Origin of the sequence: Aeromicrobium sp. Root344 (assembly GCF_001425755.1) — a bacterium.
Classification (GTDB): Bacteria; Actinomycetota; Actinomycetes; order Propionibacteriales; family Nocardioidaceae; genus Aeromicrobium.
On record NZ_LMDH01000001.1, the window covers coordinates 3,248,709 to 3,693,613 of the forward strand.

The window sequence follows — 444,905 nt, forward strand, 5'->3', positions numbered from 1 at the left end:
TCTCGTCGAACCGCTGCATCGTCGGCAGTCGATCCTTTGGGTAGAGCTCGCAGAGAACCATCCAGGGCCACGCCAATTCTGATCGCGTATTGCCCCGGTCTATCAGCCAATCGCTGAAGTCGCGCAGGAACTTGTGATCGTTGCCCTGCTCGTATCCCTGGATATAGCAACAAACTCCATGGAAGGTGGCTCGCGGGACGAACATCGCGGGCCGACGCCGGAGTTGCGGCAGGAACTCAAAGAATGGTTCGGCCATCCCAACACTGTGTCACCCAGCGACCTCGTGACGTCGACGAATCAGCCAGAATGTGCCTAGCACTGCGGCCACGAAGTAGAGGTCTGAGAAGACCACCAGTCCGACCTTGAACAGGCTGCCGATGGAGTCGTCTCCGAAACGGTTGTGTGAAGCCGAGAACGGAATCATCAGAGTCAACAAGACGACGACAGAGAGAGTGTCCAAACTCCCTTGTTCAAGGTCCTGCCGATCTAGCGACGGTCGCAACACGAGGGCGAAGATCGGCAGAATGACGATTCCCAGTGCGGCCGAGACGGCGATCGTCTCAACCCACCGCGTTGTCTGCCAATCCATTCGTACGGCACGAAGCCGGAAGAAATCCAGCGCAAGGCCGGACACTCCCATCGCCAGAACCACGGCAACAGCGACGTGTGGGTGCTTGCGAAAGTAGGACGTGAGCCTCCGGCGTTTCACTGGCGGATTCTCTCACGGTCGATCACCTCATGGACTGGGCCGGACGATGTGCCGGTGCGTGGGCTGCGGAACGCTGGGTGTGGCGGTGTCGGTCTACGATGACGGCGTGTCCCGAATCCGGATCTCGAGCCGAGCGCCGGTCGCCAGACGGCTGTCAGCTCGACGGGTTGTGGCCATGGGCGTCGCACTTCTCGTTCTTGTTGGTGTCGGTGGTTGCGGAGGGGACGACGAACCGAAAGCTGTGGCGCCAGCGAGGTCTTTGGATTCGTTGATCGCGCGCTACTACGCCGCGCTTGCAGCAGGAGACGGACGAACGGCTTGCGCTCTCACTGCCACGGAATCGGTCACGTTGTACGAACGCCAACAAGGTCAATCGTGCGAGACCTACATGAGCGAATTGATTCGTTCCTGGGGGCCTGCCACTCGCCGCATGGTGGGCGAGATTGAGCTCAGCGGGGATCGCGAGCACATCAGGAACATCGAGGGCGGTTGGTCCGGGTTCGACCCCCTGGCCCCGCTCCTCATCGATCGATCCGAAGCCGAAATCCGCACCCTGCTCGGCAGTGAGCTCGAGGACTTCGATAGATCGGCGAAGCTCAATGCGATAAGAGCCCGGGCAGCGAAGGATCCTGCCCGCGGTACAGGTGAATCCCTCACCGTGTTCGACACCTACGGGTTTGACCATCCGGTCGCCTTCTTCTTGATCAGCCATGTCGGAGGGTTGGTCCAGGACGCGTACGACCTGAACTTCGACAAGCCAGGGCAGAAGCCGCATTGGGTCATGGGCAAGGTCCAAGGACGGGACATCCTGGGCGAGCGCATGCTCCCTTAGGGCGTGCTTGTGCTGAGGCAGGCTAGTCCGATTGCCCGCCGGAGGTGATCCCGGCCGCCGCCACCTGACGATCCAGCCAGCCCCGCATCAGCAGTCCGGTCTGTTCGGGGTCGTCGAACATCGGTAGGTGGCCGACCCCCGACAGGACGTGGGACTCGGCGTGCGGGACAGCCTCGAGCCACAGAGGCTGCTCGTGGACCATCGGCGTGAAGCGGTCCTTCTCGCCCCAGGCCAGCATGAATGGCACAGGCGCCTCAGGCGTTGACTCGAGCCGAAAGGCGGAGAATCCCGGAAGCAGGTTGGCCCAGTCGCCCTTCGCGCTGTTCCTGCGAATCTGGATGGCTTGTCGAGCTGAGATCCGGCCGCCGTCCTCGAGCACTGCTCGTAGCGCGACTCGCCTCATGCGCGCGGACGAGAGCACGACCGGCACGAGCAGGCGCTGTGGCAACGACAGATTGTTGAGCATGTCGAAATGCTTCACGAGTCGCTGGGTCTGCTCCTGGTTCGAGCCGCCAGCAGGGCATATGGCGAGTGCACTGCGCGCCCTGCCCTCCCTCGCGACGCCAAGGGCAGCGAGGCCACCGAGAGAGCAACCGATGATGTGCGCGGACTGGAACCCCGCACGGTCCATCTCCTCGGCGACCCCGCGGGTCAGGTCGTCCAAGGTGATCGGACCGGCCAGCGGGTTCCCGCCTTCCCAGCCCGCGAGGGTCGGCGCAATGATCTCGAACTTGTCCGCGAGATGCCGGAGCACGGGCTGCCACTTGCTCCACGGGTTTGCACCCATGTGCAGTAGCACCAGAGGTTCCCCGGACCCCATGTGAAGTGTCCGTCGTCCGCTGTTCGTCACCTCGACAGAACGCTTGAGGCGGGTGATCCCCGACGTCATGGGACGCGGGCTCCCCGATCGGTCGCATTCGCGAACCTGGCCATCGCTCGCATCAGGCGGGGTGCGCGGCGAGCGGCCTGCACGGCGACCTTGTCCATCGAGGTCTGGGGAGACCCAGTGAGTGGAATGCTTCGAGGGCCACGTGCCTCGTGGAACCGGTAGAGCTCCCACATGCCGGGGACCCCCTTCAGTTCTCTCTCACCCACCCGCTCGAACTCCAGCCCTGAGCCGATCACCAGATCGCGTACCGTCCGCGAGACGTACACCTCGCCGGCTCCCGCGGCAGCCATGACTCGTGCCCCGACGTGGACGTTCAGCCCAGTGACGCGGCCCAGCTCCCGTTGCAGCTCCCCGGCGTGCACACCGCACCGGACTCCGATGCCGGCAGCACTCGCCTCTCGTGCGATGCGTTCGGCACAGTGGACGGCGACGCCCGGCATGTCGAGCAGGCTCAGAGATCCGTCTCCGCTGAAGTCGAGCACCTGGCCGTCGGCGTCGGACACCGCGGCCTTCACCGCGTGTTCGTGGACGGACCTCAACCGCTGGTACTCCTGATCGCCGACCTTGGCCAGCAACTCGGTCGATGAGACCAGGTCGGTGAAGAGGACCGTGCCGAAGAAGCGGTTGTCCTCGGCCGCCCTCTTGGGCCCCAACGCGAGCTCGAGGAGGTGCATGACCACGGGGTAGTACGCCTCACCGATCGAGGAGCCTGGCGCCGGTGCCGGCATCACATGCAGGGTGGCGTTCGGCATCTGCGCGACCATCGGCTCGGTCCAGGACAACGGGCAGATGCCGCCGTCCTGGATCAGCACCCGGGTCGGTGCCTGTATCGCCGGCAGGAGGTGGGTGAAGTCGAGTCCGGCGGACCAGCCCCAGTGCGCGCGGGCCTCGGTCGGCGACATCGAGCTGCGCTCCAGCATGGCCATCAACCGACGGTTGTTGGTGGACCGCATCTCCGCGTTCCACATGTCCATGGTCCGCCCGCTGCCCCAGTTGTGCGCGATGTTGTGGACCACCTCCGCCATCGCGGCGACCTCGTCGTCGTCGGCCCACGGGTCGTCGCAGGTCCCGTCGATGGCCTGAGGGAACGGCATCCAGAGGCACAGGCCGGCGACGCGCTCGGGGTATCGGGCCGCCACCATCGCTGCCGGACCACAAGCGCTTCCAGGTGCGCCGATGACGGCCCGCTGCATTCCGGCGGCATCCATGACCGCGATGATGTCGTCGGCCTGCTGCTCGAGCGTCGGCACGTAGTCGATCCGGTCGGACAAGCCGAATCCGCGCCGTTGGAAGAGGGCGATGCGACCATTGCGCGCCACGGCACCCAGATTCGCCTCGGTGTGGGGGTCGGCCCACAACAAGTCGAGGTGCATGATCTCGCTGCCGTAGTAGACGAACTCTCCGGGCCCCGTCCCGAAGACTTGGAATGCGAGTCCTGCACCCTCACGATCGATGTATTTCGTATCGGGGGGTGTCACAAGTCCATCAAACCGCAAATCCCTCCAACTCAGGCCAAAACAGGGAGAACTCGGACTCTCGGATTGCCGCCCTGATCGCGGAGGACACGGAGGAGCTCGGCGCGCCGCGGCGACATTCGTTCGAGGCACAGGATCGTGCGATCTGACAATTGGGCTGCTGCGCAGTTCAGATGAGCGTGCCCGCAGAGGTTTCGGCGGCAGTGACAAAGCTCGACAAGCCAATGTCGAGGCGTCGGGCAGCATCCATCGCAAGCAAGACGCGTGTGGGTGAGAGATCCTCCACTGGTACGACCGTGACGTCAGGACGTCGGTAGAACGTGCACGCAGACCGCGGCAGGATCACCACGCCTTTCCCTGCGGCGACGCCTTCCAGCTTGTCCTCGACCGTGAGGGCGTACGCACCGGCTTGGATCGCTCGCCGTCTGACACCGGGGTCATGCGCTGCCCACTCAGGCACCGCCGCGGGGTCTTGAAGGAGTCGCTCGGCGGACAGCTCACCCATCGTGACCGTCTCCTTCTGAGCCAGGGGATGGTCGCTTGGGACGACTGCGTCGCGGGGCTCCTCGAGCATCGGCACGATCCACAAGCCTTGGTGGTCGAGCGGTTCCCTGGCGAACGCCGCATCGACCTGCCCAGAGCGAACGACTTCCGTCTGGTTGCTCCAGTCCAGGCGCAGTGTCTCGACCCGAGCGGAAGGCAGGAGTTCCTCGAACGCCTTGACGACGCCGGTCACCATCAGTCCTGGCATGAAACCGACTGTGAAAACGGCCGACGGCTCGAGGGACTGCTGCAGTCGGCGCCGGACAGCGCCGGCTTGGGCGAGCAGGGGCCGGCCGTCCTCGAGCAGGAGAGCACCGGCCGGAGTCAGGTCGGTTCCTCGGCGACCTCGTGCGAACAGCTCGGCGCCGAGCTCGGACTCCAGCGCCTTGATCTGGCGCGACAGGACAGGCTGCGCAATGTGAAGCCGTTGAGCGGCTCGTCCGAAGTTGAGTTCCTCGGCAACGGCGACGAAGTATCGCAGCTTGCGTAGGTCGATGTCTTGGGGCATTAGTCATCCTCTCCGATACCCAAAGAGTATCAATCATACGAGGAATCCGGCCGTCAGACGTCGGCCTCACTTCGCCGTCCTTGTTGCTGATCGCGCTTGCGCTCACCAGCGGTGAGGTGGCGTGCCACGAAGGCGGCGAAGTCCGTCACCTCCTTGCCAGCGACATCGTGGCCAAGTTGTTCGTAGACACGGGTCGTTGCATGACTGTGCTTCGTCATCCACGCTTGTGTGCGCTCGATCGCCCTCTGCGGGATGACGAAGTCCTGCTGACCGCGTCCCCAGAAGATGGGCAGCTGGAGGCGTGCGAGTGTGGAGTCGCCGGACTGGACGTCGTTGACGACGAACCCCGCCAAGTTCACGCCGTAGTCGAACGATTCAGGCCGGGTCCTCATCAGCTGCAGCACCATCGCTCCGCCTTGGGAGAACCCGAGCAGCCCGATGGAACTCGGCTTGAAGGTCAACGCGTCGAGCCAGTCGAGGACAGCGCTGACGGCCCGTGCTGCCACCTGGGGTTGGGGGTCGCCGATGGGGTTTCCGCGGCTGGGAAACCATGCATAGCCCCCGGCCTCGGCGTGCGGGGCTCGTAGGGACGCGATGACCAGCTCTGCGCTGAGATCGTCACGGAACTGGAACAGATGCTGCTCGTCGTAGCTCCAGCCGTGCATCTGAATCAGCAGAGGGCGGCCATCTCGTTCGCCCTCGGGCGCTGACCACGCGACAACATCCGGGTCGAGCCAGTCATGACCGGCTCGTGCGCTCCCACCAACGATCAGGTGCCCGCTGCCGCGTGTCACACCAAGACCGTTCCGCCGTCGACCCGCAGGATCGCGCCAGTGCCGTGCTGCTGCTCCATCGCGTACACATAGGCGAGCGCGACGTCCTCGGCCTCACCCACGCGGTTCAACGGCAGCGCGGTCGCTGCTGAGTCGAAGAACTCCTGCCTGGCGTCGTCATCGAGCGCGGCCCACAGGGGGCTACGGATGACTCCGGGGGAGACCGCGTTGACTCGCACAGGCGCGAGCTCCACGGCCAGCGTGCGGGTCAGTGCGTCGGTCGCGCCGCACACGGTTGCTCCGAGGAGCCAGCCGGGGCCTGGTCGATCACTGGCGGTCCCGGTGGTGAGGGTGATCGATCCGCCAGGCCGCAGTGCCGGCGCGATGGCGCGAACCACGTCGATGGCGCCATAGAAGCGGGTGCTGAAGAAGTCCTGGACCACGTCTCTCGTCAGGTCAGCGAGCGGCACCAACGACAACGGCTCGCCGGCCGTGAAGACCAAGTGATCGATGGGTCCGTACGCGGTCGCCAACGCGGAGACTTGGGCGTAGTCAGTCAGGTCACAGACACCACCTTCGGATCCGGGGAGGTGGTCGAGTGCCGATTGCACACTGGCCTCTTTTCGCGACACCACGATGGGCGTCGCGTCGCGCTCAAGAACCGCGCGAGCGACGGCCAGGCCGATTCCTGATGTGCCGCCGACGATGAGAACTCTATTTCCGGAAAGCATGTTGGACTCCTTGAGGATGCGGGTAGATCGCCGCATCCAGCGTGTGCTTCCCGAGAACGCTTGTCCAAGACCTCTTTCGTCAACTGTGATGTCGTACAGGTATCAGGAAAGCGGCCCAAGCGCACCCAGCATGGGGTGAAGGGTGGGGCCATCTCAGGGCTCATCTGGAGGAGCCACGTTGAGCCCGAGGCGGCCCAAAGGCGGCGCACCCGCGGCGGAATGGCGCACTCGCGAGGTGGCGACAGCCGGTTCGTCGTCGCCCTCTACCGTCCGACGCCCGGCACCGAAGGTGTTTGCAGGACCTTCCGCGTGCGGAGGACGACCGCAACGACGGCCAGTCCCACAAGTATGAACAGTTCGACTGTTCCCGCCGCATGGCCGAGGGCGACGAGAGCCAGCCAGAAGATCATGAAGATCGCCAAGTAGGACGTGATCAGTCGCGCGGCAGTTTTCACATACTGATCTTGACAGAATCGGGGTGTCTGCCGAGGCAATTTGGTCGTGCGTGCCCACGCGGCGGAATGACGTACACCTTGCGGCGGCAGCGCTCTCTCTCATCGAATCCGGATTGCGCTGTCCTACTACAGGAGCGAGACCAATGTGATCAACGACGCGATCACGATTGTTGAGAATGCTGTGCCTCGGTGCTTTCCACCGGCTGCAATGTAACCAGCGCCGCAGATTGCTATGCCGACGAGCACCAGAATGCCGGTCCGGTGCTCATGCTTGGCAAGCCAGTGCCAGGGTAGCCATTTCGGGACCGTGGCAACTCCAATCAGTAACACGAGTGTCAGCAGACCGGCCAATGCCCGCCGCATCCACGTTGCCTGACCAAGAACACGCGAAGCGTCTCCTTCAGCGGTCTCTTTCTGCTGTGTCGCCTCATCTAGCCTTCGCTGAAGCTCGGCCTTCTCGTGCGCTTCGGCGCGTGCCTTGTCCTCTGCCTTCTGACGTTGGGAAGCCTCGAGCTCCTGTCGCTGTCTGGTGGATTCCACCTTCGCCATCGCCTCTTCGACCGCCTTACCGGCTGCTTCGGCGGCCGACTCGCTCTGCTCGCGAGCTTTGCGCTCCTTAGAGAGGTTCTCGGTAATGGCGCCGATTTCGTGCGCGAGCGACTTGTTTTCCTCGATCACTGCGCTCTCGATCAGCTCTGTGAATTCGGAGTCTGTCGATTCGATGTCGCGCAATCGCCCCATAAGAAGGTCGTCGTTGAGAATGTGCACAGCCGTCTCGGTCGGAACATCGTCAAAGCTCGATAGATAGGACAAGACCTTCGACGCTGTCGGGCCATAATCAGTCTGAGTTGTCCTGAACTCAGGAGCCGCGAAAATCTCCATGAAGCGCTTGTCGAAATCAGTCGTAACTCGGCTGAAGGGCCGCAAGATTTGAAGAAGATGCTGCGGCAGTACGACCGTTGCGACGCCCTTGCCTTCAGCACAGCCCATCAGGTACGCGCGATCGAACGATTGAAGTGAGTAATCGTTCGAAAGCAGCAGCGCACCAGACCGTAGCGCGCTCGTTGTCCGGCTTCGCTGACGCTGCAGAAACATCCAAACAGTGACGTCGTGATCGCGTGCCTCGTAGCTGCGAGGCTGTCGGCCAGGGTGGCGGTTTTTCAAGAAGTGCTCGAACTCAGCAATATGCGCGCCCTTGATCTCAACGTCAAGGTCTGCGCCGTTTTGATTGAACCGCTCGATGCCCCGGTCTCTCAGCAAGTCTTCTAGGTGATCAAAACGAGCGAGATATGCGTCGGTGTCGACGGCTCTCTCAGCGTTCATAGCGTGGAACTGCCGTTCGATTCCCATGCCGCCGCCACGGCTCTCCATGTACTGGAGATATGCACGGCTCAATGCGGGGGTGAAGTGCCGGCTTCGGATACGGCTCTTCGCAACCTCCACAAGGTTGATCAGTTCCTTGAAAGTGCGCTGGTGATAGTAGAGCTTGAACGGGTAGCGCTCCTTCTCGATGATCTCCAGAAGTTCGACATCGGCCTCCTGCATCCTGTTGTCCTGCATGCCCAGAACAGCCAATACAACATTCGTGTCCAAGAAGAGGCGCAGACTCGGCACCTGGCCCTTTAGGTAGTCAGCGGTTGCGTCGCTAACGGTGAGGGCGAAGAAGGTGAAGGTGCCATCCAACAACTCCGACATGTACCGCAGGCGTTTTGGGCTCGGCTCTATGAAGAATGCGCGAATGGCCTCGCGCGCAGGACCCTGGTGCCGCTGAAGTCCGACATCCTGGATCGCGGAATCCATCAGATGTAGAAGATTGCCCTTGTCCTTTCCGGCACTGGACCTGGAATCCAGGAGTTGGACCGCCTCCGCTCCATGCTGGTGGAACACCTTGCCCAGATAGGCTTGGAGCGCGCGCCAAAGAACGGCCGTGTCGACGTTCGGGAGAAGTCCTTCTGCGATCTCAATCCATTCCTGCCTGACGTCATCCTCAAGAACAGAAGACTCTCCGATTCGCTCAGCCAAGCGAGCCCGAACGTCGGCAGCGAGACAGATGCAGCTTGGAGTGGACGTGTTATCGATGAGGAGACGACCACCTTTGAGGTGGTTCTCGATCGCCAGCCGGACAGTTCCTACATCGATTACGACTCCGAAGTAGGTAGAAATAGCCGTTGCGACCTCATTTGGGTCTCGTCCTTCGCCGATCTTGGGGTCGATGCTGAAAGTCGTCAAAACAAGGTTGTCGACCGCGCTTTGGACCTTGCCAGTCTTACTGAGCGAGAGCACGTGGCACAGCTGCCTGAAGGCAGGCTCCGCCGCAGGCGAGCGCCCCCTGTTGCGGCTGTTGGACTTTCGAGGCTCCACGGCGGCTTCTCTCGTCTGTTGCGGGACCTTGAACCTACACAGGCGCGGCGACACATTTTCGGAGAACGCGCAGGACTGCCAGGCAAGCGCGTCGCCTGAGGTAGGCGTCGAGCTTTCGCAGAAATTGGTGCGGCCTGTCGGCGGCGATGCTCGGCGGACGGACCACTAAAACAGTGCGCGAGGTTTGCGGTAGGCGAAGGCCAGCAAGTGTCTATGGTCGGCATGGGCTCGACAGAGATAAGGCGAGCCCGCGTATCGTCGACTGAGCTCGGCCGCATTGACATGCTTGTGAACGATGCCGCAGAAGGACCAGCTGTGCTGTTGGCCACGAAACTAGGCCATTCCGCGAGATTCTGGACGTCGAGGTCCACGGCGCGCGCACGGGATTGCTCGGATTGGCGCCTCAGGACGGCTGTGCCAGCAGCGACATCTACCGCGGGCCTGCTCATTCTCGAACCCATCAAGACTCTTCGCGGTGTCGGGCGTACCGGGCGAGCCTCGCTGCGTCACCCATTCCGGGCGCGAAGCACCTGCCCCATTCTGGGCGGTTTGCCGCGGGGCGATTGCGTCGTCTACAGCGCCAAGGTGCCGGCGTAGACGTCGGCGAGGGCGTCTTCGGCAGCGCCGAGGGCGGCGGCGTGGATGCCCAGGGAGCTGAGGCGGATCTGGGGGAGGTGGATCGACGCCGAGGGGAGGCGCTCGGCGAGCACCTGGCCAGCGGCCGGGACGACGTAGGCGCCGAGAGGTACGAAGTAGCCGCCGAGGACGATCGCGGCAGGGTCGAGCACGGCGGCGAGCGTGGCGAGGCCGGTGCCCAGCTCGTGGCCGAGGGCGGCGAGGGCGGCTCGGGTGGAGGCGTCGCGGGCGGCGAGGTCGGCGACGGCGAGGGCGGTCTGCAGGGGAGTCTCCTCCTCGTCGATGCCGACAGCGCTGAGCATGGCGCGCAGGCCGACGGACGCCTCCCAGCACCCCAGACGGCCGCAACCGCATACGCGGGTGGGATTGCCGATCGGCATGTGGCCGACCTCGCCGGCGAACCCGGCACCGCCGCGTACGAGCCGGCCGTCCTGGACGATGCCGGCGCCGATGCCGATCGTGCCCGTGATGTAGAGCGAGTGGCTGACATCGGTCGTGACGCCGTGGGCGGCCTCGGCGAGCGCGGCGCAGTTGGCGTCGTTGTCGATCGTGGTGGGGCAGTCGTCGCCGAACGCCTCCTCGAGCTCGGCAGCAAGATGCCGGCCGTCCCAGCCGAGGTTGGGCGCCCACGAGACCGTGCGGTTGTCGTGGGCGACCAGCCCGGGTACGGCGACGGTCGCGCCGACGACCGTGTGGCCGTCGGCCATCAGCGCCGTACGTACGTCAGTGGCCAGCTCGATGAGCTCCTCGGTGCTCGGCGGCGTGCCGGCGGTGGCGACGGGACGGGTCTCGACGACGCGTACGTTGCCGCCGAGGTCGAGAGCCACGGCGGCGACGTAGTCGACGTTGACCTCGAGCCCGAGCCCGAGGATCGACTCACCCGTCAGCGCCACCGGCCGACCGGGCCGGCCGCGACCCGACGACACCGAGTCGTCGTCCTGGGTCACGGCACGGGCGTTCTCGAGCTCGGCGACGATCGTGCCGACGGTCGCCTTGGCGAGCCCGGTGAGCCGGGCCAGCTCGGTACGCGTCGCCGGCCCGTGGGCCCGCAGGGCGCGCAGCACGAGGCCGGTGTTCTGCCGGCGTACGTACTCCGTCCCCGTCGGGACCCCGGTGAGACTCACCCTCAGCGCACCCCGTAGAGGTGCTCGAGCGCCAGCTGGTCGAGGTGCTCGAACCCGGCGCCGCGGACAGCGAGCGCGTCGGGGTCGGCGAGCTGGGCGGCCTCCAGGTCGGCCCAGCCCTCACCTTCGGACAGCGTGGGCTGCGAGAGCTCGGGGAGCTTGGCAGCGGCGAGCGCCTCCTGCACGTCGGGATCGGCGCGGAACGCCTGGGCCTTCTCGCGCAGGATGAGGTAGTTCGTCATGCACGCCTTGGCCGCGACCCAGACACCCTTGTCGTCCTCGGTGCGCGGCGTCTTGAAGTCGAAGTGCACGGGGCCGTCGTAGCCGCCGGCGAGCAGCGTGTCGACGATCCAGAACGCGCCGCGTACGTTGCCGACACCGAAGCGGAAGTCCTGGTCGTAGCGGGGACCGGTCTGGCCGTTGAGGTCGATGTGGAACAGCTTGCCCTGCCACATCGCCTGCGCGTAGCCGTGAGCGGCGTTGAGGCCGGCCATCTCCTCGTGCCCGATCTCGGGGTTGACGCCGACGTTCTCGGGCCGGTCGAGGGTCTCGATGAACGCCAGGGCGTGGCCGATCGTCGGCAGGATGATGTCACCGCGGGGCTCGTTGGGCTTGGGCTCGATCGCGAACTTGATGTCGTAGCCCTTGTCGTGCACGAACTCGCCGAGCACGTTGAACGCCTCGCGGTAGCGGTCGAGCGCCGCCTGGATGTCCTTGGCGGCGCCGGACTCGGCACCTTCGCGGCCGCCCCAGCAGACGTAGACCTTGGCGCCGAGCTCGGCGGCGAGGTCGATGTTGCGCATGACCTTGCGGATCGCGAAGCGCCGGACGTCGCGGTCGTTGGACGTGAAGCCGCCGTCCTTGAACACGGGGTGGGTGAACAGGTTGGTCGTGGCCGTGGTGACGACCAGGCCGGTGTCGGCGAGGCCCTTCTTCCACCGCTCGATGATCTGGTCGCGGGTGGCGTCGTCGGACCCGAACGGGATCAGGTCGTCGTCGTGGAAGTTCACGCCGTACGCGCCGAGGCTCGCGAGCTGCTCGAGGGCGTAGATCGGGTCCATCGGCTCGCGGGTGGGCTCGCCGAACGGGTCGCGTCCGGGATAGGCCACGGTCCACAAGCCGAACGAGAACTTGTCGGAGGGTGATGGGGTCGGGATGCTCATGGAAGCCCTACTTCTGTGACGGGGTGGTGGATGTGGACCACGGGATGGTGCGGTCGCGCAGCTGTGCGTAGGCCTCACGCACGAGAGGGGTGGGTTCTGCGTCGTGGGTCTCGGCGGTGGCCGAGCTCCAGGTCGGGGGTGCGGCGCTGCCGCTGAGGGCCCAGGCAGCCTGGCGGGCGGCGCCGAGCGCGACGTACTCGCCAGGCGCCGGCACGGTGACGGGACGGCCGAAGATTGCCGGTGCGATGGCGTGCACGGCGGGGTTGGCCGCGGCACCGCCGACCATGAGGATGCGGCCGACCGTGATGCCGGTCCTGGCGACGAGGTGGTCGACGCCGTCGGCGAGCGAGCAGAGCAGCGCCTCGAACGCGGCGCGGGCGAGGTCCTCGCGGGTGGTCGAGGAGGTCAGGCCGTTCCAGGTGCCGCTGGAGTCGGGCAGGTTGGGCGTACGTTCGCCGTCGTAGTAGGGCACGATCGTCAGCCCGTTGGCGCCCGGGGGAGCGGCAAGGGCGAGGCGGCCGAGCTCGTCGTGGTCGACGCCCAGCAGGCGAGCCTGCAGGTCGAGGATGCGGGCGGCGTTCATGGTCGTCGCCATCGGCAGGAAGCGCCCCGTGGCGTCGGCGAAACCGGTGACCGACCCGGTGCCGTCGGCGATGCGGGACTCGCTGATCGCGGAGGCGACGCCGGACGTACCGATGGAGACGACGACGTCGCCGGGACCGAGGTCGAGGGCGAGCGCAGCGGCCATGTTGTCGCCCGTGCCGGCGCCGACGACGAGCCCGGTCGACGTCTTCGCGGCGACCTCGGACGACGCGACGATGCGGGGCAGCTCGACGGCGTGGCCGATCGCCGACTCGGCGAGCTCGGGCAGCCAGTCGTCCTTGCCGGTGGAGAAGTAGCCGGTGCCGGAGGCGTCGCCGCGGTCGGTGAACGCCTCGCCGCCGGTCAGGTGCCGCGAGACGTAGTCGTGGGGGAGCAGCACTCGTCGCGTACGCGCTGCGGCGTCAGGGTGGTGATCGCGGAGCCAGCGCAGCTTGGTCGAGGTGAACGACGCGACGAGCACGCTGCCGATCGTCTCGGCGCAGGCATCGGGTCCGCCGAGCTCGTCGACCAGGTCCCGGGCCTCGCCGCTGGAGCGGGTGTCGTTCCAGAGGATCGCGTCGTGGACCGGCTCATCCGCGTCGTCGAGGGCGACCATGCCGTGCTGCTGGCCTCCGACGGCAACCGCGCTGGCCCGGTCGAGGAGTCCCGAGGTGGCTTGGTCGAACGCGTCGAGCCAGGCCCGGGGGTCGACCGACGTGCCGTCGGGATGGGGAGCGGACTGCTGCGCGACGACCTCGCCCGTCGCAGCGTCCACGAGCAGCGCCTTGGTCGACTGGGTGGACGAGTCGATGCCCAGGACGAGGTCGGATGCCATGGGTCAGGTTTAGTACGACTCTTGAATTAAGTCAAGCCTCGCGTACGAACCCGGGAGAGCCGGGTTGGGCGACCGAACTCTTCACGGTCGCGCAACACGCTTGAAACAGCCGGAGTTCGAGACTGGACGGGATATCTGTCGCGTGACAGGTAGTGGCTCACCCTCCGCCCAAAGGACGCCCCATGACACTCACCGCTCCGCCTTCATCTGCGCCATCGTCACCGCCATCGGAAGCCCACGACCTCGGCGCTCTCGGCTATCCGCAGGAGCTTCGCCGCGGCGTCGGCAGCTTCGCGTCGTTCGCCGCAGGGTTCTCGTTCGTGTCGATCCTGACCACGGTCTTCCAGCTGTTCGGCCTCGGCTTCAGCCTCGGCGGCGCGGCGTTCTTCTGGACCTGGCCGGTCGTCTTCGCCGGCCAGCTGCTCGTCGCCCTGTGCTTTGCCGAGCTCGCCGCTCGCTACCCGATCTCCGGATCGATCTTCCAGTGGTCGAGCCGCCTCGCCGGCACCGACTTCGGCTGGTTCACCGGCTGGATCATGGTCATCGGCCAGATCCTCACCGTCGCGACGGCAGCGATCGCGATGCAGGCGGTGCTGCCGGCGATCTGGACCGGCTTCCAGCTCGTCGGTGGCTCTGGCGCCGACTCGTCGCCGCTGAGCCCGACCGGCGCACAGAACGCCGTCGTGCTCGGCCTGATCGTCCTCGCGCTCACCACCGCGATCAACGTCATCGGCGTACGCCTGATGGCCGTCGTCACGTCGGCAGCTGTCGTGATCGAGATCCTCGGCGTCATCGCCCTCGTCACGGCGCTGTTCTTCCACTCCGAGCGCGGCCTCGGCACGGTCAACACGACCGCCGGTGCCGCGCCGGGTCACTACCTGCCACTGTGGCTCGCGTCGTCGCTCATGGCCGCGTACGTCATGGTCGGCTTCGACTCGGCCGGGGAGCTGTCGGAGGAGACCCACGCACCGCGTCGCACCACGCCGCGCACGATCATCCGCGCGCTCGTCGTGTCCGGCATCGGTGGCCTCCTGCTGCTGCTCGCTGGCCTGCTCGCCGCCCCGAGCCTGACCGACGGATCGCTCGCGACCTCGGGTCTCGCCGGTGTGCTGACCGCTCGCCTCGGCGACGTCGGTGGGCGGTTCCTGCTCGCCGCCGTCGCGATCGCGGTGTTCGCCTGCACCCTCGCCGTGCAGACCGCCGGCTCGCGGATGATGTTCTCCATGGCGCGGGAGCGCACCCTGCCGTTCTCCTCGGTGCTCGCCAAGGTCTCGCCGCGCACCGGCACGCCGATCGCGACCTCCGTCGTCGTCGGTGTCGGCGCTGCCATCGCGCTCGCGGTCAACTGGAACCAGAGCGCGGTCTTCCTGGCGCTGGCGTCCCTGTGCATCGCGATGCTCTACCTGGCCTACCTCGGCGTCACCGTCCCGCTGCTGGTCTCGCGGATCCGCAACCGCGGCCTGGCCGACGGCGTCGACGAGGACGGCCGCCCGCTGTTCTCGCTCGGCCGCTGGGGCATCCTCGTCAACGTCGTCGCGATCGCGTACCAGATCGGCATGGTCATCAACCTGGCCTGGCCGCGCAAGGAGATCTACGACCTCGACGGCCGCGGCTGGTGGCTGCAGTGGAGCGCCCTGCTCTTCATCGGCCTGACGATCGTCGTCGGAGCCGCGATCCACTGGCGCACGCGGATCCGCCACGGTGGCGCGATCAAGCTGCCTGCCCTGCGCACGACGGCCGACTCCACCGCTGAGGCGATCGCCTGATGGTCGGCGCGCGCGACACCGCCAGCGTCCTCGCGGCCCGGGCCGACGCCCGCGCCCAGGGGTCGAACGTCTCGGACTGGATGCCCTGCCTGCCGGCTGCCACCTCACCCTTCGTACCGGATGGCGTCGACCCGTCGGCGCTCGTCTGGGCGGAGACGGTGGCACCGGGCGGCTACACGCACAAGGTTGTCGCTCGCGGCACCCGGCTGCGGCTCGAGGACGTCACCGGTGACGCGTGCGCCCACGTGCTGGTGTTCAACGCGCTTGAGCCGTGGGAGCGGCTCAACGTCGCGGACACGCAGAAGATCCCGTGGCAGGCCTATCTCGGCGCCGGCCACCCCCTGCTGTCGGGCGAGGGGCGCGTGCTGGCGACCGTCGTCGCGGACACGTCGGCGCACCACGACGCGTTCTGCGGCACGTCGTCGGACGAGTGGAACGTGGTCAAGTACGGCGACGCCGCACCACAGGGGCCGAGCCCTTCAGGCCGGGCGCTGTTCACCCTCGCCGGGGTCAAGCACGGGCTCACGCCGCGCGACCTGCCTCCGTCGGTGTCGTTCTTCCAAGGCGTACGCGTCGAGGACGACGGCGCGCTGGCCTGGCAAGGCACGGCAGGGCCGGGGACGTACGTCGACCTGGTCGCGGAGATGCCGCTCATCGTGCTGGTGGCCAACGTCCCGCACCCGCTCGACCCGCGTACGGACTACGTCGTCGGGCCACTGCGGGTGCATGCCTGGCGCAGCACTCCCAGCGGCCCGTCCGACGAGCACCACGGCGCGTCGCCCGAGCGGGAGCGCGCCTACTTGAACACGACCGACTACCTGGAGGCGAGGGGCCTGTGAGCACCGAGACCGTCGAAGCGATCCGCACCACCGTTCCGGTCGGCGCTGTGTACGCGCCGGACTCGCGGCTCGACTGGAGCGAGGCGCTGGTGCCCGGCGACGTCGTCCTCGACGAGCGCGTGGCGCCCAACGCGCCGTGGTCCGCGGTCGTACGCGCCGGCGACGTGCTGACGATCGTGGACGTGGGCGGCAACCAGTCCGCCGACTGCCTGATGTTCAACGCGGACGACACCTCAGAGCGCTACAGCGTGCCCGACACCCTCACGTGGCAGGGCAATGCGTACGTCCGGGAGGGCACTGTGCTGCGATCAGGGCTCGGCCGGCCGCTGATGACGGTCGTCGGCAACGAGATCGACCGGCAGGACACGATCGGCGGCGCCTGCAGCAAGGAGTCCAACACGCTGCGCTACGGCCACCACACGGCATACCAGCACGGCTGCCGGGAGAACTTCCTCGCCGAGGCGAGCCGGCACGGCCTGACGTCGCGCGATCTCGTGTCCAACCTCAACTGGTTCATGAACGTCCCCGTCGAGGCCGACGGCGCGCTCGGGATCGTCGACGGCTTGTCGGCGCCGGGACGCCGGGTCGCGATCCGCGCCGACATGGACGTGCTCGTGATCGTGTCCAACTGCCCGCAGATGAACAACCCGTGCAACGAGTTCAACCCCACCCCGCTGCGCATGATCGTGACCCGGAACGAGGACGCCGTCCGATGAGCTTCGACACCCTGCTGGTCGCCAACCGCGGCGAGATCGCCCGTCGCATCGTGCGCTCGGCGAAGGGCCTCGGTCTGCGCACCGTGGCGGTCTTCTCCGAGGCCGACCGCGCCGCCCCGCACGTACGCGAGGCGGACGAGGCCGTGCTGCTCGGACCAGCGCCGGCGCGGGACTCCTATCTCCGCATCGAGGCGGTCCTTGACGCGGCAGCGCGCACGGGCGCCGGCGCGATCCACCCCGGCTACGGCTTCCTGTCGGAGAGTGCTGAGTTCGCGCGAGCCGTGGAGGACGCCGGCATGGCGTTCGTGGGCCCGACGCCGCGCCAGATCGAGTGGTTCGGCAGCAAGCACACCGCGCGCGAGCTGGCCGAGAAGGCCGGCGTGCCGATGCTCGTCGGCACCGGCCTGCTCGACACCGCGGAGGACGCCGTACGCGAGGCTCAGCGGGTCGGCCTGCCCGTCATGCTCAAGGCGACCGGGGGCGGCGGCGGCATCGGGATGCAGGCGTGCGCCACGGTCGAGGAGGTGCGCTCGGCGTACGAACGGGTGGTCCGCCAGGCCGAGGCGTCGTTCGGCTCGTCCGGCGTGTTCCTCGAACGGCTCGTCCGCCCGGCGCGGCACGTCGAGGTGCAGGTGTTCGGTGACGGCGACGGCCAGATCGCGGTCATCGGCGACCGCGACTGCTCGCTGCAGCGACGCAACCAGAAGGTCATCGAGGAGGCGCCGGCACCGGCGCTGCCCGACCACGTACGCGCGGCGATGCACGAGGCGGCCGCCTCGCTGGCCGCATCGGTCGACTACCGCTCGGCCGGCACCGTCGAGTTCGTCTACGACCCGGTGCGTGAGGAGGCCGCGTTCCTCGAGGTCAACACCCGCCTGCAGGTCGAGCACCCGGTGACCGAGATGGTCTACGGCGTCGACCTCGTCGAGCTCATGCTGCGGCTGGCCCGGGACGGCGCTGAGCAGATCGACGGTGTCTTCGACCGCACCTGGACAGCGGACGGCGTCGCGGTAGAGGCCCGGGTGTACGCCGAGGACCCCGCGAAGGACAGTGCACCGTCGAGCGGCCTCGTGACGCGCGCGGTGTTCCCGGGCCAGGACGCTCCCGCTCTGCCGGACGTACGCGTCGACAGCTGGATCGAGACCGGCCTCGAGGTCTCGCCCTTCTACGACCCGATGCTGGCCAAGGTCATCGCGTTGGCGCCATCGAGGGACGCGGCGCTCGACCTCCTCGGCGAAGGGCTCGCCACGAGCCGGATCGACGGGGTCGTCACGAACCTCGGCCTGCTGCGTGACCTCGCCGACGGCGATGCGCTTCGCAGCGCGACACATTCCACCTCGACGCTGTCGACGACCGAAGACCCCGATCCGCGGATCGACGTGCTCGTGGCCGGCGCGATGACCACGGTGCAGGACCTGCCGGGCCGGATCGGGCACTGGCAGGTCGGCGTGCCGCCGTCCGGACCGATGGATCCCGTCTCGCTGCGTGAGGCCAACCTCGCCGTCGGCAACCCCGAAGGTGCGCCGGGTCTGGAGGTCACGGCGACCGGGCCCAGCCTGCGGTTCTCCTACCCGGCGGTGGTGTGCGTGACCGGCGCCCCGGCGGACGTGACTATCGACGGCGAGGCGGCACCGATGTGGGAGCCGCTCGACGTGGGCACCGGCTCGGTGCTGGCGATCGGCACGGCGCTGGGCCCCGGCCTGAGACTGGCGGTCGCCGTACGCGGTGGCATTGACGTGCCGACCTACCTGGGCAGCGCCTCGACGTTCACGCTCGGCGGCTTCGGCGGTCACGGTGGCCGCGCGCTCGTGCCCGGCGACGTGCTGCGCCCCGGATCGCAGGACGCGGAGGCCGATCACCCGGCGTTCGCCGAGGGGCAGACGCTCACCCGCATCGGCGGACCGACGCCGCCAGAGCGCCGACCGCACCTGACGTCGTCGTGGCAGGTCGGCGTCACGGAAGGCCCGCACGCCGCGCCGGAGTTCTTCACCCGCGACGACATCGACACGCTCTATGCGACCGACTACGAGGTGCACTTCAACTCGGCGCGCACGGGCGTACGCCTCGTGGGTCCGCGGCCGACCTGGGCGCGCAGCGACGGTGGCGAGGCGGGTCTGCATCCGTCCAACATCCACGACACGCCGTACGCCGTCGGCGCCCTCGACTTCACCGGCGACACCCCGATCATCCTGGGACCTGACGGGCCGTCGCTCGGCGGTTTCGTCTGTCCGGCGGTCGTCGCGAGTGGCGAGCTGTGGAAGCTCGGCCAGCTGCGACCCGGCGACACCGTGCGGTTCGTGCCGGTGCGCGAGGCGGACGCCGCGGCGCTCGACTCGCAGCGTGGCGCGGCGAGCGTGCCGACGCGCGGCGGGGACGGCGACGATGGGGTGATCGCCCGGCTCGAGCCGAGCTCCGACGGTCGACCCGCGGTGACCTACCGGCGTGACGGCGACGACAACCTGCTCGTCGAGTACGGCGCGCAGGTGCTCGACCTCGGCCTGCGCATGCGGGTCCACGCCCTGATGACCCGGCTGCAGGAGGTGGCCCCGGCCGGCATCCTCGACATCACGCCGGGCATCCGATCGCTGCAGGTGCACACCGACGCCACCGTGATCGGCGCAGCCAGGCTGGCGGGCCTCATGCAGGAGATCGAGCACGACCTGCCGGCCACCAACGAGCTCGTCGTGCCCTCGCGACGTGTCCGCCTGCCGCTCTCGTGGGACGACCCGGCGACCCGGCTGGCGACCGAGCGTTACATGGCCGGCGTACGCGATGACGCGCCGTGGACGCCGTGGAACATCGAGTTCATCCGCCGCATCAACGGGCTGGAGTCGGTCGACGACGTGCACAGCACGGTGTTCGACGCGAGCTATCTCGTGCTGGGCCTCGGCGACGTCTACCTCGGCGCGCCGGTGGCCACCCCGCTCGACCCTCGCCACCGACTCGTCACGACCAAGTACAACCCGGCGCGTACGTGGACCGCGGAGAACTCGGTCGGGATCGGCGGGGCGTACCTGTGCATCTACGGCATGGAGGGTCCCGGCGGCTACCAGCTCGTCGGGCGTACGACCCAGGTCTGGAACAGCTTCCGCCGCGGCGGACTGTCGGACGAGCAGCCGTGGGCGCTGCGATTCTTCGACCGCATCGAGTGGTATCCGGTCTCGGCCGAGGAGCTGCTCGAGCTGCGAGCCGAGACGGCGGCGGGCCGCGGGCCGGTCGACACCGAGGACGGGCTGTTCGCGCTGGCCGACCACGAGCGATTCCTCGCCGACAACGCACGCTCGATCAGCGAGTTCCGGGGGCAGCAGGCCGCGGCCTTCGAGTCCGAGAAGGAGCGCTGGCGGGCGTCGGGGGAGTTCGACGTCAAGCCGGAACCGCCGGCCGCGGTCGCCGGCGCACCCGTGGACCTCCCGCCGGGCAGCACCCCGGTGCTGGCGCCGTTCGTGTCGAGCGTGTGGCAGGTCGCGGTCGAGCTCGGCGACCAGGTGAGGGCCGGCGACCGGGTCGTGGCGCTCGAGGCGATGAAGATGGAGACCCCCATGAGCTCGCCGGTCGACGGAGAGGTCGTGGAGATCTACGTCGCACCCGGCGAGCAGGTCACCCCAGGACAGGTGTTGATGGCGATCAAGGAGAAGGCATGACAGCGACCGAGCGGGTCTCCGCGGCGTACGAGCGAATCTCGACGATCGGCCGCCCGGAGGCGTGGATCCATCTGAGGCCCATGGCGGAGGCGCTCGCCGAGGCGGCCGCGGTCGACGCCCGCGTCGCGGCGGGGGAGTCCTTGCCTCTCGCCGGGCTCACCGCGGCGGTCAAGGACAACATCGACGTCGCCGGCATGCCGACGACGGCGGGCGCGGTGTCGTACACCTATCTGCCACAGACCGACTCGACCGCCGTCGCGCGACTGCGAGCGGCCGGCGCGGTGGTGCTGGGCAAGACCAACCTCGACCAGTTCGCCACGGGACTCGTCGGCACCCGGAGCCCGTACGGCGCGGTCCGAAACGCCTGGGACCCGAGCCGGATCTCCGGCGGGTCGAGCTCCGGCTCGGCCGTCATGGTGGCGCTCGGCGTCGCCGACATCGCACTCGGGACGGACACGGCGGGCTCCGGACGCGTGCCGGCAGCCCTCAACGGAATCGTCGGGGTCAAGCCGACCAAGGGCTTGATCCCCACGACGGGTGTCGTGCCGGCGTGCCGGAGCCTCGACTGCGTGACGGTCTTCGCCCGCGAGCTGGGCCTGGCCCGTACGACGGTCGAGCTGCTCAGCGGGCCCGACGGGGTCGACCCGCAGGCGCGCGACGACCGTCCAGGTCAGCTGCCACCGACGCCGCTGCGGATCGCGGTGCCCGCCGCGCGCAACCTGGAGGGACTGGCGGACGGCTGGGCGGCTGCGTTCGACACCGTTGTTCAACGACTCATCGACGCAGGCGTCGAGCTGGTGCCGGTCGACATCACGCCGCTGCTGCGGGCCGCCGAGCTGCTGTACGGCGGAGCGTTCGTGGCTGAACGTACGGCCGCGGTCGGCGACCACATCACGAAGCATGCCGACCTCATCGGCACCGACCTCGACCCGACGGTCGCGGCGATCGTGCAGGGCGGGGCCGATGCGACGGCGGTCGACTACTTCCGCGACCTCGAGCAGCTCGAGCGGCTCGGCGCCGAGGGCCACGCGCTGCTCGACGGCTTCGCGGCGCTGCTGACGCCCACGACGACGTGGCACCCGACTCTGGCGGAGGTCGCGGCCGATCCCGTGGGTGCCAACAGCCGCATGGGCCGCTACACGAACTTCGCCAACCTGCTCGACATGTCGTCGCTGGCGGTGCCCGCCGGCAGCGTCGACGGACTGCCCTTCGGCGTGATGCTGACGGGTCCGGCGTTCGACGACAGGCTGCTCGCCGAGATCGCCTCCTTGGTGCCGGGTGTGACGGTCGACCTGCTCGTCGTGGGCGCGCACCTCAGCGGTCAGCCGCTCAACCACCAGCTGGTGTCGGCGGGCGGGACGCTCGTCGGGGACGTACGGACCGCGGCGTCGTACCGCCTGCACGCGCTCGACACCGAGCCGGCGAAGCCCGGCCTCGTACGTGTCGCAGGCGATGGCGTGAGTGTGCCCGGCGAGGTCTGGCGCCTCCCGGCGGCAGGCTTCGGCCGATTCGTGGGTGCCCTGCCCGCGCCGATGGCGATCGGGACGGTCGACCTCGACGACGGCACCTCGGTGACGGGATTCCTCTGCGAGCCATACGCCCTGGCGGGTGCCCGCGACATCAGCGACCTCGGTGGCTGGCGCGCGTACGTCGGGGCCGTGACAGGATCCGGTGCATGAGCACCGACTCGGGCACGCAGAAGGTCGGTCGTCCGCGCGTCAAGCCGCAGGGCAGCTCCGACCTTGCGCCGCGTGAGCAGATCCTCGGCGCCGCAGCGGCGTTGTTCGCCGAGCACGGTTACGCCGGGACGACGACTCGGGCGATCGCCGAGCGCGTCGGCATCCGGCAGGCGTCGCTCTATTACTACTTCGCAGGCAAGGACGAGATCCTCCTCGAGCTGCTCGAGATCTCGGTGCGCCCCAGCCTCGCGTACGTCACGCCGCTGCTCGCCGAGCCGGACCGGCCCGCTGCGCTTTACGCCCTCTCGCTGATCGACGTGGAGACGTTGATGGCGACGCCGCACAACGTCGGGGTGCTCTATCTCTCGCACGAGGTGCAGCAGCCGCGGTTCGACACGTTCCGCGCGCACCGCGACGAGCTGGCCTCGGCCTACAAGCGCCTGGTCGACGGCTTGGTCGAGGATCCGCAGTTCATCGGCGCGTGCTGCATGCAGCTCGTCGAGATGGTGATCACGCTGCGGCGCGACGGTGAGCCGGACGCCTCCACGGCGCCCGCGATCGCCACCGCGTGCCTGCGGCTGCTCGGGCTGCCCGAGGACGAGGTGGCCCGAGGAGTAGTCGCCGGCGAAGCCCTGCTGGCCGCGCTGACCGACTGACTCTGAAGGCCGGTGCCGCACAATGAGGGCGTGACGATCCACTCGGACCATCCCTTCGTCCCCGCCGAGGGCGACCGCGACCAGCTGCGCCGCGTACGCGCGAGGATGCCGGCACCGGTCACGGTGTGGGCGACCGGTGAGGGCACCCACCGGCGTGGGCTGACCGTGTCGTCGCTGCTGCTCGCGGCGGGGGAGCCGGACCGGGTCCTGGGCCTGATCGACCCGGACTCCGACTTCTGGGAGGCCGAGCCGGCGACGTGGACGGTCAATGTGCTGGGTGCCGAGCACCGGTTCCTCGCCGATGCCTTCGCCGGCACGGCCCCTGCGCCGGGTGGCCCGTTCACGCTGGGGGACTGGGCCGACAGCGAGTGGGGCCCGGTGCTGACCGGCACCGCAGGCTGGATCGGCGTACGCCGCGACGAGTCCGAACCACGTCAGGTCGGCTGGGGCCTGCTCGTCGAGGGAGTCGTCGCATCGGTGACGGTCGGCGATGCCGCCGCGCTGGCGCACCTGCGGGGCCGCTATCGCGACCTCGGCGCCGGTGACTGAGGGCCCGCCGACTCGGCGCGGATGGCCCACGTCGATAGACTGACCGCTATGGCTGAGAGCGGGGAGGAGACATCGATGAGCGTTCTCGCGAACCTGACCGGACCCTCCGACCTGCGTGGCATGAGCGACGACGACCTGGCCTCGTTGGCGACCGAGATCCGCGAGCTGCTGATCACCTCCGTCGCCTCCAACGGCGGCCACCTCGGACCCAACCTCGGCGTCGTCGAGCTCGGCATGGCGATCCACCGCGTGTTCGACTCGCCCCGCGACCGGGTCGTCTGGGACACCGGCCACCAGGCGTACGTCCACAAGATGCTGACCGGCCGCGCCGGGCAGTTCGGGACGCTGCGCAAGGAGGGCGGACTGTCGGGCTACCCCAGCCGCGCCGAGTCCGAGCACGACTGGGTCGAGAACTCCCACGCGTCGACGAGCCTCTCGTACGCCGACGGCATGGCCAAGGCCAACCTGCTGCTCGGCAAGGACGACCACGTCGTCGCCGTCATCGGTGACGGCGCGCTGACCGGCGGCATGGCCTGGGAGGCGCTCAACAACATCGCCGCCGACAACGACCGCCGGCTCGTCGTGATCGTCAACGACAACGGCCGCTCCTACACGCCGACCGTCGGTGGCCTCGCCAACCGACTCACCGAGATCCGCACCAATCCCAAGTACGAACCCGCGCTCGGCGCGATCAAGGAGCGGCTCAACCGCTCGCGCATCGTGGGCCCCGCTGCGTACGAGGCGCTGCACGCGATCAAGAAGGGCGTCAAGGACGCACTGGCACCGCAGGGCATGTTCGAGGACCTCGGGCTCAAGTACATCGGCCCCGTCGACGGCCACGACCGGCCCGCCGTCGAGCGCGCGCTGACCCAGGCCAAGAAGTTCGGCGGCCCGGTGCTCGTGCACGTGCTGACGACCAAGGGCCAGGGCTACGACATCGCGGTCGCCAACGAGAACGACCAGATGCACCAGGCCAACCCGTTCGACCGGGCCACCGGCGAGGCGGTCAACGTCGCACCCGCAGGCTGGACCTCCGTCTTCCGCGACGAGATCGTCCGCATCGCCGACGAGCGTCCCGACGTCGTGGCGATCACCGCGGCGATGCTCTATCCGGTAGGCCTCGACGCGTTTGCCGACAAGTTCCCCGACCGCGTGTTCGACGTCGGCATCGCCGAGCAGCACGCCGTCACCAGCGCCGCCGGGCTCGCGATGGGCGGCTTGCACCCCGTGGTCGCGGTCTATGCGACGTTCATCAACCGCGCGTTCGACCAGGTCCTGCTCGACGTGGCCCTGCACCAGTGCGGCGTGACGTTCGTGCTCGACCGGGCCGGCGTGACGGGCGACGACGGAGCCAGTCACAACGGCATGTGGGACATGTCGCTGCTGCAGATCGTCCCGCGCCTGCGACTCGCCGCACCTCGTGACGGCTCGCAGCTGCGTGAGCTGTTGCGCGAGGCCGTCGAGGTCGACGACGCGCCCACGGTCGTCCGCTTCGCCAAGGGCGGGGTCTGCGAGGACCTCCCGGCGATCGAGCGCCTCGGCACGACCGACGTGCTGTCGCGCGACGACGCCAAGGACGTCCTGGTCGTTGCGATCGGCTCGTTCGGCCACCTCGGCGCCGAGGCGGCCGAGATCGTACGCGCTGCCGGCCATGGCGTGACCGTCGTCGACCCGCGTTGGGTCAAGCCGATCGACCCGGCGCTCGTCGAGCTGGCCTCCGGCTACGGCCTCGTCGTCACGGTCGAGGACAACGGTCGCCACGGCGGTGTCGGCGCGGCGTTCACCCAGGCCGTACGCGATGCGGGTCACGACGTGCCGATTCGCGTCCACGGCGTCGAGCAGGAGTTCCTCGACCACGCCAAGCGCGACGTCATCCTGGAGCGGCTCGGCCTCACCCCGCAGGCGGTCGCCGACGACACGCTCGCCGCGCTGTCGCGGAATAGCGCCGACGGGTGAGTGGTTGACCATGGCGATGAAATGGCTACCGCGACGCGAATCTGACGAGACCCCCCGTGAGGGCAACGGTCCGATCCTCATCCATGCCCTCGACGGGTTCCTGGGCGCTGGTTCAGCCGCGCGCCTGGCCGCCGAGCAGCTGCGGTCGGGACACGGCGAGGTCGTCCACGAGTTCGACATCGACGCGATGCTCGACTACCGAGCGCGTCGTCCCATGATCGCGTTCCGCGAGGACCACTACGCGGAGTATGACGACCCGACACTGCAGGTCGTCCTCGAGCATGACGACAACGGCATGCCCTACTTCCTGCTGGCCGGCCCCGAGCCGGACTTCCACTGGGAGCAGTTCATCGCCGAGGTCCACGGCTTCATCGAGGAGCACGATGTGCCCCTGACGCTCGGGCTCGGCGCCGTGCCCATGGGCGTACCCCACACCCGGCCGACCATGATCACCGCGCACGGCACGCGTCCTGACCTCGTCGACCGCCAGAACCTCTGGTCGGCGCAGGTCATGGTGCCGTCGTCGGCGCAGTCGCTGCTGGAGTACCGCCTCGGCCAGTGGGGCCACGACGCCGCCGGCTACGTCGTGCACGTGCCGCACTACCTCGCGCAGATCGACTACCCGACCGCGTCGCTCGCGCTGATCGATGCACTGGTCGATCGCACGGGCCTCAGCATCGACGTGGCGTCGCTCAAGGCCCGCCAGGAGGCCGCTCTCGCGGAGATCGAGCAGCAGATCGAGGAGCAGGGCGGACAGAGCCTGCTCGGCGGTCTCGAGGAGCAGTACGACGCGTTCACGCGCGGTGCCGCCCAGTCACTGCTCGCCAGCGACGAGGACCTCCCGAGCGGCGACGAGCTCGCCGACCAGTTCGAGCAGTTCCTGGCGCGTCAGCGCAAGAACGACCAGGGCTGACACCGAAAGTAGCGGTCACACGCCGACCTTCGGACGATGTGCCGGCTGCCGGTACGACCGTACGTTCGGTGCGTGTCCACCACTCCGCTGAGCGACAACCGGGGTCCGCTCGCCACGGCAGAGCGGGCGTTGGGTCCTGACCTCGCCCGGGGGCTCATGCTGCTGTTCATCGCGCTGGCCAACTCGCACTACTTCCTCAGCGGCGATTCAGTGCGCGGCGGCTTCCCGATGGACGGGTCCACGCTCGACTCGGCCGTGACCTGGTGCATCGCGACGTTCGTCGACGGTCGCGCGTTCCCGATGTTCGGCCTGCTGTTCGGCTACGGCGTGGCGATGATCGTCCGCCGGCAGGCGGCGCTCGGCGCCAAGGGCGTCCGTCATCTGCTGTGGCGGCGCGCGGTGTTCCTGATCGTCGTCGGCTTCCTGCACGCGATGCTCCTGTACGTCGGCGACATCCTCGCGGCGTACGGCGTGCTCCTCCTGCTGGGCGCGTGGGCCGTGAGGTGGAAGGACGGCTGGCTGCTGGGGGTCGCGGCAGTCATCTTCGCGCTCGGCCTGCTCCCGTCGGGTGACTCCATGTCGATCGTCACCGATCCGCCCGACCCGTCGATGCTGCCGCCGGACCTGCTGACGATGTTCGCCGACCGGATCGTGGTTCAACCGTTCATCATGCTGCTCGGTCCGATCGGCTTCGCCTGCCCCTTCCTGGTGGGACTGTGGGCCGGCCGTCGCCGCGTCCTGGAGCGGCCGGAGCTGCACCGGCGGCTCCTGACCGTGACGGCGATCGTCGGGATCACGGTCGCCGTCCTCGGCGCCCAGCCGGTGGCGCTCATGCTCGCCGGGGTCACGGACGTGCCGAGCCACGCGACCCTCGAGGTGATCGGCCCGTGGCACGACGCGTCCGGGGTGCTGGGCGGGTTCGGCTACGCCGCCGCGATCACGTTGCTCGCCGCGCGGCTCGGCACGCCCGGCCCCATCGCCACGGCGATCGCCGCGACCGGACAACGCTCCATGACGTCCTATCTCTCGCAGTCGGTGGTCTGGACCGTGGCCTTCACGCCGTTCCTGCTCGACCTGTCCGGCTCGCTCAGCGTCGCCGGCACGGCGCTGCTGGCGTCGATCACCTGGCTCTCGACCGTGGTCGTCGCCGACCGCATGCGCCGAGCGGGGCAGCGGGGCCCTTTCGAGGTCCTCGTGAGGCGAGTCACCTATGGCCGACGGGTGGCTCCGGCGCTGCGGTCCGTACGCGTCGATCAGCATCCGCCCCCGATAGGGTGAGGTCGTGCCTGCATCCCTCGAAGACGTCGTCGGCCTCCTCAACCTCGAACAGCTGGAGGTGGGTCTCTACCGAGGCTCGCAGCCCGAGGCGTCCGAGCTGCCGCGGGTGTTCGGCGGCCAGGTCGCGGCGCAGGCGCTCATGGCGGCGCAGCTGACCGTGCCCGAGGAACGCCACGTGCACTCGCTGCACCTCTACTTCATCCTCGGCGGCGACCCGAGCATCCCGATCGTCTACGACGTCGAGAACGTCCGCGACGGTGGCTCGTTCACCACGAGGCGCGTCGCGGCCCGTCAGCACGGCGAGATCATCTTCTACATGACCGCGTCGTTCCAGGTGGTCGAGGACGGCTGGGACCACCAGGACGCGATGCCCGACGTCCCGTCGCCGGACGAGTCCATGCCCCTGACCGACGTCATCGGCGGCCGCGGCTCGGAGGCCGCAGAGTTCTGGAACCGCGAGTGGTCGTCGTTCGACATGCGCTACATCGGCGACAACCGGGCCGAGGACGACCCGCAGCGGCGGCTCGTGCCGGTCGTGCAGCGCCTCTGGTTCCGTGCCGATGGCACGCTCCCGGACTCCCGGATCGTCCACAACGCGGCATTCACCTACATCAGCGACCTGAGCCTGCTGGGCGCCAGCCTCGTGCCGCACAGCACGTTCATCGGAGCGCCCGATGTCCAGGCCGCGTCGCTCGACCACGTGATCTGGTTCCACCGGCCGATCGCCGCCGACCAGTGGCTCCTGTACGACCAGACGTCTCCGTCCGCGTCGGGCGCCCGGGGGCTGAGCACCGCACGGGTCTTCACCGAGGACGGCACGCTCGTCGCGACCGTCGCCCAGGAAGGCCTCATCCGCCGGGTCACCCCGCGGGGCTGACCGGGGTCACTTGACGGTCGGCAGCGTCCCGACGCTCGGGAAGTTGATCGTCGACGGGTAGGTCGACGAGTTGTGGATCTTGAGCACCGTCAGGGTCCCGAGCAGGTCCGGCAGCGTCGGCAGGAGGTGCGGGACGTCGAACGCCTGCACCGCGATCCGCAGCTTGTGACCGGGCTTGATCTTCGCCCGCGTGGGAAAGATCTCGACGTCGATCGGCGCCACCTCGCCGGGTGCCAGCTTCTTCTGCGCAGCCTTGGTGAAGGGGTGGAACGGCTGGATCAGCACGCCGTCGAGGTAGCGCGACCGGCTCGTGTCGAGCGCGCGATGGGAGATGACCTGCCAGCCGCCGGTCAGTCGCTTGACGGTGCCGTCGGGCGCCTCGTCCTCGAGGGCCACCGACAGCATGCCGTCGCCGCCGACGCTCGAGGCATACAGGTGCGCGTTGATGGGGCCCTGGAGCGTGATCGACTGCGTCAACGCCTTGGTCGAGAACACCGCGCCGGCCTTGTCGTTGAGCTGGTTGTCGGAGAAGCAGGGCAGCTGCGGGAGCAGCAGATTGGGCACGCCGGCGGTCCACTGGTTGGCCGAGCGCGTGCAGAGCCCGGCCGCTGGGATCGGCAGGATGCTAGACGTGCCGGCCGTGGTGGTGCCGGACGTGAGTCCGCCGGGGGCGCCGAGCGGCGCCGACGTGCCGGAGAGCTTGAGCTTGGCGCCGGTCAGCGAGGGACCGATCCACTTCGTGCTCTTGCGCCAGGCGCCCGTGCCCTGCTCGTAGTACGTGAGGTTGGCGATGTCGCTGTTGAGCGTCGGGTCGCTGCGGCCCTTGAGGTAGCGGTCGAACCAGCGGAGCTGGAGCTCACCCAGCGAGCCGTAGCCGGCCTTGCCGATGTCGGCACCGCTCGACGCCTGCAGGTGGTCCCACGGGCCGACGATCATCTTGGCCGGGATGCCGCGCTTGTTGAGGTTCTCGAACAGCAGCGGCGTGCCGCGCTGGAACAGGTCGTACTCGCCGGACACGAAGAACGCCGGCACCTTGACCTTGTCGATCACGTTGATCGCCGAGCGCTCCTTGTAGAACGCTCCGTCGTACGCCGGCTCGCCGCCGAGGAACGCGCTGAGCAGCAGGGGGACCGTGAACGTACCGGCACCCGTGAGGTGGTCGAGGAGCTCCTTGATCGCCGAGTCGGGGCTGCTCGCCAGCACCGCCGGCGGGACCAGGCCGGTGGAGGTGACGAGGCCCAGCCACAGCGGGATGAAGCCGACGTCGAGCTGGCCACCGGAGGCGACGACGTCGCGATAGACGTCGGCGCCCGGGACCTGCGGGAAGATCGCCTTGAGGCCCGGTGGCTGCGCAGCGGCCGCCCACAGCTGGCTGATGCCCATGTAGGACGGGCCGGTCATGCCCGTGATGCCGTTGCTCCACGGGCGCGCCGACGAGTGCGCCCACGTCATGATCTCGCCGCCGTCCTTGTTCTCCCGGGCGTCGAAGGCCCTCCAGATGCCTTCGGAGCTGCCGGTGCCGCGAGCGTCGACGGTGAGCTGCACATAGCCGCGCTTGACCAGGTAGTCCGCGCCGCCGCCGAGGAATCCGCCCGCCGAGGCGATCACGGTCTTGTTGTACGCCGTGATGGTCACGATGACCGGGAATCGCTTGGCGATCGCCTTGCCGTCGGCGCCGGCCGGGCGGATGACGTCGCCCCGAAGGATCGTGCCGTCGGACATCGGGATCGCGACGTCCCGCTCGGTGACCGTCTTGGGATACTGCTCGGCCCGCGGCGTCCAGGTCGTCGCGGCCGTGGCCGCCGTGGTGGTGAGCGCGAGCGAGGCGCCAATCAACCCGAGCGTGAGCCCGACGATGGCCAGCAGGCGATGAACCGAGGTACGAGCGTGCACGAAGGACTCCCAATGTCGTTGCCGTGATCAACGACACAGAGTAAATCGGAGTTACGCTTCGGTAACAACCCTTCCAACCAGGTGAGTCACCGGCTTCTTGGCGCCCTTGACGCCGAACTCCAGGTCGGTGCCCTGGGCCCGCGACCCGAACACGACGGTGCCAGGCAGCAGGATCGGCTTGCGGAACTCCACATCGACCGAGAACGCGTCGGGCAGCTTGTTCTGCAGCGCCGACAGGCTTCGCGCCAGGGTCCACATGCCATGGGCGATGTTCGTCGGGAAGCCGAACGCCTTGGCGGTCAGTGGGTAGAGGTGGATCGGGTTGCGATCACCTGACACCGAGCCGTAGCGACGGCCGAGGTCGCCGGCGAGCTTCCAGTGCACGACACCGTCGGGTGCGTTGACACCCGCCAGGGGAGCGGGCGAGGTCTCGGCCGAACCGCCCTTGTGGCGGGAGAACAGCGTCGTGACCTCGTCCCAGACGAGCTCACCTTCGACCGAGATCTCGGTGATGAGATCGACGAGGGAACCCTTGGGGTGCGGTCGCAGGTCGGCAGCACGGACGGAGACGTCGAAGGACTCGGTGACAGCGAGCGGGCGGTGCTGACGGATCGTGTTGCGCAGGTGCACCAGGCCCATCGGCGCGAACGGGAACGCCGTGTCGGTCATCAGGGCCATGTGCAGCCCGAACGCGGCCATGTGCGGGTAGGTCGCCGGCAGGTGGTCGCCGCGCGGGAACCCGCAGACCTCGTTGTAGGCCTCGAGGTGCTTGAGGTCGGTCACGACCCCCTTGCGCTCCAGCACGATGTCGGGCACGGAACCTTTGGCGTGCTTGATGCCGGGAAGGCCGCCGATCACGGGGATCGCGGGCAGCACCGCCTTGAGCATCAGGGGCGCGGTCGAGGGCGCCTTGTCGAACGTACGGGTGGCCACGTCAGGCTCCGATCAGTGCCTGGCCGCAGACCCGGACCACGTTGCCGGAGATCGCGGACGATCCCGGGTTGGCGTACCAGGCGATGGCCTCGGCGACGTCGATCGGCTGGCCGCCTTGGGACAGCGAGCTGAGCCGGCGACCGGCCTCGCGGATGCCGAGCGGCATGGTCTTGACCATGTCGGTCTCGATGAACCCGGGAGCGATCGCGTTGACCGTGATGCCGTCCTTGGCGACCCGCTTGGACAGGTCGTTGACGAACCCGATGACGCCGGCCTTGGCCGTGCCGTAGCTCGTCTGGCCGTTGTTGCCCGCGATGCCGGCGATCGACGAGATGCCGATGACGCGTCCACCGGGGCGGATGAGCTTGCGCTCGAGCAGCTCCGCGGTGATGCGCTGCGGTGCGCCCACGCTGATGTCGATGACGAGGTTCCAGTTCTCGGTCTTCATGTTCTTGAGCCGCTTGTCGCGGGTGATGCCGGCGTTGTGCACGACGATGTCGACGCCGCCGTGCGCCTTCTTGAGGGCGTCGGCGATGACCTTGGGCGCCTCAGGAGCCGTGATGTCCTCGGCGATCGCGGTGCCGCCGAGCTCGGCCATGACGGCGTCCAGCTCGGCCGAGAGCTGCGGCACGTCGAGTCCGACGATCTGGGCGCCGTCGCGGTGCAGCGTACGGGCCATGGCCTCGCCGAGTCCGCGCGAGGCGCCGGTGATCAGCGCGACCTTGCCGGCCAGCGGCTTGGTGGGATCGGCGACCGGGTCGGCGTCGACGAGCTCGGTGAGCCCGAGGCGGATGACCTGGCCGTCGACGAAGGCCGACTTGGAGGAGAGCAGGAACTCCAGCGTCGATCCGAGCGCGTCCTCGGCGCCGTTGCCGACGTAGACGAGGTTGGCCGTGCTGCCGTTGCCCCCGATCTCCTTGCCAGCGGAGCGTACGAATCCTTCGAGGGCGCGCTGCGCGATCGCTGCGGTCTCGGACCCGGCCTGCTCGGGGAGCGTGCCGATCACGACGAGCCGGCCGGAGCCGGCGAGACTGCGAAGGGCCGGGGTGAAGAACTGCTGCATGTCGGCGAGACCTGCGGTGTCGCTGATGCCGGTCGCATCGAACACGAGGCCCTTGTACGTCTTGCTGTCGGCGCGTACGCCTACCGACGTGATGCCGCTCGACTTCAGCGTCGCGGCGAGCTTCTTGCCCAGCCGGCTGCCGGGAGCGGCGCCGATCAGGACGGTGCCCTTGACGAGCGGAGAGCCCTCGGACCAGCGCTCGAGCACCGGGGGATTGGGCAGACCCAGGTTCTTGACGATGAACTTGCCGATCGGGTTGTGAGCAAGGGACTGATAGCGGTCGGCCATGACTTGGGTGTGTCCTATCTCTCGGATACCATTGGTATCTGGAATGCTCCTGAAACTGTAACCTCATGAAACAGCCCCGTCCACCAGCGTGGATGCGGCGCTCATCACGTTCCAGAACCATCGTTCACGAAGATCGAGGAGACCGCCATGGCGGACACGACACCAGCCAAGAAGGCCCCGGCCAAGAAGACGCCGGCCAAGAAGGCACCCGCGAAGAAGACGGCCGCGACCAAGGCCGCGGAGACCGTGTCGAGCGTCGCCTCTGCCGCCGCCGGAGCCCAGACCGTGCGCCGCGTCGCCGTCATCGGCGGCAACCGCATCCCGTTCGCGCGCTCCAACACCGTCTACACCAACGCCTCCAACCAGGACATGCTCACCGCGGCCCTCGACGGTCTTGTCGAGCGCTTCGGCCTCGAGGGTGAGCGGGTCGGCGAGTTCGCCGCCGGCGCCGTCCTCAAGCACAGCCGCGACTTCAACCTCGCCCGCGAGACCGTGCTCGGCTCCAAGCTGTCGCCCGACACCCCCGCGTACGACGTGCAGCAGGCGTGCGACACCGGCATTCAGGCGGCTGTTCTGGTCGCCAACAAGATCGCGCTCGGCAAGATCGAGTCCGGCATCGCCGGCGGCGCCGACACCACGTCGGACGCCCCGCTCGCCATCGGCGACAAGCTCCGCAAGATCCTGCTCGAGGCCAACCGGGCCAAGGACAACAAGGGCCGCCTCGCCGCGCTCGCCAAGATCCGCCCGGCCTACCTGGCGCCCGACCAGCCGCGCAACTCCGAGCCGCGCACGGGTCTGTCAATGGGTGACAGCCAGGCCATCACGACCAAGGAGTGGGGCATCACCCGCGAGGCTCAGGACGAGCTCGCTGTCGCATCACACCACAACCTCGCCACGTCCTACGACGAGGGCTGGCAGGACGACTTGATCACGCCGTTCCTCGGCGTCACCAAGGACAACAACCTGCGACCGGACTCGTCGCTCGAGAAGCTCGCCAAGCTCAAGCCGGTGTTCGGCAAGGGCGAGGGCGCCACGATGACCGCTGCCAACTCGACGCCGTTGTCCGACGGTGCCTCGACGGTGCTGCTCGCGTCGGAGGACGAGGCTGAGAAGCACGGCTGGACCCCGCTGGCCTACTTCGTCGACTACGAGACCGCAGCTGTTGACTACGTGTCGGGCGCCGAGGGCCTGCTGATGGCTCCGGTCTACGCCGTGCCGCGCATGCTCGCCCGTCAGGGCCTCACGCTGCAGGACTTCGACTTCTACGAGATCCACGAGGCATTCGCGAGCCAGGTCCTCACGACGCTCGCCGCGTGGGAGGACCCGATCTTCTGCAAGGAGCGCCTCGGCCTCGACGCGCCGCTCGGCTCGATCGACCGCAGCAAGCTCAACGTCAAGGGCTCGTCGCTCGCGACAGCTCACCCCTTCGCCGCGACCGGTGGGCGCATCGTCGCCAACCTCGCCAAGCTGCTGCACGAGAAGGGCTCGGGCCGTGGCCTGATCTCGATCTGCGCCGCAGGCGGTCAGGGCGTCGTCGCGATCCTCGAGGCCTGACCTCCCTCGACAAGCTCAAGGACGTGTCGTCCTTGAGCTTGTCGACAGGACTTTTCGCCGGCTTGCGTTGGAGCGCGCTCCAGCGCCTAGCGTCGAGGACATGACGACCTCGACCACCCTGCAGCGACCCCTACCGTCCGGCTTCGACGCCACCACGACGACCACAGACGTGCTCAAGGGCGTCGACCTGACGGGCCGGCTCGCCCTCGTGACCGGGGGCTACTCCGGCATCGGGATCGAGACGACCCGCGCGCTCGTCGATGCGGGCGCCGAGGTCATCGTGCCGTCGCGCCGGGTCGAGACCGCCCGCGAGCAGCTCGCCGGACGTGAACGCGTGGAGGTCGACGCGCTCGACCTGGGCGACCTCGAGAGCGTACGAACGTTCGCCGAGCGCTTCCTGGCAACCCACCGCACGCTCGACATCGTGGTCGACAGTGCCGGGATCATGGCCGCCCCGGAGACTCGGGTGGGCCCGGGCTGGGAGTCCCAGCTCGCGACCAACCACCTCGGTCACTTCGCGCTCGTCAACCGCCTCTGGCCGGCGATCGAGCCGGGAGGTGCGCGCGTCGTCTCGGTGAGCTCGCGCGGGCACCACTTCTCGCCGATCCGTTGGGACGATCCGCATTTCGAGCAGGGCTATGACAAGTGGCTCGCGTACGGGCAGTCCAAGACCGCGAACTCGCTGTTCGCGGTGCAGCTCGACGCGTTGGGCCGCGACTTCGGCGTGCGTGCGTTCGCGGTGCATCCGGGCGCCATCCTCACCGGGCTCGTCCGCCACATGTCGATGGCTGAGCAGGTCGAGGCCGGCTACCTCGACGAGCAGGGCAACCTGATCGATCCCCGGTTCAAGTCGCCGGAGGCTGGTGCCGCGACGCAGGTGTGGGCCGCGACCTCGCGACAGCTCGACGACAGGGGAGGGCTCTACCTCGAGGACGTCGACATCGCGGCGCCCTGGACGGAGGACCAGGTCTACACAGGCGTCAAGGACTGGGCGATCGACGCGGACGAGGCGGAGCGACTCTGGACGTGGTCAGCCGAGCTGACCGGGGTCGACGCCTTCGCCTGATGGCAGTGGCTGTCGTCGCCTGCCGGTTGACGCGCTACGTGCCGCCGGGGTCAGGTCGACGGCTCGGCGCGGGCCATCGCGACCGCGGCGTGCTGCAGATAGGTCTTGACCACGTCGAACGGCACGGCGTCGACGGCGGGCTGGCCGGGGTCCTGCTCGCGTACGGACAACTGGAGCGTCGTGAGGTTCATGACGCCGAGCGCCTGGGTGTAGAACACGTTGGCCAGCAGGTTGGGGTCGCGCACGTGGAACTCGCCGGCCTTGACCCCGGCCTCGAGCACGTCGACGACGTGGTTGAGGCACGCCGCCATCGCCCGGCCGAGGTCGAACATGACCCGCTCGCTGACCTCTTCCATGAGCTCCTCGCCGCGGCGACGCAGCAGGGTCTGGGCGCAGTCGACGAACGCCGGATAGGCCGACCCGAAGTCCAGGAACACGACGACCAGGTTCTCGAGGCGCCCGACGGGCTCGAGCGTGTCGTCGTCAGCAGTCTGCAGCGTCCCCCCGAGCTCGTCGAGGTAGCCGACGAGCGTCTCGGCGAACAGCTCCTCCTTGCCGGAGAAGTGCCGGTAGATGATCGCGCGGTTGATGCCCACGGCCCTCGCGATGTCCTCGATCTGCGCGTCGCGCACGCCACGCTCGTCGAACAGCGCGCGTGTGGCGTCGAGGATCTCCCTCTTGCGCTCAGCGCGGCGTTCCGAGACGGGCATGGCAGCCACTTTAGAGGGCTTTGTCGGTGGCTGGACGTAGGCTCGTGGGTATGAGAGCGAGCGCCAGCGAGCACGACCATCCAAACATCATGCCGTCGGCTCCGTATGGTTGGTTTTTTGTGGAGGCGACGGCATGAGGTCCGTGTCAGAGCTGCAGCGCCAGGTGGCGCCCATCGAGGTCGTCTCCGACTACCAGCCCGCCGGTGACCAGCCGGCGGCGATCGCCGAGCTCGAACGCCGGATCAAGGCCGGGATCAAGGACAACGTGCTGCTCGGCGCGACCGGCACCGGCAAGACCGCGACGACCGCGTGGCTCGCCGAGCGGCTGCAGCGGCCGATGCTCGTGATGATGCCCAACAAGCTGCTCGCGGCCCAGTTCGCCAACGAGCTGCGTGGGCTGCTGCCCAACAACGCGGTCGAATACTTCGTCTCCTACTACGACTACTACCAACCCGAGGCCTACATCGCGCAGAGCGACACCTACATCGAGAAGGACTCGTCGGTCAACGAAGAGGTCGAGCGCCTGCGCCACTCGGCGACGTGGTCGCTGCTGACGCGACGCGACGTCATCGTGGTGGCCACGGTGTCGTGCATCTACGGCCTCGGCTCGGCGCAGGAATACCTCGAGCGCATGATCGGCTTCAAGGTCGGTGAGGAGCTGCCGCGCGAGCAGCTGCTGCGCACGCTCGTGCAGGCTCAATACGTCCGCAACGACGTCGCGTCGACGCGCGGCACGTTCCGGGTCAAGGGCGACACCGTCGAGATCTTCCCCGTCTACCAGGAGCACGCCGTGCGGGTGGAGTTCTTCGGCGACGAGATCGAGCGGCTCATGACGCTGCACCCGCTGACCGGCGAGGTGCTCAGCGACGACCAGGAGCTCTACGTCGGCGCAGCGACGCACTACGCCGCCGGCCAGGAGACCATGAATCGCGCGATGCGCACGATCGAGATCGAGCTGGAGGAGCGTCTCGCCGAGCTCGAGGGCGAGGGCAAGCTTCTCGAGGCCCAGCGACTGCGCATGCGCACGACCTACGACCTCGAGATGATGCAGCAGGTCGGCACGTGCGCCGGTATCGAGAACTACTCCCGCCACATGGACGGTCGCGGCCCCGGCACGCCGGGTCACTGCCTGCTCGACTACTTCCCCGACGACTTCGTCCTGGTGGTCGACGAGTCACACGTGACGATCCCGCAGATCGGTGCGATGTACGAAGGCGACATGTCGCGCAAGCGTTCGCTCGTCGAGCACGGCTTCCGGCTGCCCAGCGCGATGGACAACCGGCCGCTCAAGTGGGCCGAGTTCCTCGAGCGCATCGGTCAGACCGTCTACCTCTCGGCAACTCCGGGAAACTACGAGATGGAGAAGGTCCAGGGCGACGTCGTCGAACAGATCATCCGCCCGACCGGCCTGATCGACCCCGAGGTCATCGTCAAGCCGACCAAGGGCCAGATCGACGACCTGATCACGCAGATCCGCACGCGCACCGATCGCGAGGAGCGGGTGCTCGTCACGACGCTGACCAAGAAGATGTCCGAAGACCTCACCGACTACCTCCTCGAGGCCGGCATCCGCACCCGCTACCTTCACAGCGAGGTCGACACGCTGCGTCGTGTCGAGCTGCTCCGTGAGCTGCGCATGGGGGAGTACGACGTCCTGGTCGGCATCAACCTGTTGCGTGAGGGCCTCGATCTGCCTGAGGTGAGCCTCGTGGCGATCCTCGACGCCGACAAGGAGGGCTTCCTGCGCTCCGGCCGGTCCCTCATCCAGACGATCGGCCGCGCGGCGCGCAACGTGTCGGGCCAGGTCATCATGTACGCCGACACGATCACCGACTCGATGGGCTGGGCGATCGAGGAGACCAACCGCCGTCGCGAGAAGCAGGTCGCCTACAACACGGCCAACGGCATCGACCCGACACCGTTGCGCAAGAAGATCGGCGACATCACCGACATGCTCGCCCGCGAGGATGCCGACACGGCCAACCTGCTCGCGGCGACCGGCGACAAGCGACGCAAGGGTGCGCCGGTGCCGCTGGGGCACACCGCCGACCTCGCCAACCTGCCGTCGGGCGAGCTGGCCGACCTCATCGAACAGCTCAGTGAGCAGATGCGGGCCGCGGCAGCCGAGCTGCAGTTCGAGGTCGCTGCGCGCCTGCGCGACGAGATCGGCGACCTCAAGAAGGAGCTCCGCAGCATGCTCCAAGCCGGCGTCTGAGACTTCCTCGGCCCTTGAGCGGTGGGTACGCCAGACTGTCCCCGTGACCCATGTCTTGCTCAACGAGCGTGTTCGTGCCGTCATCGATCCGGCGCGTGGCGCCCGCCTCACGAGCCTGGTCGTCGAGGGCCACGAGGTCTTGGCACGCGCCAGCGATCCCGGCATCGATCCGGCGATCGCCGACGGCTGCTTCCCGATGGTCCCGTGGGCCGGGCGAGTCCGCGACGGCCTGATCGAGCTGGACGGCACGACGTACGAGCTGCCGCAGACCGACGGGACGCACGCCCTGCACGGATTGGGACACACCCGCGCGTGGGAGCGCGTGGCCGAGGGAGCATACGAGCTGGCGATCGGGGACCCCTGGCCGACTGAGGGCGTCGCCACGCTGACCTATGAGCTCCTCGATGACGGCATCCGCATCGAGCTGTCGTGGGACGACGACACGGAGGCGCCGTGCTCGATCGGGTTGCACCCGTGGTTCAGGCGCCGCCTCGGCGTGGGCGGCGAGCTCGTGGCGTCGCTGCGGCCCGAGGTCATGGTGGAGCGCGGCGCCGACGGTCTGCCGACCGGCAGGCTCGTCGACCCGGCACCGGGCCCGTGGGATGACTGCTTCCGCCTCGTCTCGGCGCCCGTGTTGACGTGGCCGGGAGCGCTGGAGCTGACGCTGGAGTCCTCGGCCGCCTGGTGGGTCGTCTACGACGAGCCCGCCGACACGGTGTGCGTCGAGCCGCAGACCACACCCCCGGACGCGTTCGGTCACCCGGCGTTGCAGCCGGAGGGACCATGGGCCCGCGGCGTCTGGCTCGAGCTGCGCGGCCGCGCCCTATAGCAACCGTTCGGCTGATCCTGCTCGGTGTGTCACGCCGTGGTACGCCGGCCGATTCGCGGCGAATCCGAGCCATGGTGTGAGGACCATCCACCACCGAGGAGAACCCATGACCGTCACCGACGAGTTCGTCGAAGCCAACAAGTCGTACCAGGAGGGTTTCAACGGGCCGCTCCCGCTGCCGCCCGCCCGCAAGGTCGCGGTCGTCGCCTGCATGGACGCGCGTCTCGACCCCGCCAAGATCCTGGGCATCAACGAGGGTGATGCCCACGTGATCCGCAACGCCGGCGGTGTCGTGACGGAGGATGCGCTGCGGTCGTTGGCCATCAGCCAGCGTCTGCTGGGCACCGAGGAGATCGTCCTCGTCCACCACACCGACTGCGGCATGATCACGTTCACCGACGACGGATTCCGCCAGGACATCGAGAAGGACACCGGCATCCGCCCGACGTGGGCGGCCGAGGCCTTCCCGGACCCCGCCGATGACGTCAAGCAGGGGATCAACCGGATCAGGTCGAACCCGTTCATCCCTCACAAGGACAACGTCCGGGGTTTCGTGTTCGACGTGGCCACAGGCGCGATCGACGAGGTCTGACCCCTGCCGCGCGACGCGTGGCTCGGGGACCCTCCGGAGTCTGCAAGAATGTTCCGCGGAGGGGAGTATTCCCCGATCGCAACGTCGTCATCACGGAGACTCCCAGCAGTCGCCCGGTGTTGCGGGCCGCATCAGGCGGCGGAAGAGACCTCCGGCGTCCTGACGACCGGAGGTACCCGCTGTGATCCTGCCCTTTGCCGAAAGCTCAGCCGACACGATCGGCATGTCGGTCTCCCAGACCGAGTGGTTCGTGACGATCGGGGTGACGGTCGCCGTGCTGCTGTTCGACGTCATCATCGTGGCGCGCAAGCCGCACGAGCCGACGCTCAAGGAGTGCGCGATCTACCTCGCCGGCTACATCGGCCTCGCGGTGGCGTTCGGCATCTGGGTGACGATCCACCACAACGTGCCTGAGAAGGGCGGCGACTTCGGCCTGCAGTTCTTCGCCGGCTGGCTGACCGAGTACAGCCTCTCGATCGACAACCTGTTCATCTTCTTGATCATCATGGCGAGCTTCAAGGTGCCCAGGAAGCTGCAGCAGGAGGCACTGCTCGTCGGCATCATCATCGCGCTGGTGTTCCGTGGCATCTTCATCGCGCTCGGCGCGGTCGCGATCGAGAACTTCTCGTGGATCTTCTACATCTTCGGCGCGTTCCTGCTCTGGACCGCCTACACGCTGGTCAAGGACACCGATCACGACGACGACGGCGAGAACGGCGTCGTGCGCTTCGCCCGCCGCTACTTCAACACCAAGAACGAGTGGCACGGGCTCAAGCTCTTCATCAAGGAGAACAAGAAGACCTTCATCACGCCGATGTTCCTGGTCATCCTGTCCCTCGGCACGACGGACCTGCTGTTCGCCCTCGACTCGATCCCGGCGATCTACGGCCTCACCAAGGAGCCCTACCTCGTCTTCACGGCCAACGTGTTCGCGCTGATGGGCCTCCGTCAGCTCTACTTCCTGCTCGGCGACCTGCTCAAGCGCCTGATCTACCTGTCGCAGGGCCTGGCGCTCCTGCTGGCGTTCATCGGCGTGAAGCTCGTGCTGCACGCGTTGCACACCAACGAGCTGCCCTTCGTCAACGGTGGCGAGCACTTCGACGTACCGGAGATCCCGACGCTGCTGAGCCTCGGCGTGATCGTCGCCATCTTGTCGATCACCGCGGTGGTCAGCCTGACGGTCTCGTCGCGACGAGAGCGTCAGGGCTGACCCAGCGTCACGGCAGCTCGTGGGGCGGGATGTCCTCGGGATCGGTGATCTCGAGGTCCTCGCCCTGCGCGCGCCGGAAGAGGTAGATCGGCACCGAGAGCACCAGGCCGATCGCCAGCAGTATGCCGGCCACCTCGTACTGCTCGCTGTCGCGACCCGACAAGGGCGTCACGAGGTAGAGGCAGGACAACGCCCCGGTGATGGCGATCGCCGTGTGGGTCCGGAAGTGCGGACGATCCACGCGGTCGTGCCGCAGCACGAGCACCGCGACGTTGACGACCGCGAACACCCCGAGCAGCAGGAGGGCCGTCGTGCCGCCGAGCACCGCGATCGCGTCATCGCTCGCGTTCGAGACGTACGCGATGAGGCCGAAGGCCAACGCCGTCGTGAAGAGAATCGACGCCCACGGGGTCCGGTTCCTGGCGTGCACCTTGGACAACGACTTGGGGATGACGCCCTGCTTGGACATGCCATAGAGCAGGCGGCTGGCCATCATCATGTTGATCAGCGCTGAGTTGGCGACCGCGAACATCGAGATGAACGGCAGGATCTTGTCCATCGGGAAGTCCGGGGCGCCTGCCTTGACGACCTCGATCAGCGGGGTGTCGCTGCCCGCCAGCGTGCCGACCGGCACCAGCGCGACGGCGCAGATCGACACCAGGATGTAGATCGTGCCGGTGATGCCCAGCCCGGTGAGCATCATGCGGGGGAAGATCTTGTGCGGCTCGTGGCACTCCTCGGCCATGTTGACCGAGTCCTCGAAGCCGACCATCGCGAAGAACGCCAGCGACGTCGCCGTCGTCACGGCGAGGAAGACGTTCTTGTCGTCAGGGGTGTCGAAGGCCACGACGCGGCCGAAGTCGGCGTCACCGCCCGCGATGGCATAGCAGCCGATGAGGATCACGATGACCAGGCCGGACAGCTCCACGAGCGTCAGCACGACGTTGGCCTTGACGCTCTCGCTGACACCGCGCAGGTTGACGGCCATGACGAGCGCCATGAAGGCCAGCGCGATGAGCATGATCTCGGTGTTGCTGGCCTCCCACTCGATGCCGGTCGCCAGGTTCGCGGCGAAGGCGCGCGAGGCGGTCGAGGCGGACGTGATGCCCGAGCACATCACGGCGAACGCGACGATGAACGTGAAGAAGTGCACGCCGAAGGCCTTGTGGACGTACAGGGCGGCGCCGGCGGCCTGCGGGTACTTCGTGACGAGCTCCAGGTACGAGAACGCGGTCAGCGTGGCCACGATGAATGCCACGAGGAACGGCAGCCATGCTGCGCCCCCGACCTCGGCGGCGACCTGGCCCGTGAGCGCGTAGACGCCCGTGCCGAGGATGTCACCGACGATGAAGAGCAGCAGGAGCTTGGGTCCCATGACCCTGCGAAGCTCAGTGTCCGGTCTCGATTCTGATGTGTCCGTACTCATGATGGCCCCCTTGTGCCCGCGCCCCGGTCGGGCGCGACCTGGGTCTCACCCTTCACCGAGTGGCCCGGCGCCGCAACCGGGCAGTGTAGTTTCGACCCGTGGTTGATGTCAGAGGAAAAGTCTCCGGATGGATCGGCAAGCTGGTCGTACGGCGCATCCAGAAGAAGGGCATCGACCTCTCACGCATCTCGTTCATCCCTGAACCGACCAAGGTCCCGCTGCAGCGCAACGGCCTCGACCCGGTTCCGCAGATCGCCGAGATCCGCGCCACCGAGCCCATGCACCGGCTCGACCTGCCGTTCAACTTCCGGGCGTTCCTGGTCACCGGTTACGAGGAGTCGCGTCGCATCCTCACGGACCGTGACTCGTACTCCAACGACATCCGGCACATGTTCCACGGCGACGGACCGGCCACCTCCGACGACATCGGCGGCCTCGGGTTCACCGACCCGCCGCTGCACACGCGACTGCGCAAGATCGTCACGCCGGAGTTCACGATGCGCCGCCTGGCGCGGCTCGAGCCGATGATCAGCGAGATCGTCGATCGCCAGCTCGACAACCTCGCGAGCGAGGGTTCCGGCGCCGACCTGGCCAAGCACGTCGCGTTCCCGGTGCCGTTCCAGACCATCTGCGCCTTGCTCGGGCTCGACTACGACGACCGCGACGCGTTCGAGAAGCTCGGGAGCGCTCGGTTCGACGCCACGAACGGTGGGGCCGCGGCGTTCGGCGCGGTCTCGGAGCAGCGCGAGTTCCTGTTCGAGGCCGTCGCCAAGCAGCGCAAGGAGCCCGGACCGGGCCTGATCGGCCAGATCCTGCGGGACGAGGGCGACACGATCTCCGACGTCGACCTGGCCGGACTGGCCGACGGGGTGTTCACCGGAGGGTTCGAGACGACTGCCGGCATGATCGCGCTGGGCACGATCGTCCTGCTGCGCGATCCTTCCTACGCCGAGCTGATCCGCAAGGGCGATCCCGATGACGTCGACCGCATCGTCGAGGAGCTCCTGCGCTACCTCTCGGTCGTGCAGGTCGCCTTCCCGCGCTTCGCCAAGCAGGACATGATGCTGTTCGGCCAGCAGCTCAAGGCCGGTGACGTCGTGCTCGCCTCGTTGAGCGGCGCCAACCGCGACCCGGGCTCGGCGGGGGAGCGACCCGACGAGTTCGACCCCTACCGCGTTCCGTCCAGCGGTCATCTCGCGTTCGGCCACGGCATCCACCGCTGCATCGGCGCCGAGCTCGCCCGCATGGAGCTGCGCATCGCGCTGCCGCGGCTGTTCCGGCGGTTCCCGGACCTCGCGCTCGCCAAGCCGCAGGAAGAGCTGAGCTTCCGCCAGCTGTCCTTCGTCTACGGCGTCGACGAGCTGCCCGTCACCTTCTGACGTGGCCGGCACCCACGCACGTACCGCTGCGGAGATCGAGGCGTGGTTCGACGACCACGGGCTGCCCTACTTCGCCGGTGACCACGCCGATCGGGTCGAGAGGTGGCTCTCGCGCAAGCGCATCACGGCCGTCATCGCGCTGATCGTCGCGGCGTCGATCGGCGTCGGGATCGCCGTGGGCGTGCTCGCCGATGACCCCAAGTGGGGGCCGGCTGCAGGGATCGCGCTGTTCCTGGCGTCCCTGGGGCTTTTCGCCGGACGGCTGCTCCGGATGGGCACGATGCTCCGCTGGGCCGTGCGACGTACGTTCGGGTCGCTCGGGCTGATGTTCCCGCTGCTGACCCGGGCGCTGCCGCTGCTGCTGCTGGCCGTGACGTTCCTGTTCATCAACGCCGAGGTCTGGCAGGTCGCTGCGCTGATGTCGCGCAACGTGCTGTGGGCATCCGTCGCCTTCTTCGCCGTGATCGCCACGGTGTTCCTGCTCGTACGCCTGCCCGAGGAGGTGCGGCGCGTCGAGCGTGAGGTCGCCGGCGAACGGCTTGCGGACTGCTGCGTCGGGACACCCGCTGCCGAAGCGGCTCGGTCGATCACCGCGGCGCCCGCCGAGCTGCCGAGGTTCGCCCGGGCCAACCTGGTGCTGGTGCTGCTGTTCAACCAGGCGATCCAGGTGCTGCTGCTCAGCCTGGGCCTGTTCGTCTTCTTCGTGGTCTTCGGGCACCTGACCATCTCCAACGAGACCGTGATGTCGTGGACGCAGCAGGACCACGTCACTGATCTGCCGTCGCGGTTCGGCAAGCACCTGCCGGTCACCAACGAGCTGTTCCAGGTCGCGGTGTTCCTCGCGTCGTTCGCGGGGCTCTACTTCACGGTCTACGCGGTGACCGACGAGACGTACCGCTCGCAGTTCTTCGCCGGGCTCTCGACCGAGCTCGAGCAGGCGGTGGCGGTCAACGCCGTGTACGTCTCGCTGCCCCGCGACGAGTAGCTTGCGTGGCGGCCGTCTCGGGCGCACGATGAAGGCATGGCGCGCAGGCAGCTGACGCTCCACGAGCATCACCGGCGGTGGGGCCTCTACACCGCACTCGTCGTCTTCGTCGCGGCGGGCGCGGCGATCATCATCGCGGTCGCGCGTGACGGGGAGATCAACCGCGAGCCATGGGGCTACGTCGCCGTCGCGGTCGCGATCCTGTCGGCGCTCGCCGGTCTGGTGCTGGCATTCGCCCAGGCGGCATACGAGAGCCAAGGTCACCACCGCTGAGCCGGTTATGATCCGAGCATGCGCCGTGTGCTCCGTGCAGCCGTGACGGCCGCTGCGGTGGCAGCGGTGTCGTTCGGTGTGGGGTGGGTCGCCAGCGGCGCTGATGACCGTCCGGGTGTGAGCCGTCCGGCCTCGGTGGCACACCTCAGGCCCCTGCCGGTGCCACGGCTCGTGATCCCGAACGGGCCATGGGCGGATCCACACCCGCCCCTGCCGGCGCCGGTCGCCGTGCCATCGATCGGGCGTGGCCTCGTCGGGGAGCTGTTCCGCGCCCTCGGCCTCGACCTCGACACCGGCGCGTTCGTCGTACGCGGACCTCTGTCGGAGCTCCTTGCCGACTGAGATGCGTACGCTGGCCGTATGCTCACCGCCGCGATCATCGTCGCCGTCCTGATCGTCGCCGTGGTCTTCGGCATCCCGCTCGTCGCGGGCCGGGCGGAGCACAGCTCGGCCACGGGTGCCTCTGGCACGTCAGGGGCGTTCGGGATCATGGAGGAGATCTTCCATCCGGCCGCGCACGACGCGAACATCGTCAAGATGGAGATCCAGCGCAAGAAGGACGTCGCCGAGAGCGGCGACGGCGACGAGCCCGAGGTTGACGCCAAGGCCTAGCCGACGTTCGTCACCACCCGCGCTCGCGCCACTCCGCGAGATGTGGTCGCTCGGCACCCAGGGTCGTGTCGTGGCCGTGGCCCGGGTAGACCCAGGTGTCATCCGGGAACCGGCCGAACAGCTTCGTCTCGACGTCGTCGATCAGCGTCGCGAACGCCTCAGCATCCCCGAACGTGTTGCCGACGCCACCGGGGAACAGCGAGTCGCCCGTGAACAGGTGCACGACGCCGTCGGGATCGTCGTACGCCAGCACGATCGAGCCGGGTGTGTGACCCACGATCTCGATGACCTCGAGCTCACAGGACCCGACACGGACGCGGGCTCCAGTACGTACGCGGGTCGTGACGGGAACGGGCAGCTCGTCGGCGTCGTCCTCTCCGGCGACGGTCTCGGCACCGGTGCGCTCCACGATCGTGGCGAGCGCCTGCCAGTGATCGCCGTGCCGGTGCGTCGTGACGACCCGGGCGAGGCCGCCGGTGCCGATCAGGCCGAGCAACGTCTCGTACTCGTTGGCGGCATCGATCAGCACCTGCTCGCCGGTGAGGACGCAGCGCAGCAGGTACGCGTTGTTGTTCATCTCGCCGACCGCGACCTTGGTGATCATCAGGTCACCCGCGACCTGGACGTCGGCCGGACCGCCGACCTCGACTTCTCCCGTGTACGTCATGGGTTCAGCGTGCCAGACCGCGTCGGGAGCGGTGACCTGGTCGCCCGTCACTGGCGCTGATGGGCGACTCATCCACCGCCGAGACCGGCTGTCAGCGTGCCATGGTGGGCTGGTCACCCGAATCGAGGACTTGATGGATTCCTTCCTGACGAGCAACGGGGTCGCGCTGCCGATCGTCCAGGCCGGGATGGGTGGTGGCATCGCCGGGCCGGCGCTGGCCGCTGCCGTCACGTCGGCCGGTGGACTGGGCACGTTGGGGATGGCGAGCCCGCAGCGGATGCGCGACCAGCTCGACGAGGCACGCGAGCGCACGGACGGCCTGATCGCCGTCAACCTCCTGTTGCCCTTCCTCCGGCGCGCGCACGCACAGGTGGCGAGGGACGCCGACATCGTGGTCACGTTCTGGGGTCGACCGGTACGGCTGTCGGCCAAGCCGTGGATCCATCAGGTCGGTTCGATCGATGAAGCCGCGCGGGCACACGCCGCCGGCGTCGACGCCGTGATCGTGCAGGGGGTCGAGGCAGGCGGGCACGTACGAGGCAGGGTTCCCGCGGCGGAGCTCCTGGAACAGGTCCGCAGCGAGCTGCCCGCGGGCGTCCCGCTGCTGCTGGCCGGCGGGATCGCCACGGCCGACGACGTGGCGCACGCGTTGGCTTCGGGGGCCGATGCGGTCGTCTGCGGCACACGCTTCCTCATGTCGGACGAGAGCAGGGCGTCGGCGGGCTACAAGGCGCGCCTGCGGCAGGGGAGCGCGACGGTCCTGACCGACCTGTTCGGGCTCGGGTGGCCCGGGACGCACCGCGTCCTCCCGAACGCGGCGACCGCCAGGTGGCTGCACGCCGACGGGCGCGGGCCGGCCGCGGTTCGTACGTTCAACGCGGCGACCCGTCCGATGATGTCCCGCGGGCCGGAGCGGGTGCAGTCGTGGCTCGTGCGTCACCAGTCGGTCCGCGTGCCGTTCTACACGCCGATCCCGGCGAGCTCGTCCATGCCGGACGACGCGCTCGAGGTGTCACCGCTGTACGCCGGGCAGACCGTGGCCCGGATCGACGACGTACGGCCGGCTGCGTCCATCGTCCGCGACCTGGCCGCCGGAGCGGGGCGGTGACCTGGTCGCCCATCAGGGGTACTGAAGGGCGACCCATCCACCGCCGACAGCAAGGACGGGTGATCACGTCACCGCCGGATGGCCCGGACGAGCACGCTGTGAGCGAACGTACGGTCGCTCGACGGGTTTCTGTCGGACCCGCTCCATACAATGGGATGGGCCAAGATTCTGCCCGCAACCACCAATCATTTCAGGGGAGCCAGTGACCGACCGCCTCGTCATCCGCGGCGCACGAGAGCACAATCTCAAGGACGTCTCGCTCGACCTCCCACGAGACTCGCTGATCGTGTTCACGGGACTCTCGGGGTCCGGCAAGTCGTCCTTGGCGTTCGACACGATCTTCGCCGAGGGCCAGCGCCGCTACGTCGAGTCGCTGTCGGCGTACGCCCGCCAGTTCCTCGGCCAGATGGACAAGCCCGACGTCGACTTCATCGAGGGGTTGTCGCCGGCGGTCTCGATCGACCAGAAGTCCACGAGCCGCAACCCGCGGTCGACCGTCGGCACGATCACCGAGGTCTACGACTATCTCCGCCTGCTCTACGCGCGCGCCGGCCGGCCACACTGCCCCGTGTGCGGCGAGGCGATCGCGCGCCAGACCCCGCAGCAGATCGTCGACCGCATCATGGCCGGCGACGAGGGCACCCGGTTCCAGGTGCTCGCGCCCATCATCCGCGGCCGCAAGGGCGAGTACGGCGAGCTGTTCCGCCAGCTGCAGTCCCAGGGCTTCAGCCGCACGATCGTCGACGGCGAGACCCACATGCTCGCCGACGAGCCGCCCAAGCTCGAGAAGCAGAAGAAGCACACGATCGACGTGGTCGTCGACCGTCTGCAGGTCAAGGGCAACCAGAAGCAGCGCCTCACCGAGTCCGTCGAGACCGCACTCGGGCTGGCCGACGGCCTGGTCATCATCGACTACGTCGACCTGCCCGAGGACGACGAGCACCGCACGCGTCGGTTCTCCGAGAAGCTCGCCTGCCCGAACGACCACCCGCTCGAGGTCGACGAGCTCGAGCCGCGCTCGTTCTCGTTCAACGCCCCGTTCGGTGCCTGTCCCGAGTGCCACGGCCTCGGCACCCGCATGGAGGTCGACCCCGAGCTGGTCGTCCCCGACGACGCCAAGTCGCTCAACGAGGGCGCCGTCGCGCCCTGGTCGTCCGCGCACGTCGCCGACTACTTCTCCCGGCTGATCGGCGCGCTCGCCGACGAGCTGGGCTTCAGCGCCGACACCCCGTGGGGCGATCTGCCCGAGGACGTACGCGAGGCGATCCTGCGCGGCCACCCGACCAAGGTGCACGTCAAGTACAAGAACCGCTACGGCCGCGTCCGGTCCTACTACACGGAGTTCGAGGGTGCGATCACCTACCTCGAGCGACGGCACGACGAGACCGACTCCGAGACCAACCGCGAACGCCTCGAAGGGTTCATGCGCGAGGTCCCGTGCCGGGTCTGCCACGGCACCCGCCTCAAGCCCGTCATCCTCGCGGTGACGCTCGAGTCCGAGAAGTTCGGCGCCAAGAACATCGCCGAGGTCTGCGCGCTGTCGATCAGCGAGGCGTCCGACTACCTGCAGACGCTCGAGATGAGTGACCGCGAGCGCCAGATCGGCGAACGCGTCCTCAAGGAGATCAACGAGCGCCTGCGATTCCTCCTCGACGTCGGTCTCGACTACCTCGCCCTCGACCGGGCCGCAGGCTCGCTGTCCGGCGGTGAGGCCCAGCGCATCCGGCTGGCGACCCAGATCGGCGCCGGGCTCGTCGGAGTGCTCTACGTCCTCGACGAGCCGTCGATCGGCCTGCACCAGCGCGACAACCACCGGCTCATCGAGACGCTGCTGCGCCTGCGCGACCTCGGCAACACGCTGATCGTGGTCGAGCACGACGAGGACACGATCCGCGCCGCCGACTGGGCGGTCGACATCGGCCCCGGCGCCGGCGAGCACGGGGGACAGGTCATCGTCTCCGGCCCGGTCGACGAGCTCTACGCCAGCCAGGACTCCCTGACCGGCCAGTACCTCTCGGGCCGCAAGTCGATCCCGCTGCCCGACAAGCGCCGCAAGCGGGTCAAGGGTCGCGAGCTCACCGTGCACGGCGCCAAGGAGCACAACCTCCGCGACATCGACGTGACGTTCCCGCTCGGCATGTTCGTCGCCGTCACGGGCGTCTCCGGCTCCGGCAAGTCGACCCTGGTCAACGACATCCTCTACACGCAGCTCGCCCGCACCGTCTATGGCGCTCGGACGATTCCCGGTCGCCACCGCAGCATCACCGGGCTCGACGAGGTCGACAAGGTCATCCACGTCGACCAGTCACCGATCGGCCGCACCCCGCGGTCCAACCCGGCGACCTACACCGGCGTGTTCGACCACGTCCGCAAGCTGTTCGCGCAGACGCCCGAGGCCAAGATGCGCGGCTATCAACAGGGCCGGTTCTCGTTCAACGTCAAGGGCGGCCGCTGTGAGGCGTGCTCCGGTGACGGCACGATCAAGATCGAGATGAACTTCCTGCCCGACGTCTACGTCGCGTGCGAGGTCTGCCACGGCGCCCGCTACAACCGCGAGACGCTCGAGGTGCACTACAAGGGCAAGACGATCGCCGAGGTCCTCGAGATGCCGATCGAGGAGGCCGTCGAGTTCTTCGAGGCGATCCCGGCGATCGCGCGTCACCTCCGCACCCTTGTCGATGTCGGCCTGGGCTACGTACGCCTGGGCCAGTCCGCTCCCACGCTGTCGGGCGGCGAGGCGCAGCGCGTCAAGCTCTCGGCCGAGCTCCAGAAGCGGTCCACCGGGCGCACGGTCTACGTCCTCGACGAGCCGACCACGGGTCTGCACTTCGAGGACATCCGCAAGCTGCTCGGCGTGCTCCAGCGGATCGTCGACACCGGCAACTCGGTCATCGTCATCGAGCACAACCTCGACGTCATCAAGACCGCCGACTGGGTCATCGACATGGGTCCCGAGGGTGGCAGCGGCGGCGGACTGCTGATCGCCGAGGGCACCCCGGAGGACATCGCCAACAGCCCCGACAGCCACACCGGCACATTCCTCAAGCCGCTCCTCGTCACCTCGTAGGCTGGGTCGGTGGCAGATCCCGCAAGCTATCGACCGGCACCCGGTGAGATCCCGGTCGAGCCCGGCGTCTACCGGTTCCGCGACGCCGAGCGCCGGGTCATCTACGTCGGCAAGGCCAAGTCACTGCGGCCGCGGCTGAGCTCCTACTTCCAGGACATCACCAACCTGCACCAGCGCACGCAGCAGATGGTGCTGACCGCGAGCTCGGTCGAGTGGACCGTCGTCAGCACCGAGGTCGAGGCGCTGGCGCTCGAGTACTCCTGGATCAAGGAGTTCGACCCGCGCTTCAACGTCAAGTACCGCGACGACAAGTCCTACCCCTGGCTCGCGGTCACGGTCAGCGAGGAGTTCCCGCGCGTCACGGTCATGCGCGGCGCCCAGCGCAAGGGCGTGCGCTACTTCGGCCCCTACGGTCACGCGTGGGCGATTCGCGACACCGTCGACACGCTGCTGCGGGTCTTCCCGATGCGGTCGTGCTCGGCTGGCGTGTTTCGCCGCTCCAAGGCGATCGGCCGGCCGTGCCTGCTGGGCGACATCGGCAAGTGTGCCGCCCCGTGCGTGGGCCGCGTCGACGCCGACGAGCACCGCGCGATCGTCAACGACTTCCTGGCGTTCATGGGCGGGCAGACCGCGGGCTTCACCAAGCGCATCGAGCAGCGCATGCGTGAGGCCTCCGACAACGAGGAGTACGAGCTCGCCGCCAAGCTTCGCGACGACCTGGGCGCACTCCACCGGGTGCTCGAGAAGCAGACCGTCGTGTTCGGCGACGGCACCGACGCCGACGTGCTGGGATTCGTCGACGATCCGCTCGAGGTCGCGGTGCAGATCTTCTCCGTGCGCGGCGGCCGCATCCGCGGTCAGCGCGGCTGGGTCGCCGACAAGGCCGACGAGGCACCGTTCCCCGAGCTCGTGCAGGCCGCCCTCATGACGCTCTATGAGGACGCCGCGCCGTCGGCGATCCCGCGCGAGGTGCTCGTGCCAACCCTGCCGGCCGATGCCAACGCGGTCGCCGAGCTGCTCAGCGAGCGCCGCGACGGGCCCGTACGCATCAGGGTCCCCAAGCGCGGCGACAAGCGCGCCCTCATGGCGACCGTCGAGCAGAACGCCAAGCAGTCGCTCGTACGCCACAAGCTCAAGCGCTCCGGCGACCTCACGGCCCGCAGCAAGGCGCTCGAGGAGATCCAGGAGGCGCTCGATCTCGAGACCGCCCCGCTGCGCATCGAGTGCTACGACATCTCCAACCTCGGCGCGACCGAGACCGTGGCGTCGATGGTCGTGTTCGAGGACGGGCTGCCCCGCAAGTCCGAGTACCGCCGCTTCACGATCCGCAACGAGGGCCAGAGCGACGTCGCGGCGATGCACGAGGTCATCACGCGGCGGTTCACGCAGCTGCTGCGAGCCCGTGAGGGCAACGACGAGGACGGTCCCGGCATCGACCCCGAGACCGGCAAGCCCCGCAAGTTCGCCTACACACCGGCCCTCGTGGTCGTCGACGGTGGCCCGCCGCAGGTCGCCGCAGCCCACGCCGCGATGCAGGAGCTCGGCATCAAGGACGTCGCCCTCGTGGGCCTGGCCAAACGCCTCGAGGAGGTGTGGCTGCCCGACGACGAGGATCCGGTGATCCTGCCGCGCACGAGCGAGGGGCTCTACCTGCTGCAGCGCCTCCGCGACGAGGCACACCGCTTCGCCATCACCCACCACCGCGGACGACGCAGCAAGTCGATGATCGAGAGCGTGCTCGATCCCGTCGCAGGCCTCGGACCCACGCGCCGCAAGGCGCTGCTCAAGACGTTCGGCTCGGTCAAGAAGCTGCGCGCGGCGACAGCAGAAGAGATCGCAACCGTGCCCGGCATCGGCGCGGCTACGGCACAATCCATCGTGGAAGCGCTCGCAACCGGCGAGCACGCACCGGCCATCAACACCGCGACCGGCGAGATCCTGGAGGACAGTTGACGACCTTGACGCAGTTCGTGCTCATCACCGGCATGACCGGGGCAGGGCGCGGCTCGGCTGCCAAGGTGCTCGAGAAGCTCGGCTACTACGTCATCGACAACCTGCCGCCGGACCTGCTGGCGCAGGCCGTGACCACGATCCAGGAGTCCAAGGACATCGACCGCCTCGCCGTGGTCGTCGACGCCCGCTCGCGTCAGTTCTTCGGCGGCCTCGTCGAGGCCCTCGAAGCCCTGCGCGACGACGGCATCCACACCAAGATCCTCTACCTCGAGGCGGCCGACGAGGTCCTCGTACGCCGTCAGGAGGCCGCGCGCCGCCCGCACCCGCTGAGCCTCGAGGGCCGGCTGATGGACGGCCTGGAGCGCGAACGCGAGCTCCTGAGGCGCATCCGGGGCCGAGCCGACATCGTGGTCGACACCTCCAACCTCAACGTCCACCAGCTCGGCCAGCGCGTTCGCGCAGCCTTCGAGGACCCCGACTCCGGTGGCCTGCGCGCCTCGGTGATGTCGTTCGGCTTCAAGTACGGCCTGCCGATCGACGCCGACATGGTCGCCGACCTGCGCTTCCTCCCCAACCCGTTCTGGGTCGACGAGCTGCGGCCGTTGAGCGGACTCGACGAGCCGGTGCGCGACTACGTCCTGCGCCAGCCCCGGTCGACGGAGTTCCTCGAGCAGTACGAAGGCCTCGTCGCCCTGCTGACCGACGGCTACCTCCGCGAGGACAAGCACTTCCTGACGATCGCGATCGGGTGCACCGGTGGCCGGCACCGCAGCGTCGCGATGTCCGAGGCGTTCGCCGAGCGCCTGCGGGCCCACGGCGTCCGTACGCTCGTGGTCCACCGCGACCTGGGGCGCGAATGACGCCGCACGTCGCCGGTCGTGCCGAGGGTGATCTCAAGGTCGTGTCGCTCGGGGGAGGGCACGGCCTCGCCGCCAGTCTCTCCGCACTGCGCCGCCTGACGACCGACCTCACGGGCGTCGTCACGGTGGCCGACAACGGTGGGTCGTCGGGCCGCATCCGCGCCGAGCTCGGCGGGCTGCCGCCGGGTGACCTGCGCATGGCTCTCGCCGCGCTGTGCGGAGACGACGACTGGGGGCGCACGTGGGCCGCCGTGCTGCAGCACCGGTTCTCCGGCAACGGCCCGCTCAAGGACCATGCCGTCGGCAACCTGCTGATCGCCGCGATCTGGGACCAGGTCGGCGATCACGTCGCCGGCCTCGACCTCGTCGGTGAGCTGCTGGGAGCCCAGGGGCGTGTCCTGCCGATGGCCGCCGTGCCGCTCGACATCGAGGCCGACGTCCACCTGCGCTCGGCTCCCGACCGCTTGACGCTCGTACGCGGCCAGGTCGAGGTCTCGTCGACCGACGGCCAGGTCGTCAGCGTCCGGCTCGACCCCAGTGACCCTCCAGCGTGTCCCGAGGCCGTGGCAGCCGTGGAGGCCGCCGACTGGGTCGTCGTCGGGCCCGGCTCGTGGTTCACCAGCGTCATGCCGACGTTGCTCGTGCCCGGCCTCCGGGACGCCCTGACCAAGACCAAGGGCAAGCGCATCCTGGTGCTCAACCTCCACGAGCAGGAGGGCGAGACCGAAGGACTCACCCCGACCGATCATCTCGAGGTTCTGGCTGCACACGCGCCCGAGCTGGGGTTGGATGCTGTCATCGCCGACACCAGCCTCGTTGACACGCGTGGCACGCTGGAGTCGACGGCCCGGTCGCTCGGTGCGCGGTTGTATGTCGCGGACGTGGCGGCCAGCCCAGGATCGGATCAGCACGACCCAGGACGGCTCGCAGCCGCGTTCGGCAGGGTCATGAGGACGGCATAGAGTGACACTCTTCTCCACGACAATGACATCGACAGACAGGGGTTCGGCCGCATGGCAATGACGGCTCAGGTGAAGGCGGAGCTCGCCAACACCACGATCACGAAGTCGTGCTGCCGCAAGGCCGAGGTGTCGTCGATCCTGCGCTTCGCAGGCGGCCTGCACATCGTCTCCGGACGCATTGTCGTCGAGGCCGAGCTCGACACCGGAGCGGCGGCTCGCCGCCTGCGCAAGGACATCGCCGAGATCTACGGTCACGACAGTGAGGTGCTGGTGATGCAGAACGCCGGCATCCGCAAGGACACCCACTACGTCGTACGCGTCTCCAAGGACGGCGAGGCCCTGGCCCGCCAGACCGGCCTCATCGACGGCAGCGGCCGGCCGATCCGCGGCCTGCCGCCGCAGGTCGTGTCCGGTTCGTCGTGCGATGCCGTCGCCGCGTGGCGCGGCACGTTCCTCGCCCACGGGTCGCTGACCGAGCCCGGTCGCTCGTCCGCCCTCGAGGTCAGCTGCCCCGGCCCCGAGGCCGCCCTCGCCCTCGTCGGCGCCGCCCGCCGGCTCGGCATCAGCGCCAAGGCCCGCGAGGTCCGTGGCGTCGACCGCGTCGTCATCCGCGACGGCGAGGCCATCGGTGCGCTGTTGACCCGCCTGGGCGCCCACGAGTCCCTGCTCGCATGGGAAGAGCGCCGCATGCGCCGCGAGGTGCGGGCGACCGCCAACCGGCTCGCCAACTTCGACGACGCCAACCTCCGCCGTTCGGCGCGGGCGGCCGTCGCCGCCGGCGCGCGAGCCCAGAGAGCCCTGGAGATCCTGGGCGAAGAGGTTCCCGACCACCTCAAGATGGCCGGCACGCTGCGCGTCGAGCACCGCCAGGCCAGCCTCGAGGAGCTCGGTCAGCTGCACGACCCGGCGCTGACCAAGGACGCGATCGCCGGCCGCATCCGCAGGCTGCTCGCGATGGCCGACAAGCGGGCCGAGGAGCTCGGCGTGCCGGACACCGAGTCCACGCTCGTCGAGGAGCAGCTCGCCGAAGGCTGACCGCTGCGACTTCGCCGCTCACGGCGTCTCACGGCTCTGAGGTGACTCGCCGGTAGTGATGGCAACTCGGTAGGGTTACGCATGTCACCCACATCGACCCGCAGGAGACACGTTCCCCGTGACCGTACGCGTAGGCATCAATGGATTTGGCCGTATCGGCCGTAACTTCTTCCGCGCGGCTCGTGCCGCCGGTGCAGACATCGAGATCGTCGCCGTCAACGACCTGACGGACAACAAGACGCTCGCCCACCTCCTCAAGTACGACTCGATCCTCGGCCGCCTCGACGCCGACGTCACCTACGACGAGGGCTACATCTACGTCGGTGACCAGAAGATCGCCGCGTTCGAGGAGCGCGACCCCGCCAAGCTCGACTGGGCCAGCGTCGGCGCCGACATCGTCATCGAGTCGACCGGCTTCTTCACCGACGCGACCAAGGCCAAGGCCCACATCGACGGCGGCGCCAGGAAGGTCATCATCTCGGCCCCGGCCAAGAACGAAGACGTCACGATCGTCATGGGCGTCAACCACGAGCTCTACGACCCGGCCGCACACACCGTGATCTCCAACGCGTCGTGCACGACCAACTGCCTCGCCCCGATGGCCAAGGCGCTCAACGACACGCTCGGCATCGAGCGCGGCCTCATGACGACGATCCACGCCTACACGCAGGACCAGAACCTGCAGGACGCGCCGCACAGCGACCTGCGCCGGGCCCGCGCCGCCAACCTGAGCATCATCCCGACGTCGACCGGCGCCGCCAAGGCGGTCAGCCTCGTGCTGCCGGAGCTCAAGGGCAAGCTCGACGGCTACGCGCTCCGCGTGCCGGTGCCCACGGGCTCGGCGACCGACCTGACCTTCACCGCCTCGCGCGAGACCACGGTCGAAGAGGTCAACCAGATCGTCAAGGACGCCGCTGAGGGCGCCATGAAGGGCTTCTTGGTCTACACCGAGGACGAGATCGTCTCGGCCGACATCGTCACCGACCCCGCGTCGTGCATCTTCGACTCGGGCCTGACCAAGGTCATCGGCGACCAGGTCAAGGTCGTCGGCTGGTACGACAACGAGTGGGGCTACTCCAACCGCCTCGCCGACCTGGTCGTCCACGTCGGATCGTCGCTCTGAGCTGTGAAGACGGTTTCGGACCTGGGAGACCTGCGCGGCAAGCGCGTTCTCGTCCGCAGTGACCTCAACGTGCCGCTCGACGGCACCACGATCACCGACGACGGTCGCGTACGCGCGAGCGTGCCGACGATCAAGCGTCTTGCCGACGCAGGCGCCCGTGTCCTCGTGACGGCCCATCTGGGTCGTCCCGATGGCGTGGCCAACCCCAAGTACTCCTTGGCGCCGGTCGCCGAGCGGCTCGCAGAGCTGCTCGGCGCGCCGGTCCTGTTCGCCAACGACACGGTCGGCCCCGAGGCCCACCGCATCGCGTCGGCGCTCCAGGACGGCCAGGTCGCGGTGCTGCAGAACGTACGCTTCAACGCCGAGGAGACGAGCAAGGACAAGGACGAGCGCCGGGAGTTCGCCGGCAAGCTCGCCGACCTCGCCGACGTCTTCGTGTCCGACGGCTTCGGCGTCGTGCACCGCAAGCAGGCGAGTGTCTATGACATCGCCCGTGAGCTGCCGGCTGCCGTCGGCGGTCTGGTCGAGGCCGAGGTCGACGTGCTCAAGCGCCTCACCGAGAGCCCGGAGCGGCCCTACACCGTCGTGCTCGGCGGGTCCAAGGTCTCCGACAAGCTCGGCGTCATCGACAACCTGCTCGACAAGGCCGACAACCTGCTGATCGGCGGGGGCATGGTCTTCACGTTCCTCAAGGCGCAGGGCCACGAGGTCGGCAAGTCGCTCCTCGAGGAGGACCAGCTCGACATCGCGCGCGGCTACATCGAGCAGGCCGCCAAGCAGGGCGTACGCCTGGTGCTGCCGACCGACATCGTCGTCGCACCGGAGTTCAAGGCCGACTCGCCCGCCACGACGGTCGCGGCCGATGCCATCCCGAGCGACCAGCTCGGGCTCGACATCGGTCCGGACTCGGCGGCCGCGTTCGCCGACATCATCCGTGGCTCCAAGACGGTGTTCTGGAACGGGCCCATGGGCGTGTTCGAGATGGCGGCGTTCGCCGCCGGCACCAAGGCCGTCGCGCAGGCACTCACCGAGGTCGACGGCCTGTCGGTCGTCGGTGGCGGCGACTCGGCCGCAGCCGTACGTCAGCTGGGCTTCGCCGACAGCGACTTCGGGCACATCTCCACCGGGGGAGGCGCGAGCCTCGAATACCTCGAGGGCAAGACGCTGCCCGGTCTCGACATCCTCGAAAGGGACGATGCATGACCGACCGCAAGCCACTCATGGCCGGCAACTGGAAGTCCAACCTCAACCACCAGGAAGCCGTGGTCCTCGTCCAGAAGCTCGCCTGGACGCTGCAGGACAAGAAGCACGACTTCGACAAGGCCGAGGTCGTCGTGATCCCGCCGTTCACCGACATCCGCAGCGTGCAGACGCTGGTCGACGGTGACCACCTGGCGATCGGCTACGGCGCGCAGGACGTGTCCGAGCACGACGGCGGCGCCTACACCGGCGAGATCGCCGCGTCGATGCTGGCCAAGCTCGGCTGCTCCTACGTCGTCGTGGGTCACTCCGAGCGGCGTGAGTACCACGCCGAGAGCGACCAGGTCGTCAACATCAAGGCGCTCAAGTCGCTGGCGGCGGGCATGAGCCCGATCGTCTGCGTCGGTGAGGGCCTCGAGATCCGTCAGGCCGGCGACCACGTGGCCTACACGCTGGCGCAGATCGACGGCTCGTTGGCCGGTTTCACGGCCGAGCAGATGGCGTCGGTCGTCATCGCGTACGAGCCCGTGTGGGCCATCGGCACCGGTGAGGTGGCGACGCCCGAGGACGCTCAGGAAGTCTGTGCAGCGATTCGTTCGCGTGTCGAGGAGACCTGGTCGTCCGAAGTCGCAGCATCATTGCGTATCCTTTACGGCGGATCAGTGAAAGCGGCGAACATCGCCGCCATCATGGCGAAGTCGGACGTCGACGGAGCCTTGGTCGGCGGAGCAAGCCTCCAAGCGGAGGAGTTCGCCGGGATCGCCCGGTTCTACGCCATGCCGGATCTGTCCGGCGCCTGACAACGAAGGCCCCAACTCGTGATTTTGATGTTCTCGGTAGTCCTGGCGATCAGCAGCGTGCTGATGATCGTCCTGGTTCTCATGCACAAGGGGCGCGGGGGCGGTCTCTCCGACATGTTCGGTGGCGGCGTCTCCAGCTCGCTCGGCGGCTCTTCGGTCGCCGAACGCAACCTCGACCGGATCACGGTCGGTATCGCGGTCGTCTGGGTCGTGTGCATCTTCGCGCTCGGCCTGCTACTGAAGGTGAGCAACTAGTGGCAGCAGGTGCAATCCGGGGCAGCCGCATCGGCTCGGGCCCCATGGGTGAGGCAGAGCGTGGCGAAGCCGCACCGCGGCAGTTCGTGACGTTCTTCTGCATCAACAACCACACGACGGAGCTGCAGTTCGCAATCGAGGCCGAGGTCCCGGAGTCGTGGGACTGCCCGCGTTGTGGGATGCCGTCCAGCGTCGACGCCGACAACCGGCCGACAGCCAAGAAGATCGAGCCCTACAAGACGCACCTGGCCTACGTGAAGGAGCGCCGCTCCGAGACCGAGGCCGACGAGATCCTCAAGGAAGCCATCGAGCTCCTGCGCACCAAGCGCAAGACCGGCGAAGTCATCTTCTGAGTCTCACCCACGTCGACCCTGCAACGCGTCAGTCCCCCTGATGCGGCGCAGGGTCGTTGCTCGTGGTCAGAGCCTTGACGCGGCGGACTCGTCGAGCAGCCACGTCGTCTCGCTGATGCCGTGGGCGCCGCGAGCCGGCGTGTCCTCGAGCGTCCCATCGCCGAGGGCGCGCGCGACGGCGTCGGCCTTGCCCTCGCCGGCGACGATGAACCACACGGCGTCGGAGTTGTTGATCGCCGGGTAGGTCAGCGAGATGCGTACGGGCGGTGGCTTGGGGGAGTCGAACACCTCGACGGCCCGGCGCTCCGACTCGTGCAGCTGCGCGAAACCCGGGAACAACGACGCCACGTGGCCGTCAGGACCAACGCCGAGCAGCGTCACGTCGAACGGCTCGGGGGGCAGCGCAGCGGCGTACTGGTCGGCGGCCTCGGCCGTGCTCAGGTCGCAGCCGTGTGCGGGCATGGAGTGGATGCTCGACGCGGGCACGCCCAGACGGTCGAGGAACGCATCTCGCGCCTGCTGGTCGTTGCGGTCGGCGTGCCCCTCGGGGACGAAGCGTTCGTCGCCCCAGTAGAAGTCGACCGCGGCCCAGTCGACCAGCTCGCTCTCGATCAGCTCGTACGCGTCGATGGCGATCGTCCCACCGGTCAGGACGACCTTGGGACGGCGGCCCTCGGCCTGGATGAGCGCGATCCGGCCGGTGAGCCGCTCTGCGATCGCCGCCGCCAGCGCAGGTGCGTCGGGGTAGACCTCTTGAGTGAGGGTCATGCCTCAGCCAGCATGTGCTTGATCGTCGCCTCGTAGACGTCGTCGGCGTCGAGGCGGCGCAGGTCCTCCGCGAGCAGCTCGGCGAGCGTACGAGGACCGAGCGGCACCTCACGCGCTGATGAACCGGGCACGCTGAAGTGGCACGAGTGGTCCGTGACCCGCTCGATCTGGACGTCGCCCTCAGGGGTGTTGAGCACGACGGACATGATCTGTGCGCCACTGTCGCTCTTGCGTGTCTTGATGTCGACCTTGAGCCGGCTCTCGAGCCACGCGACGAGCAGCGTGGCCGCCGGGTTGCCGCTGCCGGCGATGACGGTGCCTCCGGTGACCTTGCCCGCCGACTGGTCGAGCGCCGCTGCCAGCAGGGCGCGCCACGGCGTCAGGCGGGTCCACGACAGGTCGGTGTCTCCGGCGACGTAGTGCCTGGCGACGTTCTTGAGCGAACGGATCGGCGAGTCGGTGGCCTCGGCGTCGGTCAGGCGGCGGCGAGCCAGCCGGCCGATCGCGTCCTCGGACGGATCGGTGGGTGGCTTGCCGGGCCACCACACGACGACGGGGGAGTCGGGCAGCAGCAGCGGCAGCACGACGGACTCCGCGTGCTTGGTGAGCTCGCCGGAGATGCGCAGGAGGATCGACTCCCCGGAGGAGTTCTCGCCGACCCGCACCTTGGCGTTGAGCTCAGGCGCTCCGCGACCGTCGCCCAGGATGACGCCGATGACGCGCGACGGGTGCTCGCGCGACAACGTGGTCGCGGTCTTGAGCGCCTCGCCCACGTTCTCGTCGTCGGTGACCACGAGCAGCGTCAGCACCATGTCCATCGCGGGGCTGCCCGCGGCGACGCGCGCCTTCACCATCGCCCGCGCGATGCGGGACGAGTTGGTCTTCTCGAGTGCGATCTCCATCAGGGACGCCTCCACGTACGGCCGTCGCGTTCCAGCATCTTGTCGGCCGACTCAGGACCCCACGTGCCGGACGGATAGGTGTCGATGTTCTTCTGCTTGTCCCAGTGCGCGATGACCGGGTCGAGGATCTTCCACGACAGCTCGACCTCCTCGTGCTGCGGGAACAGCGGCGGGTCGCCGAGGAGCACGTCGAGGATCAGCCGCTCGTACGCCTCGGGGCTGCTCTCGACGAACGCGCCGCCGTAGGCAAAGTCCATGTTGACGTCGCGGATCTCCATCGTCGTGCCCGGCACCTTGGCGCCGAAGCGGAGCGTGACGCCCTCGTCGGGCTGGATGCGCATGACCAGGGCGTTCTGGCCGAGCTCCTCGATGTCGTTCTTGTTGAACGGCTGGTGCGGGGCGCGCTTGAACACCACGGCGACCTCGGTGACGCGTCGGCCGAGGCGCTTGCCGGCCCGCAGGTAGAACGGGGTGCCGGCCCAGCGGCGCGTCAGGACGTCGATGCGCATCGCCGCGTAGGTCTCGGTCATCGACGACTGCGGGATGCCCTCTTCCTCCTTGTAGCCCAGGACCTGCTCGCCACCGGCCCAACCGCCGACGTACTGCGCGCGGGCCGTGTGCAGGTCCATGCGAGCCGGAGGACGGGCGTTGGCGAGGATCTTCTGCTTCTCGATACGCAGCGAGGACGCGTTGAACGAGACCGGCTCCTCCATCGCGATGAGCGCCATGAGCTGGAGCAGGTGGTTCTGGATGACGTCGCGGGCGGCGCCGATGCCGTCGTAGTAGCCGGCGCGCGAACCGATGCCGATGTCCTCGGCCATCGTGATCTGCACGTGGTCGACGTAGTGGTTGTTCCAGATCGGCTCGAACATGCCGTTGGCGAAGCGGAACGCCAGGATGTTCTGGACCGTCTCCTTGCCGAGGTAGTGGTCGATGCGGAACACCGAGCGGCGCGGGAAGACCTCGCCCACGATGCGGTTGAGCTCTTCGGCGGACTTCAGGTCGTGGCCGAACGGCTTCTCGATGACGACGCGGCGCCAGCCCTCGGACGACTCGGCGAGTCCGTGCTTCTTGATCTGCGACACCACGACGGGGAACAGGCCCGGCGGGATCGACAGGTAGAACGCGTGATTGCCGCCCGTGCCCTGCTGCTGGTCGAGCTCGGCCATGGTCGTGCCGAGCCGCTCCCACGCCTCGTCGTCGTCGAACTCACCGGGCACGAACCGGATGCCGGCGGCGAGCTGCTTCCACACCGTCTCGCTCCACGGCGTACGGGCGCCGTCCTTGGCGGCCTGCTTGATCATGCTGGCGAACTTGGCGGTGCCGAAGTCGTGCCGGGCGAAGCCGACCAGCGCGAAGCCGGGCGGCAGCAGGCCGCGGTTGGCGAGGTCGTAGATCGCCGGGACGAGCTTCTTCTTGGCGAGGTCGCCGGTGACGCCGAACAGGATCAGGCTGCAAGGCCCCGCGATGCGGGGGAGCCGGCGATCCTTGGGGTCCCGCAGCGGGTTGTCGACCAGGCTCACTGTGAGAACGCCTCTCGTAGTCGCTTGAGGCCCGCCTCGACGTCGTTGAGGTGCAGGCGCAGCACGGGCCGGCCGTGCTCGCGCAGGACGGCGGCGTCGCCGGCGGCCTGGGAGTCGATGAACGAGCCGAACGTGAAGTCGCGGCCCGGGACGGCGAGGTCCTCGGCCGGAGTGCCGGTGACCTGCAGGAACACGCCGTTGGGCGTGCCGCCCTTGTGGTACTGACCCGTCGAGTGCAGGAATCGCGGCCCCCAGCCGAACGTCACCGGTCTGCCGAGCCGCTGCGCCAGCACCTCACGAACCCCGGCGAAGTCGGCGTACGCGATGCGGTCGAGATAGACCTGCACCGCGAGGTAGCCGTGCTGCAGGTCGAGCGTGCCGAGCAGGGCAGACACCGCCTCGGTGACCGTCGAGCCCTCGCCGTAGATGTCGATGCCGTCGTCCGTGGCGTCGGGTGTCGGCACGTCGCCTCCGCCGGACAGCAGCTCACGTGCGGCCTGCTTGGCGCTCTCGACGTCAGGCTGGTCGAACGGGTTGATGCCAATGATGCGGCCGGCCACCACGACAGCGACCTCCCACAGCAGCATCTGCGCACCGAGGTCGGCGTCGAGCGCCGCCGCGTAGCCGGACTGCGCCTCGGGAGCATCTGTGCTGCCGATCGACACCAGGATCGAGTCGGCCGTGCTCGGGTTGAAGTTGACCGCGTTCTCGAACGGCACGACGACCGGGAGGACGCCCTTGCCGAGCTTGCCGGTCGACTCGGCCACGAGCTGCTCGATCCAGTCGCCGACGCCGTGCCGGGTCTGGTCGGCGATCACGAGCTTGTCGACGCGGTGCCGGTTGGCGACGCCGATCAGCACGCCGAGCCGCAGTGCCGGGTTGTCAGCGTCGTCAGCGTAGAAGGCGGCCTGCGCACCGGCGGCGGCGTCGAGGAGCCCGCCGATGTCGGCACCGGCCAGACCACTCGGGACCAGCCCGAACGCCGTCAGCGCCGAGTAGCGGCCGCCGACGTGCGGGTCGGCGCGGAACACGCGGTATCCGGCGTTGGTCGCCTCGTCGTCAAGGGGCGAGCCGGGGTCGGTGACCACGACGATGTGGTCGACCGGGTTGAGCCCGGCGTCGGTGAACGCCTGCTCGTAGGCCCGGCGCTGGCTGTCGGTCTCGACCGTGCCGCCGGACTTGCTCGACACCACGACGATCGTGCGCTCGAGGCCCTCGGCGATCGCGGCCCGCACCATGTCGGGCTGCGACGAGTCGAGCACCGTCAGCGGGACGCCGGCGGTGTCGCAGATGACCTCGGGTGCGAGCGAGGAACCGCCCATGCCGCACAGGACGACCCGGTCGAGCCCCTTGCCGGCGAGCTGCTCACGCAGCTCGGTGATCTCGGCGACGAGCGGACGGGAGGCCTCCGCGAGCTGTGTCCAGCTCAGCCGGATGCTCGCCTCGGACTCCGCGTCAGGGCCCCAGAGCGTGGCGTCCTGGGCGGCGATGCGCGAGGCGACGCGCTGCTCGATGGCTTCGCGGAGAGCCGTCTCGAACTCGTGCTGGGCAGGAACCGTGAGCGCGATCTGCACCACGGCTCAGGCCTTGTCGAGCTCGGACTGGACCGTCTCGAGGAGCTCGGTCCACGACGCCTCGAACTTGTCGACACCCTCGACCTCGAGCAGCTCGACGACCTCGTCGTACTTGATGCCCTGGGCGTCGAGGTCGGCGATGACCTGACGAGCCTCGTCGTACGTGCCGTGGACCGCGTCACCGCGGACCTCACCGTGATCGGCGAACGCGTCGAGCGTCTTCTCCGGCATCGTGTTGACGGTGTCGGCGACGACGAGCTCGCTGACGTACATCGTGTCGGGGTAGGCCGGGTCCTTGACGCCGGTCGAGGCCCACAGCGGGCGCTGCGTGTTGGCGCCCTTGGCCGCGAGCGCCTTGAACCGGTCGGAGCCGAAGACCTCCTCGTACGCCTCGTAGGCCAGGCGCGCGTTGGCGATGGCCGCCTTGCCGCGCAGCGGGCTGTCGTCGGCGAGCCGCTTGTCGATCTCGCTGTCGACGCGGCTGACGAAGAACGACGCGACCGAGTAGATCGACGAGAGGTCCTTGCCGTTGGCGTCGGCCTGCTCGAGGCCGTAGAGGTAGGCGTCCATGACACCGCGGTAGCGCTCGAGCGAGAAGATCAACGTGACGTTGACGCTGATGCCCTCGGAGATCGTCGCCGCGATGGCCGGGAGGCCCTCGACGGTCGCGGGGATCTTGATCAGGGTGTTGGGCCGGTCGACGCGCTCCCACAGACGCTTGGCGAGCTCGACGGTGCCGTCGGTGTCCTTGGCGAGGTCGGGGTCGACCTCGATCGAGACCCGGCCGTCAACGCCACCTGTGGCGTCGTAGACCGGCCGCATGATGTCGCAGCCGTTCTGGACGTCGGTGGTCGTGAGCTCGAAGACCGTGGTCTTGACGTCGGCGCCCGACGCCTTGAGCTCCTTGACCTGCGCGGCGTAGCGCTCACCCTTGGCGATGGCCGAGGCGAAGATCGTGGGGTTCGTGGTGACGCCGACGACGCCGGACTCGGCGACGAGCGAGGCCAGGTTGCCGGTCTCGATGCGCTCGCGCGAGAGGTCGTCGAGCCAGATCGATACTCCCGCGTCGGCGAGAGCCTGCAGACGGTCGTTCATGATGTCTCCTTGGAATTCAGTTGTGCGGGTCAGTGTGACTGGACGTCGGCGTTGTCGCCGGGACCGACTGGTCCGGCCGGCCGGGCGTGGAACGGCGCCGAGGGCTCGCCGGCGGCAGCCGCGATCGAGTCCTTGGCGGCGGCGACGACGGCGTCGGCGGTGATGCCGAACTTGTCGTAGAGCGTCTCGTAGTCGGCCGAGGCGCCGTAGTGCTCGAGGCTCACGATGCGGCCGGCGTCGCCGACGACGTCGCGCCAGCCGAGCGCCACGCCGGCCTCGACCGAGACACGGGCACGGAGCTGCGGCGGGATGACGCTGTCGCGGTAGGAGCTGTCCTGCTGCTCGAACCACTCGCGGCACGGCATCGAGACGACGCGCGCCGAGATGCCCTCGGCGGCGAGCTGCTCGCGGGCCTTGACCGCGATCTGCACCTCGGAGCCCGTCGACACCAGGATCACGTCGGGCTCACCCTCGGCGTCGACCAGCGTGTAGGCGCCCTTGGCGACGTCGGACGCGGGCGCCCAGCCGTCGGTGCCGCGGGGGAACGTCGGCAGGTTCTGCCGGCTGAGGGCCAGCGCCGCCGGGCGGTTGGTGATGCCCAGAAGCGTGCGCCACACGGCGACCGTCTCGTTGGCGTCGGCGGGCCGGATGACGTCGAGCCCAGGGATCGCGCGCAACGCTGCGAGGTGCTCGACCGGCTGGTGGGTCGGTCCGTCCTCGCCGAGCCCGATCGAGTCGTGCGTCCACACGTACGTGACGGGCAGCTCCTGCAGCGCCGCGAGGCGTACGGCCGGCCGCATGTAGTCGCTGAACACGAGGAACGTGCCGCCGTAGGGGCGGGTCAGTCCGTGCTGGACCATGCCGTTCATGATCGCGCCCATGGCGTGCTCGCGGATGCCGAAGTGCAGCACGCGGCCGTACCAGTCGCCCTGGAACTTGGCGGTGGAGTGCTCGGGCGGCAGGAACGACGGCTCGCCCTTGGGGGTCGTGTTGTTGGAGCCGGCGAGGTCGGCCGAGCCGCCCCACAGCTCGGGGAGCTTGGGAGCTGCCGCCGACAGGAACTCGCCGGAGGCGACGCGCGTCGCGACACCCTTGGCGTCCTCGGGGTACGTCGGCAGGTCGGCGTCCCAGCCGTCAGGCAGCTGGCGCTTGGTCAGCCGCTCGAGCAACGCCGCGCCGTCGGGCGAAGCGGTTGCCCACGCGTCGAACGTCTTCTGCCACGCCTCGTGCTCGGCGACGCCGCGGTCGCGGGCTTTGCGGGTGTGTTCGATGACGTCGTCGTCGACGATGAACGACTTGTCGGGGTCGAAGCCGAGGAGCTCCTTGGTCGCCGCGATCTCGTCGGCGCCGAGGGCCGAGCCGTGCGAACCACCGGTGCCCTGGGCCGTGGGTGCGGGCCAGGCGATGATCGTGCGGAGCTGGATGAAGCTCGGCTTGTCCGTGACGGCCTCGGCGGCCTGGTAGGCGTCCCAGAGGGCCTGGACGTCCTCGACGTACTCGGTGCCGCCGTTGGTCCAGTCGACGGTCTGCACGTGCCAGCCGTAGGCCGCGTAGCGCGCGGCGACGTCCTCGGTGAATGCGACGTTGGTGTCGTCCTCGATCGAGATCTTGTTGTCGTCCCACAGCAGCGTCAGGTTGCCGAGCTTCTGGACGCCGGCCAGCGACGACGCCTCACCCGAGACGCCTTCCTGCAGGTCGCCGTCCGAGGCGATGGCGTAGACGCGGTGGTCGAACGGGCTCTCGCCGTTGGCGGTGCTGGGATCCAGCAGGCCCCGCTCGCGGCGGGCGGCCATCGCCATGCCGACGGCGTTGGCGACACCCTGGCCCAGCGGGCCGGTGGTGACCTCGACGCCGGGCGTGTGGTTGTACTCGGGGTGGCCGGGCGTCTGGCTGCCCCAGGTGCGCAGGCTCTTGAGGTCGTCGAGCGTCATGGGATAGCCCGCGAGGAACAGCTGGATGTACTGGGTGAGGCTCGAGTGGCCGCACGACAGGATGAAGCGATCGCGGCCGGCCCAGTGCGGATCGGTGGGGTCGTGGCGCAGCAGTCGCTGGTAGTGCAGGTAGGCCACCGGGGCCAGGCTCATGGCGGTGCCGGGATGGCCGTTGCCGACCTTCTGCACCGCGTCGGCGGCCAGGAGACGGACGGTGTCCACGGCCTTCTTGTCGAGGTCTGTCCACTCCAGCGAGGGGGTTCCGGACGTCACAGCTCTGGCTCCTGTTGTTCGAACGAGGGTCTGGGTCGAGCGGCTTCGTAGGCCGTCACGTCGAGCCTACTCGCGTCCTTTAGACTGCTGCACGTGACTGCCGTGGACGTGAGACGAGCCAACGGCGCTGACGTACCCACAACGCCGCGCTTCACCGATGTCCTGAAGTCGTACGTCGCGCTGACCAAGCCGCGCATCATCGAATTGCTGCTGCTCACGACCGTTCCGGTCATGTTCCTGGCCGAGCGAGGCGTGCCCTCGGCATGGCTCGTCGTGGCCACGGTCGTCGGCGGGACGCTCTCGGCCGGCAGCGCCAACGCGCTCAACTGCGTCGTCGACGCCGACATCGACCAGCTCATGCGCCGTACGTCGCGCAGGCCGCTGCCACGTCACCAGGTCGGCACCCGTGGCGCGCTGTGGTTCGGGCTGGCCCTCGGTGTCGTCTCGACCGTGTGGCTGTGGACGCTGGTCAACCCGTTGTCATCGATGCTGGCGCTGGCCGCCAACGTGTTCTACGTCGTCGGCTACACCATGATCCTCAAGCGCCGCACGACCCAGAACATCGTCTGGGGCGGGGCGGCTGGCTGCTTCCCGGCGCTGATCGGCTGGACCGCGATCACCAACGAGCTGGCGTGGGCTCCGGTCGTGCTCTTCATGGTCGTCTTCTTCTGGACGCCGCCGCACTTCTGGTCGCTCGCGATGCGCTACCGCGAGGACTACTCCGCCGCCAGCGTGCCGATGCTGCCGTCGGTCGCCACGTCGGCCGAGGTCGCCAAGCAGATCGTCGCCTACTCGTGGGTCATGGTCGGCACCTCGCTGCTCCTGTGGCCGATCACCCCGACCGGCTGGTTCTACCCGGCCGTCGCGATCACGCTGGGCATCGTGTTCCTCGTCGAGGCGTACGACCTCAAGTCACGTGCGATGGACACCGAGGATCTCGCGATCCTCAAGCCCATGCGGCTGTTCCACTACTCCAACGCCTACTTGGCGCTGTTGTTCGTGGCCGCTGCGGTCGATCCTTTCCTGCGCTAGTCCCGTGGCCGGCGTGACAATCCGCCTTGCGGATCCCGACGACTGGGCCGCCTGGCGTGAGCTCCGGCAGCGATCGCTGGCCGAAGACCCTCAGGCGTTCTCGTCGTCGACCGTGATGTGGACCGGTGCCAACGACACCGAGCAGCGCTGGCGAGCCCGGCTCGCAGACGGGCCGTGCTTCATCGCGTACGACGGCGCGAAGCCAGTCGGGATGGTCGCCGGACGGATCGTCGAGGCTGCCGCCGAGCTGATCTCGATGTGGGTCGCGCCGGAGGCGCGGCGGCGGGGGATCGGGCAGATGCTGATCGAGCGCGTCGTCGCGTGGGCCGACGGACGCCCGTTGAGCCTGCGGGTCATGGACGGCAACACGCCGGCGGTCACGGCGTACGAGCGACAGGGCTTGGTGCTGCAGGACGACGTCGACCCCGAGGGTTGCCGCCGGATGCTGCGGCCGGCCTGAATGCGTACGCTGGCCGGGTGAGCTCACCGGGGTACCGTCTCGTCGCGGCGGCACGCGAGCTCACCCTCTCGGACCGCTTCTTCCGTCGGTTCAGGCGAGTCGGCCTGCGTGGGGTGCTCGCCGACCTCAACTGCACCGGCGCGCACGCGGACGTACCCGGCGAGGCAGCGATCGCCGGGATGACTTGGCAGGACGACGACCGCGACACCGAGCGGTGGTACCCCCAAGGCATCACGACCTCCGCCGACGCGTACGGCGCCGACCCCAGTGGTGGCATGTTCGAGGGCCACGACGTCGTCATCGCCAGCTGGTACGCCCACGGGTGGCGCGGCTGGCTGCAGCTCGGCTCGCGGATCTCGGTCATCGACTGGAGCGACAACGACCCGCCCCGCTATCGGCACGTACTGCTGACCGCGCCGAAACGGTTCGGCTTCTTCCACCGGCTGCGTCCCGTGCGGGTGCACGCCGGCGGCATCGTCTGGTACGGCGACCACCTGTTCGTCGCCGGCAGCTCCTCGGGCGTGCGAGTCTTCCGGCTCGACGACATCGTGCGGGTGCGCAACCGGCTGCGTACCAAGGGCTACCGCTACGTGCTCCCGCAGTACTCGTTCTACGCCGCCGAGCACGACGACGACGGCGACCGCATGACGTACTCGTTCATGTCGCTCGACCGGGCCGGCGACGAGGACCATCTCGTGGCGGGGGAGTACGGCCGCAAGGGCGGCAGCCACCGGCTGATCCGCTATGCGATCGACCGGGACACCCAGCTGTTGCGGAGCGACGACCGGGGCTGGGCCGTCGCTACTGAACTGCACGACCGGCAGATCGCCCGGATGCAGGGCGCCGTCGTGTTCGAGGGCACGTGGGCCATCACGTCGAGCAACGGCGAGGGCAACGCCGGCGACCTGTGGGTCGGCACGCCAGGCAGCTACACGCGGCATGCCGGTGTCCTGCCGACCGGGCCGGAGGACATCACCTACCTGCCGCAGCGCCGCTGGCTGTGGTCGTTGACCGAGTGGCCGGGTCGTCGCTGGGTCTACGCGATCGACGCCGACCGCTGGCGGCCTGCGTCACACGACCCGTCCTGATCAGCGGGTTCGCGCGACCTGGCGGTAGAGCCGGGCGTGGGCCCGCGCGATGTTGGGCCAGGTCCGATCCGGCGAGCCCTCCGGCGCGCCCTCTGCCGCGACCACTGATCGCCAGGCCTCCCGGAGGCCGTCTGGCGTGAGGGGCCCTGAGTAGGTACCGATCCACGCCGGCCCGTACTCACGTTGGAGCTCACGCGCAGCCTGCCCGTCGCGAACGATGACCGGACGGTTCAGGCTCAGGGCGAGGAAGACGATCCCCGAGTTGTACAGGTCCTGGTAGGTCACCAGCAGCGCGTCTGCCGCCACGACCGCATCGATGAGCTCCTGCTCGGCGACTCGGCCGACAACGAGATTCACGTTGTCGGCACCTCGAGCCAGGTCCGCGATCGAGGCCGTGTAGTCCGCGTCGAGAGACCCACCCATGATCGACAGGGTGAAGTCCGGGCAACGCGTCACCACAGCGACGCCCTCCTCGAAGTTCTTGTAGCGCCGGATGAAACCCAGGGACAGCAGGCGAACAGGTCCTTCCGAGTCTCGGACCGACAGGACACCGTCTGGGCGCAGGCGTCTGACCCATGGCCGATAGTCGCCATGGGGGATGACCACGTCCAGAAGTGAGTCTGCGGCCGACTCCGCGAGCGAGAACTCAGTCAGCCAGACCCGGGCGCGTACCCTGAGCCGGAGCACCCACAGGAGGCACCGCTCCAGCCAGGGACCGCCGTCGTGCGGTCGGCGATTGTGCTGGGTCCTCACCACGGGGATTCCTTGGATGTGCAGCCGGATCATCCACAGCAGCCGCCACCCGTAGTTGCCGATCCGACGTCCCCTTTTCGCGGAGCGCAGCCGGTGCTCTGGCCAGTGGGAGTGCACCACGTCGTACGCACCGAAAACGGCGTACCGGCGCCCGAAACCGATGACGTCGACGCCTTTCGGCATGCGCCTGATGAGTTCGTGGATGTAGGGGTTCCCTCGCCAGCTCGCACGGGGCACGTCGACCAGGACTCGCACAGGTACGTCGCGCGCCACGCGGGGGGGGGATGCGCCTCCACGCGACCCCGGCCGCGCCACCGAAGCCCAGACCGGCGAGGTCCACTGCCAGTCGCCCGGGCGACCCCGACCAGGCCGGGCTGATCCGACGGATGCCTTCGACCACCGTCAGGACCAGCAGGCCGGAGACCATCATCGTTCTCCATCGGGTCCCCCGACGGAGAACGATGATCGCGGCTCCCGCACCGGCGAACGCGGCGAACAGTCCCACGGGCCCAGTCACGCTCAAGGGTGACGGCGCGACCATGGACACATGCTGGCAGAACCTGCTGCTCGATCGCCTGCGGACCTGTCTCCGCGCCAGGTCCCGCCGTTGCCTTACAGGCGAACCAGCAGGTCCTGACCGTCACTTCCCCCTAGGATGCCGGGCATGACGAGCCAACAGACGGTTGCCCTCATCGGTCTGCTGTTCAGCCTCGTGAGCGTCGTGCTCTCGGGCTGGTTCTCCGTGCGCACGGCCAAGATGGGCCACAAGCTGCGCATCGAGGCCGAGCGGCGCAAGGACGAGGAGACCGCGATCAAGGCGGCGGAGAAGGTGTACGAGCCGCTGGCCCAGGCAGCCGCAGAGCTGCAGTCCCGGATCTACAACATCGTGGAGACCGGCTGGGTCCCGTTGGTCAAGCGCTACGAGAGCCACGGTGACTACGCCGTCACGAGCACGGCGTTCCTGTTCGCCCACTACTTCGGCTGGATCGAGGCCCGCCGAGAGGCGGTGCTGTCGTCGAGCGGCAAGGGCCGGCGCGACGAGTCGGTGCAGCAGCTGATCGACGGCGTGACCGCGACGCTGCGCCGCAGCGAGTCCGGCGACGGGTTCCTGTTCTTCGCCGCGGAGCAGCGAGCGATCGGCGAGCTCATGGTGTCGTGGGAGTTCATCCCCGACACCACGACCCGGCTGCCTCACGTCGACGGCTATGCGGCGTTCGTCAAGCGCTATCGCAGCGACGACGACTTCAGGGCCTGGTTCGCGCCGGTCGATGCCGGTATGGGCAAGGTCTCCGAGGGCGACAACCGCCGGCTCATCGAGATCCAACGGGCGCTCGTCGACCTGATCCGCGAGCTCGACCCCAGCAACCGCTACACGTTCGGCTATCAGCTCGAGGCGATCGACCTCAGCGAGATCGGGTCGGTCGCCCCGGCCGAGAAGGCTCCGCGATTCCCGGGGCGAGTGGGCTAGACACCACCGTCACCAGGAGTCGGGTGCCGCCAGCGACCAGCGCCGCGGCGCCGACGAGGTGGATCGCCACAAGGGCGATCGGCAGGTCGGTGAAGTACTGCACGAACCCGATCGTCCCCTGCGCCAGCTCGACCAGGAGCAGGATGCCGGCGATGCGCGCCGCGGGCGTACGCCTGAGGATCACGCAGGCAGCCACCGTGAGTGCGACCAAGACGTAGACGCTGGCGGCGTGCACATGGCTCATGATGTGCGGATCCAGCCCGTTGCGTGGTGCATCGGCGTCGCCCGCGTGGGGTCCGGCACCGGTGACCATCGTGCCGAGGTAGACCGCGGCCCACAGGACGACGTACGTGGCGATGACGAGCTGCTTGGCGTACGCCGGCCACGCCACGCGATGGGCACCCCGGACGCGTACGACGAGCAGCATCGACGCCGCCACGAGCAGCATCGACAGGATCATGTGGAGCGACACGACCCACGGGTTGAGGTCGGTCAGCACCGTGATGCCGCCGATGACGCCTTGGAACGGCACGCCGAAGGCGATGAGCGCCGCGAGACGGCGCAGCTCGCGGCTCGTGCCCGTCCAGCGCCACACCGCGACGAACGTGGCGATGACGACGGCGATCAGCACGTACGTCAGCATGCGGTTGCCGAACTCGATGACGCCGTGCACGCCGAGCGCACGGTGAGGCACGAACGAGCTGTCGGTGCACCGCGGCCACGTGGGGCAGCCGAGACCGGAATCGGTCAGGCGTACGAGCCCGCCCGTCAGGACGATCACGATGTTGGCGACGACCGCCGCCCAGGCCCAGCGCTCGACGTCCGCGCGCTGTGGCGCACGAAGGCTTTCTGTCACTCCCACTTGAACGTCCTTGAGACTCCGAGGCCGCAGCAGACGGCCCACACGATCAGCACCACGACGGAGAACGCGCCGGGCCCGTTGCCGGCGAACGTGTCGCGCAGTCCCTGGCCCAGAGCGCCTGACGGCAGCAGCTCGAGCACGTGACGTGCGGCCTCGGGATAACGGCTGAGGGGGACGAGCAGGCCGCCACCGACGAGCAGCAGGACGTAGACGAGGTTGGCGACGGCCAGCGTGGCCTCCGCTCGCAGGGTGCCCGCGATCAGAAGGCCGAGCGAGCCGAAGGCCGCCGTGCCCAGCACGGCCAGCACGACCATCTGGGCGAACGCGGTCACGCCGCCGTGCGGGTCCCACCCGAGCAGCAGGCCGACGACCGACAGCAAGGTCAGCTGGGCGATCTCGACCGCGGCGATCGCGCCGATCTTGCCGAGCATCAGGCCCCAGCGGGGGAGCGGCGACGCGCCGAGGCGCTTGATGACGCCGTAGCGGCGCTCGAAGCCCGTCGCGATCGCGAGCGACGTGAACGACGTCGACAGGACCGCGAGGGCGAGGATGCCCGGCGTGATGATGTCGATCGACCGGCCCTTGCCGAGGTCGACGACGTCGTTGGAGTGGGTGCCGAGGACGAGCAGCATCAGGGGGATGACGAGGGTCAGGAGCAGCTGTTCGCCGTTGCGCGACAGCAGCCGCAGCTCCATCGCGACCTGCGAGCGCAGCATCGCCTGGGTCGCCGCGGCGCCCGGGCTGGGGGACAGGTCCAGGTTCGTCATCGCAGGGCCTTGCCGGTGAGCTCGAGGAACCGGTCCTCGAGGGTCTGGCGCTCGACCAGCACCGACTCGGTCAGCACGCCCTCGCCTGCGCACCAGGCTGACAGGGTCGCCAGCAGCGCCGGGTCGACGTCGCCCGCGATGACGTACGCGCCGGGGGACACCTCGTCGACCTTGGTGTCGTGGGGGAGTGCGTGCATGAGCTTCTCGACGTCGAGGCCGGGGCGAGCCGTGAAACGTACGGTGTTCTTGGCGCCTGAGGAGGCGAGTGCCTGCGGCGTGCCGGAGGCGATGACCTGGCCGGCGTCAACGATGTGGATGAGGTCGGAGAGCGTCTCGGCCTCGTCCATGAAGTGCGTCGTCAGGACCGTCGTGACCCCGCAGTCGCGCAGCTCGGCGACCAGGTCCCAGGTGGCGCGCCGCGCCTGCGGGTCGAGCCCCGCGGTCGGCTCGTCGAGGAACAACAGCTCCGGGCGGCCGACGATCGCCATGGCGAGGCTGAGGCGCTGCTGCTGCCCGCCGGACAGCCGGCGGAACGGGGTCGACCCGTAGCCCTGCATGCCGAGCCGCTCGATCAGCGCGTCGACGTCGAGCGGGTTGGCGTGCAGCGACGCGATGTGGCGTAGCATCTCGTACGCCCGCGCGCCGGACCAGGCCCCACCGGACTGGAGCATCACGCCCACGCGAGGCTTGAGCTGGCGGCCGTCGGCGACGGGGTCGAGGCCGAGTACGCGCACGGTGCCGCTCTGCGGGGAGCGGAAGCCCTCACACGTCTCGATCGTCGTGGTCTTGCCGGCGCCGTTGGGTCCGAGGATCGCGGTCACGGTGCCCGGCTCGACGGCGAGGCTGAGCCCGTCGACGGCGGTCACCGAGCCGTATCGCATGACGAGATCGACGACCTCGACGGCGGGCTGATTCACGTCCTCAGTGTAGGTGTCGGCTGTCAGGCCCCAGCCTTAGGCTGTCGTCCATGGATCTCCCCGTCATGCCTCCGCTGCAACCCATGCTGGCCAAGTCGGTCAAGGGTGTTCCGGCAGCCGACTCGGTCGAGGGCGGCCTGTCGTACGAGCCCAAGTGGGACGGCTTCCGCTGCATCGTGTTCCGCGACGGCGACGAGGTCGAGCTGGCGAGCCGTTCGACCAAGCCGTTGACGCGCTACTTCCCCGACATCGTCGACGCGATCAAGGCCGAGACGCCGGATCGTTGCGTGCTCGACGGTGAGATCTTCATCGCGATCGACGGCCGGCTCGACTTCGACGCGCTGTCGCAGCGCATCCATCCCGCGGCCTCACGCGTCGCGACGCTGGCCGAGCGCACGCCGGCGTCGTTCGTGGCGTTCGACCTGCTGGCGCTCGACGGTGAGTCCTTCCTCGCCGAGCCGTTCTCCGTACGCCGATCACGTCTCGAGGAGGCGTTGGGGTCGGCGGCCGATCCGATCCACGTGACGCGCACGACGACCGACGCGGCGGAGGCCGAGGAGTGGTTCGGCATCTTCGAGGGTGCCGGCCTCGACGGCGTCGTCGCCAAGGCGCTCGCCAAGCCCTATGCGCCCAACGGCCGCACGATGCTCAAGGTCAAGCACGCGCGCACCGCCGACGTGGTCGTGGCCGGCTATCGCCTCCACAAGACCTCCAGGCCCGAGCGCCCGCTGCTGGGGTCGATGCTGCTCGGGCTCTACGCCGACGACGGCCAGCTGCAGCACGTCGGAGTCGCCGCGTCGTTCACCGAGACCCGCAGGGCGGAGCTGATCACCGAGCTCGAGCCGCTGATCGTCGACACGTCGGAGCACCCGTGGGGCAAGTGGCAGGACGCCGATGCCCAGGCCGGCTCGCGGCTGCCCGGAGGGCAGAGCCGTTGGTCGGGCACCAAGGACCTGTCGTTCGTGACGCTGTCGCCGACGCGGGTCGCCGAGGTCGGCTACGAGCACATGGAAGGCATCGGCGACGGAGCGCGCTTCCGCCACACGGCGCAGTTCAAGCGCTGGCGTCCCGATCGCGAGCCGGGCTCCTGCACGTACGAGCAGCTCGAGGAGGTCGCCAAGTACGACCTCAGCAAAATCCTGACCTGAACCCCCGCGATCTGGCGCCCCGACCACCACCGGATGCGGTCGTGCTGGTGGTCGGGCCGCCAGATCTCGGTGGGTCAGCCGCTGAGGCGTCGGAGCCGTTCGATGAGCTGCTCGTCGGGCACCGCGTTGGTGTTCTCGGTCAGCTCGTCCTTGAGCGCCTTGGGCAGCTCGCCGGCGGTCTTGACCTCGGTGTGCAGCCGCTCCATCGTGGCGTCGAGCTCGCCGGCGGTCTCGGCCGCCTCCTTGAGCCCGTCGAGGAGGGACTGGGGGACGTCCTCGCGGTACTTGTAGTGGATCTTGTGCTCGAGGCTCGCCCAGAAGTCCATCGCGATCGTCCGGAGCTGCACCTCGACGAGCACCGGGATCTCGCCGTCGCTCAGGAAGACCGGCACCTCCACGAGGGCGTGCAGGCTGCGATAGCCGTTGGGCTTCGGCGTCTTGATGTAGTCACGCACCTCGACGACGCTGACGTCCGACTGCCCCGTGAGCAGGTCGAAGATCGTGTAGACGTCCGACACGAAGCTGCACGTCACACGTACGCCGGCGATGTCGGTGATGCGCTCGGCGATCGACTCGAACGTCGGCTCGCACTGCTTGCGGCCCATCTTCTCGACGATCGACTCCGGGTTCTTGAGCCGCGACGACACGTGCTCGATGGGGTTGGTGTCGTGCAGGTGGGCGAACTCGTCGCGCAGGATCGACAGCTTGGTGACGATCTCCTCCATGCCGAACTTGTAGCGCATCATGAAGCGGGTGAAGTCCTGGCGGAGCTGCTGCGCGTCCTGCGACGCGAAGTCGCCGTCGGCCCTGTCGATGAGTCGCCCCAGGTCCATCCGGGCAGGCGTCGGGTCCACCAGCCCACTGTAGGCAGATGACGCCGGATGCGCCTGTGAGGACCCCGTGAGTCGCGTCGTCAGTCCTCGACGACCTTCTTGGCCTTGCTGGGCTGGACGCGCTTGGGCTCGCCGGGCATCTTGGGATACTCGGGCGGATACGGCATCTCGACCGGGTTCGCCTCCCAGAGGTCGAGCAGCGGCTGCAGCGAGTGGTGCACGTCGTCGATCTCGGCCCATGCGTCGCCGCGAGACGCCAGGCGCTCCGGCACCGTGTGCAGCGTGAAGACCCGGGGGTCGTCGAGCGCTTCCAGCTCGTCCCACGTCACGGGAGTCGAGACCGTCGCACCCGGAGCGGGTCGCAAGCTGTAGGCCGAGGCGATCGTCCGGTCTCGGCAGTTCTGGTTGAAGTCGACGAACACGTTGTTCTCGCGCTCCTCCTTCCACCACGCGGTCGTGACGCCGTGCGTACGCTTCTCGAGCTCGCGGGCGATCGCGATCGCGCCGTGGCGTACGTCGGTGAACGTCCATGTGGGCTCGAGCCGTACGTAGACGTGGATGCCGCGTTTGCCGCTGGTCTTGGCGAAGGCCCGGATGCCGAGCTCGTCGAACAGCTCACGCGCCACACCCGCGATGCGTACGGCATCGCCGAACGTCGCCGAGCCGAACGGGTCGAGGTCGATGCGCAGCTCGTCGGGACGGTCGTTGTCGTCACGTCGAGTCGGCCAGGGGTGGAACGTGATGGCGCCCATGTGCGCCGCCCACGCCGCCGTGGCGATCTCCGTCATGCAGATCTCGTCGGCGACCCGGCCCGAGGGGAACAGGATGCGCGTGCTCTCGACGTACGGAGGAGCGCCGCGCATCATGCGCTTCTGGTAGAACGCGTCGCCGTGACTGTCGGCCCGTGTCGACATGACCATGCCTTCGCGTACGCCCTTGGGCCAGCGTTCGAGCGCGACCGGGCGGTCGCGGAGGGCGCGCATGAGGCCGTCCTCGACCGCGACGTAGTACTCCGCGACCATCAGCTTGGTCACCTCGGGGGAGAAGTCGGTCGCCTCGTAGATCACCCTCGTCGGACTCGAGACGCGGACCGTTCGCCCGCCGGCCTCGATCTCGACCGCATCGCTCGCCATGGAGCCACTCTATGGGCGAGGGCGCTCGACGAGTGCTCTCCACAGAGCGCGTCGCTGCTCGTCGATCTCCACCGCCTCGAGCGGCGGATTTTCACATGTCCGGCGTTCCGGCAAGGATGGATCTCATGGGGAAGAGCAGTCGCCAACGTCGTGAGGCCCGCCGACAAGCTCACGGGAGCAGGCCGCGTCACGCTGCGCCCGACGCGGCGTCAGTCACCCTGGCCGAGCTGAACGACCTGATCTCGATGGCCGCTCGCTACGCCGTGGCCGCCCCGAGAGCCGCTGGGCCCCGCATCCAGCTGCTCAACGAGCTGACGGCCGCTGCCGAGAGCCCCCAGCTCAATCCCGCGAGCCTGGTCGCCGGCGAGGTGCTCTCGCGCATCAGCCGCGCCTGGGAGTACGGCTGGCAACCACAGGAGCTCGTGCACGCGCTCCGCCGGCACACCTCGGCAGCGGCCGCGGCATGGTTCTCCCGCGCGGTCCTCGTCGACGCTCGGCGATCCGACGCGATGCAGCAGGCTCCCGAGCGATGGCGCACCCAGCTCAGCCTGCTGGCCGGGCGCCATGGCGGCTCCGCGACCCTGCTGAGTCCTGATGGTGACGCCTCGGAGGCCGAGTGGGTGACGGCGCTGGTCGCGCTCGACTTCATCCGCGACCTGCCGCGCTCCCAGATGCTGGTCCCGCCGCCCTCCCAGTGGGGCCGCGTTCGGCGCCAGGCGTCGATCCACACGAGCGAAGGACACGCCAAGACCATCGTCCGGGTGCGAGCACTGCTGGCCAAGGCGGAGTCGACCGAGTTCGCCCCCGAGGCGGAAGCCCTGACCGCCAAGGCGCAGGACATCATGACCCGGCACGCGATCGACGAGGCGTTGCTGCATGACGACGCGGGGGATCCCGTCGACGTGCAGGGCATCCGGGTGCTGATCGATCACCCTTACGCGCTGGAGAAGGCTCGCCTGCTCGACGTCGTTGCGAGGGCCAACCGGACCCGCGCGGTGTGGAACGACTTCGCGTCGTCGATGACGCTGCTTGGCGTTCCGACCGACCTCGAGCAGGTCGAGATGCTGTTCACCTCGGCGCTGGTGCAGGCCACGAGAGCGATGACCCAGGCCGGCCAGGAAGCCCGGCCGAGCGCCGGCGAGCGGTCATCTGCGTTTCGCAAGGCCTTCCTCAGCGCGTACGCGACGCGCATCGGCGAGCGTCTCACTGCGTCGACCGCCGAAGCAGCCTCCGCCTATGGCACCGACCTCGTGCCGGTCTTCCAGCGCCAGGCGGAGGCGATCGACGAGGAGTTCGACCGGCTGTTCCCGCACGTCACGAGCGGGTCCCGGCGCGCGACGTTCGACGCTCGCGGCTGGGACGCCGGCATGCGCGCGGCCGACGCCGCCGTGCTCCCCGCGGGATCGATCGAGGGCACACCCTGATCGTCAGTTGACTGCGATCTCCCGGGCGCCGGTCATCTGGCGCAGCTCGTCGTACGTCGTGGAGAACACCGCGGCGGGGTGCCCGGCCGCCGCCCAGATCTCGTCGTACGACCGCAGAGCCGGGTCCAGGAACGTGCGGATCGGCGTGGGGTGCGCGATGGGGGAGACGCCGCCGATGACCTGTCCGGTGTGCTCGCGTACGAACTCCGGCTTGGCCCGCTCCAGTGCCGCCACCTCGATCGAGGCGGCGACCTTGTCGGTGTCGACGCGGTGGGCGCCGGACGTGAGCACCAGCACCGGTTCGGTCTCCCCGGCGAGCGTCGTCGCGGCGAACAGCAGGCTGTTGGCGATCGCGCCGACCTCGCAGCCGAGCGCCTCGGCCGCGAGCGCGGCGGTGTGCACCGAGTCGGGCAGCACGACGATCCGGCCCGTGCCGCCGCGGATGTCGAGCTCAGCCCGGAAGCGAGTGATGGAGGCATGTTCGGTCACGATGCGAAACGTATCCTGACCCCGCTCGCGCCCGCGACACCCGGAACGATAGTTTTTGCGACATGTTCTCTGCACTCGGCCGTTTCGTAACCCGTCGTCCTTGGATCGTGCTCGGCACCTGGGTCGCTCTTGCCGTGGTCGTCATCACGACGGCGCCCGGGCTGACCGCCACGACGGACGAGGCCGAGTTCCTGCCCAAGCACTACGAGTCGATCAAGGCCGCCAACCTGCAGGAGAAGGCGTTCCCGAGCCAGGGCCAGGCCGGCGCGATCCTCGTGTTCGACCGCAAGGACGGTGGCAAGCTGACCGCGGAGGACAGCACCAAGATCGAGTCCGTGGTCGACGAGCTCAACGGCAAACTCGACAAGGCCTTCGTGCCGGGCACGGTCCAGCCGCCCTCTGAGAACAAGCTCGTCCAGATCGCCGTGGTGGGGCTGGCCGACAACGCGACCGGCTACGACACGCAGTCGATGGACGCCGCCAAGGACCTGCGCAAGGACGCCAAGCCCCTCGTCAAGGACACCGGACTGCAGCTCCGCATGACCGGAGCCGCCCCGCAGAGCGTCGACTCCGAGGACTCGTCAGCCAAGACCATGGAGATCGTCGGCCTGGCCACGATCGTGCTGATCGTGGTGCTGTTGGCGCTGATCTTCCACAGCGTGATCATCTGCCTGCTGCCGATCGTCGTGGTGACGCTCGTGTCGTTCATCGCCACAGGTCTGATCGCCTGGGCCAACGACATCTTCGACCTCAAGGCCGACAGCTCGATCCAGGTCATCCTGATCGTGGTGCTCTACGGCATCGGCACCGACTACATCCTGTTCCTGCTCTTCCGCTATCGGGAGCGACTGCGCACCGGTGAGGACACCAAGGTCGCGATCGGCGCGGCGCTCGAGCGTGCGGGCGAGGCGATCGCGTCCGCCGGCGGGGCCGTCATCGTGTCGTTCATGGCGCTCGTGCTGTCGAGCCTCAGCATCTTCCGGTCGATCGGTCCGGCCCTGGCGATCGCGGTCGCGATCACCCTCCTCGCTGCGCTCACGCTGGTGCCGGCCCTCCTGACGCTGCTGGGCCGCGCACTGTTCTGGCCGTCCAAGAAGTGGCGCGACGAGCCGGCGGGCACCCGTTTCGCCTCGATCGGCACGTCGCTCGGCAAGCATCCGGTACGTTTCGCGGGCGCCGCGGGCCTCCTGCTCGCCGTCCTGGCCTCGTTCACGATCGGCTTCAACCCGTCGTTCGACTTCAACTCGAGCCTGCCCAAGGACGTCGAGTCCACCAAGGCGATCAAGACGCTCGAGAAGGGGCTGCCCGCCGGCGTCACCGATCCGACGACCGTCCTGCTGACCTCGGACGACAAGCTCGACCAGACCACGGTCGACACCTTCGCCGCCGACCTCGGCCGCACCAAGGGAATCGCCCAGGTCTCGCCGGGAACGCTGTCCGAGGACGGCCGCACTGCGGTCTACAACGCGCTGCTCGACCACGACCCGACCTCGGACGCGGCGATCGCCGACGTCAAGGGTCCGATCCGCGACGCGGCGCACGAAGCCGCGCCGGAGGGCACCGAGGCGTTCGTGGGCGGCACGACCTCGGTCTTCGTCGACATGCAGAAGGCCATGAACCGCGACTACTCGATCGTGTTCCCGGTGGCGGCGGTCGTCATCATGATCATCCTGGCGCTGCTGCTGCGCAGCCTCGTTGCTCCGTGGTACCTCATGATCTCCGTCGGCCTCGGCTTCGGCGCGACACTCGGTGCCACGGTCATCGTGTTCCAGCACATCCAAGGCCTCGACGGGCTGATCTTCATGCTGCCGATCTACATCTACCTGTTCGTCGTGGCCCTCGGCACCGACTACAACATCTTGATGATCGCTCGATTGCGCGAGGAGGCTCGCGAAGGGCGAAGTCCCCGCGACGCGGCAGCGCAGGCCGTACGCCATGCCGGTCCGACCATCGCGGCGGCCGGCGTCATCCTCGCCGGCACGTTCGCGGCGCTGATGCTCGGCGGCAACTCGCTGATCACGTCGATGGGATTCGCGTTGTCGTTCGGCATCTTCGTGGCGGCGTTCGTCATGGCGATGTTCCTGACGCCGGCGATCACGGCCCTCATCGGCCACGCGGCGTGGTGGCCCGGTCACGGCGACGAGACGGCTGAGGAGAAGGCGGTTCGCGTCGACGTACGGGGTTAGGTTCACCTTCGTTGAACCGGCTTGGTGAATAAAGGCACACTTGTCTTGTGAAATACACCGGTACGGATGACGCGTCGGTGGTCGACGACGCTCCGACCCGGGAGCGTGTCGCCACGACGATCCTCCAGAACGGCCCGTCGACCGCAGCGGACCTCGCGGTCCAGCTGCGCCTGACGCCGGCCGCCGTACGCCGACACCTCGACCAGCTCCTCGCCGAGGGGGTCCTCGAGGCGCGCGACCAGCGGGTCACCGGTCAGCGCGGCCGCGGCCGTCCCGCCAAGGTCTTCGTCATCACCGACGCGGGCCGCGATCACTTCGGCCACGCGTACGACGTGCTGGCCGCAGGGGCGCTGCGCTACCTCGCCGAGACCGGGGGAGACGACGCCGTCATGGAGTTCGCCCGCCACCGGCTCACCGACATCGAGGCGCGCTACCGCCCGTTGCTGGCCATGGCCGACCCCGACCAGCGCCCGCAGGTGCTGGCCGAGGCCCTGAGCGCCGACGGCTACGCCGCGTCGGTCGGCTCGACCCCCGCCGGCACCCAGATGTGCCAGCACCACTGCCCGGTCGCCCACGTGGCCGAGGAGTTCCCCCAGATGTGCGAGGCCGAGACCGAGATGTTCGCGCGTCTCCTCGGCACCCACGTGCAGCGGCTCGCCACGATCGCCCACGGCGACGGTGTCTGCACGACCCACCTGCCCAAGAACAACCCAGCAGAGAGGCTGCCCTCATGACGACCACGTCAGAGACCAATGCCATCGAAGAGGCCAACCCGGGCCTGAAAGACGTCGGCCGCTACGAGTTCGGCTGGTCGGACAAGACCGACGCCGGCGCCACGGTGCAGCGCGGCCTGAGCGAGGACGTCGTCCGCAACATCTCTGCGCTCAAGTCCGAGCCGCAGTGGATGCTCGACCTGCGCCTCAAGGGCCTCAAGCTGTTCGGCCGCAAGCCGATGCCGACCTGGGGCGCCGACCTCGGGGGCATCGACTTCGACAACATCAAGTACTTCGTGCGGTCCACCGAGAAGCAGGCCGCCACGTGGGACGACCTGCCCGAGGACATCAAGAACACGTACGACCGCCTGGGCATCCCCGAGGCCGAGAAGCAGCGCCTCGTGTCCGGCGTCGCCGCGCAGTACGAGTCCGAGGTCGTCTACCACTCGATCCGTGAGGACCTCGAGGCCCAGGGCGTCCTGTTCCTCGACACCGACACGGCGCTCAAGGAGCACCCGGAGATCTTCCAGGAGTACTTCGCCACGGTCATCCCGGTCGGCGACAACAAGTTCTCCGCGCTCAACTCGGCGGTGTGGTCCGGTGGCTCGTTCATCTACGTGCCCAAGGGCGTCCACGTCGACATCCCGCTGCAGGCCTACTTCCGCATCAACACCGAGAACATGGGCCAGTTCGAGCGCACGCTGATCATCGCCGACGAGGACTCGTACGTGCACTACGTCGAGGGCTGTACGGCACCGATCTACTCCAGCGACTCGCTGCACTCCGCGGTCGTCGAGATCATCGTCAAGAAGGGCGCCCGCGTCCGCTACACGACGATCCAGAACTGGTCCAACAACGTCTACAACCTCGTGACCAAGCGCGCCGTCTGCGAAGAGGGCGCCACGATGGAGTGGGTCGACGGCAACATCGGCTCCAAGGTCACGATGAAGTACCCCGCCGTCTACCTCATGGGTGAGCACGCGCGTGGCGAGACGCTGTCGATCGCCTTCGCCGGAGAGGGTCAGCACCAGGATGCCGGCGCCAAGATGGTGCACGCCGCGCCCAACACGTCGAGCTCGATCCTGAGCAAGTCGGTCGCGCGTGGCGGCGGACGTACGTCCTACCGTGGCCTGCTGCAGGTGCTCGAGGGTGCCGAGGGCTCGGCCAGCACGGTCAAGTGCGATGCGCTCCTGGTCGACCAGATCAGCCGCTCCGACACCTACCCCTACGTCGACGTCCGTGAGGACGACGTGACGCTCGGGCACGAGGCCACGGTCTCCAAGCTCAGCGACGACCAGCTCTTCTACTTCATGTCACGCGGCATGGAGGAGGACGAGGCCATGGCGATGATCGTCCGCGGCTTCGTGGAGCCCATCGCGCGCGAGCTGCCGATGGAGTACGCCCTCGAGCTCAACCGCCTGATCGAGCTCCAGATGGAGGGTGCTGTCGGATGACGCAGACCGTTGCCGAAGCACTGGAGCTCGCTCCAGTCGAAAGTCATCTGCACCCCGAGGGGTCCTTCAACGTCGAGGACCACCCGGTCCCGTCGGGCCTCGAGGAGATCTGGCGATTCACCCCGCTCAAGCGCCTCCGTGGCCTGCACCAGGACACCCCGCTCGACGGCTCCGCGTTCAAGGTCGAGGTCGACGCCGCTGAAGGCGTCACCGCGGTCTCCGTGCCCGTCGGCGACTCCGCTCGCGGCGCCTCGGGCTACGTGCCCGTCGACCGCGTGTCGGCCCGTGCCTGGGAGGCCGCGCAGTCGGTCTTCGAGGTGACGATCCCGGCCAACACGGTCGTCGAGGAGCCCACCACGATCCGCCTGCACGGCGAGAGCCTCGACAAGGCGGCTGCGGGACACCTGCTCGTACGCGCCGGCCAGTTCTCCAAGGCCGTCGTGGTCGTCGACTACGACGGTTCGGCGACGTGGGCCGAGAACATCGAGGTCGTGCTCGAGGACGGCGCCCAGCTGACGTTCGTCACGATCCAGGACTGGAACGACGACAGCGTCCACGTGGTCACCCAGCACGCCCGGGTCGGCCGCGACGCCGAGCTCCGCCACATCGCGGTCTCTCTCGGCGGCGACGTCGTACGCGCCAGCACCTCGGCGGACTACCTCGGCACCGGCGGCAGCGTCGAGATGCTCGGCGTCTACTTCGCCGACGCCGGCCAGCACATCGAGCACCGCCTGTTCGTCGACCACACGGCGCCGCGCACCAAGAGCAACGTCGAGTACAAGGGCGCGCTCCAGGGCAAGGACGCCCACACGGTCTGGATCGGCAACGTCCTGATCCGCAAGGAGGCCCAGGGCATCCTGACGTACGAGAGCAACGACAACCTCGTGCTGACCGACGGTGCGACTGCCGACTCGGTGCCCAACCTCGAGATCGAGACCGGCGACATCGAGGGCGCGGGTCACGCGTCCACGACGGGCCGCTTCGACGACGAGCACCTGTTCTACCTGCAGAGCCGCGGCATCGCCGAGGAAGAGGCCCGCCGACTCGTCGTGCACGGCTTCTTCAACGACATCATCCGTCGCATCGGCGTGCCGTCCCTGCAGGAGCGCCTGGTCGCCTCCATCGAGGAGGAGCTGGCCGAGCACGTAGGACGCATCTCATGACCTTCGTGGCAGCCGCCGCACTGGCGGACGTACCCCAAGGGGGAGTGCTCGCCGTCGAGGTCGACGGCGAGGAGATCGCCCTGCTGCGCGACGGCGACGACGTCTACGCGATGCGCGACGAGTGCTCGCACGCGTCGATCCCACTGTCGGAGGGCGAGGTCGAGGGCTGCGAGATCGAGTGCTGGCTGCACGGCTCGCGCTTCGACGCCCGCACCGGCAAGCCGGTCAACCTCCCCGCCACCGAAGCCGTACCCACCTACCCCACCCAGATCGAGGGCGACACCGTCATGGTCGACCTCTCACCCAGGAGCTGAAGCACATGTCCACCCTTGAGATCAAGGACCTCCACGTCTCGGTCAAGACCGAGGAAGGCGACAAGGAGATCCTCAAAGGCGTCGACCTCACGGTCAACTCCGGCGAGGTCCACGCCATCATGGGCCCCAACGGCTCCGGCAAGTCGACGCTGGCCTACTCGATCGCCGGCCACCCCAAGTACGACGTCACGAGCGGCTCGGTGACGCTCGACGGCGTCGACATCCTCTCGATGACCGTCGACCAGCGCGCCCGCGCCGGCCTGTTCCTCGCGATGCAGTACCCCGTCGAGGTCCCAGGCGTCTCGGTCGCCAACTTCCTCCGCACCGCCAAGACCGCGATCGACGGCGAGGCACCCAAGCTCCGCACGTGGGTCAAGGACGTCAACGAGGCGCTCGAGCGGGTCACGCTCGACAAGGAGTTCGCGCAGCGCAGCGTGAACGAGGGCTTCTCCGGTGGCGAGAAGAAGCGCCACGAGATCGCGCAGCTCGAGCTGCTCAACCCGAAGTTCGCCGTGCTCGACGAGACCGACTCGGGCCTCGACATCGACGCCCTGCGGGTCGTCTCCGACGGCGTCAACCGCTACAGCACCCAGGGTGACCGTGGCGTCCTGCTGATCACGCACTACACGCGCATCCTGCAGTACATCAAGCCCGACCACGTCCACGTGTTCGTCGCGGGACGTCTCGCCGAGAGCGGCGGCCGCGAGCTCGCCGACCAGCTCGAGGCCGAGGGCTACGACAAGTACGTGAAGGCCGCGGCACAGGCATGACCGTCGTCGAGGGCACCCAGACGTTCGACGTCGCCAGGATCAGGGAGGACTTCCCGATCCTGGGGCGTCGCCTGGCCGGCGACTTCCCGCTGGTCTACCTCGACAGTGCCAACACCTCGCAGAAGCCGGTCCAGGTCATCGATGCGATCGACGACCACTACCGGCAGCACAATGCCAACGTCGCCCGGGCGATGCACCAGCTGGGTGCCGAGGCGAGCGCGGCGTTCGAGCTCGGTCGCGACAAGGTCGCGGCGTTCATCGGCGCTCCGCGCCGTGACGAGGTCGTGTTCGCCAAGAACGCTTCCGAGGCGCTCAACCTCGTGGCCCGCGTGCTGGGCGACTCCGGCCGCATCGGCCAGGACCACGAGATCGTGATCACCGAGATGGAGCACCACTCCAACATCGTGCCGTGGCAGCAGCTGAGCCAGCGCACGGGCGCCAGCTTGCGGTGGTTCGGGGTGACCGACGAGGGTCGGCTCGATCTGGACGGCATCGACGAGCTCATCACCGAGCAGACCGCCGTCGTCTCGGTCACCTGGGTGTCCAACATGCTCGGCACGATCAACCCGCTCGAGACGATCATCGCCAAGGCGCACTCGGTCGGCGCGCTCGTCGTGGTCGACGCGTCACAGGCCGTCCCGCAGCTTCCGGTCGACGTCGCCGCGCTCGGTGCCGACTTCGTCGCGTTCACGGGTCACAAGATGGTCGGCCCGACCGGCATCGGCGTGCTCTGGGGCCGCTACGACCTGCTCGCCGAGCTGCCGCCGTTCCTCGGCGGTGGGGAGATGATCGAGACGGTCACGATGGCGCAGTCGACGTACGCTCCGCCGCCGGCACGATTCGAGGCCGGGACGCCGCCGATCGCGCAGTCCGTCGGACTCGGTGCGGCGGTCGACTACCTCTCGGCGATCGGCATGGACAACATTGCGGCGCACGAGCAGGCCATCACGGCGTACGCGCTGGGTGCCCTGCAGGAGATCGACGGTCTGCGGATCGTCGGTCCCAAGGAAGCCGTCGACCGCGGGGGAGCGATCAGCTTCACGCTCGGCGACATCCACCCGCATGACGTGTCGCAGCTGCTCGACTCGCGCGGCGTCGCCGTACGCGCCGGGCACCACTGCGCCAAGCCGGCTCACCAGCGCTTCGGGGTGCAGTCGACGACGCGCGCATCGTTCTACCTCTACACGACCACTGCGGAAATTGATCTGCTCGTCGAGGCGTTGCACTACACGAAGAAGTACTTCGGAGGCTGAGCCATGACTGACGCGATGAACGTGGATTCGCTCTACCAGGAGATCATCCTGGACCACTACAAGCGACCCCACGGCGCGGGACTGCGCGAGCCCTTCGAGGCCGAGGTCCACCACGTCAACCCGACGTGCGGCGACGAGATCACGCTGCGGGTCCACCTCGACGGCAACACCGTCTCCGACGTCTCCTACGCCGCCCAGGGCTGCTCGATCAGCCAGGCGTCCACGTCGGTGCTCAACGACCTGATCGTCGGCAAGAACGTCGAGGAAGGCATGGCCATCCTCGACGAGTTCAACACCCTCATGCACGGCAAGGGCAAGATCGAGCCCGACGAGGACGTCCTCGAGGACGGCATCGCGTTCGCCGGCGTCGCCCAGTTCCCCGGCCGCATCAAGTGCGCGCTGCTGGGCTGGATGGCCTGGAAGGACGCCGTCTCGCAGGCGCTCGTCACCACTTCGTCAACCACGGGAGACCCGAAATGACCACCGATCACAGCGATCTGCCCGAGGTCGAGCTGGCCCCTCAGGGCGGCACGACCAAGGAAGACGTCCTCGAGGCCATGAAGGACGTCGTCGACCCCGAGCTCGGCATCAACGTCGTCGACCTCGGCCTCGTCTATGGTGCGGACGTCGACGAGCACAGCAACACGGTGCTCTCCATGACGCTCACCTCCGCGGCGTGCCCGCTGACCGACGTCATCGAGGACCAGACCCGTGCCGCCCTCGACGGCATCGTCAACGACTTCCGGATCGAATGGGTCTGGATGCCGCCGTGGGGCCCGGACAAGATCACCGACGACGGCCGCGAGATGCTGCGTGCCCTCGGCTTCAACATTGGCTGAGGTCAATTCGCGCTCAGAGCGAATTGCGCCTCAGTCAGGTTTGGGGGTCCCCCCACGAGCTCTGCGAGTAGGGGGCGCGATCGCGGCGAAGCCGCCAGCTGACGAAACCTCGTGAGTTCACTGCTCAACGCAGGAACGCCCCTTGAGCCTGTCGAAACGTCCCTCGACAGGCTGAAGGACCAGTGGGACGTAACGCACACGCATACAGTCCCGAGCAGCCTCACCGGCCCCGTAGACTGTTTCGGTGACCTTTCATCAGCGGGAATGAGTGCGGCGCACTGACGCCGCCTTTTCGCACACCCTGATCTGAAAGTCATCCCATGCTCACCGTCTCCAATGTGGAGCTGCGCTTCGGCGCGCGCGTCCTGATGTCCGACGTCTCCTTCCGCGTCGACAAGGGCGACAAGATCGGCCTCGTCGGCCGCAACGGCGCCGGCAAGACCACCCTGACCCGCATGCTGTCGGGCGACGGTCAGCCCGCCGAGGGATCCATCACGTCGACCGGCAAGATCGGCTACCTCCCTCAGGACCCCAAGTCCGGCGATTTGGCGACCACAGCGCGCGACCGCATCCTCGGCGCGCGCGGGCTCGACGAGGCGCTGACAGCCATGCGCAAGGCCGAGATCGACATGGGCTCGCCCGACCCGGCGACCGCCGAGAAGGCCATGAAGGCCTACACGCGTGCCGACACGGTGTTCGGCGCCGGTGGCGGGTACGCAGCCGAGTCCGAGGCCGCGACGATCGCCCATGCCCTGGGTCTGCCGGACCGGGTGCTGGAGCAGCCCCTGTCGACCCTGTCCGGTGGTCAGCGCCGCCGTATCGAGCTCGCCCGCATCCTGTTCTCCGACGCCGAGACGCTCCTGCTCGACGAGCCGACCAACCACCTCGACGCCGACTCGGTCGTCTGGCTGCGCGGGTTTCTCAAGAACTTCAGCGGCGGACTCGTCATCATCAGCCACGACGTCGAGCTGATCGAGGAGACCGTCAACAAGGTGCTCTACCTCGACGCCAACCGCGCGACGATCGACATCTACAACATGGGCTGGAAGTCGTACGTCAAGCAGCGGGAGGCCGACGAGCACCGTCGCAAGCGCGAGCGTGCCATCGCGGTCAAGAAGGCCGACCAGCTGACCAGCCAGGCCAACAAGTTCCGGGCCAAGGCGTCCAAGGCCGCGACGGCCCAGCAGATGCTGCGCCGCGCCGAGCAGCTCGTCGCCGGGCTCGAGGGCGAGCGGGTGCAGGACAAGGTCGCCAACATCAAGTTCCCCAAGCCCGCACCGTGCGGCAAGACGCCGCTGATGGCCGAAGGGCTGTCCAAGTCGTACGGGTCGCTGGAGATCTTCACCGACGTCGACCTGGCGATCGACAAGGGCAGCCGCGTCGTCGTGCTGGGCCTCAACGGCGCCGGCAAGACCACGTTGCTTCGCATGCTGGCCGGCACGCTGACCCCGGACACCGGTGAGATCATCCCGGGTCACGGCCTCAAGATCGGCTACTTCGCGCAGGAGCACGAGACGCTCGACACCTCGCGGACGGTGCTGGAGAACATGCAGGCCCAAGCCCCACAGCTGACGGACACCGAGGCGCGCAGCGTGCTCGGCTCGTTCCTGTTCAGCGGTGACGACACCTCCAAGCCCGCGGGCGTGCTGTCAGGCGGCGAGAAGACCCGTCTGGCGCTCGCGAGCCTCATCGTCTCCAGTGCCAACGTGCTGCTGCTCGACGAGCCGACCAACAACCTCGACCCGGCGTCCCGCGAAGAGGTCCTACGGGCCATTCGTACGTACGAGGGTGCGATCGTGCTCGTCTCGCACGACGAGGGCGCCGTCCTGGCCCTCGAGCCCGACCGGGTCCTGCTGCTGCCTGACGGCGACGAGGACCACTGGTCCGAGGACTACGCCGACCTCGTCACCCTCGCCTGACGTCAGGTCGACGCGCGCCGGAACAGCTGCAGCGAGCCCACTGGGCTGAAGCCCGTTGACAGCAGGGCACGCAGGCTTGCGGCGTTGCCCGGTGCGGCAGCGGCGATGACGAGCTGACCCTCCGGGACGAGCGTGAGCGCAGCCTCGACGAGGGCGCTGCCGCTGCCACCACGATGCTCAGGTTCGAGCTCGAAGCTGACCTCCGGCAGTCCTGCGACCCCGCGGGACAGCACGGCGACGGCCGTGCGCCGCGGGTCGTCGAAGCCGAAGACCTGCACGTCGTCGCGGTTGGTGGCCGCGAAGCGCACCCGGGGATGTGTGGCGAGATCGGGTCGCGGCACGAGTCTCGGTCTCACGGCCGCCATCGATCCACGACCTCGGCCGACGAGCAGCGCGTCCAGGCTGTCGATCCACCCGTCGGGTCCGGCCAGTTCAGCGACCAGGCGTGCGTCGTGTGCGCCGCCGAATCCGTCCGCGCCCAGACCGGCCAGTGACGCGTCGGTCGTCGCCGCATCGACCGCGAAGACCGCGTGGCCGGTGAAGGCGACCACGGCCTCGAGCCCGGCCTTCCACGGGTCCACGCGATGCCACCCACCGTCGACAGGGAGAAATCGACCGTTGGCGGTGTCCTCGATGACGACAGCCAGCGGATGGCTCACCGCGGGGGACTGCTGTCCGCGAATCCGTCGATGCGGGTGGGGTTGCGGCGCTCCTTGGCCTCGGACCTGGCGAACCAGAAGTAGCCGACCACGGCGAGCAGTGCGAAGAACCACCACTGCAACGCGTAGAAGAAGTGTGGACCCTGACCGCGCTCGGGCTCTGGCTCGGCGGCAAGCTTCTTGGTCGCCTGAGGGTCTTCGGATCGCAGGTTGAGATAGCCACTCAACAGCGTGTACGGCACGGACTTCGCGAAGCCGACACTCGAGATCGCCCTGATCTGCCCATCCACCGGACGTATCGCATCGTTGCCGGCACCGTTGTCGGGGCGCAGCCACCCCGTGATCGTCACCTCGCCTGCCGGGGGATCGGGCACGACGGGCCGAGCGACCGTGTTCTCCGACTCCTGCCAGCCGCGATCGACGAGAACCGCCTCGCCCGACGACAGCACGAACGGCGTGACGACATCGACGCCGGGCGCCCCGTCACGAGTCGAGAACTTGACCGTCACCTGGTGCTCGACGTCGTACGTCCCGGTCGCCCGTACGCGTGTGAACTCGCTCTGGTCATCGACTTCGCCACCCGGCTTGAGCACCTGCGTCAGGTCGACCGGCTCGGCCTTCAGGTGGGCCGTGATGATCTTGTTCTGGTCGAGGCGGTGCTCGAGCCGATGGATCTGCCAGAACCCCAGACGGGTGCAGACGGCGGCGAGCACGATGACGAAGACCGCGAATCCGATCCACCGCACGCTCAGCAGGAAGCGGTACACGTGTCGACGGTAGTTGTGCCGGCCAACGTCTCGTCCCGCGGGTGGCGTCAGGCCACCTAGACTGGGTTCATGCAGCTCATCGACACACATGGCCGGGTCGCCACCGACCTCCGCGTGTCACTGACCGATCGCTGCAACCTCAGGTGCCAGTACTGCATGCCGGCCGAAGGCCTCGACTGGATGCCGAACGAGGACACGCTGACCGACGCCGAGCTGATGCGCCTGATCGGCATCGGTGTCGAGATCCTCGGCGTCCGCGACGTTCGTTTCACCGGGGGAGAGCCGCTCCTGCGCCGCACCCTGCCCGAGCTCGTCGCGGCGACCAAGGCGCTCCCGTCCAGGCCGCGCACCGCGATGACGTCGAACGGCCTCGGCCTCAAGCACACCGCCAAGGCACTCGCCGCCGCAGGCCTCGACCGGGTCAACATCAGCCTCGACACGACCGATCCGGCGACGTTCGAGCAGATCACCCGCCGCAACCGCCTCCACGACGTCATCGACGGTCTTGCTGCGGCGAGCGATGCCGGACTCGCTCCGGTCAAGGTCAACGCCGTGCTGCTTCGCGGGATCAACGATGCCGAGGCGCCGGACCTGCTGCGCTGGTGCATGAAGCACGACTACGAGCTGCGCTTCATCGAGCAGATGCCGCTCGACGCCCAGCACGGCTGGAACCGCGAGGCCATGGTCACGGCCGACGAGACGCTCACGCTGCTCGGCGAGCACTTCCGCCTGACCGGTCTCGACGGTCGCGGGTCGGCGCCCGCGGAGAAGTTCCTCGTCGACGACGGGCCGCACACCGTGGGCATCATCGGATCGGTGACCCGGCCGTTCTGCGGCGACTGCAACCGCGTACGCCTGACCGCCGACGGCCAGATCCTCAACTGCCTGTTTGCGCGCGAGGAGTCCGATCTGCGATCCGCGCTGCGCGCCGGCGCCTCCGACGAGGAGATCGCACGCCGTTGGGCCTCCGCGATGATGACCAAGCTGCCGGGACACGGCATCGACGACCCGAGCTTCCTGCAGTCGGCGCGCCCGATGTCATCGATCGGCGGCTAGACGGGCTGCGTCTCCTTCCAGAAGCCACGGGCGGACAGGAACGACCGCAGCGACTCCTCGTGCTCGTCACAGGCGAGCCAGATCTTGCGCCGCTCGGGGGTGTGGATCTTGGGGTTGTTCCACAACAGCTGGTGGTGTGCCTCGGCGATGCAGCCCTTGGCCGAGCAGGTCAGGACGTCACTCACGGTCGAGCGGGGGAGCAGCCGGCGGTTCGATCTGGCCCTTGGTCTCCGGGCCGAAGGGTGACGGGCCGGAGCCCTTCTTGCGCACGCCGGCGTTGGCCAGGACCACGGAGGTGTAGGGCAGGAACACGGCGCCGACGAACAGGATCCAGCCGAAACGCGACCACGGCGACGGCACGGCGGTCAGCACGATGACGCCGCCGATGAAGCAGAGCGTCCGGATGCCCATCGAGATCGCATAGCGTCGCTCGCGCCGACCGCGGTCCGCGCTCTGGGACTCGGCCGCAGTGGTGATCGAGAAGACCTGCTGCTTCCTCGGTTCTGGGGGCACACCTCCACTCTACGTCGCGCAGGCGCGTCCGCCGGATGGAGTCCGAGGTCGTACGCTCGGGGCATGACTGATCGCACATACCGGGTGACCGAGATCGTCGGCACCTCTCCTGACGGCATCACCGAGGCCGTCGACAACGGCATCAAGCGGGCCGGCAAGACCCTGCGGCACCTCGACTGGTTCGAGGTCACCGACATCCGCGGCCAGGTCACCGACACCGAGGTCTCGCACTACCAGGTGACGATGAAGCTCGGCTTCCGCCTCGAGGACGATGAGTAGCTAGTCCGTCGATCCGAACGTGCGCAGAGCAGCGGCCGTCGCCGACAGGACGACCACGAGGCTGCCGTAGACGTACGTCGTGGTGGCCAGTCCGAGGTGCGGTGCGGCGATGCCCGCAGCGACCGCCGGGATGCCGAACGCCAGGTAGCTCACGACGAACACCGCGGCGAAGAGCTCGCCACGTTCGTGCGGTCCCACCGTCGGGGTGATCGACCGCATGATGCCGAGGAACGCCGTGCCAAAGCCCGCTCCGCCGATGACGGCCGCGGCGAGGAATCCCCAGAGGGATCCCGCGGCGAGGGCGATCAGCGACAGCGCCGTGCCGAGCGCCAGGGCTGTCGTGCCGAAGACCGTGATGCTTCGCGAGGCGGCGCCACGGGCGACGTAGCAGGCGAGCGCACCGACGCCGGTGAGCACTGTGACGACGAGGCCCTGCTCGACGTGGTCGGAGCCGCCCAGCTGCGTGGCCACGATGGGCGCTCCGAGCGAGAGGTAGAGCCCGCCCGTGGCCCAGCCGGCGACCAGGGCGGGAGTGCTGCGGAGGAACGCCGGCCGAGCCGCCATCGGCACGCCGACACGCGGGCGCAGCGAGTGGCGCAGGCCCTCACGCCGTGGCGAGGTCTCCGGCAGCAGCCAGATGACGGCTGCCAGCAGCACGTACACGGCTGTCAGCGTGCCGAACACGGCAACGAGGGGTTGTGATGACTGATCGAGCACGATGCCACCGAACAAGGCGCCGATGGCCAGTCCCGCGAGGGGGCTCACGCTGTTGAACGTCGCCGCTGCACCGGGCCGGTGTTCCGGCTCGAGGTCGACGACGGCCGCGCTCAGCGACGACATCAGCAGCCCGCTGGCTGCGCCCTGAGCCGTACGCGCCAGGAACAGCGCACCGACCGCGTCCGCGTGCCAGAACACGACCATGCTGGCCGCCAGCACCGCGAAACCCACCGAGATCATGGGGCGACGGCCGACGTGGTCCGACAACGAGCCGGTCACGAGCAGCGTCACCAGGAGCGCGATGGCATACACCGCGAAGATGCCGGTCAGGGTGGCTGAGGAGAAGCCGAGCTCCTGCTGGAGGACGGGATAGAACGGCGACGGGGCGCTCGCGCCGATCATCATCGCGACGAAGGCGAACAGGCCCAGGGTGAATGCACTGGTGGTGCGTCGTACGAGCTGAGGGGCGTCGAGCGTGACGGTCATGAGATCCTCGGGAGGCAGCGTGGTTCGAAAAGATTGGAACCATCACGCTACGCCGATTGTTTCGACTGTTCAAGTATTATCGAACCATGGCGACGTATGAGCTGGAACACCCGGCGATCGAGGACATCACGCTGACCGACGTGCTGTTCGCACTCAGTGACCCGGCTCGGCTCGAGATCGTGCGCGAGGTCGCTGACGGTCCACTCGACATGGCGGCGTGCGGCGCCACGAACCCCGACCTGCCCAAGTCGACCAAGTCCCACCTCATGAAGGTGCTCCGCGAGGCCGGCATCGTGCGCAACGTGCCCAACGGCCGCGGCCGCCTCGTCAGCCTGCGCAAGGACGAGCTCGACGCCCGGTTCCCCGGCTTGCTCGACTCCGTGCTCGGGGCCTAGTCGGCAGCGTCTGCTGCTTCGACCTCTTCGCGTGTGATGCCGAGGAGGTAGACGATCGCATCGAGGTACGGCACGTTGACGGAAGTCCGCGCCTGGTCGCGTACGACGGGCTTGGCGTTGAACGCGATGCCGAGGCCGGCCGCCGCGAGCATGTCGAGGTCGTTGGCGCCGTCACCGATGGCCACGGTGTTCTTGACCGAGATGCGCGCCTGCTCGGCGAAGTGCCGCAGCGCCTCGGCCTTGCCCGCACGATCGACGATGTCGCCGACGATCTTGCCGGTGAGGCGGCCATCGACCACCTCGAGCTCGTTGGCGGCGTAGTAGTCGATGTCGAGCTCGGCGGCGATCTTCTCGATGATGCGGGTGAAACCACCGCTGACCAGGGCGAACCGGTAGCCGAGACGCTTGAGCGTACGAATCATGGTGCGAGCGCCGGGAGCGTAGGTCAGGGAGTCGTAGACGTCGTCGAGAACCGACTCGTCGACACCCTCGAGCAGGGCGACCCGCGAGACGAGCGACTCCGAGAAGTCCAGGTCCCCGCGCATCGCCGACTCCGTCACGGCCGCGACCTCGGCCTCGAAGCCGGCGTGGGCGGCGATCATCTCGATGACCTCGCCCTGGATCAGCGTCGAGTCGACATCCATCACGACGAGGCGCTGGGCATGCCGCAGGATGCCGTTCTCCTGCACCGCGACGTCGACGCCCTGCTCGTACGCGACTGCCGCGAGGTCGGCCTGCAGCTGGTCGGGATCCGCTCCCGAGACCTCCATGCGGATCGCCGTCACCGGATAGCGGGCCATGCGCACGATGCGGTCGATGTTTCCGCCGTCGTCCTTGATCCGCTGGGCCAGAGCCGCCATCGCGGCGGGACGCAGGGGTGAGCCGAGGATCACGACCTGCGCACGGCCGACCCTGCGGGCCCGGTTGTCGCCGGTGCCGTACTCGACGGTGACCTCGAGCCCGAACGCTGCACCGACCTCGCGCACCGTGCTTTCGAGGCGCGCGGTGTCGTCGGGCACGGTCAGCAGCGCGCTGAGGATCAGGCGGCCACGCACGACGAGCTGCTCGACGTCGATGACCTCGATGCCGAACGGTTCCAGCTCGGCGAACAGGCGCGTCGTCACACCGCTCTGGTCGGGGCCCGTGAGGGTGACCAGGACGGTCGGATCGTTGAAGTGCAGAGTGGGCACGGGATCAGTCATCGCACCCGAGGCTATCGCTGACGTCGAGCGTGCCCGCGATAGGTTGACTCCACCGCCACCAACTACGACCAGGAGTGTGTATGCCTGCGGCTTTCGAGCTCTCGAAGGTGAGTGTCGTACGGCCCGGCAAGGTCCTGCTGGAAGACGTCACCTGGACGGTCGAGGAGGGCGAACGGTGGGTCGTCCTCGGGCCCAATGGGGCCGGCAAGACGACGCTGCTCCAGATCATCAGTGCGGCGATGCACCCGTCCAAGGGCAAGGTCCGCATCCTCGGCAGCAAGCTCGGCAAGGTCGACATCTTCGAGCTGCGCACCCGCATCGGTCACACCAGCACGGCGGTCGCCGATCTCATCCCGCCCACGGAGTCCGTCGGCAACACGATCGTGTCTGCCGCCCACGCCGTGCTCGGCCGCTGGCAGGAGCGGTACGACGAGGAGGACTACCGGCGCGCCACCCAGATGATGGGCGAGATGGGCATCACGGGGCTGGCCAACCGTACGTTCGGCACGCTCTCCGAGGGCGAGCGCAAGAGGGTCCTGATCGCCCGAGCGCTGATGACCGACCCCGAGCTCCTGCTGCTCGACGAGCCCGCGGCCGGACTCGACCTCGGTGCCCGCGAGGACCTCATGGCGAGCCTCGAGGTGCTGTCGCACGCCAAGGACGCGCCGGTGCTCGTGATGGTGTCGCACCACGTCGAGGAGATTCCGGTCGGATTCACCCACGTACTCATGCTTCGAGATGGCAGGGTGGTGGCGCAGGGGCCGATCGAGTCGACGCTCACGGGCGAGACGCTCAGCACGACCTTCGGGTCGCGCATTCAGCTCCAGCACGAAGGCGGTCGCTACAACGCCCGCCGGGCAGCATACGGACATCGCGCCGATCGCGGCGATGGCACAGGGGAGGCCCCATGAACGACTGGTTGATCGACAACGGCTGGGCCGTATGGCTCGCCATCGCGCTGTTGCTGGTCATCGTCGAGCTGCTCAGCCTCGACCTCGTGCTCCTGATGTTCGGCGTCGGCGCGTTGGTGGCGGCACTCGCCACCGCCCTCGGGGTCAACGTCTACCTCGCCATCGTGGTCTTCGCGCTGGTGGCGGTCGCGATGCTGTTCCTCGTACGCCCTCCGCTCGTCGAACGGCTGCACGCCGGTCCGACGCTCACGACGGGGCATGACGCGCTCGTCGGCCGCTCGGCGGTCGTCCTTGAGCCCGTCGGCGGCACGCACGGCCGCATCCAGCTTGCCGGTGAGGTCTGGTCCGCCCGCGCGGCCGAAGACCGCCAGACGTACGAGACCGGCACCGAAGTCCTCGTCACCCGGATTGACGGCGCCACTGCCGTCGTCACCATCAAGGAGTCCTGAATGACAGCACTGATCGTGCTCATCCTCATCGCCGTCCTGGCGATCGTCTTCGTCTCGATGACGGTCAAGATCGTGCCGCAGGCGCGCGCCGGGATCGTCGAGCGGTTCGGCAAGTACCGCACGACCCTGTCGGCCGGCCTCAACATCGTCGTGCCGTTCATCGACAAGGTCCGCTACGTCATCGACCTGCGTGAGCAGGTCGTCTCGTTCCCGCCGCAGCCGGTCATCACCGAGGACAACCTCGTGGTGTCGATCGACACCGTGATCTACTTCCAGGTCACCGACCCGATCGCCGCGACCTACGAGATCGCCAACTACATCCAGGCGATCGAGCAGCTCACGATGACGACGCTGCGCAACATCACGGGTGGCATGAGCCTGGAGCACGCGTTGACCAGCCGTGACCAGATCAACTCCGGCCTGCGCGGCGAGCTCGACAGCGCGACCGGCAAGTGGGGCATCCGCGTCAACCGCGTCGAGCTCAAGGGCATCGACCCGCCGCCGTCGATCATCGACGCGATGGAGCAGCAGATGCGCGCCGAGCGCAACAAGCGCGCCGCGATCCTCACCGCCGAGGGCGAGCGTCAGTCGGCGATCCTCACCGCCGAGGGCCAGAAGCAGTCCGCGATCCTCACCGCCGAGGGCGAACGCCAGGCGCAGATCCTCACGGCCCAGGCCGATCGCCAGGCGCAGATCCTGCGCGCCCAGGGTGAGGCCCAGGCCATCCAGACGGTCTTCCAGGCCATCCACGACGGCAACCCCGACCAGAAGCTGCTGTCCTACCAGTACCTCCAGATGTTGCCGAAGATCGCCGAGGGTGACAACGCCACGACGTGGATCATCCCGGCCGAGCTGACCAAGGCGCTGGGCACGTTGGGCGGCACGCTCGGCAAGATCCCGGTCGACGGTGGCGGCAGCAAGACGCGCGTCGACTTCGACGCGCCGATCGTCGACGACGCTCCCGACGAGCAGGCCACGGCTGACGCCGTGCAGGAGGCGCTTGACGCCGCCAAGGCTGCGGAGAGCCCCGTGGGCCCCAGCGCCGGCGCGCCGCCGGCTCAGCCCGAATCCGGCACTCCTGAGCCGCCTGCGGCTCCCGAGCCGCCCCAGGCCTGACCTCGTCCCTTGAGCTTGTCGAAAGGACCTTTCGACAAGCTCAAGGAACGGTTTGGCTCAGTGCTGGTAGGTGCCGTGGATGATCGCGCGGCCCAGCGTCTTGAACGCGAGGTTGAAGCCGACGACCGCGGGCGACACCGAGGAGTCGACGCCGAGGCTGTCCTCGCCGACGGCGTGCACGACGTAGAAGTAGCGGTGCACCTGGTCGCCGGCCGGGGGAGCGGCACCCATGTAGCCGAAGCCGCCGCCGTCGTTGCGTACGTGGAACGCGCTGCCGGGCAGCGAGTCGTCAGACCCTCCGGCGCCGGCGGCCAGCTCGGTGACGTCGGCGGGGATGTCGACGGCGACCCAGTGCCAGAAGCCGGACACGATCGGGGCGTCGGGGTCGAAGCACGTGACGACGTACGACTTGGTGCCCTCGGGCGCACCGGACCAGGACAGCTGCGGCGAGGTGTCGCCGAACTCGTTGACCTGGTCGTCCTTGAGGGGCTGGCCGTCGGTGACGTCAGAGCTCGTCACCGAGAACGACGCCGCGGAGGGCAGGAGCGGATAGGGGTCGGGTGTCACGGGACGGTCAAGGCTCATGCTCGTTAGGCTAGCCCGGTGGCCGAGATCGTACGACTGGACGACCTCGAGGATCCCCGACTCCGCGACTACGTCGACCTGCGCGACGTCCAGCTGAGGCTACGGCTCGAGGCCGACCGCGGATTGTTCCTCGCCGAGGGTGAGAAGGTCGTCCGCCGGGCCGTCGAGTCCGGACACCAGCCGCGCTCGTTCCTCATGTCACCGCGGTGGCTCGACGGCCTCGCCGACCTGCTCGACGCGAGCGACGTGCCCTGCTTCGTGCTCGACGACGCATCGATCGAGAAGCTCACCGGGTTCCACGTGCACCGCGGTGCGCTCGCGGCGTTGGAACGCCCGGAGCTGGCGTCGCCCCAGGAGGTGCTGGCCGGCGCGCGCCGCGTCATCGTCATGGAGGATCTCGCCGACCACACCAACGTCGGCGGCGCGTTCCGTGCCGCCGCGGCGCTGGGCTTCGACGCCGTGCTCCTGTCGCCGCGCTGCGCCGATCCGCTCTACCGCCGCGCGATCAAGGTGTCGATGGGCTCGGTGTTCTGGCTGCCGTACGCGCGGGTCGAGGACTGGTACACCGCGCCGGACGTGCTGCGCGAGGCCGGCTTCACGACGTACGCGATGACGCTGGCCGCCGACTCGGTGCCGATCGACACCGTTCCCCACGACGTCGAGCGCCTGGCCCTCATCGTCGGCTCCGAAGGGCACGGGCTCAGCCCGCACTGGGAGAAGTCAGCCGATCACCGGGTGACGATTCCCATGGCGGCGGGCATCGACTCCCTCAACGTCGCCTCGTCCGTGGCCGTGGCGTGCTGGGAGCTGCGCTCGCGCTGACCCCTCGGCGGTGGATTCTCCACCGAATGAGCGCGCATACGGTGGAGAATCCACCGCCGGACGGCATACGGTGGAGAATCCACCGCCGGTGCCTCGGGGGACTAGCGCTCGATGACCGGGTCGTCGACGAGCACGGTGATGGGCCAGTCCTCGGGATAGTTGTCCGCGAGCTCCTGGTGCTGCTTGTAGAGCTTCTTGCGGGAGCGCTCGGGCAGCCGGTCGCCGAACACCGTGCCGAACAAGTGGTCGGTCTCGTGCTGCAGGCAGCGCGCCAGCAGTCCGTCGCCGACGAACTCGACGGGTGCACCGGTGTGATCGACGCCCGTGACGTGTGCGCGGTCGGGCCGGGCGCATGACGTGAAAGCGCCGGGCAGAGACAGGCAGCCCTCGTCCTCGTCCTCCAGGTTGCGGTCCTTGCCCTCGGGCAGGTGCAGCACGGGGTTGCACACGACGCCGGTGATCTGGTTGTTGTCGTCGTCGGGGCAGTCGAAGACGAACACCTTGAGGTCGACGCCCACCTGGTTGGCCGCAAGGCCCACGCCCTTGGCCGCGTACATCGTGGCGACCATGTCCTTGACGAGTGTCTCGAGCTCGTCGTCGAACACCGTGACGTCCTCGAGCTCTCGGTGCATGACGGGTGTGCCCCAGCGGGTGATGGGGCGTACGGAACCGCCTCCGGGCAGCGGTCGGGACTGTGAAGCAGGCACGGGCTCTGGGCTCCTTCGCTCAGGACTGGACAAGGCTACCCAGCCACCGAGTCGCGGCAACTGCTGGTCCTGCGATGTGAGTTCGGATACCATGGGTATGTCAAACTGCAACTCGCAGTTACAGTTGGCGGAGCGGGTGGGCAACTCAGTCCAACCTCGCCCTTCATCATCCAGTCCGAGGAGTTCCTGTGGCCAGTCGCCGAGATCCCATGGGCATCGGTCTGGCGGTGCTCAACCGCATCGCCAGCTCGCCGACCATCGACAAGCTCAAGCTGCGCAAGACGACCGAGAAGGCCGTCTACCAGGGTGCCAAGAGCGGCTTCCGCGTCGCCGGTGCCACGACGCGTACGTTCAAGCGGGTCAAGAGCTCGGGCAAGCCCAAGCGCCTGGCGCGTACGTCCGACAGCGGCGTGTTCGACCTGGAGCCGACCGAGGACCAGCAGATGATCGTCGGCGTCATCAAGGAGTTCGCCGCCGAGGTGCTCCGTCCCGGCGCCGAGGCAGCCGAGTCCGCCAACGACACGCCCAAGGAAGTCCTCGCGCAGACGAGTGAGTTCGGGCTGACGCTGCTCAACATCCCCGAGAGCCTCGGTGGACTGTCCGAGGACCGCTCCGCCGTCACCGGCGTGCTGGTCGCCGAGGCGCTCGCCGAGGGCGACATGGGGCAGGCCGTCGCATGTCTCGCCCCGGCCGCTGTGGCGACTGCCATCTCGCTGTGGGGCTCCGACGCGCAGCAGCAGACCTATCTCCCCGCCTTCGCGGGCGACGACATCCCGACCGCCGCGCTCGCAGTCGCTGAGCCCCGTCCCCTCTTCGACCCGTTCGAGCTGCAGACCACGGGCGTCACGACCGACAGCGGCTTCCGGCTCAACGGCGTGAAGTCCGCCGTCGTACGCGGCGCCGAGGCCGAGCTGTTCGTCGTGGCGGTCGACATCGAGGGGCGCGGCCCGACGCTGGTGCTGCTCGAGTCGAGCACCGACGGTGTGACGATCGAGGCGGACCCCGGCATGGGTCTGCGTGCAGCCGGCCTGAGCCGGCTCGTCCTGACCGACGTCGACATCCCCGCGGACGCGATCCTCGGCGACGGCTCGACTGACGACTACCGCGAGTGCGTACGCCTCTCGCGCCTCGCCTGGGCCGGTCTGGCACTCGGCGCGGCCCGAGCCGTCCTCGACTACGTCTCGGACTACGTCAAGACCCGCACAGCCTTCGGTGAGCCCATCGCCCACCGCCAGGCCGTGGCGTTCATGGTCGCCGACATCGCGATCGAGCTCGAAGGCATGCGCCTCACGACGCTGCGAGCCGCTTCGCGGGCCGAGCAGGGCGCCGACTACGCCCGTGAGGTCGCGCTCGCACGACGGCTGACCGCCGAGTACGGCATGAAGATCGGCACCGACGGCGTTCAGCTGCTCGGTGGCCACGGCTTCGTCAAGGAGCACCCGGTCGAACGGTGGTACCGCGACCTGCGAGCCATCGGCCTGATGGAAGGAGCAGTCCTCGTCTGAGGACGGAATCACTCATGATCAATCTCGAGACTCCCCGCAAGTTCCGCCCGTTCATCAAGCAGGCCCATCAGGTCGCCGAGGAGTTCCTGCGCGCCAACTCGCGCAAGTACGACCTCGCCGAGCACGCCTACCCCAAGGAGCTGGATCTCCTCGCCTCGCTGGTCGACGGCATGGGCGACTCCGGCCAGGGCCAGGGAGCCGGCGCGGCCGGCGTGCGTCGTGACGAGACGGACGAGGACGACAAGGGCAGCAAGGTCAAGAACGGCACCAACATGTCGTCCGTGCTCTCGATCATCGAGATGTGCTGGGCAGACGTCGGACTCCTGCTCTCGATGCCCCGCCAGGGCCTCGGCAACTCCGCGATCGCCTCGGTGGCCAACGAGGAGCAGCTCGAGCGTTTCAAGGGCACCTGGGCAGCGATGGCGATCACCGAGCCGAGCTTCGGCTCCGACTCCGCCGCGATCACCACGACCGCGGTCAAGGACGGCGACGCCTACATCCTCAACGGCGAGAAGATCTTCGTGACGGCCGGCGACCGGGCCGACTCGGTCGTGGTCTGGGCAACGCTCGACAAGAGCCTCGGCCGCGCGGCGATCAAGTCGTTCCTCGTGCCCAAGAGCCTGCCCGGCATCAGGGTCGAGCGCCTCGAGCACAAGCTCGGCATCCGCTCGTCCGACACCGCAGTCATCGTGCTCGACAACTGCCGCGTGCCCGCCGAGAACCTCCTCGGCAACCCGGAGATCGACACGAAGCAGGGCTTCGCGGGCGCGATGGCGACGTTCGACAACACGCGCCCGCTCGTCGCCGGCATGGCTGTCGGCTGCGCTCGCGCTGCGCTGGAGGACGTACGCCGCCTGCTGGAGGACGCCGGCGTCGTCATCGACTACGACCGTCCCGTGCAGTCGCAGTCGTACGCTGCGGCGACGTTCATCGCGATGGAGGCTGATTGGGAGGCCGCCTTGCTGCTGACCCTCGAGGCTGCGTGGCTGGCGGACAACCGCAAGCCCAACTCCATGGAGGCTTCGATGGCCAAGGCCAAGGCCGGCCGGGTCGGCAACCAGATCACGCTGCGCTGCGTCGAGCTCGCCGGGACCCTCGGCTACAGCGAGACCGAGCTGGTCGAGAAGTGGGCGAGGGACTCCAAGATCCTCGACATCTTCGAGGGCACCCAGCAGATCCAGCAGCTCATCGTGGCTCGTCGCCTGCTCAACCTCACCTCGTCGGAGCTTCGCTGACGGACCCGGGTTGTTCTATAGGCTGGCGGGATGAGCAACGATCTGCCCAACGACCTGGACGTCGAGTACGAGCTGACCAGGTTCGTGCGGCGAGTCCGTGCGCGCTCGCTCCGCCAGATCCCGGAGATCCACCCGTCGCTGGACTACGGCCAGTTCCTGTTCCTCATCGCGATCTGCGACGCACCCGAGGGCATCCGGGGCTCGGAGCTGGCCGAAGGCCTGGGCGTGCACAAGTCGACCGCGAGCCGCGCGATCGCCGCGTTGGAAAAGCTCGGCCTGGTCGCACGCGTGCCTGACCCCGACGACGGTCGAGCACAGCTGCTCGTCGCCGAACCGGAGGCGCGGGCCAAGCTCGAGGCCTACCGCAAGCGCAGTCACCAGCGGTTCTCCGCGATCATCTCGGGCTGGACCGACGAGGACATCACCACCTTCGCCCGCAGCCTTGCGCGCCTCAACGACGCCGCAGAACAGATCCCGTGAGGATTTTCCACCTCGCAACCGAGGACGCCTGGACCTCAGCCGTCGCCGCCGGCACCTACACCGTGTCGACCTTGGGACTGCAGCTGTCCGAGGTGGGCTTCATCCACTGCTCGCAGGCCCCGCAGGTCGCCGGAGTGCACGAGCGGTTCTATTGCGACGTGGCCGAACCTCTACGCCTGCTGACGATCGACACCGACCTGCTGACCTCGCCCTGGCAGCTCGACCCGGTCGAGGGAGAGTCGCTGCCCTTCCCGCACATCTACGGACCGCTCAACGTCGATGCCGTGGTGTCGGCGGAGCCGTTCAGAGCGTCAGCAGCGACTTGATGGCCGTACGCTCGTCCATCGCGCGATAACCGTCGGCGACCTGGTCGAGCGGCAGCGTCTGGTCGAACACGCGGCCGGGGGACACCGCGCCTGACAGGACATCGGGCAGCAGCTCCTCGATGTAGGCGCGAGCGGGCGCGACGCCGCCGGCGATGCCGAGGTTGCGGTAGAACATGCCGCGCACGTCCACCTCGACGCCGTGCGGGACGCCGACGAACCCGATCCGCCCGCCGGGCCTGGCGCACTGCATGGCCTGCGCCATGCTCTGCTCGGTGCCGACGCACTCGAGCACGTGGTCCGCGCCGATGCCGTCGAGCATCTCCCGGACCTCGGCGGCACCTTCCTTGCCGCGAGTCGCGACGATCTCGTCGGCCCCGAACTCGCGCGCCAGCTGCTGGCGATCCTCGTGACGGGACATCGCGACGATGCGGCCGGCGCCGAGGCGCTTGGCTGCGAGCACGGCGGAGAGACCGACAGCGCCGTCGCCGACGACTGCGACCGTGCTGCCCGCCTTGACGCCGGCGAGCATCGCTGCGTGGTGCCCGGTCGGGAAGACGTCGGACAGCGTCAGGAGGTGAGGCACGAGCGCCTCGTCCGGCTGCGCGGTCGCCACCAAGGTGCCGTCGGCCAGCGGAACGCGTACGAGCTCACCCTGCCCGCCGTCGACCGGACGACCTTGGCGGTCGTCGACGCCCCAGAAGCCGCCGCTGACGCACGACGTGTGGATGCCGCGTTCGCAGAGCTTGCACGTGTTGTCGGAGTACATGAACGGCGCGATGACGAAGTCGCCCTCGTTCAGCGCCGAGACGCCCGCGCCGACCTGCTCGACGATGCCCACGAACTCGTGTCCGATGCGCATGGGCTCGCTGACCTCGTTGATCCCGCGGTACGGCCACAGGTCGGACCCGCAGACACACGCGGCCACGACGCGCACGATGGCGTCGCCGTCGTCGTGGAGCTGCGGGGCGGGTACGTCGTCGAGGCGAATGTCATGAGGGGCGTGGAGGACGGTGGCGCGCATCTGGCCATTGTTGCAGCGAGCACGTGTGAAAGGATCGCGAGCATGACTGACAAGCCTGAAGTTGACTTCATCGAGGGCCCTCCGCCCACCGAGCTCCAGATCAAGGACCTCATCGTCGGCGACGGACCCGAGGCGGTGCCCGGCGGGCTCGTCGACGTGCACTACGTCGGCGTCGAGTTCGAGACCGGCGAGCAGTTCGACTCGTCGTGGGACCGCGGCCAGTCCGCGAAGTTCCCGCTCCCGCAGCTCATCGGCGCGTGGCAGCAGGGCATCCCCGGCATGAAGGTCGGGGGCCGGCGTCAGCTGGTCTGCCCGCCTGAGCTGGCCTACGGCCCCGCCGGTGGTGGCCACCGGCTCTCCGGCAAGACCCTCGTCTTCGTGATCGACCTGCTGGGCGTCTGACCCCTGGTCGGCGGTTTACCAAGAGGCCACGGCAAACAGTCACTCCTCAGGGCGCACGCGCCTTGCGGGGTGGCTGTTTGCCCTGTGGCGTCGATCGGCGGGGCGAAGTTTGCCCTGACCTCTTGGTAAACCGCAGCCAACCGTTCAGAGCTCGTCGACGAGCGCGGTGACACGCTTGACGGACACCGGGAACGCCGTCCTGAGGTTCTGGGCCAACAGGCTCAGCCGGAGCTCCTCCAACGCCCAGCGCACGTGCTGGACGTCGGGGGACAGCCGCGCCCAGATCGACATCCCGGCCGTACGCTCGTGGAACCGTGCCTCGAGCTCCTGAGCAGCCAGCAGGTCATCCGTCAGGGGCGCAGACAGCCGGCGACGCGCCGCCTCGAGGTAGAGCGGCAGGCGGCGCAGCTGCGCGACTCCGGCGTCGCGGATGAACCCGGCATAGACGAGCCAGGACAGCTGCACGCGAACATCCTCGCCGGCCTCGGTCGCGGGCGTCGGGACGACCTCGCCGAGCGCCCTCAGCACGTCGAGCACGGTACGGACGGCGCGCTCGGTCTCCTCGTACGCCTCAGCGCGGACCTTCTCGCGGAGCGCGTCGAACGCCTCCTCGGTCCAGGCCGGACCGCCATGACGTACGAGCAGCTCCTCCAGGGCGGCGAGCCAGCACTCCTCGCTGACGGCCGCGGCGTCCTTGTGGGGACCGGTCGACAGCAGCAGCTTGGCCCGCAGGTCGAGGGATCGCCCAAGCTGCGGCACCGGTGTCGCCAGCGAGAACGACAACAGCCGGGCCTGCCCGCGACGCATCGCCGCGGCCTGCTCGGCCGTGGAGTCGAGCACTCGCAGCGCTACTGACGAACCCTCGTCGACCAATGCGGGGTAGCCAGTGACCTGACCGGCCTCGATCGTCCGGTCGATGTCGCCGACCGTCCAGGCGAGCAGGCCGGATCGTTCCTCCTGGCGGGCCACTGCTGTCAGGTCGGCCCTGACGTGGGACGCCAGCTCGGTGCGGAGGGCGCCGAGGTCCTTGCCGCGCGACAGCTCGACGCCGTTCTCCACGACGCGGAACGTCACCCGCAGGTGCCCGGGGAGGGAGCTGAAGTCGAAGTCCTCCGGGCGTACGACCGTGCCGTTGAGGAGGCGCATCTGCCTGGCCAGCTCCTCGCTGAGGTCTGGCGCGTCGGCGTCCATCGCCTCCACGAGCCGTGGAGCGAACTGGCCGGCCGGGACGAACTCACGGCGCAGCGCCTTGGGCAGCGATCGGATGAGCTCGGTGACGAGCTCGACCCGGTGACCCGGCACGTGCCAGTCGAACGCCCGGTCGTCGACGGTCAGCAGCCGGTCGATCGGCAGGTCCACCGTGACGCCGTCGTCCTCCATGCCGGGCTCGAAGGCGTACGTCAGCGGGTACGCCTCGCCGTCGGAGTGCCACTCGCGCGGGAACTCCTCCTCGGCACTGTCTGCGTCACGGCCGAGCATCGCGGGGTCGAACGTCAGGAGGTCGGGCTGGTCGATCCGTGTCTTCTTCCACCAGGAGTCGAAGTGCCGCGTCGACACGACGTGCGCAGGCACCCGCTCGTCGTAGAACGCATAGAGCGTCTCGTCGTCGACCCGCAGGTCGCGGCGGCGCAAGCGCTCCTCGAGCTCTTCGACGTCCTGGATCATGGCCTGGTTCTTGGCCCAGAACCTGTGATGCGTACGCCACTCGCCCTGCACGAGCGCGTGCCGGATGAACAGCTCCCGAGAGACGACCGGATCGACCCGGCCGTACTGCACGAGCCGGTCGACGACGATCGGGATGCCGTAGAGCAGCACCCGCTCGCGCGCCATCACCGCGCCGCGCTTCCGCGACCAGTGCGGCTCGCTGTAGGACCGGTTGACGAGGTGCTCTCCGGCCTCCTCGACCCATTCCGGGTGGATCTTGGCGGCGGTACGCCCCCACAGCCGGCTGGTCTCGACGAGCTCGCCCACCATGACCATGCGCGGCGGCTTCTTGGCCAGCCCGGATCCCGGGAAGATCATGAACTTCGCCTGCCGAGCGCCGAGGAACTCCCGACCGTCCACGTCTCGCAGGCCGACGTGCGACAGCAGGCCGGTGAGCAGCGCTTGATGGACGAGGTCCGGGTCGGCACCGGGATTGCCGGGCCTGAGCTTGAGGTCCTTGGCGGTGCGGCGCAGCTGGGAGTGGACGTCGTGCCACTCGCGGATGCGCAGGTAGTGCAGGTACTCGTCACGGCACATCCGGCGGAACGCCGAGCTTGAGAGGTTGTCGCGCTGCTCGCGGATGTACTTCCAGAGCGTGAGCCACGAGAGGAAGTCAGAGTCCGGCTCCACGAAGCGCTTGTGCTTCTCGTCAGCCGCCTGCTGGTGGTCCAGCGGGCGCTCACGCGGGTCCTGGATCGACATCGCCGAGACGATCACCAGCACGTCAGCGAGGCAGCCGAGGCGGTCGGCCGCCAACAGCATCCGACCGAGCCGGGGATCGGTCGGGAGCGTCGCCATCGAGCGGCCGATGGTGGTCAGCCGGTGGCCGCCGGACGGCTGCGTGCCTAGGGCGCCGAGCTCGTACAGCAGGTTGAGACCGTCGGTGACCGCGCGGGAGTCGGGTGGGTCGAGGAACGGGAAGTCCTTGATCGCCCCGAGGTCGAGCGATGCCATCTGCAGCAGCACGGACGCCAGGTTGGTCCGCTGGATCTCGGGGTCCGTGAACTCAGGGCGCCCGTCGAAGTCCTCCTCGGAATAGAGACGGATGCAGATGCCGTCGGCGACGCGGCCGCACCGACCGGCGCGCTGGGCGGCGCTGGCCTGCGAGATCGGCTCGATCGGCAGGCGCTGCACCTTGAGTCGCTGGCTGAAGCGCGAGATGCGCGCGAGCCCGGGATCGATGACGAAGCGGATGCCGGGCACGGTGAGCGATGTCTCGGCGACGTTGGTGGCCAGCACGATGCGCCGGCCCGGATGGTCGCTGAAGATCTTCTGCTGGTCGGCGGCGGCGAGTCGCCCGTAAAGCGGCAGGATCTCCGTGCGGGGGTACTTCTTGGCGGCGAGGAACTCCGCCGCGTCCCGGATCTCGCGCTCGCCTGACAGGAAGACGAGGATGTCGCCGTCACGCGGCAGCTCCGAGACCGCCTCGGCGATGCCGTCGAGCATGTCGGCCGCATCGGACTCGGCCAACGGGCGGTAGCGGATCTCCACGGGGTAGGTCCGCCCGCTGACCTCGATGACGGGCGCGTCGAACATCTCCGCGAAGCGCTCGACGTCGATCGTCGCGGACGTGATCACGACCTTGAGGTCAGGGCGGCGGGGGAGCAGCTGCTTGAGGTAGCCGAGCAGGAAGTCGATCGACAGCGACCGCTCGTGCGCTTCGTCGATGATGATCGTGTCGTAGCGCTCGAGCCGCCGGTCGCCGTGAACCTCGGCGAGGAGCAAGCCGTCAGTGACGAGCCGGATCGCCGTGTCGGCGCTCGTACGATCGTCGAACCGCACGGCATAGCCGACCTCGGCGCCGAGCTCGACGTCGCACTCGTCGGCGATGCGCTTGGCGACGGAGCGAGCGGCGATGCGGCGTGGTTGGGTGTGCGCGATGGTCCGGCGGCCCAGCTCGTACGCGATCTTGGGCAGCTGCGTCGTCTTGCCCGAGCCGGTCTCGCCGGCCACGACCACGACCTGGTGGTCGCGGATCGCGGCCGCGATGTCGTCATGGCGGGCCGTGATCGGCAGCGCCTCGTCGTACGCGATCTTCATGCCGTCACAGCCAGCTCACGTGGTCGCGGAGGAACCCGTAGCCGACGAAGGAGATCACGTCGAGGATCGTGTGCGCGATGACCAGCGGCATGACGCGCTTGGTCCGGGTGAACCAGTAGCCGAACACCAGGCCCATCACGAAGTTGCCGAACGCCTGGCCGAACCCCTGATAGAGGTGATAGCTGCCGCGGAGCACAGCACTGACCACGATCGTCCGCGGCGCGTTCCAGCCCAGCTGCCGCAACCGCGTCGTCAGGTAGCCCACGACGATGAACTCCTCGATCACGGCGTTCTTGACCGCGGCGAGGATCAGCACCGGCACGGTCCACCAGTACGAGTCGAGCGGGCTCGTGACGATCTCGGCGGTGATTCCCAGGGCTCGGCCAGCGAAGTACACGCCGATACCGGGGATGCCGATGGCGGCCGCCAGGAGGGCGCCCCACAGGACGTTGCCCCACCTGCCACCTTGGTCGAGCCCGAGCCTCTCGCGTACTGGCGGCTGATCCGTGTCGAGCGTCATCAGATAGAGGGCGAGCGCCACGGGGACGATCGCGAACCCGATCCCCAAGAGCTGGTACGTCAGGTCGAGCCACTCGCGGGAGTCCTGGTTGCCGTTGAGAGTTGCGGTTGCGTCCTTCAGAGACCCACGGCTCAACGTTGCCGCCAGATCGACGACGGCGTAGACGGCCGACGCGCCCAGCGACAGCCCGAGGACGATCCAGATCTCGAGCTTCAGCTTGCGGTCGGACACCGAACGATCGGGCACCGTCAGAGGTCGTCGGTGGCGAACGTGTCGCACTGGTTGACGGTGCCGCTGTCATAGCCGGTCATGAACCACTTCTGCCGTGACTCGCTCGAGCCGTGCGTCCACGACTCCTGGTTGACCCGACCGGTCGAGGCTTCCTGGATGTGGTCATCGCCCACGGCGGCAGCGGCCGACAGCGCCGACTTGATGTCGTCGTCGGTGATCGGCTTCAACAGCGCTTCGCCGTCCTCATCCTTGGTGCTCGAGGCGTGCTTGGCCCACACGCCGGCCATGCAGTCGGCCATCAGCTCGATGCGCACGCCACCGCTGAGCGGACCGGTCTTGCCGTCCTGCCCCTTGGCGAGAATGCCGAGCAGGTTCTCGACGTGATGGCCGTACTCGTGCGCCACGACGTACTCCTGCGCCAGCGCGCCTCCGTCGGCTCCGAACCGACTCGTCAGCTCGTCGAAGAAGCTCGCGTCGATGTAGACGCGCTGGTCGGACGGGCAGTAGAACGGTCCTGTCGCGTTGGAGGCGACGCCACACGCCGACTGCGCCGTGCCGGAGTAGATCACGGTCTTGGCGTCCTGGTACTGCCGCTGGACGTCGGCGGGCAGCGCCTCACGCCAGTAGGCCTGGACGCTGTTGACCGTGCCGATGATCCGGCAGGTGTCGTCGCGGTTGGCATCGGCGCCGGTCTTGCACTGTGAGAAGTCCGTCGTCGAGGTGCTGCCGCCGGGCTGGATCTGCGAGGTGTCGAACGGATTGGTGCCGGTGCCGCCTGTCACGTTCTGAAAGATCAGGCCGAGGATCAGCAGAATGATGCCGCCGGCACCACCGCCGATCACTGCGCCGCCGCGAACTCCGCCGCCACCGCCGGTCACCTGGCTCGTGTCCAGATCGGCGCCCTCGTTGAACGTCATGCCGTCACCTCACTGAAAAACCCACGATAGTGAGATGACGGCATGATCCCTGCCTCATGATTCACTCGCTGGCGCTCGCTCATGCCCGGAAGTCTACGCAGAGCGGAGGGGATCGCTCGCGGATAGTGTCGTGGCGTGACCTCGACTGATGCAGGTGCGAGCTTCCAGATGCCAGAGGGCCTGTCGGCAGGCGACACGGTACGTCTGAGCGGCCTGCGGCGCATGCGTGCACTGGCGTTGTCGCTGCTGGTGCTGGCTGCGGTGATCTACGTGCTCACCCGCAACCAGGACGGCTGGCTCGGCTACGTCAACGCGGGCGCTGAGGCGGCCATGGTCGGCGCGATCGCCGACTGGTTCGCCGTCACCGCGCTGTTCCGGCACCCACTCGGTCTGCCGATCCCGCACACCGCGATCATCCCCAACCGCAAGGAGTCGCTCGGCGAGAGCCTCCAGGAGTTCGTCGCGGACAACTTCCTGCGTGAGGACGTCGTCCGCGAACGCATCCAGTCCGCAGGGGTCAGCCGGCGGGTCGGGGAGTGGCTCGTCACCGACGGCCACAGCGAACGGCTCGTCGCCGAGGGCTCGCGCGTGCTCTCGGACGCCCTGCAGCACGTCAAGGAGACCGACGTCGCCGCCGTCATCCAGGAAGCGCTGATCCCGCGTCTCAAGGAGGAGGAGCTCAGCCCGGTCGTCGGCCAGCTGCTCGAGGAGATCCTCCGGGACGACGCGCACCGCGGACTGGTCGACCTCGCCCTCGACGAGCTCGGCCGCTGGCTGGCGATCAACGAGGACGAGGTCGCCGCGCTGATCGAGAACCGCGCACCGTCGTGGACCCCGCAGTGGGTCGACAAGCGGGTCGCCGGCTGGGTCCACGAACAAGTCGTGGAATGGGTCGCCGAGATCGGTCGTACGCCCGACCACAACGCACGGGTCGCACTGAACCGGTGGCTGGCCGATCTCGCGCAAGGCCTCCAGCACGACGCCGAGACACGTACGAGGTTCGAGAACCTCAAGGAGCGGGTGCTGTCGCAACCGAGGGTCGGCGTCACGTCCGTACGTCTGTGGGACGCGCTCCGTCGTGCGTTGATCGGGTCGCTCGCCGACGAGAGCGGGCTGCTGCGTCGCCGCGCGCTCGAGGAGATCGAGGCATTCGGCCAGCGACTGATCGACGACGAAGAGCTGAACCGCCGACTCGACGGCACGATCTCGGACGTCGCAGCGTACGCGGTCAACCACTACGGCAGCGAGGTCGCGACGATCATCTCCGCGACGGTCAACCGCTGGGACGGCAAGGAGACCGCCGACCGCATCGAGCTGCACGTCGGCCGCGATCTGCAGTTCATCCGGATCAACGGAACCGTCGTCGGCGGCCTGGCCGGCGTTGCGATCCACGCCATCTCGTCGTTGCTCTGACGATTTCGGGTGTCGCGCGGGCCGCGAAATGTGGAAAACATGTGCATAACAACGTGTGGCTTGTGGGTGACCTACGTCACTCTGTGGGTAAGTGACACATTCTCCAGAAATACCCCAGAAAGTTCGGAAAATCCCTTGCGCGCCGAGTCGCCCCGGGCATACAAATGACCTACGCAATCCTTCGGGAAAGCGGGAAAGAATCCAGATTCGATCCCATGGCCAGCGACGCAAGTCAATGGCAGCCGGTCAGTGATGTGACAGGCGGGAAAGACGAAAGATTCTGGATGAGAGAGACCATCACGCTCGATCACAATGAGGCCCCGGAAACTCATACTTTCCGGGGCCTCGACTAATTCTGCCAAGTATTTCCGCGTGATGCCAATGCGCGCGTCGAAACGGCAGAGCGCAGGCCGACCCGATTCGGAACGCCGTCGGCTCTTTGCTAGAGTTCAGTGCTGCACCGCGCCGGTCATACAGGCGCTTGTCCGGGTGGCGGAATGGTAGACGCGCTAGCTTGAGGTGCTAGTGCCCTGTAAGGGGCGTGGGGGTTCAAGTCCCCCCTCGGACACGCACGACCCTCACACTCTCGCCGGTGTGGGGGTCTTGTACTTTCCTGGACCGGCCTCCAGCGTTGCGCGTCGCAGTAGCGTTGTGGACGTGACCGCTCCCACCCTGTCAACCGTCGGCGAACTCCGCGCTTCGGGCCACGCGCACAAGACCCTGCGCGCCGAGATCCGCGACAACCTGCTCTCTGCCCTTCGCGACGGCCGCGACCCGTGGCCGGGTCTGCACGGCTTCGAGTCGACGGTGATCCCGCAGCTCGAACGGGCGCTGATCGCCGGGCACGACATCGTGCTGCTCGGTGAACGCGGCCAGGGCAAGACCCGCCTCCTGCGCACCTTGGCCGGGCTGCTCGACGAGTGGTCGCCGGTCATCGAGGGGTCCGAGCTCGGCGAGCACCCGTACGAACCGATCACGACGACGAGCCTGCGTCGGGCGGCCGAGCTGGGTGACGAGCTCCCGATCGGCTGGCGCCATCGCGACGAGCGGTACGCCGAGAAACTCGCCACGCCGGACACCAGCGTCGCCGACCTGATCGGCGACGTCGACCCGATGAAAGTGGCCGAGGGCCGCAGCCTGGGTGACCCGGAGACGATCCACTTCGGCCTCATCCCGCGGAGCCACCGCGGGATCGTGGCGATCAACGAGCTGCCCGACCTCGCCGAGCGCATCCAGGTCGCGATGCTCAACGTCATGGAGGAGCGCGACATCCAGATCCGCGGATATGTGCTGCGGCTGCCGCTCGACGTGCTCGTGGTGGCGAGCGCCAACCCCGAGGACTACACCAACCGCGGTCGCATCATCACGCCGCTGAAGGACCGGTTCGGTGCCGAGATCCGTACGCACTATCCGACCGAGCTCGACGACGAGGTGGCCGTGATCCGCCAGGAGGCCGACCTGGTCGCCGAGGTGCCTGACTACCTCGTCGAGATCCTGGCGCGCTTCACGCGTGCCTTGCGTGAGTCGACGGCGGTCGACCAGCGGAGCGGAGTCAGCGCGCGGTTCGCGATCGCCGGCGCCGAGACCATCGCGGCCGCGGCCATCCACCGCGCCACCCGGCAGGGCGAGGACGAGGCCGTGGCCCGACCCGTTGACCTGGAGACCGCCGTGGACGTGCTGGGCGGCAAGATCGAGTTCGAGTCGGGGGAGGAGGGGCGCGAGGACCAGATCCTCGACCACCTGCTGCGCTCCGCGACCGCCGAGACCGTGCGCGCGCACTTCCGCGGCATCGACTTCACGGTCCTGGTCGACGCGATCGAGAACGGCACGATCGTCACGACCGGCGAGCAGGTGACGGCGCGCGACTTCCTGACGGGCCTCCCGGTCCTCGGTGAGTCCGAGCTGTACGACGACGTGTGCGAGCGCCTCGGAGCCACCAATGACGGTCAGCGCGCCGGCGCGATCGAGCTCGCGCTCGAAGGGCTCTACCTCGCACGCAAGGTCAGCAAGGAGACCGGCGGGGGCGAGACGATATATGGCTAGAGCCAACCGCAGGCTCACCCGCGACGCCCGGTACGGCAAGTACGTCGACGGACCCGACCCGCTGGCGCCGCCCGTCGACCTGGCCGAGGCGTTGGACGCGATCGGCGAGGACGTCATGGCTGGCTACTCGCCGGAGCGGGCGATGCGGGAGTTCCTGCGCCGTGGTGGCAAGGACCAGGCGGGCCTCGACGACATCGCGCGACGGGTCGCCGAGCGTCGACGCGAGCTGACGCAACGGCACAACCTCGACGGCACGCTTCAGGAGGTCAAGGAGCTCCTCGAGCACGCCCTGCTCGAGGAACGCAAGCAGCTGGCCCGTGACGTCGACATGGACGACAGCGAGCGGGCGTTCGCCGAGATGCAGATCGACAACCTGCCGCCCTCGCCGGCTGCGGCCGTCAGCCAGCTGAGCGACTACGACTGGCAGAGCACCGCAGCCCGCGAGGACTACGAGAAGATCAAGGACCTCCTGGGTCGCGAGATGCTCGACCAGCGCTTCGCCGGCATGAAGGACGCTCTCGAGAACGCCACCGACGAGGACCGGGCCGCGATCAACGAGATGCTCGACGACCTCAACCAGCTCCTCGAGGCGCACCAACGTGGCGAGGACAGCCAAGAGCAGTTCGACGAGTTCATGGCGAAGCACGGTGACTTCTTCCCGGAGAACCCGAGCAACGTCGACGAGCTGCTGGACTCGCTGGCGCAGCGCGCAGCCGCGGCCCAACGCATGCGCAACTCGATGACCCAGGAGCAGCGCGACGAGCTCGACGCCCTCGCCCAGCAGGCGTTCGGATCGCCAGACCTGATGTCCTCGCTCGCCCGGCTCGATGGCAACCTGCAGGCGGCACGCCCCGGCGAGAACTGGGGCGGCTCGGAGCAGATGGACGGCGACGAGGGACTCGGTCTCGGCGACGGCACCGGCGTGTTCCAGGACATCGCGGACCTCGACGAGCTGTCGGACCAGCTCTCCCAGTCCTACAACGGTTCGCGCATGGACGACCTCGACCTCGACAAGCTCGCCCGCCAGCTGGGTGACGAGGCCGTCGTCGACGCTCGTACGCTCCAGCAGCTCGAGCAGGCGCTCCGTGACTCCGGCACCATGAAGCGCGGCACCGACGGCCAGCTCAAGCTGACGCCCAAGGCGATGCGGCAGCTCGGCAAGGCGCTCCTGCGCGATGTCGCTCGTACGATGTCGGGCCGTCAGGGCAACCGCGACCTGCGGCAGGCAGGCGCCGCAGGGGAGCGGTCCGGTGCGACGCGGGAGTGGGCCTTCGGCGACACCGAGCCGTGGGACGTCACCCGCACGATCACCAACGCGATCACGCGCCTCGCCGGGGAGGGCGTCCTTTCGACAGGCTCAAGGGACGGAGGCACAGGCTCAAGGAGCGGCCCTGGTGTCCGGATCGAGATCGGCGACGTCGAGGTCCAGGAGACCGAAGCGCGCACCCAGGCGTGCGTGGCCCTGCTCGTCGACACGTCGTTCTCGATGGCCATGGACGGCCGCTGGGTGCCCATGAAGCGCACGGCACTCGCGCTCCACACGCTCATCACGAGCCGGTTCCGCGGCGACGACCTGCAGCTCATCGGATTCGGACGCCACGCCGAGGTCATGGAGATCGAGGAGCTGACGGGCCTCGACGCGATGTACGACAAGGGCACCAACCTGCACCATGCGCTGCTGCTGGCCAACCGGCACTTCCGCAAGCACCCCAACGCACAGCCGGTGCTCCTCATCGTCACCGACGGCGAGCCGACCTCGCACCTGGAGTCCAGCGGTGAGGTGTTCTTCAGCTATCCGCCGCATCCCGTGACGGTGGCCTATGCCGTGCGTGAGCTCGACACGTCGATGCGGCTGGGTGCCCAGACGACGTTCTTCCGACTGGGGGAGGACCCCGGCCTCGCCCGGTTCATCGACTCGATGGCCAAGCGGGCCGGAGGAACCGTGGTGGCGCCTGAGCTCGACGATCTCGGCGCTGCCGTCGTCGGCTCCTACCTCGGTTCGCGCAACCCGCGAGGTGGCTTCGGTGGCGGCTACGGGGACATGTTCGGCGGCGGCCGCGGCTTCTGGGTCGACTGACGGCCGGACCTTTCAGAGTGCGGCATACGCTTCGACCGTGACAATCGGCGTGACGCGGAGCCCGGTCTCGGCGCGTCCGGCGTTCTCCCGGCGCGGCATCGCGATCGCGGCCAGCTTCTTGGCCGCGGCGCTCGTGCTGAGAGCAACGACAGCCCGGTTGAGCCCGGACCTGCTGCCTGCCGCCCTCCGGGACTTCCTCACGCTGTCGATCAGCGTCGTGGTCGAGTCCCTGCCGTTCGTGATCCTCGGCATCTTGTTCTCGGCACTCGTCCAGGTGTGGTTGCCGCCAGGACTGCTGCTCAGGATGCTTCCCCGCCGCGGAGTCCTGCGGCGTGCGTCGGTCTCGGGCCTTGGTGTCGTGATGCCGGTGTGCGAGTGCGGGAACGTGCCACTGGCCAGGGGATTCGTGCTCGGCGGGATGGGCGTTCCGGAGACGGTCACGTTCCTGCTGGCGGCGCCCCTGCTCAACCCCGTGACGATCGTGACGACCTACCAGGCGTTCGGCTGGGGCAACGACATCCTCGTCGGGCGGATCCTCGGCGGATTCCTGATCGCGAACTTCGTCGGCTGGATCTTCAGCAGGCACGCCGCGCCGACCGAGCTGCTGACGCCGGAGTTCAACGAGTCGTGTCGTACGCATGGCGGTCACGATGACGAACCGCGCTGGGTACGCAGCGTGGACGTGTTCGCCCGCGAGACGACAGCCATCCTGCCGGCGCTGTTCGTGGGATCTGCGGTGGCCGGCGCGATCCAGGTCGGCGTTCCCCGGTCGATCCTCGTCGCGATCGGTGCCAACCCGTTGTGGTCCGTGCTCGTGCTGATGCTGTTGGCGTTCGTCGTGGCGATCTGCTCGAACGTCGATGCGTTCTTCGCGCTCGCCCTCGGATCCAGCTTCATGCCCGGCGCGATCGTCGCGTTCCTCGTGTTCGGCGCGATGGTCGACGTCAAGATGGTGGCGCTGCTGCGCACGACGTTCACGACCCGGGCGGTTCTCGACCTGACGGTCCTGGTGATGCTGTCGACGCTCGTGCTCGGGCTGGGGGTGAACCTCGTTGCGTGATCTCCCGGTGCGCCGCCTCTACGGCGTCCTGCTCAGCCTGATCGGCGCCTCAGCGACCTGCTGGCTCGCTGCGACGGACCGCCTGGCGCTCTACATCCATCCGCGCTACGTCGTGTTCACGGCGATCATGAGCGTCGTCGCACTGGCACTGATCGTGGCGAGCTTCGCGGTGCTGCCCGCCGCCCACAGTCACGAGGACGATCGTCCGCGCGGTCGGCGCTCGCTGATCGTCGGGGCCTTGCTGGTGGGCGCTGCCGTCATGGCGCTGCTCGTCGCGCCGCCGTCGACGCTGTCGGTCGCCACGGCGCAGCAGCGCAAGGTCAACCAGACCCTCAGCTCCACGCCGATGAGCAGTTCCGCCGGCACCGATTTCGCGCACTTCCGGCTCCGTGACTGGGCGGCCGCGATCCAGCTGGCGGCCGATCCAAGTGTCCTCAAGGGACGGCCGTTCGACGGCACGGGATTCGTGTCACCCGTGGACAGCAAGCACCCCGACTTGTTCTACCTGACCAGGTTCGTCGTCACGTGCTGCGCGGTCGACGCGCAGCCCGTGGGTGTCCCCGTGTACGAGCCGGGGTGGCGCGCGCACCACAAGAACGGCTCGTGGGTCAGCGTCACCGGTGCCCTCGGCGCCGACCCGGGTGATGCCACTGCGTCCGTGGTGATCCCAGTAACGGTCAAGCCCATCGCCGAGCCGAGCCAGCCGTATGAGCACTGAGCCGGGGCGCTGGTCGTACGGGCGCATCGTGACCGTGACCGTGGTCGCGCTCGTGCTGGTCGCTGCGGTTCTCGGAGTCGTCGGTTCGCGGCAGCCGCCACGGGTCAGGGCTGCGCAGCTCGACGAGGCGTACGCCACGGAGAACCCCGGGGGCCAGCTCGTCCTCGCGCCGGACCAGCCCATGCGCGCGGGCAGGCTCCGGGTCAGCACGACGCCGGCGACGGGGGCCGCCGTCACGCGGCACGACGGTGAGGTCGTGGTCACGTTCGCCAAGGCACTGCACTACGACACCACGTACGACGTGACGGTGGGCCCGGTGACGGGTCACTACACCGGCGCACGGGGATCGCTGCACTATCGGTTCCGCACGCCCGCCCCGACTGTCTTCACCCTCATCCGGAGCGGCCGGCTCGACGACGGCAGACCCGACCGGATCGTCCAGGTCGAGGGATCCGTCGAGCGCACGGTGTTCAGCAACGACGTGATCCTGGAGTACGCCGACACGGGCAGATCGCTGGTCGTCAGCACGTACGACCGGGGCGTCAACCAGCTGGTGCGGGTCGATGACGACGGGCGGGTCCACACGTCGTACCGGGTCGACGCTCCGGGACATCAGCCGGTCTCCGAGCTCCGCGCCGACCCGAGGACCGGGCTGTTCGGCTACATCACGCCAGCTGACGGCAAGCAGACGGAACGCCTCTATGTGCGTGACGTGGCCAAGCCTTCGGTCGGCCGCCAGCCGGTCACGGCGAGCGACGGCACGCCCATGGAGGTCATCGACTGGATGCTGATCCCCGGCACACGAGAGGCCGTCGTCCAGGACAGCTCCGGGCGGATCTTCATGGTCAACCCGGACAGGCCGCAGGCGGCGCCGACGCCATTGGGCACGTACGGGCGCATCAACGGGTTCGTGCCGACCACCTCGGTGCTGACCCTCCCGGACAACAGCGGCTCAGGCATCCGCCTGCTCGACCCGCTGCACGGCATCTCACGGACCGTGCCGCGCAAGGACCTCCCGGCCGAGGAGAGCGGTGGGTACGCGGTCCAGCAGCTCTCGCTCGACGAGTCCGGCAGCGCTGTCGTGGTCGAGTGGAGCCCCAACGATCACGGCGGCAGCTACCGGATCGCGGTCATCGGGCGAGGTGCTCCCCACTATCTGCTCGCGACGGAGCCGGGTCAGGCCGACAACGCGTCGATCTGCCTCGCTCCCGACGGCGGCCATGTCGCGGTCGTGGTCCAGTCGGCCCACGCGAAGGCCGACGGCTACCCGGTGCAGCCTTCTGCCAGTGGCATGACGACCTACATCGCCGACACGGGCGGCGGCTCGGTCGTGGAGGCGCGCGGTGCCCAGCCGCAGTGGTGCAGCTCGGGGCCGACGTCGAACGCCGTCAGCCCGGACACTCCGTGAGCGGCCAGAGACCTGCCCGCCAGACACCTCGGGGACATACTTCGAGAAGGCACGAACCCCAGGAGAATCGCCATGAGTGACCAGACCCCGAGCACCACGTCAACGCCTCGCCACCCAGCGGTCGTGGCGTTCCATCAGAGCAGGCTCGACGACGTCCAGCTGCGCGTGGCCGATGCCATCACGTCGTTCGCCGGCTCCATGCCGTTCGTCTATCTGCACGCTGCGGTGTTCGTCGCCTGGATGCTGTGGGTCGAGTCCAACCCATGGCCCACGCTCACGCTCGTGGTGTCGCTCGAGGCGATCTTCCTGTCGACGTTCGTGATGATCGGCCAGAACCGGCAGGCCGAGTTCCAGAAGGTCAAGGCCGAGCACGACTTCGTCGAGCAGGAGCTCGAGCTCAAGACCAACACGGACCTCACCCGTGAGATCCACGTGCTGACCACCGAGCTGCACCGCCGGATCATCGACGAGGCTGCACAACCGAGCTGACCGCCGAAAAAGTTCGCGCGACGATGTCGTACGCGACGGGCTCCGTTCGTGGACAGGGTGAAAGTCCCTCATCCCCAAAGGAGTCTGAACCATGCGCGATCTCATCGTCACCGCATTCGTGTCCCTCGACGGCGTCATGGAGGCGCCTGGCGGCGAGTCCGGATACCGCAACGCCGGCTGGACGTTCCAGGACATCGAGTTCGATCCCGCTGCCTATGAGCTGAAGGGCCGTGAGCAGGAGGAGACCACCGCCTTGCTGATGGGCCGTACGTCCTACGAGGCGTTCGCACCCGTCTGGCCCACGATGGAGGAGTTCGCCGGCTACAACACGATGCCGCGCTACGTCGTCTCGACGACGCTGCAGCAGGACGACGCGCGGTGGCCCGCGACGATCCTGCGATCGGTCGACGACGTGGCCGCGCTCAAGCAGACCGACGGCGGCCCGATCGCAGTGCACGGGAGCGCCACCTTGGGCCGGAGCCTCGCCGATGCCGGTCTCGTCGACCGCTACCACCTCCTGGTGTTCCCGGTGCTCCTCGGTGCCGGCAAGCGGCTGTTCAGCGACAACGATCGGGACAAGACGATGCTGAAGCTCGTGGAGCACCAGGCGTACTCCAACGGCATCCAGAAGCAGGTGTACGACGTCGCTCGCTAGGGCGGTGTCATCTCGAGGCGTACGCCCAGGAGGCGTACGGGCCGGTCTCGTTGCTCGGGCTCGAGGCGATCGAGCAACGAGACCGCCGCCTCGCTCAGGGTCTGGCGGTCGTTCGTCGGAGCCGGCAGCGTCAGGCTTCGCGTGACGGTGATGAACGGGGCCAACCGGATCTTGAGGCCGACCCGTACGGCCGGCCGGCCCTCGGCGTCGATGTCCTCGAGCACGCGCGCAGTCAGCGCACGCACCTCGTCAGCGATGGCGGCCCAGTCGTCGAGATCGGTCTGGAACGTCGTCTCTCGGCCGTGCGCGCGGGGGACGTACGGCTCCGGGTCGAGCGGTTGCGCGGAGGCGCCGGTCGCGAGCCCGCGGTAGTAGGGGCCCATGGTCGGACCCAGCTCGGCGGCCAGCACACCGGGATCGCTCGCCGCCAGCTGCGCGACGGTCTCGAGCCCGAGCGCGGCCAGCTTGGCCGCGGTCTTGGCGCCGATGCCCCACAGCGCCCGGGTCGGACGGTCGCCCATCACCTCGAGCCAGTTCGCCGCTGTCAGCATGAACGTCCCGCGCGGCTTGCCGAAGTCGGTGGCATTCTTGGCGCGCAACGTGTTGTCGCCGATCCCGACCGAGCAGTGCAGGCCCGTGGCGGCGAGCACCGACGCCATGACGCGCGCCGCCATCGCTTGGGGCTCACCGAGGTCGCCGTGCCCGGGCCCCGGCCCCACGAACGCCTCGTCCCAGCCGAGGACCTGCACCAGGATCGGGACGCCACCCCAGCTCAGCGCGCGCAGCGTCGCCATGACCGACTCGGAGACTGCCTCGTACGCCGGAGCGTCGACTGGGAGGAACACGGCGTCCGGGCACTTGCGCTTCGCGACTCGCAGCGGCATGCCCGAGCCGACGCCGAACTGCCGCGCCTCGTACGACGCGGTCGACACCACGCCGCGCTCGCTCGGGTCGCCACGGCCCCCGACCACCACGGGCAGACCCGCGAGCTCGGGATGGCGCTGGATCTCCACGGCAGCGATGAACTGGTCCATGTCGACGTGCAGCACCCAGGTCATGTCCTCACCCTGCCGGATCGGGTCATCGTGGTCGAGACACCTGTTCGGCGTCCGATGGGTGAGTCGGCTGCGCATCGCACCGGCATGCGAGTAAACTGAAACGCGTACCAAACCCCGCACCGCTGCTCGTCGAACGAGTACGTCGCTCGACGATCGGTTCCGTGGCACCGGCTCAAGGCCGGATCATTCCACGTGGCGGGCGTTGCACCATCCCGATCGCTCCTGTCGATCGGTTGTAGCGGGTCCCGACGTGACCGGGCCATTGGCCCCGATCCGGCAGGGCTCGTCGGCGCTGTCCCGGATTGACGCCCGGACACGGCGTTGCAGCATCGCCACGGCCATCGTGCCGGGCCTTCGGAGGAGGAACCTTGGCCAGAAGAGGCCAGCGGCAGACGGGGACGACCCGTTCCGCACCACAGCGCCGTGCTCGCGCCGGCAACGACGGCATCATGTCGGTGCTCGCTCGCGCGGTGCGCGAGGTCGAGGCGGGTGCCCAGCGCGGCCGCGTGTCGCCGTCGACGCGCACCAAGTTCCAGGTCGTGGCGCTCCTGGCACGCGAGGAGCGCACCCGGGCCAAGGCTGACCCGGCCCTCTCCGAGCCCCAGCGCGCCGAGAAGCTCAAGCGACTCGACGGCATCGGCACGATCCTGGCGCAGACCGCCGCCCGCGACACGTCGCTCCTCTCGCTCCTGGCCGAGGACGCCGAGGTGTCCGACGCCGCCATCGTGCTCAAGCACGACATGCTGCAGGCCGCCGGCGTCGAGGAGACACCAGACGCTGCCGCGGAAGCCGAGGAAGCCCCTGTCGCTGCGCCGGTCGAGCGGCGCATCGTGCCGCAGTCCGTCGTCGCGCGCCAGCTGGCCAACCCGTTCCTGCCGCCCGACTTCGAGGCGGCCCAGGCTGCCAAGCCGCAGACGCAGCGCCTCGCCACCTGGGAGCTCCTCGGACCGTTGTTCTCGGCCTTCGAACGCGCTGCCGGCGGATCCAAGGCCTGCATGACGCTCCCGGAACCGTCGGACACCAAGGTGCCGGTCGGGCTCGAGCTGATGCGCCACCAGGCCGAGGTCATCGCGGCCGCCGAGGACGGGCACCGCACGTTCCTGCTCGCCGACGAGCCCGGGCTGGGCAAGACCGCCCAGGCGTTGCTCGCGGCACAGGCGGCCAACGCCTATCCACTGCTCGTCGTGGTGCCCAACGTCGTCAAGACCAACTGGGCGCGCGAGGCGGAGCTGTGGACGCCCAACCGGCCCTCCACCGTGATCCACGGCGACGGCCACACGATCGACGGATTTGCCGACATCGTGATCGTCAACTACGAGGTCCTCGACCGCCACGTCGGCTGGCTGGGCGACCTCGGCTTCCGCGGCATGGTGCTCGACGAGGCGCACTTCATCAAGAACAAGTCCTCACAGCGCTCCCAGCACGTGCTGCAGCTGTCGGAGCGCATCCGGGCTCGCACGGTGCGACCGCTGATGATGGCCCTGACGGGCACGCCGCTGATCAACGACATCGACGACTTCCGCGCGATCTGGCAGTTCCTGGGCTGGATCGACGACAAGAAGCCGCGCCCCGAGCTCATGCGCGCGCTCGAGGAGACCGGCCTCACGCCGATCGATCCCGGCTTCTACGCCGCGGCACGATCGCGCGTCATCGACATGGGCATCGTGCGTCGGCGCAAGGTCGACGTGGCCTCCGACATCCCGGCGCGTCGCATCGCCGACCTCCCGGTCGAGCTCGACGACGAGGCGGGCCGGTCGATCCGCGAGGCCGAGCGCGTGCTCGCCCAACGGCTCGTCAAGCGCTACGAGAGCGCGCTCGCCAACCGCACGTCCGGCATCACGGTCGAGGGCATCGACCATGAGCTCGTACGCCGGGTGGCCGGCTGGGAGCGTGACGAGAGCTCGGGCAAGACCGACGAGAACGTGTTCACGATGATGCGCCGCATCGGCCAGGCCAAGGCTGGTCTTGCCGCCGACTACACCGCGCAGCTTGCGCGCAACGTCGGCAAGGTCGTCTTCTTCGCCAAGCACGTCGACGTCATGGACCTCGCCGAGGAGACGTTCGAGCGGCGGGGCATCCGCTACTCCTCGATCCGCGGCAACCAGACGCCCAAGGTGCGCCAGCGCAACATCGACGCGTTCGTCGACGATCCCGAGGTCGCCGTCGTGGTCTGCTCGCTGTCGGCTGCGGGCGTCGGCATCAACCTCCAGGTCGCCTCCAACATGGTGCTGGCCGAGCTGTCGTGGACCGACGCCGAGCAGACCCAGGCGATCGACCGGGTCCACCGCATCGGTCAGGACGAGCCCGTCACCGCGTGGCGCATCATCGCCTCACAGACGATCGACACCCGGATCGTGGAGCTCCTCGACAGCAAGGCCGGGCTCGCCGCCAGGGCGCTGGACGGCTCGGACGACGAGGTCTCGGCGTCGGCGGACATGCAGCTCGAAGCGCTCGTCGGACTCCTCACCGACGCCTTGGAGCAGCAACAGGACACGTGACGCCTGCCCCGCACCGTCGTTGAACCTGCAGCAGTCCCATGTCGGAGCTCGGGCGACGACGCGATACCCCGTACGTTCGCGGGGCCTCACGTGCAAGGAGCAGCCATGAAGCGCGCCCTGTCCATCGGCTCGGCCGTCCTGGCCGTCGCCGCCAGCCTGCTGAGCATGCCCCCGGCCACGGCGGCCGCCACCCCTCAGGTCGCGACGGCCGCTCCGGGCCTGCGTGACGTGATGTTCGTCGGCAACAACTGGCAGGGCACCGCCTCCATCGTCGACGCCAACACCCGCGTGATGCTGAAGTCCGGCATCAATCTGATCCCCGACAAGACGCAGGAGCTCAAGGACATCACCCTCAACCCGGTCAAGCTCGTGTTCTACCTCGTCGTGCAGGCCGGGCCGGGGGAGGGCCACGACCAGTACGTCGACGACATGTTCACGACGAACAACGGCAGATATCTCGCGGTGTCGCGCCCGAGCTTCGCCGACGTCGTGTGGATCGACATCGCCAAGGCTGTCGCGGGCGACCCCGACAGCATCGTCCACGAGGAGCAGATGGACGGCTATCGCACCGATCACATGGGGCTGTCGCCCGACGGCCGCCGGTTGGTGGTCTCGGACTCCATGAAACGCCAGGTCATCGAGTACTCCATGGTCGACGAGGTCGTCGGCGGCAAGACCGTCACGATGGGGCAGCGCTTGCGGACGTTCGCCTCGGGCGAGACGCCGCACGAGAACAACTACAGCAAGGACGGGTCGCGGATCTTCCACGCCTCGATCGGCCGGGTCTACCTCCCGGGCGACGCGACGAACCTGGGATCGCTCGACCTGAGCCTGGTGCACAACACCGTCAAGGGCGACCGTTGGTTCCAGGTCGTCGACAACGCCAGCTTCGCCGTGAAGCAGCGGTGGGACATCGGCAAGGAGCTCGCCGAGGCCGGTCACCCCGGGATGAGCTCGGCCGTACGCCCGATGGCGGTCGCGCCCGGCGAGCGGTTCATCTACTTCCAGGTGTCCTTCTTCCACGGCCTGGTGGAGTTCGACACCCAGGCGCCCGACATCGACGGCAAGGTCGGCTACACCGCCGGCGGCATCGCCGAGCCGCGCGTCGGGGCGGTCAAGCGCGTCATCTCACTGCCCAACCGGGTCCCCAAGATGCCGCGGGAGCAGTACGTCAACGACTCGGCCCACCACGGGCTCTCGATCAACGCGGCGGGCACGACGTTGTGCGCGGCCGGGACGATGGACGACTACGCCGCGCTCGTCGACCGCGCCTCGGGCGCCTTCACGATCTTCGACACCGAGACGACCGGTCACTCGTACGGCAAGCCGTACTGGACGACCGAGGGACTGAACGACACGTGCTGGATCTCGCTGAGCGAGGCGGACTCGGTCGCGGTGATCGACACGACCACCAAGAAGGAGATCGCCTACCTGCCAGTCGGCGACCACCCGCAGCGCATACGCCACGGCTACGTCCCGGAGGCCTTGGCCGCGGACCTGGCTTCCTAGGGCGCGCTGGTCTCGTCACGGAGGCGTGGCTCCGTCGCGTTCGCCGGCTTGATCCCGTGCTTGTCAGCGAAGAATGCGCGCACCAGGTCCATGTCGGCCTTGACGTCGTCGGACGGGTGGAACGTCGGCCCGAAGCCCATGGTCTTGGTCGGAGGGTCGAAGAACGCGAGCGTGATTGGCAGCCCGGTGTCGCGGGAGATCCGCAGGAACCCCGACTTCCAGTAGTCGCCCTTGGTGCGGGTGCCCTCGGCGGCGATGATCAGGCGGAACGGCTCACCGTTTCGTGACTCCTCCACGAGCTCGCCGACGACGCCAGCGGCGTTGTCGCGGTCGAGGGGTACGCCGCCGAAGCGGCGCAGCAGCCAGCCGAGCGGACCGCGGAACAGCTGCTTCTTGACCAGCACCCGCGGATGCGCGCCGTCGTGCCACATCACGAGCAGCATCGTCACGAAGTCCCAGTTGGACGTGTGCGGAGCGCCTACGAGGATGCCGGTCTCTGGCACCTCGCCGACCATCTCGTAGCCCGCACGGCGGACGATGAAGCGGGCGAGTCGCTGGCGGATCATCCCGCGATCCTATGGGTGCGCCGTCGGGCGACTGGCCAGGAGGGCGGCGAACGGCACCGCGTACGTGTGACCGCGCGTCGGAAGGGTACGCACGGGGCGTCACTCCCACCGACCGAACGGAGCACCACCTGTGATCCCGAAGATCCTGCACACACCCGTCTCGATCGCCCAGCACGTGGCCGGCGGAGTCGCCCGAGGCGGCCTGCGCGGAGCTGTTGCCGTCGTGAAGAAGGTCCTGCCGGACGACCAGGACAGCCCGCAGCAGGACCCGTCGCCGAGCGTCACGACCGAGCCGGTCCGCCAGCCGCCGTCGCCCACCACGACGACCAAGAAGGCCACCACCAACACGATGCCGGCCAAGAAGGCGCAGGCGAAACGGGCGGCCACCAAGAAGACCGCGGCGAAGAAGACCACTCCCAAGAAGAGCGCGCCGATGAAGCCGGCCGCCGTGCTCAACGAGGATCCCGCTCCCGCGGACGCCGACCCCGTCGTCTACAGCACGGGTCCCGAGGTGACGACGAACGTCCCCGGGGACGACCTGCGCGCATGAGCCGGACCGCCGGCCGGGCCGGAAGGTAGGGCATGCACCAGCTCGAGTGGATCGGCATCATCCGACACGGCGAGAGCGTCGGGAACGTCGCGGCGGCGACCGCGGAGAAGAAGGGCCTGGACCTGATCGACATCACCGAACGGGACGCCGACGTGCCGTTGTCCGACACCGGCGAGAAACAGGCTCGTGCCGTGGCCGGCTGGCTCGACGACCTGCCGGAAGAGGAACGCCCTGACGTCGTGGTGGTGTCGCCATACGTACGCACCAAGCAGACGGCGGAGATCGCGCTCGAAGGCCTCGACATCCCAACCGTCCGGGACGAGCGCCTGCGCGATCGCGAGCTGGGCGTGCTGGACCTCCACACGGTCCACGGCATCCAGTCGAGGTTCCCCGAGGAGTCTGAGCGGCGCCAACGGCTCGGCAAGTTCTACTACCGCCCGCCCGGCGGCGAGTCGTGGGCCGATGTCCTGCTGCGCATCCGCAGCCTGTTGCGCGACGTTGCCGAGGACCATCCCGAGCAACGCGTGCTCTTCTTCGGCCACGACGCCGTCGTCTCGCTGTTCCGATACGTCCTGGAGGGTCTCGACGAGGAGGAGCTCATGTCAGCTGCCAAGGAGTCGCCCATCGCCAACTGCTCGATCAGCAGCTGGCGATGGGATGGCGAGTGGGTCAACGAGCGCTTCAACGACGTCGAGCACCTCCAGCAGGACGACGCGGCGCGCCCGACGGCCGAGGAGGGCGTCGATGCCCCCGCAGTCTGACGCGCAGGTCGTCACGCCTCAGCTGCTGCGAAGCTGGCCGCTCCCTGAGCCGGACGGTGACAAGGAGGCGCGGGGGACCGTGCTCGTCGTCGGCGGATCGCGCTTCACGCCCGGCGCCGTGCTGCTGGCCGGTACGGCAGCCCTGCGCGCTGGTGCCGGGCGCCTGCAGCTCGCGACCACGGATGACAACGCCCAGGCCCTGAGCATCGCCGTCCCGGAGGCCAAGGTCGTCGGACTGCCGACCACGGACGGCGGCTCGGTCGACGGCGACGTGCCGAACCACCTGCTCGAGCTCGTCGAGCAGGCCGACGTCGTTGCCATCGGGCCGGGCCTCGATGACCCGGAGCAGACCGCGGTGCTCCTGCGGCGGGTCGTCGGAGCCGTCGCCGGCGACGCGAGGCTCGTGATCGACGCGTACGCCCTCGGCGCACTCGGCGAGGAGCCGCAGCTGCTCGGCAAGCTCGCCGAGCACACCGTGCTGACGCCCAACGTGGGAGAGGCCGGGCGCCTGCTCGGGCGGGATCCCGGCGACGACCTCGATGCCGAGGCGGCGGCCGTCACCGAGCGGTTCGGGGCCGTGGTGTCGCTCTACGGTCACGTGGCCGAGCCGGGCGGGGGAGCGTGGCGGGACGAGAACGCCGACGTCGGTCTCGGCACGTCCGGCAGCGGAGATGTCCTTGCCGGCATCATGGCCGGCCTGCTGGCGCGCGGCGCAGAGCCCGCCCAGGCAGCCTGCTGGGGCACGTACGTGCATGCGATGGCGGGACAGCGGCTGGTCACCCGGATGGGGCGCACGGGCTACCTCGCTCGCGAGCTCGTCGACGAGGTCGCGGCGACCATTGCGATGGTCTAGGTCCTGTCTCAGGTGAGATGGTCGTAGTCGCCGCTGACCCACGCGGCATGTCGCTCGGCTGAGCGGTGCACGATCGCCTTGGCGTCAGCCTCGATCGAGTTGTCGAAGTTGCCGTAGAGCCGGTCGTAGTCGAACCGGTCGACGTGGTCGGCGACGCGCTTCACGACAGCGCCTGACAACGGCAGCCGGTTGGGATAGCTGCGCATGAAGCTGACCGACGTACGGTCAGGGTTGGCGAAGATCGTGTCGCCCGTGAGCAGGACTCCGCGTCCCTGCGCGCCGGCCTGCCAGTGGGCGACGGCGCTGCCGGGGAAGTGGCCGCCGGGCTGGCTCAGCGTGACGCCCGGCAGGATCTCGAGATCGCCGGACCACGTCTCGATGACCGGATCGGGCCGCGCGACCCACTCGCGGTCGGCCTCGGCGACCAGGACCGGCACGCCGCCGAGCATCCGGCTCCACTCGACCTGCACGCCGTACATGTGCGGGTGGCTCGCCACGATCGCACGTACGTCACCGAGTGCGCGGACGCGATCGGCGATGTCGGCGTCGACATAGCCGACCGGGTCCCACAGCAGGTTGCCCGCCGGCGTACGCAGGAGCTTGGACTGCTGGCCGATGCCGGTCGACGGCGTCGTGGTGATCGCGTGCAGGTCGGGCTCGAGGTCGGCGATCTCGGCACGATGGCCGTCGGCGGTGAGCTCGTCCAACGTCGTCCAGAGCTGACCCTCGGCGGGCACCCATTGCCGCTCGTCAGCGCAGATCGCACACACCTCGATCCTCGCGGCATGCTCGACGGCGCAGGTCTGACAGATCACGAAGTCGCTCATGGATCCACCGTAGGACACCTCGGGGACACCGAACCGGGCGTGCAATTGGCCCGCACGAACCATCGAATTCTGTCCTTGCCCGGCACTACGCTCGTGAATGTCCCGCTTTTCCTTGGAATTCCCGTCCATCCGCAGGGAGACCGCCATGTCTGACAGCATCCCCACCACCGGTTCGGGAGCACCGTCCGAGCCGCTTGACCCCAAGCGTTGGCTCGCGCTCGGCGTGATCGCCGTGGCGCAGCTGATGATCATCCTCGACGCCTCGATCGTCAACATCGCGCTGCCCTCGGCCCAGAAGGACCTCAGCATCAGCGACGCCGACCGGCAGTGGGTCGTCACGGCCTACACCCTCGCCTTCGGCGGGCTCCTGCTGCTGGGCGGTCGCATCGCCGACTACACCGGGCGCAAGCGCACGTTCATCATCGGCCTGATCGGGTTCGCCGGCGCCTCGGCGCTCGGCGGCGTCGCCTCGAGTGCCGGCCTGCTCTACGCCGCCCGAGGACTTCAGGGCGCCTTCGCCGCGCTGCTGGCACCGGCCGCCCTCTCGCTGATCTCGGTGACGTTCTCGTTGCCCAAGGAGCGTGCCACGGCGTTCGGCGTGTTCGGCGCGATCTCCGGCGGCGGCGCAGCGATCGGTCTGATCGTCGGCGGGGTGCTGACCGAGTACGCCTCCTGGCGCTGGTGCCTGGGCGTCAACGTCCCGATCGCGCTCGTCACGGCCTTCGCGGCGACGCGCGTCGTCAAGGAGAGCAAGGCCCACGGCAACACCAAGTACGACATCCCCGGGGCCGTCCTGGTGTCCCTGGGCCTGGTGTCGCTGGTCTACGGCTTCACGCAGGCCGCCAAGCTCAAGGACCCCGGCAAGAGCACCGAGGTCCAGGGCTGGACCGACCCGTCGACGATCACGTTCCTCGCGATCGCCGTCGCGCTGCTCGTCGCGTTCGTCGTCTGGGAGCGACGCACCAGCACGCCGCTGCTGCCGTTGTGGGTCGCGCTCGACCGCAACCGCGGCGGTTCCTATCTCGTGTTCTTCTTCGTCGGAGCAGGGCTGTTCGCGATGTTCCTGTTCATGACGTTCTACTTCCAGATCACGATGGGCTACACGCCGTTGGAGTCCGGGTTCGCGTTCCTGCCGTTCAGCCTCGGCGTCATCGGTGCGGCCGGCTTCGTGTCCAACCTGTTGCCACGCATCGGCCCGATGCCGATCATGATCCCGGGACTGGCGCTCGCGATCGCCGGCATGCTGATGCTGACGCAGATCACCGCCGACACCTCCTACTGGGGATACGTCTTGCCGTCGTTGCTGCTGATGAGCATCGGCATGGCGGGCGTCTTCATCACGGCATCCAGCACCTCACTGGTCGGCATCGGCACGCACGACGCCGGCGTCGCCAGCGCGCTGCTCAACACGTCGCAGCAGGTCGGCGGCTCGCTCGGCACGGCGCTGCTCAACACGCTGTATGCCGGCGCCGTCACCGCCTACCTCGCGGATCACCTCAGCGCGGCGCCCAAGGCCGCGGCGGGCAGCGCGCTCGTCCACGGCTATCACATCGCGTTCTTCTGGGGCGCCATGCTGCTGACGGTGTCGTTGCTGGTCGCGGTGTTCGTGATGAACGCCAAGAAGGAGGACGTGCCGGCCGACGTCGTCGCGCCGGCCTGATCGCTAGGCGGCTGGCGCGACAGCGGGGACGAGCTCCTTGCGGCGGGCCAGCCGCTCTCGCACGTACGTGTCGGTCTTGAGCGACACCCAGAGCAGCGCGATGGCGACGATGCCGTCGAGCCACCAGTGGTGCCCCGTGGCCGCCACGACGAAGATCGTCACCGGCAGGTGCAGCAGGACCAGCCAGCGCCACCGGCTCTTCGTCACCGAGAACACGCCCAGCGCGACGACTGCCGCCCAGCCGACGTGGATAGACGGCATCGCGGCGAACTGGTCCGAGATGCCGGTCCCGACATCGCCGTAGACGTCGAACCCGTGCTTGTCCGACAGGTCGACGAAGCCGAGTTCCTGCACGAATCGGGGCGGCGCCACGCGGATGAACCGGATGACCAGGCAGAACGCCGTGAGCCCGGCGAGCCCGTTGCGCCAGTGCGGGTACTGGTCGCGGTGCCGGATGAACAACCACACGAGGAAGACGAGCAGCGCCGGCACGTGGACCGTCGCGTAGTAGTCGTTGGTCGCCGCAGCGAGCCAGTCGTAGTGCACCACGAAGTGCTGCATCGAGATCTCGGTCGGCAGGTGCAGGAAGTTCTGCAGGTCGTCGATCGCCTCGGCGCGCTCCATGGCGCCCTCCGGGTGCGTGAACGGCAGCTCACGGGCCAGCCGCCACACCGAGTAGAGCGCTGAGATCAGGGCGAACTCGCTGAACGCCGGCAGCAACGCATTGCGCACCCGGGTGGCGGGCAGCATCCGGAGGAGCAGCCAGACGATGAGGCTCGCCGCCGAGGCGATGGCGGCCTGGTCCCAGGTCGCCCAGCTCATGGGAGCTGACGGGTTGTCGCACGGATCACGAGATGATCTTACGGACGCCTGTGCGATCGTAGGTGCCGACTCTGGATCAATCCGCGCCAGCAATCAGGAAAAGGACCGTTCATGGATGTGAAGAACTCCGTCGCCCTCGTCACCGGCGGCGCCTCAGGGCTGGGCCTCGCGACCGTCGAGGCGCTCGTCGATGCCGGCGCCAGGGCCGTCATCCTCGACCTCCCGGGCTCACCCGGCGCCGACGTCGCCGAGCGTCTCGGCGACTCCGTACGCTTCGCCGCCGCGGACGTCCGCGACGAGGCAGCCGTCAACGAGGCGCTCGACGTGGCTGCCGAGCTCGGCGATCTCCGGGTCGCGGTCAACTGCGCCGGCACAGGCGACGCCATCAAGACCGTCGGCAAGCAGGGGCCCTATCCTCTCGACAAGTTCCAGCGCATCATCGAGATCAACCTGATCGGCACGTTCAACGTCCTGCGCCTGGCTGCCGCCCGCATGGCCACGCTCGAGCCACTCGGTGAGGAGCGCGGCGTCATCATCAACACCGCGTCGGTCGCCGCGTTCGACGGGCAGATGGGCCAGGCCGCCTACTCGGCATCCAAGGGCGGCGTCGTGGGCATGACGCTGCCGATCGCTCGCGACCTCGCATCGATCGGCATCCGGGTCATGACGATCGCGCCCGGCCTGTTCGACACCCCGCTGCTCGCGTCGTTGCCTGAGGACGCCCGGGCGTCTCTGGGCAAGCAGGTCCCGCACCCGAGCCGACTGGGCGACCCGGCCGAGTACGGCGCCCTCGCTGCACACATCGTGGCCAACCCCATGCTCAACGGCGAGACCATCCGGCTCGACGGCGCGATCCGCATGGCGCCGCGCTGACGCTGGCCTCGGGCGGGCGCCGTTTCACCCGGCGTCTCCCGGCCGTCGAGCGTACGGTCAGGGCATGCCACACCTCACCCGGTGGACCGTCGGCGTCGCAGTCGGCGTGCCGCTGGGCATCGCGCTTCTCGGTCTGACGCATCCGGCACACCTGACGTTCGACGACGCGCGGCGCTGGCGCGACCTCCATGTCGTGCTGCTCCCGTTGTTTCCGCTGCTCGGACTCGCGCCGTGGTTCGTGGCGCGCAGCGTGGACCGGACGTACGGCGTGGTGGCCGCGGCGCTGGGGTATGTCTATGCGTGCTTCTACACGGCGCTCGACGTGCTCGCAGGCGTTGGCGCGGGCGGGCTCAAGCTGGCGCACGACCGCGGCGGCTTCGGCGTGGTCTTCGGGCTCGCCTCAGACCTGGGGCAGATCGGTTCGATCGCGCTCATCGCGGCGTCCGCGCTCGCCTGCGGCTGCGCGCTTCGTGCCGCCCGGTGGGTCGCCGCTCCCGGGACGGCGCTGGTGCTGGCCGGCGACTTCGGGTTCATGCAGGAGCACGTCTACTGGCCCGGGGGCGGGCTCTCGATGCTGACGATTGCCGCAGGGTGGGGAGCGATCGCCTGGGCGATGCGGCGCTCTCCGGGCACGCTCAGACCGGCAGCAGCCGGGTGATGAACTTCGTCAGTTGATCGACGTTGCAGCACTCGTGCATCTCGACCACGTCGGCGTACGTCGGCGCGATCGAGTCGCCGAGGCCCCACCGCATCGAGTGCTCGGGGTTGAGCCAGAACGTACGCCTGGCGCGCTGGTTGATCGCGTGGACGGCGCCGAGGTTGGGGTCCTGGTTGTTGTTGCGCGCGTCGCCGAGCACGAGCACGGCGGTGCGGGGGCCGATCGCCGTCATGTGGTCGGCATGGAAGTCGGCGAACGCCTCGCCGTAGTCGCTGCTCGTGTGCCACTTGGTGATGCGGGCCTCGCGGGCGATCCGGCTCGCGAGGTCGTCGCCGCCGTCCTTGACGAGGTCGGTCACCTCGGCCATCGCGTTGACGAACGCGAACACGCGCACCTTGCTGAACTGGCCGCTGAGGGCCTGCACCAGGTGCATCGTGAAGTTGGAGAACCCGGACACCGAGCCCGACACGTCGCACAGCAGGACGAGCTCGGGCCGGGACGGGTGCGGCTTGGCGTAGACCGGGCGGATCGGTACGCCACCGGTCGACATCGACCGACGCAGCGTGCGGCGGATGTCGATGCGCCCGCGGCTGGCCTTGCGGCGTCGCGCGGCGAGCCGAGTCGCGAGCTTGCGAGCCAGCGGCCTGACGATGCGGCTGAGCTCCTCGAGCTGCTGCTGGTTGGCGCTGAGGAAGTCGATGCGATCGCTGCCCGTACGCACGGCGTGCCGGGTCACGACCTCACGCCCGCGCAGCTCGGCGGTCCGACGGCGCGCCTCGCTCGCCACCATGGCGCGGAAGCGGTCGATGTTGGTGCGCACCTCATCGCGCTCGAGGCGGTCGGTGAACCCGCCGCCCTGCCCCTGACCACCGCCTTGACCCTGCCCCTGACCGCCGCCGCCCTCGCCGCGTTGACCCAGGGCCTGCACCAGCAGCGTCTGCGGCCGCAGGCGCTCGAGTGTCTGGTAGGCCGACCAGCCGCCCGTCGGCGTGCCCTCGCTGCCGACCGCGCCGAGCAGGTCGACCGCGATCTCGGCCACCTGCTCCAGTGCGCGCAGGTCGTTCTCGGCCAGCGCCATGGCCAGCAGGTCCCGTAGGTCGTCGAGGTCGAAGTCCTCGTCGGTCTCCCGGGCAGCCTGCGGCGCGCCGACACCGGCCGGGAAGAACAGGTCGAACGTCATGTCGAACACGTCGCGCTGGCCGCCACGGCGTACCAGCGCCGACGCGAGACCCTCGCGCAGCTGGGACCGATCGCTCATGCCCAGCACCTCCACGACGGCGGCCGCGTCGACCGTCTCGCTGGTGCCGGCCGGTATCCCCTTGGTCCGCAGCGCCGCGACGAACTCGACGAGCCGGCCGGCGACGTCCTGTGTCTCCGGCTCACCGACCCGTGTCGCGTTCATGACGCTCCGAGCACCTCGTCGAGATCGAGGCGTGAGGTCGCCTTCTCCAGGTCGTCCTGGTGCTTGAGGATCACGCCGAGGCTCTCCTTGACGACCTGGTCGTCCAGGATGTCCGCGCCGAGGGCGACGAGCGTGCGAGCCCAGTCGATCGTCTCCGAGACCGACGGAGCCTTGCGCAGCGGCATGGTCCGCAGGGCGTTGATGACCCGCACCAGGGAGTCGCCGAGCGTCGCGTCCAGCTCCGGCACCTTCAGACGTACGATCGCCTGCTCGAGCTCGGCGTCGGGGAAGTCGATGTGCAGGAACAGGCAGCGACGACGGAGCGCCTCGGAGAGCTCGCGGGTGGCATTCGACGTCAGCACGACGAAGGGCCGGTTGGTCGCGGTGATCGTGCCCAGCTCGGGCACCGTGATCTGGAAGTCGCCGAGCACCTCGAGCAGCAATCCCTCGATCTCGACGTCAGCCTTGTCGGTCTCGTCGATCAGCAGCACCGTCGGGCCCTCGTTACGGATCGCGGTCAGCAGGGGACGGGCGAGCAGGAACTCCTCGCTGAAGATGTCGTTGCGCGCCTCGTCCCACGTCTCGTCCTTGCCCGCCGTGATGCGGAGCAGCTGCTTGGCGTGGTTCCACTCATAGATCGCTCGCGCCTCGTCGACGCCTTCGTAGCACTGCAGGCGTACGAGATCGGCTCCGCAGGCCTGTGCCACCGCACTCGACAGCGCGGTCTTGCCGACTCCTGCGGGTCCCTCGACGAGGAGGGGCTTGCCGAGCTCACTGGCCAGGAAGACGGTGGTCGCCACGGCGTCGGAGGCCAGATAGCCCGCGGCGGCGAGCTTCTCCTTGACGTCGTCGATCGAGGTGAACGGCATGGTGCGCATGCCTACGATGATGCCGTGGCCCTCTTCGAGATCGTGCGCGAGGTACGCCTTCCGCCCGACGAGGCGTGGCGGCGGCTCACCGACTGGGAGCAGCACGGTCAGCACGTGCCGCTCACCCGCATCATCCGCACGGACGACGGATTCATCGCTCGTACGGGCGTCTGGCGGTTCACGTTCGACGATCGCATGGAGATCGTGGCATGGCAGGAGCCGTCGTTCTGCCGCTTGGAGAAGCGTGGCCGCGTCGTGACCGGATGGGCAGAAGTGCGGGTCGACGCCCTGCCGGCCGGCAGTCGAGTGACGTGGCGGGAAGACCTGCACGTACGCGGAGTGCCGCGGATCCTCGACGGGCTCACCCGAGCCGTGAGCGAGCGGATGTTCTCGCGGGTCGTCGACCGACTGCTCGCCTAGCGCGTGACGCGCAGGACGAGGTGAGTCGCCAAGGACGACGACCGCGACGACACCGTCTCGAACTGCGGTGGCGGGGTGCCGATGCCCTCGAACAGTCGGAGCCCGCCGCCAAGCAGCAGGTGGGCGATGCTCAGGCGGATCTCGTCGACGAGCCCGGTTGAGAGGTACTGGCGGATGACGCCGGGTCCGCCCATCAACAGCACGTCCTGGTCGCCGGCGAGCTCGCGGGCACGGGCGAGCGCGGGCTTGATGCCCGAGACGTACGTGAAGCTGCCCGAGGTCATCGGCCTGTCGGGGAGCTCCTCGTGCGTCAGCACGACGGTCGGCAGCGGGAACGGGACGTCGCCCCAGTGGGGGACGCCGAGGTCGTGCATCACGCGGCCCACGAGGCACGCGCCGATGCCGCGCGAAAGGCTCTCGGCGACCGACTTGTCGGTGTCGTCACCCTCGAACAGCCACGTGTGCAGGGCCTCGCCGCCGACTCCCATCGCGTTCTCCATGCTGACCTCGGGACCGGTGGCGTACCCGTCGAGCGAGATGGTCATGGACATGACGAGCGAGCTCATGCGCGGGCCTCCGGTTGACGTCGTCGTGCGTAGGATCACCGTATGGGGTACTCGCCGGAATCCGAAGCACTCGACATCTGCCGCGACCTGATCAGGATCGACACCTCCAACTACGGTGACGACTCCGGGCCGGGGGAGCGCAAGGCCGCCGAGTACGTCGCCGGGTCGCTGGCCGAGGTCGGGATCGAGTCGCAGATCTTCGAGTCCGAGTCCGGGCGCGCCAGCCTCGTGGCTCGTTGGGGCAACCAGGACTCGGCGCGCCCCGGCCTGCTGATCCACGGTCACCTCGATGTCGTGCCGGCGCAGGGGAGTGACTGGCAGGTCGACCCGTTCGCCGCCGAGGTCGTCGACGGCTACCTGATCGGCCGTGGTGCGGTCGACATGAAGGACTTCGACGCGATGCTGCTGTCGGTCGTACGCGCGAGGCAACGTGCCGGCGCGATCCCCGACCGGCCGATCACGCTGGTGTTCACCGCCGACGAGGAGGCCGGCGGTGTCCTGGGCGCGCACTGGATGGTGGAGCACCACCCCGAGCTGTTCGAGGGCTGCACCGAGGCGATCGGCGAGGTCGGCGGGTTCTCGACCGAGGTCGGTGGCAAGCGGCTCTATCTCATCGAGTCCGGCGAGAAGGGCATCGCGTGGATGCGCCTGCGGGCCCGCGGCACCGCGGGCCACGGCTCGATGCGCAACGACGACAACGCCGTCACGCACCTCGCGCAGGCGCTCGTGACGCTGGGGGAGCACCGGTGGCCCGACGAGCCGGGTCCGTCGATGCAGCTGCTGCTGGCCAAGGTGCGTGAGCTGACCGGCAAGGAGGGCACTGCCGACGAGCTGCTCGAGCAGTTCGGCCCGGCGATCCGCATGATCGGCGCGGGCATGCGCAACACCACGAACGCGACGATGCTGCAGGCCGGCTACAAGCACAACGTCGTGCCCGGCGAGGCCATCGCCTACGTCGACGGGCGCTACCTGCCCGGCCACGCCGACTCGTTCGTGCCCGCCGTCCAGGACATCGTCGGCGCCAACGTGACGGTCGAGACGCACATCACCGACGCCGCGCTGGAGTACACCTTCGAGGGCGATCTGGTCGATGCGATGACCGTGGCGCTGCACAGCCAGGACCCCGAAGCCCACATCGCGCCGTTCCTGATGTCCGGCGGCACCGACGCCAAGGCGTGGCACAAGCTGGGCATCACGTCGTACGGCTTCACGCCGCTGCGGCTGCCCGCCGACCTCGACTTCACGGCGCTGTTCCACGGCGTGGACGAGCGCGTGCCGGTCGACGCGCTGGAGTTCGGCTCCCGCGTCTTCGACGAGTTCCTGAACCTGGTCTAGCGGTTCAGAGCGTGCTGCGCATGCGGATGATCTTGCGGCGCAGCACGACGGTGCGGTGCCCGGTGTCGTCCTTGCGCAATCGGTCGAGCTCCCACCCCTGGTACTCCGCAGCGTCGGTCAACATGCGGCACACGGCCGTACGCGACTTGGTGCGGTCGATCGTGAGGTTCCAGAACTCGTACTCGATCATTGACTCACCTCTCATCTTGCGCTGTCCGACACGTCGTCGAGGGCCTGAATGATCTCGGGCGGCAGCTCGAGGTCCTCGGACGCCAGGTTCTCCTGCAGCTGCGATGTCGTACGTGCCCCGATCACGGCCGAGGCGACACCGGGCCGAGCCAGCAACCAGGCGAGCGCGACGTGCGCGATCGTGACGTCAAGGCCCTCGGACGCCCGCGCCAGTGCCTCGACGACCGCGGACTTCTGCGGGGTGAGGTACTTCCCGACGAACGCCTCCCAGGCCGGGTCGGCAGCACGTGAGTCGGCCGGCACTCCGCCGCGATACTTGCCGGTCAGCACACCGCGGCCAAGAGGTGACCAGGCCAGCACGCCCATCCCGAGGTGTTGGGCGGCCGGCAGGACCTCGTCCTCGGCTTCGCGGCGTACGAGAGAGTACTCGACCTGCGTGCTGATCAGCGGGAGAGCGTCGGCCCGCTCCGCGAGCCAGGTGTGCGCCAGCGCCGTCTGCCACCCGCTGTAGTTGGAGATGCCGACGTAGCGCGTGCGCCCGGTCCGTACGGCGTGCTCGAGCGTGCCGAGGGTCTCCTCGATCGGGGTCTCGGCGTCCCACGCGTGGATCTGCCACAGGTCGAGGTGATCCGTGCCGAGCTGGCGCAGCGACAGGTCGAGCTGGTCGAGCAACGTGCGCCGCGAGCTGTCACGGTCGATGCGATCGCCGCGCTTGATCAGTCCGGCCTTGCCGGCCAGCACGATGCGACCGCGCGCATCGGCCTTGTTGATCAGCGTGCCGAGCAGCTCCTCGCACACCCCGTCGCCATAGATCGGCGCGGTGTCGACCAACGTGCCGCCCGCGTCGAGGAACGTCGACAGCTGCTCCTCGGCGTCGTACGCATCGACTGCGGTGCCCCACGTCATGGTGCCGAGCGCGAGCCGTGACACGTCCAGCCCCGATGCACCAACGCGGCGATACTGCATGCCGCAAGGCTAGTCGGGCGGGTGAAGACAGCCCGGTAGGCTCGCACAGTGGATTTCCTTCGTGCCGTGGTCCTGGGTCTCCTTCAGGGCCTGACCGAGTTCCTGCCCATCTCCAGCAGCGCGCATCTCGCGATCTTCCCCAAGTTCTTCGGGTGGGACGACCCGGGTGCGGCGTTCACGGCGGTGATCCAGATCGGCACCGAGCTCGCCGTGGTGATCTACTTCTGGCGCGACATCGTGACGATCGCCTCCGGATGGATCCGTGGCCTGTTCAGCGCCAGCGCCCGCGAGGCGCTCGAGTGGCGCATGGGTTGGTTCGTCATCATCGGCTCCGTGCCGATCGTGTTCCTCGGCCTGCTGTTCCAGGACTCGATCAAGCACGAGTTCCGCCGCGTCGCCCTGATCGCGGTCGCGCTGATCGTGTTCGGCCTGATCCTGGGCTTCGCCGAGAGGTGGGGTCTCAAGAACCGGCCGATCGAGAAGCTCACGACCCGCGACGCGGTCCTGTTCGGCCTCGCCCAGGCCTGCGCGCTGTTCCCGGGAGTCTCGCGCTCCGGCGGCACGATCAGCATGGGGCTCCTGCTCGGCTACGAGCGTCGCGCCGCCACCCGCTACGCGTTCCTGCTGGCCATCCCGGCGGTTCTCGGCGCCGGCATCTACAACCTCAAGGACATCCCGGACCAGGCCAATGCCTACGGGCCGGGTCCGACGATCGTCGCGACCGTCGTGTCGTTCCTCGTCGGCCTCGCCGTGATCCACTGGCTGCTGGAGTACGTCAGCCGCAAGTCGTACACCCCGTTCGTGGTCTACCGCGTCGCCCTCGGCGTCCTGGTGCTCGTGTTGGTGGCGACGGGCGTCATGACCTCGACCGTCACGGTCAGCTGATTCCTTTCGACAGGCTCAAGGACCGGTCCTTGAGCCTGTCGAAAGGACGCTCACAGCCAGCCGGACTTCTTGAAGCGGCGGTAGATGTAGAGGCACAGCCCGGCGATCACCGCGACGCAGATCGGATAGCCGTACGTCCAGGTGAGCTCGGGCATGTGCTCGAAGTTCATGCCGTAGATGCCGGCGATCGCGGTCGGCACGGCGAAGATCGTGGCGCCGGCGGTGAGTTTGCGCATGTCCTCGTTCTGCTGGACGCTCAGCTGCGCCAGGTGCGCCTGCAACGCGTTGTCGAGCAGGTGGTCGATCGAGTCGATCGCCTCTGCGGCCCGCGCGAGGTGGTCGCCGATGTCGCGGAAGTACGGTCGCGCGTCCTCGGGCATCGAGCCCTGCGCGAACCGCATGATCGGCTCCTTCAGCGGCAGCACCGCGCGGCGGAACTCCAGCGTCTCGCGCTTGAGCCGGTAGATGCGGGTCGAGTCGTTGGAGCGTTCCGCCGAGAACACGGACGACTCGACCTCCTGGACGTCGATCTCGAGCTCTCGGGCGACCGCTTCGTAGTGGTCCACGATGTTGTCGACGACGGCGTACAGCGCAGCGGTCGGCCCGTGCGAGAGCGGCTCGATCATCGTCTCCGCAGCGCGGCGGGCCTCCTTGAGCGTCGGGCCGCCGTGGCGCACCGTCAGCAGGAAGTTGCTGCCGAGGAAGATGTTGACCTCGTGCGTACGGATGTCGTCGTCGCTGTAGGCCACCGTGCGGATCGACATGAACAGGTGGTCCTCGTAGCGCTCCACCTTGGGTCGTTGATGCGCCTCCAGCGCGTCCTCGACGGCGAGCGGATGCAGCTTGAGCGACGCCGCGACGCGATGCATCTCGTCGGTCGTGGGGTTGCCGATGCCGATCCAGAGGAAGTCGTCCTCGCCGAGGCCGGCCAAGGCGGCGTCGAGTGAGTCCCTGTCATCCTTGGTCGATTCACGAATTCCGTCGCGATAGACCGCGCAGTCGATGATCACGACGTCATTCTGCCCCCGGTCTCAACGGGCGACGCCGTCGACAGGCCGCAGCCAGTCAGCCGATACGCTCGCCTCATGCGCAGCTGGTCACGTCCCGATGTCCCGTCCCTGGGCGATCTCGGACTCGGTGAAGGACCAGTCGTACGCGTCCACGACACCGCCTCAGGTGAGGTACGCCCGAGTGACCCGAGCGGCTCGGCGCGGATGTACGTCTGTGGCATCACGCCGTACGACGCGACCCACATGGGCCACGCCTCGACCTACCTCACGTTCGACCTGCTCCAGCGCGCGTGGCTCGACCGCGGGCTCGACGTCGACTACACGCAGAACGTGACCGACGTCGACGACCCGCTGATCGAGCGGGCGCAGGCGACCGGCGTCGAGTGGTCCGATCTCGCGGCCCAGGAGATCGAGCTGTTCCGCCAGGACATGACGGCGCTGCGGATCATCCCGCCGGCCAACTACGTCGGAGCCGTCGAGACGATCGACCTCGTCGTCGACCTCATCGACAAGCTGGACCAGGCCGGATCGGTCTATCAGGTCGACGACGATCTCTACTTCGACGTGCACGCCGACGCGGGCTTCGGCAGCGTGTCCGGGCTCGACGAGGCCGAGATGCTGCGGATCTTCCCCGAGCGCGGGGGAGACCCCGACCGCCCCGGCAAGAAGCATCCGCTGGACTGTCTCCTGTGGCAGGCGGAGCGGCCCGGCGAGCCGTCGTGGGAGACGCGCCTCGGCACGGGTCGGCCCGGCTGGCACGTCGAGTGTGCCGCGATCGCGTTGGAGCACCTCGGCGTCAGGTTCGACGTCCAGGGCGGCGGATCCGACCTGGTCTTCCCGCACCACGAGATGTCGGCGTCGGAGGCCACCGTCGTGACGCACGAACCGTTCGCCGACGCGTACGTCCACGCCGGCATGGTCGGCTTCGAGGGCGAGAAGATGTCCAAGTCCAAGGGCAACCTCGTGCTGGTCTCGCAGCTTCGCGCCGAAGGTCGCGACCCCATGGCGATCCGTCTGGCGCTGCTCGCGCACCACTACCGCAGCGACTGGGAGTGGTTCGACGACGAGATCACCAAGGCGGAGGCGCGGCTCGCAACCTGGCGTGACGCGGTGAGCCGCACGCTCGCGCCCTCAGGCACCGCGGTGCTGCAGGCCGTACGCTCCGCACTGGCTGACGACCTCGACGCGCCGGCAGCGCTCGCCGCGATCGATGCGTGGGCAGCGGACGACTCCGCCGCTGACCCGCAGGCCGGCCGCACCGTACGCACTGCCGTCGACGCCCTGCTCGGCGTCGCGTTGTGATCCAGCGACCGTCGGAGGAGCAGCTCAACATCCTGCGCTGGGTCGTGACGGCCGCCCTGGCGATCGTCTACGTGTTCACCGGCTTCGAGCCGGCCCTCGTGGTCGGGGTCGTCGTGTTCTCACTTCCGTGGATCGCCAAGCTCCGGTCGTCCTTCCGCCAAGGATCACGCGGACCCCGCTGAGCGCCTAGCCTTCTGCCTGCATCCGTTCGAGGACCTCCGGCCATTCCTCGGGGGAGACGGTGACCGGCGTCTGCAGGAGCCACTGCACCCCGAACGGATCCCGCACGCGCCCGCCGCGTGCCCCGTACGGCTGGTCCGCGATCGGGAAGATGATCTCGGCGCCTGCGTCGGCCATCGCGGCCGCAACGGCATCCGGGTCCGGTGAGACGACGTCAAGGATCGAGCCCGGCGTCTGCGCGGTCGCTGCCGGGTCGGTGTCGTCGGCGTCCTTGAGCGTGACGCTGCAGCCGAAGACCTCCAACTCGGCGAACACGATGCGATCTCCGACCGGATAGCTGCTGATCAGCTCCGCACCCAGGACGTCCCGGTAGAAGTCGATCGCAGCGGCGGCGTCCGACACCACCAGCTTGGGCCTGATCGCGTTGTGGCTCATGTCGCCAGTTTTGCACGCGCCGACCCCGCGCTGAGCGTGACACTTTGGAGGCGGACGACCGCGTGTCGCCGCCAAACCGTCACTGCCAGCGCGTTCTACTCCGGGTCGTCGCTGCGACGGCGCAGATAACGCTCGAACTCGCGGGCGATCGCGTCGCCGGACGCCTCTGGCAGATCGCTCGTGTCGCGCTCGTTCTCGAGCGCCTCGACGTACTCGGCGATCTCCTCGTCGCGGGACGTGAGGTCCTCAGCGCCACGCTGCCAGGCATCGGTCATCTCGACGAGCACGCCCTGGGGGAGCGGCAGGCCCATCGCGTCCTCGATCGCCCCGAGCAGCGCCAACGTGGCCTTGGGGCACGGCGGCTCGGCGAGGTAGTGCGGGACCGCTGCCCACAGCGAGGCGGAGGCGATGCCCTCCTGCGACGCCATCTCGTTGAGGACCGAGGTGATGCCGACGGGCCCCGAGTACGTCGAGGGCAGCAGCGACATGCGCTCCATCAGCACCGGGTCGGTCGTCGAGCCGCTGACCGGGACCGGGCGCGTGTGTGGCGAGTCCGCGAGCAGCGCACCCAGCGTGATCAGCTCGGTGACGCCGGCCAGCTTGGCCACGCCGAGCACCGTGGAGCAGAACGCCTTCCAGCGGAAGTTGGGCTCAGGCGCGCGGAGCAGCAGCACGTCGCGCTCTCCGCGTTTGGGCCGCGCGTGGTAGATCATCGGAGCCGGCCAGGTGATCAGCCGATCGCCGTCGTCGCCGTTGTGCACCTGCGGCCGGTGCACCTGGAAGTCGTAGTAGTCCTCAGGGTCCAGCTCGATCAGCAGCTCGGCATCCCACTCCTCGATGAGGTGGTCGACCGTGCCCGAGGCGGCATCCGCGGCGTCGTTCCAGCCCTCGAAGGCAGCCACCATCCATGGGTCTCGGAGCTGCGGGATGCTGGGTTCTGCGGTCACTCCTTCAGCCTAGCCCCGCAGCGCGTACGCCGAGGGGACAGGCCGAAGGAGGACGAAGGTCATTCGTTCTCGGTGCGGTAGCCGAGGTTGGGCGACAGCCACTTCTCGGCCTCGTCGACGCTCCAGCCCTTGCGCTCGGCGTAGTCCTCGACCTGGTCGCGGCCGATGCGTCCGAGCACGAAGTACTGCGACTCCGGGTGCGAGAAGTAGAGACCGCTGACGGCAGCACCCGGCCACATCGCCATGCTCTCGGTGAGCTCGATGCCGGTGTTGGCCTCGACGTCGAGCAGCTCCCAGATCGTCTGCTTCTCGGTGTGTTCCGGGCACGCGGGGTAGCCCGGCGCCGGGCGGATGCCGGCGTAGGACTCCTTGATGAGCTCCTCGTTGCTGAGGGCCTCGTGCGGAGCGTGGGCCCAGAACTCCTTGCGTACGCGCTCGTGGAGGCGCTCGGCGAACGCCTCGGCGAGACGATCCGCCAGCGACTCCAGCAGGATCGCGCTGTAGTCGTCGAGCTCCTTCTTGAACGCCATGATCCGATCGGTGATGCCGATGCCCGCAGTGACCGCGAACGCTCCGACGTAGTCGCGCAGGCCCGAGTCCTTGGGCGCCACGAAGTCGGCGAGCGACTTGCGCGCCGACCCTTCGCGTCCTTCGGTCTGCTGGCGGAGGTGGTGCAGCACGGCCTTGACCTCGGTGCGCGACTCGTCGGTGTAGATCTCGGTGTCGTCGCCGGCGACCTGGTTGGCCGGGAACAGCCCGAACACGCCGTTGGCGCGGATCCACTTCTCCTCGATGATGCGGTCGAGCATGGCCTGCGCGTCGTCGTAGAGCTTGCGTGCGGCCTCGCCGCTCGTCGGGTTGTTGAGGATGTCGGGGAAGCGGCCCTTCATCTCCCACGCGTTGAAGAACGGCTGCCAGTCGATGTAGGGGCGCAGCTCCTCGAGCGAGTAGTCCGTGAGCGTCTTGACGAACTGCGTCGGGCCACCGGACGCGTGATAGTCGTCGGTGTGCGCGTCGCGCACCTGCTGCGTCAGCATGCGCGGCCGCGGCGGGGTGTAGCCGCTCCAGTCGATCGGCGTCGCCTTGGCGCGTGCCGAGGCGATCGGCAGCAGCTTGCGAGTGTCCTGGCGGGCGGCGTGGCGCTCGCGCAGCTCCGCGTAGTCGGCCTCGGTCTCCGCCAGCAGCTTGGGCCGCTGCTCGTCCGACAGCAGGGCCGCGACCACGGGCACCGAACGCGAGGCGTCCTTCACCCAGATGACCGGCCCGTGATACTTCTGGGAGACCTTGACCGCCGTGTGCGCGCGCGACGTCGTGGCGCCGCCGATCATCAGCGGGATGTCGAAGCCCTGGCGCTCCATCTCGGCTGCGAAGTTGACCATCTCGTCGAGCGACGGCGTGATGAGCCCGGACAGCCCGATGACGTCAGCGCCCTCCTCCTTGGCGGCGTCGAGGATCTTCTGCGCGGGCACCATGACGCCGAGGTCGACGACGTCGTAGTTGTTGCACTGGAGCACGACCCCGACGATGTTCTTGCCGATGTCGTGGACGTCGCCCTTGACCGTGGCCATGACGACCTTGCCGTTGCTGCGCTCGACGTCGCCGGGCTGCTTCTCGGCCTCGATGAATGGGATGAGGTAGGCGACGGCCTTCTTCATGACGCGTGCCGACTTCACGACCTGGGGGAGGAACATCTTGCCCTCGCCGAACAGGTCGCCGACGACGTTCATGCCGTCCATCAGTGGGCCCTCGATGACCTCGATCGGCCGGCCGCCACGCTCGGAGATCAGCGTGCGGAGCTCCTCGGTGTCGGACTCGGCGAACTCGTCGATGCCCTTGACCAGGGCGTGGGTGATCCGCTCGCCGACCGGCAGCGAACGCCACTCCTCGGAGGCAACCTCCTTGACCGACCCGTCGCCGGCGAAGTCCGCGGCGATCTCGAGCAGGCGCTCGGTCGAGTCGGGGCGCCGGTTGAGGATGACGTCCTCGATGCGGTCGCGCAGCAGCTCGGGCACCTCGTCGTAGACCTCGAGGGCACCGGCGTTGACGATTCCCATGTCCATGCCCGCGTTGATCGCGTGATAGAGGAACACCGCGTGGATCGCCTCGCGTACGGGATTGTTGCCCCGGAACGAGAACGACACGTTGGAGACGCCACCCGAGACCAGCGCGCCGGGCAGGTTCTGCTTGATCCAGCGCGTCGCCTCGATGAAGTCGACGCCGTAGTTGGCGTGCTCCTCGATGCCCGTCGCGACCGCGAACACGTTGGGGTCGAAGATGATGTCCTCGGGCGGGAAGCCGACCTCGTTGACCAGGATGTCGTACGCCCGCTGGCAGATCTGCTTGCGGCGTTCGAGGTTGTCTGCCTGGCCCTCCTCGTCGAAGGCCATGACGACGACTGCGGCGCCGTACTTGCGGCACAGCCTCGCCTCACGGATGAACTTCTCCTCGCCCTCCTTCATCGAGATCGAGTTGACGATCGACTTGCCCTGGACGCACTTGAGACCTGCTTCGATGACATCCCACTTGGAGGAGTCGATCATCGTCGGCACGCGGCAGATGTCGGGCTCGGTCGCCACGAGCTTGGTGAAGCGGTCCATCGCCGCGACGCCGTCGATCATGCCCTCGTCCATGTTGATGTCGATGACCTGCGCGCCGGCCTCGACCTGCTGGCGGGCGACCGCGAGCGCCGCGGTGTAGTCGCCAGCCTTGATCAGGTTGCGGAACCTGGCGGAGCCGGTGATGTTGGTGCGCTCACCCACGTTGACGAAGAGCGTGTCCTCGACGACGGTCACCGGCTCGAGGCCGGACAGCCGAAGTGCCGGGCTCGCCTCGACGGGGGTGCGCGGAGCCTTGCCCTCGACCGCCTGCGCGATCGCGGCGATGTGTGCCGGCGTCGTGCCGCAGCAGCCGCCGACGAGGTTGACGAAGCCGCTGTCGGCGAACTCCTCGATGATCGCGGCGGTCTGGTCCGGCTCCTCGTCGTACTCACCGAACGCATTCGGAAGACCAGCATTCGGGTAGCAGCTGACGTACGTATCAGCGATGCGGGCCATCTCGGCGATGTACGGTCTCATCTCCTTGGCGCCGAGCGCGCAGTTGAGGCCGACCAGGAGCGGGTTGACGTGCCGGACGGAGTGCCAGAACGCCTCGGTCACCTGGCCCGACAACGTACGCCCGGAGGCGTCCGTGATCGTGCCGGAGATGATGACGGGCCAGCGCCGGTCGTACTCCTCGAAGATCGTCTCGACCGCGAAGATCGCCGCCTTGGCGTTGAGCGTGTCGAAGATCGTCTCGATGAAGATGACGTCGGAGCCGCCGTCGACGAGGCCCTTGGCTGCGGTCTTGTAGGCCTCGACGAGCTGGTCGTAGGTCACGTTGCGGGCGCCGGGGTCGTTGACGTCGGGCGAGATCGACGCCGTACGCGTCGTGGGTCCGAGCGCTCCGGCGACGTAGCGCGGCTTGTCAGGCGTGCGCTCGGTCATCGCGTCGCACTCGCGCCTTGCCAGCCGCGCCGACTCGTAGTTGAGCTCGTAGGAGAGCTCCTCCATGCCGTAGTCGCCGAGCGAGATCTCCTGCGCGTTGAACGTGTTGGTCTCGATCATGTCCGCGCCGGACTCGAGGTACTCGCGGTGGATGCCGGCGATGATGTCGGGCTGGGTCAGCGTCAGGAGGTCGTTGTTGCCCTGGACGTCGGACGGCCAGTCGGCGAACCGCTCGCCGCGATAGCCAGCCTCGTCGGGGCGGTCACGCTGGATCGCCGTACCCATCGCGCCGTCCAGCACCATGATCCGGCTCTGCAGCAGCTCGGTCAGGGCAGACGTGGCGTCAGGACGAAGGTTGGGGGTGTGAGACACAAGCAATCCTCGAGGAGTTGATCGGTAGGAATGCTGGGAAGCTCCAGCCGGCGGCGGGCTCGCCTGGGCCTCGGGAGCTCCCGAACTTAGTCCCACCAGTATCTCACGACGGGCAACGTCGCGCCCGGACCTTCGCCCGGCGTGGACATGCTGTCGACCGGACGGCGTCCCCGCGCCAGCCACTGGACGCGGACGCTGCCGGTTGGTCGCCCTGTTCTACGGTGGATACGTGACTCAATACGCCGCCGTCCTGTGGGATCTCGACGGCACCATCGTCGACACCGAGCCGCTCTGGATGGCTGCCGAGCACGCCCTGGCGGCGGAGCACGGGAAGATCTGGACCGAGGAGGACGGCCTCGCGCTCGTCGGCAACTCGCTGATCAAGTCGGGCCACTACATCCGCGAGAAGCTCGAGATCGACATGTCGGCCGAGGACGTCGTCGACTACCTCGTGCAGCAGCTCGCCTCGGCCCTGTCGGACCACATCGAGTGGCGACCCGGCGCTCGCGAGCTCATCGAGGCACTCGACTCGGCCGGGGTGCCGCAGGCGCTCGTCACGATGTCGTACGCCCTGATCGCCGACCCTGTCGCCGCCTCCTTGCCGTTCAAGGCCGTCGTCACCGGCGACATCGTCTCGCGGCCCAAGCCGTACGCCGATCCCTACCTCCTGGCGGCAGAGCTCCTTGGCGTCGATGCCCAGGACTGCCTCGCGATCGAGGACTCCGGCACCGGCGCAGCGTCAGCCAACGCGGCCGGCTGCGACGTGCTCGTGGTGCCGCACTTCGTCAACGTCGACGAGGCGGAGCGCAGGGTCCAGATCCCGACGCTCGAGGGCGTCAGGCCCGAGGACCTCGACCCGTTGTTCGTCTAGCGGTTGAACAGCCCGCTGAGGAAGCCCTTCTTGCGGTGCCACCCGTGCTGCTCGAGGAACGTGAACAGCGGCTCCTTGATGCGCTTGGTCGAGAACGAGTAGGTCACCGGTGCCATCGAGACGCCGTCGTCGGTCTTGTTGACGCCGCCGAGCTCGAAGCTGAACTCCTTGCGGGTGCTCTTGCCGGAGAAGAAGCTCTTCTCGAAGCCCGCTCCCTCGGCATCGGCCGATGCGGCAGTCTCGGTGTGGAGCTCGTTGAAGTCGAACGTGCCCTTGTCGACGTCGAACGTCACGGTGATGCGGAAGTCCTTGTCGATCGAGGTGATCTCGGTGGGATAGAGCGAGGTCGCCTTGACGATGTCCCACGTGCCGACGATCGTGTCGCCCTCGACGGCGTACGAGAACGGTTCGCCCGGGTCGTTGAGGGTCGGGACAGCGGCGAGGACTTCGGCCAGAGGTGTGGTCATGGCCAGAACGGTAGTGGGATCTCAGGACGCCTGTGGCACGTTCACGATCTCGAACAGCGGCATCTCCGGGGGAGTGCCGCCGAACTCGGGACACAGCGCCTGGTGGGCGCACCAGCCGCAGAGCCCGCTCTTGCGTGGCGGGAAGTCGCGCAGCTCGATGGCTCGCTCGATCGCGGACCACAGGGCCACGAGCTTGCGCTCGGTCGCCAGCAGCTCCTGCTCCTCGGGCTCGTAGGTCAGCAGCGTCCCGTCGCCGAAGTACATGAGCTGCAGCAGTGTCGGGATGACTCCTCTGGTGCGCCAGATGACCAAGGCGTAGAAGCGCATCTGGAACATCGCCTTGTCCTCGAACCGCGGATTGGGGCCTCGGCCCGTCTTGTAGTCGACCACTCTGATGCGACCGTCGGGCGCGATGTCGATGCGGTCGACGATGCCCGCGAACGTGACGCCCGACTCGAGCTCGTAGCCGACCCGCTCCTCACGGGACGCGGGCTCGAGCCACCGCGGATCCTCCATGTCGAAGTACGTGCGCAGGAGGTCGACGGCCGAGGCCAGCCACGCCGTCTCGTCGGCCGCTTGGTCGGCGGTGAACAGCTCCGCCAGTCTGGGCTCCTCGGCGCGCAGCTTGTCCCACTCACCGGGCAACAGCTCGACGGCGCGGTCGAGCGTACGACCGGGAGCCGGCTCGCCGAACAGGTCCTCGAGCACGGCGTGCACCAGGGTGCCTCGCACCATGACCGGGTCGGCCGGTTCGGGCAGCCGGTCGATCGTGCGGAACCGGTAGAGCAAGGGGCAGTTCTGGAAGTCGCCGGCACGGCTCGGTGACAGCGACCGGCGCACGGTCAGCGGGGTGTCGGAGTCGTCCATGCCAGCACAGTAGTTCGGCCCACCGACGAATCGAATCACGCCACGCAACCCGATAGGTTGTCTCGGTGAGCTCACCCCCGCAGCCCGGCACGTGGCGTCTCGGTCGCCTTGCCGGCGTCGACCTGCTGATCCGGCCGTCGCTGCTGGTCATGGGCGTCGCGCTGGTGGTGCTGTTCGCCTCGCGGTTCGAGGATCGCACCGATTCCAATCCGTACGTCCTGGCCACCGCATTCGTGCTGGCGCTCTACGTGTCGGTGCTGATCCACGAGCTGGCGCACGTCGCGGTGGCTCGCGGGTTCCGCATGCGCGTCCACTCCGTCACGCTGCACCTGCTGGGCGGCGAGACCCTGATCGAGGGTGAGAGCCGCACGCCGTGGCAGGAGCTGTCGGTCTCGATCGCCGGTCCGCTGGCGTCATTGGCGATCGGCCTCGCCTGCTTCGCGCTCGAACCCACTCTCGACGGCACCTCGGCCGACGTCGTCAGTGCCGTCGCCCAGGTCAACATCCTCGTGGCGATCTTCAACATGCTTCCTGGGCTGCCGCTGGACGGCGGCCGGGTGTTCCGGGCGATGATCTGGCAGCTCACGGGTCGCGAGGAGGCCGGCATCCGCGTCGCCGCGTGGCTCGGTCGCCTCACCGCAGTCGCCGTCGTCGCGTACGCGCTCACGCGCAGCGACGAGCCCAGCTTCGAGATCGATGTCGTGATCGCCGTGCTGATCGGGTGGTTCCTGTGGCAGGGAGCTGGCGATGCCCTCAGCCACGCCGGCCGCTCCGCGCGGATCAACGCCCTCGACGCCCGGAGGATCGGGTTCCCCGGCGCCACCCCTCCGCCCAACGCCGCACAGCTCTCGGCCGACCTCCACGGCGCCGAGCTGCTTAAAGCCATGGCCGCGCGGCCCGCCGAGGCGTACGCGCTGGTCGAGGCCGACGGAACGATCTACGGCGTGCTCACTGCCCGAGCCGTCGACGAGGCCTACAGAGCAGGACGACGATGACCTCCTTCATGCGCAGCGGACCGCTCGAGCCGGGCGAGTGGGTACGCCTGACCGATCCCAAGGGCCGCAAGCACAACGTCCAGCTCGTCGCCGGTGCGGAGTACTCGACCAAGAAGGGCCAGCTCAGCCACGACGCGATGATCGGCCATCCCGAGGGCATCGTCATCGAGTCGTCGATGGGCGCGCCCTACCAGGTGTTCCGCCCCCTGCTGTTCGAGTACGTCGTCTCGATGCCGCGCGGCGCCGCGATCATCTATCCCAAGGACGCCGCACAGATCGTCGCCCAGGCCGACATCTATCCCGGTGCCCGGGTCGTCGAGGCCGGTGCCGGGTCCGGCAGCCTCACGTCCTACCTCTTGCGCGCGATCGGGCCCGAGGGGACGCTCGGCTCCTACGAGATCCGAGAGGACTTCGCCGAGAACGTGGTGCGCAACGTGCACCAGGTCGCGGGCCCCAACCCGCCCGGCTGGACGCTGACCGTCGGCGACGTGCGCGAGGTCATCACCGAGACCGAGATCGACCGCCTGATCCTCGACATGGTCGACCCATGGACCTGCATCCCGCTCGCCGCCGAACGGCTCGTGCCCGGAGGCATCCTGTGCGCCTATGTCGCGACCACGACCCAGCTCTCGCGGTTCGTCGAGACCGTACGCGAACAGGGCGGGTTCACCGAGCCGCGCGCCTGGGAGACGCTGGAGCGCGACTGGCACCTCGAAGGCCTCGCGGTCCGCCCCGACCACAAGATGAACGGCCACACCGCGTTCCTCGTGACGGCTCGCAGGATGGCACCCGGGCAGACATCGCTGGAGAAGTCCCGACGGCCGGCACCCGGCGCATATGGCCCGGACTACCACGGTCCGCGGCCGGCCGGCTTCGTCGCCGAATAGCGCCTCGGTCGCAAAGTCATCCAAAAGACACTTTCGCTGTGTCTGAGATGACAACCGCATCCGTGGCGTTGACGGGTAGGGTCAGGTGTACGAGCAGGAGGTGGCCATGACCGACAACGAGTCCATCCAGTCGAGCGAATCCCAGCAGGAGCTCGCCTACTTGCGCGCGGAGGTCGAGCACCTCAGGCGCCGGCTCGGTTCCGAAGGATCCACCGACTCGCGGCTCTCCGAGCTCGAGGCCAAGCTGGCGGCGACCAGCTCGCAGAACGAGCGCCTGACGTCGACGTTGCGCGAGGCGCGCGACCAGATCGTGACGCTCAAGGAAGAGGTCGACCGGCTGGCCCAGCCGCCGACCGGCTTCGGCACGTTCCTGCAGCGCAACGACGACGAGTCGGTCGACGTGTTCACCGGCGGCCGCAAGCTGCGGGTCAATGTCAGCCCCTCGGTCGACAAGGAAGCCCTGCAGAAGGGCCAGGAAGTCATCCTCAACGAGGCCATGAACGTCGTGATGGCACTCGACTTCGAGCTCGTCGGCGAGGTCGTCTCGCTCAAGGAGATCCTGGCCGACAACGAGCGCGCCCTGGTCATGGGCAACGCCGACGAGGAGCGCATCGTGCGGCTCGCCGAGTCGCTCGAGGGCATCAAGCTGCGCCCCGGCGACTCGCTGCTGCTCGACTCCCGGTCGGGCTACGTCTACGAGCGCATCCCCAAGAGCGAGGTCGAGGACCTCGTGCTCGAAGAGGTGCCGGACATCGACTACGAGTCGATCGGTGGCCTGCGCCAGCAGATCGAGTCGATCCGCGACGCCGTCGAGCTGCCCTACCTGCACCCCGAGATCTTCATCGAGCACGAGCTCAAGCCGCCCAAGGGCGTGCTGCTCTACGGCCCTCCAGGCTGCGGCAAGACCATGATCGCCAAGGCGGTCGCGGCGTCACTGGCCAAGAAGGTCTCCGAGCGCACCGGTGAGGAAGGCCGTTCCTACTTCCTCAACATCAAGGGCCCCGAGCTGCTCAACAAGTACGTCGGCGAGACCGAGCGGCACATCCGCCTGGTGTTCCAGCGCGCCCGTGAGAAGGCGAGCGAAGGCACCCCCGTCATCGTGTTCTTCGACGAGATGGACTCGCTGTTCCGCACCCGTGGCTCAGGCGTCTCCTCGGACGTCGAGAACACCATCGTGCCGCAGCTCCTCAGCGAGATCGACGGAGTCGAGGGCCTGGAGAACGTCCTGGTCATCGGCGCCTCCAACCGCGAGGACATGATCGACCCGGCGATCCTGCGACCCGGCCGCCTCGACGTCAAGATCAAGATCGAGCGCCCCGACGCGGAGTCGGCGACCGACATCTTCAGCAAGTACCTCACCGCCGGCCTGCCACTGCACGCGGACGACCTCGCGGAGTGGGGCGGTGACCGTCAGGCCTGCGTGACCGGCATGATCCAGCGCACGGTCGAGCGCATGTACACCGAGTCCGAGGACAACCAGTTCCTCGAGGTCACCTACGCCAACGGCGACAAGGAAGTCCTCTACTTCAAGGACTTCAACTCCGGAGCGATGATCCAGAACATCGTCGACCGAGCCAAGAAGATGGCGATCAAGGACCTGCTCGAGCACGGTCACCGCGGCCTGCGGGTGCAGCACCTGCTCCAGGCCTGCCTCGACGAGTTCAAGGAGAACGAGGACCTGCCCAACACGACCAACCCCGACGACTGGGCGCGGATCTCGGGCAAGAAGGGTGAGCGCATCGTGTTCATCCGCACCCTCATCTCCGGCAAGAGCGGCAACGAGCCGGGTCGGTCGATCGACACCGTGGCCAACACCGGTCAGTACCTCTGACGCCGTTGTCCGTCGAACCACCTGCCGCGAGCCTGGAGCTGCGCGCCGCGTCCTACGACAGCGCGGACGCGCAGCTCCTCACGGCCGAGGTGCAGCAGGAGTACGTACGGCGCTACGGCGGCGAGGGCGACACCGCGCCGGTCGACACGTCGGAGTTCGACGGTGACGGCGGCCGGTTCTTCATGGTCTACGTCGACGACGTGCCTGCGGCCATGGGCGGCTGGCGCCGCCACGAGCCGCTCGCCGAGTGGGACGACGCCGAGATCAAGCGCATGTACGTACGCCCGGCGTTCCAGCGTCGGGGGCTGGCCCGACTGATCCTCGCCGAGCTCGAGCGCACTGCGGCCGACGCCGGCGTCACCCGGCTGATCCTCGAGACCGGGCTGGAGCAGCCTGAGGCGATCGCCATGTATCGCTCGGCCGGCTACGACGACATCCCGCCGTTCGGCTACTACGCCGAGGCCGAGCTCAGCGTGCACCTCGGCAAGATCCTCAGTTCACCTTCCTGAACCCGCGTTCACAGGTGATTCCTCGGTGACGGCCCGCCGGGACCGGCCCGCCGACGTCAGCGCAACGATGACTCCCACCGCCGAGACCAGCATGCCGGCCAGTCCCGCTCGCGAGAGCTGGTCGCCGAACATCAATGCCGCCCAGACCATCGTGGTCGGCGGGGTCAGGTAGAGCAGCGTGCTGGCGTAGGTCGCCCCTTGCGTACGACTGACGAACAGATACGTTCCATAGCCGCCGAAGCTCGAGAGCAGGACGACCCAGGCGATGGCGGCCCAGAACGCCGGGGGAGTCGCCGAGCCTGCAGTCCCCTCGAAGAGCGCCAGCAACCAGAACGCCCCTGCCGCGGTGACGGTCTGGACCGTGATCGAGGCCAGCACCGACTCCCTGGGCCGCCACCGCTGCTGCAGGACCGTGCCCAGCGAGAGCGAGAGCATCCCGACGAACGGGAGGACGTACGCCCACCACGGCGCGTCGCCTGCCTCGAGGTCGCCGCCGACCACCAGGAGCACGCCCGTGAGGCCCAGCACGAGTCCCAGGAGCTGCGCGACGCGAGCGCGCTCGGCCAGGACGAGCGCCGCCAACGCGATGACCACCAACGGCTGCATCGAGGCGACCAGGGCGGTCGTGCCGGACGGCACGCCGAGGCCGACGCCACTCACGGTCATGCCCAGGTAGACCGCTTGGCACAGCAGTCCCAGCACGACCTGACGACGGAGGCCGGACCGGTCGATGCGCTCGCACCGCCACGCGCACAACGCGACGAGAATGCCGCCTGCCACGAGGTAGCGCCATGCGAGCAGGGCCGAGGCAGGCGCCTGTCGAGTGCCGAGCTCGGCGCCGATGAAGCCGGAGCTCCACAGGACGACGAGGGCGATGGACGGCAGAACCCGTGAGCGGCGATCAGTCAGCATGCCGCCAGATAAACATACCGGTCGGTATACTCGCAGTGTAGATCGCGAAGGAGTTTCCATGACGACCGTCACCCAGCCGACCATGACCCCGACTGCGCACCGCATCCTCGACACTGCGGCCGGCCTGTTCTACGAGCACGGCCTGCGAGCTGTGGGGGTCGAGCGCATCGCCGACGAGGCCGAGACGACCAAGAAGACGATCTACGACCGGTTCGGGTCCAAGGACGGACTCATCACCGCCTACTTGCGTCAGCGGTGCGACCGGTGGCACGACTACGCGACGGCGTACGTCAAGGAGCACCAGCCCGAGCCGGGACCGGACCGGGTGCTGGCGGTGCTCGACGCCCTGGACAGCTGGATGGCGGTCAACTCCCGCGGGTGCGGGTTCGTCAACGCGTACGCCGAGCTGGCCGGCACGGGGCACGAAGGCCTGCCGATCATCGCCGAGGAGAAGATCTGGACCCGTGACCACTACGTCGCGCTGCTCTCCGAGATGGACATCCCGGACGCTGCACGCCGTGGCCGTGAGGTGGCGCTGGTGCACGAGGGAGCCATCGTGCAGCTGACAGCCGGGGCACAGCCTGAAGCGATGGCCGATGCCCGCGCCTTGGTCGGCCGGCTCGTCGCCGACGGAGTCGCCGCGCGTGACGCCACCGCGGGGACCGTAGGCTGAGCGCATGACAGTGAGGCGCGTGCAGGGGAGTGAGGTCGAGTACGGCATCGCGGTGCAGGGCCAGCCGCACGCCAACCCCATGGTCGCGTCGACGCACGTCGTCAACTCGTACGCCGCTGCGCATGGGCTGACCCGCAGGGCCCGCTGGGACTTCGAGGAGGAGAACCCATTGCGCGACGCGCGAGGGTTCGACCTGAGCCGCGAGGTCGCGGACCCGTCGCAGCTCACCGACGAGGACATGGGCCTGGCCAACATCATCCTGACCAACGGCGCCCGGCTCTACGTCGACCACGCGCACCCGGAGTACTCCAGCCCCGAGGTCACGAACCCGCTCGACGTCGTGCTGTGGGAGAAGGCCGGCGAGAACGTCATGCGCCTCGGTGCCGAGCTCGCCGCCAAGATCCCCGGCACCGCCCCGATCGTGCTCTACAAGAACAACGTCGACAACAAGGGCGCGTCCTACGGCGCACACGAGAACTACCTGATGCGCCGGGACGTGCCGTTCGACCAGATCGTCGAGCACCTCACCCCGTTCTTCGTCTCCCGCCAGGTGTTCACGGGCGCCGGCCGGGTCGGGCAGAAGCAGGACGGCAGCGTCCACGCGTTCCAGATCAGCCAGCGAGCCGACTACTTCGAGGTCGGCGTCGGGCTCGAGACGACGCTCAAGCGGCCCATCATCAATACCCGCGACGAGCCCCACGCCGACCCCAAGAAGTATCGCCGCCTGCACGTCATCATCGGCGACGCCAACTGCTCCGAGACCGCGATCTACCTCAAGCACGGCACGACGTCGATCGTCCTGGCGATGATCGAGGCGGGCTTCCTGACCCGCAGTCTCGCCCTGTCGGCGCCGGTCACCGCGTTGCACGACATCTCGTACGACCCCACGCTGACGCAGAAGGTCGAGCTCGAGGACGGCCGCACCGTGACAGCCCTCGAGCTGCAGGGCGAGTACCTCCGTCTCGCCAAGGAGTTCGTGGCCCGCGAAGGATCCGACGAGCAGACCGACGACGTCCTGCGCCGATGGGAGAGCGTGCTCGACCGCCTTGCCCGCGACCCGATGGAATGCGTCCGCGAGCTCGACTGGGTCGCCAAGCTCGCGCTGCTGGAGCGCTATCGCGAGCGCGACGGTCTCGACTGGGACCACGCCAAGCTGCACCTCGTCGACGTCCAGTACCACGACATCCGGCTGCACAAGGGCCTCTACCACCAGCTCATCCGCACCGACCGCATGGACCGGCTGCTGACCGAGGAGCAGATCGCCGCCGCCGTCACCGACCCGCCGCGCGACACCAGGGCGTACTTCCGCGGCATGTGCCTGGCTAAGTTCTCCAAGGACATCGCCGCCGCGTCGTGGGACTCGGTCATCTTCGACCTGCCCGGGCAGGACTCCCTGCAGCGCATCCCGACCATGGAGCCACTGCGTGGCACCGCCGAGCACGTCGGCCGCCTCTTCGAGACCAGCAACACCGCCAGCGAGCTGTTCGCCGCCATCACGGGTCGATGACGCCGTGTCGGACCAGACAGCTCGCAGGGAGCGACGCATCTCGGCGTTGATCGCGCTCGTCGCCGTGTGTGGGGTGGCCGGGCTCGTCATCTCTGCAGCCCTGCTCGCGAAATCGCCGCCAAGCGCCCCGCGCGCCCAGCCGACACCCACGACGACGATGGCGCCGGTCAAGCCCGTGTCCGAGCCCGTCGCACCTTCTCCGGTACCTTCGGGCGAGCACATCGCGACGTCGTGGCTGACGACCACCTCACGGCAGACCGGTATCGGGACGGTGGCACTCGAGGCGTACGCGCTGGCGTCGGTGCGCCTGGAGCGCGAGCGGCCGAGGTGTCACATCGGCTGGACGACGCTGGCCGGCATCGGCGCCATCGAGTCCGGGCACGGCACCAACGGCGGCAGCCGGGTTCGTGCGGACGGCACGACCACCCGCCCCATCATCGGGCCGGCACTCGACGGTTCGGCCGGCACAGCGCGCATCCCGTCCGACGAGGAGTCGGAACGCTGGCACGGTGACACCGGCTGGGACCACGCCGTCGGACCGATGCAGTTCATCCCGTCGACCTGGCGCACATGGGGCTCGGACGGCAACGACGACGGCACCGCCGACCCCAACAACATCATCGACGCGGCATACGCCGCCGGCCGCTACCTGTGCGCCTCGGGCCGCGACATGCGTACGGGACAGGGCTGGACGCAGGCGATCTTCTCCTACAACCACTCCGAGGACTACGTGCGCAACGTCGTGGCGCGCGCCAACTCGTACGTCAAGCGCTGAGGTTGGAGGCGGACGGGGACCCTCTCCTGGAATGGTGCTCGGTCCCCGCCCGCTGACGTCGTGGCTGTGTGCTCAACCAGACGTCCTGTCGCCCCGTACCCGACGGCGCTGCGCCCAACCGTGCCTCAATCGAATCGTCGAGGTCACGCCGCGTCTGGCCCGGCCGGGATAGGGTTGGGGCATGTCCGAACAGCAGCACAAGAGCACCCGCAAGGCGAGCGAGCCCGAGGCGCAGGCCGACACCACCGAGGTCGACGCCGAGCGCAAGGAGAAGCTCGACGACGACGTCGACTCGATTCTCGACGAGATCGACGACGTGCTCGAGGAGAACGCCGAGGAGTTCGTCCGCAGCTTCGTGCAGAAGGGCGGACAGTGATGCTGCCTGATGGCACTCGACTGTCCGAAACCTCGTCCTTCGCCGACTACCTCTCCGTCAGAGCTCCCGACCTGCTGCCCTCTGCCCGCGTGACCGATGCCGGCAGCCTCGCCGGCGTCACCCACGGCACCACGATCGTCGCCGCGACGTTCGACGGGGGAGTCGTGATGGCCGGCGATCGCCGCGCCACGATGGGCAACGTCATCGCACAGCGCGACATCCAGAAGGTCTTCCCGACCGATGAGTACTCCTGCGTCGGCATCGCCGGCACGGCGGGGCTGGCCGTCGAGATGACCCGGCTGTTCCAGGTCGAGCTCGAGCACTACGAGAAGATCGAGGGCACGGTGCTGTCGACCGACGGCAAGGCCAACCGCCTCGCCGCGCTGATCCGCAACAACCTCGGCATGGCCATGCAGGGCCTCGCCGTCGTGCCGCTGTTCGCCGCCTACGACCTCGACGCCGGCGTCGGACGCATCTTCGCCTTCGACGTCACCGGCAACCGCAACGAGGAGCGAGCGTTCCACTCCGTCGGGTCCGGCTCCACGTTCGCGCGCGGCTCGCTCAAGAAGCTCTACCGCGAGGGCATGAGCGAGACCGACGCCGTGACCGCTGCGATCCAGGCGCTCTACGACGCGGCCGACGACGACACTGCCACCGGCGGCCCCGACCTGGCCCGCCGCATCTTCCCGATGGTCGGTGCGATCACCGCCAACGGCTACCGCGCCTATTCCGAAGACGAGACGGCTGCGATCGCCGACCAGGTCATCGCCGCCCGCATGGGTCGGCCCGACGGCCCCTCGGCCCCCCTGACGTGAGAGGACCGACCCGATGACGCAACCGTTCTACGTCTCGCCCGAGCAGCTGATGAAGGACCGGGCGGACTTTGCCCGCAAGGGCATCTCCCGGGGCCGCAGCGTGGCCGTGGTCCTCTATGACGACGGCATCCTGTTCGTCGCGGAGAACCCGTCTCAGGCGCTGCACAAGATCAGCGAGATCTACGACCGCATCGGCTTCGCCGCGGTGGGCCGCTACAACGAGTTCGAGAACCTGCGCATCGCCGGCGTACGCCTCGCCGACCTGCGCGGCTACTCCTACGACCGTCGGGACGTCACGGCGCGCGGCCTCGCCAACGCATACGCACAGACACTCGGCACGATCTTCTCCTCCGGCGGCGAGAAGCCCTACGAGGTCGAGATCTTCGTCGGCGAGCTCGGCGACGAGCCGGCGCAGGACCAGATCTACCGCCTGATGTACGACGGGTCGGTTGCCGACATCCAGGGCTTCGGCGTGATGGGTGGCCAGAGCGAGCTCGTCGAGACCTACCTCGGTGAGCACTACCGGGCCGGGATGACGCTTCCCGAGGCGATCCGCGTGGCCGTCACAGCGCTCGGGCAGGACACGACACCCCCGCGCAGCGTGGAGGCCTCGGCGCTCGAGATCGCCGTCCTGACGCGTTCTCGCACCCAGCCGCGCAAGTTCCGCCGGCTGAGGGACGCCGACGTCGTGGCAGCCCTCGAGAGCTGATCGACCGGCGCATCGCGCCACGAGCAGCGGCTCCGGCCGAGGTGATCCACCTCACCTGTGTCGAAGTGGAAACAGCACTCCGGTTGTGATTGGATAAGTGGAGACACTATCCGCATAACCCTGGAGTCCTCCATGACCGCCTCGACGATGCTCGAAGCCGACTGAGGCCTGACGATGTCCATCACCGCCTGGCACTCGCCCTTCACGACCCCGAACCCCACTCGACACAGTGGTGTGGCGGAGCGAAGTCCTGCGGTACGACAGAGGCTGCGCATCCATCCCGGAGTGCGCGAGGTCGTCCTCCTTGCGGCTCTCTGGTTCGGCTACAGCGCGAGCCGCATGCTGGCCGACAAGGACCTCGGTGTCGCCCGTCGCCGGGCCGCCGACATCCTCGACGTCGAGCGATTCCTGCACCTCAACGTCGAGTCGTCGGTCAACTCGGCACTCTCGGCTGTGCCGTCGATCGCGGTGCCGATGTCGTTCTGGTACGCGTCGCTGCACTATCTCGTGACGCCGGCCGTGCTGGCCTTCATCTTCTGGAAGCACCGCAGCGACTACCGCCGCGCGCGCAACGGACTCGTGATCGGCTCGGCGATCGGCCTGGCGGCGTACGTGCTGATCCCCACCGCGCCGCCGCGCCTGATGGGCGGCTACGTCGACACGCTCGCACAGTCCGCCGCATATGGCTGGTGGTCCGGGCACGCCTCGGCACCGGCGGGGCTCGGTGGGCTCACCAACGAGCTTGCCGCGATGCCCTCGCTGCACGTCGGGTGGACCGTCTGGGTGGCCTGGGCCATGTGGCGCTACGTCAAGCGCACCGGTCACATCGTGTCCCTGCTCTACGTCGCGGGCACGACGCTGGTGGTCATCGCCACCGGCAACCACTGGCTGCTCGACGCGGTGGCCGGCGCCGCCGTGGTCGGGATCGGGATCTTCGTCGCGACCAGGCGGTCGCCCGTCACCTCACCTGAGCCTGCTGAGCCGACGCCGTCATGGTGACGTCGCTGCTGGGATTCGTCTTCGCACTCGCGGAGTCGGGCCTCGGCCTCGGCGCGGTCCTGCCCGGTGAGGTGGCCATCTCGAGCCTGGCGACGAACGTCGACGGTGTGCTGCCGCTGGTGCTCCTCGGTGTCGCCGTGGCGCTCGGTGCCAGCGCAGGAGACCACCTGGGCTACGTGATCGGGCGGGTGAGCGGGCCGCGTTTGCGCAGCTCACGGCTGATCGCCCGGCTCGGGCTCGACCGCTGGGACCGGGCATCGGAGCTCATGCAGGCCCACGGCTTCTGGGCGATCCTGGTGAGCCGCCTGCTGCCGTTCGTCCGCACCGTCATGCCTGCCGTCGCAGGGGCCGCACACCTGCGCTACCCGCGTTTTGCCCTGGCATCAGTGCTGGGAGCCGTCGCCTGGTCGAGCGTCTGGGTCGGCGCCGGCGCCGGCCTCGCCGCAAGCGGGCTGCTCAACAACACCCCGCTCGTCGTCGTCACAGTGGCCGCCGTGGTCGCCCTCGCGGTTGCTGTCAGGGTCGTGCGCAGGCGCCGCCGGCCGGCCGTACCCGCCGATCCAGGTGTCCTCGAGGCGCTGGGCGACCGGGTTCCCGAGCCGACCTGCGTCGGCTGACGCGTCGCGCTACAAGTCGATGACCTTCGCGCGCCGCACCGCAGCCGCTGGCGCGCGCGACTAGGCTGGCGTCATGGACCGGCGGATCTTCGGTATCGAGAACGAGTACGGCGTGACGTGCTCGTTCAAGGGCCAGCGCCGGCTGTCGCCCGACGAGGTGGCCCGCTACCTGTTCCGCCGCGTCGTCTCGTGGGGCCGCAGCAGCAACGTGTTCCTCCGCAACGGCGCCCGTCTCTACCTCGACGTCGGCAGCCACCCCGAGTACGCGACCCCGGAGTGCGACGATCTCGTCGACCTGGTGACCCACGACAGGGCAGGGGAGCGCATCCTCGAGGGCCTCATGATCGACGCCCAGAAGCGGCTCGCCGACGACGGCGTCGAGGGCGACATCTATCTGTTCAAGAACAACACCGACTCGGCCGGCAACTCCTACGGCTGCCACGAGAACTACCTCGTCAGCCGACAGGGTGAGTTCAGCCGTCTCGCCGACGTGCTGATCCCATTCCTGGTCTCGCGGCAGATCATCTGCGGTGCGGGCAAGATCCAGCAGACGCCGCGCGGCACGATCTTCTCGGTCAGCCAGCGGGCCGAGCACATCTGGGAGGGCGTCTCCAGCGCGACGACCCGGTCGCGGCCCATCATCAACACCCGCGACGAGCCGCATGCCGACGCCGAACGATTCCGCCGGCTGCACGTCATCGTCGGCGACTCCAACATGAGTGAGACCACGACGCTGCTCAAGGTCGCGACGACCGATCTGGTGCTGCGCATGATCGAGGGCGGCGTGTCGATGCGCGACATGACTCTCGACAACCCGATCCGCGCCATCCGCGAGATCGCCCACGACATGACCGGCAGGCGCAAGGTGCAGCTGGCCAACGGCCGCGAGCTGTCGGCGCTGGAGATCCAGGCCGAGTACTTCGGCAAGGCGGCCGAGTTCGTCGACAAGCACGGGCTGCACACCCCGACGATCACCCGAGCCCTCGATCTCTGGGAACGTACGCTCAAGGCCGTCGAGTCCGAGGACCTGTCGCTCGTCGAGCGTGAGATCGACTGGGTCATCAAGTACAAGCTGCTCGACCGCTACCGCAACGTGCACGGGCTCAGCTGGGGCGACCCACGCATCGCGCAGCTCGACCTCGCCTATCACGACATCCGGCGTGACCGCGGCATCTTCTACCTGCTCGAGAAGAAGAGCGCCGTCGCCCGCGTGACGAACGACCTCGACGTGTTCGCCGCCAAGTCCATTCCGCCGCAGACCACGCGGGCGCGCCTGCGTGGCGACTTCATCAAACGAGCCCAGGAACGCCGTCGCGACTTCACGGTCGACTGGGTCCATCTCAAGCTCAACGACCAGGCGCAACGCACCGTGCTGTGCAAGGACCCCTTCAGGTCGCACGACGAGAGGGTGCAGCGGCTGATCGACGGGATGTGACGACGGACGGCTTGCCCGCTGTCGTTAGGATGGCCGACGATCTGTTTTCCCACCGCGAAGGTCGTTCCCGTGCGTCGAATTCTCCTGGCAGCTGTTGTTGCCTCCAGCCTCGTTCTCGCTGGATGCGGCGGCAGCAGCGACTCCGGCAGCGGAGGTCTCGACGACGTCAAGGTCAGCTCGGCCAAAACGCCCAAGGTCACTGTTGCCAAGGGCTTCAAGGTCAAGAAGACGACGACCAAGGTCCTCAAGAAGGGCGGCGGCGACGAGGTCGCCTCGGGCGATTCGCTGAAGATCAGCCTCGCGGGCGTCAACGGCACGACCGGCAAGCAGTTCGACAGCACCTACGCCAGCGGCAAGCCGGTCACGTTCACGGTCTCCGACGGCGGCGTGCTGCCCGGTTTCGTCAAGGGACTCGTCGGCCAGAAGGTCGGCAGCCGCATCCTCGTGGCGATCCCGCCCAAGGACGGCTTCGGCGACGCAGGTCAGCCGTCCTACAACATCAAGAAGGGCGACACGATGGTGTTCCTCTTCGACATCGTCGCCAAGGTCCCCACCGAGGTCACCGGCACGAGCAAGAAGCTGCCGTCCGACCTGCCCAAGCTCAAGCTCGACGCCGACAAGCACCCGGCCGGCTTCACCAAGACCAAGACGATGGACAAGAAGCAGACCAAGGTCAGCGCCGATGTCGTGATTCAGGGCAAGGGCGCCGAGGTCAAGTCCGGCCAGACCCTGACGGTGCAGTACGTCGGTCAGGTCTACCCGACCGGAACCGTCTTCGACGAGTCGTGGTCCAAGCAGCCCGCGTCCTTCCAGATCGGTGGCGAGGGCCTCATCAAGTGCTGGAACCAGACGCTGATCGGCCAGAAGGTCGGCAGCCGCGTCGTCATCGTCTGCCCGCCCGACTCCGCCTACGGCGACAAGCCCCCGGCCAACAGCAAGATCGGCAAGGGCGACACGCTGATCTTCGCGGTCGACTTGCTCGACGCTTCCTGACATCCTCCTGACATGGCCGAACGCAAGACCGAGAGGTTGATGAACCTCATCTTCGCGTTGCTGGTCAGTCGCCAGTACCTCACGAAGGACCAGATCCGCGAGTCGATCGCCGACTACCGCGACTCGACGCCGCAGGCGTTCGACCGCAAGTTCGAGCGCGACAAGGAGGAGCTGCGCGAGCTCGGCATCACCGTCGAGATGGGCCAGAACGACAAGTACTTCAACGACGAGCCCGGCTATCGCATCCGCCGGGACGAGGCGGAGCTGCCTGACCTCGAGCTGACGCGCGAGGAGGCCGCCGTGATCGGGCTCGCGACGCAGGTCTGGGAGCACGCGGGTCTCGCGAGCGAGTCGACGACGGCCCTGGTCAAGCTCAAGGCCATCGGCGTCGATGTCGACACGAGCGTGTTGCGCATGGCCGAGCCCAAGCTGTCGACCGACGAGCCGTCGTTCGACAGCATGTGGGAGGCCGTCACGCGACGCATCCCGATCTCGTTCGTCTACGCACGACCCGGCCGCGAGCCCATGGAACGCCACCTGCAGCCGTGGGGCATCATCTCGTGGCACGACCGCTGGTATGTCGGGGGCTTCGACCTGGATCGCGACCAGGTCCGCATCTTCAGGCTTTCCCGTGTGGTGGGCGAGGTCGAGACCATCGGGGCTCCCGGGTCCTACGAGGTGCCCGAGGACGTCGACATGAAGGACATCGCCCGAGAGCTGTTCCCGCCGGCGTCCGACATCGCCGCGGTGCTGCAGATCCGCGCCGGTCGCGGGCAGTCGCTCCGCCGGCTCGCCGAGAAGGTCACGCCGTTGAGCGATGAGCTCGACGAGGTGGAGATCCGATACTCCTCGCGCTGGGAGCTGGCCTCCGAAGTGGCGTCGTACGGCCCCGACGTCGTCGTCGTGTCACCTCCGGACGTACGCGAGGCCGTGATCGAGCGGCTCAAGGCGGCTGCACAGGGCAGTCTCGAGGTCGGGGCATGAGCGAGCGTCAGCGAGCGAACAGCGAACTCCTCATGCCGATGCCTCCCAACCGTGGGCTTTTCAGGGAGGCAACGGCATGAGCAGATCGCGCCAGCAGGTGGTGCGAATGCTCGCTCTGGTGCCCTACCTCCAGGGCAACGACGGCATCCCTGTCAACGAGGTTGCCGCCGAGTTCGGCGTCACCCCCAGGGTCATCCGCGATGACCTGCGCCTGCTGATGTACACCGGCACGGGGGAGTACGCCGGCGAGCTCATCGACTTCGACCTCACTGCCCTCGAGGAGGACGGCGTCGTCCACATCCGTGACGCCGAGTTCATGACGCGGCCGCTGCGCATCAGCGCGCGCGAGGGCGTGGCGCTGATCGTGGCACTCCGCACGCTGCGTGCCTCGGCGAGCGGCTCGGAGCTCACGGTGATCGACAGTGCGTTGGCCAAGCTCGAGAGCGCCGTCGGCGACAGCGCAGCCGCTCCCGTCGACGTCGTCGTCGACGAGGTCGATCCGGCCATCCACACGTCGATCGTGCACGCCCTCGCCAACGGCAAGCGCCTGCAGCTGACCTATGCGACCGTGGCGCGGGACGAGCAGTCCGTACGCGCCGTGGACCCACGCCGCCTGTTCACCGAGCAGGGCAAGCTCTACCTCGAGGCGTGGTGTCTCCGGGCAGAAGACCTGCGGTTCTTCCGGCTCGACCGGGTCATCGATGCACAGGTCACCGACGTCGACGCCGAGGACCACGACGTCCAGGAGCGCGACCTGTCCGACGGCATCTTCACGGTGGGTGAGGCAACCCCCTACGCCCTGGTCGACCTGCACCCGCGAGCGCACTGGCTGACCGAGTACTACCAGGTCGACCTGCTCGAGCAGAGTGCCGACGGCGTCTGGCGCGCCAAGCTGTACGGCGCGGACTGGGCCTGGCTGCGGCGGCTCGTGCTGCGCAACGCCGGTTCGGTCACCGTGATCGAGCCGCCCGAACTCGCCCGAGACGTGTCCGAGCAAGCTGCACTTGCGCTTCGCGCGTACGATGAGCAGTGAATCGTCCCTCTAGGAGTAGCCATGTTCCGCCAGATCGGCCCCACTGAGATCCTTGTCGTGCTCGGAGTCGTGCTGCTGCTGTTCGGCGGCAAGAAGCTGCCCGAGCTCGCTCGCGGGTCCGGCAAGGCGCTCCGCATCTTCAAGACCGAGGTCAAGGCGCTGCACGACGACGATGACGACGAGGTCAAGCCGGCATCGCTCGAGACCGTGCAGGCTGTCGAGCCGGACAAGAAGCCCGAACAGGCCTGACGCTTGGCGCTTCGGCGCGGCAGTGCCACTCCACCCGGTGGCACGATGCCGCTGGTCGGCCATCTCCGCGAGCTCCGTCGGCGACTGGTCATCGCCGTGCTCGCCATCATGGTGGGTACGATCGTCGGCTGGATCATCTATCCGCAGGCCTTCGACTTCCTCAAGCAGCCGTATGTCGACGGCATCAAACCGCTCCTCGAGCGCAAGGGCTTCCAGGCTGACCTCGTCCTCAACGGCGGAGTGGGAAGTGCTTTCAGCTTCCGCCTCAAGCTCGCCCTCAGCATCGGGCTCGTCATCTCCAGCCCGGTGTGGATCTGGCAGATCTGGGGATTCATCCTGCCCGCCCTGCACCGCAACGAGAAGCGCTGGGCCTTCCTCCTGACGGCGACCGGCGCCCCGTTGTTCGCCGGGGGCGTCGTGGTCGGCTACCTCGTGCTCCCCAAAGGCATCCAGGTCCTCATCAGCTTCGCGCCGGAGTCGGTCGACGTGCTGCTGTCGCTCGAGGACTACCTCAACTTCGTCATCCGCACCGTGCTGGTCTTCGGCGTCGCCGCAGAGATCCCCCTCGTCGTGGTGATGCTCAACAGGCTGGGCCTGGTCAGCGCACGGCAGCTCGCGCGAGCACGTCCGTGGACGATCATCGGGATCTTCGTGTTCGCCGCGGTCGCCACGCCGAGCACCGACCCGTTGACGATGCTGTTCCTCGCCGCGCCGATGACGGTCCTCTACCTGATCTCCGAGGTCATCGCGAAGCTGACGGATCGCAAACGGGCCAAGGCGATCCCTGCCGAGCTCGCCGACGACGAAGCGTCCTCGCTCGACGACTAGCCTCTAGTCTTCTCGCATGCATTACGCGCTCGTCGTCAACCCGACTTCCGGCAAGCGGCACGGCGAGGCCATCGCCGCGCAGGCCGCCCAACGGCTCGGGCACGCCGGCCACGTGACGACCCGGATCCAGGGCGAGGACGCGTCGACCGCCCGCGACCAGCTCAAGCAGGCGATCGACAGCGGTCTTGACGGCGTGATCGTCGTCGGGGGAGACGGCGCCCTGCACGGCGTGCTCGACCACGTCGCCGACTCGGACCTCGCGTTCGGCCTGATCCCCGCAGGCACGGGCAACGACACCGCCCGCTCGCTCGGCATCCCGGTCAAGGACGTCGACGCTGCAGTCGACCTGATCGTCGCGGGACACGTCCGTACGGTCGACCTGGCCCGTACGGGTGAGGCCTGCGTCGCCACGGTGATCGCGTCGGGCTTCGACTCCAAGGTCAACGAGCGCGCCAACGCCATGGCCTGGCCGCGGGGCAACATGCGCTACAACCTCGCGATCCTGGCCGAGCTGCGCGAGTTCGAGCCGCTGGAGTTCACCCTGACGCTCGACGGCCACACGATCGAGCGCGAGGCGATGCTCGTGGCGGTGGGCAACGGGCCATCGTTCGGCGGCGGCATCCGCATCTGCGAGGGCGCCTCGATGGACGACGGCCTCCTCGACGTCGTGGTCATCAATCCGGTCAGCAAGACCAAGCTCATCCGGGTGTTCCCCAAGCTCTACAAGGGGACCCATGTCACGATGCCCGAGTTCGAGCGCCACCTGGTCCGCGAGGTGACCCTCTCGTCGCCCGGCATCGTGGCGTACGGCGACGGCGAGCGGCTGGGCCCGCTGCCCATGACGACGACCGTGCAGCCCGGCGCGTTGCGCGTCTTCGCGCCGGCCGCGCCGTGACGGGTGGATCACCCGTTCGCGCGTAGGCTGGAGGCATGACCAGCCCGGCCGAGAAGTACGCCCATTCCCGCGCCTCCCGGGCCTATCCGCACCTGGCGGCGTTCCGCGGTCACTACGCGTTCGACCTCGACGACTTCCAGGTCGAGGCGTGCAAGGTCGTCGAGGATGGTCACGGCGTGCTCGTGGCGGCACCGACCGGGTCGGGCAAGACGATCGTCGGCGAGTTCGCGGTGCACGTGGCCCTCGAGACCGGCCGCAAGTGCTTCTACACGACGCCGATCAAGGCGCTGTCCAACCAGAAGTACGCAGACCTGGTGGCCCGTCACGGCGCGGAGAACGTCGGCCTGCTGACCGGCGACAACACGATCAACGGCGAGGCACCCGTCGTCGTGATGACGACCGAGGTCCTGCGCAACATGCTCTATGCCGGGTCGCGGACGCTCGACACGCTCGGCTACGTCGTGATGGACGAGGTGCACTATCTCGCCGACCGCATGCGCGGGGCCGTGTGGGAAGAGGTCATCATCCACCTGCCCGAGTCGGTGTCGGTCATCTCGCTGTCGGCGACCGTGTCCAACGCCGAGGAGTTCGGCGACTGGCTCACCGAGGTCCGCGGCGACACCGTGACGATCGTCGAGGAACGACGCCCCGTGCCGTTGCACCAGCACGTGCTCGTCGGCCGCAAGATGTTCCCGCTGTTCGAGTCCAGCGCCGACGACCAGGGAGTCGAGGTCAACCAGGCTCTGACCCGCATCGCCCGCGACGACTGGCAGTTCACCCGTATGCACAAGGGCCGGCCGGGCAAGGGCGGCAAGCGGCCCCGCAGTCGGCACCGCACGGCGAGCCGGGTCGAGGTCGTGGAGCGGCTCGACGCCGAGGGGCTGCTGCCGGCGATCTGCTTCATCTTCAGCCGGGTCGGTTGCGACGCGGCGGTCAAGCAGTGCCTCGACGCGCGACTGACGCTCACGACGCCCGAGGAGCAGGCCGAGATCGGCGCCCTCGTCGACGCCACGTGCTCGCACCTGCCCGAGGACGACCTCCATGTCCTGGGCTACTACGAGTTCCGTGACGCCCTCGTGCGCGGCATCGCCTCGCACCATGCCGGCATGCTGCCGACGTTCAAGGAGTGCGTCGAGCTGCTGTTCAGCGACGGCCTCGTCAAGATCATCTTCGCCACGGAGACGCTGGCGCTCGGCATCAACATGCCGGCCCGCTCCGTCGTCATCGAGAAGCTGTCGAAGTGGAACGGCGAGACCCACGCCAACATCACGCCGGGGGAGTACACCCAGCTCACGGGCCGCGCCGGTCGCCGCGGCATCGACGTCGAAGGACACGGTGTCGTGCTGTGGCAGCCTGGGCTCGACCCGAAGCAGGTCGCCGGGCTCGCCAGCACTCGGACGTACCCGCTCAACTCCTCGTTCCAGCCGTCCTACAACATGGCGGTCAACCTCGTCGGACAGGTCGGCCGGACGATCGCCCGAGAGCTGCTGGAGCAGTCGTTCGCGCAGTTCCAGGCCGATCGCGCCGTCGTCGGGCTCGCCACGCAGATCCGTCGCGCCGACGAGGCGCTCGAGGGCTATCGCGAGCAGGTGGAGTGCGACAAGGGCGACTTCATGGAGTACGCCGCCTTGCGCCGCGAGCTCAGCGAAATCGAGGCCTCCGGCTCCAAGGCGCGCAGGGCCGCCGATCGCCAGGACGTCGTCGAGTCACTCGTCAAGCTCAAGCCGGGCGACGTCATCAACGTCCCGGTCGGCCGGTGGGCGGGCATCGCCGTGGTGCTCGACCCGGGCCGTACGACCGACACCGACGGGCCGCGGCCCATGGTGCTGACCGCCAACCGGCACGCGCGCCGGCTCGCAATGGTCGACTTCAACACCCCTGTCGCGCCGATCACGACGATGCGCATCCCCAAGTCGTTCAACGCCCGCAACCCGCAGTCCCGCCGCGACCTGGCGTCACAGCTGCGCAACCGGGCCGAAGGCGTCGCCTGGCGGCAGGACAAGCCGTACCGGGAGAACATCTCCCGCGAGGACCCGCGCATCGCGTCGATCCGCGACAAGCTGCGCAACCACCCGTGCCACAGCTGTCCCGACCGTGAGAAGCACGCTCGCTGGGCCGAGCGCTACTTCAAGCTCGAACGCGACACCGCCAACCAGCGCGGCCGCATCGAGTCTCGCACCAACACCGTCGCGCGGCAGTTCGATCGGGTCTGCGAGGTGCTCGACGTGCTCGGCTACCTCGACGGCGACCAGGTCACGGCCGACGGCAAGCGCCTGCAGCGGCTCTACAGCGAGCTGGACCTGCTCGTCAGCGAGTGCCTGCGCGGGAACGTGTGGGACGGTCTCGAGGCTGAGGAGTTCGCCGCGGTCGTCAGCGGACTCACGTACGAGTCACGCAACGCCGACGACGCGCCGGCGCCGCGCTATCCGACCGAGGCCTTGCGCACGGTCGCGGACACCATGACGACGCTCTGCACCGACCTGCAGCAGCTCGAGCGGGAGCACCGGGTGCGGTTCCTGCACCAGCCAGACTTCGGGTTCGCGCACGCGGTGTGGCAGTGGAGCATGGGCGCGTCGCTCGACGACGTGCTGGGCCAGATGGACCTGGCGGCCGGCGACTTCGTGCGCGCCATGAAGCAGCTGATCGACGTCGTGGCGCAGATCGCCGACGCGGCCGGACCCGGCGCGCTGCGGGACACCGCCCGCGAGTCGCTCGACCTGCTGCGCCGCGGCGTGGTCGCCTACACCAGCGTCACGAGCTGAACGATCGGTCCTTGAGCTTGTCGAAAGGACGTCCTTTCGACAAGCTCAAGGACCCACATCGTTCTCAGTCTTTCGCGAGTGCCGTCAGGGCTCGGTCGGTCGCGCCACCAAGGCCCCAGGTCTCGCCGAACGCCCGGAACGCTTCTTCCTGCACGGGCGCCGTCAGCACCTCGAAGTCGCACGCATCGCGCTTGACCGCGACGACCGTGCGAGCCGCGGCGATGTAGTCGCCGGAGTCGAGGAGCGACTGGCGTACGCGAGGCTTGATCGACGACCACCGGTCCTGCGCCGCAGCGAGGATGCCGTCGATGTCACCGAACTCCTTGAGCAGCACCGCAGCAGTCTTGTCGCCGATGCCGGCCACACCCGGGAGACCGTCGGACGCGTCCCCGCGCATGACCGCGAAGTCGACGTACTGCGACGCGTCGATGCCGTACTTGGCCCGGATCCAGGCGTTGTCGACGACATCGTGGTTGGAGACCCCACGAGCGACGTAGAGGACCCGTACGCCCCGGTCGTCGTCGACGAGCTGGAACAGGTCGCGGTCGCCCGTCACGATGTCGACCGGGCCGTCCCACGTGGAGGCGAACGTACCGATGATGTCATCGGCCTCGGCATCGGGAGCGCCGACGACCGGAATGCCCAGCAGCGCGAAGGCCTCGGCGATCAGGGGCACCTGGGGACCGAGCAGTCCGCCCGTCGTGTCGGCCTCGCCGCCTTCGACGTCGAGGCGCTGGGTCTTGTAGGACGGGATGAGGTCGACGCGCCACTGGGGACGCCAGTCGTCGTCCCAGCACGCGACGATCGCCTCCGGCTTGTACTGCGTCGTCAGCGTCGACGTGAAGTCGAGGATGCCGCGCAGCGCGTTGACGACCGTCCCGTCGGGGGACTTCAGGGAGTCCGGGACGCCGAAGAACGCCCGGAAGTACAGACTCGCGCTGTCGAGCAGCAGCAGACGACCGTGTGCCATGCAGTCGAGCCTAGTGCGGTGGGTCGCTCAGCCGGCGGTGCTGTCGCCTTCTTCGAGCTCGCGTCGCTGCTGCTCGGTGACCTCACGCTGCTTCTCCCGGTACGTCCGACGCTGCTCCTCGGCGCGCTCGCGGAGGCCTCGCAAGAACGCTTCGTCGTCCTCAGGATTGGCAGCGACGGCGCGCCCGGGGCGGTCGTACTCGGGGAATGACGGGTGCCCCTGATTGCCCTTGTAGGGCATCGACGCGGTCGGGTTCGACTCCGGCCGGCCGGCGACGAGCCACGCGATCGAGCCGATGAGCGGGAAGAACAGCACCAGGATGAGCCACCAGATCTTGCTCAGGTTGCGGCACGCGTACTCATCGGTCGAGATGACGTCGAGCAGGCAGAAGATCCACAGGCCCAGGATCACCAGGCCCAGCACTCCGTCCATCAACAGCACGGTGTCTCCTCCATTCAGCGGTCGCCACATCATGGCAGTCACGAGCCGCTTGCTGGGGCCGAATGCAGAGATCGGCGCCACCACCCGGTCAGGTGATGGCGCCGATCCGTCGAGCTCGTCAGCGTACGAGCTGCGGCTCCTTGGCGAGAGCCTTGGACTTGCCTGCCTTGCCCGTCAGGCTGCCGTCGGGGAACAGTCCCGTCCTCGACATCGTCAACACAGCCGTCGCGTGCGCGGCGGCGTCGCCGAGCTCCTGGAGCGCGGTCGTGTTGAGGTTGGAGATGTCGTCACACGCCGCGTGATAGCACGCGTCGTACGGCTCACCCGCGGCACCGCCGTAGACGGCGGCCTCCTCAGGCGTCTTGACGCCTTCGGCTCCGCTGAACAGGCCACCGGCGGGGATGCCGGCCTCGATGAACGGGCCGTAGTCGGACCGGCCGTCGAAGTCCGTCGGCTCCGACGCGAGGTGCTTCGAGCCGAAGTAGTCGGTGAAGATCCTCTCGATCGCGTCAGATCCGGCCGGACCGGCGTCGCCCCCAGCGGAGCCGTCACCGTCATAGACGAACCGGACGTAGTTGGGCGAGCCGAGCATGTCGAAGTTGAGGTTGGCGTAGATCTTCGACAGCGCGGTGTCCGACAGCGACGCGACGTAGTGCTCCGAGCCCAGCAGCCCGGCCTCTTCTGCACCCCAGAACGCGAACCGCACCGGGCGCTCGAGCTTCTTGGTCAGCTTGAGGGCCGACATCTGCTCGGCGATCTCGAGGATCGTCGCCGAGCCCGATCCGTTGTCGTTGATGCCGGGTCCCGCAGCGACGCTGTCGAGGTGGGCACCCACCACGACGACCTGGTCGGCGTTGGCCTTCTTGAGCTGCTTCGCGGGCAGGTCGGCGATGACGTTCTCCGTCTCGCGATTGAGGTCGGTCTCGGTCTTGGTCGTGACCCTCGCGGTGACGCCGTCCGCGGCAAGCGCGGCGCCGTCCTCGTACGAGACACCGACGACCGGGATGTCGATCGGGTCGCCCAGCGTGCCGGTCAGCAGCTCGTCACGCCCCGGCTGTCCCTCGTTGAACAAGATGACGGCGTCGTAGCCGGCCGCTGCCGCATTGACCGCCTTCTCGCCGAACGTGCACGTGCCACGCTGGATCAGCGCGATCGCCGGCTCTGCGGGGGCCGGCGAGAAGTCCGAGGCTTCGCAGCCCGAGGTGCTGCTCGGCTCGGCCGCCGGCGGGATCATCACGTCGTTGGTCGCGATGACCGGCCCCGTCACATCGCCCGTCCCGGAGTAGTCCATCGTGTGCGTCTCGACCTCGCGTTGTGCCGGCGTCACCTGCGTCAGCGTCGCCGGCTCGAGCTCGCGGGTGAACGGGAAGATGAACTTCTGGCGCTTGACCGTGTAGCCGGCCTGCTTGAGCTTCTTGGCGACGTAGTCGGCCGACTCGGTGTGGCCGGGCAGTCCGGATGCCCGCGTGCCCTCGTTGCGGTTGGCGATGACCTGCAGCTGGCGCAGGTGCTGGACGATGCCGTTGACCGTGACGGCCTTGGTGAGCTTGCTCGTGTCGACAGGTTTCGGCGTAGGGCTTTTGGCCGTGGCCGGACCCGCGACGAGAAGGCTGGCCGTCATGGTGACGGCAGCGATGGATGGCAGGAGTCTGCGCATCTGTGATCCCCCGATCGTGAGTTGGTTTCCTCACAGTAGGTCGGGTCGCGGGTGCTGTCACTTTGTGGTTGCGACGTGCACGGAGTACGCCCGAGGGCGCCGCAGGTATCGTCTTCTCGTGAGCAGATGGCGCAAGGCACAGCAACTGGCCGCTTCGCAGGGCATCGACGCCCTGCTCATCACGCCGGGAGCGGATCTTCGCTATCTGACCGGCTACGTCGCCCTGCCGCTCGAGCGGCTCACGTGCCTCGTCCTGCCGGCCGACGGTGACCCCACGCTGGTCGTCCCCACCCTCGAGAAGCCTGCGGCCATCGCCTCTGGTGTCGACGTGCACGTCGAGTCGTGGAACGAGACCGACGACCCGTACGCACTGGTGGCCACGCTCGTCGGAGATGCCGCCACGATCGGCGTCGACGACCACATGTGGGCCTCGCGTGTCTTCGCGTTCCGCGAGACGTTCCCGCAGGCTCGTCAGGTGCTCGGTGGCGACCTCGTCCAGCAGCTGCGCATCCGCAAGGACGCCGACGAGATCGACGCGCTGCGCGAGGCCGGCCTGGCGATCGACCGCGTGCACTCGCGCATGGGCGAGTGGCTCCGTCCAGGCCGCACCGAGCGCGAGGTCGGCGCCGACATCGCCCGCGCGATCCTCGACGAGGGCCACGAGACGGTCGACTTCGTCATCGTCGGCTCCGGGCCCAACGGGGCGTCTCCCCACCACGAGGTCTCCGACCGCGTCATCGAGGAGGGCGACCCCGTCGTCGTCGACATCGGTGGCACCACACCCGCCGGCTACTGCTCGGACTCGACCCGCAACTATCTCGCCGGCGGCACCGTCCCGGCCGCGTACGCCGAGGCCTACGCCGTGCTCGAGGCCGCTCAGCAGGCGCAGCGCGAGCACGCCGGCCCCGGCGTCACCGCCGAGTCGATCGACGCGGTCGGCCGCGCCCTGATCGCCGACGCAGGCTTCGGTGACCTGTTCATCCACCGCACCGGCCATGGCATCGGGCAGGAGACCCACGAGGAGCCCTACATCGTGGAGGGCAACGACCTGGTGCTCGAGGAGGGCATGGCGTTCTCGATCGAGCCCGGGATCTACTTCGACGGCCGCTTCGGCGCCCGCATCGAGGACATCGCCGTGTGCACCGCCGATGGGCTCGAGGTGCTCAACAACACGCCGCGCGAGCTCGTCGTCCTGTGACGCCCAGCTGGGTGCTGCCGAGGCGTCTCGTTGCCAGCTCGTCCGCACCCGGCGCGAATGCACTGACGCCCACCGTGGGCGGTCGCGTCGCCTGGCCCGCGGCCGTCGCCCTGGGCGTGCTGTCGTCGCTCAACTTCGACCCGGTCAACCTGCCGTTCGCCATGGTCGTGGCGATGGCCGGACTGATCTGGCTCGCCCATGCGCTGCGTGACGCCCGCAAACGTACGGTCATGGTCACCGGCGCGCTCTACGGCGTGTCGTTCATGGGACTGCTGATCTGGTGGATGAACGCGGTGAGCCACGGCGCCTACGTCGGACTGGTGCTCGCCGAGACACTGTTCTACCTGCCGACCATGCTCGCGCTCCGGGCCGCTGCGCGGCTGCGGTGGTGGCCGCTGTGGTGCGCTTCCGTGTGGGTGCTGGGGGAGTGGGCCCGCGGCCGGTTCCCGTTCACGGGATTCCCGTGGGGCCGCTTGGCGCACACCTCGATCGACACGCCCTTCGAGGCGTACGCACGACTGGTTGCAATGCCGGGACTGAGTGCGATGCTGATGCTCGTCGCAAGCTTGTTGGTCGTGCTCGTCACCTCAGCGACGTGGCGCACGCGGGCGATCGCGGTTGCCGGGGTCATCGCGATCGCGGGGGTCGGGGCGATCCTGCCGACCGGCATCGCCGGCGCTGACGGCACGCGGCAGGTCGCGCTCGTGCAGGGCAACGTGCCCGGCGTGTTCCTGACCTGGCCGCTGGGTGAGATCTTCACCCTGCACGTCGAGGAGACGACCAAGCTCGCCGACCAGATCGAGGCCGGCAAGGTGCCGCAGCCCGACATGGTGCTGTGGCCCGAGAACGCGACGGACGTCGACCCGTACTACAACCAGTCCGTCCGCGACCAGATCCAGGCGCTCTCGGCACGGCTCAAGGCACCGATCCTCGTCGGCGGCATCTTCGACGGACCGACGGCGACCACGGCCTACAACCAAGGTGTGGTCTGGACGGCCGACGGGCCAGGGGAGCGCTACGTCAAGCTCAAGCCGGTGCCGTTCGGTGAGTACGTCCCGTGGCGCAAGGAGGCCGGCTTCTTCGTCAACCGCCTCGCTCGCGACATCCCGCGCGACATGCTCGCCGGCCACGAGCCCGGTGCGCTGCGGATCGGGGACACCCTGATCGGCGACACGATCTGCTACGACATCGCGTACGACAGCGTCACGCGTCGGGCGGTCGACGGCGGAGCCCAGATGATCGTCGTGCAGACCAGCAACGCCGCGTTCACCAACACGTCTCAGCCTGAGCAACAGTGGGACATCTCGCGGCTCCGCGCGATCGAGACCGGGCGCTGGGTCGTTGTGCCGTCGACCAACGGCATCAGCGGCGTCGTCGACCCGCACGGGCACAGCGTCGAGCGGGCACCGATGCATCAGCCGGCGTACCTGAACGCCACGGTGACGCTCGCGTCCGGCAAGACCCCGGCCCTGGTCATCGGGGCACCGCTGGAGTACGTCCTGGTGGTGCTGGGTCTGGGAGCATGGTGGTTCGGCACTCGACGAAGGACACTTGAAGGCGTGAACGAATCCACCGAGGCGCAGGGATGACGCGCACTCTGGTCGTCATCCCGACCTACAACGAGGCCGACAACGTCGCCTGGATCGTCAACCAGCTCCACCTCGCACAGCCCGGGGTCGACGTGCTGATCGCCGACGACGGGTCTCCTGACGGCACCGGTGAGATCGCCGACGCGATGGCCGCGAGCGATCCGCGCGTCAACGTCATGCACCGCAGCGGCAAGCAAGGACTCGGCTCGGCCTACCGGGCGGGCTTCGCCTGGGGCATCGAGCGCGGCTATGACGTGCTGGTCGAGATGGACGCGGACGGCTCACACCGTCCCGAGGACCTCGGCACGCTGCTCGCTGCGAGTGACGCGGGTGCCGACCTCGTGCTCGGCTCGCGGTGGGTCGACGGCGGGGGAGTCGTCAACTGGCCGTGGCACCGGCGCTTCATCTCCCGCGGTGGCACCTTCTACGCCCGGCTGATGCTCGGCATCCCGGTCAAGGACGCCACCGGGGGATACCGCGCGTTCCGCCGGCAGACGCTCGAGAAGCTGCCGCTCGACGAGGTGGCCTCGCAGGGTTATTGCTTCCAGATCGACATGGCGCGACGCGTGCTGGCGGCCGGCATGACGATCGTCGAGGTGCCGATCACGTTCGTCGAGCGTGAGCGCGGCGAGTCCAAGATGAGCGGCGGGATCGTCCGTGAGGCACTCTGGCGCGTCACGGTGTGGGGAGTTCAGCGGCTGCTCTCCAAGCCGGCCCGCCTGCGGAGCTCATCAGCTCGCTGAGTCAGAACGACTGCCACAGTGCGTGGCCCTTGTGACACGCCCAGAGCATCAGGCCGACCATGGTGCCGAGGAGACCACCAACGAGCGCCGCGGGGATGCCCACTTCGAGCACGGCGAACCACGCTGTCGGAACGTACGTGTGAAGCCCCAGGGTCAGGCCCGCGATTCCGCCGGCCGCGCCACCGATGAGCACGCCCAGCACCAAGGATCGCAGGACGATGTGGACGTGATGGAGTTGGAGGTGCGCGCTCACCTGCTCACCATCCCACGTCCACGCGCTCCAGGCTGTCTTCGAGCGCGATCGGGTAGCGGGTCTCGTCCTGATCTTCGTGCCCTGGAGGATGTGGAGCGGACGCGAGGATTTGAACCTCGACCCATTCCCTGGAAGGGAAGCGTGCTGCAACTACACCACGTCCGCGAAGCCAGTCTCTGTCGAGTCCGACCAGTTCGTAGTATGACCCATTTCGAGGACGATCCCGGCGGCAGGGTGTCGGTGGTCGGTGGGATCGTGGAGGCAACGAGGCGAGGAGGGACTGCCGGATGAGTGGACTTCGCACGGTGACGCCCGCGGTGAGTCTCAGGAGCGTCGAGGACGAGGACATCGAGGTGTTCTTCGAGCAGGAGGCCGATCCGCTGGCTGCCGAGATGGCGGCGTTTCCGTCCCGCGACCGGGAACAGGTCGCAGCGCACTGGGCGAAGCTCCGCGGTGATGACACCCTCTGGACGCGGACCATCGTCGCCGACGGCGAGGTGGCCGGCAACATCGGCAGCTGGCCCGACAACGGCCAGCAGCTGCTCGGCTACTGGATCGGACGCGAGTTCTGGGGTCGCGGCATCGCGACACAGGCACTCGCCCTGATGCTGGACGACGTGTCGGTCCGGCCGCTGCACGCTCACGTCGTGGCGCACAACCTCGGATCGATCCGCGTCCTCGAGAAGTGCGGCTTTCGTCGCGATCTGGTGGGGGAGGCGCCCGCGTCCGAGGACGGCATCGACGAGCTCATCTATGTGCTGGATGCCTAGCAGCCGCGCAAGACGCTGAGCGAGCGAGTCAGTAGCGGCCAGCAGTGCTGATGTGGACGTCGAGTCCGTCATCGACCTGGACGGCGAGCCCGCCCAGGACACCGACCAGCACACCGATCGCGACCAATCCGTTGATCGGGGCGCCATCGTGGACCGACGGTCTGGTGCGCTGCCACGCGTACCACTCGGTGTGGCGGAACTTCGCCAGCCCGGCCAGCGCAAGCACGGTGGTCGCGAGCGAGACGAACGCCAAAGGTCCATCGGCCGAGGCGTCGACTGAGGTCAGGCCAACGAGTTCGCCGATCAAGCCAATCACCAGCACGACCCAGGCCACCACGAGCCGGACGGTACGGGCCCGGACGACTCCGGCGCAGACGTAGCCCACCAGGATCGCGCTGAGGACGATCGAGACGGCAACCGAGACCTCGTCGTCATGCCGCACACCCTGCTGGACCACCAGAACCACCTGACCCAACAACGAAGCCCAGGCGACGACCCAGATCGAGCTCGGCAATGGTGGCGTAGCCACGAGGTTCTCGGCCGGCCGTTCGACGCTCACGGTTGCATCCTCGCACGTAGCTCGCGCCTATTCGGACTCAGCGGAGCCTGGGTACGGGTCAGCGAACCTGCTGAGTGCCTGGAGATACCTGCCTCCCAGCTCGATGCGCGTGACGTCTCGGTACTTGAGTCGGTCGACGTTGCCGGACCAGACGCCGTCGCGACCCACGTAGTGGAGATCGAACGACTTCTTGCGCACGTCGACCACGCGGCCGACAAACAGCGGTTCTCCCTGGAGAGTCTCGAGGTGGATCGCGAGAATGTCGGCCCTCCCTGACGCCGCGTTGAGCAACTCACGTGCACTGGCGGTGTCGTCACACTCGAAGCTTGCAACGCTTTGGCCAAGGCCTGCGATCGCGCGATGGTGATACGCATCGTCGTCGCGAAACCAGACGCGCGAGACGTCCCGCAGCCGCAGCATCACGATGTCGTCGAGATGGACACCGTCTTCGAGTCCGTGCATGACGAGCCATTCGTCCGTCAAGGCGATCACGAATCCGTCGGTCATGGTGACGTCAAACGCGTCCCGGACAACCGTGGCAACGCGTCCATGGTTGAGGGACTCACCCAAACGCCGGCGAATCTTGCTCATCTTCATGGCCTCAGTATGAGACAGCTACCGCCTGCACGGTCCTCGTCGTCGTGGTGTGTCTTTGGGCCGCCGTTCCCTACCCGTGGGTCGGCACTGCCGAGCGACTCTTCGCGCTACTGGTGGTCAGGTGGGTGGCTGCGATCGCCACGCGTCTGTCACCGGACTGGCGAACATCCGAAGCTGCAGCGTCAATCTGAGACGAGAAAGACCCCGGCCGAAGCCGGGGTCCTTGGTCGTGCCGAAGACGTGAGTCTCAGGCGCTCTTCTTGGTGGTGCTCTTCTTCGCCGCGCTCTTCTTGGCGGGCCGGTGGAGGTGCGGCGGTCCGATCTCCCCACCACGGAGCAGCTCGAGCCGCTCGGTGAGGATCTCCTCGAGCTCAGCCTCGGAGCGGCGCTCGAGAAGCATGTCCCAGTGTGTGCGGATCGGCTTCTCAGCCTTGCCCTCAGGCTTGACTCCGTTGGCGAGCTGACCGATCTGTCCGGTCTTGGGGTCTTCCCACTCGAACGGGATCTCCGCCTCGTCCGCCATCGTCACCGTGAACGTGTGCCCGTCGGGGCATACGTACTCGACCTGCTGACGGGGAGCCATTTCCACGCCGCGCTCGTCCTCGAAGCTCTGTGTCCCGAGCCGAGCACCTCGCAATGCACGTTCAGCCATGTGCGTCCCCTCTCGTGTTGCTTACCACTTACAACGTAAATGACGCACATTAGATTCCCCTAAACGCGAATGCGTACGCGTCAGCGGGGTCACACGATTGCTGGGGCCTGATTTCCGGCCTCGACGATGCCTTGCCGCGCGTCGAGCTTCCACAGCAGACCGCCGCCGACCACGAAGAAGATGATGAGGGCCAGGATCGCGGGCCGGTAGGAGTCGGTCAGCTGGTGCACCACGCCGAAGACCAGAGTCCCGAGCCAGCTGGTGCCGCGTTCGCAAGCCTGGTAGAGGCTGAAGTACTCCGCCTCACGGCCCCGCGGAATGAGCTGGGAGAAGAACGCCCGCGACAACGCCTGGGTGCCACCCAGGACGAGCCCGATCGCCACCGCGAGCACCAGGAACGGCACGATCTGGTCCGCGGGCAGGAAGTAGCCGAAGCAGACGACGAGGATCCAGACGCCGAGACCGTACAGGATCGTGCGGTGGCTGCCGATGCGCGCGGCGAGCCGGCCGAACACCAGCGCGCCGACGACACCCACGAACTGCACGATGAGGATCGTCGCGATGAGCGTGCTGGTCTCGAAACCCAGCTGCTTGTCGCCGTAGACCGACGCCGAGTAGATCACGGTCTGGATGCCATCGTTGTAGAACAGGTACGCCACGAGGAACAGCAGGGTCTGCGGATAGTTGCGGAGCTCGCGCAGCGTACGGAACAGCTGCCCGAAGCTGCGCTGCATCAGCGACGTGCCCTCGACCGGGACCACGCCGCGGGGCGCCCGGTCCTTGATGCCGCGATAGGGGATCAGCGTGAAGTACGCCCACCAGATCGCGGCGGACAGCAGGCTGATGCGCACCGCCATCTCCGTCGACAGGCCGAACGGCTTGACCGTCACGAGCGCGAGGTTGACCGCCAGCAACAGGCCGCCGCCGAGATAGCCCAGCGCCCAGCCACGGGAGGAGATCCGGTCGCGTTCGTCGGGCTCGGCGATCTCGATGAGGATCGCGTCGTAGACCACGATCGACGAGGCGTAGAACAGGTTGGCCACCACGAGCAGGCCGGCGCCGAGCTGCCAGTTCGTCCCGGTGACGAAGAACATCAGTGCCGCCACCGCCGCACCCGACCAGGCGAGCCCGGCCATCAGCGTCTTCTTGGACTCGACGCGATCGGCGATGGCACCGACGATCGGCAGTACGAACGCCGAGATGACGGTCGCGAGCGTGACGACGTAGAACACCAGCGAACCGGCTGACACCGACAGCCCGAGCACCGAGAGGTTCTCGACGCACTTCCGGTCGTCGTCGCCGACGAACCCGCAGGCGGCCCTCTCGGCGACGCTCGTCAGGTAGGGCGCGTAGAGCACCGTGCCGATCGTCGTGATGTACGCCGAGTTGGCCCAGTCGTAGAAGAACCACGCCTTCTGCTCCGGGTTGGCCTTGACCTTCTGACCTCGGGTCATGCGGGGTCCTTCCAGGTTCCTCGGGCGACGAGTACGTCCTTGAGGACGTCGGTGCGGTCGGAGATGATGCCGTCGACGCCGAGGTCGAGCAAGGCGCGGATCTCCTCGGCGTCGTCGATCGTCCAGGCGTGGACCTGCAGGCCCAGGGCGTGGGCCTTGCGGACCAGCCGCGGCGTGATGACCCTGATCCCGCGGTACGACGCCGGCACCTGCAGACACACGAATCCGGGCCGCAGCAGCCGGCGGGGGAGCAGCTTGACGGCCGCGACCTCGAGCCTCGACGCGGAGGTCGCGACCCGGGGCAGGCGCCGACGGATGCGCACCAGGCGGGCGTGGGAGAACGACGACAGACACGTTCGGTCGACGGCGTCGTGGGCTTCGATGACCCCGCAGGTCGCCTCCACCGCGTCGTCGGACTTCACGTCGATGTTGAGCCGGGCGTCGGGGAACGCCTCGAAGAGCGCCTCGAGGCGCGCGAACGGCTCGCGCTGGTCGAGCCGCTGCAGGTCCAGCGCCTCGGCGGTCAGCGTCGCGACCGGATCGGCGCTGCCGGTCAGCCGGTCGAGCCCGGCATCGTGGATCGCGTAGACGACCCCGTCGGAGGACATGCGCACATCGGTCTCGAGGTAGCGGTAGCCCAGCTCGTACGCATGGGCGAACGCGGCGAGGGAGTTCTCGATGCCCACGTTGCCCGCTGTCCCGGCGCCGCCGCGGTGTGCGAACGCCAGGGGAGGGGCGTCGAGGAAACCGGTCACGCGCTCAAACTAAGCCCTTGCGGTGCCACGCGGGCCGACGGCTCCCGCGCGTCGAGCCGTGAGCCGGTCAGTCGAGGAACTCGAGCTCCGTCGCCGCTGCCCGCTCAGGGTCGGCCGTGATGTCGATCGTGGCGATGCGGCCGTCGGCGAAGGTCGGCCGGAGCACCGAGATGACCCGTCCGTCCTCGACCCCGGCCATGCCCACGACACCGTCGATGAGCACCGGGAGGCTCTGACGTCCGGGCGTACGGAACGAGATCGCCCCGCTGGCGACGTTGCGCGCCCCGCGCACGAGCACCGGCGGTCCGTGCCCCGTGTCGGCGCGCAGGACGACGTCGGGGTCCAGGACCGTGACCAGTGCCTCGAAGTCGCCACCCCGGGCTGCTGTGAGGAACGCGTCGACGATCTCGCGCTGCTGGGGCAGGGGCGTGCCGGTCAGCGGGTCAGATCCCTGCACGCGCCGCCGGCCGCGGCTGGCCAGCTGCCGAGCGGCGTCGGGAGTGCGTCCGATCATGGCGGCGATGTCGTCGAACGGCACCGCGAACATGTCGTGCAGCACGAACGCGAGCCGTTCGGCGGGGGTCAGCTTCTCCAGCACCACGAGCATCGCCAGGCCGACCGAGTCGACGAGCTCTGCCTCGTACTCCGGGTCGATACGGGTGTCGGGTGAGCCGGCCGGGTCGTTCGGGCGTACGTCGAGGGGCTGCTCGCCGCGGGTCTTGCGTGATCGCAGCATGTCGAGGCAGACCCGTCCGACGACAGTCGTCAGCCAGCCGCCGAGGTTGTCGATCTCGTCGGCGTCCACGCGGCTCAGGCGGATCCAGGCCTCCTGGACGGCGTCCTCGGCATCGGTCAGCGACCCGAGCATGCGATAGGCGACGGCCCGCAGATGGTCGCGGTTGTGCTCGAAGCGCTCCGCCAGGAGCTCGGTGTCTGACATCGGTCACATTCCCCTCTCGTGATTCGTCACAGCCCTGACGGATCACCCGTCAAGGATGTGACACGAACTGGAGGAGAACCATCATGCAGGCACGTATGGACAATCCGGCGATCACCGTTCCCGGAGCGATGGAAGCGCTGCACGGGCTCACGAAAGCCGTCTTGAAGACCGGCATCTCGCCGACGACGCTCGAGCTCGTCAACCTGCGCGCGAGCCAGATCAACGGCTGCAGCGTGTGTCTCCAGATGCACGCCAGCGACCTGCGCAAGGCGGGGGAGAGCGACGAGAAGATCGACACCGTCGCGGGCTGGCGAGACTCGCCGCACTTCGACGACGCCGAACGGGCCGCGCTCGGCCTGGCCGAGGAGGTCACCCGCCTGAGCGACCGGTCCGACGCCGTACCGGACGAGGTGTACGACGAGGCGGCTGCGCACTACGACGAGCAGCAGCTCGGCGCGCTGATCCTCTCGATCGCGGCGATCAACGTGTGGAACCGGGTCAACGTCTCCACACGTCAGGTCGCCGGCGCGTGGGGCTGAACCGGCTGGTCAGTCGTCGCTCCAGGACCCGCCGACGATGACCCGCCCTGACCCGGCGACGGGCGCCAGGCCGGCTTGAGCGCTGAGCTTCAGGTCGCCGAGCGTGACAGCGTCCGAGCCGACGCTGATGCGCTCGGTCTGGTCATCGGGCGCCGCGTCGATCTTGGCTGCCAGCGTGTCGGCAGGGTCGGTCGGCACGTCGAGCTGCGTGAGCACGTCACGGAATGCCGTGACCAGCGGGCCCGGCTCGAGCTGCGCCGTGCGGATGCCGACGGTGAAGTGGGCATCGCTGCCGCTTCCCGCCCGGTAGAACGACACGAGGGTCGCCTGGGTATCGATCGTGCGGCCCCCGGGCAGCTTGAACCGTACGGACCGAGCCGTCTTGGTCTCATAGGTGCCGTCGTTGGTCTCGTCCGAGATGCCGAACGCCTTGGCCGACGGCTGGCCCGTCAGGTCCCAGACCTCGACCCCATCGCTGGACGACCTCGCGGTCGGCTCGGGCTTGCTGTCTTTCGGGTCGTTGTCATCCATGGTCACTCCGATGCAGGCGGACAGCAGGAACAGGGCGGTGAGGGCAAGCACCAGGCGACGCATCACCACAGTCTCACCTTGGTGTCGACCAGGCTGTCGAGGATGTCGGGCCACCGCTCGGACAGCCGCATCTCGTCGATGCGCTCTCGGACATCCTGGTTGAGGATCTCGTTGGCCCGGTCCGGGTCGTTCTCGATCAGGTCGAGATAGGCCGGCAGCGTGTCGTCCTTGATGAGGCCCCAGCGCGTGTCGAAGTCGGCGATGTTGGAGCGTGGGATGTTGAGCGTCACCTCACCGCCCTGGACGCCGGGGATGAGGGGCTGGGTGTCGATCTCGATGTGGATCGGGTCGTCGACCTCGCCGAGCGTGTGCGTCCCGGGGATCGAGGGCTGGCCCACCAGTCCCATCATGTAGGTCATGACCTCGCCGGTCGGGTCGTGGTTCTTCATGTCCTGGTACTGGTCGGCGATCGTGTAGAACTGCTCGCGCCGGAGCAGCTCCTCGTTGCCGTGGTTGAGCAGGTCGGTGTCGCCCGTACGACTGGCCGTGTCGATGTCCTGCCACGCGTGGTACGCCTGGTCCACCTGCTGCTGGTCGTCGCCCAGGAGACCGGCCCGCCGCAGCTCGTCGATGCTTCCCATGCCGCCTTCGAGATAGGCCTCGTGCATCATCGACGCGTCGTAGAAGATGTCCTTCTGCATCTGCAGGAACGTCGTCTGGTAGAACTTCAGCTCGTCCTCACCCATGCGGGAGATCTCGTCCAGCTGGTTGAGCGGGAACGGCAGCGCCGAGTCGGGGATCGGCCCGAGCTTGTCGGCCAGCTCGCGGGCCATCGTCTGGAAGAACTCGATGTCCTCGAACCCCGCGGCGAACGAGGGTCCGATCATCGCGGCCATGCCGGCCCACCGGAAGTTCGGGTTGTCCAGGAAGAGCTGGGCGTAGTAGGCGTACGTCTTCTCATACTGGTCGCTGACCGCCTCGGCTCCCTTGCTGACGTCCCAGGTGGTCAGGTCGATGCCGGCCTTCTCGGCCGCCTTGGTGACGTAGTACTGCTGCAGCACGTCCGCGTACGTCTTGGGGTCGACGCCCATGCGTCGGGCGAGGTCGAGGATGCGGTTGAGCGTCGCCGACGGGGTGCCGAGCGGCGGTGCGGCGAAGAACGCATCGAGCGTCCCGTTGCGCTTCAGCCGCTGCAAGAGGTCGGCCAGCTCCGCGTCGGTGTAGGTGATCGAGGGGAACCTCATGGCGGTGCCGAGGGCTAGGAATCCGGCGGCGACCAGCGCCTTGACCGCCTCAGCCGTGGGCCCCGTGGCGAACTCCCGTGCGACTTCGTTCGCATCCTCGTCGAGGACCTTCTCGGCGGCGGCGTACTTCCGGTCGAGGTCCGCCCGGAGCGCGTCGAGCGCCGCGGTGAGGTCACCGTGCGGGGAGTCGCGGTGGTCGTACGAGATCGACATGCCGCCGTAGTGGTACTGCGCGTTGAGGCCGCTGACCGTGGTGTCGAACGCGTCGACGGCAGCCGCGAACTTCGTGAGGCAGCCGACGGCGTAGACGCCTGCAAGTCCCAGGTTCTGCGCCGCGGCCCTGGCCGCTCGCGGGTTGGCTCGCACCCCGGCGACGATCTCACCCTCGATCGCGTCGACCGCGCGCTGCTCGTCAGCGAGCAGGTCGTCAGCGAGGTCGATCAACACCGTCGCGTTGCTGCCCGGAGACGCTGCGGCCTCGCGAATGTCATCGCCCGTCACAGGGTGGAAGGCGTACCTCCCCGGAAACCGATCAACCACGGGCACAGTCTGTCGCAGTGTCGCTCAGCCAGCAATTCCGCCTGACGGCTCGCTTCTAGGCTCAGATGTCCCGGAAGGTCTCGATCTGGGCGCCGAGGGCGTTGAGGCGCTCGGCCAGGTCTTCGTAGCCGCGGTTGATGACGTAGACGCTGCGCAGCACCGAGGTGCCCTTGGCCGCGAGCATCGCGAGCAGGATGACGACGGCGGGCCGCAAGGCCGGGGGGCACACCAGCTCGGTGCCGCTCCAGTGCGTCGGGCCCTCGATCAGCACGCGGTGCGGGTCGAGCAGCTTGACCGACGCGCCGAGCTTGTTGAGCTCGGTGAGGTAGATCGCCCGGTTCTCGTAGACCCAGTCGTGCAGCATCGTCTGACCCTCGGCCGTGGCGGCGATGACCGCGAAGAACGGCAGGTTGTCGATGTTGAGCCCGGGGAACGGCATCGGGTGGATCTTGTCGATCGGCGCGTGCAACGCCGACGGATGCGTCGTGATGTCGACGAGGCGGGTCTCACCGTTCTCGGCGGGATACTCCTCGCCGCGGTCGTACTGGAAGCCCATCTCCTCGAGCAGCGCGAGCTCGATCTCCATGAACTCGATCGGTACGCGGCGCACCGTGATGCTCGACTTGGTGACGATGGCGGCCGCGATGAGGCTCATGGCCTCGATGGGGTCCTCGCTGGGGGCGTACTCGACGTCGCAGTTGATGACCGGCTTGCCGGTGACTCGCAACGTCGTGGTGCCGATGCCCTCGATGCCGACGCCGAGCTTGACCAGGAAGAAGCACAGGTCCTGGACCATGTAGTTGGGGCTCGCGTTGCGGATCACGGTGACGCCGTCATAGCGGGCGGCCGCGAGGAGTGCGTTCTCGGTGACCGTGTCGCCACGCTCGGTGAGCACGAGCGGCCGCTCCGGCCCGACGCCCTTGGCCGCGGTGGCGTGATAGCTGCCCTCGGTCGCCACGACCTTGAGGCCGAACGGTCGCAACGCCGTCATGTGCGGCTCGACGGTGCGGGTGCCGAGGTCGCAGCCTCCGGCGTACGGCAGCTCGAAGTCGTCGTAACGGTGCATCAGCGGGCCGAGGAACATGATGATGCTGCGCGTACGCCTCGCGGCCTCGGCGTCCATCGCGGCGAGGTTGAGGTTCTCGGGCACGATGAGCTCGAGGTCGTTCTGCTCGTTGAGCCAGGTCGCCTTGACCCCGATCGAGGTCAGCACCTCGAGCAGGCGATTGACCTCCTCGATGCGTGCGACCTTGCGCAGGACCGTGGTGCCGGCGTTGAGCAGCGAGGCGCACAGCAGGGCGACGCCGGCGTTCTTGCTCGACTTGACGTCGATCGATCCCGACAGGGTCGTGCCGCCTGCGACGCGGAGGTGACTGGGGCCCGAGGTGCCCACCGTCACGAGCTCGGAGTCGAGGGCACTGCCGATGCGGGCGAGCATGTCGAGCGTCAAGTTCTGCTGCCCCTTCTCGATGCGGTTCACCGCACTCTGGCTGGTCTTGAGCTCGGTGGCAAGCTCGGCCTGCGTGAGCCCACTGTGCTGGCGGGCGTCACGGATGAGTGCCCCGATGCGGGAGAGATAGTCGTCGCGAACGGTCATGTCTTTCACCATATCTCAGTTATGAGATATTTCAATTCCTCACGATTCGGCGTGCCGGAGCGTTCGTCAGGCGGTCGTGGAGTCGCTCTGACCCAGCTTGCGCGCATCCTCCACGCCGCCGAAGTTGGCCACGTGACCCCAGTAGATGCCGTACGCGAGCTCGGCGATCGTGAGGTCGTGGATCGGGAACAGCGTCGCGGGGGAGACCCGCCGGACGAAGTCGACGGTCTCGCTGACCTTGGCCCACGGCGCGCTCAACGGCACGGCCAGGACGTCGACACCCTCCGGCGCGTACGCGTAGGTGTCGCCGGGGTGGAACAGGGTGGGCTCGCCATCCGCGCTGACCGTGACGCCGACATTGCCGACGCGGGGGAGCTCGGGCGTGATCACGGCGTGCTGGGCGCCGACGCCACGCAGCGTGACGCCCTTGACCTCGGTCTCCACACCGTCGCCGTTCTCGCGCCAGTCGCCGAACTCCAGCACGCCGGCGGTCTCCGGATCACACAGCAGCACGGCTCCCGGGTTGCGCTCGACCAGCGCGGGCGCGCGGTTCTGGTCGATGTGGTCGAGGTGCTGATGTGTCACGACGATCGCGTCGAGACCCTCCAGCTCGAAGGGCGCGTCGGGGCTGAAGGCGCCGGGATCGATCAGGATCCGGGTGTCTGCGGTCTCCACGAGCACCGTCGCATGGCCGAAGCGAGTGATCTGCATGCGGCCATCCTGCACCCGTGCTCAAAGCGGTTCGGAGTGGCTTGGGCTCAGCCCAGGTACTTCTCGACGACGTCCGGCGAACGCTCGGCGGCGTCGTCGGGCGACTCGCCGTACTGCCGCTTCGCGTTCCTCTGGCGCAGCAGGTCCCAGGCCTGGTCGAGCTCGACCTCGAGCTTCTGCAGCCGGGCGTGCTCCTCGGCCGGTGTCACCTCGTGCTTGCTGAGCTGCTCGCGCAGCGTCTTCTCCTCGGCGACGAGTGCCGAGATGTGCTCGTGGATGCCCTGGTCTGTCGTCATGGCGCGAGTCTACGACTGACACGGACGCCAGGGGAGTGACAGGATCGGCGCATGGAGTTCCACGGCAGGGTCGAGCTCGGGGGCAAGACCGCGACGGGCATCGAGGTGCCTGCTGATGTCGTCGAGACGCTCGGCGGCGGCAAGCGCCCGCCGGTGACCGTGACGACTGGCGGCCACACCTACCGGACGACGGTGGCGCCGATGGGTGGTCGGTTCATGATCCCGCTGAGTGCGGAGAACCGGGCGGCCTCGGGGCTGGCTGCGGGCGACGAGGTCGACGTCGAGATCACGCTCGACACCGCACCTCGCGAGATGAAGGCGCCCGACGACCTCGCCGAGGCCCTGCGCGCCTCGCCGGAGGCAGAGGCGTTCTTCGAGTCGCTGTCGTTCAGCCACAAGCGGAGCTATGTCGACTGGATCGTCGGCGCCAAGCGGGACGAGACCCGGCAGCGCCGTGTGGCGCAGGCCGTCGAGCTGTTGCTCACCAAACGCAAGCAGCGCTGAGCGCACGTACGAGATCAGCGCTCGGCGAACGCCAGCTTGGCGCCCAGCGCGACGAACGCACCGGCGAACGTACGCCGCATCCAGGTCAGCACCGCGGGGCGTGAGATCACCCGATCGCGGATGACGGCGGCGAACACGCCGTACGCGACGAAGACGACGAACGTGATCAGCATGAAGACGCCGCTCAGCTCGAGCATGCGCAGCAGATAGTGCGGCTCGCCCGAGCTGACGAACTGCGGCAGGAACGCCACGAAGAAGATCGACAGCTTGGGGTTCAGGATGTTGACCAGAACGCCCGACGTGATGACCTGCCGCGCTGTCCTGGGCTCGTGCTCAGCCTCGACGCTCAAGGCGCCCTTGTCCCGCAGGGTGTTCCACGCCATGTAGAGCAGATAGGCGACTCCGGCGTACTTGAGCGTCTGGAACGCCACGGCGCTGGTGTGCAGCAGGGCCGCAAGGCCGGTGATCGCGGCGACGATGTGCGGCAACGTTCCCAGCGTGCAGCCGATCGCGGCGACCAGGCTCGCCCGTGCGCCACGGGTGAGGCCGGCCACCATCGTGTAGAGCACACCCGTCCCGGGTGAGGCCACGACGATGAGCGACGTGAGGAGGAACGCGACGGTCATGGCGCAGAGCGTAGCCGCATCACGAGTGCGCGACACGTACTCGTCGCGGCAGCACCAGCAGTGCCGCGAGAACGAACGAGCCGCCGAGCGCGATGACGTTGAGGACCTGGTCGGTCCGGTCGAGATCGCCGAGATGCGGCAGGTGGTACGACAGGTGCAATGTGCCGAACGTCAGCCAGGTCCACCCGGCGGTCGCCACGACGGCAGGCTTGAGGCTGATGGCCGCGAGAAGACTGAGGACCAACAGCGCCGTGTAGGTGGCACCGACATCGCGGATCAGGTGCTCGTTGTAGGGCCCGTCGACGGCAATCCACACCCTTCCCAGGCCTGGGAACGAGTCGTAGAAGGAGCGCGGGGCGATCGACGCCCACGGGCCGGTGTAGGCGCCGGTCGCGGCGAGCACCAGGAGCAGCGTGCGCTGGAGGGTCGGGGTCATGCCCCTCAGACGACACCGTCAGCGCCGATGTGACAAGTACCCGCAAGGTCACCGCCCTCAGCCGCGCAGCTGGGCGGCCAGCGGGCAGTCGAACGGGTCGCGGGCTCGCAGCCCCACGTTGTTGAGATAGCCGACCACGATGGCATACGACTCGAAAAGGCCGACCTCCATGTAGTCGATGCCCTCCCGCTCGCAGTACGCCCGCACGGTCGGCCGTGCCTTCTTGAGGTTGCAGCGGGGCATGCTCGGGAACAGGTGGTGCTCGATCTGGTAGTTGAGCCCGCCCATCGCGACATCGGTCAGCGGGTTGCCGCGTACGTTGCGGGACACCATGACCTGGCGACGGAGGAAGTCGAGCTTCATCTCCGGCGGCACGATCGGCATGCCCTTGTGGGCAGGAGCGAAGGATACTCCCAGGCATACGCCGAACACCGCCATCTGGACGGCGAAGAAGGCCAGCGCCTTGCCGAGCGGCAGGAACGCCAGGAGCACGGCGACGTACGCGGTCAGGCGGGTCACGACGATGGTGAGCTCGGTGCGGCGCCACGGCTGGGTCGAGATCTTGTCCCGCGCCGCCTGGACGCTGGCCGCGTGCAGGTTGAGCCCTTCGAGCGTCAGCAGGGGGAAGAACAGCCAGCCCTGGTGCCGCGAGAACCACCCGGCGAAGCCCGTGCGCTCCGCGACGATCGCGGGGGTGAACGCGACGACTCCGGCAGCGATGTCGGGGTCGATGCCCTCCTGGTTCGGCGCCTTGTGGTGCAGGTTGTGCTTGGCCCGCCACCACGCGAAGCTCAACCCGGCGAACGCCCCCGCGAAGATCCTCGCTGCCCAGGCGTTCCACGTCGCCGACGCGAAGATCTGCCGGTGAGCGGCGTCGTGGCCGAGGAAGCCGAACTGGGTCACCACGAGCCCCAGCGCTGCGGCCAGGATGAGCTGCCACCACGAGTTGCCGACGAGGAAGAAGCCGCACCAGATCGCCGCGAACCCTCCGACGGCGAGGACGATCTGCGTCCAGTAGTACAGGTGTCGACGCTCGAGCAGGCCCTGCTCACGGACGTCGCGCATGAGGTCACCGAACAGGCTGACGTAGCGATCGGGCGGGCGTACGTCCGGCTGAGCTGTCATGCCTTCGACGCTATGGAGATTCGAAGCCGCGCACGATGGCGCTGGGACCCCGTCCGCAGGGGGTCTGGACCCACCCCTGCCTCACACCGGCAACGTCAGGCGGCGAGTGGCTCCAACTGCGGTGCGGCTGATGCGAGGCGGCCCATGCGCCAGAGCCGGTGCACCACGAGGGCCGCGACGACCGAGCCACTGGTGCCGAGGAACAGGTCGCCGAGCGTGTCGGTGTAGGCACCACGGCGCTCAGAGGACGTGCTGATGAACGCGTAGTACTCGGCGATCTCCCAGCCGACGGCCACGGTGGCGCCGAACGCGAGAGCCCGCTCGATGGTGGCGTGCAGCGTCGCCGTGCGGTGCAGGGTCAACAGGATCACACCGGCTGTCAGCAGGCCGGTGTTCATGAAGTGGATCCAGTCGTCGAACCACACGATCGTGTCGTACATGTTCATCCGGTTGCCGAGGGTGTCGGTGAAGCACGTCACCGTCACGAGCAGGTCGGCGACCCACGGGAACGACGCGCGGTCGCGCCAAAAGACGTACCAGAGCGCGGGGACGGAGAACGCGAGCAGGGGATAGGTGACGGCGCGCAGGCCGGCCGCCTTGCCCCGCATGTGACCGAGGTCGGGGAACATCAAGGCGATCGCCAGGAGAATCAGCAGGCCGGCTTTCGCAGTGATGTCGAGACTGCGCACGACCGGTGGCGCGACATGTCGTGTCGCCGGCCCTTTGTCGCTCATGTGCCAAGAATAGTGGGGGATCTCGGCCGCTTCTGCCGATTTCTGCGCCCGAGAGCAGAGATGCGTTGCAGTTTGGTGTCACATTCTCGCCGTTCCGGACATATACACGGTGTGAACGCCTCCACAGCAGGTCCCGTCCGCCGAGTCGTCGCCTCTGGCCTTCGCTGGTGGCGGACCGCCTTGCACGTGGCGGTCACCTGCATCGTCATCACTGTCGTGAGCCAGAACGCCACCCATCCCAGTCCGGCACGCCCGGCCGAAGTCACGGTGATCCTCCCGGTCGGCCGTTGACGCAGGACGATCTTGTCCGGCATCGGGGGACAGGGTGACACGCTCGTGCGAGACTCGCCGACATGCGTCGCATTGAAACAGCCATTGTGGGCCTTCTCGTCGTGCTCTCCGCCTGCACCGGGAGCACCGAGTCCGCACCCAAGACCGTCGCCACGGCAGGATCCGGCACCGGTGACGTGATGGTTCGTGGCGTCATCACCCGCAACGCCGAACCCGTCCGGGACGCCGAGCTGTGGTTCGACCTGTGGCCCACGGACGACGGCACCAGGGCCGGCGACGTCGTCGACACGTGGGGCTCGAAGCACGTCACGACCGACCATGACGGACGCTTCGCACTTCGGATGGATCCTGACGACGTCAAGAGCAAGTACATCGACGGCAACGCCGTCAACTTCGATCTCAACCTCTTCCACGACAAGAAGATGGCGTCGTGGGGCTCGACAGCGTGGCTCGTGCAGGATCGGGTGTGGCGCAGCGACGAGTACGCGCGCGTTGCCGACCCCACGCTTTCGATCTCGATGGACGTCGGGACATTCACGGTCACGCTCGTCGACTCCCATGGAGAACGCGAGACCAACGAGCTGACGATGGTGCCGATGCCCGCGCGGTTCGATCCGAAGTAGCCGGACCGAGACATCGGACCGAGCCCATTCCGGTCAGGAATCGAGAAGCGCTGCGTCCCTGGCCGCCGCTACGGTGACAGCCATGGACATCACGATTCACACCACCGTTCTCCCGCACACCGACCCCGAAGCATCCGTCGCGTTCTTCCGTGACGCGCTCGGCTTCGAGGTACGCCAGGACGTCGGGCAGGGCACGATGCGCTGGATCACGGTCGGTCCGGCCAACCAGCCCGAGACGTCGATCCTGCTCGCGCCTCCGGCTGCCGATCCCGGCGTGACCGACGACGAGCGCCGCACGATCTCGGAGATGATGGCCAAGGGCACCTATGGCTGGATCCTGCTGGCGACCAAGGACCTCAATGCGGCATTCGAGCAGGTCCAGGCCACCAATGCCGAGGTGGTCCAGGAGCCGACCGAGCAGCCCTATGGCGTCCGCGACTGCGCGTTCCGCGACCCGGCGGGCAACATGATCCGCATCCAGGAAGTGAGCTAGTCCCGCCATGAGCGACACCAGCAAGCCGCACACCGCCGACAGTCACGACCTCATCCGCGTGCAGGGCGCCCGGGAGAACAACCTCAAGGACGTCAGCATCGAGATCCCGAAGCGCCGCCTGACGGTCTTCACGGGAGTCTCCGGCTCGGGCAAGAGCTCCCTGGTCTTCGGCACGATCGCTGCGGAGTCCCAACGCATGATCAACGAGACCTACAGCGCGTTCGTGCAGGGATTCATGCCGACGCTGTCACGCCCCGAGGTCGACCTCCTCGATGGACTGACGACCGCGATCATCGTCGACCAGGAGCGCCTCGGCGCCAACCCACGTTCCACGGTCGGCACGGTCACGGATGCCAACGCGATGCTGCGCATCCTCTACAGCCGACTCGGCGAGCCCCACATCGGGCCACCGACGGCCTACTCGTTCAACGTCCCGACCCGCACGGCGAGTGGTGTCATGAGCACCGACAAGGCCGGCCGCACCGAGAAGAGCGTCGTCCGCAACGCCGTCTATCTCGGCGGCATGTGCCCGCGGTGCGAGGGCATGGGTGCGGTGAGCGACTTCGACCTCACCGCGCTCTACGACGAGTCCAAGTCGCTGAGCGGGGGAGCACTGACGATTCCGGGCTACAGCATGGAGGGCTGGTACGGCCGCATCTTCAGCGGTTCCGGCTACTTCGACATGGACAAGCCGATCGCCAGGTTCACCAAGAAGGAGCTCGACGACCTGCTCTATCGCGAGCCGACCAAGATCAAGGTCGAGGGCATCAACCTCACCTACGAGGGCATCATCCCCAAGATCCAGAAGTCGATGCTGTCCAAGGACGTCGACGCGATGCAGCCCCACATCCGGGCGTTCGTCGAGCGGGCCGTCACGTTCCAGACCTGCCCGGAGTGCGACGGCACGCGCCTGACCCAGGAGGTCCTGGCGTCCAAGGTCAAGGGCAAGAACATCGCGGAGGTCTGCGCGATGCAGATCAGCGACGTCGCCGAGTGGATCCGCACGATCGACGACTCGTCCGTGGCGCCGCTGCTCGCTGGTCTGCAGCACCTGTTCGACTCGTTCGCCCAGATCGGCCTCGGCTACCTCTCGCTCGACCGGCCGTCGGGCACGTTGTCCGGGGGAGAGGCCCAGCGCACCAAGATGATCCGCCATCTCGGTTCGTCGTTGACCGACATCACGTACGTGTTCGACGAGCCGACGATCGGCATGCACCCGCACGACATCGAGCGCATGAACACGCTGCTGCTCCAGCTGCGAGACAAGGGCAACACCGTGCTGGTCGTCGAGCACAAGCCGGAGACGATCGCGATCGCCGATCACGTCGTCGACCTCGGGCCAGGCGCCGGCACGGGCGGCGGCACGGTCTGCTTCGAGGGCACGCTCGACGGGTTGCGGGGGAGCGACACCGTCACGGGGCGGCACCTGGACGACCGCGCCTCGCTCAAGGAGTCCCTACGTCCGGCCTCCGGCGCGCTCGAGGTGCGAGGAGCGTCGACCCACAACCTCCGCGATGTCGACGTCGACATCCCGCTCGGCGTGCTGTGCGTCTTCACCGGTGTCGCCGGGTCCGGCAAGAGCTCGCTGATCAACGGATCGGTCGCCGGGCGCGACGGGGTCGTGCTGATCGACCAGGCCGCGATCCGCGGTTCGCGTCGCAGCAACCCGGCGACCTACACCGGTCTGCTCGAGCCGATCCGCAAGGCGTTCGCCAAGGCCAATGGCGTCAAGCCCGCACTGTTCAGCTCCAACTCCGAGGGTGCGTGCCCCGGCTGCAACGGCGCCGGCGTCATCTACACCGAGCTCGGCGTCATGGCGACGGTCGCGTCGACGTGTGAGGAGTGCGAGGGCCGGAGGTTCCAGGCGTCCGTGCTGGACTACACCTTCGGTGGCCGCAACATCGCCGAGGTGCTGGCCATGCCGGTCAGCGAGGCGCTGCCGTTCTTCGCCCAAGGCGACGCGCACACACCGGCCGCGCACAAGATCCTCGAACGCCTCGCCGACGTCGGCCTCGGCTATGTCAGCCTCGGACAGCCCCTCACGACCCTGTCAGGAGGCGAGCGGCAGCGGCTCAAGCTGGCGACGCACATGGGGGAGAAGGGTGACGTCTTCGTGCTCGACGAGCCGACCACGGGCCTGCACCTCGCCGACGTGGAGCAGCTGCTGGGGCTGCTCGACCGATTGGTCGACTCGGGCAAGTCCGTCATCGTCATCGAGCACCATCAAGCGGTCATGGCGCACGCCGACTGGATCATCGATCTCGGTCCCGGCGCCGGCCACGACGGCGGCACGATCGTCTTCGAGGGCACACCGGCCGACCTCGTGGCCGCCGAGTCGACGCTCACCGGCAAGCACCTCGCGGCGTACGTCGGAAGGTGACTCTTGAAAGCCTGGCCCGGTCGAGTCGACCGGGCCGGGCGTGCGTAAGACCTGGAGTCAGCGAACGCGGTCGTAGACCAGCGACAAGGTGCCGTGCTCACCGGCCGCCTGGCTGACCAGGGACCACGTGTTCCTGGCCGGCAGACCGTCGTCGAAGAGTCGGCGACCGCCGCCCAGGAACACCGGGAAGACCGTGAGGGCGAGGCGGTCGACCTGGTCGGCAGCCAGCAGCGCCTTGATCACGCTGGCGCTGCTGAGCACCAGGATGTCGCCGCCGTCGGACTCTTTGAGGTCGGCGATCACCTCGTCCGTGGGCTTGTTCACGATGGTGGTCCGCTCCCACGGCGCCTCATCGAGGGTGGACGACAGCACGACCTTCTCGCTCTCGACGAGCCACCTCGCGAAGCCTTCGTCGCGCGGGTCGGCGCCCTCCATGCCGATCACGGTCGGCCAGAAGCCAAGGAACCCCTCGGCGTTGACCCGGCCCAGAAGAGCGGTGGTTGCCGGCTCCCACAGGTTCGTCAGGTGGTCGCGTGCCACGTCGGTGATCGCGTACGGCATCACCCATCCCATGTCCATCGGGTCCGTCGCGGCGTAGTGCCCGTCGAGCGAGAGGGCCATGTTCGTGACGACCCTGCGGCCGCCGGTCTGCTGTGTCATGTCGTGCTCCTTGTGTCGTTGTCGTGCGGTGTGTCGGAGTTGGTCGCGTGCGGCTCGGCCGCGATGACGGACACGAGACGGTCGAGGCTCTGCCCGAACCCGATCTCGATGCCTGCGATGAAGTCCGCGGCGTCGGTCGCACTGTCGGTGACCCGGAGCTCGAGGTCGAGCTCGGCACCGCTCGCGGTGGGTCGAAGGGTCAGGCCCACGTGGGCCGTGAACGCGGTGCCCCCGTCGGGCAGCTGCGGCGACAGTCGGTAGGCGAGGTGCTCGCACGGCTGCACGGCGTCGACGACGCCCTCCGCACGGCCGACGACGACGTCCACCCCGCTGGTGTCCTCGACGTCGCGGTACTCCTGGACGATGTCGCCACCCGGTCGCGCGTCGAAGACGAGCTCGGAGACGCGAAGGTCCTGGGGCGTCCACCACTGGGAGAGCAGTGACGTTTCCGTGAGGTACGGCCAGGCGTCCTGCGGGCTCGCCGCCAGCGCCCGAGTGAAGCTGAACGTACGACCGTCTGCCCAACCGCCCTGGTCTGCGGCAGGCCGTTCGGCCTGGAGACTGAGGCCATACTGGTCGAAAGTCACTCGCGAGTCGGCCTGTTCGGCCGCACCGGCAAGCTCCTGGAGGGCTGCGGCGAGTTCGCGCAGGGGAGCGGACTGCAGAGCGTAGATCCGGCGCTGGCCGCTGCGCTGCGACGTGACGATGCCCGCGCGCTCGAGGGTCTGGAGGTGCTTGGTCGTCTGCGGCTGCCGGGCACCGGCGAGCTGAGCGAGCACCCCGACCGGCCGGGGTCGTTCGGCCAGCAGGGTCACGAGGCGCCAGCGAGCCGGATCGGCCAAGGCGGTGAAGAGTGCTTCCATGTGAGAAGTATTCTTGACCACGCATATTCTTGTCAAGGAATATTTCGGTCAATCATTCGCGATACAGTCAAAATCCCTCTGCTTCCGAGGAGAATCCCGCAGCGGCATAGAGCGCATGGGCACCATCACAGGCCGACGATGTCACCCATCCCGGCACGCAGAGGCCGGCACTGGGCCGGTACTTTGATGGCGTGGAACTCGTCTCGCTCACCTCGTTGCTCGGGGTCGCCGTACTGGAGCTGGGGATGGTGCTCATTCCGGGTCCCAACATGGTCTACCTGACATCGCGAGCGATCTCGCAGGGGAGGCGCGCCGGGTTCGTGTCTCTCGCTGGCGTCGCGCTCGGGTTCGTGGCCTATCTGATTGCCGCCGCAGCCGGTCTGTCTGCGCTGTTCGCCGCCGTGCCCGAGGCGTATCACGTCGTGAAGCTCCTGGGCGCGGCCTACCTCGCGTGGCTGGCGTGGCAGATCCTGCGTCCTGGCGGCGTCTCGCCGTTCGAGCCTCGTCAGCTCGATCCACATTCATCGGCGCGGCTGTTCGGCATGGGACTGCTCACGAATCTCCTGAACCCCAAGATCGCGCTGCTGTACGCCGCCCTGATCCCGCAGTTCATCGATCCGGCGCTGGGAGCCGCCTGGTGGCAGTTCCTCCAGCTCGGCAGCGCGCAGATCGTCGTCGGTGTCGCGGTCAACGGCCTGATCGTGTTCACCGCTGCGGCACTCGCCGGACATCTGGCCCAGCATCCTCGCGCGCTCCGGACGCAGCGTTATGCGTCCGGAACGCTCTTGGGATTCTTCGCCGCCAGGATGGCCGTCAGCAAGCCCGCCTAGCTCGATTTCTCGCCCTATGCGCTTGTCCGATAATGCACATTATGTCAACTGGCGCTGAGAACGCCTCCCGGTCGGCTCCACCCACTCCTCGCGCGGTCGCTTGGTAGCGTTCGGCTATGAGTAAGCCTGTCGATGACAAGTTGGGCACATTGGTCGGCGAGGACAAGGACGTTCTCGCGGCCCGCCTGTTCGTTGCGTCGTTCACAGAAGGCGCTCGAGATCCTCTGGAGTTCGGCAAGATCCGTGCACAGCTGGCCACGATGGCCGGGATCGGACGTTTCCAGGTCTTCGCCGGCCACGGCGGTCCTGACTACGCCTTTGGTGTCGAGCTGGTGCTTCGCTGGGAGCGGGCCTTGCTTGCCGCCCGGATATTCGGCGGCGACCACGCCAGCATGTCTGTCCTGCTGCTCAGCGACGGGGAGCTCGTCCGCGATTCCGCCGACCCGTACACGGCGGCCCTCACCGCAATTCGTTCCGCAGCCCCGCGGAGATGAACACCATCCGCCTGCTGAGTCTTGACGACATACCTGCGCTCGCGGAGCTCTTCGGTGCGAATCGCGACTTCCTGGCGCCCTGGGAGCCGGAACGTGGCGTCGACTACTTCTCGATCGACGGACAACGCGTGGTCGTCGAGGAGGCTCTCGACCGGTACGAGCAGGGGCTGACCTACCCGCACGTGATTCTCGACGACGCTGGCGACATCGTCGGCCGCATCAACATCGGCAACATCGTGCGTGGCCCGTTCCAGTCCTGCGGCGTCGGCTACTGGGTGAGCGAGCATGCGAACGGCCGCGGGCTCGCCACCGCTGCCCTCAGCGAGATCAAGGAGCTGGCGTTCGGCCAGCTCGGGCTGCACCGGATCGAGGCAGGCACCTTGGCCCACAACGTCCGGTCGCAACGGGTTCTGGAGAAGAACGGCTTCGTCCGATTCGGGCTGGCTCCCAGCTACCTCGAGATCGCCGGACGATGGCAGGACCACGCGCTCTACCAGGTGCTCAATCCCCTTCACGGCTGATTAGCCCTCCTGGTGGGGCAACCGACGCTGCAGGACTACGCCTCGGGACATCCCGCCTTGAACGCTGTCGGCCGGCCGGGCCCCAGCTTCCGGCCGTCCGTCGGGAACACCTCGTCGTAGGCCTTGGTCCGCGGCACCGTCTCAGCCTCGAGCGCCGCGCATGTCCCGTTGTCGAACTGGAACTGCACGCGGACGACCTGGCCGGGCGCCAACCCGTGCGGCACGACGAATCCGCCGGCGTCCGACGCGTCTCCGGCCCTGCTGACCTTTCCAGGAAGTACTGGCAGCCACATCTGGGTGCTCGCCACGTCGAGCTCCCCCGCCGTGGTGCTGATGGACACCGCCTGCAGCGCCATCGACTCGCGCCCGCCCGTGAACGTCGCCGAGAGCGTCGCGGATCCATCGGCGTTCGCGACCATCACCACGTGTGAGATGGCGAGCTCAGCGCTGTCAGGAGCAGCGGTCTTGTCTGGTTCCTCGACCACCACTCCCCTGGGCTCGGGCTCGGTCTCGCGCGCGGGCGCTAGGAAGACGACGTCCGACAGGTCCGCCGATCCGCTCACGTTCGCCGCATGGGCGCGGATCGCTACGTCGTCGTCCATGGCTGTGGCCCGTCCCGCAGGCGCAGCCAGCAAGGCTGCGACCGTGGCGATGGCGAACGGCGCGATCCCCAGAATGGTGCGCCGTCGCGGCGCAGATACGTTCACGAGAGCTCCTGCATACCTAGGAGTGTCCACCACAAGGCGATGTGTGACATCACGATCTCATGTTGACTTCGAATCAATGTCAACAGGCTGTCCCGAAATGCCTCGTGCGACGCACGGTGGAGTGTGCTTCACGCGACCGGGAAGTTGAAGTACGTGTCCGGATACGGCTCGTCCGTCAGCGTGTAGTGCCACCACTCGCAGGCGTACGCGGTGAAGCCGCAGGTCTCCATGACGGACCGCAGGTGCCGACGGTTGGCGGCCTCGAGCGGTGGGGTCCCCGGAGCATCATGATGCGAGACCGGATCCATCAGGTCATGGTCGCCGCCCATGGACGTCAGCTCCCCCGTTCGCAGGTCGAAGAGCGTGAGGTCGACCGTGCTCCCCCGGCTGTGGCCCGACCTGGCGGCGACGTAGCCCTGGTCGAACATGTCGGCCCGATCGATGTTCGGGTAGTGCCTGGCCTTGGTCCGGCCGTCCTCGGGCAGTCGTGACCAGCGCAGGAAGGCATCGACAGCACGCTGGGGGCGATAGCCGTCCCAGATCAGCAGCCCGAAGCCCCGGGCAGCGAGCTTGTCCCGTGCGGCCTCCAGCGCAGCACACAGGGCCGACGTGCCGACGATGCGGTTGGCCTCATAGCCATCGACGGGCTTGCCGGTGAAGTTGTCCCACGTCGCGTACTTCGCGTCCCATCGGATACCCGGGACCAGTTCGTCGACATAGGCGAAGTCACTTTGACTGTTCATGGTCCCAGTCAAGGAATCGCGCTGTTGCCGGCCCGTATCGGGAAATCGATATGCCGACGATAGGCACCGGTCACATATCGTCGGCATATCGAAAACCGCATACGTACGGGCAACGGCCGGCCGCGTTGAGTTGACGCATGATCCAGCGGCCACCCGTACGAGCTGCCGTACGCCGCCTGCGAACCGACCGCGTGACCACTGGCGTCACGGCTTTCGGATGCGGGCCGCACGAAGCCACGCTGTTTCGTGAGCTGTCGCCCCGCTTCGGCGTGACGCCCACGATCACCGACGAAGCGGTGACCGCGGGCAACGTCGGACTCGCAGCAGGCAACCGGTGCATCAGCGTGGGCCACAAGTCACGGATCGACGACTCGTTGCTCCTCGCGCTCAACGGGGTGGGCGTCGAGTACGTCTCGACCCGGAGCATCGGCGACAACCACATCGACGTGGCGTACGCGGAGAGCATCGGCGTGACGGTCGGCACCGTCGCGTACTCCCCCGACAGCGTCGCGGACTACACGGTGATGCTGATGTTGATGGCCCTGCGCCACGCCACGTCGGTCGTACGCCGCGCCGACCTTCGCGACTACCGGCTGCACGACACTCCTGGCCGGGAGCTGCGCGACCTGACCGTCGGGGTCGTCGGGACCGGGCGCATCGGCGCTGCGGTGATCGACCGGCTGCGCGGATTCGGCAGCCGGATCATCGCGCACGACGTCTCCCCCGCAACGAGAGCGGACTACGTCACGTTCGACGAGCTGATCCGGGTGAGCGACGTGGTCACGCTCCACACCCCGCTCACGCCCGCCACCCACCACCTGCTCGACGCTCGCCGGCTCGAGCAGATGAAGCCCGGTGCCGTCATCGTCAACACCGGCCGCGGCCCGCTCGTCGACAACGCGGCGCTGCTCGCCGCCCTCGAGGCCGGGCACCTCGCCGGCGTGGCTCTCGACGTCGTGGAGGGCGAGGAGGGCGTGTTCTATGCCGACTGCCGCGAGCGTCCCCTCGCAAGCACTCCTCTGGCGCGGCTGCAGGAGCTGCCCAACGTGCTGATCAGTCCGCACACCGCCTACTTCACCGACCACGCCCTGGCCGATGCCGTCGAGGACTCCCTGGCGCACTGCCTGACCTACGAGAACGGAAACCCATGACCAGACTCAAGATCGCCGTGCTGTTCGGCGGCTCGTCCGAGGAGCACCTCATCTCCGTCAAGTCCGCGCAGGAGGTTTCCAAGAACCTCGACCCGGAGAGGTACGAGCCGTTCTACGTCGGGATCACGACCAGCGGCGCGTGGACGTTGTGCGACGGGCCGGAGCCCGGCTGGGAGACTGCCGGCACCCCCGCGATGCTCTCGCCCGACAGCTCGACCCGCGGCCTGCTCGTGCTGGACGGCAACTCGTACCGGACGATCCCGCTGGACGTGGTCTTCCCGGTGCTCCACGGCACGCAGGGCGAGGACGGCGCGATCCAGGGACTGCTGGAGCTGACCGGCATCCCGTACGTCGGGTGCGACGTGCCGAGCTCGGCCCTGTGCATGGACAAGTCCCTCGCGTACGTCGTGGCGGCCGCCGCCGGCATCGCCACGCCGAGTCACTGGGTCGTCGCCGCGAACGAGAACATCGAGCCCGAAGGACTGACCTATCCGGTCTTTGTGAAGCCGGCCCGCTCGGGCTCCTCGTTCGGCGTCAGCAAGGTGTCGTCGAGGACCGAGCTGCTGAGCGCGGTCGTCACGGCCAAGCAGTACGACTCCAAGGTGCTGATCGAAGAGGCCGTCGTCGGCAGCGAGGTCGGCTGCGCGATCCTGAGCGAACGATTCGGCCTGGTCGCCGGCGAGGTCGATCGCATCGCGCTGACGCACGGCTTCTTCCGGATCCACCAGGAAGCCGAGCCCGAACGCGGCTCCGACAACTCGACCCCGATCGTGCCCGCCGACATCTCCGAGGACGCGCGGGCTCTCGTGCAGGAGACCGCGAAGCGGATCTATCGCGCCCTCGGCTGCACGGGTCTGGCCCGCGTCGACATGTTCCTCAAGGACGACGGCACCGTCGTGCTCAACGAGGTCAACACGCTACCCGGCCTGACGTCGTACAGCCGCTATCCCCGCATGATGGCCGCCGCCGGTCTGCCGCTCGCCGAGGTCATCGATCGTCTGGTGGACCGCACGCTGCAGGGCGCGAGACGTTGATCGTGCTGGCCGCCCTGACGTTGGCGGTGTCGGTGGTCAGCGTCGTGCTGACGGCCGTGCTCGTCACGGTGCTGGGAGACCTGGTCGATCGGATCCGCAGACGCACCTAGGACGCACGCCACCGTCAACGCTGCATCCGCGGGTCGTGCGTCGGGTCGGCGTACCTGGTGGGGCAGCCGTCCCAGACCGCGTCCGGTCGCAGCTCGTAGTGCCAGGGCTCGTTGTCGTAGATCTGGCAGAGTCCGTACGCCGCGCCCCGGTCGGAGAGCCAGACCATGCCATCCGTGCCGGCGATGTCGATCGCGTCGCCGGTCACGTGCGGCGAGGTGTCGGGGGTGGCGACCCACCGGGCGGCCTCGTCCGTCGACCCGTACTTCGAGACCGCATCGCGGAGCAGCTTGGCCTGGTACGCCTTGGAGCGCCAGCCGCTGCTGACCTCGAACCTGATGCCGGAGTGCGACGCAGCGCGCCGGAGGGCAGCCCGGAGATCGCCGTCCAGCTCGGCGACCGCTGGGACGTCGTCGTCGAACACCGTCGTGCCGTCCGGCACCCGTCCGTCCGCGACGCCGAGCGCATGACGTCCGGTGAGACGCCGCACGGTGTCGAGGGTCGGGCTCGCCGACGAGGACGAGGCGTTGAACGACTGATAGCCGATGTCGGCGACGAGCGCCGCGCTCAGGATCACGAGGGCGGCGAGGACCGTCGACCGGGTCCGGCGCGTGGTGGTGGTCATGCCACCAGTCAAGGAAGTCCAGCGTTGCCAGCACGTATGTCGAGTTCAATACGCGGACGATACGGTCCGGCTCGTAGCATCGAGGAATGCGTGTCTTGATCGTCGAGGACGAGCCCTACATGGCCGACGCGATTCGCGACGGATTGCGGCTCGAGGCCATCGCCGCTGACATCGCCGGAGATGGCGACACCGCGCTGGAGATGCTGAGCATCAACGCGTACGACATCGCGGTCCTCGACCGTGACATCCCGGGGCCGTCGGGCGATGCCGTCGCGGAGAGCATCGTCGCGTCCGGCAGCGGCATGCCGATCCTGATGCTGACGGCCGCCGACCGGCTCGACGAGAAGGCGTCCGGGTTCGAGCTCGGCGCCGACGACTACCTCACCAAGCCGTTCGAGCTGCAGGAGCTCGTGCTGAGGCTCCGCGCCCTCGACCGCAGGCGCGGCTACAGCCGGCCGCCCGTACGCGAGATCGCCGGGCTGCGCCTCGACCCGTTCCGTCGTGAGGTCTTTCGCAACGGTCGCTACGTCGCCCTGACCCGCAAGCAGTTCGCGGTGCTCGAGGTCCTGATCGCTGCGGAGGGCGGCGTCGTCAGCGCTGAGGACCTGCTCGAGCGCGCGTGGGACGAGAACGCCGACCCGTTCACCAACGCCGTACGCATCACGGTCTCGGCGCTGCGCAAGCGCCTCGGCGAGCCGTGGGTCATCGCGACCGTCCCCGGCGTCGGATACCGCATCGACACGGCTCCCGACGACGGACTCGTCGAGCATGGATAGGAGTCCGGGCCTGAGCGTCCGGCTCAAGCTCACCCTCAGCTATGCCGCGTTCCTGACGGTCGCCGGCGGCATGCTGCTCGCCGTCGTCTGGGTGTTCCTCCTGCGCTACGTCCCTGACGTGATCATCACCGACGGGCAGCCCGTGCCCAACCGCTCGGACCTCGTACGTGCCTTCGCGCCCAAGGCAGCCTGGGCCATGGCCTTCCTGCTCCTGGTCGGACTGGTGGGTGGCTGGCTGCTCGCGGGCCGCATGCTCGCCCCGCTGTCTCGACTCACGCATGCCACTCGCCTGGCGGCCGAGGGCTCGCTGTCCCACCGGATCCGGCTCGAGGGACGCACGGACGAGTTCCGGGAGCTCGCCGACAGCTTCGACACCATGCTCGCGCGTCTCGAGGCCCAGGTCGCCGAGCAGCAACGCTTCGCAGCGAACGCCTCCCACGAGCTGCGCACCCCGCTGGCGATCACCCAGACCCTGCTGGAGGTGGCACGCAACGACCCGGACCACGACGATCGTGAGCTGGTCGAACGGCTTCACTTCGTCAACGCCCGGGCGATCGACCTCACCGAGGCCCTGCTGCTGCTCAGCCGCGCCGACCGGAGGTCCTTCACCAGGGAGCGCGTCGACCTGTCCCTGCTCGCGGAGGAGGCCACCGAGACGCTCCTCTCGCTCGCCGAGGAGCGCGGGCTCATCATCAAGGTGTCCGGCGAGACCACGTCCACGATCGGGTCGCACGCCCTGCTGCTCCAGATGACGGTCAACCTCGTGCACAACGCGATCGTCCACAACCTGTCCGATCAGGGCACCGTGTGGGTCACGACTGCGGTCGACCACCGGAGCGCGGTGCTGACGGTCGAGAACACCGGCCAGCAGCTGACGTCACAGGTCGTCCCAACGCTCACGGAGCCGTTCCAACGCGGCACAGAACGCGCCCGCAGCGACCATGCCGGCGTCGGGCTCGGACTGGCCATCGTCAAGAGCATCACGCAGGCGCACGACGGCTCGCTCAGCCTCGCACCTAGGGCTGGTGGCGGCCTCACCGTGACCGTACGGCTGCCTGTCGCACGGCCGCAGCCCGACGAATGACGCTCGCGCCTCGGGGTTGATACGTTCGATCACATGACCTCCAACCTCGACTCGGTCACCTTCGACGCCAACGATCCGGAGCGCCTGGCCCGGTTCTGGGGCGCGCTGCTCGGCTGGGACACCGTCGCGGACGACGACGGCTTCCAGCTCGTGCCGACGGACGGCACGACGTATCGGCTCGCCTTCTACCCCACCCAGGAGCCGAAGACCGGGCCCAACCAGACCCACTTCGACCTGACGAGCGCCACTCCGGACGACCAGCAGCGGACCGTCGCCAGGGCACTCGAGCTCGGCGCGACCCACCTCGACGTCGGCCAGACCCCCGAAGAGGGCCACATCGTGCTGGCCGACCCCGAAGGCAATGAGTTCTGCGTCATCCCCGCAGGCAACAACTTCCTCGCCGACACCGCCTTCATCGGTGCGATCAACTGCGACGGCACCCAGGCGGTCGGCTACTTCTGGAGCGAGGCGCTGGGGTGGCCGCTCGTCTGGGACCAGGACGAGGAGACCGCGATCCAGTCGCCGGCGGGCGGCTCGAAGATGTCGTGGGGCGGGCCACCGGTCAACCCGAAGACCGGCAAGAACCGCATCCACCTGGACATCGCTCCCCCGGTCGGCACTGATCAGGAGGCCGAGGTCGAACGCCTCATCACGCTCGGCGCCAAGCGGATCGACATCGGTCAGGGCGAGGACGTCAGCTGGGTCGTCATGGCCGATCCCGATGGCAACGAGTTCTGTGTCCTGACACCGCGTTGACGCCCTGGATGGCATTGCCCTGCGCTCGCGCCGCAGCAGCGCCTACCGTTGAGACATGACGACAGCCGAGCACCGCAGCGCAGCGCCCAGGCGGCTCGCCGTCGTCCTGCTGCTCGTCGCGTTGCTGGTGGCGGCCGCCTTGGCGTGGCTGCTGAGGCCCGGCGATGCGGGCCGGCCGTTCGCGATGGGCTCCCCCACGTTGCAGCCCGTGGCTGTCCCCCGGTCGCCGAGCACGTGCGGCAGCCCGGCGACCGCGCCGTTCACGCCGACGAGCGTCACGATCCCGCACGTCGTCAAGAACGCCGATGTGCTGGCGCTGCCCCGCGACGGCAACAACGTGCCGGGTGTCCCTCCGACCTCGGCCAAGTCGACGTTCGCGTGGGACCGGCCGGGCATCAAGCCTGGATCAGACCGCGGAAATGTCCTGCTCAATGCCCATACCTGGCCCGATGGCTCCGCCGTCGGCAACGTGATGCTCGACAAGCTCCACCAAGGCGATCGCATCGTCCTCCGTGGAGCCCGGTCGGAGCTCTGCTACACCGTCAGCAAGCGGGTCGAGGTGCTGGCGAGCAAGGGCTATCCGGCCTACTACGCCCGCGACGGCGTTCCCCAGATCGCGCTGATCGTCTGCTCAGGGCAGCGTCTCGGACCCGGCCAGTGGACCCACCGCACGATCTGGTTCGCCGACCCGACTGGTTGACCCTCAGTGCCAGTTGCTGACGCGCTCGTCGTCAGGCGCCGGTGCTCCCTCGCCGGTCTCTAGCAACGCCTTGAGGCTCATGAGGAACGTCGCCCACTTGGTGCTGCAGTGGTGCATGAAGTCGCCGGGCTCGCTCCAGCCGCGATGGGCGAACATGATGATCGTGAAGTCGTCCTCGGTCGTGAGGTCCCAGCTGACGTGCGTGCCGATCCATTCCTCCGGTCCCGCGACGACCTCCCACAGCACGCGCTCGGCTGCCTTGGCCTCCAGCACGCTCATGTCGAACCCGTTCGGCTCAGGCGCGCCCTCGAAACGGAACTGGAGCACGCCGCCGGCATCACCGTCGCCGTGCACGTCCCTCGTCCACCAGCCGGCCAGACCGTCCGTCGTGGTCAGCGCTTCGTAGACCGCCTCTCGGGTTGTCGTGATTCCCACGCGATGCAGGATGTCCACCATGGTTCTCTCCTTCTGATCTTGCGGCCGCGGGCGCGGCCGGCTCGTCGTTCAACCTCCTGTGGTGCGCCTGGAGGCGATGGCCTCGGAGATCTGCTTGATCCGGCCGAGTCGCGCATCCCACGTACGTCCGACGTCGTTGAGCTGGGCGACGGCGCGGGCGAACTGCGCCTGGTCGATGCGGTACCGCTTCTCGCGGCCCGCGGCGGTGGCCTGCACCAGCCCGACCCGGTCGAGCACGCCGAGGTGCTTCGCCACGGCCTGTCGGGTCACCGGCAGCTGTTCGCTGAGCGTCGTGGCCGTGCCGTCGCCGTGCAGCATCAGGTCGAGCATGCGTCGCCGCGTCGGATCACCGATCGCCGACCACAGCTCGTCGTCCACGGCGGTCGTCATGCCGCCTCCAGCCGTTCGGCGTACGTCTTGATGATCGGCACGAAGCGGTCCCAGCCCTCGCTGTGCGAGAGGTAGCGCTCCTCGATCGCCGCGGCCTCCCAGCCACGCTCCCGGAAGCCGGTCTCGCTGAACCGGAGCAGGGTCCCGGTGCCTGCCGGCTCCAGCTCGAACGTCACGAGGTTGGAGTTGCCTTCGACCGCGCTCTCCCCCGGCGGGTTCGTCCAGCGGAAGCTGAACACCCGCGGCGGATCGGTGACCACGACACTCAGCTGCTCGACATGAGCCCTCGGGTTGTCCCCGTCGGCCCACACGAGCTCGCTCGTCGACCCCGGCGCCGGCTCGAAGTCCGTCGACACGCTCCACCACTCCCGTACGTGCTCGGGTGTGCTGATCACCTCGAAGACGACCTCCGGCGGTGCGTCGATGTGGATCTCGCGGTCGATGCTGGCGTACTCCATACGTCCTCCTGATATAGCAACCATCGGTTGCATGTCAACCTAGCACCGCCAGATCCAATGCGCAACCATCGGTTGCGCGGTTGCATGTCACGTTCCAGAGTGCTCCGTCGTCACATCTTCAGGAGACGGATTCGACAACGAGAAGGGTGATGACGATGCGCGTGTTCGTGGCAGGTGGAGCGGGAGTTCTCGGGAGGCGACTGGTGCCGCAGCTCGTGGCGCGAGGTCACGACGTGACCGCGACGACGACGAGTGCGGCCAAGCTCGACTTCCTCGACCAGCTCGGGGCGGCGGGCGTCGTGATGGACGGACTGGACGGGGCGTCGGTCGCCGAGGCCGTCGCCGACGCCAAGCCGGACGTGATCGTGAACCAGATGACCGCCATCGCGGGCAAGCCGGACATCAAGCACATGGATCGCTGGTTCGCCACGACGAACCGGCTGCGCACCGAGGGCATCGACCACCTGCTGGCCGCCGCCGAGGCCAACAACGTGCCTCACGTGGTGGCACAGAGCTACGGGAGCTGGAACGGCGAGCAGTCCGGTGGCTGGGTCAAGACCGAGGCGGACCCACTCAACCTGATGCCAGGCACCGTCGCGAACCCCGGCATGAAGGCCGTCCAGCACCTCGAGGACGCGGTCCTCAAGGCGGACGGAACGGTGCTGCGCTACGGGGGGTTCTACGGTCCCGGCGCCACCGACGACCAGGTCGAGCTGGTCCGCAAGCGGCAGTTCCCACTGGTCGGCAGCGGCGCCGGTCACAGCTCATGGGTGCATCTCGACGACGCGGCGAGCGCAACCGTCCTGGCCATCGAGCAGAAGGCTCGAGGGGTGTTCAACATCGTCGACGACGACCCGGCGCCCGCCAGCGAGTGGCTGCCCTACCTGGCGGAGTGCGCCGGGGCGAAGCGACCCATGCGCGTGCCGGTGTGGCTGGCCCGCCTGCTCGCCGGCCCGGTCGCCGTGTTGATGATGACGGAGGGTCGCGCGTTCTCCAACGCCAAGGCCAAGGCTGAGCTCGGTTGGGAGCTGCGCTACCCGTCGTGGCGCCAAGGCTTCAAGGAAGAGCTGGCATGAGCTGCGCCGAAGACACCGCCGGCCGGGCCGAGCTACGGATGATGCTGTGGAGCTTGGCGATCGGGGTCACCCGTGACGAGAAGTCGCCTCAGTCCTCAAGCAGGTCGATCGCGCCTTCGGGACAGGAGTCCGCGGCATTGCGCGCGTCGTCCACCTGGTCGGCCGGTACGTCGATGGCCTCACCTCGCGGAGTGACGTAGCCGTCCTCGTCGTACGACAGCAGGCCCTCGGCCAGCGAGTAGCAGCGACCGTGGCCACGGCAGATGGAGACGTCGACCGTGAGCTTCATGACGCGGCCTCCCAGGTCAGGGGCAGGCTCAGCAGCGTCATCATCGCGCCGCCGCCCCGCTCCATCAAGGGTGTCTCGCTCGTGATGGTGAAGTCGGGGATGACCTTCAGCCACTCCTCGACGGCGACCTGCATCACGCGGCGGGCGAGGTGGGCGCCGAGGCAGCGGTGGGGGCCACCCGCGAACCCGAGGTGGTTGTTGGCCTTGCGGTCCACGACGAACTCGTCGGGGTTCTCGTAGACCCGGGGGTCCCGGTTGGCGCCGGACACGAGGCCGTAGACCATGTCGCCCTTGCTGAGCGGGCAGCCGTGGAACTCGGTGTCCTGAGCCACCTTCCGGCCGTCGCCGAAGATGATCGTGTACATCCGCAGCGACTCCTCGACCGCGGTCGGGATGAGCTCGGGCTCGGCGATCAAGCGCTGCCGGTCAGCCGGGTTCTCGGCGAGGTGCCGGAACAGGTAGCCGAGCTGGCCGCGCGTCGTGTCGAGGCCCGCCAGCACCAGGACCGTGAGGATGTCGAGGATCAACGCGTCCCCGAGCGGCTCGTCGTCGACCACGGAGTTGAGGAGGAGCGAGACGAAGTCGTCCTCGCGGGGGGCAGGATCGTGGCGGCGATCCTCCAGCGCCGCTTCCCAGTAGCCACGGATGCCGCCGAGGGCAGCGCCCATGGCCGCCTGCTGCTCGAGGTCGCCGCCGAAGCCGGCGAAGAAGTCCTCGACCCAGGGCACGAACAGGTCGGCGTCGGAGTTGGGCACCCCGATGATCGTCAGGAAGATCTCGGTGGGCAGGCGCATCGCGAAGTCGGCCACGAAGTCGCACTCCCCCTTCGGCGCCAGGTCGGCGACGAGGCGGCGGCCGATCTCCTGGGCCTCCGGCGTGATCCGGTTGACGGCACTGGGCGCGAACCAGCGGCTGATCAGCTGGCGGTACTTGGCATGGTCTGGCGGGTCGATCTGCGTCGGGACGAAGCGGTAGACCGGGTCCGGCTCCCATGGGGTGATCGACTCGCTCGAGAAGATCTCGGGGTGCTGGTACATCTCGCGGACCTCGTCGTAGCGCGTGAAGACCCAGTAGCCCTGCGCGTGGCTGTTGAAGAACGCCGGGCTGGTCTCGCGCAGCTCGTTGGCCTTCTCCCAATGCGCACCGGCCTCGAGTGGCGCCGAGGCGTCGAGGTGGATCACCGGACAACCCGTCGGCACCCTCTGGGAGATCTCGGTTCGCTCTTCAGCCGGACTGGTCATCGCGGTCTCGCTTCCTCGTGCGCCGCGCGATGCGTGGCCGGTGAGATCCTGAACCTGAATTCGGTTCGGTTTGTGGATCTGCACTGTAACCCGCCTCACATCGGGCCGCAATACCCTGCAGCCTCGATCTCTCGAGCAGCCGCAAGGCGAGAATCTGTCAGGAAACCGGATCGGCGATGAGGCGCAGGATCCGGTCCTCCGAGACGCCCAGGGCGGCGCTGACCCGCGTCATCCCCCACTCGTCGACGAGCTCGACGAGCGAGTCACGGCGTAGTGTCCTGACCATCCGGTTCATCGCCTGCAACGTCTCGTGGACCGTGCCGAGCTCGTCGAGCCGCTCGCGTGGTGGCAGGTCGCGAAGCCAAGCCTCCAGGCGGGACCTGAGCTTCTCCATGTGATCGATGAGCTGATGGTCGGTCATGGCTGCCTCGTGGAATGGGAGTGACGACGTGTCTGCTTCCGAGTCAACCACACCGCACACACTGTCTCGTACGCCCCGGGGTGCTCGCCGCGATAGCGTCGAGGCATGACGTCAGATGCCGCCGAGTGGGACGCCAGGTATGCCGAGCGGAAGTCGATCTGGAGCGGCGAGCCCAACCCGCAGCTCGTCGCCGAGGCCCAGATGCTGGCGCCTGGCAGGGCGCTCGATGCCGGGTGCGGAGAGGGCGCAGACGCCGTCTGGTTGGCCGAGCAGGGCTGGGACGTCACCGCCGTCGACCTCTCCGGTGTGGCACTCGAGCGGGCTCGTAGCCAAGCCGCCGCGGCCGGCGTCAGGATCGCGTTCGAGCAGGCCGACCTCGTCGCCACTCCCCCGCAGCGCAGTACGTACGACCTGGTGTCCGCACAGTTCTTCCACCTGCCGGACCCACCTCGCTCCCAGGCGTACCGAGGGCTCGGTGCAGCCGTTGCGCCGGGCGGACACCTGCTCGTGGTGGGCCACTATCCGTCGGCGCACATCGGCAAGGACCACCCTGAACGACTCTTCACGACCGAGGAGGTCGTCGCGTTGTTCCCCGACTGGTCCGTCGTCACGGCGGAGGTCCGCGAGCGGAGGGCGATGCATCACGGCGAGCTCAGTGACCTCGTCGACGGCGTCGTGCTGCTGAGGCGCGCCGGTTAGGCTGGGCGTACGACCTGAAGGAGTGATCCCGATGAGCGCGCGCGACCGCAAGCGGCACGAGTACCGGGCGCGCCTCGAGGCGGAGGCGGCCGCGCCGCAGGACCACGAGGACGAGGAGTCCGAGGTCGAGGCACGCGAGCGCCGGCTCGCCAACCAGGCCCAGTGGGTCGAGCTCCAGGTCCAACAGGCGATGCGTCGCGGCGACTTCGAGAACCTCCCCGGCACGGGCAAGCCGATCCCGGGCATCGACGCTCCGCATGATCCCGACTGGTGGCTCAAGGGGCTCATCGAACGTGAGCGCATCACGGGCGTGCTCCCGCCGGCCCTGGCGCTGCGCACCGAGGACGCCCGCATGAACGAGACGCTCGACCGCGAGACCACGCCCGAAGGCGTTCGCCGGGTGATCGAGGACTTCAACGCCCGCATCGTCGAGGCGCGGCGCCAGCTCCAGGGCGGCCCCCCGGTCATCACCCCCTTGCGTGAGGTGGACCGCGAGATCGCGGCCTGGCAGGAGCGCCGCGACGCGCGGGTCGCCCACCAGAAGGCGGTGCTCGAGCAGATCCGCCGAGACGAGGCGGAGGCGGATCCGACGCCGTGGTGGCGCCGTCTCGTGGCCTGGTTGAGCCCACGACGCCGCCGCCTCGTCTGACGCCGTCGGTGGCGGCAGGCACACTGGGCTCATGGTCGCGGCGTCCCAGGTCTCCCTCGCCCGCGAGCTGCGCCTCGACTCCCCCGTCGACGTACGCCTGACGTTGAGCCTGCTCCGCCGGGGTCAGGGCGATCCGACGACCCGGCGCGATGGCAGGCACCTGTGGCGCACGAGTCGCATGGCGACCGGCCCGGTCACGTACGTCCTGCAGCAGGCCGACCCCTCGCTCGTACGCGCTGAGGCCTGGGGTCCCGGCGCCGCGGAGCTGCTCGAGGGGCTCCCCGGCCTCGTTGGCGCCGAGGACGACGTCTCGGGATTCGAGCCCCGACACCCGGTCGTCGTCGATGCCTTCCACCGCCACGCCGGCCTGCGCACGCCACGCACGGGGCGCGTGCTCGAGGCTCTGATCGCCGCCGTCATCGAGCAGAAGGTTGTGGGCCTCGACGCGTTCGCCGCATGGCGTCGGCTGCTCCTGCGCTTCGGCGAGCTGCCGCCCGGACCGGCTCCTGCCGGCATGCGGGTGTTCCCCACCGCCGAGCAGTGGGCCGCGATCCCGTCGTGGGAGTGGCACCGCGCCGGTGTCGATCCGCAGCGCGCCCGGACGGCGCAGGCCTGCGCCCGCGTCGGCCCTCAAGTCGACCGTCTCGCGACGACGCACGCCGACGATCACCAAGCGGTCTATCGCGGCCTGCGGAGCATCCCCGGAGTCGGCGTGTGGACCGCGGCCGAGGTCGGCATCAGGGCGCTCGGCGACTCCGACGCCGTGCCGTTCGGCGACTATCACGTCGCCAAGGACGTCGGCTCTGCGCTGCTCGGCCACCCGATCGATGACACAGAGCTGGCCGAGGTGCTGGAACCCTGGCGGCCACACCGTTTCAGGGTCGTCCAGCTGATCCGCCTGAGCCCGTTCGCGTCCCGCGAGCGACGCGGGCCCCGCATGCCCCGGGTCGACCATCGGCACATCTGAGGAGAATCGGAATGAATGCACGCCGCAACCGGTTGAGAGTGTCATGACGACGACCGTGCAGGCCGTGACGCGCAAGCAGATCGACGCCGAGATCCGCCAAGCCCTTGCCGCGATCTATCTCGCCGCCTACGGCGATCCGAGCCTCCCCGAGAGCCAGCTCGACGCCGACAACTTCGTCACCTCGACGATCCGGCGGCACTCGCGACGGGCGGGCTTCCGCCTGATCCTGGCCACGACGGACGGCGAGGCTTCCGGTTACGCCTACGGGTTCACGGGCAAGCGCGGCCAGTTCTGGAGCGACTGGCTCTCCGGGGCAGCGCCGGCGGACATCGTCGAGACCTGGGTCGGCGACCACTTCGAGCTCGTCGACATCGTGGTCGACCCGAAGCATCGCGGGCAAGGCATCGCGGGTCTGCTGCACGACCGACTCGTCGAAGGGCTCCCTCAGCAGAAGGCCCTGCTCGCCACGACTCCCGACGGCGGCGCCGCGGCGCGGCTCTACGGCGGACGCGGTTGGCAGGTCCTGGTCCCCGAGATCGACGGCGCCAAGGCGCTTTACGGCCTCGACCTCGCCGACCGTACGGTTTGACCACGAGGTCGCGCCCCTACAGTGAGTCCGTGAGCCGCTTCCCTGCGTGGCTGCGGGTCGCCGCAGCCCTGTTCGCTGTCGGGTGGGGTGCCAATCAGTTCGCCGCGATGCTGCTGGTCTATCGCGAGCACGATGGCGCCTCCAGCGAGGCCGTCACCGCGTTGTTCGGGGCGTACGCGCTGGGGCTCATCCCGGCACTCCTGATCGTCGCGCCGATCTCCGACCGGATCGGCCGCCGCCGCGTCATGCGTCCCGTGCTCGTCCTGTCGTTCATCGGGACGGTCATCCTGCTCGTCGGAGGCGGTCATCTCGGAGTGCTGCTCGTCGGTCGGCTGGTCGCGGGCATCGCGTCCGGCGCGGCGTTCGCGCCCGGAAGTGCCTGGGTCAAGGAGCTGTCGGCCGACGGACCGCCCGGCACTGGCGCACGTCGAGCGGCGCTGGCCCTGTCGGCCGGATTCGGCTCCGGTCCACTCGTCGCGGGCGTCTTTGCGCAATGGCTGCCCGGGCCCACCGTGCTGCCGTACGTGCCGCACCTCGTGCTGATGGTCGGCGTCCTCGCCCTCGCCTGGCACGCCCCTGAGCCGTTCGTGCCGAGGAGCAAGGACGAGGGCCGCCGGAGGTCGCAGGTGTGGCAGGCGATGCGGTCCCGGCGGTTCCTGCTCGGCGTGACGCTCACCGCGCCATGGGTGTTCGGCGCCGCGGCGACGAGCTTCGCGACGATCCCGACCTTCGTCGACATCGGCGTCGCACCCGTCGCGGTGACCGGGGCACTCACCGGGCTCACGTTGTGGACCGGCGTCGCGGTGCAGCCCCTGGGCAAGCGGCTCCACGACCCGCGCTTGATCATCAGCGCGGGTCTCGGTGCCGCAGCCGCTGGGCTGCTCACGGGCCTGGTGCTCGCCTCGTCGGGCGCCGCTTGGCTCGTCGTGCCCGCAGCCATGCTGCTCGGCACGGCGTACGGACTGATCCTGGTCGGCGGGCTCACGACCATCGAGCGCTTGGCCCAGCCGGACGACCTCGGCACGCTCAACGCGGTGTTCTACAGCCTGACGTATGTCGGCTTCGCCGCGCCGCTGCTCAGCACCCTGGTGCTCAACACGATCTCACCCGAGCAGCTCATGCTGGGCGGGGTCGCGATGATCGTGCTCACGGCACCGCTGGTGCTGCTGTCGCAACCACGAGCCGGCGTCACCGTCCCGGGCCGGGCGCCCCGATGACCGAGAAGACGTTGCCCGACGGGTCGGTGAACCACGCGATGTCGGGTCCGTTGACCTTCATGACGCCGTCCTCGTCCTGCGGCATCCCGTCGTAGCGCTCGAACGAGACACCTCGCTCCGAGAGCTCCCTCACGGCAGCCGAGACGTCTTCGACCGGCAGGTTGAGCACCGTGAACGGCGCCGGCGCGTGCGCCTCGCCCTTGGGATAGACCAGCACGTGGTGCCCGTCGCCGAGGGCGATGTGCAGCATGCCTTCAGACTCTTCGACCTCCAGCCCGACGACGTCGGCATAGAACGCCTTGGCCGCCGCGATGTCGGCGACGGAGAACCCACTGAACGGTGTGCCGTAGGTGACCATGGTGTGTCCTTTCGATCTCAGGTCGCGGAGACGATCGCCTCAGCGACCACGATGGGTTGGCTCAACGCAGCCAGGTGGCCGCCAGGCACCTCGGTGACCTCGATGCCCAGGCGTTCACGCGCCACTCGCTGCTGGAATGCGTAGGGGAAGAACCGGTCACTCCGTCCGGCGAGCACAGTCGTGGGGACGTCGGGCCAGGCGTCGAGCCCCCACGGTGTGGTGAACACCGCGTCGGCCTCGTCGCGCTCCTCGTCACCCAGAGCGGCGAGTGCGTCGGCGGGTACGTCGTGCAGGAAGTAGGTCGCGAGGTCGAAGCGCGCATCCGGGTCACGCCCTTCCCGGATGTCGTGGTGGCGCCGCGCCTCGGCCGAACCGGTGGCCTCCCACCACTGCCCTGCGGTCTCGCCCGGGAGCGGGATCATGGCGTTGAGCAGGACGATCCGCGAGGTCGGCAGCCGGTCGGCCGCCCAGGACCCGCTGAACCCGCCCAGCGACTGGGCGACGAGCACGACGTCGTCGATCCCGGCGGCCGCCTCGACGATCAGGTCGACGTAGTCCGGCAGCCCCTTGGCCGAGTCGTCGCCGGGCAGGTCGACGGCGATGCTGGACTGCCCGCGCTCGGCGAGCGCGCGGCGCACGAGGCCCCAATAGGCCGCCACCCCTCCGGCACCGGGGACCAGGACGTACGTCGGTTGAGCCATGAACCGATCGTAGGCCCCGGATCCGACGCTATGGCGTCGCGAGCGCCTCGGTCGGCGACAGCCGGGAGGCCCGGACCGCCGGATAGAGACCGGCAAGGCTGCCGATGCCGACAGTCGCAAGGATGCCGCCGGCCACGGCCCACGCCGGGACCACGACCGGCCAGTCCTGGTACGCCGCGTAGCCTGCCGTCACGCCGGATCCCAGCACCGCACCGCCGAGCCCGCCCAGCGTCGACAACAGCAACGACTCGGCGAGGAACTGCGCGCGTACCTGGCCGCGGGTCGCCCCCAGCGAGCGGCGCAGACCGATCTCGGCGCGGCGCTCGAGGACCGAGATCACCATCGTGTTGGCGACCCCAACACCACCGACGAGCAGTGCCACCGCACCGAGCCCGAGGAGCAGGCCCGTGAACGCCTCACCGGCAGCCTTCTGTGCCGCAAGAGCGTCGGAAGGTCGGGAGACCTCGACCTCGTTGGGCTGCTCCGGATTGGCGGTCGCTCCCAGCACTGCCTGAACCTGGTCGACCTGGTCCGGGTCGGAGCGCGTGTAGACCGTCGTCGCCTGACCGTCGAAGTCGAGCAGCGACTCCGCAACCGGCCACCCGACCAGTGCGGCGGTGTCGAGCTCAGGTGCCAGCGGTGCCGGTTCGAGGATGCCGACGACCGTGAACCACTCGCCACCGATCAAGACCTTGGTGTCCGGCCCTGCGTGGCCGATCCCCAGGCGGTCCGCCGTCTTCGCGCCCAACACGGTTGCCGGATAGCGGCTGGTCGCGGCGTTGAGCCACGTGCCGCTGCGCACGTCGACGCCTATGGCCGATCGCAGCGTGGTGCGGGCTGCGAGGACGCTGATGCCACTCGTCTCGGCTTCGGGGATCTTGTTGTTCCGGTAGACGTTGGTGTCGCTGACCTCGCCGACGGCCGACACCGACTCGATCGGCCCGATGCGGGCCACCATCGACTCCGACTCGTCCGGCAGCGTGGCGTCGTCGCCGCCGAACGTCTGGCCTGGTGTCACCGTCAGCAGGTTGGTGCCGAGGGCGTCGAGCTTGCGGTCCAGCTCGGCCTGCGACGACGACGAGATGCCGACGACCGAGACCATCGCCGCGATGCCGATCGCGATGCCCAACGAGGACAGGAAGGCCCGCAACGGCCGGGTCCGCAGGCCGACAGCGCCGACCTTGAGCACGTCCCGTGGCCACATGCGCGCGGGGGTCAGGCCCGTCGTGGTCATGCCGGCACCTCCGTGCGGGGCCGGGCCGAGTCCTCGACGATCCGGCCGTCGAGCATCCGGACCTGTCTCGGGAGCGAGTCGGCGATCGCATGGTCGTGGGTGATGATGACGACCGTCGTCCCTTCCGCGTTGAGCTGGCGCAACAGGTCCATCACGCCGGCGCCGGAGACCGAGTCGAGCGCCCCGGTCGGCTCATCGGCCAGCACCAGTGCCGGTTCGCCGGCAACGGCTCGCGCGATCGCCACCCGTTGCTTCTCACCGCCGGAGAGCTCATGCGGCTCGTGGTGCATCCGTGGCCCGAGGCCGACGCGCTCCAACGCCTCGGCGGCGCGCTTGCGGCGCTGCGACTGGCGCAGGCCGGTGTAGAGCAGCCCGTCGGCGACGTTGTCGAGCGCCGAGGTGCCCCCCGCGAGGTGGAACTGCTGGAACACGAAGCCGATGCGCCGCGCCCGGAGCGCCGAGAGGTTGGCATCGCTGAGCTCGGCGACGTCGTGGCCGTCGATCCGGACCCGCCCGGCCGTCGGGCGGTCGAGCGTACCGACGACGTGCAGCATCGTGGACTTGCCGGAGCCGGACGGTCCTACGATCGCCGCCAGCTCGCCGCGACGGATGGTGAGCGAGACTCCGGCCAGCGCTGCGACGCCGCCCGAATAGATCTTGGTGACCCCCTCGAGCGCGATCACTTGGGCATCCCGACGACCGCGCCGCGCGAGATGCCCTTGCCCGATACCTCGACCTTGCCGTCCGCGAACAGGCCGGTGGTCACCGGCACGTAGCTCGAGGTGCCGCCCTTGACGACCTCAAGGCCGAAACCGCCCTCCTGGAGCGCGAGGAGCGCCGCGACCGGAACCGTCAGCACGTCCTTGCGCCGGTCGACCGTGAACGTCACGTTGACGGCGGCCATCGCGAACGGCGCCGCGAGCTTCTGTGCCCTCTTGCCCGGGATGTCGACCGTGACCTCGACCTTGGTCTCGTCCTCGCCGTTGGGATCGTCCGAGGGCTTCACGACCGTCGTGACGTCCGAGATGACCCCCTTGAGCGTCTCGCCGTTGGGCAGCTCCACCGTGACCTTGTTGCCCTTCTTGGCGAGCCGCTGCTCCTCCGTCTCGATCTCGACCGTCACGGCCTTGGCCGTACCGGTGAAGGTCAGCACCTCCTGACCGGGCGCGGTGGCGGACCCCTCCTCCGCGGTCAGGCCATCGATCCGGACCGTGGCGGGGGCGAAGACGACGCTGCCGAGTGCGACGACCCCGGTCTCCTCGAGGCCCCGGTCCTCCTGCCAACGCTCGACGGCCGCGGCGGTGTTGGAGGTGAAGTCCTCGTCGACGTCGAAGCCCACGTAGCCCAGCGCTGCCAGGTTCTTCTCGAGCTGCTCGACGTCGGCGCCCTCGACTCCGTCCTTGAGCTCGCGGTACGCCGGCAACGAGCCGTACATCAGCGTCACGGGCACGTCGTCGACCTCAAACAGCGCCTCGCCGCGCTTGACCGTGTCGCCGACCGACGGCAGATCGGTGATCGTGCCGGACAGCCGGCTGGTGGCGGTCGTCGTCGCCCCGTAGCCGAGCTCACCGCCTGTCGTGCTGGTGTCCAGCAGCGTCTGCCTCGTCACCTTCGTGGTCTTCGGCGGCAGCGACGTGTCGGCGTTGGCCTGGTTGCCGTCTCCTGCTCCGAGGCCCACGACCGCGGCCGCGACCCCACCGAGCACGACCACCGCGGCTCCGACGATGGCAAACGCACGTGTCCGCCCTCGTCGTCGTGGTCGCTCATCGCGGCTGGATCTCGTCGGCCGACGGATGGCGAGCCTCATCCCTTCTTCCCCTCGATCGACGGCCCGCCCATGTACTTCTTGCAGGCCTCCTGTGCCTTCTCGAAGTCGGGGTCGGAGGCGATGCCGTCGTCCATGCGCATCAGGCCCCCACCCTTGGGATCCGGGAACTTCTCGACCCCGCGCTCCCGCATGCACTGCGAGAACTTCAACGCGTTCTGGGTCATCTTCTTCCGGTCAGCCTGGGAGATCTGCGGCAGGTACTTCTGGCACGCCTCCTGCGCCTTCTTCATCGTGCCCTCCTGGCCCGGGCCACCCTTGATCGTGATCCGGCCACCCTTGGGGTCCTCCATCTTGACCCCGTGCTCCCGCATGCACTTCGCGAACTTGAGACCCTGCGCGTCGCGATCCTCCTTGGAGGTGTCCTTCGAGTCCTTGGACTTGCTCGAGTCAGTGCCGGTGGCGCTCGCGACACCGTCGTCGTCGGATCCACCGCCGGACCCGCACCCGGCGAAGATCAGGATCAGGCCGAGCAACAACGCCGCCAGCAGGGTGTGGGTTCGCTTCATGGGTTCCTCCGTACCGTCCGGCCGGTGGATCCGACCGTTGTCGAACCCATCGAACGCGGGCCTGAGTTTCCTCTGTGTTTCCTCGCGAACGAGCCTGTGCGGCACTTCTCCGTCGCTAACGTCGAGGAAACGCGGGCTCCCGGACGATGGCGGGAGCCGACGAAGGAGCACGCATGCGCGTACTGGTGGTGGAGGACGAGCCGAGGCTCGCTGACGCGATCGCCGAGTGGTTGCGGGACGAGTCCCACGCCGTCGACGTCGCGCACGACGGGTCGGCGGCACTCGAGCGGCTGACCGTCAACGACTACGACGTCCTGGTCCTCGACCGCGACATCCCCGTCATCCACGGCGACGAGGTGTGCCGGCAGATCGTCGCCTCGCCTGCTCCGACGCGCGTGCTGATGCTCACCGCGGCTGCCGAGATCACCGACCGCGTGATGGGGCTCGGCATCGGCGCCGACGACTACCTGACCAAGCCGTTCGCGTTCCAGGAGCTGGCCGCCCGCGTCCTCGCACTCGGCCGCCGCTCCCGGGCGGCGACTCCCCCGGTGCTGCGCCGCGGCGAGGTGACACTCGACCCTTCGCGCCGCGAGGTGTTCCGCGGCGACCGCTACGTCCCGCTGTCCAAGAAGGAGTTCGCGGTCCTCACCGAGCTCTTGCGGGCCGACGGTGGCACGGTCTCCGCCGAGCAGCTCCTGGAGAAGGCCTGGGACGAGAACGCCGATCCGTTCACCAGTGCGGTCAGGCTCACGATCCACAAGCTCCGGCGCAAGCTCGGCGAGCCCTCCCTCGTGGACACGATCACGGGAGTGGGGTACCGGATCTCATGACGGTCATGCACGTACGCCGGCTCCTCCCCCAGCGCATCACCCTCAGGGCCCGGTTGACGCTCATCTACGGCGGGCTGTTCTTCGCCGCCGGAATCGTCCTGCTCGGCTCGACGTACGCGCTGTTCCACCAGCAGATCAGCAGCGGCGGGAGCGTCAGGTTCGCCTCGCTCGGCCGCGGCGACACTCCGCCGACCGTCGGCAAGGGCACCACCGTGACGGCGAACGGCGACGTCCTGACGGACGGCGACGCCGAGAAGTTCCTTGTCAGCGAGCGCAGCCGGATCGAGAACGCGGCGACGACCTCGCTCATCACCCAGGGCGGCATCGCGCTGGCGATCGTCGGTGGTGTCGCCGTCGGGTTCGGCTGGCTCATCGCGGGACGTACGCTCGCGCCGCTGCGTCAGGTCACCGAGACGGCGCGCCGGATCGCGGCGGCCCCGGTCGCCGAGCGTGGCCTGCACGAGCGCATCGCGCTGCGAGGTCCCGACGACGAGGTCAAGGACCTCGCCGACACGTTCGACACGATGGTCGAGCGCCTCGACCGGTCGTTCGCTGGGCAGCGCCGGTTCGTCGCCAACGCCTCGCACGAGCTGCGCACACCGCTGACCCTCAGCCGCGCCATGGTCGAGGTCGCGATGCACCGCACGAGCGCTTCACCCGACCTCGTGCAGCTCGGCGACGACCTGCTGGAGATCAACGGCCGGCACGAACGGCTCATCACGGGTCTCCTGCTGCTGGCCAGCAGCGAGAACGAGGTCATCCAGCAGGCGCCCGTCGATCTCGCCGATGTCGTGGAGCACGTGGTCGCCGACACCGCCCGCGAGGCCGAAGCGACCGGCATCGTCGTCACCGAGGACCTCGACGAGACCGTCGTGAGCGGCGACGCCCTGCTGCTCGAGCGGCTGGTCCAGAACCTCGTCGAGAACGGCATCCGGCACAACATCCCGGCCGACGGTTGGGTGCGGGTCACGACCCGCGTGCGCAACGACGGCTTGGTGCAGCTGGAGGTCAGCAACACCGGACCGGACGTCCCGCCGTACGACATCCCGATGCTCTTCGAGCCCTTCCGCCGGCTCGACAGCGATCGGCTCGCGACCGCCAAGGGTGCCGGGCTCGGGCTGTCGATCGTACGATCGGTGGCTGCGGCGCACCAGGGCGACGTGGTTGCCGAGCCGCGTCAGGGCGGTGGGCTGGTCGTCAGGGTCACGCTGCCGGCGGCGACCGACGCCTGACGGCTACTCGAACGGTGCAGGGTCGCCGGCACCGACACGTACGACCTCGGCGAACCCGTCCGAGAAGTCGACGACGGTCGTCGGCTCGGCGATGACGTCGGCGCCGGACTCGATCACCGCGTCGACCTGGCCGTCGAGCGCGTCGGCGATCTCCCACGCGGTGGTCATCGGCTCGGTGCTGCCCGGCAGGATCAGGGTCGTGGAGAGCATCGGCTCACCGAGGGCGGTCAGCAACGCCGTCACGATCCTGCTGTCGGGAATGCGTACGCCGACGGTCTTCTTCTTCTCGTGCAGCAGTCGCCGCGGCACCTCGCGGGTCGCGGGCAGGATGAACGTGTAGGGCCCCGGCGTCGCCGCCTTGACCGCGCGGAAGATCGCGTTGTCGACGTGCACGAACTGGCCGAGCTGGGCGAAGTCCTTGCACACGAGCGTGAAGTGATGCTTGTCGTCGAGCTGCCGGATCGTGCGGATGCGGTCGAGGGCGTCCTTGTTGCCGAGCTGGGCGCCCAGCGCGTACCCGGAGTCGGTCGGATAGGCGATGAGCCCACCGTCCTGGATCACGGCTGCCGCCTGGTCGACCGAACGCTGCTGCGGGTTGTCCGGATGGATGTCGATGAAGCGGGGCATAGGAGTGAGGCTAACCCGCCGGGCCCGGACATGACGAAGGGCCGCGCACGAGGTGCGCGGCCCTTCGCTCAGCTATTTGAAGATGCTGTAACCCCCTGGCCCGACGAGGCACGCGACGACCAGCAGGACGATGCCGATCAGAATGTCTCCGCGGACGAGACGCAGGACTCCGTAGATCGCGATGATCGCCGCAATGATCCACAAGATGAACGCCATGGGTGTTCTCCCTCTCTTCAGTGGTGACGGTGGCCACCGCAGAGAGCACTACCCCAGCCGGGCTGTCCTCAATCGCCGACCATGTGACCTGGGTCACGTGTATGCGTTCCGTCATGCGGACAGTTCTCCACGTGCTGGGACGGCGCAGGGGCGCGACCTATTCTGGAGCGCGGACGATGACCGTTCAACGACCGGAAGAGGTGAGCAGCATGGCCCCCACGGTTCTCACCCTTGCCGAGCGGCGCCAGCAGCAGATCGCCCACGACGAGGAGCGTACGGCTCACCTGTCGTCGCGCGAGTCGATGCTCGCCCCGCGGCGCAGCAACGACGAGCTCAAGGCGATCGCCGAAGCCGCGCAGGAACGGTTCGCCGAGTCCGACACCGCCGAGATCTTGGCATGGGTCGCCGAGGAGTTCGGTTACCGCACCGCCGTGGCCTGCTCGATGGCCGACGCGGTGCTGCCGCACGTCGTGGCACGGCACCTCCCCTGGGTCGACACGCTGTTCCTCGAGACCGGCTACCACTTCGCCGAGACGATCGGCACCCGTGACGCCGTCGAGTCCTCGATGCAGCTCTCGATCGTCGACGTCAAGCCCCGGCGCAGCGTCGCCGAGCAGGACGCCGAGTTCGGCGAGAAGCTCTACGAGCGCGATCCCGCCCTGTGCTGCCAGATGCGCAAGGTCGAGCCGCTGCACGACACGTTGCAGGGCTACGAGGTCTGGATCACCGGCGTACGCCGCGACGAGGCACCGACGCGCGCCAACACCCCGTTCGTGACCTGGGACGACAAGAACGGTCTGGTCAAGGTGAACCCCCTGGCCGCCTGGTCGTTCGACGACCTGCTGGCATACGCCGACGACAACGACGTCATCGTCAACCCCCTCGTCAATGACGGCTACCCCTCGATCGGCTGTGCCACCTGCACCCGCCGAGTCGCTCCCGGCGAGGACCCACGGGCCGGGCGCTGGGCGGGTCTCGACAAGACCGAGTGCGGCCTGCACGCCTGATCCCCTGCACCAGACACACGCAAAGGCACCGATGACCCTGACCGACGAACGCCGTCTCACCCAGCTCGAGTGGCTGGAGTCCGAGGCGATCCACATCATCCGCGAGGTCGCAGCCGAGTTCGAGCGCCCCGTGCTGCTGTTCTCCGGTGGCAAGGACTCGGTCGTGATGCTGCACCTCGCGGTCAAGGCGTTCTGGCCCGCGCCCGTGCCGTTCCCGGTCATGCACGTCGACACCGGCCACAACTTCCCTGAGGTGCTGGCGTTCCGCGACGCCACGGTCGAACGTCTGGGTCTGCGCCTCGAGGTCGCGAGCGTGCAGGACTACATCGACGACGGCCGCCTGCGCGAGCGCAGCGACGGCACGCGCAACCAGCTGCAGACCCAGCCGCTGCTCGACGGCATCACGAGCCACAAGTTCGACGCGGTGTTCGGCGGCGGACGTCGCGACGAGGAGAAGGCCCGGGCCAAGGAGCGGGTGTTCTCCCTCCGCGACGAGTTCGGCCAGTGGGACCCCCGCAACCAACGGCCCGAGCTGTGGAACCTCTACAACGGCAAGCACCGCCCCGGTGAGCACGTCCGCGTGTTCCCGCTGAGCAACTGGACCGAGCTCGACGTCTGGCAGTACATCGGCGCCGAGGACATCCAGCTCCCGGAGCTCTACTACGCGCACCAGCGCGAGGTGTTCGAGCGCGACGGCATGTTGATCAGCGTCAGCGAGGTGTCGCAGCCGCGCGAGGGCGAGACCGTCGAGAAGCGTCAGGTCCGCTACCGCACGGTCGGCGACATGTCGTGCACCGGCGCCGTCGAGAGCGATGCCGTCACCGTCGACGACGTGATCGTCGAGGTCGCCGCCACGCGGCTCACCGAGCGTGGCGCCACCCGGGCCGACGACCGCGCCTCCGAGGCAGCCATGGAAGACCGCAAGAAGGAAGGCTACTTCTGATGAGGACGCTGCTCCGCCTGGCGACCGCTGGTTCGGTCGACGACGGCAAGTCCACCCTCGTCGGGCGCCTCCTGTATGACTCCAAGTCCGTGCTCGCCGACCAGTTCGATGCCGTCGAGCGGGTCAGCCGTGACCGCGGCCTGGCATCCGCCGACCTCGCACTCCTGACCGACGGGCTGCGCTCCGAGCGCGAGCAGGGCATCACGATCGACGTCGCCTACCGCTACTTCGCCACGGCTGAGCGCTCGTTCATCCTCGCCGACTGCCCCGGGCACGTGCAGTACACCCGCAACACCGTCACCGGCGCCAGCACAGCCGATGTCGTGGTGCTGCTGGTCGACGTCCGTCATGGCATCCAGGAGCAGACCCGCCGTCATCTCGCCGTCGCGTCGCTGCTGCGGGTCCCGCACGTCATCGTCGTGGTCAACAAGATCGACCTGGTCGAGTTCGACGAGGACACCTACAACCGGGTCTCCGACGAGGTCCTCGAGTCCGCGCGCAGCCTCGGTCTCTACGACGTCGCGACGATCCCGGTGTCGGCCCTCGACGGCGACAACGTCGTGGACCGGTCGGACCGTACGCCGTGGTACGACGGGCCGAGCCTGCTCGCGTACCTCGAGCAGCTCTCCCCCGTCGGCTCGCCGCAGTCCGAGCCGCTGCGCTTCCCCGTGCAGCTCGTGATCCGCCCGCAGTCTGCGGCCGGCGACGAGTTCCGTGACTACCGCGGCTACGCCGGGCAGATCGCCTCGGGGCTCGTGCGCGTGGGCGACGCGGTCACGGTGCAGCCGAGCGGTCGTACGAGCACCGTCACCGGCATCGACTTCGCCGGCAAGGAGCTCACCGAGGCGTTCGCACCGCAGTCAGTGACCCTGCGGCTCGCCGATGACATCGACATCTCCCGCGGCGACCTCCTGGTGACGTCTCGCAGCGTCCCGCCCGTCACGCAGGACATCGACGGGACGATCGCGTGGCTCGCCGAGGGCGCGCTGCTGCCCGGCACGAAGGTGCTGCTCAAGCACGGCACCAAGACGGTCCAGGCCATGGTCAAGGTCATCGGCGGCAAGCTCGACCTCGACAATGCTCGCCTCCTGCCTGCCGAGTCGCTGGGGCTCAACGACATCGGCCACGTGACCCTGCGCCTTGCCGCCCCGATCCCGGCCGAGGAGTACATCCACGCCCGGGGCACCGGGGCCTTCCTGCTGATCGACGCGCAGGACGGCGGCACGCTGGCGGCCGGCATGGTCGGCGATGCGCTGCTCGACACCAAGGCGGCCGTGGAAGCGATCGGCGAGACTACAGTTCTCGTATGACCTCGGGTACGAACGGAAGCTTTCCGCTCACCCTTCGCGTGGCCGGCCGCAAGGTCGTCGTCGTCGGCGGTGGACACGTCGCCACGCGGCGTACGCTCTCGCTGCTCGACGCCGGCGCACGCGTCGTCGTGATCGCGCCGATCGTCTCGGACTCCCTCGCGTCGTCGATCGACCGCGGCGAGGTCGACTGGGTCCCGCGGACGTACGAGAGCGGCGATCTCGAGGGGGCGTGGCTCGTGCAGACGGCGACCGCTGACCCGGCCGTCGACGGACAGGTCGCCGACGACGCCGAGGCGCGCCAGATCTGGTGCCTCAAGGGTGGCGACCCTGACCACGCGTCTGCCTGGTCCCCCGCTGTCGCCCGCGTCGACGACGTCACGGTCGCGGTCAGTGGAGGCGGCGACGCCGGACGGGCTGCCGCGCTGCGTGACGGCGTGGCTGCCGCCCTGCAGTCAGGCGATCTCCCACTGAGGCACCGCACACATCATCCCGACGGCTTCGTGGCCCTCGTCGGCGGCGGGCCCGGTGACGCAGGCCTGCTGACAACACGCGGCCGGCGGCTGCTGGCCGAGGCCGACGTCGTCGTGATCGATCGTCTCGCACCTCATGGCGTGCTCGCGGAGCTGTCGCCCGACGTCGAGGTCATCGACGTCGGCAAGAAGCCCGACCACCACCCCATCCCCCAGCACGAGATCAACGCGATCCTGGTCGACCGGGCCAAGCAGGGCAAGATCGTCGTCCGGCTCAAGGGCGGCGACCCGTACGTCTTCGGGCGCGGCGGCGAGGAGCTCATCGCCTGCCGCGACGCCGGCATACCCGTCGAGGTCGTGCCGGGCGTCACCAGCGCGGTCGCCGTGGCGGCGGCCGCAGGCATACCGGTCACCCATCGCGGTGTCTCGCGGGGCTTCACGGTCGTCACCGGCCACGAGTCACTGGCCGATCTGCCGCGCAACCGGGCCCACACGATCGTCATGCTGATGGGCGTCAAGCGCCTCGCCGAGACCGCCACCGAGCTCATCGCGGCAGGTCACGACCCTGAGACACCCGCCGCGCTCGTGGAGAGCGGCTACAGCGACGGGCAGCGCGTCACGGTCGGCACCTTGGCCACGATCGCGGACCGGGCGGCAGCGGTCGGTGCCGAGCCCCCGGCCATCACGATCCTCGGCGACGTCGTCACGCTCTCCCCCGCGTGGCCAGGAGCCTGAGGCCGCCGCCGGAGTCCCGCGATTTGTGAGGTTGGAGGCGTATCCCAGCGTGGGAAGCGCCTCCTTCCTCACAAATCGACAGCATGCCCTCGCGTTCGAGCCCGGTTCGCTATCGTTCAGGGACACACAACAGCACGTTCTCAGGGCGGGGTGGAACTCCCCACCGGCGGTAGGGGCGGCAACGCCCGAGCCCGCGAGCGCCATCGTCGAAGGTGACGATGGGTCAGCAGATCCGGTCGAACTCCGGAGCCGACGGTCACAGTCCGGATGGAAGAGAGCGGCGCTGAACGCCCGTACGGGTTCGGCGCACAGCCTTGGGTCGTCATGACAGAAGGAATCACTCATGAATGACCGTTCACCCACCACCACTCCGCGCATCGCGTTCGTCCGTGCCCGGTGGCACGCAGCGATCGTCGACCGGGCCCATGAAGGGTTCGTCGACGAGATCGGTTCCGGCGGCAGCCTGGACGTGTTCGACGTGCCCGGCGCACTGGAGATCCCGCTGCACGTCAAGACCCTCGCGCAGACCGGGCACTATGACGCGATCGTCGGGTGCGCCCTCGTCGTCGACGGAGGCATCTACCGGCACGAGTTCGTCGCGGCTGCGGTGCTCGACGGGCTGATGTCCGTGCAGCTCAGCACCGACGTCCCCGTGTTCTCGCTCGTGCTGACTCCCCACGCGTTCCACGAGACCGAGGAGCACCACCGCTTCTTCGCCGAGCACTTCGTCGGCAAGGGGCGTGAGGTCGCTCAGGCGTGCCTGGCGACACTCGCCGCGCGCCGCGAGCTGGTCGCGGGCTGACGCACGGGCGGCCCGGTGACGGTCAGCCGTCCTGGGCCGCCAGCCACGCGCTGAGGTGCTTCTCGCCCTGCCGCATCACGATGTGGTGCCCGGCGATGAACACCGGCCGCAGCAGCCACGACGTCCAGCGCATCCATCGCCGGTCCGTGGCGACCCGCCAGTCGATGTCCATCGCCGACACCCCGTCGGCGAGCTCGACGAACGTGACGACCCCGCGTCCACGCAGGTCACCCTCGGAGGTGAAGCTCAGCCGATCCGGCCTGTGCGCCTGCAGGTTGGCGAGCCGGAACGTGACGGCATACCCGAGTCCGCTCGCCGCCCGGACGTCGAGGTTGTCGCCGTCGTATGCCATGACCTGGACCGACGGCCACCACGGCAGCGGGTCCGACGTGTTGAGCAACGCCTCGAGCACGTCCCAGAGCGACTCGCGGCTGCGGTCGACCCGCCAGCGCGAGAGCAGGACGTACTCGGAATTCATCCAGACTTCTCCGTGTCGCTACCGAGGCTGGAGTGGCCATCGGGATTGAATGGATCTGGCCCTACGCGGTATGAGTGCGTAGGGCCTTAGCTCTGCCCCGACGAGGCGGTGCGCCGCAGCCACCACAGTCCCACGAGCGGCAGCACGAGCGGCACGAAGCCGTAGCCTTCGCCGAATCCCGACCACACCGTCTGGTCCGGGAACAGCGAGTCGTCGACGAGCGACAGCACCCCGGTCACGAGCACGCCGACGAGCTCAATGGTGATCGTCAGCAGCGCGAGCCCTCGCAGGCTGCGGGCCAACGCGATCGTCGCGACGATGTAGACCACGCCCGCGAAGGCCGACATCGAGTACGCGAACGGCGCCTCGTCGGCCTTGGTCGCGAGCTGGACGATCGAGCGAGCGGACGCGGCGAGGGCGAACACCGCGTAGATCGCGACGAGGACCCGGCCGAAGCCGTGGGACGTGTCAGACATAGGCGCCCTTCCAGATGCCGAGCAGGCGTACGCACAGCACGGCGATCGTCAGCATCGCGACGACGACGACCCCCGTGCCCCACCGCGACTTCTCCGCGATGCCCCACAGGACCGCAGCGGGCGGAATGAGCACGATCGTGACGAGGTAGGACACGAACAGCACGCCGTCGACGTCACGGTCGGTCGAGCCGAGCGCGATGCAGCCACCGATCAACAGCGCGAGGAGCAGGACCTCGAGCGCCGCGACGGCGTAGAACAATGGATTGCTGAACGGGCGTTGCTTCCAGGTGTGCCAGCCGGCGAATGCACCCACGAGCGCAGCAGCCAAGGCCACGACGTACGCCACGAGGTCGGTCACGCAATGCCTTCGTTCGGGGCCTCCTCGTGCGAGGTGGCGGTCAGGATCTCCGTGACCGAGTCTTCCACGAACCGTCTCCAGGTCGACAGGTGGCGGGCCATGAAGTGCCCGGCGCCGTCCAGCGCCCGCCACGTGGCGCTGGTCGCGAGGTCGCGGCTCCGCTCGACGTACGCCTTGCTGGCCGCCGGCGAGGTCCACCGGTCAGCGGTGCCGTGCAGGATCCGCAGGTAGCGACCGGCGATCGCTCCGTTGGCCTCCCCCGGCGGCAGCCACGGGGCCAGCCCGACGACGCCGACCACCGCCGGGTCGTCAGCGGCACGGCAGGCGGTACGCCCACCCATCGAATGACCGACCAGCACGACCGGGACGCCGCGGTGTTCCGCGGTCAGCTGGTCGAGCGCCCAACGCGCGTCGCGGACGGGTGCGGGATCCGTCTCGGAGTTCCAGCCACGCACGCGATACTGCAGAAGGCTCAGCGCGATCTCGTTGCGGCGGGCGAACCGTCGCAGCGATCGCGCCATCAGCGCCATCCGCCACCAGCTCGCGTGCTTGTTCTCGACCGGCTCGACGTTGCGCTGCTGCCCCCCGTGGAGCAGCAGCAGGATGGCCTTCGGGGAGGCAGGCGTCGTGTAGCGGTCGAGTCGGGGCCCTGGCATGCCATCGATGCTGTCACGGGCCCGAAAGCCTCGCACCGCCAAGCGAGCGACCTCACACTCGTCCAGTCGGCGGCAACGCCCGTTGGGTCGTCAACTCGTGGTTCGCGGCCGTGACAAGGGCGGAGATTGCGTGCTCCCCATCGATGTCGACAGGTCGATGCGACAGCCCGTCACGACTGTGTATGCTCGCTACTCACATCTGCTCGGGAAGGTACTCCATGCGTCTTCAGCTCTCCGCCGCACTCGCGGCGCTCCTCATCGCCCTCGGACTCGTCACGCTCACGCCAACGTCCGCCACCGCGTCGGGAGGGCTCCAGTGCAACATCGGCGCCGTGGACAGCGCGGCCAGCTCGCTGCAGAGCTCCCGCACCTATCTGAACGCCCACAGAAGCACCTCGAGCTGGAAGCGCTACGTACCTCGCGTGAGCGCGACCTACAGCAACGTCGCTGAATGCTTCACCGGGTCGGCGCGCACGCTGATGCTCCAGTCTCTGGACGCGTTCCTCGGCCACTATCGAGCGAAGCACTGGTCCAAGGGCATTGCCCAGCTCGATGCGACGATCAAGGTGCTCCGCAGGATCGTCAACGCCTATTACGACTCGGACGGCGACATCTGCCCGACCTACTGCTAGTCCGTGCGGCCGGAGCGAGACCGGTCACGCCGTCCAATCGGCGGGCGTGCGTCCACTGCGCACGAGGAGGCGTACGAGCTCATCGGCGGGCGGCGTTGTCTCCGCCGAGGCCCGGAAGCCCATCTCCGCGAACGACTCGCCGAGCAGCAGGGTCAGGCCGTCGTGGGCCGCGCTCATCACCTCGGCGTCGAAGGCGACCGACACTCCGCGACCCGCCGCGAGGTCCCACGTGTGGATCACGGTCTCGGCGATCAGCTCGGCGAGCATGACCCTCATCGGGGTCGCCCCTCGGTACGGCATCGTGATCGTCTCGTCGGTCCGCGCTCGCAGGGTGGCGACCAACGCCGCTGACGCATCGCGCAGGTCGCTTCCGGGCTCGGCGGATGCCCGGTAGGTGGGCGACCCGTCGAGGACGGGCGCCTCACGGTCCGCGGCACACGCCGCCGTCACCTGCTGCCAACCGATGAGGTGCTCGAGCAGCCGTCGTACGTCGAACTCGTCGCACGGTGTCGGCAGGTCGAGATCGCTCGGCTCAAGCCCGTCTGCGACCTGCAAGGTCGTGGCCAGGACCGTGCCGAGCAGGTCGACGTACCGATCGCGCATACCGAGGAATCTACCGACTCAGCTCACCGTGACAGCAGTCATGTCATGATGTGCCGCATGCCCGCACCTCTGGTCCTGATCTCCGCCGCGATGGCGGTCCCATCCGGCTTCTACCGGCCGCTCGTCGAGGAGCTCGAGCAGCGCGGCTGGGAGGCCAGGGCACTGCCGACTCGCGGCTTCGAACGCGGCGAGCCGACCGCGTCACGGACCCACGACTGGAGCTACGCCAGCGAGATGGCGTTGATCGCCGACGAGGTGGCCAAGGCACGAGCCGACCAGCCTGATCGCCCCGTGATCCTGCTGGGGCACAGCCTCGGCGCCCAGATCTGTGCCGGTCACGAGCTGCACCACGAGCCGAGCGACGGGTTCGTGGCAGTCGGCGCGTCCGTGCCGCACTTCCGGTCGTACCCCAAGGCGGGTCTCCCGGTGCTGTTCCTCGGCGTCAGCGTGCCGGTCGTGGCACGGATCCGGGGATTCGTGCCCAAGCCTTTCTTCGGTGCACCCGGTGCTCGTACCTTGATGCGCGAGTGGGCCCGGTTCGTCAGGTCGGGCAAGCCACCGTTCGCCGTTCCGAAGCGCATCACGACCCCGTCGCTCGTCGTGCAGCTGCAGGGCGACACGTACGCGGTGTCCCGCTCCAACAAGATCTTCACCGAGGCGTTCCTCGACCCGGAGCACTCCACCCGCTGGGTCTACCTCAAGGACGCCGTCCCCGAGGGCGGCACGACCCACCACGTCATGTGGGTCAAGACCCCCGGCCCCGTCGTCGACCGCATCATCGCTTGGTGGGGAGAGGTCGAGAAGTAGCCGACGCTCTTACTCGGCGAAGGCCTCGATCGGGGGGCAGGAGCAGGCGAGGTTGCGGTCGCCGTACGCCTGGTCGATCCGGCCGACGGGCGGCCAGTACTTGTCGTCCACCGACCCGGCCGGGAACGCCCCGGTCTCGATCGAGTAGGCGTGCTGCCAGTCGAGCAGGTCGCGCATCGTGTGCGGCGCGTGCACCAACGGGTTGTCGCCGTCGGCGTACTCCCCTGCGGTCACCGCGTCGATCTCGGCACGGATCGCCAGCATCGCGTCGCAGAAGCGGTCGAGCTCGGCGAGGTCCTCGGACTCCGTCGGCTCGACCATCAGGGTCCCTGGCACCGGGAAGCTCATGGTCGGCGCGTGGAAGCCGTAGTCGATGAGCCGCTTCGCGACATCGTCGATGCTGAGCCCGGACGCCTTCGTGAGCGGCCGGACGTCGAGGATGCACTCGTGCGCCACCAGACCGTTGTCGCCCGTGTAGAGCACCGGGAAGGCGCTCTCGAGGCGCTTGGCGATGTAGTTGGCCGACAGCACCGCGACCGAGGTCGCCTCGGTCAGGCCGTCAGCGCCCATCATGGCGATGTAGGCGTACGGGATCGGCAGGATGCCCGCGGATCCGTAGGGTGCCGCGCTAATCGCGCCGACACCCTCGCGCTTGCTCTCCACCGGGTGCAGCGGGTGCGTCGGCAGGAACGGCACGAGGTGCTCCGCGACCGCGACCGGACCCACACCGGGGCCGCCACCGCCGTGCGGGATGCAGAACGTCTTGTGCAGGTTGAGGTGGGACACGTCGCCGCCGAACTGTCCGGGTGCGGCATGCCCCAGCAGCGCGTTGAGGTTCGCCCCGTCGACGTACACCTGGCCGCCGTGGCTGTGGACGATGTCGCACAGCTCGGTGATGCCGTGCTCGTACACGCCGTGCGTCGACGGGTACGTCACCATGATCGCGGCGAGGTCGTCAGCATGCGCCTCGCACTGCGAGCGGAGGTCGTCGAGGTCGACCTCGCCCTGATCAGTCGACTTGACGATCACGACGCGCATGCCGGCCATGACCGCCGATGCGGCATTGGTGCCGTGCGCCGACGCCGGGATCAGGCAGACATTGCGGTGGTCGTCGCCGCGGCTCAGGTGGTACGCCCGGATCGCCAGCAGACCGGCGAACTCGCCCTGCGAGCCGGCGTTCGGCTGGATCGACACGGCGGCATATCCGGTGACCTCAGCCAGCCACGACTCGAGCGTCTCGACGAGCTCGATCATCCCGGCGGCGTCCTCTGCCGGCACGAACGGATGCAGGTCGGCGAAGCCGGGCCAGCTGATCGGCTCCATCTCGGCCGTGGCGTTGAGCTTCATGGTGCAGGAACCGAGCGGGATCATGCCGCGGTCGAGGGCGTAGTCGCGGTCGCTGAGCTTGCGCAGGTAGCGCAGCATCTGCGTCTCGCTGTGGTGCTCGTGGAACACCGGGTGCGTGAGGATCTCGTCGGTGCGCAGCAGGTCTGCCGGCAGGGAGTCCGGCGCCTCAGCCACTCCCGCCACACCGAACGCGTTCCACACCGCGTCCAGGTGCGCCGTCGTCGTCGTCTCGTTGGTCGTGATGCCGACGTGATCGGCGTCGACGAGCCTCAGGTGGACGCCGGCCTCACGGGCCTTGGCGACGATGCCGGTCGCCTCGCCGGGCACCTTCGCGACGACAGTGTCGAAGAAGCCGCCCTCAGCGACCTCGACTCCCCCGGCCCGCAGGCCGGCCGCCAGCAGGCGGGCCGAACCGTTGACCTCGCGCGCGATCTCGCGGAGTCCGTCAGGACCGTGGTAGACGGCGTACATCGACGCCGCGACGGCCAGCAGCACCTGTGCGGTGCAGATGTTGGACGTGGCCTTCTCACGACGGATGTGCTGCTCGCGGGTCTGGAGCGCCAGCCGGTACGCCGGGCGGCCCGCGCTGTCGACCGACACGCCGACCAGGCGACCGGGCAGGTGACGCTCCAGGCCCTCACGGACGGCCATGAAGCCCGCGTGCGGTCCGCCGTAGAACATCGGCACCCCGAACCGTTGGCTCGATCCGACGACGACGTCTGCACCCATCGAACCGGGAGATGCCAGCAGCACGAGGGCCAGCGGGTCCGCCACGACGACAGCGAGGCCGCCTGAGGCGTGCGCAGCGTCGATCGCCGGCCGCGGATCGATGATCTGGCCGTCGGTGCGGGGGTAGGCGATGATCGTGCCCGCGGCCTCCACGTCGGGCACGCCGGCCGTCAGGTCGGCCTCGACGAGCTCGATCCCGAGCGCCTCGGCGCGGGTGTGCGTCACGGCGAGCGTCTGCGGGAGCAGGCCGGCGTCGATGATGATCGGCAGCGCGTCCTTGCCCTTGGTCGCGCGTCGGATCAAGGTCATGGCCTCTGCGACCGCGGTGCCTTCATCGAGCAGCGACGAGTTCGCGGTCGTCAGGCCGGTCAGGTCGGCGATCACCGTCTGGAAGTTGATCAGCGCTTCGAGCCGGCCCTGCGAGATCTCCGGCTGGTACGGCGTGTAGGCCGTGTACCAGGACGGGTCCTCCAACACGTTGCGCCGGACGACGGGCGGGGTGACGGTCGGGTGGTAGCCCAGGCCGATCATCGCCACGCCGGGGTTGTTGCGGTCGGCGAGCTCACGCAGCGTGGCGAGCGCCTCCGTCTCGGTCTGTGCGGCCGGCAGGTTGAGCGCCGTGGCGCTGCGGATCCCGGCCGGGACGGCGGCAGCCATCAGGGCGTCGAGCGAGTCGTAGCCGACCCGGCGGACCATGGCGTCCTGGTCGGACCGGGTCGGACCGATGTGGCGACTGGCGAATGCTGATGACACGAGGGAGCTCCCGAAGGTAGAGGCGTCGAACTACGCCTCCCCTTCTGTCACTCCCGGCCGCGAGGCAGAGGGCTCCAGAATTGCCTCGGTCGCGTGGTCCTTGGTGCCTGAGAGGTTCCGGGGAGGAATTGCCCCTTCGGCGCCGCCTGGGCGAACTCTCCCACGCGCGGTCGACAGCACCCCAAGCCTACCAAGGTGGTGCCGGGGTGTGCGCCTAGGAGCTGAGGCGGGCGCGGCGGCGAGCGGCGAGCTCGTCGTCGGCAAGGCTGATCTCGACAGCACGCTCGCTGGGGAGCTCGTGGAGCGAGCCCTCGATCTCCTTCCAGACACCACCGATCGCGATGCCGAACACGCCTTGTCCGCCCTGGAGGAGGTCGATGACCTCATCGGCGGAACGGCACTCGTAGACGCTGGCCCCGTCGCTCATGAGCGTGACCTGGGTCAGGTCGTCGGTGCCACGGGCACGCAGGTGGTCGATCGCGATGCGGATCTGCTGGAGCGAGACACCGGCGTCGAGCAGACGCTTGATGATCTTGAGCAGCAGGATGTCCTTGAACGAGTAGAGGCGCTGCGTGCCGGACCCGGTCGCCGAGCGTACGGTCGGCTCGACCAGTCCGGTGCGGGCCCAGTAGTCGAGCTGGCGATAGGTGATCCCGGCGGCGCTGCAGGCGGTCGGGCCGCGGAATCCCGCGTCCTCCGGAAGCGGCGAGACATCATCGGTGAACAGGAGGCCTTGGTCGCTGGCCTCTGCCACGGCCTGCGTGGTGGCCGTGACGTCGTCGTCGCGTGACTCGATCATCCGAAATGCCTTCCAATGCTGGTATTGGGGAAGACTACCTCCACGAACTACATCCGTGTACCTTCGGTAGTTCTCTCAAGGTAAGGGTGAGACTTTGCCAAAGCAACGACCAAGCGCAAAACCGGGCGTGTCGCCGGACTAAAGTCTCACTTCAGGGTTGAGACTCACGCTTCAGGCGGCTTCTCAAAGTCTTCGGGCGAGATCTCGTCGAGGAACTCGCGGAACTTCTCGATCTCCTCGTCCTCGTCGGTCGTCGCGAGGATGCCGGCCTCGTCGAGGACGTCCTCGGCACACAGGATGCGTGCGCCCGACCGCAGCGCCAGAGCGATCGAGTCGGACGGCCGCGCCTCGACCTCGGAGCCCGAGGCGAAGACCAGGTTGGCGTAGAAGATCCCGTCGCGCACGTCGATGATCTGCACCTCGTTGAGCTCGTCCCCCAGCGCCTCGACGATGTGCTGCATCAGCTCGTGGGTCAGTGGTCGCGCCGTGACGGTCCCCTGCTGGGCGTACGCGATGGCGGAGGCCTCGACCGCGCCGATCCAGATCGGCAGGTAACGGCCGCCGTCGAGCTCCCGCAGGAGCACCAGCGGCTGGTTGGTCGGCATCTCGACCCGGACCCCCACGACCTCGACCTCGCGCACTGGACTAACCGCGCAGCCGGCTTCTGACCAGGACGGTCTGCAGGCGTACGGACAGCGCAGCGAGCGCCGACACGGCCTGTTCGCTGGCCTCCTTGTCGAGCTGACGGGCCCGCGGCGTCACGACCTGCTCGAACAGCGCCACCTCGCGATCGGCGGCCGTCCGGAAGATGCGTAGGTGCCGCGGCTCGATGCCGAGCTCGACGAACTGTCCGACCAGCGCGGCAACCTGCAACGCCTCGCCGTCGTAATAGGTCTGGGTCGGCCGGCGGTCGATCAGGCCGAACTCCTCGATGGCGTCGAGCGTGTCGGAGTTGATGCCTGCCGACTCGAGCAGCTCCTCGCGCGACAGGCGCACGTGGCTCTTGGGCTCAGCGAACGTCTCGGCGGTCGGCAGATCGTCGGCGGCAAGGCTGAGCCGCGGCACGCGCGTCACCCCGCCGAGCTCGGTGTCGGGCACGACACCCCGGTCGAGGTCGTCGAGCACCTGCCGGATGTGGCTCAGCGGCCAGAACTTGTCGCGCTGCTGGCGCAGGATGAACCGGAGCCGTTCGACGTCACCGAACGAGAACTTGCGATAGCCCGACGACGTGCGCTCGGGCTCGAGCAGTCCCTCGGACTCGAGGTAGCGGATCTTGGTGATCGTGAGGTCAGGGAACTCTGGCAGGAGCTCGTCGAGCACCTTGCCGATGCCGAGGCGAGACAGCTCCGGCAACGGCTCCGTCACGCCAGCGCCTCCGTCACGCCTGGTCCTTCAGTGCTCCGGCGAAGTAGATCAGGCGGTACTTGCCGATCTGCACCTCATCGCCGCCCGCCAGCGTCACTTCGCTGTCGATGCGGTCACGGTTGACATAGCTGCCGTTGAGGCTGCCGAGGTCGGCGATCGCGTAACCCGCCTCGCTGCGCGTGAAGGTCGCGTGGCGCCTCGAGACACTGATGTCGTCGAGGAAGATGTCGCTGTCGGGGTGCCGCCCGACGGTCACCACATCGCTGTCGAGCAGGAACCGCGCACCCGAGTCGGGGCCGCGCTGCACCAGCAGCATCGCGCTCCCGGCCGGCAGGTTCTCGACCGCCGAGACGTCGGACGCGGACATCTCCTCGGTGTCGGCATCGAGGATGGGGATGTGCGTCGTGTCATCGCTCGGAGGCACCGGTCCGGCGGTTTCGTCGGGCTCGTGGTCCGGCGTTGACATCGGGTTCACTCCTGAAAAGTCGTGGTCTTGAGTACGGGTTGAGACTTCGTCTCCAACTTAGCACCCGCGCGATGGCGACACGCCGTGATCGTCAGTCGGAGACGAGTGCGGAGTAGGCCTCGGCCTCGAGCAACGACGCCGTGGGCTCCTCGTCGACGGTGCGCAGCTTGATGAGCCAGCCCTCGCCGTAGGGGTCGGAGTTGATGACCTCGGGTCCGCCGTCGAGGGCGTCGTTGCGGGACACGACCTCGCCGGACAGCGGCGAGAAGATGTCGGAGACGGACTTGGTCGACTCGAGCTCGCCGATCACGGCACCGGCCTCGACCCGGTCTCCCACGGCGGGCAGCTCGACATAGACGATGTCGCCGAGCTGGTCCTGCGCGAAGTCGGTGATGCCGATCGTCGCGATGTCCTCGTCGAGGCGCACCCACTCGTGCTCTTCGCTGTAGTAGAGGTCCTCAGGGATCACCGCGTGCTCCTAGCCGGTCAAGATGATGGTCGAGCGTACTCAGGTGTCGTGACGTCGGCCAGCGCCGTGATCGTGACCTTGTCCTGCTTGGTCACGGTCGCCGTGCCACCGCGCGTCGTGATGGTGTCGATGAGTCCGCCGGGAAAGCGTACCGCCCCCGCGAGCACCGACGGGTCACCTATCGCCTCGATCACGTAGGGCCGCTTGATCTCGCGCCCACCGACGCGGATCTCGTCGTCCTCGTCGAGGAAGTAGGTCTGCGCGATGACGCGGGCCACGCCGTTGATCGCGATGGCCTCGGCGCCGGCGTCGCGCAGCTCCTCGATCGCGTCGAGCAACGCCGACGCGTCGATGTCCTTGTCGGGGTCCTGGATGATGACCTCCACGCCGGGCCCGGTGGCGCCGGACGTGCCGGCGAGGATCGCGAGCTGCTCGGCACGGAGCTTGGCCTGCTTCTCGGCCTGCTCGGAGCGCTTGGTGCTGCTGAGCAGGCCGTTGCGTGTCGTCGTGAGCTCGTCGATCTGGGTGCCGAGCCGTTCGTTGGCGGCGTCGAGGGACTTGAGCAGCTCGACCAGGTCGTCGCCGCGCACGTTCGAGTAGTCGTCGTTGTCCTTCTCGTGGATCTGCGCCACGATCGCGAGACCGAGGATGCCCAGCAGGACGGCGACCGTGACCAAGGGGAAGGTCGGTCGAAGGAGCGACCGCCACCGCGACTCAGGCATGGAAGATCCTCCGCCGGATCGCTGCGGCATTGGCGAAGATGCGGATGCCGAGCACGACCACGACGCCGGTCGACAGCTGCGAGCCCACACCGAGCTGGTCGCCGAGATAGACCATGAACGCGGCGATCACGACGTTGGAGATGAACGACACGACGAACACACGGTCGTTGAAGCGGCGTTCGCCAAGAGCGCGCAGAGCACCGATGACGGCGTCGAGCGCCGCGACGATCGCGATCGGCAGGTACGGCTGCAGGTCCGTGGGCACGGTCGGCTCGAAGAGGAGTCCGGCCGCGATGCCGATGGCCAGGCCGATGACCGGGATCATTCTTCCCCCTTGATGGCTGTCGCGTGACGGATCGTCATGCGCTTCTTGGGTACTGCGGGAACGGACAGGTCAGACGATGGTGTCATGCCGAACTGCACGGCGGCATCCGTCTGGCGGGCAGCCCAGTAGTGGCCCGCCGGGTTGTCCTCGAACCGCTGCATCAGTGTGTCGCTGGGGCCGATCGCCACGACGCGGTAGGGCGGCGCGATGTCGGTGTAGTTGACGTTGATCGCGTCGTTGGCGAAGTGGATGCCGGTGAGGTTGCCGATGCGCTGGCCGTTGATCGCCACGGCCTCGGCGCCGGCGTACCAGAGCCCGTTGACCAGGATCTGGAGGTCGTCGTCGGTGATCGAACCGTCGAGGTTGTCCTGTGCGCTGGGGCTCGCCACGATCGTGATGCCGGGGCCTGACACCGCGAGGTCGCCGGTCTCGATCCGGACGTCCTGGTAGGCCGGGTCGAACCGGTCGACGGAGGCCGACAGGTCGGCCACCTGCTTGCGGAGTCGCTCGGCGGTCGCCTCGCGGGTGGCCTGGAGCTTCTTGCGCGCCGCGACGTCGCTGATGAGCGTGCTGCGCTCGCGCTCGGTCGCCGGGCGGTCGTTGCGGGTCTGGACGGCTGCCATCATCACGAGCACCGCGAACGCCGCGAGAACGAGTGCCGTGAGCGGCGTGTTGAACTCGCGTGACTGTGCGTAGTCCCCGGCGCGTACGACGTAGTAGTCGTCGTCGAGCGCGGTGTCAGCGATCTGCTCGAGCAGGCCTTCGGCCCGCTGCGGCGCCTCCGGCTCGGACACGTCAGCTCCGGACCACGGGGGCTGTCGAGGTCATGAGCCGGCGCACCTGGAAGGCGTACAGGACGCCGCCCCACCAGTAGAGCGCGACACCCCAGATCGTGAACGCCCAGCCGAACACGTTGGCGAGGTCGGCCACGGTGCCGGTCGCGTCGCCCAGGAGCAGCAGCGGGAAGGCGTAGAGCAGGCTCGCGGTCGCGGCCTTGCCGAGGAAGTGGACCGGCAGCGAGCTGTAGCCGCGAGTGCGCAGGAACGGCACGAGGCTGAACAAGAAGACGTCGCGCAGCGGCAGGATCACGGCGAGCCACCACGGGATGATGTCGCGGTAGCCGAGCCCTATCACGACGGCCAGGATGAAGAACCGGTCCGCGACGGGGTCGAGGATCGCACCGATCTTGGACGTCTGGTTGAGCCGGCGAGCCAGCTTGCCGTCCAGGTAGTCGGTGACGCCGGAGACCATCAGGACGGCCAGCGCGAGCTCGTCGTACCTCGGACCGAGCACGAGCCACAGGAACACCGGGACGAGCAGCAGGCGCACGAAACTGAGGGCGTTGGGGATCGTGAGGATGCGCTCCTCCATCTCGATCCTCCTCGTACGTCGTGGTCGTTGCCCCCGGAATGTCCACAGACAGACTAGGACATGGGTACAGGTGTGAAGGCGCCGGACACGGGCGCGCTGCCCACGGGTTGGGCACCGGCGTTGCGTCCGGGAACAGGACTGACAGACTGGCCGTTGAAACGCATACAACTACACAACGGGCACACGAGGTGCCCACGTCCCGAGGAGGATCGTGGCTGACTACACACTTCCGGATCTGCCGTACGACTACGGCGCACTGGATCCGCACATTTCGGGCAAGATCATGGAGCTTCACCACTCGAAGCACCATCAGAACTACGTCAACGGCCTGAACACCGCGCTCGAGAAGCTCGAAGAGGCGCGGAGCACCGAGGCCCACGACACGATCAACCTGCTGGAGAAGAACCTCGCGTTCAACCTCGGCGGTCACATCAACCACTCGATCTTCTGGACGAACCTCTCCCCCGAGGGCGGCGACAAGCCCGACGGCGAGCTCGGTGCGGCGATCGACGACAACTTCGGCTCGTTCGACGCGTTCCGCGCGCAGTTCGAGGCATCGGCGCTGGGCCTGCAGGGCTCGGGCTGGGCGATCCTGGCCTGGGACACGCTGGGCCAGCGGCTCATCAACGTGCAGCTGTTCGACCAGCAGAACAACATCCCGGCGACGCTGATCCCGATCATCCAGCTGGACATGTGGGAACACGCGTTCTACCTCGACTACCTCAACGTCAAGGGCGACTACGTCAAGGCGTGGTGGAACATCGCCAACTGGGCCGACGCCCAGCGGCGCTTCAGCGCGGCGACCTCCGGCGGCCAGATCATCTTCTGACCGACGACACGGCCGACGGCGGGATCCCTCAGGGATCCCGCCGTTTTCCATGCTCGGCGAGGTCACGGAGACGGGCGTTGTAGGCCTCGAGCTGCTCGTCGCCGGTACGGCTCTCCGACCGGTCGAACCGCTTGGCCTCGCGGGCGTCGGACTTGAACCACTGCACGAGGATCGCGGCCATCACCAGGATCAGCGGGATCTCGCCCATCGCCCAGGCCATGCCGCCGCCGAGGTACTGGTCGGCCAGCAGGTCCGTGCGATAGGGCCGGTCCAGGGAACGCCAGTAGTCGCCGGCGAACACCGTGTTTGACGACATGACCGCCACCGCGAAGAACGCGTGGAACGGCACGGTGACCAGCAGCATCCCGAAGCGTACGAGCGGCTGGATCGCGCGCGGTGCTGGGTCGACGCCGATCAGGACGTAGTAGAACAACGTGCCGACGGCGAGGAAGTGCAGCTCCATGAGCGCGTGGCCCCAGTGGTTGCCCATGAGGGACTCGAAGGCCCCGCTGAAGTAGAGGCCGTAGAGGCTGCCGATGAACAGCACCGGCGGGATGATGGGGTGAGTGAACAGCTGCGAGAACCGCGAGTGCAGGAACGACAGGAGCATCGTGCGCGGCGCCACCTCGCCCGGCTGACGCGGCCCCGGGAGCGTGCGCAGCGCCAGGGTCATGGGTGCGGCGAGCACGAGGAAGATCGGCGCGACCATCGACAGCAGCATGTGCGACGCCATGTGGGCGCTGAACAGGACGTGTGAGTAGACGCCCAGCCCGCCGAACGTGGCCCACGCGATGACCAGCATGCCGAAAAGCCACGAGATCGTACGTCCGACAGGCCACGCGTCGCCGCGCTTGCGCATCGCCCAGACCCCGCGCAGGTAGAGCGCCGTGCCGAGGCCGACGACCGCGAGCCCGACACCGTTGCCGGACCAGCCCCACAACAGGCGCATCACGGTCGGAGCCGCCGGGAGCGGGCCACCGAGCAGCTCCTCGATCGGCGTGTTGAAGACGTTCTCGCCGACGGGCGTCGGAGTGCGTGACAGCGCCACCGCCAGCCCCATCGTCGCGGCCATGATGAACAGCTCCATCACGGCGAGCCGCAGGAATCCGGCCCCTTGGCTCCTGATCCGCCGTCGCTGCTGCCAGCCCAGCCAGCCGAGCGCTGCGAGGGCCGCGACCTTGAGCAGGACCATCCGGCCGTACGCCGAACCGAAGACCTCGCCGAGCGAGCCGAGGCGCACGGAGGCGTTGACGACGCCGGAGACCCCGATGATGACGAAGGCCCAGGTGGCCAGCGTCGAGAACCGGGCGATTGCGGGCTCGAGCCGCTTGCTGCCGTGCGTCGCGACCCAGCCCAACGCGGCCAGTCCGCCCACCCACAGCGTCACGCCGAGCAGGTGCAGCAGCAGGCTCGTCGTGGCCAGGTCGTGCGATCCGGACGAGGCGGCGTGGCCCGTCAGCGCGATCGGCGCCATCGCGGCCAGCGCGAAGCCGAGCAGTCCGGCCAGGGCACGGGTGCCCAGCGTCCAGCGCGCGCCGACCGCCACCACGGCGGCCAGCAGTGCCTGGAGCAGGATCGCGCGGCCTTCGGAGGCCTGCGCGTAGCCGCTGATGTAGGGCCACCTGAGCCCGGTCAGCGGGGCCGCGAACGTCTCGCCCACCTTGATGAAGAAGTAGAAGACACTGGCGAGCGCCCACACGCTCGCCCAGCGCACCGCAATGCGCACGGCCCGGACCGACAGCCCCTCCACCTCGGGGCCCGACGAGGGCAGCAGGAACACCGCCGCGGCGAGGAAGCCGATCACGAACACCGCCGAGGCGTCGGTCAGGAGCTTGGTGAACGGGACCGCCCAGCCGATGAACCCGCCCGCGCTGGGGATGCCGGCCAGCGCGATCTGGGGCGCCCCTCCCCCGATCTCCAGCAGGGCGACCAGCGTGAACCCGGCCAGCATGAAGGCCAGGACCACGTCACGGGTTGCGCGGGTCATCTCGCCTCCTCAGCGGTGCGAGGAGCAGGGCGATCGCCACGGCCGCGGCGAGGATGCCCCAGAACAGGTGGGCGCTGTGGCGGTGGATGAACGTCTCCTCGTCGGCGGGTTCGACCTGCGTGACCGTGCGGCCGGTCGTTGCGGAGTAGTGGATCGTCCCCTCGACGGGATGGCCGTCGGCGGACACCACGCGGTAGGACGCCGTGTAGCGACCCTTCTGGTCGACGTCGGCGATCGTCCCCGTCACCCGGTTGTCGACGGCCCGCACGCCGGTCACGTCGACCTTGCTGCCGTTGGGTGCGGTGACCGAGAGGTACGCCGGGTTGCCGACGTTCTCGTTGAACGTGAACGTGATCGCCGAAGGGGCGGTCCGCAATGTTGCGCCGTCCTTGGGGTCGGACCCGACGAGCGACGCATGCGCCGATGCCGGGCCCGACCCCACCAGAAGCAGGACGAGGCTCAGGAGAGCCGCACGGAGAACGACGTTACGCACGACGTCGATTCTCCCGCAGAGCCACAAGCAGGGCGACAGCCGCCACCGCGAGTGCACCCCCGCCGAGCCATCGACCCGTGGTGTCGGCATCCTGCGTGATCTTCAGCTTGCTGGTGTACGCCGTGGAGTCGTCGACGGGTGCCGACAGGCTGAGCGTCGGCGCCGGGTGCTCGGGCTCGGTGTCGCCCTTCTGCACCTGGTCCCAGGCGACGACCTTGCCGTCGCTGTAGGTCTGGGTGGCCGTGAACGCGATCTTGCCGGCATCGGGGAACGGTCCGCCCGAGATCGCGAACTCATCGAACTGCGAGGGCGGGATGCCCGCGCCGGTCGACGTCCAGGTGACCGTGCGTACGGCCTTGGTCAGCTCGAAGTCGCCGACCTTGGTCGGCTTGGCGAGCTTGGCCTCCTTGACCGTGACCTTCCAGCCCGGCTTGGTCTGGGCGTTCAGGAACGCGAACGGGGTGTCCTGGGGCAGCGTGACGACGAGCTTGGTCGTCGACGCCGTCTCGGACTCGGTCGGCACGCGGAAGACCGCCTTGCCGAACCCGCCCGGCGCCGCGTCGGTCGACGAGACGCTCACGTGAGCGAACGCGGGGCCGGCGATGCCCACGAGGGCAACTGTGAGGAGCGCAGCAGACAGCCGCGCGGTGGTGCGATTCATGAAGAGAACTTTCTGAGATGGGGTGAGCGAAGCGGGGGTCAGGACCCGCTCGGCGGTCCCCTCTCGACACGCGAGTGCGCCAGGCGTACGTCATGCAGTGATCGCGCCGCGATCACCGGCGCGACGGGCCGCCACGACGGGATCGCGACAACCCGCAGTCCGTGCGGCGCGACGCGGAGGCCGAGCCGCTCGGCGAGCTGCCACACGAAGGCCTCGCCACGTGCCAGGGCGAGGGCGCTGACCGCGGTCGCCAGCACGTGGGCGGCAATCATCGATGCGGACATCCGCATCTCGCCGGAGGAGCCGCCCAGGTGGACGCAGACCTGGCAGAGGATCAGGAGTCCCACGGTCTGACCGGGGGTGACCCGGCGCGCGCAGAGCAGCCACGCCACGGCTGCCGCACCGACGAAGGTCACCAGCACCGCGACAGCACCGAGGGCGCCGCCAGCGCTCAGGTGGCCGCCGGCGGCGGCGACGACGCAGGCCAGCGCGGCGGCTGTCGAGCGTACGAGCCGGACCGGACCTGCGGCCGGTCGCAGCGCGACGTCGAACGCGGTCCCAGGCACGACCTCAGGCTATCGACCAGCCGCCTCGTCGCCTCCACCGGCGGTGACGTGACGACGCGATCGCTGCCGGGATCACCGGAGTTCGAGGTGAACCTCGTACGTATGTACCGTGGGTCACATGGCAGCAACCGCACACGACACCGCGTCCTTCATCACCCTCGACGAGCAGTGGGGAGCGCACAACTATCACCCCCTTCCGGTCGTGATCTCCGAGGCCGAGGGTGCCTGGGTGACGGACGTCGACGGCAACCGCTACCTCGACTTCCTGTCGGGCTACTCAGCGCTCAACTTCGGGCACCGCCATCCTGCGCTGCTCGACGCGGCCCGCAGCCAGCTCGACCGGCTCACCCTGACGTCGCGCGCCTTCCACAACGACCAGTTCGGCGCATTCTGCCGCGACCTCGCCGCGCTCACCGGCACCGAGATGGTGCTGACGATGAACACCGGCGCCGAGGCCGTCGAGTCGGCGATCAAGGTCGCTCGCAAGTGGGCCTACGAGGTCAAGGGCGTCGAGTTCGACCGCGCCGAGATCATCGTCGCCGCGGGCAACTTCCACGGCCGAACGACGACGATCGTGTCGTTCTCCGACGACCCGGTCGCCCACGACAACTACGGCCCGTTCACGCCGGGCTTCATCACGGTCCCCTACGGCGACCTCGACGCGGTGCGCGCGGCGATCACGCCCAACACTGCCGCGGTGCTGATGGAGCCGATCCAGGGCGAGGCGGGCGTCATCGTGCCGCCCGCCGGGTTCTTCGCCGGCGTGCGCGCCCTGTGCGACGAGAACGACGTGCTGCTCGTCGCCGACGAGATCCAGTCGGGCCTCGCCCGTACGGGCAAGCTGTTCGCGCTCGACCACGAGGACGTGCGCGCCGACCTCTACACGCTCGGCAAGGCACTCGGCGGCGGCATCATCCCGGTGTCGGCGGTCGTCGGGCGCGCGGACGTGCTCGGCGTCCTCAAGCCCGGTCAGCACGGGTCGACGTTCGGCGGCTACCCCGTCGCCTGTGCCGTCGGGCGCGCGGTCGTCGAGCTGCTCGAGGGCGGTGAGTTCCAGGAGCGTTCACGTGATCTCGGCGAGCACCTGCACGGCCGCCTCGACGAGCTGGTCGGCAAGGGGCTCGTCGCCGTGCGAGGACGTGGCCTGTGGGCCGGCATCGACATCGACCCGTTGGCCAAGACCGGCCGAGAGGTGTCGATGGCGCTGCGCGATCGCGGGGTGCTCTGCAAGGAGACGCACGAACGTACGCTGCGCATCGCTCCCCCGCTGGTCATCACCCGCGAGGAGATCGACGGCGCGGTCGACTCGCTGGCCGAGGCGCTGCACGCCTAGGCGCAGCCCCAAGATGTCGGCACTTCTGTAGGTGATTCCGGCGCATCCAGGTTCAGAAGTGCCGACATCGTGAGGTCAGGGCTCAGCTGAAGAACGTCGCGCCGCCGGGCGGCGCCGGAGAGCGCTCGGTGTCCGCATCGGTGAACGGCGTCTTGCCGGCGAACTTCTCGATCACGTCGCGATAGGGCAGCACCCGGTACGGGAACGGTGAGCTCGCGGCGCGCCTGGTCAGCGCTTCCCACGGCAACGGTGACTGCGACGCGGACACCAGCACGTTGCCGAACCGGCGGCCCTTGAGCGTCGCCGGCTCGGCGCTGATCATGACCTGGTCGAAGTGGTCACGCACGCCGCGAACCACCCGGCGTACGTACGGGAATGGCGCGCGATCGGCGAGGTTGAGCAGCACGACTCCGTTGTCCACGACGACCCGTGCGAGGTCGGCGAAGAACTCGGTCGTCGCGAGCTCCGCAGGCACCTGGGCGCCGTCGTACGCATCGAGGATCGCGACGTCGGCGAAGTCGGGGCGCAGGGCGGCGATGCCGGAGCGACCGTCGACCGGCCGCACCTTGATGCCGCTGTTGCGTGACAACGGCAGCTGCTCGCGCACGAGTGCGGTGACCCGCTCGTCGGGTTCGAGCACGATCTGTGCGGACGTCGGCCGCGCCACCGAGACATAGCGCGGGATCGTCATCGCCGCTCCGCCGATGTGGACGAACCGCAACGGCTGGCCAGGCACGGCGAGCGCGTCGATGACGTCGGCGATGCGCTGCATGTAGTCGAACTCGAGCCGGCGTGGATCGTCGAGGTCGACGTGGGACTGATCAGTGCCGTCGATCCGCAGCGTGTGACCTGACGGGCGATCCCGGTCCTGGACGATCTCGATCGCGCGCTCCGTCATTCGCGCAGGCCGGCGGCCGCCATGTCGTCACCGATCTGGCGCCGGATCTCGTCCGACGCCTCGAGGGCGGTGATCGACGCCTCGAGGGTCCACCACGGTGTCTGCGTCTCCCCCGCCGTGATGCGCCGGGCCGCCTCGGCCGCCTGGAAGTGCAGGCCTGAGGCCTGGTTGCCGCGAGGCTCGTCGTACGTCAGCGTGCGGTCGGGGTAGCGCAGGGTCAGGGGTCCCGGGCTGTGGTGCGCGGGCTCGACCGTCAACATGCCTTCGCTCCCGACGATCGTGACCTGGTTGGCGAGGAAGCCGTGCAGCGTCGTCGCGATGACCGACAGCGTGCCGCCGGTGTGCGTCATCGTGGCGCCGAGCTGACCGTTGACGCCCTGTGGGTCCGGCTGGCCGAGCGCGGCGACCGCCTCGTGCGGACCGAGCAGCGCGGTGACGAAGGCGAGCGGATAGATGCCGAGGTCAAGCAGCGGGCCGCCGGCCAGCGCCGGGTCGAACACGCGGTGGCCGTCGGGGAACGACTCGCCGTACTCGGAGTGGACCGACCTGAGCTCACCGAGTCCGCCGAGCTCGACCACCTGGCGGACGACGTCCCACTTGGGCAGGAACATCGTCCACAGCGCCTCGGCGCAGTAGAGCCCGGTCTGTTCCGCGACGTCCGCGATCTCGCGAGCCTGTCCGGCGCTGAGCCCGATCGGCTTCTCGACCAGCACGTGCTTGCCTGCCTCGAGGCTCATGACTGCCAGCTCGAGATGGGCCGGATGCGGCGTGGCGACATAGACGATGTCCACCTCGTCGAGCGCGGCGAGCTCCTCGTAGCTGCCGACTGCCGTGCGTACGTCGTGCTGCGCCGCGAACTCCTGAGCCCTTGGCAGCGCCCGCGAGCCCACCGCGACGACCTCCTGGCGGGTGTACGTCTGCAGAGACTTCGTGAACTGCTCCGCGATCCAACCCGGTCCCATGACGCCCCACCGCAACGGCGGCGCGTCCATCGGATCAGGCGTACGCGGGGACGGCAGCGAGTCGAGCATCATGCTGAGGACTCTAGAGCGCTGCCCGTACGAGCGGCACGACCTCCCGGCCGTAGAGCTCGATGCTGCGCATGAGCTTGTCGTGCCCCAGCGTGCCGTTGCTGAACTTGAGGTCGAACCGGTCCATGCCGAGGATCTTGGTGTTGCGGACGATCTTGTCGGCGACGGTCTGCGGCGACCCGACGTACAGCGCACCCTCCGGTCCGGCCGAAGCCTCGAACTCCGTGCGGCTCGCCGGCGGCCAGCCCCGCTCGCGCCCGATCCGTGTGCGCTGCACCTCGTAGTGCGGCCAGAGCTCGTCGAGCGCCTGCTCGTCGGTGTCGGCGACGTGCCCCGGCGAGTGGACGCCGATGGGCAGCTGTGGCTTGCCGAGCTGCTCGAGCGCCTGCCGGTAGAGGTCCGCGTACGGCTTGAACTGCGCCGGCGGTCCGCCGATGATCGCGAGCATCAGCGGGATGCCGTAGCGGGCGGCGCGGATGACCGACTCCGGGCTGCCGCCCACACCGATCCAGGTCGTGAGGCTGCCGGCAGCTGTCTTGGGGAACACCTCCTGGCCCTCCAGCGGTGGCCGGAGGTTGCCCGACCACGTGATCGGTCCCTCCTCGCGCAGCGCGGCGAACAGGTCGAGCTTCTCGCTGAACAGCTCTTCGTACTGGCCGAGGTCGAATCCGAACAGCGGGAACGACTCGGTGAACGACCCGCGCCCGAGAATGACCTCGGCACGACCGTGGGAGAGCGCGTCGAGCGTCGCGAAGCGCTCGTAGACGCGGATCGGGTCGTCCGAGCTCAGGACCGTGACCGCGGTGCCGAGGTGGATGTTGGTCGTCCGCGCGGCAATCGCAGCGAGCACCACCTCAGGGGCGGTGACCGCGAAGTCATCGCGATGGTGCTCCCCCACGCCGAAGAATGCGAGTCCCAGCTCGTCGGCGAGCACCGCCTGGTCGACGATGTTGCGGATCACCTGGTCGTACGGCAACGGCGTGCCGTCGTCGCCGAACGTCACGTCGCCGAAGGTGTCGAGACCGAGCTCGAGCTGTGCCATGTCATCTCCCGGGTTGAGGTACGCCGGTTCAACACCGCGCCCTGCGGCGCTGTTCCCGGTCAGGATGCCGGCCGGAGCAGTCCGCCGGCGACGTCGCCGGTGTTGTTGTCCGCGTCGGCCAGGAATCCGTCCAGCCCCTCTCGTCTGCCGTCGTGCAGCCACTCCAACGGCGTCTTCAGCACGTTGCGGTCAGCGCGCCGAACGATCCGGTCGTCGCGCCCCTGCCACCACGTCTCGGTCCGTTCGCTGCCCGCAACCTTCGACCACGCGCCGTCGCGGTAGGTCCAGGTGCCGTGCTGCTTCGGGATGCACGCGAGGTCGCCCGTCACGCAGCTGCCTTCGTAGCGCACCGCCACGGTGCCGCCGACCTTGTCGAGCCGGGTGATGCGCCATTGCTTGCTGTAGCCGGGTGGAGCGCCGTACGTGCCGACGATCTTCCCGTCGGCGGGATCGATCTCGACGACGTCCTGCCGCACGACGCAGCCGCCGCAGGGCTCACCCCGGTGCTGCTGGACGGCCAGCAGGCTCCGGCCGTCCGCCGAGACTCGCAGGCGGGTGATCCGATCGCCCTTGAGCACGTCGGAGGTCGAGCCATCAGCGGCGATGCGCATGACGCCGTACGACAGTGTCTTCTCCTCGTTCTCCACCTCGCTGAATCGCACGAAGGTCGCGCCGTCGACCGTGACGGGCCGCGCGGCGTACGAACGCACGACCTCGCCGCTTCCCTTCGACCGTGGCTTGGTCGGCAGGGTCACGACGTGCCGCGTGGTGAGCGCGAGGTTCCAGCGCAGCAGCCGGTGTCCGTCGATGTACGAGATGCTGGTCGTCGCGTCGTCGGGCAGGTCCAGCTGGCCCGTGATCGTCGAACCGCTGAAGGTGCCGCGCACGGGGTCGTAGAGGCGATGGACCTGCGCGAGGTAGCCGGGTTCCTTGCGCTCGACCGCGAGGAGCACCTGGCCGGTCGGCAGCCAGCGTGCGCCGACCGCGTGAGGCACGACATGGTGCTGATCGCCGGCGGTCACCAGCATCCCGCTTGGAACGACGGTTGCGGTCTGCGGCGGGACGATCGTCGACGGAACCGCGGACGCCTGGCTGTCGAACACCGCGTCGGTCGCGTCGTCGCCGCGGACGTACAACGTGACGGCGAGCGCGATGCCGAGCACCACGACCAAGGCGGACAGCAGGCTGCGCGAACGGTTCACCCGACGCGTGCCGCGAGTGTCGTGCCGGGCAGCTGCACCTCGATCAGCATGCCCTTGGCCAGCTGTCGCCCGCGCCGGGTCTCGACCTCACCGTCGACCCTGACGTCGCCGCCCTGGATCAGCTCCCCCGCCGCGGCGCCGGACTCGGCGAAGTTGGCGAACTTGAGGAACTGTCCAAGCCGGATCATGTCGCCCGTGATGGGCACGATCTCGATGTCGTCGGAGGCCATGCGCCCAGCCTGCCACGGCTGGCGTCCGGCTGCGTGCGAGGATCGATGACATGGAGCAGACGGTCCGCGCCCGAGCCGTGATCTTCGACATGGACGGCACGCTGGTCGACTCCAACGCCGTGGTGGAAGCCATCTGGCGAGCGTTCGCGGAGCGGTTCGGCCTGGTGGTCGCCGACGTGCTGGGCTTCTCGCACGGTCGGCAGACGAGCGACACGGTCCGCCGGTTCGCCCCGGCCGATGCCGACCACGAAGCTCTCGCCGCCGAGCTGGCCGCGACCGAGGTCGAGACGCCCGACGGGATCGTCGAGGTCGCGGGCGCCGCGGCGTTCGTCGAGTCGATCCCGGCTGGACGCACCGCCCTGGTCACGTCGGCGCCGCTGCTCCTCGCCAAGACCCGCATGGCCGAGGCAGGCGTGCCGATGCCACCCGTGGTCGTACCGGCTGAGGACGTCGCCCATGGCAAGCCGGACCCGGAGGGCTACCTGCGCGCCGCCGAGCTGCTCGGGGTGCGACCGGAGGACACCGTCGTGTTCGAGGACGCCCCAGCCGGCATCGAATCGGCTCGCGCCGCGGGCGCGCAGGTCGTGGTCGTGGGTGACTACGCGGGCCCCGTCGCCGCAGGACTCCCCGCGACGCCCGACTTCGCCTCCGTACGCGCTGCCGTCGAAGGCGACGAGATCGTCATCACCTGGGCCGCCGCATGACCGACACCGCCCGGGCCGACGTGTGGGTGTCGTCCGTACGCCTCTACAAGACGCGTTCCCTCGCGTCCACGGAGTGCAAGGCCGGCCACGTACGCATCAACGGCGCCAAGGCGAAGCCCGCTCAACCGGTCAAGGTCGGCGACCGCGTCGAGGCGCTCACCGAGGGCGGCCTGCGGATCGTCGTCGTCACCAAGATCATCGTCAAGCGGGTCGGCGCGGCGGTCGCGGCGGAGTGCTACGAGGACCACACTCCCCCGCCGCCGCCCAAGGAGGAAGTCGCGATCATGCCCCGACGTGACCGTGGCGCGGGACGACCGACCAAGCGCGATCGTCGAGCCCTCGACCGGTTGCGCCGGCGCTAGACGAGCAGCGGCAGCAGCGCCCGGCTGCTCAGCGGCGCCAGGTCGATGTCGCCCGGCGCTGCGGGGTCGACCCAGATGCTCTCGGCGATCTCGGCGGCGACGACCGGGGCCGCGGCGTCGATCGTCAGCGTGAAGACCTCGGCGAGCACCCGGTGCCCGGGCTCGTTGGCCGCGTCCTCCTCGAACGTGCCCAGCCAGGTGAAGTCCTCCGCCGCGAGCTCGAGGCCGAGCTCTTCGAACAGCTCACGCCGCAGGCAGTCCAACGGGCTCTCGCCGGCCTCGATCTTGCCGCCGGGCTGCATGAACACCGTCGTGTCGTGCTTGCGGACCATCAACGCCCGCCCCTCGGCATCGACCGTCAACGCCGCCGCCACGTGGATCACGGGCAGCGTCACGGCTGAGGCACTTCCTCGTTCGCCTTGCCCCACTTGTCGGTCCACGACGGCGGCGCCGCGAGCATCGTCAGCAGCTCGTCGAGGTTGTCGGAGAACGACACGATGCCGGACTGCTCCTGCCGTACGAACCCGGATCCGACCATCCTGTCCAGCAGGTCGCGCATCGGCGCCCAGAACCCTGCGACGTCGAGGAACCCCGACGGCTTCTCGTGGATCGTCAGCTGCGCCCACGTCCACTGCTCGGCGATCTCCTCGAGCGTGCCCGCGCCTCCCGGGAGCGCGATGAACGCATCCGACAGCTCGGCCATCAGCGCCTTGCGCTCGTGCATGGACTCGACGACGTGCAGCTCGGTCAGCGCATGGTGGGCGAGCTCGCGGTCGTCGAGCTGCCGCGGGATCACGCCGATGACCCGGCCGCCGGCCTCCAGCGCGGCATCAGCGACGGTGCCCATCAGGCCGACGTGACCACCGCCGTAGACGACCGTGATGTCGCGCTCGGCGAGCGTACGCCCGGTGAGCCGGGCCGCCTCGGCGTACGCAGGGTCGTTGCCGAAGCTGGAGCCGCAGAAGATCGCGATGGCGCTGAGTGACATGCGCCAATCGTGGCAGACGAGGTGAGCGCTACTGCTCGCGCTTCCACGTGCCGCGGCCGAACATCCGGCCGAATCGGTCAGCGAGCGACGTGCCGGTGTCGTCCCTCGCATCCGCGCGGAAGACCGGCGAGTCGTCGGGTTCGGGCAGCTGCGCCGCCTCGTCGGCGGTCAGAGACGTGCGCACGTACGCCGTCGTGATCGTGCCCACGTGGTCGGCGTCGACGAACCGCGTACCGCTGGAGGTCTCCACGACGATGCCGTCGAAGACGCTGACCTCCTCGACCACGAGCACGGCGGCCACCGTGCCGAACTGCTGACCGTCGCTGGACTGCACCGGCGTGCCGGGCTCGAGGGCGGTGTACGCGATGGGCGTGGGCTCGTCGGTCATACGGCAACTGTAGGACGGCCCCGGTGGGACGAGACGAAGAACGCCGATGGTCGTCGGGTGACGTCCATCGGCGTTCTCGTGATCTCAACGGTCGGGCTGACAGGATTTGAACCTGCGACCCCCTGACCCCCAGTCAGGTGCGCTACCAAGCTGCGCTACAGCCCGTTGTACCGAAGAGGAACTTTACCGCAGCGTGCTGCGCGTCCCTGCATCGGTCTTTCAGCGGCGCTCGCGCTTCTTGCGCGGGCGCTGCTGCAGGTGGATCGGCGACCCCACGAAGCCGAACTCCTCGCGGAGGCGGCGCTCGATGAATCGCATGTATGACGCCTCGAGCTTGCCCGAGGTGAACAGCACGAACGTCGGCGGCGCCGTCGACGCCTGGGTGCCGAACATGATCTTGGGCTGCTTGCCACCGCGCACCGGGTGCGGGTGCTCGGCGACGAGGCGACCGAGGAACGCGTTGAGCGCCCCCGTGGTCACGCGGGTCTCCCAGCCCTCGAGCGCGGCGTCCAGCGCGCGTACGAGCCGGTCGATGTGCCAACCCGTGCGCGCCGTGATGTTGATCGTCGGCGCCCACGGCACCTGGACGAGCTCGCGCTCGATCTCGCGCTCGAGGTAGTAGCGGCGCTCCTCGTCGACGAGGTCCCACTTGTTGAACGCAACGATCAACGCGCGGCCGGCCTCGGCGACCGAGCTGATGATGCGGGTGTCCTGCTCCGTGAGCGGCTGGCTGCCGTCGATGATCACGACGGCGACCTCGGCGCGGTCGATCGCCGAGCTGGTGCGAAGGCTGGCGTAGTACTCGTGCCCCGACGCATCACGTACGCGCCGGCGGATGCCTGCGGTGTCGATGAAGTTCCAGGTGCGCCCGCCGAGCGTGACGATCTCGTCGACCGGGTCGACCGTGGTGCCGGAGGCATCGTCGACGACGACCCGCTCCTCGCCCGCGAGGCGGTTGAGCAGGCTCGACTTGCCGACGTTGGGCTTGCCGACGATCGCGACGCGGCGGGGGCCCTGCGGAGCGTCGAAGTCCTCCGGCGGCGGGCTGGGCAGTGCCTCCAGCACGGCGTCCAGCATGTCGCCGCTCCCCCGGCCGTGCAGGGCCGAGACGGGGTAGGGCTCGCCGAGCCCGAGGTTCCAGAGCCCGGCGGCTTCAGCCTCGGTGCGCTGATCGTCGACCTTGTTGGCGGCGAGCACGACGGGCTTCTTGGCCGCGCGCAGGATGCGGACGACCTTCTCGTCGACGTCCGTGATGCCGACCGTCGCGTCGACGACGAACAGCACGGCGTCGGCGACCTGGATCGCGATCTCGGCCTGTGCGGCGATCCGCTCGGCAAGTCCGCGGGCGTCTGGGTCCCAGCCGCCGGTGTCGACGACCGTGAACGCTCGACCGTTCCAGTGTGCGTCGTACGAGACGCGGTCGCGGGTCACGCCGGGCACGTCCTCGACGACGGCTTCGCGGCGACCGATGATGCGGTTGACCAGGGTCGACTTGCCGACGTTGGGGCGCCCGATCACAGCGAGAACGGGTACAACGTCAGCCATCGGAGGATCCTGTCGGAAGAGGGCCGGGGAGGTCGCGCTGGAGCACTGACTTGGCCCGGGAGACATGAGCACGCAGGTGATCGTGGATCCGATCACCCGCGTCTGCCATTGTCCCACGATCTCGCGGCCAAACCTGCATCGGCAGCTGGATGGGCGCTCCGTAGACGATGTCCAGGCGCGCACCCTTGGCCGGCCGGGCGTCCGCGGCCTCGCCGGCCAGCCGGGTCCCGAAGATCGCGATCGGCACGACCGGGGCACCCGAGACGAGCGCCAAATAGGCCACGCCGTTCTTGAACACGTCGAACTCTCCGTTGCCACGGGTCGCCTCGGGATAGACCAGGACGACCTGACCAGCCGCGAGAGCCTGCACCGATCGGCGTACGGCGCCGGTGTCGTTGCGCGTGCGGCTGACCTTGATCTGGCCGACGAACGTCAGCAGGCGGCCGGTACGCCCGTGGAACTCCTCTTCCTTGACCAGGGCGTGAGGCGCCCGCGGCGCGGTGATGAACAGCAGCGGACCGTCGAGCCAGCCGATGTGGTTGCTCGCAAGAATCACCGGGCCCGTACGAGGGACGTGCTCCAGCCCGTGCTCATGGATGTCCCAGCGCCGCCGGAAGTGCCCGCGTGCGAGGCGGCGTACGAGTCGCAGCCCGCGCTCGGGCAACCCGTCGGCGGAGGTCATCGTGCCGCGTCGACGATCCCGACGATCGTGTCGATGACCTCTTCGAGCGTCAGGTGCGTGCCGTCGACCACCACGGCGTCGTCGGCCTTGGCCAGCGGCGATGCCGCCCGGGTCGAGTCGATCTCGTCGCGTCGGGCCAGCGCCAGCTCGGTGGCGGCGGTGTCGCTCGCACCGGTCTCGGCGGCGCGACGGGCGGCGCGAGCAGCGGGATCGGCCACGAGATAGATCTTCACCGGCGCATCCGGGGCCACGGTCGAGCCGATGTCACGGCCCTCGACCACGATCCCGTCACTCTTCGCGATCGTCGCGCGCTGCAGGTCGACCAGCATCTCGCGGACGTGCGGGACCGCGGCGACGAGGCTGACCGACCCGGTGACGTCGTCGCCGCGGATCGGACCGGCCACGTCGATGCCATCGACGTGGATCGTGGGGGCGAGCGGATCGGTGCCGGATGTCAGGCGTACGTCATCGGCTGCCCTGGCGATCGCCTCGGGGTCCTGCAGGTCGACCCCACGCTCCAGGAGCGCCCAGGTCATCGCGCGGTACATCGCACCGGTGTCGAGGTAGGCCAGCGACAGCCGGTCGGCGACACCTCGAGACGTGCTCGACTTGCCCGAGCCGGACGGCCCGTCGATCGCCACGACCAGGGACTTGCTCACGTGTGCCACTCCTTCAGCGGTATGCGGCCCAGCCGCGGGCGGTCAGGGCCTCGACGAGCGTATCGGCCGAGGTCGCCACGACGGCGATCTCGACCTGTCCGACCGGGCGGCCGAGCTCGTGGTCGATGCGGATGTCCTCGATGTTGACCCCGGCCTCGCCCGTGTGGGCCATGAGGCGGGGCAGCTCGCCCGGGCGGTCGGGCACCGACACGAAGACCGTCGCCAGGTCGGCGAGCTTGTCGCCGTGCTTGCCCGGGATGAGGCGGGTGCCGTCCTGGCCCGACTGCAGCACGCGGCCCAGCCGGTCGGTGTCCGCGCCGATCGAGTCGATGACGCGGTCGAGGTCCTCGCGCACGTGTTGCAGGACGGCGCGAACCTGGCCGGCGTTGGCGCCGAGGATGTCCTGCCAGAGCGCGATGTCGCTGCCGGCGATGCGCGTGACGTCCCGCAGCCCCGGCCCCGCGAGGGCGAGGTGCTCGCCCGGCGCACCGTTGAGCTGCGCCGCGGTGAGCACCGACAGGATGTGCGGGACGTGCGAGACAAGTGCCACAGCGCGGTCGTGGTCGGGCGCGTCCATGACGAGCGGCACTCCCCCGACGAGCTCCGCGAGCTGCACCACGAGGTCGATCGCGTCCTGATCGGCGCCGTCGGCCGTGGTGACCGCCCACGGCCGGCCCTCGAACAGTCGCGCCGAGGCGGCCATCGGCCCGGAGCGCTCGCTGCCGGCCATGGGGTGACTGCCGACGTAGCGCTGGCTGCCCGTCTCACGGCCGATCTGCTGCTGCAGGTCGGACTTGACGCTGGCCACGTCGGTGACAGCGGCCCCCGGCCAGTCGGCCAGCACGCGGCGCACGGTGGCAACCACGTCAGCGGGTGGTACGGCGACGATCACGAGTGACGGGGAGTCGACCGGCTCGGCGGTGCCGGCCCCGCGCGAGACCGCAAGCTCGAGGTTGGACATACGGATGTCCTCCAGGTGCACCTTGACGCCGGCCTCGGACAGCGCGAGCGCCGCGGACGTACCGATGAGTCCGCAGCCGATGACCAGGACTGGTCCGGGCAGCCCAGACGGGGAAGAAGTCACTGGTCAACGCTATCGAACAGGGCGCCGAGCTCGTCGCGGGTCAGGTCGCGCATCGCGCCGGAAGCGAGGCCGCCCACGTGCAAGGGCCCGAACGCCGTCCGGCTGAGCTCCCGCACGGGGTGTCCCGCAGCATCGAGGAGCCGGCGCACGATGCGGTTGCGGCCCATGTGGATGTCGAGCTCGACCAGCGAGCGCCCGCGGGAGGTGTCCTTGACCAGGAAGCGGTCGACCTGCGCGGGGCCGTCGTCCAGCTCGATTCCGGCCTTGAGCCTGGCGCCGACCCCCTCCGTCACGGTGCCGTCGACGAGCGCGACGTACGTCTTGGTGATCTCGAACGAGGGATGAGCGAGCTTGTGCGCCAGGTCGCCGTCGTTCGTCAGGATCAGCAACCCGGAGGTGTCGGTGTCGAGGCGGCCGACGTGGAACAAGCGGTCCGCACGCCCGGCCACGATCGACGACAGGTCGGGCCGGCCGCGCTCGTCGGCCATCGACGTCACGACGCCGCGCGGCTTGTTGAGCATGACGTACGCGTGGTCGTTGGGCGGCGGGATGCGCTTGCCGTCGACCCGGATGACGTCGGTCAGCGGATCGACGCGGGCGCCCATGACGTCGATGACCTCACCGTTCACCTCGACACGACCCTGGGCGATCATGTCGTCGCAGCGCCGGCGGCTGCCGAGCCCGGCCTGCGCCAAGACCTTCTGCAGGCGGATCTCAGCCACGCGCGTCGTCGTCTTCGTCGGTCTCTTCTGCGACTGCCGCAGCCTCTGCGTCGCCGATCGAGTCCTGATTCGCAAGCTCGCCCAGCGCGTCCTCGGCACCCGAGAGAACCTCATCCTCCATGTCCTCGAGCTCCGGGAGGTGGCCGGCGATGTCGGGCAGCTCCTCGAGGCTGCCAAGACCCATGCGCTCGAGGAAGTAGCTCGTCGTGCGGTAGAGGATCGCACCGCTCTCGGCGTCGACGCCGTCCTCCTCGATCAGGCCGCGGGTCACGAGCGTACGGACCACGCCGTCGACGTTGACGCCACGGATCGCCGAGATGCGCGAACGGCTGATGGGCTGCCGGTACGCCACGACAGCCATCGTCTCGAGGGCGGCCTGCGTCAGCCGGGCCTGCTGGCCGTCGAGGATGAAGCGCTCGACGGCGCCCGCGAACTCCTCGCGGGTGAAGAACCGCCATCCACCGGCGATGTTGCGCAGCTCGAAGCCCCGACCCTGCTCGGTGTACTCAGCGGCGAGCTCGCCCAGCGCCTGCTCGACGTCCACCGGCGGGTGACCGACGGCCTGGGCCAGCGTCAGGTGGTCGAGCGGCTGGTCGGCAACCATCAGCACAGCCTCGAGGGCGGGCCTCAGGTCGAGCATCTCCAGCTCGAGCTCGTGCGGGCCGGTCGGTACGTGCTGGTCAGTCATCACTGCTCTCACGGTGTTCAGGGGTCTCGTCGGCGATCGGCTCGTCCGCCGGCTGCTCATCGTCGACCTCGATCACGGCGACGTCGTCGGGCGCCACCATCGGTTCGTCGAACTCGTCGCCGACGTCGATGTCGCCGTCATCGGTGCCGGTCCAGCGTACGTGCAGGTCACCCAGTGGCGTCGCCTGCTCGAACGCGATGACGCCCTCGCGGAACAGCTCCAGCACGGCGAGGAAGCGGGCGACCTTGGTCATCAGGTCCGGCGCGTCGGCGGTCAGCGCCCGGAAGGTCATCTCACCCTTGCGACGCAGCTGGTCGACGACGAGGTGTGCCTGCTCGCGCACGCTGACCTGCGGCGCGTGGAGGTGCGTCAGCGAGAGGATCGGCACGGGCTTGGCCTCGAACGCCTGTGCCGCGAGCTGGGCCAGCTCGTCGGGACCGATCGAGATCAGCACCTCGGGCAGCAGGTCGGCGAACCGCGGCTCGAGCGTGACGATCCGGGGGAACCGCTTCTGCTCCTCGGCCAGCCGCGCTGCGATCACGCCGGCGACCTGCTTGAACGCGCGGTACTGCATCAGGCGGGCGAAGAGCAGGTCTCGCGCCTCGAGCAGCGCGAGGTCCTCCTCGTCCTCGACCTCCGCCTGCGGCAGCAGCCGCGCGGTCTTCAGGTCGAGCAGGGTCGACGCGACGAGCAAAAAGCTCGTGGTCTGCTCGAGATCGTCGCCGAGCTCCTTGATGTACGCGATGAAGTCGCTGGTCACCTTGGAGAGGGCCACCTCGGTGATGTCGAGCTGGTGCTTCGAGATGAGCTGCAGCAGCAGGTCGAAGGGGCCTTCGAAGTTGGTCAGGCCGACGGAGAACCCGGACGGTGCGGACTCGTCGACGTCCGCGATCGTCACGACTCGCTCAATCGCCGGGCGACGTCACTGTCGGTGCCGCGCGCCTCGAGGTCGGCGAGCGCCACGGCCAGGGCAGCGCGGACGAACCGGCCGCGGTCGACGCTGCGACCGAGCTCGCTGCGGAGCTTGAGCCTGGCCTGCTCGACGGCCAGCAGCTCGGCGGCCGTGACGTAGACCGTCATCTTCTCGTCGTGCTTGACCCGGCCGCTGGCCGCAACGGCAGCGCCGGTGTCGCTCTCCTCGGCTGCCGGTGCGGGTGCCGTGGCACGGAAGAGCTCGTCGACCCCGGGCATCGTGGGCCGCTTGCCGCTGCCGCCCGACGACGGTGTCACGCCTCGGGGCATCGAACGAGAACCTCCCTCGCGAGCTGCCGGTAGGAGTCGGCGCCAGGCGATGTCGGGGCGTACTCGGTGATCGGCTCCCCCGCGACCGTGGAGTCGGAGAACTTCACGGTGCGTCGGATGACGGTGTGGAAGACCAGGTCGCCCCACCCCTCGACGAGGGTCGCCAGGACCTCCTTGCCGTGCAGGGTGCGGCTGTCGTACATCGTGCCGAGCAGGCCGATGATCTGCAGCTCGTCGTTGGTGCGGTCGCGGACTTTCTCGATCGTGTCCTTGAGCAGCGCGACCCCGCGCAGGGCGAAGTACTCGCACTCCAGCGGCACCAGGACGCCGTCAGCGGCGGTCAACGCGTTGACCGTCAACAGTCCCAGAGACGGCTGGCAGTCGATCAGGATGACGTCGTAGTCCTTGCGGACCGCCTTGAGGACCCGCGCCAGCACCTGCTCGCGGCCGACCTCGGTCACGAGCCTCATCTCTGCCGCGGACAGGTCGATGTTGGACGGCACGAGGTCGAGTCCGTCGACCGCCGTCGGCATGATCAGGTCCTTGATCGAGATCTCCCGGTCCATCAGGACGTGGTAGATGCTCTGGTCGAGCTCGTGGGCGCTGACGCCGAGGCCGACGGTCATCGAGCCCTGGGGATCGAAGTCGACGAGCAGCACCTTGCGGCCGGTCTCGACGAGGGCCGCACCGAGGTTGATGGTCGTCGTGGTCTTGCCGACGCCACCCTTCTGGTTGCACATCGCGATGATCGTCGCGGGCTGCCCGGGCTTGCGCGGCTGGGGCTTCGGGAAGTTCGGCATCGGCCGTCCGGTCGGTCCCAGTTCCTTGCTCATCAGCTACCCCTGCACTCGAACTCGACCGGCGGACGAGCGTCACTCTACCGCGAAAAGTCGACTTGGCGACCGCCCTCGAGGACTCGATCGGTGAGCCTGCCGAGATCGCAGCCAGAACCTATCTCGAGGCCCGCGGATGGGCCGTCGCATAGATCTCGCGGAGCTTCTCGACGGTGACCAGGGTGTAGATCTGCGTCGTCGTCACCGAGGCGTGCCCCAGCAGCTCCTGGACGACCCGGACGTCCGCTCCGCCGTCCAGCAGATGGGTGGCGAACGAGTGGCGCAGCGTGTGTGGCGAGACGTCCACGGCGATGCCGGCCCGCCGGGCCGCTCGCGTCAGGACGGTCCACGCACTCTGCCGTGAGAGTCGCCCGCCGCGGGCGTTGAGGAACACCGCAGGGGTGCTGGTCCGGGCCGACACCAGTGCCGGGCGTGACGCAGCCAGGTAGTCGAGCAACGACTGTCGGGCGTACGACCCGAGGGGCACGATGCGCTGCTTGCCGCCCTTGCCGCGCAGGAGCACGGTCGACTCCTCGAGGTCGAGGTCGTCGAGGTCGAGCCCGACCGCCTCGGAGATCCGGGCGCCTGTGCCGTACAGGACCTCCAGCAGCGAACGGTCACGTGACGCGAGCGTCGTGCCTGGCGCACCGGCGGCGTCCAGGATTGCCTCGATGTCCGACAGCGGCAGCGCCTTGGGCAGCCTGGACGCGGGGCGGGGCGGCTTCACCGCGGCCGTGACGTCCGTGGGCACGATCTGCTCCCGCAGCAGGAAGCGGTGCAGCCCACGGACGGCGACGATCGTACGAGCGGCGCTCGCGGTGCCGAGCGACACGTGATCGGGGTCGCCCGTACGGAGTGCGCCGAGAAAGGCGGCGATGTCGTTCTCGGTGATCGCAGCAGGATCCGTGAGCTCACGCGCATGCAGGAACTGCAGGTAGCGCCTCAGGTCACGGCGATAGGAGTGGAGCGTGTTGTCGGCGAGGCCCCGCTCGACGCTCAGGTGGCTCAGGTAGTCCTGGACCGCCCGCTCCACGTCCGTCGTCATCTGGTGCGCAGCACCTGTGCGGCGAGGATGCCCGCGACCGTGAGCGAGTCGGTGATGCGGCCGGAGAGCACGGCATCGACGGCATCGTCGAACGGCAGCCACCACTGCGCCATGTCGGCCTCCTCGGCCTCGCGCTGCGTACGGTCGGCGTGCGGCACGGCGCTGAGGTCGGTCGCCTGGAAGACCTCCCACGCCTCGGTCGAGTAGCCAGGCGTCGCCAGCAGGTGCAGGATCGACTCCCACTGCTCGGCCACGACATCGGCCTCCTCGGCGAGCTCGCGGATGGCGGCGTCGAGCGGCGCCTCCCCCGGTACGTCGAGGGTGCCGGCGGGCAGCTCGAACAAGCGTCGCCCGACGGGGTGGCGATACTGCTCCACCAGCAGCACCCGGTCGTGCTCGTCGATCGCCAGGACGCCGACCGCACCATTGGGCTGCACCACCGCGCGGGAGTGCTCACCACCCGTGGGATCCACGATCGTGTCGAGGCGCAGGCTGACGTAAGGGCTCTCGTACTTGAGGTCGGTGCCGCTCACCGGCCAGGCCTGGTCGGAATCGGCCAAGGATCCCGGATCGGCCAGCTCACCCGGCAGTCGCGGGTGGTTCGTCATGCGGTCGCGCTCGCCTGCTCGTCGACCGGCAACCGCAGCTCGAGCTGGCGGGCCAGGGCTGCACCGATCAGGCCGGAGAACAGCGGGTGCGGCCGGGTCGGCCGCGAACGCAGCTCCGGGTGGGCCTGCGTGGCGACGTAGTAGGGGTGCACGTCGCGCGGCAGCTCGACGAACTCGACGAGGTTGGCGTCCGGTGACGTGCCGCTGAACACCAGGCCCGCCGCCTCGAGCTGTGCCCGGTAGGAGTTGTTGACCTCGTAGCGGTGCCGGTGGCGCTCCTCGACCTTGTCGGCGCCGTAGACCTCGGCGATGATGCTGCCGGGCTGGAGCTTGGCCGGATAGAGGCCGAGCCGCATCGTGCCGCCCAGGTCGCCGGCGCCGTCGACGATCGCCAGCTGCTCGGCCATCGTGGCGATCACCGGGTTGGGGGTCTGGGGGTCGAACTCCGAGGAGCTCGCGCCCTCGATCCCGGCGACGTTGCGGGCGTACTCGATGACCATGCACTGCAGGCCGAGGCACAGGCCGAGCACCGGGATGCCGCGCTCTCGGGCGTACGTCAGGGCGCCGAGCTTGCCCTCGATGCCGCGGATGCCGAAGCCGCCGGGCACGCAGATGCCGTCGACGTCGTGGAGGTTCTGGGCCGCACCGGAGGGCGACTCGCAGTCGTCCGACGGGACCCAGCGCAGGTTGATCTTGGCGTCATGGGCGAATCCGCCGGCCCGCAGCGCCTCACCGACCGAGAGGTAGGCGTCGGGCAGGTCGACGTACTTGCCGACGAGCGCGATCGTGATCTCCTCCGCCGGGTGGTGCACGCGGCGGAGCAGCTCGTCCCACTGCGTCCAGTCGACGTCGCGGAACGGCAGGTCGAGGCGGCGCACGACGTACGCGTCGAGGCCCTGGCTGTGCAGGACCTTGGGAATGTCGTAGATCGATGGCGCGTCGCTCGCGGTGATCACGGCTTCCTCGTCGACGTCGCACATCAGCGAGATCTTGCGCTTCATGTTGACCGGGATGTCACGGTCGGCCCGGCACACGATCGCGTCGGGCTGGATGCCGATCGACCGCAGGGCGGCGACCGAGTGCTGCGTCGGCTTGGTCTTGAGCTCGGCCGACGGTCCGATGTAGGGCACGAGCGACACGTGCAGGAAGAACACGTTGCCGCGACCGACGTCGTGGCGCACCTGACGGGCTGCCTCGAGGAACGGCAGGGACTCGATGTCGCCGACCGTGCCGCCGATCTCGGTGATCACGACGTCGACATCGGGGCCGGCCATCGCGCGGATGCGGGCCTTGATCTCGTTGGTGATGTGCGGGATGACCTGCACGGTGTCGCCGAGGTAGTCGCCGCGGCGCTCCTTGGCGATGACCTCCTGGTAGACCTGTCCCGTCGTGACGTTGGCCTTGCCCGACAGGTCGACGTCGAGGAAGCGCTCGTAGTGGCCGACGTCGAGGTCGGTCTCGGCGCCGTCGTCGGTCACGAAGACCTCACCGTGCTGGAACGGGTTCATCGTGCCGGGGTCGACGTTGAGATAGGGGTCGAGCTTCTGCATCGTGACCCGCAGACCCCGCGACTTGAGCAGTCGCCCGAGGGACGAGGCGGTCAAACCCTTGCCGAGCGAGGATGCAACCCCGCCGGTGACGAAAACATGCTTGGTAACCGCGTTACCTGCCAAGGTGACTCCCGTGGTCGAAAACCGATGTCGAGCGCTCACGATGCAGGAATTGCATCAGGCCTCCACGGGATTCCAGCCTACCAACAGAACCCCCCTGGAGCCCAACGACACACGTGTCGGCTCGCCCACAACGCGTCGGTCAGCGCGCCGGCACGGCTCCACTGCCACTGCGAGACGTACCCCACGCACCCGGCTGCCCTTGAGCCTGCGCGGCCGCGACAAGGGCCGTGACGACGCGCCCGGCCGCGGTGTCCGTGACATCGACGGTCGAGACCTCGGTGGCGAAGTCACCGTCGCGTACTGCCTTGACCGCGCCCCCGTCCGTGCTGGATGACGACGGTCCAGCGACCACGACGCCCTTGCCGCTGCTGTTGAGCGCGCCGGCAAGCGCTGCGATGACGGTGCTCTGGTCGGATCCGCCCGTACGCTCCGGGCCTGCGACGAGCACGGCCAGGGTCGCGACCTTCTTGGGCGCGGCTGTCAGCGAGATGAGCTTGCCCTCGGTGAACGCCGAGCGGATGGTGCTGGCGGTCTGGTCGGGGGCCGCCGCCTTGTCGGCCAGCAGTGCGCGGCCGAGCGCCGATCCCACCCGGCCGTAGCTGTCTCCTGCGGCACTGACGCCCGGTACGTTCGAGGCTGCCTGCTGCGCCACGCTCTCGGCGAACTGACGCCCCGACGCGTCGAGGAGCTTGCTGGTGAGGCTGACCTCGCCGGTGACGTCGGCGCCGGCCTCCTCCAGGTTGGACGTGATGCCCCTGGTCTCTGCGGCGCTGGTGCCCGGCACGGTCAGCACGACGATGGTCTGTCCCTTGAGCTTGTCCTTCAGGAGGCCGGCTGACGTACGCCCGGCATAGCCGGACTCGAACGCGGCAAGTCCTGGATCGGTCGTGTCCTGGCTCGTGGTCGCGTCGCCGCGCAGCGAGTCCCCCGTGTCGTCGAGAGGCCCGGAGCCCAGCGCGACACCGGCCGCGAGCGCGATCAGGATCGCGGCGATCGAGACGAGGTGGAAACGGAAGTTGATCACGTGAAGAGTCCTTTGATCCAGGTGCCGAGATCGGCGAGCTGATCACCGAATGAGTCGAACCAGTCGTTGCCGACCGGGGTCACGGCGATCGAGACGGCCACGGCCGCAACGCCGGCGGCGAGCAGGAGCAGCACGGGCCACATCGCGAATCGCTGTGAGGTGAAGTGGTTGACGGCCTTGGCGTCGACGATCTTGGAGCCGGCCCGCAGCCGGGCGACGAACATGCGCGCCACCTCCGACGGGGGCCGCTCGAGGAACTTCGACAGTGTCGCCGGCGCCCCCACGTGCACGATGACCGCCGCCTCGTTGGTGTCGGCCAGCACGATCGCGAGGTCGTCATCGGCGCCGGACGACACGAACGTCACGATCTCCTTGCCGTGGCGCTCGAGTCGTTCGGGCGTGCCCACCGTGCCCGAGGACGTCGTCACCACGACCTCCCCAGCAGCGCGGATCGCGGCGTCCGAGAGGTTGTCGAGCGCGCCGATCACGAGGGCCGGGGTGTAGCCGGCCTTCAGCAGGATGTCGGCGCCTGCACCCGCGCCGATCAGCACGGGGTCGTCGTCGCGGATGTAGCGGCGCAGGCCCCGCAGGTCTGCTTCGTCGTCGTACGCCCGGGAGACCACGACAACCGCTCGGCCCCGCAGCTTCGTACGGATGCGCGGGACGTGTGCGCCGTCGAGCAGCATCGTCTGCTCGCGCTGGATGTGGTCGCTGGCGTTGGCGGCGAGCGAGTCCAGGCGGGTGGCCAGACCCGTCTCGGCCTCTGCCAGTGCCGCGGACGTCCGTGCGTCGTCGAGCTCGGTGCCACCGATCACGAGGACCTCGTCACGGAAGACCTTGCCGTCCTCGATCCGCACGCGCTCGCCGTTCTTGAGCTTCGACCAGACGGCGGCGTCCTCGAGGTCGATGAGCAGGATGCCGGCGTGGGCCAGCATCTGCGGTCCGACGTTGGGCACGCGGCCGCTGCTGGAACGGGCGGCGTTGAGCACGGCGCGAACGCGCTGATCGATGAGTTCTTGCGCCTGCCGGGCGTCGAGCTCAGGGCGGTCCACGACGGCGATGTCGCCCTCGCGAAGCGACGCGACGTCGCCCTCACGCTGCGCGAACCTCACCGTGCCGACCACCCCGGACTCGTCGGGCGTGCTGGGTCTCTTGTGCTTCCTGATGGACATCGCCGACCATGCTTCCCGCTGAGGCCGATCGATTTGCGCGCTCCCGCGGCGTGTCGTCCAAAAGACAGGATCTCAGGCAGAACTCAGGTCATCCTCGTGCGAGCTCCAGCAGCTCACGGGCGTGCGCCTGGGCGGTCGCCGAGTCCTCCTGGCCGGCCAGCATGCGTGCCAGCTCGTCGACGCGATCGTGGTCGTCGAGCTCGATGACGGCGCTGCTCGTGACCGTGCCGTCGTCATCCTTCGACACCACGAAGTGGTGATCGGCGAACGCCGCGACCTGGGGCAGGTGCGTCACGGCGATGACCTGCGCGTGCTCGGCCAGGCGCGAGAGCCTTCGGCCCACCTCGACTGCCGCCTTGCCGCCGATACCGGCGTCGACCTCGTCGAACACGAGGGTCGGCACGGTGGTGCGGTCAGCAAGGACGACCTCGAGCGCCAGCATCAAGCGGGACAGCTCACCACCACTCGCGCCCTTGTGCAGCGGTCGCAGCCCGGTGCCGCTGTTGGCCGCGAACAGGAACTCGACCTCGTCGATGCCGTGTGGGCCGGGGACGGCGTCGGCGCCGGAAGTCACCTGCACCTCGAGCCGCGCCGATGGCATCGACAGCTGCGCGATCTCGTCGTCGACCAGCGACGACAACCGCGCTGCGGCCTCGGTGCGGATCGCCGACATCTCGTGCGCCAGACGGTTCACCTCGGGGATGAGCTCGGCCTGCTCCGCCTCGAGGGCGGCCACCGACTCGTCGTCGTTGCCGAGCTCGCCCAGGCGGGCCGCGCTCTTCTCGGCCCAGGCCAGGACGTCGTCGAGCGTGGGGCCGTACTTGCGCTGCAGCCCCGCCAGCGCTGCTCGCCGCTCCTGCAGGGCAGCCAGCCGCTCGGGATCGAGCTCGACCCCGGCCGAGTAGGCACCCAGCTCTGCACCGACGTCGTCGATCAGGATGCCGAGCTCGAGGACGCGTTCGGCGAGGGCGTCGAGCGCCGGGTCGTGCCCCAGCCCCTCCCGCAACGCAGCGGACGCCTCGGCCACCTGCGTGCGAGCCGCATCGAGATCACCCTCACCGACGAGTGAACGGTGAGCGTGGTCGGCGGCGCGGGCGAGAGACTCCGAATGGGCGAGGCGGCCCTCCTCGACCTTGAGCTGCTCGTCCTCGCCCGCCTGTGGTTCGACGGCGTTGATCTCATCGAGGCCGAACTGGAGCACGTCGAGCTCACGCGCCCGCTCCTGGGCGTGAGTGCGCAGATCCTGCAACGTACGTTCGACCGTGCGCCACCGGGCATAGGCCGGCGCATAGGCCTCGGCAGCCGCCGCGAACGTCTCGCCGGCGAACCGGTCGAGCGCCGCACGCTGCTCAGCGGCACGGAGCAACCGGTGCTGATCTGACTGTCCGTGCACCGCGACCAGCTCGTCCGTCACGTCCGCCAGCAAGGCGGCCGGCACCGTCGCGCCACCCGCGATCGCACGCGAACGCCCCTGCGCCGACAGCACCCGGCCCAGGATCACGACGCCGTCGTCGATCCGTCCTCCCGCGTCCTCGATCGCAGCGATCGCCGCCGCGCCGGGTGGAACGCCGATGCTGGCCTCGACCCGCGCCTGGTCGGCACCACGACGCACGAGGCCGAGGTCGGCGCGATCTCCGCGCAACAGTCCCAGCGCGGTGACGACCATGGTCTTGCCCGCTCCGGTCTCACCCGTGATGACCGTGAAACCCTCCGAGAGCTCGAGCTCCGCGGAGTCGATGACGCCCAGCGACGACAGTCGCAGATGCTGCCACATCAGGAATCTCCTCTGCGGCGTTCGGCCGAACCGCGCCACCCAGCGACCGGCAGGTCGAACTTGCGGACCAACCGATCCGCGAACGACGCGGGCTGCAGACGAGCCAGACGCACGGGCGTCTTGCCCTTGACGACCTCGACCCGGGCACCGACCGGCAGATCGGCTGCCCGGCGTCCGTCGCACCACAGGACCCCCGTCGAGAGCTCGCCCACGACCTCGATGGCCAACGTCGAGTCCGGCGAGACCACGAGCGGCCGTGCGAACAGGGCGTGGGCACTGATCGGCACCATCAGCAGGGCCGAGACCTCGGGCCACACGATCGGGCCACCCGCACTGAAGTTGTAAGCCGTCGAACCTGTCGGTGTCGCGCACACGACACCGTCGCAGCCCCACCTCGACACCGGGCGGTCGTCGATCTCGACGACGATCTCGAGCATGCGCTCACGCGCGGCCTTCTCGACCGACGCCTCGTTGAGCGCCCAGTTGGTCGCCACGACCTCGCCGCCCACCGTGACGGACACGTCGACCGTGAGTCGCTCCTCGACGGTGTAGGTGCCGTCGACGACACCGCGAACCACGTCGTGCAGGTCCTCGACATCTGCCTCGGCCAGGAACCCGACGTGCCCGAGGTTGACCCCGAGCACCGGAGTGCTGGTGCCACGGCACATCTCCGCAGCACGCAGGATCGTGCCGTCTCCGCCGAACACGACAGCCAGCTCGCATCCGCTGGCGGCGCCCGGCTCAGCCTCGACGACACCAGGATTGTCCAGCCCCGCGGCTTGCAAGGTCTCGAGCTCGGCGTCGAGCACGCAGACGTCGACGCCCTCGGCCCGCAGGTCCGCGGCGAACGCAGTGGCGACCTTGCTCGCCTCCTCACGGGCGACGTGCACGATCAGCAGGACGCGGCGAGTCATGCGCCCTCCCCCGCCGTCGTGTCCAAAGGCCCCGCCGCCACAACGGCGTGCGCCGCATCCTCGCTGGGCGGCTCAGCGTCGCTGCGCAACCAGCAGAAGTACTCGACGTTGCCCGCAGGCCCCGGCAGCGGGCTCGGTGCCAATGCCTGGGTGCCCCATCCCTGCTCGTGGGCGGACAGGCACACACGATGGACCGCATCGGCGTGCAGCGCGGGATCGCGCACCACGCCGTTCTTGCCGAGGTTGCTCTTGCCCACCTCGAACTGCGGCTTGATCATCAGCACGATGTCACCTCCGCCTTCTGGGCTGCTCGGCTCGCACACCCTCGTCAGGGCAGGCATGACCACCGTAAGGGAGATGAACGACAGATCCGAGACGATCAGCTCGACCGGGCCGCCGATGTCGTCCGGCTCCAGATGACGAACGTTCGTACGATCGAACACCACGACGCGTTCGTCCGACTGCAACGCCCAGACCAGCTGGCCGTAGCCCACATCGACCGCACAGACCTGGCGCGCCCCCTTGCGCAGCAGGACGTCGGTGAATCCGCCCGTCGACGCACCGGCGTCGAGGCACCGTTTGCCGGCGACCGAGAGCCCCATCGGCTCGAACACGGCCAGCGCACCCAACAGCTTGTGCGCACCGCGTGAGGCGTAGGTCGGCTCGTTGCTCGCCCGCACGACGATGGCCTGGTCCGTGGTGACACCGGTCGCCGCCTTGGTCGCGAGCGATCCGGCGACCTTGACCTGGCCCTCCTCGATCAGCGTGCCGGCATGCTCGCGCGAGCGAGCCAGGCCGCGGCGCACGAGCTCGGCATCCAGCCGAAGCCGTCTGGTCACTCGGTCACGCGCTCTCGGGGAGGTCCCCGTCGCGGCCTGCGTTGGCCAGCGACTCGCGGAGCACACGGTGGATGGCGTCGAACTCCTCGGGATGCGAGGTGATCTCCAGGTCGTTGAGCCGGTCCAGACGCTCGAGCGCTTCGTCGATCGCGACGTGCCCGGTCGGCTCGATCGGCTCCGTCGCGGCCTGGTCGATCTGCTCGTGCTCGATGGCGTCGGGCAGGTCGGTGTCGGAGTACTCGCTCATGCCTTCAGTGTCCCATCCACCGTCACCGTGACGTCGGAGCGCTCACGCAATGACCACGCGAGTCCGATCACCGCACGCAGGGCGTCGGTGCTGCGTGGGTCGCCGGCCTCCACGCTCACCACGTCGTCGCGCACCAGGGCTGTCGCGGCTCCACAACGCGCCCGGTCGCTGTCGTACTCGACCTCGAGGTGCGGCTCGTTGAGCCCGGCCAGATCGGCCGACACGTACGTCGGCCGGCGCCGCGGCTCGGCGTCGATGATCTTCTGCAACGTGCTGACTCCAGTCAGCACGGCAAGGCTGTCCGTCCCGGCGTTGACCGCACCCTCGATGTCCGTGTCGAGACGATCGCCGACGACGAGGGGCCGTGCGCCACCCACGCGTTCCATCGTCTCGTCGAACAGCGCCTTCTCGGGCTTACCGGCGACCGTGGGCGTCGCGCCGGTCGCGTTGCGGATCGCCTGCACCAGTGAGCCGTTGCCGGGGGCGATGCCACGAGCGGTCGGGATCGTCAGGTCGGTGTTGCTGACGAACCACGGCAAACCGGCCTGGATCGCATAGGACGCCTCCGAGAGCTGGCGCCACCCCACGTCCGGGTGAAAACCCTGCACCACAGCAACCGGACCATCGTCGAGGCTCGTCACGCACCGCAGGCCGCGCTCCTCGAGCGGTGAGCGCAGACCCTCACCGCCTACGAGCAGCACCGGCGACCCGCTCGGCACGGCGTCCGCCACGAGGTGTGCCACGGCTTGCGCCGACGTCACCACGTCGCTGTCGGAGACCTCGGGCATCGCCAGCTCACGCAGGTGATCGGCCACCTCGTGCGAGGTCCGCGAGGCGTTGTTCGTGACGTAGGCCAACCGCATGCCTGCGCCGCGGGCAATCTCCAACGCCTTGGCTGCGCCGGGCACGGCGTCCTGGCCGACATAGACGACGCCGTCGAGATCGAGCATCGCCAGGTCGTAGACCGTGCTGAGCGACTGCGTCGTCGAGCCCAAACCGGTTGCGCTCAGAGTCATGCTCCCGAGGCTACCGCCGGCGCCGTGACCTTCCGGCAGGAGTCGACGTCCACCGACACGAAGCTGATCGCGCCGCGTGTGAAGCGCCGTCTCAGCTCGCCGCTCACCTCGACCTCGGCGCCGGCCTCGAGCCGGCTCACCGCTCGCCGCATCGCCGAGCTCCAGGCGGAGCACTCGATCGTGTCGACGACCTGCTTGGATCGTCGACGCGCGGCCGCACTGCGGCGGACGATCAGGCGGAACGAGACGACCTCGTCGCCGCTTGGAAGAATGCGAGTCTCGGGGTCTGCCGAGACTCGGCCCACAAGGTGTACGCGATTGTTGTCATCAGTCATGAAACGACGATGCCCCCTGCCAGCGGCAGGGGGCATCCATCACGTCACGAGTTGTGGACAAGCGCGACGTGCGTCAGCTCTGTGGACGCTTCTCGAGCTCGACCAGTCGCTCCTCGGCGTCGGTCTGCTTGTTGCCGTCGACCGCCACGGTCCGGTGGAACCATTCGATGGCCTCGTCGCGACGCCCGGCATCGAGCAGCGCATCGGCGTAGGCGTAGCGGAGACGCGGCACCCAGTCCGAACGGCCCTTGGTGTGGAGCGGCTCGGTCTCGAGCAGACGCACCGCGGCGTCGTACTGCTTCTGGTCACGACGTGCACCGGCGACCACGATCGACAGCTCGATCTGGCCGGCGTCGTCCAGATGACCGCGGATCTCCGGGGTGTCATAGGCGATCGCCTTGTCCGGACGCTTCAGGGCACGCTCACAGTCGGCCATCATCGGCGCATAGAGGTAGCCACCGGTCATCCGCCGGGCCGCACGGAACTCCGACAACGCCTCGGCGAACTTGCCCGCCGCATACGCCGTCTCTCCGCACGCCTCACGAACGAGACCGGTCCGCGTCGCGCGTGCCTTGGCAGCGAGCGCGTGCAGGTGTGCCGTCTCGGGATCCTCGGCGATCAGCAGACCGGCCATCACGAGGTGTCGCGCGACCTTGTCTGCGAGCTTCTCAGGAAGGCTCTGCAGCGCCTGCCGAGCGTGCTTGTCCAAGTCCTTGGCGCTGACGTCGTCGGGGATCGGCGGACCGTCATAGATCTTCTGGGCCGCGGTTCGGTCGCCCTCCTCCTGGCGTCGGTCGCGACGCGCCTCGTACGGCTTGCCGTCCCGACGCGCGTGCGTGGGCTTGCCACCCCGGGAATCGGCGGGCTTGCCGTCACGGCGCGAGGGATCTCCGCTGCCGCGCCGATCTCGTCCTTGGCCTGTGGGCGTGCCACCACGGGCACCGCCACTGCCGGCGCCTCGGCCAGCTGGTTTCCCGCCGTCACGGCGGGGGTTTCTCGACTCAGCCATGAGTCGTTCCTTCCATCAAGATCCCAAAAAGGTTCGGCGGGTGAAATGCAGCAAGGCCGCTCCCGAAGGAGCGGCCTCGCGCTAAAGATTGTCCGGCGACGTCCTACTCTCCCACACAGTCTCCCGTGCAGTACCATCGGCGCTGAAAGGCTTAACTTCCGGGTTCGGAATGTAACCGGGTGTTTCCCTTTCGCCATGGTCGCCGAAACTCTATTGAGATATCAAAACCTTGGAGCTCTCCCGAAGGGAGCTTTTCCGGTTCCCGAACATATCTCGGGAACCTCACAGTGGACGCGGTAGATCTTTGTAAGAAACAAGCCCTCGGCCTATTAGTACCGGTCGGCTCCATGCATTGCTGCACTTCCACCTCCGGCCTATCAACCCAGTGGTCTGCTGGGGGCCTTACCTGGTAAACCAGTGGGAAACCTCATCTTGAAACACGCTTCCCGCTTAGATGCTTTCAGCGGTTATCGCTTCCGAACGTAGCTAACCAGCAGTGCTCCTGGCGGAACAACTGGCACACCAGAGGTTCGTCCATCCCGGTCCTCTCGTACTAGGGACAGATTTTCTCAAGTTTCCTACGCGCGCGGCGGATAGGGACCGAACTGTCTCACGACGTTCTAAACCCAGCTCGCGTGCCGCTTTAATGGGCGAACAGCCCAACCCTTGGGACCTGCTACGGCCCCAGGATGCGACGAGCCGACATCGAGGTGCCAAACCATCCCGTCGATATGGACTCTTGGGGAAGATCAGCCTGTTATCCCCGGGGTACCTTTTATCCGTTGAGCGACGCCGCTTCCACTTGCCAGCGCCGGATCACTAGTTCCGACTTTCGTCCCTGCTCGAGCTGTCACTCTCACAGTCAAGCTCCCTTGTGCACTTACACTCGAAACCTGATTGCCAACCAGGCTGAGGGAACCTTTGAGCGCCTCCGTTACATTTTAGGAGGCAACCGCCCCAGTTAAACTACCCATCAGGCACTGTCCCTGATCCAGATAATGGACCTAGGTTAGATGTCTAGTACAGCCAGAGTGGTATTTCAACGATGACTCCACCTGAACTGGCGTCCAAGCTTCACAGTCTCCCACCTATCCTACACAAACTGAACCAAACACCAATACCAAACTATAGTAAAGGTCCCGGGGTCTTTCCGTCCTGCCGCGCGTAACGAGCATCTTTACTCGTAGTGCAATTTCGCCGAGTCCATGGTTGAGACAGCGCCCAAGTCGTTACTCCATTCGTGCAGGTCGGAACTTACCCGACAAGGAATTTCGCTACCTTAGGATGGTTATAGTTACCACCGCCGTTTACTGGGGCTTAAGTTCTGTGCTTCGCTTGCGCTGACACGTCCCCTTAACCTTCCAGCACCGGGCAGGAGTCAGTCCGTATACGGCGTCTTTCGACTTAGCACGGACCTGTGTTTTTAGTAAACAGTCGCTTGGGCCTGGTCTCTGCGGCCTTCAACGCTTCTCGGAGCAAGTCCGATAACGCATCCGGCCCCCCTTCTCCCGAAGTTACGGGGGCATTTTGCCGAGTTCCTTAACCATGGTTCACTCGATCACCTTAGTATTCTCTACCTGACCACCTGAGTCGGTTTGGGGTACGGGCGGCTCTAGATCTCGCTAGATGCTTTTCTCGGCAGCATAGGATCACTCACTTCGACTAAAACGTCTCCCCATCAGATCTCAGGCATGTGAATGGCGGATTTGCCTACCATTCGCCCTACATCCTTAGCCCGGGACTACCATCGCCCGGGATGAGCTACCTTCCTGCGTCACACCATTGCTTGCCTACTACCAGATCGGGTCGTGCGCAGCGCCGGCTTCGCTCCGAAGAGTCCCGCCAGTTTTGGGCACTTAGCATTTCTGGGTTCGGCATGGGCGATCTAATGCCGGTACGGGAATATCAGCCCGTTGTCCATCGACTACGCCTGTCGGCCTCGCCTTAGGTCCCGACTTACCCAGGGAAGATTAGCTTGACCCTGGAACCCTTGGTCATTCGGTGGAGGAGTTTCTCACTCCTCATTCGCTACTCATGCCTGCATTCTCACTCGTGTGGCGTCCACGGCTGGATCACTCCGCCGCTTCTCTCGCCACACGACGCTCCCCTACCGATCCATGCGCCTGGACCACGAAGGCCTGGCTATTGCATGAATCCCATAGCTTCGGTGGATAACTTGAGCCCCGCTAAATTGTCGGCGCGGAATTACTTGACCAGTGAGCTATTACGCACTCTTTCAAGGGTGGCTGCTTCTAAGCCAACCTCCTGGTTGTCTCTGCGACTCCACATCCTTTTCCACTTAGTTATCGCTTTGGGACCTTAGCTGATGGTCTGGGCTGTTTCCCTCTCGACAATGGAGCTTATCCCCCACTGTCTCACTGCTGCGCTCTCACTTACCGGCATTCGGAGTTTGGCTGAGTTCAGTAAGCTTGTAGGCCCCCTAGCCCATCCAGTGCTCTACCTCCGGCAAGAAACACGCAACGCTGCACCTAAATGCATTTCGGGGAGAACCAGCTATCACGGAGTTTGATTGGCCTTTCACCCCTATCCACAGGTCATCCCCCCAGTTTTTAACCTAGGTGGGTTCGGTCCTCCACGCGGTCTTACCCGCGCTTCAACCTGCCCATGGATAGATCACTCCGCTTCGGGTCTAGATCCTGCAACTATGGTCGCCCTATTCGGACTCGCTTTCGCTACGGCTACGGCTCGACGCCTTAACCTCGCTACAGAACGCTAACTCGCAGGCTCATTCTTCAAAAGGCACGCTGTCACCCTTCACAAGGAAGAGCTCCAACGGATTGTATGCACATGGTTTCAGGTACTATTTCACTCCCCTCCCGGGGTACTTTTCACCTTTCCCTCACGGTACTAGTCCGCTATCGGTCATCGAGGAGTATTTAGGCTTAACGGGTGGTCCCGCTAGATTCACACCGAATTTCAGGGGTTCGGTGTTACTTGGGATGACACAAAAGAGCCATGAGCTTACGTGTACGGGGCTATCACCCTCTATGGCGCAACTTTCCAGTTGGCTTTCACTTCACTCATGGTTTATGACTCTTTGTCTGCTCGGCAGAACAGACCATGTGGTCCCACAACACCCCAGTGACAACGCCTGCCGGCTATCACATCACTGAGGTTTAGCCTGATCCGGTTTCGCTCGCCACTACTACCGGAATCACTTTTGTTTTCTCTTCCTGTGGGTACTGAGATGTTTCACTTCCCCACGTTCCCTCCTACTGTCCTATGTGTTCAGACAGAGGTACCTGGACTTTACTCCAGGTGGGTTTCCCCATTCGGACATCCCCGGATCACAGGTCGGTTGTCACCTTCCCGGGGCTTTTCGCAGACTCCAACGTCCTTCATCGGCTCTCGATGCCAAGGCATCCACCATGTGCACTTAGTAGCTTGTTGTTACTACAAAGATGCTCGCGTCCACTGTGAAGTTCTCAAAATACGTTCGGTCCCACATAAAGATCCCGCGCCTGCCAGATGTCCCTTGCGGGTGAACCTGGTGGTTCGTGGGGGTATGTGGTCCGAGGTTTCAACTCTACGAGCTGATCCCTCAGGACCCAACAGTGTGCCTGAGTTGATGACTACGTTCCAGCGAGGTTCCACTCTCCGAAGAGAAGTACTGACGCTGTTGGCTGTCATCAAGCCAAATAATCGACGATCCACTAGTGAGCTGAGCTGCGTACAGACATTCGCCGTACAAACAGCTCAATGGACAACCAGGCTTGCGCCGGCTGCCAAGTGCTCCTTAGAAAGGAGGTGATCCAGCCGCACCTTCCGGTACGGCTACCTTGTTACGACTTCGTCCCAATCGCCAGCCCCACCTTCGACAGCTCCCTCCGTAAACGGTTGGGCCACTGGCTTCGGGTGTTGCCGACTTTCATGACGTGACGGGCGGTGTGTACAAGGCCCGGGAACGTATTCACCGCAGCGTTGCTGATCTGCGATTACTAGCGACTCCGACTTCATGGGGTCGAGTTGCAGACCCCAATCCGAACTGAGACCGGCTTTTTGGGATTCGCTCCACCTTGCGGTTTCGCAGCCCTTTGTACCGGCCATTGTAGCATGCTTGAAGCCCTGGACATAAGGGGCATGAAGACTTGACGTCATCCCCACCTTCCTCCGAGTTGACCCCGGCAGTCTCCTATGAGTCCCCACCATTACGTGCTGGCAACATAGGACGAGGGTTGCGCTCGTTGCGGGACTTAACCCAACATCTCACGACACGAGCTGACGACAGCCATGCACCACCTGTATACCGACCAAAAGGGGGCTACATCTCTGCAGCTTTCCGGTATATGTCAAACCCAGGTAAGGTTCTTCGCGTTGCATCGAATTAATCAGCATGCTCCGCCGCTTGTGCGGGCCCCCGTCAATTCCTTTGAGTTTTAGCCTTGCGGCCGTACTCCCCAGGCGGGGCGCTTAATGCGTTAGCTGCGGCACGGAGACCGTGGAAGGTCCCCACACCTAGCGCCCAACGTTTACGGCATGGACTACCAGGGTATCTAATCCTGTTCGCTCCCCATGCTTTCGCTCCTCAGCGTCAGGTAATGCCCAGAGAACCGCCTTCGCCACCGGTGTTCCTCCTGATATCTGCGCATTCCACCGCTACACCAGGAATTCCGTTCTCCCCTGCATACCTCTAGTCTGCCCGTATCGGAAGCACGCTCAGGGTTGAGCCCTGAGTTTTCACTCCCGACGCGACAAACCGCCTACGAGCCCTTTACGCCCAATAATTCCGGACAACGCTCGGACCCTACGTATTACCGCGGCTGCTGGCACGTAGTTGGCCGGTCCTTCTTCTGCAGGTACCGTCACTTTCGCTTCGTCCCTGCTGAAAGAGGTTTACAACCCGAAGGCCGTCATCCCTCACGCGGCGTTGCTGGATCAGGCTTTCGCCCATTGTCCAATATTCCCCACTGCTGCCTCCCGTAGGAGTCTGGGCCGTGTCTCAGTCCCAGTGTGGCCGGTCACCCTCTCAGGCCGGCTACCCGTCAATGCCTTGGTGAGCCATTACCTCACCAACAAGCTGATAGGCCGCGAGCTCATCCTTCTCCGCCGGAGCTTTCCACCTCAGAACATGTGATCCGAGGTCATATTCGGCATTAGCCATCGTTTCCAATGGTTATTCCGATGAGAAGGGCAGATTGCTCACGTGTTACTCACCCGTTCGCCGCTCGTGTACTCCCGAAGGAGCCTTACCGCTCGACTTGCATGTGTTAAGCACGCCGCCAGCGTTCGTCCTGAGCCAGGATCAAACTCTCCGTTGAAGCAGCTAAAGCGCTGCCAAACTTCAGTTCGACTCTGACAAACTATTTGCTGACAAATAAATTGTCGGAATTGATTTCCATCAAGGTCGGCGAGCCGAAGCTCTCCGATGGTCTCGACGGGGTACTACTAATTAATCTCGTCGACTTTTGGCACACTGTTGAGTTCTCAAGGATCAGACGCTCACCTCGACTTCGACCTCGCGGTCTCTGCCTTGGGGCAACTCGTCTAACTTACACGGCTCGTTTTCACCGGTCAAACCGGGTCGGTCACCATGATCAGCTTCGTTGTCCGCGGTCCGTCTCCGGGCGCCTGAGGCGCCGTGCCGTCGACCGTTTCGGTTGAGCTGGTTGGAAGCTCCGAGTGACCGGCCTTTCGGCCTTTCGCTCCGCCGTGCTGTCCAACAAGAAGAACATTACGGGGGCGTTTCCCGCTTCGTCAAATCGGCTCCGTATGGTCCACGTCACACGGTTCGCAGACCCTGAAATGACGGGGTTCAGGACATCGACACGCCCGAGATCGACCGCTTTCCCTTGCGCAGGACCGCCCAGGTGCCGTGCAGGAGGTGCTCGGTGGTGAGCTCGAGATCGGGGTCGGAGACGCGTTCATTGTTGACGTACGCTCCCCCGTCGGCCACGGCTCGGCGCGCGGCCGACCTGCTGTCGGCAAGGCCGGCGGCCACGAAGGCGTCGACCACGGTGGGTCGGTCGGCTGACGCCAGGTCGACGGCGCCGGCCTCACGCAACGCCGCCGCGAGCGTCGACTCCGACAGCTCGGAGAGCTCGCCGCGCCCGAACAGTGCTCGGGACGCCAGCTCGGCGGCCGCGGTCTCCTCCTGGCCGTGCACGATCGTGGTCACCTCGGCCGCAAGGCGGCGCTGTGCGCCGCGCAGGCCGGGCTTCTCGAGATGCTCGGCCTCGATCTGGCTGATCTCGTCGAGGTCGAGGAACGTGAACTGCCTGAGGTACTCGATGACCTTGGAGTCCTCAGCCTGGATCCACGACTGGTAGAAGGCGTAGGGACTCGTGAGGCCCGGATCGAGCCACACCGTGCCTGACTCGGTCTTGCCGAACTTGGTGCCGTCGGCCTTGGTGATGAGCGGCGTGGCGAGGGCATGCACCTTGTCGCCGTCGGCTCGGCGGATCAGCTCGACGCCTGCGGTGATGTTGCCCCACTGGTCGCTGCCGCCGGTCTGGAGGACGCACCCATGACGCCGGTGCAGCTCGAGGTAGTCGAGCGACTGCAGCAGAACGTAGCTGAACTCGGTGTAGCTGATGCCGGACTCGAGCCGGCTGCTCACGACGTCGCGGGCCAGCATCCGGTTGACCGGGAAGTGCTTGCCGATGTCGCGCAGGTAGTCGATCGTGCTGAGACCTGCAGTCCAGTCGAGGTTGTTGACGACCGTCGCACCGTTGTCGCCGCTGAAGTCGACGAAACGGGAGACCTGCTCGCGGATGTTGTCGACCCACTCGCCGACGGTCTCCTTGGTGTTCATGACCCGCTCGCCGGCCTCCTTGGGATCACCGATGAGCCCGGTGGAGCCGCCGACCAGCATGAGCGGCCGGTGGCCGGCGAGCTGCAGACGTCGGGCGGTCAGGATCTGGAGGAGGTTGCCGATGTGCAGCGACGGCGCTGTCGGGTCGAAGCCCACGTAGTAGGTGATCGGCCCCTCGGACAGCTCCGCGCGCAGGGCGTCGCGGTCCGTCGAGTGCGCGATGAGTCCTCGCGCGTCGAGGTCGTCGAGTACGTGGGTCACTGGCCAGTCCTTCGGGGTCGGGGATGCACCGCGACTTTAGCGCGGCACTCCCCTGCCTAAGGCTTGACGGCGACGACGGGGACTGCGGAGTCGAGCAGGATCTGCTGCGCGACGCTGCCCATCAGGATCTTGCCGACGGGGCTGCGCGGGCGTACGCCGATCACGATGAGCGACGCACTGGCCTGCTCGGCCTCGAACAGGACCGTGCTGGCGACGTTCTCGCCCTCGACCTGGCGCAGCTCGTAGGGCACGTTGTCCTTCGCGAGGCCCTCGGTGAGGTCCTGGAGGTGACGGCCCTTGGCGTGCCCCGTGTCGAGGCGCGGCTCGACACGGTGGACGTTGATGATCAGGAGGGACTCACCCTTGGTGCGCGCCTCGGCGGCGGCCCAGTCGAGGGCGGCCCGTCCGAAGTCGTCGGGACGGTACGCCACGGCAATTGTCATGACATGAGCGTACCGGCGAAACTCCTCTCGTGGCGAGCGGAATACCCGCCGGGAGCCATGACGTTGCACACGGCGTGACTGAAACAGTGAAGGTCGACATCTGGTCCGACGTGGCCTGCCCGTGGTGCTTCATCGGCAAGCGCCGGTTCGAGACCGCGGCAGCCGAGTTCGCCGAAGGCGGTGGCGCCCTCGAGGTCGAGTACCACTCGTTCGAGCTGGCACCCGACACGCCCGTCGACTTCGACGGCACGGAGGTCGACTTCCTGGTCGGCCACAAGGGCATGGCCCCCGCACAGGTCGAGACGATGTTGGCCCAGATGACGGAGCTGGCCACGACCGAGGGTCTGTCGTACGACTTCGCCGCGCTGCAGCACACCAACACGATCAAGGCGCACGAGCTCCTGCACTACGCCAAGACGCAGGGCCGCCAGCTCGACATGAAGGAGCGGCTGCTGTCGGCGTACTTCGAGGAGGGCCGGCACGTGGGTCGCATCGACGACCTGGCCGACCTCGCCGCGGAGATCGGGCTCGACCGGGCCGAGGTCGTCGAGGCGCTGAAGTCCGGGCAGCACGTCGCCGACGTGCAGGCCGACAAGGACCAGGCGATCGCGTACGGGATCTCGGGTGTGCCGTTCTTCGTGATCGACAAGAAGTTCGGCGTCTCCGGCGCCCAGGATCCCTCGGTGTTCGTCGAGGTGCTGCAGAAGGCGGCGTCGGGCGAGTGAACCCGCTCGAGACCGTCGGCGACGACGCCGCACCCGTGTGCGAGGACGGCGTCTGCGAGATCCCCGGCGCGAGGCTCCCAGAGGACGATTAGCCGGCGTCCGGCTTGACCGCCAGCACGGGGCATGTCGCGTCGAGGATGATGCGCTGGGCCACGCTGCCGAGCAGCAGCTTGCCGACTGGCGTCCTCGGGCGTACGCCCACGACGATCAGCGTCGCGCCCGACTCGGCGCTGACCTGCAGGACCGCCTCGGCCACGTCGGGGACGACGTCCTGGCGTACCTCGGTCTGCACGTCGAGCCGCTCGAGCTCGGTCCGCAGCGCGTCGATGTCCTTCTCGGCAGCCAGCCGCTTGTCGACGTACGCGTCACCCTTGGTGTCGTTGACGACGACGAGCTTCTCGTTGCGGCGTGACGCCTCGGTCGCTCCGTACTCGAGCGCCGCCTTGCCGTAGATGTCCGGGCTGTACGCCACGACGACAGTCATGCGTCGACCTTCCTGTTGTTGGCCATCGTGCGCAGGCCGTTGCCGATGATGAAGAGCAGCGTGGCGCCGATGATGACGTAGACGATGACCGCGACCGGCTCGCTCCACAGCGTGCTGACGTCTCCGGAGGAGATCGCGAGCGCCTCGGTGAGCTGCGCCTCGAGCCGCGGGCCGAGGATGACCCCGATGATCAGCGGGAGCACCGGCAGGCCGAAGCGCCGCATCGCGAGGCCGAGAAGCCCGATGACGAGCAGGATCAGCAGGTCGAACCACTGGAAGTTGACGCTGTAGGCGCCGAGCGAGGCGAAGAACAGGATGCCTGCGTAGAGGTACGGCCGCGGGATCTGCAGCAGCTTCGCCCACACCGGGGCCAGCGGCAGGTTGAGCACCAGCAACAACGTGTTGCCGATGAAGAGGCTGGCCAGCAGCGTCCACACCAGGATCGGCTGGCTGTCGAACAGGCCTGGGCCGGTCTCGATGCCGTAGCTCTGGAACGCCAGGAGGATGACGGCCGCGGTCGCGGTGGTGGGCAGGCCCATGGCCAGCAGCGGCACGAGCGTTCCGGCGGCGGAGGCGTTGTTGGCGGCCTCCGGGCCCGCGACGCCCTCGATGGCACCGTGGCCGAACTCCTCGGGATTCTTGGCGAGCTTGCGCTCCGTGATGTACGACAGGAACGTCGGGAGCTCAGCACCGCCGGCCGGCAGCGCGCCGAACGGGAAGCCGAACGCGGTGCCGCGCAGCCAGGGCTTCCAGGAACGGCCCCAGTCGTCACGGCTCATCCACGGCTGGCCGACCGGGATGATGTCGAGCGGGCGGCGACGCAGGTGGGACGCGACCCACAGCGCCTCGCCGATCGCGAAGATCGCGACCGCGACGACCACGATGTCGATGCCGTCGGCGAGCAGCGGGCTGCCGAACGTCAGTCGCGGCTGGCCCGTCGAGGTGCCGACCAGGCCGATCGCCAGACCGATGAACAGCGCGGTGAAGCCGCGGAGGCGCGAGCTGCCGAGGACGGCGGTGACGGCGAAGAGCGCCAGGAGGAGCAGCGCGAAGTAGGACGGTGCACCCAGCTTGACGACCTCGGTGGCGAGCTTGGGGGCGAACAGCACGAGGAGCAGCGTGCCGATCGTGCCGGCGACGAACGAGCCGATCGCCGCGGTGGCCAGGGCCTGGGCCGCTCGACCCGCCTTGGCCATCTTGTTGCCCTCGATCGCCGTCACGACCGAGGAGGACTCCCCTGGTGTGTTGAGCAGGATCGAGGTGGTCGAGCCGCCGTACATGCCGCCGTAGTAGATGCCGGCGAACATGATGAGCGCGCTCGCGGGCTCGACGCTGTAGGTGATCGGCAGCAGCAGCGCGAGGGTCATCGCCGGGCCGATGCCGGGCAGGACGCCGACGGCGGTGCCGAGCAGCACACCGATGCACGCGTAGAGCAGGTTGGTCGGCGTGAAGGCGTTCTCGAAGCCTTGCATCAACAGGTCGAACGATCCCATCAGAGCACTCCGTCCAGGACGCCGGCCGGGATCGCGAGACCCAGGCCGGAGTAGAAGCCGTACCAGGACAGGACCGACAGCACGACGCCGATCGCGAGGGAGCGCACGATCGACCGCGCGCCGAGCACGTGGGCTGTGCCGGCGAACAGGAGGGCCCCCGTGATGGCCCAGCCGAGCCAGCTGATCAGTGCGAAGTTGAGCGCGAACACCACGACGAGCTTGCCGACGGTGACCCAGTCGCTGCCCGTGGTGAGGTCGACGTCCTCGCCCTCCTCGGCTTCGGGCACGTCACCACGAGCCGTGGCGAGGGCCAGCAGCACCGCAAGGACGATCAGGCCTGCTCCGACGATGAACGGGAACGTGTACGGCTGGACCGGTTGGTCCGCGAATCCCTTGTGCAAGGTGGTCGCGTCGTAGATGACGTAGGCGCCGGCGATGCCGATGCCTGCCGCGAGGCCGTACTGGGCCTTGTCGACGACCCGGGTCTCGCCGGGTGGGGTGTGCTGTGTCGTGGTCATGCGAGTCCCAGCTCCTTCAGGGTCGTGGCGACCCGTTCGTCCTGTTCCTTGAGGAAGGTGCCGAATTCGTCACCCGTGATGAAGGCGTCGATCCAGCCGTTGCGCTTGAGCTCGGCCTGCCAGCCCTTGGTCTTGTGCATGTCCTCGAACAGCGTGATGAGGTACTGCTTCGTCTCCTCGGAGATGCCGGGAGGCGCGAGCACGCCCCGCCAGTTGGCGAAGACCATGTCGACGCCGGACTCCTTGAGGGTCGGCGCGTCGATGTTGTCGAGCCGTTCGGCGCCGGAGACCGCGAGCACGCGGAGCGAGCCGTCCTTGATCTGGCCCTCGAACTCGCTCGGGCCGGAGGTGCCGACGTCGATCTTCTCGCCGAGCAGCGCCGTGGTCAGGGGGCCGCCACCGTCGTACGCGATGTACTTGACCTGCTTGGGCTGGATGCCGATCGTCTTGGCGAGCTGCATCGGGAAGATGTGGTCGGGGCCGCCCGGCGACGACCCACCGCCGATCGTGACGCTCTTGGGGTCCTTCTTCCACGCGTCGACGAGGTCCTCGACGGTCTTGTAGGGCGAGTCCTTGGGCACGATGAGCGCCTCCTGGTCCTCGATCAACCGGGCGATCGGCGTCGCCCGGGAGACTCGCGCGTTCGACTCGTTGGTGTAGACGGCGCCGACCACGCCCAGCCCCATCGTCATCACGACGTCGTTCGAGCCCTTGGCGTTGAGCAGTCGCTGCATCGCGACGGTGCCGCTGGCGCCCAGCACGTTGGTGATCTCGAAGCGGCCGGTGAGGTCCTCGTCCTCCAGGACGTGGGTCGCGGCGCGGCCCGTGAGGTCGTAGCCTCCGCCCGGGCTGTTGGGGATCCACATCTGGAGCCGGCGGTGCCCCTCGTCGTCGGATCCGCGGGTGACGCCGCAGCTCGCCAGCACCATCGCGGCCGCGACTGCGAGGATGACACCCGCGAGCCTTGCGTGGACACGTCGTCTCGACGTCATGGAACCTCCTGTGGTCGACCCCGAGCATGGCCTCCACGTGTGGCGTGAGTCACTATTGCGGAACCAAAGGAGGTTGTGGTCTTTGTGGTCACCGCGCCGGCAACGGCTCACACTCGCTGGGCAGTTCCTCGGCCTGCAGCTGGTCGTCGTCGCCCTCGTCCTGGCGATTGTCGCCGCGATCTCGGTGCGGCAGTCGACCATGACGTTCTCCAGCGAACGCGGATCGCAGATGCGTTCGGTCGCGGAGTACCTCGCGAACATCTCGGTCGTACGCTCCGAGATCGACGGTCCGGCGCCGGCCAGCGCCCTCGCACCGTCGATCAGCCGGGCGCTCAGCCTCTCGGGAGCCACGGAGGTGACGATCGCGGATCCGAAGGGCGTCGTGCTGTCGTCCTCCGACCCGCGTCTGGTCGGCCGAAGGATCGACCTCGGCGACAGCCGCGTACGCGAAGGTCGTGGCTGGGTCGGTGACGTGGACGACAACGGGCACCAGGCCGTCGCGGGTCACGCTCCGATCCTCAACGATGACGGGAAGCTCGTCGGCCTCTCGATCGCCCAACAGCGCTATCCCTCGAACTGGCAGCGACTGACCAATGCCGCGCCCGATCTTGCGCTGTTCCTCGGCGTGGGCGCATTGCTGGGGGTGGCCGGCTCGCTGCTGCTGGCGCGGCTCATCAAGCGGCGTACGCGCGGGCTCGAGCCACAGGAGATCGCCACGCTGGCCGACCACCGCGAGGCACTGCTGCACAGCATCCGCGAAGGCGTCATCGCCGTCGGCACGGACGGCAAGGTCACGATGGTCAACGACAGTGCACGGGAGCTGCTCGACCTCGACGCCGGAGTGGTCGGACGACCGGTAGCCGAGCTGGCACTCGATCCGCAGGTCAAGGAGCTGCTCACGGCGGGCAGCGACAGTCAGGACGCCGTCGTGCTTGTCGGCGCGCGCGTGCTGGTGTTCAACCAGCGCTCGGCGTCGAGCCACGGCGAGGGGATCGGTACCGTCACGACCATGCGCGACCGGACCGAGCTCGTCTCGATGCAGAGCCAGCTCAGCTCCAACCTCTCGATCACCGACACGTTGCGCGCCCAGACCCACGAGTTCGCCAACCAGCTCCACACCATCTCGGGTCTCGTGCAGCTCGAGGAGTACGACGAGGTCACCGCGCTCGTCGGCACGCTGACCCGCCGGCGCGCCGAGATCACGGACGAGGTCACGAGCCGCATCGCCGATCCAGCGGTGGCGGCCTTGCTCATCGCCAAGTCGAGCGTCGCGGCCGAGGCCGGGGTCTCGCTGACCCTGAGCCCGGACTCGCGCCTGCCGGGGCTGACCTCCGCCGAGTCCGCCGACCTGACGACCGTGGTCGGCAACCTGGTCGACAACGCCATCGACGCCTGCCGGGCCGAGCCGTCGCCCGAGGTCGTGGTGACCACCCGCGTGGACGCCGGCCGGCTCGAGCTCGAGGTCCACGACAACGGGCCGGGAATCCCCGACGGCATGCGCGACGCGATCTTCGTGCGCGGCTTCTCCACCAAGCCGGACGTGTTGGGTGGTCGTGGCATCGGGCTGCCGCTCGTACAGCTGATCTGCACGCAGCGTGGCGGGAGCGTCACGGTCGACGACGAGGACGGCACGACGTTCCGCGTCGAGCTGCCGCTGGCCGGGGTGCCCGCGTGATCGGCGTGCTCGTGGTCGACGACGACTTCATGGTCGCCGGGATCCATGCGCGATTCGTCGAGAAGACCGACGGGTTCACGGTCGTCGGCGTCGCCCGCAACGGCGAGGAGGCCCTGCGCCTCGTCGACGAGCTCGCGCCGGAGCTGATCCTGCTCGACGTGCACCTGCCCGACATGAGCGGGCTCGACGTGCTGCAACGGCTGCGGGCAGCCGGCAACGTCGCCGGGGTCGTCATGGTCACCGCCGACCGTGACGCCGAGGTCGTACGAGCAGCCCTGCACGGCGGCGCGATGCAGTACCTCGTGAAGCCCTTCGAGTACCCCGACCTGGCCGCCCGGCTCCTGCGCGTACGCGCCACGCTCGCCCTGCTGGAGCACGGTGAGGCCGATCAGGAGTCGATCGACCGGGCGTTCGGGACGGCGCAGCCGGCCGGCCAGCCGCTGCCCAAGGGACTCAGCCAGGAGACCGCAGACCTGGTCGGTGCTGCGCTCAAGGACACCGGTGAGCTGTCGGCGACCGAGTGCGGTGAACGCGTCGGGATCTCCCGGGTCAGCGCCCGCCGCTACCTGGAGCACTTCGTCGACGAGGGACACGCCGTCGTACGCCTCAACTACGGCAGCGCCGGGCGTCCCGAACGCCGCTACCGCTGGTCGACCGACCAGCGGTAGCGGCGACTCGTCGGTCAGGCCGCGGCGACCTCGACCTCGAGCTCAGGCGCCATGTCGGACATCGGCTTGGGCCGGAGGAACGCCCCGCCCACGATCGCCGCCAGCAGCGCCGCCACGGCGCCGGCTGCGAACGCCAGCTGCAGGCCACCGTTGAGCGCCTCGACGCTGGCCGCACCATCGGCGAGCAGGCTCTCGGTGCGTGCGGACGAGATGCTGACCAGGACCGCGAGGCCCAGCGCACCGCCCATCATGAACGACGTGTTGACGACGCCCGAGGCGAGGCCTGCCTCGTGCGGCTCGACGTCGCCCATCGCGGCCAGCAGGACGGGGTTGAACGCGATGCCGGCGCCGAACCCCAGCAGAATCATCGACGGCAGCACGTCGACCACGAAGTTGCCACCGACGGGTGCCCGGGAGAACAGCGCGAGGCTTGCCGCGGCCATCAACAGGCCGGCGACCAGCGGCGGGCGGATGCCGAACCGCATGACGAGCTTGTCCGAGACACGCAGCGAGCAGTAGGCCATCACGACGCTCATGGGGACGAACGCCAGGCCGACGTCGAGGGCGTCATAGTGCAGGACCTTCTGCAGGTAGATCGCGGCGAGGAAGAACCACGCGAACATCGCCGCGGCCCAGAGCACGCCGACGATCTGCGAGACCGAGACGTTGCGGTGCGCGAAGAGCCGCAGCGGGACGAGCGGGTTGGCGACGCGCGCCTCACGAGCGATGAACGCGACCATCAGGGCGAGTCCCCCGCCGAGCATCAAGAGCGTTCGGGCCGACGTCCAGCCCGCGTCGTTGCCGCCGACGATGGCGTAGACGCTGAGCATCAGGGATGCGGTGACCATGACGGCCCCGACGACATCGACGCGCGCCTCGGAGGGCACCACGTCATCGGCGGGCAGGACCCGACGGGCGGCGATCCACACGGCCACGCCGATCGGGACGTTGACCAGGAAGATCCAGTGCCACGAGAACAGGCCCGTGAGGACGCCGCCGAGCAGCACGCCGAGGGCGCCGCCGCCGGACATCACGAAACCGAAGACGCCCATGGCCTTGGCGCGCTCCCCCGGCTCGGTGAACAGGCCCATGATCAGCGCGAGGGCGACTGCGGACACCGCTGCGCCGCCGAGTCCTTGGATGGCGCGGCCGATGACCAGCAGCTCGGCCGACGGGGCCAGCCCGCAGCCGATCGAGGCGATCGTGAACGACACGACGCCGCCGAGGAACACCCGCTTGTTGCCGAGGAGGTCGCCGAAGCGGCCCGACAGCAGCAGGAACCCGCCGAACGTCAGCAGATAGGCGTTGACGACCCAGGCGAGCGCGGCCTGCGAGAAGCCGAGGTCGGTCTGGATCGACGGAAGGGCGACGTTGACGATGCTCGAGTCGAGCACGATCATCAGGTCGCCGAGGCAGAGAACGTAGAGAGCGAGCCAGCGGCTCTTGATGTCAGGCATCGGGATGTCTCCTCGGTTGGTGGGTCCTTCACCAACACCACGAACGGTCGACCTTCGACACGACAGCCTCGACGAGAAACTCTGCAGAAAGTTTTCTAGGCCCGTGGGCTGCGGCGGTAGGCCGACACGGTCGGGTCGCCCGTGATCCAGAATCGCCACGGCACGTCCGCAGCCTTGGACACCCCGACGCGCGGCCCGGCGCTGATGTCGGGGGTGCCGGCCGGCGGCTCCCCCAGGCGTACGCCCTCGGGCGTCAGCAGGTCGGTGCCGAGGTCGTCGAGCGTCAGACCGAGTGTTCTCGCGAGGTTGCCGGGTCCGCGGGCGAGGGCGACGTCCTTGACCGCGGGACGGCGACTGCGGGCGACCTCGATCCCGGCGACGACCTCGCCGGCGCGGATCAGCACCGCGGACGCCTCCTCGGTCGGCCCGGTCACGACGTTGGCACAGAAGTGCATGCCGTACGACCGGTAGACGTAGAGCCGCCACGGTGCGCCGTACATGATCTCGGACCGCGGAGTACGCGTGTAGGCGTGCGAGGCCGGGTCGTGGATGCCGCCGTACGCCTCGACCTCGGTGATGCGCACCGCGACGTCGTGACCATGCAGCACGCGGCCCAGAAGCCCGCGGGCGTGCGTGACGACGGCGCTCTCGGTCACGCCGTGAGAGTGCCGAGCGCCTTGTCGAGTGCGGCGCGGCTGACGTTCTTCTTGCGGAGACCGACGAGCTTGGCCCACACCGGCGATGCCATCAGGGTCACCGGGTCGGCCGCGTACGTGCGGCACAGCGTCTCCTCGGGCACGACCTGGGGGTCCGGGGCGAGGCACGCGGCCAGCGCGGCGTCGTAGTTGTCGTCGAGCACCCGGGAGAACGGGTCGAGTCCGAGGACGAGCACCGTGCCGGTCGGCGAGGTGTTGACCGGGATGATCGTCAGGTCGGGCCGGTAGGTCCTCAGGATGTCGGCGACCTTGAACACGTCGCCGGCCCACGCGGCGGTGCGGCGGTCGCGCGCCGCCTCGAGCGAGTTGCGCGGGAGCATGTCGTCGAGCAGCACCACGCCGGCCGGGGACATGTGCTTCTCGACGTTCATGAAGTCACGCAGGGCGAACTCGGCGAGATGCATCCCGTCGATGAACGCGAGGTCGATCGGGACGCCGTCGAAGAACGCGATCGGGTCCGGGCGGGAGAAGAACTCGTCGCTCGTCGTGCGGTGCAGCTGCACCTCGCACTGGATCTCCTTGGTGATCGTGTAGCCGGGATCGACACCGATCGACCGGGTACGCGACAGGCCGAGGCTCGAGCCCGTGAAGACCCCGATCTCGAGGTAGGTCCGGGGCTGCAGCTGCTTGTGCAGCGCGATCAACAGCTGGTGGCGCGACCTCGTGGGCTCGGGGAAGTCGGCGAACGGGTCGGAGGGGACGTACTTCGGCGTGGCCTTCTCCACAGCGCGGGGCGCCTCCGGGTTGAGCCGGCGCGCTGCGGTGCGGCGTGCCTGGCGCTCCCAGCGACGTACGGCGTCCGTGCGCTGCGGTCCGATGACCTTGCGCAGTGTGCTGCCGGCCTTGGTGCGAAGTGCCACGGTCTCCCCCATGTCTGCGGTGCGGTGGGACCACAGTAGCCATGGCCTGCTGAACGTCCGTCAGTCGGTGAGGCGGGCCCGCAGCTCGGCAAGCTGCTCGCTGACCCGAGCCGGAGCCGTGCCGCCGCGCGAGTCGCGTGACGCCAGCGATCCCTCGACCGTGAGCACCTCCCGGACCTGCGGTGTCAGCGCGGGTGAGATCGCCGCGAAGTCCTCGTCGCTGAGGTCCCACAGCTCGATGCCGCGCTGCTCGCACGCCTGGACGCAAGCCCCGGAGATCTCGTGGGCGTCGCGGAACGGCACGCCCTGGCGTACGAGCCACTCGGCGATGTCGGTCGCGAGCGCGAACCCCTGTGGCGCCAGCGATTCCATGCGCTCGGTGTTGAACGTGAGCGTCGCGATCATGCCGGTGAACGCCGGCAGCAGGACCTCGAGCGTGTCGATCGAGTCGAACACCGGCTCCTTGTCCTCCTGCAGGTCGCGGTTGTAGGCCAGGGGCAGCGCCTTGAGCGTCGCGAGCAGGCCGGCGAGGTTGCCGATCAGCCGGCCGGACTTGCCGCGGGCGAGCTCGGCGACGTCAGGGTTCTTCTTCTGCGGCATGATGCTCGACCCCGTGGAGTAGCCGTCGTGCAGCGTGACGAAGCCGAACTCCTTGGTGTTCCAGAGGATGATCTCCTCGGCCAGCCGAGACACGTCGATGCCGATCTGTGCCGTCACGAATGCGAACTCGGCGACGAAGTCGCGCGCTGCGGTGCCGTCGATCGAGTTGGCGGTGGACCCGCTGAAGCCGAGGTCGGCCGCGACCTTCTCGGGGTCGAGGCCCAGGGACGAGCCCGCGAGCGCGCCGGAGCCGTACGGGGAGTCGGCGCCGACCCGTGCGTCCCAGTCGGTGAGCCGGTCGAGGTCGCGGACCAGCGGCCACGCGTGGGCCAGGAGGTGGTGCGCGAGCAGCACGGGCTGAGCGTGCTGGAGGTGCGTACGGCCGGGCATCGCGACGCCCATGTGGCGCTCGGCCTGGGCCGCCAAGGCCTCGGCGAGCTCACGCACGAGCCGGGAGATCGCCTTGGCGTGGTCGCGAAGGTACATCTTGAACAGTGTCGCGACCTGGTCGTTGCGGGAGCGGCCCGCACGCAGGCGGCCGCCGAGCTCCGGGCCGAGACGCTCGAGCAGGCCCCGCTCGAGTGCGGTGTGCACGTCCTCGTCGTCGGGCTGCGCCGTGAAGTCACCCGACTCGACATCCGCTGCCAGCGCGTCGATCCCCGAGATCAGAGCGGTCAGGTCGTCCCGGCTCAACAGCCCGGCAGCCTGCAGGACCATCGCATGGGCGCGGGAGCCGGCCAGGTCGTAGGGGGCGAGGCGCCAGTCGAAGTGCGTCGACCGCGACAGCTCGACGAGCTCGGGCGACGGACCGGAGGCGAATCGGCCACCCCAGAGACTGGTCTTCTCGTCGGGGGTCTCGCTCACGTCGGCTCCTTCGGGGTGGCTGCGGCGACTGCCGCGAATCGTTCTGCGACGGCCTGGCCGCCGTCAGGGTCGCGGCAGATCAGCATGACGGTGTCGTCACCGGCGATCGTGCCGAGCAGGTCGTGCTGGGAGGCGTGGTCGATCGCCGAGGCGAGGTATTGCGCAGCCCCCGGCGGTGTCCTGAGGACCACGAGGTTGGCGGAGCCCTCGGCGGTGACCATCAGCTCGCGGAGGATCTTGGCGAGCCGGGCGTGGCCCGACGCGCTGCCGGTGCCGGGCCGCGGTGTGCGGTCGCCGCCCTCGGCCGGCACGGCATAGACGAGCCCGCCGTCGGGGTGCCTCACACGTACGGCGTCGAGCTCGACGAGGTCGCGGGAGATCGTCGACGGCGTCGCATTGATGCCGTGCGACTCCAGGAGCTCGGCGAGATCGCCCTGCGAGCGCACGAGCTGGTGGCCGAGCAGCTCGACGATCAGCTGCTGACGCGCTGCCTTGGTGGGTGGCACGGTCATGAGCTCGCCTTGTCGAGCAGCCACACGAGGAGGGCCTTTTGCGCATGCAGGCGGTTCTCGGCCTCGTCCCACACGACGCTCTGCGGGCCGTCCAGGACCTCGGACGAGATCTCCAGACCGCGATAGGCCGGCAGACAGTGCAGGACGATCGCGTCGGGCGCGGCCTTGGCGAGGGTCTCGGCGGTGATCGCGAAGTCACCGAACAGCGCGAGGCGCTCTTCCTTCTCGGCCTCCTGCCCCATCGAGATCCACGTGTCGGTGATGACCACGTCGGCGTCGGAGATCGCGGCGGTGGGGTCATCCGTCACCGAGACGGAGCCCCCCGTCGTGCCGGCAATCTTCTCGGCGTCGGCGACGATCGCGGGATCGGGCTGATATCCGGCCGGCGCACCGATGCGTACGTGCATGCCGGCCGTCGCGCCGCCGAGCAGGTAGGAGTGACCCATGTTGTTGGCGCCGTCGCCGAGGTAGGCGACCGTCAGGCCGGCCAGGGCGCCCTTGTGCTCGATCACGGTCTGCCAGTCCGCGAGGATCTGGCACGGGTGGAAGTCGTCGCTGAGGGCGTTGACGACGGGCACGCCGGCGTTGGCGGCCATCTCGTCGAGGCCTGCCTGGGCGTACGTCCGCCAGACGATCGCGCTGGTCATCCGGCCCAGGACGCGAGCGGTGTCGGCGACCGACTCACCGCGCGCACCCTGCGTCGTCGCCTTGTCGATGATCAGCGGGTTGCCACCGAGATCGGCCACACCGACGGCGAACGACACGCGCGTACGGGTCGAGGACTTGTCGAACATCACCGCGACGGTCTGCGGCCCGGCAAGGGGCTTGCGGGCGTACGGGGCGGCCTTGATCTCGGCGGCCAGCGCCAGCACCTCGGCCTGCTCCGCGGGGCTCAGGTCGTCATCGCGCAGGAAGTGCCTCACGGTGTCACCTCGTCCAGGATCTGAGTGAGCGTCGCCACCGCGCCTTCGGCCTGCTCGACCGTGAGGATCAGTGGCGGGGCGAGGCGCAGCCGCGTCGGGGTCGCGTTGTTGATGATGAGGCCGGCGGCAAGCGCAGCCTTCTGCACCTCGGCGGTCACCGGCTCGGTCAGGACGATGCCCACCAGCAGCCCCCGCCCGGTGGTCTCGGCCACCAGCGGGTGCGTCGCCAGTCCGTCGCGGAACGCGTCGCCGATCGTGCGCGCGTTGTCGAGCAGCCCGTCGGACTCGATCGTGGCGATCACCGCGAGCGCAGCAGCCGTCGCCACGGGATTGCCGCCGAACGTCGTGCCGTGGTTGCCGGGCTGCAGCAGCTGGCCCGCGTCGCCGAGGGCGATGCAGGCGCCGATCGGGATGCCGCCGCCGAGACCCTTGGCGACCGTGACCAGGTCGGGCACGATGCCGGACTCCGTGTGCGCGAACCACGCTCCGGTGCGACCGATGCCGGTCTGCACCTCGTCGAGCCACAGCAGCGTGCCGTGCCTGGAAGTGATCTCGCGGGCGGCCTGCATGTAACCCTCGGGCGGCACCACGACGCCGGCCTCGCCCTGGATCGGCTCGAGCAGGACGGCTGCGACGGTGTCGTCGACGGCGGCCTCGAGCGCGGCAGCGTCGCCGTACGGGATCCAGCTGACGTCACCGGGCAGCGGCTCGAAGGGTGCGCGGTAGGCCTCCTTGCTGGTCAGCGCCAGCGCACCCATCGTGCGGCCGTGGAACGAGCCCTCGGCGACGACGATGCGCGTACGACCGGTGCGGCGGGTCGCCTTGAACGCTGCTTCGTTGGCCTCGGTGCCGGAGTTGGTGAAGAACACCCGGCCCGCGTGGCCGACGAGGTCGAGCAGCTTCTCGGCGAGCTCGACCTGCGGCTTGGACGTGAAGAAGTTGGAGATGTGGCCGAGCGTGCCGAGCTGACGGGTCACCGCGTCGAGGATCGCCGGGTGACCGTGGCCGAGGGCGTTGACGGCGATGCCGCCGAGCAGGTCGAGATATTTCGTGCCGTCGGCGTCCCACACGTACGCGCCCTCGCCACGCACCAGCACGCCCTGCGGGGTACCGAACGTGTTCATGACCGCGCCCTGATAGCGCTCGGTCCAGTCGCTGACGGTCATGCCTTCTTCTCTCCTTGGGCCTTGTCCTTCGTGACGCTGGTGGCGTAGAGCGCCGTGCGGATGCGGGTCTCGGCGCCGGGAACGACCTGGGTGCCCACGCCCTCGTCGGTGAAGATCTCGAGGAGCACGGCATGCGGCTCGCGACCGTCGATCACCGTGGCGCGGCGTACGCCTTCCTGGACCGCCTTGAGGCACGCCGTCATCTTGGGGATCATGCCGGTCGACAGCTCGGGAATGATCTCGGCGAGCGACTCGGGGCTGATCTCACCGATGACGTCGGAGCTGTTGGGCCAGTCGGCGTAGAGGCCCTCGACGTCCGTCAGGACGAGCAGCTTCTCGGCGTCGAGTGCGACCGCGAGCGCAGCGGCGGCGGTGTCGGCGTTGACGTTGTGGACCTGGCCGTCGGCGTCCGGCGCGACGGTCGACACGACCGGGATGCGGCCCGCGTCGATCAGGTCCTGCACAGCCTCGGGACGTACGCCGACGACCTCGCCGACCAGGCCGATGTCGGTCTCGACGCCGTCGATGACCGGCATGGCCTTCTCGGCCGTGAACAGTCCACCGTCCTCGCCGGACAGGCCGACAGCGAGGTCACCGTGCTGGTTGAGCAGCCCGACGAGCTCCCGGCCGACCTGGCCCGTGAGCACCATGCGGACGACGTCCATCGTCTCCGGCGTGGTGACGCGCAGCCCGCCGCGGAACTCCGACTCGATGCCGAGCTTGTCGAGCATCGCGCTGATCTGGGGCCCGCCACCGTGCACGACGACGGGCTTGAAGCCTGCGAGCCGCAGGAACACGATGTCCTCGGCGAAGGCGTGCTTGAGCGCGTCGTCGGTCATGGCGTTGCCGCCGTACTTCACCACGACGACCTTGCCGTGGTACTTCTTCAGCCACGGCAGGGCCTGGGCGAGTGTGGCGGCCTTGTCGGTCGCCTTCTTCCAATCCTCGGGCTGCCACTCGTCGAGAGTGCTGTCTGTCGCGTCGCTCATGAGCTGTAGGCCGAGTTCTCGTGGACGTATGCCTGGGTGAGGTCGTTGGTCCAGATGGTGCCCGTCGCCGAGCCTGACTTGAGATCGATCGTGACCGAGACCGCGCGCTCGGCGAGGTCGATCGCGTCGGGCGACTCCCCCGGCCCGCTCTTGCGGCACACCCACACACCGTTGAGCGCGACGTCGAGATCAGCGGGGTCGAACGCCGCCTGCGTCGTGCCGACCGAGGCGAGGATGCGGCCCCAGTTGGGGTCCTTGCCGTAGATCGCGCACTTGAACAGGTTGCTGCGGGCCACGGAGCGGCCCACCTCGAGGGCGTCGTCGACAGTGGCCGCGTTGACGACCTCGATCGCGATCTCGTGGTCGGCGCCCTCGGCGTCGGCCAGCAGCTGTATGGCCAGGTCCCTGCACACCGACGTGACGGCATCGGTGAACGCGTCGACGTCGGGCGTCACGCCGGAGGCGCCGCTCGCCATCAGCAGCACGGTGTCGTTGGTGGACTGGCAGCCGTCGGAGTCGAGCCGGTCGAACGTCTGCGCGGTGGCAGCGCGCAAAGCCTGGTCGGCGGTGGCCGGGTCGACGTCGGCGTCGGTGGTGATGACGACGAGCATCGTCGCGAGCGCAGGCGCCAGCATGCCGGCGCCCTTGGCCATGCCGCCGACCGTCCAGCCGTCGCCCTGGGCCACGGCCTCCTTGGCGACGGTGTCGGTCGTCATGATCGCGGTCGCGGCGGCATGCCCGCCGTCGGCGCTCAGCCCGGCGACTGCCGAGCGTACGCCTGACAGCAGGGCGTCACGGTCGTTGAGCAGGCCGATCAGCCCGGTCGAGCACACCTGGACGTCGATCGCGCCGACTCCGAGCTTCTCGGCGACGGCCTCAGCAGTCTGGTGCGTCGTGGCGAAGCCTTCGGGCCCGGTGTAGCAGTTGGCGCCTCCGGAGTTGATCGCCACCGCGACGGCGGAGCCGCCCTTGATGGCCTCCTCGCTCCACAGCACCGGGTTGGCCTTGCAGCGGTTGCTCGTGTAGACGGCGGCCGCCGTCCTGGAAGGCCCGGTGTTGACCACGACGGCGACGTCGGGCGCACCCGTCGACTTGAGGCCGGCGGGCACGCCGGCAGCGGTGAACCCCTTGGCTGCAGTCACGCTCATGCCGGGGCCCCCGCGGAAGCGTGGCCGCCGATGGACGGGTCGTGAAGGGCGCCGAGGGAAGCGGTCACGGTTTCGTGGGGAAGGCTCACGGAGCCACTCCGATCGTGGTGAGGCCCGTCGTCTCGGGCAGTCCCAGCGCGATGTTCATCGACTGGATGGCGCCGCCGGCGGTGCCCTTGGCGAGGTTGTCCATGGCACCGATCGCGATGACCTTGCGGGCACGCGGGTCGAGCGTCGCCTGGACGTGCAGCATGTTGGCACCCAGCACGGCCTTGGTCTGCGGCCAGTGGCCCTCAGACAGCACGTGGATGAACGGCTCGTCGGCGTACGCCTTGACGTACGCGGCCCGCACGTCGTCGGCGGTGACCCCGTCGAGCGCCGGCGCGGACACCGTCGCGAGGATGCCGCGGGACATCGGGGCCAGGATCGGTGTGAACGAGACGATCGGGCGGGTGCCGGAGACGAGCTCGAGGTTCTGCTCGATCTCCGGGGTGTGGCGGTGCACCCCACCGACGCCGTACGCGCTGGCCTGGCCCATCATCTCCGAGCCGAGCAGGTGTGGCTTGAGCGACTTGCCTGCGCCCGAAGCGCCGGTGGGCGCGACGACCGTGATGTCGGGCGCGATCAGGCCCGCGGCGAGTGCCGGCATGATCGTGAGTGTCGACGCGGTCGGGAAGCATCCCGGCACCGCGATCCGCTTGGCGCCGGCGAGGACGTCACGCTGACCGGGCAGCTCGGGCAGGCCATAGGGCCAGGTGCCGGCGTGGTCGCCGCCGTAGAACGTCTCCCAGTCGTCGGCGCTCTGCAGGCGGAAGTCGGCGCCGCAGTCGATGACGAGCGTGTCGTCGCCCAGCTGCGCGGCGATCGCCGCCGAGGTGCCGTGCGGCAGTCCGAGGAACACGACATCGTGCCCGGCGAGGACCTCCGCGGTCGTCGGTTCGAGCACGCGGTCGGCGAGCGGCACCAGGTGGGGCTGGTGCTCCCCCAGCGTGCTGCCCGCGCTGGACGCGGCGGTCAGGGCACCGATCTCGACGTCGGGGTGCGCGAGCAGCGTGCGCAGGACCTCGCCGCCGACGTACCCGCTGGCGCCGGCGACGGCTGCGGTGATCGTGGTCATCTCTCCACCTTTGCAGAGTTGTGGTCGTACGGTCAGGGGTCGTCCGGCGCTCAATCGGCGCCGAGCTCCATCGCAGCGGCGTCGAGCGCCAGCTCCTCGTCGGTGTCGACAGCGGGGTTGGCCTCGATGCGCGTCGCACCGCCTGCGGGCAGGTCGCCGAACAGCGTGCCGTTCTCGACGAGCACCTGCCCCTGGTCGAGCGGCTGGGCCGCATAGCGCTCGAGCATCGCGCGGGAGTCGGCGATGTCGAGGTTGCGCATCGTCAGCTGGCCGATGCGGTCGGTCGGGCCGAACACGGCGTTCTCGGTGCGCTCCATCGACAGCTTCTCGGGGTGGTAGGAGAACGTCGAGCCCTGGGTGTCGAGGATCGTGTAGTCCTCGCCCCGGCGCAGCCGCAGCGTGACGTCGCCGTCGACGACCGACGCGATCCAGCGCTGCACGGACTCCCGCAGCATCATGGCCTGCGGATCGAGCCAGCGGCCCTCGTACATCAACCGGCCGAGACGGCGGCCGTGCTGGTGGAAGTTGGCAATCGTGTCCTCGTTGTGGATCGCGTTGACGAGCCGCTCGTACGTGATATGCAGCAACGCCATGCCCGGCGCCTCGTAGATGCCGCGGCTCTTGGCCTCGATGATGCGGTTCTCGATCTGGTCGGACATGCCGAGTCCGTGGCGGCCGCCGATCGTGTTGGCCTCGTGGACCAGCGCGACGGGGTCACCGCCGAAGGTCTCGCCGTTGATCGCGACGGGACGGCCGGCCTTGAACGACACCGTGACGTCCTCGGTCGCGATCTCGACCTCGGGATCCCAGAACTTGACGCCCATGATCGGTTCGACGGACTCCAGCGACGTGTCGAGGTGCTCGAGCGTCTTGGCCTCGTGTGTCGCGCCCCAGATGTTGGCGTCGGTCGAGTAGGCCTTCTCCTGGCTGTCCCGATAGGGCAGGTCGCGCTCGGTGAGCCACTGGCTCATCTCCTTGCGGCCACCCAGCTCGTGCACGAAGTCGGCGTCGAGCCACGGCTTGTAGATGCGCAGCTCGGGGTTGGCCAGCAGGCCGTAGCGGTAGAACCGCTCGATGTCGTTGCCCTTGAACGTCGACCCGTCGCCCCAGATGTCGACGCCGTCCTCGTGCATCGCGCGTACGAGGAGGGTGCCCGTGACGGCGCGGCCGAGCGGCGTGGTGTTGAAGTACGTACGACCGCCGGACCTGATGTGGAACGCCCCGCACGCGAGCGCGGCCAGGCCCTCCTCCACGAGGGGACGCTTGCAGTCGATCGAGCGCGCCAGCTCGGCGCCGTACTGCATCGCGCGTCCCGGGATGCCGGCGATGTCGGGCTCGTCGTACTGGCCGATGTCAGCGGTGTAGGTGCACGGGATCGCGCCCTTGTCGCGCATCCACGCGACGGCGACGGAGGTGTCGAGGCCACCGGAGAACGCGATTCCGACGCGTTCGCCGACGGGCAGGGAGGTGAGGACTTTGGACATGTCTCACATTCTTGCACACCTCTGCAATTTCTTGCACTCGGGGTGGCGGGTCGGTTTCTCCTGAGCCGAGCCTGCTTCGCCCCTAGGATGCAAGCCATGCGGATCCTCCTGCGCGCACTGGCACTCATCGTGACCGCAGGCGTGCTGTTCATCCCAGCCCTCGCAGCCCTCGTCCCCACCGACGCCACGACCACCGGACCCGATCCCGTACGCATCACGGACTACACCGCCGACTACGTCGTGACGGCCAAGGGCGATCTGGTGGCGAAGGAGCAGATCACCACCGAGTTCCCCGGCGGCCGGCACGGCATCTTCCGGTTCTGGGACGTCACCGATCCCTCCGACAAGCAGGTGCGCCTCGAGCCCGAGGACGTCAAGGTCCAGCTCGATGGCGGCAGCGTCCCGTTCGACCTGCAATGGCAGAAGGGCCGGCACTTCCGGGTGGCCAAGATCGGCGACCCCGACTCCTTGGTCAGTCCCGGCGCGCACGTCTACACGATCACCTACCGGATCGCCGGCGCGCTGGCGCCCAGCACGGCCGGCCCCGGCACGTTCGCGTCCTCGAGCTGGACCGACAAGCAGCCCGCCGAGTCGGTCTTCTACTGGAACGTCGTCGCACAGGGCTGGCAGATGGACATCGACAAGTCCACGGTCCACATCACCCTCCCGGCGAAGTCCGGCAAGGTGCAGTGCACGTCGAGCTTCGACGGCACGGGCACGTGCGACATCGCCGGCGCCGGCACGGACCAGGTGACCATCACCACCGGCCACCTCTCCCCCCGCACCCCGGTGACCGTACGCATCGGGCTGCCGGTCAAGACCCCCGACCGGGTCACCGTGCCGTGGCCGGTCACCGTCGACCGCGCACTCGGCACCAGCACGACTGCGCTCGGCGTCGTGGTGGCGATCGCCGTGGGTCTGATGCTCGCCGGCTACTACCTGGACCGCCGAGCGCGCGAGGACGAACCCGGCACCCCCGTGATGTACGAACCGCCGCCAGGACTCGGCCCGGTGCAGACGGCGTACGTCACGACCGAGTCCGTCCCCAGTCGTGGCCTTGTGGCGACCTTGCTCTACCAAGCCGAGCAGGGGCTCACGACGCTGACCGACAACGGCAGCAAGTCGTGGACCGTCACCGGCGTCGGCGACGCCGACGCGTGGGCCAAGACCGATGACGTCACGCGGTTCGTCGGCGAGTCACTCGGTGTCACGCAGCTGGGCGCGCACTTCAAGTCGAGTCCCGATTCGGTGACGTCCGGGCAGAAGCTCCAGTCGGTCCGCAACGCCCTCCCCGCCCAGACCAGCGCCTGGGCCGACGGCATCGGGGCGCAGCGACGGGTCGGTTCGGAGACCCTCGCAAGGCTCGGAGTGGGTGCCGCGGCACTGCTCTTCCTGGTCGCAGCCATCTTCTTCCATCCCCCGGTCTCGATGTATCTCCTGCCGATCGCAGGATTCGTCATCGGCGGGATCGGTCTGATGGCGCCCGGGGTCGGCCGCCGACGTACGACCTTGGGCCGCGACCTGTGGTCGCGCGCTGGCGGGTTCAAGCGACTCCTGTCGACCAGCTCGGCCCAGGACCGCTTCGACTTCAGCGGCAAGAAGGACCTCTACACGGCGTTCATCCCGTATGCCGTGGCGTTCGACTGCGCCGACCGCTGGGCTCGCAAGTACCAGCTCGCCACGGGCTCGGAGCCGCCCGTGCCGACCTGGTACGGCGGTGGGTCGACCACGACGAGCCACGGCTTCTTCGGCAGCAACGACGCCTTCTCCGGATTTGAATCCTCGCTGGCCTCCTCGATCAGCGCCTACTCGGCCACGCAGTCGTCGTCATCCTCGGGTGGCGGCGGAGGCGGCGGTGGCGGAGGGGGCGGCGGTGGAGGCGGCGGTGGCGGTTCCTGGTAGCCCCGCTCGACTCACTTCACCCCACGAGGAGAACTCATGCTCTGGATCATCCTGGCCGTCGTCGCCGTGCTCGTGCTGTTCACGATCTACGCCTTCAACCGGCTGCGGCGCGTCGACATCGGTGCGCAGGAGGCGCTCGGCGGGATCGACGTGCAGCTGACGCGGCGCGCCGACCTCATCCCCAACCTCGTCAACACCGTCAAGGGCTACGCCCAGCACGAGAAGGGCGTGTTCGAGGCGGTCACCGAGGCGCGCGCCGGTGCGGCAGCCGCGGCCAAGGGTGGCTCGGTGCAGGAGAAGGCCGCCGCCCAGGCCAAGCTCGACAAGGCGATCATCGACGTGCTGGCGGTCGCGGAGGCCTACCCCGACCTCAAGGCCTCGGCCAACTTCCAGTCGCTGCAGGCCGAGCTCGCCGACACGGAGAACAAGATCTCGTTCGCCCGCCAGTACTACAACGACGCCGTCGCCGAGCTCAACGGCCTGGTGCGGACGATCCCGTGGCTGCTGTTCACCGGGATCGCCGGCGTGCACGCGCGGGAGTTCTACGAGGCGCCCGAGGGCCAGGCGACCCCGCCAGCCGTCACGTTCTGACGCCTGAGCCACAACTTTTCGGGGCCGCGCGGCATCTCCATCGGCAGTTGGGTCATTCGACCCCCGAAGGAGCACCTCATGCGCACGTTCATCGCTCTTCTCAGCGCGATCGCCCTCGCGATCGTCCCCGCGGCCCTGCTGTCCGAGGCCCAGGCAGCCAGCCGGTACTCCGTCAGTCTCCACGTGTCGAAGACCGAGATCGCCCACGGCACGTCCGTCGTGTTCTCCGGCAAGGTCTCCCCCGCAGCCAAGGGCTCGACCGTCAGCATCCAGTACTTCGACGTCGACCAGGGCGGGAACCGCTGGCGGACCATCGACCACGCGACCGTCAAGTCCGACGGCACGTACGCCAGGTCGATCGTGGCGCGCGACGGCAGCACGAGCTATCGGGTCTTCAAGTTCGCCGGCTCCGGCCTGTCGAGCGGCGCCAGCCCGAGCGTCCTCATCCGGGCCTACAGCTGGCAGACGATGTACTTCTCCGACCTGATCCGGTACGGCGAGCAGTACGTCGACCAGTACGGGCCGCAGACCGTCGCAGGTGTCCCGGTCGAGCACTACTGGGCGACCACCTCGACCGCCGCCGGCGCATCCCGCTGGAGCACCACCGGCACCTGCAAGCGACTGCGCGCCGACGTCGGTCTCGACGACCGGTCCGACGCCGGAGCCGACTCACAGTTCCGGATCCACGCCGACGCCGACGTGGTCTACAGCCTGCGGGTCAAGAAGGGCACGATCGTGCCAGTCGATCTGCCCCTCGATCGCGCCAACACGATCAGCGTCAAGTTCAGCGCCGAGGCGCGCAACGACCTGGTCCCGGTGTACGTCGTGGCCGCCAACCCGCGGATGTACTGCGCGTTCCCCGAGGACGACTGACCTGATCGCCTCGCTCCGCGCCTGAGGTCAGGTGCGGAGCGCGGCGCCCACGGAGGCAGCGGCGGCCACGGCGTTCTCGCGGGCGGCCCTGATCTCGTCGTCTGTGAGGGTGCGGTCCGGCGCTCGAAGGCGCAGGGCGAAGGCGAGCGACTTCTTGCCGTCCGCCACCTGGTCACCCGAGTAGACGTCGAAGAGCCGCACGGACTCGATCAGGTCGCTCGAAGCCGCCAGGACGCGCTGCAGCGAGGCAGCGGGAACCTCGTCGTCGACGATCAACGCGAGGTCCTCCTTGGCGACCGGGAACGACGAGAAGTCGGGGCGCGGACCGATCTCGGGTGACGCCGCGATGAGCGCGTCGAGGTCGATCTCGGCGGCGACCACACGGGCCGGCAGCCCGTACGCCTTGAGGACTCGCGGGTGCAGCTCGCCGGCGTGTCCGATGACGTCGCCCTCGAGCACGATCGCCGCGCAGCGACCGGGGTGCCACGGCATGACGTGCGCCTGCTGCACCTCGACGTCGACGTGCAGCTCGTCGGCGAGATGCTGCACGACCGCGACCGCATCGGCCCACGTGGCGCGGCGCCCCGGTCCGGCCCAGCCCGTACGCACGCGTTCGCCGCTCATGACCAGCCCGACGTGGTGGGGCTGGTGCGGCAGGGCAGCCTCGAACGCGGCGATCTCGTCGTCGGTGGGCCGCCGGTCGACACCGTAGATCGGTGCCTCGGCGTCACCGGACTGCGGCAGGAACACTCGTCCGGTCTCGGTGATGTGGACGTCGGCGTGACCGCGACCGAGGTTGAGCACGAGGCTGCGCAGCAGACCCGTGAGGAGCGTCGTCGTCATGCCGGGCTCCTCCGCGGAGAGCGGGTTCTCCAGGAGCACTTGGCGCCGGCGCACGTCATCGGCAGGCAGGCCGAGCCGGTCGAAGTCCGCAGCACCCGCGAACGGGAACGTCTTGACCTCGATCAGCCCGTCGCCGGCGAGCACGTTGCCGACCCGGCGGCGCAGCTTCTGCGCCGTCGTCAGGCCGCGACCCGCGGGTGCGACCGGGACGATCGACGGCACCTGGTCGTAGCCCACGACGCGCAGCACCTCCTCGACGAGGTCGTTGGGGTCGTTGAGGTCGAACCGCCAGCTCGGCGGCGTCGCGGCGAGCGACTCATGGTCGAGCGCGACCTCGCAACCGTTGCCTTCGAGCGCCTCGACCACGGCAGCGGCGTCGATGTCGACTCCGGACACCCGCGACGGCAGGTGCACGGACATCTCGACCGCGGGCCGCTGCGTCGCAGCGCCGACGACGGTGAGCCCGTCCTCGATCGTGCCTCCGCCGAGCTCGGCGAGCAGGTCGGCCACGCGCTGTGTGGCCCGCGCCGGGAGCTCTGGGTCGACGCCTCGCTCGTAGCGCTTCGAGGCCTCGGACGGCAGCTTGTGGAGCCGTGCCGTGCGGGCGATCATCGGCGCCTTCCAGTGCGCTGCCTCGATCAGGATGTCGGTCGTCGCGTCGGACAGCTCGGTCTCGGCGCCACCCATGACACCGGCAAGGCTGATGGGCCCGCGATCGTCGGTGACGACGGTGTCGTCGGCCGACAACGTACGCACGACACCGTCGAGAGTCGTGAGCTTCTCGCCCTCGGTGGCCCGGCGGACGACGATCGGTCCCTGCAGGCTCGACAGGTCGAAACCATGGATCGGGTGACCGATCTCGAGCATCACGTAGTTGGTGATGTCGACCGCCAGCGAGATCGAGCGCATGCCGGCCTGCTCGATGCGCTTCGCCATCCACGGCGGGGTCGGCCGAGTCGGGTCGAACCCCGTGACGGCCCTCGCAGCGAAGACCGGACACGCCTCTGCGTCCTCGACGCGTACGGGATAGCCCTCCCCCGTGCCGGTCACCTCGATGGCGGCCGGATCGGCGAACTCCAGCTCGTACGCGAGCGCGGTGTCGCGTCCGACGCCGCGCATCGACAGCGCGTAGCCGCGGTCGGGGTTGACCTCGAGGTCGAGGATCTCGTCGCCGAGCCCGAGCAGCGCGATGGCGTCGTCGCCCGGCGTCGCCGAGTCGGGGTCCAACACGATGATGCCGCTCGCGTCGCCGGGCAGGCCCAGCTCCGTGCTCGAGCAGATCATGCCGTCGGACACGTGTCCGTACGTCTTGCGGGCCGTGATCTCGAACCCGAGCGCCGGCAGCACCGTGCCGGGCAGGGACACGACGACGAGGTCGCCCTCGACGAAGTTGTGGGCACCGCAGACGATGCCACGCGCACCGTCGTCGTCGTTGTGCTCCGGTCCGACGTCGACTCGGCACCAGTTGATCGTCTTGCCGTTCTTCTGCGGCTCCTTGACCAGCGACAGCACTCGTCCGACGACCAGCGGACCGCTGATGCCCGACGAGATGATCTCCTCGAGCTTGAGGTCGAACTGTGTCAGGCGCGCAGCCAGCTGCTCGGTCGTGACGTCATCGGGCAGCTGCACGAGCTCCCGCAGCCAGGTGACAGGTACCTTCATGCTCGCCGCCCTCCCGTTTCAGAAGAAGGGACACGGTACGGGAGGGCGACGAGCAGGTGCCCATGGTTCCCTCCCCCTACTCGCAGGGCTCGTGGGGGGACCCCCAACTGGCGCTCGGTCACAGCTCAACTCCGAATGGCTGGGTGAAACGGATGTCGCCGTCGAACAGGTCGCGCAGGTCCGCGATGTCGTAGCGCGACGTGATGGTGCGGTCGATGCCGATGCCGAACGCGAAGCCGGAGTAGCGCTCCGGGTCGACGCCGCAGGCGACCAGCACGCGCGGGTTGACGACGCCGCAGCCGCCCCACTCGACCCAGCCCTCGCCCTTGCACGTACGACAGTCGGCGACCGCGTCGGGCTCGTTGTGGCAGACGTAGCAGAGCAGGTCCATCTCGGCGCTGGGCTCGGTGAACGGGAAGTAGGACGGGCGGAAGCGCGTCGTCATGCCGTCGCCGTAGATGGCCTGGGCGAAGTGGTCGAGCGTGCCCTTGAGGTGACCCATCGAGAGCCCCTCGTCGATCGCCAGCCCCTCGACCTGGTGGAACACCGGCGAGTGCGTCGCGTCGAGCTCGTCGGTGCGGAACACCCGGCCCGGGCAGGCGATGTAGATCGGAGGTTCGCGGGTGAGCATCGTGCGGGCCTGCACCGGCGACGTGTGGGTGCGCAGCACCATCGCCGCGCGCTCGGGCGTCACCCAGAACGTGTCCTGCATCGTGCGGGCCGGGTGGTCGGGGCCCAGGTTGAGCGCATCGAAGTTGAGCCACTCGGCCTCGACCTCTGGGCCTTCGGCGATCTCCCAGCCCATCGCGACGAAGATGTCGGCGATGTGCTCTGACAAGGTCGTGATCGGGTGGCGGGCGCCGACGGGCTCGACGTCCCACGGCAGCGTCACGTCGACGGCCTCGGTGACCAGTGCGCGCTCCTCCTCGGCCGCCTCGACCTCGGCGGTCTTGGCGGCGAGGGCCTGGTTGATCGCGCCACGAGCCTGGCCGACCCGTTGGCCGGCGTCCTTGCGGGCCTGCGGCGGCAACGCGCCGATCTCCCGGTTGGCCAGCGCCAACGGCGACCGGTCGCCCGCATGATCGATCCGCACCTGCTTCAGGGCGTCCAGCGTGTCGGCCGCTGCGATCGCCGCCAGAGCCTCGTCACGTACGCGCTCGACCTCTTCGGCGTTCAACGGAGTGACCTCCACAGGGTCGTACGAGGAATTGGGCGCGGACACAGCTGACCTGACTTTCGACGGAGCGGTTCCCGGACTCGTCGGGACCAGTGGCCAGTCTAGTGAACGGTGCTGGTCAGTCGGTCATCGTGTCGGGCTCGTTGATCGGGAACCACACGCTGATCAACGCGCCGCCGCCCTCGGCGTCGCTGATGTCGATCTTGCCGCCGTGCTCCTCGACGATGCCGCGCACGATGTACATCCCCAAGCCACTGCCGGCCCCGGGTCCTGCCCGCCAGAACCGGCTGAAGACGCGCTGGCGCATCTCCTCGGGAATTCCGGGACCGTTGTCGTGCACCTCGAGGGAGACCCCACCCTCTCCGCCGGACCCGTCGGCGTTCTGCACAGCCAGCTCACGCAGCCCGAAGCCGTGTCTCATCGCGTTCTCCACGAGGTTGGTGACGACCTGCGTGATGCGGTCGCTGTCGCCCCAGATCAGCTCGAGATCGTCGCCGATGCTGATCTCGAACGGCTCGGTCGCGCCACCGGACACGTTCGTGAGCACGTGCCGGACGGTCTCGTCGAGCTTGACCGGCCCGCGCTTCAGGGTCAGGCGTCCGGCGTCGATGCGGGCAGCGTCGAGCAGCTCCGTGATGAGCCGGCTGAGCCGATCGGCATCGGCGTCGACCGTCTCCAGCATGAACTGCCGCTGCTCCTCGGAGAACTTGTCCCACTTCGTCAGCAACGTCGAGGTGAATCCCTTGATGCCGGTCAGTGGCGAGCGCAGCTCGTGCGCCACGGTCGCGACGAGGTCGGACCGCTCCCGGTCCCGCTGGTTGCGGATCCGGGCGTTGCGGACGCTGACGACGACCCGGCTGACCGGACCGGCGGGGCGCTCACGGACGAGCGAGGCGGTGATGAGGTACTCGCTGCCCTTGGGCGACCACCAGGCCTGCTCCGAGATGCGCTTGCGGGTGGCGATGCCGTCGTACGGCCTGGTGGTGTCGTACCACGAGTTGCCGCTGAGGTCGTCGAACGGGACCGCCTCGCTGAGATGCATGCCGAGCATCTCGTCGCCCTCGGCGCGAGCCATGACACGGATGCGCTCGTTGACGTACTGGACTCGTCCGTCCGGGCCGGCGACGATGACGCCGTCCGGGAAGTCGTCGAAGTCCATGAGGCCTGAATGTAGTACCAATGGACTACTTCGGACGACCCAGCCCGACAACTTTCAACCAGTCAGGCGGGCACGCGCGGAGGCGTAGAGGCACACGGCGGCCGCCGTGGCGAGGTTGAGGCTCTCGGCGCGACCGTAGATCGGCACCGAGACGACCCGGTCCGCGAGCGTGCGGGTGCCGGCCGGCAGGCCCCACGCCTCGTTGCCCATGAGCCACGCAGTCGGCCGCGCCAGGTCCAGGCCGTCGTCGAAGAGGCTCACGTCTCCCCCGCCGTCGGCCGCGAGCACCTGCAGGCCACGACCTTGGAGTCGACCGAGCGTGGCCGCGACGTCCCGCTCCGTCACGACGGGCAGGTGGAAGATGCTGCCGACCGTCGCGCGTACGGACTTGGGGTTGTAGGGATCGACGCTGTCGCCCACGAACACGACCCCCTGCGCGCCGGCCGCGTCCGCGCACCGGATGACCGCGCCGGCGTTGCCGGGATCACGGATGTCGGCGCACACCACGACGAACGTCGGGTCGGTCGCCAGCAGGGAGTCGAGAGACTCCGTGGGGATTCGGCAGCGCCCGATGACACCTTGCGGCTGGACGGTGTCGGCGATCGACTCGACGACGTCGTCGGTCACGACGTGCCACGGCACGTCCGCAACCTCGGCCGCCTCGACGAGATCGGCGTGCTGGGCCGTGGCTGCCTCGGTCGCGAACACCTCGACCGTCGCGTCCGGCACCGTCAGTGCCTCGCGTACGGCCTGGGGGCCTTCGGCGAGGAACTCACCGGTCTCGGCCCGGAACGCACGAGTGGCGAGCCGCCGGGTGTGCTTCACCCGTCCTGAACGGACGGTGAGCTCACCGGGCGGACTCGCCACGACGTGGAATTCAGCTCGGGCGGTGTCGCGGTCAGGCCGCGGCGCCGTCCTTGGGTGCGTTGACGTCAGCCGGAAGGTTGTCCTTCGCGGTCTGCACGAGCGCGGAGAACGCCGCCGGCTCGTGAACCGCGAGCTCGGCGAGGATCTTGCGGTCGACCTCGACACCCGCGGCCTTGAGGCCCTGGATGAAGCGGTTGTAGGTCATGCCCTCGGCGCGGACGGCAGCGTTGATGCGCTGGATCCACAGGCGACGGAAGTCGCCCTTCTTGGCCTTGCGGTCACGGTAGCTGTAGACCAGCGAGTGAGTGACCTGCTCCTTGGCCTTGCGGTAGAGCCGCGAACGCTGACCGCGGTAGCCCGCAGCGCGCTCCAGTGTCTGGCGGCGCTTCTTCTGTGCATTGACAGAGCGCTTGACGCGTGCCATCTCAGTTCTCCTTCAAGTTTTTCGGTATGTCGGGGGGCGCGGTCAGAGACCGAGCATCTTCTTCACGCGCTTGACGTCAGCCTTGGCGACGTCGGTCGAACCTTCGAGACGGCGCTTGCGCGAGGAGGACTTGACCTCGAGCAGGTGGCGGCGGTTGGTCTGCTCGCGGCGCAGCTTGCCGCTGCCCGTGACCTTGACGCGCTTCTTCATCCCCGAGTGGGGCTTGAACTTCGGCATTATGCCTCCATGTCTGGGTCGAGGTTCTCAGAACGCCGACGTGGCTTCTTGGGTGTTGCAGTCTTCTGGGCGGCTTCGCGGTGTGCCTTGACCTCTGCGGCTTCGGCATCCTTCTCGGCGGCCTTGGCTGCCGTGGTCTTGACCTTCTCGGCCTTGACCTCGGCCTGGGCTTCGGACTTCTTCTTGTGCGGGCCGAGCACCATCGTCATGTTGCGACCGTCCTGACGGGCGTTGGACTCGATGAAACCGAGGTCCTCCACGTCAGCGGCGAGGCGCTGGAGCAGCCGGTAGCCCAGCTCGGGGCGGTGCTGCTCGCGTCCGCGGAACATGATGGTGATCTTGACCTTGTCGCCAGCCTTGAGGAACCGGACGACGTGACCCTTTTTGGTGTCGTAGTCGTGCTGGTCGATCTTCGGACGCAACTTCATCTCTTTGATGATGGTGTTGGTCTGGTTGCGGCGTGACTCGCGTGCCTTCTGGGCGGTCTCGTACTTGAACTTGCCGTAGTCCATGAGACGGCAGACGGGCGGGCGAGCGGTCGGAGCCACCTCGACAAGATCGAGATCAGCTTCCGCTGCCAGTCGCAGGGCATCTTCGATACGGACGATGCCCACCTGTTCACCGCCAGGACCGACGAGGCGTACTTCGGGAACGCGGATTCGGTCGTTGACGCGCAGCTCTGTGGTGATGGATCCTCCTGAGATCGTGTGGGAGGCCAAGAAAAAATGGCCCCCGTACAAAACGGAAGCCACCAGTGGCGTATTCCCGCAGGAATGACGCCGTCGGCCAGTTCGTTGGTGCTCGATGAACCGGCGTAACCCCAAGGTCAAGGACCAAGCAGGTGGGAGGTGGACCTCCACTTCGCCCTCAAGGCTATCAGCGCAGCCGTTTATCCACCAAACCCGGACTTTCCCTCGCCGAAACATGCGCGACCCGGCGCGGAAAACTTGGTGGGTCAGGCTGACACCATGCTCTGGCGCATCCGCACGACGCTCGCCGACCGACCGGGGATCCTGGCCGAGATCGCCCTGGCGTGCGGGCGCTCCGGGGTCAACATCCTCGGCATGCAGGTCTTCCCCACCAGTCCCCGGGTCACCGACGAGTTCATCGTCAGCGCACCCGAAGGCTGGGGTGACGTGCAGCTCGCCGAGCTGTTCGAGGAGGCCGGCGGCGCCCAGGTCTCCGCCACCCGGGTCAGTGACGACTCCCTGATCGACGCCCCGACTCGCTACCTGCGCGGGGTGCACGAGGTTCTCGAGGAAGGTCGCGACGCCGAGGAGGTCCTGCGCGAGCTGCTCGAGACCGAGCCGCCCGACGTCGCCGACTACCGGGGCCACGACGTGCTCGACCTGACCCGGCGGAACGGAACGACGCTGCGCATCAGCCGCGCGATCCCGTTCACCTCGGTCGAACGGGCCCGCGCCCAGGCACTGCTGTCGCTCGTGAGCGACGTGGGATATGACGCGCCACTGATCTCACCCTCGCCGCGTCAGCAGGTGCCGATGGTGCGCGAGGCGACGCTCGCCGACATCGAGGCAGTCGCGGCACTGCACGCGCGATGCAGCGTGGAGACGCTCTACAACCGCTACCAGGTGCCGTTGCGCATGCCGATGACGACACGGATGGCCCGCCGACTGGTGTCCCCGGAGTCGGGTGTCGCGCTGGTCGCCCAGGTCGGGCTGGACGTCGTGGGCCACGGTGTGCTCGAGGCGCTCGACACCGTCTGGACGTTCCAGCTCCTCGTCGAGGATGCGTGGCAGGGCCAGGGGCTCGGCACGATGCTGGTCAAGCAAGCCGCCGGCCGGGCCAAGTCGCACGGCGCTCCCCGTCTGACCTTCATCACCGAGGGCTCCAACGACAAGCTGCTCCGCACGGTCGGCAACGCCGGGTTCGTCGCCCGTGTCGAGCGACACGACGGCAACGTCCACATCACGGTGCCGCTGTCAGCCGTACGCTCGATCGCCGCCGGCTAGCCCCCGTCGCCGCGAAATGGCGGCTGAACCACCGCGAGTAGGCGCCACGGTGGTGGTTGAGACGCCACATCGCGGAGGGTTCAGGTGACCCAGGCGGGGCCGGCGGTGCTGCGCACGAGGCGGTGACCGGCCGCGAGGTGGCCGACGTCATCGGTCTCGACGACCGTGAACGTCGGGTTGCCGAGGTCGAGCAGGATCGCGGCAGCGCCCTCGTCGAGGGTCGCCCGCGCGGCATCGCGGCCGAGGATCGGCACCGGCCGTGCGGCGGCGTCCCACACGGCCATCGACGCGACGCTGCTGAACGCCAGCAGAGCCTGCCGGCCGTCGGCTCCGGTCATCAGGACGGCGGCCATGTCGGCGTTCTTGTCGCCCTCGGCCGGCACCTCGCCGAGCAGCGCGATGATCGGCACGAACACCCGGGCGTCGGCCAGTGCGGCGAGCACCGCGACGTCGTCGCCGAACGCCTCCGCCAGCGCCGGGTCCACGGATCCGTCATCGCCCGGGAACTGCGGACTCGCGAGCGTACGGTCGTGGGTCATGACGGCACCCGGCTGCGCAGGTAGGCGACCGCCTCCCGGGCGTAGCCGCCGTCGGAGCCCTGGATGGCGAACAGCATGACCCGCTCGTCGTCCTTCGTGACGAGCGTCGGCCACGGGGCGCCGGTGGCCATCGCGAATCCCTGGATGTCCGACCACGGGATGCGGTGGTGCCGGTAGCCGTTGAGCACCTCGACGCCGTCGTCGTCGGCGCGTACGAAGCTGCGACCGATGCCGTGCAGCAGCGCCAGCACGGCGATGATGATGAGCCAGAGCGTGATGTCCTCGGCGACCGTGAACGAGATGTCGTCCGGCAGCGCCAGGCCGATCACCACGGTGATGACGAGCATGATGACGCCCACGGCGTAGGCGACGACGCGAGCACCGCCGGGGCGGAACGTCCTCAGATCCGGCACGCCAGGATGTCCGTCACGAGGATGCCGCGGGCGCCGATCTCGTAGAGCGAGTCCATGACCTTCTGGGCGGCGTCACGCGGCACCATAGAGCGCACGGCGACCCACCCTTCGCGATGAAGCGGCGACACGGTCGGCGACTCGATGCCCGGGGTGAGCTCGACGGCGCGCTCGACCTGGTCGACCCGGATGTCGTAGTCCATCATGATGTAGGTCCGCGCGACCAGGACGCTGTCGATGCGGCGCTTGAACACCGCGAAGCCTTCGGGTTCCTTGGCGTCCCGGCGCGTGATCAGCACCGCCTCGGACGACAGGATCGGCTCGCCGAACACCTCGAGGTCGGCCTGCTTCAGCGTGCTGCCGGTCTCGACGACATCGGCGATCGCATCGGCGACTCCCAGGCGTACGGACGACTCGACGGCACCGTCGAGGCGTACGACCTCAGCGCTGATGCCGCGCTCGGCGAGGTAGGGCTGCACGATGCCCGGATAGGACGTCGCGATCCGTGACCCCGCGAGGTCGGCGACCGACGACATCGCCCCGATCGGCGCCGCGAACCGGAACGTCGAGGCACCGAAGCCGAGCGAGATGTTCTCCGCGGCCTTGGCGCCGGAGTCGAGCAACAGGTCACGGCCGGTGATGCCGACGTCAAGCGTGCCCTCCCCCACGTAGATCGCGATGTCGCGGGGACGGAGGTAGAAGAACTCGACGTCGTTGTCGGGGTCGAGCGTGACGAGATCCTTGGTGTTGCGGCGCTGGTGGTAGCCGGCCTCGGTCAGCATCTGCGCGGCGGACTCGGCGAGGGCACCCTTGTTGGGTACGGCGATCTTGAGCATGGACTTCTCTTCTCAGGAGTTCTGTGACGGTGGGCGGAGGCACGGACAGGCGCCGGAGGGCCGATCCGTCACAGATGCGCGTAGACGTCGTCGAGCGTGATGCCACGGGCGATCATCATGACCTGGGCGTGGTAGAGCAGCTGGCTGAGCTCCTCGGCGGCGCGCTCGGCGCCTTCGTGCTCCGCCGCCATCCACGACTCGGCCGCTTCCTCGACAAGCTTCTTGCCGATCGCGTGCACGCCGGCGTCGAGCTCGGCGACGGTGCGCGAGCCCTCAGGGCGGCTGGCTGCCTTGGCGGACAGCTCGGCGAAGAGTTCATCGAAGGTCTTCATCGCGGAGCAGTCTATCGGCGCGTGCTAGCCGAGCGTGCGCAGGACGTTCCAGGCGGACAGCGCGGCCTCGACGGCCTCGCGACCCTTGTCCTCGCGGCTGTCGGGCAGGCCGGCGCGATCGAGCGCCTGCGCCTCGTCGTCGCAGGTCAGCAAGCCGAAGCCGATCGGGACGCCGGTGTCGAGCGCGACGCGGTTGAGGCCGTCGGTCGCGGCCGCCGAGACGTACTCGAAGTGCGGGGTGCCACCGCGGATGATCACGCCGAGGGCGATGACCGCGTCGTAGCCCTCCCTGGCGTACGCCTGGCAGAGGATCGGCAGCTCGAACGACCCCGGCGCGCGGACCAGCGTGACGTCGTCGACCTTGGCGTCGGCGAGCGCCCGCTCTGCGCCGGCGATCAGGCCGTCCATGACCTCGGTGTGCCACCGCGAAGCGACGATCGCCACGCGTGCGCCGGTGCCGTCGACGAAGATCGTCGGCGCTCCTTGACCGCTCATGAGAGGTTCTCCAGTCCGGGAAGGTCGTGGCCCATGCGCTCGGCCTTGGTCTGCAGGTAGCGGAGGCTGTCCTCGTTGGGCGCGATGCGAAGCGGCAGTCGCTCGCTGATCTTGACCCCGTACGCCTCGAGGGCGATCGTCTTGTCGGGGTTGTTGGTCAGCAGCCGGGCCGACGTGACCCCGAGGTCGCGCAGGATCTGCGCACCGGCCGCGTAGTCGCGCTCGTCCTCACCGAAGCCGAGCTGCAGGTTGGCGTCGACCGTGTCGGTGCCGGCGTCCTGCAGCGCGTACGCCTGCAGCTTGTGCAGCAGGCCGATGCCGCGTCCTTCGTGTCCCCGCAGGTAGACCACGATGCCGGCGCCGGCGGTGGTGATCTCGGTCATCGAGAGCTCGAGCTGGGGCCCGCAGTCGCAGCGTCGGGAGCCGAACACGTCGCCGGTCAGGCACTCGGAGTGGATGCGGGTCAGGACGTCCTCGGTGCCGGGATCGCCGTAGACCAGCGCGATGTGCTCCGAGCCCTCGATCACGTCGCGGTAGCCGTGCGCCGTGAACGTGCCGAACTCGGTGGGCAGTCGCGTCGTCGCGAGCCGCTCGACCTGCGACTCGTGGAGCCGGCGGTAGACCTGCAGGTCCTCGATCGAGACGAGCGCGATGCCGTGCTCGTCGGCGAACTCGCGCAGCTCCGGAGCGCGCATCAGCGTGCCGTCGTCGTTGAGCACCTCGCCGATGACGCCGGCGGGCGTCAGGCCGGCCAGACGGGCGAAGTCGACCGCGGCCTCGGTGTGCCCGGCCCTCTCCAGGACTCCCCCGGGCTTGGCCCGCAGCGGAATGATGTGGCCCGGCTGGTTGAGCTCGAACGGCTCGGTGGCCGAGTCGGCGAGCACCCGGCACGTACGCGCGCGGTCCGCGGCCGAGATGCCGGTCGTGATGCCGTCGCGGGCGTCGATCGAGATCGTGTAGGCCGTACGCATCTTCTCGCGGTTGTGCGGGGTCATCAGCGGGATCGCGAGACGGTCGAGGATCTCTCCGGTGATCGGCGCGCACACGAGACCGCTGGAGTAGCGGACGAGGAAGGCCATGAGCTCCGGCGTCGCCTTGCTCGCCGAGAAGATGATGTCGCCCTCGTTCTCGCGGTCCTCGTCGTCGACGACCACGATCGCCTTGCCCTGGCGGAAGTCCTCGATGGCCCGCTCGATGCTGTCGAGCCTCACCGATTCGTGCTCGGTCATGCCTGAACTCCTTCTGCTCGGGCGCCCAGGAGGCGCTCGACGTACTTGGCGAGGATGTCGACCTCGAGGTTGACCCGGTCGCCCGGGCCCTTGGTGCCGAGCGTCGTCTCGGCCAGCGTCGTGGGGATCAGCGACACCGAGAACCACGGTTCGTCGGCGTCCACGACCTCGACGACCGTCAGGGACGTGCCGTCGACCGTGACGGAGCCCTTGTCGACGAGATAGCGCGCCAGGTCAGCCGGCACCGCGATGCGGACGACCTCCCAGTGCTCGCTCGGCGTACGGTCGAGGATCCGCCCGGTGCCGTCGACGTGCCCCTGCACGATGTGCCCGCCCAGCCGTGCGCCCGCCCTGGTCGCACGCTCGAGGTTGACCTCGTCGCCGACCTTCAGGTCGCCGAGCGACGTCTTGTCGAGCGACTCCTTCATGACGTCGGCCGCGAACGAGTCGGTGTCCTGCTCCATGACGGTCAGGCAGACACCGCTCACCGCGATCGAGTCGCCGTGCTGTGCGTCGGAGACCACGAGCGGGCCGCGAACCGTCAGGCGCACGGAGTCGCCCAGGTCCTCGACCGCCGTGATCGTGCCCTTTTCCTCGATGAGTCCGGTGAACATCAGTCGAAGTCCTCTCGTTGCATGCGGCCCGGAGTGCCGATGATGCGGATGTCCGGGCCGACCATCGTCAGGTCGTGCAGGTCGATGGGCCGCAGGTCGGCCAGGGTCGTCGCCTCGCCCTCCAGTGCCGCGCGGCCGGAGCCGAGCATCGCTGGCGCGATGTAGCCGATGACGCGGTCGATCACGCCGGCGTTCCAGAACGCCCCTGCCAAGCGGGGTCCGCCCTCGAGCCAGATGTGCCGGACCTGGTTGTCGATGAGCTTCTGCAGCACGACCTCGGGATCGCGCGACTGGACGAGCAGGGTCGGCGCCACCCGGTCGAACACCCGGTAGTAGTTCGGGATCTTCGTCTCGCCCACCACCACGCGCAGCGGCTGCTGGTCGTACGGCAGCGGGATGTCCTTCTCGTCACGCACGGAGAGCCGAGGGTCGTCGGCGAGGACCGCACCAGTGCCGGCGACGATCGCGTCGGACTCGGCGCGGAACTTCTGCACGTCGCGGCGGGCCTCGTCGCTCGTGATCCACTTGCTCGTGCCGTCGGGGGCCGCGCTGAGACCGTCCAACGTGGCGGCGTACTTCCAGGTCACGAACGGCCGGCCGGACGTCACGGCGAACGTCCACTCGACGTTGAGGTCGGTGGCCTCTTCGGCCATCACACCGGGCTCGACCTCGATGCCGGCCGCGCGCAGGGTCTTGGCGCCGCCGGCGGCGGAACGGTCCGGGTCGATCTGGCCGAACACGACTCGGGCGACGCCGGCCTCGATCAATGCCTCGGCGCACGGCCCGGTGCGGCCGGTGTGGTTGCACGGCTCGAGCGTGACGACGGCCGTGGCACCGCGAGCGGCGTCGCCCGCCTGGGTGAGCGCGTCGACCTCGGCGTGCGGAGTGCCGGCGCCACGATGGACGCCGACGGCGATCTCACTGCCGTCAGGCGCGAGCAGGACGCAGCCGACGCGCGGATTGGGCAACGTACGTCTGACGGTGCGGGCCGCGTCGAGCGCGCGGTGCATCGCGCTGATCTCGGTGTCGGTTGCCATGCATTCCTCCGGATAGTGGTTCACTCACGCATCCGGGGTCTCTCGGCGTCCTCTGCGACGTGACCGTGGCGTGGGGAGTGCCCACCACGGTCCCGACCTCTCGGGACACAGTGCTCCTCCCATCCGGACTTTCACCGTCGGTGCCGGAATTTCACCGGCTCAACCGTGGCCTCATCACGAGTGATGGGACCGCGGGTCGCGGACTGTCACCGCCGGCTCGGAATTGCACCGACCCCGGAGCACGCGAGCGATGTTGCTGCTCGTGGTGGCAAGTCTAGCCCGCGGGTCTCAGTCAGTGGGTGTGACGTCCGGCATGTGACCCCAGAGACCTCAGCTCCGCCACCATCGCGTCAGGGTCATCGGCGCTGAAGACGGCTGAGCCGGCGACGAAGGTGTCGGCCCCGGCCTCCGCGCACCGCTCGATCGTCTCGACCGACACTCCCCCGTCGACCTGGAGCCAGATGTCGCCGCCGTGCTTGTCGATCAGAGTGCGGGCTCGCCGGATCTTGGGCAGGCAGATGTCGAGGAACTTCTGACCGCCGAATCCCGGCTCGACGGTCATGACCAGCACCATGTCGAGCTCGGGCAGCAGGTCCTCGTACGGCTCGATCGGCGTGGCCGGCTTGAGCGCCATCGAGGCGCGGGCACCCTTGGCGCGGATCTCACGCGCAAGGCGTACGGGCGCCTTGGCCGCCTCGACGTGGAACGTGACGCTCTGGGCGCCGGCCTCGACATAGGCGGGAGCCCAACGGTCGGGGTCCTCGATCATGAGGTGTGCGTCGATCGGTTGCCTCGCGACCTTGGCCAGCGCCTCGATGACCGGCGCACCCAGCGTCAGGTTGGGCACGAAATGGTTGTCCATGACGTCCATGTGCAGCCAGTCGGCACTCGAGATGCGCGCAGCCTCGGACTCGAGGTTCGCGAAGTCCGACGCCAGCATGCTCGGAGTGATCTGGATGCCCATGCCGCCCAGCGTAGTGGTGCGCAGAGCGTCGATCAGGAGGCGGCGCGGTCGCGCAGGATGCCGTCGATCACGATGTCGAGCATCGGACGTGCCTGGTCGAACTCCAGCCCGGCCTGGTCGACCACAGTCGCCACACCGCTCACGAGCCGCATGACCTGATGTGACTCGACCCCGTCGCGCAGCGCGCCCGCGTCGATCAGGTGCGCGATGACCCGCTCGTTGGCATCGCCCAGCATCTGGCACTTGCGATAGATCGGCGACGACGGGTCGTCCATCGCGGCGCTGAGCTTCGCGGCCGCACCGCGGTGCAACGTCATGTGCTTGACCAGGTCGGCGAGCCAGCGCTCGAGCGTCTGGCGGGCCGGGACGTCAGCCTCGACGGCCGAGATGCTGTCGGCGGCGACCCGTTCGGTCCAGTCGCGCATGAGGGCATCGATCAGGTCGTCACGGGTCGGGAAGTGGCGGTAGAGCGTGCCCGGTCCGACACCGGCGCGCTTGGCGATCTCGTCGAGTGACCCCTCGGCGCCGCGCTCGGCGAAGACCTCACGCGCGGCCGCCACGAGCTTGTCGTAGTTGCGCTGGGCGTCCGCGCGCAACGGCTTGGCCGGTGCGTCGACGGCGTCTTCGGTGGACGTGACAGGCACCACGGTCCGACCTCCCTTGCTAACCGGAGACACTCTCCGTATAGTTGATGAAGAACCGGAGCCCTTCTCCGTTCCAGTGTACGTCACTTCATTTCGTGGGACAGGAAACCTCGCCATGACCTCCATCACCGCTCCCCCGGACACCGGCCGCAGGGCCTCGTACGGAATCGCGATCGTGCTGATCGCCCAGCTCATGCTCGTCCTCGACGTCACCGTCGTGAACGTCGCTCTCCCCCGCATCCAGACCGACCTCGACTTCTCGCCGGCCGGCCTCTCGTGGGTGCTCAACGGCTACACCCTCGCGTTCGGCGGCCTGCTGCTCCTCGGCGGCCGTCTCGGCGACGTGTTCGGACGCCTCAGGGTGTTCGAGATCGGCCTCGGCCTGTTCACCGTGGCCTCCTTGGCGGGCGCGCTCGCGCCCAGTCCCGAGTTCCTCGTGACGTCGCGGGTCCTGCAGGGCGTCGGCGCAGCCATCGCGGCGCCCAGCGTGCTGGCACTGCTCACGACGTCGACGCCCGATGCGGCCTCGCGCAACCGGGCCCTCGCCCTGTTCACCGCCGTCTCCTCCGCCGGAGGCTCGATCGGACTGATCCTCGGCGGTGCGCTCACGGATCTGGGCTCCTGGCGCTGGACACTCATGATCAACGTGCCGATCGGCGTCGCCGTGCTGGCACTGGTCCGTCGGTTCGTCGACGAGACCGCACGCCGGCCCGGTCGTTTCGACGTCGTCGGCGCTGCGACTGCGACCCTCGGTTCGGTCGCCGCGGTCTACGCCTTCATCAACGCGCCCGATCACGGATGGGACTCGATCGGCACGATCGGCGGCTTTGCGCTCGCCGCCGCCCTGCTGGCGCTGTTCGTCCGTACGGAGCGCGTCGCGCCGCACCCGCTGCTGCGGCTCGGTCTGCTGCACAACCGCCGCCGGGCGGGCGCACTCGTGGTGATGTCGCTTCTCGTTGGTTCACAATTCCCGATGTTCTTCCTGCTGGTCCAGTACGACCAGCGCGTGCTGGGCTTCGGTCCGCTCGCCTCGGGCTTCGCGTTCCTGCCGCTGACCCTGGCGATCTTCGCGGTCTCGCGGATCTCGGCGCGGCTCGTGGGTCGGTTCGGTCCGCAGCGGCTCATCGCGATCGGCACGGTGGGCATGGCTCTCAGCTTCCTGTGGCTCAGCCAGATCAGCACCACCAGCCACTACGTCACGGCGATCCTCGGCCCGATGCTGCTCAGCGGAGCATCGGCGGGCCTGGCGTTCATGCCCACGACGGTCGCGATCCTGGCGGACGTCGAGCCCGAGCACGCCGGTGCGGCATCGGGCCTGCTCCAGACGATGCAGCAGCTGGGTGGAGCCGTCGGCCTCGCGGTGATCGTGTCGGTCTACGCCTCGGGCGCTGTTCCGGGGCAGGTCGTCCCGGGAGCGGAGGCCGCATTCCTGACCTCGATGGCATTCGCCGTGACGGCGTTCCTCATCGCCATGGTGGTGATGCGAGCGCCGCGACGGTCGCTCACCGCGTCAGTGCCGGCGTAGCAGCGCGCAGAACATCGCATCGGTGCCGTCGATGTGGGGCCACCACTGGTGGGTGGACTCCACATCGACGTCATCGCGTCCCGCGGTGACCGCATCGACGACACCGCGCGTCTCGCTCACGTGCGGCGAGCAGGTCGCATAGACCACGACGCCACCAGGGCGTACGAGCTCCAGGGCACGAACGAGCAGCGCTTCCTGGAGCGGCACGAGGTCGCCGAGGTCCGCTTCGGAACGCCGCCAGCGCGACTCCGGCCGGCGGCGGAGGGCCCCCAGGCCCGTGCAGGGGGCATCGACCAGCACACGGTCGAAGCTCGCGGGCTCCCATGGACCGTGACGACCGTCCGCAGTCGTGACCTCGACGTTGTCGAGCAGGCGTACGCCCTGGCGCACCAAGTCCGCGCGGTGCTCCAGCACCTCGTTGGCGACCAGCTGGGCGCCGCGCTGCTTGGCGAGCGCACCGAGGAGGGCTGCCTTGCCGCCAGGTCCTGCGCAGAGGTCGAGCCAGCGGGTGTCGTCGCCGCCGACCTCAGCCTCGGCAAGCGTGATCGCCACGAGCTGAGACCCCTCGTCCTGCACCCCGGCGCGGCCGTCACGTACCTGAGGGATCGCTCCCGGGTCGCCGCCCTCGTCGAGGATGCGGGCGTAGGGCGAGAGCTTGCCGGGCGTGCCGGGCAGGGCGTCAGGGCTGCAGAGTCCCGGGCGGGCCACGAGCGTGACCCGTGGCGGAGCGTTGTCGGCCGCCAAGAGCTTGTCGATCTGCGCTGCATGCCCGCCGAGTGCCTCACGCAGTGCCGTGACGATCCACACGGGGTGCGAGGTGCGTACGGACCGTGCTTCGTCGCCCTCGAGCCCCGCCGTGACGACCTCGAGCCAGCCGTTGAGGTCCTTCTGGCCGATCTTGCGCAGCAGCGCGTTGGCGAAGTGCACGGGCTTGTGGCCGATCTCGCGACGTACGAGGTCGACGGTCTCGGAGACGGCCGCGTGCGCGGGCACCCGCATGCTCAGGAGCTGGTGCGTGCCGAGCCGGAGGGCATCGAGCACCGGTGGGTCGATCGAACCGAGGCCCTTGCTGGCCACGTGCCCGATGATCGCGTCGTACGTGCCTTGTCTGCGAACCGTGCCGTGGACGAGCTCAGTCGCGAAGGCGGCGTCGCGCCCCTCGATCTGGTGCTCGGCGAGCATCGCCGGGAGGACCAGGTTGACGTACGCGTCGCGCTCGGCGACGGCCCTGAGCACATGGAACGCCACCGCCCTCGACGGATCCGTCATGAAAACGCCACGCCGTCGGGGAACGAGGTGCCGCGGGCCCAGTCGGCCGCGCGCATGCGCTTCTTGCCGACGGCCTGGACGTCACCGAGCACGAGGTCCGTCGTGGTCGTGCCGACCCTGACCTCCTGCTTGCCGATTGACAGCTGACCGGGCACCAGCGTGCGGTCGTCCGCGATCGTCGCCGGGCCGATCTTGACCCGGTCACCCTCGAGCAGGGTCCAGGCACCAGGGGCGGGCGTGCAGCCGCGGATGTGTCGGTCGATCGCGAACGCCGGGCGGTTCCAGTCGATCCTGGCCTCGTCGGTCGTGAGCTTGGGGGCGTACGAGATGTTGTCCTCGGGCTGCGGGACGGCAGCGATGTCGCCGTCCTCGATGTGGTCGACGACGTCGACGAGCAGCTTGCTGCCCCAGTCAGCCAGCCGTGCGAGCAGCTCGGCCGACGTGTCCTCCTCACGGATTCGCTCGGTGATCGAGCCGAGCACCGGCCCCGCGTCGAGCTCCTCGACCAGGCTGAACACCGTCGCGCCAGTGACCTCGTCGCCGGCCATGATGGCCCGTTGCACGGGCGCGGCACCGCGCCAGGACGGGAGCACCGAGAAGTGCAGGTTGATCCAGCCGTACTGCGGGATGTCGAGCGCCTCGCGGCGGATCAGGGCGCCGTAGGCGACGATCGGGACGCAGTCCGGCGCGATCGCCCGGAGACGGTCCATGAAATCGGGATCGGACGGCTTGGCCGGCTTGAGCACCTCGATGCCGTGTGCGGCGGCGGCCTCGGCGACGGGCGACGGTGTGAGGGTGCGGCCGCGGCCGGCCGGCGCGTCGGGACGGGTGATCACCGCGGCGACGTCGTGGCGGCTGGCGACGAGCGCCTCGAGGGATGGGAGGGCGGTCTCGGGCGTACCAGCAAAGACGACTCTCACGGCGACGAGTCTAGGCCGCTGCGTCGCACGCTCCGGTGCCGCGGTCAGAGCGACAGCGGGTCGACCTGGATGCGGAGCCCCGGCAGCTTGGCCGCGCTGCGCTCGGCCGCCAGCGCGGAGAGGGCGGCGGCAAGGTCGGCACCTTCGCGGCGCGGTGCCCTCAGGATCAGGCGCTCCCCCGCCTCCGTCGACCGTGGGTCGACCGGCACGGGTCCGAGGATCTCGGTGTTGTGCGTCCAGATGCGGTTGGCCAGGTTGGCCAGGACGTCGTCGGGCCCGGCGACCGTGGCAAGCCTCGCCGTGGGCGGCAGATGTGTCTCGGCGCGTCCGGCCAGCTCGCGGACGGCGAAACCCGCCGGATCGGCGCGAACGAGCGCCTGCAGGGTCTGGGCGTCACCCACGGCCACCGCCGTCGCACCGGGGCCGGCCAGGGCCAGCGCGTTGAACCAGCGACGGTGGGACTCCTCCTCGACGCGTACGTCCTCGCGGGCCAGCATGAGCCAGGTGTCGAGCAGGATCACGACGTCGTAGCCCCCTGCGACGTGCGGCTCCGCGCCGGGGGTCGCCAGCACGAGACGGCGGCCGGGCTCGACCCGGTCGAGGATCGTCTGACCACCCGACGTCACGACCTCGCGCTCGGGGAAGGCGCGAGCGAATTCCTCAGCCGTGCGCAGCGCCCCGACGACAGGCGAACGCAGCTCGGTGCCCTGGCAGTGCGGGCACGCCCACGGCGATGCGCCACGCCCGCACCAGCGGCAGGCGACGGGTGCCGAGGCAGCCGGCTGCCCCAACGGGCCCTGACACGCCTCACACCGCGCCGGCTGGCGGCAGGTCTGGCACGACAACGACTCGCGATAGCCACGACGCGGCACCTGGATGAGCACGGCACCGTCGGCACCGCGAATCGCGCGGAACGCCTCTTGGGGCAGCCTGACCGGGGCCGAGCCGGCGACCGAGCCGTCCGTGACCGTCAGGCGGGGCCAGGCCTTGCGACGGGTCCGCTGGTCCGCAACGAGCTCGCTGCACCACCCACTGTCGACCAGCGACTGCCCTTCGGCCGTGCGGGCGTAGCCGCCCATCAGCACCGCGGTGTCCTGGGCGGCGGCGCGCAACAGCAACACCTCTCGAGCGTGCGGGTAGGGCGATCGTGGCTCGGCGAACAGGTCGTCGCCGTCGTCCCAGATCGCGACCAGGCCCAGGTCACTGACGGGGGCGAATGCGGCCGCGCGCGTGCCGAGGACGACCTGCACGTCGCCGCGAGACGCCGCAAGGAACGCCGCATAGCGTTCGGCGGGCTCCTGGGCCGCGGTGAGGGCCACGTGGCGCCCCTCACCCAACACCTCGGTGAACACCGCGTCCCAGCGGGCGACGTCGCGTACGTCGGGCACGCACACCACCGAGCCGCGACCCGAGCCGAGCGTCGCCAGGACCGCCTCGGCGACCAGCTGCGCCGGGTCCTGACCGGGGATCGCACCCCACCAGGCCCTGGGCCGCTCCCCCGCCCGCAGGGCCGCGACGAAGCCGAGCCCATGAGCGTAGGTCTGCCAGCCGGCCGCGCTGCCGACCGGCAGCGCACCCTCGGCGGGTGCGGCGCGCACACCCTCAGCGCGGGCATGGCGCGGCGGAATGGCGAGGCGCAGGACGTCACCGAGCGTGCCGGCATAGCGATCGGCGACGGCCCGGGCCAGGGCCAGCACGTCGGGGTGCAGCACGGGCTCGGGCGAGACGACCTTGGCGAGGAACGCCAGTCGGCCACCGTGCTCGGTGGCGTCGACCCGTTCGACCACGAACCCGTCGACCAGACGGCCCGCGAACCGGACCTTGACCCGGCAGCCCGGCACGGTCTTGGCGTCGAGCGTCGTCGGGACGAGGTAGTCGAAGAGCCGGTCGAGGTGTGCCAGGCCGCTGTCGACCACCACCCGCGCGACCGGGCGGATGGCAGCGGCCTCAGGTTGCGGCTTGGCCGCCGGCGCGCGCCTGCGCTTCACCGGCGCAGGCGGGACCAGAGCCAGCTGCTCCGGGCCCTCGTGTGTCATCACGGTGCTGTTCTATCAGCCGCCACCCACACCGACGCTGCGCAGACGCAGAACGACCCCCGCCTGATGGCGGGGGTCGTTCGGCAGGCAGTGACGATCAGGCGCCGACGTGCGCCTTGAGGGCCTCGGCACGATCCGTGGTCTCCCAGACCACGCCGGGCAGCTCGCGACCGAAGTGGCCGTAGGCCGCGGTCTGCGCGTAGATCGGCTTGAGCAGGTCGAGGTCGCGGATGATCGCGGCCGGACGCAGGTCGAAGACCGCGAGCACGGCTTCACGGATCTTGTCGACCGGGACCGTCTCGGTGCCGAACGCCTCGACGTAGAAGCCGACCGGGTGCGCCTTGCCGATCGCGTAGGCGACCTGGACCTCGACCTTGGTGGCGAGGCCAGCGGCGACGATGTTCTTGGCGACCCAGCGCATCGCGTAGGCGGCCGAGCGGTCGACCTTGCTGGGGTCCTTGCCGGAGAACGCGCCGCCGCCGTGGCGCGCGTAGCCGCCGTAGGTGTCGACGATGATCTTGCGGCCGGTGAGGCCGACGTCGCCCATCGGTCCGCCGATGACGAACTTGCCGGTCGGGTTGACCAGCAGGCGGTAGTCGGACGTGTCGATGTCGAAGTCGGCGAGGATCACGTCGACGACGTGCTTCTTGATGTCGACCGTGAGCTGCGAGTCGAGGTCGATGCCATCCTCGTGCTGCGTCGACAGCACGACGGTGTCGACGCGTACGGGCTTGTCGTTGTCGTCGTACTCGACCGTGACCTGGGTCTTGCCGTCGGGACGCAGGTAGGGCAGCGTGCCGTCCTTGCGTACGGCGGTCAGCTGCTCGGCGAGGCGGTGCGCGATCGTGATCGGCAGGGGCATGAGCTCGGGGGTCTCGTCGCACGCGAAGCCGAACATCAGGCCCTGGTCGCCGGCGCCCTGGAGGTCGAGCGGGTCGGCCGAGCCCTGCGTGCGGCCCTCGAACGCCGTGTTGACGCCCTGGGCGATGTCAGGAGACTGCGCGTCGAGCGTGATCTGCACGCCGCACGAAGCGCCGTCGAAGCCCTTGACCGACGAGTCGTAGCCGATCTCGAGCACGCGATCACGGGCGATCTTGGCGATGTCCGCGTATGCCTCGGTGGTGACCTCGCCACCGACCACGATCAGGCCCGTCGTGATGAACGTCTCGCAGGCCACGCGGCTCTTGGGGTCCTGGGCCAGCAAGGCGTCGAGGACGCTGTCGCTGATCTGGTCGGCGATCTTGTCCGGGTGACCTTCGGTCACCGACTCGGACGTGAAGAAGCGGCTCACATTTTCTCCTGGGTTGAGGGCTGTACAGCATTCTAACGAGCGAGATGACTGGTTGTTTCGTCAGTCCAAGCGTTGGACGACAGCATCCCAGATCGCGTGGGCCAGCCGGATCTTGGGACCGTACGAGATCTCCTCGACGGTTTGGTCGGCGCCGAGGATGACCGCTTCGCTCTCGTCCTGGCCGAAGACCTTGCCGGCGCTGACGTCGTTGACCACGAGGAGGTCACAACCCTTGCGGGCCAGCTTGGCGCGGGCATGCTCGATGACACTGGCGCGGGCGTCGCCGGTCTCGGCGGCGAACCCGACGATGACGGGGCGCTTGCTGGTGCGCGCGCCGACGAGCTCGAGCAGGATGTCGGGGTTCTCGACGAGATGGATGTCGGGAGCGACGCCATCCGCGGTCTTCTTGATCTTGGCCTCGACGAACTCGGCGGGACGGAAATCGGCCGGGGCGGCCGCCATCACGACGGCATCCGCGTCGGCTGCGGCGAGGTGCATCTGCTGGCGCAGGTCCTCGGTGCTGACGACGCGGATGATCTCCGCGCCGGCGGGATCGGGCAGCGCCACGTTGGCGGCGACGACCGTGACCCGGGCGCCTCGGGCGACGGCAGCCTCGGCGAGGGCATAGCCCTGGCGACCGGACGACCGGTTGCCGAGGAAACGGACCGGATCGAGGTATTCGCGTGTGCCGCCGGCTGAGACCACGACGTGCAAGCCGCTGAGGTCGTGCGGACGGCCCTCGAGGACCTGCAGGGCCGCCGCGTAGATCTCGGCGGGTGCCGGCAGGCGGCCCTTGCCCGTGTCGACGCCGGTCAGGCGGCCGACGGCGGGCTCGAGGACGACGACACCCCGCTCCCGGAGCAACGCGACGTTGGCCTGGGTGGCGGGGTGGTTCCACATCTCGGTGTGCATCGCCGGGGCGAAGACCACCGGACAGTGGGCCGTGAGCAGCGTGTTGGTCAGCAGGTCGTCAGCCAGACCGTGCGCGGCCTTGGCCAGGATGTTGGCCGTCGCCGGCGCGACGAGCACGAGGTCGGCGTGCTGGCCGATGCGGACGTGTGCGACCTCGTCGACGTGCTCGAAGACGCCGGTCTGCACCGGCTTGCCGCTCAGCGCCTCCCACGTCGCGGCGCCGACGAACTGCAGCGACGATGCCGTGGGCACGACGCGGACGCTGTGGCCCGACTCGGTGAACAGGCGCAGCAGCTCCGCGGCCTTGTAGGACGCGATGCCGCCGGAGACGCCGAGGACAACCTCTGCCATGTGGCTACCGCCTCACTTCGGAGAGCGTGGATCAGGCCTTGGTGGCCGCGGCCTCGGCCTCGGGGTCGACGTCCTCGACGGTCAGGAGGTCGGAGTTGATCTCACGGAGCGCGATCGAGAGCGGCTTCTCCTGCACACCGGTCTCGAGGAGCGGTCCGACGTACTCGAGCAGGCCTTCGCCGAGCTGCGAGTAGTAGGCGTTGATCTGCCGCGCACGCTTGGCGGAGTAGAGGACGAGCTTGTACTTGCTGTCCGCCTTCTCCAGAAGATCGTCCAGCGGCGGGTTGGTGATGCCGATGGCAGTCGAGCGTGTCGTGGACACAGAGAGCCTCACAGAAAGATTAGGAATGCACCCGGCTCGTGCCGGATCTGAACAAGTCTACCAATTCTTGGCAAGCGGTCTCGACATCGGTGTTGACGATCGTCACGTCGAACTCCGGCTCGGCCGCAAGCTCCGTACGGGCCGTGGCCAGCCGCCGCTCGCGCTCCTCGGGACCCTCAGTCCCCCGGCCGACGAGCCGCCGTTCGAGCTCGGCCCAGCTGGGCGGCGCGAGGAAGCACATCAGGGCGTCGGGCATGCGTTCACGCACCTGGCGCGCACCTTGCAGGTCGATCTCGAGCAACGCCGGAGTGCCTGCGGCGAGGCGCTCCTCCACAGGCGCGCGTGGTGTGCCGTAGCGGGCCGCTCGATGGACCACGGCCCACTCGAGCAGCCCGTCCTCGGCGATCAGCCGGTCGAACTCCTCGTCGGAGATGAAGTGGTAGTGGACGCCGTCGACCTCGCCCGGTCGCGCCGGGCGGGTCGTCACCGAGACGGAGATCCAGATGTCGGGGTGGCTACGACGTACGCACGCCGCAACCGTGCCCTTGCCGACCGCGGTGGGACCGGCGAGGACGACGAGCCGCGAAGGGCGTGTGACGGGCGCAGGAGACCCGTCAGGCACGGCCAGAGCGGCCTGTTCTATCGGCGAACTCGGCGATCAGGGCCTTGACCTGGTTGGCGCCGAGTCCACGGAGCCGGCGGCTGTCGGCGATGCCGATGCGCTGCATGATCTCCTGGGCGCGGACCTTGCCGACGCCGGGCATCGACTGCAGGAGGTCGATGACCTTGAGCTTGGCGATGACCTCGTTGGCTCGCGACTCCTGGATGACCTCGGTCAGGCTGGCGCGCGAGTTCTTGAGACGGTTCTTGACCTCGGCCCGCAGCTGCCGGGCGGCCGCTGCCTTCTCGAGTGCAGCCTTGCGCTGCTCCGGCGTCAATATCGGGAGTGCCACTTGCCTCACCTCATCTGTTGTACGGAATGGTGTTTCAGCTGAGCTTGATCTTGCATTCCTGCTTGACGTTCTTGACCACGGCGTTGCGCTGCTTGGTGGTGCCGTTGAACTTCTCGTAGGCCGCGTTGATCGCCTTGAGCTGGTTGGTGTCCAGCTTCTTGAGCTTGGCCTTGTCCTTCATCTCTTCGAGCTTGATGCCGGCCTTCTTCTGGGCCTCGACGATCCCGGTCGTGGCCGTCGCCAGCGCCTTCCAGTCCGCCTTGATCGAGGCCGGAGCGTCCTTGCTGATGTCGGTGAGCAGCTTCGCGTAGCTGACGTAGGCCGCGTCGGTGCGGGTCTCGCCGAACGTGTTGAGGGAGTCCTTGTGCTTGTCGACCGCGTCGCAATAGGGATCTCCGCCACCGCAGCCCGAAAGGGTCGTGATCGCGACGATCGTCGTGATCAGGACGGCGGCGGTTCTCTTCATGCATGGACTCCTCGGGAGGCGGGCGACCCCGGACGCTATGACCCTACAAGTTCGGCGTTGACCCGGGCGACAGAATCGCGGAGCGCCTGGACATCGGGGCCGGCGGACAGGACGCCTCGTGAGGTCGACGGGATGACGTTGTCGATGACCGAGCCGAACAGCCTGCGGATGTCTGCCACCGTGCCGCCCTGCGCCCCGAATCCGGGCACCAGGAGCGGTCCGTTGATGGCGAGGTCCTCGGCGGCGTCGCCGATCGTCGCGCCGACGACCGCACCAAACGAGCCCATCGGGTAGGCGTCGGCGTTGAGCGCGGCGAGCTGGGCGAGCACGCCACCGGCAACCGTACGCTCACCGTTGACGGCGTGCTGGACCTCGGGCCCCTCCTTGTTGGAGGTCAGTGCGAGCACGAAGACCCCGGCGTCGTTCTTGGCGGCGACGTCGAAGAACGGCTGCAACGAGCCGAAGCCGAGGAACGGGTTGACGGTGATCGCGTCGGCGGCCATCGGGGCGTCCTCGTCGAGATAGGCGTCGGCGTACGCAGCAGCGGTCGAGCCGATGTCGCCACGCTTGACGTCCAGCACCACGAGCGAGCCCGTGTGGCGCAGATCCTGGATCGTACGCTCGAGGACGACGACGCCACGTGCGCCGAACCGCTCGAAGAACGCCGACTGCGGCTTGACGAACGCGACCTTGCCGGCGAACGCCTCGACGCAGATCGTCGCGAAGCGGTCGAGCCCTTCGACGTCGTCGGGCAGTCCCCACTCGGCGAGCAGCGACGAGTGCGGGTCGATGCCCACACACGCCGGCCCGTACGCCGCCATCGCCGCACGAGCGCGCGAACCGAAGCTCATGCCCGCGCCTCGGTGACGATGCGGCCCCAGTCCTGCAGCGACTTGACCCCGATCTTGCCCTCGATCAGTGCCTCGATGCCCTGCACCGCGGCGGCCAGGCCCTGGACCGTCGTGATGCACGGGATGCCCTCGGCGACGGCCGCCGTGCGGATCTCGTAGCCGTCGATGCGGGGGCTGCCGCCTGACGTCACGCCGTGGGGCGTGTTGATGATGAGCTGCACGTCCTGGTCGTGGATCTTGTCGACGATCGTGCTGCGGGCCTGGCCCGGCAGCGGCTCCTCGTTGAGCTTGCGGATGACCGTCGCGGTCACGCCGTTGCGGGCGAGGACCACCGCGGTGCCGCTCGTCGCGAGAATCTCGAAGCCGAGGTCGGCGAGGCGCTTGACCGGGAAGATCATGTGTCGCTTGTCGCGGTTGGCGACCGACACGAACACCTTGCCGGACGTCGGCAGGCCGTTCTGCGCGCCGGCCTGCGACTTGGCGAATGCCGTGCCGAAGCCGGAGTCGAAGCCCATGACCTCGCCCGTCGAACGCATCTCGGGACCGAGCAGGGTGTCGACGTAGCGACCCTCGTACGTACGGAAGCGGTTGAAGGGCATGACCGCCTCCTTGACCGCGATGGGGGCGTTGTCGGGCAGCTTGCCGCCGTCGCCGGTCGCCGGGAGGATGCCGGCCGCACGCAGCTCGGCGATCGACTCGCCCAACATGAGCCGGGCGGCGGCCTTGGCGAGCGGCGTCGCGGTCGCCTTGGAGACGAACGGGACGGTGCGCGACGCGCGGGGATTGGCCTCGATGACATAGAGGATGTCCGACGACAGGGCGAACTGGATGTTGATGAGTCCGCGCACGCCGACGCCCTTGGCGATCGCCTCGGTCGACGCGCGGATGCGCTCGACCTCCGCGTCACCGAGCGTGATCGGGGGCAGGGCGCACGCCGAGTCGCCGGAGTGCACGCCGGCCTCCTCGATGTGCTCCATGACGCCGCCGAGGAACAGCTCGGTGCCGTCGTAGAGCGCGTCGACGTCGATCTCGATCGCGTCGTCGAGGAACCGGTCGACCAGAACGGGCCGCTCGAACGAGATCTCCGTGGCGCGGCCGATGTAGTCCTTGAGCGTGCCTTCGTCGTAGACGATCTCCATGCCGCGGCCGCCCAGGACGTACGAGGGGCGGACCAGGACGGGATAGCCGATCTCCTCGGCGATCTCGCGCGCCCGGGTGAACGACGTCGCCATGCCGTGCTTGGGTGCGGGCAGGTCGGCGTCGGCCAGGACCTTGGCGAACGCGCCGCGCTCCTCGGCCAGCTCGATCGCGGACGGCTGGGTGCCGACGATCGGCACGTCGGCCGCCTCGAGGCCGGCGGCAAGGCCGAGCGGCGTCTGGCCGCCGAGCTGCACGATGACGCCGACGACCGGGCCGGCCTGCTGCTCGGCGTGCACGATCTCGAGCACGTCCTCGAGCGTCAGCGGCTCGAAGTAGAGCCGGTCGGACGTGTCGTAGTCGGTCGAGACGGTCTCGGGGTTGCAGTTGACCATCACGGTCTCGTAGCCGACCTCGGACAGCGCGAGCGCGGCGTGCACGCACGAGTAGTCGAACTCGATGCCCTGCCCGATGCGATTGGGGCCACTGCCCAGGATCAGCACCGCGGGCTTGGTGCGCGGCTCGACCTCGGTCTCCTCGTCGTACGACGAGTAGTGGTAGGGCGTCTTGGCGGAGAACTCGGCGGCGCACGTGTCGACGGTCTTGTAGACCGGGCGTACGCCGAGCGCGTGGCGCACTCCCCTGACGACCTCCTCGCTGAGGCCCCGGATCTTGCCGATCTGGGAGTCGGAGAAGCCGTGCCGCTTGGCCCGGCGCAGCAGCGTGGGCGACAGCTCCTTGGCACCGGTGAGCTCGACCGCGATCTCGTTGATCAGCGCGAGCTGGTCGACGAACCACGGGTCGATCTTGGTCGCGTCGAAGATCTCCTCGGGCGTGGCGCCGGCGCGGATCGCGTCCATGACCTTCTTGAGCCGGCCGTCGTGCGGGACGCTGATCTCCTCCAGGAGCGCAGCCTTGTCGAGGTCGACCCATTCCTTGTGCCAGTCGAACGCCGCGTCGGGCCGTTCGAGCGAGCGCAGCGCCTTCTGCAGCGCCTCGGTGAAGTTGCGGCCGATCGCCATGGCCTCGCCGACCGACTTCATGTGGGTCGTGAGGGTGGCGTCAGCGGCTGGGAACTTCTCGAACGCGAACCGCGGCACCTTGACGACGACGTAGTCGAGCGTCGGCTCGAACGAGGCGGGCGTCTCCTGCGTGATGTCGTTGGGGATCTCGTCGAGCGTGTAGCCGATCGCGACCTTGGCGGCGATCTTGGCGATCGGGAAGCCCGTCGCCTTGGAGGCGAGCGCCGACGACCGGGACACGCGGGGGTTCATCTCGATGACGACGATGCGGCCGTCCTCGGGGTTGACCGCGAACTGGATGTTGCAGCCGCCGGTGTCGACGCCGACCTCGCGGATGATGCCGATCGAGATGTCGCGCAGCCGCTGGTACTCGACGTCGGTCAGCGTCATGGCCGGAGCGACCGTGATCGAGTCGCCGGTGTGCACGCCCATGGGGTCGAGGTTCTCGATCGAGCAGACGATCACCACGTTGTCGGCGGTGTCGCGCATGACCTCGAGCTCGTACTCCTTCCAGCCGAGGATCGACTCCTCGAGGAGCACCTCGGTGGTCGGGCTGAGCGCGAGGCCGGAGCCGGCGATCCGGTGCAGGTCGGCCTCGTCGTACGCGAGACCGGAGCCCGAACCGCCCATCGTGAACGACGGGCGTACGACCACGGGATAGCCGCCGAGGCCCTCGACGCCGTCGAGGCACTCCTGCATCGTGTGGCAGATGACGGACTGGGCCGACTCGGCGCCCCACTCCTTGGGCAGCGTCTCGACGACGGCCTTGAAGGACTCGCGGTTCTCGCCCTTCTGGATCGCATCGATCGACGCGCCGATGAGCTCGACGCCGTACTTCTCGAGCACGCCCGCCTCGTGCATCTGGATCGCGGCGTTGAGCGCGGTCTGGCCGCCGAGGGTCGCGAGCAGCGCATCCGGGCGCTCCTGCGCGATGACCTTCTCGACGAACTCCGGCGTGATCGGCTCGATGTAGGTCGCGTCGGCGAACTCGGGGTCGGTCATGATCGTCGCGGGGTTGGAGTTGATCAAGATGACGCGGATGCCCTCCTCACGGAGGACGCGACACGCCTGGGTGCCGGAGTAGTCGAACTCGCAGGCCTGGCCGATGACGATCGGACCTGAGCCGATGACGAGAACGCTCTGGATGTCGGTGCGCTTCGGCATCAGGCGCTCACTCCCTGCATGAGGTCCACGAATCTGTCGAAGAGGTAGGCCGCATCGTGCGGGCCGGCGGCGGCCTCCGGGTGGTACTGGACGCTGAACGCCGGCTGGTCGAGCAGCGCGAGGCCCTCCACGACGTTGTCGTTGAGGCACACGTGCGTGACGCGACCGGGGCCGTACGGCGTGTCGAACGTGCCCTCGATCGGCGCGTCTACCGCGAAGCCGTGGTTGTGCGCCGTGATCTCGACCTTGCCGGTCGTCAGGTCCTGCACGGGCTGGTTGATGCCGCGGTGGCCGTAGACCAGCTTGTAGGTGCCGAGGTCGAGTGCCCGGCCGAAGACCTGGTTGCCCAGACAGATGCCGAAGTAGGGGATGCGCGCGTCGAGCACCTGCTTGAGCACCGCCGTCACGTGGTCCGTCGTCGCCGGATCGCCGGGCCCGTTGGACATGAACACGCCGTCGGGGCTGAGCGTGGCGATCTCCTCGTACGTCGTGGTGGCCGGCATGACGTGCACCTCGATGCCGCGCTCGGCCATGCGGCGCGGCGTCATGCCCTTGATGCCGAGGTCGATCGCCGCGACGGTGAGCCGCTTGTCGCCGACCGCCGGTACGACGTACGTCTCGTCGGTCGTGACGTCGGCGAGGAAGCTGGCGCCCTTCATGCTGGGTGCCGCGGTGACCTTGGCGAGCAGCGCGTCGACATCGGTGGACGCCGAGCTGATGCCGCCGCGCATGGCGCCCCGCTCGCGGAGGTGGCGGGTCAGCGCCCGCGTGTCGATGCCGGAGATGCCCACGACGTCCTGCGCGGCGAGCTCCTCGTCGAGCGAGCGGTTGGAGCGCCAGTTCGAACGCACGCGTGCGGGGTCGCGGACGATGTAGCCGTCGACCCAGATGCGGCGCGACTCGAAGTCCTCGTCGTTGATCCCGGTGTTGCCGATGTGCGGCGCCGTCATCGCGACGATCTGGCCCTTGTAGGAGGGGTCGGTGAGAGTCTCCTGGTAGCCGGTCATGCCGGTGGAGAACACGATCTCGCCGATCGTCTCGCCGACGGCGCCGAACGACTCACCGCGGAACACCCGCCCGTCCTCCAGCACGAGGATCGCTTCGGTCGTCATACGGTGCCCCCTTCCACCAGCGCGCGGTCGCGGACGGTCGGTCTGCCGCGCAGGAACGTCGTCACGACCTCACCGGGCAGCGTCAGCCCGGCGTACGGGTTGTTGCGCGACAGCGATGCGGTGTCCCTGGCGTCGATCACGCGGGTGGCGGCGGGATCGATCAGCACGATGTTGGCCGGCTCACCCACCTCGAGCGGGCGACCCTGGTTGCTCACCCGACCGATCGACGCCGGCTTGGCCGACATCTTGTCGGCGACCTGGACCCAGGTCAGCAGGCCGGTGTCGACCATTGTCTGCTGGACGACCGAGAGCGCCGTCTCGAGCCCGAGCATGCCGAAGGCGGCGGCGGACCACTCGCACTCCTTGTCCTCCATGGGGTGAGGGGCGTGATCCGTGGCCACGATGTCAATCGTGCCGTCGGCGAGGCCCTCGCGCACGGCGGCGACGTCGTCATTGGAGCGCAGCGGCGGGTTGACCTTGTAGATCGGGTCGTAGCTGCGCACCAGGTCGTCGCTCAGCAGCAGGTGGTGCGGCGTGACCTCGGCCGTGACGTCGATGCCACGGCCCTTGGCCCAGCGGATGATCTCGACCGATCCACGCGTCGACAGGTGGCACACGTGCAGTCGCGAGCCGACGTGCTCGGCGAGCAGCACGTCGCGGGCGATGATCGCCTCCTCGGCGACGGCCGGCCAACCGGTCAGGCCGAGCTCGCCGGACAGCGGACCCTCGTTCATCTGGGCGCCCTCGGTCAGGCGGGGCTCCTGCGCGTGCTGGGCGATGACGCCGTCGAACGCCTTGACGTACTCGAGCGCCCTGCGCATGATCACGGCGTCCGAGACGCACTTGCCGTCGTCGGAGAACACCCGGACGCCGGCCGCGGAGTCGGCCATGGCGCCGAGCTCGGCAAGGCGCTCGCCGCCGAGGCCGATCGTGACGGCGCCGACGGGCTGGACGTCGCAGTAGCCACCCTCGCGGCCGAGGCGCCAGACCTGCTCGACGACGCCGGCGGTGTCGGCGACGGGGTCCGTGTTGGCCATGGCGTGCACGCAGGTGAACCCGCCACGCGCCGCGGCCTTGGAGCCGCTCAGGACGGTCTCGGCGTCCTCACGGCCGGGCTCGCGTACGTGCGTGTGCAGGTCGACGAGGCCGGGCAGCGCGACCAGACCGGTCGCGTCGATCACCTCGTCGCCGTCGAGGCCTGCGCCGATCGTGGTGATGACGCCGTCCTCGATCGCGATGTCGCTGACGGTCTCGCCGAGGATGCTTGCTCCCCGGATGACGTACGAGCTCATTCAGTGCCTTCTTCGCTGGTGGGTTCCCCGGCTGCGCCGCCGAGGAGGAGGTAGAGGACGGCCATGCGTACGGCCACGCCGTTGGTGACCTGCTCGACGATGACCGAGCGCACGTGGTCGGCGACGTCGGCGGTGATCTCCATGCCGCGGTTCATCGGCCCGGGGTGCATGACGATCGCGTGCTCCGGAAGCCGGTTGAGCCGGGGGGTGTCGAGACCGTAGCGGCGGCTGTACTCGCGCGCGCTGGGGAAGAACGCGGCGTTCATGCGCTCCTGCTGCACCCGTAGCATCATGACGGCGTCGGCCTTCTCGAGCGACGAGTCCAGGTCGTACGACGTCTCGACCGGCCACTTCTCGATGCCGACCGGCAGCAGCGTCGGCGGCGCCACGAGCGTGACGTTGGCGCCGAGCGTGTCGAGCAGCAGCGCGTTGGAGCGCGCCACCCGGCTGTGCAGGACGTCGCCGACGATCGTGATGTTCTTGCCCTCGAGCTCGCCGAGGTGCCTGCGCATCGTGAACGCGTCGAGCAGCGCCTGCGTCGGGTGCTCGTGCGTGCCGTCGCCGGCGTTGATGACCGCGCCGTTGGTCCACTTGGCGTTGGCCAGGCGGTGCGGTGCGCCGGAGTGCTGGTGCCGGATGACGACCGCGTCGGCGCCCATGGCCTGCAGGGTCAGGGCGGTGTCCTTGAGGCTCTCGCCCTTGGACACGCTCGAGCCCTTGGCCGAGAAGTTGATGACGTCGGCGCTGAGCCGCTTGGCCGCGGCCTCGAACGAGATGCGGGTGCGGGTCGAGTCCTCGAAGAACAGGTTGACGACGGTGCGACCACGCAGCGTCGGCAGCTTCTTGATCGGCCGGCTCGCCACCCCGAGGAGCTCTTCGGCGGTGTCGAGGATGCGGATCGCGTCCGTACGGTCGAGGTCGCCCGCGCTGAGCAGGTGTGTGAACGTCATGATGCTGCTCCCCCTCGGATGTCCACGGCGTCGCGCTCGTCGGACTCGGTCAGCCCGACCTTGACCTTCTCGACCAGCGAGGTCGGCAGGTTCTTGCCCACGAAGTCGGCGCGGATCGGCAGCTCACGGTGGCCACGATCGATGAGCACGGCGAGCTGCACGGCCTTGGGCCGGCCCAGCTCGTTGAGCGCGTCGAGCGCGGCCCGGATCGTCCGGCCCGAGAACAGCACGTCGTCGACCAGCACGACGATCTTGCCGTCGATGTCGTCGGGGATCTCGGTGTGCTCGAGCGCCCGGGCCGGCTTGAGCCGCAGGTCGTCGCGGTACATCGTGATGTCGAGGGCGCCGGCGGTGATGTCGCGGCCCTCGACCTCGGACATCCGCTTCGCGATGCGCCGGGCCAGGTGGACGCCGCGCGTCGGGATGCCGAGCAGGACGACGTCAGAGGCGTCGCGGTTGCGCTCGAGGATCTCGTGGGTGATGCGCGTCAAGGCGCGTGAGATGTCCTTGTCGTCCAGGACGGTTCGAGCGGGTGCGTGCGAGTTGTCAGCACGGGGGGCGTCATCAGACGCGACCATGTCTGACCTCCTTCTCCGCCTCTCGGGACGGCCGTTAAAGGATGTCGATGTTCGTCGGTCAGCCTAGCAGCGCGTCAGTCGTGTTCCGGACGCGGCTCGGCGAGCTGATGGCCCTCCGACTGGACCTTGACCCCGCGATTCGTGAGGTTGCAGGCACTATCGGGATGCTGAAACGCCATTAACCCCACAAACCGCGGAGGGAGAGCGGGGGATCAGACAGCCAGGGTCGGCTTGAGCTCGACGATCTTGCTCAGCAGGCCGTTGACGAACGACGGTGACTCGTCGGTCGACAGGTCGCTCGCCAGGCTCACGGCCTCGCTGACGGCGACGGCGTCGGGGACGTCGTCGACGTAGAGGATCTCGTACGCCCCGATGCGCAGAAGGTTGCGGTCGACCGCCGGCATGCGGTCGAGGGTCCAGTCCTTGGCGTTCTCGGTGATGATCTCGTCGAGCCGGTCGCGGTGGGTGACGACGCCCTCGATCAGGAGTACGGCGTAGTCGTTGACCGGGTACTCGGTGTCCGCTCGACGATCAGCAAGAGTGCCGCCGGGCGGCAGGCTCTGCGCCTCGGACTCGAAGAGGATGTCGAGGGCGCGCTTGCGGGACTTCGTGCGAGCGGCCATCAGGCCTGCACGCGACCGAGGTAGCTGCCGTCGCGGGTGTCGACCTTGATCTTCTCGCCGTTGACGATGAACAGCGGGACCTGGATCTCCTTGCCGGTCTCGAGGCGCGCGGGCTTGGTGCCGCCGCTCGAGCGGTCACCCTGCAGGCCCGGCTCGGTGTACTCGACGAGCAGCTCGACCGAGGCCGGGAGCTCGATGTAGAGCGGCACACCTTCGTGCATCGCGACCATCGCGTCCTGGTTGTCGAGCATGTAGTCCTTGGCGTCACCGACGACGGCCTCGGAGATGTTGACCTGGTCGTACGTCGTCTTGTCCATGAAGACGTACGAGTCGCCGTCGTGGTAGAGGTACTGGAAGTCGCGCTTGTCGACATTCGCGGTCTCGATCTTGAGGCCGGCGTTGAACGTCTTGTCGACGGTCTTGCCGCTCATGACGTTCTTGAGGGTCGTCTTGACCATCGCGCCGCCCTTGCCGGGCTTGTGGTGCTGGAACCACACGACGGACCAGAGCTGTCCGTCGAGGTCGAGGACCATGCCGTTCTTGATGTCGTTCGTGGTGGCCATCAGCCAATCTCCAGGAGGTCTTTGGTCATCGTGGTGAGCACCTCGGGGGCGCCCGTGGTCACGAGGACGGTGTCTTCGATACGCACTCCCCCGCGACCCGGGACATAGATGCCCGGCTCCATCGTGAGGACAGTGCGACTAGCCAGTTTACCTGTGTGTGAGGGCCCGATGAACGGGTCCTCGTGGATCTCGAGCCCGACGCCGTGCCCGAGCCCTGTCGTGAAGGCGTGAAGCCATCCCGCAGCGTCCAGGCTGGCGGTCGCTGCAGCGTACGAATCGGCGATTGCGACGCCCTCGCGGAGCGCCTCGACACCGGCCGCCTGAGACGCCCGCACCGCGGCGTGGATCTCGCGCTGCCAGTCGTCAGCGCGACCGAGCACGAACGTACGCGTGCAGTCGGCGTGATAGCCGTCCACGCGGGCGCCGAAGTCGATCTTGACGAAGTCACCGTCGCCGAGCACCCGCCCGGTCGGGCTGTGGTGCGGGATCGCGGAGTTCTCCCCGGCGGCGAGGATCGTCTCGAACGCGATCGCCTCGGCACCGAGGTCGAGCATGCGGCTCTCGAGGTCTCGGGCCACGGCGCGTTCGGTACGACCCACAAGCGGGCCTTGCAGCAACGAGTCGAGCGCCCGGGTCGAGATGTCGCAGGCCCGGCGCAGGGCGTCGACCTCGACGTCGTCCTTGACCTCGCGCAGCGTCTCGACGAGCCGCTCAGCGGGTACGAACGTCGTGCCCGGCGCGAGCTCGGTGAGCCGGGCGTGGCTGTCGACGCTGAGCGTGTGGGTCTCGACCGCCCACGTGCCGCCGGCGATGTGCTCGACGGCACCGCCGAGGAGGTCGCGGCCGATCTGGTGCGCGACGTCGGGCAGCTCGGCGGCAGCCTGGTCGCGGTAGCGGCCGTCGGTCAGGAACACCGCGTCGCCCTCGCGGGGCACGACCAGCGCGCCGTTGGAGCCGGTGAAGCCGGTGAGATAGCGGACGTTGACCAGCGTCGTGACCACGACGCCGTCGAGCCCGCGCGCGGCCAGCTCGGCGACGAGCCGGTCGCGGCGCGCTGCCGTGGTCACGAGGAGATGGCCCGGTAGGCGTCGAGGATCAGCTGCTCGTCCGGTCCGGCGAGGATCGCCGGTTTGGCCAGCCCGTCGAGGACCACGAACCGGAGCTGGTCGCCGCGGGTCTTCTTGTCGAGCCGCATCGTGGACGACAGCGCCTCCCAGATGCCCGGCCGGTACGTCATGGGCAGCCCGAGCGTGCCGAGGATCGACCGGTGGCGGTCCAGCAGGTCCTGGTCGATGCGTCCGGCGCGGTGCGCCACCTCGGCGACGAACACCATGCCGATCGACACCGCCTCGCCGTGGCGGATCCGGTAGTGCTCGAACCGCTCGACCGCGTGGCCGAACGTATGACCGTAGTTGAGCGCCTCTCGGCCGATCCCGTCGTCGCCGGTCTCGCGCAGGTCGCCGGCGACCGTGCGGGCCTTGACCGCGATTCCCTTGGCGATCAGCTCGGCGACGATCGGTGACGAGGCGTCCGCGAGCGACTCGGGCGCGGCCTCGATCAGGTCGAGGATCGTCGGGTCGGCGATGAAGCCACACTTGGCGACCTCAGCCAGACCGCTGCGGAGCTCGGCGGCAGGCAGGCTGCGCAGCACGTCGAGGTCGCACAGCACGCCGACCGGCTCGTGGAACGCGCCAACGAGGTTCTTGCCCTCGCCCGTGTTGATGCCGGTCTTGCCACCGACTGCTGCATCGACCATGCCGAGCACGGTCGTGGGGACGTTGACGAAGCGGACGCCTCGCAGCCAGCTGGCAGCGACGAACCCGGCGAGGTCAGTCGTGGCACCGCCGCCCAGGCCGACGATGACGTCGGACCGGGTGAACCCTGCCTCGCCGAGCACCTTCCAGCAGAACGCCAGCACGTCGGCGGTCTTGGCGGTCTCGCCGTCAGGCACCTCGATCAGGTGCACCTCGAGCGCGTCGGAGACCAGCGGCTCGCGCAGGATCTCGGCCTGCTTGGCCATCGTCGGGGAGTGGATGATCGCGACGCGCAGGACACCGAGCCCGAATCCGACGAGCCCCCGAAGCTGCTCATGCACGCCGTTGCCGATCACCACGTCGTACGGGCGCTCAGTGGGCACGGTCAGGCGGGTGCTCATCGGTCCTCCTTGATCAGGGTCAGGGCTTCGTCGGTCACGTGGGCGGCGTCCAGGTCGTCCGTGACGATCGTGAAGCGCGCGACCTCGGCGTAGAGCGGGCGGCGCTGGTCGAGCAGGTTCTTCATCTGCGCGCGGACATTGCCGAGCAGGAGCGGCCGGTTGCCGTTCATGCCGACGCGCGCCACGGCGGCCGGCAGGCTCACGTCGAGGAAGATCACCCGGTGCTGCCGCAGCAGCTCACGGGTCGCTGCGCTGAGCACGGCACCGCCGCCAAGGGCCAGAACGCCGTCGTGGCCGCTGAGGGCCGCAGCCACGGCTCGCTCCTCGAGCGCACGGAAGTGCGCCTCACCGTGGTCGATGAAGATGTCCTGCACGGACACGCCTTCGCCGGCTTCGACGTCCTGGTCGGTGTCGCGAAACGGCACGCCAAGCCGTTCGGCCAGCGACTCGGCGACCGTGGTCTTGCCCGCACCGGGCGGACCGACGAGGACGACGACGGGGCTCAACGGTGCCTCAGGTTGGCCAGGTAGCCCTCGACGTTGCGTCGCGTCTCCTCGACCGCGTCACCGGCGAACTTCTCGAGGATCGCGTCGGCGACCACGAGGGCAACCATGGCCTCGGCGACGATGCCGGCAGCCGGCACCGCGCAGACGTCCGAGCGCTGGTGGTGGGCACGGGCCTCCTCACCGGTCTCGACATCGACGGTGCGCAGGGCGCGCGGCACCGTCGCGATGGGCTTCATCGCGGCACGTACGCGCAGGATCTCGCCAGTGGTCATGCCGCCCTCGGTGCCACCCGAACGGCCCGAGGTGCGCCGGATGCCGTCGGCCGTCGGCACGATCTCGTCGTGCGCGAGCGAGCCTCGCGTGCGGGCCAGCTCGAAACCGTCGCCCAGCTCGACTCCCTTGATGGCCTGGATGCCCATCAGTGCCGCGGCAAGACGGCCGTCCAGCCGCTTGTCCCAGTGCGTGTGCGAGCCGAGTCCCGGCGGCAGTCCTTCGACGACGACCTCGACGACGCCGCCGAGCGTGTCGCCGTCCTTGTGGGCCTGGTCGATCTCGGCGACCATCGCGGCGCTCGTGTCCGGGTCGAAGCAACGCACGGGATCGGCGTCGAGCGCCTCGACGTCGCCATGGCTCGGGATCACTCCGGCCGGAGCGCGTACGGTGCCGAGCTCGACGACGTGCGACACGATCGTGGCGCCGGTCGTCTGCTGGATGAACTGCGCGGCGATCTCGCCGAGGGCGACGCGGGCCGCCGTCTCGCGGGCACTCGCCCGCTCGAGGATCGGACGCGCCTCGTCGAAGCCGTACTTCTGCATGCCGGCGAGGTCGGCGTGTCCGGGACGCGGGCGGGTCAGCGGCGCGTTGCGCTTGAGCCCGTCGAGGACGTCGGCGTCAACCGGATCGGCCGCCATGACCTGCTCCCACTTGGGCCACTCGCTGTTGCCGATGCGCAGCGCGATCGGGCTGCCCATCGTCGAGCCGTGGCGCAGCCCTCCGACGATCTCGAGCTCGTCCTGCTCGAACGCCATGCGGGCACCGCGGCCGTAGCCGAGACGGCGACGCGCGAGGGCCGCCTGGATGTCCTTGCTGGTCACCTGCACTCCGGCGGGCAATCCCTCGAGGACGGCGACAAGGGCGGGGCCGTGCGACTCACCTGCGGTCAACCAACGAAGCATGGGATCAATTCTCCCACGCCCCACCCGTCACCCGGGACGGCGTCCGTCCTACTGGACGAAGCGGTCGAGCTCGGCGGCCAGCGCCCGCTTGGGCTTGGCGCCGACGATCGAGGCGACGAGCTCGCCGCGCTGGAACACCTGGAGCGTCGGCACGGCCATGACCCGCTGGGCGGCCGCGGTCACCACGTTCTCGTCGGAGTTCATCTTGACGATGCGCAGCTTGTCGCCGTAGTCGTCGGCGAGCTCCTCCAGCACCGGGGAGACCTGCCGGCACGGGCCGCACCACTCGGCCCAGTACTCGACGAGCACGGGGGTCTCCGAGGCGAGCACCTCCTGCGCGAACGTGGCATCGGTGACGGCGGGAATCTTGCTCATCGGATCTCCTGGAGGTTGTGGGTCGGGGTCAGGTCGCACAGCGGCTCGGCGCGGTCGGAGGCCTTGGCGAGCAGCTCGATCAGGGCGTCACGGCGCTCGGTCAGGTCGGCGATGCGCGCGCTCATGTCGGTGATCGCAGTCCGGTACGTCTCGAGGGAGGCCGGGCAGTCGTCGCCCTCGGCGTTGCCCGAGACCAGGCAGTCGAGGAACGGCCGGGTCTGCTCGGCCTTGATCCCGAGCGCGCCCAGCGCATGCACCTCGCGGACCAGGCGCACGGCCCGGTCGTCGTAGTCGCGGTAGCCGTTGCCGAGCCGCTGCGCCGAGACCAGCCCGAGCGACTCGTAGTAGCGCACCGCCTTGATGGTGACCCCGGCGTGCCGGGCAACCTCGCCGATCCTCATGCCACCACGCTAGACGTTGACCCGTGGGTCAAGGTCAAGTCCGAGGTCAGGCTCCGTAGAGTGCCGGTCCCCACGTCGCGCCGATGACCGCGCCAACGACCATGTAGGGCCCGAACGCGTACGACTTCGAGTCGACGATCTTGAGGCGCGAGAGGACCAGCCCGAACACCGCGCCGAGGAGGAACCCGGCGTACATGCCGACGAGCACCTGGTGCGTGCCCAAGGCGCCCAGCGCCGGGGCGAGCACCCCTGACAGGCGTACGTCGCCGAAGCCGAAGGCGCCGCGTGCGACCCAGTAGAGGACCCGGAAGATCACGTAGACGACGACGTTGGCCACCAGCGCATCGACGAGGACGTCGACGTCCTGCAGCAGGATCGCCCCCAGGCCCACGAGTGCGTAGGTCGCCAGATAGGTCGGCGCGACGACGAGATAGGGCAGCAACCGGGTGCGCCAGTCGATGAACACCAACCACGAGCCGACACCGGTCACCAGGACCCATACGGGCAGGACCTCGACGTGCTCGATCTTCCACGCGACGAGGCCGGCCATCAGGGCAGCGCCGAGCGCAAGCCCCACCGTGAGCCCAGGCGTCCGCGACAGCTCGGCGTAGGGGACCTTGTCCTCATCGGGCTCCGGCGGCTCCGGAAGGCGCCTGAGCGCCCACGGGCCGGCCGCGCCGAGGAGAGCCGCTGCGAGAGCGGCGATCGCGATGGTCACGGGTGCGAACCTAGCGCGTCGAGAGCGCAGCCAGTGCGGCTCGGCGCAACAGCTGTGGAGAAACCTGCTCGCCGGTCATGAGCTCGACCTGGAGCGCGGCCTGGTGCGCCAGCAGGTCGAGTCCGGACACCACGCGTACGCCCGCCTGCTCGGCGGCCTTGGCGATCGGCGTCGGCCACGGGTCGTAGACCACGTCGAACACCGCACGCGACGAGTCGACCAGCTCGTGCGACCGCGAACCGACGACCTCGCCCGGCACGGTCGAGATCAGCAGGTCGAGCTTGTCGATCAGCGGTTCGTCGATCGTGTGGATCGTCACCGCGAGCCCTGCAGCCTTGGCCGCGTTGGCGGCCTCGGTCGCCCGGGAGGGTTCGCGGACCACGAACTCGACCCGCTCGGCGCCGATCGACGCGACGGCGTACGCCATGGAGGCCGCGGTGGCCCCGCCCCCGAGGATGCGTGCCGATCGGGCCTGCTCGACACCGCGCTCACGCAAGGCCGCCACAGCGCCCGGTACGTCGGTGTTGTCGCTGCGCAGGCCGGTGTCCTCGACCAGGATCGTGTTGGCCACGCCGAGTCGCCCGACGAGCTCGCTGGCCTCGGGCACCAGCGCGGCGACGCGGCGCTTGAGCGGCGCGGTGACCGAGAACCCGCGCACGTCGTCACCCAACGACGACAGGAACACCTCGAGCCCGTCCTCGTCGAGCTCGACGGCCTCGTAGGTCCAGTCGAGGCCGAGCTCGGCGTACGCGGCGCGATGCATCGCCGGGGAGAGGGAGTGGGCGATCGGCGAGCCCAGGACGGCACACTGCATCAGCAGCCCTTGGCGTCAGCGGAACGGCAGTACTCCTGGAGCTTGAGGACCGCAGCATCGTGCTCAGCCTTGGTGTTGGAGAACACCGTCTCGCCGGTCTCGAGGTTGACCGCGACGAAGTAGAGCCAGTCGCCGTCGGCCGGGTTGAGGGCCGCCTCGATGGTCTTCTCGCCCGGGGACCCGATCGGTCCCGGAGGAAGGCCCGCAGACTTGTAGGTGTTGTAGGGCGAGTCGGAGTTGCGCTCGTCCTCGGTGGTGAAGACGTCGCCCTCGCGGCCACTGGCGTAGGACACCGTGGAGTCGAGCTGCAGCAGCATGCCGTCCTTGAGCCGGTTGTAGAGGACCCGGGCGACCTTGGGATAGTCGGAGTCCTTCTTGGCCTCGTACTCCAGGATGCTGGCCACCGTGAGCACCTGCTCGCCGTCGAGGCCCAGCGCGCGGGCGCGAGTGCCGATGTCGAGGTCCTTGGCCACGGACAGCGTCTTGGCCACCATCTGCTTGAGCAGCTGGGTCGCGGTCGTCTTGGCGCCGACCGAGTAGGTCGCCGGGAACAGGTAACCCTCGGGGTTGCCCTTGGCCACGGCGGGCAGGCCGATCGCGTCCGGATCCTTGAGTGCCTTGGTCACGGCTGCGGCCGAGATCTTGGTCTTCGCCGCGATGATCTTGGTGATGGTCTTGACGCGCGAACCCTCGGGGATCGTCACGCGGCTCTCCCCCGGCGCGCCGACGATGTTGCGCTTGTCGGACAGCGCCTTCATCGCCGCCTCGGCCGACATCTGCTTCTTGACCTTGTAGTAGCCGGCCTGGATCGCCTGGAACCGCGAGTCCTTGAGCGCGAGCTGGTAGAACGCCTCGGCGCTCTTGACGACGTCCTTCTCAGCGAGGATGTCGGCGATCTGCTGACCGTTGGAGTTCTGCGGGATCTCGACCGTGACGCTGCCGGTGCCGCTGCCGGAGTAGTCGGCCGGCCCGCTGATGAAGCTCGAGACCTTGGTCCAGACGAAGTAGCCGCCGAGCACCAGAGCGAGGACGACGACCAACGTCACGATCCGGCGGCCCCACGGCTTGCTCGGCGGGGCGCTGGCGCGCCTGCGCCCGGGGCCCGAGGAGCCACCCGTCATCAGGTCCAGTCCGCTGTCACTCATCGATCCCTCACAAGCTCTCTCCGGGGGCGGACCCGCGGGTCCGTTCTGTGTCCAGTGCCGTCTGCAGGATCACCGTAGCGGCAGCCTGGTCGATCACCGTTCGTCTGGACGCTCCGGAGCGTCCGCTGTGTCGCAGCTGCCCCTCGGCCGTCATGGTCGACATGCGCTCGTCGAACAACCTGATCGGCACCGGTGCGATTGCCGGCAGCAGGTCGGCGCAGAACGTACGCACCTTGACCGCTGCCGGGCCCTCGCGGCCGGACAGGCCGACGGGTAGCCCGACGACGCACTCGATCGGCTCGTAGTCGCGCACGATCTCGGCCAGCCGGGCGATCGCGCCCGAGCCCGCCGGCACCGTCTCGACCGGCGTCGCGAGGATGCCGTCGGGATCGCTCACGGCGACCCCGATGCGTACGTCGCCGACATCGACACCGACCCGCCGGCCACGACGCATCGTCACGCTGACAGTGCCGCCTCGACCGCAGCCAGCGCAGCCGGGATCGCCGAGACGTCCGTGCCACCGCCCTGCGCCACGTCGGCCTTGCCGCCACCGCGGCCGCCGATCTTGTCGCCGACGACGCCGATGAGCTGGTTGGCCGACAGGCCTCTCTCCTGGGCGGCGTCGTTGAGTGCCACGACTGCGGACGGCTTGTCGCCGGCGTCGCCGATCACGACGACGACGGCTGGCCGGTCGCGCAGGCGTCCGCGGATGTCGAGCGCGAGGGTGCGTACGTCTCCCCCGCCGGCGCCAGCCGCGTGATGGCCGACGTAGGCGACCCCGTTGATGTCCTTGGCCGTGGCCGCGACGTCACCGGCGGCGCCGAGGAGCTGCGCAGCCTTCATGCGTTCGGCGGTCTTCTCGGCCGACTTGAGCCGCTCGACGAGGTCTCGCACGCGGGCGGGCACCTCGTCGGGCTGCGTCTTGAGGATCTCGGTGAGCTGGCGTACGACATCGCGCTCGCGCGCGAGATAGTCGAAGCCCTCGATGCCGGTCAGCGCCTCGATGCGCCGGTTGCCGGCGCCGACCGAGCCGTCGGACGTGATGACCAGCGTGCCGATCTGCGACGACCGCTCGACGTGCGTGCCACCGCAGAGCTCGCGCGACCACGGGCCGCCGATCTCGACGACGCGGACGTCCTCGCCGTAGGTCTCGCCGAACAGCGCAAGTGCGCCCCACTCGCGCGCCTCGGGCAGCGACATGATCTGCGCGCTGACCGGCAGGTCGGCACGCAGGGCGCGGTTGGAGACGTCCTCGACGTGGTGCAGCTGGTCGGGCGACAGCGCGCTGTTCCAGCCGAAGTCGAGGCGCAGGTAGCCGGGCCGGTTGTAGGAGCCGGACTGCAGCGCGGTGGGCCCGAGCACCTCGCGCAGCGCGGCGTGCACGACGTGGGTGCCCGAGTGCGCCTGACGGGCACCGAGGCGCCATTCAGGGTCCACGGCCGCCTCGAGCTGCTGGTCGAGCGTGAGCTCGCCGTCGAGGACACGGACCTGGTGCACCACGAGTCCACGCACGGGGCGCTGCACGTCGAGGACCTCGGCGCGTCCGCCGTCCCAGGTCAGGACGCCGGCGTCGGCGTTCTGGCCACCGGACTCGGCGTAGAACGGGGTGCGGTCGAGCACGACCTCACCGATCGAGCCGGCCGCGATCGCGGGAACGCTGTCGCCGCCGGCGATCAGTGCGATGACCCGCGACTCGGTCGTGAGGTCGGTGTAGGCCAGCCAGTCGGTCGGGCCGTTGGTGTCGAGTGCAGCGCGATAGACCGTGGTGTCGGCGTGCGCACCCTTCTTGGACTTCGCGTCCGCCTTGGCACGCGAGCGCTGCTCGGCCATGAGCGAGCGGAAGCCCTCCTCGTCGACTGCGAGGCCCTGCTCCGACGCCATCTCGAGCGTCAGGTCGATCGGAAAGCCGTAGGTGTCGTGGAGCGCGAACGCCTGCTCGCCCGGGAGCGTCGTGCCACCGCTGTCCTTGACCGCGATCGCGGCGCTCTCGAAGATCTGCGTGCCCTTGCCGAGCGTCTGGCGGAACGCGTCCTCCTCGGCGTACGCGATCTGGGAGATGCGCGGGAAGTCGGCCTCGAGCTCGGGGTAGGACGCCTTCATGCGGTCCAGGCTCACCGGCAGCAGCTCGGGCAGGGCGGGATCGTCGTAGCCCAGCAGGCGCATCGAGCGCACGGCCCGGCGCAGCAGGCGACGCAGGACGTAGCCGCGCGCCTCGTTGCCCGGGGTGACACCGTCGCCCATCAGCATCAGGCCGCTGCGGACGTGATCGGCGACGACCCGGAAGCGTACGTCGTCGGCGTGGTCCTTGCCGTAGGTGCGCCCGGAGATCTCCGACGCCTTCTCGATGACCGGGAAGACCTCGTCGATCTCGTAGAGGTTGCCCTTGCCCTGCAGCAGGTAGGCGACACGCTCCAGGCCCATGCCGGTGTCGATGTTCTTGTTGGGCAGGTCGCCGAGGACGTCGAACTGGTCCTTGGCGCGGACGTTGGTGATCTCCTCCTGCATGAACACGAGGTTCCAGATCTCGAGGAACCGGTCCTCGTCGACGACCGGGCCGCCGTCAGGGCCGAACTCCGGCCCGCGGTCGACGTAGATCTCGCTCGCCGGGCCGCCCGGTCCGGCGACGCCCATGTGCCAGTAGTTGTCGAGCAGTCCGCGGCTCTGGATGCGCTCGTCGGGCAGGCCGGCGATCTCCTTCCAGAGGCTGCGCGCCTCGTCGTCGGAGTGCAGCACCGTGACCCAGATCGTGTCGGGGTCGAAGCCGAGTCCGCCGTCGTCGACCGAGCTCGTGATGAGGCTCCAGGCGTGGGTGATGGCGCCGGCCTTGAAGTAGTCGCCGAACGAGAAGTTGCCGTTCATCTGGAAGAACGTGCCGTGGCGAGTGGTCTTGCCGACCTCCTCGATGTCCTGCGTACGGACGCACTTCTGGACGCTCGTGGCGGTGTTCCACGGCGGTGTCTCCTGGCCGAGGAAGTAGGGCTTGAACGGCACCATGCCGGCGTTGACGAACAACAGGTTGGGGTCGTCGAACAGCAACGGCGCCGAGGGCACGACGGTGTGGCCGGCGTTCTCGAAGTGCGCGAGGAATCGGCGGCGGATCTCCGCGGTCTGCATCAGGTCTGGTCCTTCTGGGTGTGCTCGGCCTCGAGGCGGAGCAGGTCGGTGTGGTCATCGGGTGCGCCGGACAACCCGCGCGCGATGTCGCGCTGGCGGGCCTCCATGCCGTCTCGCAGCTCTGAGCTGAACGCTCGCCAGCCGAGCCCGAGGGCTGCGGCCTGGTCGACGAGACCCGGCGTGGAGAGCCGGTAGGCGGCTCGCCGAGCCTTGACCGAGGCGTAGAGCCCGGCGGCCGAGCCGGCGACGAACCAGACGACTCGCGATCTCATGAGCCCCCCAGCCATTCCTCGGAGGGCGGAGTCGGGCGGCCGGCGCGTACGGCGCGACGGCCCGCCTGCAGGCGCTCACGGCGACGGCGACGGTACTCGCGGCGCATCATGGCGGTGATGCGGTCGCGGCTCTCGGGGCGCAGGGCGTGCGCGAGTCCGTGGGCGAGGATCGAGAGGCGTACGCCGGGGCGGCCCAGCGCGGTGTTGACGACCTGTTGCTGAGACGGCGGCACGATGAGATGGCCCTCGACGACGCGGGGCTCGAGCTCTTGGTGGACGACCGGTGCGACGTGCGAATCCGGCTCGATGTCGGACCTCGGATCAAGCCGTGCGAGCTCTCGCGTCTGCGGCACCGCGAGGCGCTCGCGCGGCACCGGCGCGATGCGGGAGCTGCGGCGCGCGGCGCGCACGGCGACCAGGGCAGCGCCGATCGTCACGACCGCGAGAAGTGCGGTCGCGACGAGGATCCAGAGCTCCGCCGACATGCCCACGACCTTATCTCGTCAGCGGTCGCGGAGGATGGCCCGGATCACGGCGAGACGCTCACCCAGCCGCGCCTCGAACCCGTGCTCGCTGGGCTCGTAGTAGGTCGCGCCGTCGACGTCGTCGGGCGCGTACTGCTGGCCGACGACCCCACGCACGTCGTTGTGGGGGTACTTGTAGTCGTGACCGTGGCCGAGCTTCTTGGCGCCGGAGTAGTGCGCGTCGCGCAGCGCGGGCGGCACGGCACCGATCTTGCCCGCGTGCACGTCCGCCTGCGCACGGTTGATCGCCTCGACGACGGCATTGGACTTGGGCGCCGAGGCGAGGTGGATCACGGCCTGTGCCAGCGGGATGCGCGCCTCGGGGAAGCCGATCATCGCGACGGCCTGCGCCGTGGCGGTCGCCAGCGGGAGCGCCGTCGGATCGGCCATGCCGATGTCCTCGCTCGCATGGATCATCAGCCGGCGCGCGATGAACCGGGGGTCCTCCCCCGCCTCGATCATGCGCGCGAGGTAGTGCAGCGAGGCGTCGACGTCGGAGCCGCGGATCGACTTGATGAACGCGCTGATGACGTCGTAGTGCTGATCGCCCTGCCGGTCGTAGCGCACTGCTGCCTTGTCGACCGCGAGGGCCGCGTCGTCGACGTCGATCTCGGTCTTGCCCTGGCTCGTCGCTGCGCCGGCAGCGGCCTCGAGATAGGTCAGGACGCGGCGACCGTCGCCACCTGCGAGGCGTACGAGATGGCTCTTGGCCTCGTCAGTCAGCGTCACGGTGCCGCCCAGCCCTCGCTCGTCGGTGAGCGCGCGATCGACGAGGACGCCGATGTCGTCGTCGGTCAGTGACTCGAGGGTCAGCAGGAGGCTGCGGCTGAGCAGCGGCGAGATGACGCTGAAGTGCGGGTTCTCGGTGGTGGCCGCGACCAGCGACACCCAGCGGTTCTCGACGCCGGGCAGCAGCGCGTCCTGCTGGGACTTGCTGAAGCGGTGCACCTCGTCGACGAACAGGACGGTCTCGACGCCGCTCTGCGCCAAGGCACGGCGGGCGCCCGCGATCGTCTCGCGGACCTCCTTGACGCCTGCGGAGACCGCGGAGACCTCGACGAAGCGGCGTTGCGTGTGCGCACTGAGCAGGCTGGCGATCGTGGTCTTGCCCGTGCCCGGCGGGCCCCACAGCAGGATCGTGAGCGGCTGGTTGCCCTCGATCATCTGCCTCAGCGGCGATCCCGGTGCCAGCAGGTGCTGCTGGCCCACGAGCTCGTCGAGCGACGTCGGCCGCATGCGTACGGCAAGGGGCGCCGAGGCGTGGGTGTTGCCGGAGAGGCTGCCGCCCCCCGTGCCGGTCGACGGGGGTGCTTCAGGAAGGTCGAACAGCCCGTCGTCGCTCATGCACCGAGCCTAGTTGGCGGGTGCGACGTCTGCCTTTTCCGGCTCCGGCTTCCAGTCCACGCCGGTCTCCTTGCGCTGAGCAGCCGTGATCGGTGTCGGCGCGCCCGTGAGCGGGTCGGCGCCCGAGGCGGTCTTGGGGAACGCGATGACGTCGCGGATCGAGTCGGCGCCCGTCAGCAGGGCGACGACGCGGTCGATGCCGAGCGCGATGCCGCCGTGCGGCGGCGGACCGTACGCGAATGCCTCGAGGAGGAAGCCGAACTGGCCCTGCGCCTGCTCCTCGGTGAGCCCCAGGACGTCGAACACGCGCGCCTGGACGTCGGAGCGGTGGATACGGATCGAGCCACCGCCGAGCTCGTTGCCGTTGAGCGTGATGTCGTACGCCTGGCTGAGCGCCGAGCCGGGGTCGGTGTCGAACGTGTCGACGAACTCCGGCGCGGGCGCCGTGAACGGGTGGTGGATCGAGGTCCAGGCGTCCGCGCCGCCTTCACCGATGTACTCGAACATCGGGGCGTCGTTGACCCAGACGAACTCCCAGCGGTCGTGGTCGATCAGGCCGCAGCGCTCGCCGACCTCGATGCGTACGGCAGCCAGCAGAGCCTTGGCGTCGTTGTACTCGTCGGCGGCGAAGAAGATGCAGTCGCCGGCCTTCGCGCCGGCGTGCGCGACGAGGCCCTCGCGCTCGGCGTCGGAGAGGTTCTTGGCGACCGGGCCGCCCAGCGTGCCGTCCTCCTGCACCAGCACGTACGCCAGACCCTTCGCTCCGCGCGCCTTGGCGAACTCCTGCCAGGCGTCGAGCGTGCGCCGGGGCTGGTCGGCACCACCGGGCATCACGACGGCACCGACGTGCCACTGGCGGCCCTTGGGCGCGAACACGCGGAACGGCGTCTCGGCGAAGTAGTCGGTGAAGTCGACGAGCTCGCACTCGAAGCGCAGGTCGGGACGGTCGATGCCGAACCGGCGTACGGCCTCGGCGAACGTCATGCGCGGGATCGGCGTGGTGATCTCGTAGCCGAGCACGTCGCGCCAGATGCGTACGAGGACTTCCTCGGTCAGCGAGTAGACGTCCTCCTCCTCGAGGAAACTCATCTCGATGTCGAGCTGGGTGAACTCCGGCTGCCGGTCGGAGCGGCTGTCCTCGTCACGGAAGCAGCGTGCGATCTGGTAGTAGCGCTCCATGCCGGCCACCATCAGCAGCTGCTTGAACAACTGCGGCGACTGCGGGAGGGCGTACCAGCTGCCCGGCTTGGTCCGCGCCGGCACGAGGAAGTCGCGGGCACCTTCGGGCGTCGACGCGGTCAGGTAGGGCGTCTCGAACTCGAGGAAGCCCCGCTCGGACATGACCTCGCGGATGATCTGGGTGACGCGGGCGCGGGTGCGCAGGTTCTGCGCCATCTCGCTGCGGCGCAGGTCGAGGTAGCGGTAGCGCAGGCGCGTCTCCTCGTTGATCTGTGAGGCGTTGAACTCCTCGATCGGGAACGGCAGCGGTGCGGCCTCGCTGAGGATCTCGACCGACTCGGCGACGACCTCGATCTCGCCGGATGGCAGGTTGGGGTTGTCGTTGCCCTCGGGGCGCTTCTCGACCGTGCCGATGATCTTGAGGCAGAACTCGCTGCGCAGCGGCCGGGCGACCTCTTCTTCGCGGATGACGACCTGCGAGACCCCGCTGCCGTCACGCAGGTCGATGAACGCGACGCCGCCGTGATCTCGACGACGGGCCACCCATCCGGCGAGGGTGACCTGCTGGCCGATGTGTTCGGCGCGCAGGCTTCCGGCGTCGTGGGTGCGGATCACGTGTTCTGCTCCTTGCTAGGTGTTCTGAGGATCTGAGGCTTGAGGTCGTCGGCGGGCGGTGTCCAGGTGGCGATGTCGGCCTCGACCTGGTCGCCGACGCGGATGTCCCTCACCTGGTGCGACTCGTCGCCGTTGGCGGGGAACCACACAAACGGTATGCCCCGCCGTTCGGCGTAGCGAATCTGCTTGCCGAACTTCTGCGCACTCGCGGCGACCTCGGTGGGGATGCCGCGGGCCCGCAGCGCCGAGGCCACCTCGACGCTGGCGGGACGAGACTCCTCGTCGACGAGCGCGACGAGGACCGCGCTGGGCACGGAACGGTCGGCGATGAGGCCGTCGGCGACGAGCGGCACGAGCAGGCGCGAGACGCCCAACGAGATGCCGACACCGGGATAGGTGTTCCTGCCGTCGCTGGCGAGCTGGTCGTAGCGGCCGCCCGAGCAGATCGAGCCGAGGTGCTCGTAGCCGGCCATGCGGGTCTCGAACACCGTGCCGGTGTAGTAGTCGAGCCCACGCGCGATGCGGAGGTCGGCGACGATGTCGACGCCCTCGGCGCCGGCAGCGCCCATCACGACCTGACGGAGCTCGTCGAGGCCCTCGTCGAGCAGCGGGTGCGTGACACCGAGCGCGCGGACGGCGTCGACGAACGACTCGTCGGTCGTGCGTACGTCCGCCAGGGCAAGGCACTGCGCGGCCTGCTCGGGCGTGAGGCCCGCGTCGGTCTGGAGCAGCTCGGCGATCGTGTTGGCGGGCACCTTGTCGAGCTTGTCGACGATCGGCATGACCGTCGTCGGCTCGGCGATGCCGAGGCCGAGGTAGAAGCCCTCGAGCACCTTGCGGTTGCTGACCTGCAACGTCAGGTGCGGCACCGGCAGGCCCGACAACGCCTCGGCCATGACCTGGGCGATCTCGACGTCGAAGTGGAACGCCAGCTCGTCCTTGGCGACGATGTCGATGTCGGCCTGCGTGAACTCGCGGAACCGGCCCTGCTGCGGGCGTTCGCCGCGCCAGACCTTCTGGATCTGGTAGCGGCGGAACGGGAACTCGAGCTTGCCGGCGTTCTCCAGGACGTACCGCGCGAACGGCACGGTCAGGTCGAAGTGCAGCCCCATGCCGGAGTCGCTGTCGCCCTCGCCGGCCTGCAGGCGGCGCAGGACGTAGACCTCCTTGTCGATCTCGCCCTTGCGCAGCAGCTGGTCCATCGTCTCGACCGCGCGGGTCTCGATCGACGCGAAGCCGTGCAGCTCGAACACCGTACGCAGGTGGTCGAGCACGATGAGCTCGACGTTGCGCTCCGCCGGCAGGAACTCGGGAAAGCCGCTGAGCTTGCTCACCTTGCCGCCGCTCATGCGATCAGCTCGGCGAGGAACGGGTTGGTGGCACGCTCGCGGCCGATCGAGGTCTGGCCGCCGTGGCCGGGCAGCACCACGATGTCGTCGTCCAGCGGCAGCACGCGGTCGCGCAGGCTGTCCTGCATCTGCGGGTGCGAGCCGCCAGTGAGGTCCGTGCGCCCGATCGACCCGGCGAACAGGAAGTCGCCGGAGAACATGACCTGCGAGACGTCCTCGGGGCCGTCGTAGTCCACGCGATAGAAGACGGTGCCGGGCGTGTGACCGGGCACGTGGTCGACGAGGAACGTCAGCCCGTCGACCTCGATGCGGGCGCCGTCGACCGCATCGCGTACGTCAGCGGGCTCGGTGAAGTCGGGGACGTCGGTCATGCCGAGCTGCGAGCGCAGCATCGCGGCAGACTCGTTGGAGATCGCGGCCATCGGATCGGCGAGCAGGTGCCGGTCGGCGGGGTGGATCCAGACCGGACAGCCGTACTCGGCCGCGACGTCCTGCGCGCACCACATGTGGTCGAAGTGGCCGTGCGTGACGAGCACCGCGGACGGTCGCAGATTGTGCTCGGCGACGACCGTACGGATGCCGTCCATCGCGTCCATGCCGGGGTCGACGATCGCGCAGCCGGTGCCGGGACCGCGGGAGACGAAATAGCAGTTCGCCTGCAGCGGACCGGCCGGAAATGACGTGAGAAGCACGTGCGACAGGGTACGCGAGACGCACTGGCCACCCAGCGACCGGCTGACGCCTACACTGTCGCCCATGAGTTCTGCGCCCACGAACCCTTGGGGTCGTGTCGACGACGAAGGCAATGTCTACGTCAAGACCACTGACGGTGAACGACTGATCGGCCAGTGGCCCGGCGGTGATCCCGCTGAGGCGATGTCGTTGTACGTACGACGCTACGAAGGACTCGAGGTCGAGGTCGACCTGCTCGAGAAGCGCCTCGAGGGAGGCGCGCTCTCCCCCGACGACGCGGCGAAGGCCGTCACCAAGGTGCGCGCGCAGATCGTCGACGCCCAAGCTCTCGGCGACCTCGACTCGCTGCTGAAGCGGCTCGACGCCCTGCAGCCCGCGATCGACAAGCAGCGCGAGCAGCGCAAGGTCGAGCGCGCCGCCAAGGTTGCGGAGGCGCAGACCGAGAAGACGCGCATCGCCGACGAGGCCGAGAAGATCGCCGCCGGCAGCGACTGGAAGGCCGGCGCCGACAAGCTTCGCGCGCTGCTCGACGAGTGGAAGGCGCTCCCCCGGCTCAGCAAGTCTGCCGACGACGAGCTGTGGCACCGTTTCAGCACGGCCCGCACGGCCTACACACGACGTCGCAAGACGCACTTCGGCGAGCAGTCGACGCTGCGTGAAGCCGCCAAGACGATCAAGGAGAAGCTGATCGTCGAGGCCGAGGCGCTGTCGACGTCCACCGAGTGGGGTGTGACGGCCGGCAAGTATCGCGATCTGATGGCCGAGTGGAAGAAGGCCGGATCGGCGCCCCGCAACGTCGAGGACAAGCTCTGGAAGCGGTTCCGTGCCGCCCAGGACGCGTTCTTCACGGCACGTGACGAGGCCAACGCCAAGCTCGACGCCGAGTACGAGGTCAACGCCGAGAAGAAGCTGGAGATCCTCGCCGAGGCGGAGAAGCTCCTCCCGATCAAGGACATCGATGCCTCCCGCAAGGCCTGGCTCGACATCGCCGATCGCTGGGAGGCCGCCGGCAAGGTACCGCGAGCCAAGATCGGCGAGTTCGAGGCCCGGATCCGCAAGGTCGAGCAGGCCGTGCGCGACGCGACCGAGAGCAAGTGGAAGAAGACCGATCCGGAGAAGTCGGCCCGCGCCGACGACATGATCAGCAAGCTGCAGCGCGCGATCGACGAGGTCGGCGAGAAGATCGCCGCGGCCGAGGCCAAGGGCGACAAGAAGAGGGTCAAGGACCTGGAGGCCGAGAAGGCCTCCAAGGAGGCGTTCCTCGACATGGCCAAGAAGGCCCAGGCCGACTTCTCCTGACCCGTATCTCCGCGATGTGTGACGTTGCAGGCGCTACGGCTGCGCTCAGACGCCTCTAACCTCACACATCGCGGAGTCCAGCTGGGCGCTACTGGGTGAGGCGGTAGACGTCGAAGACGCCTTCAACGGTGCGTACGGCCGACAGCACGTGGCCCAGGTGCTTGGGGTCGGCCATCTCGAACGTGAACTTCGACTTGGCCACGCGATCGCGTCCGGTCGACAGCGACGCCGACAAGATGTTGACGTGCTGGTCGGAGATGACCCGCGTGATGTCGCTCAGCAGCCTGGGGCGATCGAGCCCCTCGACCTGCACCGCGACGAGGAACGTGCTCTTGCCGGTCGGCGCCCAGTGCACGCCCACCAGGCGTTCGGGCTGGCTGCGCAGCGCGATCAGGTTGACGCAGTCGGTGCGGTGGACCGAGACCCCGGCCGTACGCGTCACGAACCCCTCGATCGCGTCACCGGGCACCGGCGTGCAGCACCGAGCCAGCTTGATCATGATGTCGCCGTCGAGCCCTTCGACCACGACGCCGGCGTCGCGGGTCTCGGTGCGCGGCCGGCGCATCCCGACACCGGGCAGCGAGGTCGCCTCGGCCAGGTCTTCCTGGGCGCCCTCGCGGCCACCAGCGAGGTCGATGACCCGCTCGACGACGTTCTGGGCGCCGACGTTGCCCTCGCCCACCGAGGCATACAGGGTCGACACGTCTGCGAGGTGCAGCTCCTTGGCGACGGTGTCGAGGGTCTCGTGCCGGAACAGTCGATGGAGCGGCAGGCCCTCCTTGCGCATCTGCTTGGCGATGAGGTCCTTGCCACGCTCGATCGCCTCGTCGCGGCGCTCCTTGGTGAACCACTGCCGGATCTTGTTGCGCGCACGCGGACTGGCGACGAACTCCAGCCAGTCACGGCTCGGCCCGGCGTCGGGCGACTTGGACGTGAAGATCTCCACGACGTCGCCGCTCTCGAGCTCGGACTCCAGCGACACCAGTCGCCCGTTGACCCGCGCGCCGATGCAGGCGTGCCCGACCTCGGTGTGCACCGCGTAGGCGAAGTCGACCGGCGTGGCCTTGGCCGGCAGCTGGATCAGGTCACCGCGCGGCGTGTAGGCGTAGACGCCCGCGTTGTTGATCTCGAAGCGCAGCGAGTCGAGGAAGTCGACCGAGTCGGCGGTCTCGGACTGCCAGTCGAGCAGCTCGCGCAGCCACAGCATGTCGTCCTTGTCAGGACCCTTGCCCGCCTTGCCTGCGGTGGCGTCCTCCTTGTACTTCCAGTGCGCCGCGACGCCGTACTCGGCTCGACGGTGCATGGCGTACGTGCGGATCTGCAGCTCGACGGGCTTGCCCTGCGGGCCGATCACCGTCGTGTGCAGGGACTGGTACATGTTGAACTTGGGGACCGAGATGTAGTCCTTGAACCGCCCGGGAATCGGATTCCACCGGGCGTGCAGCACTCCGAGGACGCCATAACAGTCCGCGACGGTGTCGACCAGGATGCGTACGCCGACGAGGTCGAAGATGTCGGAGAACTCGCGGCCGCCGACCAGCATCTTCTGGTAGATCGAGTAGTAGTGCTTGGGCCGGCTGGACACCTTGGCCTTGAGCTTGACGTGCCGCAGGTCGGACTCGACATCGCTGACGACCCGCTCGAGGAACTGCTCACGCGAGGGCGCCCGATCGGCGACCAGGCGCACGATCTCGTCGTAGACCTTGGGGTGCAGGGTCGCGAATGCGAGGTCCTCGAGCTCCCACTTGATCGTGTTCATGCCGAGGCGGTGGGCCAGCGGCGCGAAGATCTCGATCGTCTCGCGGGCGATGCGCTCCTGCTTGTCCTGCCGCAGGTAGCGAAGCGTACGCATGTTGTGCAGGCGGTCGGCGAGCTTGATCACGAGCACGCGGATGTCACGGCTCATCGCGACGACCATCTTGCGGATCGTCTCGGACTGCGTCGAGTCGCCGTACTTGACCTTGTCGAGCTTGGTCACGCCGTCGACGAGCTGCCGGACCTCGTCGCCGAAGTCGGCACTCAGCTGCTCGAGCGTGTAGTCGGTGTCCTCGACGGTGTCGTGCAGCAGCGCGGCGCACAGCGTGGGCGCGGTCATGCCGAGCTCGGCGAGGATCGTGGCAACGGCCAGCGGGTGGGTGATGTAGGGGTCGCCGCTCTTGCGGGTCTGCCCCTCGTGCATGCGCTCGGCGATCTCGTAGGCCTTGCGGATCGACGAGACGTCGCCCTTGGCGTGCGTCGAGCGATAGACCTTGAGCAGCGGATCGAGCACGACGTCGGAGGACCCGGACTTGCCGCCGATGCGGGCCAGCCGGTTGCGGACGCGCGCAGAAGCCGGTGCCGAGTCGGCGTTCTTCGACTCGGCCGGCGGCGCCTCGATCCGTTCAGCCATCGCGTTCCTCACTGTGTCCGACAATGGTATGCCAGCCGGTCAACGCGCAGGTCAGGTCAGCAGACCGTCGATCAACGTGGCAGCTGCGGCCAGCACCAGCACGGCAACCAGGACGAGGGCGACGACGCGGACCTGATGGGGGTTCATGGATCTCGATTCTGGGACGAGGACTCAGTAGGAACGCAGACTCGCACAGCCTACGGGCGCGAGACGTGCCTGCCCCTCGAGGGCGAGAAGCTCGATCAGGACGAGGTTGCCGGCGACGGTCGCACCGGCCTGCCGCACGAGATCGGCCGCCGCCAGCATCGTGCCGCCGGTCGCCAGCACGTCGTCGACGACCAGGACGCGGGCACCGGGCATCAGTGCGTCGACGTGCATCTCGAGCACCGCCGCGCCGTACTCCAGCTCGTACGACGTGGACAACGACGTCGACGGGAGCTTGCCGGCCTTGCGCACCGGGACGAAGCCCGCGCCGAGGCGCACCGCGACGCTGGGGCCGAACAGGAACCCGCGCGCCTCGATGCCCAGGACGGCGTCGATCGGACCAGCCTGTGTGGCCAGATCCACGAGCCCGTCCATGACGGCCGAGAGCGCCTCAGGATCGGCGAGCAGAGGTGTGATGTCGCGGAACGTCACACCGGGCTCGGGCCAGTCCTCGATGGGCCGCACGAGGCGGTCGATCGTCTCGGTCAGGTCGCTCATGTTCTCCCTTGGGTGGCGAATGACAGCAGGTCCCGCAGGCAGATGCCCGCGAGACCTGCCATCGACGTGACTTATGAACCGCTGAGGTCGACCTTGCAGGTCTTCTTCGCGTGCGCCTCGATCGACTTGGACGCCTGGGCGAAGTCCGAGCTGCCGAGCTTGGTCATCTCGGCCGCGAGTCCCTGGAGCTTCGACGGGTCGACGTTCTCGGGGATCTTGCCCTGCTGGATCTCGGCGAGGTCGGAGAACTTCAGGCCGGCGTCCTTCATGGCCTTCTCGACCGTGTCGATCGCGGTGTCGAGCTTCTTCCAGTCCGCGTCGATGTCGCCCGGGGCCTCGTCAGCCAGCTTGTGGAACGTCTTGAACGCGGCATCGAGGTCACCGAGGTCGCCGGACGAGAGGTTGCCGAAGGACCCTTGGGCCTTCTTGAGGTCCTTGCAGTAGTCACTGCCCGAACCGCCGCTGCCACTGCCGCCGTCACCGTCGCCGCCACTGCACGCAGCAAGGGTGCTGGCGAGCAGCACCGCGCTGGCGATGGCCATGGGGATCTTCATGGGTTGTCTCCTCCAGGATGCGACGTAGCCCGGACTGTCCCCGTGCCACTGATCAGTGGGTACAGCATGGCACGGCCCAACCGGCTAGTGACCCTTGCCGCGCTTGGACCTCGGCTGGCGTGACGGCTGCGTGCGCTTCGAGGCACCCGAGGAGGCCACCGGTCGATGCGCGACCGGTGCTGCGGTCTCCACCGGCGCGTCGACCTGCTTGGCGCGCTTGGCCATGACGCGAGCGGCCTGGGCCTTGATGGCCGGCTCGCGCTCCTTGAGCTGCGATGCGAACGGCGTCGCGATGAAGATCGACGAGTAGGTGCCCGCGAGCATGCCGACGAACAGCGCGAGCGCGAGGTCCTTCAGTGGCCCGGTGCCCAGGATCGCGGCTCCGGCGAACAGCAACGCACCCACCGGGAGCAGCGCCGTGACCGACGTGTTGATCGAGCGTACGAGCGTCTGGTTGAGCGCGAGGTTGGCCTGCTCGGCGTACGTCTTGGACGTCGACTTGAGGATGCCCTTGGTGTTCTCGCGCACCTTGTCGAAGACCACGACGGTGTCATAGAGCGAGTAGCCGAGGATCGTCAGCAGGCCCGTCACCGTCGCCGGCGTGACCTCGAAGCCCGACAAGGCGTAGACGCCTCCCGTGATGATCAGGTCGTGCGCCAGCGCCACGATGCCGGCGACCGACATCCGCCACTCGCGGAAGTAGGCCCAGATGAAGATCACGACGATGAACAGGAAGACGATCAGGCCGGTCAGTGCCTTCTTGGCGACCTGCTTGCCGTACGTCGGGCCGACCAGCTGCTGGCTGACGTCCGTGGCACCGGCCTTGGTCAGCGACTCCGTGACCTTGGAGGCCTGGTCCTGCGTCAGTGCGCGCGTCTGGATGCGGATCCGGTCGCTGCCGGAGGTCTGGACCGTGGGGTCGCCGGCCTCTGGCACGCCGGAGTCCTCGACGGCCTTGGCCATCGCGTCGGACGAGGCCGAGTTGGCGGTCTTGACCGTGGCGGTGAACTCGACGCCGCCCTTGAACTCGACGCCGTAGTTGAAGCCACGGACCACGAAGGCCAGCGCCGCAACGACCACGATGATCGCGGAGATCGAGTACCACAGCTTGCGGCGCCCGACGAAGTCGAACGAGATGCGTCCCTCGTAGAGGTGCTGTCCGAATGTGCTGATGCGGCCCATCAGTTGACCTCTCCAGTGGTGCGGGGTTCTGCTGAGCGGGCGATCTCGGTGACCCGGCGGCCCGTGATGCCGAGGTGCGCCGCGTCGAGGCCCGACAGCTTGTGGCCCTGCCCGAAGAACTTGGTGCGCGCGAGCAGCGACACCAGCGGTTTGGTGAACAAGAAGACCACGAACACGTCGATCAGGGTCGTGAGGCCCAGAGCGAAGGCGAAGCCGCGGACGACGCCGATCGCGAAGATGAACAGCGTGAGCGCCGCGAGGATCGACACCGCGTCGGCCGCCAGGATCGTGCTTCGGGCCCGAACCCAGCCGGCCTCGACCGCGAGGCGCAGCGACTTGCCGTCGCGCACCTCGTCTCGTATGCGCTCGAAGAACACGATGAACGAGTCCGCCGTGATGCCGATCGCCACGATGAGGCCGGCGATGCCCGGCAGTGTCAACGTGAAGCCCATGCCCTTGCCCAGCAGGAGCACCAGCACGAACGTGAGGGCGGACGCCACCAGCAGCGAGCCGATGATGACGAGGCCGAGGCCGCGGTAGTAGAGGAGGCAGTAGACCACGACGAGGATGAGGCCGATGACGCCGGCGAGCAGACCCGCGTGAAGCTGGGTGCCGGCCAATGACGGGCCGATCTCCTCGCTGCCGTTGAGGCCGAACGTCAGGGGCAGGGCGCCGTACTTGAGCTGGTTGGCGAGGGCCTTGGACGACGACGGCGTGAAGCTGCCCGTGATCTCCGAGACACCGTTGGTGATGGCAGCCTGCGACGACGGCGCGGTGATGATCTCGCCGTCGAGCACGATGGCGAAGCGGTTCTGCGCCGGCGTCAACGCCTTGGTGACGGTCTCGAAGACGTCAGAACCCTTGCCCTTGAGCTTGATCTGCACGGTCCACTGAGCCGTCTGGGTGTTGTACTGCTGGTTGGCGCTCTTGACCTCGGAGCCCTCGATGACGGCCGGGCTGAGGATCTGCACCTCACCGGTCTTGGTGTCACAGGTGACGAGCGGCTTGCTCGAGACGTCCTCGACCTGGACGCCGCCCGGGGTGCACACGAAGCCGGCGGCCTGCTTCTGCAAGGCGGCGATGCCCGGCTGGACGCTCTTGGGCAGGGCAGCGAGCCCCGTCGTCTCGGCCTTGATCATCTGGTCGAGCGAGACCTTGCTCCAGTCGATCCCGTCGATGATCTTCTGCTGCGCACTGGTGTCGACCTTCTTGGCCGCACTCGTGAGGTTCTGGGTCCAGACCAGCCGGAACCGCATCTGCGCGGTCTTGCCGACCTGGTCGACGATGCCGGCCTTGCGCTCACCCGGGATCTCGATGATGACCTGGTTGCCGCTCTGCGTCGTGACCTCGGCCTCGGACACGCCTGTGGCGTTGACGCGCTGGTCGATGATGTCGCGGGCCTGGTCGAGCTTGGGCTTGGTGACCTTGCCCTCGTTGGCCTTGGCCTCGAGGGTGATGCGCGTGCCGCCCTCGAGGTCGAGGCCCAGCTTGGGCTTCCAGGCGCTGTCATCGCCCTTCTTGGTGTCGAGGTTGATCAGTGCGACCAGACCGTAGAGCGCGATGATCGCCGCGAGGAAGAGCACCAGGGTGCGTCGGGGCCGCGGCAGGTTGCCCCGGTTCTTGGGAGTGTTCGCCATCAGTCCTCAGTGCTCGTCTCGGTCTCGGTCGTCTCGGCCGGGATGACCTGCGCGACGGCCTGCCGCTTGACGGTGATGACCGTGTTGGCGGCGACGCGCAGCTCGATGGTGTCGTCGCCGACCGACACGATGTCGCCGAAGATGCCGCTCGCGATCATGACACGCGCGCCGGGAGCCAGCTCGCTCTGCACCTTGACGAACGACTGCTGGCGCGACCGCGCTGGCCGGAGGACCAAGAAGTAGAACGCCGCGACGATCAGGATGAGGGGCAGGTATACGCCCAGGTCTTTCACGCTGTGATGCTCCCGTACGAGTTCGGAGGTGCCCGCCGCCAGTGGGCGGCTCGGCTGAGTGCCATGGGCCGCCGCGCAGTCTAGCGCCGGAGCCTCGGGAAGTTTAACCCCTCGACACAGCGACTGTGACGTCGCTCATGGGTATCGCGTCACCGAGGGTCGTCGTCGAGTGGCAATTGGTCGAGCGTGGCCGGGACAGGGAGTCCCAAATGCCGCCAGGCGCCCGGGGTGGCGACGCGGCCGCGCGGCGTGCGGGCCAGGAATCCCAGGCGTACGAGGAACGGCTCGGCCAGCTCCTCGACGGTCTCGCGCTCCTCGCCGACGGCGACCGCGAGGGTCGAGACACCGACGGGCCCGCCGCCGAAGCTGCGGCACAACGCGTCGAGGACGGCGCGATCGAGCCGGTCGAGACCGAGCTCGTCGACCTCGTAGAGCGCCAGCGCGTCGCGGGCGACGGTGTGGTCGACGACTCCCCCGGCGCGCACCTCGGCGAAGTCGCGGACCCGCCGCAACAGGCGGTTGGCGATGCGCGGTGTGCCGCGAGACCTCGACGCGATCTCGCGGCCGCCCTCGTCGGTCACCTCGAGGTCGAGGAGGCCGGAGGAACGGTCGACGATGCGGTGCAGCTCGTCGGCGCCGTAGTAGTCGAGCTGGGCGGTGAACCCGAAGCGGTCGCGCAGCGGGCTCGGCAGCAGGCCGGCGCGGGTCGTCGCGCCGACCACGGTGAACGGCGGGATCTCGAGCGGGATCGCGGTCGCCCCGGGCCCCTTGCCGACGATGACGTCGACCCGGAAGTCCTCCATCGCCATGTAGAGCAGCTCTTCAGCGGGCCGCGACATGCGGTGGATCTCGTCGATGAACAGGACGTCGCCCTCGTTGACGCCGGACAGGATCGCGGCGAGGTCGCCGGCGTGCTGGATGGCCGGGCCGCTCGTGATGCGCAGCGGCGCCGAGAGCTGGTGGGCGATGATCATCGCGATCGTGGTCTTGCCGAGCCCCGGCGGGCCTGACAGCAGCACGTGGTCGGGCGTACGCCCTCGGGCCACGGCCGCCTCGAGCATCAAGGAGAGCTGCTCGCGCACGCGCTCCTGGCCGATCAGCTCGTCGAGCGTGCGCGGACGCAGCGCCGCCTCGAAGGCGCGGTCCTCGGGGCCGGCCTCGGCGACGATCGCCTCGCCACCCCCCTCATAGAAGTTGGCCTCGCGCTCGTCCATCAGCGGGCCTTGGAGAGGGTACGGAGGGCGTCGCGGAGCACCGTCGAGACGTCCGGGCTGGCGCCGGGCTCGAGGTCTGCCGCGACGCGTTCGAGGGCAGCGTCCGCGTCCCGCGCCGACCAGCCGAGGCCGAGCAGTGCCTCGTGCACCTGGTCGCGCCACGCGGGCGCTCCGCTGGCCGCGATCGTCGTGACCCCGACCCGGTCCTTGAGCTCGACGACGATGCGCTCGGCACCCTTGCGGCCGATGCCGGGCACGGAGGTCAGCGTGGCCAGGTCGCCCTGGCCGATCGCCTGGCGCAGCCGGTCGGGGTCGAGGACCGCCAGCATCGCCTGGGCGACCTTGGGCCCGACGCCGCTCGCGGTCTGGACGAGCTCGAACATGTCGCGCTCGTCGGTGCTGGCGAAGCCGAAGATCGTCAGCGAGTCCTCGCGGACCACCATCGAGGTGGACAGCTGCACCTCGCGGCCGATGCGCAGGGACGCGATCGTGCTCGGGGTGCACATGACCTGCATGCCGACGCCGCCGACATCGATGACGGCAGACGTCAGGGTGACGGCGGCGACCGGACCGCGTACGTGCGCGATCATCGTGAGGCCTTCGCGACCGCGGCCTGGAGCCGGGTCTGCGCTCCCCCGCGCCAGATGTGGCAGATCGCCAGGGCCAGGGCGTCGGCGGCGTCGGCGGGCGTCGGGGCGGACGGGAGCCGCAGCAACCGGGTCACCATCTGCGTGACCTGGGCCTTGTCGGCGCGGCCGCTGCCGGTGACCGCAGCCTTGACCTCGCTCGGGGTGTGCAGCTGCACGGGAATGCCGTGGCGGGCGGCGACGACCATCGCGATGCCGCTGGCCTGGGCCGTGCCCATGACCGTGCGCACGTTGTGCTGGCTGAAGACCCGCTCGACGGCCACGACGTCCGGGCGGTGCTCGAGGATGCCCGCCTCGATCGCCTGCTCCAGCTGGTGGAGGCGGCGGGCGGTGTCGAGGTCGGCCGGGGTGCGGTAGACCCCCACGTGCACCATCGTCAAGGCACGGCCGACGGAGCCGTCGACGACGCCCACGCCGCACCGGGTCAGCCCGGGATCGATGCCGAGAACCCTCATGGCTGCACCACGCATACCGAACGCATGTTCGACAGCCTAGACGGCGTCACCCTCAGGCTGTGGGCGACGCGCCGAGCGGGAAACCGGCGCCCGGACGACCGAGCCGGATCTCTTCGGCGATGTCGTGCATGCGTACGCCCGACGGGGTCCAACCCTTGACCGACTCCGTGCCGACGTACGTCCTCCCGCGAAGCACCTCGATGGGCCAGGACCCGCCGAGCAGCGCCCGGACGAACAGCCACAGCGGCAGGAGGAGCAGGAGCAGCAGGAACTCCGCGAGCATCGCCGCGAACATGACGATCACCGGGAGCAGGATGACCAGGCCGATGACGAACAGGATCGCGCTCACCGGATCGTCGCCACCCGTGAACAGCCCGTCGACAGGCACGTCAGGGACGTCGCGCACCTTGCGGCGCCACGGCAGCCAGCGGCGGCGCACCCGCCAGGTCTGCCCCTGCGGATCCCGGACCTTCACGCGGCTACTGGACCTGCGCCATGACCTCGTCGGAGGCGTCGAAGTTGGCGAACACGTTCTGCACGTCGTCGCTGTCCTCCAGTGCGTCGATCAGGCGCATGACCTTGGTCGCGGCATCGACGTCGACCTCGACGGTCACGGTGGGCACGAACGACGCGTCCGCCGAGTCGTAGTCGAGCCCGGCCTCCTGCAACGCCGTGCGTACGGCCACCAGGTCGGTCGCCTCACAGATGACCTCGAACGAGCCGTCGAGGTCGTTGACCTCTTCGGCACCGGCGTCGAGCACGGCCATCAGGACGTCGTCCTCGTTGGTCGGACCGCCCTCCTGCTCCTGGGGCACCATGATGACGCCCTTGCGGTGGAACATGTAGGACACGGAGCCCGGGTCGGCCATCGTGCCGCCGTTGCGGGTCATTGCGGTACGTACTTCCATCGCGGCGCGGTTGCGGTTGTCGGTGAGGCACTCGACGAGCAGCGCGACGCCGCCGGGGGCATAGCCCTCGTACATGATCGTGATGTAGTCGACCGCGTCGTCGCCCACGCCGCCGCCGCGCTTGACCGCGCGGTCGATGTGGTCCTTGGGCACCGAGGACTTCTTGGCCTTCTGGATCGCGTCGTAGAGCGTGGGGTTGCCTTCGGGGTCCGGCCCGCCGATGCGAGCCGCGACCTCGATGTTCTTGACCATCTTGGCGAACATCTTGCCGCGCTTGGCGTCGACGATGGCCTTCTTGTGCTTGGTCGTCGCCCACTTGGAGTGGCCTGACATGAGGGTGCCTTCTTTCTACGACTGCTTGACGAGGTCGACGAAGTAACGGTGGATGCGGTCGTCGCTCCCGACTTCGGGGTGGAACGACGTCGCCATCAGGTTGCCCTGCCGAACGGCCACGATTCTACCGGCGGCCTCGCCGGAGGGGATCGTCGCGAGGGGCTGCACGTCCGGACCCAGCGTCTCGACCCACGGCGCCCGGATGAACACCGCGTGGACCGGCTCGCCGAAGCCGTCGAACTCGATGTCCCCCTCGAACGAGTCGACCTGACGCCCGAACGCGTTGCGCCGCACCGTGATGTCAAGGCCGCCGAGCGTCTCCTGGCCGGCGATCCCGTCCTCGATGCGGTCCGCCAGCATGATCATCCCGGCGCACGTGCCGAACGTCGGCATCCCGCCGCGGATGCGTGCGGCGAGGGGCTCGAAGAGGTCGAACGACCGCGCGAGCTTGTACATCGTGGTCGACTCACCACCCGGCAGCACCAGGGCGTCGCACCGCTCGAGCTCCTCAGGTCGGCGCACCGTGAACGCCGGCACGCCGAGGTCGCCCAGGGCGCGCAGGTGCTCACGCACGTCGCCCTGCAGGGCGAAGACACCGATCGACGGGGAAGCCACTCGCCCAGCCTATTCGGGCTGGGTCAGCGCGATCCCCGGTGGGCGCCCCAAGGGACGCCCACCGGGGGTCGGCTGATCAGAAGTTGGCCGTCACCGTCGCCACGTTCCCGGCGACGTCGGTGATGGTCAGCGTGATCGATGCGGAGTTCGGCTTGCCGATCTGTGCGTACGTCATCGGGACCACCCAGCCATTGGCCACCGACGAGGAAGCCGGTGTGCCCGACGTGGCGCCGGAGACGAACGCCGACCCGTTCCAGTACGTCGTCGTGCCGCCGTTGGTCCTGGAGATCTGGTAGGTGATCGTGGAGATGCCAGAGAGGGCATCCGTGCGGGTGCCGCACCAGCCCGCGATGGACGTTCCACCTGCGTTCTTGCAGTTCGTGCCCCACTGGCTCGAGTTGTTGAAGTCGTTGCTCGCTCCGGGGAACGTCACGGTCCCGGTGGGGTTGGTCTTGTCGATCTTGACCGTGTACGTCTTGTTGGGGGTCTCGACGTTGCCGGCGTTGTCGGTCGCCCGGTACTCGACGACGGTCGTGCCTTCAGCCGAGATCACGGCGGTGTATGGCGAGGACGTGAGCGACGTGTAGCCGCCGAAGCCTGCACCGTTGACGTTCGTCCGGTACTCGACCTTCTGCACACCGGTGCCGCCGGCCGGGTCGACCGGGACGAACGTCAGGGTGACGTCGGCCTTGTTCCAGCCCGCACCGTTGGCCACGGGTGCCTGGCTCACCGTGGTGGCGGGCGGAGTCTTGTCGAACACGGCTGCGGCCGTGAAGGTCACGCCGGACACACCAGCGGTGTCGACCCATGCCGCTGTCGTGGACTGGGTCCACCCGACGACCGAGGCGATCACGAGAGCGAGGACAGTGCCCACCGCCAGCATCTTGAGGGGGCCGACGCGCTTGCGCTTGCCCTTGCTGCTCCTCTTGCGCCTGCCGCCCGGAGCAGATGTCACCTCGTCCTCATCCGTCTCCCGGACCATGGCCAGGGAGACGGCGGTCTCGGGCGCCGGGGTCTCTCCGACCGCGGCCCTGGCCCCGCCACTCCTGGAGCCCAGGTTGCCCCGCCCCATGAGCAGCAGCATCAGCGCCACGTAGGCGGCGAGCACGTAGCTGCCCGGCGCGTGGGAGAACCACGCGACGACGTAGCCGGCCTTCGGCACGGTGAACACGACGCGTTCAGCGTCCTTGACGTTGTAGACAGCCGGGTCGATCACGCGGTTCGCGTCGCCCTTGAGGGTCACCTGACGGGTCGCACCGGTGCCCTGGATGTCGACGACGCGGTGCGTCACCCGATCCTGATGGGGCTCGCGGACCGAGACGATGTCGCCGATGTGCAGGTCCGAGACCTTGACGGTGTGCGCGATCGACAGGTCGCCCGTGCTGATCGTCGGCTCCATCGATCCGGACTTGAACAGCAGCGGGTGCACGCCGAACGCGAAGCTTGCGAGCATCACGAGTATCGAGAGCGCACCGGCGACCGCCGCGAGGCTGAGCGCCGCCTCGCGGGTGATCTTGAGAAGCCTGCTTCGGGTCATGAGACGTTCGACGTCGCCGAGAAGGTGAGGACGCCGCTGACTCCAAGCGTCTGGAGGCTGGACAATGCGGCCGGGTCGAAGTCGATCTGCACGCACAGGTTCACCGAACCTCCGGCGGCGAGGCCGCCGGCCGGAGTCGTCGGCTGGCCGGTCGAGACGATCGCGCCGCTGGTGTCGGTGGTCAGCTGGACGCCGGAGGCGAGCGCCGTGCCGCCGGTGCAGGTCACGCTGTTGCCTGAGCCCGACTTCACCGCTGCACCAGCGAACGAGTACACCGAGATCCTGAGGGCGGAGGTGCCCACGGAGACACCGTTTTCATACGCGAGGGCGTTCGTACCGGTCAATCCGCCGGCCAGGGTCCACTTGAGCGGGGTCGAACCAGGGTTCTTGATGGTCAGCAGCTGGGCGGAGGAGTTGCCCGGTGCCATGGCCGTCATGCTGAGGGAGGTCTGGGCGGTCGATCCCCCGGCTCCCCCAGTGGTCCCGTCAGAGCCTGTGCCACCGGTGTTGTTGTTGACCGCGAGGTTCAGCGTGCCGCTGGTGAAGGTGACGCTCGAGAGCGTGGCACTGTCGGTCCAGTACGCCATCGTCCCGGTCGAGCCCAGGGCGAGCACGACACCCAGGCTCAGCAGCGCACGGACGCGGGTCGACTTGAGCCGCTTCAGGCCGGACGACATACGCGGAGGCAGGTGCTTAGACATGGGATTCTCCCTGATGGGTTTGGCGGCGGCGCGAGACGATCGCGACGCCTGTTCCGAGAAGGACCGCGCCGAGGGCGAGGGTCCAGAGTGTGGGTGCCCCGGTGTCGGGCAGCGGTCCGTTGCCGTCGTCGCCGCCGACCTCCGCCGACGTCTGGCTGAGGTTCACCCGGAAGCGCAGGTCCGTCGAACGCAGCTGCGTGGTGTTGGGCGAGGAGAAGTCGAATTCGACCCTCACCGTCACCGGGACGATCTCGTTGGCGGCGACCTGCGGCAGGGCGACCAGTCGTCGTTCCACACCGCTGGTGGTGGACCCGGAGGAGCTCGACGCTGACGCCGTGATCGTGACGTCACCGCTGTCGAGCAGATCACCGACATGGTCGCCGAGGACGTCGACGCTCATACGGGCTGAGGTGCCGCCCTCGTTGCGGACGTAGAAGGTGGCCGACCGGGTGTCGCCGGGCACCCAGCGAAGATCGCTGTCGAACAGCGGACCGTGGAAGGTCGGCGTGAACGTCACGCCGTCACTGCTGATGCCGAGCTCACCGGCCGCGGCAGCGGGCGCTGCGGACGAGAACAGCGCGATGAGGACGGCGAAGAGGACGGCCAGGTTTCGCTTCATGCGCTGACCTCCCCTTTCTTACGGGTAGTGCGGCGTTCGCGAGCCGAGGTCACGAACATGAATGAGGCGTATGCAAGGAGCCCACCGATGACCACCACGCTGATGGCGTGGCGCTCGGCGTTGTCGATCAGATTCGTGATCCGGCCAAGTTGTGGCGCGGAGTACCAGAGCTTCCCTTTGATCTGTTCGGGCAACACAAGCTTCGGGTCTGGCACGTTGTTGGCGTCACCCTGTGTGTGGAACCTCAGGTCACCGTTCGGGGTGGCAGTGATGGCGACGACCCGGTGCGTGACGACCGTCGCGTTGCCCGACTTGAGTTGATAGGTGATGACGTCTCCGACGTTGATGGCCCTGGTGTCTGTCGGCTTGATCACCACGAGCGATCCCGGCGGGAAGTCCGGCTCCATCGACGATGTCAGAATCGAGTAGGGAGTGGCCCCTCCAGCACGAGGGATGATGACGCACACCGCAAGCAGCACGGCCATCGCCGCGATGACGAACCAGGCGACAACCTGGCCGAGCCATCCTGCGGCGCTCCGTGCACGAGTGCGTTCATTCATCGGACGTGGGTCTCCTCAAGTTCCGGTGGGACGCCGGCCCGAGCCGACGTCCCTCACCGACGGACTCCCTGACTTACGGGTTGTGGACCTGCGTCAAGGCGATCGTGTAGGCCGACACGTTCAGCGCCCCGTCCTGCGAGGAGTTGTCCGAGGAGACGCCGTACGGGAAGTCGACGGTGATGGTCGCGATGAGGGTCTTGGTGTCGTCCGCCTCAGTCAGGACCGTCTGCGCGTTCCCGCCGACCGTGAAGTCGGCCGAGGTCGTCGTCTTGGTGCTGAGCGTGCCTGTTCCCGCTCCGCCCGTGGCGACCAAGTTGGCCGTGAGGTGGTCGCCAGAGGCATTCACCGTGAAGGTGCAGACCTTGGTGAGCTTGTCGCCGGGAACGATGTGGCTGGTGCCGGGCACGTAGTCGTGCGCTCCGGGAGTGTTCGCACCTGTGCCACCTGCATCGAACGAGAACGGCGTCGAGGCGCACGTGCCCGGTACCGCTTCAGTGATCGAGATGTGACCAGCGTTGATCGTGCCACCGCCGATGATGTCCGAGTCGGACCAGAATGCGAGAGATCCGGCGCCGCCGAGGAGGAGAGTTCCGGCGGCTGCAGCGGCGAGCGCGCCCTTCGTGGATTTCTTCATGGTGGGAGTGTCCATTCAGTGATGCGCGACTTGGATAGGCCACGCGTTGTCTCTCAAACGAGACGCAGATCACCAAGGACACTGCCCAGGAGCCGAAATGGCTCTGAAGGACTAGACAATGGGCTCGTTGTGATGGCTGGCAAAATCGCAGTCCGCCGGACGACGGCGGCGGCGTCAGAGACGAATCTCCAGGGGATACGCCGCCGCCGTCGCTCCCTCTCGGATATCCCTCCCGATCGGGTTCGACGGAGGCAAGCACGTCTGGGACGCAGAGCGTCCGTGCAGGGGTCGTGCTCCCTCTGTTCATCGCCGCACCATGCGAAGCACTCCCATACTTCAGCGCGGCGATCACCACGAATCATACGCGGTATCAGTGCAGAATGACGACTTCGCCGCAACGTCAGTCGACGGCGCGTCGCGTGCCGACGATCCTGCGGCGTGGGACGAACAGCACGATGGCAAGGCAGGCCACGAAGACGCCGCCGAGGCCGATCACCACGAGACCGCCGGCCGCGCCGAACACGTACCCGAGGAGCGGGACCGAGACGAAGACTCGCTCGACCTTCGTCACGTCGTACGTCTCGGCGTCGGGCGCCGCGCTGTCGTCGGCCTTGAGCGTCAGCCGGATGCTGCTGCCGTAGGGCTCGACCTGGACCACGCGATGCGTCACCCGCGAGCCCTGCCGGTCGGACACGCTCACGATGTCGCCGCTGCCGACGTCACCCGCCGAGACGCTCCTCGCCAGGGCGAGGTCGCCCGACGCGATCGCCGGTGCCATCGAGTCGGACCGGAACGCGATGGGTGTCACGCCGAGAGCCGCTCCGAGGCCCGCCGCGAGCAGGCAGACGACACCCAACCCCGCCCCCACGTTGAGAAGGGTCGAGCGCCAGAAGCCACTGGTGCGCGGGCCTGACCTGGCCCTGCGCCGTCCCACGTGAGGCATCGCGTCCCTTCGGGTCTCCCACCCGGCGAAGACTCTATCGGCGCCCGCGTGGGACGCGTCGGCCCCGTCAGCTGCAGAGGCTGACGACGGCCACGGTGTAGCTCCGCGTGTTCGAGGCGACCGAGCTCCACGTCGTCGAGCCGAAGCTGCGATTCGCCACGACCCACGCCGTGCCCCCGCTGATCGCCGACGTGATGCTGGTCGAGGTGCCGGCGACGGTCTTGGTCGTCGCTCCGCCCGATCCGTAGTGCAGCGTGTAGTCGGTCGCTCCGGCGACAGCTGCCCAGGTGAACGTCACGGAGAGCACGCCGAGTCCCCCACAGGTGAACGTCGCCGGCGCCGGCAGGGTGTACGCCGAGAGGTTCGTGCCGGTGACGGGAGCGGGGTTCGTCCAGAAGGCGGCAGAAGCCGGCGCAGCCAGAGCCAACGTGGCGCCAGTGGCCACGGCGACGGCCGAGCGGGCCGCGACCCTGGTCCGGCGATCTGCCCTGCGCGCTCCCCCGCGCCTCGTGGGTCCGGCAGGTTCTTCCGGAGACCGGCGGCGGAACGCCAGGACCAGCATCCCGGTCACGTACGCCCCGAGCACGAACAGGCCTCCGCGACCCGAGGCGGCGCTGACGACGTATCCCGCCTTCGGGATGTCGAAGAGCACCCGGTCGACGCGGGTCACGGTGTAGACCTCGGCGTCCGGAGCCTGGTTGGCATCGCCCTGCAGGGTCAGCTGCCGGGCCTCCCCTTCCGCCGACATGTCGCGGAGGCGGTGGGTCACGCGGTGGCCGTCAGCATTGATCACCGAGACGATGTCGCCGGCGTCCAACGACCGGGCGTCGACCGTACGTGCGATGGCAAGGTCGCCCGTGTGGATCGCCGGCGCCATCGACCCCGAGCGGAACACCAGCGGCGTGATCCCGAACGCCCACCCGGCGACGGTCGCCACGACGCACACCACGCCGAGGATCGCGCCCGTGGTGAGGGCGGCCTCGCGGGTGCCGCGGAGCAGCGTGTGTCCGGTCATGAGATGTCCGAGGTGCCGGTCGCGGTGAACGTGGCCGTCGCCGCCTTGCCCTGCAAGCTGCTGGGCGCGGTGTCGGAGAGCTTGACCTGGAAGCACAGGACCTCGTTGCCCCCGGACGCGGTCAGCGCGGTGCTCGGCCGCTTGGCGAGGATCGTGGTCGTCGTCGTGCTGGTCAGCGGCTGGTCCGTGACGAGCGCGGTGCCACCGGTGCACGTGGCGCCTGACTTGGCGCCACCCAGGCGGACCGTCAGCAGCAACCCGTTCGCCGCCGCCGCGTTGTAGTCGGTCGCGTTCGTGCCGGTCAGTCCACCGGTCAGGGTGTACTTCGACGGGACGGTCCCGTTGTTCTTGACGGTCAGGACCTCCGCAGACGTCGTGCCGGGCACCATCGCGCTCATGCTCAACGTGGTGGTCGCGTACGAGTCGACGTTGTTGACCTGCAGGTCGAGCGTGCCCGCCGTGAACGTGGTGCCGGCGACCGTCACGTCGTCGGTCCACGAGGCGAATGTGCCGACCGACCCGATGCCCACGGCGATGCCGAGGCTCAGGAGTGCGCGGACGCGTACCGACGGGAGCCGTCGCCGTGTGGTGTGCCTATGACTGGACATGCGTGCCTTCCTTGCGGCCGCGAGTCCGCGCCGCCGCCGCGAACATCGCTACGGCATAGCCGAGCAGACCGACGGCGACGATCACCACGGCCGTCTGTCGCTGCGCGTTCGTGAACACGTTCGTCACGCGGCCGAGGTAGGGGATCGCGTACCACCGCTCCCCCTTGACCTGCACCGGCCGGACGGGCGCGGGATCGGGCGAGCCGTTGGCGTCGCCCTGCGTGCGGAACGTGCGCTCGCCGTGCCCGTCGAACCCGATGCCGACGACCCGGTGGGTCACGACGTCCCGCTCGCCGGACTCCAGCTGGTACGTGATGACGGTGCCGATCGCGATGTCGGACGCGTCGACCGGCTTGACCACGACCAAGGTGCCGGGCGGCATGCCGGGCCGCATCGAGCTGGTGAGGATCGTGTACGGCGTGGCGCCCGCCAGCCGCGGCACCAGCACCGAGACGACGAGCACCAGCAGGAAGGCGGACATGACGGTCCAGGAGATGGCCTGGATCAGCCAGCTCCGCACAGGTCGTTCGTGGCGATGTGTCGACATCGTGGGTCCCCGAGCCGGCCCGCCCCCTGGAGGCGGACCGGATCAGATCAGCTGTGGACCTGCTGGGCCGCGATCGTGACCGCGTTCAGCGTCGCCGACAACGTCTGCGTCGCGTTGACCGACGCCGAGTCGAACGTGACGGCGATCGTCGCCGTGACGGTGTCGCCACCGTTGGCCTCGGTGATCTCCGCCGGGATGTCGACACCGTCGATCTGATACGTCGCGACGACGCCGAGATCGTCGGTCAGCGCGTTGGTGGCGGCGAATCCCCCACCGGTGACGTTGAGCGTCGCACGAAGGTGGTCGCCCGTCGCCGTGATGTCGAACGTGCACACCTTCGTGATGACGTCGCCCGGCACGACCTTGTCGCCCGGCTCGTACGGATCGTTCAGCACCGCCTCGCCGTCGTCCAGCAGCCAGCCTGCGCCGCAGTCAGGCGTCGACAGCTTCAGCTCGCCGGCCGCGATGACACCTCCCGGCACGCTGACGTCGTCGTTCCAGAACGCGAGCGAACCGGCTCCACCGAGCAGCAGGATGCCGGCAGCTGACGCCGCCAGGGCGCCCTTAGTAGACCTCTTCATGAGTTACTCCCTCTTTCATCGCTGCGCGCCAGAGGGGTCGCGCAGTCGATCTCCCACGACGAGCGTGCACCCTCAGGGCACCGCTCGGCAGCCAATTGGGAAAAGATGCCTCGAATTGACTACGCAGGGGTGCGGAAAGACGGAAACGGCCGGGACCGAGCAGGTCCCGACCGTTTCAGAGATCCGCGAGTCACCCACCCACCCAGCCATGGGCCGAGCGCCAGCGAGGCGAGAGCTTCCGGGCGAAGCCCGGTCTGCGACGAAGTCGCGGGCGCGGCGGAGCCGCGCAGCTCCTACCAACCGCGTTCCGCGAGGCGGTGGGGCTCGGGGATGTCGTCGACGTTGATGCCGACCATGGCCTCGCCGAGGCCACGCGAGACCTTGGCGATCACGTCAGGGTCGTCGAAGAACGTCGTGGCCTTGACGATCGCCTCGGCGCGCTGGGCCGGGTTGCCGGACTTGAAGATGCCCGAGCCGACGAACACGCCTTCGGCGCCGAGCTGCATCATCATCGCCGCGTCGGCCGGGGTCGCGATGCCGCCGGCGGTGAACAGCACGACCGGGAGCTTGCCGTTCTCGGCAACCTCCTTGACCAGCTCGTAGGGCGCCTGCAGCTCCTTGGCCGCGACGAACAGCTCGTCCTCCGACAGCGACCCGAGACGCCGGATCTGCGCGCGGATCTGGCGCATGTGCGTCGTCGCGTTGGACACGTCACCCGTGCCGGCCTCGCCCTTGGAGCGGATCATCGCCGCACCCTCGGTCAGCCGCCGCAGCGCCTCACCCAGGTTGGTCGCACCGCACACGAACGGCACCGTGAACTGCCACTTGTCGATGTGGTTGGCATAGTCCGCCGGCGTCAGCACCTCGGACTCGTCGATGTAGTCGACACCCAGGGACTGCAGCACCTGGGCCTCGACGAAGTGGCCGATGCGGGCCTTGGCCATCACCGGGATCGAGACGGCCTCGATGATGCCGTCGATCAGGTCCGGATCGGACATGCGGGCGACGCCGCCCTGCGAACGGATGTCGGCAGGCACGCGCTCCAACGCCATGACCGCGACGGCCCCGGCGTCCTCGGCGATCTTGGCCTGCTCGGCGTTGACGACGTCCATGATCACGCCGCCCTTGAGCATCTCTGCCATGCCACGCTTGACCCGCGACGTACCGGTTGCCTCGTTGCTCACTGCTGTGTCCTTTGATGTGCTGGATGATCGTCCTCAGTCTACTCGGGACGAGCTCGCCTCCACGCGGTGGACAACAGCCGGACGCACGCCACGACGCCGGGCCAGATCGCGCCACCGTCGTCGCCGCTCCGGCACGGTCGCGGCAGCCCCGAGCAGCTCCCCGACGCGGGTCAGCTTGCGTCGCGGACGGCCCTGCTGAGCCCCCTCGAGACGCTCCGCACGATCGATCGCGCGCCACCCCCTGGCATCGACCTGGCCCGGTACGCGCGACCGTACGAACGCGTCGAACCCGTCGCGCGGCGGATCGGCGAGCAGCCCCGCGTTGAAGTCGGCGATCAGGTGCTCCACGGTCTCCTGCGCGCACGTCTTGTTGGTGCCGATGAATCCCGTCGGCCCCCGTTTGATCCAGCCCACCGCGTAGGTCTGGGGGGTGCCGATGACTCGTCCTGCAACATTCGGCATGGTGCCGCTCTGCGCGTCGAACGGGACGCCGTCGACGGGCGCGCCGCGATAGCCGATCGAGCGGAGAACGAGCCCCGTCGCGATCGTCGAGACGTCACCGGTCGGCGCCGGGCGTACGACCCCCTCGTCGGTCACCAGCTCGTTGCGGCAGACCCGAACGCCGGTGACGTGATCGTCTCCGAGGAGCTCCACAGGGGACGTCGCGAAGCGGAACACGATGCGGCGGTTGCCGTCGCGCCGCGGACGGGCGGCGGCGGCACGAAGGGCCGACAGTTTCTGCCCGATCATGACGTCGTCGACCGGCCGTGCCAGGTCGGCACCCTCGACGACGACGTCGATGTCGTCGCGACCCAGCAGACCGATGAGCTCCGGGAGCGTGAACGCGGCCTCCGCGGGTCCGCGCCGGCCGAGAAGCACGACCTCTCGCACCGCGCTCCCTCGCAGCGCGGCAAGGGCGTGGTCCGCGATGTCGGTCGACGCCAGCCTGGCTGGGTCGGTCGCCAGGATCCGGGCGACGTCAAGGGCGACATTGCCGTTGCCGACGATGACGGCCCGCTCACTGGTGAGGTCGAAGACGTCGTCGGCGTGATCGGGGTGGCCGTTGTACCAGGCCACGAAGTCGGTGGCCGTCGCACTGCCCGGCAGCTGCTCCCCCGGTGTGCCGAGGAAGCGGTCCTGCGACGCACCGGTGGCATAGACCACGGCGTGATGGTGCTCGAGCAGCTCGTCGTGCGTGAGGTCCGTCCCGACCTCCACGTTGAGCGCATATGCGAACCCCGGGTGGTCCTCGACCTGCCGGAACAGCTCGTCGATCGCCTTGGTGTGCTGGTGATCAGGTGCCACCCCGGCACGAACGAGCCCGTACGGCGTGGGGAGCCGGTCGATGACGGTGATGTCGACTCCGGGCCGCTTCAGCAGCTCGTCGGCCGCGTAGAGCGCTGCCGGCCCCGAACCGACGATCGCCACGCGGAGGTCCCCGCGACTGGAGTCCTTCGCGAGGATCGGTGCCACGGGCGCCTGTGCCGGGTGATCGCGTCCGGACTCGTGGAACAGGGCGTTGACCTCGACGAACGGCAGCTGGGCCTCGAGCAGCTTGGTGTCAGGGACGATCGCGCCGACGGGGCAGGCGCTCACGCACGCGCCACAGTCGACGCACGAGACGGGATCGACGTAGAGCATCTCGGCCAGGCCGAAGTCGGCCTCGTCAGGCGTCGGGTGGATCGCGTTGACCGGGCAGGCGAAGACGCATGAGGCGTCGCCGCAGCACGCCTGGGTGACGACGTGTGCCATCAGCTGGAGAACGCGACGGGCGGCTCGCTGCGGTAGCGCGACGGACGACCGTCGATGCGGCACAGCTTCCACATCAACCGGGCCAGGCGGTTCTTGCGCAGCCCCGACTGGTCGGCCAGCATGCGTACGTCGCCGAACAGCTCCTGGAGGCGCTCGCGGGACTCCGGCGCCTTCCAGTAGAGGTCCTTCATGACCTTGCGCGGGATGCCGAACTCCTTGCGGAACGCCTTGGACGGCACCATGATCACGTCGCACAGGACGCGCATGATCACCGGGAACAGCAGCGAGATGACGAACTTCTCGACGCGACCGAGCCGTGGAGCGTTGCGGCGGATGTAGTGGTGCGCGAACGAGATGTGCCGCGCCTCCTCGGCGACGTGGATCTCCATGATGCGCGACAGCACCGGCGGCAGGTCCTTGCCGCTGCGCAGGATGCCCTTCTGCGTGTGGTCGATCGGCTCCTCACCGGCCAGCACGCCGATGAAGAACGCGAACGGCACCACCGAGCCGGCCCACGGCAGGATGCCGGCGACCTTGCGCATGAGCCACGGCATGCCGGCGACGTCGACCCCGATGCGGTTGACGGTCTGCTGGAACATCTGCGTGTGGTGGCACTCCTCGGTCGCCTCGTGGGTGAGGTAGCGGTACTCCGGCGAGCCGTTGGGCAGCGTGAAGACGTACTGCATGATGCCGCGGATCAGGATGTTCTCGAACTGGAGCCCGACCTTGAGGATGTTGGCCTGACGCCACTGCCCGATCTCGATCTGGCGGGCGAGCGACTGCGACTGGTACCACGGGTGAGCACCGAGCGGGTCGACGTCGGACGGCAGCACCCAACGCGGGTCGTCGTGGTGGACCTCGAAGTCCGGATCGCTCCAGGGCACGTCGATGAAGGCGTCGAAGTGGCGGTCGACCGACGCCTGCGACAGCCCCTCGAGGATGTCGGCGTACTGCTCGGGCGTGACGTCCACCGGGATGTCGGGCAGGTCTTCCACGTGGTCGAGCGTCTGGGACATCTGGGGCTCCTCGTGAGTCGGTTCTTCCGTCAGCATGCGCCATACCCAGGGTATGTGTCAACGACGATGTCACATAGGGAGTGTCACGCTCGTCGTGGGGGTCCGCGGGCACGGCGAAGGGCCCCGCACCCCTGGACGGTGCGAGGCCCTTCGGTCCGGGTCGCTCAGGCGTTGCCGCGCGTACGTCTGCGCACCGCGAACGCGGCACCTGAGGCCGTCACGGCAAGGCCGCCCGCGAACAGCCAGGCCAGGTCGAGACCGGCGTCCTGCTGCTCCGAGGCGAGCCCGGCGTCGACGCGGTTGGGCAGCTCGACGGCGTCACGGGCGTCCACCACGTCGTCGACCGAGTTCTTCGACTCGCCGTTGCCGCCGCCGTCGGTCGGCTTGTCCGGCTTGGGCGCATCGCTGAAGTCGCCGGGACCCTTCGGACCGTGGGGCTTGGGTGCATCGCTGAGGTCGCCCGGACCCTTCGGCTTGTCCGGCTTGGGCGCATCGCTGAGGTCGCCGGGACCCTTCGGCTTGTCCGGCTTGGGCGCGTCGCTGAGGTCGGCCGGGCCCTTGGGCGGGGTCGGCTTCGGGGCCGGGGCCTTGATGTCGAGATCGGGCTGGGGGTCCGTGTGCGGCGGGACGATGATGACCGGGCCGGGCTCGGTGGCCATGGCGGCGGCGGGGACCATCGTGAGCGCGGCGGTGGCCAGCGGGACGGCGACGATCAGGTTGCGGATGGTGGCGTTCATGTCATGTTCTCCTTGAGGTTGGTGGTGCTTCTGGTGGGCGGTGTCTGTGGTTGTTGCTTGCTCAGATGTAGGAGCGCGACCCCCAGGGAGTCCTTGCAACTTTTCGGGAAGTTTTCTGGGCAGATTCGGATTACCGGCGAAACCGCAGGTCAGGGCGCCAAACGGGCGAAGACGATCGTGTTGTCGGGATACATGCGCGCGACCGGGTCAGGCGTGCCGCCGCAGGTGATCAGGCGCAGCACGGGACGATCGGTCTCGTTCCAGATCCGGTCGTACGGCAGCTTGTCCTTGGCGGCCTGCTCGACGGCCTCGACGACGAACGTCGACCTGCCGTCCGTACGCTCGACCGTCACGCGGTCCCCCGGCTCGAGCTCGTGCAGCCGGGCGAACACGTCGTCGCCTGCCGGCCCGTGGACGTGCGCGACGAGAACGGCCGGCCCGGGTGCGCCGGGGCGCGGCCCCAGGTCGTACCAGCCGGCGTCGCCGAAGTCGGGGGTCTGCATCGCGCCGTTCGCCTTGAGGCCGACGCCATGGAGGCGCTCGTCGACCTTGATCGCCGGGATCGACAGGTGCGTCGGCTTGCCGACCGGGCGGGCCTCATGGCGTACGGAGACCGGCGGAGGTGGCGGCGCGGCCTGGACCGGCGCCGGCTCTGCCACACGGAGCTCGGGCGCGGTCCGGCCGGAGCCGGCCAGCCCGCCGAGTGCGGCGACTGCCACAGCGGTGACGAGGGTGGTGCGGACGATGCGGTTCATGCCAGGTGCCTCCGGGTCTCGTGTGCCTACACGAGTGGGAGCACCGGACGCCCCGGCTTCTTACAACTTTTCGCCGCTCAGCCGGCTAGCCCGGGCACGGGTCCACGCTGACGGTCCGTGACGAGCTGGCTGTGTTGCCGCGCTTGTCGGTGGCCGTGACCTTCAGGGTGACGGATCCGCCATTGGCGAACTGACCCATGTCGGCCTTCCAGGTGCCCCCCGACCGTGACATCGATCTGCTGCCCGAGCCGGCTCCACTCCAGCGCAGGACGACCGACGAGAGGCCACTCTCGTCCGACACGCTCACGCGTACGGGATTGCTCGTGCAGGTCGAGCTCGAGCCGAGGCTGGGCCGGCCGACGACCGGGTCGTGGTCCTCGACGACCGAGACCTTCACCGATGCGCTGCCGGTGCGCCACGAGATCGCGAGGCTGCCCGACGAGGTCCCCTCGCGGACGTCGCCACGGTCGGCGCGTACAACGACCTTGGAGGACGCGCCGGCCGCGACGCGTCCGGTCGACGGCGACGCCGACAGCCACGCGGCGTTGGACGACAGGCGGTAGTCGACCGGCAGTCCACCGGTGTTCGTGAGGGTGATCGTGGACGTGCTGCCAGCGCGACCCAACGCGATCGAGGTGGTCGAGACCGTGAGGTTGCCAGGCGCCTTGGGTGCGGCCTTGGTGGGCTTCGGCGTGGGGGTCGTGGTCGGCTTCGCATCGAGCGTCGGACCGGCTGTCGGCTCGACCGTCGGCTGGGTCGACACGACATCCCCCTTGGGCGACGGGTCGTCGTCGTTGCCGGCCCAGAACAACGCAGCGATGCCGGACAGGATGATGACGACCGCGGCAGCGGCTGCCGTGACGGCGGCCTTGGGCCGCCCGCGGGGGGCCAAGGCCGGGGTCACGACGAGCGGCTCGCCGGTCGGTGTCGTGTAGGCCACGAGCTGCGGGTCGCTCACGACGCGGTCGCGCAAGGTCAGGGGCGCCGCGAAGATCGGCACGGACGCCAGCAGCATCCATGGGCTCAGGATCTTCTTGCGGCGCTTCGAGCACACGTCGCAGTCGTCGACGTGACGTGAGACCCGCTTGCGAATCAGCGGCGAGAAGGTGCCGTCCCAGTCGGCGAGCAGGTCGTCGAGGTCGTCGCAGTCGTCGCGGCCGAGCCGGGCGATCAGCAACGCTCCGAGCGACCGGTCGACCTGCGCCCGCAGGCGGTTGAGCATGACGTACGCGTTGGAGGCCGACACGCCCATCGCCTCGCCGAGCTCGGCGCCCTCGAGGCCCTGCCGCAGGTGCAGGTCGAGGAGGGCGCGATCGCGGTCGGCGAGCCCGGCGGACGCGTCCCACACGATCTTCTGCATCGCGGCGCGCTCCGCCTCCTGGTCCGGGGTCAGGGCGTCGTCAGCCATCTGAACCAGCTGCTCCTCGCCGCCGAACGCGACGCGTTTGCGCGCTCGCAGCTTGCGCAGGCACTCGCTGCGCACGATGGCGTAGAGCCAGGGCCGCAGCCGTTCCGGGTCGCGCAGCTGGCTGAGCCGCTCCGCCACGAGCACGAACGAGTCCGCCACGGCGTCCGCAGCGTCCTCGCGGTGCCGGAGCATCGAGTAGGCGAAGTCGTAGAGCTTGGTGCCATAGCGGTCGTAGACCGCGGCGAACGCGTCGCGGTCCGCTGCCAGCACCCCCGCGACGAGTTCCGCGTCCGTGGGACTGGTGGGCTCGCTCACGCAGGCATCCTACGAAGAATCGCAGGGCCGTACGGGCAACGCGCGACATCGGTCACTCTCTTCTCCTGGTGGTCTTGTCACCAGTAGGAGTCGCGAGCGGACGGGGTCTTACAACTTTTTCGCGATCAGCTGTCGAGACCGGGGTCGGCGACGGCCTGCTTGTGCACCATCAGCATCCGCTGGATCACGGTGATCGTGCTGGCCACCGCGAGGGCCCACAGGGTGATCTCGCGCAGGAACGGCGCGTCGAACATTCCGGAGAAGCCGGTCATGACGAGGATCGCCACGAGTCGGTCCGAACGTTCGGCGATGCCACCCTTGGCCGTCATGCCCAGGCTCTCGGCACGTGCGCGGGCGTACGAGGTGAGCGATCCGAGCACGAGGCACGCCAGGCTGAGGTAGAGGTAGATCCGCGGGTCACCGAGGTCGGCCTTGGCGTCCGACGTCGTGTAGTAGAGCAGCAGTCCGCCGAAGATCGCGGCGTCACCGACCCGGTCGAGCGTCGAGTCGAGGAAGGCGCCCCACTTGGACGACTGGCCCGACTTGCGGGCCATGTAGCCGTCGATGATGTCGCTGAACACGAACGCGGTCACGACCAGGACACCGATCAGGAACTCACCCTGCGGGAAGAAGATCAGGGCGCCGGCGCTGACGCCGATCGTGCCGACCCAGGTGACCCAGTCGGGCTTGACGCCGAGGCGCAGCAGCAGGTCACCGAGCGGCGCCCAGACGTTGGACCAGAACTGGCGGAAGCGTTCGAGCATGGGCTACTCCTTGGGCCAGGCAGCGGCGAGCATCTCGCGGGTGTCGCCCAGCAGCTGTGGCATGGTCTTGGTCTGGCCGATGACGGGCAGGAAGTTGGAGTCGCCGCCCCAGCGCGGCACGATGTGCTGGTGCAGGTGCGCCGCGATGCCGGCGCCGGCGATGTTGCCCTGGTTCATGCCGAGGTTGAAGCCCTGAGGGTTCGTGACCTCGCGCATCGTGCGCATCGCGGTCTTGGTCAGCTGAGCGACCTCGAGCGTCTCGTCGTCCGTCAGGTCGGTGTAGTCCGCGACGTGACGGTAGGGGCAGACCAGCAGGTGGCCGGCGTTGTAGGGATAGAGGTTGAGCACCGCGTAGGCGTGCTCGCCCCGGTGCACGATGAGCCCCTCGACGTCGTCCATCTGCGGGATGCGGCAGAACGGGCAGTCGGCCTCGTCAGCAGTCGTCGGCTTGCCCTCACCCTTGATGTAGACAATCCGGTGCGGCGTCCACAAGCGTTCGAACGCGTCGGGCTCCCCCACGCCGTCCTGCTGGCCCTCGTCCACGTCCGTCACACCTGCACCCGGGTCTCCACCGCTTCGACGATGCGGGCGATGGCGTCGTCGAGGGCGATGCCGTTCTCCTGCTCGCCGCTGCGATAGCGGAACGACACGGCACCGGCCTCGATGTCGTTGTCGCCGGCGATCACCATGAACGGGACCTTCTGGGTCTGTGCGTTGCGGATCTTCTTCTGCATGCGCTCGTCGGAGTCGTCGACCTCGACGCGGATGCCTTCGGCCTTGAGCCTGGCCGCGAGCTCGTAGAGGTGGTCGACGTGCCGCTCGGCGACCGGGATGCCGACGACCTGCACGGGGGCGAGCCACGGGGGGAACGCGCCGGCGTAGTGCTCGACGAGGACGCCCATGAACCGCTCGATCGAGCCGAACTTGGCCGAGTGGATCATGACGGGCTGCTGGCGCGAGCCGTCAGCCGCCACGTACTCGAGGTTGAAGCGCTCGGGTGACGGCTGGTTGAAGTCGTACTGGATCGTGCCGAGCTGCCAGGTGCGACCGATCGCGTCGCGCGCCTGGATCGAGACCTTGGGGCCGTAGTAGGCCGCGCCGCCGGGATCGGGCACGAGCTCGAGGCCACTGTCGATGCAGACGTCCTCGAGGACCTTGGTGGCGATCGCCCAGTCCTCGTCGGACCCGATGAACTTGTCGGGCTTGGAGTCGTCGCGGGTCGACAGCTCGAGGTAGTAGTCGGGCATGCCGAAGTCACGCAGCAGGCTCAGCATGAACTCGAGGAGGTGGCGGATCTCGTCGGGCGCCTGCTCGGGGGTGACGTAGGAGTGCGAGTCATCCTGGGCGAACCCGCGTACGCGCGTCAGCCCGTGGATCACGCCCGACTTCTCGTGGCGGTAGACGTGCCCGAACTCGAACAGCCGGAGCGGCAGCTCACGGTAGGACCGGCCGCGCGAACGGAAGATCAGGTTGTGCATCGGGCAGTTCATGGCCTTGAGCCGGTAGTCGTTGCCGTCGACGTCGAGCGCGGGGAACATGCCCTCGCCGTAGTAGGGCAGGTGGCCGGAGGTGTAGAACAGCTCCTCCTTGGCGATGTGCGGCGTGCCGACGTACTCGAAGCCCTCTTCGATGTGGCGCTGGCGGACGTAGTCCTCCATCTCGCGCTTGATCACCCCACCCTTGGGGTGGAAGACGGGCAGCCCGGAGCCGATCTCGTCGGGGAAGCTGTAGAGGTCGAGCTCGGTGCCGAGGCGGCGGTGGTCGCGGCGCTGCGCCTCCTCGATGCGGTGCAAGTGCTCGTCGAGCGCCTCCTTGGTCTCCCAGGCAGTGCCGTAGATGCGCTGCAGCTGCTTGTTCTTCTCGTCGCCGCGCCAGTAGGCCGCTGCGCTGCGCATGAGCTTGAACGCCGGGATGCGCTTGGTGGTCGGGAGGTGCGGGCCGCGGCACAGGTCCTTCCACGCCAGCGAGCCGTCGCGCTTGAGGTTGTCGTAGATCGTCAGGCCACCGGCGCCGACCTCGACGCTCGCGCCCTCGGCGGCATCACCCGCGGTGGACTTGAGCCCGATGAGCTCGAGCTTGTAGGGCTCGTCGGACAGCTCCGCGCGGGCGTCGTCGTCCGAGATCTCACGACGGTCGAACTTCTGCCCCTCCTTGACGATCTTGCGCATGCGCGACTCGATCTTGTCGAGGTCCTCCGGCACGAACGGCTCGGGCACGTCGAAGTCGTAGTAGAAGCCGTCGGTGATCGGCGGGCCGATGCCGAGCTTGGCCTCGGGGAACAGCTCCTGCACGGCCTGCGCCATGACGTGTGCGGTCGAGTGGCGCAGGATGTCGCGGCCGTCGGCGGAGTCGATCGCAACGCCTTCGACCTCGTCGCCGTCGGCCAGCTCGTAGGCGAGATCCTTGAGCTCACCGCCGACGCGGGCCGCGATGATGTCGGGCGTCTCGGCGAACAGCTGCCACGCCTTGGTGCCCGTCTCGACAGCTCGCGACTCTGCGTTGAGGACGATCTGGATGTCGGACATGCGTGACCTCTGTTCGGTATGACGCGCCCTACGGATGGCGCGTGCTGCTTCCCTCCACCCTATGGCAGTGCGACGACGTGGAGAGAGGTGGTCGCAGCGGTCGCGAAATGCGGCGACGGGGGCCATAGTTGCGACCATGGGGAACACCACTGCGACAGTCGTTCTCATCGACGACTCTGCTGAGGTACGCGAGCTCCTCAAGACCCAGTTCAGGTTGTCCGGGCTGCTCACAGTCGTCGGTGACGGGGCCAACGGGGTCGAGGCCATCGGGCTGGCTCACCGGCACCAGCCCGACCTGCTGCTGCTCGACCTCTCGATGCCGTCGATGGACGGCCTCGACGCGCTGCACGGGATCCTCACGGTCTCCCCCCGGACCCGGGTCGTGATCTACACCGGCTTCGAGAGCAACGGCCTGGCCGATCGGGCGATCGAGCTGGGTGCGACCGCATTTTTGGAAAAGTCGATCCCGATCGAGCAGATGGCGCATCGCCTGCACGCGATCATGACCGACGCTGCTGCGTCACCAGCCCCCGAGCGTCGGCTGGAGGTCGTACCGGATCCTGCGGACCGCCAGATGAGTGCCGAGCAGGATCACGCCCACGACGACCAGAGCGTGCTCGACGAGCACCTCGAACGGTTCCGCGAGGTGTTCGAGCAGGCCGCCATCGGCATGGCGACAATGACCTTGACCGGCAGCATCGTGCGGGCCAACCGCGCCCTTGGCGAGATCCTGCTCCGCAAGCACCAGGACCTCGTCGGCGTCGACTACGCCACCCTCACCGCCGGCCGCGGCGAGCAGTTGGGCACCGCGCTCGACGAGATCGTGCTGGGGGCCGCGGACCTTGTGCACCTGGAGCACGAGGTGCGTGGGACACCCGAGCCCCGCCACGTGCAAGCCTCGATCGCCGCGATCCGCGACGAGGCCGGCGCGCCGCTCTACCTGTTCCTCCAGGTCCAGGACGTCACGGCTCAGCGGGCCGCCGAGGAACGGCTCCGGCTCAGCGAGGAGCGCTTCCGTCTCCTGGTCGACGCCGTCGAGGAGTACGCGATCTTCATGCTCTCGCCCGAGGGCATCGTGGTCAGCTGGAACCCGGGCGCGCAGCGCAGCGAGGGATACCGCGCCGAGGAGATCATCGGTCGGCACTTCCGGACGTTCTACCCCCAGGCGCTGCAGGAGGCTCGCCACCCCGAGTACGAGCTCGAGCGCGCGCTGGCCGACGGTCACTACTCCGAGGAGGGGTGGCGGGTCCGCAAGGACGGCTCGGTGTTCTGGGCACACGTCCTGATCACCGCGGTGTTCGACGACGCCGGCCAGCACCTCGGGTTCGCCAAGGTCACCCGCGACATCACCACCAGCCGGGAGTCCCAGGAAGCGCTGCGGCAGAGCGAGGAACGCTTCCGGCTGCTCGTCGAAGCGGTGGCCGACTACGCGATCTTCATGCTCGATCCCGAGGGTCACGTCATGAGCTGGAACACCGGAGCACAACGGAGCACCGGCTACTCGAGCCGAGAGATCATCGGACAGCACTTCCGGATCTTCTACCTGCCCGAGAGCCAGGCCGAGCGGCACCCCGAGAACGAGCTCGAGATCGCGCTCAGCACCGGCCGCTACGAGGAGGAGGGCTGGCGCGTACGCAAGGACGGCACGCGCTACTGGTCCAGCGTCGTGATCACCGCGGTGTTCAACGACGTCGGAGAGCACGTGGGATTCGCCAAGGTGACCCGCGACCGCACCGAGAACCGCCTCGCCGAGGAGGAACGCGAGCAGACCAACGCCTCGCTCGCGGCACTCAACGAACGGCTCCGGCAGGCGGCGGCGGACCAGACCCAGTTCCTCGCCGTGACCGCGCACGAGCTGCGTACGCCCGCAGCGGTGCTCCGCGGCTCGGCCGACACCCTCTCGCGGCACTGGGCCGACCTGGGCGAGCAGGAGCGCATCGGTCTGCTGGCCGGCATGTCGTCGAGCGCTGATCGCCTCGGCAGGCTGCTCAACGACCTGCTGACGGCGTCCAAGCTCGACTCCGACGCGCTCAACCTGCGCCCCGTACGTTCCTCGATCGCGACGCTGGTCGCCTCCGCCGTCGACGGCGCCCGCGTCTCGAGCAAGGGCGTCGACATCCACGTCGGGGAGATTCCGGAGGTCGAGGTCCTGGTCGACGCCAGCCGGATCGGCCAGGCGATCGACAACCTCATCGGCAACGCCATCTCGCACGGCACCCCTCCGGTGAGGCTCGACGTGGCGGTGTCAGGCGACACAGCGCAGGTCCGCGTCAGCGACTCCGGAGGGGGCGTCGACACCGACGTCCTGCCCCGGCTGTTCCAACGGTTCGCGACCGGCGACAACGTTCGTGGCACCGGCCTCGGACTGTTCATCGCCCGCGAGCTCGCCAGGGCCTCGGGCGGCGACGCGTTCTACGAACCCTCGACGCCGGACAACTCCGCGGGCACGTTCGTGCTGGCCCTGCCGGTCGCGTGAGTCAGACGAGCTTGGCGACCTCAGCCGCCGCGCGCTCCCCTGCTCGTACGGCGCCGTCCATGTAGCCGGACCAGTACGTCGCAGTCTCGGTGCCGGCCCAGTGGACGCGACCGTGCGGCTCGCGGATCGTCGAGCCGTACGCGACGGTGGCGCCGGGTTGCACCGTGGCGATCGGGCTGCCCATCGTCCACCGTTCGTGCGTCCAGTCGTGCTCGACGTACTCGATGGGATCGAGCGCCTCCGGCCCCACGACCTTGGCGAATCCCTCGAGCACGAGCTTGCGGCGCTCGGCGAGCGGCAGCATCGCGCACTGCTGCCACGAGGAGCCGCCGACGAAGGCCAGGAGCACGCCGACCTTGGCGTCGGCGGGGCAGTTGTCGAAGACCGTGCGCACGACACCGCTGTTGAGGACGCCGGAGCCCGAAAGCCCCTTGGCGCGCCAAAACGGCCTGGGGTACACCGCGTCCACCTTCATCAACGTGCCCATCGGCATGTGCTGCATCAGCTGCAGGCGGCGCGGTGGGAGCAGCGGCGACCAGTCGATGCCCAGCACGAGGGGCGGCGGGACCGCGACGATCACCCGCTTCGCCGTGACGGTCCCGCGATCGCTGACGACGGTCACCCCTGTGCTCGTCTGCTTGATCTTGCGGACCGGGGCGTTGAGCGCGACCCGCGAGCCCAGCGCCGCGGCGACTCGCAACGGGAGCAGGCCCGAACCGCCGACGAACCTCGAGTCCTGGGCCGCGTCGGGCGTACCGGACGACCGCTCGAACGTGCCCGGATTGGTCTCGTTGCCCGCGGTCGCGATGTACCAGAGCAGGAACAGCAGCGAGATGCCCTGGGCATCCACCCCGAACGCGGACTGGAAGTAGGCCTTGATCACCTCGCGCACGGTGGGGATCAGGGTGTTCTGCCGGATCCAGGTGTCGACCGTCATGTTGTCCCACTCGGCGGCCCGCTTGGCGGTCCACGGTGCGTCCACGGGCACCTGCTTCGACATCTCGTCGATGCGCAGCTGCAGCAGCAGCGCGTCGGCCAGGATCAGCGGGTCGGGCGGGACCGTGCCGGTGTACTTCATGGTGCCGCCGTCGGCGCTGACGTAGACGTTCTTGCCGGTGATGTACTCCTTGAACGTCGCGACCTTGAGCTCCTTGGCCAGTGCGAGCACGTGATCCTGGGTGGGACCGACGAACGCCCCACCGGACTCGATCACGGAGCCGTTCTTGAGGGTGTGGTTGAGCAGCCGACCGCCCACACGGTTGCGGGCCTCCAGCACCAGGACCTTCTTGCCGCTCGCGACCAGCTTGCGCGCGGCGACGAGGCCCGACAGCCCACCACCCACGACCACGACGTCGACGCTGGCAGGCAGGCTTCCGGAGGTCGTCGCCGCCTCAGCGGCTTCACCCAGTCCTCCGATCGCGAGGATCGCACCTCCCGCGGCAGCGCCGCTCAGCAGTCCGCGTCGTGACAGTCCGTGCTCAGCCATGCGATGCCTCTCGTTTGCTGTGTCAACGAGGGATGGGCCGAAAAGGAACGCGTTCTAGCGCGCCGGGACCGCCGGGATCGGCAGCAGAGCGGCCGGGGCGTGCGCCGGGACCGCCGGCGATCTCGGCGCCACGACCGGCACGCGGACGTACGGCTCGCCGACCGGCGGGCGCGGGTCCGGCTCCCCCTTGTTGGGCCACAGGGCCATGGCACGCTCGGACTGCGCCGTGATCGTCAGCGACGGATTGACGCCCAGGTTGGCGGTGACGGCGGACCCGTCGGACACGTGCAGGCCGGGATGACCGTGGGCCCGCTGGTACGGGTCGATGACCCCGGTCTCGGCGGACTCGCTGATCGCGCAGCCCCCGATGAAGTGCGCCGTCAACGGGATCCCGGCCATGTCGGTCGTCGACCCGCCGGCGTACCCGCCGATGCGCCTCGCGAGGTCGCGCGCGACGCGGTTGGCCACCGGGATCCAGGTCGGGTTCGGCTCGCCGACGCCCTGCTTGCTCGTCATCCGCCGGCCGAGGACGCCGCGCTTGAGGTAGGTCGTGATCGAGTTGTCGAGCGACTGCATGACCAGCACGACGATCGACTGCTCGGCCCAGCGCCGCGGGTTGTGCAGCCTGATCGCCCCCTTGAGCCCGAGCTCGCGATAGACCCGCCAGATGCTGCGGACGGTCGATCCTGGTTGATCCTTGTCGACGAGCGGGGCGTTGAGCAGCGACAGCGCGCTCGACCCTCGGCCGTACCGGACCGGTTCGACGTGCGTGTGCTCGTCGGGATGGAACGACGACGTGATCGAGACGCCGGGCGTGTAGTCGGCCCGCTTGTCACTGGCACGCGCGCTGAGCACCGCTTCTGAGTTGGTACGGCTCAGCTCCCCGATGCGCGGCGACAGCTCCGGCAGCGAGCTGGTGCGGAGCCGGTGGAGCAGGTTCTGCGTGTTGAGCGCGTTGCCGGCGAACACGACGTGCTCCGCCGTGAAGGTCCGCCGGCGCAGTCGGTTGCCAGTGCGTCGGGTGCGGACCTCGTAGCCGCCGGCGTTCGGCCGTACGTCCGTCACGGTCGTCAGCGGGTGCACGACAGCGCCTGCAGCCTCGGCGAGGTGGAGGTAGTTCTTGACCAAGGTGTTCTTGGCGTTGTGGCGGCAGCCGGTCATGCATGCACCGCAGTCGGTGCACGTGCGCCGGCGGGGACCCGCGCCGCCGAAGAACGGGTCGTCCACCTCGATGCCGGGCTCTGCGCCGAACAGCACGCCGACGTCCGCGGCGTGGAACGTGTCGCCGACCCCGTAGTCCTTGGCCAGCGACTCCATCAGGTCGTCGGCCGGAGTACGCCCGGGATACGTCACGACGCCGAGCATCTTCTTGGCCTGCGCGTAGTGCGGCGCCAGCTCGTCCTTCCAGTCGGTGATGTGAGCCCACTGCGGGTCGCGGTAGAACGCGTCGAGCGGCTCGTAGAGCGTGTTGGCGTACACGAGCGATCCCCCGCCCACGCCGGTGCCGCTGGCGATGAGCACGTCCCTCAGGAGCGTCAGCCGCATGATGCCGAAGCAGCGCGCCCAGGGCGCCCAGAGGTAGCGACGCGTGCGCCACGACGTCTTGGGCAGCTCGTGGTCGGCGAAGCGGCGGCCCATCTCGAGCACGCCCACCCGATAGCCCTTCTCGGTCAGCCGGAGCGCGGCGACGCTGCCCCCGAAGCCGGAGCCCACCACGACGACGTCATAGTCATAGCCAGTCATGGCGGGCAGCATACGGGCTTGTTGACACTGTGCCAATAGCCGGTGAGACTGAGCCCATGACCGCGACCCGTCAGCGCCTGGCGCCCGCACAGCGCCGGCAGCAGATCATCGACGCTGCGCGGGTGCTCTACTCCGACCGCCCGTACGACGACGTGTCCACGAGCGAGCTCGCCGAGGCGGCCGGCGTGGCCCGGGGCCTGATCAACCACTACTTCGGCGACAAGCGAGAGCTGTTCCTGGCGGTGATGCGCGAGTCGATCCTGATGCCCGAGCGCCCGCTCACGGGCCTCGAGGGGCGTTCCCTCGAGGACCGCGCCCGGCTCACGATGGACTGGATCCTCGATGCGGCCACGACGTACGGTCAGGCGTGGGTCGCCGCGAGCGGAGCCGCCAACCTGCACGGCAGCTCCGACATCCAGGCCATCGTCGACGAGGCCGACGATCGCGCCGCCCGTCTCGTGCTCGACGCGCTCGGGTTGCCCGACGACCCCCGCTTGCGGGCACGCCTGCGGCCGACCGCGGCATTGACCAAATCCGTCTGCCGGGAGTGGCTCCAGCGCGGTACGTTCACCCGGGACGAAGCGCTCGACCTGCTCACCGCGTCAGTCCTGTTGTTCGTCCAGAAGGAGCTCCCGTGAAGAAGCGTCGACCATGACGTCCGTCGGCATCATCGGCTCGGGCTTCGGTGCGCTCGCGGTCGCGATCGAGCTCAAGCGCGCCGGGCACACGGACCTGCGGCTGTGGGAGCGCTCGCACGACCTCGGCGGCGTGTGGCGCGACAACACCTACCCCGGCGCCGGCTGTGACGTCCCATCACCGCTCTACTCGTTCTCGTTCGAGCCCAATCCGCACTGGTCCCGGCGCTATGCGTTGCAGGAGGAGATCCACGCCTACATCCGCTCGGTCGCCGACACCTACGGCATCACCCCGCTCGTACGGTTCGACCGCGAGGTCGTGGCGGCGCGGTGGGACGAGGAGTCCGCGACCTGGACCGTGACGATCGCCGACGCTTCGACAGGATCGGGGACGACCGAGGAGACCGTCGACATCCTCATCAGCGCCGTCGGCCAGCTGTCGCGGCCGGTTCCGCCGCGGATCGACGGGCTCGACTCCTTCGAGGGCACGTCGTTCCACTCCGCACAGTGGGACCACTCGTTCGACGCGACCGGCAAGTCCGTCGCGGTCGTCGGCGCGGGCGCGAGCGCCGTGCAGCTCATCCCCCATCTGGCGCGCGACGCCCGCAAGCTCGTGGTCTTCCAGCGCTCCCCCAACTACCTGATGCCCAAGCCCGACAAGCCCTACAAGGCGTTCCACAAGAAGCTGTTCCAGATCGCGCCGATCAGCCAGCGGCTGGAGCGCGGCGGCGTGTGGGCCGTGACGGAGCAGTTCGCCCGTGGACTCGATGACGAGTCGCGGGTCGGCCGCATCAACAAGGCGATCGCGATGTGGCACCTCCGCAAGCAGGTGGCCGATCCCGAGCTGCGGGCCAAGCTGACGCCCGACTATCCGATCGGGTGCAAGCGCATCCTGTTCTCCAACGACTTCTATCCGGCCCTGGCGCAGGACAACGTCGACGTCGTCACGCACGCGATCACGAAGGTGACCCCCAAAGGCGTCGTCGACACCGAGGGCGTCGAGCACGAGGTCGACGCCATCATCTATGCCACTGGCTTCGACACCCAGGACTTCCTCCAGTCGATCGACATCACCGGCACCCGGGGGCAGAAGCTCGCGACCCAATGGGCCGATGGCGCGCACGCCTACCTCGGCATGTATGTCCCGCACTTCCCCAACATGTTCGTCGCCTATGGGCCCAACACCAACCTCGGCGGCGGATCGATCATCTTCATGCTCGAGGCGCAGGCCCGGCACATGCGTCAGACCCTCGACCGGTTGGTGGCCGGCGACTACCGGAGCGTCGAGGTCACCGAAGAGGCTGAGCTGGCGTACGACCGTGAGCTCTCCGAGAAGCTCGAGCACTCGCCGTGGGCGCACTGCGACAACTGGTACCGCCACCGTTCCGGGCGCATCACCTCCAACTGGCCCGGATCGACCCGCCCGTTCGCCCAGGCCACCAGGACCATGGACCCGACGGCGTTCCGATGGGCATGACGGACTACCCCCCGGAGCCGTGGGACCTGCACGGGCACGCGTACGTCGGCGTGTGGCTGCTGCCCAAGGGCGACGCACCGGCACCGAGCTCGCCGGCGACCAGGACGATCACGATCTTCGGCCGGGCCGTCGTGTGCGCGGCGTTCTTCGTGTACGAGGAGCCGAGCCCGCTGACGTACGACGAGATCATGGCGACCGTGCTGGTCCGCGAAGGCTGGCGGCCACGGGTGTCGATCACCCACATCTGGGTCAACAGCGTCGCCTCGCGCGATGGCGGCCGCCGGCTGTGGGCGATCCCCAAGGACCTTGCCGATTTCGAGGTCGCCCGGCACTCCTCGTACGCGGCTCAGGGCATCGGCTCGCTCGCGGTGACCCGCGCACGCCGCCTGCCGGGACGACTCCCGCTGGGCTTCCGCATCGCCCAGGACCGGGCCGGGACGCTGTTGGTGTCCCCCGTGTCCGGGCGCATCCGCCTCGGGTTCGCCACCGCGCGGTGGTCCCTCGCGGCGGAGGGCCCACTGGGCTTCCTCGTCGGCCGCAAGCCGTTGCTGACCTTGGCCTGCAAGCCCTTCCACCTGCTCTTCGGGCGACGCACCTAGCTCCGGTTAGGGTCGAGGCATGTCTCGCCTCGTCGTCCTGACCGTGACCGCTCTCCTGCTGCTCGCGGGCTGCACCTCGTCCGACGGCAAGGGCAGGGGCGAGGACGGCCAACCCACCGCGAAACCGCCAACGACCAAGACCACCCCGGCACCGACCGGTCCCGCCTGCGCCAGCATCTGGAAGGAGGGCACCACGCTGCCGGCCGACTACACGAAGTGCGTCGACGGCGGCGCGTACGGCTCGCAGGACGTCACGAAGTGCCAGGACGGCACCAGGCTCGTGACCTACTCCGACACCTACTTCGCCGTCACCGGCGGGCGCATCAGCAAGCCCAAGGTCGCGCCGATGCAGGACACGCCGGAGTTCGGCAAGGTCTACAGCGCCTGCACCGGCGAGTAGGCGCTCAGTCCGGACCGAGCGCGGCCTCGCCGGACGGCGAGCCGGGCTCCTTGAGCTCGACGAACATCACGTGCGTCTCGGTCCTGCCGACGTTCTCCCCCGCATGCGTCTGCGCCGGCAGCCAGGCCGCGCGACCGGGCTCGAGGGAGACCTCACGGACCTGGTCGCCGACGCTGAGCCGGCGGTCGAAGCCGCTCAGCGTGATCATGACGGTGTCGGGGTGCGTGTGCGGCGTCGTGCTGTCGCCCGGCGCGTCGCGATACTCCAGCACGCGTACGCGCTCGTTCTCGAACACGACGGAATAGAGCGACGGGTTGGACTCGACCGGGTCTGACATCCGTCGAGTGTCGTCCCGTGCCGAGATGCCGGTCAAGACCTGGAAGAAAAGGTCCAGTGGTGATGTTTGGTTCCAGACCTTTGGGGTATATCGCGGTCCTCGACCGGCAGTCGAGATATCGGGCGGGCTGGAGGCTTACGCAGACTCTCCAGCCCGCCGATCTCGTTCCAGGCCGGCGATGGAAGGGAGAGCATCATGAGCGAGTCACCCCTCGAGCCGGGCGCCGATCCAGAGGCCAGGCCCACCGAAGATCCCGAGATCACCCCTTCGTCGAATCCCGACGGCGGGTCCACCGTGATCCCCGAGCCCAGCGTGACCAACCCGGACGCTGACGGGACCGGAGGCGACGCATGACGATCGACCCGAGCGACCCGGTCCGCCGCCAGGAGCCCGACATGGATCCCGGACTCGCGCCCGACCCCGAGCACGAGGTCGAGGAGAACCCGCCGGAGGGTGACCGGCCGGCCGAGCCCGACTGACAGACACACCAACGCCCCGCGACTCGTGCGAGTCGCGGGGCGTTCGTCCGTTCAGGCGTCCTCAACGGGGTCCGGTGCGACGAGGTCGGGGTCGCCCTCGACGTCCGGCTCGGAGACCTGCGGCGCCTCCTGCGGTTCGGCGTCGGGTTGCTCTGGTGTCGACAGCGGGTCATCGGGTGCGGTCGTCATTGTCGCTCCTCTCGTTGGGCGCCTGCCGTACCCGCGCGCGCTGCGGTCAAGCGGTTCGGGGCGCGCTTCGGGGGGTATGCCCTGAGTCGTGAGAACGTCGATCATCGCTGCGTCCCTCGTTGCCAGTGCGTTGCTCTCCGGCTGCTCCTCGGGCAACGACGACGCGGCGACTCGTACCGCTGAACGGCTGCACGCCAGCCTTCAGGCCGAGGATGGCAGTGCTGCATGCGACCTGCTCAGCGACGACGCCCAGGAACAGCTCGCGGAGTCCGGCGACTCGTGCGAGAGCGCGGTCATGGACGCGGGCATCCCCGACACCGGCCGCGTCGTCGCGGTCAAGGTCTACGGCACCGCAGCACAGGTCCGCTACGACGAGGACGTCGTGTTCCTCGGCGAGTTCAGCGACGGTTGGAAGGTCACTGCCGCCGGCTGCTCGCCCCAGGCCGACGCGCCGTACGACTGCCAGGTCCAAGGAGGCTAGCCAGATGCGCACCGTGTTCGTGGTCTACCTGCTCATCATCTGCGTGGGGCTCGCGTACTTCCTCACCACCGGCCTGGTCCACGCCTAGGAGGTCCGATGCGTACGTTCGTGCGGAACAACGCACTCAGCCTGTTCTTCCTCGTCATCTTCCTCGCCGCGCTGATCGGCCAGACCTTCGCCGGCTGGGCGCAGTTCAACGACTCGCAGACTGCGTCCGGGATGGCCGAGATCAGTCTCGGTCGATACCTGCGGTCTGCGGACTTCGCGGTCGACGTCACCGAGAACTGGCAGAGCGAGTACCTGCAGTTCCTGCTCTACATCCTCGCGACCGTCTTCTTCGTCCAGAAGGGATCTCCGGAGTCTCCGGCGCACGGCGGGATGGGTACTGACAAGGAACAGAAGCTCGGCCGCTACACCCAGGACGATTCCCCGGCGTGGGCCAAGGCCGGAGGTGTGCGCACGTCGATCTTCTCGTGGTCGCTGACGATCGTGATGGGCACGATCTTCCTCGTGTCGTGGCTCGCGCAGTCCATCGCCGGTTGGGCGGCGTTCAACGAGACCCGCCTCCAGGACCGGCTCGACGCCATCTCGTGGGGGGCCTACCTGCACAACCCCGACTTCTGGGCCCGCACGCTGCAGAACTGGCAGTCGGAGTTCCTCGCCGTCGGGTCGATGGCCGTCCTGGCGATCTATCTGCGCCAGCGCGGCAGCGCCGAGAGCAAGGCCGTGGGCGAGTCCCACTCCTCGACGGGAGCCGAGGGCGGCTGAGCTTTCCACTGGTGCGGTGCATGTCACATTTCGGCTGCGATTGCTTGGGTATTCTCACGACGTGCCGGTTGAGCAAACAGCTGGCGCAAGGAAACCCGCCCCAAACAAGGAGGCGGGTTTCCGCTGTCAATTCTTGCACTCGGTCGGCCGGCCGAAGCGATCGCGATCACGTAAGCCACCGCGAAAAGCCCCTGACCAGCATCTCTGCTGGTCAGGGGCCAAATCTCACGGGTGGGCGATACTGGGTTCGAACCAGTGACCTCTTCGGTGTGAACGAAGCGCGCTACCACTGCGCCAATCGCCCGCGTGCGTCAGAAACCTTAACCCATCGACCGGGCGGGCTCCCAACGAGGCTGGTCTAGGGATCGACGTCCTTGACCGACTCGCGCGCCCAGATCTCCTGCGCCTTGCGCGTGATCGGCCCCGGTGCCGCAACGTCACGGTCGTCGACGCGCGAGATCGCCTGGACATCCCTCGTGGTGCCGACGAGGATCACCTCGTCGGCGGTCCGCAGCACGTCGATCGGCGCATCGCGTTCGACCACGTCGAGCTCGGCGGCGCACCACTCGAGCACGAGCGCACGCGTGACGCCCGCGAGCGGGCCGGCCTGCAGCGTCGGCGTGATGAGCTGCTCGCCGACGACGTAGAAGATGTTGGACCCGGTGCCCTCGCACAGCATCCCGACGGTGTTGGGCATGACCGCCTCGGAGGCGCCGCGAGCGAGCGCGTGCTCGACCATCAGGGCGTTCTCGGCGTACGACGTCGTCTTGAGGCCCGCCAGGGCTCCGCGCTCGTTCCTGGGCCACGGCACGGTCGCGATGGCGCTGACCGACGGCGGACGCTCGCACGGCTCCGTGATGACGACCTGCGTCAGCCCTGCGCTCCCCCGCGGCGAGCCCAACGGCCCCGGGCCCGAGGTCACCGTCACCCGGATGCGGCCGAACGACAGGTCCTGACCCTCCATGGTTGCGGCGACACCTTCGCGGATGGCGCTGACGTCCGGCTTGCCGATGCCGAGACCCTCAGCGGACCGCACCAACCGGTCGAGGTGACGCGTCAACGCGAACGGCTGGCCGTCCTCGATCTTGATGGTCTCGAACACTCCGTCGCCGACGATGATCCCGTGGTCGAGGGCACTAATCGACGGTGCTTCCGGGGATTGCAGGAGGTCGCCGTTCAACCATGTCTTCATGCCGTCACGCTACCCCGACCCCGGTTTGGGTTCGGCCGCCCTGATCGGCTAAAGTTTCGTGTCGCCTCAATTCGAGGCAGTGCGGACATAGCTCAGTGGTAGAGCATCACCTTGCCAAGGTGAGGGTCGCGAGTTCGAATCTCGTTGTCCGCTCGGAAGCGGGTCTCCATACCCATCCAGCGGTGGGTTGGCCGAGAGGCGAGGCAACGGACTGCAAATCCGTTTACACGGGTTCAAATCCCGTACCCACCTCGAGCAACAGCATGATCACAACTGAATTTTGCACGGGCGATTGGCGCAGTCTGGTAGCGCGCTTCCCTGACACGGAAGAGGTCACAGGTTCAAGTCCTGTATCGCCCACCATCCACAAGGCCCCTGCTTCGGCAGGGGCTTTGTCCGTTCCATCTCCATCCCCCAAATCCGGCAGTATGCCGGACGACCGACCGCTTCTGGCCCTACGGTGGAGGCCTTGTGTCGCCACGTCTCCCTCATGCGCTCGACGACTACCTGTCGCTCTACTTCGTGCCCGACGCCGAAGCCGCGAGCGCGTACGTCCGACAGCTCCTGGTCCCGGACGCACCGTTGGTCGAGGACCCGATCGAGCTGCTGTGCCAGATCATCGAGGACGGCACGAAAGGCCGGTCAGAGGTCGTCATCCCGTTGACCGGGGGCCTGGACTCACGCGCGCTCCTCGGCGCGGCGCTGAGGGTCCTTCCCGCCGACGCGATCAGCTGCATCACGTTCGGCACGGCGACGTTCCCGGACGCGGCTGCCGCCACGATGACCTGCGAACGACTTGGTGTGCGCCATCAGCGGTTGGACCCCGACCTGATCGAGTGGGACCTGCCGACCATCACGAAGGCCGGTGTCGGAACCTGGGAGCGGTGGGGCTCCCTGGGACCCATTGATGCGCTTGCGATCTTCGGCGCGATGGCAGACGCAATCGGCGACCGGCTCGTGCTGTCGGGCTACCTCGGAGGGGTCTCCTCCGGCTCGCACCTACCCAGGAGCGACAACCGCAGGAACGGTACCGCGACGTCGGCGGCATTCCTCGACAAGGAGCACGCCAAGAACCTGGCCCTGACACCGATGCGAGGACGCGAGCGGCTGATCGCGATGCTCGACGAGTTCATCGACCTGCACAAGGACCTCCTCGACGGCTTCGCCGGGCTGACGCTGTACGACCTCGTGCACCTCGGCTTCCGGCAGAACGGGATCGTGAGGTCGGTCGCGAGCGGCGCCTATCGCGTGTCCCTCTCACCCTTCGAGGACCCGCGCTGGGTCCGGCACTGGATGTCCAAACCCTTGGACGAGCGACTGGGCGGACTGGCGTACAAGCAGCTGCTGCGAGACGCGTTCCCCGACGTGTTCCCGGCCGATCCCCCGCCGCCGGTCGCCGCCCGGCCGCCCGTGTCGGCCCGACGGCTGCGCGATCGCTTCCGGTCCCGACCCGAGCTGCCGCCGGTGATCGCACCGCGGCCCGCTCCGATCGACGGCCGTGGCGACGTGCGCCGCAACGCCAGCATGGCGGCGGTGCTGCACGACACCGTGGCGGCGTTCGACGACCGCAGGATCGTCCCGGACGTCGCCGTGTCGGCCTCGCTGCAGAACCTGATGGGCGACTCGCCGACCGCCAGAGACTACCTGCGCGTCAGGACCGCGGCGGCGGCCGAGATGTATCTCCGCGCCGGCGTGCTCGCCCAGCGCCGGTGACGTGGCTTCGACGCGCCGAGCCGACCCAGCCGTCGTACGGTCGTGGGATGCGAACCACCGTGACGACCGACGACGCGTCCCTCGCTCAGGCCGCCAGGGATCTCGAGACCGCCGATGAGTCCCTCCGCAAGAGCTTCTCGGGCCTGGACGTGACGGACGTCGTCCCCGAGGTCCAGCGCTCGCTGTCGGCGATCGGCATCGAGCTGCCACCCGACACCGTCCGCGCGTATGCGCAGCACATCGCTGACCGCGCGGACTTCCAGCTGAAGCTGTGAGCCCGCGCGGCCTGACCGAACCTCGGGAGGTACCTACCCGGGTACGTTGCTGGGGTCGTTGCCGTAGGAGTGCTTGGACCCGATCGAGCCGTCCTTCTCCTTGATGATGTGCTCGACCTTCCGGGCGCGCGCTTCGTCACGGCCGGCCCGGACGGCCCGCTCCTTGGTGTCGGAGGTGTGGAAGGGCTGCTGGTCCCCCTGGACCCGGCAGTGCCACTCCGTCCCCTCGAAGTACGTCTCGACGTTCGCCTGCGTCATGACTCAACCTCCTGCATGGGTGTCGTGACCGCAGGCGTACCCGTCACCACGGGCGCCGAAACGAGCGGTCAGCCGGTCGGTGGCTGGGGCGCCTCCGGGCCGGTCGCCGGAGCTCCTTCCTGGACCGGGTCGACGGGATCGCCCTGGCCCGAATCGGCCCCGGGTGCGGGCTCTGACCCCGTGTACGGGTCGGCCGGAGGGTGGGTGCCCCCCGGATCCTCACCTGGATTGGGCGCCGGTGCGGCGTCCGGGTCCTCGGGCGTGGAGTTGGGGTCTGCGGGCGGCACGGGTGTCTCGGTCATGAGATTTCTCCTCTCGTCAGCGTGCCCTCAGGCATACCCCGCCAGCCGCCGCTGAACCGGTTCCGACCTGCGCAGACGTGGCCCGGACACCGGACTTGAAAGTCGAACCAAGCCGCTCTAGTCTCGGCTGCGAAATCTCTGTGATGTGACGATTATGGGGAGGTTGGGGGCCGTGGCACGACAGCGCAAGAACTTCGAGTACGAATCGCCGATCCCTGATGACGAGCTCTCCTCGCGGATGAGCTCGACAGCCGGCCGCAAGCTCGAGAAGCGCCTCGAGGCCATGGGCTGGACCGAGGCGCATCATCCGCAGGACCCCGTCACCGACGAAGCCTGAGCCGCGGGCGTGTGAGCGGCGCGACGGGTGGGTATGCCTGAGGGGTGACTCGCTCATCGAACAAGCTCGGCATGACCCGGGGCAGCTGGTGGATCGCGATGCTCGTGATCGCCGCCGTCGTCGTCGCGGTCATCGTCGTCCTCGTCCTGGTCGACCGAGGTGAGCTGTCGAAGGGCTGGGCGTACGCCGTGCTGCCCGTCGCGATCATCGCCGCGGCGTCGACGAGGGTCCTGACGATCTTCAAGGCCGCGGCCGAGAGCAAGCGCCAGGCCCCACCCGAAGGCCGCTGACGACGCTCAGGCCTCCGTGTGACCGAGGTCGGCGGCGGAGACGAACGACACCTCGTTGGCTGACGCCGCCTGGAGCTCGAGCACGATGAGCTCGTTGCCGCTCTCGCGCAGCACCGGGCCCGGGACGTACAACGTGCGCTGAGGCCCCCTCGACCAGTAGCGACCCAGGCAGAACCCGTTGATCCAGACCACGCCCTTGCCCCATGCGGAGGTGTCGAGGTAGAGGTCACCGGTCGTCGGATGGTCGAACGTGGCTCCGGCGAAGACCGGCCCGGCCATGACCGCCGGAGCGCCGGCGGACTCGAGGGCGCGGGACACCCGATCGATGGCGGACAGGTCAAGGGGCAGCACCGACCAGCCCCGCAGCGGTTCGCCGTTGATGCTCGCCTCGCCGATGAGGCCCTTCGGCTCACCGATGCGGGGGCCGTAGTCGACCCGGCCCTGGTCCTCGACGAGCAGGTCGAGCCTGCCCTTGGCCGCGGCCGGCAGCGGAAGAGCGGTGTCGTGGTGGTCACGGGCCAGCAAGCCGATTCCGTCGCCCTCGAGGAAGACCTGCGCGCGGTCGCGTACCTCGTCGATCCGGAGGATCGCCGGGCCGGCCACGTCGATCGTGGTGCGATAGAGCGCGAACCCGTCGTAGTGACCCAGCGAGTCGAGGGTCGGCAGCGTGTCGTGGGTCGTCCAGTCGCCGAGCACGTCGAGCACACTCCAGAGCGGCAGGACGCTGCGCAGCGGTGTGGTGAACGACGGCGGCTCGGGGGCGGACTGGGGCTTCTCGTCGCCCACCGGCGCGTACCTGGCGATCACGTCACGCATCGCCCAGTACTTCTGCGTCGGGTTGCCGGCCTCGTCGAGCGGTGCGTCGTAGTCATAGCTCGTGACGATCGGCAGATAGGTGCCCTTGTCGTTGGCCCCGTTGGTGAAACCGAAGTTCGTACCCCCGTGGAACATGTAGATGTTGACCGAGGCGCCGCGCTCGAGCAGCTCATCGAGGCTGCGGGCGGTCTCCTCCACCGAGGTCAGGTGGTGGTGGCTGCCCCAGTCGTCGAACCAGCCGTCCCAGAACTCCGAGCACATCAGCGGCCCGGTCGGCTGGTGGCGGCGCAGGGTGTCGAGGCGCTCGCGCGACCGCGAGCCGAATGAGCCGGTGCGGTGCAGCTCGGGCAGGCTGCCGTTCTCGAGCATGTCGTCGACCGGCTGGTCGACCGAGATCAGCGGCACCGTGACGCCGATGCGACGGTTGATCGCCACGAGCTTGCGCAGGTAGGACTTGTCGTTCCCGTACGCGCCGTACTCGTTCTCGACCTGCACCAGGATGATCGGCCCGCCTCGATCGATCTGCCGCGGCTCGAGCACCGGCGCGAGCTGCTGGAGATAGCGGTCCACGTGAGCCATGTAGCGGGGCTCGTCCTGGCGCACCCCGGCGCCGTCGCCGAACAGCCACGCCGGGAGGCCGCCGTTGGTCCACTCGGCGCAGATGTACGGGCCCGGCCGGACGATCGCATACATGCCCTCGGCAGCCACGGCGTCGAGGAACGCCCCGAGGTCGAGGTTGCCCGAGAGGTCGAACTCGCCTTCCCGGGGAGCATGCGCATTCCACGCGACGTACGTCTCGATGGTGTTGAGGCCCATCTGCCGGGCCTTGCGGATCCGGTCGGCCCAATGGTCCTGGTGGACCCGGAAGTAGTGGATCGAACCGGACAGGATCCGGAACGGCTTCCCGTGCAGCAGGAAGTCGTGGTCGCCGATCGCGAATGTCATGCCGGTCCTTCGTGGGGTGAGGGGAGGTGTGCCGTGTGCGGGCTGTGAGGGCCCCTGATCGAGGAGCCCTCACAGCCCATGCGCGTACGGCCGTCAGTTGACGGTGAAGCCCTGCTGGTCTCCGTAGGTGGCCGACTTCTTCTGCCAGTCCGCCAATCCGTCTGCGAGCTTGGTCTTCGACACGTACGCCTTGCCGACCGTGTCGTTGAAGATGCTGTTGGCGTAGACCTGGAACGGCAGGTAGGACCAGCCCTTGACGACGTCCGCGGCAGACGCGGCCAGCACCTTGTTGATCTCCTGGCCACCAAAGTAGGCCGACTTCTTGTCGACGAACGCCGGGTCGCTGATCTGCTTGGTCGTCGCCGGGAACGCTCCCGCGTCGACACGCGTCTGCGCGCCCTGCCCTGCGGTGGCATAGTCCATGAACGCGTAGGCCAACGCCTTGTTCTTGCTGGCCGTCGGGATCGCGAGCGAGCTTCCGCCGTTCTCCGACGTGGCGTTGGCGCCCGCCTCCCACTGCGGCATGGGCGCGACGCGCCACTTGCCCGCACCGGCCTTGACGCCGGACTCGAGGTTGGCCGGCATCCATGCGCCGATCGTCAGCGTGGCGATGTTGCCGTCGGCCAGGCCCTTGTACCAACCGTCGCTCCAGGACGGCGTCGGCGCGAGCAGCTTCTCGTCGAGCAGCTTCTGCCACGTGTCGGCGAACCGCTTGGAACCGGCGTCGGAAAGGTCGATCTTGACCTTGTCGCCGTCGACCTTGAACGGCTGGCCGCCGGCCTGCCAGATGAGGCTCGTCGTGAAGCCCGCGTCACCCGCATCGTTCGCGATGTACGCCTTGGGGTCGGCCTTGTGGATCTTGCGGGCCGCGTCGACGTACTCGTCCCACGTCTTGGGGACCGCGACGCCGTACTTGTCGAAGACCGTCTTGTTGTAGAACAGCGCCATCGGTCCGGAGTCCATCGGCAGGCCGTAGATGCCGCCCGACTGCTGGACCGACGCCCAGGGGCCGGGCGTGAACGTCTTGTCGAGGCCGCTGGCACCGTACGAGCTGACATCGGCGACGGACTTGGCGAGCGAGAACTGCGGCAGGGCGTAGTACTCGATCTGCGCGACGTCCGGGACGCCCTTGCCGGCCTTGATCGCGTTCTGCAGCGCGGTGTACTGGTCGTTGCCGGTGCCGGCGTTGACGAGCTTGACCGTGACGTTCTTGTGCTCGGCCTCGAAGTCCTTGACGACCTTGGTCAGCGTCGGCTCCCAGGCCCAGACGGTGATCGTCCCGCCCTTCTTGAGCGCGGCCTTGACGTCGGCCGCTCCCCCGGTCGAGCTCGACTTGTCGCCGTCGGAGCCGCCGCACGCCGCAAGGGCGAGCGCTGCCACGACGGAGACGGCGACTGCGCGAAGCAGTCTCCCGTGCTTGGTGTTCATGCGTTTCCTCTCGTTGGTTCGAAACTGTGGTGGCCAGCCCGAGCTGACCTACTCCTTGACGCTCCCTGCGGACAGCCCGGACTGCCAGAAGCGCTGCAGAAGAAGGAAGGCCGCGATCAGCGGCAGGATCGTCAGGAGCGATCCGGTGATGACCAGGTTGAAGATCACGTCTCCACCTGCGGTCAGGGCCTGCTGGCTCCACGAGTTGAGACCCACCGTCAGGGGGTACCAGTCCGGGTCCTTGAGCATGATCAGCGGCAGGAAGTAGTTGTTCCACGTCGCCACCATCGAGAACAGCAGCACCGTGACGATTCCTGGCGCCAGCATCGGCAGGCAGACCTGGAAGAACGTCCGCAGCTCGGAGGCCCCGTCGACCTTGGCGGCCTCCATGAGCTCGGTGGGGATCGCGTCGGTGGCGAACGTCCACATGAGGTAGAGCCCGAACGGCGAGATCAGTGACGGGATGATGACGGCCCACGGCGTGTCCGTGATGCCCATCTTGCTGAACATCAGGAACGTCGGGACGGCCAGGGCCGTACCCGGCACCGCCACGGCTCCGAGCACGACAGCGAACACGCCCTTCTTGCCCGGGAAGTCGAACTTGGCGAGCGCGTAGCCGCCCATCACCGCGAGGATCGTCGCGCCACCGGCGCCCACCACGACGTACAGGAGGGTGTTGGCGAACCAGCGCAGGAAGATGCCGTCGTTGTAGGTGAACGTGTCCTTGATGTTGGAGAACAACGAGAACCCGTCGCCGAACCACAGGCCGAACGACGACAGTAGGCTCTCCTGCGACTTCGTCGAGTTGATGAGGAGCCAGGCCAGCGGCACGAGGCTGTAGATCAGGATCAGGCCCGTCAGCGCCGTGAGCAGCGGGCTGCGGCGAGGCTTGGCGAAGGAGTGCGCCGCGCGCGCTCGCTGCTTGGGCCGGAGGGCAGTGGTCGTCGCCATGTCAGAGGGCCTTTCGCATGCCGCGGAGCTGGACCGTGTAGGCGATGACCATCGTCAGCAGGCCCATGATGATCGCGATGGTCGCCGAGTAGTTGTACTGCTGGCCGGAGAACGACAACGAGTACGCGTACATGTTGGGCGTGTACTGGGTGTTGATCGCGTTCTTCGCGACGTAGTGGAGGATGTTGGGCTCGTTGAAGAGCTGGAAGCTGCCGATGATCGAGAAGATCGTGGCGATCACGAGGGCACCGCGGATCGCCGGCAGCTTGATCGCACGGATGATGCGGAGCTCGCTCGCGCCGTCGATCGCGGCCGCCTCGTAGAGCGACGCCGGGATGACCCGCAGCGCGGAGTAGAAGATCAGCATGTTGTAGCCGATGAACTCCCACGTGACGATGTTGCCGATCGACGCGAGCACCCATTTTGGACCCAAGGGATCTGGCAGCGACAGCCCGAGCGAGTCATTGATGCTCCCGATCAGGCCGAACTGGCTGCCGTACATGAACCCCCACATCAGAGTCGCGACGACCGCCGGCACGGCGTACGGGAGGAAGATCGCGATGCGGAACAGCGAGGCGCCGTAGAGCCGGCCGCCGTCGATGGCCAGCGCAGCCAGCAGGGCGAGGAACAACATGATCGGCACCTGCACCACGAGGAACAGGGCCACGCGACGCACCGACTCCCAGAACGCCGGGTCCTGGAGCGCCTGCTTGTAGTTGTCCGCCCCGACGAAGCTGTTGCCACCGATGAGCCGGTCCTGGAAGAGGCTGAGATAGATCGAGTAGGCGATCGGCGCGAGGAACACCACCGTGAAGACCAGGGCGAACGGGGCGAGAAATCCCCATCCCGCCCACGAGCGACGGTAATGACGGGAGGACGCCGCGACCGTGTCAGCCGGTGCGACCACTGTTCCCGTGGCAACCATCAGATTCGATCCTTTCCTCGGCCCTTCGGCCTGTTCGCTTCACATGAGGCGCGAAACCGCCTATGTTTACGTAAACATCGTTGTGACGCGCGTTACGTTACACCCCTAGGAAGGAACGTCAAGACCTGTGAGCGAGTTAGAACCCGTCTCGAATGGCACATCCCGACCCCGGCGTGTGTCGATGGCGGACGTCGCCAAGCTGGCCGGCGTCTCCTCACAAACGGTGTCACGCGTGTCCAACGGGCACCCCGGGGTCATCCCTGCCACGCGCGAGCTCGTGCAGGCTGCGATGCGAGAGCTCGGCTACCGGCCCAACAGCGCCGCACGCGCCCTGAAGTGGGGCAGCTTCCACACGATCGGCGTGATCCTGTTCTCGCTGGCCAACGTCGGCAACAGCAAGACCTTGGAGGGCATCGCCGCCGAGGCAACCGCGCGCGGCTACGGCATCACGCTCATCCCCGTGGCGATGCCGACCGAGGCGGCGGTGATCGGGGCGTTCGGCCGGCTCGAGGAGCTCGCCGTCGACGCGGTCATCGTGATCATGGAGATCCACCTCCTCGACGCCGCCACCGTCGGCCTGCCGCCCGGCGCGCCCGTCGTGGTCGTGGACTCCAACGCCGGCGACCGCTATCCCGTCGTCGACACCGACCAGTCAACCGGCGGCCGGCTCGCCGTCGAGCACCTGCTGTCGCTGGGCCACGAGACCGTCTGGCACGTTGCCGGCCCCGAGGAGTCGTTCGCCAGCGAGCGCCGTCTGGCCGCTTGGCGAGAGACCCTCGAGGCGGCTGGCCGGCCGGTCCCCGACATCCTGCGTGGCGACTGGTCCGCCGAGAGCGGATACGCCGCGGGGCAGCAGCTGCTCCAGGATGAGTCGGTCACCGCGGTGTTCGTCGCTAACGACCAGATGGCGCTCGGCCTGATGAACGCCCTGCACGAGGGCGGGCGGCGCGTGCCCGAGGACGTCTCGGTGGTCGGGTTCGACGACCTGCCGGACTCCGCCGCCTACCTGCCACCGCTGACGACGATCCATCAGGACTTCGCCGAGGTGGGCCGGCTGTGCGTGGCCGACGCGCTCGACCAGGTGGAGAACGGCGTCAGCGAACCCGGCGTGACCCTCGTGCCCACGCGCCTCGTCGTCCGTCAGAGCACGGCTGCTCCTCGTCAGGACTGAAACCAGAGGGCATACCGGGGACACTGAACCTCTCCTGGGTCTACCGTTCGCCGTATGGCCATCGATGAACCGCTGCGCGAGGAGGAGAGCCTGCTCCTCGACGAGCTGACCTCACGGCTCGACTCGCTGCGGCTGTTCCGCGAGCACGACGAGACCGAGGCCAACGCCGTGCTCGAGAAGTTCGGCAGCTCCGGCGTCATCGAGGACCAGATGCTTCAGGAGCTCAGCAGCCGCCAGCCGCTCAAGCATCCGGCCCGCTTCGACGAGGCCCATCGCCGCGCGATGCGTGCGCTCGAGGTGTTCGACCGCAACGGCGCTCGTCAGCCGTCGGCGCTGAAGGTGCCGCGCCTCATCAAGCCGGTCGCCAACAAGGTCGTCCAGCTCCTGATCACGGCGATCGTGCGGAGCCACCAGAAGCGGCTGGTCAAGGACCTCCGACAGCTCTATGCCCTGCGCGAGGCCAACAGCCCCGTCGGCTCTGACGACTACCAGCTGCTGGCGACCGCCCGGATCCAGGTCGACACGATCACCAACGACCTCAACAAGTCCTCGCTCCCCCTCCCGGCATTCCTCGTCGGCGGTGCGGCGATCTCCGGGCTCCTCTCGGTGATCAAGAACAGCCTGACGGGCGACACATGGGCGCAGTACACGTTCGCGGCGGCGTTCTTCGTGATCGGGCTCGGCATGTTCTGGTGCATCCTCCGCGCCGCCGGGATCGCCCGCAGTCGTACGCGGATCGCGCTCGACGCGTCGTTCAAGGCGCTCTGGGAGGTCATCGGCGACGCCGGCAACCCACCTCGCGACCGGGCCAAGCTGTTCGCCACGATCGCCTCGATCCTGCTGGTGCTCGTGTGGATCATCGTGCCGACCGTCGTGGCGTGGGCCGCGGTCAACCCGCTCGACAAGCTCTGACCGTCAGGCCGGTTCGGGCGGGAGCACGGGGTGGCGGTGCCCCCACCAGCCCATCTCCTCGAGCCCTTCCTCGACGGCGGCGTTGATCGCAGCGCCGATGAGTACCGCGATCGACAGGACGTACAACCACAGGAGCACCGCGATGGGCGCCGCGAGCGGACCGTAGATCGAGGTGCCACCCGTCGAGAAGCCCAGCGCCCAGCGGACGAAATAGCTGCCGAACACCCACAGGAACAGCGTGAAGACGGCACCCGGCAGCCCGTGCCGCCAGCGCTTCTTGACCGGCACCGCAAGGTGGTAGAGCGTCGTGAGGAATCCGACGGACAGGATCAGGATCGCCGGCCAGTAGACGAAGCGCAGGAACGCCCACCGGTCCGACAACAGGTCGGCCGCGACCTGCGGGCCGGCCAGCACGAGTGGCACCAGCACGATCCCGACGAGCAGAGCGACGATGTAGAGCACGAACGACAGCGCCCGCGTCTTGACGATGCCGCGGTGCCCGCCGAGGCCGTAGATGATCGAGATCGTGTCGATGAAGACGTTGAGGGCCCTGGAGCCGGACCACAGGGCGAGGACGAACCCGATCGAGATCACGTCGATGCGCCCACCGCCGAGCACGTCGTTGAGCGTCGGGGTGATGACCTTCTCGACCGTGTCCGGCGTCAACGCCTGCGAGGCGAGGTCGATGACCCGGTCCCTCAGCACCTCGACCTTGGCGACCTCGTAGCGCTCGGCGATGAACCCGATCGTGCCGGCGAGGCCGAAGACCAGCGGCGGCAGCGACAGGATCGCGAAGAAGGCGGCCTCGGCAGCGAGGCCTGTCACGCGGTAGCGGAAGCAGCTGCTGACGGTGCGGGCGACGAGCTTCTTGCCTGCTTCGGGGATCGCCGGTCGGCCTACCGGTTCAACCGCCATGGCTCTACCGTAGCGACATGGATCCCCTGCAGCGTGCACCTTCGAACCAGGCGACTCCACTGGTCGGATACAACGTCGCGATGGCCGACAACGCTCTCCTCGACGCCGTGAGGGCATTTGGCGGCGACCACAGCTCCGAGATCGTCGAGACCCTGACCCCGCTCGGCAGCCTGGCCGGGTCCGCCGAGGCCCGTGAGCACTGGCACCTGGCCAACGAGAACGAACCCGTCCTGCGCACGGCCGACCGCTACGGCAACCGCATCGACGAGATCGAGTTCCATCCCTCCTGGCACTGGCTGATGACGCAGGGTGTCGGCTTCGGCCTCACCGCCGAGCCGTGGGTGTCGCAGAGCCCCGTCGCGCACCTGCAGCGTGCCGCCGGGTTCTTCGCATGGGGCCAGACCGAGCAGGGCCACATGTGCCCGATCACCATGACGTACGCCGTCGTGCCCGCTCTGCGCGCCGACGACGCGCTCGCCAAGCAGTGGACGACGGGCCTGGCGTCCAGGACGTACGACTTCGGTCTCCGGCTCCCAGAGCAGAAGGCCGGGTTGCTGGCCGGCATGGGGATGACCGAGAAGCAGGGCGGCTCGGACCTGCGCACCAACACCACCGTCGCGGTGCCGACCGAGACGCACGGCGAGTACCTCGTCACTGGGCACAAGTGGTTCACGTCGGCGCCGATGAACGACGTGTTCCTCGTGCTGGCGCAGGCGCCCGAGGGCATGACGTGCTTCGTGGTGCCGCGCGTACGCCCCGACGGCACCCGCAACGCCCTGTCGATCGTGCGGCTCAAGGACAAGCTCGGCAACCGGTCCAACGCCTCGAGCGAGCTGGAGTTCAACGACGCGTTCGCCGTGCGCCTCGGCGACGAGGGCCGCGGCATCCGCACGATCATCGAGATGGTGTCGGCGACGCGGATGGACTGCATCCTCGGCTCGGCCGGCATCATGCGCAAGGCACTGGCCGAGGCAGCGTGGCACGCGTCGCAGCGCGCAGCGTTCGGCGCGACCTTGGCCGACCAGCCCGCGATGACCAACGTGCTCGCCGACCTGGCAGTCGAGAGCGAGGCGGCCACGCTCGTCGCGCTGCGCCTCGCCAGCGCGGTCGACCACCTCAACGACCCCCACGAGCAGGCGTTGCGCCGCATCGGCCTGGCGCTCGAGAAGTTCTGGGTCTGCAAGCGCACCCCGTTCATGGTCGCCGAGGCGTTGGAGTGCCTCGGTGGCAACGGGTACGTCGAGGAGTCGGGCATGCCGCTGCTGTTCCGCGAGTCGCCGCTCAACTCGATCTGGGAAGGCAGCGGCAACGTCAACGCGCTCGACGTGCTGCGCGCGCTGGGTCGCGAGCCGGAGAGCCTCGACGCCTGGATCACCGAGGTCGGTTCCGTACGCGGTGAGGATGCCCGGCTCGATGCCGTCGTCGACGAGGTGCTGACCGAGCTGGCCGACCTGACTGACGTCGAGGTGCGGGCGCGGCGCATCGCCGGCCGCATGGCCGTTGCCCTCCAGGGCACGGTCCTCATCAAGCACGGCGACCCGGCCGTCGCCGACGCGTTCTGCGCCTCACGCCTCGCCGGCGACTGGGGCGGCACGTTCGGGACGCTCCCCCGCGGGCTCGACCTCGCGGGCATCGTCGCCCGTGCCACCCCTCACCTGGAGAACTGAATGCGTCTTCTGTCCATGGGGGCGCTGCTGTCGGCGCTCCTGACGCTCGTTGCCGCCCTGGCCCTGCGCGCCGCCGACGCCACCCTCGCGGTGGCAGCCGTCGCGGCGGTGGCGATCCTGTTCACCTGGTACGCCCAGCTGCACTCCACCGACGAGCGGTCGACGCTCGGCCTCGCCAACCCCGCAGCGGTCCTGACACTCGCGGTCGTGGGCCGGCGGCCGTGGGCGACGATCCTGCCCGCCCTCGCGGCCCACACGGTCGGTGCCGTGCTGGGTGGACTCGCTGCCCTCGGGCTCGACGACCGGCTCGGCGACACGCTGGTCTTCACGCAGCCAGGGCTTGTCGTCACCGCCGTGGGAGCAGCCGTCGTCGGGCTCATCGGGGCGTGGACCACGCTCAGCATCGACGGTGGCGGACCCGAGGCCCTGTCAGGCATACCGGCCGTCGTGGGCGGTGCCGTCCTGCCACTGGGTCTGTTCACGGTGTTCCAGCCTGCCGCGGTGATCGGTCTGGCGACCGCCGACCTGGTGCCGTGGGACGTCGCCCTCGTGGCCGCCGGGACGACCCTCGTGGCGTCGATCGTTGGTGCGTACGCCGTCACCGCCCTCGTCCCATCCGAGTGACCCAGCCCACAACGGGGCCCACTTCCACGCTCAACTGCCGCGTGCCATCTCGACATTTGGATAGCCGTCCCACATACTAAGACCCGTGCTTGTCGCGACGCTCAGCGCGCCGCCACACTGTTTCCATGCTTGCTGCGCAGACCCTCTGGCTCGTGGGACGACTTCACGTCGACCTCGGTCGCGCCCGCAACATGATGTGTCGTTGATCAACGCGCGACCTCTGCTCTGATTTCGATCAATCCAGGCGTGCGGCGACCATCATCGTGACGCAAGCGTCCTGATCGCCGTGTGCCCTGCCTCCAAGGGACGTTCATGGCTTCAGCACCCGGTACCGACACACCAGCCCGTCGGCCGCGCCCCAAGCGCGGCGAGGGCCAGTGGGCTTTGGGCTACCGCGAGCCGCTGAACGCCAACGAGCAGTCCAAGAAGGACGACAACCCGCTCAACGTCCGCGCCCGCATCGAGAACATCTACGCACACCGCGGCTTCGAGTCGATCGATCCCGGCGACATGCGCGGCCGGTTCCGTTGGTGGGGCCTCTACACGCAGCGCAAGCCCGGCATCGACGGCGGCAAGACCGCGACGCTCGAGCCCGAAGAGCTCGACGACACGTACTTCATGCTCCGCGTACGCATCGACGGCGGCCAGCTCAACCTCGAGCAGCTGCGCACGGTCGCCGACCTCTCGGTCGAGTACGCCCGCGACTCCGCGGACCTCACGGACCGCCAGAACGTGCAGTACCACTGGATCGACATCCGCGACGTCCCGACGATCTGGAACCGCCTCGAGGCGGTCGGCCTGTCGACGCAGGAAGCGTGCGGCGACTGCCCCCGCGTCATCCTCGGCAGCCCCGTCGCCGGTGTCTCCGAGGACGAGATCATCGACGGCACGTCCGCGATCGAGGCGATCGAGAGCCAGTTCATCGGGGACAAGGAGTTCTCCAACCTCCCCCGCAAGTTCAAGACCGCGATCAGCGGCCACCCGGGCCACGACGTCGTGCCGCAGATCAACGACATCGCGTTCGCCGGCGCGGTGCACCCCGAGCACGGCCCGGGCTTCGACCTGTGGGTCGGCGGCGGGCTGTCGACCAACCCCATGCTCGCCCAGCGGCTCGGCGTGTGGGTCCCGCTCGACGAGGTGCCCGAGGTCTGGAAGGGCGTCACCAGCATCTTCCGCGACTACGGCTACCGCCGCCTGCGCACGCGCGCGCGGCTGAAGTTCCTCATCGCCGACTGGGGCGTCGAGAAGTTCCGTGAGGTGCTCGAGACGGAGTACCTCGGACGTACGCTCGTCGATCTCGACGCGCCGGAGGCCCCTGAGACCCCGGCCGACCACGTCGGCGTGTTCCGCCAGAACGACGGGAAGTTCTTCGTCGGCGCCGCCGCGACCGTCGGACGCATCTCCGGGACCCTCCTGCACCAGGTCGCCGACATCGTCGAGGCACACGGCAGTGACCGCGTACGCACGACGCCGATGCAGAAGCTGCTCGTGCTCGATGTCGACGAGGACAAGGTCGAGTCGCTCGTGGCGGCGCTCGCCGAGATCGGCCTCGACGCACGTCCGTCCCAGTGGCGCCGCAACACGATGGCGTGCACCGGCATCGAGTACTGCAAGCTCGCGATCGTCAACACCAAGGACCGTGCCAAGGACCTGATCGGCGAGCTCGAGCAACGCGTGCCCGAGCTCGACACACCGATCACGGTCAACGTCAACGGCTGCCCCAACTCGTGCGCCCGCATCCAGACCGCCGACATCGGCCTCAAGGGCATGCTCGTGATGGACGAGGCCGGCAACCAGGTCGAGGGCTTCCAGGTGCACCTCGGTGGCGCGCTCGGGCTCGAGGCCGGATTCGGCCGCAAGCTGCGCGCGCACAAGGTCATCGGCGATCACCTCCCCGACTACATCGAGAAGCTCTCGCGGACGTACCTCGAGCAGCGTGAGGACGCCGAGTCCTTCGCCCGCTGGGTCGCTCGCGCCGACGAGGAGGTCCTCAGATGACCGCCCGTGCCGTGCCGTTCCACTGCCCCTATTGCGCCGACGAGGACCTGCGTCCCCATGGCGACACGCACGGCGAGTGGGAGTGCCGATCGTGTCTGAGGGCGTTTCGCCTCGGCTTCATCGGCCAGCTCTCCCCCAGCAACCTGACCACCCACGACTCACCCACAGCACCATCTCGAAAGGAGGATGCATCATGACCGCACCAGCACTCATTGCTCTTGCGCACGGCAGCCGCGACCCGCGTTCTGCCGAGACCATCACAGCCCTTACGGAGTTGGTCGCATGCATGCGTCCTGACCTCCGCGTGGAGCCTGCGTTCCTCGACCTCGCCGAGCCCGACTTCGACCGCGTCGTCGACCAGCTCGTCGCCGAGGGATTCCAGGAGATCGTCGTCGTCCCGCTGCTGCTGACCGAGGCGTTCCACGCCAACGTCGACGTGCCGCAGGTGATCAAAGGCGCCCTGGCGCGCCACGACGGCATCAAGATCGAGGCGACCAAGGTCCTCGGCATCGAGAACGCGTTCTTCCACGTGCTCGACAAGCGGCTCCGCGAGGCCTTGTCGAAGAACCGCGTGCGCGAGCTCGACGCCCTCGTCCTGGCTGGTGCCGGCTCGTCCGACCCGATCGCCAACGCGGCGATCTCCCGGGCGGCCCGCGCGTGGGGTGCGCACCACAAGCTGCCCACGATCGCCGCGTTCGCCTCGGCGGTCCCGCCCGCCGCAGGTGAGGCGGTGCGTACGCATCGCGCCGACGGCCGCCGTCACATCGCGGTCGGTCAGCTCTTCCTCGCGCCGGGCGTCCTGCCCGACCGCGTCGCCGAGCTGGCCTACGAGGCCGGTGCTGTGGCCGTCGCCGAGCCCTTGGGCGTCGACGTCGAGGTGGCCCGGGTCATCCTGGCCCGCTACGCCGTCGGTGCCGTCGACCTGGTTCCGTTCGAGGCGCTGTTCGCCTAGGCAACACCGAGAAGGCCCGGCTCACATCCCTGCGAGCCGGGCCCTCTCGGCTTCGACGTCGTAGTCGGCCCGGGGCCAGCCGAGGTCGAGGCTGCGCAGCTGCTCCAGCAGCAGGGTCGCGACCGCCCAGTTGCGGTACCACTTGCGGCCGCTCGGCACGAGGTGCCACGGCGCGTGATCGGTCGAGCACCGCTCGAGCGCCACGGCGTACGCGTGCTGGTAGTCGTCCCAGAGCATGCGCTCGTCGAGATCCCCGGGGTTGTACTTCCAGTGCTTCGTCGGGTCGTCGAGGCGCGCAGCGAGCCGCTCCTTCTGGTCGTCCCGGGTGATGTGCAGGAAGCACTTGACGAGGACTCCGCCGGAGTCGGTGAACGCCTTCTCGAAGTCGTTGATCGCACCGTAGCGTCGCTCGAGCTCGTCGGGCGTCGCCAGCTGGCGCACCCGGCCGATCAGGACGTCCTCGTAGTGCGAGCGGTCGAAGACGCCGATCTCGCCGGGCTCCGGCAGCCGGCTCTCGACTCGCCACAGGAAGTCGTGCTCGAGCTCCTCCGGGGTGGGCTTCTTGAACGAGGTGATCGCGAGTCCCTGGGGGTCGACGAGACCAGCCACGTGGCGGATGATGCCGCCCTTGCCGGACGTGTCCATGCCCTGCAGGACGACGAGCACGCGGGTCTGGCTCGCGCCGGATCGTCCGCCGGCGAACAGCCTCTCCTGCAGGTCGCTGAGCTCCTCGCCCAACGCGGCCAGCTGCTTCTTGGCGTCGGCCTTCTTGCCGTCGAACCCCGTCGTCGCGCGCGAGTCGTACGTCGAGAGGTCCACCGGCGCGGTCACCCTGAGCAGCGCATCCAACGACTTGGCCATGGCCGAAGTATGCCCGAACATGGATCCTGTCGCGGGCGGCCGGGACGCTCCACCGTAAGGTGAAGCCGACGAAGGGATCACGACACATGTATGACGTTGCTCTGCTCATCGAGCGCCAGCTCAACGACCTCGATGCCGACCAGATCATCGCCCTCCACGAGGGGCTCGACGACACGGTCCGCTATCACCTCCTGCTCCCGGTCGAGAGCTCGAACGCGATCCTGACGTCATCGATGAGCGCTCTCGGCTCGGGCCAGATCGTGCCGATCGGCGAGACCGACGCGATCGAGGACGTGCAGGACGAGATCGTCAAGGCCGGGCAGTCCGAGCTCGACGCCAGCGCCGCGCTGCTCACCGACCGCGGCCAGCAGGTCTCCGCGTTGCTGACCGAGGACGACCCGATCGATGCGCTCGTCCAGCTCGTCAAGGACACGGGCTCGTCGGAGGCCATCATCCTCACCGAGCCCCACATCGTGCAGGAGTTCCTGCGGATCGACTGGACGGCCCGCGCGCAGCGCAAGCTCGACGTGCCGAGCGTCCACCTCCTCGAGCACGTTCCGTTCGACGCCCAGCGTTGAGCGTGCGTCACGTCGTAGGCTGAACGCATGACGTACGACGTGGAGAAGACCGAGGAAGAGTGGAAGGCCGAGCTCAGCCCCGAGGAGTACCAGGTCTTGCGCAAGCAGGGCACCGAGCGGCCGTTCAGCTCGTCCTACGAGACCGACCCGACGGTCGGGGTCTACGCGTGCCGTGCCTGCGGCGCCGAGCTGTTCCGCAGCGAGACCAAGTTCGACGCGCACTGCGGGTGGCCGGCGTTCTATGCTCCGCTCGCCGAGGACCGCGTCCAGTACATCGAGGACCGCTCGGTCTTCGGCGGCGTACGCACCGAGGTCCGCTGCTCGCGCTGCGGCTCACACCTCGGCCACGTGTTCGAGGGCGAAGGGTTCCCGACGCCCACTGACCAGCGGTTCTGCATCAACGGCGTCGCGCTGACGCTGCAGCCCGACGCCTGACGCATTCCCGCGTTCGCGCCCGAGAGAGACACCCCGTCCCCTAGCGTGGGCGCATGCGCTCACGCCTGCTCTTCCTCGCCATCGGCCTCGTCGTGGGCGTGGCCCTCACCGCTGGCGCCACCTGGGCCAACGGGTTCCGCACTCAGGCGTCCACCCGCGTGTCCACGGATGGCTCGTCCTTCGTCGGGCTCGTCTCGGACGCGGCGCCTGAGGCGACGTACACCTTCGCCGCAGCGCGGGTCTGCAAGAAGGGCCCAGCCCAGGTGAAGATCACCCACGTGCGCATCGGCAAGACGATCAACGCAGTCAAGCTCGTGGACTTCGCGGTGGCTCCTGCCGCTGCCACGAGTCACCGCGTCAGGGGCGACATCGCGGCCTACCTGAAGGAGATCGACCCACCCCTGATCTCACCGCCGACCCGGACGTTGTCGACGCGATGCAGTCCGCAGCACAACGACCTGCGCGACGTCATCGTCGAGCTGCGGCTTCCCGACCGGGCTCACCTGCCGGCGGCGGCCGTCGACTTCGTGATCGACTACACGGTGCGCGGCCACTCGAAGAGCTTCAGGAGCGGCACCGGGATCACCTTCTGCGTCGGCGAAGATGCCGACAAGCAGTTCGACCAGCGATTCGACGATGACCAGGGCAACGACTTGATCGCACCCTGCACGGACTCGGACTAGCTACGGCCAGAGCTCGGTGAGCTCGGTGACCGAGTGCGCGCGGCCGGTGTAGAACGGGACTTCCTCGCGTACGTGCCGGCGGGCGCGGCTGGCCCGCAGCTCACGCATGAGGTCGACGATGCGGTGCAGCTCGTCGGCCTCGAACGCGAGGATCCACTCGTAGTCGCCGAGGGCGAACGACGCGACGGTGTTGGCGCGTACGTCGGGGTAGTCGCGCGCCTGCATGCCGTGCTCGCGCAACATGTCGCGGCGCTCCTCCTCGGGCAGGAGATACCACTCGTACGACCGCACGAACGGATAGACGCAGACGTAGGGGTGCGTCTCCTCCTCGGCCATGAAGGCCGGAATGTGCGAGCGGTTGAACTCCGCGGGCCGGTGCAGCGCGAGCTGCGACCAGACCGGCGCCATGTGCGAGCCGAGCTCGGTGCGGCGGAACGCGTTGTAGGCCACCTGCAGGGCGTCGCTCGTCGGGGCGTGCCACCACACCATCAGGTCGGCGTCGGCCCGCAGGCCACTGACGTCGTACGTGCCGCGCACGACGACGTCGTCGGCGGCGAGCTTGCCGATCAGCTCGTCGACCTCAGCAGCGAACGCGGCACGCGGTGCGTCGCCGAGCGGGCGCTCGAGACGGAACACCGACCACATCGTGTAGCGGATCGTGTCGTTGATCTCCTTGGCCAGCTTGCCCTTGTTCTCCACTCGGTCGCTCATGCCCCCATTGTCCCAGCGTCGAGGATGCGCCGCGCAGCCGCCCGGCCCGACGCGATGACGGCCGGAATGCCGACGCCGTTGTAGGCGGCTCCGCAGACCTCGAGGCCCCGCACGGCGGCGATCGAGCGCTCGACGATCGCGACCCGGTCGAGATGCCCGACGTCGTACTGCGGCAGGCCGCCACCCCAGCGCTGCACGACCTGGTCGACGGGATCGGGCAGGCTGCCGAACGCCGTGCGCAGGTCTGCCAGTGCACGGGCCGCGATGTCCCCGTCGTCGTGCTGCAGCAGCGTGGCCTCGCCGGCCCGGCCGACCGAAGCCCGGATGACCGTGCGGCCGGAGTCGGCCACCCACTCCCACTTGTTGGACGACACCGTGGCGGCCTTGATGAACGTGTGATCGACGGGCGGGACCAGGAAGCCTGAGCCGTCGAACGCCGGTGGCTCGTCGAAGACATAGGTGACGATCGCCATGCTGGCGTACTCGATCGCCGCGAGCGCGAACGCCGCGTCAGGAGCGTCGTCGGCGATCAGGCGAGCTGCCGCCGGTGCCGGTGCCGCGACCACCACGGCGTGGACGTCGAGGTGCTCCACATCGGTCGTCGGCCCCACCGAGAGCCGCCAACCATCGGACGTACGCGTGATGGCGCGCACCGTGGCGTCGAGGCGTACGTCGATGCCTGACGTCGCGGCGACCGCGGCCGGCAGCTGGCCGACTCCCCCGACGAGCCCCGCGAACACGGGCCCGGTCGCACTCGCGGCAGCGCGCGCCGTCGTGGCACCGGCGAGCAGATCGGGACCCAGCGCGGCGATCTGCGGAGTCGTCGCCCGCAGCGAGAGCGCGTCGGTGTGCCCGGCATAGACCCCTCCGAGCAGGGGCTCGACCAGACGGTCGAGCACGTCGCGGCCCAGGCGCTCGGTGACGAACGACGCGACGGAGACGTCCTCGTCAGGCACCGGTACGACCTGCGGATCGACCGTGGCGATGCCGGACGCAGTCAGGGCGTCGACGTCGGCCGGGATGCCCATCACCGACGGCGGCATGGCCCGGAGCGCTCCGTGAGTCCAGATCGAGGCCGTGATCGTACGCGGGTTGACGACCCGCTCGTCGAGGCCGACGGCGTGCACCAGGTCGAGCGCCTCGGGCCGTCGGGCCAGCATCGACTCCGCACCGAGGTCGAGCGTCAGGTCGCCGACGGAGCCGAGCTTGAGCTTGCCGCCCAAGCGGCCCGAGCCCTCCAGCACGACGACCTCCGCGCCGCCCGCGACCAGCTCGTACGCGGCGGCGAGGCCGGACATGCCGCCGCCGACGACTGCTACGCGCATGTCAGCTGCGGGGCTCGTAGGCGTGGACGAACTCGACGAGGCGCGTGAGCGCGTCGGGGTCCATCGCCGGCGTGACGCCGTGGCCGAGGTTGAAGATGTGGCCCTCCGCGGCGCGTCCGGCTTCGATGACCTCGGCAGCGCGCGCGTGCAGGAACGCGGTGGGCGCGAAGACCGCAGCCGGGTCGAGGTTGCCCTGCACCGCCTTGCCGGGGCCGATGCGGCGTACGGCCTCGTCGAGCGGCACTCGCCAGTCGACGCCGACGACGTCGGCGCCGGCATCGCCCATGGCGTGCAGCAGCTCGCCCGTGCCGACACCGAAGTGGATGCGCGGGACGTCAAGGTCGGCCACCGACGCGAGCACCGCGGCCGAGTGCGGCTTCACGTACGTCTCGTAGTCGGCCAGTGACAGGGTGCCGGCCCACGAGTCGAACAGCTGGATCGCGGAGGCGCCGGCCTCGACCTGGAGGCGCAGGAACTGACCCGCGATCGCGGCGATGCGAGCGAGCAGTGCGTGCCACAGGTCGGGCTCGGAGTACATCAGCTGCTTGGTCAACCGGTGATCGCGCGACGGACCACCTTCGACGAGGTAGGACGCGAGCGTGAACGGCGCACCGGCGAACCCGATCAGCGGCGTCGCTCCGAGCTCGCCGACCAGGGCGGTGACGGCGTCGGTGATCGGCGTGACGTCGTCGGGCTCGAGGTCGCGGAGCTGGTCGAGCTGGGCGAGCGTCCGGATCGGCTCGGCGACGACCGGCCCCGTGCCCGGGACGATGTCGAGGTCGACGCCGATCGCCTTGAGCGGCACGACGATGTCGGAGTAGAAGACCGCGGCGTCGACGCCGTAGCGCCGCACGGGCTGCATCGTGATCTCGACGACCATGTCGGTGCGGAAGCACGACTCGAGCATCGGGACGCCCTCGCGGATGGCGAGGTACTCCGGCAGCGCGCGACCGGCCTGACGCATGAACCACACCGGCGTGTGGGCGGGGCGGTCGCGACGAGCTGCCTGCAGGAAGGGACTGTCGGTCAAGGTCGCGGTCACACTGCATTGTCTCAGGTGGGCGGTGACCGGCCGAGCCGGGCAGCGACCCCGCTCGTGCGGAGTGTCGGGGCCCCGGCTGACCCCGGCACGCCTACGATCACAGTGTGGGAGCCCGTAGCGACATCGACCGCACCCCCGCGCAGTTCACCGCTGCGGTGGAGCTGATCCGGCACGCCGTCCTTCGACCAGAGGTCGTGGTCGACGAGATGCCTGCGCCCCAACGCATCGCCCCCCACGCGTTCGCGATCAGCGGCGACGTGCTCGTCGGTGACGACGAGCTGGCCACCGGCCGCTTCATCCTGTTGCACGACCCTGCCGGAAACGACGCGTGGGGCGGTACGTTCCGTTGTGTGACGTTCGCCCGCGCTGACATCGACGCCGACATGGCCGCCGATCCCGTGCTGCCCAGCGTCGGCTGGAGCTGGTTGACCGAGGCTCTCGAGGCGTACGGCAGCGGCTACACCGCCGGCAGCGGCAGCGTCACGGTCGTACGCTCTGAAGGGTTCGGCGAGATGGAGGCCGACGGCTCCGACGCCCAGATCGAGGTCCGCGCGTCCTGGACCCCACTGACCGAGGCTCCGACTCCCGGCATGGACTCGCACGCCGCGGCGTGGTCCAACCTGTTGTGCGCGATCGCCGGGCTGCCGCCACTGGCACCCGGCGTCATCCCCCTACCTCGCAGGCGTGGTGTCCGTTGACCCCTGCTGACCAGACCACCCCCGACGAGATCCCGACCGACGCCATCGCAGACGAGACGCCGGAGCCGGTCACACCGCAAGCACCGCGCCTGGAGCTCCGCGACCCGCTGCCGCCGGTCGTCGACACCCCGGAGCTGCTGCGTGACACGTGCGAACGCATCGCGGCCGGCACCGGTCCGATCGCGCTCGACGCCGAGCGGGCCTCCGGCTACCGCTACTCGCAGCGTGCCTACCTCGTGCAGGTACGCCGCGAGGGCTCCGGCACCCACCTGATCGACCCCACGGCGTTCGACAGCCTCGTGCCGCTCGACACCGCGTTCGACGGCAACGAGTGGATCCTGCACGCCGCCACGCAGGACCTCATGTGCCTCGCCGAGGTCGGCCTCTATCCCGAGTCGTTGTTCGACACCGAGCTCGCCGGGCGGCTGCTCAACCTGCCGCGCGTGGGGCTCGCCGCGCTCGTCGAGCACTACCTCGGCCTGAGCCTGGCCAAGGAGTTCTCCGCTGCAGACTGGTCGACCCGACCCCTGCCCGAGCCATGGCTCGTCTACGCCGCGCTCGACGTCGAGGTGCTGATCGAGCTCCGCGACCTGATCGACGCCGAGCTCCAGAAGGCAGGCAAGCGCGAGTGGGCCGCCGAGGAGTTCGAGGCACTGCTGTCGTTCCAGGGACCGCCCGAGCGCAAGGAGCCGTGGCGGCGTACGTCCGGCATCCACAAGGCTCGTGGCCGTCGGGCGCTGGGTCTGGTCCGCGAGATCTGGGAGACCCGCGACGCGATCGCCGAGGCCCGCGACACCACGCCGGGCCGCATCCTGCCCGACACCTCGATCCTCGAGATCGCGGTCAATCCCCCGCAGGACGCCAACGCGCTCAAGTCGATGCGCATCATGAAGAACCGCGGACCGAGGCGGTTCCTCAGCGAGTGGTACGACGCGATCGAGCGCGGACTGACGCTCGACGAGTCCGAGCTGCCGACGACCGGGCAACGCACCGACGGACCGCCGCCACCGCGCGCCTGGGCCGACAAGAACCCCGAAGCGGCCGACCGGCTCGCCCGCAGCCGCGAGGTCGTCGTCGAGCTCGCCGAGAAGCACGACCTGCCGACCGAGAACCTCATCAGTCCCCAGCTCGTACGCAACCTCGCGTGGGAGCCGCCCACCCCGATCACGGTCGACACCGTGACCGAGGCGCTCGTCGCCGACGGTGCGCGCGCGTGGCAGATCGGCCTGATCGTCGACCCGCTGACGGCGGCGCTGCGCGCTGACGGTGTGTGACGTAGTTCTTAGGTTCTCGGTGGGTTAGGTAAGCCCGACCTAAGTTACGATCGAGGATGTGTTCGCCAACCTCCTGATCGGTCTCCGCGAGGGCCTCGAAGCCAGCCTGATCGTCAGCATCCTCATCGCCTACCTCGTCAAGACCCAGCGTCGGCACGAGATCCGCTACGTGTGGATCGGGGTCGCGGCGGCGATTGCTCTCGTCGTCGCGGTCTTCACGTTCGTCACGATCGCGTTCGAGCAGCTGTCGTTCAAGGCGCAGGAGGGCGTCGGCGGCACCCTGTCGATCCTGGCCGCCGGTCTGGTGACCTGGATGATCTTCTGGATGCGCCGCACCGCTCGAGGGCTCAAGAAGGAGCTCGAGGGCGAGATGGCCTCGGCCGTGGCCCTGGGCAACGGCGCGATCGCACTCGTCGCCTTCCTCACGGTCGGACGTGAGGGTCTCGAGACCGCGGCGATCATGTGGAGCACGATCGCCAACGCGTACTCACCGCAGCCGTTCATCGGCGCGACCCTCGGCTTCCTCATCGCGATCCTGCTGGGCATCGGCATCTACCGCGGCGCGATCAAGGTCAACCTCGGCAAGTTCTTCACCGTCACCGGTTTCCTGCTGATCATCGTGGCGGCCGGCGTGCTGGCGTACGGCGTGTACGACCTGCAGGAGGCCGGTTTCCTGCCCCGCCTGACCGGCGACGTCGGCGGCATCGGCCACCTGGGCAACGCGATCTTCGACATCTCCTCCACGATCCCCAAGGACAGCTGGTACGGCACGCTGCTCAAGGGCACCGTCAACTTCCAGCCGGACCCGTCGTGGCTGCAGGGCGTCTGCTGGGCGATCTACCTCGCCGTGATCCTGCCGCTCTACCTGCGCAAGCCCAAGGTGGCGACGACACCGAGCGAATCCAAGGTCGTCCAGAGCGCCTGATCTTGGGTGCGCGCGGTTACGGTTGACGCATGACCGGAGGGATTCCGCGGGGGGCTATCGGATGAACGAGCGCGAGTTCAAGCGACCGTCGTTGCCGGGCTCTGCCCTGTTCGAGGCGCAGGCTGACGGCGCCGATCCCGCCGAGATGGCGGCCGCCGGTCACCGCATCGCCACCTTGCTGGTCCGTGGGCCCCGCTCCGGCGACGACCAGGGCCTGGTCGACCGGGTGCTGCACCTCGCCGACGAGGAGGGCCTCGGCGTCATCGCCGACCTCTGGTCGCATGCCGCCGCCGACAGCCTCGCGGGCGCGCTCTGGCGGCTCTACCTGCTGCGCACCTGGGTCTACCGCCAGCCCGAGCAGGCGGCGCGAGAGTTCGGCGCGGGCAAGGCGTACGCCCCCGTGCACGAGGTGCTCGCAGGTGTCGTGGATCCCCCGGGTCCCGAGGAGGTCATCGCGCTGGTCGACACGGTCGTACGTGGCATCGTCGGCGACGACTTCGACGTGACACTCGACCGGGCGGCAGCGTTCGCACACATCGTCGGCGTGGGACGGGCCCAGCTCGACAGCGGCGATCCGCAGAGCGCGGCGAAGCTCGTCGACACCGCGGTGCACCTGCGCCGGGCAGCTGAGCTCGAGCGTTCGTCCCGGCTGCATTGATCTGAGTCACACCCAGCGCCGAGGTGCCTTGAGTTGCGCCGCTGCTCGGTTAGGCTGGTGCACGCGTCGGGCTGTGGTAGCCCCGGGTCCCAAAATTAGCCGCTTCGAGCGGCCACGCGCCGTGAGGCGCTTCCCAGCCCGGCGCGACCCTCACCGACTCAGCGTCGAGGCGCGAACGTCGTGTAGGACTGCGCCGGACGGCCGATCTCCGACAGCTCGTCGAGGTCCTCGGCCGTCGGCGTCCACTGTCCGGCAGCCGCGTTCGCGGCGATCTGCTCCGGCTTCGTCGCCCCGGCAATGACGCTGGACACCGCAGGCTGCGCGGCGAGCCCGCCGATCGCGAGGTCGAGGACCGAGATGCCGCGCGCTTGGGCGAACGCCTCGAGTGCCTCGATGCGGTCCCAGTCTGCGGTCGCGAGGCGATCGGACTGGACCGCCAGGCGGGTGCCCGCCGGAGCGTCCTGACCGCGTCGGTACTTGCCGGTCAGCAAGCCGTACGCGAGCGGGAAGTACGGCAGCACACCCACACCCAGCCCGAGGCAGGCCGGCACGAGCTCGGTCTCCGCAGTGCGGTTGTAGAGCGAGTACTCGTTCTGCGCCGTCACGAAGCGCTCGAGCCCCTTGGTGCGCGAGATCCAGTCGGCGTCGACGGCCTGCCAGGCCTGCAGGTTGGAGCTGCCGATCGCCCGGACCTTGCCCTCCTTGACCAGCTCGGTCATCGCGCCGAGCGTGTCCTCGATCGGCGTGGAGGGGTCCGGGGTGTGCAGCTGGTAGAGGTCGATGTGGTCGGTGCCGAGCCGCTTGAGGCTCGCCTCCGCCGCCGTGCGGACGTACGCAGGGGCGCCACGGCGTCCGCCGTCGTCGCCGTTGACGCCCTGCATGTCCATGCCGAACTTGGTCGCGATGACGGCCTCGTCGCGGCGTCCCTTGAGCGCCTCGCCCAGCAGGAGCTCGCTCTGTCCGGTGCCGTACGTGTCGGCGGTGTCGAAGAAGGTGATGCCGTGCTCGAACGCGGCGTCGACGACGGCGTTGGTCTGCGCTGCGTCGATGCGGGTGCCGAACGCGTTGCATCCCACGCCGACAGTCGAGACGGTGATGTCACTGGATCCAAGGGTTCTCTGGCTCGTCATGCATCCAGCCTAGGCAGGCATTGGATGCGGCCGGCAACCGTCTCACCTCACGTACACTCGCCAGATGTTCTCGAGGCCGGCAGCGCGCAGGACCGCGGCTGCCCTGACGGCGGCTCTGGTCGCCGTGCTCCTCGTGACGTTCGGCGGGCCGACCCACGTCTCGACCCAACGCACCACGGTCTCCGGCGCGAGCCATGCCGGCTCCGCGGTCAAGGCCGCCCGCACCCAGCACGTCTCGCTGGCTGCGACCCACCACCAGGCGCCGCTGCACCTGGACCTCGCGTCCACGCCGCCGAGCGCCGCTTCAGACGTACGCCCGGCAGCGACCCTCGCGACCGCTGACACCCTCGTCGTACGCGCGGGCCGTGACCTCGTCACGCCCACCGGACGGGCGCCGCCGGCTCTCTGAGCCCGCCAAGCCACCCGTCCTTCCGCGCCGTCGTCGGCGTGTTCTTCCGAAAGCTGTCCCATGTCATCCCGTGCACCCTTGTGGCGCGCCGTCGCCGCGTTCGCCGTCGTCGCCATCTCCCTCGCCCTCGCCCTGACCAGCTCGGCCAAGCTCGGCCTCGACCTGAAGGGCGGCACCCAGATCGTCCTGCAGGCCAAGGACTCCGACCGCGCCAAGGCCAACGCGGACTCGACCGATCGCGCCCTCGGCGTGCTGCGCGGCCGCGTCGACGCCCTCGGCGTCGCCGAACCGACCTTGGCCCGCTCCGGCGACACCCGCATCATCGTCGAGCTGCCCGGCGTGCAGGACCCGCGCGAGGCGGCCGAGGTCATCGGACAGACCGCTCAGCTGTCGTTCCACGAGGTGCTCCGCATCCCCGCCCAGGACGAGAAGCCGGCCAAGGGTGAACAGCTGCTGCCGGACGAGAGCGGCGCTCCCGTCATCATCGGCAAGCCGCTGCTCGACGGCACCGGCGTCAAGAATGCGACGGCCGAGACCGAGCAGCAGGGCCTCGGCGAGTGGGTCGTCGGGGTCCAGTTCAACGGCACCGGCAGCGGCGGCTGGAAGCAGCTCGTGTCGGAGGCGTGCGCCAACACCGCGGCCGGCAACCGCGTCGCGATCGTGCTCGACGACAAGGTCATCTCCTCCCCCGGCGTCGTGCCCGAGCTGTGCAGCTCCGGAGGCGGCAGCAGCACGCAGATCCAGGGCAGCTTCACGCAGGAGTCCGCCAAGGATCTCGCCGTCCTCATCAAGGGCGGGGCGCTGCCGATCGAGGTCGAGATCGTCGAGCAACGGACCGTCGGGCCCACGCTGGGCAAGGTCGCGATCGACGCCTCGATCGAGGCGGCCATCATCGGGATCATCCTCACCGGCCTGTTCATCATGTTCGTCTACCGGCTCGTCGGCCTGCTCGCCACGATCGCGCTGGGTGCCTACGCCCTGATCTCGTACGGGCTGCTGGTCTGGCTCGGTGCGACGCTGACGCTTCCGGGACTCGCCGGCTTCGTGCTCGCGATCGGCCTGGCGATCGACGCGAACGTGCTGGTGTTCGAACGAGCGAGGGAGGAGTACGCCCAACGTACGGACGCCGGCCTCTCCCCTGCCCTGAACACCGGGTTCAACAAGGCGTGGTCGGCGATCATCGACTCCAACGTGACCACGTTGCTCGCTGCGGCGCTGCTGTTCTTCTTCGCATCCGGGCCGGTCAAGGGGTTCGGCGTGACGCTGTCGATCGGTGTCGTCGCCTCGATGGTGTCGGCCCTCGTCGTCGCGCGGGTGCTGAGCGAGTGGGCCGTCCGTCGGGCGTACGTCCGCAAGCGGCCCGGGACCAGTGGGCTCGCCGGGACCGGCCGCATCCGCAGATGGCTCACCGAGAGCGGCCCTGACCTGATGAAACGCAGCGGCACCTGGATCGCCGTGACCGCGGTCGTCGCGGTGCTCTCGATCGGCGGGATCGTGCTGCGCGGGCTCAACCTCGGCGTCGAGTTCACCGGCGGGCGGCTGCTGGAGTTCTCGTCATCTCAGCCCGTCGACGTCGACGAGGCACGCGACGCTGTGGGCGAAGCCGGCTTCCCCAAGGCCGTCGTGCAGTCGTCGTCGGGCGAGGATGGCAAGGAGAACGTCACGGTCCGCGTCGACGACATCTCCAACGACGAGGCGTTCCAGATCGAGGAAGCGCTGGCGGGCGTTGCAGGCGGCGTCGAGAAGGAGCGCGACGAGCTGGTCGGCCCCAGCCTCGGCAAGGAGCTGCGTGACAAGGCCCTGATCGCGTTCGGCATCGCGATCGCCGCCCAGATGATCTATCTGGCGTGGCGGTTCCGGTGGACGTACGCTGCGGCGGCGGTGCTGTCGATGTCCTCGGTGGTGCTGACCGTGGTCGGCGTGTTCGCATGGTGGGGCAAGCCGATCGACGGCGTGTTCCTGGCTGCGGTCCTGTCGATCATCGGTCTGGCGGTCAACGACACGATCGTGGTGTTCGACCGCATCCGCGAGCACACGCGCGAGAACCGCAAGCGGCCGCTCCGCGAGGTCGTCAACGAGGCGATCCTGCAGACGATCCCCCGCACGATCAACACGGGACTCGGCGCGATGTTCATCCTCGCCGCACTGGCGGTGCTCGGTGGTGACTCGCTGACCGACTTCGCGATCGCGCTGCTGCTCGGGCTGTCGGTGGGCATCCTGTCGACGATCTTCACCGCATCGGCGCTGGCTGTCGTGCTGGAGGAGCGGTGGCCGTACGACCCCTCGGACCCGGGCAAGCGAGTCATCGATCCGTACGCGAACGTCGATGACGGCCGGTCGACGACGGGAGCGGTCGTGTAGCCGATAGCGTGGCGGCCATGACGTCGACACCGCCGGAACCGCCCGAGTCCGACAGCAACGAGCCGACCGTCCCGCTGGAGGGTGGTGAGCCCGACTACGGTCGGGTCAACCAGCCGCCTCCCCCGCCTCCGGGCTACGGCACACCGCCGCCGCCTCCCGGCTACGGCACACCACCGCCACCTCCGGGCTACGGTCCTCCGCCGGGCTATCAACCGCCGCCCGGTGGCTACCCGCCGCCGCCCGGGTACGCGTACGGCGCTCATGCCGGCGCTCCTTGGGGCGTGCACCCGGTGACCGGAGTGCCGTACTCGGACAAGCAGAAGCTCATTGCCGGCCTGCTCAACATCCTGTTGCCGTTCGGCATCGGTCGGTTCTACATCGGCGACACCGGCACGGGGGTTGCTCAGCTGCTCGTGTCGATCTTCACGTGCGGCATCGGCTCGCTGTGGTCCCTGATCGACGGCGTCTTGATGCTCACAGGCGATCCGAACGACTCCGAGGGTCGTCCGCTCCGCCCCTGACGCGCGTTGTCCACAGCCCCGGCTCGGGGGCTGACAGAACCCGGCGCGTTTCGGTAGTTTCTCGGGCATGCGATTCGGGGGAATTGTTCTGGTGGTCCTGCTGACCCTTGGCGCGTGCTCGTCGGATCCAGAGCCTAAGGAACCGAGGCGCACGACCACGTCAACGGCGCCGACGGCCACCCCACCGACGATGCCGGCGCAAGCGAAAGAAGACACACCCTCGGGTGCCGCGACGTTCGTGAGTCACTACATCGACCTGCTCAACTTCGCTGCAAATACTGGTCAAGCTCAGTCGATGTTGGAGAAGTCCGAAGGTTGTCGCCCCTGCGATAGCTACGCAGCCGAATTCACAAGGGAACCCCCGGACGGTCAGAGGTTTGCCGGCAAGTTTTGGAAATTGACGGATGCCTCGGTGAGCCGAACTAGGAATCCTATCGAGGTCGAGACCAAAGTCTCTGTACGCGAAGGCAGGGCGACGCGCCCGTACACCTTCGTCTTCGTTCTGACGAAAGCAGCCCCGTTCTCCGTGACCGACATCTACATCCCGGAGAGCCAATGAAGCACCGACTCTTTCCACTTATAGTCGCTCCCCTACTTTTGCCCCTAACAGCTGCGGCAGACACCGATGTCACTCCGGACTCATGGAAGCCCAAGCTGCATATCCGCGCCCAGAAGCAGGAGCCACACAAGAACACGAGCACAAAACGGGTGACAAGACCGGAAGGGAAGCTAGTCGATCAGCAAACCCAGTGTTCCCTAGAGGTGGGCGTCCTGAATTGTGATGCAAGCGACTTCTCCGCGGGGTCACCCACGGAGATTCGGCCTGCGGACCTCACTGAGGGGGACATTCTTCGGGCGGTGCGGGAGATCGGGTTGCCCAGCCTGAAGGTGCAGATCCAACCCGGCGAGGAGACGCTCGTCAACATCGAGACCATCTTCTACACCCAGCCGCAGCCCTTCGAGCGCAGCGTGACGCTGCTGGGGTTCGACGTGGATCTGGTCGCCACACCGGTGCGCTACACGTGGATCCACGACGACGGCACAGCGTCCACAACGGCTCGACCTGGACGGCCGTATCCCGCGATGGACGTGACGCATCGCTACCGCGAGCCGGCCGACGACGTGCACCCGCGGGTCGACGTGACCTACCGGGTTCGCTACCGGGTCGACGGCGGCGGGTGGCAGACGATCGGACAGACGTTGCAGGCGTCTGGCCCGGCCGCCGAGCTCGACGTGCGCGAGGCCGCGCCCGTGCTCACCAAGCCCTGACGACGGCGCGATCCCGCTGAGCTGCCGAGTGCAAGAATGGCGACATGCCCATTGCAAACCACATCGTTGAGCTGATCGGCAACACCCCGCTGGTCCGTCTCAACTCGGTCACCTCCGCGGGATCCGCGACCGTGGCCGCCAAGATCGAGTACCTCAATCCCGGTGGCAGCGCCAAGGACCGCATCGCGGTCAAGATGGTCGACGCCGCCGAGGCTTCAGGTGCACTCAAGCCCGGCGGGACGATCGTCGAGCCGACCTCCGGCAACACCGGCGTCGGACTCGCCCTGGTCGCCCAGCAGCGCGGCTACAAGTGCATCTTCGTCTGCCCCGACAAGGTCAGCGAGGACAAGCGCAACACCATGCGGGCCTACGGCGCCCAGGTCGTGGTGTGCCCGACCGCGGTGCCGCCCGAACACCCCGACAGCTACTACAACGTCTCGGACCGCCTCGTACGCGAGACCGACGGCGCCTGGAAGCCCGACCAGTACTCCAACCCGGCCGGCCCCGAGAGCCACTACGAGACGACCGGTCCCGAGATCTGGGCCGACACCGACGGCAAGGTGACGCACTTCGTCGCCGGCGTGGGCACCGGAGGCACGATCACCGGCGTCGGCCGCTACCTCAAGGAGGTCTCCGGCGGCACGGTCAAGGTCATCGGCGCCGACCCCGAGGGCTCCGTCTACTCCGGCGGCACCGGGCGCCCCTACCTCGTCGAAGGCGTCGGCGAGGACTTCTGGCCCAGCGCGTACGACCCCGACATCCCCGACCAGATCATCGCGGTCAGCGACGCGGACTCGTTCGAGATGACCCGCCGCCTGGCTCGCGAGGAGGGCCTCCTCGTCGGTGGCTCGTGCGGCATGGCGACGGTCGCGGCGCTCAAGGTCGCCGCCGAAGCCGGCCCCGACGCCCTGGTCGTCGTGCTGCTGCCCGACGGCGGCCGCGGCTACCTCTCCAAGATCTTCAACGACGACTGGATGTCGTCCTACGGATTCCTCCGCGAGCCGCTGGACGGCACGACGCACGAGATGACCGTCGGCGACCTGCTTCGCACCAAGTCCGGCGGCATGCCGGCGCTCGTGCACACGCACCCGTCGGAGACCATCCGCGACGCGATCGAGATCCTCCGTGAGTACAACGTCTCCCAGATGCCCGTCGTCGGCCCCGAGCCGCCGGTCGTCATCGGCGAGGTCGCGGGCAGCGTCAACGAGCGTGCGCTGATCAGCGCCGTGTTCGAGGGCCGCGCCCTGCTGACCGATGCCGTCTCGCAGCACATGGAACCGCCGCTGCCACTGCTGGGCTCCGGCGAGAGCCTCGACGACGCGCTCGCGGCGCTGCACACCAGCGACGCCGTCATGGTCATCGAGGACGGCAAGCCGCTCGGCGTCCTGACCCGCCACGACCTGCTGGGGGTCCACGTATGAGCGAGAAGAAGAGCACCCAGGACGAGGGCGCGTGGCAGGGCTTCGCGACCCGGGCAATCCACGCGGGCTATGAGCCCAACGCCGAGAACGGCGCGGTCAACGTGCCGATCTACGCCTCCTCGACGTTCGCGCAGGACGGCGTCGGTGGGATGCGGTCCGGCTATGAGTACGCCCGCACCGGCAACCCCACGCGTACGGCGCTGGAGGCCAACCTCGCAGCGCTCGAGGGTGGCGCTCACGGCCGGGCATTCAGCTCCGGCATGGCGGCCACCGACTGCGCGATCCGCTCGCTGCTGCGCCCTGGCGACCACATGGTCATCCCCGATGATGCGTACGGCGGCACGTTCCGGCTGATCGACAAGGTGTTCAGCCAGTGGGGCATCACCTACACCGTCGCCGCGGTCAACGACCTCGACGCGATCCGTGCCGCGATCAGGCCCGAGACCAAGGCCGTGTGGATCGAGACGCCGACCAATCCCCTGCTCAACGTCGGCGACATCGCCGGCATCAGCGAGATCTCGCACGCAGCCGGCGCCAAGCTCGTCGTCGACAACACGTTCGCGTCGCCCTATCTCCAGCAGCCGCTCGAGCTCGGCGCCGACATCGTGCTGCACTCGACGACGAAGTACCTCGGCGGTCACTCCGACGTCGTCGGCGGAGCCTTGGTCACCGACGACGACGAGCTCGACGCCGCGTTCGCATTCCTCCAGAACGGCGCCGGCGGCGTGCCGGGCCCGTTCGACGCCTATCTGACGATGCGCGGCGCCAAGACGCTCGCGGTGCGGATGGACAAGCACTGCGACAACGCCGAGGCGATCGTCGACTTCCTGCAGGGGCACTCGGCGATCGCGTCGATCCTCTACCCCGGCCTGCCCGAGCACCCGGGTCACGCGGTCGCGGCGAAGCAGATGCGCCGCTTCGGCGGCATGATCTCCGTACGCCTTGCCGGCGGCAAGCAGGCGGCGCTCGACTTCTGCGCCCGCACCGAGCTCTTCACGCTGGCGGAGAGCCTCGGCGGCATCGAGTCGCTCATCGAGCACCCGGGTGCGATGACGCACGCGTCGACGGAAGGCTCGCTCCTCGAGGTGCCCGACGACCTCGTACGACTGTCCGTCGGCATCGAGGACATCGACGACCTGATCGGCGATCTGGAGCAGGCGCTCCGCTGACCCCATCACGGTTGAGCCCACAGAGCGTGGGACTGGGCAGGGCCGCCTGGACGCTACAGCCCTTGTACATCGTCCTCGAGGTGGTCGTCGGGCTGCAGGCCTCGCGCGACTACCGGTTCGGCGATTCGACGATCAGCGACCTCGGCAACACTTCGTGCCGGTCGGTTCGCGGCGACGTGCTGTGCTCGCCGTGGCACACGGTGATGAACATCGGCTTCATCTGGTTCGGCGTCAGCCTCGCGCTCGGTGCGCTCCTGCTGGGCTCGCGGAGCCTGCCGGGGCGGACCGGCGCGGCCGCCGTCGTGGTCTGGTGCGTCTCCGGGCTCGGGTCGATCGGTGTGGGTCTGGTCCCCGTCAACGAGCACGGTGGCCTGCACGGTCTCGTCGCGCTGCCCGTGTTCCTGGCCCAGCCCACCGCGCTGCTCCTCACGGCGCTCAGCCTGCGGGCCACGCGTCCCGGGCTCGCACGCGCCACGCTGGCGGTGGCCGTCCTGTCCGCAGCTGGAGTCGCCGGCTTCGCCGCCCTGCTGGCTGGTGACGGATCGACTGGCCTCGGCGGGTTCGAGCGGCTCGCCCTGTGGCCGGGCTATGTCTGGGTGGGCGTCATCGCCGCGCTCAGTCGCACGCGCTGAGCGTGACGAACTGCAGGCGACACGCCGACGCGAGCCTGCAACTCGTCACGCTGAGCGAGGCTGAGGCTAGGCGGTGCGCTCGTCGTCGTCGGCAACGCCGGGGAGTCCGACCTGCTCGAAGTCGATCTCCGGGCGGGCAATCCCCGTCTCCTCGAGCGCGGTGAACTCGCTGGCCGTGAGCCGGCGCGTGTCGCCCTCGATCTGCTTGACCTCGCCGAGCATGCGCGCCTCGTCGATGCCGTCGAGCTTGCGCGCCGTGACGAGCACGCGCCCCTCGAGGGAGCCGGCGAAGTCGTTGTAGGACCGCACCGTGGTCTCGATCGAGCGACCCAGCTTGGAGACGTGGTCGGACAGCTTGCCGAGCCGCTTGTAGAGCTCACGACCGAGATCGACCAGCTCCTGGGCGTTCTCGGCGAGGTCCTCCTGCTTCCACGTCAGTGCCACGGTCTTGAGCGTCGCCCACAGGTTGACCGGCGTGGCCAGGACGATGCCGCGGCTGAAGGCGTACTCGAGCAGCGTGGGATCGGCGTCGAGCGCGGTGTTGAGGATCGCCTCGCTCGGGATGAACGCGATCGTGTACTCGGGGCTGACCGGAAGGCCCGTCCAGTACTCCTTGCCGGCCAGTGCGTCGACGTGACCGCGGACCTGCTTGGCGTGCTGCATCTGCAGCGTCTTGCGCTCGGCCTCGCTGATGTCCTCGCGGAACGAGTCGATGAACGCGCTGAACGGCACCTTGGAGTCGATCGCGACCTGCTTGCGACCGGGCAGCTTGATCACCATGTCGGGGCGGCGGGCGCCGGAGTCGGCCGAGATGGACTCCTGCACCGAGTAGTCGATGCGGTTGAGCAGTCCCGCCGACTCGACCAGCGTCTTGAGCTGCAGCTCGCCGTAGGCGCCGCGTACGGAGTTGTTGCGCAGGGCGGCCGACAGCGTCTCGGCGGCCATCTTGGACTGCTCGGCGCTCTGTCGGGTCGCCCGGATCTGGGCGGCGAGGTCGCCGTGCTGCTCGCTGCGCTGCTTCTCGAGGTCGAGGACCTTCTGCTGCATGTCCTTGAGCTGCGCAGCCACGGGTGCGAGCTTCTCGAGCACCTTGCTCTCGGTCTGCGTCGCCGCCTCGCGCTGGCGGGTCTCCTGACGGTGCGCCTCGACAGTCTGGCGATGCTGCTCCTGCGCCAGCACGAGCTGCTCGCGAAGCCCCTGGACCGAGGCCTCGGCAGCGGCGAGCTGCTGCTCGACCTCAGCGCGTACGACGGCCTCGTCGTGACGGACCTGGGAGATCAGCGCCGCGTGGCGTGCCTCGAGCACCTGCGCGTCGACGCCGGACCCGTCGGAATGGGACGCACGACCAAACAGCCAGCCCCCGACGAGGCCGAGTCCGAGTCCCACGAGAAGCACGATGACGAGTTCCATGTCGTCAGTGTCGCAACCGGGACCGACACATTCGCGCAGACAGGCCGATGACACGCCCGATCGCCCGACACAGCGTCGCCCGGGCTGCCAGAATCGTCATCCATGGCGACCGTGATGCTCCTGCTGGCCCATCCGCGAACCACGAGCTATTGCCACGCGCTGGCCGAGCGGATCGGCGACCGATTGCTCGATCTCGGCCACGAGGTACGTTCGCACGACCTCTACGCCGAGCTGTTCGACCCCGTGCTGACCGCCGAGGAGTCACACACGAGCGGCGAGACGATCGAGTCGGTCCTCGCTCGCGAGAACGACCCGATGGTGGCGCTGCACCGTGAAGAGCTCCGCGTCGCCGAGGGCCTCGTCGTCGTGCACCCCAACTGGTGGGGCATGCCGCCGGCGATCCTGACCGGCTGGATCAACCGCGTCGTCGTACCCGGCGTCGCCTACCGCCTCGCCGACGCGACCGGCCATCCCGAACCGCTCGCCCCGATCGCCGAGCTGTTCGTCGTCAACACCTCGGACACCACGGACGAACGCGAGCGCGAGCTCTACCACGACCCGCTGGCCTCGATCTGGGGCCGCTGCGTCGCGCCCTACCTCGGCGGCCCTCGCGTGACCCGCCGCGTCCTGCGCCCCGTCAGCGACTCGACCGACGAGCAGCGCGCGACCTGGCTCGACGACGTGGAATCACTGGCATCAGAGGTATTCGGCTCCGCCCCCTAGGCTGGCCGGTATGTCTGAGCGTCGCGGATTCCTGGGTGAGGTCTCCTGGTTCCAGCTCGCCGCGAGCGTGCTGGCCGCCGTCACGGCCGCCTGGATCGCCTCGCGGCTGGGCGTCGCGGGCACCTTGGTGGGCGCCGCGCTGGGCAGCGCGACCGTCACCGTCACGTCGGCGCTCTACGCCCGTACGCTCGACAAGGGCCGCACCCTGCTCGTCACCACCGCCACCGGCACGGTGATCCAGCGCCGCGTCGAGGAGGACGGCGAGATCGCCGAGACCATCGACCAGGCCGGCGAAGAAGCCCCCGTCGAGCGCGCCGAGTTCGTGCCCGACGAGCCGGCGCCGCGGCTGCACTGGAAGACCATCATCGTGACGACTGTCGTCGTGCTGGCCCTGGCACTCGCCGCCATCACGACGTACGAGCTGGTGGCCGACCGTACGCTCGACGGCTCCAAGGGCACGACGATCGGCGACACGTTCGGCGGCGACAAGGGCAGCCCGAAACCGAGCGACCCGACGAAGACGCCGGCCACCACACCGACGACCACCGCGCCGACCACGACCCCGACGCCGAGTGCCACCACACCGACCCCCACACCGTCGGCGACCACCCCGACACCCGCGCCCACCGAGACGACCGAGCCGACGGAATGAACCCCGTCATGGCGACGTTGACCCCGCCGACGCCCTGGAAGGAGGCTTCATGACCATCTACATGACCCCGAACATCAGCGACGAGAAGATCGAGTCGCTCGAGCTGTTCGACGCGTTCCGCTACGGCGAGGACCTGCTCGACTCGCGCTTCCCGCGCGACGCCGCTCGCGTGCTCCGCAAGGTCGTCGAAGCCGAACCGGGCAACTCCGCCGCCTGGGAGCTGCTGGGCCGCGCACACTTCGCCGCGGCGCACCTCCCGCTGGCCGAGGAGGCGTTCCGCACGCTCGTCGAGCTGGAGCCCACGAGCATGTGGGCGCAGACCGCGCTCGGCCTGACCCTCGACCGGCAGAGCCGTCACAGCGAGGGCGCGGTGCACCACCGCGTCGCCGCCGCGATGGGTGCGTCGGAGCGCGACGCCACGCGGGTCGAGCTCGTGGACCGACAGGCCGGCTGACCGTCCTGGACACCCAGTGGGCCGCCGTCGCCACAGCCCTGGCGCTGGTCGTGCTGCCATCGGTGTGGCGCACGACCCGCCACCTCGTGACACTCGTGCACGAGGCGGGGCATGCCGTGGTCGCGGTGCTCACGGGCCGGCGCCTCAACGGCATACGCCTGCACAGCGACACCTCGGGGCTGACCGTATCCAGCGGGAAGCCCCGGGGTGCCGGCATGATCGCGACCGCGGCTGCGGGCTATCTCGCCCCGGCTGCGCTGGGGCTCGGCTCGGTGCTGCTCATCGAACACGGTCACACCCCGTGGGCGCTGTATGCCGGGCTGGCCACGCTCGCACTGATGCTGCTGTACATCCGCAACTGGTTCGGCCTCGTCGTGGTCGGCCTCAGCGGCGTCGCCGTCGGCCTGCTGATCTGGCAGGCGCCCGAACGCGTGCAGGACTTCGCCGCCTTGGCGTTCGCGTGGTTCCTCCTGGTCGCTGCGCCGCGGATGACGCTCGACCTGTGGGCGCATCGCCGACGCGTACGCACGCGGACGACCGACGCGGACATCCTGGCCCGTCTCACGATCCTGCCGGCTGCGGTGTGGAACACCATCTTCCTGTTGCTCACGCTCGCCGCGCTGGCCGGAGCGGTACGCGTCACCGATCTGTTCACCTGATTGGATGGCGGACGTGTTCACCGTCGGCAAGGAGCTCGAAGGCGCCCTCGGGCGTACCGGCACGATCTCGACCCCGCACGGCGAGATCCGCACGCCGGCCTTCATCCCGGTCGGCACCCGTGCCACGGTCAAGGCCGTGCTGCCCGAGGCGATGGCCGACCTCGGCGCCCAGGCGCTGCTCGCCAACGCCTATCACCTCTACCTGCAGCCTGGTGCGGACATCATCGACGAGGCGGGCGGCCTCGGCACGTTCATGAACTGGCCCGGGCCGACGTTCACCGACTCCGGCGGGTTCCAGGTGCTCTCGCTCGGCGCCGGGTTCAAGAAGACGCTGTCGATGGACGCCAAGGGAGTCGAGGCCGACGACGTCATAGCCGAGGGCAAGGACCGGCTCGCCCTGGTCGACGACGACGGTGTCACGTTCACGTCGCACCTCGACGGGTCGAAGCACCGGTTCACCCCTGAGGTGTCGATGCAGATCCAGCACCAGCTCGGCGCCGACATCATGTTCGCGTTCGACGAGCTGACGACGCTGATGAACTCCCGGGGCTACCAGGAGGAGTCGATCCAGCGCACGCAGGCGTGGGCGGAGCGCTGCGTCGTCGAGCACCAGAGGCTCGCCGACGAGCGGTCCGACAAGCCCGCACAGGCACTGTTCGGCGTCGTCCAGGGTGCTCAGCACGAGGACCTGCGGCGCGCCGCCGCTCGCGGACTCGTGGGGCTGGACTTCGACGGCTACGGCGTCGGCGGCGCGATCGAGAAGGAGAACCTCGGCACGATCGTGCGCTGGGTCAACGAGGAGCTGCCCGACGACAAGCCCCGGCACCTGCTCGGCATCAGCGAGCCCGACGACCTGTTCACCGCCGTCGAGAACGGCTGCGACACGTTCGACTGCGTCTCGCCGTCACGGGTGGCGCGCTCGTCACGCGTGTACGCCATGACCGGTCGCTACAACCTCAACGTCGCGGCGTCACGGCGCGACTTCGGGCCGATCGACCCGGAGTGCGACTGCTACACGTGCGCGCACTACTCCAAGGCGTACCTCCACCACATGTTCAAGACCAAGGAGTACGTCGCGGCGACCCTCGCGACGATCCACAACGAGCGGTTCACGGTGCGCTTGGTCGACGACATGCGTACGCACCTCGAGGCCGGCACGTTCGCCGAGTTCAAGGCCGAGTTCCTCGCCCGGTTCTACCGCTGACCCGGCTGGTGGTTTACCAAGAGGTCAGGGCAAGGTGCCACCTCGCAGGGTTCACGACCCTTGAGGAGTGGCTGTTTGCCCTGACCTCTTGGTAAACCGTCACACCCAATACGTCGGCTCGCGGCGCTTCAGGGCGTTGATGACCAGCATCGTCAGGGGGCTCACGACGATCTCGACGGCGCACTTGAAGACGAACCCGACGACGAAGTAGTTGACGAACTGGCCGCCCGTGGAGATGCCGATCGCCGACGCAGCGATCGCGCAGAAGATGAACGTGTCGGCCGCCTCACCGACCCCCGTCGAGCCGATCAGCCGGCGCCACAACCCCGGCTCCGCGCTGCGGGCCTTCATCCGCACCAGCACGTACGAGTTGAGGAACTGGCCGGTCAGGTACGCGATGAGGGAGGCCGCGACGATCTGCACACCGGACCAGACGACGCTCTCGAACGCGTCCTGGTTCTCGTAGAAGCTCGCACCGGGCAGCTTCATCGCGACCAAGAACGTGGCGAACGCCAGGATCGCCGTGCCGAAGCCGACCAGGATCGCCCGCCGCGCCGCCTTGAACCCGTAGACCTCGGAGATCACGTCGCCGAGGATGTAGGCCAGCGGGAACAGGATCGCGCCGCCGTCGGAGATGATCGGCAGCACCTGCACCGGGCCGAGCGACACGTCGTGACCCGAGATGAACTCCGTCGACTTCGTCGCCGCGATGTTGGAGACCACGAGCACGACGCAGAACAGCGCCAGGATGACGTCGAAGTAGGACGAGCCGCGCGAGGCGTAGTGGATCTCGCGGTCCGGCTGGGCCGAGGTGGCGGCAGAAGTCATGGGCCCATCCTGCCAGTGCGGACACCTCTGGGAGAATCGATGCATGACCGCTGAGCTGCCGACCCGCACCGACGTGCTTGTCGTCGGCGCGGGCCCCGCCGGAGCGGCAGCAGCTGCCTGGACCGCGCGGTTCGGCATGGACACCGTGCTCGCGGACGCCGCGACGTTCCCCCGCGACAAGACCTGCGGCGATGGCTTGACGCCGCGAGCGATCGCCGAGCTTCAGCGGCTGGGCCTCGAGGAGTGGGTACGCGGCCACGGCACCAACCGTGGGCTGCGTGCCGCTGGCTTCGGTCAGGAGCTGCTGCTCCCCTGGCCCGGCGGCTCGTTGCCCGACTGGGGCTCTGCGGTCCCCCGCACCGAGCTCGACGACAAGATCTTTCGTGTCGCGCTGGAGTCCGGCGCGACGCCGCTCGAGGGTGCCCGTGCCGTCGACGCCGAGCGTGACGCCTCCGGCAGGGTCGTCGCCGTGACGTTCCAGCTCGGCAAGGACCGCACACCGCACACGATCCAGTGCGACCGGCTCGTCGTCGCCGACGGCGTACGTTCGCCGTTGGGTCGCGTGCTGGGCCGCGAGTGGCACCGAGACACGGCGTACGGCGTGGCCGGTCGCTCCTACGTGAAGTCGGGCCGCAGCGACGACCCCTGGATCTCCTCGCACCTCGAGCTGCGGGGCGAGGACGACGAGCTGCTTCCCGGCTACGGCTGGATCTTCCCGCTGAGCGATGGCGAGGTGAACCTCGGCGTCGGCGCGCTCGCCACCGCGAAGCGCCCGGCCGAGCTGCAGATCCGCCCGCTGATGGAGTACTACGCCACGTTGCGCCGCGAGGAGTGGGACCTGAGCGGCGAGCTGCGCATGCCCACCAGCGCGCTGCTGCCCATGGGTGGCGCCGTCTCCGGGGTCGCCGGCCCCAACTGGATCCTGGTGGGCGATGCCGCCGGCTGCGTCAACCCGCTCAATGGCGAGGGCATCGACTACGGCCTCGAGACCGGGCGTGTCGGTGCCGAGCTCATGCGTACGCACACCGACCTGCAGGACGCCTGGCCTGCGCTGCTCACGAGGCACTACGGCGAGGCGTTCTCGATCGCCCGCCGCCTCGCCGGTCTGATCACCGTGCCGCGGCTGCTGCCGACCGCCGGCCCGGTCGGCATGCGCTCGCATCGCCTGATGACGTTCGCCCTGCGGGTCATGGGCAACTTCGTCACCGACGAGGACCGCGACGTCACGGCCCGGCTGTGGCGCTGGGCCGGACGCCAGTCCGTACGCCTTGACCACCGGCCGCCGTTCACGTCCTAGCGCGTTCCCCTGTCGTCGCCGTTCGCGACGGCTAATCTCTGGGCCATGACCGAGCCGCCTGCGGGCCAGCCGCCGTACCAACCACCATCTCCCGGCCACGGACCGCCGTACCAGCCGTCCCAGGAGCCGTACCAGATCGGCGAGATGCTGAGCTGGAGCTGGCGCAAGTTCACCGAGCACTGGAAGGTGCTCGTCCTGGGCATGGTGCCGATGCTCCTGCTGCTGATCGCGTTCTACGTCGCGTACTTCGTGTTCTACCTCGACCTGATGCTGCACGGCGACGACATGTCCGATGCCGAGATCCGCCGCGTGTTCGTCCACATCGCCATCGCGATCGGGGTCTTCTTCGTGCTGTTGATCCCGGCCTCGGTGCTGCAGGCCAACCTCCAGCGAGTGGCCCTCGCGATCGCCGACGGCACCCCGCCGACCTACGCGATGTTGTACGACACCCGCAGGCTCGGGCGGATCATCGTCACGCTCCTCACGCTGGGCGCGGCGACCTTGGTCGGCTTCGTGCTGTGCTTCCTGCCGGGGCTCGCGTTCGGCTTCTTCGCCTCGTTCACGATGTTGTTCGTGCTCGACCAGGACCTGCGCACGATCGAGGCGATCAAGGCCAGCTTCCGGCTCGTGCGTGAGCACCTCGGCCTGGCGCTGCTCTCCGTGTTGCTCATCGGAGTCATCGGCAGCCTGGGTTCGTACGCCCTCGTCGTCGGGATCGCGGTCTCGGTCCCGGTGTCGCTCCTGATGCAGGTCTACAGCTTCCGCGCGCTGACCCGGGGCACCATCAGCCAGTAGGGCCGCGGGACATGACGAAGGGCCCGGCCGGAGCCGGGCCCTTCGTCGTTGAGCTCAGAGAGTCACGCGGCAGGCGGGGCCGGCGGCGTGTCCTTCTTGTTGATCTCCGGGATCTTCTCGCCCGACTCCTTGAAGGAGAGGAACGTGAAGACCGTCAAGGCGATGCCGGCGATCCACAGCAGGTAACCCGACCATCCCGGTCCGACGTCCAGACCCGGAAGGTTCGGGTCGCCCGGGAACACCGCGCGCAGGATGAGCAGCAACGTGCCGACGGCGGCGGCCACCAGTGCGGCAAGGCTCCACGGAACGCCCTCAGGCAGGTTCTCCTTGGCGAACGCCTTGACCGCCACGATCGCCGTGGCGGCGATGATCAGCAGCACGCCGAACGTGGCATAGCTCGTCCAGGCGTTGGTGCCGGCCGAAGCGCTGATCGCGCTGCCCCCGGGTCCGTCGTACGACGCCGTGACGTAGCTGCCGAAGAACGACAGGATGATGGCGACACCGCCAGAGATCAGCGCGCCTTGTTCGAACTTGCCCAGAGACTTGAAGTCAGTGGCCATAAGAATTTATCTCCCAACGATGAGTGTTAGGCCTGAATCTAGACCCATAAGAGTCCTATACGACAGACATTTCACGCCTGTCACGGAAGGCATCTCACGCGAGAATCCGTGGTATGTGACGGCCTGACCGGACGCCTCGGCGGCACCACCCACCCCCGTACGACACAATCTCCGTCATGGATGCTGATGTCATCGTCGTCGGAGCGGGCCTCGCGGGCCTCGTCGCGACCGCAGAGCTCGTCGAATCCGGCCGCAAGGTCATCCTCGTGGACCAGGAGGGCGAGCAGGGCATCGGCGGCCAGGCGTTCTGGTCGTTCGGCGGCCTGTTCTTCGTCGACTCCCCTCAGCAGCGCCGCATGGGCATCAAGGACTCGGTCGAGCTCGCGATGCAGGACTGGATGGGCAGCGCCCAGTTCGACCGCGACGAGGACCACTGGCCGCGGCAGTGGGCCGAGGCGTACGTCAACTTCGCTGCCGGCGAGAAGCGCGCCTGGCTCAAGGAGCGCGGTCACAGCGTGTTCCCGGTCGTCGGCTGGGCCGAGCGCGGTGGCGGACTGGCGAGCGGCCACGGCAACTCGGTCCCCCGGTTCCACATCACGTGGGGCACCGGCCCCGGCATCGTCGAGCCGTTCGAGAAGCTCGTGCGCGCCGGACACGACCAGGGCCTCGTGCAGTTCGCGTTCCGGCACCAGGTCGACGAGCTGATCGTCAGCAACGGCGCCGTCACGGGCGTACGCGGACAGGTCCTCGAGCCCTCCGACGCCGAACGTGCCGCCCCCACGTCCCGTACGTCGATCGGTGAGTTCACCCTGACCGCGCAGGCCGTCATCGTGACGTCGGGCGGCATCGGCGGCAACCACGAGCTCGTACGCGCCAACTGGCCCGAACGTCTGGGCACTCCCCCGGAGCACATGATCTCCGGGGTGCCGGCCCACGTCGACGGCCGCATGCTGGGTATCGCCGAGAAGGCCGGAGCGAGCCACATCAACCGTGACCGCATGTGGCACTACGTCGAGGGCATCAAGAACTGGGACCCGATCTGGCCGCTGCACGGCATCCGCATCCTCCCCGGTCCTTCGTCGATCTGGCTCGACGGCGCCGGCAAGCGGCTCCCCGTCCCGGGGCTGCCCGGATTCGACACGCTCGGCACGCTCAAGCTGCTGCGCCAGAGCGGGTACGACCACTCGTGGTTCGTGCTGACCCAGGCGATCATCGAGAAGGAGTTCGCCCTCTCGGGCCAGGAGCAGAACCCCGACCTCACCGGCAAGAGCGTGCGCGAGCTCGTCAAGCAACGCCTGGCCAAGGGCGCCACGGGGCCCGTCGAGGCATTCAAGTCCAAGGGCGAGGACTTCATCGTCGCCGACACGATCGAGGAGCTCGTCGCGGGCATGAACGCCCTGACGCCGGAGGCGCCCGTCGACGTCGAGGACGTACGCCGTCAGGTCGCCGAGCGTGATCGCGAGCTCGACAACGCGTTCACCAAGGACCTGCAGATCGCCGCGCTCAAGCAGGCCCGCAGCTATCGCGGCGACAAGCTCATCCGCGTCGCGTCGCCGCACAAGATCCTCGATCCCAGCAAGGGCCCGCTGATCGCCGTCCGCCTGCACGTGCTGACCCGCAAGTCCCTCGGCGGGCTCGAGACCAACCTCGACTCCGCCGTGATCGGCACGGACGGCTCTCCTGTCGACGGCCTCTATGCCGCCGGCGAGGTCGCCGGGTTCGGTGGCGGCGGCGTGCACGGCTACAACTCGCTCGAGGGCACGTTCCTCGGCGGCTGCATCTTCAGCGGCCGCGCCGCCGGCCGCGCCGCCGCCCAACAGGTGAGTTGATCCACACCACGTAACGTTGGACGCATGGACACCGCACCTCTCGTGGAGCTCAACGACGGACGCCAGATGCCGCTGCTCGGCTTCGGCACCTACTCGATCAAGGACCCGCAGATCTTCGTCGAGGCGATCGACACGGGCTATCGACTGCTCGACACCGCGACCCGCTACGAGAACGAGGCCGAGGTGGGCCGCGGCATCGCCGACTCGCCGGTCTCCCGCGACGAGCTGTTCGTCACGACCAAGCTGCCGGGCCACGCCCATGGCTCGCAGGGTCCGCGCATCGAGCTGACCGCATCGCTCGAGCGCCTGGGCCTCGACCACGTCGACCTCTACCTGATCCACTGGCCGCTCCCCCGCATCGACAAGTACGTCGAGACGTGGCAGGCGATGATCGCGCTGCGCGACGAGGGCCTCACGCGCTCGATCGGCGTGTCCAACTTCCTGCCCGAGCACCTCAGCCGCCTCGTCGCCGAGACCGGCGTGGCGCCGGCGGTCAACCAGGTCGAGCTGCACCCCTACTTCCCGCAGGCCGAGCAGCGAGCGGCCGACGAGGGCTACCGCATCGTGACGCAGAGCTGGACGCCGATCGGCCGTGGCAGTGACCTGCTCGACAACCCCGTGCTGTCCGAGATCGGCGCGAGGCACGGCAAGTCCCCCGCCCAGGTCGTGCTGCGCTGGCACACCCAGATCGGTGCCGCCCCGATCCCGAAGTCGGCGACGCCCGAGCGCTTCCGCAGCAACCTCGACATCTTCGACTTCGAGCTCGATGCCGACGACCTCGAGCGGATCGCAGCGCTCGACACCGGGCAGCGGATCGGTGGCGATCCTCGTACCCACGAGGAGTTCTAGCCGCTAGGTTGCAGGGCATGACCGCTCTCGCGCTGATCCTCGCCGGCATCGCCGGACTCCTGCACGTGCTGTTCTTCAAGCTGGAGTCGCTCGACTGGCGCAAGCCCAAGACGTGGAAGACGTTCGGGCTGGCGTCGCAGGCGGACGCCGACACGACGGCTTCGCTGGCCTACAACCAGGGCTTCTACAACCTCTTCCTCGCGATCGGCACCTTCGTCGGCATCGCGTACGTCGCGGTCTCGGACGACCACGACACCATCGGCTGGACGTTGATCGTCTTCGCGTGCGGCAGCATGCTCGCCGCCGCGCTCGTGCTGATCACCAGCGGTGGCAAGGCGTTCGCGCGCGCCGCCGCGATCCAGGGCGTACCGGCGCTCCTGGCTGTCGTCACAGCACTCATCGCCGCCAGCTGACACGCGGTCCGAACCGTCGGGGCCGCCGACTAGGGTGAGCCCCGTGCTTCGTATCGCCACCGTCAACGTCAACGGCATCCGCGCCGCCCACAACAAGACGAGAGGGCAGACCCTCGGATTCGGCGACTGGCTCGCCGAGCGGGGCGCCGACATCGTGACCCTGCAAGAGGTCCGCGCGCCCGACGAGATCGTGCGGGAGCTGACTGCAGACGCCGGCTATCACGTGGTCCACGCCGAGGCCGCCGCCAAGGGGCGCGCAGGTGTCGCCGTGCTCAGCCGCGCCGAGCCCACCGAGTTCCGCGTCGGCAACGGCGATGACTACTTCCACGACTCGGGCCGTTGGATCGAGGCTGACGTACCGCTGTCCGACGGCACGACGCTGACAGCCGTGTCGGCCTACGTCCACTCCGGCGAGGCCGGCACGCCGCGCCAGGACGACAAATATCGGTTCCTCGAGCAGATGGCCGTACGCCTGGCCGAGATCCGGGCCACGGGGAACCATGGCGTCGTCACGGGCGACCTCAACGTCGGCCACACCGAGCGCGACATCAAGAACTGGAAGGGCAACGTCAAGAAGGCCGGGTTCCTGCCCGAGGAGCGCGCCTACTTCGACCGCTACTTCGGCGAGCTCGGCTGGGTCGACGTGCACCGCACCCTGGCCGGCGACGTCGACGGGCCCTACACGTGGTGGTCGATGCGCGGTCAGGCCTACGACACCGACACCGGCTGGCGCATCGACTACCAGATCGCGACCCCCGAGCTCGCCGCAGCCGCCCACGAGGCCGTGGTCGACCGGGCACCGAGCTGGGCCGAGCGCTGGTCCGACCACGCTCCCCTGGTCATCGACTACGACCTCTGACATGACCGCCCCGCTCGATCGACGTCTGGGACTCGTCGGGTCGGTGGCCGTGGGGATGAGCGCCATGATCGGCGCCGGCCTGTTCGTGGTGTTCCCGCCCGCGGTCTCCGCGGCCGGCGACGGGCTGCTCGTCGCCCTCGCCATGGCTGCCGTGGTCGCCGCCTGCAACGCGATCTCGTCGGCGCGGCTGGCTCGCCGGCACGCTGTCGCCGGGGGCACCTACGTCTACGGACGCGAGCAGCTGGGGCCCCTGTGGGGCTACGTGGCCGGCTGGTCGTTCATCGCCGGCAAGCTCGCCTCGTGCGCAGCGATGGCGTTCGCGCTGGGCAGCTACCTGTGGCCCGATCATGCCCGGCTCGGCGCTCTGGCTGCCGTCGCCGTCTTCACCGCAGTCAACCTCACGGGGGTCGAGAAGTCTGCCGCCGTCAGCCTCCCGCTGGTCGCGGGCGTTGTCGCGATCGTGGTTGTCGCCGTCATCGCCATGTCCTCCGGCAGTGCCGCATCGAGTCCGGACCTGCCGACCTCGTCCGGTGGTGTGCTGGAGGCTGCGGGCCTGCTGTTCTTCGCATTCGCCGGCTACGCCCGGCTGGCCACGCTCGGCGAGGAGGTGCGCGAGCCGGCCCGCACCATCCCCCGCGCGATCGGGGTGACGTTCATCCTCGTGCTCGCGCTCTACACCGCCGCCGCACTCGCCCTCCTGCACGTCCTCGGTGCCGCCGGGTTGGCTGACTCGGTGCGTCCGTTCGTCTCCGGTGTCGAGGCGGTCGACGCCGACGGGCTCGTGCCGCTCGTGCTGGTCGCCGCAGCCCTGGCGGCCGGCGGGGCATTGCTGTCACTGATGCTCGGCGTCTCCCGCACGACGCTCGCCATGGCTCGCGACGGCCACCTGCCGCGAGGCCTCGCAGCGGTGAGCGTACGCACGCGGGTGCCGCACGTTGCCGAGATCGCCGTCGCGGTCGTGGTCGCAGCGCTGGTCTGCTTCGGCGACCTCGTCACCAGTGTGGCGTTCTCGTCGTTCTGCGTGCTGATCTACTACGCGATCGCCAACGCCTCGGCCTGGACGCTCGGTCGTGCCGTCGTGCCCCGCCTCGTCGCCGCCCTCGGCCTCGTCGGCTGCGCGACCCTGGCGCTGAGCCTGCCCGCCTCGACCATCGTGGTCGGCGCGATCGTGGTCGCGGTCGGTGTTGTGTTCTACGCCCTGCGCCGGCACTGAGCCGTACGCAACGACCACAAGTTGAATGTTGCATAACTGCGTCATACACTTGGTTGCATGGCGCAACCTGATCTTGACCATCTCGCCCAGGCCCTCCGTGAGTTCGCGGGTGGCCTCCTCCGCTCGACCCGCACCGACTCCCTCAGCCGTACGGCGGCGTCGACGCTGTCGTGGCTGTCGCGCGAAGGCGCCATGCGGATCACGACGCTCGCCGAGCGCGAGGCCGTCACCCAGCCGGCGATGACCGGACTGGTGCAGCGCCTCGAGGCCGGCGGCCTGGTGAGCCGCAAGGCCGACGCTCGGGACGGGCGCGCAGCCCTGATCGACATCACGCCGCACGGTCGCGAGGTGCTCGAGCGGCGCCGGGCCGCTCAGGACGCCATCATCATCGACCGGCTCGCGGGGCTCTCCCCCGACGAGCTCGCTGCCGTCGAGGCAGCACTTCCTGCCCTCTACAACGTCACGGAGCTCCATGTCGTCTGACACCACCAACCTGTTCAAGCAGCCCAAGGCCGTCTACGCGGTCGCGTTCGCCTGCGTCATCTCGTTCATGGGCATCGGCCTCGTGGACCCGATCCTGCCGGCACTCAAGACCCAGCTCGACGCGACCGAGAGCCAGGTGACGCTGCTCTTCACCAGCTACCTCGTCGTGACGGCGGTCGCCATGCTCGTCACCAACTGGGTGTCGAGCCGCCTGGGCGCCAAGCGGACGCTGCTGACCGGCCTCGTCATCATCGTCGCGTTCGCCGCCCTCGCCGGGTCCACCGACACGATCTCGGGCATCGTCGCGTTCCGCGCCGGCTGGGGCCTCGGCAACGCGCTGTTCATCGCCACCTCGCTGGCCGCGATAGTCGCCAGTGCCCGAGGCGGCTTCGCCGGGGCCATCATCCTGTACGAAGCTGCGCTCGGCCTGGGCATTGCCGCC

The 444,905-nt window shown here is 68.6% G+C and carries 462 protein-coding genes, 7 tRNA genes, 3 rRNA genes and 3 riboswitches (2 of these 475 cut by a window edge); of the genes, 202 read left to right on the plus strand and 270 right to left on the minus strand.

Going from position 1 to position 444,905, the window contains the following annotated elements; all coding sequences use genetic code 11:
* Together ASC61_RS16000 and ASC61_RS16005 are read right to left on the minus strand one after the other, a co-directional pair.
* On the minus strand, positions 1–256 hold the 5' portion of the coding sequence (locus ASC61_RS16000) for a hypothetical protein (RefSeq protein WP_056213547.1). The gene continues 98 nt to the left of window position 1, outside the view; 256 of the gene's 354 nt are visible here — the first part of the coding sequence; it begins with the start codon at positions 254–256; its stop codon lies off the left edge, out of view.
* Between the two features lie 12 nt (positions 257–268).
* A complete protein-coding gene (locus tag ASC61_RS16005; protein WP_056213549.1) occupies positions 269–709 on the minus strand; it encodes a hypothetical protein in 441 nt (146 codons plus the stop codon).
* Between the two features lie 175 nt (positions 710–884).
* On the opposite strand from ASC61_RS16005, the gene ASC61_RS19815 reads away from it, so the two are divergent.
* Positions 885–1,541, plus strand: coding sequence for a hypothetical protein (locus ASC61_RS19815; RefSeq protein ID WP_157439525.1), 657 nt, complete (start codon positions 885–887; stop codon positions 1,539–1,541).
* A 22-nt stretch (positions 1,542–1,563) separates the two neighbouring features.
* On the opposite strand, the gene ASC61_RS16015 is transcribed toward ASC61_RS19815, so the two are convergent.
* The 10 genes from ASC61_RS16015 to xylB form a co-directional block, all read right to left on the minus strand.
* Entirely contained in the window at positions 1,564–2,430 is an 867-nt protein-coding gene (locus ASC61_RS16015; protein ID WP_082530718.1) for an alpha/beta fold hydrolase, read from the minus strand.
* A complete protein-coding gene (locus ASC61_RS16020) occupies positions 2,427–3,908 on the minus strand; it encodes an adenylate/guanylate cyclase domain-containing protein (RefSeq protein WP_056213553.1) in 1,482 nt (493 codons plus the stop codon). The genes ASC61_RS16015 and ASC61_RS16020 overlap by 4 nt, the downstream gene beginning before the upstream one ends.
* Before the next feature lie 166 nt (positions 3,909–4,074).
* Positions 4,075–4,956, minus strand: a complete 882-nt coding sequence (locus tag ASC61_RS20425) for a LysR family transcriptional regulator (protein ID WP_056213554.1) — start codon at positions 4,954–4,956, stop codon at positions 4,075–4,077.
* A gap of 53 nt (positions 4,957–5,009) precedes the next feature.
* Positions 5,010–5,750 carry an alpha/beta hydrolase gene (locus tag ASC61_RS16030; RefSeq protein ID WP_200935472.1) on the minus strand — a complete coding sequence of 247 codons (741 nt, stop codon included), beginning with the start codon at positions 5,748–5,750 and terminating at the stop codon, positions 5,010–5,012.
* On the minus strand, positions 5,747–6,496 hold the full coding sequence (locus tag ASC61_RS16035; protein ID WP_200935473.1) for an SDR family oxidoreductase: 750 nt from the start codon (positions 6,494–6,496) through the stop codon (positions 5,747–5,749). The genes ASC61_RS16030 and ASC61_RS16035 overlap by 4 nt, the downstream gene beginning before the upstream one ends.
* A 227-nt stretch (positions 6,497–6,723) precedes the next feature.
* The gene (locus ASC61_RS16040) at positions 6,724–6,915 is read right to left on the minus strand and encodes a hypothetical protein (RefSeq protein ID WP_056213560.1); all 192 of its coding nucleotides are present in this window, start codon (positions 6,913–6,915) and stop codon (positions 6,724–6,726) included.
* A gap of 126 nt (positions 6,916–7,041) precedes the next feature.
* Positions 7,042–9,198: a cell envelope integrity protein TolA gene (locus ASC61_RS16045; protein ID WP_157439526.1), complete on the minus strand. Its 2,157-nt coding sequence runs from the start codon at positions 9,196–9,198 to the stop codon at positions 7,042–7,044.
* A 650-nt stretch (positions 9,199–9,848) separates the two neighbouring features.
* Positions 9,849–11,036 carry an ROK family transcriptional regulator gene (locus ASC61_RS16050; protein WP_056213564.1) on the minus strand — a complete coding sequence of 396 codons (1,188 nt, stop codon included), beginning with the start codon at positions 11,034–11,036 and terminating at the stop codon, positions 9,849–9,851.
* A 2-nt stretch (positions 11,037–11,038) separates the two neighbouring features.
* Positions 11,039–12,199, minus strand: coding sequence for a xylose isomerase (gene xylA / locus ASC61_RS16055; RefSeq protein WP_056213567.1), 1,161 nt, complete (start codon positions 12,197–12,199; stop codon positions 11,039–11,041).
* Between the two features lie 7 nt (positions 12,200–12,206).
* Positions 12,207–13,616, minus strand: coding sequence for a xylulokinase (xylB, locus tag ASC61_RS16060; RefSeq protein ID WP_056213569.1), 1,410 nt, complete (start codon positions 13,614–13,616; stop codon positions 12,207–12,209).
* A gap of 182 nt (positions 13,617–13,798) precedes the next feature.
* Here xylB and ASC61_RS16065 point away from each other — a divergent pair, with 182 nt between their 5' ends.
* From ASC61_RS16065 to ASC61_RS16115, 11 genes are all read left to right on the plus strand, one after another.
* Entirely contained in the window at positions 13,799–15,382 is a 1,584-nt protein-coding gene (locus tag ASC61_RS16065; protein ID WP_056213571.1) for an APC family permease, read from the plus strand.
* Positions 15,382–16,221, plus strand: coding sequence for an urea amidolyase associated protein UAAP1 (locus ASC61_RS16070; RefSeq protein ID WP_056213572.1), 840 nt, complete (start codon positions 15,382–15,384; stop codon positions 16,219–16,221). Before ASC61_RS16065 ends, ASC61_RS16070 begins: the two co-directional genes overlap by 1 nt.
* On the plus strand, positions 16,218–16,937 hold the full coding sequence (locus ASC61_RS16075; RefSeq protein ID WP_056213574.1) for an urea amidolyase associated protein UAAP2: 720 nt from the start codon (positions 16,218–16,220) through the stop codon (positions 16,935–16,937). The genes ASC61_RS16070 and ASC61_RS16075 overlap by 4 nt, the downstream gene beginning before the upstream one ends.
* Entirely contained in the window at positions 16,934–20,578 is a 3,645-nt protein-coding gene (uca, locus tag ASC61_RS16080; protein ID WP_056213576.1) for an urea carboxylase, read from the plus strand. The genes ASC61_RS16075 and uca overlap by 4 nt, the downstream gene beginning before the upstream one ends.
* The gene (locus ASC61_RS16085) at positions 20,575–22,257 is read left to right on the plus strand and encodes an allophanate hydrolase (protein WP_056213579.1); all 1,683 of its coding nucleotides are present in this window, start codon (positions 20,575–20,577) and stop codon (positions 22,255–22,257) included. The genes uca and ASC61_RS16085 overlap by 4 nt, the downstream gene beginning before the upstream one ends.
* Positions 22,254–22,913: a TetR/AcrR family transcriptional regulator gene (locus ASC61_RS16090; protein WP_056213581.1), complete on the plus strand. Its 660-nt coding sequence runs from the start codon at positions 22,254–22,256 to the stop codon at positions 22,911–22,913. The genes ASC61_RS16085 and ASC61_RS16090 overlap by 4 nt, the downstream gene beginning before the upstream one ends.
* Before the next feature lie 30 nt (positions 22,914–22,943).
* Positions 22,944–23,462, plus strand: a complete 519-nt coding sequence (locus tag ASC61_RS16095; protein ID WP_056213583.1) for a flavin reductase family protein — start codon at positions 22,944–22,946, stop codon at positions 23,460–23,462.
* A gap of 75 nt (positions 23,463–23,537) precedes the next feature.
* Positions 23,538–25,418 carry a 1-deoxy-D-xylulose-5-phosphate synthase gene (gene dxs / locus ASC61_RS16100; protein ID WP_056213586.1) on the plus strand — a complete coding sequence of 627 codons (1,881 nt, stop codon included), beginning with the start codon at positions 23,538–23,540 and terminating at the stop codon, positions 25,416–25,418.
* 16 nt (positions 25,419–25,434) lie between these two features.
* On the plus strand, positions 25,435–26,331 hold the full coding sequence (locus ASC61_RS16105) for a proteasome assembly chaperone family protein (RefSeq protein WP_056213587.1): 897 nt from the start codon (positions 25,435–25,437) through the stop codon (positions 26,329–26,331).
* A gap of 72 nt (positions 26,332–26,403) precedes the next feature.
* The gene (locus ASC61_RS16110; RefSeq protein ID WP_235503571.1) at positions 26,404–27,609 is read left to right on the plus strand and encodes a DUF418 domain-containing protein; all 1,206 of its coding nucleotides are present in this window, start codon (positions 26,404–26,406) and stop codon (positions 27,607–27,609) included.
* Positions 27,610–27,613: 4 nt separating this feature from the next.
* Positions 27,614–28,486, plus strand: a complete 873-nt coding sequence (locus ASC61_RS16115) for an acyl-CoA thioesterase (RefSeq protein ID WP_056213589.1) — start codon at positions 27,614–27,616, stop codon at positions 28,484–28,486.
* A gap of 6 nt (positions 28,487–28,492) precedes the next feature.
* Here the strand turns inward: ASC61_RS16115 and ASC61_RS16120 are convergent, their stop codons facing one another.
* From ASC61_RS16120 to ASC61_RS16130, 3 genes are read right to left on the minus strand one after another with little or no spacing between them, the layout of a single operon-like run.
* Complete coding sequence (locus tag ASC61_RS16120) at positions 28,493–30,379, minus strand: CocE/NonD family hydrolase (RefSeq protein ID WP_056213590.1); 1,887 nt, start codon at positions 30,377–30,379, stop codon at positions 28,493–28,495.
* Between the two features lie 51 nt (positions 30,380–30,430).
* The gene (locus ASC61_RS16125; protein ID WP_157439527.1) at positions 30,431–31,312 is read right to left on the minus strand and encodes a MaoC family dehydratase; all 882 of its coding nucleotides are present in this window, start codon (positions 31,310–31,312) and stop codon (positions 30,431–30,433) included.
* A 1-nt stretch (position 31,313) separates the two neighbouring features.
* Positions 31,314–32,663 (minus strand): 3-oxoacyl-ACP reductase, encoded by a 1,350-nt coding sequence (locus ASC61_RS16130; RefSeq protein ID WP_056213592.1) that lies wholly within the window; start codon positions 32,661–32,663, stop codon positions 31,314–31,316.
* A gap of 147 nt (positions 32,664–32,810) precedes the next feature.
* Between ASC61_RS16130 and ASC61_RS16135 the strand changes: the two genes are divergently transcribed.
* Both ASC61_RS16135 and ASC61_RS16140 read left to right on the plus strand, forming a co-directional pair.
* On the plus strand, positions 32,811–34,217 hold the full coding sequence (locus ASC61_RS16135; RefSeq protein ID WP_082530721.1) for an acetyl-CoA C-acetyltransferase: 1,407 nt from the start codon (positions 32,811–32,813) through the stop codon (positions 34,215–34,217).
* A gap of 100 nt (positions 34,218–34,317) precedes the next feature.
* Positions 34,318–35,283, plus strand: a complete 966-nt coding sequence (locus ASC61_RS16140) for an SDR family NAD(P)-dependent oxidoreductase (RefSeq protein WP_056213594.1) — start codon at positions 34,318–34,320, stop codon at positions 35,281–35,283.
* A 50-nt stretch (positions 35,284–35,333) separates the two neighbouring features.
* Here ASC61_RS16140 and ASC61_RS16145 read toward each other — a convergent pair whose 3' ends face one another.
* On the minus strand, positions 35,334–35,993 hold the full coding sequence (locus tag ASC61_RS16145; protein WP_056215807.1) for a TetR/AcrR family transcriptional regulator: 660 nt from the start codon (positions 35,991–35,993) through the stop codon (positions 35,334–35,336).
* 133 nt (positions 35,994–36,126) lie between these two features.
* On the opposite strand from ASC61_RS16145, the gene uvrB reads away from it, so the two are divergent.
* The 4 genes from uvrB (at position 36,127) to ASC61_RS16165 (ending at position 40,839) form a co-directional block, all read left to right on the plus strand.
* A complete protein-coding gene (gene uvrB, locus ASC61_RS16150; protein WP_056213595.1) occupies positions 36,127–38,208 on the plus strand; it encodes an excinuclease ABC subunit UvrB in 2,082 nt (693 codons plus the stop codon).
* Positions 38,209–38,251: 43 nt separating this feature from the next.
* Positions 38,252–39,037: an aldose 1-epimerase gene (locus ASC61_RS16155; protein ID WP_056213597.1), complete on the plus strand. Its 786-nt coding sequence runs from the start codon at positions 38,252–38,254 to the stop codon at positions 39,035–39,037.
* 106 nt (positions 39,038–39,143) lie between these two features.
* Positions 39,144–39,629, plus strand: coding sequence for a beta-class carbonic anhydrase (locus ASC61_RS16160; RefSeq protein WP_056213598.1), 486 nt, complete (start codon positions 39,144–39,146; stop codon positions 39,627–39,629).
* 181 nt (positions 39,630–39,810) lie between these two features.
* On the plus strand, positions 39,811–40,839 hold the full coding sequence (locus ASC61_RS16165; RefSeq protein ID WP_442854213.1) for a TerC family protein: 1,029 nt from the start codon (positions 39,811–39,813) through the stop codon (positions 40,837–40,839).
* A gap of 7 nt (positions 40,840–40,846) precedes the next feature.
* On the opposite strand, the gene ASC61_RS16170 is transcribed toward ASC61_RS16165, so the two are convergent.
* Positions 40,847–42,214, minus strand: a complete 1,368-nt coding sequence (locus tag ASC61_RS16170) for an APC family permease (protein ID WP_235503572.1) — start codon at positions 42,212–42,214, stop codon at positions 40,847–40,849.
* Positions 42,215–42,363: 149 nt separating this feature from the next.
* Between ASC61_RS16170 and ASC61_RS16175 the strand changes: the two genes are divergently transcribed.
* The 5 genes from ASC61_RS16175 to ASC61_RS16195 are packed head-to-tail and all read left to right on the plus strand — an operon-like array spanning position 42,364 to position 45,514.
* Positions 42,364–43,644 carry a cytochrome P450 gene (locus tag ASC61_RS16175; RefSeq protein ID WP_056213602.1) on the plus strand — a complete coding sequence of 427 codons (1,281 nt, stop codon included), beginning with the start codon at positions 42,364–42,366 and terminating at the stop codon, positions 43,642–43,644.
* A gap of 1 nt (position 43,645) precedes the next feature.
* Positions 43,646–44,629, plus strand: a complete 984-nt coding sequence (locus tag ASC61_RS16180) for a hypothetical protein (protein WP_056213604.1) — start codon at positions 43,646–43,648, stop codon at positions 44,627–44,629.
* Between the two features lie 36 nt (positions 44,630–44,665).
* Positions 44,666–44,902: a hypothetical protein gene (locus tag ASC61_RS16185; RefSeq protein WP_056213605.1), complete on the plus strand. Its 237-nt coding sequence runs from the start codon at positions 44,666–44,668 to the stop codon at positions 44,900–44,902.
* Between the two features lie 18 nt (positions 44,903–44,920).
* Entirely contained in the window at positions 44,921–45,244 is a 324-nt protein-coding gene (locus tag ASC61_RS16190; protein WP_056213607.1) for a hypothetical protein, read from the plus strand.
* A gap of 18 nt (positions 45,245–45,262) precedes the next feature.
* On the plus strand, positions 45,263–45,514 hold the full coding sequence (locus ASC61_RS16195) for a hypothetical protein (protein ID WP_056213608.1): 252 nt from the start codon (positions 45,263–45,265) through the stop codon (positions 45,512–45,514).
* A 10-nt stretch (positions 45,515–45,524) separates the two neighbouring features.
* Here the strand turns inward: ASC61_RS16195 and ASC61_RS16200 are convergent, their stop codons facing one another.
* A complete protein-coding gene (locus tag ASC61_RS16200) occupies positions 45,525–46,181 on the minus strand; it encodes an MBL fold metallo-hydrolase (RefSeq protein ID WP_056215816.1) in 657 nt (218 codons plus the stop codon).
* Between the two features lie 133 nt (positions 46,182–46,314).
* On the opposite strand from ASC61_RS16200, the gene ASC61_RS16205 reads away from it, so the two are divergent.
* The 11 genes from ASC61_RS16205 (at position 46,315) to ASC61_RS16255 (ending at position 58,897) form a co-directional block, all read left to right on the plus strand.
* Positions 46,315–47,289 carry an NAD(P)H-dependent flavin oxidoreductase gene (locus tag ASC61_RS16205; RefSeq protein WP_056213610.1) on the plus strand — a complete coding sequence of 325 codons (975 nt, stop codon included), beginning with the start codon at positions 46,315–46,317 and terminating at the stop codon, positions 47,287–47,289.
* A gap of 202 nt (positions 47,290–47,491) precedes the next feature.
* Positions 47,492–50,356 (plus strand): excinuclease ABC subunit UvrA, encoded by a 2,865-nt coding sequence (gene uvrA / locus ASC61_RS16210; protein ID WP_056213612.1) that lies wholly within the window; start codon positions 47,492–47,494, stop codon positions 50,354–50,356.
* 9 nt (positions 50,357–50,365) lie between these two features.
* A complete protein-coding gene (uvrC, locus tag ASC61_RS16215) occupies positions 50,366–52,309 on the plus strand; it encodes an excinuclease ABC subunit UvrC (RefSeq protein ID WP_056213614.1) in 1,944 nt (647 codons plus the stop codon).
* The gene (rapZ, locus tag ASC61_RS16220) at positions 52,306–53,169 is read left to right on the plus strand and encodes an RNase adapter RapZ (RefSeq protein WP_056213615.1); all 864 of its coding nucleotides are present in this window, start codon (positions 52,306–52,308) and stop codon (positions 53,167–53,169) included. Before uvrC ends, rapZ begins: the two co-directional genes overlap by 4 nt.
* Positions 53,166–54,131: a gluconeogenesis factor YvcK family protein gene (locus tag ASC61_RS16225; protein WP_056213617.1), complete on the plus strand. Its 966-nt coding sequence runs from the start codon at positions 53,166–53,168 to the stop codon at positions 54,129–54,131. Before rapZ ends, ASC61_RS16225 begins: the two co-directional genes overlap by 4 nt.
* 51 nt (positions 54,132–54,182) lie before the next feature.
* The gene (gene whiA / locus ASC61_RS16230) at positions 54,183–55,166 is read left to right on the plus strand and encodes a DNA-binding protein WhiA (protein WP_056213618.1); all 984 of its coding nucleotides are present in this window, start codon (positions 54,183–54,185) and stop codon (positions 55,164–55,166) included.
* Between the two features lie 118 nt (positions 55,167–55,284).
* Positions 55,285–56,289, plus strand: a complete 1,005-nt coding sequence (gene gap / locus ASC61_RS16235) for a type I glyceraldehyde-3-phosphate dehydrogenase (protein WP_056213620.1) — start codon at positions 55,285–55,287, stop codon at positions 56,287–56,289.
* A 3-nt stretch (positions 56,290–56,292) separates the two neighbouring features.
* Positions 56,293–57,492, plus strand: a complete 1,200-nt coding sequence (locus ASC61_RS16240; RefSeq protein WP_056213622.1) for a phosphoglycerate kinase — start codon at positions 56,293–56,295, stop codon at positions 57,490–57,492.
* Positions 57,489–58,289: a triose-phosphate isomerase gene (gene tpiA, locus ASC61_RS16245; protein ID WP_056213623.1), complete on the plus strand. Its 801-nt coding sequence runs from the start codon at positions 57,489–57,491 to the stop codon at positions 58,287–58,289. Before ASC61_RS16240 ends, tpiA begins: the two co-directional genes overlap by 4 nt.
* 18 nt (positions 58,290–58,307) lie before the next feature.
* Complete coding sequence (secG, locus tag ASC61_RS16250) at positions 58,308–58,544, plus strand: preprotein translocase subunit SecG (protein WP_157439528.1); 237 nt, start codon at positions 58,308–58,310, stop codon at positions 58,542–58,544.
* On the plus strand, positions 58,544–58,897 hold the full coding sequence (locus ASC61_RS16255) for an RNA polymerase-binding protein RbpA (RefSeq protein WP_082530724.1): 354 nt from the start codon (positions 58,544–58,546) through the stop codon (positions 58,895–58,897). Before secG ends, ASC61_RS16255 begins: the two co-directional genes overlap by 1 nt.
* Positions 58,898–58,963: 66 nt before the next feature.
* Here the strand turns inward: ASC61_RS16255 and pgl are convergent, their stop codons facing one another.
* The 6 genes from pgl to tkt are packed head-to-tail and all read right to left on the minus strand — an operon-like array spanning position 58,964 to position 66,963.
* Positions 58,964–59,665, minus strand: a complete 702-nt coding sequence (pgl, locus tag ASC61_RS16260) for a 6-phosphogluconolactonase (RefSeq protein ID WP_056213628.1) — start codon at positions 59,663–59,665, stop codon at positions 58,964–58,966.
* Positions 59,662–60,567, minus strand: coding sequence for a glucose-6-phosphate dehydrogenase assembly protein OpcA (locus ASC61_RS16265; protein WP_056215819.1), 906 nt, complete (start codon positions 60,565–60,567; stop codon positions 59,662–59,664). Before ASC61_RS16265 ends, pgl begins: the two co-directional genes overlap by 4 nt.
* Positions 60,567–62,084: a glucose-6-phosphate dehydrogenase gene (zwf, locus tag ASC61_RS16270; protein WP_157439621.1), complete on the minus strand. Its 1,518-nt coding sequence runs from the start codon at positions 62,082–62,084 to the stop codon at positions 60,567–60,569. The genes ASC61_RS16265 and zwf overlap by 1 nt, the downstream gene beginning before the upstream one ends.
* Positions 62,085–62,086: 2 nt before the next feature.
* Entirely contained in the window at positions 62,087–63,667 is a 1,581-nt protein-coding gene (locus tag ASC61_RS16275; protein ID WP_082530725.1) for a glucose-6-phosphate isomerase, read from the minus strand.
* 3 nt (positions 63,668–63,670) lie between these two features.
* On the minus strand, positions 63,671–64,759 hold the full coding sequence (gene tal, locus ASC61_RS16280) for a transaldolase (protein WP_157439529.1): 1,089 nt from the start codon (positions 64,757–64,759) through the stop codon (positions 63,671–63,673).
* Between the two features lie 29 nt (positions 64,760–64,788).
* Positions 64,789–66,963 carry a transketolase gene (gene tkt / locus ASC61_RS16285; protein ID WP_056213631.1) on the minus strand — a complete coding sequence of 725 codons (2,175 nt, stop codon included), beginning with the start codon at positions 66,961–66,963 and terminating at the stop codon, positions 64,789–64,791.
* Between the two features lie 102 nt (positions 66,964–67,065).
* Between tkt and ASC61_RS16290 the strand changes: the two genes are divergently transcribed.
* The 3 genes from ASC61_RS16290 to ASC61_RS16300 are packed head-to-tail and all read left to right on the plus strand — an operon-like array spanning position 67,066 to position 69,543.
* Positions 67,066–67,995, plus strand: coding sequence for a heme o synthase (locus ASC61_RS16290; protein ID WP_235503626.1), 930 nt, complete (start codon positions 67,066–67,068; stop codon positions 67,993–67,995).
* Positions 67,996–68,008: 13 nt separating this feature from the next.
* Positions 68,009–68,455 carry a GNAT family N-acetyltransferase gene (locus ASC61_RS16295; protein ID WP_157439531.1) on the plus strand — a complete coding sequence of 149 codons (447 nt, stop codon included), beginning with the start codon at positions 68,009–68,011 and terminating at the stop codon, positions 68,453–68,455.
* Positions 68,456–68,472: 17 nt separating this feature from the next.
* The gene (locus tag ASC61_RS16300; protein WP_157439532.1) at positions 68,473–69,543 is read left to right on the plus strand and encodes a hypothetical protein; all 1,071 of its coding nucleotides are present in this window, start codon (positions 68,473–68,475) and stop codon (positions 69,541–69,543) included.
* Here the strand turns inward: ASC61_RS16300 and ASC61_RS16305 are convergent, their stop codons facing one another.
* Positions 69,544–70,479, minus strand: coding sequence for a hypothetical protein (locus tag ASC61_RS16305; protein ID WP_157439533.1), 936 nt, complete (start codon positions 70,477–70,479; stop codon positions 69,544–69,546). It lies immediately after the preceding gene.
* Positions 70,480–70,960: 481 nt separating this feature from the next.
* Here ASC61_RS16305 and ASC61_RS16310 point away from each other — a divergent pair, with 481 nt between their 5' ends.
* On the plus strand, positions 70,961–71,764 hold the full coding sequence (locus ASC61_RS16310) for a hypothetical protein (RefSeq protein ID WP_056213639.1): 804 nt from the start codon (positions 70,961–70,963) through the stop codon (positions 71,762–71,764).
* Here the strand turns inward: ASC61_RS16310 and ASC61_RS16315 are convergent.
* Genes ASC61_RS16315 through ASC61_RS16325 form a run of 3 tightly spaced genes read right to left on the minus strand, consistent with a single transcriptional unit; the run spans position 71,700 to position 74,310 of the window.
* A complete protein-coding gene (locus ASC61_RS16315) occupies positions 71,700–72,626 on the minus strand; it encodes a COX15/CtaA family protein (RefSeq protein ID WP_082530726.1) in 927 nt (308 codons plus the stop codon). The genes ASC61_RS16310 and ASC61_RS16315 overlap by 65 nt on opposite strands.
* Positions 72,617–73,393, minus strand: a complete 777-nt coding sequence (locus ASC61_RS16320) for an ABC transporter permease (RefSeq protein ID WP_056213640.1) — start codon at positions 73,391–73,393, stop codon at positions 72,617–72,619. The genes ASC61_RS16315 and ASC61_RS16320 overlap by 10 nt, the downstream gene beginning before the upstream one ends.
* On the minus strand, positions 73,390–74,310 hold the full coding sequence (locus ASC61_RS16325) for an ABC transporter ATP-binding protein (RefSeq protein ID WP_235503573.1): 921 nt from the start codon (positions 74,308–74,310) through the stop codon (positions 73,390–73,392). Before ASC61_RS16325 ends, ASC61_RS16320 begins: the two co-directional genes overlap by 4 nt.
* A 50-nt stretch (positions 74,311–74,360) precedes the next feature.
* Here ASC61_RS16325 and ASC61_RS16330 point away from each other — a divergent pair, with 50 nt between their 5' ends.
* Positions 74,361–75,458 (plus strand): ATP-dependent DNA ligase, encoded by a 1,098-nt coding sequence (locus ASC61_RS16330; RefSeq protein ID WP_056213642.1) that lies wholly within the window; start codon positions 74,361–74,363, stop codon positions 75,456–75,458.
* Between the two features lie 74 nt (positions 75,459–75,532).
* On the opposite strand, the gene ASC61_RS16335 is transcribed toward ASC61_RS16330, so the two are convergent.
* Both ASC61_RS16335 and ASC61_RS16340 read right to left on the minus strand, forming a co-directional pair.
* Positions 75,533–76,312, minus strand: coding sequence for a GTP pyrophosphokinase (locus ASC61_RS16335; RefSeq protein WP_235503574.1), 780 nt, complete (start codon positions 76,310–76,312; stop codon positions 75,533–75,535).
* A 59-nt stretch (positions 76,313–76,371) separates the two neighbouring features.
* Complete coding sequence (locus tag ASC61_RS16340; protein WP_056213645.1) at positions 76,372–77,424, minus strand: DNA polymerase domain-containing protein; 1,053 nt, start codon at positions 77,422–77,424, stop codon at positions 76,372–76,374.
* 125 nt (positions 77,425–77,549) lie between these two features.
* Between ASC61_RS16340 and ASC61_RS16345 the strand changes: the two genes are divergently transcribed.
* Positions 77,550–78,848, plus strand: a complete 1,299-nt coding sequence (locus ASC61_RS16345; protein ID WP_162243684.1) for a DUF2786 domain-containing protein — start codon at positions 77,550–77,552, stop codon at positions 78,846–78,848.
* Positions 78,849–78,851: 3 nt separating this feature from the next.
* Here ASC61_RS16345 and ASC61_RS16350 read toward each other — a convergent pair whose 3' ends face one another.
* Positions 78,852–79,337 carry a YbaK/EbsC family protein gene (locus ASC61_RS16350; RefSeq protein WP_235503575.1) on the minus strand — a complete coding sequence of 162 codons (486 nt, stop codon included), beginning with the start codon at positions 79,335–79,337 and terminating at the stop codon, positions 78,852–78,854.
* Positions 79,338–79,399: 62 nt separating this feature from the next.
* On the opposite strand from ASC61_RS16350, the gene ASC61_RS16355 reads away from it, so the two are divergent.
* The 10 genes from ASC61_RS16355 to ASC61_RS16400 all read left to right on the plus strand — a co-directional run bounded on the left by ASC61_RS16355 (position 79,400) and on the right by ASC61_RS16400 (position 89,948).
* Complete coding sequence (locus ASC61_RS16355; protein ID WP_056213649.1) at positions 79,400–81,523, plus strand: MMPL family transporter; 2,124 nt, start codon at positions 79,400–79,402, stop codon at positions 81,521–81,523.
* 47 nt (positions 81,524–81,570) lie between these two features.
* Positions 81,571–82,257, plus strand: a complete 687-nt coding sequence (locus ASC61_RS16360; protein WP_056213651.1) for a helix-turn-helix transcriptional regulator — start codon at positions 81,571–81,573, stop codon at positions 82,255–82,257.
* Entirely contained in the window at positions 82,254–83,690 is a 1,437-nt protein-coding gene (gene sufB, locus ASC61_RS16365; RefSeq protein WP_056213653.1) for a Fe-S cluster assembly protein SufB, read from the plus strand. The genes ASC61_RS16360 and sufB overlap by 4 nt, the downstream gene beginning before the upstream one ends.
* Positions 83,687–84,853: a Fe-S cluster assembly protein SufD gene (gene sufD, locus ASC61_RS16370; RefSeq protein ID WP_056213654.1), complete on the plus strand. Its 1,167-nt coding sequence runs from the start codon at positions 83,687–83,689 to the stop codon at positions 84,851–84,853. Before sufB ends, sufD begins: the two co-directional genes overlap by 4 nt.
* Positions 84,850–85,167, plus strand: coding sequence for a non-heme iron oxygenase ferredoxin subunit (locus ASC61_RS16375; RefSeq protein ID WP_056213656.1), 318 nt, complete (start codon positions 84,850–84,852; stop codon positions 85,165–85,167). The genes sufD and ASC61_RS16375 overlap by 4 nt, the downstream gene beginning before the upstream one ends.
* A gap of 5 nt (positions 85,168–85,172) precedes the next feature.
* Positions 85,173–85,937, plus strand: coding sequence for a Fe-S cluster assembly ATPase SufC (gene sufC, locus ASC61_RS16380; RefSeq protein ID WP_056213658.1), 765 nt, complete (start codon positions 85,173–85,175; stop codon positions 85,935–85,937).
* On the plus strand, positions 85,934–87,190 hold the full coding sequence (locus ASC61_RS16385; RefSeq protein ID WP_056213660.1) for a cysteine desulfurase: 1,257 nt from the start codon (positions 85,934–85,936) through the stop codon (positions 87,188–87,190). The genes sufC and ASC61_RS16385 overlap by 4 nt, the downstream gene beginning before the upstream one ends.
* Positions 87,191–87,205: 15 nt before the next feature.
* Positions 87,206–87,670, plus strand: coding sequence for a Fe-S cluster assembly sulfur transfer protein SufU (gene sufU, locus ASC61_RS16390; protein ID WP_056213662.1), 465 nt, complete (start codon positions 87,206–87,208; stop codon positions 87,668–87,670).
* Positions 87,667–88,029, plus strand: a complete 363-nt coding sequence (locus ASC61_RS16395) for a metal-sulfur cluster assembly factor (RefSeq protein WP_056213664.1) — start codon at positions 87,667–87,669, stop codon at positions 88,027–88,029. Before sufU ends, ASC61_RS16395 begins: the two co-directional genes overlap by 4 nt.
* 320 nt (positions 88,030–88,349) lie before the next feature.
* Positions 88,350–89,948 (plus strand): ABC-F family ATP-binding cassette domain-containing protein, encoded by a 1,599-nt coding sequence (locus ASC61_RS16400; protein ID WP_056213666.1) that lies wholly within the window; start codon positions 88,350–88,352, stop codon positions 89,946–89,948.
* 2 nt (positions 89,949–89,950) lie between these two features.
* Here the strand turns inward: ASC61_RS16400 and ASC61_RS16405 are convergent, their stop codons facing one another.
* Positions 89,951–90,607: a hypothetical protein gene (locus ASC61_RS16405; protein WP_056213668.1), complete on the minus strand. Its 657-nt coding sequence runs from the start codon at positions 90,605–90,607 to the stop codon at positions 89,951–89,953.
* Positions 90,604–91,374: an SURF1 family cytochrome oxidase biogenesis protein gene (locus tag ASC61_RS16410; protein WP_056213671.1), complete on the minus strand. Its 771-nt coding sequence runs from the start codon at positions 91,372–91,374 to the stop codon at positions 90,604–90,606. The genes ASC61_RS16405 and ASC61_RS16410 overlap by 4 nt, the downstream gene beginning before the upstream one ends.
* A gap of 69 nt (positions 91,375–91,443) precedes the next feature.
* Between ASC61_RS16410 and moaA the strand changes: the two genes are divergently transcribed.
* The gene (gene moaA, locus ASC61_RS16415) at positions 91,444–92,430 is read left to right on the plus strand and encodes a GTP 3',8-cyclase MoaA (RefSeq protein ID WP_056213673.1); all 987 of its coding nucleotides are present in this window, start codon (positions 91,444–91,446) and stop codon (positions 92,428–92,430) included.
* Here the strand turns inward: moaA and ASC61_RS16420 are convergent.
* Together ASC61_RS16420 and ASC61_RS16425 are read right to left on the minus strand one after the other, a co-directional pair.
* Positions 92,427–92,615, minus strand: a complete 189-nt coding sequence (locus ASC61_RS16420) for an acetone carboxylase (RefSeq protein ID WP_235503576.1) — start codon at positions 92,613–92,615, stop codon at positions 92,427–92,429. The two genes, moaA and ASC61_RS16420, sit on opposite strands and share 4 nt — an antisense overlap.
* Positions 92,608–92,943 (minus strand): DUF3099 domain-containing protein, encoded by a 336-nt coding sequence (locus tag ASC61_RS16425; RefSeq protein WP_056213677.1) that lies wholly within the window; start codon positions 92,941–92,943, stop codon positions 92,608–92,610. The genes ASC61_RS16420 and ASC61_RS16425 overlap by 8 nt, the downstream gene beginning before the upstream one ends.
* 63 nt (positions 92,944–93,006) lie before the next feature.
* Here ASC61_RS16425 and ASC61_RS16430 point away from each other — a divergent pair, with 63 nt between their 5' ends.
* Entirely contained in the window at positions 93,007–93,222 is a 216-nt protein-coding gene (locus ASC61_RS16430; RefSeq protein WP_056213679.1) for a dodecin, read from the plus strand.
* Here ASC61_RS16430 and ASC61_RS16435 read toward each other — a convergent pair whose 3' ends face one another.
* The gene (locus tag ASC61_RS16435; RefSeq protein WP_056213681.1) at positions 93,223–94,425 is read right to left on the minus strand and encodes an MFS transporter; all 1,203 of its coding nucleotides are present in this window, start codon (positions 94,423–94,425) and stop codon (positions 93,223–93,225) included.
* Positions 94,426–94,511: 86 nt separating this feature from the next.
* Between ASC61_RS16435 and ASC61_RS16440 the strand changes: the two genes are divergently transcribed.
* On the plus strand, positions 94,512–94,820 hold the full coding sequence (locus tag ASC61_RS16440) for an ArsR/SmtB family transcription factor (RefSeq protein WP_056213682.1): 309 nt from the start codon (positions 94,512–94,514) through the stop codon (positions 94,818–94,820).
* Here the strand turns inward: ASC61_RS16440 and serB are convergent.
* On the minus strand, positions 94,817–96,022 hold the full coding sequence (serB, locus tag ASC61_RS16445) for a phosphoserine phosphatase SerB (RefSeq protein ID WP_056213684.1): 1,206 nt from the start codon (positions 96,020–96,022) through the stop codon (positions 94,817–94,819). The genes ASC61_RS16440 and serB overlap by 4 nt on opposite strands.
* Positions 96,023–96,102: 80 nt before the next feature.
* Here serB and ASC61_RS16450 point away from each other — a divergent pair, with 80 nt between their 5' ends.
* Genes ASC61_RS16450 through ASC61_RS16460 form a run of 3 tightly spaced genes read left to right on the plus strand, consistent with a single transcriptional unit; the run spans position 96,103 to position 98,498 of the window.
* Positions 96,103–96,933 carry an ABC transporter ATP-binding protein gene (locus ASC61_RS16450; RefSeq protein WP_056213685.1) on the plus strand — a complete coding sequence of 277 codons (831 nt, stop codon included), beginning with the start codon at positions 96,103–96,105 and terminating at the stop codon, positions 96,931–96,933.
* On the plus strand, positions 96,930–97,382 hold the full coding sequence (locus ASC61_RS16455) for an NfeD family protein (RefSeq protein WP_056213687.1): 453 nt from the start codon (positions 96,930–96,932) through the stop codon (positions 97,380–97,382). The genes ASC61_RS16450 and ASC61_RS16455 overlap by 4 nt, the downstream gene beginning before the upstream one ends.
* Positions 97,383–98,498, plus strand: coding sequence for an SPFH domain-containing protein (locus tag ASC61_RS16460; protein WP_056213689.1), 1,116 nt, complete (start codon positions 97,383–97,385; stop codon positions 98,496–98,498).
* A 57-nt stretch (positions 98,499–98,555) separates the two neighbouring features.
* On the opposite strand, the gene ASC61_RS16465 is transcribed toward ASC61_RS16460, so the two are convergent.
* Positions 98,556–99,083 (minus strand): YbhB/YbcL family Raf kinase inhibitor-like protein, encoded by a 528-nt coding sequence (locus ASC61_RS16465; RefSeq protein ID WP_056213692.1) that lies wholly within the window; start codon positions 99,081–99,083, stop codon positions 98,556–98,558.
* Between the two features lie 18 nt (positions 99,084–99,101).
* On the opposite strand from ASC61_RS16465, the gene ASC61_RS16470 reads away from it, so the two are divergent.
* Positions 99,102–99,905 (plus strand): TrmH family RNA methyltransferase, encoded by an 804-nt coding sequence (locus ASC61_RS16470; RefSeq protein WP_056213694.1) that lies wholly within the window; start codon positions 99,102–99,104, stop codon positions 99,903–99,905.
* Positions 99,906–100,006: 101 nt separating this feature from the next.
* Here the strand turns inward: ASC61_RS16470 and def are convergent, their stop codons facing one another.
* Entirely contained in the window at positions 100,007–100,612 is a 606-nt protein-coding gene (gene def, locus ASC61_RS16475) for a peptide deformylase (protein WP_056213695.1), read from the minus strand.
* Between the two features lie 188 nt (positions 100,613–100,800).
* Between def and ASC61_RS16480 the strand changes: the two genes are divergently transcribed.
* Genes ASC61_RS16480 through ASC61_RS16495 form a run of 4 tightly spaced genes read left to right on the plus strand, consistent with a single transcriptional unit; the run spans position 100,801 to position 104,158 of the window.
* Positions 100,801–102,117: an acyl-CoA dehydrogenase family protein gene (locus tag ASC61_RS16480; RefSeq protein WP_235503577.1), complete on the plus strand. Its 1,317-nt coding sequence runs from the start codon at positions 100,801–100,803 to the stop codon at positions 102,115–102,117.
* A gap of 14 nt (positions 102,118–102,131) precedes the next feature.
* Complete coding sequence (locus ASC61_RS16485) at positions 102,132–103,352, plus strand: acyl-CoA dehydrogenase family protein (protein ID WP_056213698.1); 1,221 nt, start codon at positions 102,132–102,134, stop codon at positions 103,350–103,352.
* A 30-nt stretch (positions 103,353–103,382) separates the two neighbouring features.
* A complete protein-coding gene (locus ASC61_RS16490) occupies positions 103,383–103,832 on the plus strand; it encodes a MarR family winged helix-turn-helix transcriptional regulator (RefSeq protein WP_056213700.1) in 450 nt (149 codons plus the stop codon).
* Positions 103,829–104,158: a DUF952 domain-containing protein gene (locus ASC61_RS16495; protein WP_056213702.1), complete on the plus strand. Its 330-nt coding sequence runs from the start codon at positions 103,829–103,831 to the stop codon at positions 104,156–104,158. The genes ASC61_RS16490 and ASC61_RS16495 overlap by 4 nt, the downstream gene beginning before the upstream one ends.
* Here ASC61_RS16495 and ASC61_RS16500 read toward each other — a convergent pair.
* Entirely contained in the window at positions 104,136–105,179 is a 1,044-nt protein-coding gene (locus ASC61_RS16500) for a zinc-dependent alcohol dehydrogenase family protein (RefSeq protein WP_056213703.1), read from the minus strand. The genes ASC61_RS16495 and ASC61_RS16500 overlap by 23 nt on opposite strands.
* 42 nt (positions 105,180–105,221) lie before the next feature.
* Here ASC61_RS16500 and ASC61_RS16505 point away from each other — a divergent pair, with 42 nt between their 5' ends.
* Positions 105,222–105,581, plus strand: a complete 360-nt coding sequence (locus ASC61_RS16505; RefSeq protein WP_056213705.1) for an FKBP-type peptidyl-prolyl cis-trans isomerase — start codon at positions 105,222–105,224, stop codon at positions 105,579–105,581.
* A gap of 144 nt (positions 105,582–105,725) precedes the next feature.
* Here ASC61_RS16505 and hrpA read toward each other — a convergent pair whose 3' ends face one another.
* The 3 genes from hrpA to ypfJ are packed head-to-tail and all read right to left on the minus strand — an operon-like array spanning position 105,726 to position 110,993.
* On the minus strand, positions 105,726–109,325 hold the full coding sequence (hrpA, locus tag ASC61_RS16510; RefSeq protein WP_056213707.1) for an ATP-dependent RNA helicase HrpA: 3,600 nt from the start codon (positions 109,323–109,325) through the stop codon (positions 105,726–105,728).
* A gap of 4 nt (positions 109,326–109,329) precedes the next feature.
* Positions 109,330–110,091, minus strand: coding sequence for a CPBP family intramembrane glutamic endopeptidase (locus ASC61_RS16515; RefSeq protein WP_235503578.1), 762 nt, complete (start codon positions 110,089–110,091; stop codon positions 109,330–109,332).
* A gap of 2 nt (positions 110,092–110,093) precedes the next feature.
* Positions 110,094–110,993: a KPN_02809 family neutral zinc metallopeptidase gene (ypfJ, locus tag ASC61_RS16520; protein ID WP_056213709.1), complete on the minus strand. Its 900-nt coding sequence runs from the start codon at positions 110,991–110,993 to the stop codon at positions 110,094–110,096.
* A 135-nt stretch (positions 110,994–111,128) separates the two neighbouring features.
* On the opposite strand from ypfJ, the gene ASC61_RS16525 reads away from it, so the two are divergent.
* From ASC61_RS16525 to ASC61_RS16565, 9 genes are all read left to right on the plus strand, one after another.
* On the plus strand, positions 111,129–112,406 hold the full coding sequence (locus ASC61_RS16525; protein WP_235503579.1) for a DUF445 domain-containing protein: 1,278 nt from the start codon (positions 111,129–111,131) through the stop codon (positions 112,404–112,406).
* Between the two features lie 483 nt (positions 112,407–112,889).
* Positions 112,890–112,974, plus strand: a tRNA-Leu gene (locus ASC61_RS16530).
* Positions 112,975–113,063: 89 nt separating this feature from the next.
* Positions 113,064–114,449: a hypothetical protein gene (locus tag ASC61_RS16535; RefSeq protein ID WP_056215840.1), complete on the plus strand. Its 1,386-nt coding sequence runs from the start codon at positions 113,064–113,066 to the stop codon at positions 114,447–114,449.
* Positions 114,442–116,526 carry a vWA domain-containing protein gene (locus tag ASC61_RS16540; RefSeq protein WP_056213713.1) on the plus strand — a complete coding sequence of 695 codons (2,085 nt, stop codon included), beginning with the start codon at positions 114,442–114,444 and terminating at the stop codon, positions 116,524–116,526. The genes ASC61_RS16535 and ASC61_RS16540 overlap by 8 nt, the downstream gene beginning before the upstream one ends.
* A gap of 37 nt (positions 116,527–116,563) precedes the next feature.
* Complete coding sequence (locus ASC61_RS16545; protein WP_200935474.1) at positions 116,564–117,586, plus strand: permease; 1,023 nt, start codon at positions 116,564–116,566, stop codon at positions 117,584–117,586.
* Positions 117,579–118,304 (plus strand): TIGR03943 family putative permease subunit, encoded by a 726-nt coding sequence (locus tag ASC61_RS16550; protein ID WP_082530729.1) that lies wholly within the window; start codon positions 117,579–117,581, stop codon positions 118,302–118,304. The genes ASC61_RS16545 and ASC61_RS16550 overlap by 8 nt, the downstream gene beginning before the upstream one ends.
* Positions 118,294–119,712, plus strand: a complete 1,419-nt coding sequence (locus ASC61_RS16555; RefSeq protein ID WP_056213718.1) for a hypothetical protein — start codon at positions 118,294–118,296, stop codon at positions 119,710–119,712. The genes ASC61_RS16550 and ASC61_RS16555 overlap by 11 nt, the downstream gene beginning before the upstream one ends.
* A 72-nt stretch (positions 119,713–119,784) precedes the next feature.
* The gene (locus tag ASC61_RS16560; protein ID WP_056213720.1) at positions 119,785–120,201 is read left to right on the plus strand and encodes a DUF1003 domain-containing protein; all 417 of its coding nucleotides are present in this window, start codon (positions 119,785–119,787) and stop codon (positions 120,199–120,201) included.
* A gap of 91 nt (positions 120,202–120,292) precedes the next feature.
* Positions 120,293–120,856: a dihydrofolate reductase family protein gene (locus tag ASC61_RS16565; protein WP_056213721.1), complete on the plus strand. Its 564-nt coding sequence runs from the start codon at positions 120,293–120,295 to the stop codon at positions 120,854–120,856.
* On the opposite strand, the gene ASC61_RS16570 is transcribed toward ASC61_RS16565, so the two are convergent.
* Positions 120,853–121,914: a DNA polymerase IV gene (locus ASC61_RS16570; RefSeq protein ID WP_056213723.1), complete on the minus strand. Its 1,062-nt coding sequence runs from the start codon at positions 121,912–121,914 to the stop codon at positions 120,853–120,855. The two genes, ASC61_RS16565 and ASC61_RS16570, sit on opposite strands and share 4 nt — an antisense overlap.
* A 368-nt stretch (positions 121,915–122,282) precedes the next feature.
* Between ASC61_RS16570 and ASC61_RS16575 the strand changes: the two genes are divergently transcribed.
* Positions 122,283–124,412, plus strand: a complete 2,130-nt coding sequence (locus ASC61_RS16575) for a DEAD/DEAH box helicase (RefSeq protein ID WP_056213725.1) — start codon at positions 122,283–122,285, stop codon at positions 124,410–124,412.
* A gap of 105 nt (positions 124,413–124,517) precedes the next feature.
* Positions 124,518–125,921 (plus strand): hypothetical protein, encoded by a 1,404-nt coding sequence (locus tag ASC61_RS16580; protein ID WP_056213727.1) that lies wholly within the window; start codon positions 124,518–124,520, stop codon positions 125,919–125,921.
* Here the strand turns inward: ASC61_RS16580 and ASC61_RS16585 are convergent.
* Complete coding sequence (locus tag ASC61_RS16585; protein ID WP_056213728.1) at positions 125,918–126,487, minus strand: 1-acyl-sn-glycerol-3-phosphate acyltransferase; 570 nt, start codon at positions 126,485–126,487, stop codon at positions 125,918–125,920. The two genes, ASC61_RS16580 and ASC61_RS16585, sit on opposite strands and share 4 nt — an antisense overlap.
* 130 nt (positions 126,488–126,617) lie before the next feature.
* On the opposite strand from ASC61_RS16585, the gene ASC61_RS20145 reads away from it, so the two are divergent.
* From ASC61_RS20145 to ASC61_RS16600, 3 genes are read left to right on the plus strand one after another with little or no spacing between them, the layout of a single operon-like run.
* The gene (locus ASC61_RS20145) at positions 126,618–127,037 is read left to right on the plus strand and encodes a hypothetical protein (RefSeq protein ID WP_056213730.1); all 420 of its coding nucleotides are present in this window, start codon (positions 126,618–126,620) and stop codon (positions 127,035–127,037) included.
* Positions 127,038–127,069: 32 nt separating this feature from the next.
* On the plus strand, positions 127,070–127,798 hold the full coding sequence (locus ASC61_RS16595) for a histidine phosphatase family protein (RefSeq protein ID WP_056213732.1): 729 nt from the start codon (positions 127,070–127,072) through the stop codon (positions 127,796–127,798).
* Positions 127,782–128,651, plus strand: coding sequence for an NAD(P)H-hydrate dehydratase (locus ASC61_RS16600; RefSeq protein ID WP_056213734.1), 870 nt, complete (start codon positions 127,782–127,784; stop codon positions 128,649–128,651). Before ASC61_RS16595 ends, ASC61_RS16600 begins: the two co-directional genes overlap by 17 nt.
* 8 nt (positions 128,652–128,659) lie before the next feature.
* On the opposite strand, the gene ASC61_RS16605 is transcribed toward ASC61_RS16600, so the two are convergent.
* The gene (locus ASC61_RS16605; protein WP_056215842.1) at positions 128,660–129,478 is read right to left on the minus strand and encodes an MBL fold metallo-hydrolase; all 819 of its coding nucleotides are present in this window, start codon (positions 129,476–129,478) and stop codon (positions 128,660–128,662) included.
* A 145-nt stretch (positions 129,479–129,623) separates the two neighbouring features.
* Between ASC61_RS16605 and ASC61_RS16610 the strand changes: the two genes are divergently transcribed.
* Positions 129,624–131,138 (plus strand): MFS transporter, encoded by a 1,515-nt coding sequence (locus ASC61_RS16610; protein ID WP_056213736.1) that lies wholly within the window; start codon positions 129,624–129,626, stop codon positions 131,136–131,138.
* 3 nt (positions 131,139–131,141) lie between these two features.
* Here the strand turns inward: ASC61_RS16610 and ASC61_RS16615 are convergent, their stop codons facing one another.
* The gene (locus tag ASC61_RS16615) at positions 131,142–131,960 is read right to left on the minus strand and encodes a phosphatase PAP2 family protein (protein ID WP_056213737.1); all 819 of its coding nucleotides are present in this window, start codon (positions 131,958–131,960) and stop codon (positions 131,142–131,144) included.
* Positions 131,961–132,071: 111 nt separating this feature from the next.
* Here ASC61_RS16615 and ASC61_RS16620 point away from each other — a divergent pair, with 111 nt between their 5' ends.
* Positions 132,072–132,833, plus strand: a complete 762-nt coding sequence (locus ASC61_RS16620; RefSeq protein WP_056213739.1) for a 3-hydroxyacyl-CoA dehydrogenase — start codon at positions 132,072–132,074, stop codon at positions 132,831–132,833.
* A gap of 64 nt (positions 132,834–132,897) precedes the next feature.
* Positions 132,898–133,491 carry a hypothetical protein gene (locus ASC61_RS16625; protein ID WP_056213740.1) on the plus strand — a complete coding sequence of 198 codons (594 nt, stop codon included), beginning with the start codon at positions 132,898–132,900 and terminating at the stop codon, positions 133,489–133,491.
* On the opposite strand, the gene ASC61_RS16630 is transcribed toward ASC61_RS16625, so the two are convergent.
* Together ASC61_RS16630 and ASC61_RS16635 are read right to left on the minus strand one after the other, a co-directional pair.
* Positions 133,469–134,893, minus strand: a complete 1,425-nt coding sequence (locus tag ASC61_RS16630; protein ID WP_056213742.1) for a vWA domain-containing protein — start codon at positions 134,891–134,893, stop codon at positions 133,469–133,471. The genes ASC61_RS16625 and ASC61_RS16630 overlap by 23 nt on opposite strands.
* Positions 134,890–135,771, minus strand: a complete 882-nt coding sequence (locus tag ASC61_RS16635; protein ID WP_056213743.1) for an AAA family ATPase — start codon at positions 135,769–135,771, stop codon at positions 134,890–134,892. Before ASC61_RS16635 ends, ASC61_RS16630 begins: the two co-directional genes overlap by 4 nt.
* 15 nt (positions 135,772–135,786) lie before the next feature.
* Between ASC61_RS16635 and ASC61_RS16640 the strand changes: the two genes are divergently transcribed.
* Positions 135,787–136,182 carry an SRPBCC family protein gene (locus tag ASC61_RS16640; protein WP_056213745.1) on the plus strand — a complete coding sequence of 132 codons (396 nt, stop codon included), beginning with the start codon at positions 135,787–135,789 and terminating at the stop codon, positions 136,180–136,182.
* Here the strand turns inward: ASC61_RS16640 and ASC61_RS16645 are convergent.
* Positions 136,179–136,748: a dihydrofolate reductase family protein gene (locus tag ASC61_RS16645; protein WP_056213747.1), complete on the minus strand. Its 570-nt coding sequence runs from the start codon at positions 136,746–136,748 to the stop codon at positions 136,179–136,181. The genes ASC61_RS16640 and ASC61_RS16645 overlap by 4 nt on opposite strands.
* Positions 136,749–136,790: 42 nt before the next feature.
* Between ASC61_RS16645 and ASC61_RS16650 the strand changes: the two genes are divergently transcribed.
* Complete coding sequence (locus ASC61_RS16650; protein WP_056213749.1) at positions 136,791–138,083, plus strand: M20/M25/M40 family metallo-hydrolase; 1,293 nt, start codon at positions 136,791–136,793, stop codon at positions 138,081–138,083.
* Between the two features lie 4 nt (positions 138,084–138,087).
* Here ASC61_RS16650 and ASC61_RS16655 read toward each other — a convergent pair whose 3' ends face one another.
* Both ASC61_RS16655 and ASC61_RS16660 read right to left on the minus strand, forming a co-directional pair.
* A complete protein-coding gene (locus tag ASC61_RS16655) occupies positions 138,088–138,273 on the minus strand; it encodes a DUF5703 family protein (RefSeq protein WP_056213752.1) in 186 nt (61 codons plus the stop codon).
* 11 nt (positions 138,274–138,284) lie between these two features.
* Entirely contained in the window at positions 138,285–139,238 is a 954-nt protein-coding gene (locus ASC61_RS16660) for an aldo/keto reductase (RefSeq protein ID WP_056213753.1), read from the minus strand.
* 48 nt (positions 139,239–139,286) lie between these two features.
* Between ASC61_RS16660 and ASC61_RS16665 the strand changes: the two genes are divergently transcribed.
* Positions 139,287–140,123, plus strand: a complete 837-nt coding sequence (locus ASC61_RS16665) for an undecaprenyl-diphosphate phosphatase (protein ID WP_056213755.1) — start codon at positions 139,287–139,289, stop codon at positions 140,121–140,123.
* Positions 140,124–140,173: 50 nt separating this feature from the next.
* On the opposite strand, the gene corA is transcribed toward ASC61_RS16665, so the two are convergent.
* On the minus strand, positions 140,174–141,133 hold the full coding sequence (gene corA, locus ASC61_RS16670) for a magnesium/cobalt transporter CorA (protein WP_056213757.1): 960 nt from the start codon (positions 141,131–141,133) through the stop codon (positions 140,174–140,176).
* Between the two features lie 75 nt (positions 141,134–141,208).
* Here corA and mshC point away from each other — a divergent pair, with 75 nt between their 5' ends.
* Both mshC and ASC61_RS16680 read left to right on the plus strand, forming a co-directional pair.
* Positions 141,209–142,435, plus strand: coding sequence for a cysteine--1-D-myo-inosityl 2-amino-2-deoxy-alpha-D-glucopyranoside ligase (mshC, locus tag ASC61_RS16675; RefSeq protein ID WP_056213759.1), 1,227 nt, complete (start codon positions 141,209–141,211; stop codon positions 142,433–142,435).
* Entirely contained in the window at positions 142,432–142,617 is a 186-nt protein-coding gene (locus ASC61_RS16680) for a hypothetical protein (RefSeq protein WP_056213761.1), read from the plus strand. Before mshC ends, ASC61_RS16680 begins: the two co-directional genes overlap by 4 nt.
* Before the next feature lie 4 nt (positions 142,618–142,621).
* On the opposite strand, the gene ASC61_RS16685 is transcribed toward ASC61_RS16680, so the two are convergent.
* From ASC61_RS16685 to metH, 3 genes are all read right to left on the minus strand, one after another.
* Positions 142,622–143,050: a VOC family protein gene (locus ASC61_RS16685; RefSeq protein ID WP_056213763.1), complete on the minus strand. Its 429-nt coding sequence runs from the start codon at positions 143,048–143,050 to the stop codon at positions 142,622–142,624.
* Positions 143,051–143,145: 95 nt separating this feature from the next.
* Entirely contained in the window at positions 143,146–143,997 is an 852-nt protein-coding gene (locus ASC61_RS16690; protein ID WP_235503580.1) for a PAC2 family protein, read from the minus strand.
* Positions 143,998–144,056: 59 nt separating this feature from the next.
* Positions 144,057–147,851: a methionine synthase gene (metH, locus tag ASC61_RS16695; protein ID WP_082530730.1), complete on the minus strand. Its 3,795-nt coding sequence runs from the start codon at positions 147,849–147,851 to the stop codon at positions 144,057–144,059.
* 229 nt (positions 147,852–148,080) lie between these two features.
* Here metH and ASC61_RS16700 point away from each other — a divergent pair, with 229 nt between their 5' ends.
* Entirely contained in the window at positions 148,081–148,722 is a 642-nt protein-coding gene (locus ASC61_RS16700; protein WP_056215845.1) for an HAD family hydrolase, read from the plus strand.
* Here ASC61_RS16700 and ASC61_RS16705 read toward each other — a convergent pair.
* Positions 148,719–149,189: a hypothetical protein gene (locus ASC61_RS16705; protein ID WP_056213769.1), complete on the minus strand. Its 471-nt coding sequence runs from the start codon at positions 149,187–149,189 to the stop codon at positions 148,719–148,721. The two genes, ASC61_RS16700 and ASC61_RS16705, sit on opposite strands and share 4 nt — an antisense overlap.
* A 21-nt stretch (positions 149,190–149,210) precedes the next feature.
* Positions 149,211–150,056 (minus strand): RecB family exonuclease, encoded by an 846-nt coding sequence (locus ASC61_RS16710; RefSeq protein ID WP_056213772.1) that lies wholly within the window; start codon positions 150,054–150,056, stop codon positions 149,211–149,213.
* A 65-nt stretch (positions 150,057–150,121) separates the two neighbouring features.
* Between ASC61_RS16710 and ASC61_RS16715 the strand changes: the two genes are divergently transcribed.
* The 4 genes from ASC61_RS16715 (at position 150,122) to ASC61_RS16730 (ending at position 154,278) form a co-directional block, all read left to right on the plus strand.
* A complete protein-coding gene (locus tag ASC61_RS16715) occupies positions 150,122–151,051 on the plus strand; it encodes a site-2 protease family protein (RefSeq protein ID WP_056213776.1) in 930 nt (309 codons plus the stop codon).
* Positions 151,048–151,938 (plus strand): tRNA (adenine-N1)-methyltransferase, encoded by an 891-nt coding sequence (locus tag ASC61_RS16720; RefSeq protein WP_056213779.1) that lies wholly within the window; start codon positions 151,048–151,050, stop codon positions 151,936–151,938. The genes ASC61_RS16715 and ASC61_RS16720 overlap by 4 nt, the downstream gene beginning before the upstream one ends.
* A gap of 106 nt (positions 151,939–152,044) precedes the next feature.
* Positions 152,045–153,769, plus strand: a complete 1,725-nt coding sequence (arc, locus tag ASC61_RS16725; RefSeq protein ID WP_056215847.1) for a proteasome ATPase — start codon at positions 152,045–152,047, stop codon at positions 153,767–153,769.
* Positions 153,770–153,774: 5 nt separating this feature from the next.
* Positions 153,775–154,278 (plus strand): GNAT family N-acetyltransferase, encoded by a 504-nt coding sequence (locus tag ASC61_RS16730; RefSeq protein ID WP_235503581.1) that lies wholly within the window; start codon positions 153,775–153,777, stop codon positions 154,276–154,278.
* On the opposite strand, the gene ASC61_RS16735 is transcribed toward ASC61_RS16730, so the two are convergent.
* On the minus strand, positions 154,267–155,190 hold the full coding sequence (locus ASC61_RS16735) for a DMT family transporter (protein ID WP_056213784.1): 924 nt from the start codon (positions 155,188–155,190) through the stop codon (positions 154,267–154,269). The two genes, ASC61_RS16730 and ASC61_RS16735, sit on opposite strands and share 12 nt — an antisense overlap.
* 58 nt (positions 155,191–155,248) lie before the next feature.
* On the opposite strand from ASC61_RS16735, the gene ASC61_RS16740 reads away from it, so the two are divergent.
* The 16 genes from ASC61_RS16740 to ASC61_RS16815 all read left to right on the plus strand — a co-directional run bounded on the left by ASC61_RS16740 (position 155,249) and on the right by ASC61_RS16815 (position 170,840).
* On the plus strand, positions 155,249–155,863 hold the full coding sequence (locus tag ASC61_RS16740; RefSeq protein ID WP_056213787.1) for a TetR/AcrR family transcriptional regulator: 615 nt from the start codon (positions 155,249–155,251) through the stop codon (positions 155,861–155,863).
* 4 nt (positions 155,864–155,867) lie between these two features.
* Positions 155,868–157,370 carry a depupylase/deamidase Dop gene (dop, locus tag ASC61_RS16745; protein ID WP_056213790.1) on the plus strand — a complete coding sequence of 501 codons (1,503 nt, stop codon included), beginning with the start codon at positions 155,868–155,870 and terminating at the stop codon, positions 157,368–157,370.
* A 4-nt stretch (positions 157,371–157,374) separates the two neighbouring features.
* On the plus strand, positions 157,375–158,145 hold the full coding sequence (locus ASC61_RS20150; protein WP_056213793.1) for a lytic transglycosylase domain-containing protein: 771 nt from the start codon (positions 157,375–157,377) through the stop codon (positions 158,143–158,145).
* A 181-nt stretch (positions 158,146–158,326) separates the two neighbouring features.
* Complete coding sequence (locus tag ASC61_RS16755) at positions 158,327–158,521, plus strand: ubiquitin-like protein Pup (RefSeq protein ID WP_056213795.1); 195 nt, start codon at positions 158,327–158,329, stop codon at positions 158,519–158,521.
* Entirely contained in the window at positions 158,521–159,336 is an 816-nt protein-coding gene (gene prcB, locus ASC61_RS16760; RefSeq protein WP_056215852.1) for a proteasome subunit beta, read from the plus strand. Before ASC61_RS16755 ends, prcB begins: the two co-directional genes overlap by 1 nt.
* A gap of 13 nt (positions 159,337–159,349) precedes the next feature.
* Complete coding sequence (gene prcA, locus ASC61_RS16765; RefSeq protein ID WP_056213798.1) at positions 159,350–160,045, plus strand: proteasome subunit alpha; 696 nt, start codon at positions 159,350–159,352, stop codon at positions 160,043–160,045.
* Positions 160,046–160,330: 285 nt separating this feature from the next.
* Positions 160,331–161,044: a phosphatase PAP2 family protein gene (locus ASC61_RS16770; RefSeq protein WP_056213801.1), complete on the plus strand. Its 714-nt coding sequence runs from the start codon at positions 160,331–160,333 to the stop codon at positions 161,042–161,044.
* Entirely contained in the window at positions 161,038–161,661 is a 624-nt protein-coding gene (locus ASC61_RS16775; protein WP_056213810.1) for a DedA family protein, read from the plus strand. Before ASC61_RS16770 ends, ASC61_RS16775 begins: the two co-directional genes overlap by 7 nt.
* A 73-nt stretch (positions 161,662–161,734) precedes the next feature.
* Positions 161,735–163,096: a Pup--protein ligase gene (pafA, locus tag ASC61_RS16780; protein ID WP_056213813.1), complete on the plus strand. Its 1,362-nt coding sequence runs from the start codon at positions 161,735–161,737 to the stop codon at positions 163,094–163,096.
* Between the two features lie 69 nt (positions 163,097–163,165).
* Positions 163,166–164,089 (plus strand): FKBP-type peptidyl-prolyl cis-trans isomerase, encoded by a 924-nt coding sequence (locus ASC61_RS16785; RefSeq protein ID WP_056213816.1) that lies wholly within the window; start codon positions 163,166–163,168, stop codon positions 164,087–164,089.
* A gap of 12 nt (positions 164,090–164,101) precedes the next feature.
* The gene (locus tag ASC61_RS16790) at positions 164,102–165,073 is read left to right on the plus strand and encodes a helix-turn-helix transcriptional regulator (RefSeq protein WP_056213819.1); all 972 of its coding nucleotides are present in this window, start codon (positions 164,102–164,104) and stop codon (positions 165,071–165,073) included.
* Between the two features lie 76 nt (positions 165,074–165,149).
* Positions 165,150–166,106, plus strand: a complete 957-nt coding sequence (locus ASC61_RS16795) for a helix-turn-helix transcriptional regulator (protein ID WP_056213822.1) — start codon at positions 165,150–165,152, stop codon at positions 166,104–166,106.
* A gap of 21 nt (positions 166,107–166,127) precedes the next feature.
* Positions 166,128–166,355, plus strand: a complete 228-nt coding sequence (gene tatA / locus ASC61_RS16800) for a twin-arginine translocase TatA/TatE family subunit (RefSeq protein ID WP_056213825.1) — start codon at positions 166,128–166,130, stop codon at positions 166,353–166,355.
* Positions 166,356–166,358: 3 nt separating this feature from the next.
* Positions 166,359–167,183: a twin-arginine translocase subunit TatC gene (gene tatC / locus ASC61_RS16805; RefSeq protein WP_235503582.1), complete on the plus strand. Its 825-nt coding sequence runs from the start codon at positions 166,359–166,361 to the stop codon at positions 167,181–167,183.
* Between the two features lie 16 nt (positions 167,184–167,199).
* Positions 167,200–168,078 carry a diacylglycerol kinase gene (locus tag ASC61_RS16810; protein ID WP_056213831.1) on the plus strand — a complete coding sequence of 293 codons (879 nt, stop codon included), beginning with the start codon at positions 167,200–167,202 and terminating at the stop codon, positions 168,076–168,078.
* A gap of 35 nt (positions 168,079–168,113) precedes the next feature.
* Positions 168,114–170,840, plus strand: coding sequence for a DEAD/DEAH box helicase (locus tag ASC61_RS16815; RefSeq protein WP_056213833.1), 2,727 nt, complete (start codon positions 168,114–168,116; stop codon positions 170,838–170,840).
* 64 nt (positions 170,841–170,904) lie between these two features.
* Here ASC61_RS16815 and ASC61_RS16820 read toward each other — a convergent pair whose 3' ends face one another.
* The 3 genes from ASC61_RS16820 to ASC61_RS16830 form a co-directional block, all read right to left on the minus strand.
* Positions 170,905–171,810, minus strand: coding sequence for a 5'-3' exonuclease (locus ASC61_RS16820; RefSeq protein ID WP_200935475.1), 906 nt, complete (start codon positions 171,808–171,810; stop codon positions 170,905–170,907).
* A 27-nt stretch (positions 171,811–171,837) separates the two neighbouring features.
* Positions 171,838–172,242 (minus strand): PLD nuclease N-terminal domain-containing protein, encoded by a 405-nt coding sequence (locus ASC61_RS16825; protein ID WP_157439624.1) that lies wholly within the window; start codon positions 172,240–172,242, stop codon positions 171,838–171,840.
* Between the two features lie 127 nt (positions 172,243–172,369).
* Positions 172,370–173,908 carry a M28 family peptidase gene (locus tag ASC61_RS16830; protein ID WP_056213836.1) on the minus strand — a complete coding sequence of 513 codons (1,539 nt, stop codon included), beginning with the start codon at positions 173,906–173,908 and terminating at the stop codon, positions 172,370–172,372.
* Positions 173,909–174,026: 118 nt separating this feature from the next.
* Between ASC61_RS16830 and ASC61_RS16835 the strand changes: the two genes are divergently transcribed.
* Genes ASC61_RS16835 through ASC61_RS16845 form a run of 3 tightly spaced genes read left to right on the plus strand, consistent with a single transcriptional unit; the run spans position 174,027 to position 177,438 of the window.
* A complete protein-coding gene (locus ASC61_RS16835; protein ID WP_056213838.1) occupies positions 174,027–175,106 on the plus strand; it encodes a M24 family metallopeptidase in 1,080 nt (359 codons plus the stop codon).
* The gene (lnt, locus tag ASC61_RS16840) at positions 175,103–176,695 is read left to right on the plus strand and encodes an apolipoprotein N-acyltransferase (RefSeq protein WP_157439535.1); all 1,593 of its coding nucleotides are present in this window, start codon (positions 175,103–175,105) and stop codon (positions 176,693–176,695) included. The genes ASC61_RS16835 and lnt overlap by 4 nt, the downstream gene beginning before the upstream one ends.
* A complete protein-coding gene (locus tag ASC61_RS16845) occupies positions 176,692–177,438 on the plus strand; it encodes a polyprenol monophosphomannose synthase (RefSeq protein ID WP_056213843.1) in 747 nt (248 codons plus the stop codon). Before lnt ends, ASC61_RS16845 begins: the two co-directional genes overlap by 4 nt.
* A gap of 1 nt (position 177,439) precedes the next feature.
* Here ASC61_RS16845 and ASC61_RS19485 read toward each other — a convergent pair whose 3' ends face one another.
* Together ASC61_RS19485 and ASC61_RS16850 are read right to left on the minus strand one after the other, a co-directional pair.
* Entirely contained in the window at positions 177,440–177,691 is a 252-nt protein-coding gene (locus ASC61_RS19485; RefSeq protein ID WP_082530732.1) for a hypothetical protein, read from the minus strand.
* A gap of 91 nt (positions 177,692–177,782) precedes the next feature.
* Positions 177,783–177,856, minus strand: a tRNA-Gly gene (locus tag ASC61_RS16850).
* 122 nt (positions 177,857–177,978) lie between these two features.
* On the opposite strand from ASC61_RS16850, the gene ASC61_RS16855 reads away from it, so the two are divergent.
* A complete protein-coding gene (locus tag ASC61_RS16855; RefSeq protein WP_157439536.1) occupies positions 177,979–178,461 on the plus strand; it encodes a GNAT family N-acetyltransferase in 483 nt (160 codons plus the stop codon).
* A gap of 28 nt (positions 178,462–178,489) precedes the next feature.
* Here ASC61_RS16855 and ASC61_RS16860 read toward each other — a convergent pair whose 3' ends face one another.
* From ASC61_RS16860 to ASC61_RS16885, 6 genes are all read right to left on the minus strand, one after another.
* Positions 178,490–179,020: a hypothetical protein gene (locus ASC61_RS16860; protein ID WP_056213849.1), complete on the minus strand. Its 531-nt coding sequence runs from the start codon at positions 179,018–179,020 to the stop codon at positions 178,490–178,492.
* A gap of 27 nt (positions 179,021–179,047) precedes the next feature.
* On the minus strand, positions 179,048–179,617 hold the full coding sequence (locus tag ASC61_RS16865) for a hypothetical protein (protein ID WP_157439537.1): 570 nt from the start codon (positions 179,615–179,617) through the stop codon (positions 179,048–179,050).
* Positions 179,618–179,864: 247 nt separating this feature from the next.
* Complete coding sequence (locus ASC61_RS16870) at positions 179,865–180,269, minus strand: RNA polymerase-binding protein RbpA (protein ID WP_056213854.1); 405 nt, start codon at positions 180,267–180,269, stop codon at positions 179,865–179,867.
* Between the two features lie 89 nt (positions 180,270–180,358).
* Positions 180,359–181,723 carry an MFS transporter gene (locus ASC61_RS16875; protein WP_056213857.1) on the minus strand — a complete coding sequence of 455 codons (1,365 nt, stop codon included), beginning with the start codon at positions 181,721–181,723 and terminating at the stop codon, positions 180,359–180,361.
* Positions 181,720–182,478: a glycerophosphodiester phosphodiesterase gene (locus ASC61_RS16880; protein ID WP_056213860.1), complete on the minus strand. Its 759-nt coding sequence runs from the start codon at positions 182,476–182,478 to the stop codon at positions 181,720–181,722. Before ASC61_RS16880 ends, ASC61_RS16875 begins: the two co-directional genes overlap by 4 nt.
* A 67-nt stretch (positions 182,479–182,545) precedes the next feature.
* Positions 182,546–183,418, minus strand: coding sequence for a sigma-70 family RNA polymerase sigma factor (locus tag ASC61_RS16885; RefSeq protein WP_056213863.1), 873 nt, complete (start codon positions 183,416–183,418; stop codon positions 182,546–182,548).
* 83 nt (positions 183,419–183,501) lie between these two features.
* Between ASC61_RS16885 and ASC61_RS16890 the strand changes: the two genes are divergently transcribed.
* Complete coding sequence (locus tag ASC61_RS16890) at positions 183,502–183,957, plus strand: carboxymuconolactone decarboxylase family protein (protein WP_056213865.1); 456 nt, start codon at positions 183,502–183,504, stop codon at positions 183,955–183,957.
* 9 nt (positions 183,958–183,966) lie between these two features.
* Here the strand turns inward: ASC61_RS16890 and ASC61_RS16895 are convergent, their stop codons facing one another.
* The 5 genes from ASC61_RS16895 to ASC61_RS16915 all read right to left on the minus strand — a co-directional run bounded on the left by ASC61_RS16895 (position 183,967) and on the right by ASC61_RS16915 (position 188,876).
* Complete coding sequence (locus ASC61_RS16895; RefSeq protein WP_157439538.1) at positions 183,967–184,551, minus strand: hypothetical protein; 585 nt, start codon at positions 184,549–184,551, stop codon at positions 183,967–183,969.
* The gene (locus ASC61_RS16900; RefSeq protein ID WP_157439539.1) at positions 184,551–186,272 is read right to left on the minus strand and encodes a hypothetical protein; all 1,722 of its coding nucleotides are present in this window, start codon (positions 186,270–186,272) and stop codon (positions 184,551–184,553) included. The genes ASC61_RS16895 and ASC61_RS16900 overlap by 1 nt, the downstream gene beginning before the upstream one ends.
* Before the next feature lie 61 nt (positions 186,273–186,333).
* Positions 186,334–187,869, minus strand: coding sequence for a UDP-N-acetylglucosamine 1-carboxyvinyltransferase (locus tag ASC61_RS16905; RefSeq protein WP_056213873.1), 1,536 nt, complete (start codon positions 187,867–187,869; stop codon positions 186,334–186,336).
* Between the two features lie 66 nt (positions 187,870–187,935).
* Positions 187,936–188,580: an MBL fold metallo-hydrolase gene (locus tag ASC61_RS16910; protein WP_056213876.1), complete on the minus strand. Its 645-nt coding sequence runs from the start codon at positions 188,578–188,580 to the stop codon at positions 187,936–187,938.
* Positions 188,581–188,627: 47 nt separating this feature from the next.
* Entirely contained in the window at positions 188,628–188,876 is a 249-nt protein-coding gene (locus ASC61_RS16915; protein WP_056213878.1) for a DUF2630 family protein, read from the minus strand.
* Between the two features lie 51 nt (positions 188,877–188,927).
* On the opposite strand from ASC61_RS16915, the gene ASC61_RS16920 reads away from it, so the two are divergent.
* Positions 188,928–189,380, plus strand: a complete 453-nt coding sequence (locus ASC61_RS16920; protein ID WP_056213881.1) for a YdeI/OmpD-associated family protein — start codon at positions 188,928–188,930, stop codon at positions 189,378–189,380.
* A 14-nt stretch (positions 189,381–189,394) separates the two neighbouring features.
* Here the strand turns inward: ASC61_RS16920 and ASC61_RS16925 are convergent, their stop codons facing one another.
* From ASC61_RS16925 to ASC61_RS16940, 4 genes are all read right to left on the minus strand, one after another.
* A complete protein-coding gene (locus tag ASC61_RS16925; RefSeq protein WP_056213884.1) occupies positions 189,395–190,006 on the minus strand; it encodes a LysE family translocator in 612 nt (203 codons plus the stop codon).
* 19 nt (positions 190,007–190,025) lie between these two features.
* Positions 190,026–190,442 carry a hypothetical protein gene (locus ASC61_RS16930; RefSeq protein WP_056213886.1) on the minus strand — a complete coding sequence of 139 codons (417 nt, stop codon included), beginning with the start codon at positions 190,440–190,442 and terminating at the stop codon, positions 190,026–190,028.
* 57 nt (positions 190,443–190,499) lie between these two features.
* The gene (locus tag ASC61_RS16935) at positions 190,500–191,567 is read right to left on the minus strand and encodes a fatty acid desaturase family protein (protein WP_056213888.1); all 1,068 of its coding nucleotides are present in this window, start codon (positions 191,565–191,567) and stop codon (positions 190,500–190,502) included.
* 95 nt (positions 191,568–191,662) lie between these two features.
* Positions 191,663–192,301: a hypothetical protein gene (locus ASC61_RS16940; RefSeq protein ID WP_157439540.1), complete on the minus strand. Its 639-nt coding sequence runs from the start codon at positions 192,299–192,301 to the stop codon at positions 191,663–191,665.
* Between the two features lie 353 nt (positions 192,302–192,654).
* Here ASC61_RS16940 and ASC61_RS16945 point away from each other — a divergent pair, with 353 nt between their 5' ends.
* The 3 genes from ASC61_RS16945 (at position 192,655) to ASC61_RS16955 (ending at position 196,088) form a co-directional block, all read left to right on the plus strand.
* A complete protein-coding gene (locus ASC61_RS16945; RefSeq protein WP_157439541.1) occupies positions 192,655–193,215 on the plus strand; it encodes a hypothetical protein in 561 nt (186 codons plus the stop codon).
* An 82-nt stretch (positions 193,216–193,297) separates the two neighbouring features.
* Positions 193,298–193,708, plus strand: coding sequence for a VOC family protein (locus ASC61_RS16950; protein WP_056213895.1), 411 nt, complete (start codon positions 193,298–193,300; stop codon positions 193,706–193,708).
* A 7-nt stretch (positions 193,709–193,715) separates the two neighbouring features.
* Complete coding sequence (locus ASC61_RS16955) at positions 193,716–196,088, plus strand: ATP-binding cassette domain-containing protein (protein WP_056213898.1); 2,373 nt, start codon at positions 193,716–193,718, stop codon at positions 196,086–196,088.
* 57 nt (positions 196,089–196,145) lie between these two features.
* On the opposite strand, the gene ASC61_RS16960 is transcribed toward ASC61_RS16955, so the two are convergent.
* Positions 196,146–196,748: a dihydrofolate reductase family protein gene (locus ASC61_RS16960; RefSeq protein ID WP_056213900.1), complete on the minus strand. Its 603-nt coding sequence runs from the start codon at positions 196,746–196,748 to the stop codon at positions 196,146–196,148.
* Positions 196,745–197,611: a metalloregulator ArsR/SmtB family transcription factor gene (locus ASC61_RS16965; RefSeq protein WP_056213902.1), complete on the minus strand. Its 867-nt coding sequence runs from the start codon at positions 197,609–197,611 to the stop codon at positions 196,745–196,747. The genes ASC61_RS16960 and ASC61_RS16965 overlap by 4 nt, the downstream gene beginning before the upstream one ends.
* A 191-nt stretch (positions 197,612–197,802) precedes the next feature.
* On the opposite strand from ASC61_RS16965, the gene ASC61_RS16970 reads away from it, so the two are divergent.
* The 3 genes from ASC61_RS16970 (at position 197,803) to ASC61_RS16980 (ending at position 199,456) form a co-directional block, all read left to right on the plus strand.
* Entirely contained in the window at positions 197,803–198,441 is a 639-nt protein-coding gene (locus tag ASC61_RS16970; protein WP_235503583.1) for a LysE family translocator, read from the plus strand.
* Positions 198,442–198,557: 116 nt separating this feature from the next.
* Positions 198,558–198,935, plus strand: a complete 378-nt coding sequence (locus ASC61_RS16975) for a hypothetical protein (protein WP_056213912.1) — start codon at positions 198,558–198,560, stop codon at positions 198,933–198,935.
* Positions 198,932–199,456 carry a GNAT family N-acetyltransferase gene (locus tag ASC61_RS16980; RefSeq protein ID WP_056213914.1) on the plus strand — a complete coding sequence of 175 codons (525 nt, stop codon included), beginning with the start codon at positions 198,932–198,934 and terminating at the stop codon, positions 199,454–199,456. Before ASC61_RS16975 ends, ASC61_RS16980 begins: the two co-directional genes overlap by 4 nt.
* A 35-nt stretch (positions 199,457–199,491) precedes the next feature.
* On the opposite strand, the gene ASC61_RS16985 is transcribed toward ASC61_RS16980, so the two are convergent.
* Together ASC61_RS16985 and vanX are read right to left on the minus strand one after the other, a co-directional pair.
* Positions 199,492–200,163, minus strand: coding sequence for a hypothetical protein (locus ASC61_RS16985; protein ID WP_157439542.1), 672 nt, complete (start codon positions 200,161–200,163; stop codon positions 199,492–199,494).
* 128 nt (positions 200,164–200,291) lie between these two features.
* The gene (gene vanX / locus ASC61_RS16990; protein ID WP_056213919.1) at positions 200,292–200,906 is read right to left on the minus strand and encodes a D-Ala-D-Ala dipeptidase VanX; all 615 of its coding nucleotides are present in this window, start codon (positions 200,904–200,906) and stop codon (positions 200,292–200,294) included.
* Positions 200,907–201,043: 137 nt separating this feature from the next.
* On the opposite strand from vanX, the gene ASC61_RS16995 reads away from it, so the two are divergent.
* Positions 201,044–202,057 carry an NAD(P)-dependent oxidoreductase gene (locus ASC61_RS16995; RefSeq protein WP_082530733.1) on the plus strand — a complete coding sequence of 338 codons (1,014 nt, stop codon included), beginning with the start codon at positions 201,044–201,046 and terminating at the stop codon, positions 202,055–202,057.
* Positions 202,054–203,091 (plus strand): D-alanine--(R)-lactate ligase, encoded by a 1,038-nt coding sequence (vanA, locus tag ASC61_RS17000; RefSeq protein ID WP_056213921.1) that lies wholly within the window; start codon positions 202,054–202,056, stop codon positions 203,089–203,091. The genes ASC61_RS16995 and vanA overlap by 4 nt, the downstream gene beginning before the upstream one ends.
* 124 nt (positions 203,092–203,215) lie before the next feature.
* Here the strand turns inward: vanA and ASC61_RS17005 are convergent, their stop codons facing one another.
* On the minus strand, positions 203,216–203,824 hold the full coding sequence (locus ASC61_RS17005; RefSeq protein WP_056213925.1) for a M15 family metallopeptidase: 609 nt from the start codon (positions 203,822–203,824) through the stop codon (positions 203,216–203,218).
* An 86-nt stretch (positions 203,825–203,910) separates the two neighbouring features.
* Here ASC61_RS17005 and ASC61_RS17010 point away from each other — a divergent pair, with 86 nt between their 5' ends.
* Genes ASC61_RS17010 through ASC61_RS17025 form a run of 4 tightly spaced genes read left to right on the plus strand, consistent with a single transcriptional unit; the run spans position 203,911 to position 207,140 of the window.
* Positions 203,911–204,600, plus strand: coding sequence for a response regulator transcription factor (locus tag ASC61_RS17010; RefSeq protein WP_056213928.1), 690 nt, complete (start codon positions 203,911–203,913; stop codon positions 204,598–204,600).
* On the plus strand, positions 204,593–205,684 hold the full coding sequence (locus tag ASC61_RS17015; RefSeq protein WP_056213931.1) for a sensor histidine kinase: 1,092 nt from the start codon (positions 204,593–204,595) through the stop codon (positions 205,682–205,684). The genes ASC61_RS17010 and ASC61_RS17015 overlap by 8 nt, the downstream gene beginning before the upstream one ends.
* 33 nt (positions 205,685–205,717) lie before the next feature.
* Complete coding sequence (locus ASC61_RS17020; RefSeq protein ID WP_056213934.1) at positions 205,718–206,440, plus strand: VOC family protein; 723 nt, start codon at positions 205,718–205,720, stop codon at positions 206,438–206,440.
* Between the two features lie 55 nt (positions 206,441–206,495).
* Positions 206,496–207,140, plus strand: a complete 645-nt coding sequence (locus ASC61_RS17025) for a class F sortase (protein WP_056213936.1) — start codon at positions 206,496–206,498, stop codon at positions 207,138–207,140.
* Positions 207,141–207,143: 3 nt separating this feature from the next.
* Here the strand turns inward: ASC61_RS17025 and ASC61_RS17030 are convergent, their stop codons facing one another.
* From ASC61_RS17030 to ASC61_RS17040, 3 genes are all read right to left on the minus strand, one after another.
* Positions 207,144–207,575, minus strand: coding sequence for an SRPBCC family protein (locus tag ASC61_RS17030; RefSeq protein ID WP_235503584.1), 432 nt, complete (start codon positions 207,573–207,575; stop codon positions 207,144–207,146).
* 69 nt (positions 207,576–207,644) lie between these two features.
* Positions 207,645–207,986, minus strand: a complete 342-nt coding sequence (locus ASC61_RS17035) for an ArsR/SmtB family transcription factor (RefSeq protein ID WP_056213942.1) — start codon at positions 207,984–207,986, stop codon at positions 207,645–207,647.
* Positions 207,983–208,444 (minus strand): SRPBCC domain-containing protein, encoded by a 462-nt coding sequence (locus tag ASC61_RS17040; RefSeq protein ID WP_056213946.1) that lies wholly within the window; start codon positions 208,442–208,444, stop codon positions 207,983–207,985. The genes ASC61_RS17035 and ASC61_RS17040 overlap by 4 nt, the downstream gene beginning before the upstream one ends.
* Positions 208,445–208,593: 149 nt before the next feature.
* On the opposite strand from ASC61_RS17040, the gene ASC61_RS17045 reads away from it, so the two are divergent.
* Complete coding sequence (locus tag ASC61_RS17045; protein ID WP_235503585.1) at positions 208,594–209,520, plus strand: NAD-dependent epimerase/dehydratase family protein; 927 nt, start codon at positions 208,594–208,596, stop codon at positions 209,518–209,520.
* A gap of 88 nt (positions 209,521–209,608) precedes the next feature.
* On the opposite strand, the gene ASC61_RS17050 is transcribed toward ASC61_RS17045, so the two are convergent.
* The 3 genes from ASC61_RS17050 to ASC61_RS17060 all read right to left on the minus strand — a co-directional run bounded on the left by ASC61_RS17050 (position 209,609) and on the right by ASC61_RS17060 (position 211,471).
* Positions 209,609–209,809, minus strand: coding sequence for a ferredoxin (locus ASC61_RS17050; RefSeq protein WP_056213948.1), 201 nt, complete (start codon positions 209,807–209,809; stop codon positions 209,609–209,611).
* Positions 209,806–211,050, minus strand: a complete 1,245-nt coding sequence (locus ASC61_RS17055) for a cytochrome P450 (RefSeq protein WP_157439543.1) — start codon at positions 211,048–211,050, stop codon at positions 209,806–209,808. Before ASC61_RS17055 ends, ASC61_RS17050 begins: the two co-directional genes overlap by 4 nt.
* A gap of 157 nt (positions 211,051–211,207) precedes the next feature.
* The gene (locus ASC61_RS17060; RefSeq protein WP_056213953.1) at positions 211,208–211,471 is read right to left on the minus strand and encodes a hypothetical protein; all 264 of its coding nucleotides are present in this window, start codon (positions 211,469–211,471) and stop codon (positions 211,208–211,210) included.
* Positions 211,472–211,576: 105 nt separating this feature from the next.
* On the opposite strand from ASC61_RS17060, the gene ASC61_RS17065 reads away from it, so the two are divergent.
* From ASC61_RS17065 to ASC61_RS17085, 5 genes are read left to right on the plus strand one after another with little or no spacing between them, the layout of a single operon-like run.
* A complete protein-coding gene (locus tag ASC61_RS17065; RefSeq protein WP_056213956.1) occupies positions 211,577–212,170 on the plus strand; it encodes a class I SAM-dependent methyltransferase in 594 nt (197 codons plus the stop codon).
* A gap of 31 nt (positions 212,171–212,201) precedes the next feature.
* A complete protein-coding gene (locus ASC61_RS17070) occupies positions 212,202–212,819 on the plus strand; it encodes a J-domain-containing protein (protein WP_056213958.1) in 618 nt (205 codons plus the stop codon).
* 31 nt (positions 212,820–212,850) lie between these two features.
* Positions 212,851–213,786 carry a DNA-3-methyladenine glycosylase family protein gene (locus tag ASC61_RS17075; protein WP_056213961.1) on the plus strand — a complete coding sequence of 312 codons (936 nt, stop codon included), beginning with the start codon at positions 212,851–212,853 and terminating at the stop codon, positions 213,784–213,786.
* Positions 213,787–213,829: 43 nt separating this feature from the next.
* Positions 213,830–214,375: a GNAT family N-acetyltransferase gene (locus tag ASC61_RS17080; protein ID WP_056213962.1), complete on the plus strand. Its 546-nt coding sequence runs from the start codon at positions 213,830–213,832 to the stop codon at positions 214,373–214,375.
* Positions 214,376–214,404: 29 nt separating this feature from the next.
* A complete protein-coding gene (locus tag ASC61_RS17085; protein ID WP_056213965.1) occupies positions 214,405–215,592 on the plus strand; it encodes an MFS transporter in 1,188 nt (395 codons plus the stop codon).
* On the opposite strand, the gene ASC61_RS17090 is transcribed toward ASC61_RS17085, so the two are convergent.
* The 6 genes from ASC61_RS17090 to ASC61_RS17115 form a co-directional block, all read right to left on the minus strand.
* Positions 215,564–215,950 (minus strand): VOC family protein, encoded by a 387-nt coding sequence (locus ASC61_RS17090; RefSeq protein ID WP_056213969.1) that lies wholly within the window; start codon positions 215,948–215,950, stop codon positions 215,564–215,566. The two genes, ASC61_RS17085 and ASC61_RS17090, sit on opposite strands and share 29 nt — an antisense overlap.
* Positions 215,951–215,967: 17 nt before the next feature.
* A complete protein-coding gene (locus ASC61_RS17095; RefSeq protein WP_056213973.1) occupies positions 215,968–216,651 on the minus strand; it encodes an alpha/beta fold hydrolase in 684 nt (227 codons plus the stop codon).
* A gap of 28 nt (positions 216,652–216,679) precedes the next feature.
* Positions 216,680–217,885, minus strand: coding sequence for an ABC transporter permease (locus ASC61_RS17100; protein ID WP_056213974.1), 1,206 nt, complete (start codon positions 217,883–217,885; stop codon positions 216,680–216,682).
* Positions 217,882–218,568: an ABC transporter ATP-binding protein gene (locus ASC61_RS17105; RefSeq protein ID WP_056213976.1), complete on the minus strand. Its 687-nt coding sequence runs from the start codon at positions 218,566–218,568 to the stop codon at positions 217,882–217,884. Before ASC61_RS17105 ends, ASC61_RS17100 begins: the two co-directional genes overlap by 4 nt.
* Positions 218,565–219,596 (minus strand): efflux RND transporter periplasmic adaptor subunit, encoded by a 1,032-nt coding sequence (locus ASC61_RS17110; RefSeq protein ID WP_235503586.1) that lies wholly within the window; start codon positions 219,594–219,596, stop codon positions 218,565–218,567. The genes ASC61_RS17105 and ASC61_RS17110 overlap by 4 nt, the downstream gene beginning before the upstream one ends.
* A 92-nt stretch (positions 219,597–219,688) precedes the next feature.
* Positions 219,689–220,219, minus strand: coding sequence for a hypothetical protein (locus ASC61_RS17115; RefSeq protein WP_056213980.1), 531 nt, complete (start codon positions 220,217–220,219; stop codon positions 219,689–219,691).
* A 173-nt stretch (positions 220,220–220,392) separates the two neighbouring features.
* Between ASC61_RS17115 and ASC61_RS17120 the strand changes: the two genes are divergently transcribed.
* Together ASC61_RS17120 and ASC61_RS17125 are read left to right on the plus strand one after the other, a co-directional pair.
* The gene (locus ASC61_RS17120; protein ID WP_056213982.1) at positions 220,393–221,049 is read left to right on the plus strand and encodes a response regulator transcription factor; all 657 of its coding nucleotides are present in this window, start codon (positions 220,393–220,395) and stop codon (positions 221,047–221,049) included.
* Positions 221,046–222,281 (plus strand): sensor histidine kinase, encoded by a 1,236-nt coding sequence (locus ASC61_RS17125; protein ID WP_235503587.1) that lies wholly within the window; start codon positions 221,046–221,048, stop codon positions 222,279–222,281. Before ASC61_RS17120 ends, ASC61_RS17125 begins: the two co-directional genes overlap by 4 nt.
* 3 nt (positions 222,282–222,284) lie before the next feature.
* On the opposite strand, the gene ASC61_RS17130 is transcribed toward ASC61_RS17125, so the two are convergent.
* Both ASC61_RS17130 and ASC61_RS20155 read right to left on the minus strand, forming a co-directional pair.
* Entirely contained in the window at positions 222,285–222,908 is a 624-nt protein-coding gene (locus tag ASC61_RS17130) for an L-threonylcarbamoyladenylate synthase (RefSeq protein WP_056213985.1), read from the minus strand.
* 72 nt (positions 222,909–222,980) lie between these two features.
* Positions 222,981–223,124, minus strand: a complete 144-nt coding sequence (locus ASC61_RS20155; RefSeq protein ID WP_200935476.1) for a GPGG-motif small membrane protein — start codon at positions 223,122–223,124, stop codon at positions 222,981–222,983.
* Positions 223,125–223,333: 209 nt separating this feature from the next.
* On the opposite strand from ASC61_RS20155, the gene ASC61_RS17135 reads away from it, so the two are divergent.
* From ASC61_RS17135 to ASC61_RS17155, 5 genes are all read left to right on the plus strand, one after another.
* Entirely contained in the window at positions 223,334–224,131 is a 798-nt protein-coding gene (locus ASC61_RS17135) for a phosphoadenylyl-sulfate reductase (protein WP_235503588.1), read from the plus strand.
* A gap of 31 nt (positions 224,132–224,162) precedes the next feature.
* Entirely contained in the window at positions 224,163–225,074 is a 912-nt protein-coding gene (gene cysD, locus ASC61_RS17140; RefSeq protein WP_056213988.1) for a sulfate adenylyltransferase subunit CysD, read from the plus strand.
* On the plus strand, positions 225,074–226,384 hold the full coding sequence (locus tag ASC61_RS17145) for a sulfate adenylyltransferase subunit 1 (RefSeq protein WP_056213991.1): 1,311 nt from the start codon (positions 225,074–225,076) through the stop codon (positions 226,382–226,384). The genes cysD and ASC61_RS17145 overlap by 1 nt, the downstream gene beginning before the upstream one ends.
* Positions 226,381–227,589 (plus strand): uroporphyrinogen-III C-methyltransferase, encoded by a 1,209-nt coding sequence (gene cobA, locus ASC61_RS17150; protein ID WP_056213994.1) that lies wholly within the window; start codon positions 226,381–226,383, stop codon positions 227,587–227,589. Before ASC61_RS17145 ends, cobA begins: the two co-directional genes overlap by 4 nt.
* Positions 227,590–227,721: 132 nt before the next feature.
* Positions 227,722–227,872, plus strand: a riboswitch (FMN riboswitch).
* Between the two features lie 60 nt (positions 227,873–227,932).
* Entirely contained in the window at positions 227,933–228,391 is a 459-nt protein-coding gene (locus tag ASC61_RS17155; RefSeq protein ID WP_056213997.1) for a 6,7-dimethyl-8-ribityllumazine synthase, read from the plus strand.
* A 22-nt stretch (positions 228,392–228,413) separates the two neighbouring features.
* Here the strand turns inward: ASC61_RS17155 and ASC61_RS17160 are convergent, their stop codons facing one another.
* The 4 genes from ASC61_RS17160 to ASC61_RS17175 form a co-directional block, all read right to left on the minus strand.
* On the minus strand, positions 228,414–228,869 hold the full coding sequence (locus ASC61_RS17160; protein ID WP_056214000.1) for a hypothetical protein: 456 nt from the start codon (positions 228,867–228,869) through the stop codon (positions 228,414–228,416).
* 86 nt (positions 228,870–228,955) lie between these two features.
* Positions 228,956–229,345 carry a hypothetical protein gene (locus ASC61_RS17165; protein WP_056214003.1) on the minus strand — a complete coding sequence of 130 codons (390 nt, stop codon included), beginning with the start codon at positions 229,343–229,345 and terminating at the stop codon, positions 228,956–228,958.
* Positions 229,338–229,703: a hypothetical protein gene (locus tag ASC61_RS17170; RefSeq protein WP_056214006.1), complete on the minus strand. Its 366-nt coding sequence runs from the start codon at positions 229,701–229,703 to the stop codon at positions 229,338–229,340. The genes ASC61_RS17165 and ASC61_RS17170 overlap by 8 nt, the downstream gene beginning before the upstream one ends.
* A complete protein-coding gene (locus ASC61_RS17175; protein WP_082530734.1) occupies positions 229,700–230,359 on the minus strand; it encodes an alpha/beta hydrolase in 660 nt (219 codons plus the stop codon). Before ASC61_RS17175 ends, ASC61_RS17170 begins: the two co-directional genes overlap by 4 nt.
* A 218-nt stretch (positions 230,360–230,577) precedes the next feature.
* On the opposite strand from ASC61_RS17175, the gene ASC61_RS17180 reads away from it, so the two are divergent.
* Entirely contained in the window at positions 230,578–230,991 is a 414-nt protein-coding gene (locus ASC61_RS17180) for a hypothetical protein (protein ID WP_056214009.1), read from the plus strand.
* A gap of 24 nt (positions 230,992–231,015) precedes the next feature.
* On the opposite strand, the gene ASC61_RS17185 is transcribed toward ASC61_RS17180, so the two are convergent.
* A complete protein-coding gene (locus ASC61_RS17185; RefSeq protein WP_056214011.1) occupies positions 231,016–231,594 on the minus strand; it encodes a maleylpyruvate isomerase family mycothiol-dependent enzyme in 579 nt (192 codons plus the stop codon).
* A 57-nt stretch (positions 231,595–231,651) separates the two neighbouring features.
* On the opposite strand from ASC61_RS17185, the gene ASC61_RS17190 reads away from it, so the two are divergent.
* On the plus strand, positions 231,652–232,401 hold the full coding sequence (locus tag ASC61_RS17190; protein WP_056214014.1) for an alpha/beta fold hydrolase: 750 nt from the start codon (positions 231,652–231,654) through the stop codon (positions 232,399–232,401).
* Positions 232,402–232,410: 9 nt separating this feature from the next.
* Here ASC61_RS17190 and gcvP read toward each other — a convergent pair whose 3' ends face one another.
* The 10 genes from gcvP to ASC61_RS17240 form a co-directional block, all read right to left on the minus strand.
* Positions 232,411–235,230: an aminomethyl-transferring glycine dehydrogenase gene (gene gcvP, locus ASC61_RS17195; protein WP_056214019.1), complete on the minus strand. Its 2,820-nt coding sequence runs from the start codon at positions 235,228–235,230 to the stop codon at positions 232,411–232,413.
* Positions 235,231–235,314: 84 nt separating this feature from the next.
* Positions 235,315–235,403: riboswitch (glycine riboswitch) on the minus strand.
* Between the two features lie 41 nt (positions 235,404–235,444).
* On the minus strand, positions 235,445–236,029 hold the full coding sequence (locus tag ASC61_RS17200) for a MerR family transcriptional regulator (RefSeq protein WP_056214021.1): 585 nt from the start codon (positions 236,027–236,029) through the stop codon (positions 235,445–235,447).
* Between the two features lie 164 nt (positions 236,030–236,193).
* Positions 236,194–236,670: a bifunctional nuclease family protein gene (locus ASC61_RS17205; protein ID WP_056214024.1), complete on the minus strand. Its 477-nt coding sequence runs from the start codon at positions 236,668–236,670 to the stop codon at positions 236,194–236,196.
* Between the two features lie 4 nt (positions 236,671–236,674).
* The gene (ftsR, locus tag ASC61_RS17210) at positions 236,675–237,394 is read right to left on the minus strand and encodes a transcriptional regulator FtsR (protein ID WP_056214028.1); all 720 of its coding nucleotides are present in this window, start codon (positions 237,392–237,394) and stop codon (positions 236,675–236,677) included.
* 13 nt (positions 237,395–237,407) lie between these two features.
* A complete protein-coding gene (locus tag ASC61_RS17215) occupies positions 237,408–237,860 on the minus strand; it encodes an FHA domain-containing protein (RefSeq protein ID WP_056214031.1) in 453 nt (150 codons plus the stop codon).
* A 91-nt stretch (positions 237,861–237,951) separates the two neighbouring features.
* Positions 237,952–238,329: a glycine cleavage system protein GcvH gene (gene gcvH / locus ASC61_RS17220; protein WP_082530735.1), complete on the minus strand. Its 378-nt coding sequence runs from the start codon at positions 238,327–238,329 to the stop codon at positions 237,952–237,954.
* 17 nt (positions 238,330–238,346) lie between these two features.
* Entirely contained in the window at positions 238,347–239,051 is a 705-nt protein-coding gene (locus ASC61_RS17225) for a DUF881 domain-containing protein (protein ID WP_056214035.1), read from the minus strand.
* The gene (locus tag ASC61_RS17230; protein WP_056214038.1) at positions 239,044–239,376 is read right to left on the minus strand and encodes a small basic family protein; all 333 of its coding nucleotides are present in this window, start codon (positions 239,374–239,376) and stop codon (positions 239,044–239,046) included. The genes ASC61_RS17225 and ASC61_RS17230 overlap by 8 nt, the downstream gene beginning before the upstream one ends.
* The gene (locus ASC61_RS17235) at positions 239,373–240,170 is read right to left on the minus strand and encodes a DUF881 domain-containing protein (protein ID WP_056214041.1); all 798 of its coding nucleotides are present in this window, start codon (positions 240,168–240,170) and stop codon (positions 239,373–239,375) included. Before ASC61_RS17235 ends, ASC61_RS17230 begins: the two co-directional genes overlap by 4 nt.
* A 1-nt stretch (position 240,171) precedes the next feature.
* Positions 240,172–240,747 carry a CDP-alcohol phosphatidyltransferase family protein gene (locus ASC61_RS17240; RefSeq protein ID WP_056214044.1) on the minus strand — a complete coding sequence of 192 codons (576 nt, stop codon included), beginning with the start codon at positions 240,745–240,747 and terminating at the stop codon, positions 240,172–240,174.
* Between the two features lie 211 nt (positions 240,748–240,958).
* Here ASC61_RS17240 and ASC61_RS17245 point away from each other — a divergent pair, with 211 nt between their 5' ends.
* On the plus strand, positions 240,959–241,576 hold the full coding sequence (locus tag ASC61_RS17245) for a superoxide dismutase (RefSeq protein WP_056214047.1): 618 nt from the start codon (positions 240,959–240,961) through the stop codon (positions 241,574–241,576).
* Positions 241,577–241,604: 28 nt separating this feature from the next.
* On the opposite strand, the gene ASC61_RS17250 is transcribed toward ASC61_RS17245, so the two are convergent.
* From ASC61_RS17250 to ASC61_RS17265, 4 genes are read right to left on the minus strand one after another with little or no spacing between them, the layout of a single operon-like run.
* On the minus strand, positions 241,605–243,563 hold the full coding sequence (locus tag ASC61_RS17250) for a cytochrome c oxidase assembly protein (protein WP_056214050.1): 1,959 nt from the start codon (positions 243,561–243,563) through the stop codon (positions 241,605–241,607).
* Positions 243,544–244,056: a copper resistance CopC family protein gene (locus tag ASC61_RS17255; protein ID WP_056214053.1), complete on the minus strand. Its 513-nt coding sequence runs from the start codon at positions 244,054–244,056 to the stop codon at positions 243,544–243,546. The genes ASC61_RS17250 and ASC61_RS17255 overlap by 20 nt, the downstream gene beginning before the upstream one ends.
* A complete protein-coding gene (locus ASC61_RS17260) occupies positions 244,049–244,717 on the minus strand; it encodes a YcnI family copper-binding membrane protein (RefSeq protein WP_056214056.1) in 669 nt (222 codons plus the stop codon). The genes ASC61_RS17255 and ASC61_RS17260 overlap by 8 nt, the downstream gene beginning before the upstream one ends.
* A gap of 38 nt (positions 244,718–244,755) precedes the next feature.
* Complete coding sequence (locus ASC61_RS17265) at positions 244,756–245,283, minus strand: hypothetical protein (RefSeq protein ID WP_056214059.1); 528 nt, start codon at positions 245,281–245,283, stop codon at positions 244,756–244,758.
* A gap of 118 nt (positions 245,284–245,401) precedes the next feature.
* Between ASC61_RS17265 and rocD the strand changes: the two genes are divergently transcribed.
* Positions 245,402–246,616 carry an ornithine--oxo-acid transaminase gene (rocD, locus tag ASC61_RS17270; RefSeq protein WP_056214062.1) on the plus strand — a complete coding sequence of 405 codons (1,215 nt, stop codon included), beginning with the start codon at positions 245,402–245,404 and terminating at the stop codon, positions 246,614–246,616.
* Between the two features lie 82 nt (positions 246,617–246,698).
* On the opposite strand, the gene ASC61_RS17275 is transcribed toward rocD, so the two are convergent.
* The 5 genes from ASC61_RS17275 to ASC61_RS17295 are packed head-to-tail and all read right to left on the minus strand — an operon-like array spanning position 246,699 to position 251,019.
* Positions 246,699–247,514 carry a spermidine synthase gene (locus tag ASC61_RS17275; RefSeq protein WP_056214066.1) on the minus strand — a complete coding sequence of 272 codons (816 nt, stop codon included), beginning with the start codon at positions 247,512–247,514 and terminating at the stop codon, positions 246,699–246,701.
* Positions 247,511–248,548 (minus strand): Gfo/Idh/MocA family protein, encoded by a 1,038-nt coding sequence (locus tag ASC61_RS17280; RefSeq protein WP_056214069.1) that lies wholly within the window; start codon positions 248,546–248,548, stop codon positions 247,511–247,513. Before ASC61_RS17280 ends, ASC61_RS17275 begins: the two co-directional genes overlap by 4 nt.
* A 10-nt stretch (positions 248,549–248,558) precedes the next feature.
* Positions 248,559–249,587, minus strand: coding sequence for an LLM class flavin-dependent oxidoreductase (locus ASC61_RS17285; RefSeq protein ID WP_082530738.1), 1,029 nt, complete (start codon positions 249,585–249,587; stop codon positions 248,559–248,561).
* A gap of 59 nt (positions 249,588–249,646) precedes the next feature.
* On the minus strand, positions 249,647–250,789 hold the full coding sequence (locus ASC61_RS17290; protein ID WP_056214072.1) for a hypothetical protein: 1,143 nt from the start codon (positions 250,787–250,789) through the stop codon (positions 249,647–249,649).
* A complete protein-coding gene (locus tag ASC61_RS17295) occupies positions 250,786–251,019 on the minus strand; it encodes an RNA-binding S4 domain-containing protein (RefSeq protein WP_056214075.1) in 234 nt (77 codons plus the stop codon). The genes ASC61_RS17290 and ASC61_RS17295 overlap by 4 nt, the downstream gene beginning before the upstream one ends.
* 50 nt (positions 251,020–251,069) lie before the next feature.
* Here ASC61_RS17295 and ASC61_RS17300 point away from each other — a divergent pair, with 50 nt between their 5' ends.
* Together ASC61_RS17300 and ASC61_RS17305 are read left to right on the plus strand one after the other, a co-directional pair.
* On the plus strand, positions 251,070–251,723 hold the full coding sequence (locus ASC61_RS17300; protein WP_056214078.1) for an HAD-IA family hydrolase: 654 nt from the start codon (positions 251,070–251,072) through the stop codon (positions 251,721–251,723).
* On the plus strand, positions 251,720–252,085 hold the full coding sequence (locus tag ASC61_RS17305; RefSeq protein ID WP_056214081.1) for an RNA-binding S4 domain-containing protein: 366 nt from the start codon (positions 251,720–251,722) through the stop codon (positions 252,083–252,085). The genes ASC61_RS17300 and ASC61_RS17305 overlap by 4 nt, the downstream gene beginning before the upstream one ends.
* Here ASC61_RS17305 and ASC61_RS17310 read toward each other — a convergent pair.
* From ASC61_RS17310 to ASC61_RS17455, 30 genes are all read right to left on the minus strand, one after another.
* A complete protein-coding gene (locus ASC61_RS17310) occupies positions 252,082–252,480 on the minus strand; it encodes an NUDIX hydrolase (protein WP_200935477.1) in 399 nt (132 codons plus the stop codon). The genes ASC61_RS17305 and ASC61_RS17310 overlap by 4 nt on opposite strands.
* On the minus strand, positions 252,477–253,073 hold the full coding sequence (locus ASC61_RS17315; protein ID WP_056214087.1) for a TIGR00730 family Rossman fold protein: 597 nt from the start codon (positions 253,071–253,073) through the stop codon (positions 252,477–252,479). The genes ASC61_RS17310 and ASC61_RS17315 overlap by 4 nt, the downstream gene beginning before the upstream one ends.
* A 28-nt stretch (positions 253,074–253,101) precedes the next feature.
* Complete coding sequence (locus ASC61_RS17320; RefSeq protein ID WP_056214089.1) at positions 253,102–253,461, minus strand: hypothetical protein; 360 nt, start codon at positions 253,459–253,461, stop codon at positions 253,102–253,104.
* A 91-nt stretch (positions 253,462–253,552) separates the two neighbouring features.
* A tRNA-Pro gene (locus ASC61_RS17325) sits at positions 253,553–253,626 on the minus strand.
* 54 nt (positions 253,627–253,680) lie between these two features.
* Complete coding sequence (gene der, locus ASC61_RS17330) at positions 253,681–255,006, minus strand: ribosome biogenesis GTPase Der (protein WP_056214093.1); 1,326 nt, start codon at positions 255,004–255,006, stop codon at positions 253,681–253,683.
* Entirely contained in the window at positions 254,999–255,688 is a 690-nt protein-coding gene (locus ASC61_RS17335; protein ID WP_056214096.1) for a lysophospholipid acyltransferase family protein, read from the minus strand. The genes der and ASC61_RS17335 overlap by 8 nt, the downstream gene beginning before the upstream one ends.
* Positions 255,685–256,347: a (d)CMP kinase gene (cmk, locus tag ASC61_RS17340; RefSeq protein WP_082530739.1), complete on the minus strand. Its 663-nt coding sequence runs from the start codon at positions 256,345–256,347 to the stop codon at positions 255,685–255,687. Before cmk ends, ASC61_RS17335 begins: the two co-directional genes overlap by 4 nt.
* 13 nt (positions 256,348–256,360) lie before the next feature.
* Complete coding sequence (locus tag ASC61_RS17345) at positions 256,361–257,431, minus strand: prephenate dehydrogenase (RefSeq protein ID WP_056214101.1); 1,071 nt, start codon at positions 257,429–257,431, stop codon at positions 256,361–256,363.
* Entirely contained in the window at positions 257,428–258,153 is a 726-nt protein-coding gene (locus tag ASC61_RS17350; RefSeq protein WP_056214104.1) for a pseudouridine synthase, read from the minus strand. The genes ASC61_RS17345 and ASC61_RS17350 overlap by 4 nt, the downstream gene beginning before the upstream one ends.
* Positions 258,146–258,841 carry an SMC-Scp complex subunit ScpB gene (gene scpB, locus ASC61_RS17355; protein ID WP_200935478.1) on the minus strand — a complete coding sequence of 232 codons (696 nt, stop codon included), beginning with the start codon at positions 258,839–258,841 and terminating at the stop codon, positions 258,146–258,148. Before scpB ends, ASC61_RS17350 begins: the two co-directional genes overlap by 8 nt.
* Complete coding sequence (locus ASC61_RS17360; RefSeq protein ID WP_056214105.1) at positions 258,834–259,739, minus strand: segregation and condensation protein A; 906 nt, start codon at positions 259,737–259,739, stop codon at positions 258,834–258,836. The genes scpB and ASC61_RS17360 overlap by 8 nt, the downstream gene beginning before the upstream one ends.
* Positions 259,736–260,083 carry a hypothetical protein gene (locus ASC61_RS17365; protein ID WP_056214109.1) on the minus strand — a complete coding sequence of 116 codons (348 nt, stop codon included), beginning with the start codon at positions 260,081–260,083 and terminating at the stop codon, positions 259,736–259,738. The genes ASC61_RS17360 and ASC61_RS17365 overlap by 4 nt, the downstream gene beginning before the upstream one ends.
* A complete protein-coding gene (locus ASC61_RS17370) occupies positions 260,068–260,916 on the minus strand; it encodes a ParA family protein (RefSeq protein WP_056214112.1) in 849 nt (282 codons plus the stop codon). The genes ASC61_RS17365 and ASC61_RS17370 overlap by 16 nt, the downstream gene beginning before the upstream one ends.
* A gap of 118 nt (positions 260,917–261,034) precedes the next feature.
* Positions 261,035–261,961, minus strand: coding sequence for a site-specific tyrosine recombinase XerD (gene xerD, locus ASC61_RS17375; protein WP_056214114.1), 927 nt, complete (start codon positions 261,959–261,961; stop codon positions 261,035–261,037).
* On the minus strand, positions 261,958–262,569 hold the full coding sequence (locus ASC61_RS17380; RefSeq protein WP_056214117.1) for an NUDIX domain-containing protein: 612 nt from the start codon (positions 262,567–262,569) through the stop codon (positions 261,958–261,960). Before ASC61_RS17380 ends, xerD begins: the two co-directional genes overlap by 4 nt.
* Positions 262,566–264,242, minus strand: coding sequence for a CTP synthase (locus ASC61_RS17385; RefSeq protein WP_056214119.1), 1,677 nt, complete (start codon positions 264,240–264,242; stop codon positions 262,566–262,568). The genes ASC61_RS17380 and ASC61_RS17385 overlap by 4 nt, the downstream gene beginning before the upstream one ends.
* 139 nt (positions 264,243–264,381) lie before the next feature.
* On the minus strand, positions 264,382–265,266 hold the full coding sequence (locus ASC61_RS17390; protein WP_056214122.1) for a copper transporter: 885 nt from the start codon (positions 265,264–265,266) through the stop codon (positions 264,382–264,384).
* Entirely contained in the window at positions 265,263–266,438 is a 1,176-nt protein-coding gene (gene steA / locus ASC61_RS17395) for a putative cytokinetic ring protein SteA (RefSeq protein WP_056214125.1), read from the minus strand. Before steA ends, ASC61_RS17390 begins: the two co-directional genes overlap by 4 nt.
* An 88-nt stretch (positions 266,439–266,526) precedes the next feature.
* Positions 266,527–268,212: a DNA repair protein RecN gene (gene recN, locus ASC61_RS17400; RefSeq protein ID WP_056214128.1), complete on the minus strand. Its 1,686-nt coding sequence runs from the start codon at positions 268,210–268,212 to the stop codon at positions 266,527–266,529.
* Positions 268,212–269,126: an NAD kinase gene (locus ASC61_RS17405; protein ID WP_056214131.1), complete on the minus strand. Its 915-nt coding sequence runs from the start codon at positions 269,124–269,126 to the stop codon at positions 268,212–268,214. The genes recN and ASC61_RS17405 overlap by 1 nt, the downstream gene beginning before the upstream one ends.
* A complete protein-coding gene (locus ASC61_RS17410; protein ID WP_056214135.1) occupies positions 269,123–269,965 on the minus strand; it encodes a TlyA family RNA methyltransferase in 843 nt (280 codons plus the stop codon). Before ASC61_RS17410 ends, ASC61_RS17405 begins: the two co-directional genes overlap by 4 nt.
* 4 nt (positions 269,966–269,969) lie before the next feature.
* Positions 269,970–270,212, minus strand: coding sequence for a hypothetical protein (locus ASC61_RS17415; RefSeq protein WP_056214139.1), 243 nt, complete (start codon positions 270,210–270,212; stop codon positions 269,970–269,972).
* On the minus strand, positions 270,209–271,228 hold the full coding sequence (locus ASC61_RS17420) for an HAD-IIA family hydrolase (protein WP_056214140.1): 1,020 nt from the start codon (positions 271,226–271,228) through the stop codon (positions 270,209–270,211). Before ASC61_RS17420 ends, ASC61_RS17415 begins: the two co-directional genes overlap by 4 nt.
* Positions 271,225–271,563, minus strand: a complete 339-nt coding sequence (locus ASC61_RS17425; protein ID WP_056214143.1) for a single-stranded DNA-binding protein — start codon at positions 271,561–271,563, stop codon at positions 271,225–271,227. The genes ASC61_RS17420 and ASC61_RS17425 overlap by 4 nt, the downstream gene beginning before the upstream one ends.
* A 73-nt stretch (positions 271,564–271,636) precedes the next feature.
* The gene (locus tag ASC61_RS17430) at positions 271,637–272,572 is read right to left on the minus strand and encodes a hypothetical protein (protein WP_056214146.1); all 936 of its coding nucleotides are present in this window, start codon (positions 272,570–272,572) and stop codon (positions 271,637–271,639) included.
* Positions 272,573–272,662: 90 nt separating this feature from the next.
* Positions 272,663–272,779: ribosomal RNA gene (gene rrf, locus ASC61_RS17435) — 5S ribosomal RNA — on the minus strand.
* A gap of 102 nt (positions 272,780–272,881) precedes the next feature.
* Positions 272,882–275,983: ribosomal RNA gene (locus tag ASC61_RS17440) — 23S ribosomal RNA — on the minus strand.
* A 350-nt stretch (positions 275,984–276,333) separates the two neighbouring features.
* Positions 276,334–277,851: ribosomal RNA gene (locus tag ASC61_RS17445) — 16S ribosomal RNA — on the minus strand.
* Together the 16S, 23S and 5S rRNA genes form the textbook arrangement of a ribosomal RNA operon.
* Positions 277,852–278,345: 494 nt before the next feature.
* Positions 278,346–279,605: a tyrosine--tRNA ligase gene (gene tyrS / locus ASC61_RS17450; RefSeq protein ID WP_056214149.1), complete on the minus strand. Its 1,260-nt coding sequence runs from the start codon at positions 279,603–279,605 to the stop codon at positions 278,346–278,348.
* A gap of 56 nt (positions 279,606–279,661) precedes the next feature.
* Entirely contained in the window at positions 279,662–280,048 is a 387-nt protein-coding gene (locus ASC61_RS17455; RefSeq protein WP_056214151.1) for a universal stress protein, read from the minus strand.
* 74 nt (positions 280,049–280,122) lie between these two features.
* Here ASC61_RS17455 and ASC61_RS17460 point away from each other — a divergent pair, with 74 nt between their 5' ends.
* On the plus strand, positions 280,123–280,773 hold the full coding sequence (locus tag ASC61_RS17460; protein ID WP_056214154.1) for a DsbA family oxidoreductase: 651 nt from the start codon (positions 280,123–280,125) through the stop codon (positions 280,771–280,773).
* A gap of 88 nt (positions 280,774–280,861) precedes the next feature.
* Here the strand turns inward: ASC61_RS17460 and ASC61_RS17465 are convergent, their stop codons facing one another.
* From ASC61_RS17465 to ASC61_RS17480, 4 genes are read right to left on the minus strand one after another with little or no spacing between them, the layout of a single operon-like run.
* Positions 280,862–281,257, minus strand: a complete 396-nt coding sequence (locus ASC61_RS17465) for a universal stress protein (RefSeq protein WP_056214157.1) — start codon at positions 281,255–281,257, stop codon at positions 280,862–280,864.
* Positions 281,254–282,750: a tripartite tricarboxylate transporter permease gene (locus tag ASC61_RS17470; RefSeq protein ID WP_056214161.1), complete on the minus strand. Its 1,497-nt coding sequence runs from the start codon at positions 282,748–282,750 to the stop codon at positions 281,254–281,256. Before ASC61_RS17470 ends, ASC61_RS17465 begins: the two co-directional genes overlap by 4 nt.
* Positions 282,750–283,268, minus strand: coding sequence for a tripartite tricarboxylate transporter TctB family protein (locus ASC61_RS17475; protein ID WP_056214164.1), 519 nt, complete (start codon positions 283,266–283,268; stop codon positions 282,750–282,752). The genes ASC61_RS17470 and ASC61_RS17475 overlap by 1 nt, the downstream gene beginning before the upstream one ends.
* Entirely contained in the window at positions 283,265–284,260 is a 996-nt protein-coding gene (locus tag ASC61_RS17480; protein ID WP_056214167.1) for a Bug family tripartite tricarboxylate transporter substrate binding protein, read from the minus strand. Before ASC61_RS17480 ends, ASC61_RS17475 begins: the two co-directional genes overlap by 4 nt.
* An 82-nt stretch (positions 284,261–284,342) precedes the next feature.
* Between ASC61_RS17480 and ASC61_RS17485 the strand changes: the two genes are divergently transcribed.
* Both ASC61_RS17485 and ASC61_RS17490 read left to right on the plus strand, forming a co-directional pair.
* Positions 284,343–285,935, plus strand: a complete 1,593-nt coding sequence (locus ASC61_RS17485) for a sensor histidine kinase (RefSeq protein WP_200935479.1) — start codon at positions 284,343–284,345, stop codon at positions 285,933–285,935.
* Complete coding sequence (locus tag ASC61_RS17490; RefSeq protein WP_082530742.1) at positions 285,932–286,603, plus strand: response regulator; 672 nt, start codon at positions 285,932–285,934, stop codon at positions 286,601–286,603. The genes ASC61_RS17485 and ASC61_RS17490 overlap by 4 nt, the downstream gene beginning before the upstream one ends.
* A 14-nt stretch (positions 286,604–286,617) precedes the next feature.
* On the opposite strand, the gene ASC61_RS17495 is transcribed toward ASC61_RS17490, so the two are convergent.
* The 11 genes from ASC61_RS17495 to argG all read right to left on the minus strand — a co-directional run bounded on the left by ASC61_RS17495 (position 286,618) and on the right by argG (position 298,439).
* A complete protein-coding gene (locus tag ASC61_RS17495) occupies positions 286,618–288,060 on the minus strand; it encodes a DHA2 family efflux MFS transporter permease subunit (protein WP_056214172.1) in 1,443 nt (480 codons plus the stop codon).
* 95 nt (positions 288,061–288,155) lie between these two features.
* Positions 288,156–288,716 carry a DNA-3-methyladenine glycosylase gene (locus ASC61_RS17500; RefSeq protein ID WP_056214175.1) on the minus strand — a complete coding sequence of 187 codons (561 nt, stop codon included), beginning with the start codon at positions 288,714–288,716 and terminating at the stop codon, positions 288,156–288,158.
* The gene (locus tag ASC61_RS17505; protein WP_200935480.1) at positions 288,713–289,636 is read right to left on the minus strand and encodes a class I SAM-dependent methyltransferase; all 924 of its coding nucleotides are present in this window, start codon (positions 289,634–289,636) and stop codon (positions 288,713–288,715) included. The genes ASC61_RS17500 and ASC61_RS17505 overlap by 4 nt, the downstream gene beginning before the upstream one ends.
* Before the next feature lie 60 nt (positions 289,637–289,696).
* Positions 289,697–291,100 carry an argininosuccinate lyase gene (gene argH / locus ASC61_RS17510; protein ID WP_056214177.1) on the minus strand — a complete coding sequence of 468 codons (1,404 nt, stop codon included), beginning with the start codon at positions 291,098–291,100 and terminating at the stop codon, positions 289,697–289,699.
* Positions 291,097–291,612 carry an arginine repressor gene (locus ASC61_RS17515; RefSeq protein ID WP_056214181.1) on the minus strand — a complete coding sequence of 172 codons (516 nt, stop codon included), beginning with the start codon at positions 291,610–291,612 and terminating at the stop codon, positions 291,097–291,099. Before ASC61_RS17515 ends, argH begins: the two co-directional genes overlap by 4 nt.
* A complete protein-coding gene (gene argF, locus ASC61_RS17520) occupies positions 291,609–292,535 on the minus strand; it encodes an ornithine carbamoyltransferase (RefSeq protein WP_056214184.1) in 927 nt (308 codons plus the stop codon). Before argF ends, ASC61_RS17515 begins: the two co-directional genes overlap by 4 nt.
* A complete protein-coding gene (locus tag ASC61_RS17525) occupies positions 292,532–293,701 on the minus strand; it encodes an acetylornithine transaminase (RefSeq protein ID WP_056214186.1) in 1,170 nt (389 codons plus the stop codon). Before ASC61_RS17525 ends, argF begins: the two co-directional genes overlap by 4 nt.
* On the minus strand, positions 293,698–294,690 hold the full coding sequence (argB, locus tag ASC61_RS17530) for an acetylglutamate kinase (protein ID WP_056214189.1): 993 nt from the start codon (positions 294,688–294,690) through the stop codon (positions 293,698–293,700). Before argB ends, ASC61_RS17525 begins: the two co-directional genes overlap by 4 nt.
* Positions 294,687–295,838, minus strand: a complete 1,152-nt coding sequence (gene argJ, locus ASC61_RS17535) for a bifunctional glutamate N-acetyltransferase/amino-acid acetyltransferase ArgJ (RefSeq protein ID WP_056214192.1) — start codon at positions 295,836–295,838, stop codon at positions 294,687–294,689. The genes argB and argJ overlap by 4 nt, the downstream gene beginning before the upstream one ends.
* Before the next feature lie 85 nt (positions 295,839–295,923).
* Positions 295,924–296,955, minus strand: a complete 1,032-nt coding sequence (gene argC / locus ASC61_RS17540) for an N-acetyl-gamma-glutamyl-phosphate reductase (RefSeq protein WP_056214195.1) — start codon at positions 296,953–296,955, stop codon at positions 295,924–295,926.
* A 50-nt stretch (positions 296,956–297,005) separates the two neighbouring features.
* Positions 297,006–298,439 carry an argininosuccinate synthase gene (argG, locus tag ASC61_RS17545; RefSeq protein ID WP_056214198.1) on the minus strand — a complete coding sequence of 478 codons (1,434 nt, stop codon included), beginning with the start codon at positions 298,437–298,439 and terminating at the stop codon, positions 297,006–297,008.
* Between the two features lie 96 nt (positions 298,440–298,535).
* Between argG and ASC61_RS17550 the strand changes: the two genes are divergently transcribed.
* From ASC61_RS17550 to ASC61_RS17560, 3 genes are all read left to right on the plus strand, one after another.
* Positions 298,536–300,341: a DUF2207 domain-containing protein gene (locus tag ASC61_RS17550; RefSeq protein ID WP_056214201.1), complete on the plus strand. Its 1,806-nt coding sequence runs from the start codon at positions 298,536–298,538 to the stop codon at positions 300,339–300,341.
* Positions 300,342–300,377: 36 nt separating this feature from the next.
* The gene (locus tag ASC61_RS17555; protein WP_056214204.1) at positions 300,378–300,932 is read left to right on the plus strand and encodes a LemA family protein; all 555 of its coding nucleotides are present in this window, start codon (positions 300,378–300,380) and stop codon (positions 300,930–300,932) included.
* A 78-nt stretch (positions 300,933–301,010) separates the two neighbouring features.
* Complete coding sequence (locus ASC61_RS17560; protein ID WP_056214207.1) at positions 301,011–301,805, plus strand: NPCBM/NEW2 domain-containing protein; 795 nt, start codon at positions 301,011–301,013, stop codon at positions 301,803–301,805.
* Between the two features lie 27 nt (positions 301,806–301,832).
* Here ASC61_RS17560 and pheT read toward each other — a convergent pair whose 3' ends face one another.
* From pheT to infC, 7 genes are all read right to left on the minus strand, one after another.
* Positions 301,833–304,310: a phenylalanine--tRNA ligase subunit beta gene (gene pheT, locus ASC61_RS17565; protein WP_056214210.1), complete on the minus strand. Its 2,478-nt coding sequence runs from the start codon at positions 304,308–304,310 to the stop codon at positions 301,833–301,835.
* A 118-nt stretch (positions 304,311–304,428) separates the two neighbouring features.
* A complete protein-coding gene (pheS, locus tag ASC61_RS17570; RefSeq protein WP_056214213.1) occupies positions 304,429–305,532 on the minus strand; it encodes a phenylalanine--tRNA ligase subunit alpha in 1,104 nt (367 codons plus the stop codon).
* A 73-nt stretch (positions 305,533–305,605) separates the two neighbouring features.
* A complete protein-coding gene (locus ASC61_RS17575; protein ID WP_056214215.1) occupies positions 305,606–306,646 on the minus strand; it encodes a sensor histidine kinase in 1,041 nt (346 codons plus the stop codon).
* A 54-nt stretch (positions 306,647–306,700) separates the two neighbouring features.
* Entirely contained in the window at positions 306,701–307,471 is a 771-nt protein-coding gene (locus ASC61_RS17580; protein WP_235503589.1) for a TrmH family RNA methyltransferase, read from the minus strand.
* A gap of 73 nt (positions 307,472–307,544) precedes the next feature.
* The gene (rplT, locus tag ASC61_RS17585) at positions 307,545–307,937 is read right to left on the minus strand and encodes a 50S ribosomal protein L20 (RefSeq protein ID WP_056214223.1); all 393 of its coding nucleotides are present in this window, start codon (positions 307,935–307,937) and stop codon (positions 307,545–307,547) included.
* A 42-nt stretch (positions 307,938–307,979) separates the two neighbouring features.
* Positions 307,980–308,174, minus strand: coding sequence for a 50S ribosomal protein L35 (rpmI, locus tag ASC61_RS17590; protein ID WP_056214226.1), 195 nt, complete (start codon positions 308,172–308,174; stop codon positions 307,980–307,982).
* Positions 308,174–309,100 carry a translation initiation factor IF-3 gene (gene infC / locus ASC61_RS17595; protein ID WP_235503590.1) on the minus strand — a complete coding sequence of 309 codons (927 nt, stop codon included), beginning with the start codon at positions 309,098–309,100 and terminating at the stop codon, positions 308,174–308,176. Before infC ends, rpmI begins: the two co-directional genes overlap by 1 nt.
* 42 nt (positions 309,101–309,142) lie before the next feature.
* Here infC and ASC61_RS17600 point away from each other — a divergent pair, with 42 nt between their 5' ends.
* Positions 309,143–310,147: a GNAT family N-acetyltransferase gene (locus tag ASC61_RS17600; RefSeq protein ID WP_056214228.1), complete on the plus strand. Its 1,005-nt coding sequence runs from the start codon at positions 309,143–309,145 to the stop codon at positions 310,145–310,147.
* Positions 310,148–310,227: 80 nt separating this feature from the next.
* Here ASC61_RS17600 and ASC61_RS17605 read toward each other — a convergent pair whose 3' ends face one another.
* The 10 genes from ASC61_RS17605 to ASC61_RS17650 all read right to left on the minus strand — a co-directional run bounded on the left by ASC61_RS17605 (position 310,228) and on the right by ASC61_RS17650 (position 317,250).
* On the minus strand, positions 310,228–310,686 hold the full coding sequence (locus ASC61_RS17605) for an SseB family protein (RefSeq protein WP_056214231.1): 459 nt from the start codon (positions 310,684–310,686) through the stop codon (positions 310,228–310,230).
* Entirely contained in the window at positions 310,683–311,099 is a 417-nt protein-coding gene (locus ASC61_RS17610) for a PH domain-containing protein (protein ID WP_056214233.1), read from the minus strand. Before ASC61_RS17610 ends, ASC61_RS17605 begins: the two co-directional genes overlap by 4 nt.
* Positions 311,087–311,932, minus strand: a complete 846-nt coding sequence (gene hisG, locus ASC61_RS17615; protein WP_056214235.1) for an ATP phosphoribosyltransferase — start codon at positions 311,930–311,932, stop codon at positions 311,087–311,089. Before hisG ends, ASC61_RS17610 begins: the two co-directional genes overlap by 13 nt.
* Before the next feature lie 68 nt (positions 311,933–312,000).
* The gene (locus ASC61_RS17620; protein ID WP_056214237.1) at positions 312,001–312,264 is read right to left on the minus strand and encodes a phosphoribosyl-ATP diphosphatase; all 264 of its coding nucleotides are present in this window, start codon (positions 312,262–312,264) and stop codon (positions 312,001–312,003) included.
* A gap of 24 nt (positions 312,265–312,288) precedes the next feature.
* A complete protein-coding gene (gene ribH, locus ASC61_RS17625; protein WP_056214240.1) occupies positions 312,289–312,759 on the minus strand; it encodes a 6,7-dimethyl-8-ribityllumazine synthase in 471 nt (156 codons plus the stop codon).
* Positions 312,756–313,988 carry a bifunctional 3,4-dihydroxy-2-butanone-4-phosphate synthase/GTP cyclohydrolase II gene (locus ASC61_RS17630; protein WP_056214244.1) on the minus strand — a complete coding sequence of 411 codons (1,233 nt, stop codon included), beginning with the start codon at positions 313,986–313,988 and terminating at the stop codon, positions 312,756–312,758. Before ASC61_RS17630 ends, ribH begins: the two co-directional genes overlap by 4 nt.
* Positions 313,985–314,602, minus strand: coding sequence for a riboflavin synthase (locus tag ASC61_RS17635; RefSeq protein WP_056214247.1), 618 nt, complete (start codon positions 314,600–314,602; stop codon positions 313,985–313,987). The genes ASC61_RS17630 and ASC61_RS17635 overlap by 4 nt, the downstream gene beginning before the upstream one ends.
* On the minus strand, positions 314,602–315,639 hold the full coding sequence (ribD, locus tag ASC61_RS17640; RefSeq protein WP_056214250.1) for a bifunctional diaminohydroxyphosphoribosylaminopyrimidine deaminase/5-amino-6-(5-phosphoribosylamino)uracil reductase RibD: 1,038 nt from the start codon (positions 315,637–315,639) through the stop codon (positions 314,602–314,604). Before ribD ends, ASC61_RS17635 begins: the two co-directional genes overlap by 1 nt.
* A gap of 107 nt (positions 315,640–315,746) precedes the next feature.
* Positions 315,747–315,885: riboswitch (FMN riboswitch) on the minus strand.
* Between the two features lie 46 nt (positions 315,886–315,931).
* Positions 315,932–316,603, minus strand: coding sequence for a ribulose-phosphate 3-epimerase (gene rpe, locus ASC61_RS17645; RefSeq protein ID WP_056214252.1), 672 nt, complete (start codon positions 316,601–316,603; stop codon positions 315,932–315,934).
* Between the two features lie 32 nt (positions 316,604–316,635).
* Positions 316,636–317,250, minus strand: a complete 615-nt coding sequence (locus ASC61_RS17650; protein WP_235503591.1) for a TetR/AcrR family transcriptional regulator — start codon at positions 317,248–317,250, stop codon at positions 316,636–316,638.
* 112 nt (positions 317,251–317,362) lie between these two features.
* Between ASC61_RS17650 and ASC61_RS17655 the strand changes: the two genes are divergently transcribed.
* Positions 317,363–318,772 (plus strand): MFS transporter, encoded by a 1,410-nt coding sequence (locus ASC61_RS17655; protein ID WP_056214255.1) that lies wholly within the window; start codon positions 317,363–317,365, stop codon positions 318,770–318,772.
* Here ASC61_RS17655 and ASC61_RS17660 read toward each other — a convergent pair.
* From ASC61_RS17660 to ASC61_RS17825, 34 genes are all read right to left on the minus strand, one after another.
* On the minus strand, positions 318,758–320,041 hold the full coding sequence (locus ASC61_RS17660; RefSeq protein ID WP_056214257.1) for an RsmB/NOP family class I SAM-dependent RNA methyltransferase: 1,284 nt from the start codon (positions 320,039–320,041) through the stop codon (positions 318,758–318,760). The two genes, ASC61_RS17655 and ASC61_RS17660, sit on opposite strands and share 15 nt — an antisense overlap.
* The gene (fmt, locus tag ASC61_RS17665) at positions 320,038–320,961 is read right to left on the minus strand and encodes a methionyl-tRNA formyltransferase (RefSeq protein WP_056214260.1); all 924 of its coding nucleotides are present in this window, start codon (positions 320,959–320,961) and stop codon (positions 320,038–320,040) included. Before fmt ends, ASC61_RS17660 begins: the two co-directional genes overlap by 4 nt.
* Positions 320,962–321,005: 44 nt before the next feature.
* Entirely contained in the window at positions 321,006–322,997 is a 1,992-nt protein-coding gene (locus ASC61_RS17670; RefSeq protein WP_162243694.1) for a primosomal protein N', read from the minus strand.
* A gap of 97 nt (positions 322,998–323,094) precedes the next feature.
* The gene (gene metK / locus ASC61_RS17675; protein WP_056214263.1) at positions 323,095–324,288 is read right to left on the minus strand and encodes a methionine adenosyltransferase; all 1,194 of its coding nucleotides are present in this window, start codon (positions 324,286–324,288) and stop codon (positions 323,095–323,097) included.
* 60 nt (positions 324,289–324,348) lie between these two features.
* Positions 324,349–325,551 carry a bifunctional phosphopantothenoylcysteine decarboxylase/phosphopantothenate--cysteine ligase CoaBC gene (coaBC, locus tag ASC61_RS17680; RefSeq protein ID WP_056214266.1) on the minus strand — a complete coding sequence of 401 codons (1,203 nt, stop codon included), beginning with the start codon at positions 325,549–325,551 and terminating at the stop codon, positions 324,349–324,351.
* 31 nt (positions 325,552–325,582) lie between these two features.
* Complete coding sequence (gene rpoZ / locus ASC61_RS17685) at positions 325,583–325,873, minus strand: DNA-directed RNA polymerase subunit omega (protein WP_056214269.1); 291 nt, start codon at positions 325,871–325,873, stop codon at positions 325,583–325,585.
* A gap of 19 nt (positions 325,874–325,892) precedes the next feature.
* A complete protein-coding gene (gene gmk / locus ASC61_RS17690) occupies positions 325,893–326,495 on the minus strand; it encodes a guanylate kinase (protein ID WP_056214272.1) in 603 nt (200 codons plus the stop codon).
* A complete protein-coding gene (gene mihF / locus ASC61_RS17695) occupies positions 326,488–326,826 on the minus strand; it encodes an integration host factor, actinobacterial type (protein WP_056214275.1) in 339 nt (112 codons plus the stop codon). Before mihF ends, gmk begins: the two co-directional genes overlap by 8 nt.
* A 34-nt stretch (positions 326,827–326,860) precedes the next feature.
* A complete protein-coding gene (locus ASC61_RS17700; protein ID WP_056214278.1) occupies positions 326,861–327,292 on the minus strand; it encodes a hypothetical protein in 432 nt (143 codons plus the stop codon).
* 35 nt (positions 327,293–327,327) lie between these two features.
* A complete protein-coding gene (gene pyrF, locus ASC61_RS17705; protein ID WP_056214280.1) occupies positions 327,328–328,143 on the minus strand; it encodes an orotidine-5'-phosphate decarboxylase in 816 nt (271 codons plus the stop codon).
* On the minus strand, positions 328,140–331,466 hold the full coding sequence (gene carB / locus ASC61_RS17710; RefSeq protein WP_056214283.1) for a carbamoyl-phosphate synthase large subunit: 3,327 nt from the start codon (positions 331,464–331,466) through the stop codon (positions 328,140–328,142). Before carB ends, pyrF begins: the two co-directional genes overlap by 4 nt.
* Complete coding sequence (gene carA, locus ASC61_RS17715; RefSeq protein WP_056214287.1) at positions 331,466–332,578, minus strand: glutamine-hydrolyzing carbamoyl-phosphate synthase small subunit; 1,113 nt, start codon at positions 332,576–332,578, stop codon at positions 331,466–331,468. The genes carB and carA overlap by 1 nt, the downstream gene beginning before the upstream one ends.
* On the minus strand, positions 332,575–333,870 hold the full coding sequence (locus tag ASC61_RS17720; RefSeq protein WP_056214290.1) for a dihydroorotase: 1,296 nt from the start codon (positions 333,868–333,870) through the stop codon (positions 332,575–332,577). The genes carA and ASC61_RS17720 overlap by 4 nt, the downstream gene beginning before the upstream one ends.
* A complete protein-coding gene (locus ASC61_RS17725; RefSeq protein WP_056214292.1) occupies positions 333,867–334,820 on the minus strand; it encodes an aspartate carbamoyltransferase catalytic subunit in 954 nt (317 codons plus the stop codon). Before ASC61_RS17725 ends, ASC61_RS17720 begins: the two co-directional genes overlap by 4 nt.
* Positions 334,817–335,398, minus strand: a complete 582-nt coding sequence (pyrR, locus tag ASC61_RS17730) for a bifunctional pyr operon transcriptional regulator/uracil phosphoribosyltransferase PyrR (RefSeq protein WP_056214295.1) — start codon at positions 335,396–335,398, stop codon at positions 334,817–334,819. The genes ASC61_RS17725 and pyrR overlap by 4 nt, the downstream gene beginning before the upstream one ends.
* A gap of 212 nt (positions 335,399–335,610) precedes the next feature.
* Positions 335,611–336,021: a transcription antitermination factor NusB gene (gene nusB / locus ASC61_RS17735; protein ID WP_056214298.1), complete on the minus strand. Its 411-nt coding sequence runs from the start codon at positions 336,019–336,021 to the stop codon at positions 335,611–335,613.
* Complete coding sequence (gene efp, locus ASC61_RS17740) at positions 336,021–336,587, minus strand: elongation factor P (protein ID WP_188110526.1); 567 nt, start codon at positions 336,585–336,587, stop codon at positions 336,021–336,023. The genes nusB and efp overlap by 1 nt, the downstream gene beginning before the upstream one ends.
* The gene (locus ASC61_RS17745) at positions 336,584–337,651 is read right to left on the minus strand and encodes a M24 family metallopeptidase (RefSeq protein ID WP_056214304.1); all 1,068 of its coding nucleotides are present in this window, start codon (positions 337,649–337,651) and stop codon (positions 336,584–336,586) included. The genes efp and ASC61_RS17745 overlap by 4 nt, the downstream gene beginning before the upstream one ends.
* Positions 337,648–338,739 (minus strand): 3-dehydroquinate synthase, encoded by a 1,092-nt coding sequence (gene aroB, locus ASC61_RS17750; protein WP_056214306.1) that lies wholly within the window; start codon positions 338,737–338,739, stop codon positions 337,648–337,650. Before aroB ends, ASC61_RS17745 begins: the two co-directional genes overlap by 4 nt.
* Complete coding sequence (locus ASC61_RS17755; protein ID WP_056214309.1) at positions 338,736–339,245, minus strand: shikimate kinase; 510 nt, start codon at positions 339,243–339,245, stop codon at positions 338,736–338,738. The genes aroB and ASC61_RS17755 overlap by 4 nt, the downstream gene beginning before the upstream one ends.
* On the minus strand, positions 339,242–340,420 hold the full coding sequence (gene aroC / locus ASC61_RS17760) for a chorismate synthase (protein WP_056214311.1): 1,179 nt from the start codon (positions 340,418–340,420) through the stop codon (positions 339,242–339,244). The genes ASC61_RS17755 and aroC overlap by 4 nt, the downstream gene beginning before the upstream one ends.
* Before the next feature lie 48 nt (positions 340,421–340,468).
* Complete coding sequence (gene trxA, locus ASC61_RS17765; protein WP_056214314.1) at positions 340,469–340,795, minus strand: thioredoxin; 327 nt, start codon at positions 340,793–340,795, stop codon at positions 340,469–340,471.
* On the minus strand, positions 340,792–341,196 hold the full coding sequence (locus ASC61_RS17770) for a MerR family DNA-binding transcriptional regulator (RefSeq protein ID WP_056214317.1): 405 nt from the start codon (positions 341,194–341,196) through the stop codon (positions 340,792–340,794). Before ASC61_RS17770 ends, trxA begins: the two co-directional genes overlap by 4 nt.
* Before the next feature lie 46 nt (positions 341,197–341,242).
* The gene (locus tag ASC61_RS17775; protein ID WP_056214320.1) at positions 341,243–341,914 is read right to left on the minus strand and encodes a prepilin peptidase; all 672 of its coding nucleotides are present in this window, start codon (positions 341,912–341,914) and stop codon (positions 341,243–341,245) included.
* A 10-nt stretch (positions 341,915–341,924) separates the two neighbouring features.
* Positions 341,925–342,728, minus strand: a complete 804-nt coding sequence (locus tag ASC61_RS17780; protein ID WP_056214323.1) for a shikimate dehydrogenase — start codon at positions 342,726–342,728, stop codon at positions 341,925–341,927.
* A complete protein-coding gene (gene mltG / locus ASC61_RS17785; RefSeq protein WP_056214324.1) occupies positions 342,728–343,873 on the minus strand; it encodes an endolytic transglycosylase MltG in 1,146 nt (381 codons plus the stop codon). The genes ASC61_RS17780 and mltG overlap by 1 nt, the downstream gene beginning before the upstream one ends.
* Positions 343,874–343,880: 7 nt before the next feature.
* Positions 343,881–344,327 (minus strand): Holliday junction resolvase RuvX, encoded by a 447-nt coding sequence (gene ruvX / locus ASC61_RS17790; RefSeq protein WP_056214328.1) that lies wholly within the window; start codon positions 344,325–344,327, stop codon positions 343,881–343,883.
* Positions 344,328–344,329: 2 nt separating this feature from the next.
* Entirely contained in the window at positions 344,330–346,987 is a 2,658-nt protein-coding gene (gene alaS, locus ASC61_RS17795; RefSeq protein ID WP_056214329.1) for an alanine--tRNA ligase, read from the minus strand.
* On the minus strand, positions 346,987–347,259 hold the full coding sequence (locus ASC61_RS17800) for a DUF6167 family protein (RefSeq protein ID WP_056214332.1): 273 nt from the start codon (positions 347,257–347,259) through the stop codon (positions 346,987–346,989). Before ASC61_RS17800 ends, alaS begins: the two co-directional genes overlap by 1 nt.
* The gene (locus ASC61_RS17805; protein ID WP_056214335.1) at positions 347,256–347,744 is read right to left on the minus strand and encodes a hypothetical protein; all 489 of its coding nucleotides are present in this window, start codon (positions 347,742–347,744) and stop codon (positions 347,256–347,258) included. Before ASC61_RS17805 ends, ASC61_RS17800 begins: the two co-directional genes overlap by 4 nt.
* Before the next feature lie 18 nt (positions 347,745–347,762).
* Positions 347,763–349,127 carry a replication-associated recombination protein A gene (locus ASC61_RS17810; RefSeq protein WP_056214338.1) on the minus strand — a complete coding sequence of 455 codons (1,365 nt, stop codon included), beginning with the start codon at positions 349,125–349,127 and terminating at the stop codon, positions 347,763–347,765.
* A 9-nt stretch (positions 349,128–349,136) separates the two neighbouring features.
* Positions 349,137–350,921, minus strand: coding sequence for an aspartate--tRNA ligase (aspS, locus tag ASC61_RS17815; protein ID WP_056214340.1), 1,785 nt, complete (start codon positions 350,919–350,921; stop codon positions 349,137–349,139).
* Positions 350,918–352,270: a histidine--tRNA ligase gene (hisS, locus tag ASC61_RS17820; protein WP_056214343.1), complete on the minus strand. Its 1,353-nt coding sequence runs from the start codon at positions 352,268–352,270 to the stop codon at positions 350,918–350,920. Before hisS ends, aspS begins: the two co-directional genes overlap by 4 nt.
* Positions 352,267–352,962, minus strand: a complete 696-nt coding sequence (locus ASC61_RS17825) for an MBL fold metallo-hydrolase (protein WP_056215894.1) — start codon at positions 352,960–352,962, stop codon at positions 352,267–352,269. Before ASC61_RS17825 ends, hisS begins: the two co-directional genes overlap by 4 nt.
* Positions 352,963–353,026: 64 nt before the next feature.
* Between ASC61_RS17825 and ASC61_RS17830 the strand changes: the two genes are divergently transcribed.
* Positions 353,027–354,262 carry a DUF349 domain-containing protein gene (locus ASC61_RS17830; protein WP_056214347.1) on the plus strand — a complete coding sequence of 412 codons (1,236 nt, stop codon included), beginning with the start codon at positions 353,027–353,029 and terminating at the stop codon, positions 354,260–354,262.
* Between the two features lie 88 nt (positions 354,263–354,350).
* Here the strand turns inward: ASC61_RS17830 and ASC61_RS17835 are convergent, their stop codons facing one another.
* The 31 genes from ASC61_RS17835 to thrS all read right to left on the minus strand — a co-directional run bounded on the left by ASC61_RS17835 (position 354,351) and on the right by thrS (position 383,392).
* A complete protein-coding gene (locus ASC61_RS17835; RefSeq protein WP_082530745.1) occupies positions 354,351–356,651 on the minus strand; it encodes a RelA/SpoT family protein in 2,301 nt (766 codons plus the stop codon).
* Between the two features lie 171 nt (positions 356,652–356,822).
* Complete coding sequence (locus ASC61_RS17840; protein ID WP_056214350.1) at positions 356,823–357,353, minus strand: adenine phosphoribosyltransferase; 531 nt, start codon at positions 357,351–357,353, stop codon at positions 356,823–356,825.
* A gap of 71 nt (positions 357,354–357,424) precedes the next feature.
* A complete protein-coding gene (locus ASC61_RS17845; RefSeq protein WP_056214353.1) occupies positions 357,425–357,907 on the minus strand; it encodes a hypothetical protein in 483 nt (160 codons plus the stop codon).
* A gap of 84 nt (positions 357,908–357,991) precedes the next feature.
* Positions 357,992–359,089 (minus strand): protein translocase subunit SecF, encoded by a 1,098-nt coding sequence (secF, locus tag ASC61_RS17850; RefSeq protein ID WP_056214356.1) that lies wholly within the window; start codon positions 359,087–359,089, stop codon positions 357,992–357,994.
* Complete coding sequence (secD, locus tag ASC61_RS17855; protein ID WP_056214358.1) at positions 359,089–360,726, minus strand: protein translocase subunit SecD; 1,638 nt, start codon at positions 360,724–360,726, stop codon at positions 359,089–359,091. The genes secF and secD (ASC61_RS17855) overlap by 1 nt, the downstream gene beginning before the upstream one ends.
* Positions 360,726–361,019 (minus strand): preprotein translocase subunit YajC, encoded by a 294-nt coding sequence (yajC, locus tag ASC61_RS17860; RefSeq protein WP_056214361.1) that lies wholly within the window; start codon positions 361,017–361,019, stop codon positions 360,726–360,728. Before yajC ends, secD (ASC61_RS17855) begins: the two co-directional genes overlap by 1 nt.
* A 149-nt stretch (positions 361,020–361,168) precedes the next feature.
* On the minus strand, positions 361,169–362,233 hold the full coding sequence (gene ruvB, locus ASC61_RS17865) for a Holliday junction branch migration DNA helicase RuvB (protein ID WP_056214364.1): 1,065 nt from the start codon (positions 362,231–362,233) through the stop codon (positions 361,169–361,171).
* Complete coding sequence (ruvA, locus tag ASC61_RS17870) at positions 362,233–362,823, minus strand: Holliday junction branch migration protein RuvA (RefSeq protein ID WP_056214368.1); 591 nt, start codon at positions 362,821–362,823, stop codon at positions 362,233–362,235. Before ruvA ends, ruvB begins: the two co-directional genes overlap by 1 nt.
* Positions 362,820–363,335 (minus strand): crossover junction endodeoxyribonuclease RuvC, encoded by a 516-nt coding sequence (gene ruvC / locus ASC61_RS17875; RefSeq protein ID WP_056214369.1) that lies wholly within the window; start codon positions 363,333–363,335, stop codon positions 362,820–362,822. Before ruvC ends, ruvA begins: the two co-directional genes overlap by 4 nt.
* 52 nt (positions 363,336–363,387) lie before the next feature.
* Positions 363,388–363,810 (minus strand): hypothetical protein, encoded by a 423-nt coding sequence (locus ASC61_RS17880; protein WP_056214372.1) that lies wholly within the window; start codon positions 363,808–363,810, stop codon positions 363,388–363,390.
* A gap of 4 nt (positions 363,811–363,814) precedes the next feature.
* Entirely contained in the window at positions 363,815–364,576 is a 762-nt protein-coding gene (locus ASC61_RS17885; protein WP_056214375.1) for a YebC/PmpR family DNA-binding transcriptional regulator, read from the minus strand.
* A 15-nt stretch (positions 364,577–364,591) separates the two neighbouring features.
* Positions 364,592–365,191, minus strand: a complete 600-nt coding sequence (gene pdxT / locus ASC61_RS17890; protein WP_056214377.1) for a pyridoxal 5'-phosphate synthase glutaminase subunit PdxT — start codon at positions 365,189–365,191, stop codon at positions 364,592–364,594.
* Between the two features lie 76 nt (positions 365,192–365,267).
* On the minus strand, positions 365,268–366,728 hold the full coding sequence (locus ASC61_RS17895) for a signal peptidase I (RefSeq protein ID WP_056214380.1): 1,461 nt from the start codon (positions 366,726–366,728) through the stop codon (positions 365,268–365,270).
* Entirely contained in the window at positions 366,725–367,429 is a 705-nt protein-coding gene (locus tag ASC61_RS17900) for a SipW-dependent-type signal peptide-containing protein (RefSeq protein ID WP_082530747.1), read from the minus strand. The genes ASC61_RS17895 and ASC61_RS17900 overlap by 4 nt, the downstream gene beginning before the upstream one ends.
* Positions 367,422–368,048, minus strand: coding sequence for an LPXTG cell wall anchor domain-containing protein (locus tag ASC61_RS17905; RefSeq protein ID WP_056214385.1), 627 nt, complete (start codon positions 368,046–368,048; stop codon positions 367,422–367,424). Before ASC61_RS17905 ends, ASC61_RS17900 begins: the two co-directional genes overlap by 8 nt.
* Complete coding sequence (locus tag ASC61_RS17910) at positions 368,045–368,608, minus strand: signal peptidase I (RefSeq protein ID WP_056214386.1); 564 nt, start codon at positions 368,606–368,608, stop codon at positions 368,045–368,047. Before ASC61_RS17910 ends, ASC61_RS17905 begins: the two co-directional genes overlap by 4 nt.
* 73 nt (positions 368,609–368,681) lie before the next feature.
* On the minus strand, positions 368,682–369,242 hold the full coding sequence (locus ASC61_RS17915; protein WP_056214389.1) for an alternate-type signal peptide domain-containing protein: 561 nt from the start codon (positions 369,240–369,242) through the stop codon (positions 368,682–368,684).
* 400 nt (positions 369,243–369,642) lie between these two features.
* Positions 369,643–370,110 carry a signal peptidase I gene (locus tag ASC61_RS17920; protein WP_157439545.1) on the minus strand — a complete coding sequence of 156 codons (468 nt, stop codon included), beginning with the start codon at positions 370,108–370,110 and terminating at the stop codon, positions 369,643–369,645.
* Between the two features lie 142 nt (positions 370,111–370,252).
* The gene (locus tag ASC61_RS19490) at positions 370,253–371,200 is read right to left on the minus strand and encodes a signal peptidase I (RefSeq protein WP_082530750.1); all 948 of its coding nucleotides are present in this window, start codon (positions 371,198–371,200) and stop codon (positions 370,253–370,255) included.
* Positions 371,197–371,808, minus strand: a complete 612-nt coding sequence (locus ASC61_RS17930; RefSeq protein ID WP_082530751.1) for a TasA family protein — start codon at positions 371,806–371,808, stop codon at positions 371,197–371,199. Before ASC61_RS17930 ends, ASC61_RS19490 begins: the two co-directional genes overlap by 4 nt.
* Positions 371,795–372,355 (minus strand): signal peptidase I, encoded by a 561-nt coding sequence (locus tag ASC61_RS17935; RefSeq protein WP_056214394.1) that lies wholly within the window; start codon positions 372,353–372,355, stop codon positions 371,795–371,797. The genes ASC61_RS17930 and ASC61_RS17935 overlap by 14 nt, the downstream gene beginning before the upstream one ends.
* A 47-nt stretch (positions 372,356–372,402) precedes the next feature.
* Positions 372,403–372,936: an alternate-type signal peptide domain-containing protein gene (locus ASC61_RS17940; protein ID WP_056214397.1), complete on the minus strand. Its 534-nt coding sequence runs from the start codon at positions 372,934–372,936 to the stop codon at positions 372,403–372,405.
* A gap of 293 nt (positions 372,937–373,229) precedes the next feature.
* Positions 373,230–374,120 carry a pyridoxal 5'-phosphate synthase lyase subunit PdxS gene (pdxS, locus tag ASC61_RS17945; protein WP_056214400.1) on the minus strand — a complete coding sequence of 297 codons (891 nt, stop codon included), beginning with the start codon at positions 374,118–374,120 and terminating at the stop codon, positions 373,230–373,232.
* A 33-nt stretch (positions 374,121–374,153) separates the two neighbouring features.
* Positions 374,154–375,872, minus strand: coding sequence for an FAD-dependent oxidoreductase (locus ASC61_RS17950; protein WP_082530752.1), 1,719 nt, complete (start codon positions 375,870–375,872; stop codon positions 374,154–374,156).
* Positions 375,872–376,888, minus strand: coding sequence for an AurF N-oxygenase family protein (locus ASC61_RS17955; protein WP_056214403.1), 1,017 nt, complete (start codon positions 376,886–376,888; stop codon positions 375,872–375,874). Before ASC61_RS17955 ends, ASC61_RS17950 begins: the two co-directional genes overlap by 1 nt.
* A gap of 164 nt (positions 376,889–377,052) precedes the next feature.
* The gene (locus ASC61_RS17960; RefSeq protein ID WP_056214405.1) at positions 377,053–377,625 is read right to left on the minus strand and encodes a hypothetical protein; all 573 of its coding nucleotides are present in this window, start codon (positions 377,623–377,625) and stop codon (positions 377,053–377,055) included.
* 149 nt (positions 377,626–377,774) lie between these two features.
* Positions 377,775–378,380 (minus strand): sortase domain-containing protein, encoded by a 606-nt coding sequence (locus ASC61_RS17965; RefSeq protein WP_056214408.1) that lies wholly within the window; start codon positions 378,378–378,380, stop codon positions 377,775–377,777.
* An 85-nt stretch (positions 378,381–378,465) separates the two neighbouring features.
* Positions 378,466–380,103 carry a sigma-70 family RNA polymerase sigma factor gene (locus ASC61_RS17970; RefSeq protein WP_056214411.1) on the minus strand — a complete coding sequence of 546 codons (1,638 nt, stop codon included), beginning with the start codon at positions 380,101–380,103 and terminating at the stop codon, positions 378,466–378,468.
* A gap of 125 nt (positions 380,104–380,228) precedes the next feature.
* Positions 380,229–380,867, minus strand: coding sequence for a phosphatidylinositol phosphate synthase (gene pgsA, locus ASC61_RS17975; RefSeq protein ID WP_056214414.1), 639 nt, complete (start codon positions 380,865–380,867; stop codon positions 380,229–380,231).
* A gap of 3 nt (positions 380,868–380,870) precedes the next feature.
* On the minus strand, positions 380,871–381,410 hold the full coding sequence (locus ASC61_RS17980) for an HIT family protein (protein ID WP_442854222.1): 540 nt from the start codon (positions 381,408–381,410) through the stop codon (positions 380,871–380,873).
* Positions 381,411–381,415: 5 nt separating this feature from the next.
* Positions 381,416–383,392 (minus strand): threonine--tRNA ligase, encoded by a 1,977-nt coding sequence (gene thrS, locus ASC61_RS17985; protein ID WP_056214421.1) that lies wholly within the window; start codon positions 383,390–383,392, stop codon positions 381,416–381,418.
* Positions 383,393–383,528: 136 nt separating this feature from the next.
* On the opposite strand from thrS, the gene ASC61_RS17990 reads away from it, so the two are divergent.
* On the plus strand, positions 383,529–385,868 hold the full coding sequence (locus ASC61_RS17990) for a PAS domain S-box protein (RefSeq protein ID WP_056214423.1): 2,340 nt from the start codon (positions 383,529–383,531) through the stop codon (positions 385,866–385,868).
* A 1-nt stretch (position 385,869) separates the two neighbouring features.
* Here ASC61_RS17990 and ASC61_RS17995 read toward each other — a convergent pair whose 3' ends face one another.
* The gene (locus ASC61_RS17995; protein WP_082530754.1) at positions 385,870–387,354 is read right to left on the minus strand and encodes a flavin monoamine oxidase family protein; all 1,485 of its coding nucleotides are present in this window, start codon (positions 387,352–387,354) and stop codon (positions 385,870–385,872) included.
* A 54-nt stretch (positions 387,355–387,408) separates the two neighbouring features.
* Positions 387,409–389,097, minus strand: coding sequence for a GMC family oxidoreductase (locus tag ASC61_RS18000; protein WP_056215904.1), 1,689 nt, complete (start codon positions 389,095–389,097; stop codon positions 387,409–387,411).
* A 56-nt stretch (positions 389,098–389,153) separates the two neighbouring features.
* Here ASC61_RS18000 and ASC61_RS18005 point away from each other — a divergent pair, with 56 nt between their 5' ends.
* Genes ASC61_RS18005 through ASC61_RS18020 form a run of 4 tightly spaced genes read left to right on the plus strand, consistent with a single transcriptional unit; the run spans position 389,154 to position 392,208 of the window.
* Entirely contained in the window at positions 389,154–389,735 is a 582-nt protein-coding gene (locus tag ASC61_RS18005; RefSeq protein WP_056214426.1) for a TetR/AcrR family transcriptional regulator, read from the plus strand.
* A 13-nt stretch (positions 389,736–389,748) separates the two neighbouring features.
* Complete coding sequence (locus ASC61_RS18010; RefSeq protein WP_056214428.1) at positions 389,749–391,209, plus strand: flavin-containing monooxygenase; 1,461 nt, start codon at positions 389,749–389,751, stop codon at positions 391,207–391,209.
* Positions 391,206–391,808, plus strand: a complete 603-nt coding sequence (locus ASC61_RS18015; protein WP_162243685.1) for an acetoacetate decarboxylase family protein — start codon at positions 391,206–391,208, stop codon at positions 391,806–391,808. Before ASC61_RS18010 ends, ASC61_RS18015 begins: the two co-directional genes overlap by 4 nt.
* Positions 391,809–391,827: 19 nt before the next feature.
* Entirely contained in the window at positions 391,828–392,208 is a 381-nt protein-coding gene (locus ASC61_RS18020) for a hypothetical protein (protein WP_056214433.1), read from the plus strand.
* Positions 392,209–392,212: 4 nt separating this feature from the next.
* On the opposite strand, the gene ASC61_RS18025 is transcribed toward ASC61_RS18020, so the two are convergent.
* Complete coding sequence (locus ASC61_RS18025) at positions 392,213–392,545, minus strand: cupin domain-containing protein (RefSeq protein WP_056214435.1); 333 nt, start codon at positions 392,543–392,545, stop codon at positions 392,213–392,215.
* Positions 392,546–392,740: 195 nt separating this feature from the next.
* On the opposite strand from ASC61_RS18025, the gene ASC61_RS19830 reads away from it, so the two are divergent.
* Positions 392,741–392,899 carry a hypothetical protein gene (locus tag ASC61_RS19830; RefSeq protein ID WP_157439546.1) on the plus strand — a complete coding sequence of 53 codons (159 nt, stop codon included), beginning with the start codon at positions 392,741–392,743 and terminating at the stop codon, positions 392,897–392,899.
* Entirely contained in the window at positions 392,896–393,024 is a 129-nt protein-coding gene (locus ASC61_RS20400) for a hypothetical protein (protein WP_268750619.1), read from the plus strand. The genes ASC61_RS19830 and ASC61_RS20400 overlap by 4 nt, the downstream gene beginning before the upstream one ends.
* Before the next feature lie 51 nt (positions 393,025–393,075).
* On the opposite strand, the gene ASC61_RS19835 is transcribed toward ASC61_RS20400, so the two are convergent.
* Positions 393,076–393,213 (minus strand): hypothetical protein, encoded by a 138-nt coding sequence (locus ASC61_RS19835; RefSeq protein ID WP_157439547.1) that lies wholly within the window; start codon positions 393,211–393,213, stop codon positions 393,076–393,078.
* Positions 393,214–393,301: 88 nt separating this feature from the next.
* Between ASC61_RS19835 and ASC61_RS18030 the strand changes: the two genes are divergently transcribed.
* Both ASC61_RS18030 and ASC61_RS18035 read left to right on the plus strand, forming a co-directional pair.
* On the plus strand, positions 393,302–393,694 hold the full coding sequence (locus ASC61_RS18030; protein ID WP_056214438.1) for a hypothetical protein: 393 nt from the start codon (positions 393,302–393,304) through the stop codon (positions 393,692–393,694).
* A 96-nt stretch (positions 393,695–393,790) separates the two neighbouring features.
* A complete protein-coding gene (locus ASC61_RS18035) occupies positions 393,791–394,462 on the plus strand; it encodes a DUF6766 family protein (protein WP_056214442.1) in 672 nt (223 codons plus the stop codon).
* Positions 394,463–394,694: 232 nt separating this feature from the next.
* Here ASC61_RS18035 and ASC61_RS18040 read toward each other — a convergent pair.
* Both ASC61_RS18040 and ASC61_RS18045 read right to left on the minus strand, forming a co-directional pair.
* A tRNA-Val gene (locus ASC61_RS18040) sits at positions 394,695–394,766 on the minus strand.
* 54 nt (positions 394,767–394,820) lie between these two features.
* Positions 394,821–395,654 carry an aminotransferase class IV gene (locus ASC61_RS18045; RefSeq protein ID WP_056214445.1) on the minus strand — a complete coding sequence of 278 codons (834 nt, stop codon included), beginning with the start codon at positions 395,652–395,654 and terminating at the stop codon, positions 394,821–394,823.
* 81 nt (positions 395,655–395,735) lie between these two features.
* Between ASC61_RS18045 and ASC61_RS18050 the strand changes: the two genes are divergently transcribed.
* From ASC61_RS18050 to ASC61_RS18070, 5 genes are all read left to right on the plus strand, one after another.
* Positions 395,736–395,807, plus strand: a tRNA-Gly gene (locus tag ASC61_RS18050).
* 28 nt (positions 395,808–395,835) lie between these two features.
* Positions 395,836–395,906, plus strand: a tRNA-Cys gene (locus tag ASC61_RS18055).
* A 34-nt stretch (positions 395,907–395,940) separates the two neighbouring features.
* Positions 395,941–396,017 (plus strand) — tRNA-Val (locus tag ASC61_RS18060).
* Between the two features lie 108 nt (positions 396,018–396,125).
* A complete protein-coding gene (locus ASC61_RS18065; protein ID WP_056214447.1) occupies positions 396,126–397,367 on the plus strand; it encodes an asparagine synthase-related protein in 1,242 nt (413 codons plus the stop codon).
* Positions 397,368–397,414: 47 nt separating this feature from the next.
* On the plus strand, positions 397,415–397,642 hold the full coding sequence (locus tag ASC61_RS18070; RefSeq protein ID WP_157439549.1) for a hypothetical protein: 228 nt from the start codon (positions 397,415–397,417) through the stop codon (positions 397,640–397,642).
* A 33-nt stretch (positions 397,643–397,675) separates the two neighbouring features.
* On the opposite strand, the gene ASC61_RS18075 is transcribed toward ASC61_RS18070, so the two are convergent.
* Positions 397,676–397,900, minus strand: a complete 225-nt coding sequence (locus ASC61_RS18075; protein ID WP_056214453.1) for a DUF2188 domain-containing protein — start codon at positions 397,898–397,900, stop codon at positions 397,676–397,678.
* A gap of 68 nt (positions 397,901–397,968) precedes the next feature.
* A complete protein-coding gene (locus tag ASC61_RS19840) occupies positions 397,969–398,202 on the minus strand; it encodes a hypothetical protein (protein WP_157439550.1) in 234 nt (77 codons plus the stop codon).
* Positions 398,203–398,374: 172 nt separating this feature from the next.
* Here ASC61_RS19840 and ASC61_RS19845 point away from each other — a divergent pair, with 172 nt between their 5' ends.
* Positions 398,375–398,539, plus strand: a complete 165-nt coding sequence (locus ASC61_RS19845; RefSeq protein ID WP_157439551.1) for a hypothetical protein — start codon at positions 398,375–398,377, stop codon at positions 398,537–398,539.
* A gap of 71 nt (positions 398,540–398,610) precedes the next feature.
* Positions 398,611–398,829 (plus strand): hypothetical protein, encoded by a 219-nt coding sequence (locus tag ASC61_RS18080; protein ID WP_157439552.1) that lies wholly within the window; start codon positions 398,611–398,613, stop codon positions 398,827–398,829.
* A 6-nt stretch (positions 398,830–398,835) separates the two neighbouring features.
* Here ASC61_RS18080 and ASC61_RS18085 read toward each other — a convergent pair whose 3' ends face one another.
* From ASC61_RS18085 to ASC61_RS18100, 4 genes are all read right to left on the minus strand, one after another.
* On the minus strand, positions 398,836–400,590 hold the full coding sequence (locus ASC61_RS18085) for a glycoside hydrolase family 35 protein (protein ID WP_056214458.1): 1,755 nt from the start codon (positions 400,588–400,590) through the stop codon (positions 398,836–398,838).
* A 93-nt stretch (positions 400,591–400,683) separates the two neighbouring features.
* Positions 400,684–402,018 carry an ABC transporter substrate-binding protein gene (locus ASC61_RS18090; RefSeq protein WP_056214461.1) on the minus strand — a complete coding sequence of 445 codons (1,335 nt, stop codon included), beginning with the start codon at positions 402,016–402,018 and terminating at the stop codon, positions 400,684–400,686.
* Positions 402,019–402,066: 48 nt separating this feature from the next.
* Positions 402,067–402,969: a carbohydrate ABC transporter permease gene (locus ASC61_RS18095; protein WP_056214463.1), complete on the minus strand. Its 903-nt coding sequence runs from the start codon at positions 402,967–402,969 to the stop codon at positions 402,067–402,069.
* A gap of 1 nt (position 402,970) precedes the next feature.
* Positions 402,971–403,894 (minus strand): carbohydrate ABC transporter permease, encoded by a 924-nt coding sequence (locus ASC61_RS18100; protein WP_056214466.1) that lies wholly within the window; start codon positions 403,892–403,894, stop codon positions 402,971–402,973.
* A 181-nt stretch (positions 403,895–404,075) separates the two neighbouring features.
* Between ASC61_RS18100 and ASC61_RS18105 the strand changes: the two genes are divergently transcribed.
* Positions 404,076–405,065 carry a LacI family DNA-binding transcriptional regulator gene (locus tag ASC61_RS18105; RefSeq protein ID WP_056215906.1) on the plus strand — a complete coding sequence of 330 codons (990 nt, stop codon included), beginning with the start codon at positions 404,076–404,078 and terminating at the stop codon, positions 405,063–405,065.
* Positions 405,066–405,119: 54 nt separating this feature from the next.
* Positions 405,120–405,977: a hypothetical protein gene (locus ASC61_RS18110; RefSeq protein ID WP_056214468.1), complete on the plus strand. Its 858-nt coding sequence runs from the start codon at positions 405,120–405,122 to the stop codon at positions 405,975–405,977.
* Positions 405,978–405,980: 3 nt separating this feature from the next.
* Here the strand turns inward: ASC61_RS18110 and ASC61_RS18115 are convergent, their stop codons facing one another.
* A complete protein-coding gene (locus tag ASC61_RS18115) occupies positions 405,981–406,892 on the minus strand; it encodes a YihY/virulence factor BrkB family protein (RefSeq protein ID WP_082530755.1) in 912 nt (303 codons plus the stop codon).
* Between the two features lie 17 nt (positions 406,893–406,909).
* Here ASC61_RS18115 and ASC61_RS18120 point away from each other — a divergent pair, with 17 nt between their 5' ends.
* From ASC61_RS18120 to ASC61_RS18135, 4 genes are all read left to right on the plus strand, one after another.
* Complete coding sequence (locus ASC61_RS18120; RefSeq protein ID WP_056214470.1) at positions 406,910–408,559, plus strand: acyl-CoA dehydrogenase family protein; 1,650 nt, start codon at positions 406,910–406,912, stop codon at positions 408,557–408,559.
* On the plus strand, positions 408,560–409,183 hold the full coding sequence (locus ASC61_RS18125) for a hypothetical protein (protein ID WP_056214473.1): 624 nt from the start codon (positions 408,560–408,562) through the stop codon (positions 409,181–409,183).
* Between the two features lie 312 nt (positions 409,184–409,495).
* On the plus strand, positions 409,496–411,181 hold the full coding sequence (locus ASC61_RS18130; RefSeq protein ID WP_056214476.1) for a nitrite/sulfite reductase: 1,686 nt from the start codon (positions 409,496–409,498) through the stop codon (positions 411,179–411,181).
* A 193-nt stretch (positions 411,182–411,374) separates the two neighbouring features.
* The gene (locus ASC61_RS18135; RefSeq protein WP_056214478.1) at positions 411,375–412,133 is read left to right on the plus strand and encodes a sirohydrochlorin chelatase; all 759 of its coding nucleotides are present in this window, start codon (positions 411,375–411,377) and stop codon (positions 412,131–412,133) included.
* A gap of 21 nt (positions 412,134–412,154) precedes the next feature.
* Here the strand turns inward: ASC61_RS18135 and ASC61_RS18140 are convergent, their stop codons facing one another.
* The gene (locus tag ASC61_RS18140) at positions 412,155–412,994 is read right to left on the minus strand and encodes a PPK2 family polyphosphate kinase (RefSeq protein WP_200935481.1); all 840 of its coding nucleotides are present in this window, start codon (positions 412,992–412,994) and stop codon (positions 412,155–412,157) included.
* 86 nt (positions 412,995–413,080) lie between these two features.
* Here ASC61_RS18140 and ASC61_RS18145 point away from each other — a divergent pair, with 86 nt between their 5' ends.
* From ASC61_RS18145 to ASC61_RS18155, 3 genes are read left to right on the plus strand one after another with little or no spacing between them, the layout of a single operon-like run.
* Complete coding sequence (locus ASC61_RS18145) at positions 413,081–413,572, plus strand: hypothetical protein (RefSeq protein WP_056214482.1); 492 nt, start codon at positions 413,081–413,083, stop codon at positions 413,570–413,572.
* A gap of 27 nt (positions 413,573–413,599) precedes the next feature.
* A complete protein-coding gene (gene msrB, locus ASC61_RS18150) occupies positions 413,600–414,007 on the plus strand; it encodes a peptide-methionine (R)-S-oxide reductase MsrB (RefSeq protein ID WP_056214485.1) in 408 nt (135 codons plus the stop codon).
* A gap of 53 nt (positions 414,008–414,060) precedes the next feature.
* The gene (locus ASC61_RS18155; RefSeq protein ID WP_056214487.1) at positions 414,061–414,690 is read left to right on the plus strand and encodes a hypothetical protein; all 630 of its coding nucleotides are present in this window, start codon (positions 414,061–414,063) and stop codon (positions 414,688–414,690) included.
* Here the strand turns inward: ASC61_RS18155 and hemQ are convergent, their stop codons facing one another.
* Genes hemQ through hemE form a run of 3 tightly spaced genes read right to left on the minus strand, consistent with a single transcriptional unit; the run spans position 414,691 to position 417,768 of the window.
* Positions 414,691–415,401 (minus strand): hydrogen peroxide-dependent heme synthase, encoded by a 711-nt coding sequence (hemQ, locus tag ASC61_RS18160; RefSeq protein ID WP_056214490.1) that lies wholly within the window; start codon positions 415,399–415,401, stop codon positions 414,691–414,693. It abuts the gene before it with no gap.
* Positions 415,398–416,726 (minus strand): protoporphyrinogen oxidase, encoded by a 1,329-nt coding sequence (hemG, locus tag ASC61_RS18165; protein ID WP_056214493.1) that lies wholly within the window; start codon positions 416,724–416,726, stop codon positions 415,398–415,400. Before hemG ends, hemQ begins: the two co-directional genes overlap by 4 nt.
* A gap of 1 nt (position 416,727) precedes the next feature.
* Positions 416,728–417,768 carry a uroporphyrinogen decarboxylase gene (hemE, locus tag ASC61_RS18170; RefSeq protein ID WP_082530757.1) on the minus strand — a complete coding sequence of 347 codons (1,041 nt, stop codon included), beginning with the start codon at positions 417,766–417,768 and terminating at the stop codon, positions 416,728–416,730.
* Positions 417,769–417,872: 104 nt separating this feature from the next.
* On the opposite strand from hemE, the gene ASC61_RS18175 reads away from it, so the two are divergent.
* The 4 genes from ASC61_RS18175 (at position 417,873) to ASC61_RS18190 (ending at position 421,323) form a co-directional block, all read left to right on the plus strand.
* Positions 417,873–418,466 carry a DUF3000 domain-containing protein gene (locus ASC61_RS18175; RefSeq protein WP_056214497.1) on the plus strand — a complete coding sequence of 198 codons (594 nt, stop codon included), beginning with the start codon at positions 417,873–417,875 and terminating at the stop codon, positions 418,464–418,466.
* Positions 418,463–419,740, plus strand: a complete 1,278-nt coding sequence (locus ASC61_RS18180; protein WP_056214499.1) for an HRDC domain-containing protein — start codon at positions 418,463–418,465, stop codon at positions 419,738–419,740. Before ASC61_RS18175 ends, ASC61_RS18180 begins: the two co-directional genes overlap by 4 nt.
* 58 nt (positions 419,741–419,798) lie before the next feature.
* Positions 419,799–420,665, plus strand: a complete 867-nt coding sequence (efeU, locus tag ASC61_RS18185; protein ID WP_056214502.1) for an iron uptake transporter permease EfeU — start codon at positions 419,799–419,801, stop codon at positions 420,663–420,665.
* A gap of 61 nt (positions 420,666–420,726) precedes the next feature.
* Entirely contained in the window at positions 420,727–421,323 is a 597-nt protein-coding gene (locus ASC61_RS18190; protein WP_056214505.1) for a hypothetical protein, read from the plus strand.
* A gap of 158 nt (positions 421,324–421,481) precedes the next feature.
* On the opposite strand, the gene ASC61_RS18195 is transcribed toward ASC61_RS18190, so the two are convergent.
* Positions 421,482–422,453: an aldo/keto reductase gene (locus tag ASC61_RS18195; protein WP_056214507.1), complete on the minus strand. Its 972-nt coding sequence runs from the start codon at positions 422,451–422,453 to the stop codon at positions 421,482–421,484.
* A gap of 64 nt (positions 422,454–422,517) precedes the next feature.
* Here ASC61_RS18195 and ASC61_RS18200 point away from each other — a divergent pair, with 64 nt between their 5' ends.
* From ASC61_RS18200 to ASC61_RS18230, 8 genes are all read left to right on the plus strand, one after another.
* Positions 422,518–422,862 carry a hypothetical protein gene (locus tag ASC61_RS18200; protein ID WP_056214510.1) on the plus strand — a complete coding sequence of 115 codons (345 nt, stop codon included), beginning with the start codon at positions 422,518–422,520 and terminating at the stop codon, positions 422,860–422,862.
* A 60-nt stretch (positions 422,863–422,922) separates the two neighbouring features.
* Complete coding sequence (gene secD, locus ASC61_RS18205; RefSeq protein ID WP_056214512.1) at positions 422,923–425,223, plus strand: protein translocase subunit SecD; 2,301 nt, start codon at positions 422,923–422,925, stop codon at positions 425,221–425,223.
* Positions 425,224–425,240: 17 nt separating this feature from the next.
* On the plus strand, positions 425,241–425,744 hold the full coding sequence (locus ASC61_RS18210) for a TM2 domain-containing protein (protein ID WP_056214515.1): 504 nt from the start codon (positions 425,241–425,243) through the stop codon (positions 425,742–425,744).
* A 67-nt stretch (positions 425,745–425,811) separates the two neighbouring features.
* Positions 425,812–426,303 (plus strand): DUF6318 family protein, encoded by a 492-nt coding sequence (locus ASC61_RS19850; RefSeq protein ID WP_157439553.1) that lies wholly within the window; start codon positions 425,812–425,814, stop codon positions 426,301–426,303.
* 299 nt (positions 426,304–426,602) lie between these two features.
* Positions 426,603–427,013, plus strand: a complete 411-nt coding sequence (locus tag ASC61_RS18215; RefSeq protein ID WP_056214518.1) for a hypothetical protein — start codon at positions 426,603–426,605, stop codon at positions 427,011–427,013.
* A gap of 44 nt (positions 427,014–427,057) precedes the next feature.
* The gene (locus tag ASC61_RS18220) at positions 427,058–428,434 is read left to right on the plus strand and encodes a cystathionine beta-synthase (protein WP_056214521.1); all 1,377 of its coding nucleotides are present in this window, start codon (positions 427,058–427,060) and stop codon (positions 428,432–428,434) included.
* Positions 428,431–429,603 carry a cystathionine gamma-synthase gene (locus ASC61_RS18225; protein ID WP_056214524.1) on the plus strand — a complete coding sequence of 391 codons (1,173 nt, stop codon included), beginning with the start codon at positions 428,431–428,433 and terminating at the stop codon, positions 429,601–429,603. The genes ASC61_RS18220 and ASC61_RS18225 overlap by 4 nt, the downstream gene beginning before the upstream one ends.
* Positions 429,604–429,665: 62 nt before the next feature.
* The gene (locus tag ASC61_RS18230; protein ID WP_056214527.1) at positions 429,666–430,235 is read left to right on the plus strand and encodes a DUF998 domain-containing protein; all 570 of its coding nucleotides are present in this window, start codon (positions 429,666–429,668) and stop codon (positions 430,233–430,235) included.
* A 66-nt stretch (positions 430,236–430,301) separates the two neighbouring features.
* Here the strand turns inward: ASC61_RS18230 and rmuC are convergent, their stop codons facing one another.
* Positions 430,302–431,645: a DNA recombination protein RmuC gene (gene rmuC, locus ASC61_RS18235; protein WP_082530758.1), complete on the minus strand. Its 1,344-nt coding sequence runs from the start codon at positions 431,643–431,645 to the stop codon at positions 430,302–430,304.
* 102 nt (positions 431,646–431,747) lie between these two features.
* On the opposite strand from rmuC, the gene ASC61_RS18240 reads away from it, so the two are divergent.
* From ASC61_RS18240 to tgt, 5 genes are read left to right on the plus strand one after another with little or no spacing between them, the layout of a single operon-like run.
* Positions 431,748–432,368, plus strand: a complete 621-nt coding sequence (locus tag ASC61_RS18240; RefSeq protein ID WP_056214530.1) for an NAD(P)H-dependent oxidoreductase — start codon at positions 431,748–431,750, stop codon at positions 432,366–432,368.
* A gap of 10 nt (positions 432,369–432,378) precedes the next feature.
* A complete protein-coding gene (locus tag ASC61_RS20160; RefSeq protein WP_056214533.1) occupies positions 432,379–433,020 on the plus strand; it encodes a hypothetical protein in 642 nt (213 codons plus the stop codon).
* Between the two features lie 49 nt (positions 433,021–433,069).
* Positions 433,070–433,474: a tetratricopeptide repeat protein gene (locus tag ASC61_RS18250; RefSeq protein ID WP_157439554.1), complete on the plus strand. Its 405-nt coding sequence runs from the start codon at positions 433,070–433,072 to the stop codon at positions 433,472–433,474.
* A gap of 5 nt (positions 433,475–433,479) precedes the next feature.
* Entirely contained in the window at positions 433,480–434,133 is a 654-nt protein-coding gene (locus tag ASC61_RS18255; RefSeq protein ID WP_268750632.1) for a M50 family metallopeptidase, read from the plus strand.
* Between the two features lie 4 nt (positions 434,134–434,137).
* Positions 434,138–435,337, plus strand: coding sequence for a tRNA guanosine(34) transglycosylase Tgt (gene tgt / locus ASC61_RS18260; RefSeq protein ID WP_056214535.1), 1,200 nt, complete (start codon positions 434,138–434,140; stop codon positions 435,335–435,337).
* Between the two features lie 99 nt (positions 435,338–435,436).
* On the opposite strand, the gene ASC61_RS18265 is transcribed toward tgt, so the two are convergent.
* Complete coding sequence (locus ASC61_RS18265) at positions 435,437–436,165, minus strand: queuosine precursor transporter (protein ID WP_056214537.1); 729 nt, start codon at positions 436,163–436,165, stop codon at positions 435,437–435,439.
* 43 nt (positions 436,166–436,208) lie between these two features.
* Here ASC61_RS18265 and ASC61_RS18270 point away from each other — a divergent pair, with 43 nt between their 5' ends.
* Positions 436,209–437,462: a geranylgeranyl reductase family protein gene (locus ASC61_RS18270; RefSeq protein WP_056214540.1), complete on the plus strand. Its 1,254-nt coding sequence runs from the start codon at positions 436,209–436,211 to the stop codon at positions 437,460–437,462.
* A 45-nt stretch (positions 437,463–437,507) separates the two neighbouring features.
* On the plus strand, positions 437,508–438,257 hold the full coding sequence (locus ASC61_RS18275) for a hypothetical protein (RefSeq protein ID WP_056214544.1): 750 nt from the start codon (positions 437,508–437,510) through the stop codon (positions 438,255–438,257).
* A gap of 62 nt (positions 438,258–438,319) precedes the next feature.
* Here the strand turns inward: ASC61_RS18275 and ASC61_RS18280 are convergent, their stop codons facing one another.
* The gene (locus ASC61_RS18280; RefSeq protein WP_056214546.1) at positions 438,320–438,817 is read right to left on the minus strand and encodes a hypothetical protein; all 498 of its coding nucleotides are present in this window, start codon (positions 438,815–438,817) and stop codon (positions 438,320–438,322) included.
* Positions 438,818–438,993: 176 nt separating this feature from the next.
* Between ASC61_RS18280 and ASC61_RS18285 the strand changes: the two genes are divergently transcribed.
* The 7 genes in view from ASC61_RS18285 to ASC61_RS18315 are tightly spaced (at most 57 nt apart) and all read left to right on the plus strand, a layout consistent with a single transcriptional unit that may run on beyond the window.
* Complete coding sequence (locus tag ASC61_RS18285; RefSeq protein ID WP_056214549.1) at positions 438,994–440,646, plus strand: FAD-binding dehydrogenase; 1,653 nt, start codon at positions 438,994–438,996, stop codon at positions 440,644–440,646.
* Positions 440,647–440,670: 24 nt separating this feature from the next.
* Complete coding sequence (locus ASC61_RS18290; protein WP_056214551.1) at positions 440,671–441,495, plus strand: aldo/keto reductase; 825 nt, start codon at positions 440,671–440,673, stop codon at positions 441,493–441,495.
* A 17-nt stretch (positions 441,496–441,512) separates the two neighbouring features.
* Positions 441,513–441,908 (plus strand): DUF1304 domain-containing protein, encoded by a 396-nt coding sequence (locus tag ASC61_RS18295; RefSeq protein WP_056214554.1) that lies wholly within the window; start codon positions 441,513–441,515, stop codon positions 441,906–441,908.
* 43 nt (positions 441,909–441,951) lie between these two features.
* Positions 441,952–442,767, plus strand: a complete 816-nt coding sequence (locus ASC61_RS18300) for an exodeoxyribonuclease III (protein WP_200935482.1) — start codon at positions 441,952–441,954, stop codon at positions 442,765–442,767.
* 1 nt (position 442,768) lies between these two features.
* Complete coding sequence (locus ASC61_RS18305; protein ID WP_056214560.1) at positions 442,769–443,980, plus strand: APC family permease; 1,212 nt, start codon at positions 442,769–442,771, stop codon at positions 443,978–443,980.
* Positions 443,981–444,037: 57 nt separating this feature from the next.
* The gene (locus tag ASC61_RS18310) at positions 444,038–444,463 is read left to right on the plus strand and encodes a MarR family winged helix-turn-helix transcriptional regulator (RefSeq protein WP_056214563.1); all 426 of its coding nucleotides are present in this window, start codon (positions 444,038–444,040) and stop codon (positions 444,461–444,463) included.
* Positions 444,453–444,905 carry the 5' portion of an MFS transporter gene (locus ASC61_RS18315; RefSeq protein WP_056214565.1) on the plus strand. Its footprint extends 807 nt past the window's final position, so only the first 453 of its 1,260 coding nucleotides appear in the window; the start codon lies at positions 444,453–444,455; its stop codon lies beyond the right edge, outside the window. Before ASC61_RS18310 ends, ASC61_RS18315 begins: the two co-directional genes overlap by 11 nt.

What these genes read in the sequence shown, in the direction of transcription:
- ASC61_RS19815 (WP_157439525.1), top strand. Translation starts at nt 885, where the DNA reads ATGGGCGTCGCACTTCTCGTTCTTGTTGGTGTCGGTGGTTGCGGAGGG.
- ASC61_RS16015 (WP_082530718.1), bottom strand. Translation starts at nt 2,430, where the DNA reads ATGACGTCGGGGATCACCCGCCTCAAGCGTTCTGTCGAGGTGACGAAC.
- ASC61_RS20425 (WP_056213554.1), bottom strand. Translation starts at nt 4,956, where the DNA reads ATGCCCCAAGACATCGACCTACGCAAGCTGCGATACTTCGTCGCCGTT.
- ASC61_RS16035 (WP_200935473.1), bottom strand. Translation starts at nt 6,496, where the DNA reads ATGCGGCGATCTACCCGCATCCTCAAGGAGTCCAACATGCTTTCCGGA.
- xylA (WP_056213567.1), bottom strand. Translation starts at nt 12,199, where the DNA reads ATGAGCATCCCGACCCCATCACCCTCCGACAAGTTCTCGTTCGGCTTG.
- xylB (WP_056213569.1), bottom strand. Translation starts at nt 13,616, where the DNA reads ATGGCATCCGACCTCGTCCTGGGCATCGACTCGTCCACCCAGTCGACC.
- ASC61_RS16065 (WP_056213571.1), top strand. Translation starts at nt 13,799, where the DNA reads ATGACACTCACCGCTCCGCCTTCATCTGCGCCATCGTCACCGCCATCG.
- ASC61_RS16070 (WP_056213572.1), top strand. Translation starts at nt 15,382, where the DNA reads ATGGTCGGCGCGCGCGACACCGCCAGCGTCCTCGCGGCCCGGGCCGAC.
- uca (WP_056213576.1), top strand. Translation starts at nt 16,934, where the DNA reads ATGAGCTTCGACACCCTGCTGGTCGCCAACCGCGGCGAGATCGCCCGT.
- ASC61_RS16085 (WP_056213579.1), top strand. Translation starts at nt 20,575, where the DNA reads ATGACAGCGACCGAGCGGGTCTCCGCGGCGTACGAGCGAATCTCGACG.
- ASC61_RS16090 (WP_056213581.1), top strand. Translation starts at nt 22,254, where the DNA reads ATGAGCACCGACTCGGGCACGCAGAAGGTCGGTCGTCCGCGCGTCAAG.
- dxs (WP_056213586.1), top strand. Translation starts at nt 23,538, where the DNA reads ATGAGCGTTCTCGCGAACCTGACCGGACCCTCCGACCTGCGTGGCATG.
- ASC61_RS16105 (WP_056213587.1), top strand. Translation starts at nt 25,435, where the DNA reads ATGAAATGGCTACCGCGACGCGAATCTGACGAGACCCCCCGTGAGGGC.
- ASC61_RS16130 (WP_056213592.1), bottom strand. Translation starts at nt 32,663, where the DNA reads ATGGCCGACCGCTATCAGTCCCTTGCTCACAACCCGATCGGCAAGTTC.
- ASC61_RS16135 (WP_082530721.1), top strand. Translation starts at nt 32,811, where the DNA reads ATGGCGGACACGACACCAGCCAAGAAGGCCCCGGCCAAGAAGACGCCG.
- ASC61_RS16140 (WP_056213594.1), top strand. Translation starts at nt 34,318, where the DNA reads ATGACGACCTCGACCACCCTGCAGCGACCCCTACCGTCCGGCTTCGAC.
- ASC61_RS16145 (WP_056215807.1), bottom strand. Translation starts at nt 35,993, where the DNA reads ATGCCCGTCTCGGAACGCCGCGCTGAGCGCAAGAGGGAGATCCTCGAC.
- uvrB (WP_056213595.1), top strand. Translation starts at nt 36,127, where the DNA reads ATGAGGTCCGTGTCAGAGCTGCAGCGCCAGGTGGCGCCCATCGAGGTC.
- ASC61_RS16160 (WP_056213598.1), top strand. Translation starts at nt 39,144, where the DNA reads ATGACCGTCACCGACGAGTTCGTCGAAGCCAACAAGTCGTACCAGGAG.
- ASC61_RS16170 (WP_235503572.1), bottom strand. Translation starts at nt 42,214, where the DNA reads ATGGGACCCAAGCTCCTGCTGCTCTTCATCGTCGGTGACATCCTCGGC.
- ASC61_RS16185 (WP_056213605.1), top strand. Translation starts at nt 44,666, where the DNA reads ATGGCGCGCAGGCAGCTGACGCTCCACGAGCATCACCGGCGGTGGGGC.
- ASC61_RS16190 (WP_056213607.1), top strand. Translation starts at nt 44,921, where the DNA reads ATGCGCCGTGTGCTCCGTGCAGCCGTGACGGCCGCTGCGGTGGCAGCG.
- ASC61_RS16195 (WP_056213608.1), top strand. Translation starts at nt 45,263, where the DNA reads ATGCTCACCGCCGCGATCATCGTCGCCGTCCTGATCGTCGCCGTGGTC.
- ASC61_RS16200 (WP_056215816.1), bottom strand. Translation starts at nt 46,181, where the DNA reads ATGACGTACACGGGAGAAGTCGAGGTCGGCGGTCCGGCCGACGTCCAG.
- ASC61_RS16205 (WP_056213610.1), top strand. Translation starts at nt 46,315, where the DNA reads ATGGATTCCTTCCTGACGAGCAACGGGGTCGCGCTGCCGATCGTCCAG.
- ASC61_RS16225 (WP_056213617.1), top strand. Translation starts at nt 53,166, where the DNA reads ATGACGCCGCACGTCGCCGGTCGTGCCGAGGGTGATCTCAAGGTCGTG.
- whiA (WP_056213618.1), top strand. Translation starts at nt 54,183, where the DNA reads ATGGCAATGACGGCTCAGGTGAAGGCGGAGCTCGCCAACACCACGATC.
- tpiA (WP_056213623.1), top strand. Translation starts at nt 57,489, where the DNA reads ATGACCGACCGCAAGCCACTCATGGCCGGCAACTGGAAGTCCAACCTC.
- pgl (WP_056213628.1), bottom strand. Translation starts at nt 59,665, where the DNA reads ATGACCCTCACTCAAGAGGTCTACCCCGACGCACCTGCGCTGGCGGCG.
- ASC61_RS16265 (WP_056215819.1), bottom strand. Translation starts at nt 60,567, where the DNA reads ATGGAGATCGCACTCGAGAAGACCAACTCGTCCCGCATCGCGCGGGCG.
- tal (WP_157439529.1), bottom strand. Translation starts at nt 64,759, where the DNA reads ATGAACGACCGTCTGCAGGCTCTCGCCGACGCGGGAGTATCGATCTGG.
- ASC61_RS16305 (WP_157439533.1), bottom strand. Translation starts at nt 70,479, where the DNA reads ATGCCGAAAGGCGTCGACGTCATCGGTTTCGGGCGCCGGTACGCCGTT.
- ASC61_RS16310 (WP_056213639.1), top strand. Translation starts at nt 70,961, where the DNA reads ATGACGAGCCAACAGACGGTTGCCCTCATCGGTCTGCTGTTCAGCCTC.
- ASC61_RS16320 (WP_056213640.1), bottom strand. Translation starts at nt 73,393, where the DNA reads ATGACGAACCTGGACCTGTCCCCCAGCCCGGGCGCCGCGGCGACCCAG.
- ASC61_RS16330 (WP_056213642.1), top strand. Translation starts at nt 74,361, where the DNA reads ATGGATCTCCCCGTCATGCCTCCGCTGCAACCCATGCTGGCCAAGTCG.
- ASC61_RS16340 (WP_056213645.1), bottom strand. Translation starts at nt 77,424, where the DNA reads ATGGCGAGCGATGCGGTCGAGATCGAGGCCGGCGGGCGAACGGTCCGC.
- ASC61_RS16345 (WP_162243684.1), top strand. Translation starts at nt 77,550, where the DNA reads ATGGGGAAGAGCAGTCGCCAACGTCGTGAGGCCCGCCGACAAGCTCAC.
- ASC61_RS16355 (WP_056213649.1), top strand. Translation starts at nt 79,400, where the DNA reads ATGTTCTCTGCACTCGGCCGTTTCGTAACCCGTCGTCCTTGGATCGTG.
- sufB (WP_056213653.1), top strand. Translation starts at nt 82,254, where the DNA reads ATGACGACCACGTCAGAGACCAATGCCATCGAAGAGGCCAACCCGGGC.
- sufD (WP_056213654.1), top strand. Translation starts at nt 83,687, where the DNA reads ATGACGCAGACCGTTGCCGAAGCACTGGAGCTCGCTCCAGTCGAAAGT.
- ASC61_RS16375 (WP_056213656.1), top strand. Translation starts at nt 84,850, where the DNA reads ATGACCTTCGTGGCAGCCGCCGCACTGGCGGACGTACCCCAAGGGGGA.
- sufC (WP_056213658.1), top strand. Translation starts at nt 85,173, where the DNA reads ATGTCCACCCTTGAGATCAAGGACCTCCACGTCTCGGTCAAGACCGAG.
- ASC61_RS16385 (WP_056213660.1), top strand. Translation starts at nt 85,934, where the DNA reads ATGACCGTCGTCGAGGGCACCCAGACGTTCGACGTCGCCAGGATCAGG.
- sufU (WP_056213662.1), top strand. Translation starts at nt 87,206, where the DNA reads ATGAACGTGGATTCGCTCTACCAGGAGATCATCCTGGACCACTACAAG.
- ASC61_RS16395 (WP_056213664.1), top strand. Translation starts at nt 87,667, where the DNA reads ATGACCACCGATCACAGCGATCTGCCCGAGGTCGAGCTGGCCCCTCAG.
- ASC61_RS16400 (WP_056213666.1), top strand. Translation starts at nt 88,350, where the DNA reads ATGCTCACCGTCTCCAATGTGGAGCTGCGCTTCGGCGCGCGCGTCCTG.
- moaA (WP_056213673.1), top strand. Translation starts at nt 91,444, where the DNA reads ATGCAGCTCATCGACACACATGGCCGGGTCGCCACCGACCTCCGCGTG.
- ASC61_RS16430 (WP_056213679.1), top strand. Translation starts at nt 93,007, where the DNA reads ATGACTGATCGCACATACCGGGTGACCGAGATCGTCGGCACCTCTCCT.
- ASC61_RS16435 (WP_056213681.1), bottom strand. Translation starts at nt 94,425, where the DNA reads ATGACCGTCACGCTCGACGCCCCTCAGCTCGTACGACGCACCACCAGT.
- ASC61_RS16440 (WP_056213682.1), top strand. Translation starts at nt 94,512, where the DNA reads ATGGCGACGTATGAGCTGGAACACCCGGCGATCGAGGACATCACGCTG.
- serB (WP_056213684.1), bottom strand. Translation starts at nt 96,022, where the DNA reads ATGACTGATCCCGTGCCCACTCTGCACTTCAACGATCCGACCGTCCTG.
- ASC61_RS16450 (WP_056213685.1), top strand. Translation starts at nt 96,103, where the DNA reads ATGCCTGCGGCTTTCGAGCTCTCGAAGGTGAGTGTCGTACGGCCCGGC.
- ASC61_RS16455 (WP_056213687.1), top strand. Translation starts at nt 96,930, where the DNA reads ATGAACGACTGGTTGATCGACAACGGCTGGGCCGTATGGCTCGCCATC.
- ASC61_RS16460 (WP_056213689.1), top strand. Translation starts at nt 97,383, where the DNA reads ATGACAGCACTGATCGTGCTCATCCTCATCGCCGTCCTGGCGATCGTC.
- ASC61_RS16465 (WP_056213692.1), bottom strand. Translation starts at nt 99,083, where the DNA reads ATGAGCCTTGACCGTCCCGTGACACCCGACCCCTATCCGCTCCTGCCC.
- ASC61_RS16485 (WP_056213698.1), top strand. Translation starts at nt 102,132, where the DNA reads ATGATCAATCTCGAGACTCCCCGCAAGTTCCGCCCGTTCATCAAGCAG.
- ASC61_RS16490 (WP_056213700.1), top strand. Translation starts at nt 103,383, where the DNA reads ATGAGCAACGATCTGCCCAACGACCTGGACGTCGAGTACGAGCTGACC.
- ASC61_RS16500 (WP_056213703.1), bottom strand. Translation starts at nt 105,179, where the DNA reads ATGCGCGCCACCGTCCTCCACGCCCCTCATGACATTCGCCTCGACGAC.
- ASC61_RS16505 (WP_056213705.1), top strand. Translation starts at nt 105,222, where the DNA reads ATGACTGACAAGCCTGAAGTTGACTTCATCGAGGGCCCTCCGCCCACC.
- hrpA (WP_056213707.1), bottom strand. Translation starts at nt 109,325, where the DNA reads ATGAAGATCGCGTACGACGAGGCGCTGCCGATCACGGCCCGCCATGAC.
- ypfJ (WP_056213709.1), bottom strand. Translation starts at nt 110,993, where the DNA reads ATGACGTTCAACGAGGGCGCCGATCTGGACACGAGCCAGGTGACCGGC.
- ASC61_RS16540 (WP_056213713.1), top strand. Translation starts at nt 114,442, where the DNA reads ATGGCTAGAGCCAACCGCAGGCTCACCCGCGACGCCCGGTACGGCAAG.
- ASC61_RS16555 (WP_056213718.1), top strand. Translation starts at nt 118,294, where the DNA reads ATGAGCACTGAGCCGGGGCGCTGGTCGTACGGGCGCATCGTGACCGTG.
- ASC61_RS16560 (WP_056213720.1), top strand. Translation starts at nt 119,785, where the DNA reads ATGAGTGACCAGACCCCGAGCACCACGTCAACGCCTCGCCACCCAGCG.
- ASC61_RS16565 (WP_056213721.1), top strand. Translation starts at nt 120,293, where the DNA reads ATGCGCGATCTCATCGTCACCGCATTCGTGTCCCTCGACGGCGTCATG.
- ASC61_RS16570 (WP_056213723.1), bottom strand. Translation starts at nt 121,914, where the DNA reads ATGACCTGGGTGCTGCACGTCGACATGGACCAGTTCATCGCTGCCGTG.
- ASC61_RS16580 (WP_056213727.1), top strand. Translation starts at nt 124,518, where the DNA reads ATGAAGCGCGCCCTGTCCATCGGCTCGGCCGTCCTGGCCGTCGCCGCC.
- ASC61_RS16585 (WP_056213728.1), bottom strand. Translation starts at nt 126,487, where the DNA reads ATGATCCGCCAGCGACTCGCCCGCTTCATCGTCCGCCGTGCGGGCTAC.
- ASC61_RS16595 (WP_056213732.1), top strand. Translation starts at nt 127,070, where the DNA reads ATGCACCAGCTCGAGTGGATCGGCATCATCCGACACGGCGAGAGCGTC.
- ASC61_RS16600 (WP_056213734.1), top strand. Translation starts at nt 127,782, where the DNA reads ATGCCCCCGCAGTCTGACGCGCAGGTCGTCACGCCTCAGCTGCTGCGA.
- ASC61_RS16605 (WP_056215842.1), bottom strand. Translation starts at nt 129,478, where the DNA reads ATGAGCGACTTCGTGATCTGTCAGACCTGCGCCGTCGAGCATGCCGCG.
- ASC61_RS16610 (WP_056213736.1), top strand. Translation starts at nt 129,624, where the DNA reads ATGTCTGACAGCATCCCCACCACCGGTTCGGGAGCACCGTCCGAGCCG.
- ASC61_RS16615 (WP_056213737.1), bottom strand. Translation starts at nt 131,960, where the DNA reads ATGAGCTGGGCGACCTGGGACCAGGCCGCCATCGCCTCGGCGGCGAGC.
- ASC61_RS16620 (WP_056213739.1), top strand. Translation starts at nt 132,072, where the DNA reads ATGGATGTGAAGAACTCCGTCGCCCTCGTCACCGGCGGCGCCTCAGGG.
- ASC61_RS16625 (WP_056213740.1), top strand. Translation starts at nt 132,898, where the DNA reads ATGCCACACCTCACCCGGTGGACCGTCGGCGTCGCAGTCGGCGTGCCG.
- ASC61_RS16630 (WP_056213742.1), bottom strand. Translation starts at nt 134,893, where the DNA reads ATGAACGCGACACGGGTCGGTGAGCCGGAGACACAGGACGTCGCCGGC.
- ASC61_RS16635 (WP_056213743.1), bottom strand. Translation starts at nt 135,771, where the DNA reads ATGCGCACCATGCCGTTCACCTCGATCGACGACGTCAAGGAGAAGCTC.
- ASC61_RS16645 (WP_056213747.1), bottom strand. Translation starts at nt 136,748, where the DNA reads ATGAGCTCGCTCGTCATGTCCATGACCATCTCGCTCGACGGGTACGCC.
- ASC61_RS16650 (WP_056213749.1), top strand. Translation starts at nt 136,791, where the DNA reads ATGGGGTACTCGCCGGAATCCGAAGCACTCGACATCTGCCGCGACCTG.
- ASC61_RS16655 (WP_056213752.1), bottom strand. Translation starts at nt 138,273, where the DNA reads ATGATCGAGTACGAGTTCTGGAACCTCACGATCGACCGCACCAAGTCG.
- ASC61_RS16660 (WP_056213753.1), bottom strand. Translation starts at nt 139,238, where the DNA reads ATGCAGTATCGCCGCGTTGGTGCATCGGGGCTGGACGTGTCACGGCTC.
- mshC (WP_056213759.1), top strand. Translation starts at nt 141,209, where the DNA reads ATGCGCAGCTGGTCACGTCCCGATGTCCCGTCCCTGGGCGATCTCGGA.
- ASC61_RS16685 (WP_056213763.1), bottom strand. Translation starts at nt 143,050, where the DNA reads ATGAGCCACAACGCGATCAGGCCCAAGCTGGTGGTGTCGGACGCCGCC.
- ASC61_RS16705 (WP_056213769.1), bottom strand. Translation starts at nt 149,189, where the DNA reads ATGACCACACCTCTGGCCGAAGTCCTCGCCGCTGTCCCGACCCTCAAC.
- ASC61_RS16710 (WP_056213772.1), bottom strand. Translation starts at nt 150,056, where the DNA reads ATGGACGACTCCGACACCCCGCTGACCGTGCGCCGGTCGCTGTCACCG.
- ASC61_RS16720 (WP_056213779.1), top strand. Translation starts at nt 151,048, where the DNA reads ATGACCTCCTTCATGCGCAGCGGACCGCTCGAGCCGGGCGAGTGGGTA.
- arc (WP_056215847.1), top strand. Translation starts at nt 152,045, where the DNA reads ATGACCGACAACGAGTCCATCCAGTCGAGCGAATCCCAGCAGGAGCTC.
- ASC61_RS16735 (WP_056213784.1), bottom strand. Translation starts at nt 155,190, where the DNA reads ATGCTGACTGATCGCCGCTCACGGGTTCTGCCGTCCATCGCCCTCGTC.
- ASC61_RS16740 (WP_056213787.1), top strand. Translation starts at nt 155,249, where the DNA reads ATGACGACCGTCACCCAGCCGACCATGACCCCGACTGCGCACCGCATC.
- dop (WP_056213790.1), top strand. Translation starts at nt 155,868, where the DNA reads ATGACAGTGAGGCGCGTGCAGGGGAGTGAGGTCGAGTACGGCATCGCG.
- ASC61_RS16755 (WP_056213795.1), top strand. Translation starts at nt 158,327, where the DNA reads ATGTCCGAACAGCAGCACAAGAGCACCCGCAAGGCGAGCGAGCCCGAG.
- prcB (WP_056215852.1), top strand. Translation starts at nt 158,521, where the DNA reads ATGCTGCCTGATGGCACTCGACTGTCCGAAACCTCGTCCTTCGCCGAC.
- prcA (WP_056213798.1), top strand. Translation starts at nt 159,350, where the DNA reads ATGACGCAACCGTTCTACGTCTCGCCCGAGCAGCTGATGAAGGACCGG.
- ASC61_RS16775 (WP_056213810.1), top strand. Translation starts at nt 161,038, where the DNA reads ATGGTGACGTCGCTGCTGGGATTCGTCTTCGCACTCGCGGAGTCGGGC.
- pafA (WP_056213813.1), top strand. Translation starts at nt 161,735, where the DNA reads ATGGACCGGCGGATCTTCGGTATCGAGAACGAGTACGGCGTGACGTGC.
- ASC61_RS16790 (WP_056213819.1), top strand. Translation starts at nt 164,102, where the DNA reads ATGGCCGAACGCAAGACCGAGAGGTTGATGAACCTCATCTTCGCGTTG.
- ASC61_RS16795 (WP_056213822.1), top strand. Translation starts at nt 165,150, where the DNA reads ATGAGCAGATCGCGCCAGCAGGTGGTGCGAATGCTCGCTCTGGTGCCC.
- tatA (WP_056213825.1), top strand. Translation starts at nt 166,128, where the DNA reads ATGTTCCGCCAGATCGGCCCCACTGAGATCCTTGTCGTGCTCGGAGTC.
- ASC61_RS16810 (WP_056213831.1), top strand. Translation starts at nt 167,200, where the DNA reads ATGCATTACGCGCTCGTCGTCAACCCGACTTCCGGCAAGCGGCACGGC.
- ASC61_RS16815 (WP_056213833.1), top strand. Translation starts at nt 168,114, where the DNA reads ATGACCAGCCCGGCCGAGAAGTACGCCCATTCCCGCGCCTCCCGGGCC.
- ASC61_RS16820 (WP_200935475.1), bottom strand. Translation starts at nt 171,810, where the DNA reads ATGGCACACGGTCGTCTGCTGCTGCTCGACAGCGCGAGTCTGTACTTC.
- ASC61_RS16825 (WP_157439624.1), bottom strand. Translation starts at nt 172,242, where the DNA reads ATGGACGGAGTGCTGGGCCTGGTGATCCTGGGCCTGTGGATCTTCTGC.
- ASC61_RS16830 (WP_056213836.1), bottom strand. Translation starts at nt 173,908, where the DNA reads ATGCGCAGACTCCTGCCATCCATCGCTGCCGTCACCATGACGGCCAGC.
- ASC61_RS16845 (WP_056213843.1), top strand. Translation starts at nt 176,692, where the DNA reads ATGACGCGCACTCTGGTCGTCATCCCGACCTACAACGAGGCCGACAAC.
- ASC61_RS16855 (WP_157439536.1), top strand. Translation starts at nt 177,979, where the DNA reads ATGAGTGGACTTCGCACGGTGACGCCCGCGGTGAGTCTCAGGAGCGTC.
- ASC61_RS16865 (WP_157439537.1), bottom strand. Translation starts at nt 179,617, where the DNA reads ATGAAGATGAGCAAGATTCGCCGGCGTTTGGGTGAGTCCCTCAACCAT.
- ASC61_RS16870 (WP_056213854.1), bottom strand. Translation starts at nt 180,269, where the DNA reads ATGGCTGAACGTGCATTGCGAGGTGCTCGGCTCGGGACACAGAGCTTC.
- ASC61_RS16875 (WP_056213857.1), bottom strand. Translation starts at nt 181,723, where the DNA reads ATGACCCGAGGTCAGAAGGTCAAGGCCAACCCGGAGCAGAAGGCGTGG.
- ASC61_RS16885 (WP_056213863.1), bottom strand. Translation starts at nt 183,418, where the DNA reads ATGTCAGACACCGAGCTCCTGGCGGAGCGCTTCGAGCACAACCGCGAC.
- ASC61_RS16890 (WP_056213865.1), top strand. Translation starts at nt 183,502, where the DNA reads ATGCAGGCACGTATGGACAATCCGGCGATCACCGTTCCCGGAGCGATG.
- ASC61_RS16895 (WP_157439538.1), bottom strand. Translation starts at nt 184,551, where the DNA reads ATGCGTCGCCTGGTGCTTGCCCTCACCGCCCTGTTCCTGCTGTCCGCC.
- ASC61_RS16905 (WP_056213873.1), bottom strand. Translation starts at nt 187,869, where the DNA reads ATGACCGTTCGCGACGACTATCTCTCCCGCATCGGGGCACTCATCCGT.
- ASC61_RS16910 (WP_056213876.1), bottom strand. Translation starts at nt 188,580, where the DNA reads ATGCAGATCACTCGCTTCGGCCATGCGACGGTGCTCGTGGAGACCGCA.
- ASC61_RS16915 (WP_056213878.1), bottom strand. Translation starts at nt 188,876, where the DNA reads ATGACGACAGACCAGGGCATCCACGAGCACATCTCGGCACTCGTCGCC.
- ASC61_RS16920 (WP_056213881.1), top strand. Translation starts at nt 188,928, where the DNA reads ATGGAGTTCCACGGCAGGGTCGAGCTCGGGGGCAAGACCGCGACGGGC.
- ASC61_RS16925 (WP_056213884.1), bottom strand. Translation starts at nt 190,006, where the DNA reads ATGACCGTCGCGTTCCTCCTCACGTCGCTCATCGTCGTGGCCTCACCC.
- ASC61_RS16930 (WP_056213886.1), bottom strand. Translation starts at nt 190,442, where the DNA reads ATGACCCCGACCCTCCAGCGCACGCTGCTCCTGGTGCTCGCCGCGACC.
- ASC61_RS16935 (WP_056213888.1), bottom strand. Translation starts at nt 191,567, where the DNA reads ATGACAGCTCAGCCGGACGTACGCCCGCCCGATCGCTACGTCAGCCTG.
- ASC61_RS16940 (WP_157439540.1), bottom strand. Translation starts at nt 192,301, where the DNA reads ATGAGCGACAAAGGGCCGGCGACACGACATGTCGCGCCACCGGTCGTG.
- ASC61_RS16945 (WP_157439541.1), top strand. Translation starts at nt 192,655, where the DNA reads ATGCGTCGCATTGAAACAGCCATTGTGGGCCTTCTCGTCGTGCTCTCC.
- ASC61_RS16950 (WP_056213895.1), top strand. Translation starts at nt 193,298, where the DNA reads ATGGACATCACGATTCACACCACCGTTCTCCCGCACACCGACCCCGAA.
- ASC61_RS16955 (WP_056213898.1), top strand. Translation starts at nt 193,716, where the DNA reads ATGAGCGACACCAGCAAGCCGCACACCGCCGACAGTCACGACCTCATC.
- ASC61_RS16960 (WP_056213900.1), bottom strand. Translation starts at nt 196,748, where the DNA reads ATGACACAGCAGACCGGCGGCCGCAGGGTCGTCACGAACATGGCCCTC.
- ASC61_RS16965 (WP_056213902.1), bottom strand. Translation starts at nt 197,611, where the DNA reads ATGGAAGCACTCTTCACCGCCTTGGCCGATCCGGCTCGCTGGCGCCTC.
- ASC61_RS16975 (WP_056213912.1), top strand. Translation starts at nt 198,558, where the DNA reads ATGAGTAAGCCTGTCGATGACAAGTTGGGCACATTGGTCGGCGAGGAC.
- ASC61_RS16980 (WP_056213914.1), top strand. Translation starts at nt 198,932, where the DNA reads ATGAACACCATCCGCCTGCTGAGTCTTGACGACATACCTGCGCTCGCG.
- vanX (WP_056213919.1), bottom strand. Translation starts at nt 200,906, where the DNA reads ATGAACAGTCAAAGTGACTTCGCCTATGTCGACGAACTGGTCCCGGGT.
- ASC61_RS16995 (WP_082530733.1), top strand. Translation starts at nt 201,044, where the DNA reads ATGATCCAGCGGCCACCCGTACGAGCTGCCGTACGCCGCCTGCGAACC.
- vanA (WP_056213921.1), top strand. Translation starts at nt 202,054, where the DNA reads ATGACCAGACTCAAGATCGCCGTGCTGTTCGGCGGCTCGTCCGAGGAG.
- ASC61_RS17005 (WP_056213925.1), bottom strand. Translation starts at nt 203,824, where the DNA reads ATGACCACCACCACGCGCCGGACCCGGTCGACGGTCCTCGCCGCCCTC.
- ASC61_RS17010 (WP_056213928.1), top strand. Translation starts at nt 203,911, where the DNA reads ATGCGTGTCTTGATCGTCGAGGACGAGCCCTACATGGCCGACGCGATT.
- ASC61_RS17015 (WP_056213931.1), top strand. Translation starts at nt 204,593, where the DNA reads ATGGATAGGAGTCCGGGCCTGAGCGTCCGGCTCAAGCTCACCCTCAGC.
- ASC61_RS17020 (WP_056213934.1), top strand. Translation starts at nt 205,718, where the DNA reads ATGACCTCCAACCTCGACTCGGTCACCTTCGACGCCAACGATCCGGAG.
- ASC61_RS17025 (WP_056213936.1), top strand. Translation starts at nt 206,496, where the DNA reads ATGACGACAGCCGAGCACCGCAGCGCAGCGCCCAGGCGGCTCGCCGTC.
- ASC61_RS17035 (WP_056213942.1), bottom strand. Translation starts at nt 207,986, where the DNA reads ATGACGACCGCCGTGGACGACGAGCTGTGGTCGGCGATCGGTGATCCG.
- ASC61_RS17040 (WP_056213946.1), bottom strand. Translation starts at nt 208,444, where the DNA reads ATGGAGTACGCCAGCATCGACCGCGAGATCCACATCGACGCACCGCCG.
- ASC61_RS17045 (WP_235503585.1), top strand. Translation starts at nt 208,594, where the DNA reads ATGACGATGCGCGTGTTCGTGGCAGGTGGAGCGGGAGTTCTCGGGAGG.
- ASC61_RS17050 (WP_056213948.1), bottom strand. Translation starts at nt 209,809, where the DNA reads ATGAAGCTCACGGTCGACGTCTCCATCTGCCGTGGCCACGGTCGCTGC.
- ASC61_RS17055 (WP_157439543.1), bottom strand. Translation starts at nt 211,050, where the DNA reads ATGACCAGTCCGGCTGAAGAGCGAACCGAGATCTCCCAGAGGGTGCCG.
- ASC61_RS17060 (WP_056213953.1), bottom strand. Translation starts at nt 211,471, where the DNA reads ATGACCGACCATCAGCTCATCGATCACATGGAGAAGCTCAGGTCCCGC.
- ASC61_RS17065 (WP_056213956.1), top strand. Translation starts at nt 211,577, where the DNA reads ATGACGTCAGATGCCGCCGAGTGGGACGCCAGGTATGCCGAGCGGAAG.
- ASC61_RS17070 (WP_056213958.1), top strand. Translation starts at nt 212,202, where the DNA reads ATGAGCGCGCGCGACCGCAAGCGGCACGAGTACCGGGCGCGCCTCGAG.
- ASC61_RS17075 (WP_056213961.1), top strand. Translation starts at nt 212,851, where the DNA reads ATGGTCGCGGCGTCCCAGGTCTCCCTCGCCCGCGAGCTGCGCCTCGAC.
- ASC61_RS17080 (WP_056213962.1), top strand. Translation starts at nt 213,830, where the DNA reads ATGACGACGACCGTGCAGGCCGTGACGCGCAAGCAGATCGACGCCGAG.
- ASC61_RS17090 (WP_056213969.1), bottom strand. Translation starts at nt 215,950, where the DNA reads ATGGTCACCTACGGCACACCGTTCAGTGGGTTCTCCGTCGCCGACATC.
- ASC61_RS17095 (WP_056213973.1), bottom strand. Translation starts at nt 216,651, where the DNA reads ATGGCTCAACCGACGTACGTCCTGGTCCCCGGTGCCGGAGGGGTGGCG.
- ASC61_RS17100 (WP_056213974.1), bottom strand. Translation starts at nt 217,885, where the DNA reads ATGACCACGACGGGCCTGACCCCCGCGCGCATGTGGCCACGGGACGTG.
- ASC61_RS17115 (WP_056213980.1), bottom strand. Translation starts at nt 220,219, where the DNA reads ATGAAGCGAACCCACACCCTGCTGGCGGCGTTGTTGCTCGGCCTGATC.
- ASC61_RS17120 (WP_056213982.1), top strand. Translation starts at nt 220,393, where the DNA reads ATGCGCGTACTGGTGGTGGAGGACGAGCCGAGGCTCGCTGACGCGATC.
- ASC61_RS17125 (WP_235503587.1), top strand. Translation starts at nt 221,046, where the DNA reads ATGACGGTCATGCACGTACGCCGGCTCCTCCCCCAGCGCATCACCCTC.
- ASC61_RS17130 (WP_056213985.1), bottom strand. Translation starts at nt 222,908, where the DNA reads ATGCCCCGCTTCATCGACATCCATCCGGACAACCCGCAGCAGCGTTCG.
- ASC61_RS20155 (WP_200935476.1), bottom strand. Translation starts at nt 223,124, where the DNA reads ATGGCGTTCATCTTGTGGATCATTGCGGCGATCATCGCGATCTACGGA.
- ASC61_RS17135 (WP_235503588.1), top strand. Translation starts at nt 223,334, where the DNA reads ATGGCCCCCACGGTTCTCACCCTTGCCGAGCGGCGCCAGCAGCAGATC.
- cysD (WP_056213988.1), top strand. Translation starts at nt 224,163, where the DNA reads ATGACCCTGACCGACGAACGCCGTCTCACCCAGCTCGAGTGGCTGGAG.
- ASC61_RS17145 (WP_056213991.1), top strand. Translation starts at nt 225,074, where the DNA reads ATGAGGACGCTGCTCCGCCTGGCGACCGCTGGTTCGGTCGACGACGGC.
- cobA (WP_056213994.1), top strand. Translation starts at nt 226,381, where the DNA reads ATGACCTCGGGTACGAACGGAAGCTTTCCGCTCACCCTTCGCGTGGCC.
- ASC61_RS17155 (WP_056213997.1), top strand. Translation starts at nt 227,933, where the DNA reads ATGAATGACCGTTCACCCACCACCACTCCGCGCATCGCGTTCGTCCGT.
- ASC61_RS17160 (WP_056214000.1), bottom strand. Translation starts at nt 228,869, where the DNA reads ATGAATTCCGAGTACGTCCTGCTCTCGCGCTGGCGGGTCGACCGCAGC.
- ASC61_RS17165 (WP_056214003.1), bottom strand. Translation starts at nt 229,345, where the DNA reads ATGTCTGACACGTCCCACGGCTTCGGCCGGGTCCTCGTCGCGATCTAC.
- ASC61_RS17175 (WP_082530734.1), bottom strand. Translation starts at nt 230,359, where the DNA reads ATGCCAGGGCCCCGACTCGACCGCTACACGACGCCTGCCTCCCCGAAG.
- ASC61_RS17180 (WP_056214009.1), top strand. Translation starts at nt 230,578, where the DNA reads ATGCGTCTTCAGCTCTCCGCCGCACTCGCGGCGCTCCTCATCGCCCTC.
- ASC61_RS17185 (WP_056214011.1), bottom strand. Translation starts at nt 231,594, where the DNA reads ATGCGCGATCGGTACGTCGACCTGCTCGGCACGGTCCTGGCCACGACC.
- ASC61_RS17190 (WP_056214014.1), top strand. Translation starts at nt 231,652, where the DNA reads ATGCCCGCACCTCTGGTCCTGATCTCCGCCGCGATGGCGGTCCCATCC.
- ASC61_RS17200 (WP_056214021.1), bottom strand. Translation starts at nt 236,029, where the DNA reads ATGATCGAGTCACGCGACGACGACGTCACGGCCACCACGCAGGCCGTG.
- ASC61_RS17215 (WP_056214031.1), bottom strand. Translation starts at nt 237,860, where the DNA reads ATGTCAACGCCGGACCACGAGCCCGACGAAACCGCCGGACCGGTGCCT.
- ASC61_RS17225 (WP_056214035.1), bottom strand. Translation starts at nt 239,051, where the DNA reads ATGCCTGAGTCGCGGTGGCGGTCGCTCCTTCGACCGACCTTCCCCTTG.
- ASC61_RS17230 (WP_056214038.1), bottom strand. Translation starts at nt 239,376, where the DNA reads ATGATCCCGGTCATCGGCCTGGCCATCGGCATCGCGGCCGGACTCCTC.
- ASC61_RS17240 (WP_056214044.1), bottom strand. Translation starts at nt 240,747, where the DNA reads ATGGAGGAGCGCATCCTCACGATCCCCAACGCCCTCAGTTTCGTGCGC.
- ASC61_RS17250 (WP_056214050.1), bottom strand. Translation starts at nt 243,563, where the DNA reads ATGACCCGCGCAACCCGTGACGTGGTCCTGGCCTTCATGCTGGCCGGG.
- ASC61_RS17260 (WP_056214056.1), bottom strand. Translation starts at nt 244,717, where the DNA reads ATGAATCGCACCACCGCGCGGCTGTCTGCTGCGCTCCTCACAGTTGCC.
- rocD (WP_056214062.1), top strand. Translation starts at nt 245,402, where the DNA reads ATGGCAGCAACCGCACACGACACCGCGTCCTTCATCACCCTCGACGAG.
- ASC61_RS17275 (WP_056214066.1), bottom strand. Translation starts at nt 247,514, where the DNA reads ATGACGGAGCGCGCGATCGAGATCGTCCAGGACCGGGATCGCCCGTCA.
- ASC61_RS17280 (WP_056214069.1), bottom strand. Translation starts at nt 248,548, where the DNA reads ATGATGCTCGACTCGCTGCCGTCCCCGCGTACGCCTGATCCGATGGAC.
- ASC61_RS17285 (WP_082530738.1), bottom strand. Translation starts at nt 249,587, where the DNA reads ATGGCACAGCTCGAGCTCGGTCTCGACACCTTCGGCGACGTGACGTTC.
- ASC61_RS17295 (WP_056214075.1), bottom strand. Translation starts at nt 251,019, where the DNA reads ATGGCCTCCGACGACATCGAGATCGTGCCCATCACGGGCGACATGATC.
- ASC61_RS17300 (WP_056214078.1), top strand. Translation starts at nt 251,070, where the DNA reads ATGGAGCAGACGGTCCGCGCCCGAGCCGTGATCTTCGACATGGACGGC.
- ASC61_RS17305 (WP_056214081.1), top strand. Translation starts at nt 251,720, where the DNA reads ATGACCGACACCGCCCGGGCCGACGTGTGGGTGTCGTCCGTACGCCTC.
- ASC61_RS17315 (WP_056214087.1), bottom strand. Translation starts at nt 253,073, where the DNA reads ATGTCACTCAGCGCCATCGCGATCTTCTGCGGCTCCAGCTTCGGCAAC.
- ASC61_RS17320 (WP_056214089.1), bottom strand. Translation starts at nt 253,461, where the DNA reads ATGACCGACGAGCCCACGCCCATCGCGTACACCGCCCTCGAGCCCGGC.
- der (WP_056214093.1), bottom strand. Translation starts at nt 255,006, where the DNA reads ATGGCTGACGTTGTACCCGTTCTCGCTGTGATCGGGCGCCCCAACGTC.
- ASC61_RS17335 (WP_056214096.1), bottom strand. Translation starts at nt 255,688, where the DNA reads ATGACCTCCGCCGACGGGTTGCCCGAGCGCGGGCTGCGACTCGTACGC.
- scpB (WP_200935478.1), bottom strand. Translation starts at nt 258,841, where the DNA reads ATGACTGACCAGCACGTACCGACCGGCCCGCACGAGCTCGAGCTGGAG.
- ASC61_RS17365 (WP_056214109.1), bottom strand. Translation starts at nt 260,083, where the DNA reads ATGCCCCGAGGCGTGACACCGTCGTCGGGCGGCAGCGGCAAGCGGCCC.
- ASC61_RS17370 (WP_056214112.1), bottom strand. Translation starts at nt 260,916, where the DNA reads ATGAGCAAGGAACTGGGACCGACCGGACGGCCGATGCCGAACTTCCCG.
- xerD (WP_056214114.1), bottom strand. Translation starts at nt 261,961, where the DNA reads ATGACGACGGACGTGGAGCGGGCGGTCCAGGACTACCTGAGCCACCTG.
- ASC61_RS17380 (WP_056214117.1), bottom strand. Translation starts at nt 262,569, where the DNA reads ATGACGAACCACCCGCGACTGCCGGGTGAGCTGGCCGATCCGGGATCC.
- steA (WP_056214125.1), bottom strand. Translation starts at nt 266,438, where the DNA reads ATGTCCATCAGGAAGCACAAGAGACCCAGCACGCCCGACGAGTCCGGG.
- recN (WP_056214128.1), bottom strand. Translation starts at nt 268,212, where the DNA reads ATGTGGCAGCATCTGCGACTGTCGTCGCTGGGCGTCATCGACTCCGCG.
- ASC61_RS17405 (WP_056214131.1), bottom strand. Translation starts at nt 269,126, where the DNA reads ATGACTCGCCGCGTCCTGCTGATCGTGCACGTCGCCCGTGAGGAGGCG.
- ASC61_RS17415 (WP_056214139.1), bottom strand. Translation starts at nt 270,212, where the DNA reads ATGAGCGAGTACTCCGACACCGACCTGCCCGACGCCATCGAGCACGAG.
- ASC61_RS17420 (WP_056214140.1), bottom strand. Translation starts at nt 271,228, where the DNA reads ATGACTCTGAGCGCAACCGGTTTGGGCTCGACGACGCAGTCGCTCAGC.
- ASC61_RS17425 (WP_056214143.1), bottom strand. Translation starts at nt 271,563, where the DNA reads ATGACTGATGACAACAATCGCGTACACCTTGTGGGCCGAGTCTCGGCA.
- ASC61_RS17430 (WP_056214146.1), bottom strand. Translation starts at nt 272,572, where the DNA reads ATGGCTGAGTCGAGAAACCCCCGCCGTGACGGCGGGAAACCAGCTGGC.
- ASC61_RS17455 (WP_056214151.1), bottom strand. Translation starts at nt 280,048, where the DNA reads ATGACAATTGCCGTGGCGTACCGTCCCGACGACTTCGGACGGGCCGCC.
- ASC61_RS17465 (WP_056214157.1), bottom strand. Translation starts at nt 281,257, where the DNA reads ATGACTGTCGTCGTGGCGTACAGCCCGGACATCTACGGCAAGGCGGCG.
- ASC61_RS17470 (WP_056214161.1), bottom strand. Translation starts at nt 282,750, where the DNA reads ATGGGATCGTTCGACCTGTTGATGCAAGGCTTCGAGAACGCCTTCACG.
- ASC61_RS17475 (WP_056214164.1), bottom strand. Translation starts at nt 283,268, where the DNA reads ATGACCACGACACAGCACACCCCACCCGGCGAGACCCGGGTCGTCGAC.
- ASC61_RS17480 (WP_056214167.1), bottom strand. Translation starts at nt 284,260, where the DNA reads ATGACGTCGAGACGACGTGTCCACGCAAGGCTCGCGGGTGTCATCCTC.
- ASC61_RS17495 (WP_056214172.1), bottom strand. Translation starts at nt 288,060, where the DNA reads ATGCCTGACATCAAGAGCCGCTGGCTCGCTCTCTACGTTCTCTGCCTC.
- ASC61_RS17515 (WP_056214181.1), bottom strand. Translation starts at nt 291,612, where the DNA reads ATGACCGTGCCACCCACCAAGGCAGCGCGTCAGCAGCTGATCGTCGAG.
- ASC61_RS17525 (WP_056214186.1), bottom strand. Translation starts at nt 293,701, where the DNA reads ATGACCGTCAGCGACTGGACCGAGCGCTATCAGGGCGCGGTCATGAAC.
- argB (WP_056214189.1), bottom strand. Translation starts at nt 294,690, where the DNA reads ATGAGCGACGCGACAGACAGCACTCTCGACGAGTGGCAGCCCGAGGAT.
- argJ (WP_056214192.1), bottom strand. Translation starts at nt 295,838, where the DNA reads ATGAGCGTGACTGCAGCCAAGGGGTTCACCGCTGCCGGCGTGCCCGCC.
- argC (WP_056214195.1), bottom strand. Translation starts at nt 296,955, where the DNA reads ATGACCACGATCACCGCAGCCGTCGCCGGCGCCAGCGGGTACGTCGGC.
- argG (WP_056214198.1), bottom strand. Translation starts at nt 298,439, where the DNA reads ATGTCCAAAGTCCTCACCTCCCTGCCCGTCGGCGAACGCGTCGGAATC.
- ASC61_RS17550 (WP_056214201.1), top strand. Translation starts at nt 298,536, where the DNA reads ATGCGGATCCTCCTGCGCGCACTGGCACTCATCGTGACCGCAGGCGTG.
- ASC61_RS17555 (WP_056214204.1), top strand. Translation starts at nt 300,378, where the DNA reads ATGCTCTGGATCATCCTGGCCGTCGTCGCCGTGCTCGTGCTGTTCACG.
- ASC61_RS17560 (WP_056214207.1), top strand. Translation starts at nt 301,011, where the DNA reads ATGCGCACGTTCATCGCTCTTCTCAGCGCGATCGCCCTCGCGATCGTC.
- pheT (WP_056214210.1), bottom strand. Translation starts at nt 304,310, where the DNA reads ATGAAGGTACCTGTCACCTGGCTGCGGGAGCTCGTGCAGCTGCCCGAT.
- ASC61_RS17575 (WP_056214215.1), bottom strand. Translation starts at nt 306,646, where the DNA reads ATGGACTTCGACGACTTCCCGGACGGCGTCATCGTCGCCGGCCCGGAC.
- rplT (WP_056214223.1), bottom strand. Translation starts at nt 307,937, where the DNA reads ATGGCACGCGTCAAGCGCTCTGTCAATGCACAGAAGAAGCGCCGCCAG.
- rpmI (WP_056214226.1), bottom strand. Translation starts at nt 308,174, where the DNA reads ATGCCGAAGTTCAAGCCCCACTCGGGGATGAAGAAGCGCGTCAAGGTC.
- infC (WP_235503590.1), bottom strand. Translation starts at nt 309,100, where the DNA reads ATGTTTCGGCGAGGGAAAGTCCGGGTTTGGTGGATAAACGGCTGCGCT.
- ASC61_RS17600 (WP_056214228.1), top strand. Translation starts at nt 309,143, where the DNA reads ATGCTCTGGCGCATCCGCACGACGCTCGCCGACCGACCGGGGATCCTG.
- ASC61_RS17605 (WP_056214231.1), bottom strand. Translation starts at nt 310,686, where the DNA reads ATGACCCACGACCGTACGCTCGCGAGTCCGCAGTTCCCGGGCGATGAC.
- hisG (WP_056214235.1), bottom strand. Translation starts at nt 311,932, where the DNA reads ATGCTCAAGATCGCCGTACCCAACAAGGGTGCCCTCGCCGAGTCCGCC.
- ASC61_RS17620 (WP_056214237.1), bottom strand. Translation starts at nt 312,264, where the DNA reads ATGAAGACCTTCGATGAACTCTTCGCCGAGCTGTCCGCCAAGGCAGCC.
- ribH (WP_056214240.1), bottom strand. Translation starts at nt 312,759, where the DNA reads ATGAGCGGTCAAGGAGCGCCGACGATCTTCGTCGACGGCACCGGCGCA.
- ASC61_RS17630 (WP_056214244.1), bottom strand. Translation starts at nt 313,988, where the DNA reads ATGACCGAGCACGAATCGGTGAGGCTCGACAGCATCGAGCGGGCCATC.
- ASC61_RS17635 (WP_056214247.1), bottom strand. Translation starts at nt 314,602, where the DNA reads ATGTTCACCGGACTCATCGAGGAAAAGGGCACGATCACGGCGGTCGAG.
- ribD (WP_056214250.1), bottom strand. Translation starts at nt 315,639, where the DNA reads ATGGCAACCGACACCGAGATCAGCGCGATGCACCGCGCGCTCGACGCG.
- rpe (WP_056214252.1), bottom strand. Translation starts at nt 316,603, where the DNA reads ATGGGCATCCAGATCACTCCGAGCATGCTGGCGTCGGACTTCGCGAAC.
- ASC61_RS17655 (WP_056214255.1), top strand. Translation starts at nt 317,363, where the DNA reads ATGACCTCCATCACCGCTCCCCCGGACACCGGCCGCAGGGCCTCGTAC.
- ASC61_RS17660 (WP_056214257.1), bottom strand. Translation starts at nt 320,041, where the DNA reads ATGACGGATCCGTCGAGGGCGGTGGCGTTCCATGTGCTCAGGGCCGTC.
- ASC61_RS17670 (WP_162243694.1), bottom strand. Translation starts at nt 322,997, where the DNA reads ATGACACACGAGGGCCCGGAGCAGCTGGCTCTGGTCCCGCCTGCGCCG.
- coaBC (WP_056214266.1), bottom strand. Translation starts at nt 325,551, where the DNA reads ATGGCAGAGGTTGTCCTCGGCGTCTCCGGCGGCATCGCGTCCTACAAG.
- ASC61_RS17700 (WP_056214278.1), bottom strand. Translation starts at nt 327,292, where the DNA reads ATGAAGAGAACCGCCGCCGTCCTGATCACGACGATCGTCGCGATCACG.
- pyrF (WP_056214280.1), bottom strand. Translation starts at nt 328,143, where the DNA reads ATGAGCTTCGGTTCGCGCGCTCGTGCGGCGATGGCGGCGTACGGGCCG.
- carB (WP_056214283.1), bottom strand. Translation starts at nt 331,466, where the DNA reads ATGCCGAAGCGCACCGACATCCAGAGCGTTCTCGTCATCGGCTCAGGT.
- carA (WP_056214287.1), bottom strand. Translation starts at nt 332,578, where the DNA reads ATGACGACCGAAGCGATCCTCGTGCTGGAGGACGGGCGGGTGTTCCGC.
- ASC61_RS17720 (WP_056214290.1), bottom strand. Translation starts at nt 333,870, where the DNA reads ATGAGCTCGTACGTCATCCGGGGAGCAAGCATCCTCGGCGAGACCGTC.
- ASC61_RS17725 (WP_056214292.1), bottom strand. Translation starts at nt 334,820, where the DNA reads ATGACGTTCACACACCTGCTCAGCGCGGGCGACCTCGACCGTACGGAC.
- pyrR (WP_056214295.1), bottom strand. Translation starts at nt 335,398, where the DNA reads ATGGTCGCGTCTGATGACGCCCCCCGTGCTGACAACTCGCACGCACCC.
- nusB (WP_056214298.1), bottom strand. Translation starts at nt 336,021, where the DNA reads ATGGCCGCTCGCACGAAGTCCCGCAAGCGCGCCCTCGACATCCTCTTC.
- aroB (WP_056214306.1), bottom strand. Translation starts at nt 338,739, where the DNA reads ATGAGCACCCGCCTGACCGTGCCCACTGAGCGCCCGTACGACGTGGTG.
- aroC (WP_056214311.1), bottom strand. Translation starts at nt 340,420, where the DNA reads ATGCTTCGTTGGTTGACCGCAGGTGAGTCGCACGGCCCCGCCCTTGTC.
- trxA (WP_056214314.1), bottom strand. Translation starts at nt 340,795, where the DNA reads ATGAGCAAGATTCCCGCCGTCACCGATGCCACGTTCGCGCAGGAGGTG.
- ASC61_RS17770 (WP_056214317.1), bottom strand. Translation starts at nt 341,196, where the DNA reads ATGAGGATCGGCGAGGTTGCCCGGCACGCCGGGGTCACCATCAAGGCG.
- ASC61_RS17780 (WP_056214323.1), bottom strand. Translation starts at nt 342,728, where the DNA reads ATGCAGTGTGCCGTCCTGGGCTCGCCGATCGCCCACTCCCTCTCCCCG.
- mltG (WP_056214324.1), bottom strand. Translation starts at nt 343,873, where the DNA reads ATGAGTGACAGCGGACTGGACCTGATGACGGGTGGCTCCTCGGGCCCC.
- ruvX (WP_056214328.1), bottom strand. Translation starts at nt 344,327, where the DNA reads ATGCGTCGTGGCCGGCGGGTCGGTGTCGATGTCGGCGACGTACGCATC.
- alaS (WP_056214329.1), bottom strand. Translation starts at nt 346,987, where the DNA reads ATGCAGACCGCGGAGATCCGCCGCCGATTCCTCGCGCACTTCGAGAAC.
- ASC61_RS17800 (WP_056214332.1), bottom strand. Translation starts at nt 347,259, where the DNA reads ATGAGATCGCGAGTCGTCTGGTTCGTCGCCGGCTCGGCCGCCGGGCTC.
- ASC61_RS17805 (WP_056214335.1), bottom strand. Translation starts at nt 347,744, where the DNA reads ATGTCGGCGGAGCTCTGGATCCTCGTCGCGACCGCACTTCTCGCGGTC.
- ASC61_RS17810 (WP_056214338.1), bottom strand. Translation starts at nt 349,127, where the DNA reads ATGAGCGACGACGGGCTGTTCGACCTTCCTGAAGCACCCCCGTCGACC.
- hisS (WP_056214343.1), bottom strand. Translation starts at nt 352,270, where the DNA reads ATGAGCGGCGGCAAGGTGAGCAAGCTCAGCGGCTTTCCCGAGTTCCTG.
- ASC61_RS17830 (WP_056214347.1), top strand. Translation starts at nt 353,027, where the DNA reads ATGAGTTCTGCGCCCACGAACCCTTGGGGTCGTGTCGACGACGAAGGC.
- ASC61_RS17835 (WP_082530745.1), bottom strand. Translation starts at nt 356,651, where the DNA reads ATGGCTGAACGGATCGAGGCGCCGCCGGCCGAGTCGAAGAACGCCGAC.
- ASC61_RS17840 (WP_056214350.1), bottom strand. Translation starts at nt 357,353, where the DNA reads ATGAGCGACCTGACCGAGACGATCGACCGCCTCGTGCGGCCCATCGAG.
- ASC61_RS17845 (WP_056214353.1), bottom strand. Translation starts at nt 357,907, where the DNA reads ATGAAGATCCCCATGGCCATCGCCAGCGCGGTGCTGCTCGCCAGCACC.
- secF (WP_056214356.1), bottom strand. Translation starts at nt 359,089, where the DNA reads ATGGGCCGCATCAGCACATTCGGACAGCACCTCTACGAGGGACGCATC.
- secD (WP_056214358.1), bottom strand. Translation starts at nt 360,726, where the DNA reads ATGGCGAACACTCCCAAGAACCGGGGCAACCTGCCGCGGCCCCGACGC.
- ruvB (WP_056214364.1), bottom strand. Translation starts at nt 362,233, where the DNA reads ATGGACGAGCGCGAGGCCAACTTCTATGAGGGGGGTGGCGAGGCGATC.
- ruvA (WP_056214368.1), bottom strand. Translation starts at nt 362,823, where the DNA reads ATGATCGCGCACGTACGCGGTCCGGTCGCCGCCGTCACCCTGACGTCT.
- ruvC (WP_056214369.1), bottom strand. Translation starts at nt 363,335, where the DNA reads ATGAGGGTTCTCGGCATCGATCCCGGGCTGACCCGGTGCGGCGTGGGC.
- ASC61_RS17885 (WP_056214375.1), bottom strand. Translation starts at nt 364,576, where the DNA reads ATGTCAGGCCACTCCAAGTGGGCGACGACCAAGCACAAGAAGGCCATC.
- ASC61_RS17895 (WP_056214380.1), bottom strand. Translation starts at nt 366,728, where the DNA reads ATGACCCGAAGCAGGCTTCTCAAGATCACCCGCGAGGCGGCGCTCAGC.
- ASC61_RS17900 (WP_082530747.1), bottom strand. Translation starts at nt 367,429, where the DNA reads ATGTCTAAGCACCTGCCTCCGCGTATGTCGTCCGGCCTGAAGCGGCTC.
- ASC61_RS17905 (WP_056214385.1), bottom strand. Translation starts at nt 368,048, where the DNA reads ATGAAGCGAAACCTGGCCGTCCTCTTCGCCGTCCTCATCGCGCTGTTC.
- ASC61_RS17910 (WP_056214386.1), bottom strand. Translation starts at nt 368,608, where the DNA reads ATGAATGAACGCACTCGTGCACGGAGCGCCGCAGGATGGCTCGGCCAG.
- ASC61_RS17915 (WP_056214389.1), bottom strand. Translation starts at nt 369,242, where the DNA reads ATGAAGAAATCCACGAAGGGCGCGCTCGCCGCTGCAGCCGCCGGAACT.
- ASC61_RS19490 (WP_082530750.1), bottom strand. Translation starts at nt 371,200, where the DNA reads ATGACCGGACACACGCTGCTCCGCGGCACCCGCGAGGCCGCCCTCACC.
- ASC61_RS17930 (WP_082530751.1), bottom strand. Translation starts at nt 371,808, where the DNA reads ATGTCCAGTCATAGGCACACCACACGGCGACGGCTCCCGTCGGTACGC.
- ASC61_RS17935 (WP_056214394.1), bottom strand. Translation starts at nt 372,355, where the DNA reads ATGTCGACACATCGCCACGAACGACCTGTGCGGAGCTGGCTGATCCAG.
- ASC61_RS17940 (WP_056214397.1), bottom strand. Translation starts at nt 372,936, where the DNA reads ATGAAGAGGTCTACTAAGGGCGCCCTGGCGGCGTCAGCTGCCGGCATC.
- ASC61_RS17950 (WP_082530752.1), bottom strand. Translation starts at nt 375,872, where the DNA reads ATGGCACACGTCGTCACCCAGGCGTGCTGCGGCGACGCCTCATGCGTC.
- ASC61_RS17955 (WP_056214403.1), bottom strand. Translation starts at nt 376,888, where the DNA reads ATGTCCCAGACGCTCGACCACGTGGAAGACCTGCCCGACATCCCGGTG.
- ASC61_RS17960 (WP_056214405.1), bottom strand. Translation starts at nt 377,625, where the DNA reads ATGAACGCCACCATCCGCAACCTGATCGTCGCCGTCCCGCTGGCCACC.
- ASC61_RS17965 (WP_056214408.1), bottom strand. Translation starts at nt 378,380, where the DNA reads ATGAACCGCATCGTCCGCACCACCCTCGTCACCGCTGTGGCAGTCGCC.
- pgsA (WP_056214414.1), bottom strand. Translation starts at nt 380,867, where the DNA reads ATGCTCGAACGCTTCCGCCAGTTCTGGTCCAACGTCTGGGCGCCGCTC.
- thrS (WP_056214421.1), bottom strand. Translation starts at nt 383,392, where the DNA reads ATGTCCGACATCCAGATCGTCCTCAACGCAGAGTCGCGAGCTGTCGAG.
- ASC61_RS17990 (WP_056214423.1), top strand. Translation starts at nt 383,529, where the DNA reads ATGGGGAACACCACTGCGACAGTCGTTCTCATCGACGACTCTGCTGAG.
- ASC61_RS17995 (WP_082530754.1), bottom strand. Translation starts at nt 387,354, where the DNA reads ATGGCTGAGCACGGACTGTCACGACGCGGACTGCTGAGCGGCGCTGCC.
- ASC61_RS18000 (WP_056215904.1), bottom strand. Translation starts at nt 389,097, where the DNA reads ATGACTGGCTATGACTATGACGTCGTCGTGGTGGGCTCCGGCTTCGGG.
- ASC61_RS18005 (WP_056214426.1), top strand. Translation starts at nt 389,154, where the DNA reads ATGACCGCGACCCGTCAGCGCCTGGCGCCCGCACAGCGCCGGCAGCAG.
- ASC61_RS18010 (WP_056214428.1), top strand. Translation starts at nt 389,749, where the DNA reads ATGACGTCCGTCGGCATCATCGGCTCGGGCTTCGGTGCGCTCGCGGTC.
- ASC61_RS18015 (WP_162243685.1), top strand. Translation starts at nt 391,206, where the DNA reads ATGACGGACTACCCCCCGGAGCCGTGGGACCTGCACGGGCACGCGTAC.
- ASC61_RS18020 (WP_056214433.1), top strand. Translation starts at nt 391,828, where the DNA reads ATGTCTCGCCTCGTCGTCCTGACCGTGACCGCTCTCCTGCTGCTCGCG.
- ASC61_RS18025 (WP_056214435.1), bottom strand. Translation starts at nt 392,545, where the DNA reads ATGTCAGACCCGGTCGAGTCCAACCCGTCGCTCTATTCCGTCGTGTTC.
- ASC61_RS19830 (WP_157439546.1), top strand. Translation starts at nt 392,741, where the DNA reads ATGAGCGAGTCACCCCTCGAGCCGGGCGCCGATCCAGAGGCCAGGCCC.
- ASC61_RS20400 (WP_268750619.1), top strand. Translation starts at nt 392,896, where the DNA reads ATGACGATCGACCCGAGCGACCCGGTCCGCCGCCAGGAGCCCGACATG.
- ASC61_RS19835 (WP_157439547.1), bottom strand. Translation starts at nt 393,213, where the DNA reads ATGACGACCGCACCCGATGACCCGCTGTCGACACCAGAGCAACCCGAC.
- ASC61_RS18035 (WP_056214442.1), top strand. Translation starts at nt 393,791, where the DNA reads ATGCGTACGTTCGTGCGGAACAACGCACTCAGCCTGTTCTTCCTCGTC.
- ASC61_RS18045 (WP_056214445.1), bottom strand. Translation starts at nt 395,654, where the DNA reads ATGAAGACATGGTTGAACGGCGACCTCCTGCAATCCCCGGAAGCACCG.
- ASC61_RS18070 (WP_157439549.1), top strand. Translation starts at nt 397,415, where the DNA reads ATGCGAACCACCGTGACGACCGACGACGCGTCCCTCGCTCAGGCCGCC.
- ASC61_RS18075 (WP_056214453.1), bottom strand. Translation starts at nt 397,900, where the DNA reads ATGACGCAGGCGAACGTCGAGACGTACTTCGAGGGGACGGAGTGGCAC.
- ASC61_RS19840 (WP_157439550.1), bottom strand. Translation starts at nt 398,202, where the DNA reads ATGACCGAGACACCCGTGCCGCCCGCAGACCCCAACTCCACGCCCGAG.
- ASC61_RS18080 (WP_157439552.1), top strand. Translation starts at nt 398,611, where the DNA reads ATGACCCGGGGCAGCTGGTGGATCGCGATGCTCGTGATCGCCGCCGTC.
- ASC61_RS18085 (WP_056214458.1), bottom strand. Translation starts at nt 400,590, where the DNA reads ATGACATTCGCGATCGGCGACCACGACTTCCTGCTGCACGGGAAGCCG.
- ASC61_RS18090 (WP_056214461.1), bottom strand. Translation starts at nt 402,018, where the DNA reads ATGAACACCAAGCACGGGAGACTGCTTCGCGCAGTCGCCGTCTCCGTC.
- ASC61_RS18095 (WP_056214463.1), bottom strand. Translation starts at nt 402,969, where the DNA reads ATGGCGACGACCACTGCCCTCCGGCCCAAGCAGCGAGCGCGCGCGGCG.
- ASC61_RS18100 (WP_056214466.1), bottom strand. Translation starts at nt 403,894, where the DNA reads ATGGTTGCCACGGGAACAGTGGTCGCACCGGCTGACACGGTCGCGGCG.
- ASC61_RS18105 (WP_056215906.1), top strand. Translation starts at nt 404,076, where the DNA reads ATGGCGGACGTCGCCAAGCTGGCCGGCGTCTCCTCACAAACGGTGTCA.
- ASC61_RS18110 (WP_056214468.1), top strand. Translation starts at nt 405,120, where the DNA reads ATGGCCATCGATGAACCGCTGCGCGAGGAGGAGAGCCTGCTCCTCGAC.
- ASC61_RS18115 (WP_082530755.1), bottom strand. Translation starts at nt 406,892, where the DNA reads ATGGCGGTTGAACCGGTAGGCCGACCGGCGATCCCCGAAGCAGGCAAG.
- ASC61_RS18120 (WP_056214470.1), top strand. Translation starts at nt 406,910, where the DNA reads ATGGATCCCCTGCAGCGTGCACCTTCGAACCAGGCGACTCCACTGGTC.
- ASC61_RS18125 (WP_056214473.1), top strand. Translation starts at nt 408,560, where the DNA reads ATGCGTCTTCTGTCCATGGGGGCGCTGCTGTCGGCGCTCCTGACGCTC.
- ASC61_RS18130 (WP_056214476.1), top strand. Translation starts at nt 409,496, where the DNA reads ATGGCTTCAGCACCCGGTACCGACACACCAGCCCGTCGGCCGCGCCCC.
- ASC61_RS18135 (WP_056214478.1), top strand. Translation starts at nt 411,375, where the DNA reads ATGACCGCACCAGCACTCATTGCTCTTGCGCACGGCAGCCGCGACCCG.
- ASC61_RS18140 (WP_200935481.1), bottom strand. Translation starts at nt 412,994, where the DNA reads ATGGCCAAGTCGTTGGATGCGCTGCTCAGGGTGACCGCGCCGGTGGAC.
- ASC61_RS18145 (WP_056214482.1), top strand. Translation starts at nt 413,081, where the DNA reads ATGTATGACGTTGCTCTGCTCATCGAGCGCCAGCTCAACGACCTCGAT.
- msrB (WP_056214485.1), top strand. Translation starts at nt 413,600, where the DNA reads ATGACGTACGACGTGGAGAAGACCGAGGAAGAGTGGAAGGCCGAGCTC.
- ASC61_RS18155 (WP_056214487.1), top strand. Translation starts at nt 414,061, where the DNA reads ATGCGCTCACGCCTGCTCTTCCTCGCCATCGGCCTCGTCGTGGGCGTG.
- hemQ (WP_056214490.1), bottom strand. Translation starts at nt 415,401, where the DNA reads ATGAGCGACCGAGTGGAGAACAAGGGCAAGCTGGCCAAGGAGATCAAC.
- hemG (WP_056214493.1), bottom strand. Translation starts at nt 416,726, where the DNA reads ATGCGCGTAGCAGTCGTCGGCGGCGGCATGTCCGGCCTCGCCGCCGCG.
- ASC61_RS18190 (WP_056214505.1), top strand. Translation starts at nt 420,727, where the DNA reads ATGAACGAGCGCGAGTTCAAGCGACCGTCGTTGCCGGGCTCTGCCCTG.
- ASC61_RS18195 (WP_056214507.1), bottom strand. Translation starts at nt 422,453, where the DNA reads ATGACGAGCCAGAGAACCCTTGGATCCAGTGACATCACCGTCTCGACT.
- ASC61_RS18200 (WP_056214510.1), top strand. Translation starts at nt 422,518, where the DNA reads ATGTTCTCGAGGCCGGCAGCGCGCAGGACCGCGGCTGCCCTGACGGCG.
- secD (WP_056214512.1), top strand. Translation starts at nt 422,923, where the DNA reads ATGTCATCCCGTGCACCCTTGTGGCGCGCCGTCGCCGCGTTCGCCGTC.
- ASC61_RS18210 (WP_056214515.1), top strand. Translation starts at nt 425,241, where the DNA reads ATGACGTCGACACCGCCGGAACCGCCCGAGTCCGACAGCAACGAGCCG.
- ASC61_RS19850 (WP_157439553.1), top strand. Translation starts at nt 425,812, where the DNA reads ATGCGATTCGGGGGAATTGTTCTGGTGGTCCTGCTGACCCTTGGCGCG.
- ASC61_RS18220 (WP_056214521.1), top strand. Translation starts at nt 427,058, where the DNA reads ATGCCCATTGCAAACCACATCGTTGAGCTGATCGGCAACACCCCGCTG.
- ASC61_RS18225 (WP_056214524.1), top strand. Translation starts at nt 428,431, where the DNA reads ATGAGCGAGAAGAAGAGCACCCAGGACGAGGGCGCGTGGCAGGGCTTC.
- rmuC (WP_082530758.1), bottom strand. Translation starts at nt 431,645, where the DNA reads ATGGAACTCGTCATCGTGCTTCTCGTGGGACTCGGACTCGGCCTCGTC.
- ASC61_RS18240 (WP_056214530.1), top strand. Translation starts at nt 431,748, where the DNA reads ATGGCGACCGTGATGCTCCTGCTGGCCCATCCGCGAACCACGAGCTAT.
- ASC61_RS20160 (WP_056214533.1), top strand. Translation starts at nt 432,379, where the DNA reads ATGTCTGAGCGTCGCGGATTCCTGGGTGAGGTCTCCTGGTTCCAGCTC.
- ASC61_RS18250 (WP_157439554.1), top strand. Translation starts at nt 433,070, where the DNA reads ATGACCATCTACATGACCCCGAACATCAGCGACGAGAAGATCGAGTCG.
- tgt (WP_056214535.1), top strand. Translation starts at nt 434,138, where the DNA reads ATGGCGGACGTGTTCACCGTCGGCAAGGAGCTCGAAGGCGCCCTCGGG.
- ASC61_RS18265 (WP_056214537.1), bottom strand. Translation starts at nt 436,165, where the DNA reads ATGACTTCTGCCGCCACCTCGGCCCAGCCGGACCGCGAGATCCACTAC.
- ASC61_RS18270 (WP_056214540.1), top strand. Translation starts at nt 436,209, where the DNA reads ATGACCGCTGAGCTGCCGACCCGCACCGACGTGCTTGTCGTCGGCGCG.
- ASC61_RS18275 (WP_056214544.1), top strand. Translation starts at nt 437,508, where the DNA reads ATGACCGAGCCGCCTGCGGGCCAGCCGCCGTACCAACCACCATCTCCC.
- ASC61_RS18280 (WP_056214546.1), bottom strand. Translation starts at nt 438,817, where the DNA reads ATGGCCACTGACTTCAAGTCTCTGGGCAAGTTCGAACAAGGCGCGCTG.
- ASC61_RS18285 (WP_056214549.1), top strand. Translation starts at nt 438,994, where the DNA reads ATGGATGCTGATGTCATCGTCGTCGGAGCGGGCCTCGCGGGCCTCGTC.
- ASC61_RS18290 (WP_056214551.1), top strand. Translation starts at nt 440,671, where the DNA reads ATGGACACCGCACCTCTCGTGGAGCTCAACGACGGACGCCAGATGCCG.
- ASC61_RS18295 (WP_056214554.1), top strand. Translation starts at nt 441,513, where the DNA reads ATGACCGCTCTCGCGCTGATCCTCGCCGGCATCGCCGGACTCCTGCAC.
- ASC61_RS18305 (WP_056214560.1), top strand. Translation starts at nt 442,769, where the DNA reads ATGACCGCCCCGCTCGATCGACGTCTGGGACTCGTCGGGTCGGTGGCC.
- ASC61_RS18310 (WP_056214563.1), top strand. Translation starts at nt 444,038, where the DNA reads ATGGCGCAACCTGATCTTGACCATCTCGCCCAGGCCCTCCGTGAGTTC.